Here is a 420,665-nt window from a genome sequence, read left to right on the forward strand (position 1 = left end):
GCGGGATCCTGCTTTTCGCTTTCCAGTTCTTCGCTTTCGCGTTTCCCTTTCCGGCGGTTCCAACCTTACCAGACTCTTTTTCGTTCCGTTTCCGGGTCGAATCTCAATTCTGGTGACCGTTGGAGTGGTCTTTGCCTTTCGGCTGATTCGACTTTATCAGAAACATTCGGCCGTGAAATCGGCTTCGTGATTCAGAGGAAGGAATCAATGGCTCTGCGGAAATTCAATTTCCGGTGAGAGCGAGATAGATGTTAGCTGCTGGGCCCGGACATGTCCAGTCCGAGGCAACCGTTAAAATCTACCTCCCCGTGTCGGCCGTGTCAATGGCTTTCTGGGGCGAGGAGGAGACTAGCAGGTCAGCGGGGTCGCGCGCACATCAGGCGGCAACCGGGAGTTCGGCGCTTCGTTCCGTGGGATCGACATCGCCGGCGTCTCCGGCTCGCGCGGCTCGGCCGCCCAGGATGTAGACGTAGGCGAGGAAGACCAGCTCCGCCGCGATGCCGATGGCGATGCGCCCCCAGGTCGGGAGGTCGGACGGAGTCACGAAGCCTTCGATGAGGCCGGAGACGAACAGGACCAGCGCGAGGCCGATGGCCATGCCGATCGCGGCGCGGCCCTGTTGTGCGAGAGCTGAGCGCCGGCTGGTCGGGCCCGGGTCGATGACCGTCCAGCCGAGGCGCAGGCCCGTACCCGCGGCGACGAAGACGGCGGTGAGTTCGAGCAGCCCGTGCGGGAGGATCAGCCCCAGGAAGGTGTCGAGCCGGCCGGCTGAGGACATCAGGCCGATGCCGACCGCGAGGTTGAGCACGTTGACGAACAGGATCCAGATCACCGGGATGCAGAGGAACGCTCCCAGGACCAGGCACATGGCTGCGGCCTGGGCATTGTTCGTCCATACCTGGGCGGCGAACGATGCGGCCGGGTGGCTGGAGTAGTACGTCTCGTACTCCCCGCCCGGGCTGGTCATGCGGCGGAGGTCCTCCGGGGCCGCGATGGCCGACTGGACTTCCGGATGCGTGCCGATCCACCAGCCGATGACTGCCGCCAGCAATGTGGAGAGAACCGCGGTGGGTATCCACCAGTGCCTGGACCGGTAGACGGCGGCGGGAAAGCCGGCGGTGAGGAAACGGGTGGCGTCGCGCCAGGAGGCTCGGCGGGTGCCGGTGACCGTGGCTCGGGCACGGGCCACGAGTTGGGTGAGGCGTGCCGTGAGCATCGGGTCCGGGGTTCCTGATTGGAGGAGCGAGAGATGGGTGGCCGTGCGCTGGTAGAGCTCGACGAGTTCGTCGGCTTCCGTGCCGGTGAGCCGGCGCCCTCGGTGCAGGAGATGGTCCAGGCGGTCCCACTCGGTGCGATGGGCGGTCACGAAGACATCGAGATCCATGGTCGGCTGCTGCTCCAGGCATGGGTGCGTACGGGTTCGTACTACGGCGGCGCGCTGCCGGTCAGCTTGGCAGACTGAGGCCCCGAGGGGCAGGGATGATCGGCGAAGGGTGGGGTGGCGATGAGTGATCTCGTGACCGGGGACGCGGTCGTGCTGGGACTGCGGCCGGCGAAGCTTCCGAGTCGGGCGCTGGCGTTGGCCATCGATCTTGCCGTGGTGGGGGCGGCGTTCGTTCTGGTGTCGATCGGGCTGGCCATCGCGACGGCGACGCTGGACGAAGCGGCACTCGCGGCGGTGTCCGTGGCGGCCTTCCTGCTGGTGCTGGTGGGTGGGCCCGTCGCGGTGGAGACGCTCAGCCATGGGCGTTCGCTGGGGAAGCTGGTGTGCGGGCTGCGGGTGGTGCGGGACGACGGGGGGCCGATCCGGTTCCGGCATGCACTGGTGCGTGGGGCCATGGGGGTCGTCGAGATCCTGATGACGTTCGGGGTCGTCGCGTGCATCGCCTCGCTGGTATCGGCCCGGGGTCGTCGGCTCGGGGATGTGTTCGCGGGAACGCTCGTCGTACGGGAGCGGGTGCCCGCGGGGCGGGCGGCTGCCGTGCCACCTCCGCCGCCGTGGTTGGTCGGGCGGTTCGCGGGGCTGGATCTGTCGGCGGTGCCGGAGTCCCTCTGGTCGGCGGTACGGCAGTACCTGACCCGTATGCATCAGCTCGATGCGCAGGTGGGGTGGTCGATGGCGGAGCGGCTGGCCTCGGAGCTGGCGGAGCGGACCGGAGTCCCGGTGCCGGAGGGGGTGCCGGCCGGGGCGTATCTGGCGGCGGTGGTGAACGAGCGGCAGGCGCGGGATGCGCGGCGGGTGTTCGTTGCCGCTCAGGACGGGGCTGCTCGCGGTGGTCCGGTGGGTGGGGATGCGGGCGTCCGGGCACCGGTGGGGGCTGTGCCTTTCGTGGGGGCTGCCGAGGCGGGTGCGCCTTCGCCGGACCCGGGGGCGGAGGGTGGTCGGGTGCCGCCTGCTGCCACGGGGTTCGCGCCGCCTGCCTAGAGCGGTGAGGGCGGGGAGTCCAGGTCTTCGAGCTCGATGCCCGGGGCGGCGAGGACCACGTCGCCGGCGATGTGAACGGTGTGCTGCTCGCCGGTGTCCAGGGCGCTGACCTGGTATTCGTCCACCGTCAGGGGGCCGTTGTCAGTGGCGTGCGCTTCACTGTTCACCAGGGCCCAGGACTGGTCGACGGTGCGGGGGGCGAGGACCGGGTCCGTGAAGGCGACGAGGCGGACGCGGGCCGCGGGGGAATCGGGGGTGAGGCGCAGCAGTCGTGCGGTCGCGATGAGGAATGCGGGGGATGTGCCGGTGAAGGCGTGGGCGCGGACATTGCCTTCGGTGGCATGCGTGCCGGTCGGATCGGTACGGACCCAGGTGACGCCTTCGAGGGCGGCGCCGCGGACCTGCCAGCTCGCGGCGTGGAGTTCGAGGCGGATGGGTCGGCCCAGTTCGTCGAGGGTGAGGTCGATGGAGCCGAGGTGGTCACCGGAGGGGGTGGTGGTCCGGGAGAGGTAGCGCCAGCCGGAGGGGCCGGGGGCGCATTGGAAGTGTTCTTCGCCGAGGGGGGTGTGATCGTGGGGATCGTGGAGCGAATATCGGCCGCGGGGCATGGGGTCCTTCGGGGTTCCTCGGGCTGAGCGGGCGGCGTGCTACGAGCGCAGGCCCCCGACACGGGGGTGCGGGGGCCTGCGCTCGTAGCTGCTGCTGAAGCTGTTCCGTCTGTTCCGTCTGTCAGCGGCCGGTCGTCACTGACCGGTGGTGACGTGCGCGGTCGCTGACGGGCGGGATCAGTACGGGATCAGTAGCGGTAGTGGTCGGGCTTGTACGGGCCGTCGACCTCGACACCGATGTACGCGGCCTGCTCGGGGCGGAGCGTCGTGAGCTTCACGCCGAGTGCGTCGAGGTGGAGACGGGCGACCTTCTCGTCCAGGTGCTTGGGCAGCACGTAGACGTCGGTCGGGTACTCCTCGGGCTTGGTGAACAGCTCGATCTGGGCCAGGGTCTGGTCCGCGAAGGAGTTGGACATGACGAACGAGGGGTGACCGGTGGCGTTGCCCAGGTTCAGCAGGCGGCCCTCGGAGAGCACGATGAGGACCTTGCCGTCGGGGAACGTCCAGGTGTGGACCTGCGGCTTGACCTCGTCCTTGACGATGCCGTCGATCTGCGCCAGGCCGGCCATGTCGATCTCGTTGTCGAAGTGGCCGATGTTCCCGACGATGGCCTGGTGCTTCATCTTGGCCATGTCGGCGGCCATGATGATGTCCTTGTTGCCCGTCGTGGTGACGAAGATGTCGGCCTGGCCGACGACGTCGTCGAGGGTGGCGACCTGGTAGCCGTCCATCGCCGCCTGCAGGGCACAGATTGGGTCGATCTCCGTGACGATGACCCGGGCGCCCTGGCCGCGCAGGGACTCCGCGCAGCCCTTGCCCACGTCGCCGTAGCCGCAGACGACGGCGGTCTTGCCGCCGATCAGGACGTCGGTGGCGCGGTTGATGCCGTCGATCAGCGAGTGGCGGCAGCCGTACTTGTTGTCGAACTTGGACTTGGTGACCGCGTCGTTGACGTTGATCGCCGGGAAGAGGAGGGTGCCGTCGCGGTGCATCTCGTACAGCCGGTGCACACCGGTCGTGGTCTCCTCGGTGACACCGCGGATCTCGGACGCCAGCTGGGTCCACTTCTGCGGGGACTCGCCGAGGGTGCGGTTCAGCAGGGTGAGGATGTGGGCGTACTCCTCGCTGTCCGCGGTCGACGGGTCCGGGGCCGCACCGGCCTTCTCGAACTCGACGCCCTTGTGGACGAGGAGGGTGGCGTCACCACCGTCGTCGAGGATCATGTTCGGGCCGCCGGTGGGGGTGTTCGGCCAGGTCAGGGCCTGCTCCGTGCACCACCAGTATTCCTCCAGCGTCTCGCCCTTCCAGGCGAAGACCGGGACGCCCGCCGGGGCGTCCGGGGTGCCGTTCGGGCCGACGGCGATGGCCGCGGCGGCGTGGTCCTGGGTGGAGAAGATGTTGCAGGAGGCCCAGCGGACCTCGGCACCGAGGGCGACCAGGGTCTCGATCAGCACGGCCGTCTGCACGGTCATGTGCAGCGAACCGGTGATGCGGGCGCCGGCCAGCGGCTGCGCGGCGGCGTACTCCTTGCGGATCGACATCAGGCCGGGCATCTCGTGCTCGGCGAGGGTGATCTCCTTGCGGCCGAACACCGCGAGGGAGAGGTCGGCGACCTTGAAGTCCTGTCGATTGGCGACCGTCGTCATAACGGGCTGCTCCTCGTAATGGGGTCGAGGTGGGGCACGGATGGCTCTGCTGCGGCGGCGGGCACACGAATGCCCGGACGCTCGCAGCGCAGTCCGTCGGAGGCCCTCTCTCCCTCGGCCGGTCCGCGCGTACGGACCGATCGACCGCCATCAGCAGCGACGTCTGACACTGCCGTCGAATCTACACCGATCGGCCCAGTCGCTCCCAGTCCGCCCCGAGCCGGAACGTGGCAGGGGCGCGGTCGGGAAACGGTCGGGGCGCTGTTGGGGCGCGGTCGGATGATGTGCCGGGAGCGGGAGGGAGGGCGGGTGGAGGGGGTGGTCAGTGGCCGGATTCCGTCGGGGAGTCCGGGGAGTCCGGGGAGTCCGGGGTATCGCCGGGGGCTCCGCCCGGGGCCTTGCCGGGGTTGGTGCCCGCTGCGGCGGCGGCCTCGCTGTAGATGTCCGGTTCCAGGTAGATCACCCGGGCGATCGGGACGGCCGCGCGGATCCGGCTCTCGGCGGCGTTGATGGCGTTGGCGACCTCGGTGGCCGTGTCGTCGTGCTGCACCGCGATCTTGGCGGCGACGAGCAGTTCCTCCGGGCCGAGGTGGAGCGTACGCATGTGGATGACGCCGGTGACCGTGTCGCCGTCGACGACCGCGGCCTTGATCTTCTCGACCTGGTCGGTGCCGGCGGCCTCGCCGAGCAGGAGGGACTTCGTCTCGGCGGCGAGCACGATCGCGATGATGATCAGCAGGGTGCCGATGCAGAGGGTGCCGATGCCGTCCCAGACCCCGTTGCCGGTCGCGAGGGCCAGGCCGACGCCCGCGAGGGCGAGGACCAGGCCGATCAGTGCGCCGAGGTCCTCCAGCAGGACGACGGGGAGTTCGGGGGCCTTCGCCCGGCGGACGAACTCCTTCCAGGAGAGCGAACCGCGGGTCTGGTTGGACTCCTTGATGGCCGTACGGAAGGAGAAGCCCTCGGCGATGATCGCGAAGACCAGCACACCGACCGGCCAGTACCAGGCCTCGATCTCGTGCGGGTGCTTGACCTTCTCGTAGCCCTCGTACACCGCGAACATGCCACCGACCGAGAAGAGGACGATGGAGACGAGGAACGCGTAGATGTAGCGCTCGCGGCCGTAGCCGAAGGGGTGCTGGGGGGTGGCTTCGCGCTGGGCCTTCTTGCCGCCGAGCAGCAGCAGTCCCTGGTTGCCCGAGTCGGCGACCGAGTGGACGCTCTCCGCGAGCATCGACGACGAGCCACTGAACAGGAACGCCACGAATTTGGCCACTGCGATCGCGAGGTTGGCGGCGAGTGCCGCCACGATCGCCTTGGTTCCGCCTGACGCACTCATGGGTGCCTGGTGTCCCTTCTTCGGTGCTGCGGCCCTGGCGCCGCGGTACGGCCGGACATTGTTGCAGTCGCTGGCGCGAACGGTACGTCAGGCCACCACTGTGGCGCGGAACAGAGTGCCGGTACCGGACACTTCGACCTTTTCTCCGGAGGGTACGAACACGGAGGCGCCGGGGGTGAGACCGAGTTCGCCCGCCTTCGGGGCTCCGCCGGTGCAGAGCAGGATCTGCGGGGTGTCCCTGGTCAGGTCGACGGGGGCGGCGCCGGGCGAGAGGTCGAAGCGGGAGAGCCGGAATTCGTCCACGGGCGTCTCGTACAGCTCCTCGCCGGACGGTGCGGCCTCGGGGCGCAGGACGCCGGGCTCGGTCGCCTCGAAGCGGACGATGCGCAGCAGTTCGGGTATGTCGATGTGTTTGGGCGTGAGTCCGCAGCGCAGCACGTTGTCCGAGTTGGCCATGATCTCCACACCGAGGCCGTCCAGGTAGGCGTGCGGGACGCCCGCGCCGAGGAACAGGGCCTCACCGGGCTGGAGTTCCACGTAGTTCAGCAGCATCGCCGCGATGACGCCGGGGTCGCCGGGGAAGTGGTGGGCGATCCGGGCGTACGGGGCGTGGGCGCCGCCGAGGCGTTCGGCGGCGGCCGCGGCCAGGTGCACCGTTTCGGCCATCTCCGCGGGGTCGGCGCCGAGGACCGCGGTGAGGACCTCGCGCAGGGCGGCCTCTTCGGGGTGGGCGCCGAGCAGGTCGACGTACGGCTTGAGCGCGTCGACGTCGAGCGCAGCCATCGCTTCGGCCGCCTCGGTGGGCGGGCGGAAGCCGCACAGGCCGGCGAAGGGGGTGAGCGCGCAGATCAGTTCGGGCTTGTGGTTGGCGTCCTTGTACGTGCGGTGGGGCGCGTCGATCGGGACGGACCGGCGCTCCTCGTCCTCGTAACCCCGCTCGGCCTGCGCGCGGTCGGGGTGGACCTGGAGGGAGAGGGGGGCGCCGGCGGCGAGCAGTTTGAGGAGGAAGGGGAGGCGGGGGCCGAACTTCTCGACGGTGGCCCGGCCCAGTTCGCGCTCGGGGTCTGCGGCGATGACGTCGGTGAGGGGTTGCGGGGCGCCCTCGCCGGTGGTGGTGGGGGCGCTGGTGGCGGTGCTGACTGTGCGGGTGAGGAGGGAGGGGGCGCCGGGGTGGGCGCCCATCCACATCTCGGCCTGGGGTTCGCCGGTGGGGGCGATGCCGAGCAGTTCGGGTATGGCGGTGGTGGAGCCCCAGGCGTAAGGGCGCACGGTGTTGGAGAGCCGGTCCATGGTGTTCGTCCTTGTGAGATGAGATGCGTGGATCGGGGGGTGCGGTGGGGTGCCTCGGGGCGCGGTGGGGCCTTGGGTCAGGCGCCGGTTGCCGATGCCAGCGCCAGGTAGACGGCGGCGAAGTCGGTGACCGCGAGCAGTTCGGCGAGGGCTTCGAGTTCGGTGCCCTCCTCCGGTTCGAGTTCGCTGATCGCCGTGTCGTGGCCCAGGGCCAGTTCGCGGGCGGCGGGGGCCGCGCTCAGGCCGCCGGTGGGACGGTCGCGGAGCAGTACGACGCGGGCGTGCAGCGGCTCCGGCTCGTCGACCCGGTCGCGGAAGAAGTCGTCGGGGTCGGCCCCGGCGGCGAAGGTGCCCGCCAGGAGTGTGCCGTGGGCGGGGAGTGCCTCGGGCAGTTCGGCGGCGAGGGCGGGGCGGCCGGACAGCTCGGCCAGGACGGCGGCGAATCTGCGGCCGACCGGGGCGGCGGCGTCGCCCTCCGTCCAGATGAGGGGCAGGCTCTCGGCGAGTTCGGCCGCGAGGGTCTTGGCGGGGTTGCTGTACGTGGCGATGGCCGGGCCACAGCGTTCCGCGGTGCGGTCCAGGCGGTCGGCGACGCTCTGCAGTGCCTCGGCGGACGCGGTGAGCAGGCCGACCCGGTCCAGTAGCGCGAGCAGCGGGGTGAACAGGGCCCAGAGCGTGCCGGGGCCCGCGGCCGAGGTCTCGGCGTCGTACTCGCCGTGCGGGGCGGAGGCCATCGGTACGACGAGCCCGTGCGCCCCGTCGATCGCCTCGCGCAGCGGTGACTGGCGGGGGGCGACGGCGACGATGCTGCAGCCTCGGCGGTACGCCTGTTCGGCGAGGAGGGCGAGACCCGGCTCGGAGCCGTCGGCCGTGACGATCAGCAGCAGGTCCACGGAGCCGGCCCAGCCGGGCAGGGCCCAGCGCATCGCGCCCGCGGCGGGGGCGACCCCGGTGGGGAGGATGCGGGTGACCGGTGCGGAGGCGCCCGCCAGTGCGGTGATCAGGTCGGCGACGCCGGACGCGGCGGTGCCGGAGCCGGCGACCAGCACGGCGCGGGGGCGGCCCTCCGGGTTCAGTTCGGCGATGCCCGCCTCGGCGGCGTGGCGCGCGGCGGTACGGACCCGGGCCCCGGCCTCGGCGGCGCCGCGGAGCAGGCCGCGGCGGTCGGCTCGGGCCAGGGCTTCCGGGGCGTCGAGCAGCGACTCGTCGAGCATGGGGACGGTCCTCCGATCACGTGCTGATCACCGTGCGGGGTGCGGGCGGTGGGCGTTCGTGCGCCCGTGCGCCGTTACTCGGGGCGGCGGGCCTCGTCGACGAGCAGGACGGGGATGCCGTCCCGTACCGGGTAGGCCAGGGCGCAGTCCTCGCCGGTGCAGACCAGTTCGGGGGTGTCGGCCGCCGACCGGTCTTCGAGCGGGGAGTGGCAGGCCGGGCAGGCGAGGATCTCCAGGAGGCCGGCTTCGAGCGGCATGGGGTGGGTCCCTTCGGGCTACGGATCAGGCGACGTCAGCCTACCGCCGGGGGGCGGGGCGGGCCCGGGGGGTCCGGGGGGCGGAGGGGGTCCGGGGGCGGAGGGGGCCCGGGTGCGGTCAGGGGTGGGGTGCGGGGGTCGGGCGTGCGGAGGTGGGTGCGGGGGGGGGCGGGTGTGCGGAGGTGGGTACGGGGTGGGTGCGGGTGGAGTGCGGGGGGGGGTTGCGCCTGCGGCGGGCCTGTTCCCCTACCCGCCCCTTCCCGTGACCGGGGCGCTGCCCCGGACCCGCTCCTCAAGCGCCGGAGGGGCTGGGATGCGTGCTGGGAGGGCTGGGATGGGCGCTGGCAGCGGCTGGGGCTGGTACTGGCAGGGCTGGCTGGGGCGGGTACGGGCAGGGCCAGGGCGGGCTCCCGGGGGGGGGCAGAAGCCGTGCCGGACGGGCTGAGGCGGGCTCCTGGGGCCGGAAGGCATGCCGGACGGGCTGGGGCGGGTGCCCCAGGACCGGAAAGCGCGCCGGACGGGCTGGAGCAGGCGCCCCAGGACCGGAAAGCGCGCCGGACTGGCTGGGGCAGGTGCCCTGGGGGATGTGTGTCAGGGGAGGTCCGGGGTTCGGATCAAGGTCAGGACCTCGTCCCGTACCGCTGTCATCGTCCGTTCGTCGCGGGCTTCCACGTTCAGGCGCAGCAAGGGTTCCGTGTTGGAGGCCCGGAGGTTGAACCACCAGTCGGGGGTCGTGACCGTCAGGCCGTCCAGGTCGTCGGTCGTGACCCCGGTGCGGGCCTCGAAGGATGCGCGTACCGCTGCTGTGCGGGCCTTCTGGTCGGCGACCGTGGAGTTGATCTCGCCGGAGCCGGAGTAGCGGTCGTAGCGGGCGACCAGTTCGGACAGGGGGCCCGGCTGACCGCCCAGCGCGGCCAGGACGTGGAGCGCGGCGAGCATGCCCGTATCGGCGTTCCAGAAGTCGCGGAAGTAGTAGTGCGCGGAGTGTTCGCCGCCGAAGATGGCGCCGTGCTCGGCCATCTCCGCCTTGATGAAGGAGTGGCCCACTCGGGTACGGACCGGGGTGCCGCCGTTCTCGCGGACGACCTCGGGGACCGAGAGGGAGGTGATCAGGTTGTGGATGACGGTGCCCTTGCCGCCGTTGCGGGCGAGTTCCCGGGCCGCGACCAGTGCGGTGATCGCGGACGGCGAGATGCCCTCGCCGCGCTCGTCGACGACGAAGCAGCGGTCCGCGTCGCCGTCGAAGGCGAGGCCCAGGTCGGCGCCCTCGGCCACGACCCGGGCCTGGAGGTCGACGAGGTTCTTCGGGTCGAGGGGGTTGGCCTCGTGGTTGGGGAACGTGCCGTCGAGTTCGAAGTACATCGGTACGAGGTCGACGGGCAGGTCCGCGAAGACGGTGGGGACGGTGTGGCCGCCCATGCCGTTGCCCGCGTCGACGACGACCTTCAGCGGCCGGATGGCCGTCAGGTCGACCAGGGACAGCAGGTGGGCCGCGTAGTCGGCCAGCGTGTCGCGCTCGGTGACGGTGCCGGGGGCGGCGACCGGCTGCGGGGCACCGGTCCCGGACCACTTCTCGATCAGGGCCCGGATCTCCAGGAGCCCGGTGTCCTGGCCCACGGGTGCGGCGCCCGCCCGGCAGAGCTTGATGCCGTTGTACTGCGCGGGGTTGTGCGACGCGGTGAACATCGCGCCGGGGAGGTCCAGGCTGCCCGAGGCGAAGTACAGCTGGTCGGTCGAGCAGAGGCCGATGAGTGTGACGTCCGCGCCGCGCGACGCGGCTCCGCGTGCGAAGGCTCCCGAGAGGCCGGGCGACGAGGGCCGCATGTCGTGGCCGATCACGACGGCGTCCGCTTCCGTCACCTCGACGAACGCCGCCCCGAACTGCTCGGCCAGCGCCTCGTCCCACTGATCGGGCACCACTCCGCGCACGTCGTACGCCTTCACGATCTGCGACAGATCAGCAGCCACGGGCCGGTCCTCCTGAGATTTCTGCGGACCGCCCAAACTACCCGGAGGGCTCGTACCCGGGCTCAGGAGTCCGGTGAGCGCAGCACCCGCAGGTGGCCGCGGCGCGCGACCTCCATCGGGTCGGCGGCGTGCGGACCGCCGTTCCGGCCGTCCGCCCCGCGGTCCTGCGGCCGTGCCGCTTCCCGTACGGCGTTGGCGAGCGCTTCGAGGTCGTCACCGCTGGGGCGGGTGGGCGCGGAGGGGTCGGAGAGCCGGACGACCTCCCAGCCGCGTGGGGCCGTCAGCCGCTCACTGTGCTCGGCGCAGAGGTCGTAGCAGTGGGGCTCGGCGTAGGTGGCGAGCGGGCCGAGGACCGCAGTCGAGTCGGCATAGACGTACGTCAGTGTCGCGACGGCAGGGCGGCCGCACGCGGTGCGCGAACAGCGACGTACAGGGCTCACGATGTTGGACGGTACCGCACTCTTGAGCGGGCTGCGACGACTCTCCCTCAGCTCACCCCACCGTGTCGCCCTGTGTCCACCGGTACGAGCGCCTTCCGGACCCTCCTTCTGACCTGCGGGAGAACGGGCAAGTACGGGTCGTATCGGCAACGATTCCGGTCACCACTCGGTACAAAAGCTGTCATACAGCAGGAGATCAACGGTCAGGTGCGGGGCCTGAAACGTGCCCCTGGGTGGCCGGATTGTTCAGGATTGGACATGCCGATGCCTTGGACGGTGATTTCGACGATGCCTCGTCGGCCGGCGACGATCCGTCTGCCCCGCCGAGGGTTACGCTGCGTCAGTGATGGACAGTCCCGTACCTCCGCACCCGTCCGAGCCGCGCCCACGCCGTCGTGACCGTCATGGCCGCGGCATGCGGGGGCCCGTCGCCCCGCCGCAGGTGCCGCTCTCGGTCAGCCGGGCGGAGAACTTCCGCGATCTCGTGCAGGACTCGGTGGAACGGCTGGAGCGGCGCTGGCCGCAGCTGGCCGATGTCGACTTCATGGTGCTCGACGTGCCGGGGACGCAGGAGGAGACCGTGCCGCTGGGGCGGGCCGTCTCGGCGGAGAAGGGCCGGCCCGCGCAGATCGTGGTCTACCGGCGGCCCGTCGAGATCCGTACGAAGAACCGCGACGAGCGCGCCCTGTTGGTGCACGAGGTCGTGGTGGAGCAGGTCGCGGACCTGCTCGGGCTCGCTCCGGAGTCCGTGGACCCGCGGTACGGGCAGGAGTAGCGGACGCTCGGTGGACGGTACGGGCGGGCGGGGGCCGTGTGTTGTCCGGTCCCCGCCCGCCCGTCCCGCTCAGTCGTCGAGGACCGACAGGTCCTGCTCGGCCGTGGGCACCTCCACGGTTCCGTTGTCGTCCGGCAGGGTCTGCACGGTGAACATCTGGATGCCGCCCTGTGTGACGGTGAGCGTGCGCGAGGCGTGGACCGGACCGCCCGACTCCGTCTCGACCGTCAGGGCGTAGCCGCCCTTGAGCCCGGACGGGACGGGCGGGGTGACCGCCAGCGTCGTACCGCCCTTGACCGTGTACTTCTTGACGGTCTGTTCGCCGCCCCCACTGCCCGCCGACGCGGTGACCTTGACCGTGGCGGTGGCTCCCGGCGCGGTGAGCGAGAGGACCGAGCCCTTGTCCCGGTTGTCGGCCACGGTCGCCCGCGCGCCCACCGGGCCGGTCGCCGGGATGTAGCCGACCTCCTGCTTGTCGCCGGTGCCGCGGACCACGCGCAGTGCGGCGACCACCCGGGGGTTCTTCCCTGCCTTGGCCGGGGTCAAGAGCAGAGAGCCGGCCTCGCCCTTGGTGATGTCCTTCAGGTCGACGCCCGCGGTCATCCGGGACTTGACGTGGATGGCCTCGTTCCCGACCGGGGAGATCGCGCCGGTCCTGCCGACCAGTTTCACCGTCAGATCGGCGTCGTCGTCGCCTGTCGCGAAGGCCACGAGACGGACCGAGGTGGCATCCGCGGGGATACCGGGGAGCACCAGGGTGCCCGACGGGTCGGCGGAGGCGGCCAGCCAGTCGCTGCCGGTCTTCTCGTCCGCGGTCCTGACGACCGCGCCGACGCGTCCGGTACGGGTGGTGACGTGGACGGTGACGTCCTCGGTCGCCTCGCTGGTGAGCGTGGAGATCAGGACCGGGACGCTGGACCGGGGGGGCACCGTGGTGCCCTCGCCGGCATCGGACTTGAGCGAGCCGTCAGGACCGTACAGCTCGATGTCGGCGACGGCCGCGGTGTCGTCCGGGTTGGTCAGGTGGACGTAGTCGTCGCGGGACTTCGCGGTGCTCGCGGCCGGGAACCAGAAGTCCGTGTCAGGGCTGGTGCAGCTGACGCCGAGCAGGCCGCGGGAGCCGCCCGCCTCGACCATGGTGGTCTGCTGGGTGGTCCAGCCGGGGGCCAGCCGGCCGGTGGCGGTGCCGACCAGTGCGGGGGTGCCGGAGCCGGACTCCTCGGCGACGGCCGGTTTGCCGGGCTCCTTGAGCGAGACGACCGGCTTTCCGGGATCCGCCTTCTTCTTCTCGCTCTTCTCGTCCTTCTTCTTCTCTTCCTTCTTCTCGCCGTCGGCCGTGGTGGAGGTGGCCTTCTGCAGTTCGGCCTGGCCGGCCTCGCCGCCGCTGCCGCCGCCGCCCGCCGGGGTGAAGGAGGTGTAGGTCGTCTCCGCGAGGTCCGCGAGACCGGGGGACGGGCAGAGCAGGCTGGACCGTTCCACCGGCAGCCGTGCGGCGGTCTTCGCCTCTGCCCCGCCCCCGTCGCCGGGCGCGGTGAGCGCGGCGAATCCGGTGACTGCGGCGAGGGCGACGGTGCCCGCGATGAGGGACAGGCTGGTGGACTTCACTCGGACTCGCCTCGCGATGCGTTACCGGTCGGCCACGGGTTCTGGCCCGGGGCGGGGTTCTCGTCGGGGTTGTGGGGGCTGTGCGGGTCGTACTGGCCCTGCGGGTCGTACTGGCCCTGCCCGCCGTAGTGGCCCTGGGGGTCGTACTGCTGCTGGGCGTAGCCGTACGGGTCGTAGGCGTTCTGCTGGTACGGGTCGGCGGCGAGGTGGTCCTGCTGCGTCCCGTACTGGCCGTCCTGACCGTCCTGGTACTGCTCGCCCTGGTACTGCTGGTAGCCGGCGTCCTGGTACTGCTGTGCGTCCCATTCGCCGTACTGCTGCTGCTCGCCGTACTGCTGCTGCGGCACGGCCGCGTACTGGCCGTCGTCGGTCTGCGGGGCGAAGGCGTCCTGGCCGTCGCCCCGGTGCGCCTGCTGCTCGGGGATCTGCTGGACCGGAACCTGATGGGCCGGAACCTGATGGGCGGGGGCCTGTTGGGCGGGGGCCTGTTGGGCGGGGGCCTGTCGGGCGGGGGCCTGTCGGGCGGGGTCGTACTCCCCCGGCTGCTGCTCCGGGATGTACTGCCCCGGCGCGTCCGGCACCTCCCCGTCCGGGCCGGCCTCCGTTCCCGCCTCCGCTTCCGCCTGGGCGGCCGCGCGGAGCCTGCGGGCCCGGCGTCCCTCGCCGGCGACCGGCTCCGCGGGGACCGTCACGGTCTCCTCGGGCAGGTCGTCGTCGATCTCCCGGCGGCGGCCGGGCAGTGCGAGGACGAGCAGGACGACGGCCAGGGCCGACTGCGTCCAGATCCAGGCGGTGTGGGTGAACGGGGTGTCGTACGTGAGGTCCAGCGTGCCGCCCTCGGCAGGGAGTTCGAAGCCCTGGGCCCAGCCGTCGACGGTCTTCGGGGTCAGCGCCCGGCCGTCGAGCGTGGCCTGCCAGCCGGGGTCGGCGGCGTCCGCGATCCGCAGCACGCGGCCGGAGCCGCCCGCCGGAACCTCGGTGTGCGCCTCGACGGGGAGGGAGCCGACGGGCAGCGGTTCCCCGTCGGTACCGGACGGCATGATCATCACTCGGGCGACCTGGCGGTCGACCCGCCACAGCGCGCTGCCGTCCAGCTGGCTCAGCCGGCTGAGCCCCGGGGTCGCGTCGAGGATCCGGCTCATCTGCTTCGGGGCGCCGTCGCGGACCAGCACGTAACGGATCGCGAAGCCGCTGAGCTGACTGCCCTGGTCGGCTCCGGAGCCCGCCACCAGGTTGGCGACGACCTTGTCGAGGTGGCTGTTGCTGCCGCCCGCCTCGGTCAGTTCGGCGTCACCGAGCCGCGCGCCGGAGCCACGGACCAGGGTGTACGAGACGGTGGCGGGCGAGGTGCCGCCGAGGATCAGGGTGCGCGGCTGGTCGCGGGTGGTGCTCTCCTCCGCCACGAACGCGGGCACCTGCACCGGGTCGCGGCGCTCCAGCGGGCCCGACGCGCCGCCGATCATCCAGCTCGCGGCGGCCAGCGCCGGGGCGAGCCCGGCGGCGAGGGCGATGAGTGCGGCGACGGGCTGCCGCCAGCCGAAGCTGAGCTCGGCGACGCGGATGCGGGCGCCGTCCGCGCCGACCAGTGCGGCGGCGATCAGCGCGATGCCGTAGACGAGGGTGGCGGGTCCGGCCCAGCCCGAGCCGTTGGCCAGCCCGGCGAAGACCAGGGCCACGAGCGCGACCGCCCACGCGGTGCGTACCGCGAACTGCCGCTCCCCGCGCAGCAGCGCGGCCAGCGCGGCCAGCACGACGCCGAGCAGCAGCACGCCGCCCGCGGCCTTGGGGCCGCCGGGGCTGATGCCGAGCAGGTCGAGTGCGGAGGCCGTGCCCGTACCGATGTCCAGGCCCGCCTCCTTCAGGAAGCCGGACGGGCTGGTCAGCAGCGAGAGCGACCAGGGCGCGAGGACGAGCAGCGGGGTGCCGATCGCGGCGAGGAAGCGGAGCCCGTAGGCGGTGATGTCGTCGCGCCGCAGGACGAGCACGCCGATGCCGAGGACCACGGCGAGCGGCCACACGATCGGCGTGAACGCCATCGCGAAGGTGAGGAGCAGGGTGTACGCCCAGGTGGCGCGCCAGCTGCCGCGGGCGTCACCGGCGGCGCGCATGCCGTGCGCGGAGACGGCGGCGCGGGCGATCAGCGGGAGCAGCACGGCCAGTACGGCGGTGCCGAGGCGGCCGGTCGCCAGGGCGCCGGTCGCGGCGGGCAGGAAGGCGTACGCGACGCTCGCCCAGGCCCGCAGCAGCCTCGATTCGAGCAGCGGCCGGGAGACGAAGTAGGCGGTGAGTCCGGCGAGCGGGACCGAGCAGACCAGCAGGAGCGTGAGCGCGAAGCCGGTCGAGCCGAGGAACAGCGCGGACAGGGCCGAGATCACGGCGAGGTAGGGCGGCGCGGTCTGTGTGCCGCCGGTGCCGACCGTGTGCCAGCCGTCCGCGTACTTGCTCCACAGGTCGGCGACGTCGGCGGGGGCGGGCAGCAGGGCGCCGCCGGCCAGCGCTCCGCCGCCGAGGAGGTCGCGGCAGGCGACCAGCGAGACGAGGAGCAGCAGGGCGAAGAGTATCGGGCCGGGCTTGCGCCCGATCCGCTTGAGCCGCGCGAACTGCTCGATCTCCAGGAAGTCGGCGTCGTCGCCGCCGGGGCCGGACTCCACGGCGCCGTGCCGGGAGCCGCCCGAATCGGCGTCGGAGCTGCCGAAGTTCCCGGCGACCTGGTCCACGGTGGCGCGGACGGTGGCGCCGGGCGGCGGGAAGAGGCCGCGCAGTTCGGCCTGGTCCACGGCGCCCTTGCCGCGGCTGCGCCGGGCCGAGAGGATCCGGCCGGGCCGCAGCAGGGTGCCGAAGAACCCGGCGACCTCGTCGAGTGCCTGGCCGGGCACCTTGCCGACGAGATAGGCGAGGGTGCGCAGCAGGGTGCCGACGACGAGCCGGAGCATCACCCAGGGCAGCACCTTGGCGCGGGCGTTGACCAGCATCGCGTAGACGGCGCCGGCCTTGTCGACGCGGTGCGGGGAGGCGACGGAGCGCCCCGCGCAGTCGATGGGACGGCGCTCGCGGGCGGCCGCCTCGGCGTGCCTGAGGACGGCGTCGGGGGCGACGAGCACCCGGTGTCCGGCGACGTGCGCGCGCCAGCACAGGTCGACGTCGTCACGCATCAGGGGGAGCCTGCGGTCGAACCCGCCGAGCTCCTCCCAGATGTCACGGCGGATCAGCATTCCGGCGGTGGAGACGGAGAGCACGGTACGGACCTGGTCGTGCTGACCCTGGTCCTGCTCGCGGCGGTCGAGCCCGGTCCAGCGGCGTCCGCTGTTGGCGATGGAGACACCGACCTCCAGCAGCTGCTTGCGGTCGTACCAGCCGCGGAGCTTGGGGCCGACGATCGCGGCGTGCGGGTCGGTGTCGACGACGCGCAGCAGTTCGGCGAGCGCGTCGGGCTCGGGGGCGCAGTCGTCGTGGAGCAGCCAGAGCCACTGCACCGGTTCGCCGTGCGGCAGTTCGGGCAGGTCGTAGGCGTCGTCGCGCCAGCTCCTGCTGACGGGGTCCCAGCTGCTGGGACGCTTCAGGTACGGCAGGTCCTCGGGAGTGAGGACACGGGCCGTGCGGGTCGCCTCGTCGACGGCGGTGCCGAAGCTCGTCCGGCGCGCGAGGTGCAGGACCCGTTCGGCGCCGAGCGCCTCGGTGACCAGCCGCGCGGAGTCGTCGGCGCTGCCGGTGTCGGCGGCGACGATGTTCTGTACGGGGCGTTCCTGCCCGAGCAGCCCGGCGAGCGCGTCGGGCAGCCAGCGTGCGCCGTCGTGGGAGACGAGCACGGCGGTGACGACGTGCCGGGGGAACTCTGGGGTGGCGGCGGCCGCGTACGGCGCCGCCGGTTGGCTGTGCACGGACATCGAGGTACGGGCCCTCCGGCCGGGTCCGGGGGGCGTCACCCCGGGGGCTGCATCGGTGTACACGCGCGCCCTGTCGGGGCGTTGGCGCGTCTCGGACGGGGCCCCACACTAACGGTACGGATAACCGCGATGGCGCCGAGCGCTCGAACGGGGCCGCGGCCGGGCGGGGGTGGAGCCGCGGCGGGTACGGCGATGGCCCGTCGTCTGCGGGTCGGATGCAGGCGGCGGGCCATGGTCGTTCGTGGTCCGGACATGGCGTTCGTGGTCCGGATGTCCGGTTGTCGGGCGGCTGCCTCCGGGTTGCCGGGCAGCGGCCTCGGATTCAGATGGCGGCCTTCTTCAGCCGGCGTCGTTCGCGTTCGGAGAGGCCGCCCCAGATACCGAAGCGCTCGTCATTGGAAAGGGCATATTCAAGGCATTCGGACCGGACCTCACAGGCGAGACAGACCTTCTTGGCCTCGCGGGTGGATCCGCCCTTCTCGGGGAAGAAGGACTCGGGATCGGTCTGGGCGCACAGTGCGCGCTCCTGCCAGCCGAGTTCCTCGTCCGCGTCCTCGACCAGCAGTTGATGGAACAGCTCGGTCATGTGCGCCCCTCGTCTGTCTCTTGCGTCCCGTGATGCGGCCGTTACTGATTGCGGCCGAACGACACGAGTGAAATTACAAGTGTGTAGCTCCAGGCCAGTCAAGCGGGGATCTGCTATCGGCCCAGGGATTCACCCTGCGGAACCAAGCCTATGCGGAAAGTGTGCAAATCACCAAAAACCTGACATATGCCATAAGTCCCGCCGCGCCCCCGCTTCTCGCTGAGTGAGACGACCGGAATCGCCCCGATGTTGCGATTCGACCACCGAAGCGACCAAGATCACATTCGGGTCACGACGCCTCAATGACGTTTGAGGGCACGGTTGATGCGCCACATCACCGGCGCGATGGGTGCATAAACCTTTCTCCACTCCCGGCAACCGGATGAGGTGAAACATTGCCCCCCAATCGGCCATCAGGTTGACAGCGGAGTACTCAGCCGGTCTCCTTGACTTCATGCCAGCGACCGCCGCGATGTACGCCACCCACGTCCGTGGGTTCCGCACCGCTGTCCAGGCCCGCTGTTGCTGTTCCAGCTGTCACAGCTGTTGATGCCCCCAGGGCGCCGGCTCCGACCCCGCTCCTCTCGCAGAACCTCTCCGCAGCGCTGTCAGCGGGATTCTTCTCCTCCCCGCTTCTTCGTCTCCGCGTGGCCGAGGTTCTCCGGTCTCCGTGACACCCCGCACATGCACCCCCCATGCCGAGGAACCACCTCATCCATGAACAGCAACAGCGACCTCCAGATCGCCGGCGACATCCTCGAAGTCCAGCACCTCCTCCAGCCCGCTCGCGAGCACCCCGCCACCGTGGCCGAGTTCGTCGGGCTCGCCCGCACCATCGCGGCCGACCGCGCACAGTGGGAACCGCTCGTCCGGTACGACACCACCACCCGCTGGTACCACCGCCTGCGCAGCGTTCCCCGAGCTCTCGGCTCCGCGCGAACAGGGGAGGCCCCACTCGGCTACGAGGTCTGGCTGCTCAGCTGGGTGCCCGGTCAGGGCAGCGGGCTCCACGACCACGGTCCGTCCTCCGGCGTACTGACGGTGCTGGAAGGCCGGTTGACCGAGCGCACCGAGCGCGCCACCCGGGCGCTGGACTCCGGCGCCCAGCGGGTCTTCGCGCCCGGTTATGCGCACGAAGTGGTCAACGACTCCTTCGAACCGGCCGTCAGTCTGCACATCTACTACCCGGGGCTGACCGAGATGCCGATGCACGCGGCGCAGTGCGCCCCGGCGGCCGTGGATGTCGTACCCGCCTGACAAACTGCTGTGCATGCGCATTGTGGTTCTGGCCGGCGGTATCGGTGGTGCTCGTTTTCTGCGTGGCCTCAAGCAGGCCGCGCCCGACGCGGACATCACGGTGATCGGCAACACCGGTGACGACATCCATCTGTTCGGGCTGAAGGTCTGCCCCGACCTCGACACCGTGATGTACACCCTCGGCGGTGGCATCAACGAGGAGCAGGGCTGGGGGCGTACGGACGAGAGCTTCCACGTCAAGGAGGAGCTCGCGGCGTACGGCGTGGGGCCGGAGTGGTTCGGCCTCGGCGACCGTGACTTCGCGACGCACATCGTCCGCACGCAGATGCTGGGCGCGGGCTATCCGCTGAGCGCCGTCACCGAGGCGCTCTGCGCGCGCTGGAAGCCGGGGGTCCGGCTGCTGCCGATGTCCGACGACCGGGTCGAGACGCATGTCGCGGTCGACATGGACGGCGAGCGCCGGGCGATCCACTTCCAGGAGTACTGGGTGAAGCTGCGTGCCTCGGTCGAGGCGCAGGCCATCGTGCCGGTCGGCGCCGACCAGGCCAAGCCGGCTCCGGGGGTGCTGGAGGCCATCGCCGGGGCGGACGTGATCCTCTTCCCGCCGTCCAACCCCGTCGTGTCGGTGGGGACGATCCTCGCCGTGCCCGGGATCCGGGAGGCCATCGCCGAGGCCGGGGTGCCGGTCGTCGGCCTCTCCCCCATCGTCGGCGACGCGCCCGTGCGCGGCATGGCGGACAAGGTGCTCGCCGCGGTGGGCGTCGAGTCGACGGCCTCGGCCGTGGCCACGCACTACGGCTCCGGGCTGCTCGACGGCTGGCTCGTCGACACGGTGGACGCCGGGGCGGTCGGCGAGGTGGAGGCCGCGGGCATCCGCTGCCGTTCCGTGCCGCTGATGATGACCGATGCCGACGCGACGGCCGAAATGGCCCGGCAGGCCCTGGCGCTGGCCGAGGAGGTACGGGCGTGAGCGCCGACGGGGCGCCCTCGTACCGGGTCTGGGCGCTGCCCGGGATGCCCGAGGTGCGGGCCGGGGACGATCTGGCGAAGCTGATCGCCGCGACCGGGCCGGGTCTGGTCGACGGCGACGTCCTGCTGGTCACCTCGAAGATCGTCTCCAAGGCGGAGGGCCGGATCGTCGAGGCCACCGACCGCGAGGCGGCGATCGACGCCGAGACGGTGCGGGTGGTGGCGCGTCGCGGCATGCTGCGGATCGTGGAGAACCGGCAGGGCCTGGTCATGGCCGCGGCCGGGGTCGATGCCTCGAACACCCCCGCCGGGACGGTGCTGTTGCTGCCCGAGGATCCGGACGCCTCGGCGCGGGCGATCCGTGACGGGCTGCGGGACACGCTCGGCGTGGAGGTCGGGGTCGTCGTCACGGACACCTTCGGGCGCCCGTGGCGCAGCGGGCTGACCGATGTGGCGATCGGGGCGGCCGGGGTCCGGGTGCTGGACGACCTGCGCGGCGGCACGGACGCGTACGGCAATCCGCTGAGCGCCACCGTGGTCGCCACCGCCGACGAGCTGGCCTCGGCCGGTGACCTGGTCAAGGGCAAGGCGGACGGGCTGCCCGTCGCGGTGGTGCGGGGCCTCGGCCATGTGGTGGACCCGGCGGAGGCCGGCGGCGCCCGCGCGTTGGTGCGGGTCGCGGCCGACGACATGTTCCGGCTCGGTACGTCGGAGGCGGTGCGGGAGGCGGTGACCCTGCGGCGCACGGTCCGCGAGTTCACCGACGATCCGGTGGACCCGGGGGCGGTGCGGCGGGCCGTGGCCGCGGCGGTGACGGCGCCCGCGCCGCATCACACGACGCCGTGGCGGTTCGTGCTGCTGGAGTCCGAGGAGTCGCGGACCCGGCTGCTCGACGCGATGCGGGACGCGTGGATCGCGGATCTGCGGCGCGACGGGAAGAACGAGGAGTCGATCGCCAAGCGGGTGCGGCGGGGCGATGTGCTGCGCCGGGCGCCGTATCTGGTGGTGCCGTGCCTGGTGATGGACGGCTCCCACACGTACGGGGACGAGCGGCGGGACACGGCGGAGCGCGAGATGTTCGTGGTCGCCGCGGGGGCCGGCATCCAGAACTTCCTGGTGGCACTGGCGGGCGAGCGGCTGGGCTCGGCGTGGGTGTCGTCGACGATGTTCTGCCGCTCCGTGGTGCGTGAGGTGCTGGAGCTGCCGGAGAGCTGGGATCCGCTGGGTGCGGTGGCGGTGGGTCGCGCGGCGGCCGACCCGGCGGCGCGGCCGGGGCGGGACGCGGAGGGGTTCATCGAGGTGCGCTGAGGGGGCCACCGAGGTGCGTTGGGCGGGGCTGCACCGGTGCGGGCGGGTCCGTCGAGGTGCGCTGGGGGGCTTCGCGGGCGTGGCCCGGCGGGTTCGTCGAGGCGCGCTGGGGGGGCTTCGTGGGCGTGGCCCGGCGGGTTCGTCGAGGCGCGCTGGGGGGGCTTCGTGGGCGTGGCCCGGCGGGTTCTACAGGCGGGCGATGTCGCCCCGGGGCATGCGCGGGGCGCGGCGGGCCGGGGTGTGGCCCGAGAGCAGGATGAGGCGGGTCGCCCGGTGGCGCTGGCCCTCGTACGGGGCGAGCAGGGCCAGCATCTCCTCGTCGTCGGCGTCCCGGTTGCCCGCCAGGGCGTGGCCGACGATGCCGGGAAGGTGGAGGTCGCCGACGGTGACCGCGTCCGGGGCGCCGTTCGAGCGCTGGAGCGTCTCGGCCGAGGTCCAGGGGCCGATGCCGGGGACCAGCTCCAGACGGGCCATGGCCTCCGGGAGTTCCATGCCCGCCGCCTCCTCCAGGCGGCGGGCCACACGTACCGCGCGCAGGATCGTGCCCGAGCGTTTGGCGTCGACGCCCGCGCGGTGCCATTCCCAGGACGGGATCAGGGCCCAGGTGCGGGCATCGGGCATGACGTGCAGACCCAGCGCGGTGAACGCGGCGTGGTCCGTGGGGCCGGGAGCCGGGGTGCCGTACTTCCGGACCAGGAGCCGCCAGGCGCGGTAGGCCTCGTCGGTGGTGACCTTCTGTTCCAGGATCGAGGGGATCAGGGACTCCATGACCAGGCCGGTGCGCAGCAGGCGCAGGCCGGGGCGGCGGTGCCGGGTCAGGGCGAGCAGGCGGTGGCGCGGGCGGAAGGCGTCCGGGTCGTCCGTCGCACCGAGCAGCGTCGGGAGCCGGTCCAGCAGCCACGGTGCGCCGGGGCCCCAGGCCACCGCCTCGATCCGGCCGCCCCGGGCGGTGAGGCGGAGGGTGCCGGGGCCGGCGGGTGTGCGACTGGCCCGCCAGGCCGTGCCGTCCCCGGTCATCCGGTACGTGGGGTCGGCGGGGCCGCGGCGCAGTGGGCCGACGACGAGGCGCAGGTCGAAGGGGCCGGGCGGGGTCCACTCACGGGTCAGCGCGTCCGCCGCCGGGGCCGCCGCCTGGTGCGGGACGGCCGCGCGGGGGGCGCTGCGGGGTGCGAATCGTCCTGCCACGGTGAGGTCCTCGGTCGTCGGGTTGCCTGTCGAGGGTAAGCGCTGCGGCCGGTGACCGGCTGCCCGTCGGGCGGCGCCGGGCTGTGCGTCGGCGGTGCGTCGGCGGTGCGTCGCAGGGGATCGGGCCATCCGCCGCGGGAGAAGGGCACCTTCTCTTCGTCGCAGGAGAAGCGCACCGTCTATTCGTCCTATTCGTCGGAGGAGAAGCGCACCGCCGCGTCCGGGAGGACCGCCCCGCACCAGACCCGGATGCCGTCGCGGAGTTCGTTGTCGGCGCCGACCCGGGCCCGGTCCCCGATCACCGCGCCCGTGAGCACCGTACGGCTGCCGATCCGGGCACCCGCTCCGACCAGCGAGTCCTTGATCACGGCCCCTGGTTCGACGACCGCGCCGGCCAGTATCGCGGAGCCGTCGATCCGGGCTTCCGCGCCGATCAGGGCGCCCTCCGCGACCACCGTGCCGCCGCTGATCTTGGCGTCGTCGGCGACGGAGGCCGTCGGCAGCACGAGTGCCTCGCCGCACCTGCCGGGGACGGCCGGGGACGGGGCGCGGCCCAGGACCAGATCGGCGGAGCCGCGTACGAAGGCCTGCGGGGTGCCGAGGTCCAGCCAGTACGTGGAGTCGACCATGCCCTGGAGGTGCGCTCCGGAGGCGAGCAGTCCGGGGAAGGTCTCGCGCTCGACGGAGACCGGGCGGCCGGCCGGGATGGTGTCGATGACCGAGCGGCGGAAGATGTACGCCCCCGCGTTGATCTGGTCGGTGACGATCTCCTCGGGCGTCTCGGGCTTCTCCAGGAAGGCGGTGACCCTGCCGCTGCCGTCCGTCGGTACGAGGCCGAAGGCGCGCGGGTCGTCGACGCGGGTGAGGTGGAGGGAGACGTCCGCTCCGGATTCGGTGTGCGAGGCGACCAGGGCCCGGATGTCCAGGCCGGTGAGGATGTCACCGTTGAAGATGAGGACCGGGTCGTCCGGGCCCGAGGTCAGTCGGGACGCGACGTTGCGTATCGCCCCGCCGGTGCCGAGCGGTTCGCGTTCGGTGACGTACTCGATGTGCAGGCCGAGCGACGAGCCGTCGCCGAAGTACGGTTCGAAGACCTCTGCCAGGTACGACGTCGCGAGCACGATGTGCTCGACCCCGGCGGCACGGGCGCGCGCCAACTGGTGGGTGAGGAACGGAACGCCCGCTGCCGGAACCATGGGCTTGGGCGTGTGCACCGTGAGCGGGCGCAGCCGGGTTCCTTTCCCGCCGACCAGGAGGATCGCTTCTTTTGCCTCTGTCACAGCACTGACTCTGCTTCCTGCTGGGGCCTGGCCTGGTTTCGGCTGGCCAGTGTATGCAGACCGGTTCGGTCGTCCCCGGTCAGCGGCCCGCAGCGGTCCGCAGCGGCTTCCCGTTCCGTTCAGCGGCCCTGGAGCTTGGCGGAGCTGGTCCGGGCCGAGCCGAGTTTCTTGTAGAGACGCGCTCCGGGGCAATCGGTTGCGAAGCCGTCCCGGTGACCGGAGATGACGTTGAGTTTGACCTTCTTGCCCTTCTTGTACTTGTTCCCGCCACCCGATACGAGGGTGGCCTTGCCGCGCGGGTCGGCGCCGAACAGCCCGAGCTTCCAGGCGGTGAGCTTCGCGACGGCGTTCACCACGGCGGCGGGTGGGTTGGACTGGGTGAAGGTGCCGAGCACCGCGATGCCCATGCTGTCGGTGTTGAAGCCGAGCGTGTGTGCTCCCAGGACGGCCCTGGTGACGCCCCCTGCCCGTCCTTCGTAGATGTTTCCGCACTTGTCGACGGCGAAGTTGTAGCCGATGTCGCGCCAGCCGCTGCTCTTGACGTGGTAGCGGTAGATGCCGCGCAGGACCGAGGGCGCCTGGGAGCACTTGTAGTTGTTGCCCGTGGCGCTGTGGTGGATGAAGGCGGCCTTGACCGTGCTGGTGTAGACGAACTTGCTCTCCCTGAGCTTCTCGTCGGCGCCCCAGCCCTTGCGGGTGACGATGCGCGGGCGGGGGCCGATGTACGGCCGGGTGCCGGGCGCGAGGCCGGCCTCTGCCTCGCCCTGCGCCTCGGACTGAGCCTTGCTCAGGGCGGGGAGCACGCTTGGGGAGAGGGGTGCGGTGCGTCCGTCCGCGGTGTCGTCGGTGGCGACTTCCTGGGCGCCCGGCTCGGTCCGGACACCCGGCCTGGCCTGGGCGCCCGGCTCGGCCTGGACACCCGGCCTGGCCTGGGCGCCCGGTCCGGCCTGGACACCCGGCTCGTTCTCGTCGCCGGTCGCGGCGGACTGCTGCGGGTCCTCGCCGGGGTCGACGAGTTCGAGGCGCAGCCCGCCGGGCAGCGGTACGGCGGAGCCGGTCCGGTCCTGCGGGTCCGGGGCCTCGGGGCGTACCCGGACCGCGACGGCGTCCGAGTCGCCGACCCAGAGCGGGGCGGTGGAGCCCCGTACGGCCCCGGAATCGCGCTCGGCGGTGCCGGGGTCGGCGGAGTGCTCGGCGTTGTGCGTCTCCAGGTCCTGCCAGTCGGACCACTCGCCGGTGCCGGTCGCGCGGGTGCGGACCTGGACGGTGCCGTGGAGTTCGGTGTCCGCGTCGTCCCAGACGACGCCGACCAGGGAGAAGGGGTGGACCTCGCGCTCGGGCAGCCCCTGTTCGGGGGCGGCCGCGCGGGTGGGTTCGCCGGTGGACCGGTCGGACGGCGCCGGCAGGGTCCGCATCGGCAGGGACTGCGTCGAGCCCGGCACGTCGACGGGCTCGGCGGGCTCGGCGGATTCGGCGGGGACGGTGCTGGTGTCGGGGGCGGCGCCCGCGGGCACGGCCAGCGGCAGCGCGAGTACGGCCGCACAGGTGACACCGATCGAGGATGCAATGAAGGGACGCATACGAATAATCCTGGGCATACACACGCAACTACGGCCACCTGGACGGCTCCGTGCAATTGACGGTCCGTCTGCCGATCCGGTGCAGCAGCCGCTCCTCCGTCCCGCCGGGCCCGCCACCGCCGCGTAATCTTGCGCGGATGAACGCCACCGACCGAACCCCTGCCGACCTGCTGCGTTCCGCGCTCGCCGCGGACCCGGCCCGCCCCTTGGTCACTTTCTACGACGACGCCACCGGAGAACGCGTCGAACTGTCGGTGGCCACCTTCGCCAATTGGGTGGCCAAGACCGCCAATCTCCTCCAGGGCGATCTCGCCGCGGAGCCCGGCGACCGGCTGGCCCTGCTGCTGCCCGCGCACTGGCAGTCCGCGGTCTGGCTGCTCGCCTGTTCCTCGGTCGGCGTGATCGCCGATGTGCAGGGCGACCCGGCCGGCGCCGACCTCGTGGTCAGCGGCCCGGACACACTGGAGGCCGCGCGGGCCTGCCGCGGCGAGCGGGTCGCCCTGGCGCTGCGCCCGCTGGGCGGCAGGTTCCCGCGGACGCCCGAGGGCTTCGCGGACTACGCGGTGGAGGTGCCGAGCCAGGGCGACCGGTTCGCGCCGTTCGCTCCCGTGGACCCGGACGCCCCCGCGCTGGCGGTGGGCGGCGTCGAGCTGGCGTCGGCGCAGGTGGTGGCGCGGGCCCGCGAGGACGCGGACGCGCTCGGCCTGACCGCCGGATCGCGGCTGCTCACGGGGCGCTCGTACGACACCTGGGAGGGGCTGGCCGCGGGGCTGTTCGCGCCGCTGGCCGCCGGGGGCTCCGTGGTCCTGTGCCGGCACCTGGACCAGCTGGGCGAAGCGGAACTGGCCAAGCGCGTCGAGAGCGAACGGGTCACCAACAGCGCGGTATGACAAGCACGCTGAGGACCACTCGTCCGGCGCAAGCCGGGCCGAGTCCTCGGGGCTTCACGTCAACTCCGGTACATGATCGGCGGTACTGACCACCGGAGACACAACCAAGCGTGAGGTTCAGCCGTCTACTTCTGCGACCGGCGGCCCGACGCGCCGCCGAACGTGAAGGATGGACGCAGACGTGAGCGAAAGCGCCGGCCCGCCGGACGACTCCGACGACTCGGCGGCGGGCGGGACCGGATCGCGGTCCGGGAACGAATCGCGCTCCGGGGACGGAACCGGCGCCACCCCGGCAGCCGCGGCCGGTCACCGGCGCCACTGGCTGCGCTGGACCGCGCTCGGCGCCTCGTTCGTCGTCCTGGTCGCGGCGGGCGTCGGCTGGTGGCTGTACAAGAAGCTCGACGGCAACATCAGGACCGACACCTCCGCGGCCGCCGAACTCAAGATGTACGAGCGGGAGCGGCCCGCCTCCGTGGTGCGCGACGCGGAGAACATCCTGCTCATCGGCTCGGACAGCCGGGCCGGCGACAACCGCAAGTACGGCCGTGACGACGGCGGCAGCCAGCGATCGGACACCACGATCCTGCTCCACCTCGCGGCGGACCGGAAGAGCGCCACCGCGATGTCCCTGCCGCGCGATCTGATGGTGTGGATCCCGGTCTGCCACCGGGCGGACGGCACGGCCACGAAGAAGCAATTCGCCCAGTTCAACTGGGCCTTCGAGTTCGGCGGCACCGCCTGCACGATCCGTACGGTCGAGAAGATGACCGGCATCCGGATCGACCACCACATGGTCGTCGACTTCAACGGCTTCAAGGACATGGTGGACGCCGTGGACGGGGTCGAGGTCTGCCTGAAGAAGCCGGTCGACGACCCCGACGCCCATCTGAAGCTCCCCTCCGGGCGTCAGACACTCGACGGCGAGCAGGCGCTGGGGTACGTACGGGCCCGGAAGTCAATCGGCAACGGCAGTGACACCGAACGAATGGATCGCCAGCAGCAGTTCCTGGGCGCGCTGGTGAACAAGGTGCAGAGCGACGGCGTCCTGCTCAACCCGACCCGCCTCTACCCGGTGCTGGACGCGGCCACCAAGGCGCTGACCACCGATCCCGGGCTGGACAGCCTCAAGGACATGTACGAACTGGTGCGCGGCATGCGCGACGTACCGACCGACAAGGTGCAGTTCCTGACGGTGCCCCGGCAGCCGTACGCCGCCAACCGGAACCGGGACGAACTCGTACAGCCCGATGCGAACCGGCTCTTCAAGCGACTGCGCGACGACGATCCGGTCGCCGTGGTCCCGGCGGACCGGCTCAAGCATGACGACGAGAAGAACAACAGGAAAAACAATGCCGCGACCGATACCCCGGACGCCTCCGGCCCCACTCCCACGCCGACCTATTCGGGCAACAACGCGGCGGCGGACCTGTGCAAGCAGTAAAGCAATTCCCAAACAGAAGCCGGTGATCGGCGTGTAATGAGCAGTATGACCAGTTGTAAGGACCGTGGAATTTGTCACGCACGTCGCTCGACGTCGAACTGGGCCGATAGTGTGACGCGATCCGGTGCTGCCGGCCTCCTGGCCGCGCACTTCTGGAGCGAAAGATCGAGCGCCTGATCGGGGGAGGCGCCTCGCGTGGCACCGACGGAGGACTCAAGCAACCGTGGATGCGCAAAGCCGTGGGCGGGCGGACGGAATCGACCCCGCAGACCAGTGGGTACTCAACCCGCAAACCGGCGATTACGAACTGCGACTGAATCATTCCGGAGGGGATTCGGGAGAGTCTTCCCGTACTTCCGGCCCGCGTGTCCCCAATAGCAGAGGGTCGGCCGGGAGAAGGCCGGCCCGGGACAGTGGCGGCGGACGCAGAAGCGCATCCCGCGACGGCAGGGGCGAGCGCCGGAATCCGGCCCGCGACGGCCAGGAGACGGGTTCGGCGCGCGAGGTACCGGGGCAGCGCGGCCGCCGTTCGGCGGGCGGCACGCGCGGCCAGGAGAGTTCCGGTCCGGCGGGCCGCCGCAGCCGCAAGGCCCCCAAGGCCCGCCGCAAGAAGGCGCTGTTGTGGACGGGCGGCACGATGGCGTTCGTGCTCGTCGGTCTGTCGGTGGGCGGGTACGCGCTGTACCAGCGCTTCAACGGCAACCTGAACACGGTCGACGTGGGCGGGTCCGGCAACAAGAACGTCTTCGACAACGACGCCCCGATCAACATCCTGATCATCGGCACCGACAAGCGCACCGGCAAGGGCAACGAGGGCTACGGCGACAAGGGCAGCGTGGGCCACGCCGACACCAACATCCTCTTCCACGTCTCCGAGGACCGCACCAACGCGACGGCGCTGAGCATCCCCCGCGACCTGATCACCGACATCCCGGACTGCGAGACCAAGCAGCCGGACGGTTCGGAGAAGGTCATCCCGGGCACGCCGAGCGTCCGCTTCAACCAGAGCCTCGGCCAGGAGGGCCGTAACGCCGGCTGCACCATGGAAACGGTCAAGGAGATCACCGGCCTGAAGGTCGACCACTTCATGATGGTCGACTTCAACGCGGTGAAGGAGCTGTCCACGGCGGTCGGCGGGGTCGAGATCTGCCTGGCCAAGCCGGTCAAGGACCCGGACTCGCACCTGGACCTGCCGGCCGGTGAGCACCGCATCCAGGGCGAGGACGCCCTGGCGTTCGTACGGACCCGGCACAGCTTCGGCAACAAGGGCGACCTGGACCGGATCAAGATCCAGCAGCAGTTCATCGCCTCGATGATCCGGCAGATGCAGTCGGACGACACCCTGACCAGCCCGACCAAGCTCTTCAAACTGGCGGACGCGGCGACCAAGGCGCTCACCGTCGACACCGGCATCGGCACAGGGAAGAAGCTGGCCTCGCTGGCCACGGAACTCAGCAAGGTCAACACCAAGAACATCACCTTCACCACGGTGCCGGTGCTCGACAACCCGGCCGAGAAGGTCAAGGCCACCGTCGTGCTGAACGAGGCCAAGGCCGAGCAGCTGTTCGCCATGATGCGCGACGACACCTCGCTGACCGAGGTGAAGTCGAAGAAGAAGAACGCGAAGAGCAAGCAGGACGCGCTCCTCAAGGGCTCCAAGGCCGCCGCCGCCGACGTACGCGTCGATGTGTACAACGGCGGCAAGGTGCCCGGCGCCGCGCAGGCGACGGTCACCTGGCTCCAGAACGAGCAGGGTGTGCTCAAGTCCACCAACAAGGCCAACGCCCCGGCGAAGGCCGCGAGGACGACGCTGGAGTACGCGCCGAACCAGGCGGACCAGGCCCGCGCCCTGGCCGCCATGATGGGCCTGCCCGGCTCGGCCATGAAGCAGGGCACCACGGACGCCGAAGGGCTCCAGGCGATGGTGCTGACGCTGGGGGACGACTTCAAGGGCGCGGGCACACCCATCACCGGGCCGGCGAAGGTGCCGACCGACATTCAGCAGGCAAACGCCGACAAGGCAGAGTGCGCCAAGTGACACCGGGTCACTGCGCGGAACCACGAGTCTGAGCAGCAGGGGGGTCCTGGTGGCACGGAGCGGTATACCCGAGGAGGGGACGCGGCCACGCGTCCGGCAGGCCGGTCGACCCGGCCGGGACGGCGGTCTCCACGAGGAGGCGCCGGAGCAGGAGACGGACTCCGGCGGAGATGGCCGCCGGGCCGCTCCGGCGGAGGGCGGGCACCGGCGCGGTGGCCCGAAGCGGCACGGCAAGAAGGGCAAGCGCCGGGTGCTGCGCTGGGTCGCGTCGGTGACCGCGCTGCTCATAATCGGCGGCGCCGGCGCCGGTTACCTCTACGTCCAGCACCTGAACGGCAATCTCAAGAAGGCCGATCTGACCCTCGGCGACAAGAAGATGGCCGATCACAAGGCCAACGCAGCCGGTCAGACCCCGATGAACATCCTGCTCATAGGCTCGGACGCGCGGGACTCCAAGGAGAACCAGAAGCTCGGCGGGGCCAAGAACACCTTCGGCGCACCGCCCCTGGCCGACGTGCAGATGCTGCTCCACCTCTCCGCCGACCGCAGCAACATGTCGGTGATCAGCATGCCGCGCGACACGATGCTGAAGATCCCGAAGTGCACCGACCCGGAGACGAAGCACGTCTACCCCGCGACCACCGGTCTGGAGATGACCAACGAGACGCTGGGCCGTGGCGGTCCCGGTTGCACGGTGGCCACCTGGTACGAGCTCACCGGCATCACCATCGACCACTTCATGATGATCGACTTCTCCGGTGTGGTCTCGATGGCGGACGCGATCGGCGGCGTCCCGGTCTGCGTCAAGGGCAACGTCTACTCGCACACCAGCACCGGCAAGGGCTCCGGGCTGAAGCTGGAGAAGGGCACCACGAAGATCAAGGGCAAGCAGGCCCTCCAGTGGCTGCGCACCCGCTACGGCTTCGAGGACGGCACCGACCTCGGCCGTACCCACGCCCAGCACATGTACATGAACTCGATGGTCCGTGAGCTGCGCGAGGGCACCAAGCTCACCGACCCGGGCAAGCTGATGAGCCTCGCCGAGGCGGCGACGGACGCGCTGACGGTCGACAAGGGCGACAACGGCCTCGGCTCGGTCAACAAGCTGTACGACCTCGCGGAGGAGCTCAAGAAGGTTCCCACCAAGCGCATCACCATGACGACGATGCCGAACGTCTACGGGACGGGCACGCTCAAGGAGCGGGTGCTTCCCAAGCCCGGCGACGCCGACCAGCTCTTCCAGATGGTCCGCGACGACATCCCGCTCGACGGCAAGGCGTCCAAGCGCAAGAAGCCGGCCGCCGCGAAGAAGCCCACCGCGTCCCCCGCCGAGACCCCGGTGGCCGTCCGCAACGGAACGCGTACCGAGGTCGACTATCCGGTCAAGGGCCGGGCGACGGCGGTCAAGGACCTGCTGGTCGGGAAGGGCTACACCCAGTCCACGATCGATTCGCAGAACACCGAGCCGGCGAAGCGGACCGGGATCCTCTTCCCCAGCGTGGACATGGAGGGCAACGCCCAGGCGGTCGCCAAGGCGCTCGGCATCCCCCTGACGGCGGTGAAGAAGTCGACCGACGTCTCCGGCATCACGCTGACCGTGGGGGCCGACTGGCGCGAGGACGGCGACTACCACGCGCCCTCAGCCGAGGAGAAGACCCCGGACAGCGCACGGGCGCTCAACGGAGACGACAAGGCGGCCTGCATGGACATCCAGCCGGGCTTCGGCTGGTAGCACGCCTCGGCTGACAGCGCACCACGCACCGCGGGGGCCTTCCGGCACGTCGGAAGGCCCCCGCGGTGTCGTCGGGTCTCACACGGTGACGGCCGGCCGGCGGCTGGCGATGACCTTCTTCGCGAGCGAGCGGGGGCTGGTCAGGAAGCCGTACCCCCACGACATGTGCATGGTCGCGAGGGCCACCGGGATCCGGGCCCGCGCCTTCAGCGATAGGCCCTTGCCCGCCGGTACGGATCCGGCGACGATCGCCGCGGCGTACCCGGCGGGGACGACGAACGCCCAGGGGGTGACGGCCGCGCCGACCACGATGCCCGCCGCGATCGCACAGACGGCGGTGGGCGGCGCCAGGTAGCGCAGGTTGATCGAGCCGGAGTGGTAGCGGGCGACGACGTGGCGCCAGCGGCCGTAGTCCTTGTACTGCTTGGCGAGCGCCCGCACGGAGGGGCGCGGCCGGTACTGCACCTTCAGCTCGGGCGAGAACCAGATCAGCCCGCCGGCCTCGCGGATGCGGAAGTTCAGCTCCCAGTCCTGGGCCCGGATGAACTCCACGTTGTAGCCGTCCGCCTTCTCCAGCGCCTCGCGGCGGAAGACCCCGAGATAGACGGTCTCCGCCGGACCGGCCTGGCCCCCGGTGTGGAAGGCCGCGTTGCCGACGCCGATCTTCGACGTCATGGCCGCGGCGACGGCGTCCTCCCAGGCGTTCTCGCCCTCGGCGTGCATGATGCCGCCCACGTTCTGCGCGCCGGTCTCCTCCAGGAGGCGGACGGCGGTCGCGATGTAGTTCGGCGAGAGCATGCCGTGGCCGTCGACCCGCACCACTACGGGGTGGCGGGATGCCTTGATCGCGGCGTTGAGGGCGGCCGGGGTGCGGCCGGTCGGGTTGGGGACGGTGTGGACCCGGGGGTCCTCGCGCACCAGCTCCGCGGCGATCTCGTCGGTGCGGTCCGTGGAGGGGCCCAGTGCGATGACCACCTCCATCTCACCCGCGTACTCCTGCTCCAGGATGTGCCGGACGGAGTTCCTGAGGTGACGTTCCTCGTTGAGCACCGGCATGATCACGGAGACGGCGGGGAACTGCGCGGCAGGCATGGTGGTCCTCGGGTGGTCCTCGGGTGGCGCCGGGGGTTCGCACCTCACCGGGCGGCGTCATTCGGCCGCCACGTTACCGCGAATGGGGGACACCAACGCGCCCCGCCGGGTCGCGCACCGGGCCTTTGATCATATGGACCTACTGTGCGAACGGTCCCCTCGCACCGCGGAGGTCTCCCCCGTGCCCACACCCCGCCGCTCCCCCAGTCCCTCGCGTTCCCGCGCGGTTCCGCCCCGGCCCAGGTCCAGAAAGCAGGACGAGCGCCCACGCTGGGGCATGCGGATGGCGACCGGTCTCTCCGTGCTGGTGCTGGGGGCCGGCGGGGTCGGTCACGCGGTGGTGGCCAATCTGGAGACCGGGATCGACCGGATCGATCCGTTCAAGGACATGAAGAACCGGCCACGCGCCGGGACCGGTATGAACCTGCTGCTCGTGGGCACCGACGGCCGCGACCGGATCAGCCCGGAGGAGAAGCGGAAGTACCGGCTGGGCGGTGCGCCCTGCCACTGCACCGACACGGTCATGCTGGTGCATCTGTCGGCGGACAAGAAGCGCGCGAGCATCGTCTCGCTGCCCCGTGACAGCTACGCCGAGGTCCCCGAGCACACCGACCGGAACTCGGGGAAGCAGCACTCCGCGCACCCGCTCAAGCTGAACGCGGCCTATGCCGAGGGCGGGCCGAATCTGACCGTACGGACCGTCGAGCACATGACGGGCATCAAGGTCGACCACTATCTGGAGGTCGACTTCACCAGCTTCATGAAGACCGTGGACACCCTGGGCGGCGTGAAGATCTGCACGGCCCGGCCGATGAAGGACTCGTACACCGGTCTCGATCTCGCCGCGGGCACCCATGAGCTGGACGGCGGGCAGGCCCTGCAGTACGTACGCTCCCGGCACATCGACGGGGCCGCCGACCTGGGCCGGATGCAGCGCCAGCAGCAGTTCCTCGCGTCGCTGATCGCGCGGGCGACCAGCAGCGGTGTGCTGCTGAACCCGGTGAAGTTCCGGGACGTCGCCTCGACGATGCTGAGCTCGGTCCGGGCCGACAAGGGGTTCGGCACGGAGCAGATGCTGGAGCTCGCCCAGGCGATGCGCGGTTTCTCCCCGGCCTCGTCCGAGTTCACCTCCGTACCGGTGGGGAACGTCTCCTACCCGGTGAAGGGCATCGGCTCGACGGTCAGATGGGACGAGGCGAAGTCGAAGAAGCTCTTCCGGGCACTGCGCGAGGACAAGCCGCTCGCCCCCGCGCGGCCCAAGGAGCCGAAGGCGCAGACGGTCGACGTCGCCCCCCGGCAGGTCCGGGTCCAGGTCTACAACGGGACTCCGAAGGACGGCCTCGGCAAGACGGTCGACGACGGGCTGCGCGCCACCGGCTTCGACACCACACGCGCCCCGCTCAACGGTGAGCTGCACGCCCTCAAGCGCACCCTGATCAGCTACGACCCGCGCTGGGACCGGTCCGCGAGGTCACTGGCGGCCGCACTGCCCGGGGCCGAGCTGCGGCCGGTACGGGGGCAGGGGGCCACGATGCGGGTGACGGCGGGCGCGGACTTCGAGACGGTGCGGCGGGTACGGGCCGAGGAGACGGACGCCGGCGGGTTCGGCACGGTGACGGGCGACCAGGTGGCCTGCCCGTGACGGTGGGGGCGCCGGGCGGCAGGCAGCCCCGCGACGCCGCGAGGCCTGCTGCCGGGCCCAGCCCCCCGGGGCTCAGTCCTCGATGCCCTCCGCCGCGCGCTTCTCGCGCAGCTCCCGGATCGCCCGGCGGCGGGCGAGGCGGTGGGTGCGCCGGATCTGCGCCTCCTGGTAGCGCCGCTTGTCGCGCTCCGTCTCCGGGATCACCTGCGGTACGGGGCGCGGCTTGCCGTCCGCGTCGACCGCGGCGAACACCAGATAGGCGCTGCCGACCTGCTGGGCGGGGGTGGATTCGTTCCATCGCTCGGCCATGACCCGGACGCCGACCTCCATCGAGGAGCGGCCGGTCCAGTTCACCTGGGCACGGACGTGAACGAGATCACCTACGCGGACCGGCTCCAGGAAGGCCATCTCGTCCATCGAGGCCGTCACGGCGGGGCCGCCGGAGTGCCGGCCGGCCACGGCGCCCGCCGCGTCGTCGACCAGTTTCATGATCACGCCACCGTGCACGGTGCCCAGAAGATTGGTGTCGTTGCCGGTCATGATGTGGCTGAGGGTGGTCCGGGAGGCGGCGGTCGGCTTGCCCGGGATGTCGCCCTCCGGGCGCGGGGCCTGATCTGTCATACCGTCCACCTTATGCGGGGGCTTCCGCCCGGCGGCAATGCATCAGCTTCGCAACAGCCCTGGTGCGATTTCCCGCACCCCCTGTAATACCGGCGTACCCGGCCTGCACACTGGACCGCATGAACGATTGGCCCGAGGGATGGTCCGACGACAACCGCGGCGGCAACCGCTACGGGCAGGGCAGCTCCGGTGAGCAGCCGGAGGGCGCCCGCTCGATGCCGCACGTCCAGCGGCGCCCCGCCCCGCAGCAGCGGCGCCCCGCACCGCCGAGGCAGCGGCCGATCCCCCAGCAGCCGGGCGGCTACGACAACGGCGGCCCGCAGTACGACAGCGGGTACAACACCGGCCAGGTCTACGGCGGCGGCAACGCCGGCGGCCGGGGCAACGGCCACGGCGGCGGTCAGGGCGGCGGCGGTTACACGCAGGGCCGGCCGGCGCCCGACTGGCGCCGCCGGATCAAGATAGGCGCGCTGACCCTGGTGGTCGTGGTCCTCGGGGTCTCCATAGGCACGTACTTCTGGGCCGATTCCAAGCTCAAGCGCGAGGTGGACCTCTCCAAGGTCATCGAGCGGCCGGAGGGCGGCGACGGCACCAACTACCTGATCGTCGGTTCCGACAGCCGCGAGGGCATGACGGCCGAGGACAAGAAGAAGCTCCACACGGGCTCCGCCGCGGGCAAGCGGACCGACTCGATGATGATCCTGCACGACGGCTCCAACGGGCCGACGCTGATCTCCCTGCCCCGTGACTCGAACGTCGAGATCCCCTCGTTCAAGGGCTCCGACTCCGGCAAGCTCTACCCGGGCCGCGGCCGCTTCACCAAGCTGAACGCCGCGTATGCCATGGACGGTCCCGAACTCCTCGTCCGTACCGTCGAGTTCAACACCGGGCTGCGCATCGACCACTACTGCGAGATCGGCTTCGGCGGCTTCGCCAAGATCGTGGACGCGATCGGCGGCGTGGAGCTGGACATCCCCAAGGCCTTCAAGGACAAGAAGTCCGGCGCGGACTTCCAGGCGGGCAAGCAGACGCTGAACGGCGAGCAGTCGCTGGCCTTCGTCCGCACCAGGTACGCCTTCGCCGAGGCGGACCTGGCCCGTACGAAGAACCAGCAGAAGTTCCTCGCGGCCCTGGCGAGCCAGACGGCGACGCCGTCCACGATCCTCAACCCGTTCAAGCTGTACCCGACGATGGGCGCGGGCCTGGACACCCTGATCGTCGACAAGGACATGTCGCTCTGGTCCCTGAGCCAGATGTTCTTCGCCATGAAGGACGTCACGGGCGGCGACGGCAGGTCGATGAACATGCCGATGTCGGGCTTCTCCGGTGGCAACGTGGTCTGGGACAAGGCCAAGGTGAAGCAGTTGGTGGAGCAGCTCAAGAACGACGAGAAGGTCACCGTCACCGAGAAGTGACGACGCCTGACAGCGGGGCCCGGACGGCAACCCGTCCGGGCCCTGCCGCGTACTCGTCCCGGTGCTGCACGTTGATGACGAGGTGATCCGTCGGTGCTCCTGCGCCGAGCGCGGCAGGGGCCTTCCCGCCCACGCGCGGCGTGGGGAGGCGGTGAGGGTCGACGCGAACGTGACGGCTGGGGGGAGATGTGTCACGTTGCGCGGAGGGGGGTGCGGGAGGGCGCGAGCGCGCCGGGGGATCAGCGTCCGGCAGCGTAGGAGACGAAGCCCACCCAGGCGTTGGGGCCGAAGGAGAGGCGTGGGCCTTGGGCTTTCTTGGAGTCCCGGACGTGAACCGTGCCGGGGGCAGCGGCGACCTCGACACAGTCATTGCCGTCGCTGCTGTCACTGAAGCTGCTCTTGAACCACTCCAACCCGGAGGCGTCCCCTGCAGAGCTCTTGCGGATCATGTCTCTCCCAGCACTTGCTCGATGAAGGCCAGTGACTCTCTTGGCGAGAGAGCCCGAGCCCGGATGATGCCATACCGCAGTTCGAGAATCCGGAGCTGCTTCGGATCGGAGACGGGCCGGCCGGCGAACTCATTGTCGGTGCGCCCCACCGCCGAGCCGTCGCCGAACTTCAACACCTGGATCCGCCCGCCTGTTCCAGGGTGATCCCCGCAGCGCGTCGGCATCACCTGAATCTCCACGTTTCGCAACTTCCCCACCTCCAAAAGGTGTTCAAGCTGTTCGCGCATCACCATTGTCCCCCCGATGGGGCGGCGCAGCGTCACCTCTTCCTGGACAAAGCTGAGCTCCGGGGCGGGCTCCCGCGCGAAGACGGAGCGCCGGGCCATGCGCGCGTCAACCATCCGCTGAAGCTCTGCCTGCGAGTACGCAGGCCGACGCGTAGCGAGTAGCGCGCCCATGTACGCCTCGGTCTGCAACAGGCCATGGATGTTGTGATTGCCGTACGCCGACAGCTCGACGGCCCGCGCCTCCAGCTTCGCCAGGTCCCGTACCTTCTTCGGGTACCGGACCTCCGCCACGTCCTGCTTCATCGCCGCGATCTTCCCGCGCGCCCCGAGCACCTCGTCCGCCCTGTCCAGGAGCTCCGGGCGAGGGATACGACGGCCGCCCTCCACCTTGTAGATCTGGTCCTCCCCGTACCCGATCGCGGCCCCGAACTCGCCGGCCCGCAGCCCCGCCGCCTCCCGCCACGCCTTGATCTGGCGACCCACCGCCGCGACCACGGCCGCCCCCGACTCGTCATCGGGATCGACGTCCCAGCCCGGCTCGTCCGCCCCGGCGTCGCCGTGTTCCGTACCGGTCTCATCCACGCTCATCCGTGCCCCACTTCCGACGCGCTTGCCGTTCTTGGCTCAACCCCTGTGTCCCCAACACGTCACCCCGGACAGCCGGGACAGCACCGGACAAGCACGGGACAATCACCGTACGCAAGGGGCTCGTTGCTGTTCACGGTACGCACGCCCCGGCCACGCTGAGCGGCGTGAACCAACACATCACCCGAACCGAACATTCCGCTCCGGCCCGGCAGTTCACCGTGTTGCTCTCCCCCACCCGCCGAGGCGCCAGGCTCGCCCGCCTCCTGGCCACGGCGCATCCACTCCCGACCAGCACGCGGAGAGCGGGCGCGGCCTGCTGATCGTCGAGGCGCTCGCCGACCGCTGGGGCATCGACGTCGGGCCCGTCCCGCGCAAGACGATCTGGGCCGAACTCGACCTCGTACCGTGACCGCTCCACCGGGTCGCGGACATCCACGATCCGGTCGACCACGTCCCGGCGTTCCACGACGCATAAAGCTTTTAAGAACCTGGAGAAATCACCCTCCCCACCCAAACCCGACCCCGGTCCCGTCGCCGTCACTCACTCGGGTGACATGGGGCAACTGGGCTGGATTTCATACGGGTTGGCTGGCATATGCTCGCCGCGACAACTCCAGAACATGCGACGGCCCCCGACCGAGATTCACAGTCTCAACCGGGGGCCTGACCACCGAGGAAGTAGAGGCTTCCCGATGGGTACCCCGCAGATTACCGCGCCCCCGTGCGCCCCGTCCCCCGTACCCGGAGACGCCACACCGTCATCCGGCGTCGTCCACATCAACTTCCGGCATGCCGCAGGCTTCACCGTCATCGGCAACCACCTCGCCCAGCACCGCGGCCTCTCCCTCGCCGCGATCGGGCTCGCCGCCCACATCCAGTCGCTCCCCGCCGGAGCCAGGATCGGCATCAAGCGCCTCGCCGAACGCTTCCCCGAGAGCGAGACCCGCATCGCCGCCGCCCTGCGCGAGCTCGAAGCCCACGGCTACCTCCACCGCAGCCGCGTACGCCTCGCCGACGGCCGCATCATCACCCGCACCGTCTCGTACAACCAGCCCGGCACGGCCGCCCACCCCGCCGCAACTCCCCACCCCCGGACGGCCCCCAGCAAGCCGACCCCGCAGCCCACACCACCGCCACGCGTAACCACTCCCGAACCGCGCCCCGCTCCGGCCCCCGCACCACCCCCGGCACCCACACCGCAACCGCAACCCACCCCCGTCCTCGTACCGGCCCCCACCGCACGCACCACGCCGCCACCACCGCTCCCCCAGCCCCAGGAACTCACGCCGGAACTCCAGCGCGCGGCCACCGCCCTCCTCGCCGACCTACGCCGCCACGCGCCTCAACTCGTCCTCTCCGAGCACGACATCCGCACCCTCGCGCCCGGCGTCGCCACCTGGCTCGAACGCGACGCCCACCCCGACACCATCCGCCACACCCTCACCACCGACCTCCCCGTCCCCCTGAAACACCCGGCCAAGCTCCTCCGCCACCGGATCACGGCACTCCTGCCACCACCGCTCCCGGGACCCCAAGACGTTGCCGCACAGGCACGCCCCGGCGTCATCGTCATCCCGCTCCAGAACTGCGACCACTGCGACCGCGCCTTCCGCTCCCGCCACCCAGGCCACTGCCGCGACTGCCGGACAGACCTCCGCACGGCCGCCTGACCGAAACGCCACTCAACCCGAACGGACCTCAATGGTCAGCTCGCCCCACGAGGCAATGCACCGCATCTTCCAGGAGTACCCCGGCCTCTTCTCCCGCGTCTCCGAAGTGCTCGGGGTCGACATCCCACCACCCACATCGGCCACCACCCTGCCCACCGACCTCACAGAAGCCCGCCCCGTCGAACGCCGCGTGGACACCCTCCTACGCATCGACACGGAGCACGACGGACCCTTCCTCCTCGCCATCGAAGCCCAGGGCAAGAAGGATCCACGCAAGACCGCCAGCTGGCCGTACTACGTCAGCTATCTCCACAACAGGTACGGGCTGCCCGTCCTGTTACTGGTCGTCTGCCAGGACCACACCACCGCCGAATGGGCCGCACGCCCCATCTCCATCGGCGTCCGTCAATGGCAGACGCTCGCCATGCACCCCCTCGTCGCGGGTCCGCACAACATGCCGGTCATCACCGATGTGGCCGAAGCCCGCAAGGACCTCGCACTCGCCACACTGGCCGCCATCACACACGCCGACAATCCGGACGTCGGTGCCATACTGAAAACCCTGTCAGCCGCGCTGCGGGACACACCGGAAGCAATCGCCGACCCCATCGCCGAACTCACCGCACAGGGCCTGGGCAACCGCCCGGCCGCACAACAGTGGAGGAATCTGGTGGCCGTGGACACGTCTTTCTACAAGTCCTTCATGTCGGAGGAAATCCGGGACGAAGGCCGGGCACAAGGCCGGGCACAAGGCCGGGCGGAAGGCCTCCTGCTCGTCCTCGAAGTACGTGGTATCGCCCTTACCGACGAGACCCGCGAGAAGATCACCAGCTGCGACGACCCCCAGCTCCTGCGCCAGTGGCTGAACCGCGCCGCCACCGCCGCCACCATTGAGGATGTCTTCACCGGGGAGTGATCCAACCCCGGCTCCCCCACCGCACAGACGCGTCCGGCCCCCGATGCGCACATCGGGGGCCGGACGCATGAAGCAATGACCGCTACGGCAGGTTCCTCGCCATGACGATGCGCTGAACCTGATTCGTTCCCTCATAAATCTGGGTGATCTTCGCGTCGCGCATCATCCGCTCCACCGGGTAGTCCCGCGTGTAGCCGTAGCCGCCGAGCAGCTGGACCGCGTCCGTGGTGATCTCCATCGCGACGTCGGAGGCGAAGCACTTGGCCGCGGCGCCGAAGAAGGTGAGGTCGCCGTCGAGGCGTTCGGACTTGGCGGCGGCGGAGTAGGTGAGCTGGCGGGCCGCCTCCAGCTTCATGGCCATGTCGGCCAGCATGAACTGGATGCCCTGGAAGTCGGCGATCGGCTTGCCGAACTGCTTGCGCTCCTGGACGTAGCCCTTGGCGTAGTCGAGGGCGCCCTGGGCGATGCCGAGGGCCTGGGCCGCGATGGTGATGCGGGTGTGGTCCAGGGTCTTCATCGCGGTGGCGAAGCCGGTGCCCTCCTCGCCGATCATGCGGTCGGCGGGGATGCGGACGTTGTCGAAGTAGACCTCGCGGGTCGGGGACCCCTTGATGCCGAGCTTCTTCTCCGGGGCGCCGAAGGAGACGCCCTCGTCCGACTTCTCGACGACGAAGGCCGAGATGCCCTTGGAGCGCTTGGTCGGGTCGGTGACGGCCATGACCGTGTAGTACTCGGAGACGCCCGCGTTGGTGATCCAGCGCTTCACGCCGTTGAGGACCCAGAAGTCGCCGTCACGGACCGCGCGGGTCTTCATGCCGGCCGCGTCCGAGCCCGCGTCGGGCTCGGAGAGGCAGTACGAGAACATGCCGTCGCCCTTGGCGAGCGGGCCCAGGTACTTCTTCTTCAGGTCCTCGGAGCCGGAGAGGATCACCGGGAGGGAACCGAGCTTGTTCACGGCCGGGATGAGGGAGGAGGAGGCGCAGACGCGGGCCACCTCCTCGATCACGATGACCGTGGCGAGGGCGTCGGCGCCCGCGCCGCCGTACTGCTCGGGTACGTGCACCGCGTGCAGGTCCGCCGCGGTCAGGGCGTCCAGCGCCTCCTGCGGGAAGCGCGCCTCCTCGTCGACCGCCGCCGCGTGCGGGGCGATCTTCGCCTCGGCGAGCGCACGCACCGTCTCCCGGAGCATCTCGTGCTCCTCGGCCGGACGGTACAGGTCGAAATCGGTCGAACCCGCCAAGACGCTCACTCCCCAAGACGCTAACTACCGTTAAGTAACCCAATTTTAGAGCGCTGCGCCCGCGATGGCCTATGCAAAGCCCGCGTGAGCTTCACGACAGGGGTCGCAAAGGGGTGGGTGAGGCTGTGCGGGCGGCCGGAAACCGGGCCTTCGGGAGCACGACTATGCTCGTTCACCGCACGTCTGTCCGCATCTCCCAGGAGCGTTCCATGGCCCTCAGGATCACTGTGATCGGCACCGGCTACCTCGGCGCCACCCACGCCGCGGCCATGGCGGAGCTGGGCTTCGAAGTGCTCGGCCTCGATGTCGTGCCCGAGAAGATCGAGCTGCTGGCCACCGGCAAGGTCCCGATGTACGAACCGGGCCTGGAGGAGCTGCTGCGCAAGCACGTCGAGGGCATCGAGGGGTCCACGGGGCGGCTGCGGTTCACCACCTCCCCGGAAGAGGTGGCGGCCTTCGGTGATGTGCACTTCGTCTGTGTGAACACTCCGCAGAAGCACGGTGAGTACGCCTGCGACATGAGTTACGTGGACGCCGCCTTCGAGTCGCTGGCGCCCCACCTGACCCGCCCCGCGCTGGTCGTCGGGAAGTCGACCGTCCCGGTGGGCTCGGCGGCCCGGCTCGCGGCGCGGCTGGCGGAGCTGGCGCCCGCGGGCGCCGACGCGGAGCTGGCCTGGAACCCGGAGTTCCTGCGCGAGGGCTTCGCCGTGAACGACACCCTGCACCCGGACCGGATCGTCGTCGGGGTGGCGAGCGAGCGGGCCGAGAAGCTGCTGCGCGAGGTGTACGCGGTGCCGGTCGCCGAGGGATCGCCGTTCGTGGTGACGGACTTCCCGACCGCCGAGCTGGTGAAGACCGCGGCCAACTCCTTCCTGGCCACGAAGATCTCGTTCATCAACGCCATGGCGGAGGTCTGCGAGGCCTCCGACGGCGACGTGAAGAAGCTGGCCGAGGCGATCGGGCACGACGAGCGGATCGGCTCGAAGTTCCTGCGGGCCGGGATCGGCTTCGGCGGCGGCTGTCTGCCGAAGGACATCCGGGCCTTCATGGCGCGCGCCGGCGAGCTGGGCGCGGACCAGGCCCTGACCTTCCTCCGCGAGGTCGACTCGATCAACATGCGGCGCCGCGGCCACATGGTGGAGCTGGCCCGGGAGGCCGTGGGCGGCGATTCGTTCCTCGGCAAGCGGGTGGCGGTGCTGGGCGCGACGTTCAAGCCGGACTCGGACGACGTACGGGACTCGCCGGCGCTGAACGTGGCCGGGCAGATCCACCTCCAGGGCGGCCAGGTCACCGTCTTCGACCCGAAGGGCATGGACAACGCCCGGCGGCTCTTCCCGACCCTCGGTTACGCGGACACGGCGCTGGACGCGGTGCGCGGCGCCGATGTGGTGCTGCATCTGACGGAGTGGCGGGAGTTCCGCGAGCTGGACCCGGCGGCGCTCGGCGAGGTCGTGGCCCGCCGGATCATCCTGGACGGCCGCAACGCGCTCGACAGCGAGCTGTGGCGCGGGGCCGGCTGGACGTACCGGGCGATGGGGCGTCCGACGGCCTGAGCCCGTGCGTCACGCGCGCTTCGCGCGGTAGGTGCGCATCTTGGCGCGGGCGCCGCACACCGACATCGAGCACCAGCGGCGGCGCCCCGCCGGGCTGCGGTCGTAGTACGCCCAGCGGCAGTCCTCCGCCTCGCACGCCTTGAGCCGGGCCCAGGTGCCCTCGGCCGCCGCGGTGGCGATGGCCGCGGCGACGCGGGCGGTCAGCCCGGCCGGTTCGATGGCGGGGCGCAGTGCGGCGGTGCCCGCCGCGTCCACGGTGACGCGCAGGGGTGCTGCGGCGAGGAGCCGGTCGAGCGGGGACGCCGCGTCGTCCGGCGGGCGGTGGCCGGCGTGGGCGAGGCAGGCGGTACGGAGCGCCTCGCGCAGGTCCCGGGCTTCGGGGACGTCCCGTTCGGTGAGGCCGAAGGCGGCGCGTCCGTCCGCCGTGTCGAGGGTGTCCGCGCCCGTCTCGACGTCCAGTGTGTTGACCAGGGCCTCGATCAGTGCGAGTGCCCCGGGCGCGGGTTCCTTCTCAGTCATGGCTGCGACCTCACGATTGCGACCTCATGGTTGCGACGTTACCTCCTGTGCGGCAGCATGCAGTAACGGTTACCGGTTGAGCCCGTGAAGCGGTAACCGGTCGTATCCGTCTGCCCGGAGGAGGAATTGTCATGGCTGTCGCCACACTGGGTGCCGTCGTCCTGGACTGCCCCGACCCCGCCGCGCTCGCCGGTTTCTACGCGGGGCTGCTCGGCGGGGAGATCGTGCCCGGCGGGGACGACTGGGTGGAGCTGACCGGGACCGGGGGCACAGTTCTCGCGTTCCAGGCCGCGCCCGGCTTCGTACCGCCGCGGTGGCCGAGTGCGGAAGCGTCGCAGCAGGTCCACCTGGATCTGACCGTGCCGGATCTGGACGCGGCGGAGAAGGAGGCGCTCGCGCTGGGCGCCACCGTGCTGGAGGCGGCGGACCGGGAGCGGAGTTTCCGGGTGTACGCGGATCCCGCGGGGCATCCGTTCTGCCTCTGTGCGGGATGACGGACGGCGCGTGGGGCGCCCCGCGGGGCCGCCCCACGCGTGCCGCGGCTCAGACGGCCGGGCCGTCCAGCTGCTCGATCGTGGCGTGCGAGGGGCCGCGGCGGGTGCGCAGTTCGCGCGCCACGTCCTCGGCGTCGCGCAGCACCCGTACGGCGTTGCGCCAGGTGAGCTTGGCGAGGTCGGCGGCGGACCAGCCGCGGCCGATCAGCTCCGCGATCAGGTTCGGGTAGCCGGCGACGTCCTGGAGGCCCTGGGGGAGGAAGGCGGTTCCGTCGTAGTCGCCGCCGATGCCGATGTGGTCGATGCCGGCGACCTCGCGCATGTGGTCGAGGTGGTCGGCGATGGTCGCCACGGTGGCCATCGGGCGCGGGTTGGCCGCCTCGAAGTCGGCGTGGACCCGCATGGCCTGCGCGGTGGTGTCGAGGTGGTGGAGGCCGTGCGCGCGCATGTTCTGGTCCGCGGCCAGGGTCCAGGCGACCGCCTCGGGCAGGACGAACTTCGGCACGAAGGTCGCCATGGCGATGCCGCCGTTGCCCGGGAGCCGGCCGAGGACGTCGTCGGGGATGTTGCGCGGGTGGTCGCAGATCGCCCGCGAGGAGGAGTGCGAGAAGATCACCGGCGCCGTGGAGGTGTCGAGCGCGTCGCGCATCGTGGTGGCCGCCACGTGGGAGAGGTCGACCAGCATGCCGGTGCGGTTCATCTCCCGTACGACCTCGTGGCCGAACGGCGAGAGGCCGCCGACGCCGGGCTTGTCGGTCGCCGAGTCCGCCCACGCGATGTTGTCGTTGTGCGTGAGCGTCATGTAGCGGACGCCCAGGGCGTGCAGGGCACGCAGGGTGCCCAGCGAGTTGTTGATGGAGTGGCCGCCCTCGGCGCCCATCAGGGAGGCGATGCGGCCCTCGGCGCGGGCCGTCTCCATGTCGTCGGCGGTCAGCGCGCGCCGCAGGTCGGCGGGATGGCGGCCGATCAGCTCGGCGACCACGTCGATCTGTTCCAGGGTGGCACTGACGGCCTCGTCGCCCGCCATGTCCGACCGTACGTAGACGGACCAGAACTGGGCGCCGACGCCGCCCGCGCGCAGCCGCGGGATGTCGGTGTGCAGATGGGCGGACTGGTCGGTGGCGATGTCGCGGGCGTCGAGGTCGTAGCCGACCTGTTCGCGCAGCGCCCACGGCAGGTCGTTGTGGCCGTCGACGACGGGGTACTCGGCGAGGAGCTCACCGGCCCACCCCAGCCACTCCGCCTGCTGTCCCTGCTGTACCTGCTCCCTCTGCTCCACCGTCGCGCCTACTTCCCGAAGCCGAAGGAGTCGGCGCCCTGGACCTTGCTGCGGAGCCGCTTTCCCTTCTCCGTCGCCTGGTCGTTGAGGTCCTGCTGGAACTCCCGCATCCGGGCCAGCAGCTCGGCGTCATGAGCGGCGAGGATCCGGGCGGCGAGCAGACCGGCGTTGCGCGCGCCGCCGACCGACACGGTCGCGACCGGCACACCGGCGGGCATCTGCACGATGGAGAGCAGGCTGTCCATGCCGTCCAGGTACTTCAGCGGGACCGGTACGCCGATGACCGGCAGCGGGGTCACGGAGGCGAGCATGCCGGGGAGGTGGGCGGCACCGCCCGCGCCCGCGATGATCGCCTTCAGGCCGCGGCCGGCCGCCTGCTCGCCGTACGCGATCATCTCGTGCGGCATGCGGTGGGCGGAGATGACGTCGACCTCGTAGGGGATCTCGAACTCGTCGAGGGCCTTGGCCGCTGCCTCCATGACGGGCCAGTCGGAGTCCGAGCCCATGACGATGCCGACGACGGGCGCGGTGGTGGCGGGGGAGGTCATTCGGTGATCGTTCCTCGCAGGTAGTCGGCCGCGTGCCGGGCGCGCTCACGCACGTCCGCCAGATCGTCGCCGTAGGTGTTGACGTGTCCGACCTTGCGGCCCGGCTTCACGTCCTTGCCGTACATGTGGATCTTGAGCTGCGGGTCGCGGGCCATGCAGTGCAGGTACGCCTGGTACATGTCCGGGAAGTCGCCGCCGAGGACGTTGGACATGACCGTCCAGGTGGCGCGCGGGCGGGGGTCGCCGAGCGGCAGGTCGAGCACGGCCCGGACGTGGTTGGCGAACTGCGAGGTGATCGCGCCGTCCTGGGTCCAGTGGCCGGAGTTGTGCGGACGCATCGCCAGCTCGTTGACCAGGATGCGTCCGTCGCTCGTCTCGAAGAGCTCGACGGCGAGGTGGCCCACGACACCGAGCTCGGCGGCGATCCTGAGCGCGAGCTGCTGGGCCTCGCCGGCGAGGTGCTCGTCCAGCTCGGGGGCCGGGGCGATCACCGTGTCGCAGACCCCGTCGACCTGGATCGACTCGACGACCGGGTAGGCGACCGCCTGGCCGTGCGGCGAGCGGACGATGTTGGCCGCCAGCTCCCGTACGAAGTCGACCTTCTCCTCGGCCAGGACCGCGACACCGGCCCGGAACGGGTCGGCCGCGTCCGCCTCGGAGCGGACCACCCAGACGCCCTTGCCGTCGTACCCGCCGCGGACCGTCTTGAGGATGACGGGGAAGCCGCCGACCTCGTCCGCGAAGGCCGCGGCGTCGGCCGGGTCCGTCACGATGCGGTGGCGGGGGCAGGGCGCGCCGATCTCGGTGAGCTTCGCGCGCATCACCCCCTTGTCCTGGGCGTGCACCAGAGCGTCGGGGCCGGGGCGCACGGGGATGCCGTCCGCCTCCAGGGCCCGCAGGTGCTCGGTCGGCACGTGCTCGTGATCGAAGGTGATCACGTCACAGCCGCGCGCGAAGGCGCGCAGCGTGTCCAGGTCGCGATAGTCGCCGACGACGACTTCGCTCACCACCTGGGCCGCAGAGTCCTGAGGGGTGTCGCTGAGGAGCTTGAACTTGATACCGAGGGGGATGCCCGCCTCGTGGGTCATTCTGGCGAGCTGACCGCCACCGACCATGCCGACTACCGGGAACGTCACTCCTCCAGGGTATCCGTCGCCCCGGGAAGCTCCGGACGGCGCCCTCCGGCCGTCCTGGCCGGGCGGTCGTGTCACAGCATCGCCACACCACTCACGGTTCCCCCGGGCGGCCCCTGGACGGGCTGGTTAGCATGGCCGGGTTGACGTAACCGACGGACGGGCTGAGCGATCACCATGAACGAACGGGGCGCACTGCGGGCGCGGCTGGAGCTGCTGGCCCGGGAAGTCGCCAAGTTCGGCGTGGTCGGCGCAGTCGGCCTGGTGGTCAACATCGCGGTGTCCAACCTGCTGTGGCGCTACACCGCCATCCCGACGGTACGGGCCGGTCTGCTGGCCACCCTCGTCGCCATCCTCGGCAACTACCTGGGCTTCCGCTACTGGACGTACCGGGACCGCGACAAGAGCGGACGGACCCGTGAGCTGACGCTGTTCCTGCTGTTCAGCGCGGTGGGCGCGGTCATCGAGACCGGTGTGCTGTACACGGCGACGTACGGCTTCGGATGGAACAGCCCGATCCAGAGCAATGTCTTCAAGATCCTCGGGATCGGCATCGCGACCCTGTTCCGCTTCTGGTCCTACCGGACGTGGGTGTTCAAGGCGCTGCCCGTGGAGAAGCCCGCACCCGCAGTCGAGAACCCCGCGTCGGCCGACGTGGACCCCGCGCCGGGCGTCGAGAACCCCGTGGCCGGTGGGGCCGAGGGGTTCCTGAAGCAGGGACGCACGGAGCCGATACCCCGGATCGGCGTGAATCCCGTACGGCGATAGCGCGCACCCCGCGCCGCTCACCACCGCACGCCGGTCGCACACCGCTCGCCGTTCACCGCACCGGGCGTTCCGGCTCCTGCCGTTTCAGGGCCACCCGGCTGAGGAACAGGGCGAAGACCGCGGGCTGCTGCTGGAGCAGCTCCAGGCGGCCGCCGTCCGCCTCCGCGAGGTCCCTGGCCACCGCGAGGCCGATGCCCGTGGAGTTGCGGCCGCTGATCGTCCGCTCGAAGATCCGGGCGCCCAGGTCCGGGGGAACCCCCGGGCCCTCGTCCGTGACCTCGATGACCGCCTGATTGCCGGTGACCCGGGTGCGCAGCGCGACCGTGCCGCCGCCGTGCATCAGCGAGTTCTCGATCAGCGCGGCCAGCACCTGGGCGACGGCGCCCGGCGTGCCGACCGCCCGCAGGCCCTGCTTGCCGGAGCGGACGATGGCCCGGCCCGCGCTCCGGTAGGCGGGACGCCACTCCTCGATCTGCTGCTTGACGACCTCGTCGAGGTCGAAGACGACGGCGGAGCCGGTACGCGGATCGCGGGCGTTGGTCAGCAGCCGCTCCACCACGTCGGTGAGCCGCTCGACCTGGGTGAGGGCGATGTTCGCCTCCTCCTTCACCGTTTCCGGGTCGTCGGTGACCGAGATCTCCTCGATCCGCATGGAGAGCGCGGTGAGCGGCGTGCGGAGCTGGTGCGAGGCGTCGGCGGCCAGCCGGCGTTCCGCGGTGAGCATCCGGGCGATCCGTTCGGCGGAGGCGTCCAGGACGTCGGCGACGCGGTCCAGCTCCGGCACCCCGTACCGCTTGTGGCGCGGGCGCGGGTCACCGGAGCCCAGGCGTTCGGCGGTCTCGGCCAGGTCGGTCAGCGGCGAGGTCAGCTTGTTGGCCTGGCGTACGGCCAGGAGCACGGCGGAGACGATGGCCAGCAGCGCCACCGCGCCGATGATCATCAGGGTGCGGCCGACCTCGCGGGTGACCTCGGAGCTGGACTCCTCGACGGTGACCTTCTCGCCGTGCTCCCCCTCGGCGGTGCTGCGGATCACCCTGCCCGTGGGGCGCTTGCCGACTTCGAGCGGGGCGCGTCCGGGCATCTCGACCAGCGCGTAGCGCTTGCCGTCGATCTGCTGGGACAGCAGCACGGTGGTGATCTGCTCGTCCTCCAGCAGCCGGCTCTCGACGACGCTGATCAGCCGCAGCGCCTCGGAGTCGACGCTCTCCTGGGCGCTGTTGCTGATGGTGCGGGTCTCGACGATGACGAGGGAGACGCCGAAGACGGCGATCACCACGAGCACCACGGCGAGCGTGGAGTTGATCAGTCTGCGGCGCATGAATACTTCTGCTCGTCGGCTCTTCCCGGAACGGTGGCCCCCCTCGGAACGTCAGCTCTTCTCGAAGCGGAAGCCGACGCCCCGTACGGTCGCGATGTAGCGGGGGTTGGCGGCGTCGTCGCCGAGCTTCTTGCGGAGCCAGGAGATGTGCATGTCGAGGGTCTTCGTGGACGACCACCAGGTGGTGTCCCAGACCTCGCGCATCAGCTGGTCGCGGGTGACGACCCGGCCGGCGTCCCGGACCAGGACCCGCAGCAGGTCGAACTCCTTGGCGGTGAGCTGGAGTTCCTCCTCGCCCATCCAGGCGCGGTGCGACTCGACGTCGATCCGGACGCCGTGCGTCGCGGGCTGCGGCGCGGGCTCGGTGGCGCCGCGGCGCAGCAGGGCCCGGACGCGGGCGAGCAGTTCGGCGAGGCGGAAGGGCTTGGTGACGTAGTCGTCGGCGCCCGCGTCGAGCCCGACGACGGTGTCCACCTCGTCGGCGCGGGCGGTCAGCACCAGGATCGGCACCGTGTGACCCTCGGCACGGAGCCTGCGGGCCACTTCCAGTCCGTCCATCCCGGGCAGCCCCAGGTCGAGCACGACCAGGTCGATTCCGCCCTGGAGGCCGGCGTCGAGCGCGGTCGGACCGTCCTCGCGGACCTCGACCTCGTAACCCTCCCGACGCAGGGCACGGGCCAGCGGCTCCGAGATGGATGCATCGTCCTCGGCGAGCAGTACACGGGTCATGGAGTGATGGTAGTCCGCGCGGAGCGGATGCCGTGAGGTGATCCAAAAGCCCTGCGGGTCTGCGAAATAAACGAGCGTGCACCTTTGAATATGGGATCCCGGCTCCATCGGAACCTGTGATCCATCTCTCAAGTCCATTCAAATCGGGCTCTGTCGTGGCGTATGGTGGCTCGACGCCTGTTGCACTACTCAAGGACCTTTGGGCAGCTTTTAGCGCCAAGGGTCCCTTTTGTTGGCCGACTGGTACCCGCCAGTCGTGAAATCAGTGAATGACCTGTGGCCGGGCCCGGAGCGCGAGGATGCGCGCCGGGCGTGGATCCCGACGCGGTCGGTCCCCGCTCTCCTTCGGCCGGCTCCCCGATGAGCCGGGCGGTCGGGGCGAATCCCCTCCCGGGCGTGAGGGGTGGGACGTGCCCGTGCCGGTGCCGGCCTCCCCCCACCGGGCGCACCACGCTCACAAGGCGTCGCGTCCCGAGCACACAAGGATCGACCATGGCGTCCAGCCTGACGAAGGACCCGGCCAGTACTTCTGGTACCGAGAAGACCTTCTTCGGCCACCCCCGCGGCCTGGCCACTCTCTTCATGACGGAGATGTGGGAGCGCTTCAGCTTCTACGGCATGCGGGCCCTGCTTCCGCTCTACCTGGTCTCCAGTTCCGGCCTGCACATGAACGCGGCCACGGCCACCGCGATCTACTCCATCTACATGGCGATGGTGTACCTGCTGGCCATGCCCGGCGGCTGGTTCGGCGACCGGGTCTGGGGGCCGCGCAAGACGGTCACCATCTCGGCCGCGATCATCATGCTGGGCCACCTGACGCTCGCGCTGCCGGGCTCCGGCACCTTCTTCGCCGGTCTGGCGCTGGTGGCTCTGGGCTCCGGACTGCTGAAGGCCAACATCTCGACGATGGTCGGCCACCTCTACAACGGTCCGGACGATGCCCGTCGCGACGGTGGCTTCACCGTCTTCTACATGGGCATCAACCTCGGTGCCTTCGCCGCGCCGCTGATCATCGGCACCGTCGGCGAGAAGGTGAACTGGCACCTCGGCTTCGCCATCGCCGCGGCCGGCATGGCGCTGGGTCTGGCCCAGTTCCTCATCGGTACCCGCCACCTCAGCGCGCGCAGCAGCGTCGTCCCGAAGCCGCTGTCGGCCGAGGAGCGCCGTACGACCCTGCGCAAGGGTCTGCTGTGGCTGATAGTGGCCGTCGTCTTCTACGGCGTCCTCGTCGCCACCGACGTCTACACGCTGAACTGGGCGCTCGTCCCGATCACCGTCGCCGGTCTGATCATCCCGATCGCGGTGCTGGTCCGGATCAAGCGGGACCGGGACCTCTCGAAGACCGAGCAGTCGAAGATGTCCGGCTACATCTGGTTCTTCGTCGCCGCGGCCGTGTTCTGGATGATCTACGACCAGGGCGGCTCGACGCTGTCGCTCTTCGGTGAGTCCTCCACCACCAACAGCGTGTTCGGCCTGGACTTCCCGACCTCCTGGTACCAGTCGGTCAACCCGGTCTTCATCATGGCGCTGGCCCCGGTCGTCGCCTGGATATGGCTGGCGCTGAACCGGCGCGGCAAGGAGCCGAGCACGGTCGTCAAGTTCGGCTCGGGCCTCTTCCTGGTCGGTGTCTCCTTCCTCGTCTTCATGCTGCCGCTGACCATGACGACGGACGGCGACAAGGTCAGCCCGATGTGGCTGGTGTCGATCTACTTCCTGCAGACCGTCGGTGAGCTCTGCCTCTCCCCCGTCGGCCTCTCGGTCACCACGAAGATGGCGCCCGCGAAGTACGGCAGCCAGATGATGGGTGTCTGGTTCCTCGCGGTCACCGCGGGCGACTGCACCACCAGCCTGCTGTCGCTGGCGGGTGTCGACCTGAACAAGACCGGCATGGTGGGCCTGGAGGCGGCGCTCGCGATCGTCGCCGGGTTCGCGATCTGGATGTACCGCAAGAAGGTCAGCGCGCTCATGGGCGACGTGCGCTGACGCGCTGATCGCTTTCTGCCCGTACGCCCGTGCACAAGGGCCTCCGCACCGTCGACCGGTGCGGAGGCCCTTGTGCCGTTGTTACGGCCGCCGTGGTTACGGGAGCCGGCTCACCTGGTGCCTCGCAGCCTGCGCCACGGGGTGAAGGTGAACACGGCGCCGCCCAGCAGGATCGCCGTGCCGGCGACCAGGCCGAGGGCGCGCAGGGTGCCGTTGTCCTCGGCCCCGGTGGCGGCCAGCCCGCCGGAGGCGGTGCCGCCGGCCGTGGAGCCGGCGGAGCCCGAGGTGGCGGAGCCGGAGGCGCCGCCCTCCTGGGCCGCGGTGTCGAGCTCCAGCGACACGGGTGCCGAGCCCTTCACCTTGCACGGGATGCTGATCTTCTGGCCGCCCAGGGTGACGTCGATCGTCAGGGTGCCGGGGCTGAGTGTGGACTTGCCGGACGCGCCGGGCTTGTACGTGCCGGTCATGTCGGCCAGGTCGACCGGCTTGCCCTGCTCCAGCGGTTCGGCGTTGGCGGGTCCGGTGACCTTCACCGAGCCCTTGTCCGCGCCGCCGAGGGTGACGTCCATGGACGGCTTGAGGGCACCGGCCGGCAGTGCGGCCGGGCTGTCCATCACGCCCTTGGCCGTCTTGACCGTGAGGGCGTAGCTCCCGCCGCTCTTCTTGGCGTTGATCGTGACCTTGGAGGCGATGTCGGCCGGTCCCGGGGACGTACAGGTGAAGTGGACCGCGACCTCCTTGCCGGGGAAGTCGGTCTGTCCGCTGCCGCCGCCCGAGCCCGAGGTGGAGCCGCCGGAGTCGCCACCGGAGGTCGTACCGCCCGCGGTCGTACCGCCTGCGGTCGTGCCTCCCGAGGTGGTGCCTCCCGCAGTGGTGCCGCCCGAGGTCGTGGAGCCGGAGGTGGTCCCGCCCGCGGTGGTGGAGCCGCTCGTGGAGCCGCTCGTCGTGCCGCCCGAGGTGGTGGATCCGCCGCCGTCCGTGACCTTGATGGTCGCGCCCGGCTGCACGGCCTCCGTCGGGGTGCACTTGGTGTCCGTGGAGATCGGCTTGGAGACGTTGATGTTGTACGCGTCCGGCGTCAGCGTGATCTCACCGGCCTTCTCCAGCTTCAGCGTGCCCTTCATGTCGGGCAGCACCATGGCGCTGTTCTTGGGGATCGGCGGGTTCTGCCGGGGCCCTTCCATCTGCACGGTGCCGGTGGCGGCGCCGCCCACCTTGAGGGTGCCGGTCGGCTTGACCGTGTCCTTGCCGAGGTCGAGCATGTCGGGGTTCTTGGAAGCGGCCTCGACCGTCTTCCACACCACCTCGACGGTGTCCCCGACCTTGGCCTCGGCGGGCGCGGTCAGCTGCACCTTGGTGGTGCCCTGCACGGCGGGCAGCCCGGAGATGGGCGGCGGAATGCACTCCGTCGCGTACGAGACGTCGGCGGCCTGTGCCGGACTCGCGGCCAGCAGCATGCCCGCGCCGCCGAGCATCATCGCGACTCCCGCCGCGACCGTCCTGCGTTGCGTACTCACGAATGTCCCTTCGTCGTCGGTCTGTTCTCTGACGGTGCGGAATCGGGTGTGAACCACGGCAGCGCGGCCGTGGTGGCGGCCGGGCCGTCGGTGGGCGCGGCCGCGGGGTCCCCGGCGGGGCCCGGCGTACGGCGCGGCTTCGGGGTCTTCGTGGACTTGCCTGCGGCCCCCTTCCGGGGGCGGTGGCGCCGGGCGCGGCCCGGGGCGCGCGAGGAGCGGGGCCGTACCTTGTCGACGACCGCCATGCCGATCCGGAACACGGCGGCGGGCACGACGAGGCACAGCAGGATCCAGAAGAGCGTGACCCCCCAGGGGCGGCCGACCCCCCACGGCTGTTCGGCCAGCACCTTGCCGCCGTACCTGAGCGAGATCTGGTAGTCGCCGTGGGCGCCCGCCGTCAGTTCCACCGGGAGCCTGATCTGCGCCTTGCGGCCGGAGGCGATGGTGCCGCGCCACTGCTGCTCCTCCCACTGCGGGGCGAAGACGCCGTGCGCGGTGCCGACCTCGAAGACCGGGTCCTTGACGGGGGCGGAACCGAGGTTGCCCACGGTGAGGACGAGCTGCCGGGCGGGCGGGGCACCGAACCAGGTGAGGATCCCGCTGTCGCCCTCCAGCCGGGTGGTGGCGAGCACCGCGAGCCTGCCGCCCCCGGTCTCCTTCGGCAGCGCGGCGAGCGGGTGGCCCGCGACGACGAACACGGCGTCGGCGGCGGCCTGTTCCCCGGTGACGGTGGCGACGTGCACCACGCAGGGGCAGGGCACGGGCGGTTCGGCGACCGGCATCTTCTTGCGGAAGGCGCCCTTGGCATCGGTGGTGACGGCCCTGCCCTCGGCGTTGGCGCAGGAGTTGGTGCCGCCGATCACGCCCCTCTCCTGCGTGGACCGTCCGCAGATCAACATCATCAGCAGTGCGTTCGGGCGCCAGCCGCTGCCCTTCACGGTGATCTCACCGCCCTTGCCCGCCTGCTGCTTGGAGAGGGTGACCACGGGCTTCGCGTCCGCGGCCCTCGTGTCCGCCGCCCCGGCCCCGGTCGCGGAGAGCATCAGCAGGGCGGGCAGCAGGGCCACGAGCAATGCCACGAACGGCGCGGCGAACGGGCTCCCGGCCCCTCGGTGACCGCCGCTGCGGGGTGCTGCCGGTCCGGCCTGTCCAGTCACGATTCCGCTCCCGCCTTCGCCAAGTCCCTGCTCCCTGAGTGCTGTTGACCGCCCGGTGACCCTCCGGGCCGTTCTCCGGCACCGATGTCGGCATCGGTGCCGGTGTCGGTGTCGGCTCGCCGGTGCCCGCGGCGCGATCGCCTGCGCCGGTACACGTACGCCCCCGCACCCGCACCGGCCAGGACCAGCAGCGCACCGGCGGTCAGCGGCGCCCACGGGACGAAGACCGCGCGGGCCGTCGCCTCGCCGTGCGCGCCGCCCGCCGCCGTGACGCGCAGCCGTACGGTCGCCGAGTCGAACGCGGGGACGTCCCATGGCTCGGTGAGCCGCAGCCGCTGTCCGGGCCGCACCTCCACCGGCAGGGTGCGGGCCCCGCGCCGCAGCAGCGTCCCGAACACCCCGTCGACCCGGACCGCGAGCCGGGGGGCGAGGACCGCGTTGCCCCGGTTGACCAGCGTGTAGTGGATGGTCCGCCCGGACACGGTGACGTCCTCGACGGTGAGCGCGGCCAGCGTCGGCCCGCCCACCCGCAGCCGGACCGGTACGCCCACCGTGCGGTCGCCACCGCGTACGACGATCGCGGCGGGGCGGTCGCCGGGCGTCGCGCCCGTCGGCACCGTGACGGTGAACGGCACATCGGCGCGGGTGCGGGCCGGGACGGTCACCTCGGCGGCGGCGGTCCGCAGCCAGCGCCCGGTCCCGGTGACGCTCCCGCCACCGGAGCCGCCGCCTTTCGCGTCGTACGTGTCGGCACCGCTCAGCCGCACGGTGACCGGGTCCCGCCCGGAGTTGGTGACGGAGATCCGGTCCTGGAGAACGGTGCCGGGCGGGCCCTCCAGGTAGACGTACGGTCTGCCGCCCGTACCGGAACCGCTCACCGCGGGCTGCGCCGTCCACGAGGCGGCGCCCGTGTGCGGCGGCGTCCGCGGCGCGGCACCGGCCACCGGTGTCATGGCGAGGGCGCACAGCAGTACGGCAAGGGCGAGTCGGGCGGCGTGACCGGTCGGCGACGGCATGGGCGGCTCCCTGGTGCGTGACGGCGGCGGCTGGATCCCGGGCCCCGGGCCGCTCCGGTTCCGGCCCGGTCCGGCAGGAACGGCCCCTATCGGCCCGCGACCCCCTGCCCCCGCCTGGTCAGCCAGAGCACCCCGGCCGCACCGGTCAGCAGCACCGTGCCGCCCAGCGTGCCGAGCGCCACGGCCGAGTCGAGCGGACCGGTCTTCGGCAGCTGCCCGTCGCCGTCGTCCGGGGCGCTCTGCGCGTTGCCCGCGGCCTTCACGTCGAGCTGGAGCGACGGGCCCGGCTTGTTGGTGGGGGTGCAGGTCGTGGTCGTACCGAGCGCCTTGATGGTGAGCACTCCGGCGGTGAAGTCGACCTTGCCGCTCTTCTTCGGGGTGTACGTACCCGACAGGTCACTGATCTTGATGGGGCTGTTGGCGGGTATCGCGGTGGAGTTCGGCGCGCCGGAGACCTGGACCTGGCCGGAGTCGGCGCCGCCCACCTGGATGACCGCGCTGGGGTTCATCGCCCCCTTGCCCAGTTCGACGGGGCTGGAGGAGACGCCCTTCTGGAAGGACATCGTGAGCCGGTAGCCACCCCCGCTCTTGACGCTCTTGATGTCGATGGGAGACACGGCGCTCTTGTCGCCGATCGGGGTCTTGCAGTTGTAGTCGACGTCCACGACCGTGGCGTGGGCGGCGGGCGCGGCCATCAGCACCACCGTGCCCGCCAGCGCGGACGCCAGCGCGAGAGCTGTTCGCTTCTGGTAGGACACCTGAGTTCCCCTCATGCCGGAAGTCGCCGCACGCCGGTTCACACCGACGCATTTTCCTGACGACACATCAGATCGGGCGCTCAAGGTACGCCCGGTGCCTTGTGGAGGGAAGACAAAGAGCGCGCCGATCCGGCGCGCTCCTCGGTGCTGCGAACAACGGGGCCGTACACCCCCGGGGGGTGCGGCCGGCCTACGCGGGGGCGGCCAGCTCCGCCCAGACGGTTTTCCCGGACCGGCCGGGCACCCGCAGGACGCCCCAGTCCAGGCAGAGCCGCTGCACGATGAACATGCCGTGCCCGCCGGGCCGCCCGGCCCGGTGCGGGGTGCGCGGCGCGGGCTGTCCCGCACCCGAGTCGACGACCTCCACCCGCAGCACCTTCGCCGTGCAGGCGATACGCATCTCCTCGGGCCCGTCGGCATGCAGACAGGCGTTGGTGACCAGCTCGGAGACGACCAGCAGGACGTCCTCGGCGGCGGCCCGGCCGTCGGCGCTCGACGCGGGCAGCCAGCCCCATTCGTGAAGCGCCTGGCGGGCGAAGTCGCGGGCGGTCGGCACGATGCCGCTGATCCCGCGCAGCGACAGGGTGAGCCACTGCCGCTCGGCCGGCCCGGAGGAGACCGCACCGGCACCCGCGTCCGGGTGCGGCTGAACGCCGACGTCCTCCGGCTCGGGGCCGAGGTCGCCCGGCGGATGCTGCCGGGTGGTGCTCATCAGCGCTTCACCTCACCGATTCACCATGTCGCCATCGAACAATTGCATCGAACAGCTACAAGATCGAACAGTTGCAAGATCGAATAGTTTGCACGTACGGATTCAGATTCTGGTGGTCGCCCACGGCTCCGCCGGATGACTCCTGCCCGGCCGAATCGTGACAACACCCACTTCGTCTACGCGGATCGCGTGACACGGGCAACACCAGGGGCGCCCGGGACCGCGAAACGCGTCGCGGTCACACGTCCAGGGCCGCTTCGAGGGAGTCATGGACGGTGAAGACCGCCTCGGCCCCGGTGATCTCGAAGACCCTCGCCACCACCGGCAGCATTCCGGCCAAATGGACCCCTCCCCCGGCCGCCTCCGCCTTCAGGCGGGCACCGAGCAGCACATTGAGCCCGGTGGAATCGCAGAACTCGAGTCCCGAGCAGTCGACCACCAGGCGCACCCGCCCCTGCTCGACCGCGTGCTCCAGGGGCTCCCGCAGCAGATCCGCCGTGTGGTGATCCAGCTCACCCACCGGCGTCACCACCTCGCTGCGCCCTTCGGTCCGGACCTCGACATGAAGTCGACCCCGGTTCGCGCTGCCGACCGTCCCGCGGTCCATGCCCGTCCCTCTTCGCCGTTCGTCACTGCCTGCGCCTTCGCGTGCGCAGATGCGTATGTGCTTCCTCTGACGTTCTTGAAACAGTACGCGGTCTGTGGGCCACGCGATACCCGAAGACCTCAACAAACCGGACATATAGCGTCAATTGGCGCTTGTAACTGTCCGTCCGAAGCGGGTAAGGGTAGGAGGACACCCAAAACACGGCCGGCTTCGGAGGCGCCGCTTCACCGCAGGAACACGTATGGGCATCGGCAGCCATATGCCGAGAACGATGGAGGAGACCATGTCACCCCGGCTCGACGGCCCGCGTCCCCACAACGCGACGTCAGCATGTCCTCAGGGACTGACCCACTCAGACTCCCCTGCCGCGAGCGCCGAGAACGGCACCCGCAGCAGCACCGCTACCGACAGCGGTACCAGCACCACCACGAGCACCACCAGCACGAGCACCATCGCCACGAGCACCATCAGCGACACCGACCGCACCGACGGCTCCGGCCACGGCGCGAGTGATGGTCTCGAAGGACTTCCCGAGATCCCGCCCTATGACGAAGTGGGGCCGCTGGACGCCAGGGCACTGTCGAAGACGCTCTTCGAGCGGCTCGAATCCCTCGAAGAGGGCACCCACGAGTACTCGTACGTCCGCAACACGCTCGTCGAACTGAACCTGGCCCTGGTCAGGTTCGCCGCCTCCCGGTTCCGCTCCCGCAGCGAGCCGATGGAGGACATCATCCAGGTCGGCACCATCGGCCTGATCAAGGCGATCGACCGCTTCGAGCTCAGCCGGGGCGTGGAGTTCCCCACGTTCGCGATGCCGACCATCGTCGGCGAGATAAAGCGCTTCTTCCGCGACACCAGCTGGTCCGTGCGCGTCCCGCGCCGGCTCCAGGAGTTGCGGCTCGACCTGGCCAAGGCGGGCGACGAGCTCGCCCAGCGACTGGACCGATCGCCCACCGTGGGCGAGCTCGCCGACCGCCTCGGCATCACCCGCGACGAGGTCGTCGAGGGCATGGCCGCGAGCAACGCGTACACCGCGAGCTCGCTGGACGCCAAGCCCGAGGAGGACGAGCACGAAGGCGCGCTGGCGGACCGCATCGGCTACGAGGACCACGGCCTCGAAGGCATCGAGTACGTCGAGTCCCTGAAGCCGCTGATCGCCTCGCTGCCGCGCCGCGACCGCACGATCCTCTCGCTCCGGTTCGTCGCCAACATGACGCAGTCGGAGATCGGCGAGGAACTGGGCATCTCCCAGATGCATGTGTCGAGGCTGCTCTCCCGCACCCTGGTCAAGCTGCGCAAGGGGCTGACCCTGGAGGAGTGAGCGGCCACGCCGCCTCGTGGAAGGACCCGCCTCGTCAGGAGGCGGGTCCTTCCACGTGTTCGGGCGTGCCCACGGCGCTATGAATGCCGCGCAACCGCAACCGCAACCGCGGCTACGACAGCGGCTGCGGCTCCCCTGCGACGCGTTCGCCCCGCCGCCAGACCGTGTGGACCAGCGGGACGCCCGGCCGGTAGGCGAGGTGGACGTGGCTGGGGGCGTCGAGGAGGGCCAGGTCGGCGCGGGCGCCGGGGGCGATGCGGCCGATGTCCGTACGGCGCAGGGCCGCGGCGCCGCCCGCGGTGGCGGACCAGAGGGCCTCGTCCGGCGTCATGCCCATGTCCCGTACGGCGAGGGCGATGCAGAAGGGCATGGAGGACGTGAACGACGAGCCCGGGTTGCAGTCCGTGGAGAGGGCGACGGTGGCGCCCGCGTCGAGGATGCGGCGGGCGTCCGGCCAGGTGGCGCGGGTGGAGAACTCGGCGCCGGGGAGCAGGGTGGCGACGGTGTTCCCCTGGGCCAGGGCGTCCACGTCGGCGTCGGTGAGGTGGGTGCAGTGGTCGGCGGACGCGGCGTCGAGTTCGACGGCCAGCTGGACGCCGGGGCCGTGGCCGAGCTGGTTGGCGTGGACGCGGGGGAGCAGCCCCTTCGCCATGCCCGCGGTCAGGATCGCGCGGGCCTGGTCGCCGTCGAAGGCGCCCTTCTCGCAGAAGACGTCGACCCAACGGGCGTACGGGGCACAGGCGTCGAGCATCGGCCCGGTGACCAGGTCGACGTAGCCGGCCGGGTCGTCGGCGTAGTCCGGGGAGACGACGTGGGCGCCGAGGTAGGTGACCTCCTCGGTGTGCCGGGCGGCGATGCGCAGGGCGCGGGCCTCGTCCTCGACGGTGAGGCCGTAGCCGGACTTGGTCTCGAAGGTGGTGGTGCCCTGGCGCAGCGCCTCGGCGAGGTAGCGGGCGACGTTGGCGGAGAGCTCTTCGTCGGTGGCCGCGCGGGTGGCGGCGACCGTGGTCCTGATGCCGCCCGCGCTGTAGGCGTGGCCGGACATCCGGGCGTTGAACTCCTCGGTGCGGTCGCCCGCGAACACGAGGTGGGAGTGGGAGTCGACGAAGCCGGGGATCATCGCCCGGCCGCCCGCGTCGACGGCGTTGTCAGTGGCGGGTGCTTTGCTTGATTCACCGGTCCAGACGATCCGGTCGCCCTCGATGACGACGGCCGCGTCCCGGATCGTGCCCAGGGGGGAATCCGCGCACAGGGAGGGGTCGTTGGTGACCAGACTGGCGATGTTGATGATGGCGGTCGTCGTCATCGGGGGGTTGTTCTCCTTACGGGGGTACGGCGTCAGCCGTGCAGGGCGGCGATGGCCGAGGCGAGTGCTGCGGGTACGTCCTCGACGAGTGCGTGCTGCCCGTCGCGGACGATGTGTCGGCCCGCCACGACCGTGTGCCGCACATCGGCGGCGGAGGCGGCGAATACGACTGCTTCGGCAGCCAGTCGGGGCACCGGCCCCGCTGTTCTGACGGAGTCCAGGGCGACGGTCGCCAGGTCCGCGGGGGCGCCGGGTTCGATGACGCCCGCCCCGGGCCGGCCGAGCGCCCCGTGGCCGTCGACGGTGGCGGCGCGCAGCAGGGCGGCCGCCGTCCAGTGGCCGCGCGCCCGGGTGCGCAGGCGCTCGTCGAGCTCCATCGCGCGGGCCTCCTCGAAGAGGTCGATCACGGCGTGGCTGTCGCTGCCGAGGGAGAGCGGCGAGCCGGCCCGCTGGAGGGCGACGGCGGGGCCGATTCCGTCGGCGAGGTCGCGTTCGGTGGTGGGGCACATGCAGGTGCCGGTCACCGAGGAGCCGAGGAGTGCGATGTCCTCGGCCGTGAGGTGGGTGTTGTGGATGCTGGTGGTGCGCGGGCCGAGGACGCCGTGGTCGGCGAGGAGCCGGGTGGGGGTGCGGCCGTGGGCGGCGAGGCAGGCGTCGTTCTCCGCGGTCTGCTCGGAGAGGTGGACATGGAGCGGGGCCTGCCGCTCCTCGGCCCAGGCGGCCACGGTGGCGAGCTGCGCGGCGGGCACGGCGCGCACGGAGTGGATGGCGGCGCCGATCAGGGCGTGGTCGGAGCCCTTGAGGAGGGAGGCGCGTTCGGCCCAGGCGTCCGCGGTGGTGTCGGAGAAGCGCAGCTGGTGCCGGTCGGGCTGCTGGTACTGGGTGGGGCGCTTGCCGAATCCGGCGGAGAGATAGGCGGTGTCCAGCAGCGTGATCCGGATCCCGGCCTGGCCCGCAGCCGCGATCAGGGCCTCGCCCATCGCGTTCGGGTTGTCGTACGGGGTGCCGCCCGGCGCGTGGTGCAGATAGTGGAATTCGCCGACCGCGGTGATGCCCGCCAGCGCCATTTCGGCGTACACGGCACGGGCGAGTTCGTAGTACGAGTCGGGGGTGAGCCGGGAGGCGACCTGGTACATGGTCTCGCGCCAGGTCCAGAAGGTGCCGGAGCCCACCTGGACGGTGGAGCGCAGGGCGCGGTGGAAGGCGTGCGAGTGGGTGTTGGCGAGCCCGGGGACGGTGAGCCCGCGCAGCACGGTGGCGCCCGGCGGCGGGGTGGCGACACCGGTGCGGACGCCCGCGATCAGTCCGCCGGAGACGTCCAGGGCGACGCCCGGCTCGACATGGGTGCCGAGCCAGGCGTGGGACAACCAGTACGTCACGGTGGCGGGCCTGCCCGCCGGTTCCGTCGTCAGCTGCACGCGAGACCCTCCAGTGCGTCGGCGAGTGCGACCACCCCGGCCACGCAGTCGTCCTCGGCCGCGTGTTCGGCCGGCGAGTGCGAGACCCCGGTGGGGTTCCGGACGAACAGCATGGCGGTCGGCACCGAAGCGGACAAAATACCCGCGTCGTGTCCGGCGCCGGTCCCGAGGACGGGTACGGCACGACCGGCGTCGCCCCGGCCCGCGAGGATCTTGCCGAGCTCGTCGCGCAGGGCGTGCTCGAACTCCACGACGGGCGAGAAGGACTCCCGTACGACATCGACGTCGATGCCGGCCCGCTCGGCGTGTTCCCGGGCGGCCCGTTCGATGCCGGTGACCACGGCGTCCAGGCGGTCCTGGTCGGCGGCGCGGGAGTCGAGCCAGCCCCGGACGAGGGAGGGGATGGCGTTGACCCCGTTGGGCTCGACGGCGACCTTGCCGAAGGTGGCGAGGGCGCCGGCCAGCTCCGCCTCCCGGCGGGCGGCGAGCACGGTCTCGGCGTACGTGAGCATCGGGTCGCGGCGGTCGGCGAGCCGGGTGGTGCCCGCGTGGTTGGCCTCGCCCCGGAAGTCGAACCGCCAGCGTCCGTGCGGCCAGATCGCGGAGGCGATGCCCACCGGGTCGCTGCTGAGGTCGAGGGCGCGCCCCTGTTCGACGTGGAGCTCGATGAACGCGCCGATGCGGGCGAGCCGTTCGGGGTCCGGGCCGATGGTGCCGGGGTCGTACCCGGCCGCCTCCATGGCCTGCGGCAGCGTGATGCCCCGGTCGTCGCGGAGCCGGTGCGCAGCCTCGACGGTCAGCCGTCCGGCGGCGAGCCGGGAGCCGACACAGGCGAGCCCGAAGCGGGCCCCCTCCTCGTCGCCGAAGTTGCTGATGGCCAGCGGCCGGGTGAACTCCACTCCCCTGCGGCGGAGTTCGTCGAGCGCAGCGAAGGCGGAGACCACGCCGAGCGGCCCGTCGAAGGCACCGCCGTCCGGTACGGAGTCGAGATGCGATCCGGTGACGACGGCGTCCCCGGCCAGGGGGTCACCGAGCCAGGCCCACTGGTTGCCGTTCCGGTCCACCTCGTAGGTGAGCCCGCGCGCCTCGGCCTGCGCCCGGAACCAGGCACGGCAGTCGACGTCGGCCCCGGTCCAGGCGTAGCGCCGGTAGCCCCCGCTGCTCCGGTTCCGGCCGATGGGCAGGAGCTCTCGCCACATGGTCTGGAACGAGGACGAGCCGCTGTGGCCGCCGGCTGACGACCAGCTGTGGCCGCCGGCACCGGCCGTGCTCCCGGAACCGGTCGTGCTCCCGGATCCGGTCGTGTTCCCGGAACCGGCCCTGGTCCCGTCCCCGGTCGGAAGGCTCACTGGTCGTCCTCCGTCATCGGAACGCGCACGCCCTTGTCCGCGGCGACGGACTCCGCGATGTCGTACCCGGCGTCGACGTGCCGGATGACGCCCATGCCCGGGTCGTTGGTGAGCACCCGGCGGATCTTCTCGCCCGCCAGCTCCGTACCGTCGGCGACGGTCACCTGCCCGGCGTGGATGGAGCGGCCCATGCCCACGCCGCCGCCGTGGTGGAGGGAGACCCACGAGGCGCCGGACGCCACGTTGACCATGGCGTTCAGCAGCGGCCAGTCGGCGATCGCGTCGGACCCGTCGAGCATGGCCTCGGTCTCCCGGTACGGGGAGGCCACGGAGCCGCAGTCCAGGTGGTCCCGCCCGATGGCCAGCGGGGCGGCCAGCTCACCGCTCGCCACCATGTCGTTGAACCGCTCACCGGCCCGGTCGCGCTCGCCGTAGCCGAGCCAGCAGATCCGGGCGGGCAGTCCCTGGAAGTGGACGCGCTCGCCGGCCATCTTGATCCAGCGGTGCAGCGACTCGTTCTCCGGGAAGAGCTCCAGCATCGCCTTGTCGGTCCGGTGGATGTCGGAGGCCTCACCCGACAGGGCCGCCCAGCGGAACGGGCCCTTGCCCTCGCAGAACAGCGGCCGGATGTACGCGGGCACGAAGCCGGGGAAGTCGAACGCCCGGTCGTAGCCCGCGAGCCGGGCCTCGCCGCGGATGGAGTTGCCGTAGTCGAAGACCTCGGCACCGGCGTCCATGAAGCCGACCATCGCCTCGACGTGCCTGGCCATCGACTCCCGGGCGCGCTGCGTGAAGTCGGCGGGCTTCTCGGCGGCGTACGCGGCCATCTCGTCGAAGCCGATCCCGAGCGGGAGGTACGACAGCGGGTCGTGCGCGCTGGTCTGGTCGGTGACGATGTCGATCGGGGCGCCCTCGGCGAGCATCCGGGGCAGCAGCTCCGCCGCGTTGCCGAGCAGGCCGATGGAGAGCGGGCGGCGGGCGTCCCGCGCCTCGGTGGCCAGCTGGAGCGCGTGCTCCAGGGAGTCGGCGCGCACGTCCAGGTAGCGGTGCTCGATCCGGCGCTCGATGGCGCGCGGGTCGCAGTCGATACAGATCGCGACGCCGTCGTTCATGGTCACGGCGAGCGGCTGGGCACCGCCCATGCCACCGAGTCCGGCGGTCAGGGTGATCGTGCCGGCGAGGGTGCCGCCGAACTTCTTGGCCGCCACCGCCGCGAACGTCTCGTACGTGCCCTGGAGGATGCCCTGTGTGCCGATGTAGATCCACGATCCGGCGGTCATCTGGCCGTACATGGTGAGCCCGAGCGCCTCCAGGCGGCGGAACTCCTCCCAGTTCGCCCAGTCGCCGACCAGGTTGGAGTTGGCGATCAGGACGCGCGGCGCCCACTCGTGCGTCTGCATGACGCCGACCGGGCGGCCGGACTGGACGAGCATCGTCTCGTCCTGCTTGAGCGTCCTCAGTGTGCGCACCATCGCATCGAAGGAGCGCCAGTCGCGGGCCGCCTTGCCGGTGCCGCCGTAGACGACGAGCTTGTCGGGGTGCTCGGCGACCTCGGGGTCGAGGTTGTTCTGGAGCATGCGCAGGGCGGCCTCCTGCTGCCATCCCAGGGCACTGAGTTCCGTACCGCGCGGTGCCCGAACGGGGCGGGGTCCTGCCATGGCAATGCCTCCTCGCGACTGTAAGTCCTCTATTCACATCCTGATGGCCTGAATACTCGTAGTCAACAGCCCCGCGCCGTCGCACGGGGACGGACGCCCGGCGCTCACCCCGCACACGGGTCGCCCGGCACCCCCGGCACGCGCCCTCCGTACGCCTCCATGCACCAGGGCATGTGCCCCTGGGAAATGCCTGAATCCCTGTCCGGGGAAAGCACGTTGCGTAGCCTCGTGGTCACATTCGCACACCGGGCCGGGAGGGTAGTCCGTATGCCCGCGGCCGCTGCGCCGCACCGGCTCACAGACGCATGGGAGGCCCCTGTGATCCGAGCACTCAGGCTGCGCGCCGGGACGAAACCGCCGATGGCGCCCGAAGCCGAGGCCGAAGCCGAGGCGCAGGCGCGGGATGTGCTGGCCGAGCTCCGGCGATTACGGACCCGGGTGCCGCTCCTGTCCGGCGCCCTGGTCGCCGGCACCGACGGGCTCGTCCTGGCCCACGACACCCCGGACGTGGAGCCGGAGCGCGTCGGCGCGCTGACCGCGGCCGCGCTCGGCGTCGCGACGCGGATGGCGGAGGCCACCGGCCGGGGCGGCTTCGGCGAACTTCTCGTACGGGGCGAGTCCGGCTGCGTGGCGTCGTACGCGGCGGGGCCCTCGGCCGTCCTGACGCTGCTGACCGAGGACCGGGTCGACGTCGGGGCGCTCCACATCGAGGGCCGCCGCGCGGGCGCCCGCATCGGCGAGCTGATCGACGCCGCATCGCGCCGCGCCGCCCGCCCGGCATCCCCGTCCCTCACCTCCCAGCCGCACCCCGGCCCACAGCCGCCCCGCTCCTGAGGGCGGGCGGATTCAGCGCCGGCGCCGCGCCCCGCCGGGCGCGGCGTCCCCCGCCATCGGCCCGGTCGTCCGGTACCCCTTGACCTGCTTGCCCGCGGGCCGCCCGCGCTCCACCCAGTCGGTCCGCACCCAGTACAGGGCGTCGTCCCGCTCCTCGCGCCGCCCGATCCGGACGGCCTTGAGCCAGAGCCCGGCGCCCGCCCCGGCGAGCACCAGCCCACCGGCCCCGGGCAGCAGGAACGCACTGGCCACCGCCGCGAGGAACGCGCCGAGCAGCCACCACCGGTGCCCGCGCCGCCACTCGCGTACGGTCACGGCCCGGTCCTGGAGGAAGTCGGACCGCCCGGCACGCGTGGCGCCCCCGGCCAGCTCCGCGTACCGGCCACCACGTGCGAACGCCACCACCGCCGCGGTGATCAGGAAGAGCGCGGCCCCGGACAGCAGGCCGATCCGGCGCCCGGTGAGCCCCGGCACCAGCGCGCCGATCGCCGCGGCCAGCAGCCCCGGCCACCACAGCGGTGCGGCACCGGCCCGTACGATCACGGCCACCCTCGCCAACGACTGCGCTCCGCGTCCCACGTCCGTACCCCTCTCCACGGCCCCTGGTGAGCCGTCAGCGTCTGCTGAACCGTCAGCTCCTGCTGAGCCTTCCGGCCCGGAGGTTAGTGGCCGTAGATGAGCGGTGCCTGAGAATCGGTGAAGCCACGGGAGCCGCCCCGCCGGACACCCGGCGAAATCGCGGGAGCCACCCCCGCCGGGCGGCGGCGAAATCGCGGCAGCCGCCCCGCCGGACACCCCTCAGCTCATGATCCCCACCAGTCCGTTGCCGCCCCCGGCACAGTGGAACCGGCCGGCGCAGCAGCGCGCCCAGCCGTCGGACTCCGTGTCGGTCAGGGCCAGTCGCTCCCATCTGTCGCCCGCCGGAGCATTCCCGCCCAGCCGCAGCCCGAGCGCGGGCACGGCCACGCCCGAGGCCGGTTCCGGCAGCCGCACCGTCTCCGGGAGCACCAGGAGCACCTCGTCGGCAGGGTGCTCGAACAGATCGACCCCGTCCCACACGGCAGCGGCCGCGTCCGGCCCCGACGCAGGGCGCACACGCTCCACCTCGACCCGTGCGAGCCCGTCGGCCGCGTCCGGGCCACCGGCGGCCAGGGTCAGCCGGATCCCGTCGAACTCGGCCACGGTGTTCCAGCCGGGCTGGAAGAGGTAGCCGTCGAGCCACGCGTCGTGGGCATGGCGGAGTTCGGAGTAGTCCTTGATCGTCAGCGACGCGCACTGCCGCCCCAGGTGGACCCGGTCCGCGGACGCGGTCAGCAGGTCACGGGCGGCATCGGCACTCGTTCCGAACCGCAGCACCCCGGCCCCGCCCGGCAGCGCCACACCGATTCCCGGCAGCAGTTCCAGCATCGTGCCATTGTCCCCGGCCCGGACCGGACGGCAGCGCCGGGCCCGTCACTCCACGAACAGTCCCCGCGCCGCCCTCGCGTCGAACTCCTCCAGCCATGCCTGCGCGTCGGGCAGGTCGTCGCACATCGCCTCCAGCAGCACCCGCCCCAGCAGCATCGGCGCGCACGCCGTGTCGAAGGCGAGCCCGGTGCCGACGGCGGCCGGGATCAGCAGATCACTGTGCTTGGCGACCGGCGCGAACGCGGAGTCCGCCACCGACACGACGGTCATCCCCTGCTCCTGCGCGTACGCGAGCGCGTCCACGACCTCCTTCGGGTGCCGGGGCAGCGCGAAGCAGATCAGCGCGGAGGCGCCCGCCCGGCGCGCGGCGTCGATCCGGTCGCGCAGCATGCTGCCGCCCTCGTCGAGCACCCGGACATCGGGGTGGACCTTCGCCGCGAAGTATCCGAAGCCGCGCGCCTGCGAGGAGGCGGCCCGCAGCCCGAGCACCAGCAGCGGCCGCGAGGCCGCCAGCAGCCTGCCCGCCCGCTCGACGGGCCCGGGGTCGGCGAGCAGCTCGGCCAGGTGCCGCAGATTCTCGATCTCGCCGAGCACCGCCTGCTGGTACTCGTTGTGCACGTCGTTCCCGTTCCCGGCCCCGCCCCCGCCCCCGGCCGCGGACACGGGCTCGGCGGGTGCGACCTCCCGCAGGTGCTTGCGGAGCGCCGGGTAGCCGTCGAAGCCGAGGGCCACGGCGAAGCGGGTGACGGACGGCTGGCTGACCCCGGCGAGCTCGGCCAGCTCCACGCTCGACAGGAACGGGACGTCCCCGGCCCTGCGCACCATCGAGTGCGCGATACGCCGCTGGGTGGGTGTGAGCCGGCGCCCCTCGAAGAGCTGCTGCAACCGCGCGGCCGGGCTGCTCCCGCTCATGCTGTCCCCTCGGTAGATTCCGGCGCACCGCGATCCGGCGCCGACAAATCCATTCAGCCAGCAAGGCGTCTGCATGTCCATATGCAGCCGGGGCGGCCGGCCGTGCGGAACACCGGGTCCGACGACCCTGCTGCCCCGAAGCCCGACCTGAGGTCCACCCCGAAGCCCGGCCCAAAGAGGGGGGTTAGCCCCACTGACCGCGAGGCCCGCGATTCGTACCGTAAAGGTCATGAAAGCCCGTGACCCCGAGCTCAGGAACGAGCTCGATGCCGCCCTGCACGCCCGTAGTGAGCTGGGTTCGGAGTACGAGCCCGCGCTCGTGGAGTCCTTTCTGGAGAAGGTCGAGCAGCAGCTCGACAGCACTCTCGACCGCCAGGTCCGGCGCCATCTCGCCGAACAGCGGGTGAACGAGGCCAGGAGTACGCGCCCGTCGCAGTACCTGGGCAACTTCGGCGAGCGCTACGGCTTCGGGATCATCTCGCTGATCCTGGCCGTCCCCCTGTCGGCGATCGCTGCCGGGACCGCCCGCACCGGAGGTCTGATCGTCGCCTGGCTCGGGATCGTCGCGGTCAATGCCGTGCACGCGGCCCGCAACTGGCCGTGGTTCTCGCGCCGCCCCGGCCGTGCGGGCTCCGCCTGGGAGGACTGACGGCCGAGCACCGAGAACCGCCCTACGCCTGGCGGGTGGGCTGCACGATCAGCTGGCGCAGGTTGATGTGGCGCGCCCGGCTGGTGGCGTAGGCGATCAGGTCGGCGATCTCTTCGCCGGCGAGCCCGCCGAGCGCGTCGAACATGCCGTCGAGCTGGCTGCTCAGCTCGACGTTGTCGACGTGGCCCGCCAGCTCCGTGTCGGTGAGGCCCGGCTCGATGTTCGTGACGCGGACGTCACGCGGCCCGAACTCGGTGCGCAGCGACGTGGAGAGGTACGTCAGCGCGGCTTTCGTCGCCCCGTACACGGCGTAGTTGGGGAACATGATGTGCGCGCCGATGGACGAGATGTTGACCAGGTCCGCGGTGCGGCCCTCGGCGGCCGCCGCCACCAGGTCGGCCGTGAAGGCCCGGATGATCCGCAGGGCGCCCGTCACATTGGTGTCGATCATCCGCTGCCACTCGTCGGTCCGGCCCTCGTCCACCGGGTTCGGCAGCATCACACCGGCCGCGTTGACCACCAGGTCCACCCGGCCGAAGGTGCTGTGCACCAGCTCGGCCGCGGCGTCGACGGACGCCTGGTCGGTGACGTCGGTGGCGACGGCGAGCGCCTCGCCGCCCGCCTCCTCGATCGCGGCGGCCAGCTCCTGAAGCCGCTCCGCGCGCCGGGCCAGCAGGGCGACCCTGACTCCCTGGGCGGCGAGCAGCCGGGCGGTCGCGCTGCCCATGCCGCTGGCGGCTCCGGTGATGACGGCGGTGCGGCCGGCGAGAGTCGTGTACGTCATGTCCGTGCTCCTTGTGCGCTCCGGCTGCCGGGGTGTTTCCCCGGGCCTGGTTCCACTCTGCGGGGGCGCCGACGGGTTACCCAGGGGGACGCTGTTCCTGGGTCCGCCAGTACCAGGCTGGGCGATCACGCTTCTTCTACGATCGACGCCATGGAAGCCGACCTGGGGGATTTCCTCCGCTCACGCCGCGCCCGTATCCAGCCCGAGGACGTGGGGCTCCAGGCGTACGGCCGACGGCGCGTACCGGGACTGCGGCGCGAGGAGGTGGCGCAGCTCGCGGGGGTGAGCGTCGACTACTACATCCGGCTGGAGCAGGGGCGCGGCCGGAGCGTCTCGGACGCGGTGCTCGACGCGATAGCCCGGGTGCTGCGGCTGGACGAGACGGAGCACACGTACCTGCGTACGGTGGCGCGCCCCGGGGCGGGTGCCTCGGCTCCGGCCTCCGCCCAGCGGGTACGTCCGGGGCTGCGCCTGGTGCTGGACTCGCTGGCCGGTGCCCCGGCGTTCGTCCTGGGGCGCCGGATGGACGTGCTGGCCTGGAACGCGCTGGGGGACGCCGTCGTCGGCTTCTCCCGGATGCCCGCCGCCGAGCGCAACATGCCGCGCCAGGTGTTCCTGGAACCGGCGGCGCGGGAGCTGTACCCGGACTGGGCGGCGGTGGCGGCAGAGACGGTCGCGTATCTGCGGCTGGACGCGGGGCTGCACCCCAATGACCGGCAACTGGCCACACTGGTGGGTGAGTTGTCACTGAAGAGCGAGGACTTCCGCCGGCTGTGGGCGGACCATCAGGTGAAGTCGAAGACCGGTGGCGTCAAGCGCATCAACCACGCGGTCGCGGGTGAGCTGGTCCTGCCGTACGAGACGCTCGCCGCGGCCGGCGATCCCGGTCAGTCCCTGGTGGTCTACACCCCGGAGCCCGGCAGCGAGACGGCCGAACGCCTCGCCCTGCTGGCGAGCTGGGCGGCCGCACCGGCACCGGCCGGCTGAGACGCGTCCAGGGGCCGCACGCGTGGACGGACGAAGCCACGGACGTGGACGGACGAAGCCACGCGCGTGGACGGACGAAGCCGCGCGCGTGGACGGACGAAGCCACGCGCGTGGACGGACGAAGCCACGGACGTGGACGGACGGAGCCAGGGACGTGGACGGACGAAGCCACGCGCCCGCACTGACGGATGTATCGCGGGGACCGCCGCACCCCCGGTCGCCCGGGGGGCGGGACGACGGCGGTCCCCGCGAGGGACACGGTCCGGGTCAGTTCCGGTCACCGCGTCCTGGCGACGATGGAGGTCCGGGAGCCGCTCCGTAGTCCGTGTCGCCGTATCGGGTGCCGGCGGGTCTCCCCGCCGACACCCGTCAATCTGCCGGACGCGTGTTAAGCCGGTGCTGCGCGGACGTGTCGCGCTCGTACCGTTTTCGCGAAGCGGAGCGCCGCGGGGGTGCTACGCCTTGCCGGCCGTCGCGTCCTTGGCGAGGAACGCCAGCAGGTCCTGGCGGCTGACCACGCCCTTCGGCTTGCCCTCCACCAGCACGATCGCCGCGTCCGCGGTGTTCGTGCCGCCGAGGACCGCCATCAGGTCCTCGACCGGTTCGCCGGAGCCGACCTGCGGCAGCGGCGGCGACATGTGCTTCTCCAGCGGGTCGGAGAGCGAGGCGCGCTGGGCGAACAGCGCGTTGAGCAGCTCCCGCTCCACCACCGAACCGATGACCTCGGCGGCCATCACGTCCGGGTGGCCGGCGCCCGGCTTCACGATCGGCATCTGCGAGACGCCGTACTCGCGCAGCACGTCGATCGCCTCGCCGACGGTCTCCTCCGGGTGCATGTGGACGAGCGTCGGGATGGGGCCGGCCTTGTGGTCGAGCACATCGGCGACGCGCGCGGACGGGCCGGTGTCCTCCAGGAAGCCGTAGTCCGCCATCCACTCGTCGTTGAAGATCTTGCTGAGGTAGCCGCGGCCGCTGTCGGGCAGCAGGACGACGACCACGTCGTCCGGGCCCAGGCGGCTCGCGACCTCCAGGGCGGCGACGACCGCCATGCCGCAGGAGCCGCCGACCAGCAGTCCCTCCTCCTTGGCGAGGCGGCGGGTCATCTGGAAGGAGTCCTTGTCGGACACGGCGACGATCTCGTCCGTGACCGTACGGTCGTAGGCACTCGGCCAGAAGTCCTCACCGACGCCCTCGACGAGGTAGGGGCGCCCGGAGCCGCCGGAGTAGACCGAGCCCTCCGGGTCCGCGCCGACCACCTTCACCGATCCGCCGCTGATCTCCTTCAGATAGCGGCCGGTGCCGCTGATCGTGCCGCCGGTGCCGACGCCCGCGACGAAGTGGGTGATCCTCCCGTCCGTCTGCTCCCACAGCTCGGGACCGGTGGTCTCGTAGTGGGAACGCGGGTTGTTGGGGTTGGAGTACTGGTCCGGCTTCCAGGCCCCCGGCGTCTCGCGGACCAGGCGGTCGGAGACGTTGTAATAGGAGTCCGGGTGCTCGGGGTCGACGGCCGTCGGGCAGACGACGACCTCGGCACCGTAGGCGCGCAGCACATTGATCTTGTCAAGGGACACCTTGTCCGGGCAGACGAAGATGCACTTGTACCCCTTCTGCTGGGCGACGATCGCCAGGCCGACGCCGGTGTTGCCACTGGTCGGCTCGACGATCGTGCCGCCGGGCTGGAGCTCGCCGCTCTGCTCCGCGGCCTCGATCATCCGCAGGGCGATGCGGTCCTTGACCGAACCGCCGGGGTTGAAGTACTCGACCTTGGCCAGGACCGTCGCCTGGATGCCGGCCGTCACACTGCGCAGCCTCACCAGCGGGGTATTGCCTACGAGACTGATCATCGAATCGTGGAATTGCACCGTGTACTCCGGGGTCTCCGAGATGGTGCGGCAAGGGTATGCGTACGGGGACGGGAATGGGCGAAGCGATTGAGCAACGGTCACTGCGGGGCAGTTAGCTGTATGTACGGCGGTACGGCGACGAGGAGGTGGACCGGACTGTGTCAAGGGCAAGGGTGGCACGGCGGATCGCGGCGGGCGCGGCCTATGGCGGTGGCAGCATCGGATTGCTCGGTGCGGCGGCGGTAGGCGTCCTGCTGGCGGAGGTCCAGCTGGCGAAACGGCAGGTGGGCGGCGGGATCGCACCGGTTCCGCCCAGCGCGGACGGGCGGTACGGGGTGGCGTTCGCCGGCCCCGCGGAACCGTTGCGGCTGGGGTTGCTGGGTGACTCGACGGCGGCCGGGCAGGGGGTGCGCCGGTCCGGGCAGACCCCGGGGGCGCTGCTCGCCTCGGGGCTCGCGGCGGTGTCGGAACGGCCGGTGGATCTGCGCAATGTGGCGCAGCCGGGCGCCCGGTCGGACGATCTGGAGCGGCAGGTCTCGCTGCTGCTCGCCGACACCTCCCGTACCCCGGACGTCTGCGTGATCATGATCGGCGCGAACGACGTGACGCACCGGATCCCGGCCACCCAGTCGGTGCGCTGTCTGACCACCGCCGTGCGCAGGCTGCGTACGGCGGGCGCGGAGGTGGTGGTCGGCACCTGCCCGGACCTGGGCACGATCGAGCCGGTCTACCAGCCGCTGCGCTGGCTGGCCCGGCGGGTGAGCCGGCAGCTGGCGGCGGCGCAGACGATCGGCTCGGTGGAGCAGGGCGGGCGCACGGTGTCGCTGGGCGATCTGCTCGGGCCGGAGTTCGAGGCGAACCCGCGGGAGCTGTTCGGGCCGGACAACTACCACCCGTCGGCCGAGGGGTACGCCACGGCGGCGATGGCGGTGCTGCCCACGCTCTGCGCGGCGCTGGGGCTGTGGCCGGAGTCCGAGCGGCTGGACGGGGCCCGGCGCGCGGACATGCTGCCAGTGGCCAAGGCGGCCTCCCAGGCGGCCAAGGAGGCCGGTACGGAGGTCACCGGGGCCCGGGCACCGTGGGCGCTCCTCAAGCAGCGCAGGCGGCGGCGTCTGCCCGCGGCCACGGAGCCCCACCCGCAGCCGGAGCCGCGGGAAGAGCCACGCGGTCCGCAGGCCGGTTCACCGACCGGCCCCCCGGCCGGTTCACCGGCCGGTCCCCGGCCCGTCGAGCGGTCTGCCGAGCGGCTTGTCGAACGGCAGGCCGAGCAGCCGGCCGACCCGCCACCAGTCGACTGAGCGGTCGCTTAGAAAAGAGGTCGGCGTCACATGCGCAGCCCGGTGACCCAGCGTCTACGTACAGGTAACTTCCAAGTCAGCACCTGCCCGAACCCGCCTTCCAGCCCTCATGGAGCCGCGTGATGCCCGAAGCCGTGATCGTCTCTGCAGCCCGTTCCCCCATCGGCCGGGCCTTCAAGGGCTCGCTCAAGGACCTGCGCGCGGACGACCTGACCGCCACGATCATCCAGACCGCGCTGGCCAAGGTTCCCGAGCTGGACCCGAAGGACATCGACGACCTGATGCTCGGCTGCGGCCTCCCCGGCGGCGAGCAGGGCAACAACCTGGGCCGCATCATCGCCGTGCAGATGGGCATGGACCACCTTCCCGGCTGCACGATCACCCGCTACTGCTCGTCCTCCCTCCAGACCAGCCGGATGGCGCTGCACGCCATCAAGGCCGGCGAGGGCGACGTCTTCATCTCGGCCGGTGTCGAGATGGTGTCCCGCTTCTCGAAGGGCAACTCCGACAGCTGGCCCGACACGCACAACCCGCTGTTCGCCGACGCCGAGGCCCGCACCGCGGCCCGCGCCGAGCAGGGCGGCGACGACTGGCACGACCCGCGCGAGGACGGCCTGGTCCCGGACGCGTACATCGCGATGGGGCAGACCGCGGAGAACCTGGCCCGACTCAAGGGCGTCACCCGCCAGGACATGGACGAGTTCGGCGTCCGCTCGCAGAACCTCGCCGAGGAAGCCCTCAAGAACGGCTTCTGGGAGCGCGAGATCACCCCGGTCACCACCCCGGACGGCACGGTCGTCTCGAAGGACGACGGCCCGCGCGCGGGCGTCACCCTGGAGGGCGTGCAGGGCCTGAAGCCGGTGTTCCGCCCCGACGGCCTGGTCACCGCGGGCAACTGCTGCCCGCTCAACGACGGTGCCGCCGCCCTCGTGATCATGTCCGACACCAAGGCGCGCGAGCTGGGCCTGACCCCGCTGGCCCGGATCGTCTCGACCGGCGTCTCCGGCCTCTCCCCCGAGATCATGGGATACGGACCGGTGGAGGCCAGCAGGCAGGCGCTGAAGCGGGCCGGGCTGACCGTCGACGACATCGACCTGGCCGAGATCAACGAGGCGTTCGCCGCCCAGGTGATCCCCTCCTACCGCGACCTCGGCCTGCCGCTGGAGAAGGTCAACGTCAACGGCGGCGCGATCGCCGTCGGCCACCCCTTCGGCATGACCGGCGCCCGGATCACCGGCACGCTGATCAACAGCCTGCAGTTCCACGACAAGCAGTTCGGCCTGGAGACCATGTGCGTGGGCGGCGGCCAGGGCATGGCGATGGTCATCGAGCGGCTGAGCTGAGCCGGGCCGCGTCCGCGCCGGGCCGAGCCGAGCCGCGGCTGAACCGGACCGCGGCTGAATCGGACCGCGGCTGAACCGGGCCGCGAACAGGACGGACCCGACATAGCCGCCAGCGGACCCGCACTCCATACGGCGGCCGGTTCCGAGCCCCGACCGTGACCGAATCTCCCCCAGGATGTGACCTATCTCCTGGGGGAGAGTCATTCCCGCAGGTCACACCCGCATCAGGGTTAAACCCCAGGCCCAAAGACCTGTCCAATTCGTGACGTAATGCACTGACACAGGGCGCAGGTAGGGGACAAGCTGATGTAGGAAGTCGGGGGATCGATTGAAACCGGGAGTATGTCAGTGAGCGCCATGTCTCTTGCCCTGTTGCTGACCACCGCCGCCGCCACGGCCGTGGGCGCCGCTGCTCTGCACGCTGCTCACGGGCTGCGCAAGCAGGTCACGGCCCTTCGTACCGATCTGTCCGACGCCCGTGCGCACGGCATCACCGTGCCCACGCAGAGCCGCAGCACCGTCACCCCGGTCGCCGAGATACGCGCGGCCGTCGCCGAAGCGCTGGCCGAGGAGCGCGAGCGCGAGCTCGCCGAGGCCCGCGCCTTCTGGGCCACCCAGGAAGCGCGTGACGCCGCCGACGCCCCGTCCCTGCTGGGCGGCCTGACCGGGATGGGCGAGGACGCGCCGTTCTTCATGCCCCGCCAGGCCGACTTCACGGGCCTGGACGCGATGGACCTCGACGCCACCGAGGCCCTCGACGAACTGGTGGAACTGACGGAGTCGGCCGACCTGACCGAGCTGCCCGGACCGGCGGAGTTCGCCGAGGACTCCCCCGAGCTGGCCGCCGCCCGTCGCCGGCACCCCTCGCACCCCGACTTCGTACCGGTGCAGACCCCGGTCGTCACCGACCACGAGCGCACCGTGAACCGTCTCGAAGAGCTCGCCGACAGCCGTACGGAGCTCGCCGACGTGCGCCCCGGCCCGCTCGGCACGCTCGACGTCTACGTCTTCGCCGACGGCACCACGCTCTGCATGACCCCCGGGCACCGCGAGACGGCCGAGCGCCTGGCCGGTTCGCTGCGCGACGGCGAGCACCCGGTGCTGCTGGGCGGTTCCGGCGTCTCCGGCGCGTACGCCCTGACCTTCTCCTGCGGCAAGGAGAACGTCTACATCCTCGCCGACCGCGTCATCGCCTCGTTCTGACACCCCGGCGTCCGGACACCGCGGCCCTCGCCGGCCGCCGCCCCCGGCCCGGTCCCCGAAGCGCCGCACCACCCGCCGCTACGCGAACGCGCGCGCGGCGGCCTCCTCCACGAATCGCACGGCCTCGTCGAGCTCCGCCGACGGGGCCTTTTCCAGTGCCACCGCCAGATCGCGCCCCGCCACGGCGAGCTGGTCACCGACCGAGAAGAGCCCGGCGTCCGGCAGGGGGCGCGGCTCCCGGTCCGGCGCCTCGATCCGCTGGGCGCGCAGCGCCAGCTCCCGCGCCGCGGCGAGTCCCTCGGCGGCGGCTCCGCGCTGCAGGCGGCTCTGCGGGGCGGCGCGCAGCCGGTCGGCGAATCGGTCCACGGCGATGATCAGGGGGGTCGTATCGAGCACTCCGCGACCCTACGCGCCCCGGCAGGACGGCCGCCAACGGGCCGATGCCCCGGCGGCACGCGCGAAAACGCCCGCGGGGGCGCCCGCGGAAACGGGGACGGCCCGCAGGCACAGTGCCTGCGGGCCGTCCCGTCGTGCGGGTGCGGACGATCAGTCGTCGCCGCTGAGGATGGAGAGCAGACGCAGCATCTCCAGGTAGATCCACACCAGGGTCATGGTGAGGCCGAAGGCCGCCAGCCAGGACTCCTCGCGGGGCGCGCCGTAAGTGATGCCGTCCTCGACCTGCTTGAAGTCCAGGGCCAGGAAGCACGCACCGAGGATGATCCCGATGACGCCGAAGAGGATGCCGAGGCCACCGCTGCGGAAGCCCAGGCCGTCACCGCCGCCGAAGACGGCGAACAGCAGGTTGACCACCATCAGGAGCATGAAGCCCATGGCGGCGGCCATCACGAAGCCGTAGAAGCGCCGGGTGACACGGATCCAGCGCATCTTGTACGCGATCAGCACACCGGCGAAGACACACATGGTGCCCATCACCGCCTGCATCACGACGCCGGGGCCGATGTACGTGCTGACCGCGCTGGAGATCACTCCGAGGAAGACGCCCTCGAAGGCCGCGTACGAGACGATCAGCGCCGGCACCGGCCTGCGCTTGAAGGACTGGACGAGCGACAGGACGAACGCCACCAGGGCGGCGCCGATCGCGATGCCGTACGACTTGCCGAGGTTCGCCTCGTCGACCGGCAGCAGTGCCCAGGCGAGCACGGCGCCGAGCACCACGGTGCCCAGCGTGATCGATGTGCGCGTGACGACGTCGTCGATCGTCATCGCGCCGGTGCGCGCCGGTGCCTGCGGGGCGCCGTACTGGGCGTCCGGCTGGGCGTAGGGGTTGGTGGCGTACGGGTTCGCGGCGGTGCCCTGCGCGTACGGGTTGGCACCCGCTGCGGGGGCCCCGGCCTGCGGCGCCGTGTTGAAGCCCGCGTATCCGTTGTCGCGGCTGAAGCCCCGTCGCGAGAAGACCGGGTTGCTGCTCCTCATCTCACTCCTCCATGGCCACCCTGCGTGGCCTTCCCACAAGAGTAATGGGTAGGCAAAAGAATCAGACTAGTGCTTGGGGAGGATCTTTCTGGAAACCCGTACGAAGACGACCCCGAAACCAGCCGGAAACCGGTCGCGATCGATGGCGGGCGGATCTGCCGCCGGCTCGGCCGCCAAGTGAGAAGTGGTGCCTGGAACCGGACTCGAACCGGTACGCCCCCGAGGGGCAGCGAGGTTTAAGCTCGCCGTGTCTGCATTCCACCATCCAGGCCTGGCGCGCGGCTCCGCGTTGGCACATGACCCTATCCGGGGACTTCCCCCGAACAGCGGATCAGTGACGCGATGTTGTCTTATTTTATTGACCGCTTGAGGGGTCGTCAGCACTCCTTCAAGGGCATCGCCACATGCCTGGGCGGGGTAGCGGGCACGGCGGCCGGTAATCCGGATTGACGTAAAGTCGCCGCACTCGGACGGCGCATTCACCGGGTGCGCGCCGGTGGCCGCCACGGGCGCGCGACCGGGCGGGGCAGCAGGCCGGGCGCGGGGCCGCGAAGTGCCCGGCCGGGCGGTGGTCCCCGGACCGGCGGCTCAGGGTCGGTGTCATACCGCAGGAGGACCCGGGGCCCTCCCGGTGCGACTCAAGGCGGCCCCAGGAACGGGCACGCGGACGGACGACCGGCGGCGCGACGGCGATGAGGATTGAGGGGTCCCGCTCAAAACCCGGACGAGCCCTCGGCCGGAGCCCGAAAACAGGAGATTCCCGTGACCACCATTTCCACCGCACCCCGCGTCACCACGGTGGCCGCCCGCGCCACGGATCTGTCGAAGGTCTACGGGGAGGGCGAGACCAGGGTGACCGCTCTGGACCAGGTCTCCGTGGACTTCCCCCGGGGCGAGTTCACCGCGATCATGGGCCCGTCCGGCTCCGGCAAGTCCACGCTGATGCACTGCGTGGCCGGTCTCGACAGCTTCAGCGGCGGTTCGGTACGGATCGGCGACACGGAGCTGGGCTCCCTCAAGGACAAGCAGCTCACCCAGCTCCGCCGGGACAAGATCGGCTTCATCTTCCAGGCGTTCAACCTGCTGCCGACGCTGACGGCGTACGAGAACATCACGCTCCCCATGGACATCGCGGGCCGCAAGCCCGACGCCGAGTGGGTGCGCCAGGTCATCGACATGGTGGGCCTCTCCGACCGGCTGAACCACCGGCCGACCGAGCTCTCCGGCGGTCAGCAGCAGCGCGTCGCGGTCGCCCGCGCCCTGGCCTCCCGGCCGGAGATCATCTTCGGCGACGAGCCGACCGGGAACCTGGACTCCCGCTCCGGCGCCGAGGTCCTCGGCTTCCTGCGCAACTCGGTGCGCGAGCTGGGCCAGACCGTGGTGATCGTGACCCACGACCCGGCGGCCGCCTCCTACGCGGACCGGGTCATCTTCCTCGCGGACGGCCGGATCGTCGACCAGATGATCAACCCCACCGCGGACCGGGTCCTCGACCGGATGAAGGCGTTCGACGCCAAGGGCCGCACCAGCTGAGTCCCGCCCTCCCCCGCGTCCTTCTCCGGAACCCCTCACCATCCCAGGACTGACAGACATGTTCCGTACCGCCCTGCGCAATGTGCTCGCGCACAAGGCCAGGCTGCTGATGACCGTCCTCGCCGTGATGCTCGGCGTGGCCTTCGTCTCCGGCACGCTGGTCTTCACCGACACCCTCGGCAACGCGCTTCGCAACCAGTCGGCCAAGAGCTACGACGACGTCGCCGTCGCCGTCACCACCTACGCCGACCAGCGCGACGAGAAGACCTCCGGCATCACCGCCGCCACCCTGAAGAAGATCCAGGGCCTGGAGGGCGTCGACACCGCCACCGGCCGGGTCTCCGGCTTCGCCGGGGTCGCCGACCCCGACGGCAAGCTGATCGGCAACGGCTGGTCGAACACCGGCGGGAACTACTTCCCCGGCAAGAACGGCAAGGACTCCGCGTACACCTTCGTCGACGGTACGGGCCCGGTCGCGGCCGACCGGATCGCGCTCGACCGGGAGACCGCGAAGAAGGGCGAGTACAAGGTCGGTGACCGGGTCCGGGTCGCCACGAACGGGCCGGTGAAGGAGTACGTCCTCTCCGGCGTCTTCACCACCGAGGACGGCGCGGTCAACGCGGGCGGCAGCCTGGTCCTCTTCGACACCGAGGTCGCCCAGAAGCTCTACCTCAAGCCCGGCGTGTTCCAGGACGCCAATGTGTCCGCCGCGCCCGGCGCCTCCGCGGAGAAGCTGCTGGCCGAGGTGAAGCCGCTGCTGCCGAAGGACGCCGAGGCCAAGACCGGCCAGGCGCTCGCGGACCAGCAGGCCAAGGACATCGAGAACGGTCTGAGCGGTCTCAACGGGATGCTGCTCGCCTTCGCCGGCATCGCCCTGTTCGTCGGTGTCTTCCTGATCGCCAACACCTTCACCATGCTGGTGGCCCAGCGCACCAAGGAGCTGGCGCTGATGCGCGCCGTCGGCGCCTCGCGCCGCCAGGTCAAGCGCTCGGTGCTCCTCGAAGCGGCCGTCGTCGGTGTGATCGCCTCGGTCATCGGTTTCGCCATCGGTCTCGGCCTCGCCGTCGGGCTGCGCTCCGCGATGGGCCTGTTCGGCGGGAAGATCCCGGCCGGACCCCTGATCGTCTCGCCCACCGCGGTCGTCGCCGCGTTCGCCGTCGGTGTCCTGATCACCGTGCTGGCCGCCTGGCTGCCCGCCCGCCGGGCCGCCAAGATCCCGCCGGTCGCGGCGATGAGCAGCGTGCACGCGACCGCCACGGTCAAGTCCCTGGTGGTCCGCAACTCGATCGGCGCGGTCCTCACCCTGCTGGGCGGGGCGGCGATCGTGGCGGGCGCGTCCAAGTCCGGATCGACCGGCCGGACCGTCATCGCCGCGGGCGCCTTCCTCACCCTGATCGGCGTCATCGTGCTGATCCCGCTGCTGTCGCGGCCGGTGATCGCGCTGGTCCGCCCGCTGCTGAAGCGGCTGTTCGGGGTCTCCGGCAAGCTGGCCGCGCAGAACGCGGTCCGCAACCCGCGCCGTACCGGCGCCACCGCCTCCGCGCTGGCGATCGGCCTCACCCTGGTCACCGGCATCTCGGTCCTCGGCGTCACCCTCGGCCAGGCGGTCGACCGGATGACCACGGACAACATCAAGGCCGACTACATGGTGACGATGGCGAGCGGCGGCCCGCTCGACGAGTCGGCGCTCGCCGCCCTGCAGAAGGCCGACGGGGTCTCGGCCATCTCGCCGCAGCAGGCCACCTCGCTGGAGGTCAAGGGCGAGTACCACTCCGCGTCCGCCGTCACCCCCGGCGACGTGCAGCGGCTCTTCACGCTGCCGGCCGTCTCCGGCTCGCTCGACGCGCTGGAGAAGGGCGAGATCGCCGTCGACGAGAAGACGGCGAAGTCGAACGGCTGGAAGACCGGCGACACCCTCACGGTGAAGTTCGAGAACGAGAAGAAGGGCGAGCTGAAGGTCGGGGCGGTCTTCGAGGGCAACGAGATGCTCTCCCCGGTCCTGGTCCCGAAGAACGTCGCCGACGCGCACGGCGGCATGTCGTACATCCGTGAGATCTGGCTGAAGACGGACGGCGGCGCGACCGACGCCAACGAGCAGGCCCTGGTGAAGGCCCTGGGTGACAACCCGGGGATGAGCATCATGGACCGTCAGGACATCCGTGACATGTTCGGCGGCTCGGTCAACCTCGCGCTGAACATCATGTACGGGCTGCTGGCGATGGCCCTGATCATCGCGGTGCTCGGGGTCGTCAACACCCTGGCGATGTCGGTCTTCGAGCGCCAGCAGGAGATCGGCATGCTGCGGGCGATCGGCCTGGACCGACGCCGGGTGAAGCGCATGATCCGGCTGGAGGCCGTGGTCATCTCGCTCTTCGGCGCGGTGGTCGGTGTCGTGCTCGGCACGTTCCTCGGCTGGGCGATCGGGCAGACCCTGTCGTCGGAGATCCCGGACTACGCGCTGGTCATCCCGTGGGACCGGATCGCGGTCTTCCTGGTGCTGGCCGGGATCGTGGGTGTGCTGGCCGCGCTCTGGCCGGCCCGCAGCGCCGCGAAGCTGAACATGCTGACGGCGATCAAGACGGAGTAGCGGACCGGGCGGGACGGGATCCCGCCGAGACCGCCCGAGGGCCGGTGCACGCAGCGAAGGGGCTGCGCGCACCGGCCCTCGGTCCGTACTTCCGGCCCTCGGTCCGCTTCCGGCGGATCAGCCGGTCGCGGACGCCGTCCAGTCGCGGGCCCGCAGCGGCATGCGGGAGGCCCCGCCCTCCGCCGGACGCACCGCGAGGATCTGGTTGACGCCGATCTTGTTGTGCTCGAAGGAGAGCGCGGAGGCGGCCATGTAGAGCCGCCAGACCCTGGCCCGTCCGGCCGAGGTCATCCGGACCGCCCGGTCCCACTGCTTCTCCAGGTTGGCGACCCAGCGGCGCAGGGTCAGCGCGTAGTGCTCGCGGATCGACTCGACGTCGCGGGCCTCGAAGCCGGCCTCTTCGAGGGTGGCCACGGTCCGGCCCACCGGGGCCAGTTCGCCGTCGGGGAAGACGTAGGCGTCGATGAACTCGTCCACGTGGTACGCGGATTCGTCCTTCTCGGGGCGGCGGGCGATCTGGTGGTTGAGCAGCCGGCCGCCGGGCTTGAGGAGTGCGTAGAGGTCGTCGGCGTACTCACGGAACCGGACCGAGCCGACGTGTTCCGCCATGCCGATGGACGAAATGGCGTCGTAGGGGCCGTCCCTGACGTCCCGGTAGTCCTGGACCCGGATCTCGATCCGGTCGGTCAGGCCCTCCTGCGCGATGCGCTTCCTGGCGAAGGCGGCCTGTTCCACGGAGAGGGTGACTCCGGTGACCCGGGCGCCGTACTCGCGGGCGGCGTGGATGGCCATGGAGCCCCAGCCGCAGCCGACGTCGAGGAGGCGGTCGCCCTCCTTCAGCGCGAGCTTGCGGCAGACCAGGTCGAGCTTGTCGCGCTGGGCGTCCTCCAGGCTTCCGCCGTCCTCCCAGTAGGCGCAGGAGTAGACCATGGACGGGCCGAGGACCAGTTCGTAGAAGTCGTTGCCCACGTCGTAGTGGTGGCTGATGGCCTCCTTGTCCCGGCGCCTGGTGTGGAGGGTGCCGGCCCGGCGGCGCACCTCCTCGGGCGGCGGGGGCGGCGGGGGCAGGGGGCCGGCCAGTCGCAGCAGCCCCTTGGCGAAGGCCCGTACCCCGGGGTCGCGGACCGGGTGGACGCTGCCCCTGGTGTCGGACCCGCGCTCCCAGATCAGCGAGGCCATCAGGTCCAGGGCCTCGTAGAGATCGCCCTCGATGTCGATGTCGCCCGCGACCCAGGCGCGGGCCAGGCCCAGTTCGCCCGGCTTCCAGAGCAGCCGGCGCAGCGCGCGGCGGTTCCGGATCACAAGTACGGGGGCACCGGGCGGTCCGGATTCGCTGCCGTCCCAGGCCCTGATACGGACCGGCGGCTTTTCTCCCAGCAACTCCTCGGCGAGAGCGGTCAGCCGCAACGCGGCGTCTGCCATGGCGCACACCTCCGTGATGGTGTTCCCAATGTGCCCAAACATGGTCGAACATGCCTGCAACCACGCCGGGCACCCGTGCGCCACGACGAGGTACGTACCCGTCAACAGTCCGCGAAGCGCCCGCCATCCCGCTACAGCGCAATGGAAGAGCAAAATACCTGTACGGCACATGCATTCGGAGCCGGATACGCCGAAGGGGCCGCCCGCACCACGGATGGCGGACGGCCCCTTCGGGCGTCGTGCGTGTACTGCGCGGGCGAGTGGGCCCGCGGGCGGACTAGGAGGCCTTGGCCTTCTCGCCCTCGGCCTTGGCGGCGGCCGGTGCCGGGGCCGGCTTGGCGGCCTCGTAGAACTCCTCGCGCGGCGTCTCCATGGCGCCGAGCGAGACGACCTCGCGCTTGAGGAACATCGCGAGGGTCCAGTCGGCGAAGATCCGGATCTTGCGGTTCCAGGTCGGCATCGCCATGCCGTGGTAGCCACGGTGCATGTACCAGGCGAGGCGTCCCTTGAGCTTGATCTTCATCTTGCCCATGACGATCATCGCGACGCCCTTGTGCAGCCCCAGACCGGCGACGGCACCCTTGTTGGCGTGGCTGTACTCCTTCTGCGGGAAGCCCCGCATGCCGGAGATCACGTTGTCGCCGAGGACCTTGGCCTGCCGCAGCGCGTGCTGGGCGTTGGGCGGGCACCAGGCGTTCGGGTTGCCGGCCCGGCGGCCGATCATGTCCGGGACCTGGGCGTTGTCGCCCGCGGCCCAGATGTAGTCGGTGCCCTGCACCTGGAGCTTCTCGGAGGTGTCCACGTGACCGCGCGGACCGAGCGGCAGGCCGAAGCGGGCCAGCGCCGGGTTCGGCTTCACGCCGGCCGTCCACACGATGGTGTTGGAGTCGACCTCAAGGCCGTTCTTCAGGACGACGTGACCGTCGACGCAGGAGTCCATGGAGGTCGAGAGGAAGACCTCGACGCCACGGGACTCCAGGTGCTCCCGGCCCCAGGTGCCGAGCTTCGGGCCGACCTCGGGAAGGATCTTGTCGGCGGCGTCGACGAGGATGAAGCGCATGTCCTCGCGCTTCACGTTCGTGTAGTACTTCGCCGCGTCGCGGGCCATGTCCTCGACCTCGCCGATGGTCTCCGCGCCGGCGAAACCGCCACCCACGAAGACGAACGTCAACGCCCTGCGGCGGACGTCCTCATCGGTCGTCGAGTCGGCCTTGTCCAGCTGTTCGAGGACGTGGTTGCGCAGGCCGATGGCCTCCTCGATGCCCTTCATGCCGATGCCCTGTTCGGCGAGGCCGGGGATCGGGAAGGTGCGGGAGACCGCGCCCATCGCGATGACCAGGTAGTCGAAGGGCAGCTCGTAGGCCTCGCCGACGAGCGGCGCGACCGTGGCGACCTTGCGGTCCTGATCGATGGTCGTGACGCGGCCGGTGAGGACCTCGGCCTTCGGCAGTACGCGTCGCAGCGGGACGACGACATGCCGAGGCGAGATGCTGCCGGCAGCAGCTTCGGGGAGGAAGGGCTGGTAGGTCATGTACGACCGGGGGTCGACGACCGTGACGGTCGCCTCGCCGTAGCGCATCTTCTTGAGGATGCGCCGAGCTGCGTACAGGCCTACGTACCCACCGCCTACTACGAGGATCCTGGGACGCTCCGTGGTGCTCATGCCATCGAGTATCCACCCCCCTCGGAGGGCATGCTCGTGAGCCCCTTCACAAGCATGTACCCGCCTTCTGCTACACTTCGCCGCCCACGTGACCGAGGTCATGGCGACGCAGGGGAACCACGGTGTGACGACGAACGTTGTTCACCGCTTGTGAGCTGGCCCTTGGCCCTCCGGACGGACCGGACCACCGCTCCGGTTCACCTCTCGGCAACACGTCCGGAACACTCCCGCACGACCTCGCAACGGCCTTGCGGGCGGCCCTGGATGCCCATCCGGAGCAGAACCGCCCTCCACAGAGCCGAATTCCTTGTGAAGAAGTTCACGAACTTCGTCGCGCCGTGTCCCGGGAACCACCCCCCGGGTGGCCCATGAGAGCTCAAAGGTGCAGGCCAAGGTACGCGTGAGCGCCCCTCGCGGAGCGCCCGCGGCAGGGCTGGACAGGCCCTGCCGGCCCCCGCCCCTAGGCGATCGACCAGCCGATCCCGTCGAGGATGTCGTGCTCGCTGACGACGACCTCACGGGCCCCGGTCCGCTCCATCACGGCGAGCAGGATCAGCGCCCCGGACGTGATCACATCGACCCGTCCCGGGTGCATCGCGCCGAGCGCGGCCCGCTCGGCGTGGGTGGAGCCGAGGAGCCGTCCGGTGATCTCCTGGACCTGCTCGAAGGAGATCCGGGAGTGGTGGATCGCCTCGGAGTCGTACGCGTCGAGCCCCAGGGCGATCGCGGCGACCGTGGTGACCGTCCCGGCGAGGCCGACGAGGGTGGCGGCCCCGGCCAGCGGCACGCTCTCCTCGGCGAGGTCGAGGGCGGCCTCGATGTCGGCCCGGATCGCGGCGACCTGGGCGTCGGTCGGCGGGTCGGTGACGACACCGTCGTGCACCAGGTGCCGCTCGGTCATCCGTACGCAGCCGATGTCCACGGAGCGCGCGGCCCGTACGTGGTCGTCGCCGACGACGAACTCGGTGGAGCCGCCGCCGATGTCCACGACGAGATACGGCTTGGCGAGGTGGTCGCGGCCCGCGAGCTCCTTGGTGGCTCCGGTGAAGGAGAACTCCGCCTCCTGGTCACCGCTGATCACCTCGGGCTCGACGCCCAGGATGTCCAGCACCCCGCGGACGAAGTCGTCCCGGTTCTCCGCGTCGCGGGAGGCGGAGGTGGCCACGAAGCGGATCCGCTGCGCCCCGTGCTCCTTGATCACCGTCGCGTACTGCCGGCAGGCCGCGAACGTCCGCTCCAGCGCCTCGGGGGCGAGCCGGCCGGTACGGTCGACGCCCTGCCCGAGCCGGACGATCTCCATCCGCCGGTCGAGCTCGACGAGCTCACCGGTGGACGGATCGGCGTCGGCGACGAGCAGACGGATGGAGTTGGTACCGCAGTCGATGGCGGCCACGCGAGTCATGAAGCACTCCCAGTTCAAGCCCCTCCGGAACCCGGGGGGAGCAACTCGGCCCCTCCGGCGTTCGAGGAGCGGGGGTCCGGGGGCAGAGCCCCCGGGGGACGAACGGTCAGTCCTCGTCCGGCGCGCCGCACGGCGAAACGCACGGCCCCTTGCGCCACCACTCCGGCAGCATCGCGATGGCCTCGTCGCCGAGCGGATTCACCCCGGGACCCGCGGCCAGCGAGTGCCCCACCAGGACGTGCAGGCACTTCACCCGGTCCGGCATGCCACCCGCGCTCGGAAAGCCCTCCAGCACCTCGATCGCGTCGCGCCGCGCGATGTAGTCCTCGTGCGCGGCCCGGTACGCGGCGGCCAGCTCGGGGTCCGTACCGAGGCGCTCGGTCATCTCCTTCATGACCCCGTTCGCCTCCAGCGTGCCGATCGCGGACGCGGCACGCGGGCACGTCAGGTAGTACGTCGTCGGGAACGGCGTACCGTCCTCCAGCCGGGGCTGCGTCTCGACCACGTCCGGGTTGCCGCACGGGCAGCGGTGCGCGATCGCGCGCAGACCGCGCGGCGGACGGCCCAGCTGCTGCTGGAACGCGGCGATGTCCGCCTCGGTGGGCGCGGTGGACTCGGTCTGGGGAGGGGGCGTTTCCATGCCTGCCTAGGTTCTGATCGGGCTGCTCGAACTGCGGTTCTGCAGATGGATGAGGAAAGTCAGTCGCGGTCGGCGCTGTCCACGCCGTCCCAGAGGTTGGAGTGCCACGGCCGGCCGGACTCGTCCGTCCTGCCCTCGCGCTCCTTGACCGCGTCGGGGTCGATCACGGTGTAACCGGTCTCCCCGGGAAGAAGGTAGTGCAGGTGCGTACGGGCCAGCTGCCGGATGTACGCGTCGTCCTGGAGGCGCGCCTTCTCGTCGCGCAGCTCCTCGGTACGGGCCCTGGCCTCCTGCGCGAGGCGCTCCTGGTCGGCGATCTCGTCCCGCTGCGAGACGTACTGCCGCATCGGGTACGCGAGCGCGACCACCAGCGAGCAGACGACGAGCGCGAGGAAGGCCGCCCGGCCGGTGAGCCGTGAGCGGCGGGCCTGGCGGCGGTTCTGGGACCGGTAGACGCGGGCCGCGGTCTGCTCGCCGAGCAGTCGCAGCCGGGTCGCGGTGGAGAACCGGTCCCGGTCCTTCGCGGCCATGTCTCCGCCTCCCCACTACGCACGTCCGTCCCCGCACACGGTACGGGACCGAGTGCGGGGACGGACGGAGGCCATGACCTTCGGCCCCCGGCGGGCCGAAGGGATGATCAGCCCTTGAACCGCGGGAACGCCGAGCGGCCCGCGTACACCGCGGCGTCATCGAGGATCTCCTCGATGCGCAGCAGCTGGTTGTACTTGGCGACACGGTCCGAGCGGGCCGGGGCGCCGGTCTTGATCTGGCCGCAGTTCACCGCGACCGCGAGGTCGGCGATGGTGACGTCCTCGGTCTCGCCGGAGCGGTGGGACATCATGCACTTGAAGCCGTTGCGCTGGGCCAGCTCGACGGCGTCCAGGGTCTCGGTCAGCGAGCCGATCTGGTTGACCTTGACGAGCAGGGCGTTGGCGGAGCCCTCCTCGATGCCGCGGGCCAGGCGCTCCGGGTTGGTGACGAAGAGGTCGTCGCCGACGATCTGCACCTTGGCGCCGAGCTTGTCGGTGATGACCTTCCAGCCGGCCCAGTCGTCCTCGTACAGCGGGTCCTCGATGGAGACCAGCGGGTACGCGGAGACGAGCTCCTCGTAGTACTCGGTCATCTCGGCGGCCGAGCGGGCCTTGCCCTCGAACTCGTACTTGCCGTCCTTGTAGAACTCGGACGCGGCGACGTCGAGCGCGAGCGCGATGTCCTTGCCCGGTGCGTAGCCGGCTTCCTTGATGGCCTCGATGATGAGGTCGAGGGCGGCGCGGTTCGACTCCAGGTTCGGCGCGAAGCCGCCCTCGTCGCCGAGACCGGTCGACAGGCCCTTGGTCTTCAGGACCTTCTTCAGCGTGTGGTAGACCTCGGCACCCCAGCGCAGCGCCTCGGAGAAGGACTCCGCGCCGATCGGCGCGATCATGAACTCCTGGATGTCCACGTTGGAGTCGGCGTGCGAACCGCCGTTGAGGATGTTCATCATCGGAACGGGCAGCAGGTGCGCGTTCGGGCCGCCGAGGTAGCGGAAGAGCGGCAGGTCCGAGGCCTCGGACGCGGCGTGGGCGACGGCCAGCGAGACGCCGAGGATGGCGTTGGCGCCGAGCGAGCCCTTGTTCTCGGTGGCGTCCAGGTCGAACATCGCCTGGTCGATCAGGCGCTGCTCGGTGGCGTCGTAGCCGACGAGCTCCGGGCCGATCTGCTCGATCACGGCGAGGACGGCCTTCTCGACGCCCTTGCCCTGGTAGCGGTTGGGGTCACCGTCGCGAAGCTCAATGGCCTCGAACGCACCGGTGGAGGCGCCGGACGGAACGGCAGCACGGCCCGTGCTGCCGTCGTCGAGGCCGACCTCTACCTCGACCGTGGGGTTTCCGCGGGAGTCGAGGATTTCCCGGGCTACGACGACGTCGATGGACGGCACGAGGCATCTCCTTCTGGGATATGACGCTGGTTGTGCAGGGTCGCTTTGGCCTTGCGCCAAGAGCCTAACCGGCCCGGCCCGGTCAGTCGGCCGACCGCCCGGCCCCTGGGACGAAAAAGGACCCGAGAGCACAGATTCCCGGACAAACAGTCAGATATTTACTGGTCAGTAACTACAACAGTTGAACGGTCCGGCGCTCTCCCGTGCACGAACGGCAGCACCCCGGCCGGGCGCATACGGGGGAATGCGCGCCGGGCCGGGGTGGTACTCGGGGAGGAGCGAGCCGCGACTACTTCGTCAGGTGAAGCTGCTGACCCGGGTAGATCAGGTCGGCGTTCTTGACGATGTCCTTGTTCAGCTCGAACAGCTTCTGCCAGCCGCCCTTGACCTTGTGGTCGGCGGCGATCTTGCTCAGCGAGTCGCCGGAGACGACCTTGTACTCGCCGTCGCCCTTCTTGACCTTCTCGCCGGTCGGCGTGGTGACGGTCTTCTTCGACTCGGCCTGCGGGGCGGTGGTGCGGTCCGAGCGGGAGGCGGCGGGGGCCTCGGTGCGCTCGGCCGGCTTCGGCGCGGCCTGCTGCTTCGGGGCGGCCGGGGCGCTCTGCTGCTCGGAGGCGCCGGAGCTCGCGGTGGAGTTGGAGGAGGAGTTCGAGGAGCCGGTGTCGACGCCCGGGTCGACGCCGTCGTTGGTCAGGTTGCCGGCACCGGCACAGCCCCAGGCACCGGGGCCCTGCATGTCGAGGAGCCGCTCGGCGGTGGCGATCTGCTGGGCCTTGGTGGCCAGGTCGGCGCGGGGAGCGTACTGCGTACCGCCGGCGGCGGCCCAGCTGGACTGCGAGAACTGCAGACCGCCGTAGTAGCCGTTGCCGGTGTTGATGGACCAGTTGCCACCGGACTCGCACTGGGCGACGGCGTCCCAGGTGGCGACGGAGGCGGCGGAGGCGCCGGTCGCGCCCATCAGGGGCACGGCGACTGCGGCACCGGCGACACCGGCGAGCGTGGCGATGCGGACGGCCTTGGACGGGCGGCGGTGCTTGCCCTTGCTGGAAAGCAGCATGGAACTTCTCCTCACCGACGCCTACGAGGTGAGCTGTCGGGTTCGGGCCAAGTGAGTTGCCCGGTCGCACGTCCTAGCACGCGACTTCACCCCAAGCCGGTCCTGATGCGTCTTTCGACGATCGGGCCCGGCGCTTACCTGGGTCCCCCGCTCCTGCCTACGGCGCTTTACGCGTCTGTTCCCTTCGACCGACGGCAGGATTCGGCGTGACGGTCGACGGGGCCCGCGGTGCGAGCGGTTCCGACCGTAAACATACGCAACCCCCACTTTCAAAGATGGACACATCGGACAATCAGCCCTTACTTGCATCTGAAGAACTGTTGTTTCCGCAGGTGGGGCACGATGCGGAAGGGGTCCCCGGACGCGACACGCCAGTTGACGCAAAGAGACCCATGTCTCACTTACGCATAAGCGGACATAGGTCCCTGAACTAGCCCAGTTTTAGGGGCGCTTTTAGTCGATTATCAGACTTCCCTCACTTGGCCTTCACATCGAGATCGAGGCTCTGGCCAGCGAGGATGAGGTCCGGGTCGGCGCCGACGGCGGCCTTGTTGGCCTCGTAGAGCGCGGGCCAGCCGCCGGGAACCTTCTGTGCGTCAGCAATCGACCAGAGGTTGTCGCCGGCGCGGACGGTGTACGTGCCGTCGGCGGCCGGGTCGGGCGTGTCGCGCGCGTCCTTGCCGCCGCGCGAGGCGTGACGGCCCGACTCGCGGCCGTCGGCGTCCGCGGTGCCGCCCTTCTCGGCGGCCGGCGCGCCGCGGTGCTTGCCGCCCTGGCCGCCGGCCGCGTCGGGCGAGGCGGGCGCCTCGGGGGACGGGGTGGTCGAGGCCGAGGGCTTCGGGGACGACTTGGTCTTCCCCGACGGCTTGCCGGACCCCTCCGAGCCGTCCGCGCCGTCGACGGCGTCCGAGCCGTCCGTACCGTCCGAGGCACTCCCGGACGGCGTGGCGTCGCCGGACGGGTCCGCCGACGCGTCGTCAGCCGGCTTCCCGTTCCCGGCCGGGTCCTCGGCGGGCACCGAGCCCGGGTCCACCCCCGGCAGCGTCCCGTCCACGGCCAGGCCGGAGATGACCGCGCAGCTGGGCCAGGCGCGCGGGCCCCGGTCGTCCAGCACCTTCTCGGCCACCTCTATCTGCTGCGCGCGGCTGGCGAGGTCGGCGCGCTCCGCGTACGACTCACCGCCGTACGCCTTCCAGGTCTCCTGCGAGAACTGGAGGCCGCCGTAGTAGCCGTTCTGGAAGTCGGCGCTCCATGCGCCGCCGCTCTCGCACTCGGCCACCCGGTCCCAGGTCGTGGCGTCGGCCGCGTGGGCACCGGACGCGCCGAGCAGCGGGATGGCGATGGCCGATCCGGTCACGCCCGCGGCGACGACGATGGCGGGTGCCTGACGGGGGCGACGGTGTTTGCCGTTCGCGGAGCCCATGGGGTTGCCTTCCGGGTAGCTGACGTGTGACTGGTGAGTCGAACGGTGAACCTAGCCGGGTTCGAACGGGAGTCACAAGTCGATGCAGCACAGATCACGTGAAAGTCACAGAGTTGACGGTGTGTCACTTTCAGCGTGGGCGGACCCCGGGGTGAACTCCACGGGAAGCGTGCGGAGTCCGCGCATGATGAGCCCGCCGCGCCACCGCAAATCGGTAGGTTCCACCGCAAGCCGCAGGTCCGGAAGGCGGTTCAGGAGCGTGGCGAGCGCGGTCTGTCCCTCCAGTCGGGCGAGCGGCGCGCCCAGGCAGTAGTGGATGCCGTGCCCGTATCCGAGGTGCTGATTGTCACGCCGGGCGAGGTCGAGCGTGTCGGGGTCCTCGAAGCGCTCCGGGTCGCGGTCGGCCGCGGCGAGCACCACGAGTACCGGGTCCCCGGCCGCGATGTCCTGTCCGCCGAGCGTCAGCGGTTCGGTGGCGAACCGCCAGGTGGCCAGTTCCACCGGGCCGTCGTACCGCAGCAGCTCCTCGATGCCGGTCTCCAGCAGCCCGCTCTCCCCCGCGTCGAGGGAGAGCTGGAGCCGTTCGCGCTGCGCGGGATTGCGCAGCAGGGCGTAGACCCCGTTGCCGATGAGATTGACCGTGGTCTCGAATCCGGCGAAGAGCAGGATGAAGGCCATGGCCGCGGCCTCGTTCTCGGTGAGGTGCTCGCCGTGGTCGCTGGCCCGGATCAGCCCGGAGATCAGATCGTCCCCGGGGTTCTCCCGCTTGCGGTGGATCAGCTCGGCGAGGTAGCCGCGCATCTTCTTCACCGACCTGGCCACCCCGCCGCGCGGGCCGCCGCCGTGGCGGATCATCATGCCCGCCCAGTCCCGGAAGTCGTCCTGGTCCTCGCGCGGGACACCGAGCAGGTCGCAGATCGCGTAGATGGGGAGCGGGAAGGCGAAGTCGTGGATGAGGTCCGCCTTCCCCTCCGCGATGAAGCGGTCGATGAGGCGGTCCGTCAGTTCCTGTACGCGCGGTGCGAACTCGGCGACCCGGCGCGGGGTGAACGCCTTGGACACGAGGCGGCGCAGCCGGGTGTGGTCCGGCGGGTCGATGTTCAGCAGATGCGTCATCAGCTCCGCCTTGCGCTCGCCCGGGATGCCCGTCTTCCCCTTGGCGTGCGCCGGCTCGGCGTGGTGCGCCGGGTTCTTGGAGAGCCGGGTGTCGGCGAGCGCCTGCCGCGCGTCCGCGTACCTGGTCACGAGCCACGCCTCGACGCCGCTGGGCAGCGCGGTCCGGTGCACGGGGCTGTGCTCGCGCAGCCAGGCGTAGGCCGGGTACGGGTCGGTGGCGAACTCCCAGGTGAAGAGTTCGGGGCCGCCGTCCGCCCCACCGGCGGGGCAGGCGGCGGACGCATCGGAGGGACTGTCGGCGGGCTGATCCGCGGGGCTGTCGGCGGGGCTGTGGTTCACCCCCCGACGTTATCCGCCGCCCCTGGTGGTCGTCCCCCGCCCTCCGGCGTCACTCGTGGCCCTCCGCCGGCGGTTCCCGTTGCCCGGCGCTACGCGTGGCCCTCCGCCGCCCTGATGGCGTCCCGGTAGGCGCGGCCCGCGGCCCGCAGGGCGGCCTCGGGGTCGATGCCGTCCCGCTCGGCGCGTACGGCGAGGGCGAGGAGCTCGTAGCCGATGCCGTCGCCGGTGGGGAGCGGCACGTCGAGCTTCGCGGTACGGACCCGGCCGGCCAGCTTCGCGGCCAGCGCCAGGCCGGGCTGGCCGAGCGGGACGCCGTCGGTGACCGAGTCGCGCTGCTTCTCGATGGCCTTGGTGCGCAGCCAGTGCGCGTGGACGTCCTCCGGGGTCTCGGCGCTCTCGTCGCCGAAGACGTGCGGGTGGCGGTGGATCAGCTTCTCGACGAGGGTCGCGGCCACGTCGTCGACGGAGAACGGCTCCTGCTCGTCCTCCTCGGCGATCCTGGCGTGGAAGACGACCTGGAGGAGCACGTCGCCGAGTTCCTCGCGCAGTTCGTCGCGGTCGCCGTCCTCGATCGCCTCGACGAGCTCGTACGCCTCCTCGATGGCGTACTTGGCGAGGCCCTTGTGCGTCTTCTGCGAGGTCCACGGGCATTCGGCCCTGATCCGGTCCATGACCTGGACCAGATCGAGGAGCCGGGCGCCCGGCAGGTCGTACGAACCGGGCAGCAGCTCCAGGTCCGGCATCCGCACCCGGCCCGAACCGGCGAGCCGGGCGAGCCCGTCGGTCAGCGGCTGGTCGCCCTCGCCGCCCGCGAGGACGACGACCGACCGGCCGCCCGCACAGGAGTCGACGAGCTCCTGCGCGGTGGGCGCGGCATGCTCGACGGTGACGCCCGCCTCGCGCAGATACGGCAGCTGCGGGTGGTCCGGCTCGGCGCAGAGCACCCGGTCGGCGGCGTGCAGTGCCTGCCAGGCGGGCCAGGACAGCAGTCCGGGCGCGACGCGGTGGCTGGCGGTGAGCAGAACGATACGGCCGGGGTCTTCAGCATTCACCGTTCGAATCTACTCCGGTCGCTCCCGCCGCCCCTTCCGCGGCCGGTCAGGCCCCGGCCTCGGCGCCCGCACCGGCCGGCTTGGTGACCGGGTTGAGCCAGGGGGCCTTGTAGTCGGCGAGCTGGGTCTGCTTGTCGTCCCAGGTGCCGTAGCGCGGATTGACGTCGACCCGCAGGGCCTTCGACGCCTTGCCGAGCGCCTCGCCGACGGCCTGCTGACCGGCGGGCTGCTGGAGGTCGGCGCCGAGCGCCTGGGCCAGCTTGGTCAGCTGGACCTGCTCGCGCAGCACCGCGTCGATCTGGCCGGGGGCGACCCAGCTCTGCTGGAGCATCGCCGTCCGCAGCCGCTCCTCCCCGCCGGACTGGGCGGCCGCCGCCTTGCGCATCTGCTGGATCTCGCTGCGGCTGACGGTCACGCCCGCGTCCTGTGCGGCCCGGTCCAGGACCCGGTCGAAGATCATGCCGTGCAGCTTGGCCCGGCCGAGCTGCCCGGACTTGTCGATGAGCTGGGAGGCGTCCTTCGAATCGCGCTGCGCCTCGCGTACGGCGGCCACCTGGCTCTGCAGCGTGGAGACCTCGATCCGGTCCCCGCCGACGACGGCCGCGGCACCCGGGTGGGCCTCGCTGCCACAGGCGGTCAGGAGTGGGGCGCCGGCGAGCAGGGCGGCGGAGACGGTGAGCGCGGTGCGACGGCGGCGGTGCAAAGGAACCTCCCGGGGAGAGTTTGTGCATCAGTGCACAAGACCTTGCGGTGATCGATGTTAGGCAGTGGACACGGCTGGGGCCACCGATTCGACCAACGATTCGGGAGGAGTTGGGGATGTGGGCCCGGCCGGGACGGCTCAGGGCAGGCGTTCGGCCGCCGGCACCGGGGTGTCCGGCCGCAGCATGATCGTGCGCGAGACGACGAAGGTGATCGGGATGGCCGCCACGGCCGCGACCAACGGCGCGTACCGGCTGCTGAACCCGGCGAGGTCGACCAGCAGATAGACACCGCCGGTCGTGATGACGAAGTTGGCGGCATTGGTGAGCGGGAAGAGCAGGAACTTCCGCCAGGTGGGCCGGGTCCGGTAGGTGAACCAGGAGTTCAGGAGGAAGGAGCCGGTCATGCTCAGCGCGAAGGCGATCACATGGGCGGCGATGTAGGGCAGCCACATCAGCAGGACGAGATAGCAGCCGTAGTACGTGCCGGTGTTCACCACTCCCACGAGGGAGAATCGAGCCATCTGCGCGGTGACCGTCATCGGCGTACGAACTCCTGGGGTTCCCGTATCTGTTGTGTCTGCGGCGCCGGTCGCGGTGCCTCGGTGTTGGTGGCCTTCACCAGGAAGTGCGGGCGTCGCTTCACCTCGTAGTAGATGCGGCCGACGTACTCGCCGACCACCCCGACCATCACCATCTGGACCCCGGCGAGTGCGGTGACCACGACGACGAGCGTGACATAGCCGGGAGTTTCCACTCCCTTCACCAGGGCGACGCCGACGATCCACGCAGCATAGGCGAAGGCCACCGAAAGCAGCAGCATGCCGAGGTAGAGCGCGGCGCGCAGCGGTTTGTTGTTGAAGGAGAGCAGACCGTCGAGACCGTAATTGAGCAGCTTTCCGAAGGTCCAGGCGGAACTTCCCTGTTCACGGACGGCATTCTCGTAGGAGAAGGTCGTCGTGCGGAATCCCACCCAGGCGAAAAGGCCCTTGGAGAACCGGTTGTATTCGGTGAGTTCCAGTACCGCGTCGACGGTGCGGCGGGAGAGCAGCCTGAAGTCCCCGACGCCGTCCACCAGCTCCACGTCCACCAGGCGGTTGATCAGCCAGTAGTAGGCGCGGGCGCTGAGGGTGCGGGTGACCCGGTCGCCCTTGCGGGTGCGGCGGGCGATCACCTGGTCGTGGCCCTGCTCGTACTCCTGGAGCATCCGGCCCACGAGCTCGGGCGGGTGCTGGAGGTCGGCGTCCATGACGACCACGGCGTCGCCCTCGGCGTGCTGGAGACCGGCCAGCATCGCGGCCTCCTTGCCGAAGTTACGACTGAAGGAGACATAGCGGACCCGTGGATCGGCGGCGGCCAGTTCCTGGAGGATCACCAGGGTCCGGTCCGCGCTGCCGTCGTCGACGAACACCAGCTGGAATTCATGTCCCAGCCCGGTCATTTCTTCCGTGACGCGTTCATGGAAGCGTTCGAGGATCTCCTCCTCGTTGAAACAAGGCACCACCAGCGAGATCAGCACGGAAGTACATCAGCCCGGCCAGATGTCGGAACCCGATGCACCACGTGGCCGGTGGGCGTCCATTGCGTGAACTGACCCAATTCGGCCGGGGGTTGTACGTTCGAAGCTGGCATATTCCTGCGTATGCCGACTTTCCGTCCCAGCCCGCGCGCGGGCTCGCTCGCCGCGCTGCTCACCGTCGTCGCGGTCTGCGCGGGTGACGCCGTGGCGCGCGTCTTCCCGTTCGGGCCGCACACGCGCAGCGTCAACGACCTGGGCAATCAGTTCGTGCCGTTCCACGCCCGGCTGTGGGACCTGTTGCACGGGAACGCCGACGGCGGGCTGCTGCTCAACTGGTCCTCCGGGTACGGGACGAGTTTCCTGCCGGATCTCGGCACCTATCTGACCAGTCCGTTCGCCCTGCTCGTCGGGGTCTTTCCACGTGACCGGATCGATCTCGCGGTCTATGTGGTGACGGTCCTGAAGATGGCCTCGGCGGCGGCGCTGATGGCCCTGTTCCTGCTGACGCTGCGCGGCGGGCGCTGGTGGGTGGCCGGCGTGCTCGGCGGTTCGTACGCGCTGTGCGGCTGGTCGGTCGCCGAGGCGTCGTACAACCCGATGTGGCTGGACGGTCTGATCGCGCTGCCGCTGCTCTGCCTGGTCGCCGAGTGGGCCCGTACGGGACGGCACCGGATCGCCGGGCCGCTGCTGGTGGCGGTGGTGTGGGCGGCCAACTTCTACACGGCGTACATGGCGACGCTCGGTGCCGCTCTGGTGCTGGCCGTCCGGCTGTTCACCGAGCGGGACGACCGGCGGGCGGTGGTCCGGGGGCTGGTGCGGGCCGTCTGCACGGTCGGGGTGGGGGTCGGGCTCTCGGCGCCCGTCCTGCTCCCGGTCTACCTGGGGACCAAGCACGCCTACCCGGGCTGGGACCGCCCGTTCGCGCCCGCCGACTGGCCCGATGTGCTCGCCCGGCTGCTGCCGGCCACGTACAGCTTCTTCACCCCGGCCCTCTTCCTCGGCACCGGCACCCTGCTGCTGGCCGTCGCACCGGCCTTCCAGCGGTCGGTGCCGGGGCGCGAGCGGTGGGCGTGGACGGGGCTGGTGGCCGGGGTCGCGCTGTCGCTGCAGTGGGAGCCGACCCATCTGCTGTGGCACGCCTTCGCGACGCCCAACGGCAGCCCGTACCGGCAGACGTTCGTGCTGGCCGGGCTGGTGGTGATAGCCGCCTGGATCCCGGTCTCGTACGGATGGCCGGAGCGGCGGGCGCTGCTCGGCGGGGCCGCGGTCCTGGTGCTGCTCGCGGCCGGGGCCGGTTTCAGCGACCTGGTCACCGGGTGGACGTATCCGCTGTTCGCGGTGGGCCTGGTGGCCGCGGCCTGCGCCCTGGTACTGGTGGGGCGGGGCCGCAGGCTCGCGGCGCTGGCCGCCGTGCTGCTGATCGGCGCACAGGCCGGGCAGGCCGCCGCGGCCACCGCGTACTTCGACCGGCAGCGGCTGAACCGGCTCGACGACTACGCGCCCTGGGGCGAACGGCAGCGGACCTGGGCGGCCGTGGTCGCGGGCGCCGAGGGCTGGCCGGGCTACCGCACGGACCCCGGCCGGGAGCAGACCACCACGAACGATCCGCTGCTGGTGGGCGGGCAGGGCGGCGCGTACTACAGCAGCCACACGCCCGCCGTGCTGACCCGCACGATGCGGGCGCTCGGCGGCGGGTGGACGTCGAACGGCCGGGCCGTGCAGAGCCTGGACAACCCGGTCACGGACGCGGTCTTCTCGGTCGGCGCCCGGGTGCGCGGGCCGCGCGATCCGCACCAGGGGTCGAACGTCCCGGACGACCGGCCGGTGACGGTGAGCCGTGCCGAGGTGCCGCCGCTGGTGACGGTGCGCGGGCCTGGCGGGACGGGCGGGCCTGCCGGGCCCGTGCCGTATGGCCGTTCGCCGTTCCGCAACCAGGAGCGGCTGCTCGGCTCGCGGGTCTACACGGTCCCGAGGACGGCGCTGCGTGCGGCGGACGGCGGCGCGGTGGCGGACAGGGGGGCGTACGACTACCGGGTGGGGCGCGGCACGTACACGCTGACCGCCGCCTGCCCGGCGGGCAGCGAGGCGTACCTGTGGTCGCCCGACATGTTCGGCCGGGCGCGGCTCGGCGACGGCCCGGAGGTCGAGTTCAAGGGGCAGCTGCCGGCCAGACGGGCCGCGATGCAGCGCCTGGGCACGGTCGGCGGGGGCGGGAGCGTGCGGGTCGCGCTGACCCCGGTGCGCGCCGGGACCGTGCCGCACGGGGCGGTCGGCTGTCTGGACCGGGCCCGGCTGGCCTCGGCGGTCGCCGGACTGAAGCGCACCGGCGCGAGGGCCGTCCATGTCACCGGCCACGGCGTCCGGGCCGAACTGCCGCCCGGCACCACCGGAACGGTCGTGCTCGCGGCGCCCCGGATCGCGGGCTGGAGCTGCCAGGGCCGCCCCGCCGACAGCTACCTGGGCCTGGTCGCCACCCCGGCCCCGGCCGGGGGCGGGGCCGTCGACTGCACGTTCCGGCCCCCGGGCCTGCGGGCGGGTGCGGTGGCCGGGGCGGGCGCGCTGGCCGTGCTCGTACTCGGCGGGCCGTTCCTCGCGTACCGCCGACGGCGGCGGTCGGAGGGCGGGCGGCCCGGCCCCGACCGCGCGCCGCGGCCCGCCGGGGCCCCGGAGCCCGTGGAGGTCTGACCGGGGCGGGTCGCGGAGCGCGGCCGGTCAGCCGCCCCGCACCTCCACCTGGCGGTCGAGCCGGCGGCGCAGTTCCACCGGCAGCGGGTGATGGGGTCCGTAGGCCCGCTCGGCGTCGTACAGCAGCGCCTGGAGCTGGACGCGCGCCGTCACGTGGTCGCCGAGCGCCAGCAGCAGGTGCGCGACGCGGTTGCGGACCTCGAAGGCGCGGGCCGGGTCGCCGCCCGTGGTGCGGTGGTTCTCGAAGTACGGGAGGACCGCACGGTACTCGGCGAGGGCGGCGGCCGGTTCGCCGAGCTGTTCCAGGCACTGGGCCGCGTCGTAGCGGAACTGGAGCGTCTGCGGGTCGGCCGGGCCGGCCTCCGCCGCGCGGTCGTCGGCGAGCCGGCGCAGCTCGGGCAGGGCGCGGCGGTACTGGCCGTCGTCCATCAGCGTCGCCGCGTACTGCTTGCGCAGGATGCGGACCACGGCGGAGTCCTCGCCGTGCTGTTCGGCGGCGACGGGGAGGATCGAGCCGAGGATGTCCACGGCCTGGGTGATCCGGCCCTCGCCGAGCAGCTTCTTGACGTCGTCGACGGCGGCGGCCACATCGGGCCGGGCGGCGGTGGCGGGCGGGGCCGGTGACGCGGGACGGGGCCCGACGGCGGTGCGGTCGGGCCACGGGGCGTGCGGGCGCAGGAAGGGGCGGGTCGGGTCGAGTGGTCCGACGGAGAGCGCGGTGCCGGGCGCGGGGAGCAGCGGAGCGAGGTGTTCGTACACCTCCTGGGCGCCGGCGGGGCGGTGCTGCGGGTCCTTGGCGAGCAGCCGCAGCACCAGCACTTCGAGCGGCTCGGGGATCTCGGGCCGGATCCGGCGGACCGGGACCGGCGGCTCGTAGAGGTGGCGGTGGAGCACGCCGAGGGCGGTGGATCCGGCGAACGGGACTTCTCCGCTGAGCAGTTCGTGGAGGAGCACACCGAGGGCGTACAGATCGGTGTACGGGCCCACGGCGCCGCCCATCGCCTGCTCGGGGGCCATGTAGGCCGGGGAGCCGATCGGTGAGCCGGTGTGGGTGAGCCGGGTGGTGTCGGTGTCCAGGACGGAGGCGACGCCCAGATCGAGAACGGTGACGGTGCCGTCCGGACGCACCATCACGTTGCGGGGCTTGAGGTCGCGGTGGACGATCGGCACCGCGTGCACGGCACACAGGACGGCGCAGAGCTGGGCGGCGACCGCGACGGACCACTGCCAGGGGTACGGCTCGTGCTCGGCGAGGTGGTCGGCGAGGTCGGCGCCCTCGACGTACTGCATGACGAGGAACAGGTCGTCGCCGTCGCTGCCCGCGTCGTGGACGGTGACCAGGCCCGGGTGGTCGACCTGGGCGGTGACCCGGCACTCACGGACAAAGCGGCGGCGCAGCTCGCCCGCGGCCTCGCTGTCGATGGGGCCGGTGACCCGGTCGGGGCGGAGCAGCTTCACCGCGACGCGGCGGTCCAGGCGCTGGTCGTAGGCGGTCCAGACCTGGCCCATGCCGCCCTGGCCGAGGATGGTCGCCAGTTGGTACCGCCCGCCGATGAGACGCCCGCTCACCGGCCTTCCTCCTTGCGGAGGTAGTCGCTCAGTTCGTCGAGCTCGGCGCGGACCTGGTCGATGCGGTGGGACCCGGGTTGGGGTTGGGGCGCGGGTTGGGGTTGGGGCGCGGGGTTCGGCTGTGGCCGGGGTGACGGCTGTGGCTGGAGTTGGATTTGGGGCGCGGCGGGCTGCTGCTGTACGGGCATGGGCGGCGGCGCCACGGGCGGCGTGGGAGCGGCCATGGGCAGGGGCGCGGGAGCAGGTGCGGCCCCCCGCATCGGCACCGTGGGCGCGTACTGGTACCCGTAGCCGTACCCGTGTCCGTAGCCGTGGCCGGTCACCGGCTGCTGCCTGCTCAGCCGTTCGTAATGGCGGACGTCCGCGACCAGGTAGTACGCGAACGAGCCCAGCATCGTCACCAGCAGCAGCGGGATGAGGACGAAGTCGATGCCGGTCGGCTCGTCGCTGCCGTCCCTGCCGAGGACCGGCAGGAGCACGCAGACGAACACGAACCCGGCGCCGGTCAGCCACCAGTCGTACGCCTTGCGGCGCACGATCGCGAGCCGGAGCAGCGGAGTCCACAGCAGGATCCCGAGCGAGCCCACCGAGAGCACGCCGAACAGCACCCGCATCGAGACGATCCAGGCCCGGCTGGGAACCCGGCGCGGCGGCGTCGGCGGATGACCCGGGGCGTACATGGCTGCTCCTGGAGACCTGGTCGTTTGAACATCCGCGCACACGCTCCGTGCACGCAGATCCGAGCGTAAAGGGCGACACCGACAACTGGCCTCGGGTTGTACGGAACCGCTGTGGTTCAGCTCACTTCGGTTGAACTCACACCGATTGAGTTCACTCCGGTTCAGCTCACTTCGGCGCGACCGTGCCGTCCGTCAGTCCGTCGTACATCCCCTGTACGAGCTGACCGCCGAGCCGGCCGGCCAGCCTGAGGGCGTCCTCGAACTCGGCCAGGGCACGGAACCGTTCCCCGTACCGCTGCTGCTCCGCGAGCGGCAGCCTGGGCAGTTGGAGGCGGCGGGCGTCCAGCCGGGTGGCGGTGGAGGCGTAGCTGCTGGCCTGGCGGTTGTTGGCGGTGCCACGCAGGAAGCCGGCCAGGAACCAGGGGTCGAGGGCGGCCGGATCGGGGCGCAGCAGCTGGAGGTTGCGGCCCAGCGCGGCACCCGCGGTGGCGTCGTCGATGACGCGGGCGGCGGAGCCGCCGCCGAGCACCGGGACGACGACATCGCCCGGTTCGACGAGGACCGGCTCCTCGGCGGGGCCGTCGGCGGGCAGGCTTCCCGAAGGGGCGGTGGAGCCGAGGACGTCGTGTTCGGTGAGCACGGGCCCCTGGCCGGTGCCGGAGCCGCCGGTGCGGAGCTGGAGGGCTCCGGCGCGGGCGAGTTCGCCGACGGTGGTGAGGGGCCAGTGGGCCGGGTCGGTGAGGGTGACGGCGGGCGGGGTGAGGGTGCCGGTGCGGCCGAGCGTCTCGGCGAGCCGTTCCCGTAGCCGGGTCAGTTCGCCGGGTCCGCCCGCGGCGGCCGGCGGTGGCAGGTGGCGGGCGGGGGCCAGGTCCACGTCGTCGTCGAGGAGTTCGATGACGGGGACGGCGCGGCCGGCACCGGGGCGGGCCCCGGCCGGGGCGGCGCCTTCGAAGGCCTGCCAGGCGTCGAGGACGGCGCCGTGCACCGCCTGCCAGTCGAGCCGGTCGCGCCCACCGGTCGCGGATGCCTGCCCTCCCGGAGCCGGTTCGGCGGGCTCGGCGGTGTCGACGAGCAGCAGTTCGGGCGAGGCGGGCGAGGCGCTGCCGGGCTTGCGGAGCACCCAGAGGTGGAGCGGGATGCCGTACGGGGGTGCGGCGCCGGCCGGGAGCGCGATGACGGCGCGCAGGGCGCCGCGGCGCAGCAGATCGGCGCGGATCCGGCGGCCGGAGCGGCGCGAGGCAGCGGCCGGGGGCATCAGCAGTACGGCGGTGCCGCCCTCGCGCAGATGGGCCAGGGCGTGCTGGACCCAGGCGAGTTCGGACTCGGTACGGGCCGGGAAGCCGTACTCCCAGCGCGGGTCGTAGGCGAGTTCGTCGTGGCCCCAGTTGCGTTCGTTGAACGGCGGGTGGCAGAGCACGGCGTCGGCGGCGAGCTGCGGGAAGGCGTCGGCGCGCAGGGTGTCGGCGTTGCGTGCCGCCAGGACGCAGCCGGGGCCGGTGTGCAGGGCGAGCCGCAGCGCGGTGAGCGCGGCGAGGTCGGGGTCGGTCTCCTGGGCGTACAGGGCGGCGGGATCGCTGACGGCGCGCAGCAGGGCGCCGGTGCCCGCGGCCGGGTCGAGGACCGTACGGGCGGGCCGCTCGCCCGTCTCCACCAGGGCGGCCATCAGTTCGGCGAGTCCGGGCGGAGTGAGTGTGTACTGGCGCGGGTTGGCGTCCAGCTGGCGGCCGAGCAGGAACTCGAAGGTCTCCCGGGCCCCGGTCCCGGCGGCGAGTTCGGCGGCGGCGCGGAGCAGCGGAACGGACGGGAGCAGTTCGGCGGGGCTCGGGGTGTGAACGGCCCTCCCGCCTTCCGCCGCCGGTCCGAAGCGGGTGGTGAGCACCTTGTCGACGGCGAGGGAGAGCACGCCGGCCATCCCTTCGTCCGACACGGCGGCGATCTCCGTCCAGGCCTTGGGGCTGGTCCGCAGGAGCAGCAGGGCGCAGCCCGCGTGGACCAGGGCGGGTACCGCTCCGGCCGGGTGCCCGGCGACCTGCTGCCAGACCCGTTCGCGCAGCGGGACCTCGGCGAGTTTCCCCTGGTCGCGGAGCCATTGCTCGACCTCGGGCAGCGCGAAGGACGGGCTCGTCTCGGTGCCGCCGACGGGCTTGGGGAAGTCGGCGTGGCGGCGGCGCCAGTTGCTGACCGCGGCGCGGCCCACCCCCGCCAGCCGTGCGATCCCGGCCGCGGTCACCTCTGTCGAGTTCTCCGGCACTGGCTGTCTCCCTGGCTGGTCCTGGCACTCGTCCCGGTACTGGTTGTCGGCGAGCATACCGACCCGGTTCACGCGACACCGATTCACAGCGTGCATCGACTCATTCTTTGTGAACCGTGTTGACTCGGTTCACAAGCTCTGCTGTGATTAACCCATCGCCGCACAGGGCGATGCACCGGAGCGATGCACGGAACCGCTCACCACCCATTTCTGCTTTCGCCGGAGGGCACAGCCATGTCCCAGTTCACGCAGCCGCCGCAGTCCCCGCAGCCCCAGCAGCCGTACGCCCCGGGCCAGACGCCGGGCATGCGCCCGGCCCGCAACGGACTGGGCATCGCCGCCCTCATCCTGGGCGTCATCGGCGCCGTGTCCGGCCTGATCCCGTTCCTGTTCTGGCTGGCGGGCATCCTCGGCCTCATCGCCCTCATCCTGGGCCTGGCCGGCCGGGGCCGGGCGAAGCGCGGCGAGGCCACCAACAAGGGAATGGCGACTTTCGGCGCCGTACTCGGTCTGATCTCGCTGATCCTCGCGGTGGTGGGCGCGGTGATCACGTTCAAGGCCGTGGACGACGCCGTGAACGACCTCAACAAGGCGGTCTCCGACACGACGGCCTCCGCGAAGCCGAAGCCCGGCGACGACGGCGCCAAGGGCGGGGCCGCGGACAAGAAGGGCGACGCGGACAAGAAGAAGGAGACCGGCGAGGCGCTGGAGGCCGGTGATTCGGCCGTGTACGACGACGATCTGACGGTCACGGTCGGCGACGCCACCTCGTACACCCCGGACGCGTACGCCGCCGGACACACCAAGGGCCAGAAGGCCTACCGGGTCGCCGTCGTCATCGAGAACGCGGGCAAGGAGAAGTTCGACGCCGCGCTCGTCAGCGTCTCGGCGCGGGCCGGCCAGGACGGCGTGGACGCCGAGCAGATCTTCGACAACAAGGTCGGCACGGGCTTCAGCGGCACGGTCCTGCCGGGCAAGAAGGTCACGGTCCAGTTCGCCTTCGACACCCCGGCGGACGCCAAGAACCTGACGGTCGAGGTCAACCCCGGCTTTACGTACGACGCCTCGCAGTGGGACCTGAAGCTCTGACCGTCCTTCCGAGACCGGAGCCGACACCATGCGTCTTCCCGCCCGCGCCTCGGCAGCCGCCCTGAGTGCCGCGACCGCCCTCACCCTCGCGACGGCCTGCAACATGCTCCCGGACGAGGCACCCGACGACACCGCCCCCTACGCCGGGCTGACCGCCCCCGAGGTCACCAACAAGGCCCTCGCGGCGACCCGCGCCGCCAAGTCGCTGCGCATGACGGTGCGGACGACGACGCCCGAGGGCCCGGTGGAGGCGTACGTGGCGACGGACGTCAGGGGCGAGTGCACGGTCACCCTCTCCATGGGCGCGGCGGGCACGATGGAGCTGGCACGGACGGGCGGCAAGGTCCGCACCCGCTCCGACGCCGCGATGCTGCGGTCGGCCTCCCCGCCACAGGCCAAGAGCCTCACCGGCCACTGGGTGAGGCCCGCCACCTCCGACCGGTACGCGAAGCTGGCCGAACGCTACTGCGACCGGGAGACGTTCCTCGGCCGCCTCGCGCCGAGGACCGGAACGGCCCGCAAGAAATGGACGAGCGCACCCGGCTCCGGCACCCCCGCCCTGACCGTCACCGGCGAGACGGACGCCGGGAAGTGGACGGCGGACATCGCCACCGAGGGCAAACCCTTCCTGCTCAAGCTGAACCTGCCCCCGTCACACCCGCAGGGCACACCGGAACACGACACCGCCCGCACCGCCCCCGCCGCAGTCGCATTCTCCGAATTCGACAAGCCGTTCAAGGCAACCAGCCCGAAGACCTGAACTCCCGCCCCCCTGAACGCCCCGGACCACAGAACCCGCCCCACCCCAGGGCGGGTTTCCGTGCACCCTGGACTCCCTGGTCACCCGCCGCACTGCGCCAGCATCGCCGCCTTGTCGGCGGTGGTGACCGGCAGTCCGTACTTCAGGGACACCTGCGCGAACCGCACCGCGTACGAGCAGCGGACCGGCTTGTACGGCGGCAGCCAGGAGGCCGGCCCCGAGTCGCGCTTGGCGTTGTTGGCCGGCCCGTCCACCGGGATGAGGTTGAGCGGATCGTTGGCGATCTGCTGCCGCTTGGCCTCGTTCCAGCGCGAGGCACCCATCTGCCAGTCGTACGAGAGCGGCATCACATGGTCGATCTGGACCTTGGTGGCCTGCTGCTTGCGCCAGTCGATGGTCGAGCCGGTGTACGGGTCCTTGAGCGTCATCGACACGACCACACAGTCCGAACCGGACCGGAACTTCAGGTCCTTGCCGTCCCTGGCGAGGAGGTCGTTGCGGGTGTCGCAGCCGTTCCTCGCGAGCGGTATCCCGTCGACCGAGTCCTTCCACGCGTAGCCGAACTCGTCCCGCGCGTACCCGGTCTTCGGCCCCCGTCCCCTGGTCGCCACCTTCTCGATGACCTTCCGCCCGGCCGCCCGGTCCGCCTCGGACGTGAGCGGCGCGAGCCCCGGCTTCGTACCGTCGGCGTTGTCGAGCGGACTGGCCCCGAATCCGGTGACGGCCCGCCCGCCGCCCTCCCCCTCGGAGCGCGAAGGCTGCTCGGGGTCGCAGCCGGCCAGGGCCAGCACCGCCGCCGCGCCGAGGGCGGGCAGCATCACTCGATAAGCGCGGGGAGATATCACTCGGAACCGTCCTGACGGGGAGAAAGCCGAACCCGGGAATCCTACGAAGCCCTTCTCCCGGCGAGCATGCACATGCCGATGGGCCAGGCAATTGCGACCTGAATCACACATCGACCGAGCCGCCCGGCCGCCGACCGCTGGCACGCCGGACCGCCGGGGCACTTAACGTACATCCATGTATGTTACGTAGACGTATGATTCCTCCACAGGCACTCCTCCGCCCCCGGAAGGTCAGACGCATGGGCTTCTACGGCCGTCAACGCACGCTCGCCGACCTGGAGCGCCGCACACTGCGCATCCGGGAGTCCGGGACGGGACAGCTGCTCGCCGTACGCGGCCGTCGGCAGGTGGGGAAATCCCGGCTCTTCACACGCTTCGTCGAGCAGTCGGGACTGCCATACCTCTACTTCTCCGCGGTGAAGAACGCACCGCCCGCCACTCAGCTCCAGGCCCTCACCGCCGAGCTGCACACCTCGACGACCCCGCTCGCCGACGCCGATTCCCTCTTCTCCGCTCCCCCCGGCGACTGGCGGGACACACTGGGCAGGATCGCCGTCGCCTGCCGCAGCACCCCGTCCGTCGTCGTCATCGACGAGTTCCCGTGGGCCGCAGCGGCGGATCCGACCCTGGAGGGACAGCTCCAGAACGCCTGGGACCGCCAACTGGAGAACACCCCCGTTCTCTTTGTATTGATCGGCTCCGATGTCGGAATGATGGAGCGGCTCACCGAGCACGACAGGCCGCTCTACGGCCGGGCCAGGAGCACCACCGTCGCCCCCTTCGACCCCGCCGAATGCGCCGAGGCCCTGGGCGGCGGAGGGGACCCGCTGGCCGCTTTCGACACCGTGCTCATCACCGGGGGTTACCCACGCCTCGTGCTGGACCGCGCCCGCGCGCGCAGCACCCGGGCGTTCGTGCACGAACAGCTCGGTGACGAGAACAGCGATCTGGCCGTCATGGGGCAGCGGTCCCTCGACGCCGAATTCCCCGACGCACAGCAGGCGCGACGCGTCCTGTCCGCGATGGGGGGTGCCGACATCGGAGTCAGCACCTTCAGCCAAGTCGTCGGAAGACTTCCCGAGGAAGGGGGTACGGCGCACACAGCGGTCACCAGGGCCATAAAGGTGCTCGCCGACAAAGGGGTGGTCAGCGTCGACGTACCGGTGGGTGCGCCCACCAACAGCAGGCTGCGGCGCTACCGCATCGACGACCCGTACCTGCGCTTCTGGTTCCGCTTCGTCGAGGAACAGCAGGCCCACATCGCCCGCGGCCGGCCGGACATCGCCCGCGCCGCCTTCGACCGGGGCTGGCCGAGCTGGCGGGGCCGCGCCGTCGAGCCACTCGTCCAGGAGGCGGTGTACCGGCTGAGTCCGGAACTGCCGGGGCTGGCGGGCGCCGGGCGGGTGGGGAGCTGGTGGAACCGTGACAACAGCCAGGAGTACGACATCGTCGTGCCCGCCGCCTCGGGGAAGCGCACACTGCTCCTCGGTTCGGTCAAGTGGCGTGAGGCCAAGCGCTTCAGCGACCGCGACCTCTCCCACCTCGCCGAGGCCCGGACCGTCGTACCGGGCGCGTCGGCGGCCCCGCTGCTGGCGGTGTGCCCGGCAGGGGTCGAGGACGGCGTGCACCCGGACCTGACCCTCACCCCTGCGGATCTGCTGGCCGCCTGGGGCGCGTGAGAGGTGCGGGCGGTGTCCCCGCTCCGGCCCCTCCGCGCACCCGCACACCGTCCGGTCACCCGTACCGCTCACACCTTCCCGATCCCCAGCGTCGTCTCGGACGGCAGCATCCCGGAACCGATCGCCGCCACCCAGAGCGGCCCCAGCAGCTCGACGAGCCGCTCCCGCTCCACCTCCCCGAGCACCCGCCACGGCTCCGCCGCCGCCTCGTCCGTACGCCGCTCGACCCCGGCGCGCAACGCCCGCCCGGCCTCGGTCGCCGCACCGTCCCCATCCAACAGCCCCCGCTCCACGAGCCGTTGCCGGGCCGCCCGCCACTCCGCCTCGCCCCATCCCCGGCTCGCGAACACCTCCGGCCGCGCCGCCCCGACGGCGGCGAAGGAGACCAGCGACTCGACCGGGTCGAGCCCCGCCTCGACGAGCGCCGCGAGATGACCGTCGCCCCGGTGCTCACGCAGGACCGTCGCCGCCTGCCAGAGCACGAGGTGCGGCTCCTTGGGCCAGGGCAGGGCCGCGTTGGCCGCGGCGAGCGGCCGGCCGACGGCGTCCACGGCCTCCGCGACGCGCCGCACCAGTGCGGCGGCTTCGCCCAACTCCGCACCGTCGACCACGTCTCCCAGCAGCTTCCGGTAGGTACGGTCGACCGCCCGGGTCCGGGCCGCGAGCACCGCACCGGGCGAGGCGACGGACCAGACGGCGGGCACGTACTCGCTCACCATCGCCGGACTGAAGCTGTAGAACGCGTCGGCCACCCGCCCCGCATCGGCCTCCCCGAGCGGCGCCGCGCGCCAGGCGAAGTAGCCGGGCCACCGCTCGTCGGTCCGGTATCCGAGCGCGGCGGCCTCCGCGACGGCCTCCGGCGCGTAGTACAGAACAGCGTGCAACGGCTCCAGCAGATGCCACATCCGTCGCACTCGCCCCAGTTCCTCGGACATGTCTCCGCCCTCCACGACGTCACCCATCTAGCCACTGACTAGATATCGAGATCCCCAGACTGCCGCCCTACGCTCGAACTTGTCAACGACTAGATTCCGCGTAATCTCCTGCCCATGACCAGCGAGCGCACCTACCACCACGGCGACCTGCGGCGGGCCGTCCTCACCGCCGCACTCGACGTCATCCGCACCGAGGGGCCCGGCGCACTGAGCCTGCGCGACCTGGCACGCCGGGCCGGTGTCTCCCACGCGGCCCCCGCTCACCACTTCAAGGACCGCACGGGCCTGCTCACCGCCATCGCGACGGAGGGGTACGAGCGGTTCGCCGACGCCTTGGCCGACGCCCCGGACCTGCGAGAACGAGGCGTGCGATACGTACGGTTCGCCACCGAACACCCGGCGCACTTCCAGGTGATGTTCCAGCCGGACCTCTACCGCACCGACGACCCCGGCCTGCTCGCCGCGAAGGACCGCGCCTCGGCCGAGCTGCGCGCGGGCGTCAACGGCCTCTCCCCCGCCGGGCGCGGCGACGACGCCCGCCTCGCGGGTGTGGCCGCCTGGTCGCTGGCCCACGGCTTCGCCACGCTGCTGCTGAGCGGCAACCTGGAGGGGGCGGTGGGCGGCCGGGACCCGGAGGCGGTGTTCCGGTCGGTCACGGAGTTGTTGTTCGCGCCGACGGATGAGCGGCCGGCGGATGAGCGGTCGGCGTCGGGCGGGCCGGAACGGGGTGGCGCGTGAGCCACTCCTGGAACTCGCGGTGCCGGAACTGGTAGGCGGCACCGGTCACCCGGATCAGGCCCACCGTCCGGAACCACTCCAGGAAACGGCTCAGACGGAACGGAAGGCGGCGGCAGTTGACCAGCAGCCGGTTCAAGCGGCTGCCACTTCGTTCGCCCCACGAAGGAGCCTCGGCCCCGCCGGACATCCGACGGGGCCGAGGCAGCAGACGTTCCGGGACTACGAACCCAGGATCGTGGTCAGGAACTCCCCCGTCCACGCCAGCAGTTCGCGCCCCACGACCGGCTTGCCGCCCACCCTCGCGGTGGTGGGGCGGGGGACCAGGATCTGGTGGACGGCCGGCTTGATGACCGTCTTCGGGTACAGGCGCTTGAGGCGCAGCTCCTGCGATTCGCGCAGCTCGACCGGGGCGAACCGGATGTTCGGGCCCTGGAGGACGATCTCGCCGACGCCGCAGGCTCGGGCCAGCATGCGCAGGCCGGCGACCAGGAGGAGGTTCTCGACCGGCTCGGGCAGCTTGCCGTAGCGGTCGGTGAGTTCCTCGCGGACGGCCCTGATGTCGTCCTCGGTGTTGGCGGAGGCGATGGCGCGGTACGCCTGGAGGCGCAGCCGCTCGCCGGGGGCGTAGTCGTGGGGGACGTGGGCGTCGACCGGGAGCTCGATCTTGACCTCCAGCGGCGGCTCCTCCTCCACACCGCCTTCGAGGGAGGCCCGGTAGTCGGCGACCGCCTCGCCCACCATGCGTACGTACAGGTCGAAGCCGACGCCCGCGATGTGGCCGGACTGCTCGCCGCCCAGGAGGTTTCCGGCGCCCCGGATCTCCAGGTCCTTCATCGCCACGTACATGCCCGCACCCATCTCGGTGTGCTGGGCGATCGTGGCGAGGCGCTCGTGGGCCGTCTCGGTGAGCGGCTTCTCCGGGGGGTAGAGGAAGTACGCGTAGCCGCGCTCGCGGCCACGGCCGACACGGCCGCGCAGCTGGTGGAGCTGGGAGAGGCCGAAGTTGTCGCCGCGCTCCACGATCAGGGTGTTGGCGTTGGAGATGTCGATGCCGGACTCGACGATCGTCGTGGAGACCAGGACGTCGAACTTCTTCTCCCAGAAGTCCACCACCACCTGCTCCAGGGCCTGTTCGGACATCTGGCCGTGGGCCGTCGCGATCCGGGCCTCCGGGACGATCTCACGGAGGCGGGCGGCGGCGCGGTCGATCGACTCGACCCGGTTGTGGATGTAGAACGCCTGCCCCTCGCGGAGCAGTTCACGGCGGATGGCCGCGCCGATCTGCTTCTCCTCGTACGGGCCGACGAAGGTGAGGACCGGGTGGCGCTCCTCGGGCGGCGTGGTGATCGTCGACATCTCGCGGATGCCGGTCACGGCCATTTCGAGCGTACGGGGGATGGGCGTCGCGGACATGGTGAGGACGTCCACGTTGGCGCGGAGCTTCTTCAGCTGCTCCTTGTGCTCGACGCCGAAGCGCTGCTCCTCGTCGACGATGACCAGGCCCAGGTCCTTGAACCTGGTCTCGGAGGAGAACAGGCGGTGGGTGCCGATGACCAGGTCGACGGAGCCCTCGCGGAGCCCTTCGAGGGTCGCCTTGGAGTCGGACTCGGACTGGAAGCGGCTGAGCGCGCGCACGTTGACGGGGAACTGGGAGTAGCGCTCGGTGAACGTGCCGTAGTGCTGCTGGACCAGGAGGGTCGTGGGTACGAGGACGGCGACCTGCTTGCCGTCCTGGACCGCCTTGAACGCCGCCCGGACCGCGATCTCCGTCTTGCCGTAGCCGACGTCGCCGCAGATCAGCCGGTCCATCGGGACGGACTTCTCCATGTCCTCCTTGACCTCGGCGATGGTGGAGAGCTGGTCGGGCGTCTCCGCGTACGGGAAGGCGTCCTCCAGCTCGCGCTGCCAGGGCGTGTCGGGGCCGAAGGTGTGGCCGGGGGCCGCCATCCGGGCCGAGTACAGCTTGATCAGGTCGGCGGCGATCTCCTTGACGGCCTTCTTGGCGCGCGCCTTGGTCTTCGTCCAGTCGGCGCCGCCGAGCCGGTGCAGGGTGGGCGCCTCGCCGCCGACGTACTTGGTGACCTGTTCCAGCTGGTCGGTCGGGATGTACAGGCGGTCGCCGGGCTGGCCGCGCTTGGCGGGGGCGTACTCGACGAGGAGGTACTCGCGGGTGGCGCCCTGCACGGTGCGCTGCACCATCTCGATGTAGCGGCCCACGCCGTGCTGTTCGTGGACGATGTAGTCGCCGGTCTCCAGCGTCAGCGGGTCGATCGTCTTGCGGCGGCGGGCCGGCATCCGGCCCAGGTCCTTGGTGGCGGTGCGCTGGCCGGTGAGGTCCGTCTCGGTGAGCACGGCGAGCTTCAGCGCCGGGTCGACGAAGCCGTGGTCGATCGCGCCGCAGGAGACGTGGACGACGGACGGGGAGATCTCCGCCAGGTCCGGGTCGAGGCGGGCGGCGATGCCCTCGCCGCTCAGCACCTCGACGGTGCGGGAGGCGAGGCCCTGGCCCTCGGTGACGTACACCGTGCGCCAGCCGTCGGCGATCCAGCCCTTGGTGTCGGCGAGCGCGCGGGCGGTGTCGCCGCGGTACGACTCCGGGGCGTGCATCGTGAACTTGAGGGTGTCCTCGTCGAGCTCGTCGTCGGCGGCGAACGGGGAGACCGACCACCACATCATCCCCAGCTCTCGGGCCCGGTCCCGGACGTCCGCGATGCCCCACAACGAGGCCGCGCCCACGTCGATCGGGGCCTCGCCGCCGCCCGCGGTGGCCGCCCAGGACGCCTGGAGGAACTCCTGGCTGGTGGCGACCAGGTCGGCGGCCCTGGTACGGACCCGCTCCGGGTCGCAGACCAGCGCCATCGAGCCCTTCGGCAACACGTCGAGCAGCAGCTCCATGTCGTCGACCAGGACCGGGGCGAGGGACTCCATGCCCTCCACCGCGATCCCCTCGGCGATCTTGTTGAGGAGTTCGCCCAGCTCGGGGTGGGCCTCGGCGAGCGCGGCGGCCCGCTCCCGCACCTCGTCGGTGAGCAGCAGCTCGCGGCAGGGCGGCGCCCACAGGCCGTGCTCGGCGATCTCCAGCGACCGCTGGTCGGCGATCTTGAAGTACCGGATCTCCTCGACGTCGTCGCCCCAGAACTCCACCCGAAGGGGGTGCTCCTCGGTCGGCGGGAACACGTCCAGGATGCCGCCGCGTACGGCGAACTCGCCGCGCTTCTCGACCAGTTCGACCCGGGAGTACGCGGCCGCCGCCAGTGCCTCGACCGTCTTGCCGAGATCGGCGCTCTCGCCGATGCGCAGCGCCACGGGTTCCAGGTCGCCGAGCCCCTTGACCTGCGGCTGGAGCACGGAACGGATCGGCGCGACGACGACCGAGACCGGCCCGGTCTCCGGGTCGTCCGCCCTCGGGTGCGCCAGGCGGCGCAGCACGGCGAGGCGGCGGCCCACGGTGTCCGAGCGGGGCGAGAGCCGCTCGTGCGGCAGGGTCTCCCAGGACGGGAACTCGGCGATCGTGTCCGGCGGCAGCAGGGTGCGCAGCGCGGCCGCCAGGTCCTCGGCCTCCCGGCCGGTCGCGGTGACGGCGAGCACGGTCCGCCCGGTCTCGCGGGCCAGTGCGGCGACGGCGAAGGGGCGGGCGGCGGGCGGGCCGACGAGGTCGACGTGCATCCGGTGGCCGTCGCCGGCGGCCTTCACCGCCTCGGCGAGTGCCGGGTCACGTACGACGACATCCAGCAGACCGTGCAGGCTCATGAAGGGCTTCCGTCCGGGTAACTAGGGCGAGGTCCGGCAGCCGGCTGCTGCCAGGGCGACAGCTGGGTGCTGCCGGCGACACGAAGAGCAACGCGCAGGGCAACGCGAAGCGCCCGACACGTCGCACGTACCGGGGGTTTCCCAGCGTACGACTCCGGTGTGACAGCCGCGCCCGCAATCCGGCCCGGCGGGGTGTTCGGACGCGGCTGCCACGGCGGGGCGTCCCGAGCTGCGTCCCGGGCACACGAATCCGGCCCCGGGGTGTTTGGAGGAACACCCCGGGGCCGGATCAGGTCATCCTACGTCGGCCGCCGCCCGCGCTAATCGGTGGCGATCGCGTTCAGGACATTCATCCGGCCCGCCCGGAACGCCGGGACCAGGGCCGCGAACAGTCCGACGAAGGCCGAGGCGACGAAGACCGTGAGGATCGTCGGCCACGGGATCTCCAGGACGCCGAGGCCCTCCAGGGCCAGCAGCTTCTGGGCCGCCGTGCCCCAGCCCATGCCGAGGCCGAGGCCGAGCAGGGCTCCGAAGACCGCGATGACCACCGACTCCAGGCGGATCATCCGGCGCAGCTGGCGGCGGGAGAGACCGATGGCGCGCATCAGGCCGATCTCCCGGGTGCGTTCGACCACCGACAGGGCCAGGGTGTTCACCACACCGAGCACGGCGACGATGATCGCGAGCGCCAGCAGGCCGTAGACGATGTTCAGCAGCTGGCCGATCTGGTCCTTGAGCTGCTGCTTGAAGTCGGCCTGGTTCTTCACCTCGTACTGCGGGTACTTGGCGAGGGCGTCCTTGAGGCCGGCGTACGCCTCCTTCTCCTTGCCGTCCGCCGCCTTCGCGAACATGATCATGTTCTGCGGCAGGGTGTCGGCGGGGACGTAGCGCTCGGCGGTCGCGATGTTGATGTACATCGCGCCCTTGTCGATGTTGACGTCGTCCGAGGTGATCGCGGCGACCTTCAGCTTCGCGGTCTCGCCGCCCTTGAACGCGACGGTGATCCGGTCACCGACCTCGATGTGGTGCTCGGTGGCGTACGTCTCGCCGACCGACATGGCGTCCTTGCCGTACGCGGCGGCCAGCTCGCCGGAGACCGTCTCGCGGCGGACGTCGTCCTTGTACGTGGGGTCGGCGGCGACCAGGCCCTCGCGCTCGGTGGAGCCGTCGGGGGCGGTGAGCGAGGCGCTGACGTTCTTGTACGAGGTGACGTGATCGATGTCCCCCGCCGCCCGGACGGCCTTCGCCGCCTGGTCGACGATCAGCCCGCCGCCGTCACCGGACGGCTGGATGATGAAGTCGGCGCCCACCGACTTGTCGAGTTCCTCGGTGGCCGAGGCGACCATGGAGGAGCCGACGACCGAGAGGCAGGCGACCAGGGCGAGGCCGACCATCAGGGCTGCGCCGGTGGCACCGGTGCGGCGCGGGTTGCGCAGGGCGTTGCGCTCGGCGAGCCGTCCCACGGGGCCGAACATCCGCAGCATGACCGCGCTCAGCACCCGGACCACGAGGCCGGCCAGCAGCGGGCCGATCACGATGAAGCCGATGAGGGTGAGGAGCACGCCCGCACCGAGCATGAGCGAGCCCTCGGCCGACTCGTCGGCCCTCGTCGCGGCGAGGAGCGCGGCGCCGCCGGCCAGCGTGAGGACCAGGCCGATCGCGGCCCGGACCCGGCCAGCGCGGCCGTCCGCCGGGGTTCCGGCCTCGCGCAGGGCGGCCATCGGGGAGACCTTCCCGGCCCGGCGGGCGGGGAAGTACGCGGCGACGACGGTGACGACGATGCCGAGCACCAGACCGACCACGGGGGTCGTCCAGGCGATGGTGAGGTCCCCGGTGGAGAGTTCCATGCCCATGGCGCCCATGAGCTTCATCAGGCCGACGGCGAGGCCGACGCCCGCGCCGACGCCGAGGAGCGAGCCGACGACGCCGAGGAACAGCGCCTCGATCAGCACGGACCGGTTGACCTGCTTGCGGCTGGAGCCGATGGCCCGCATCAGGCCGATCTCGCGGGTGCGCTGGGCGACCAGCATCGAGAAGGTGTTGACGATCAGGAAGATGCCGACGAGCAGGGCGATCCCGGCGAAGCCGAGCATCGCGTACTTCATGACGTCGAGGAAGGAGCCCATCGAGTCCTTGTTGGCCGCCGCCGCCTGCTCCTGCGTCTGGAGCTTGTACGCGGAGGTGTCGCCGAGCGCCGTGGCGACGTTCTTCTTCAGCTGCTCGTCGGAGACGCCCGCTTCGGCGGTGACGGAGATCATGCTGAAGACGTCGGGCGCGCCGAGCAGCTTCGTCTGGGCGGTGGCGGTGTCGAAGTAGACGACCGCGGCGCCGGGGTTGGTGACCTTGAAGGCGGCGATGCCGGTGATCGTGGACCTGATGTCGCCGTCCGCGGTGATGGTGCGCAGTTCGTCGCCGAGCTTCAGGTGGTGCTTCTCGGCGGTGTCGGCGTCGATCATCACCTCGGTCGGGCCGCGCGGTGCGTGGCCGGAGGAGATCTCCATCGAACGGAGGTCGTTCCTCGTCCAGTTGCCCGCGATCGTCGGGGCGCCCGAGGTGGGGCCCAGGTTCTTGTCGTGGCTGTCGACGACGGTGACGGACATGCTGGAGACCGCGCCCTCGGCCGCCTTCGCGCCGGTGGCCTTCGCGGCCTTCCCGACGGCGGACGCGGGGACCGTGACCGGCTTGCCGTTCTCCGGGATCCCGTTGTTCTCCTCGGGGTCCTTCGGGGCGACCGTGACATCGGCCGCGGTCGCGGCGAAGAGCTTGTCGAAGGTGGTGTTCATGGTGTCGGTGAAGACGAGCGTGCCGCACACGAACGCCACCGAGAGCAGGACGGCCACGGCGGAGAGCGCCATGCGTCCCTTGTGGGCGAAGAAGTTCCGCCGCGATGTCTTCCAGACGGTCATGACGTCCGCCCGCGCGAGTCGAAGTCCTTCATGCGGTCGAGGACCTGGTCGGCCGTCGGGTTGTGCATCTCGTCGACGATGCGTCCGTCGGCGAGGTAGAGGACCCGGTCCGCGTAGGAGGCGGCCACCGGGTCGTGGGTGACCATGACGATGGTCTGGCCCAGCTCGTCGACCGACCTGCGCAGGAAGCTCAGCACCTCGGCGCCGGCCCGGGAGTCCAGGTTCCCGGTGGGCTCGTCGCCGAAGATGATCTCCGGGCGGGCGGCGAGCGCCCTGGCCACCGCGACGCGCTGCTGCTGGCCGCCGGAGAGCTCGGTCGGCCGGTGCTTCAGCCGCTCGGCGAGACCGACGGTCTCCACGACCTGCCGCAGCCAGGCGGCGTCGGGCCTGCGGCCCGCGATGTCCATCGGCAGCGTGATGTTCTCCAGCGCGTTGAGCGTGGGGAGCAGGTTGAACGCCTGGAAGATGAAGCCGATCCGGTCCCGGCGGAGCTGGGTGAGCTTCTTGTCCTTGAGCCCGGTGATCTCGGTCTCGTCGAGGAAGATCTGCCCCGAGCTCACGGTGTCCAGGCCGGCCAGGCAGTGCATCAGGGTCGACTTGCCGGAGCCGGACGGGCCCATGATCGCGGTGAACTGCCCGCGGGCGATGTCCACGTCGACGTGGTCGAGCGCGACGACCCGGGTCTCGCCCGCCCCGTACGCCTTGACGACCTGCCGCGCCCTCGCGGCGACGGCCGTACGCCCTCCAGTGTCCCCGTGCCTGGGAATGGTCACAGCCGTTGTCACGGTTTATCTCCTATGTCGGTCATCAATCGAGATGCGTCGGTGCGCATACAAATTCTGGTGTCGGGAGCGGGTCCGGCGCACTGGTGCCCGGCACAGTTCCCGGGTGGGGTTTTCCCCACCCCTCCCTCGCTCCCGGGGATACGTCGCTGTGTAGGAAAACGTTAAGGAACGGGCCCCTGCCGCAACGTCCTCCGCCGGGAGGAACCGCCCCTGGCGAGAATTAAGGAGCTTCCCCTAGGGGTCTCGACCCCAGGGCGGAGGCCCGTGTCAGGGGCTCCGACCAAAGGTGTACCGAGGGCCTCACCGGACGCCCCCGTTCCCACCCGGCCGCCACCTCCGGTTCACCCGGCCTCACGCAACTGAGCCATTACCGTGGGTAATTCAGGCCACCCTCTCCCCAACAGCCGTACCCACAAGTAATGTTCGCGCATCCGCACGCACCCGCACTCCTGCCTTGCCGCCCGCCCCAGGACCCGAGCCATGCAAGGAGCAGCACCCCGATGTCGCACGGAAACCCGCCCCCCGCACCCCACTCCCCCTGGCCCGGACCGCTGCCGAAGCCGTCCCCTCAGCATCGGCCGCCGCCCCCGCACCACGCCGACTATCTGCTGCCCTGGCAGAGCTCCGAGACCGCCCCCGACTCCGACTCACCGAGCACCGGGGACGCCTCCGGCGCCTCCGCAACCGCGCCCGGCCGCCACAGCGACCTGCGTCGGCTGCGCACCTCGTACCGGTCCCTGCGGCGCACCGCGGCGCTGACCGCGCTCGGCTACTTCGTGGTCTTCCTGCTGCTCTCCGGGTACGCCAAGGACCTGCTGGACCAGCCCCTGTTCGGCGGCCTCAACATCGGCCTGGCCCTGGGGCTCTGCCAGATCCCCGTGACGCTGCTCGCCATCACCCTGTACGAGCGGACCGCCCGGCGCACGGTCGATCCGCTCGCCGCCCGGATACGAAGAGCGGGAGCGGCCCGGTGAACGGATTCGACAACTCCGCGCAGTCGATGTCCCTGGTGGCCTTCCTCGCCGTGGGCACCGTGGCACTGCTGCTCTGCGTGATGACCGGCCCGGACCGCGACGACGTCGACGAGTTCTACACCGGCTCCCGCTCGCTCTCGCCCATGCAGAGCGGCTTCGCCCTCGCGGGCGACTACCTCTCCGCCGCCACGGTGCTCGGCACCACCGGCATCATCGCCCTCACCGGCTACGACGGGATGATCCTCGCCCTGAGCATCACCCTCTCGCTGGTCCTGCTGATGTTCCTGCTCGCCGAACCGCTGCGCAACGCGGGCGGGTTCACCATGGGCGACGTACTCGTACGCCGCGCCCCCGGCCGCGCGGTCCGCATCACCGCCTGCGCGGCCACCCTCGCCGCGCTCGTCCCGATGATGGTCGTCCAGCTCGCCAGCAGCGGCGATCTGCTCGCCTTCATCCTCGGGTTCGACACCTCCGGGTTCCGCACCGGCGCCATCATCGGGCTCGGCACCCTGATGATCGGCTACGCGGCGATCGGCGGCATGAAGGGCACCTCGCTGATCCAGATCGTGAAGACCGTGGTCCTCTTCGTGGCCGCCTTCACCATCGCCGTCATGATCATGAACCGGTTCGACTGGAACACCGACTCACTGCTCTCGGCCGCCCGGCAGAGCAGCGGCGCGGGCGCCGAGTACCTGCGCTCGGGGCTCCAGTTCAAGGGCAGCGGCCTCGACATGGTCAGCTCCGAACTGACCGTGGTGCTCGGTGCCGCCTGCCTGCCCCACGTCGCCATGCGCATGTCGAGCGCCCGCTCCACACAGGCCGTCCGGCGCTCGATGTCCTGGGCGATATCCGTGGTCGCCGCGATCTGCCTGCTGCTCGTCGTGATCGGCTTCGGCGCGGGGGCCCTCGTCGACCACGACGTCATCACCGGCGCCGGGGCGTCCGGGAACAGCGCGATCCTCCAGATCAGCGGCGAGGTCGCGAACGGCACGCAGCTGGGGGCCCTGATCATCACGACGATGACGACGGCGATCTTCCTCACCCTGCTCGCCTCGGTCGCCGGAATGATCCTGGCCTGCGCCAACTCCCTCGCCCACGACCTGTTCGCGCATGGCCTGCACGGGGTGCGCGACCCCGGCCGCAAGCCGCTGGCCGGCCTGTCCGAGATGCGTACGGCACAGGCCTCGGCGATCGTCGTCGGGCTGCTCGCCACCGTTCTCGCGGTCGTGGCCAGACACTGGAACGTGCAGGCACTGGCGACGCTCTCGTTCTGCGTCGGCGCGTCCGCGCTCGCCCCGGCGCTCCTCTACAGCATGTTCTGGCGGCGCTTCACCCGCACCGGACTGCTGTGCACCCTCATCGTCGGCACCCTCACCACCCTGGTGCTGATCACCGGCACCAACCTGGTCTCCGGCTCCCCCTCCTCGGTCTTCCCCGACCACGACTTCAACTGGTTCCCGTTCACCACCACCGGGCTCGTCTCCATCCCGGCCGGATTCCTGGCGGGCTGGCTGGGCACGATCCTCCCCCGCCACACGGCCCCCGCGGCGCGCCGCCTCTACCAGAGCGAGGAGCCCCGAATCCTGGCAGGTGTCCCACCGACACGCCGATGAGCCCGGCCCTCGCACGCTCCACGGCACCCTGTCGGCAGGCAGCACGACGACAGCCCCGCACAACACTCCGGTTCTGGGGTGCGCGGGGCTGTCGTCGTTGCGCGGGGCCGTCGTCGCCGCAGCGGGGTGCGGTCAAGCCGCGCCGAGTGATTCTGTCCGCATGCTGCTCCCGATCATCCACGAGACGGCCGAACCGATCGAGGTCGTTCGTCCGCAGCTTCGACGCCGACCGCGTGCCCGCCCAGGAGTTGCTCCGGCGGTTCCGTGCGGCTGCGGAGAGGCCCGCGTAGCCGGATCGGTCAGGAGTTGCGCCACAGCTGGGCCGGCTCCGAGGCGTCGCACGCCGCCGACTGGACGCCGATGCTGCTGAACATCCGGAGGCAGACGCCCTCGGCGACGTTCACCAGGGTGTGGCCGCTCGATGTCTGGGTGCCGATCCGCCAGACCTGGGAATCGGAGGAGTTGCAGGTCTCGGCCGACACCCCTGCGGGGCCGTTCAGCCTGAGGCAGTTGCCGGTGCCCTGGCCGACGAGCTTGAACTTGCCGCCGGAAGTGGGTTTGTACGTCCACTTGTAGTAGAGCGTGGCCCCGTTGTGCGCCGGTTCGCCGCACACCGAGTTCATGAGCATGGAGCCGCCGTACGAGGACGCCGACTCGCCCAGGCACCGCTTGTTGGACGCGTTCTTGAGGTAGTACTGCCCCGAGGGCGCCGGGACCTGGCCGCCGCCCGAGCCGCCGGAGCTGGATCCGGAGCCCGAGCCGGAATCGCCCGTGGGCTTCGAACCGCCGGAACCGGAACCAGAACCGGAACCGGAGCCGGAGCCGCCCGAGGGGACGGAACCGTCCGAACCGCCATCCGTACCGCCCGCACCGGCGCCGTCGGCGCCGTCCTTCCCGCCCTCGCCGTCCTTCCTGTCCTTGCCGTCCTTCGGCTTGTCGGAGGATCCCGGCTTGGAACTCGACGAGCGGGAGGGCGACTTCGTGGGATCCGCGGAACCGCCGTCCGTCCCGGGGCCGGACGGCCCGGCGGTGACCGAAGGCGTCGCGGCGCCGGAGTCCGCACCGCGCGAACCGCCGATCTGGTACGGCCCGAGCGCCAGGGTCAGGGTCGTGCCCGTCACCACCACGACGGGGAGCGCGATGAGCAGCACCCGGGAGCGGCGACTGCGCTGCTTCTCCGGGACGACGCCGGTCGTCCGGACGTCAGGCAGGGAAGGCACCACGGCAGGGGCGGGCGCCAGGGGCGGCTCCGGCTCGGGCTCCTCGGGCGGCGGCGGGCTCGCCGCGAACGCCGCCCGCTCGGTGATCCGGTCGGTGACGGCCGGCGGCCACAGGGCGGTGACCGCTGCGGGCACCCGGGCGGCGGCGATCTCGTAGAGCTCGGCGGCCGTCGGCCGGTCCGCGGCGTCCTTGGCGAGACAGGACCCGACCACGGCGGCCAGGTCCGGATCGAGGTCCGGCAGCCGCCCGAGGTCGGGTTCGGTGTGCACGATGCGGTAGAAGAGGCCCGGCCCCGACCCGTCACCGAACGGCGGGCGGCAGTTCGCCGCGAAGAGCAGCAGACCGGCCAGCGCGAACACATCCGCCGCACCGGTCAGATCCCGCTCGGCCATGGCCTGCTCGGGGGCCATGTAGGCGGGGGTCCCGATGACCATCCCGGTCCTGGTCACCCTGGACTGGTCGGCCGCCCTGGCCACCCCGAAGTCGATCAGGGTCACACCGTCGAGCGTCAGCATGACGTTGGACGGCTTCAGGTCCCGGTGCACCATCCCGGCCGCGTGCACCGCGCGCAGACCGCCCGCCCCGTCGCGCAGCAGCCGCCACAGACTGTCCGCGGGCAACGGGCCCTCGTTCAGCCGCAGCGCGTCGCTCAGGGTGACACCGGGGATGTACTCCGTGGCGAACCACGGAGGCTGCGCCGTACGGTCACTGGCCAGCAACCGGGCACTGACCCCGGACGGCAGCTTGGCGAGATTGTCGAGTTCGTGCCCGAAGTGGGACAGGAAGTCCTTGTCCGCGGCCAGTACCGGCAGCACCTGCTTGACCGCCGCGTACCGCCCCGCCGCGGTACCGAGATAGACCCGGCCCATACCGCCGGTACCGAGGATGCCGAGCAGCCGGAAGGCGCCGATCCGCCGGGGGTCGTCCGGCTCCGTCGGCGTGGCCCCGCTGCCCTGCAAACGTGACACTTCTTCAGCTCCCCCGTGCATGGCGCCAGGTTAGCCCAGCCCGAACGAACACACGACAACTACCCGGCCAGGCACGGGGCTTGGGAGAGGGGCCGGTCGGCTCAGTCCTCCGCCGGTGCCACCCGTCCGGTGAGCGCCGCGAGCGAATTCCGTACGTGCGTCATGTGCGCCTGCACCTCGTCGCGGCCCTCCTCGTGCTCCCGCACGATCCGCTCCGTCTCCCGGACCACCCGCTCCTCGCTGACCCTGGCCGCCGCGATCAGCTCCGCGGCCCGCGCCTCGGCGTCCTCCTGACCGTGCCGGGCGGCCTCCTCCGTCTCCGCGAGCGCCCGCCGCGCCTCCTCCAGGCGGGCCTCCGCCTGCTCGGTCAGCTCGTCGTGGTGCGCCGCCTGCGCGGCCTCGGCCCCGGCCAGTTCGAGCTCGGCCGCCTGCCACCGCTCGGAGTGCTCCTGCTCCTGGTGCGCGAGGACGCTCTCGGTACGGTGGCCCGTCTCCGCCATCATGGCCTGCGCCCGCTCCCGGACCTCCGCGGCCTCCTCGCGGGCCTCGGCGACGGCCTCGTCGGCAGCGCCCTTCGCCGTCGCCAGCGTCTCGTCGGCGCGCTTCACCGCCGCCGCCCGGATCGCCTCGGCATCCGCCCGCGCCGAGGCCCTCAGCTCCCGGCCCGCCTCGTCCGCCGCGTCCCGCAGCGCCTGCGCCGCCTCCTGGGCGGCACCGCGTACGGACTCCGCCTCGCTTCCGGCGAGCGCCAGGATCTGCCGGGCGCGCTCGCTCAGCGATTCGTAGTTCTGCGGGGCGAGCCCGGCGACGACCTCGCTCAGCCGGACCGACTCCGCCGACAGCTCCTCCACCAGCGCCGTCAGCCGGGACACCTCGTCCAGCGCCGCGTCCCGCTCCGCCGAGAGACCGGCCACCGCGCGGTCCACCTGCTCCGGACGGTAGCCACGTCCGCGTACGCCGACGAAGCCATGCGCGGACACCGGTGCAGAACTCATCCTTGAAGCCTCTTTCCGACTCTCCGACCACCAGCAATACGTCAAGGATGCGGCAATTGACACAGAAGTCGGAATCGATCAGCTGCATTCCGGACGGAAGCGACAGGCATCACAGACCTCGCAAGCATCACGGGTAACGCACGGCACGCGGCACGGCGCCCGGCCCCCTCTCGGGGACCGGGCGCCGTGCCGTGTGCCTGCCGGGTCAGATCAGCCCGTCCCACATCTGTTCGAGCAGTACGGACCACCAGCTCTCCGGCGACGCCAGCGCCGCCGCGTCCAGCGCCACCAGCTGGGCCTGGAAGTCGACCGTCCAGCGGCCCGCCTGCTCCGGGTTGAGCCCGAAGCGCAGCCGCCACATCCGGCCGAGCAGCGCCATCGAGCGCTGGAACTCCGGCAGCCCGGTGTTCACGAACTGCGGCGCCACCGACTGACCGCCCGGCCCCGCCTCGACCGGCACGGCCACGATGTTCGCGGTCCCGTACTGGACGCAGATCGCCCGCCCGAAGTCGGACCCCATGACGAGGTACGACCCCGCGTCGGGCGCGGCCTGCACCTGGCGCTGCGCGGCGAGCTCGCCCAGCGTGGGCACCACCGGCTGACCGGGCTGCGCCCAGAAGAACGGCCCGAAGTCGGCGGGCAGCCCCGCCCACACCAGCGTGCGCGCGACGGTCTCGGGCACACCCTGGCGGGAGACGGCACGCTGGTCGAAACGGCAGATGCCCTGCGGCCCGAAGGTCTGCAGCAGCTCGTCCGCGATGGCCTCCGGCGGCACCGCCGGCGCGGGCGGCATCTGCGGCAGCGGCGCCCGCACCGGCGCCGGACGGGCCGGCCCGTCCGCCACCTGGTGCAGCTCGCCCTGATGGGTGAGCAGATGCTGCATGCCCTGCTGACGGCTGGCGTGATCGGTGCCGTACGGGGCGACGCTGGTGATCCGCACCTGCGGCCAGGTCTCACGGATCATCCGCGCGCAGTAGCCACCGGGCAGCTCACAGGACTCCAGCTCGGTGTGGAGCTCGATGACCTGCTGCGGCGGCACGTTCATCGCCCGCAGCTCGTGCAGCATCTGCCACTCGGGGTGCGGGGTGCCGGGCGCCGAACGCCGGATCAGCTGCTGCTCACTGCCGTCGGGCGCGCGGTAGCGCAGCACGGCCTGGTAGCCGGGCCCGACGGTCGGCTGACCGGCCGGCGCCTGCGGGTACCCGTACGCCGGGGGCGGCGGGGTGTGCGGATTCTGCGGTACGGGGCCGGGGGCCCCACCCTGCGGCGCTCCGGGCGGGCCGGGCGGGCCCGGAGGTGCGGGCGGCTGCGGCGCGCCGGGGCCGCCCATGCTCGGGTCGGCCAGCATCGTCGCGGCATGATGCACCCCGCCACCCGGCGGAGGCGTCGAACCAGGCGGCGGAGGCGGCACCGGAGCACCAGGCACACCAGGCGGACCAGGCGGCTGCGGCGCACCAGGAGCCCCGGGCGGACCCGGAGGCCGGGGCGCGCCGGGGCCGCCCATGCTCGGGTCGGCCAGCATCGTCGCGGCATGATGCACCCCGCCACCCGGCGGAGGCGTCGAACCAGGCGGCGGAGGCGGCACCGGAGCACCAGGCACACCAGGCGGGCCGGGAGGCTGCGGCGCACCAGGCACACCAGGCGGCTGCGGCGCACCAAGGGCCCCGGGCGGACCGGGAGGTGCGGGCGGCTGAAGCGGGCCCGAACCGCCCATGCTCGGGTCGGCCAGCATCGTCGCGGCGTGATGCACCCCGCCACCCGGCGGAGGCGTCGAACCAGGCGGCGGAGGCGGCACCGGAGCACCAGGCACACCAGGCGGACCAGGCGGCTGCGGCGCACCAGGAGCCCCGGGGGCACTGGGCGGCCCCACCTGGGGGGCGAGTTGCGTCGGCAGGTACCCGCCCGCCGGGGCACCGGGCGCACCCGGCCCCGACGGCGGCGGCACGGGAGCGCCCGGCCTGGCGCCGGGAGTCCCGGGAGCACCGGGCGGCGGCGGGGCCGACGGACCGCCACCACGCGCACCGCGCGGCGGCACGACGGCCTTGCTGGTGGCCGCGTCCGCGATGTCACCGGCGCCCGCGCCCGGAGCGCCGGGCCCGCCCGGCGGAACACCAGGGATGCCAGAGCCACTGGAGGCACCAGGGACACCAGGGACACCGGAGCCACCGGGGGCGCCGCCCTGCGGGCCCAGGCCCGGCACGACCGCCGTACGCGGCAGCTGGCTGCCGCCCGACATCAGGGCCGTCGGCGCATCGGCCGGCACGACCGGCGGCGGGGTGCCGTCGTCGTCGGCGCCCGAGAGCGGCGGCGCGAACACCGTGGCCGGCAGCGGCACCGCCCCCTCGTCGCTGTCCGAATTCGTGTCCGTACCCGCCCACGGGGTGGACCCGGCGGGCACGTCCGGCGGCCCCGCCGGGACGCCCACCGGGACACCGTCGTTGGCGGTGGGCTCGTACGCGACCTGCCCGCCGTGCGAACCCGGCGACGGCTGACCGACCAGGGCAGCCGGGGCGGCCGGGGCAGCCGGAGCGACCGGGGCAGCCGGGGCGACCGGAGGCGCCGGGTCCGCGCTCCGGTCCTGGCTCCGGCTGCCGTCCTGGCTCCCGTCCTGGTCCGCGCGGTGATCCGGGATGCCCAGCTTGTCGGCCGCTTCCTGGAGCCACTCCGGGGGGCTCAACAGGAACGACGTCTGATTGAGGTCGATGCGCTGGGGCGGCTCCGGAGCGGCCTCGGCCGTCGCCTGCGCGCCGTACTCCTCCTCGTACCGCCGGATCACCTCACCCACCGGCAGCCCCGGCCACAGGGTGGCCTCACCGCTGTCCCGGGCGATCACCAGCCGCTGCCTGCCACCGTCCGAGACGGGGCCCTCGGCACGGTCCTCGCCCCACACCACGAAGCCCAGCTCGAACTCCCGCACCCGCACCTCACGGTGCTGGTACGCGGGCACGTCGCCGTTGATCCACTCGTCCGCGCGCTCCTGCGCCTGCGCAAAGGTCACCATCGCGCTCACCCCTCCACCGGGACGGCCCGCGCGAAGCCGCCGTCCACCATCAGGTTCGCCACGGTCTCCAGCTCCGGCGGATTGCCCGCCAGACGCTGCAGGAAGGCGTCGAAGTCACTGCCGCACGGCAGCAGCAGCCGGTCCACCCGCTCCTGCACGTTCCAGCCGTCCTGGTCCCGGGCGTCGTCGTACGCACAGAACCAGACCGAGCCGATGCCGTTGCCCTTCACCTTCACCGCGACGATCCCGCCCTGGACGAAGCCGACACCCAGGAAGTCCTTGGTGAGGTGGTCGCGCAGGCACTTGTTCACGTACACCAGGTCGTTCGCGGCGGCCTGCTCGCGCACCGTGAAGAACGGCTGGTCGACCAGGAGCCCCAGCTCCGCGTCGAGCGCCGCGCCCACCGGCGCCGAACCGCCCGCCGCCTTGAGGAACGAGCGGTAGGCACCCGGCAGCCGGTAGCCGAGATCCTCCTCGACACCCTGCACCTGCGACTCGCTCACCGCCACGGCGCCCTTCGGCAGCCGGAAATGCGCGGGCCGGGTCTCCTGCAACGGACGGGTGCCCCGCTTGTTGTGGTCGACCGCCGTGGCGGCCAGGCCGGCGTGGTGCCGCAGCAGCGCCTTCACCTCGACCGGGACCAGCTCCATGCGCCGGCCGCCGGGCACGTGGTGCCACGTCCAGCCGTGCGGAGTGGCGACCGCCGGGATCGTGTCCCACAGCTCATGGCCGCTCGCCGCCAGCGCCGCGTTGGCCGAGACGTAGTCGGTGAGCCGCAACTCGTCGACCCCGAAACCCTGCGGCGGCTCGGCGATCTCGGCGGCGGCACGCGCGTACGGCGCGAAGTCCGGGCTGCCGTTCTCGTCCATACGCACGCCGCCGGGGTGGCGGGACGCCCGGACCGGGTCCGGGAAATGCACGAGCTGCCCGGCGTAGGCCGCGTTCGGTGGCGCGGCTTGCTGCCCGAGCCGACCTGTCGTCATGGCGGTTGCCCCCTGCTGCGTCTGGCTGGTGAGGACCGGCCTGCCCAGGGCAGGCCGGTCCTGGCACAGCCTATGCGGTGGCACAAGGGCCGGTCTCGCCCATGTGACCTGTCCTACGCCTCCCCCTCCGCATCCGTCACGAACCGTCACAACGGCGTGACGGACGAGCGACGCTCCCACCACGGCCGGGCGACACGGCGACACGTTTCACCGCCCCAGCTTCCCCACCAGCCGGGACATTTGGCAGGCTGTCACCGCAACTCGGGGGGCGTGCACATCGCGCAGCTACCGCTGCGGGCACGGGAGGGAAAGCACCATGCACACTGCACAATCAGTCACATCCGGCGATCCACGCCTCAGCTGGAGCAGCACCGGGACCGGCCTCGCACCCCGGCTGCTCCACCGGCGCGACGGCATCCTGCCCGCGGTCGCGGCGGCGCTGTCCGTCCGCGGCGAGACGCTGACGTGCACCGCGGGCAAGGGCGACCAGCCCCCCGTACTGCACCCGCTCGTCCAGGACTTCCTCGACACCCTCCCCAGCGGCCGGCGCGAACGCTTCACCGGCCGCTGCCCCGAGGCGATACTGCTCTCCCGGCAGCTCACCGCGGCGGAGACGACCCGCTCCAAGCGCGCCCAGCGCAAGCCGCTGACCAACGGCGAGGCCCGGCGCGCCCTGAAGCACTCCCGGCTCACCGCACGGCGCATCCGTGAGGACGGCGACCCGATGCACGGCAGCTACGCGCCGCCGTGCCGCTCCTGCGCGGCGATGCTCGCCCACTTCGGCGTACGTCCCGTCGACCTCACGACCACCGGGGCGGCGACCACCGCCGAGAAGGGCTGACCGCACGCCGATGCACGACCGAACCGACGTACCCGAACAGACAGGCCCCGCGGACCGCGACCGGAACTCCTCCACCCGCTTCCCCGTCGCCGTGGACGCCGCCCTGCGCACCGCGGGCTGGCAGCCCGGCCGCTGGGACATCCGGCAGGCCGAGGAGTGGGCCGACGCCCTGCGCTCGCACACCTCGCCCGCCGGCCACCAGCACGCGGTCTTCCCCGCGGCCGTGGAGGCGTGGGCCGAATTCGGCGGACTCCACATCACCGCGTCCGCGCCGGGCCGCCAGATCGCACCCGCCCCGGTACGCATCGACCCGCTGAGCGGACTCCACCTCGCCCGCACTCTCGGCGACCTCGGCCGCGCCCTGGAGACCGAGGTCAGCCCGCTGGGCGAGGAAGGGGACGGACAGGCGGTCCTGGCGATCGACACCGAGGGCCGCGTCTACAGCATCGACCACACCGGCGACTGGTACCTCGGCCCGGACATCGACCAGGCACTGGCCACCCTGATCACCGGCATCCAGCCGGACCGCCTCGTCTCGGACTGACCCCGCGGGGCCGTACGGGCGGCTCGCCCCTCCGCTGCCCGCGGAGCCGGCCGGCTCCTCGGCTCAGGCAGCCACCCCGGCTCAGGCAGCCGCGGTCCCCCCGGCCGGCAGCACCGCCGACACCCGGAAGCCGCCCGCCTCCGTCGGACCCGAGACGAAGACACCGCCGAGCCCCAGCACCCGCTCCCGCATCCCGACCAGGCCGTTGCCCCCGCTCGGCAGCCCCGCGTCCGCCGTGGCCGCGTCCGACGGACCGTTCTCCACCTGCATCGCGACCTCCGCGTCCCGGTGCGCCAGCCGCACCCAGGTCTTCGCGCCCGCCGCGTGCTTGTGCACGTTCGTCAGGGCCTCCTGCACCACCCGGTACGCCGTCTGCTCGACCGCGGGCGGATACGCGCGGGCCTCGCCGTCCACCGACAGCTCCACCGTCATCCCCGCCGCCCTGGACTCCCCCACCAGGGTCTCCACCTCGTCCAGCCGCGGCCCGTCCTCCGTCGCTGCCGCCGCGGCGGCGGCAGCGGCCCGGCCCACCGAGGCCAGCGGCACCGGGGCCGGCCGGTCCGTCACCGACTCCCCCGCACGCAGCACCCCGAGCATCTCGCGCAACTCGGTCAACGCCTGCCGGCCCATGTCACCGACCAGCGCCGCGTTCCGCACCGCCTTCGCCGGATCCTTCGGCGCGACGGCCTGGAGCGCGGCGGCGTGCACCACCATCAGGCTGACCCGGTGGGCGACCACGTCGTGCATCTCGCGGGCGATCCGGTGGCGCTCCTCCGCACGCGCCCACTCGGCCCGCTCCTCCGCCCGGTCGGCGAGCAGCGACAGCTCCCGCTCCAGCGAGTCCGCCCGCTCCCGCAGGCTCTCCATCAGCCGCCGCCGGGCCCCTATGTAGAGGCCGAACAGCACCGGCGGCGCGGTGAGCCCGAGCGACATGAAGAGGGACATCAGCGGTACGTACCAGTCGCCGGGCCCGAAATCGGCCTGCTCGTCGACGCTCTGCCGCAGCCGTACATAGGTGACGATGAACGTCCCCGCGAAGGACATCCCCATCAGCACCGCGGTGATTCTCCGCGGCACCTCGGAGGCGGCCAGCGTGTAGAGGCCGACCAGGCCCATCAGGAAGCCCATCTCGGCGGGCGTCGTCGCGATCGCGACCAGCACCACGGCGATCGGCCACCGCCGCCGCACCACCAGCACGGCCCCCGCCAGCAGCCCGAACAGCACCCCCACCGGCACCGGCAGCCCGGTGTCCCCGGCGAACTCCACCCCCTCCAGCGCGCATTCCAGCGCCGACAGGAGCCCGAGCCCCACATCCAGGGCGACACCCCGCCGCCGCTCCCACCACCAGTAGCCGCGGGTGGTCGGTCCCGCCGCTTCCCGGTCTGCCCCCGTTGCGGTCATGCCATCCACCCTACGGGCGGTCGCACCTCATTTTCGGGCGACCTGGACCGCACGTACGCCTGCGAAACAGAGAAGGAACGACTACTTATCGCTTGAAATGGTGAATCGAGCAGACTTTCGCACCGGACGTTCGCATTCCGGACGACGCTCGTCGCATGACGGAAATCACGAGCAAGTACGCCAACTTCGAAGCCCTGCGCGAGCAGGCCGTCGCCCTGCGCCGGGAGGGCCTCAGCCGCCGCCAGATCCGCGACCGGCTGTTCGTGGACAACAACGACATCCTGAACCTCCTTCTGGAGGGCGAGCCCGCCCCGGAGTGGACCAAACGCCCGAACGCCAAGGACGACCTGCGCGCGAAGGCCCGGGAGCTACGCCTCCAGGGCATGACGTACGACCAGATCCAGGTGGAGCTGGGCTGCTCGAAGAGCTCGATCTCGCTGTGGGTGCGGGATCTGCCGAAGCCGGAACGCAAGCGGACACGGGAGGAGGCGTCCGCCATCGCGCGGCGCGGCTGGGAGGTCACGCTTCGGCAGCGCGACGCGGAGCGCCAGGAGACAAGGACACAGGCACAGAGCGAGATCGGCACCATGAGCACGAACGAGTTGTTCCTGCTCGGCGTGGGCCTCTACTGGGCGGAGGGCTCCAAGTCCAAGCCGCACCGCACTCAGGAGCGGGTTTCGTTCATCAACAGCGACCCGGACATGATCAAGGTCTTCCTCGCCTGGCTCCGCCTGCTGGGAGTGGGCGACGATCGACTCCGCTTCCACGTGCACATCCACGAGACGGCCGACGTCGCGTCGGCGGAGCGGTTCTGGGCCGACCTGACGGGCGCCGATACGTCCGCATTCGGCAAGACGACGATCAAGAGCCACTCCCCGAGGACCAACCGGAAGAACGTCGGGGAAGGTTACCGGGGCTGTCTGGTGGTGCGAGTTCTGAAAAGTGCCGACCTGTACCGTCGCATCGAGGGCTGGTGGTACGGCATAGTAGGGGCTGCCTCAGTACCCGATCATCAAATTCGGGCACAACGGACAATCTATCCCGGGTCGTCTAATGGCAGGACAAATGGTTTTGGTCCATTGAATGAGGGTTCGATTCCTTCCCCGGGAGCTTCGTGACGGGCCCCGGCCTCCAAGGCCGGGGCCCTCACCCATGTCCGCTCACCAGCCCCCCGGTATCCTTCGGGTGTCCACCACCCGAAGCCGAAGGGCATTTCCGTGAGCTCCGAACGCCCGGCAGCCGTCGTCGTCCTCGCAGCGGGTGAGGGCACCCGCATGAAGTCGAAGACTCCCAAGGTTCTGCACGAGATCTCCGGGCGATCGCTCGTCGGACATGTCGTCACCGCCTCCCGCGAACTGGACCCCGAGCACCTCGTCGTGGTCGTCGGCCACGGGCGCGAGCAGGTCACCGCGCACCTCACCGCCGTCGACGACCGGCTGCGCACCGCCCACCAGGCCGAGCAGAAGGGCACCGGCAACGCCGTGCGCGTCGGGCTCGACGAGCTCGGCGGCACCGTCGAGGGCACCGTGATCGTCGTCTGCGGCGACACCCCGCTGCTCTCCGGCGAGACGCTCTCCGCGCTCGCCGCCACCCACACGGCCGACTCCAACGCCGTCACCGTGCTGACCGCCGAGGTGCCGGACTCCACCGGCTACGGCCGCATCGTCCGCGACCCGGCCGACGGCGCGGTCACCGCGATCGTCGAGCACAAGGACGCCACCGACGCCCAGCGCGAGATCCGGGAGATCAACTCCGGGGTCTTCGCCTTCGACGGCCTGCTGCTCGCCGACGCCCTCGGCAAGCTCCGCACCGACAACAGCCAGGGCGAGGAGTACCTCACCGACGTCCTGTCCATCCTGCGCGAGGCCGGGCACCGGGTCGGCGCCTCGGTCGCCGCCGACCACCGCGAAATCCTCGGCATCAACAACCGCCTCCAGCTCGCCGAGGCCCGGCGGCTGCTGAACCAGCGGCTGCTGGAGCGCGCCATGCTGGCCGGCGTGACCGTCGTGGACCCGGCGTCCACGCTGATCGACGCCACCGTCACCTACGAGCGCGACGCGATCGTGCACCCGGGCACCCAGCTCCTGGGCACCACGCACCTCGGCGAGGACGCCGAGGTCGGCCCGAACTCCCGGCTCACCGACACCGTCGTCCGCGCGGGCGCACGCGTGGACAACACGGTCGCGGACCGGGCCGAGGTCGGCGAGGGCGCGACGGTGGGTCCGTACGCCTATCTGCGGCCCGGCACCAGGCTCGGCGCGAAGGCCAAGGCCGGTACGTACGTGGAGATGAAGAACGCCACGATCGGCGAGGGCACCAAGGTCCCGCACCTGAGTTACGTCGGCGACGCGACGATCGGCGACCACACCAACATCGGTGCCGCGAGCGTCTTCGTGAACTACGACGGCGTGGCCAAGCACCACACCACGATCGGCTCCCACTGCCGTACCGGGTCGGACAATATGTTTGTGGCTCCTGTCACGGTCGGGGACGGCGCATACACCGCGGCCGGCTCGGTCATCACCAAGGACGTACCGCCCGGTTCGCTGGCCGTGGCCCGCGGCCAGCAAAGGAATATCGAGGGTTGGGTGGCCCGCAAGCGTCCGGGAAGCGGCGCCGCGCAGGCGGCTCAGGCCGCAGCTTCGGAGCGCGACAGCGAAAGCTGACCGGAAACAGGTACGCCGCGCACGGCGTACCGTGATAGATGCTCACCCCATTTCGGCTGGCTCGTTGCGCATCGGGACACATGCGCGCAGCGCCAGGAACACGTCTGAGGAGACTGTGCTGTGACCGGGATCAAGACGACCGGCGAGAAGAAACTGATGCTCTTCTCCGGCCGCGCCCACCCCGAGCTGGCCGAGGAGGTTGCACACCAGCTGGGTGTCGGCCTCGTGCCGACGAAGGCCTTCGATTTCGCCAACGGTGAGATCTACGTCCGCTTCCAGGAGTCGGCCCGTGGCGCCGACTGCTTCCTGATCCAGAGCCACACCGCTCCGATCAACAAGTGGATCATGGAGCAGCTCATCATGCTGGACGCGCTGAAGCGCGCCTCGGCCCGCTCCATCACGGTGATCGTGCCGTTCTACGGCTACGCCCGCCAGGACAAGAAGCACCGCGGCCGCGAGCCGATCTCGGCCCGCCTGGTCGCGGACCTGATGAAGACGGCGGGTGCCGACCGCATCCTCACCGTGGACCTGCACACGGACCAGATCCAGGGCTTCTTCGACGGCCCGGTCGACCACCTCTTCGCGCTGCCGATCCTGGCCGACTACGTCGGTGCCAAGGTCGACCGTTCGAAGCTGACGATCGTCTCCCCGGACGCCGGCCGCGTACGCGTCGCCGACCGCTGGTGCGACCGTCTGGACGCCCCGCTGGCGATCGTGCACAAGCGCCGTGACAAGGACGTCGCCAACCAGGTGACCGTCCACGAGGTCGTCGGCAATGTGAAGGGCCGGGTCTGTGTCCTGGTCGACGACATGATCGACACCGGTGGCACCATCTGCGCCGCCGCCGACGCCCTGTTCGCGCACGGCGCCGAGGACGTCATAGTGACGGCGACGCACGGTGTGCTCTCGGGCCCGGCCGCGGACCGGCTGAAGAACTCCAAGGTCAGCGAGTTCGTCTTCACCGACACCCTGCCGACCCCGGGCGAGCTGGAGCTCGACAAGATCACGGTGCTCTCGATCGCGCCGACGATCGCGCGCGCGGTGCGTGAGGTCTTCGAGGACGGCTCGGTCACCAGCCTCTTCGAGGAGCAGTAGGAGCAGTAGGAGCGGCAGGAGCAGCAGGAGCAGCAGGAGCAGCAGGAACCGCGGTTCCGAAGATCCACTTTGGGGGCGGCCTCCCCGCCGGGTAGACTCACTGAGTTGCTCGGCGAGGGAGGCCGTACTCATGTGTACGGCGGTCCGTTATCGACGCGCTCTTCGTAGCAGGCCTGTCGTGGGCCGGGTGACCGTCCGAGTTCCGTCACCCCACGAGGAGTGCAGTCATGGCTGAGGTCAAGCTCGCCGCCCAGGTCCGTACCGAGTTCGGCAAGGGCGCCGCCCGTCGCACCCGCCGCGCCAACCTGGTCCCCGCCGTCATCTACGGCCACGGTGCCGAGCCGGTCCACGTCACCCTGCCGGGCCACGACCTGATGATGGCGCTCAAGACCGCCAACGTCCTGATCGGTCTGGAGATCGACGGCAAGGACGCCCTGGTCATCCCGAAGGCCGTGCAGCGCAACCCGCTCAAGGGCGACATCGAGCACGTCGACCTGCTGACCGTCAAGCGCGGCGAGAAGGTCAACGTCGAGATCGCCGTGCACGTCGAGGGCGACCTGGCCCCGGGCGGCAACCTCCTGGAGTACGTGCAGAACACCCTGCTCGTCGAGGCCGAGGCCACCCACATCCCGGAGTCCGTCACGGTCTCCGTCGCGGGCCTGGACGCCGGTGCGTCCGTTCTCGCCAAGGACATCACGCTGCCCAAGGGCGCCGTGCTGGCCGGTGACGAGGACGCCATCGTGCTGCAGGTCGTCGCCGCGCAGGCCGAGGAGCCGGCCGCCGAGGCCGAGGGTGAGGGCGCGGAGGCCTGAGCCTCGCCCGCACTGCTTGACTGACGGGGTGGCGGTTCCTTGTTCGAGGACCCGCCGCCCCGTTTCCCTGTATCCGGGCCGTTCCCCGTATCCGGGCCGTCCGGAACCATCCGTACACGAGGAGACCGAGCGCAGATGTCCGACGCCACCGACCCCTGGCTCATCGTGGGCCTCGGCAACCCCGGTCCCGAGTACGCCGCGAACCGGCACAACGTCGGCTTCATGGTGGCCGATCTCCTGGCCGAGCGGATCGGCGGGAAGTTCAAGCGCGCGCAGAAGGCGCAGGCGCAGGTCGTGGAGGGCCGCATGGGTCCGCCCGGACCGGCGAACCGGCGGGTGATCCTGGCCAAGCCGATGTCGTACATGAATCTCTCGGGCGGCCCCGTCACGGCGCTGCGCGACTTCTACAAGGTGCCCACGGACCACATCGTGGCGATCCACGACGAGCTGGACATCGACTACGGGGCGCTGCGGCTGAAGCTGGGCGGCGGCGACAACGGGCACAACGGGCTGAAGTCGATGACCAAGGCGATGGGGGCGGACTATCACCGGGTCCGGTTCGGGATCGGGCGGCCGCCGGGGCGGATGCAGGTCGCGGACTTCGTGCTGAAGGACTTCTCGTCCACCGAGCGCAAGGAGCTCGCGTATCTGGTGGACCGGGCGGCGGACTCGGTGGAGTGCCTGCTCGCGGAGGGTCTGGAGCGGGCGCAGAGCGCGTACAACTCGTAGCGGTCAACTCGTGGCGGCCACTCGTGGCGGCCTCGTTGCTCGTTGCTCGTTGCTCGTTGCTCGTACAACTCTGACATTCCTGTCGCTACCCCGGCGATTTTCAGCCATGAGTTGACCAGTGGTGCCGGTCTGCCCAAGGATCGCTCCCCATGAAGCGGAGCACCTCACACCGCGCCCTGGTCTACGCCCGCAACGCCGCCATGGGCTGTGTCGTCCTGTTGCTGCTGGTGGCGGGTGTGCTGTCGTCGTGGGACGAGGCGCAGCACATCGTTCTGGCCAAGGGCCGTGAGCACGGCACGATGACCGTGACCGGTTGTGGGGCCGATGTCTGTACGGGGCCTTTCACACCGTCGGGGCCGGCCGACGCACGTGCCCGGGTGACGATCGACAAGTCCGTCGCGGCGCGGCGGGGTGACCGGTTCCCCGTGGTGGTCAAGCCGGGTACGGACGATGTGGTGCGGACCGGGACGCCGGGTTTTCTGCATGCCTGGGTGCCGCTGGGCGGTGCGCTGTTGCTGGCGGGGCTGGTGATCGGTGGTGGTCTGCGGCTGTCCCGGACCGGCTGGGGCACCGCGATCGCGGGAGCGGCCCTGCTCGTGGCGACGTTCATCGCGCTGTGAGCAGGGCCGCGGCCGTTTCGGGGTGTCTGTGCCGGGTGTCTCAGCCGGTGTTGCGCAGACCGGCGGCGACACCGTTCACGGTGAGCAGCAGGGCCCTGGCGAGCAGCGGGTCGGGCTCTTCGCCGCGTGCGGCGGCTTCGCGCTGGCGGGCGAGCAGCGATACCTGGAGGTAGGAGATGGGGTCCAGGTAGGCGTCGCGGATGGCGAAGGTCTGCTGGAGCACCGGGCTGGTGCCGAGGAGTTCGGTGGAGCCGGTGACCTTGAGGACTTCCTGCACGGTGAGTGCGTGCTCGGCCTCGATGTTGTCGAAGACGTGCTTGAGTTCGTCGGGGACGAGGGTGTCGACGTAGTGGCGGGCGATCCGCAGGTCGGTCTTGGCGAGGGTCATCTCGACGTTGGAGATGAAGTTCTGGAAGAAGTGCCAGTGTTCGTGCATTTCGTCCAGGACGGTGTCCAGGCCGGCTTCGCGCAGTGCCTTGAGCCCGGAGCCGACGCCGTACCAGCCGGGGACGATCTGGCGGGACTGGGTCCAGCCGAAGACCCACGGGATGGCGCGCAGTCCGTCGAGCGAGACACCCGAGCCGGGGCGGCGGGAGGGCCGCGAGCCCAGGTGCAGGTCGGCGAGCTGGTCCACCGGTGTGGAGGCGAGGAAGTACGTCGGCAGGTCCGGGTCCTCGACGAGCTTGCGGTACGCGGCGTGCGCGGCGTCGGAGACGGTGTCCATCGCGGCGTCCCAGCGGGCCAGGGCCTCGTCGGACTGGCGGGGTGCGGTGTGCAGCGCGGAGGCCTGGAGGGTGGCCGCGACGGTCAGTTCCAGGTTCTCCCGGGCGAGGGCCGGGATGAGGTACTTGTCGGAGATGACCTCGCCCTGCTCGGTCACCTTGATCTCGCCCTCCAGGGTGCCCCAGGGCTGGGCGAGGATCGCGTCGTGCGAGGGGCCGCCGCCGCGGCCGACGGTGCCGCCGCGGCCGTGGAAGAGGCGCAGGCGCACGCCGTAGCGGTGGGCGACGTCGCGCAGTCGGCGCTGGGCGCGGTGGATCTCCCACTGGGAGGTGGTGATGCCGCCGAACTTGGAGGAGTCGGAGTAGCCGAGCATGACCTCCTGGACGTCGCCGCGCAGCGAGACGAGGCGGCGGTAGGAGGGGTCGGCGAGCATCTCGTCGAGGATGACGTCGGCGGCGCGCAGCTCGTCGGTGGTCTCCAGGAGCGGGACGATGCCGATCTTGGCCCAGCCGGCGTGCAGGTCGATGAGGCCGGCTTCGCGGGCCAGTACGGCGGCGGCGAAGACGTCGTCGGCGCCCTGGCACATCGAGATGATGTAGGACTCGATGACTTCGGGGCCGAAGCGCTCGAAGGCTTCCTTGACGGTGTGGAAGACGCCGAGGGTCTTCTCGCCGGCGGCGTCGAGCGGGGCCGGGGTCGGGGCGAGCGGGCGGCGGGAGCGGAGTTCCTTGGCGAGGAGCTTCTGCCGGTAGTCGCGGGGCATGTCGGCGTAGCGCCAGGATTCCTCGCCGAGCCGGTCGAAGAGCTGGCCGAGGGCGTGGTGGTGGGCGTCGGCGTGTTCGCGGACGTCCATGGTGGCGAGCTGGAGGCCGAAGGCGGCGAGGGTGCGGATGGTGCGGGCCAGCCGTCCGTCGGCGAAGAGTCCGCCGCGGTGCTCGCGCAGTGAGGTCTGGATGAGTTCGAGGTCGGCGATGAGTTCGGCGGTGCCGAGGTAGTCGCAGCCGGGGCGGTGCGGGGTGCCTGCGGCGAGGCGTTCGCGGGTGTTGACGAGCTTCTGCCGGATGCAGGTCGCCTTGAGGCGGTAGGGCTCCTCGGCGTTCAGCCGCTTGTAGCGGGGGCTGATCTCGGGGAGGCGTTCGAGGTCGGCTTCGAGGGAGGCCAGCAGTTCGTCGGTGGCGCCGGTGTAGCGGATGGAGTTGGAGAGCAGTCCGCGCAGGTGGTCGATGAGTTCGAGGGCGTCGGTGATGCCGTGCTCGTGCTGGAGGATCAGCACTTCCCAGGTGACGGCGGGCGTCACGTTCGGGTTGCCGTCGCGGTCGCCGCCGATCCAGGTGCCGAAGGTGAGGGGGCGGGTGCCCGCGGGCAGTTCGACGCCGACGCGTTCGAGTTCGGCGGCGAGGTCCTCCAGTACGTCGCCGACGGCGTTGGCGTGGAGTTCGTCGAGGTAGTAGATGGCGTTGCGGGCCTCGTCGGCCGGTTCCGGGCGGACCACGCGCAGTTCGTCGGTCTGCCAGATGAGGTCGATGTTCTCGGCGAGCCGGAGGTCCTGGCGGCGTCGGTCGGCCTCGACGACGGGGGTCTCCAGGAGCGCGGCGATGCGGCGGAGCTTGTTCAGCACGGAGCGCCGGGCGGCTTCGGTGGGGTGCGCGGTGAAGACGGGCCGTACGTTGAGGTTCTTGACGGTCTCGCGCAGGTGGACGGGGTCGGCGTCCTTGAGCCGGTCGGCGGTGCGGGCGAGGAGCCCGCCCTCGGCGGCGCGGCGGTCGCGCATCTCGTGGGCGCGGTGGACCTGCTCGGTGACGTTGGCGAGGTGGAAGTAGGTGGAGAAGGCGCGCACGAGCTGCGCGGCGGTCTCCAGGTCCGTGTCGCCGAGGAGCTGGGCCGCGGCCTCGCCGTCGGTGCGGGTCAGGGCGCGGACGCGCTCGACGAGGTCGAGGAGTTCCTGGCCCTCCTGGCGTACGAGGGTCTCGCCGAGGAGGTCGCCGAGGCGGCGGATGTCGGCGCGCAGCTCGGGGCTGGCGGCAGGGGTCTGGTCGGCACTGCTCACGGTGTGCGGCTCCTTGCAGTGGTTGAGCACGGGGTTTCTCCCGGGGCCGCGGCAGGCAGCGGCCACAGGGGTCTCCGGGGCCGCGACAGGCAGCGGTGCCGGTGCCACCCCGGGGAAAGCAGAGTGCGGACCGCGCTGTCCGACCCCACCAGGATAGGTGTCCGCTCCGTCGGCGCCGCTCGCGGCCCGATCGGGTTTCCCCTCGGTGGGAGGCCCGCCGCGCTCTCGTGCGGTGGGCCGTTCCGCTGCCATACTTACGTTGCCGTAGGTTACGGGTGCGTAGCCAGAGCTATCCGTCGTGTTCCTCATCTTCCTCATCCCCAGGGGACCCCCCATGAACACCAGCCCCGCTGTGATCGCCGACGCCCAGCCGTCGGCGGCCGACGATCGGGCTCTTCCCTCCGCCACGCTCGGCGGGGACAACAAGCGGTCGATCGAGCAGTTCGCCCTGCTGCTGTTCATCGTGGTGCCGTTCGTGGCGCTGGTCGCGGCGGTGCCGCTGGCCTGGGGCCGCGGTGTGAGCTGGCTCGATCTGGGCCTGCTCGTGGCGATGTACTTCATCGGCTGCCACGGCATCACGATCGGCTTCCACCGCTACTTCACGCATGGCTCGTTCAAGGCGAAGCGTCCGCTGCGCATCGCGCTCGCCGTGGCCGGTTCGCTGGCCGTGGAGGGCCCGCTGGTGCGCTGGGTGGCCGACCACCGCAAGCACCACCGTTTCTCCGACGCGGAGGGCGACCCGCACTCGCCGTGGCGCTTCGGCGAGAGCCTGCCCGCCCTGATGAAGGGTCTGTGGTGGGCCCACATCGGCTGGATGTTCGACGAGGAGCAGACTCCGCAGCAGAAGTACGCCCCCGATCTGATCAAGGACCCGGCGCTGCGCGCCGTCTCCCGCCACTTCATGACCTTCACGGCCCTGTCGCTCGCGATCCCGCCGCTGGTCGGCGGCCTGGTGACCATGTCGTGGTGGGGTGCGGCGACGGCGTTCTTCTGGGGCTCGCTGGTCCGGGTGGCCCTGCTGCACCACGTCACCTGGTCGATCAACTCGATCTGTCACGCGGTCGGCAGGCGGCCCTTCAAGTCGCGCGACCGGTCGGGCAATGTGTGGTGGCTGGCGGTGCTGTCCTGCGGCGAGTCCTGGCACAACCTGCACCACGCCGATCCGACGAGCGCCCGGCATGGTGTGATGCGTGGTCAGATCGATTCGAGTGCCCGGCTGATCCGCTGGTTCGAGAAGCTGGGCTGGGCGCACGACGTGCGCTGGCCGGACTCCGCCCGGATCGAATCCCGCCGTGTCGAGTCCCGGCGCGACCCCGAGCGTGCCGACGCGGCATGATTGACGACGTGGCGACCGACTCCAGCACCAGCAACGAGAAAAACCGTCCTTCCTCTTCCACCCGGCGTACCCGCCGGGTGCGGATGACGGGCAAGGAACGCCGCGAGCAGTTGCTGGACATCGGTCGCACGCTCTTCGCCGACAAGGGCTTCGAGGGCACCTCGGTCGAGGAGATCGCCTCGCGCGCCGGGGTCTCCAAGCCGGTCGTGTACGAGCACTTCGGCGGCAAGGAGGGCCTGTACGCCGTCGTGGTCGACCGCGAGATGCGCCAGCTCCTGGACATGGTCACCAGCGCGCTGACCGCGGGCCATCCCCGCGAGCTCCTGGAGCAGGCCGCGTTCGCCCTGCTCGACTACATCGAGACGTACACGGACGGCTTCCGCATCCTGGTCCGCGACTCCCCCGTGGCCCAGTCGACCGGCACCTTCGCCTCCCTCATCAGCGACATCGCCACCCAGGTGGAGGACATCCTGGGCCTGGAATTCAAGGCCCGCGGCTTCGACCCGAAGCTGGCCCCCCTGTACGCGCAGGCGCTGGTCGGCATGGTCGCCCTGACCGGCCAGTGGTGGATGAACGCCCGCAAGCCGAAGAAGTCGGAGGTCGCCGCCCATCTGGTGAACCTGGCCTGGCACGGTCTGGAGAACCTGGAGTCGAAGCCGAGGCTGATAGGGCACCGCAAGAGCTGACCGGGGCCGGTGCCCCGCGCCGCCGGCTCGGTCAGGGGTGCGTCCGGGCGCCCTTGAGCACCTTGTCGACGCCGTTGCGGGAGGCCGTGGACGCGCTGTGACGGTCAGCCGTCCACCGGCTCCAGGAACTCCAGCCGGTTCCCCACCGGGTCGTGGCTGAAGAAGCGCCGGTGCCCCGGCAGGTCGCCGTCCCGGCGCACCTCGGCGCCCCGTTCCTCCAGCCGGGCCGCGTACGCCTCGATGTCCGTGACGCGCAGCCCGGGGTGGGCCTTCTTCGCCGGGCGGAAGTCCGGTTCGATGCCGAGGTGGAGCTGGACCGGGCCCGCCTGGAACCAGCAGCCGCCGCGGGCCGCGAGGGCCGGGGGCTTGGCGATCTCGGTCATGCCGAGGGTGTCCGCGTAGTAGGCGCGAAGGGCGTCCTCCGAGCCCGGCGGGGCGGCGAGCTGGACGTGGTCGAGGGCGGCGATCATCACTTCTCCTTGCGGGCGACCGCGAAGATGCGGCGGAACGGGAAGACGGTGCCGTGCGGGCCCTGGGGGTAGGCGGTGCGCAGCAGGTCGCGGTATTCGGTGAGGAAGGCGTCGCGGGCCCCGGGGTCGTCGGCGAGGGCGGTCAGGACGGGGCGCAGGCCGGTGCCCTTCACCCAGTCGAGGACCGGGTCCTGGCCGGGCAGGAGGTGCAGGTACGTGGTCTCCCAGACGTCCGCGGTGATGCCGGGGGCGGTCAGCGCGTCGAGGTAGGCGGTGGGGGTGAGCACCGCGTCGGCGTGGCGCAGTGCGCCGGCGAGGCGGCTGCGCCAGCGCGGGGAGCCGGCGAGTTCCCGCATCAGGACGTGGCTGGGCTGGTCGAAGTTGCCGGGGACCTGGAAGGCGAACGTGCCGCCGGGGGTGATCGCGTCCAGCCAGGCCGGGAAGCGGGCGGCGTGGCCCGGGACCCACTGGAGCAGGGCGTTGGAGACGATCAGGTCGTGACGCTCGGCGGGAGTCCAGGTGGTGGCGTCGGCCTCGGCGAAGTCCAGGTGGGGGCCGGCGTGGGCGCGGGCCCGTTCGAGCATCTGCGGGGAGTTGTCGTAGCCGGTGATCCGGGCCGCGGGCCAGCGGTCGGCGAGCAGGACGGTGACGTTGCCCGCGCCGCAGCCGAGGTCGGCGATGCGGGGCGCGGGGGCGGTCGGGAGTTCGGCGATGCGGGCGAGGAGGTCGAGGAAGGGGCGGGTGCGGTGGTCCGCGTGGCGCAGGTACTGCTGCGGGTCCCAGGTGGGTGCGGTCATGGCAGTCAGGGTCACGCACACATATCTTGATGTCAAGACACTTGAGTTCAAGAGACTTCATGTCGACAGACCCCTTACACTGATCCACATGGAGGACGAGGTCGACCGATTGGTCGCTGCATGGCGCCGCGAGCGCCCCGACCTCGACGTGGAACCACTCGAGGTGCTCAGCCGCGTCTCCCGCCTGGCCCGCCATCTGGACCGGGCCCGCCGGATCGCCTTCTCCGAGCATGATCTGGAGCCCTGGGAGTTCGACGTACTGACGTCCCTGCGTCGCGCGGGCGCCCCGTACCAGCTCTCCCCCGGCCAGCTCCTCACGCAGACGCTGGTCACCTCCGGCACGATGACCAACCGCATCGACCGCCTGACCAAGAAGAACCTCGTCGAGCGCCTCCCCGACCCCAGCGACCGCCGCGGCGTGCTCGTCCGGCTCACCGCCGAGGGCCGCGACAAGGCCGACCAGTCGCTGGCCGGGCTGCTCGCCCAGGAGCGCGCCATCCTGAGCGAGCTCTCCACCCAGCAGCGGGGCGAACTGGCCGGACTGCTACGCCAGTTGACCGCCCCGTTCGACAACATTCCCGGCTAGCCGGGCCGACGCCGGATCGGCCGGGCCGACGCCCGCCCGCCTGGCCAGGGCGACCGCGGCCAGGGTGGAGTGCACGCCCAGTTTCCCCAGCACGTTCTGCATATGGGTACGGACCGTGTGCGGGGAGAGGAAGAGCCGCTCGGCCACCGCCTTGCGGCCCAGGCCCGCCACCATGCAGCGCAGCACCTCGCGTTCGCGCGGCGTCAGCGACTCGACCAGCTGCTCGCTCTCCGTACGGTGCTTGCGCGCCGCGGTCAGCTCCCGCAGCACCCCGGTGAGCAGCGCCGGGGGCAGGTGCGTCTCGTCCCGCAGCACTCCGCGGATGACGGCGAGCAGCCGTTGCAGCGAGCAGTCCTTGGCGACCCAGCCCGACGCCCCGGCCTGGAGCGCGAGCGCGGCCCGGACCGGGTCGTCCTTCTCGGCCAGCACCACCGTGCGCACGGACGGCCGGCCCGAACGGACCCCGGCCACCAGGGAGATGCCGTCCACCCGGTCGCTCTCCCCGTCGGCGGGGACCGGTACGGGCGCCCGTCGGCCCCCCGCCGCGCCCAGGATGCCCAGCTCGGCGTCGACCAGCATCACGTCGTAGCCGCGCCCCTCGGCGGCGGCCCGCTCAAGGCACCGCAACGCTGCGGGGCCGCTGCCCGCCGCCGCCACATCGACGTCGGGCTCGGCCGCGAGCGCCGCTGCGAGCGACTCGGCGAAAATACGGTGGTCGTCCACCACGAGAACCCGGATACGAACCACAGGCACCCCCATGCCGCGTCTGTTCCTGGGCCACCCCCGGCCCACCGAAGGGGCCGACCAGTACGGGTACGGCGACCCGGATCGGTAACCGGACCGCAGTCCCACGGCCGCCGCCGTGTGTCGACTGCTGCCCGCCCCGGGCGCCGTACCCGACTGTCTCGTACCCCTGAATCAGCACCGGCCCCCACCGGTGCTGTGCATCAGGGTACGGCCGGTGGCCCGCTGCGGAAGCCAATTCACGGAACTGGCCGGGTCCGCGTCCTACTGTGTGGCCCATGTTCCGTCTTGAGACAGAAGTGGACAAAGGACGGCGTTCCTTGCTGAGTCGGCGGCTGCGGGACGACAACACGGCCCGCTCCCCGGAGCTGCGCGCACTGCGCACCACCCGCGCCGGGCGGGAACTCCCGCTGGAGGTATGGGCGGTGGACATCGAGGGCGCCGTCGCCGGCGGGCTGACCGGCCGCACCTGGGCGTACTGGCTCCATGTGGACCAGCTCTGGGTCGACGCCCGCCACCGCGGCCGGGGCCTGGGCTCGCTGCTGCTCGCGGAGGCGGAGCGGGTGGCCGCGGCGGACCGGGGCTGCGCCCGCTCCCGGCTGGAGACCTGGGGCTTCCAGGCGCCCGGCTTCTACCGGGAGCGGGGCTACGAGGTGAGCGGGCGGGTCGAGAACTACCCGCCCGGGGTCACCGAGTTCATCCTGACGAAGGAGCTCAGCTGAGGCGGCGGGCGCCCGCCGAGGGCACGGCCGGGAAGATCCGCGGCGTCGTGTGGCCCGCGGCGGCAAATGCCTCCAGCACGGACTTGGCGACCGTGTCCGCCTGCTCCTGCTCCACCAGCACGATCGCCGAGCCGCCGAAGCCGCCGCCGGTCATCCGCGCACCGAGCGCCCCGGCCTCGCCCGCCGCCGACACCACCAGATCCAGTTCCGGGCAGGAGACCCGCAGATCGTCGCGGAGCGAGACGTGCCCGGCGTCGAGCACCGGGCCCGCGGCCCGTGCGTCGCCCGCGTCGAGCAGGGCGATGACCTGCTCGACGCGCTGGTTGTCGCTGACCACGTGGCGTACGTAGCGCACCACGGACTCGTCGACGCCGGCCGCGGCCAGGGTCTCCAGGGCCGCGCCGAGGCCCTCGTACGGCACCTCGCGCAGTGTCCGTACGCCGAGCGCCGCCGCACCCGCCTCGCAGCCGGCCCGCCGCTCGGCGTAGGCGCCGTCGCCGAGCGCGTGCTTGACCTGGGTGTCGACCACGAGCAGCCGCAGCCCCTGGGCGGCCAGGTCGAAGGGGATCTGGCGCCGGGTGAGATCACGGGTGTCGAGGTGCAGGGCGTGGCCCTCGGTGCAGCAGGCGGACGCCATCTGGTCCATGACCCCGCACGGCACCCCCACGAAGTCGTTCTCGGCGCGCTGGCCGAGAACCGCCAGCTCCGGCGCGGAGAGCCCGAGTTCGAAGAGGTCGTTCAGGGCGAACGCAGTGACGACCTCCAGCGCGGCGGAGGAGGACAGACCCGCGCCGGTGGGCACGGTGGAGGTGAGCTGGATGTCCGCCCCGGTGACCGGGTGGCCGGCCTCGCGCAGCGCCCAGACGACTCCGGCGGGGTACGCCGCCCAGCCATGCCCCTGGTGCGGGGCCAGTTCGTCGATCCGGAGCTGGACGACGCCGCCGGGCACGTCGGTGGAGTGGAGCCGCAGTTCGCCGTCGGTGCGGCGGGCGACGGCGGCGCGTGCGGTGTGCGGCAGGGCGAGCGGCATCACGAAGCCGTCGTTGAAGTCGGTGTACTCGCCGATCAGGTTGACCCGGCCGGGGGCCGCCCAGACCCCTTCGGGCGCGCGCCCGTAGAGCTCGGCGAAGGAGGCGGTCAGCTCGGTGTTCCCGGTCGAGAGCGCGGTCGGCTCGGTGTTCTCGGTCATGGGGTGGTGGTCTCCTCTCGGCGGGCGAACGTCCAGGCGTCGGCGACGATTCCGGTCAGGTCGGCGCGGGACGGCGTCCAGCCGAGCCGCTCCCGGGCGGTGGCGGCGGAGGCGACCAGCACGGCGGGGTCGCCGGCGCGGCGGGGGGCCGCGGTCTCCGGGACGGGGTGGCCGGTGACCTCGCGGACGGTCTCGATGACCTCGCGCACCGAGAAGCCGTTGCCGTTGCCGAGGTTGCAGATCAGGTGCTCGCCCGCGGTGGCCGCGTCCAGCGCCAGCAGGTGGGCCTCGGCGAGGTCGGCGACATGGATGTAGTCGCGGACGCAGGTGCCGTCGGGGGTGGGGTAGTCGTCGCCGTAGACGGAGATCGACTCGCGTTGCCCGAGCGCGACCTGGAGGACCAGCGGGATGAGGTGCGACTCGGGGCTGTGCCGCTCGCCGCAACTCCCGTACGCCCCGGCCACGTTGAAGTACCGCAGCGAGACCGCGGCCAGGCCGTGCGCGGCCGCCTCGCCGGTGATCATGTGGTCGACGGCGAGCTTGGTGGCGCCGTAGGGGTTGGTGGGCGCGGTCGCGTCGGACTCGGTGATGGGGGTGGTGGCCGGTTCGCCGTAGGTGGCGGCGGTGGAGGAGAAGACCAGGGTGCGCACCCCGGCGTCGCGCATCGCGGCGAGCAGGGCGACGGAGCCGCCGACGTTGTTCACCCAGTACTTCTCCGGGTCCGCGACGGACTCGCCGACCTGGGAGTACGCGGCGAAGTGCAGCACCCCGTCGTAGGAGGCGTCCAGCCACTTCGCCGCGTCCTGGACGCGACCCTCGATGAACTCGGCCCCGGCCGGGACGCCCTCCCGGAACCCGGTCGAGAGGTCGTCGAGAACGGTGACCGCGTGCCCGGCCTCCAGCAGGTGCTGGGCGACCACGCTGCCGACGTATCCCGCACCGCCCGTGACCAGGTACTTCTTCTGGGGCTTGCTCACTCGCTCGCTACCTCTCGCAGTCGCTGGGCCGCGGCCTCCGGCGGCACATCGTTGATGAACACGTTCATGCCGGATTCGGAACCCGCGAGGAACTTCAGCTTGCCGGAGGTACGTCGGATGGTGAAAAGCTCCAGATGGAGCCCGAAGTCCTCCCGGTCGGGGACTCCGAACGGCGCCTGGTGCCAGGCCGAGATGTACGGGGTCGGCGGCTCGCCGGGGCCGAAGATCCGGTCGAATCGCCTCAAGAGTTCCAGATAAACCTGTGGGAACTCCGTGCGCGCGGCCTCGTCGAGCTCCCGCAGGTCGGGGACGCGGCGGCGGGGGTGGAGGTGGACCTCGTACGGCCAGTGGGCGGCGTACGGCACGAAGGCGACCCAGTGCTCGGCGTCGATGACGATCCGGGAGCCGTCCTTCTCCTCACGGGCCACCACGTCGTCGAAGAGGTTGCCGCCGGTCGCGGCGCGGTGGGCGGCCATGGAGCGGAACATCAGCTCGGTGCGCGGGGTGACGAAGGGGTACGCGTAGATCTGCCCGTGCGGGTGGCCGAGCGTCACGCCGATCTCGGCGCCCCGGTTCTCGAAGCAGAACACCTGCTTGACCTGCGGGAGTTCGGCCAGTTCGGCGGTGCGGTCGGTCCAGGCCGCGAGGACCAGGGCGGCCTGCTCCTCGGTGAGGTCGGCGAAGGACGCGTCGTGGTCGGAGGTGAAGCAGACGACCTCGCAGCGGCCGGAGTCACCGGCGAGCGAGGGGAAGCGGTTCTCGAAGACGGCGACGTCGTAGTCGGCCTCGGGGATCTCGCTCTGCCGGCCGTCCCGCGAGGGGCAGAGCGGGCATTCGTCGGCCGGCGGGTGGTAGATGCGGCCCTGACGGTGCGAGGCGATGGCGACGCTGTCCCCGAGGAACGGGTCCCGGCGGATCTCGGACGAGGTCGAGACCGCGTCGAGGGGGCGCCGGTCGACGGCGTCACGGACGACCTCGTCACGGCTGTCGTAGTAGAGCAGCTCCCGGCCGTCGGCGAGCGTCGTAACCGTCTTCTTCACCAGGTTCCTCCAAACATAACCGAACACAATGAACCACAAGTCAACAACCGCGTCAACGAGTGGTCCACGCCGGGCGGCCAGGCCGCCGGGCAGGCGTCAGGTCGTGCAGGTGAAGGGGGCGGAGAGGGTGGAGGGAGCAGAGGAGGCGGAGGAGGAGGCGGAGGAGGCGGAGGAGGTGGAGGGGGTGGAGGGGGCAGTGGCGGCGCGGCTCAGAGGGCCGGCCGGCCCGGTCCGCCGACCGGTGCCGCGCGGTCCAGCAGCCCCGTGCGGGCCGCGAGTGCCGCGGCCTCCAGCCGGGAGCCGACGCCCAGTTTCATCAGCACCCGCTGCACATGCGTGCGCGCGGTGCTCGGCGCGATCCGCATCCCGGCCGCGATCAGCCGGGTGTCCTCCCCCTCGGCGACCCGCACCAGGACCTCGACCTCGCGCGGGGTGAGCATCTGGAGCAGCCGCTGCCCCTCGTCGTCCGGCGCCGCGGCGGGATTGAGCAGCTCGGCGAAGGCGCCCTGGAGGAGCTGCGGCGCCACCGCGGCCTCGCCCGCGCGCGCCTTGACCATCGCCCGTTCGACGCCTTCCATGCGCTCGTCGTGGCGGACGTATCCCGCGGCCCCCGCCGCGAAGGCCGCCGCGATCCCGCGCGGGCTGGGCACCGGCCCGAGCACCACGACGGCCACCTGCGGGCGCTCGCGCCGGATCCGTACGATCGGGTCGAAGGCGCCGGGTTCGGCCGGTGCCGAGGTGCCGAACAGGCAGACCTCCGGGGCCCTGCTGACCACCAGCTCCGCCGCCCCCGACGTCGGTGCGGCCGCCGCGAGGACCCGGTGGCCCCGCAGCTTCAGGGCCGAGGCGAGTGCCTCGGCGAGCAGTCTGTGATCATCGACCACCATGAGCCGCACGCCCATCGAGCACACCCCCGTTGCACCGGCACACCGGGCCCCCCGGCCTTCCTGACCCGGCAAGCTACACGCTTGTTCGACGGCGCGGGCGTCTTACCGGCCAAAAGGCTGCGGAACGCCGGATCGGCATGTGTTCGGGACCGGTTGACGGTGCGCCATGTCCGACTGATCACCGTTGTGATCTGCCTGCCGACCGTTACGGATCACTTCGACGGCTCGCACTTCTGATTCCGAACGTGCGCGGGGGTGGCGCCCGTTGAACGGACACCACCCCCGCACGCGTACGGCCCGCTGCTACGGCCTGCTGAAGCTGACCACCAGCCGGCGGCTCGCGTCCAGCGAGCCGCTCGGCTTGCTGACCATCATGCTGGCCAGGTACAGGTGCCCGTCGCTGTAGCGGAACTCGGAGTAGTCCGGCGTGAAGCTGGTCTCCGCGTCCCGGATGGACTCGTCGCTCGGGTTCTCCATCAGCACCGTCTGCTTGAACGTGGCGCCGTCGATGGAGACGACCTGGCCGCCCTTGTCGTACGGGGGAACCCGGTAGGCGATGATGTTGCCGCCGTCCATGCGGATCGGGAACATCGTGTAGCGCTCGCCCGCGTCGGCCCGGTCGCTGGTCGGCTTGCCGGTGGTGAGGTCGAAGGAGACGATCTCGTTGGTGTCGCCGTACTCGCCGGTGCCCTCGTGGTCCTCGGTCGGCAGGTAGATGCGGTTGTTGCCGACGGCCAGCTGGCTGCAGCTCTCGACCTCGGTACGGGCGCAGCGCGCCGCGTACTTCTCGCCGTCCGCCGCGATCCTGGTGAGCAGCTTGCCGGTGGAGGCGTCGATCGAGAAGAAGTCCGAGATGCCGCTGCCGTCACCGGCGGTGTCGCCGACGTCGGCGGCGACGACCAGCGGCTTGGTGGAGACGATGCTCGCGTACTCGACGCCGGGCGGCATCTTGTACGAGGAGATCGGGGCGCCGGTGGTGGGGTTCAGCGCCTGGATGACGAGCTGCGGGTCGTCGTAGGTACCGCACCTGCGGACCGCCGCGAGTGCTTCGCCGCCGCCGTACCCCCTGTCCAGGCAGCCGTCGGTGGTGGCCTTGGGCTTCCAGCGCTCGGCGCCGGTGTTCAGGTCGAAGGCGGCGCCGCCCTCGGTTCCGCCCGCGGCGACCGTGGTGCCGCTGAGCGTGACCTCGTCGAACCTGACGGCCGCGTCACCGCTGGTGGCGGCGGTCACCGACTTGCTCCACATCAGCTTGCCGGTGCTCAGGTCGAGCGCGCCGACCTGGTTGCACGGCGGGTACTTGGTCGCCTTGGTCGGCTTGCTCTGCTCGAAGGCGATCGCGGTCTTGAAGTCCTTGGACATGTGCCGGGAGGCGGCGCAGACCTGGCCCGCCAGCGGGATGGACCACAGCTTGGTGCCCTTGTCCGGGTCGTAGGCCACGATCTCGTTCAGGCCGGTCTTCACATACGCCTTGTCGGTCAGCCAGGAGCCGTCGACCTTGGTGACGTCGGTGACCTTGGGCAGCGGCAGCTGGAAGGCGACCTTGGACTTGGGGTCCGCGGGGGCCTTCTCCTTGCCGGCGCCGTCGACGGCGTTGCCGCCCTTTTCCTCGCCGCCCTTGCCCTCGGTGGCGCCGCTGGAGGAGGACGCCTCCTCCTTCTTGCCGCCGCCGTCGCCGGAGGCGTACCAGATGCCGCCCGCGACGATCAGCACCACGGCGACCGAGGCGGCGACGATGATCTGCATCTGGGTGGAGAACTTCTTGTTGCCGTTGCCGTTCTGCGGCGGCATCTGCGGCTGCTGCATCGGGGTGGTCTGGTAGCCGTACCCCTGCTGTGGCGGCTGGCCGGGCGGCAGGCCCTGGGGGAATCCGTAACCCTGCTGCGGCTGTCCGGGCACGGGCGCCTGCGGGTAGCCGTAACCGGGCTGCGTGGGCTGGTTCTGCGGGTAGCCGTAGCCCGGCTGCTGACCCTGCGGGTAGCCGTAGCCGGGGCCCGGCTGCTGCGGTGCGCCGGTGGGCGGCGGGGTGTCCGCGGGCGGCGGCGTCGGGGCGCCGAACCCACCGGGCGGGGGGTCCTGCGGGGCACCGAATCCGCCCTGGGGCGGATCGTTGGGCGGCTGGGGCGGCTGCGTCATGGCGTACGTACCTCTGGGGAAAGGGAGTCGGTGGGACGGGTCCGGCAGCGGTCGGTTCTGCTCCGGCCGCTGCCGGTCATGAGCCGGGGGGCTCCGACGGCCGGGTGGTGCCGTCGAGGGGCGTCGTGAGCCGTCAGTTGCCGAAGGCCATCATGGTCTTCGTCTCCAGCTCTTCCTTGTCGTTGCCGGCGCTGACCCGGCCGCTCGCGATGAACGAACGGCCGCCCGCGTAGAGGATCTTCGTGTCGTAGAAGCCACGCTCGATCTCGGACGTCGACGCGGGGTGCTGCAGCAGCATCCGCGGGGTGCCGCCGGTCGGTGCGAGGGTGGCGATGCCGCCGCCCTTCTCGTAGGCGGTCTCCACGTAGAGCAGCACATTGCCGCCCTCCATGCGCAGCGGCTTCACCGTGCGCTCGGCCGGGGCGGCCGCCTTCCACTTGGACTTGCCGGTGTTCAGGTCGAACGCCACGACCTTGTTCGTACGGGCGCTGCCGCTGGAGTCCGGCGCGGTCGCCATGTAGAAGGTGTTGGCGTCGGCGGCGACTCCGGTGCAGCCGTCGAGGGACTTGCCGAAGATGGCGAAGGCGCTGCCGCAGTCCGGGGCGAACTTGTCACCCTTGTCGCTGCTGATGCCGGTGCGGAGCGTGCCGTTCTCCTTCAGCGCGAGGATGCTCCACTCCTTCCTGTCCTTCTTCAGCGAGACCACCAGCGGGCTGACCGAGTAGACCTTGTCGATCTCCCAGCCGCGCTTGGGCCGGTAGGTCCACATGGCCTTGCCCGTGTTCGGGTCGATCTGCTGGATCTGGTGCTGCGGGTTGTTGACGTCGTCGGTGCGGCAGCTGGAGGCGGCGATCAGCTTGGACCCGCCGGCGAAGGCGAACGGCTGGCAGGTGCCGGACGGCTTGCCGAACAGTTCCTTGCCGTCGCTGACCCGGTAGGCGTTGGAGTTACCGGTGCGCCCGACCGTCACGGTGTCGCCGCTGATGGCCAGCGAGATGTCCGACAGGAAGTCCCAGGTGCCGTTCTGCTTGATCGATTTCTTCCAGCCGGCCTTGCCGGTGGCGAGGTCGAGCATCTGGAGATCGGCGCAGTCCGCCTTGTCGGTGGTGCCGTTCTTGACCCCGATGACGATCTTGCCGTTGGCCGCGGGCTGGGCGGGTGCCGCGCACAGGTCGGCGGGCAGCTTGAGGGTCCACTTCTGCTTGCCGTCGGCGACCGAGTAGCCGGAGATCGTCCGGTACATGCCCTTGACGATCGTGTCGCCGGCCACCCAGGGGCCGTACACGTCGGAGCCGTTGCGCGGCAGGTCGATGTCGTTCTTCTGGAGCCAGAGGACCTTCGCCTCGCCGGCCTTGCGCCCCGCGTTGAGGTCGTCGTCGGCGCCGCGGCCCTCGCCGTCGCCGTTGCCGTCGCCCTCGTTGACGGAGGGCGAGACGCTCGGCTCGGCGTCGCCGCTCTCCTTCGCGACGGGCTTCTTCTCGTCGTCGCCCCCGCTCGTGGCGACGAAGATGCCGCCGCCTATCACCAGGAGCGCGGCGGCCGCGGCACCGATGATGATCGCGGGCTTGCGCTTGGAGGCGCCGCCGCCCGGACCGCCGGGGGCCGGGGCGCCGGGGTACTGCTGCTGCGGGTAGCCGTGACCGGGCTGCTGGCCGTACGGGCCCGGCTGCTGCTGGCCGTAGGGGCCGGGCTGCTGGGCGTACGGACCGGGCTGCTGGCCGTAGGGGCCCGGCTGCTGGGCATACGGACCGGGCTGCTGGCCCGGCTGCTGCGGGTAGCCGTAGCCGGGGGCCTGGCCCGGCGGCTGGCCGGGGGCCTGGCCCGGCGGCTGGCCGGGGGCCTGCGGGAAGCCGTAGCCCGGCTGGGTGGGCGGCTGAGCCGGTGGCGGCGTCTGCGGCGGACCCTGGGGCGGCTGAGGACTCCCCTGCGGCGGCTGCTGCGGCGCGCCGAAGCCTCCCTGCGGCGGTTGCTGGCTGGGCGGCTGGGTCATCAGCACGTCCCCCTTCGTGCGGTCCGGTGCCCGGTCCGATCTCCCCCGCGATTCCGCGGAACGCCATGGGGCCGAAACCCCCTGAACTTCCCGGAAAGGAGCGAATCAGGCATGGATCCCGCGGCGTTACGTCAGTCGAGCGGGGCTTCTTTGTACCACCCGCGCGACCCCGGGCACCGGGGCGGTCCGCCCCCTGTTCCCAAGGGAGAACCGCCCCGTGATGCCTCCGTTACGCCTCGGACCGTCAGTTGCCGAAGACCGCCAGCGACTTCGCCCGCTTCTCGTCCCCGTCCTTGATCCCGCTGAGGCTCGTGCTCAGCAGGAGGGAACGCCCGTTCACGTAGGCGACCCGGACGTCGAAGAGCGCGCGCTCGGCCTCCACCCCCGCGGCCGGGTGCCGCACCACCATCTGCGGTGTCCCGCCGGACGGCGGGAGGGACGCGATGCCGCCGCCCTTGTTCTGCGCCGCCGACAGGTACATCAGCAGCCGGCCGCCCTCCACCCGCATCGGCATCAGGGTCTGCCCGGCGGGGGCGGTGGCCTTCCACTTCGTCTGTCCACTGGCCAGATCGAAGGCGACGACCTTGTTCGTGGGGTCGGACTCCGCGGGCCTGGTCGCCAGATAGACCGTCTTGTCGTCGGCCGCCACCCCGAGGCAGTTGTCGAGGTTCCTGCCGTCGGAGGCCACGTCGGTGTCGCACTGCGTCTTGTAGTTCTCGTCACCGCCCGCCAGTTGGGAGCGGTAGGTGCCGTCCGCGTTGAGCATGATGATCGCCCACTGCTGGTCGTCCTTCTTCAGGGAGACGACCAGCGGGCTGACGGAGTAGAACTGCGCGATCTCCCAGCCCTTCTTGACCTGGTACTTCCACAGGACCTTGCCGGTGGCGGGGTCGATCCGCTCCACCAGCTGTTCCTTGTGGTCGTCGGCGGCGGTCTGGCAGCTGGCCGCGGCGATCGCCACGGGGCCGCTCGCGAAGCCGAACGGCTGGCAGTTTCCCGGCAGTTGCCCGAAGAGCACCTTGCCGTCGCTGACCCGGAAGGCGTCCGTCCTGGTCTTGCGCCCGATGGTCACGGTGTCGCCGTTGATCGCCATCGCGGGGTTGGACAGCGCGTCCCAGGCGCCCTCCCGCTCGATCGTCCTGTACCAGCCGGCCTTGCCGGTCGTGAGGTCGACCATCTGGAGCGCGCTGCAGATCGCCTGGTCGCCGTGGCCCGTCTGGACCCCGAGGGCGATCTTGCCGTCGGCGGTGGCCTGCGAGGGGGCCGCGCACATGGCGGCCGGCAGACGCAGGCTCCACTTCCGGCTGCCGTCGGTGACGGAGTAGCCGGAGACGGTCTGGTACATCGCCTTGACCACGGTGTCGCCGACGATCCAGGGGCCGTACACGTTCGCGCCGTTGCGCGGCAGGTCGACGCCGCCCTCCTGGAGCCAGAGGACCTTCGCCTCGCCCGGCTTGCGCTTGGCGTTGATCCCGTCGGCCTCCGCACGGAGGTTGCTCAGCCCCTGCTCCTCGCCCTTGTCGTCGGGCTTGCCCGTGGACGAGGTGGTGGGCGCGGGGCCGGCACTCTTCTTCGCCTCGGGCTTCGTGTCGTCGCCCCCGCTCGTGGCCAGCCAGACACCGCCGCCGGCCAGCAGCACCACCGCGAGCACGGCGCCCACGACCGCCCCGCGCCGGCCCCGGAAGAACCCTCCGCCGCTGCCGGCGGGGCCACCGGGCGGCGACGACGGCCCGCCGTAGGGGCCGAACCGAGTGGGCGCGTTGTGCAGCCCCGGCTGCGACGGCACGCCGTACGGGCCGGGCCGGGCGGCCGCGTCGTACGGGCCGGGGGACTGCGCGGGCGGGCCGTACGGGCCCGGGGGCTGGGTGCCGTACGGCCCGGCGGCCCGGCCCGACGGCTGGGTGGGAGGCCCGTACGGATGGGCGGCCCGGCCCGACGGGGGGTCGTACGAACCGGTCTGGGGATCGTACGGAGCCCCGAAGCCCTCCTGCGGCGGTTGCTGGCCGGGCGGCTGGGTCATCAGCACGTCCCCCTCAGTGCTTCGTGCGGACGGCCCGGCTTCCGCGCCGGACAAGGATTCTTTCTATCACCCGTCCCACAAGCCCCAGCCGTCGCACCTGACGCACCGCAGCGGTCAGGCGTCCTCGGCCAGTTCCAGCCAGCGCATCTCCAACTCGTCGCGTTCCGCGACCAGTTCGCGCAGCTCCGCGTCGAGCTTCGCCACCTTCTCGAAGTCCGTGGCGTGCTCCGCGATCTGCGCGTGCAGGGTGGTCTCACGTGTGGAGATCTTGTCGAGTTGCCGCTCGACCTTCTGGAGCTCCTTCTTCGCCGCGCGGGCTGCCTGCGGGGAGAGGGCCGCGGCCGGGGCGGCGGTCTCCCTGGCCGGGGCGGGTGCGGCGGACGGCGTGGCCGCCTCCTCCATCCGCTGCCTGCGCTCCAGGTACTCGTCGATCCCGCGCGGCAGCATCCGCAGCGTGCGGTCGCCGAGCAGTGCCATCACCCGGTCCGTGGTCCGCTCGATGAAGAACCGGTCGTGGGAGATCACGATCATCGATCCGGGCCAGCCGTCGAGGAGGTCCTCCAGCTGGGTCAGGGTCTCGATGTCGAGGTCGTTGGTGGGCTCGTCGAGGAAGAGGACGTTCGGTTCGTCCATCAGCAGGCGCAGGATCTGGAGCCGGCGCCGCTCACCGCCGGAGAGGTCGCCGACCGGGGTCCACTGCTTCTCCTTCGAGAAGCCGAACTGCTCGCAGAGCTGGCCCGCGGTCATCTCGCGGCCCTTGCCGAGGTCGACCCGGTCCCGTACCTGCTGAACGGCCTCCAGGACCCGCAGGTCCGGGTTGAGCTCGTGGACCTCCTGGGAGAGGTAGGCCAGCTTGACGGTCTTGCCGACGACGACCTTCCCCGCGGCGGGCTGCGCGTCGCCCTGGGTGCGGGCCGCCTCGGCCAGCGCCCGCAGCAGCGAGGTCTTGCCCGCGCCGTTGACCCCGACCAGGCCGATCCGGTCACCGGGGCCGAGCTGCCAGGTGAGGTGGGTGAGCAGCGTCTTGGGGCCGGCCTGGACGGTCACGTCCTCCAGGTCGAAGACGGTCTTGCCGAGCCGGGCGTTGGCGAACTTCATCAGCTCGCTGGTGTCGCGCGGCGGCGGCACGTCGGCGATCAGCTCGTTGGCCGCCTCGATGCGGTAGCGCGGCTTGGAGGTGCGGGCGGGGGCGCCGCGGCGCAGCCAGGCCAGCTCCTTGCGCATCAGGTTCTGCCGCTTGGACTCCTCGGTCGCGGCGATCCGCTCCCGCTCGGCCCGCGCGAAGACGTAGTCGCTGTAGCCGCCCTCGTACTCGTGGACCGCGCCGCGCTGGACGTCCCACATGCGGGTGCAGACCTGGTCGAGGAACCAGCGGTCGTGGGTGACGCAGACGAGCGCGGAGCGGCGGGCCCGCAGGTGGCCGGCCAGCCAGGAGATGCCCTCGACGTCGAGGTGGTTGGTCGGCTCGTCGAGGACGATCAGGTCCTGCTCGGCGATGAGCAGCTTGGCCAGCGCGATCCGGCGCCGCTCACCGCCGGAGAGCGGGGCGATGACGGTGTCCAGGCCGTGCTCGAAGCCCGGCAGGGCCAGTCCGCCGAAGAGCCCGGTGAGCACATCGCGGATCTTGGCGCTGCCCGCCCACTCGTGGTCGGCGAGGTCGCCGATCACCTCGTGGCGGATGGTCGCCTGCGGGTCGAGCGAGTCGTGCTGGGTGAGGACGCCGAGCCGCAGCCCGCCGCTGTGGGTGACGCGTCCGCTGTCCGCCTCCTCCAGCCGGGCGAGCATCCGGATGAGCGTCGTCTTGCCGTCGCCGTTGCGGCCCACGACACCGATCCGGTCCCCCTCGGACACCCCGAGGGACACGCCGTCGAGCAGGGCACGGGTGCCGTACACCTTGCTGACCTGCTCGACATTGACCAGATTGACGGCCATTTCACTCCTGCCCGGGGGGATCGATCGGCTTCCCAGGGTACGGGGCGGCGGTGGCGCGATGTCCGCTCGCCCTTGCCTTCCAGGCGCCTCGTACGTACATTTTCCTGTACGTACAACTTCCTGTACATGGACTCACGCTGGGAGGCGAGTATGCGCACCATGACCTACACGGAATCGCGCGCCAAGTACGCGGAGACCCTGAGCGCCGTGGTCAACGACCGCGAGGAAGTCATAGTGACGCGCGCCGGCCACGAGCCCGTGGTGATCGTGGCTCTCGACGAGTACGAGTCCCTGAAGGAGACGGCCTACCTGTACCGCAGCCCCGAGAACGCGCGTCGTGTCCTGGCGGCGATCGACGATCTCGAAAACGGCGGCGGCGAGGTACGGGAGCTCCTCGAATGAAGCTCATCTGGCACGAATCCGCATGGGCGGACTACGTGTGGTGGCAGACCCAGGACCGGAAGGTCCTCAAGCGGATCAACACCTTGATCCAGGATGTCGTCCGCAACGGAAACGAAGGCATCGGCAAACCGGAACCCCTGCGGCACGGCTTCCACGGCTACTGGTCCCGCAGGATCAGCGAGGAACACCGGCTCATCTACCGCGTGGTGGAGGACGAGGTACGCATCGTCTCGTGCCGCTACCACTACGGCCGGTAGCGGCGGGCGCGTCAGACGATCGTGGCCCCCGGCGCCGGGGACACCGCGGTGCGTGCGTTGCGGCAGGTGCCGGAGGTGAGCAGTGCCTCGGCGACCTTGCGGGCCGACTCCTCGTCCGCCACCAGGAACGCGGTGGTCGGTCCGGAGCCGGAGACCAGGGCGGCCAGGGCGCCGGCCGCGGTGCCCGCGGCGAGGGTGTCGGCGAGCGAGGGGCGCAGGGAGAGCGCGGCGGGCTGGAGGTCGTTGGTGAGGGCCGCGGCGAGCGCGGTGGCGTCACCGGTGCGCAGGGCGTCGAGGAGCGCGGGGGAGGCTTCCGGCTCGGGGACGTCGGTGTCCGCGGTCAGCCGGTCGAACTCGCCGTAGACGGCCGGGGTGGAGAGCCCGCCGTCGGCGACCGCGAAGACCCAGTGGAAGGTGGAGCCCACGTCGATCGGGGTGAGCCGCTCGCCGCGTCCGGTGCCGAGGGCGGCTCCGCCGACCAGGCTGAACGGGACGTCGCTGCCCAGTTCGGCGCAGATGGCGAGGAGCTCGTCCCGGGTGGCGCCGGTGGACCAGAGGGCGTCGCAGGCCAGCAGCGCGGCCGCGCCGTCGGCACTGCCCCCCGCCATGCCGCCCGCGACGGGGATGTCCTTGGCGATGTGGATGTGCACATCGGGTGCGATGCCGTGCCGTTCGGCCAGCGCGATCGCGGCGCGGGCGGCGAGGTTGCCCGCGTCCAGCGGGACCTGGGCGGCGTCCGGGCCGGAGCAGGTGATGCGCAGCCCGTCGGCGGGGGTGACGGTGACCTCGTCGTACAGGCCGACGGCGAGGAAGACATTGGCCAGGTCGTGGAAGCCGTCGGGGCGCGGGGCGCCGACCGCGAGCTGGACGTTGACCTTGGCGGGTACGCGGACGGTGATGCTCACTCGCCACTCCTGGAGGGCTCGTTCCCGGCAGCCGCGGTGGTGCCGGAGGGCTTGTTCTCGGCGATGGCGGCGAACTCCTCGACGGTCAGCGACTCGCCGCGGGCCTGCGGCGAGATCCCGGCCGCGACCAGGGCCGCCTCGGCGGCGGGTGCGGAGCCGGCCCAGCCGGCCAGGGCCGCCCGCAGCGTCTTGCGGCGCTGGGCGAAGGCCGCGTCGACGACCGCGAAGACCTCGGTCCTGCTCGCGCTCGTCGCGATCGGCTCGGTGCGCCGGACCAGGGAGACCAGTCCGGAGTCCACGTTCGGGGCGGGCCAGAAGACGTTGCGGCCGATGGAGCCGGCCCGCTTGACGTCCGCGTACCAGTTGGCCTTCACCGACGGCACTCCGTAGACCTTGTTGCCCGGCCGCGCGGCCAGCCGGTCGGCGACCTCGGCCTGGACCATGACGAGGGTGCGCTCGATGGACGGGAAGCGCTCCAGCATCGTCAGCAGGACCGGCACGGCGACGTTGTACGGCAGGTTCGCGACCAGTGCGGTGGGCGCCGGGCCGGGCAGCTCGCTGACCAGCATCGCGTCGGAGTGCACCAGGGCGAACCGGTCGGCGCGCCCCGGCATCCGGGCCGCGACGGTGGCCGGCAGCGCGCCCGCCAGCACGTCGTCGATCTCGACGGCGACGACCCGGTCCGCCGCCTCCAGCAGCGCCAGGGTCAACGAGCCGAGCCCCGGGCCGACCTCGACGACGACGTCGTCCGGGCGGACCTGAGCCGTCCGGACGATCCGGCGGACCGTATTGGCGTCGATGACGAAGTTCTGACCGCGCTGCTTGGTCGGGCGTACGCCCAGCTCGGCGGCCAGCTCGCGGATGTCTGCGGGGCCCAGGAGGGCGTCGGGCTCAGTGGTACTCACCTGTAAAGCGTAAGTCGACGCCCGCCCGGCTCCGGCCGCCCGGCCGCTCAGTAGTCGAAGGCCCGTGCCGTGTTGTCCGCGATCGCCGCCGCCAGGGTGTCCTCGTCCACGCCCTTCACCACCGCCATGGCGCGCAGGGTGACGGGGATGAGATACGGCGCGTTGGGCCGCCCCCGGTACGGGGCGGGCGTCAGGAACGGGGCGTCCGTCTCGACCAGGACCAGCTCCATCGGGGCGACGGCCAGGGCGTCCCGCAGCGGCTGGGCGTTCTTGAACGTGACGTTGCCCGCGAAGGACATGAAGTACCCGGCGTCCGCGCAGATCCGGGCCATGTCGGCGTCGCCGGAGTAGCAGTGGAACACGGTCCGCTCGGGGGCGCCCGCGTCGGCGAGGACGCGCAGCACGTCCGCGTGCGCCTCGCGATCGTGGATGACCAGCGCCTTGCCGTGCCGCTTGGCGATCTCGATGTGGGCCCGGAAGGACTCCTCCTGGGCGGCGATGCCCTCGGGGCCGGTACGGAAGAAGTCGAGCCCGGTCTCGCCGACGCCGCGTACGTGGTCGAGTGCGGCCAGCGCGTCGATCTCCGCGAGCGCCTCGTGCAGCGCCGCCGTGCCGCCCGCCGCGCGGGCCCCCTGGCGGGCGGTGCCATCAGGGTCGCCGTGCACGATGCGCGGTGCCTCGTTGGGGTGCAGGGCGACCGCCGCGTGCACGTTCGGGTGCGCGGCGGCGGTCTCGGCGGCCCACCGCGAACCGGCCACGTCGCATCCCACCTGGACCACGGTGGTCACGTTGACCGCGGCGGCCCTGGCCAGGCCCTCCTCGACGGTCGCGTCCTGCATGTCCAGGTGGGTGTGCGAATCGGCGACCGGCACCCGGAGGGGTTCGGGCAGCGGCGGGGCTTCGGTACGGCTCATGACGACGATCGTACGAGGACCCGCCGGTACGCCCGGTCCGTGGTGGAGCCGGGGCCCTGCTTCCGGTGGAAGCCGGGGGCCTACTTCCGGTGGAAGGGATGCAGCAGGTCGGACAGGTGCCAGTGGTGCCCGGTGCCCGAGGGGGCGGCGGCCGCGGCCTCGTCGCCCCGGGCCGCCGGCCGCGCCGGCTGGGGGTTGTGGAGCAGCTGCTGGACGGTCGAGACCCGGCCGGACCGCATGATCCGGACCACGTGTCCGTCGCAGTTCGCGCAGCTGGGCCGGGAAAGGGGGGAGGGCACCCGCTCCCCGTCCGCCTTGTATATGACGAAGGCGTTGTTCGATCCGTCGACGTGGTGCTCTATCTCGTAGGCCTGCTCCCAGCCGTGCCCGCACCTCATGCAGGCGAAGGCGTACGCCTCGTGTGCGGTGGCTGCTGCGATCTCGCTCATGCCCGCTCCTTTGTCCGCCGGACAGGCACTCCGGGCAAACGGTCCGGAGAATGCGTCCCTGCCTCAGTGGACGCCTTTACCGGCATGAACGCATCGGGCCCTGTCGACTGTTGGAGCGCTTTTGGCCTGCGCGTGGCAGAAAGGCCCGTTACGCGGCTCTCGCTTTGCTTTTCACGACCGTCCCTTGCCTTCCGCAGGACCGGTTCGCGCCGCGTTCTTTGCCGCGACGACCGCGTCGAACACCTCGCGCTTGGGCAGCCCCGCGTCGGCGGCCACGGCGGCGATCGCCTCCTTGCGCCGCTCCCCCGCCTCCTCGCGCACCCGCACCCTGCGTACCAGCTCCTCGGCGTCCAGTTCCTCGGGTCCGGACTCGGCCGCGCCCTCGACGACGACGGTGATCTCGCCGCGGACCCCCTCGGCCGCCCAGACGGCCAGCTCGCCCAGCGGGCCGCGCTTCACTTCCTCGTACGTCTTGGTCAGTTCCCGGCACACGGCGGCCCTGCGGTCGGCGCCGAAGACCTCGGCCATCGCGGCGAGGGTGTCGTCGAGCCGGTGCGGCGCCTCGAAGAAGACCATGGTGCGGCGCTCGTCGGCGACCTCGCGGAGCCGGCCGAGCCGTTCGCCAGCCTTGCGGGGCAGGAAGCCCTCGAAGCAGAAGCGGTCGACGGGCAGCGCGGACAGGGCGAGCGCGGTGAGCACGGCGGACGGGCCGGGGACCGCGGTGACCTTGATGTCCTTCTCCACGGCGGCGGCCACCAGCCGGTAGCCGGGGTCGGAGACGGACGGCATCCCGGCGTCCGTGACCAGCAGGACCCGGGCGCCGCCGGTCAGTGCCTCGACGAGTTCGGGCGTACGGGCCGACTCGTTGCCCTCGAAGTAGGAGACGACCCGCCCCGTGGTGTGGATGCCCAGCGCCTGGGTGAGGCGGCGCAGCCTGCGGGTGTCCTCGGCGGCGACGACGTCCGCCGTCTCCAGCTCGGCGGCGAGGCGCGGCGGGGCGTCCGCGACATCACCGATGGGGGTTCCTGCGAGTACCAGCGTTCCAGTCGTTCCAGTCACAAAGCCATCCTCCCAGCACGGGCGACAGCGTTCGCACAGATGCGTTCCCTACGATGGCGCGGTGACGAGTACTGCGCCCGAAGCCCACAAGGGCCAAGACGCCGGGGAACCGCACGGCGAAGCACCGGCCTCCTGGCCGCAGCGGCTGCGCCGCTTCGGTCATTCGCCCCGGCCCGGGATCGGGCTGCGCGAGCGGCTTGTCCCGCCGTACACCAGGCCCGGCATCCAGTTGTGGGCGGTGCTCGGGATCTCGCCGCCGATGGCCGAGCGCCTGGTGCGGTGGTCGGCGTGGGGCGGTCCGCTGCTGGTGGCGCTGGTCGCGGGGGTGCTGCGGTTCTGGAATCTGGGCAGCCCGCACGCGCTGATATTCGACGAGACGTATTACGCCAAGGACTCCTGGGCCCTGATCAACCAGGGGTACGAGGGCGACTGGCCCAAGGACATCGACAAGCTGATCCTCGCGGACCCGTCGAAGGTCGACGTCCCGGTGGACCCGGGCTATGTCGTGCACCCGCCGGTCGGCAAGTGGATCATCGGGCTCGGTGAGCACTTCTTCGGGTTCACGCCGTTCGGCTGGCGGTTCATGGTGGCGGTGCTCGGCACGCTGTCGGTGCTGATGCTGTGCCGGATCGGCCGGCGGCTGTTCCGCTCGACGTTCCTGGGCTGCCTGGCGGGCGCGCTGCTCACCGTCGACGGTCTGCACTTCGTGATGAGCCGCACCGCGCTGCTCGACCTGGTGCTGATGTTCTTCGTGCTGGCGGCGTTCGGCGCACTCCTGATCGACCGCGACTGGGCCCGGCGCAGACTGGCCGCGACGCTGCCGGTCGACGAGGACGGGGTGCTGCGTCCCGACGCCGGGGTCGCGGAGAACCTGCGGCTCGGCTGGCGGCCCTGGCGGATCACCGCGGGCCTGATGCTGGGTCTGGCCTTCGCCACCAAGTGGAACGGTCTGTACATCCTGGCCGCCTTCGGCCTGATGACGGTGGCGTGGGACGTCGGCGCGCGCCGCACCGCGGGTGCGGTCCGGCCGTACCTGGCGGTGCTGAAGCGGGATCTGCTGCCGGCGTTCGTCTCGACGGTCCCGGTCGCGATCCTGACGTACCTCGTCTCCTGGACCGGCTGGATCGTCACCGACAAGGGCTACTACCGCAACTGGGCGCAGACCGACGGCCGGGGCGGCAACTGGACCTGGCTGCCGGACTGGCTGCGCAGCCTGTGGCACTACGAGTACCAGGTCTACGAATTCCATGTGAACCTGACGTCCGGCCACACCTACCAGTCCAATCCGTGGAGCTGGATCGTGCTGGGCCGGCCCGTCTCGTACTTCTGGGAGGAGGAGCCGGGCTGCAAGGGGTCGGCGACCGGCAAGTGCGCCCGCGAGGTGCTGGCCATCGGGACGCCGTTGCTGTGGTGGGCGGCGTGCTTCGCCCTGGTGTACGTGCTGTGGCGGTGGTTCTTCCGGCGCGACTGGCGGGCGGGGGCGATCGCCTGCGGCGTGGCGGCGGGCTGGCTGCCCTGGTTCTTCTACCAGGAGCGGACGATCTTCCTCTTCTACGCGGTCGTGTTCGTGCCGTTCCTGTGTCTGGCGGTGACGATGATGATCGGCGCGATGCTGGGCCCGGCGGCCGGGACCGGGGCCAAACAGGAACTGGGCCTGGATGTCGGCGATCCGACGGGCGAACGGCGGCGGACGCTGGGCGCGATCGGGGCGGGTGTCCTGGTCCTGCTGATCATCTGGAACTTCATCTACTTCTGGCCGATCTTCACGGGAACGCCGATCCCGGACGGGTCGTGGCGCGACCGGATGTGGCTGGACACCTGGATCTGACGGGTGCACGTCGTCCGGTTGGGTCCGGATCGGCGTGCTCCCGCCACGCATATCGCGTTCCGATAACAACTGTCCCGCCCCTCAGTACCGTCCCGTAGGGTGCCCAGCAGCACTCCTTGAACACGTTCAAGGGGGACTCCTGGGGAGGGGGACTGCAGCGATGCGCAGTGGAGCGAAGGTTGCGATAGTCGGCGGAGTGTTCGCGGTCGTGGTCGGTGGGGTGGGCTACGGGGCCTACAACATCCTGGACGGCCTTGGTGGCGGCGGCGACGGCACGGACAGCAAGTCCGCCTCCACCGAGGTGAAGACGGGCCCGGTCACCAAGGCGGAGATCGAGGACGCGTCGAAGAAGTTCCTCAAGGCGTGGGCGGACGGCGACGCGGACGTCGCGTCCCAGCTCACCAACAACGCGGCCGAGGCCGGACCGGCTCTCACCGGCTACCGCGAGACCGCCCATGTCACCGAGGCGGTGATCACCCCGGGCCCGGCGGTCGGCGCGAAGGTGCCGTACACGGTGAAGGCGACCGTCTCCTTCGAGGGCAGGTCCAAGCCCTGGTCGTACTCCTCCGAGCTGACCGTGGTGCGTGGACTGACCACCGGCAGGCCCCTGGTGGACTGGGCCCCCGCCGTGATCCACCCGGACCTGACGGACGGCGCGTCGCTGAGGACGGGGGAGGCGGCGGCCCCGTCGATCGACGCGATCGACCACAACGGCAGGCCGCTCACCAAGGAGAAGTACCCCTCGCTGGGCTCGATCCTGGACGCGTTGCGCGAGAAGTACGGCGAGAAGGCCGGCGGCACCGCGGGCATCGAGACCGTGATCGAGAGCGCGGACGCGGGCAGCCCCGACAAGACCCTGCTGACCCTCACCAAGGGCCGGCCGGGCAAGCTGCGGACCACCCTGGACGCCAATGCCCAGGCGGCGGCCGAGACGGCGGTCAAGAAGTTCAGCCAGGCGTCCGTCGTCGCGGTCCAGCCGTCCACGGGCGCGATCCGCGCGGTCGCCAACAACCCGGCCACCGGCTTCAACGCGGCGATGCAGGGCAAGCAGGCCCCCGGTTCGACGATGAAGATCGTGACGGCGGCGATGCTGATCGAGAAGGGGCTCGCCTCGGCCGGCCAGAAGATCGAGTGCCCGCCGACCGCGACGTACTACGGCCGCACCTTCAAGAACCTGGACGACTTCTCGATCCCCGACGGCACGCTGACGACCAGCTTCGCCCGGTCCTGCAACACGGCCTTCATCAAACTGATCGACGACACGAAGGACGACGCGGCGCTCGCCAAGGAGGCCCGCGACGTCTTCGGCATCGGCCTGGACTGGCAGACCGGCGTCGTCTCCTTCGACGGCAGCGTGCCCGAGGAGACCCAGGGCGAGGCGGCCGCACAGTACATCGGCCAGGGGACGGTCCAGATGAACGCCCTCAACATGGCCTCCATCACCGCCACCGCGCGGACCGGCACCTTCCGCCAGCCGGTCATCGTGGACCGCGAACTCGACGGCCGTCCGATCGCCGCCGCCACCCGTTCGCTGCCCCCGTACGTCTCCCAGCAGCTCACCAGCATGATGCGCCAGACCGCGAGTTGGGGCACCGGCAAGGCCGCGATGGCCCCGGTCGGCGGCGACAAGGGTGCCAAGACCGGCTCGGCGGAGGTGGACGGCCAGGCCACGTCCAACAGCTGGTTCACCGGCTTCAGCAACGACCTGGCCGCCGCCGCGGTCGTCCAGGCCGGCGGCCACGGCGGCGACGCGGCGGGCCCGGTGGTGGCGGCGGTGCTGCGGGCGGGGTCCTGACACGGACGGGCGGCCATGCCCTCGGGGGCGGGTCCGACGCGTGGAACACCGTCGCGTGTCCCGGCCCGCCTTCGCTAGCGTGCGGGGCATGAGCACTCCTGACACCACCGCCGCCGAAGCCCACCCCCGATTCGCCGAGGCCCTGCGGGAGCTGGGCCTCGATGTCGAGGTCCGCCGGTTCCCGGAGGCCACCCGTACCGCTGCCGAGGCCGCCGCCGCGATCGGCTGCGAGCTCAGCGAGATCGTCAAGTCGCTGATCTTCGAGGCCGACGGGGTCCCGGTGCTGGTCCTGATGGACGGCTCCTCGCGCGTCGACGTGGAGCTCGTACGCGCGGAACTGGGCGCCGGAAAGGTCAAGCGGGCCGGGGCCGACCTGGTCCGGGAGACGACCGGGTACGCGATCGGCGGCGTGCCGCCCTTCGGGCACCGCACGAGGACCCGGGTGCTGGCCGACCGCGGGCTCCTGGACCACGACGTGGTGTGGGCGGCGGCGGGCACCCCGCACACCGTCTTCCCGCTCGACCCCAAGTCACTGATCGGGCACGCCGGCGGCACCGTGGTGGACGTGCGCGAGCAGTCGAAGTGACGCCGCTGGTCGCGTTCGCGGTCCTGGTCGCGGCCGTCACGCACGCGAGCTGGAACGCGATCGCGCACGCGATCAAGGACCAGCTCCTCTCCTTCACCCTGATCTCCGGGGGCGGGCTGCTGATCGGCGCGGCCGGCGCCTGCTTCGTGCCGCTCCCGGCCGCCGGGGCCTGGCCGTATCTGCTGGTCTCGGCCGGGCTCCATGTGGCGTACATGCTGCTGCTGATGCGTTCGTTCACCCTGGGCGACTTCGGGCAGATGTATCCGATCGCCCGGGGTACGGCCCCGCTGGTGGTGACGGTCCTCGCCGCGGTGTTCGTCGGCGAGCGCCCGGACGGCTGGGCCACGGCCGGGGTCGCGGTGGCCTCGGCGGGGCTCGTCGGGCTGGCCCTCTGGGGCATCCGGGGTTCCGGCAGGCGCCCGGACTGGCCGGCGCTGCTGGCCGCCCTCGCGACCGGTCTGGCCATCGCCGGGTACACCACGGTGGACGGCGTCGGGGTGCGTGCCTCGGGCACCCCGCTCGGCTACATCGCCTGGCTGATGATCCTTGAGGGGCTGGCCATCCCGGCCTACGCGCTGTACCGGCGCCGGGGTGAACTCGTGGAGCAGCTGAGGCCGTTCGCCGCGCGCGGGCTGCTGGGCGCGGCCCTGTCGGTGACGGCGTACGGCCTCGTCCTGTGGGCCCAGACGCGGGCGGCACTGGCCCCGATCGCGGCCCTGCGGGAGTCGTCGATCATCGTCGGAGCGGCCATCGGAACGCTGTTCTTCAAGGAGCGGTTCGGCGCACCGCGCATCGCGGCGGCGGGGCTGATGGTCGTCGGCATCGGGCTGATGCTGCACACGAGTTGAGCGGGGGCGCCGCCGGCGGGCGGGCCCGCGACCCTCGCGAAAGGGCGGTCCGGCGGGTGGGCCCCGATGGGGTGAAAGGGCCCCGGCACATCCGAGCATGATCGTTTCTGCCGAGTGCCGGACTGCTTGGATGCGCAGGTCTCGCACTCGCGGACGCCCATGCACCGGAAGGGACACCCCCATGTCCAAGCGCAGTCATGCCGCAAGGGTCCTCGCCTCGGCCGTGCTCGCCGCTGCTGCCGTCACGGCGGCCGGAGTCGCACCCGCCTCCGCCGCTCCCACTCCCGACACCGACTTGATCAACAAGATGGACGGGAGCCGTCTGGCGCTGCTCAACAACAGCACCGCCGAGGGCGCCACCGCCATCACCCTGCGCGACCCCGCGTGGAACTACAGCACCGAGCGGTGGGAGCGCGACTCGTCCGCCTGGCAGGAGGACGCCCCCAACACGTACACGGTCGTTCTCAGGAACGAGGCCGCGAACAAGTGCCTCCAGCCCGGCGCCGCGACGCCCCAGCGGGGGACCACGGTCGTCGTCCGGACCTGTGACGGCTCGCGGCTGCAGAAGTGGAGCATTTACCCCGAAAAGGTCGGCGACAGCTACACGGGCTGGTGGATGTACCGGCCCATGGTCGACAAGAACCTCGCCCTCAGCCTGAACCGGTACAACGACGGCAGCTGGGACACCCTCTACCTGAACATCGCACAGCCCAGCTCCGACCGGCTGTGGCGCAGGGCGGACAACGACACCCCCGTGGCCAACGGCTGAGGGCTGTCGGCCGGATCCCCTCCCGCACCGCCCCGCCGTGCCCCGCATGGCGGGGCGGTCGGGCGTCCGGCCGACGTGGCGCGGTCCGCGCTCAGCTCGCCGGGACGGGCGCCGGGCGGGCCGGGGCTTCCTCGGTGGCCGGGGCCGCGGGGGTCGTCGGCTCGGCGGCCGGACGCAGGAGTACGGCGCAGGCGAGGGCGGCCAGCAGGGCGAGCGAGGCCGAGACGGTCAGGCACAGCCGCATGCCGTCGAGGAAGGAGTCGCCCAGGGCGGTCAGGGCCGGTCCGGTGGCGGCGTCCAGGTGGAGTCCGGCCACGGCGCCGAGTCCCTGCTCACGGGCGGTGTCGAGGACACGGGCCCCGGCCTCGGCGGGCACCCCGGCGTCGGCGAGGCGGCCGGGCAGCGCGTCCAGGGCCCGGGTGGTCAGCAGGGTGCCGAGCACGGCGGGGCCGAGGGCGCCACCGAGCTGGCGGAAGGCGTTGTTCCCGGCGGCGGCCATCCCGGCCAGGTGGTACGGGACGGAGGACACCGCGGAGGCGGTCATCGGGGTGAGCACGGCGCCCATGCCGAGGCCCAGCAGGGCCAGCCGCCAGACGATCGAGCCGTAGGAGGTGTGGGCGTCGACGCCGGTCAGCGAGAGCATCGCACCCGCCGCGACGACCAGGCCCGTGGTGATCAGGACCCGGGCGGAGACCCGGTGCATCAGGCGTCCGATGGGCGCGGCGACGACGAGGGACACCCCGGACACCGTCACCATCCGCAGCGCCGCCTCCATCGTGGTCAGGTGCTGGACCATGCCGAAGTAGAGGCTCAGCACGAAGAAGAAACCGATCAGCCCGAGGAAGCTGATCATGGCGACCAGGGCGGTGGCGGTGAAGGCCGGGCTGCGGAACAGCGCCGGGTCGAGCATCGGGCTCGCGCTGCGGCGCTCCACGACGACGAACACGGCGGCGGCCACCACGCCGAGCACCAGGGCCGTCACCACGGCGGGCTCGCCGAAGCCGTCCGCGCCGCCCTCGATGACGCCGAAGACGACCGCGGTGACCGCGACGGCCGCACTGATCTGGCCGGGCCAGTCGAGCCGCCGGCCGTGCGGGGCGCGCGAGTCGGGCAGCAGGAACGCCGCGACGACCAGCACGATCAGGGAGACCGGCACGGGCAGGAAGAAGATCCAGCGCCACGCGACGTGCTCCAGCAGCACACCCGCGATCAGCGGGCCCACGGCGAGCGAGGCCATCAGGGACATGGCCCACATGCCTATGAACCTGCCCCGCTCCCGGTGGTCGGGGACCGCGTGACTGATCAGGGCCAGCGTCGTGGGCAGCAGCGCCGCCGCCCCCAGCCCGGAGACGGCCTGCCCGGCCCACAGGACCTGCACCGAGGTGGCGGACAGCGAGATCGCCGCGCCCAGCGCACAGAGCGCCATGCCCGCCTGGAAGACCCGCTTGCGGCCGTGGACGTCGCCCCACACCCCGGTGGTCAGGATCAGCGCGGCCATCGGCAGCACGAAGGCGTCCGAGACCCAGGACAGCTGGGACGTGGAGGTGCCCAGAGCCCGCTGGATGGCCGGCAGGCTCACCGACACGGTGGTCACGGGGAGGTAGGCGACGAAGACGCCCAGGCAGGCCATGACGAGCGTGATGCCCCGCCCTGATCTGTCCTGCGCCGTTGCGGAGTTCACGAAGAGGTTCCTTCTGCTGTGGGGGTGGGTGCCGCGCGGGCCGGATCACCCGCAAAGCCGTCGACCAGCTTCGCCCCGGCCATCGGCAAACCCCCAAGCGATCCGGGTGAACGTCATAGAACCGCCAGTTGAAGACGGTTCTGTGTGACGATTCCTCCATGCCTGACGATCTGGACCGAAAAATCATCCATGGGCTGAACTGCTCGCCGCGGGTCTCCTTCCGCCGCCTCGGCGAGGTCGTCGGGGTGTCCGAGCAGACCGTGGCGCGCCGCTACGGCGCCCTGCGCCGTAGCGGCGTCGTCCGCGTCGTCGGGCTGAGCAGCCCGGCCGCCCACGGCCGGTCCGAGTGGGTCGCGCGGCTGCGCTGCCGCCCGGACGCCGTGGGGCCCCTCGCGGATTCCCTGGCCCGCAGGCCGGAGGTCGCGTACACGAGCATCGCGTCGGGCGGTTCGGAGATCATCTGCATCATCCGTTCGCCCACCGGGACCACCCGCGACGACGTGCTGCTGCGCCAGCTCCCCCGGGCGGCCTCGGTCCTCGACCTGAACGTCGACCTGCTCGTCCACGCCTTCGGTTCCCCGGACACAGCCGGCTGGACCGGGCGGGAGGGCTCGCTCACCGACGAGCAGGTGCGGCTGCTGACCGCGGAGCGCCCCACCCCCACCGGGCCCCCGCTCACCCCGACCGAGGAGGACCGCCCGCTCCTCGAAGCGCTGGCGGAGGACGGCCGCGCCTCCCACACCCGGCTCGCGGAGGCCACCGGCTGGTCCAAGCCGCGCGTGGCCCGCCGGCTGGAGGCCCTCGAAGCGACCGGCTCGCTGGTCTACGACATCGACACCGTGCCCGAACGCCTCGGCTACGAGCTCAACGCCACGCTCTGGCTCCAGGTCGACCTGCCCCGGCTCCACGAGATCGGCGAGGAGCTCAGCGGGCACGACGAGTGCGCCTTCGCCGCGGCCATCAGCGGCAAGCACAACATCATGGCCGTGGTCATCTGCAAGGACACCCCGGACTTCTACCGCTACCTCAGCGGCCGCCTGGCCCGTACCGAGGGCATCAGGGGCTACGAGATCAGTGTGCGCGTGCGCCGTCTCAAGCAGGCCGCCTCCCTCATCCTCAACGGGCGGCTCATCCACCCCGCGCTCGCCTGACACGGGCGCGGGGCGGACCTGGAGCGGGGCCGACCGGGCCCGGGGCCGACCGGGCGCGCATCGGTCAGGCGCCTGAAACCGCGTCCCGGAACCCGTAGTTCGTCGCCGTCAGGCCGCCGTCCACGCGCAGCGTCGTCCCGGTGATCCAGGCCGCGTCGCGCGAGGCGAGAAAGGCGACGGCGGACGCGATGTCCTCCGGCTCGCCGACCCGGCCGAGCGGGTACAGGGCGCTCACCCGGGCCAGTTCGGCGTCGCGGCCCGCCCAGGCGTCCGTACGGACGGTGCCGGGAGCGACCAGGTTGACGCGTACGCCGCGCGGGCCCGCGTGGCCGGCCAGGGTGCGGGTCAGGCCGGCCAGGCCCGCCTTGGCGGCGCTGTAGCCGTGGTTGCCGAAGTCCTGCTCGCCGTTGACCGAACCGATGTTGACGATCGCGCCCCGGCCGGAGGCCACCAGGTGCGGGAGGGCGGCGCGGGCACAGCGGTAGGGGCCGGTGAGGGTGATGTCCAGGTCGCGCTGCCACGCCTCGTCCGGCTCGTCCTCGAAGAGCGGGACGTCGGTGGAGCAGGAGTACGCGTTGTTCACCAGCACGTCCAGGGAGCCGAAGGCGGCGACGGCGTGGGCCACGGCCGCCTCGACCGCCGCCCGGTCGGCCACGTCGCAGGGCAGCGACTCGGCGGCGCCGCCCGCCTCGCGTATCGCGGCGGCGGTGCGCTCCGCGCGGTCGCCGTCCAGGTCGGTGACCAGGACGCGGGCGCCCTCCGAGGCCAGCCGGCGGGCCGTGGCCGCGCCGATGCCCCGGCCCGCACCGGTGATGAGTACGCCGTATCCGTCGAACCGTGAACCAGCAGAGCCTTGAGGAGTCATATCGCCGACCGTACTGCCCTGACCAGGGCCTGGGCACGGGGATCGGCGGTGACTCCCTTCTGCAGACCGTTCGTCACATAGCCCAGGGCGATGCCGGATTCGGGGTCGGCGAACCCGAGCGAGCCGCCCCGGCCGGGGTGGCCGAACGAGCCGGGGGCGAGCAGCGGGGCCGCCGGGCCGTGCAGCATGTAGCCGAGGCCGAAGCGGGTGTTGACGACCAGGACCCGGTCGGGGCCCGCCGACTCCTCGGTGCGGGCCAGGGTGAGGGTGGCGGGGGCGAACAGGCGGTGGCCGTCGACCGGGCCGATCATCGCGGCGTAGCAGCGGGCCAGGGCGCGGGCGGTGGCGATGCCGTTGGAGGCGGGGAGTTCGGCCGCACGGTAGCCGGGGTCGTTCTCGTCGGGGAGCGGGTCGATGGCCCCGAAGGCGCGGCGGGTGAGGGACTGCGGGTCGCGGTAGGCCTCGCTGACGGAGCGCTTGGGGCGCAGGCGCAGGACGCCGCCGTCGCCCGGGGCGGCGGGCGGTTCGACCGGGCCGACCCGGCCCACCCGGTGCGCCTCGTCCGCCGGGAGGCCGAACCAGAAGTCCAGGCCGAGCGGGCGGGCGATCTCCTCGGCGATCCAGCGGCCGACGGTGCGGCCGGTGACCCGGCGCACCAGTTCGCCGATGAGCCAGCTGTAGGTCTGGGCGTGGTAGCCGTGGTCGGTGCCGGGCTCCCACTGGGGGCGCTGGGCGGCGACGGCCTGCGGTCCGCTGGTCCCGTCGGCCGCTTCGGAGGGGGTCAGCGGGCAGTCGAGCGCGGGGATGCCGGCCCGGTGGGAGAGGAGGTGGCGCACGAGTACGCGTTCCTTGCCGGCCGCCTTGAACTCCGGCCAGTACGTGCCGACCGGGGCGTCCAGGTCGAGCTGGCCGCGCTGGTGCAGCAGCAGCGGTACGGCGGCGGCGATGCCCTTGCCCGCCGAGCGGACGATCTGCACGGTGTCGACTGCCCAGGGTTCGACACCGTCGACATCTCTCGTACCGGCCCAGAGGTCGACGACCTTGTGCCCGTCCCGGTAGACCGCGACGGCCGCGCCGCGTTCGCCGCGCTGCTCGAAATTACGGATGAAAGCATCCCGGACCGGTTCGAATCCGGGCGCCACCGTGCCCCGTACGTCCACGCCTGCTCCTGCGCTCCCGCTCATCCCCCCATGGTGCATCCCGTCGCAGGTCACGGGTATGGCGGGTCACCTCATGTTCACAGTCGCGGAACATCCGGCGTGACGGAGCGCGGGTCGAAGCCGAAGGGCAGCTCCAGACGGTGCTCGCGCATCACCTTCTCGTCGCAGAGCAGGTCCTGGGTGCGGTCGTCGGCGGCGATGACGCCCTCGCTGAGGATCACCGCGCGCGTGCAGAGCTCCAGGGCGTACGGCAGGTCGTGGGTGACCATGAGGACGGTGACGTCCAGCGACCGCAGGATGTCGGCGAGCTCGCGTCGCGAGGCCGGGTCCAGGTTGGAGGACGGTTCGTCCAGGACGAGGATCTCCGGCCGCATGGCGAGGACGGTGGCGACGGCGACGCGGCGGCGCTGGCCGAAGGAGAGGTGGTGCGGCGGCCGGTTCGCGTACTCCGCCATGCCGACCTGCTTCAGCGCCTCGGTGACGCGTTCCTCCAGTTCGGCGCCGCGCAGCCCGGAGGCGGCCGGGCCGAAGGCGACGTCCTCGCGGACGGTGGGCATGAAGAGCTGGTCGTCGGGGTCCTGGAAGACGATGCCGACGCGGCGGCGGATCTCGGCGAGGTTGCGCTTCTCGACGGGGAGGCCCGCGACCCGGACGGTGCCCGCCCCGGCGTCGAGGATGCCGTTGAGGTGGAGCACGAGGGTGGTCTTGCCGGCGCCGTTGGGGCCGAGCAGGGCGACCCGCTCGCCCCGGGCGACCGTGAGGTCCACCCCGAAGAGCGCCTGGTGGCCGTCGGGGTAGGCGTAGGCGAGGCCGCTGACTTCCAGGGACGGCGCGGGGGCGGAGAGCTGACTCATAGGGTCCATCCCAGCAGACAGACGGCGAGGGCGAGCAAGGGGAGTACGGCGGCGTACGCCCACTGGGTCCGGGAGGCGGTCACCTCGTCGATGACCGGCATGGAGCCGGCGTAGCCGCGGCTGACCATCGCGAGGTGGACGCGTTCGCCGCGCTCGTAGGTCCGGATGAACAGGGCGCCCGCCGACTTGGCCAGCACACCCCACTGGCGTACGCCGCGCGCCTCGAAGCCTCGGGAGCGGCGGGCGATGGACATCCGGCGCATCTCGTCGGTGATCACGTCGCCGTACCGGATCATGAAGGAGGCGATCTGGACGAGCAGCGGCGGAAGCTTGAGCCGCTGGAGGCCGAGCAGCAGCGAGCGCAGTTCGGTGGTGGAGGCCAGGAGCACGGACGCGGCGACGCCGAGGGTGCCCTTGGCGAGGACGTTCCAGGCGCCCCAGAGGCCGGGGACGCTGACGGAGAGGCCGAGTACGTGGGTCTGCTCGCCGGGCACCACGAACGGCATGAGCAGCGCGAACGCGACGAACGGCACCTCGATGAGCAGCCGCTTGAGCAGGAAGCCCGCCGGGATGCGGGCGAACGCGGTGACCGCGCCGAGCAGCGCCGCGTACAGCGCGAACGCCCACATCGACTCGCGCGGCGTCGAGACGACGACCACGACGAAGCAGAAGGCGGCGGCGATCTTGCAGTGCGGCGGCAGGTCGTGGACCGGCGAGTGGCCGTGCCGGTAGAGCTTGTGCGCGTGACCGGCGCCCATGTCAGACGGATTCCTTCTCGGGCGCGGGGGCGTCCGGGGTGCGGCGGCGGCGGAGCACGTAGAAGACTCCGCTGCCGACCACGATGGTGGCGCCGACGCCGATCACTCCGGCGAGGCCGCCGGAGAGCCGGGCGTCGGAGACGTCCTTGACGCCGTAGTCGGCGAGCGGGGAGTCCTTGGCCGCGTGCTCCTCGGTCTTCTTGTCGATGCCCTGGTCGGCGGCGACCTTCTCCAGGCCGTCCGGGTTCGCGGAGGCGTAGTAGGAGACGAAGCCCGCCAGGACGAGGGCGGTGACCAGGCCGGCGGCCCAGATCCGCCGGTGGGAGCGGGCGGCGGCCGGGGCGGCGGCCGGCTGCTGGGCGGGGGCGTCGACGAGTTCGCCGTCGACCCGGAGCTTGAGCGAGGAGGTGAGCCCGCGGGCGCCGTGCACCAGGTCGGGGCGTACGGCGATGACGGCGCCGACGGTCAGCGCGGTGATCACGGCCTCGCCGATGCCGATCAGGACGTGGACCCCGGCCATCGCGGTGAAGACCTTGCCGATCGGGATGTCGGTGGTGCCGCCGATCCAGTAGATCAGCGTGAAGGCGCAGGCCGCGGCCGGTACGGAGACCAGGGCGGCGACGAAGGAGGCGACGGTCACGGAGCGGCGGGTCCTCGGCAGCACCCCGAGCAGCCCTCGGAAGAGGGCGTACGCGACGACGGTGGTCACGATGCCCATGTCGAGCACGTTCACGCCGAGCGCGGTGAGGCCGCCGTCGGCGAAGAGGATGCCCTGCATGAGCAGGACGACGGTCACGCAGAGCACGCCGGTGTACGGCCCGACCAGGATCGCGGCCAGCGCCCCGCCCAGCAGATGCCCGCTGGTGCCGGCCGCGACCGGGAAGTTCAGCATCTGCACGGCGAAGATGAACGCGGCGACGAGACCGGCGAGCGGCGCGGTGCGCTCGTCCAGTTCCCGCCGGGCACCCCGCAGGCTGACGGCGACCGCACCCGCGGCGACGACTCCGGCGGCGGCGGAGACGGGCGCGTTGATGAATCCGTCGGGTACATGCATGGAGGGGCTCCGCTTCCTGCGGTCCTGGCGTCGCTGCGGACGATGACGATGGCGATATCGATGGCGGTGACGACGACGATGACGACATGGGCGATGTCGTGAACCGCTCAATGATAGGACCTTGTTGCGAAGGCTTCGCAAGAGCGGCTGCGTCACAACTGCCTGTCAGGACCACCCGCCGTGCCCCTTGACGGAAATATGGGACATTGGATGGCGAAGCATTACGCACAGGAGGAGTCGTCCCATGCCCCCCGTGATCCATGAGCAGGCAGAGGCCTGGCTCGTCAACGACACCGACGACCTCCCGGCCGTCCCGGTCGACCTGCTGTACGACGCCGACAAGGACCCGCGAACCGTCCACGTCTCCTTCCCCGGCGGCGACGACTGGGCGTTCGGCCGCGATCTGCTGGAGGGCGGGCTGCGGGCCCCCACCGAGCGCGGCGGCATCCGCGTGTGGCCCTGCGGACGGACGCAGCTGGTCGTGGAGAACCACTCGGCGGACGGCGTCGAGGTGGTGCAGTTCGACAGCGCGCCGCTGATCCGCTTCCTGCACCGTACGCACGCCGGGAACACCAAGCCCCCCGCGCACGCCTGACGGAAGCCCGCCCGGCGGAAACCCGCATGGCGGAAGCCCCCGTGCCGGCCACTGGCCCGCACGGGGGCTTCCGTCATCACCCCGGTCCCCCGTCCCCACAGGTAACCGGCGCTTCCGGGGCCGCGCTCCGCTCAGGTGCGGACCCCGGAGGCTCTTGCCGCTCGGCTCAGACCCGGGTCAGCTCGCGCTCGCCCCCGGTGTCACCGCCGGGCACCTCGTCGAGCTGCTCGCGCAGCCCCTCGCCCTCCACGTCCACGTTCGGCAGGATCCGGTCCAGCCAGCGCGGCAGCGACCAGGCGCGGTGGCCGAGCAGGGCCAGGACCGCGGGCACGATCGCCATCCGGACCACGAACGCGTCGAAGAAGACGGCAATGGCGAGCGAGAAGCCGATCATCTTGACCATCTGCTCGCTGGAGCCGATGAAGCCGGAGAACACCGCCATCATGATCACGGCCGCGGCCGTGACGACCCGGGCGCCGTGCCGGAACCCGGTGACGATCGCCTGGCCGGGCTTCTCGCCGTGGACGTACGCCTCACGCATCCGGGTCACGAGGAAGACCTCGTAGTCCATCGCGAGGCCGAAGACCACGCCCACCATGAAGATCGGCATCATCGACATGATCGGACCGGTCTGCTCCACCCCGAAGAGCGAGCCGAGCCAGCCCCACTGGAAGACCGCGACGACCGCACCCAGGGCCGCTACGACCGAGAGCAGGAAGCCCAGGGCCGCCTTCAGCGGCACGAGCACCGAGCGGAAGACCACCATCAGGAGCAGGAAGGCCAGGCCGACGACGAGTGCCAGGTAGGGCAGCAGCGCGTCGTTCATCTTCTGCGAGAAGTCGATGTTCATCGCGGTGGACCCGGTGACCAGGACCTCGGCCCCGGTGTCGGACTTGATGTCCTTGCCCGCGTCCCGGATCGAGTGGACCACGTTCTCCGTGTCGACGGAGCTCGGCCGGTCCTTCGGGACGACGGTGATCATCGCGGTGTCGCCGGCCTTGTTGAACTGGGCCGGGGTGACGGCTGCGACGCCCTTGATGCCGGAGATCTCGTCCGAGACCTGCTGGGCGGCGGCCTTGCCGTCGGAGCTGTCCGCAGTGTCGACGACGACCATCAGCGGCCCGTTGAAGCCGGGGCCGAAGCCCTCGGAGAGCAGGTCGTAGGCGCGCCGCTGAGTGGTGCTGGTGGGCTGGGAGCCGTCGTCGGGCAGGCCCATCTCCAGGGACGCGGCCGGTACGGCGACCGTGCCGAGGCCGATGACGCCGACCAGCAGCACCCACACCGGCTTGCGGAGCACGAACCGCGCCCAGCGGGTGCCCATGTTCGGCTTGCCCTCGGCCCCGCCCGAGGTCTTGGACCCGCCCGGGGTCCCGGCCCCGGCCTGCGCCTCGGTGGCCTTGCGCGCCTTGCGTCCCATGACCCGCTTGCCCGCGAAGCCCAGCAGCGCCGGGACCAGGGTGAGCGCGATGAGTACGGCGATGGCGACCGTACCGGCCGCGGCGTAGCCCATCTTCGACAGCATCGGGATGTTCACGACGGCGAGGCCGACCAGCGCGATGACGACGGTGAGACCGGCGAAGACGACTGCGGAACCGGCCGTGCCGACGGCCCGTCCGGCCGCTTCCTCGTGCTCCCGGCCCTCGGCCAGCTCAGCGCGGTAGCGGGAGACGATGAACAGCGCGTAGTCGATGCCGACCGCGAGGCCGATCATCATCGCGAGGGTGGAGGTGGTGGAGCCCAGGTCCAGCACGTTCGCCAGCGCGGTGATCGTCGAGACTCCGATGCCGACCCCGATCAGGGCGGTGAGCAGCGGCAGCCCGGCGGCGATCAGCGAGCCGAAGGTGATGACCAGCACCACCGCGGCGATGGCGACACCGATGACCTCGGTGATCCCGGTCTCCGGGATCACCATGAGCGCGTCACCGCCGATCTCCACGGTCATCCCGCTCTTCTGCGCCGCGTGGCCCGCGTCCTCCAGGGCCTCACGGGTCTCGTCGGTCAGCTCCATCGAGCTGACCTTGTAGGAGACCGAGACGTACGCCGTGGAGCCGTTCTTGCTGACGGCGCCGGCGGTGTACGGGTCGGTGACCGAGGCGACCTGGTCGGAGCCCGACTTCAGCTCGCCGATGACCTTGCCGACCTCGGCCTTGTTCGCCGGGTCGGTCATCTTCTCGTCGCCGGGGGCCTTGAAGACGACCCGGGCGCTCGCACCGTCGGCACTGGCCCCGGGGAAGCGCTGTTCCAGCAGGTCGAAGGCGCGCTGCGCCTCCGTACCCGGAATCGAGAAGGAGCTTGAGGTGGCGGTGGACGCGGAGGCCGCGCCGAATCCGGCGAGCGCCAGCAGTGCCACCCAGATCAGGGCGACATAGCGGCGGCGCCGGAAGGCAAGCCGTCCGAGCTTGTAGAGGAATGTGGCCACGGAGGGGTACTCCCGGGTCAGGTCGTGAGTGGAAAAGGGCGTGAGGAACCAGCCCGACGACGAGAGCGGCGTGTCAGGTAGGGCTTGGGGAGGGCCCGTACGGAAGGACCGCACGGAGGCCGCACGGAGGGGACCGCACGGAGGCCGCACGGAGGGGACCGCACGGAGGCCGCACGGAGGGGACCGCACGGAAGGCCGTACGGAGGGGGCCGTACGAAGGGGCCGGGCCGCGCGGGGCGGCCCGGGGCTCAGACTCCGAGGGAAGGGAGAATCACGGAGTCCACGTAGTCGATGAGAAACGCCTGGTCGACGGAGCAGTCCTCGACCAGCTGCCGGGCGGCGAAAGCGCCGATCAGCATGTGCGGTACGTATTTCAGCGCCGGATTGTCCGGACGCACCTCGCCCCGGTCCACGGCCCGGCGCAGCAGTTGGTCGAGGCCGGTGATCTCCGGCTCGACCAGCAGCTCCCGCAGCGCCTGGTGCAGATCGGGATTCTCGTGGACGGCATGGCTCAGGCCCCGCATCAGCGCGGAGTCCTTCTCCATCTGGCAGTCGTCGGTACGGCTCAGTACGGCGTGGAAGTCGCCTTTCAGCGATCCGGTGTCGATCTCCGAGAGGGAGACCGGCTTGTTGTGCCGCAGGGCCTTGACGACCAGCTCCGGCTTGCTCCCCCACTGGCGGTAGAGGGTGGCCTTGCTGGAACGGGTGCGGGCGGCGACGGCGTCCATGGTCAGGGCGTCGTAACCGACCTCGCGGAGCAGGTCGAGCACGGCGTCGTACAGCTCGCCCTCGCGCTCGGGTGTGAGCCGGGTGCGGGCCATGTGCCGACCTCCTGTTCGGATGCTCGTACTGCTGTCACTCGTACGTCAGTCAATCGAACGAAACTGTTTCGTACACCTCGACCGTACCCCACCCTCCCAGCGAAACGAAATCGTTTCGCTGGTGTTCCGCACCACAGCCGATGCGCCACCACGAGTTGCCGGGGCCTCCCCGCGCGGAAAGCATTGGAGGGTGAGTGACGACGTCGCGTATCTCCGTTTCCCGCACCTCCACGACGACCTGCTCTGCTTCGCGGCCGAGGACGACCTCTGGGTCGCCCCCCTCGCGCCCGAGGGGGAGCGGCCCGGCCGCGCCTGGCGGCTGACCATCGACCGGACCCGGGTCAGCCACCCGCGCTTCTCCCCCGACGGGAGCCGCATCGCGTACACGACCTGGCGCACCCTGGATCCCGAGATCCATCTCGCGCCGGTGGACGGCGGCCCGGCCCGCCGACTCACCTACTGGGGCTCGACGGACACCCGGGTCTGCGGCTGGACCCCCGATCCCCCGGACGCCGCCCACATCCTCGCCGTGTCCTCGCACAGCCAGCCGTTCTCGCACGTCTCCTGGGCCTACAGCGTCCCCACCGACGGCAGCCCCGGCGGCAAGCTGCCCTGGGGCCCGGTCTCCGACATCGCGGTCGCCGACGTCGACGGCGAACGGCGCACCCTGCTGCTCACCGGCACCCCGCCGCACGAACCGGCCGCCTGGAAGCGGTACCGGGGCGGCGCGATGGGCCGGCTCTGGCTGCACGGCAAGCGGCTGCTCCCCGACATCGGCGGCCATCTCGCCTCGCCCATGTTCGTCGGCGGCCGGATCGCCTTCCTCTCCGACCACGAGGGCGTCGGCAACCTCTACTCCTGCCACCCCGACGGCACCGACCTGCGCCGCCACACCGACCACGACGCCTTCTACGCCCGGCACGCCTCCAGCGACGGGCACCGGGTCGTCTACCAGTGCGCGGGCGACCTGTGGCTGGTGGACGACCTGGCCTCGCCGGACGCGGTGCCGCGCAAGCTGGAGGTCCTGCTCGGCGGGCCGCGCACCGGGCGGCGCATCCACCAGGTCCCGGCCGCCAGCAACGTCGACTCGCTCTCCGTGGACGAGACGGGCCGGGCCAGCGCCGTCACCGTGCGCGGCAGCCTGTACTGGCTCACCCACCGCGACGGCCCGGCCCGCACCATCGCCGACACCCCGGGCGTCCGGGTCCGGCTGCCCGAGATGCTCGGCAGCGTCGGCCAGGTCGCGTACGTCACCGACGCCGACGGCGAGGACGCCATCGAGATCGCGTACCTGCCGCGGGCCAGTGGCGACCGCGCGCCGCGCCGGCTGGCCTCCGGGCAGCTCGGCCGGGTGCAGGAGCTGATCGCCGACCCGGACGGCGAACGCCTCGCCATCGCGACGAACGACGGGCGGCTGCTGCTCCTGGACACCAGCGAGGAGATCTCCGCCGCCGCGCCCGTCGAGCTGATCCGCTCCATCAACGGCCCGGTCCGCGACCTGGCGTTCTCCCCGGACGGCGCCTGGCTGACCTGGTCGCACCCCGGCATCGGCCGCTCGCTGCGCCAGATCAAGCTGGCCCGCATCCTGGGTACCGGGGCGCCCGTGATCGTCGACGTCACCAACGGCCGCTTCGAGGACGAGAACCCGGTCTTCACGGGCGACGGCCGCTATCTCGCCTTCCTGTCCTGGCGCGGCTTCGACCCGGTGTACGACGTCCACACCGGCGACCTCTCCTTCCCGCTGGGCTGCCGCCCGTACCTGGTGCCGCTCTCCTCCGCCACGCCCTCCCCGTTCGCCCTCTCCCCCGAGGGCCGTCCGGCGGCGGGCGGTCTCGACCCGGCCGACGATGCCGCCGACCTCGGCACGGGCGAGGGCCCGTCGACGGTGACCGTCGAGTTCGAGGGCCTGGAGAGCCGGGTGACGCCCTTCCCGGTCTCCGCGTCCAAGTACTCGGCCCTGCACCCGGTGAGCGGCGGCGGGCTGGTCTGGCTGCGCTGGCCGATCTCCGGCGCGCTCGGCGAGACCTTCGCCAACCCGGCGGACATGTCGGGCCGCCCCACCCTCGAACACTTCAACATCACCAAGGCCCGGAAGACCGAACTGGTCGGCCACCTCGACTGGTTCGCGGTCAGCGGCGACGCGACCCGGCTGGTCGTCATGGACGAGGGCGAGCTGCGCGCCGTCCCCGCCACCGAACCCGGCGACAGCGACACCACCGTCTACCTGGACCTGCGCCGCATCCTGCACGAGGTCGACCCGGCGGCGGAGTGGCGGCAGGCGTACGAGGAGGGCGGCCGCATCATCCGCTCCTACTTCTGGGACCCGGACATGTGCGGCATCGACTGGACGGCGGTGCTCGACCAGTACCGCCCGCTGGTCGAACGGGTCGCCTCCCCCGACGAGTTCGCCGACCTGATGCGCGAGGTCCTGGGCGAGCTGGGCACCTCGCACGCGTACGTGACCCCGGCCCGCCGCAACGAGGGCCCGCCGCACTACCAGCGGGCGATCGGCCTGCTCGGCGCGAACCTGGTGTGCCGGGACGGCGAGTGGATGATCCGGCGCATCCTGCCCGGCGACTCCTCCGACTCCAAGGCCCGTTCCCCGCTGGCCGGTACGGGCATCCGGGAGGGCGCGGTCCTCACCCATGTCGACGGCCGCCCCGTCGACCCGGTGGCCGGCCCCTACCCGCTCCTCACCGCGGCGGGCGGCACCACCGTCGAGCTCACCTTCCGTCCGGCCGGGGGCGAGGGCCCCGCCCGCCGGGTCGCCGTCGTACCGCTGGTCGACGAACGGCCGCTGCGCTACCAGGACTGGGTGGCCAAACGCCGGGACGTCGTACGGGAGCTGAGCGGCGGCAAGTGCGGCTACCTGCACATCCCCGACATGGGCGGATCGGGCTGGGCACAGTTCAACCGGGACCTGCGCATGGAGGTGTCCCGCCCGGCCCTGATCGTCGACGTGCGCGGCAACGCGGGCGGCCACATCAGCGAGCTGGTCGTCGAGAAGCTGACCCGCACCATCCTCGGCTGGGACCTGACCCGCAACGCCCAGCCCGTCAGCTACGCCTCCAACGCCCCGCGCGGCCCCGTGGTCGCCCTGGCCGACGAGGCGACGTCCTCCGACGGCGACATGATCACCGCCGCGTTCCGCCTGCTGAAGCTCGGTCCGGTGGTGGGCCAGCGGACCTGGGGCGGCGTGGTCGGCATGACCGGCCGGACCCGGCTGGGTGACGGCACGGTGATCACGGTGCCGATGAACGCGGCCTGGTTCGACACCTACGGCTGGTCGGTCGAGAACCACGGCGTGGAACCGGACCTGGAGGCGCTGCGCACCCCCCTGGACTGGGCGGAGGGACGGTACGCGGTGCTCGACGACGCGGTACAGGTGGCCCTGGACCTGCTGGCCGCCCAGCCGGCCGCGACCCCGCCGACGTACGACGACGTCCCGGACCGGCGACGCCCGCCACTGCCACCGCGCTAGGCGCTGTCCGGCCGACAGGCCCTGGCTCGTGTCGCACGTACCGCCCACGCCGCTGCGGGACGGGTGGCATGATCGAGGGTCGGTCGGTCGGTCGTCAGGGCGAGGGAGGGGCTTGGTGCGCGATCAACTCCTGGGAAACCGCTACCGGTTGGTGCGGCAGCTCGGCGAGGGCGGCATGGGGGAGGTCTGGGAGGCGCGGGACGAGACCCTGCACCGGCCGGTGGCGGTCAAGGTGGTCTCCCTGCTCGCCGGCGGCGGCAGCCGCGGCGGCGAGGCGCGCGCCCGGTTCCTGCGCGAGGCACGGCTCACCGCCCGCCTCCAGCACCCGGGCGTCGTCACCGTCCACGACCTCGGCGAGAGCGGCCCCGAGAGCGGCAACGCCCCTTTCCTGGTGATGGAGTTGGTCCAGGGCGCGACCCTGGATGCCAGGCTGCGCGAGGGCCCCGTCCCCCTGACGGAGGCGGCCCGGTGGGGCGTCGCGATCTGCGACGCGCTCGGCGACGCGCACGCGGACGGCATCCTGCACCGGGACATCAAGCCGTCCAACATCATGATCACCGCCGCCGGGACGGTGAAGGTCCTCGACTTCGGTGTCGCACGGGCCGCCGACCCCGGCGCGACCTCCGACCACCTGACCCGGACCGGATTCATCGTGGGCACGCCCCCGTACATGGCGCCCGAACAGGCCCGGGGCCACCCGGAACCGGCCAGTGATCTGTACGCGCTGGGCTGCCTGCTCTTCGAACTGGTCACGGGCCGACGGCCGTTCCTGGCCCCCGACACCGTGGGCTATCTGACGGCCCACCTGCTCGAGGAGCCGCCTACCCCCAGCTCGTTGGCCACGGGCATCCCCGGGGCCTGGGACGACCTCATCCTCCGCCTCCTGCGCAAGGAGCCGGCCGAGCGGTACGGGACCGCCGCCGAGGTCTCCCGGGCGCTGCGGCGGCTCAGCGGCGCCGCTGAGCCCGATCCCGACCCTGATCCCGAGCCCGAGCCCGAGCGCGGCCCCGAGCCCGCGCCACCGACCCTCCCGGTGGCCCCGCCTCCTCCGCCGCCGACGCCGCCGCCCGCCCGAACCGGTACCCCCGCCACGGTCAAAGCGGCGATCGCGAGTTCGGTCTGGCTCCTGATCGTGCTGGCGGCCACCTACGTGACCGTGATCAACATCAACGACATCAGCGACGGCCGGGACATCGCCACGGGCGCCGTCGCGGTCGTCCTCGCGACCGCGGTGCTCGTCGGCTATGTGAAGTTCCCGGTGGCGGGCCGGAGGCTGGGCCCAGGACCGGCGGAGCTCGTCCGGTTCCTCGTGCCGACAGCCCTGTTCGCCGCCTACGGCATGACGGCCGCGTCGTACATCGCCGAGTACTCGATCGAAGAGATGCTCGACAGAAGCTCCCTGGCCGTACTGTCCCTGACAGGTCTCCTGGTGTTCTCCGCGGTGCTCACGCCCCGCACGAAAGGCCCGACCCGCAAGGTGGGCTACGCGCTCGTGGGAGTCAACGCCATCGTGATGTTCCACGGCATGGTGGGCCTGCCAGGTCTTCACAAAACCGGTCAGGGCCTCTACGTCTTCGACCCTCAGCCGGTCACCGGGGCTCTGACCCTCCTGTCCATCGCGCTGTACTGCGTCCGCGCGTCCGTGACCCGCTCGGCCGCCCGCCGAGCGGACCTCGCACAGAGCCAGGAGTGATCTGGCTCACCCCCTGTCACAGCTCCGCACCCCCCGGTGTCTTGATGCCAAAAGCAGGCAACGGAACCGGACGGAGACGCAGACACCATGAACAAGAACACCGGCGTGGTCGTGATCGGCGGAGGTTACGCGGGCGTCACCGCCGCCAACCGGCTGGCCCAGCAGGCAGACCTGACCGTGACACTGATCAACCCGCGCCCCGACTTCGTCGAGCGCATCCGCCTCCACCAACTGGCCGGTGGAAGCAATGACGCCGTCGTCGACTACGCGGACGTCCTGGCCGGGAACGTCCGGCTGGTGGTCGACAGCGTGGCGACGATCGACGCGGCCGGGCGCGGCGTGGAACTGGCGGGCGGCTCGACGGTCGGCTACGACTACCTGATCTACGCGGTGGGCAGCGGCAGCGCCGTACCGGACGTGCCCGGCGCGGCGGAGTTCGCCCACCCGATCGCCACCCTGGAGGAGGCACGGCGGCTGCGGCCGGCCCTCGACGCCGCGCCCGCGACGGCCCCGGTGACCGTGGTCGGCTCGGGCCCGACCGGCATCGAGACCGCCGCCGAACTGGCCGAGGAGGGCCGGGCCGTGACCCTGGTCTGCGGCGAGGAGCTCGGCCCGTACCTGCACCCCCGGGGCCGCCGCGCGGTCGCCCGGACCCTCGCCGAGCTCGGCGTGACCGTGATCGAGGGCCCCGGCGCGCGAGTCGCTGCCGTGACCGCCGATGCCGTGCGGCTCGACGACGGCCGCGAACTCCCCAGCCGGGTCACCGTCTGGGCCGCCGGATTCAGCGTGCCGGACCTGGCCGCCCGCAGCGGGCTGAGCACCGACGCCGTGGGCCGCCTGCGCACCGACGAGACCCTGACGAGCGTGGACGACCCGCGCATCGTGGCGGCCGGGGACGCGGCGGCACCGGCCGACGCGCCGTTCCGGATGAGCTGCCAGGCCGCGGGCCAGCTGGGTTCGCGCGCCGCCCGCACGGTGCTCAGCCGGATCGCGGGCGAGCAACCCGCGCCCCTGAAGGTGCGGTTCGCCGGCCAGTGCATGAGCCTGGGCCGCCGCACCGGGATCTTCCAGTTCGCCTCGATGGACGACCACGCCAACCCGCTTTACCTGGGCGGCCGCCCCGGTGCGAAGCTCAAGGAGATCGTCTGCAAGGCCACCGTCAAGCAGCTGGTGAACGAGGCCCGCAAGAGCGGCCCGCGCGCCGAACGCGCCAAGGCACCTGCCCCCGCCGGACAGACGGCCTGAGAGCTCAGAGCCGCGAGCCGGGCTCCGAAGAGAGGCAAGAAGTGAACGACGACCACGCCACCACCGACCCGGCGACCGAGGCTTTCGTCGCCCATCGCAACCTGCTCTTCACCGTCGCCTACGAGATGCTCGGGTCGGCGGCCGACGCGGAGGACGTCCTCCAGGAGACCTGGCTGCGATGGGTCGAGGTCGACCTGGAAAAGGTGCAGGACCAGCGCGCCTATCTGGTCCGGATCACCACCCGGCAGTCCCTCAACCGGCTGCGCACGCTGTCGCGCCGCAAGGAGGCGTACGTCGGCCCCTGGCTTCCCGAACCGGTGCTCACCGCGCCGGACGTGGCCGAGGACGTCGAGCTCGCCGAGAGCGTGTCGATGGCCCTGATGCTCGTCCTGGAAACCCTGTCGCCGACGGAACGCGCCGTGTTCGTGCTGCGCGAGGTCTTCGCCGTCGACTACGACGAGATCGCCGCCGCCGTCGAGAAGACCCCGGCGGCCGTCCGCCAGATCGCGCACCGCGCCCGCCGCCACGTCGACGCCCGCCGCCCCCGTGCGGCGGTCTCGGCGAGCGTGTCCCGGGCGGCGGTGGACTCGTTCCGGCGCGCCCTGGAGACCGGGGACCTCCAGGGCCTCCTGGACGTGCTCGCCCCCGACGTGGTCCTCCTCGGCGACGGCGGCGGCATCAAGCAGGCCGCCCGACGGCCGATCATCGGCGCCGACAAGGTGGCCCGTTACCTCGTCGGCGGCGCCGGCAAGCAGACCGCCACGATCACCATCAGCCCCACCCTGGCCAACGGGCACCCGGCGTTCCTGCTGCGCCTGGACGGCGTCATCGACGGCGTCGTGGCCTTCCGGATCGAGGACGCCCACATCACCGGCCTCTACTACGTACGCAACCCGGAGAAGCTCACCCGCGTCGACTCCGAGACCCCGCTCACCCTGCGCTGATCCCCTTCACCGGTCCGTCCTCCGCCGGGGGACGGACCGGGGGCCCGCAGCTCGCACCAGACCGTCTTCCCGTACGGCCCCTGCTCGATCCCCCACCGCAGCGCCAACGCGTCCACGAGCACCAGACCCCGCCCCGACTCGTCACCGGCGGACGCGGTACGCAACGCGGGCCAGGCGCACGGCTCGGGATCGCTGAGTTCGACCCTGACCCTGCCGGTACGCGTACCGCTCACCCGGAGCGTGACCGGCGTCCCCTCCCCGAGATGCACGATCACATTGGTCAGCAACTCGCTGACGCAGAGCAGCAGATCGGGCGAGTCCACGCCCCCGCACCGCTCCCTCAGGGTGCGCCGCATCTCCGGTACGGCCTTCGGCACGGCGAGCAGGTCCACCGAGATCGGCAACGGGCTCATCCCCCGGCCGCCGAACGCAGCACCTCGGCCATCCTGCGCGCGGTCGCCAGATTGCAGTTCCCGAGCGAGACCAGTGGCGGCCGGGTCGCCCTCGCCGCGAAGGTCAGCGGTTCGACACCGAGCGAGGGCAGGGTGATGCCGTGCGCGGCAAGCGCGTCACGGAGCGCGTCGATGTCCGGACCGATGTCGTGGCCGGTGAGGCCGTACGTGTCGCCCATGGGGGAAGTCCACCTTTCGTTGCTGACTGTGACGAACGCCTCACACGCTGCCGCACCGACCTCTACCGTGAAAGGACTTCACGCTCCACAAGGCACAGCGCGAAAGGCGGTCAACAGTGGCCACACGCAAGGAGATCGACGGCTCGGCGGGCGTCCCGGAGTTCTACGGCAAGGAACTCCGCTTCAAGCGGGAGGAGGCGGGCCTGACCCTGGAGAAGCTGGTGGACGGCAGCTTCTACGGCATCACGTACCTGAGCGAGATCGAGCACGGCCACCGCCGGATGCCCGAGGACCTGGCCCAGCACGTGGACCGAGTGTTGGGGACGGACGGGTTCTTCGGGCGGCGGTGCGGGGACGTGCGGAAGGCCCGGCGCAAGGGGCACGCGGGCTACTTCGAGCGCGTGCTGGAGACCGAGAAGAAGGCCGAAACCATCAACGAATGGTCTCCGACAGTCTTCCCCGGCCTGCTTCAGACAGAGCCGTACGCGCGGGCCTTGTTCCGCGTCGAGCGGACGCCAGACCTGCCGGAAGAGATCGACGCCAAGGTCAATGCGCGACTGGAACGGGCACAACTCTTCGAGAAGAACCACCGGACCCCGCAGTACTGGGCCGTTCTCCCCGAGTCGCTGCTGTGGATGCCGATCCTGCCGCCACAGGAGATGGCCGAGCAGCTCGACCACGTCGCTGCTCTCACCAGGAGAAGCCGGATCATTACGCAGATCCTTCCGTGGAACACGGGAGCGCACACGCTCATGCTGAACAACGCCATGCTGCTGGACTTCCCGGATGCTCCCCCGCTCTTCTACACGGAGGGCCAGCACCACGGAAACACCATCGACGATCCGACGATCGTGAAGCAGTATCGGAGGTCGTACGATCTCCTCCGGGCTGCCGCCCTGTCTCCGGAGGAATCCCTCGCCATGATCGAAAAAGCAACAGAGGACTACCGAAATGGTGCGCACCCAAATCGACTTGAACGCCGCTACCTGGCGTAGGAGCAGCTACAGCAACACTTCGGGCGGCAACTGCGTGGAAGTCGCCGAGGGATTCGCCCGCTGGCGCAAGAGCAGCCACAGCAACACCTCCGGCGGCGACTGCCTCGAAGTCGCGGACGGCCACCAGGACCTCGTCCCCGTACGCGACTCCAAGCGCCCCGAAGGACCCGTGCTCGTCATCCCCGCGTCCGCGTGGACGCCGTTCGTCGAGGCCGTCAAGGCGTCCTGAGCACTGGGCAATCCTCGGGGACCGGAGCGTCAGTAGGGCAGGCCCTCGGAGGCCGCGCGCAGTGCGGCAATGAGGCATGTGGCGATTTCGCTCCCCGCTGCCCCGGGGTCTTCCGCGTACCGGCGGGCGAAGTCCTCCGATGCCGCGCGCAGTGCGCCGTTGAAGGTCGCCGCGTGCACCTTGATCCGGAGGTCTTCGGCGCTGCCGCCGGAGCGCTGGGCGAGGAGTTGCCCGAGGACGGGGAGCGCGTCGTCGTGGGCCTGGAGCCAGACGGCGCGCAGTGCCGGGTCGGTGGTGGTCATACGGATGAGGTCGAGGATGACCGGGGCCCCGTCGGGCAGCTCGCCGACGCTCAGGGATTGCGTGACGAAGTCCAGCAGGCCGATGTCCCCCGGCCAGTGGCGCAGTTGGTCCATGGCGAACTCAAGCCCTGCGGAGAGCAGCGGCAGTACGCAGCTCTCCTTGGTGGGGAAGTGGCGCCACAGGGTGCGGGAAGAGATGCCCACGGCCTGGGCGATCTGCTCGCCCGTCGTGCCGGTGACGCCCTGCGAGGCGAACAGGCGGACAGCCGCACCAGCGATCTCGAAGCGGAGAGCCGCCTTGCGCCGCTCGGCGAGCGACGGCCTGACATCGGCCTGAACTGCCCGCCCGTGCCCCGCGGATGACGCTTCGCCCACCCTCGCCCCCGCTCTCCGTCCTTGCCGCCGCAGCATAGCGAGCCATTCGAAAATGGCGCATGCCGACGCCTTGTCACTCACTGACACACAGACTTACCCTGCGGTAAGTAACTCGCGAGTAACTGTGCTGATTCTCCCGGCATTTGGCGTGCGCGCCGTATCGGACGCAGCCAGGCGACATCGATCACCCAAACGACGAACGAGGAGCCCGACATGAGCCGCACGAAGACCCGTTCTCGTTCCACCCCCACTCCCCTCCCCACCACCGGCCGTGGCCGCCGGGCCGGCCTGCGCCTACTGGCTGCCGCCGCCGTCGCCGGTACCGTCTGCGCCGGCCTTTCGGCCGTACCGGCCACCGCCGCCACGACGGATCCCGTCGTCTCCCGCGGGGTGACCATCCCCGCTTTCTACACCCCACCCGCCGAACTCCCGTCCACAAACGGAGCGTTGATCCGCACCGAAGCCCTGCCGCTGGGGCTGCAGATCCCCGGTCTGGACGGCCGCCCGATGCCGGGCACCGCGACCCGACTGATGTACAAGTCCACCGACTCGGCCGGACAGCCCGTCGCCGTGACCGGCGCCTACATCGAGCCCTCGGCCGCCTGGAAGGGCACCGGGCCGCGCCCCCTGGTCGCGCTGGCCTCGGGCACCATGGGCCAGGGCGACCAGTGCGCGCCGTCCTTCTCCCTGCAGCACCCGCTGACCCTCAACGGCGACACCGTGTCCGTGGGCTACGAGGCCCTGGCGATCTACCGGCTCCTGTCGACCGGGGCCGCGGTCGTCGTGACCGACTATGTCGGCCTCGGCACCACCGACCGCCTGCACACCTACGTCAACCGCGTCGACGAGGCGCACGCCCTGCTGGACGCGGCCCGCGCCGCCCGCTCCGTACCCGGCGCGTCGGTCACCGCGGCTTCGAGGACCGGCCTGTACGGATACAGCCAGGGCGGCGGTGCCACTGCCGCGGCCGCCGAACTCCAGCCCTCCTACGCACCCGACGTCCCGCTCTCCGGCACCTACTCCGGCGCACCCCCGGCGGACCTGGTCGCGGTCATGAAGGGGATCGACGGCAGCGCGCTCGCCGGTGCGCTGGCCTGGTCGATCAGTGGATTCGCCCAGGCCGACCCCGACCTGCGGGCGGTTGTCGACGCGAACATCAGCGCCACCGGCAAGGCCGCGCTGGCGGACGCCTCGACGATGTGCGTCGGCGACGCGCTGCTCGGCTACGGCTTCACCAAGAGCACCAAGTGGACCAACAGCGGTAAGTCCATCGGGGACATCATCGCCGCCGATCCCCGCGCGAAGGCGGCCCTGGAGAAGCAGCGCATCGGCACGCTCAAGCCTGCCGGGCCCGTACGGCTGGCCACCGGCGTCCAGGACGACATCGTGCCCCACTCCCAGGCCCGAAAGCTCGCCGTCGACTGGTGCGGCAAGGGCGCCGACGTCACCTACGACGCCATCGTGCTGCCGAACCTCGGCGACAAGATCCTCACCAACCACCTCGTACCGCTCATCACCGACCAGGGCGACGCCATCTCCTGGCTGACCGACCGCCTCTCCGGCAAGGCCGCCACCTCCAACTGCTGGTCCATGCCCATCCAGCCCTGACCCCACCGCCCGTGCGCCGGAAGGGCGGCCGAACTCCGGGCCGCCCCCTCCGCCCGACCCCCTACCCGCGTCACGAACGTGACACCTGACCCCACGTTCGAGACGTTCCGCCGCTTGGTACAGCAACGGCCGGGCCGCCGACACCGGCCAGGTGCGGTCCGGCGGCGGATGTTCCCGGTTCCCGACCCCCGAAACGCCCGATCACCAGCTCTTCGGCCCCTCCGCTCCCTACACTTCGCCATGTGCCTGACAGCCATGGCACACCGCACCTCACCGCACCACTCCCACGAACGGCACACCCCGAGGGGGCGAGCAGCGCATGACCGAGCCCGAGAGCACGGGACACGACAACGCGGTTCACGGCAACGCGGGTCACGACAGCGCAGGACACGACAGTGCGGGTCACGACAGTGCGGGTCACGAATACGACGTCGTCATCAGCGGATCCGGCCTCGCCGGCAGCGCCGCGGCCGTCCTGCTCGCTCGACGCGGTGTCCGTGTCGCACTGCTGGAACGCCGCTCGGACCCCGAGGCGTACAAGGTGCTCTGCACCCACTCCATCACGGCCAACGCCTACCCGGTGCTGGACGAACTCGGCCTCGTCCCCGCGCTTGAGAACGCGGGAGCGGTCCACAACGACGCCCGCTGGCACACCTCTTGGGGCTGGATCGAGCCGAAGTCCGCCCCCGGGGGTCCCGAGCTGCCGCACGGGTACAACGTCCGGCGCAGCACCCTCGACCCGTTGATCAGGTCCCGTGCGGCGGAGACGCCCGGCGTCGATCTGCTGCTCGGCCACCGTGTGACCGGGCTGCTCCGGGAAGCCGGGCGAACCGTGGGCGTGCGTGCGTCGACGCCGCAGGGCGAGCGCGAGATCCGGGCCCGTCTGGTGGTCGGTGCCGACGGCAAGGACTCGGCCGTGGCGAAGTTCGCGGAGGTGCCCGCCAAGCAGTACGAGAACGGGCGGTTCGGCTATCTCGCGCACTTCCGGAACCTTCCGCTGCCTGGCGGGGTCGGTCAGGCCTGGTTCCTCGACCCCGACATGGCGTACGCGTTCCCGAACGACGACGGAGTGACGGTCCTCGCGGTGCTCCCGGACAAGAAGCGGCTGCCGGCCTTCAAGGAGGATCTGGAGGGCAGCTTCCTCGACTTCATCCGCGCTCTGCCCGAGGCGCCGCCCATCGACTCCGCCGAGCAGGTCTCGAAGATCATCGGCACGGTCGACTACCCGCTCCACACCCGCAGGCCGACCGCACCGGGCGTCGCGCTCATCGGCGACGCCGCCCTGACCAGCGACCCCCTGTGGGGCGTGGGATGCGGATGGGCCCTGCAGACCGCGCAGTGGCTGACGGAGGCGGTCGCGCCGACCGCGACCGGGCTCCAGGCGGACCTCGACGCCTCCCTCACTGCGTACGCACGCACGCACCGGCGCCGGCTGACCGGCCACCAGCAGCTGGCCGCCGACTACGCCAAGTCCCGTCCGTTCAAGGCCATGGAACGGCTGATGTTCTCGGCGGCGGCGCGCGACGCGGCGCTTGCGCGGCACATGTACCTGTTCGCGGCCCGCCTGATCGGTCCGCTGCGCTTCCTGAGCCCCGTGGCGCTGACCAGGGCCCTGGCCGTCAACGTCAAGCACCGCAGGGCGAATCCCTGATCGCTGACCGCTGACCGCTGACCGCTGACCGGGCGAGCCGGGGGTCAGGCCTCGAAGTCGGTGAACCCGTACGGGATATGTCCCCGCTCGATCAGCTCGTCCTCCAGCTCGTCCTCGTCGAGGTCGTCCTCGTCGAAGTCGTCCCAGCCTTCGTCCTCGAAGGAGACGCCATCGGGACCTTCGGCCAGCTTCACGTAGTCGTCGTCCGTCGCGACTTCGCCGACCAGCCCCGGCACTTCGATGGAGTCCCAGTCGACAGCGACCTCGATCGTGCCGTCGAGATCCCCCGAGAACATTCCTTCCTCAAGCGCCTGCCGCACCTTGCCCGCGTCATCCGCGCCGGCGTCATAGCCGGTCGGCTCGCCGGAGCCGAGGAAGGTGATGGGCCGATAGCCGACGACCGAGACCGTGACGAGCGGGCGGAGGTCGATCGAGTGCACCCGTTCGCCCTGCTGGTACACATGCAGCGCCAGCTCCGCGGAGCCGTACCAGCACAGCAGGTACACGTTGGAGCTCTCGGACAGCTCGGCTGCCAGATCGTCCCTGATCTCGTCGAGACTGCCTCTGATGTAGTGAACGTCCTTGCGGGCCGCTCCCGGGGACACCTCGAAGGCCAGGTCGTAGAAGCTCTTGGGCGACATGGCGGCCAGTGTATGAGGGAACGTCAACTACACCTGACAGACCCCTACTTGTCAGCTCAGGCGGTCGTCGACGGGGTCGCCGGAGCCGGGCTTGAACGTCGCGCCGAGGTCGTACTGCGCGATCCCGAAAGGCCGAAGATCGGCATCGACCAGCCCCCTGCCGCCCGGCGCGTAGGTCGCATGGGCGGCCGGATACAGGTCGAGACCTGACCTGGATGCCACCTACTGTCCCCTGATTCCGGGCCACGGGAAGGTCCGGGAACAGCAGACAGCGGCAAGGAGCGACATGACCATTCTGGTTACGGGTGCGACGGGAACTCTGGGGCGCCATGTGGTCGGGCGGCTTCGGCGGACCGGACAGACGGTTCGCGCACTCACACGTGCCCCGGCCGGGGCAACCGGTCTGCCCCACGACGTCGAAGTGGTGGGCGGCGACCTCACAAAGCCGCAGACACTGGCAACGGCCTTCGACGGAGTGCGCGCCGTGCACCTGCTCGGAGCCACCGGGCACGACCATGCGCCGTTGCGTACAGGGCCGCAGATCCTCACGATGGCCGCGGAAGCCGGCGTGCGACGGCTGACGGTCTTGTCGGTCGACGAAGACGGAGAGCTGGAACAAGCCGTGCGTGACAGCGGCCTGGAGTGGACGTTCATCCGGCCGATCGACTTCATGTCCAACGCGCTGGGGTGGGCCGAGACCATCCGCAGCACGGCGGAGGTTCGCGAGCCCTACGCGAATCGCAGGACCGCTTCGGCCGACGAGACGGATGTCGCCGAAGTTGTCGCCACCGTGCTCACGGGCGGCGGCCATGCGGGAAGGAGCCTCGTCGTTTCGGGGCCCGAAGCGCTCACGCCGGCCGACAAGGTGTCCGCCATCGCGGCGGCGACCGGCCGTGAGATCCGCTTCACCGAGCTGACCGATGACCAGGCACGTCGGCAATGGCGAGCCGAGGGCTGGCCCGAGGAGGGCATCGAGTTCATGCTGCACATGTGGGCGAACGTCCCCGGGACGGTGGCCAGGGTGACTTCATCGGTCGAGGAAGTCATCGGCCGTCCGCCGCGGACCTTCGCCCAATGGGCCGCCGCGCACGCTGAGGCCTTCCGCCCCTGACGGAGAAGGGCTCAGGCCCCCGGCACGGCGACAGCCCCGAGGACGTCAACTCCTCGCGTACAGGGCTCCGATAGCCCACTATTTAGGGCAACGGCCGGAAGAACCGGGGGGAAATCCGCATGCCGCGTTGGAAAGAACTGCCCACGGAGCTGCCCAGCAGCGAACACCAATTACTCGTCCAGTTACGCAGGTTGAAGGACCACAGCGGTCTGAGCCTGGCCGCGCTCGCGAGCCGGACCAGCTACAGCCGTTCCTCGTGGGAACGGTATCTGAACGGCAAGAAGCCCGTGCCGCGCAAGGCGGTCGAGGAACTGGCGCAGATCTGCGGTACGGAGCCGACGCGACTCGTCGTGCTGTACGAGGTCGCCGAACGGGCCCGTACCGAGGAAGCCGGACGGCCTGACCAGCCGACGCCGGAGCAGGACCAGGGCCAGGACCAGGAACCGGAACCGGAACCGGAACAGCAGAACGAGCAGGAGCAGCAGCCCGAGCAGGAGCAGTCGCGGGCGGCGGGCCGGGCGTCACGCACCGTGCCGCTGAAGTGGACGCTCGGGGCGGTGGCGCTGGCCGTCGTCGTCTCCTTCGGGGGCGGGCTGCTGGTCGCGGGGGCGTGGGACGACGGCGTCCCGGCGGAGAAGGCGGCGAAGACCGGTGCCGTGGCGGCCGGGACCGGGTATCTGCGCGGGCAGACCTACACCTGCGACGTACAGCGCAAGGACGGCGAGCTGCGGGCGGGGCACAGCGCCACCCGCGAGATGCTGCTCGACATCAACAGCACCGGGTTCGACGTGGTGGAGGCCCAGTGCCTGCTGCGCGAGAAGGGCTTCGGCCCCGGCGCCTTCGACGGGCTGTACGACGAGCGCACCAAGGGCGCAGCCAAGAGGTTCCAGGGCGCGCACCACCTCGTCGTGGACGGCATCATCGGCCCGGACACCTGGCGGGAGCTGCGCCGATGACGGTCCTTGTCGTGAGCGGCCAACTGGCTCAGGCGCTCCGGGAGATCAGGGAGCGGTCCGGGCTGAGTCTGGCCGCGCTGGCGGCCCGTACCCCGTACAGCAAATCGTCGTGGGAGCGCTATCTCAACGGCAAGAAGCCCGCACCCCGCCAGGCGGTGGCGGCGCTGTGCGAGCTGACCGGTACGCCGCCCGGCCGGCCGCTGGCGCTCTGGGAGCTGGCGGACGCCGAGTGGAGCGGCCGGGCCCGGCCCGTACCCGTGGCTGCACCCGTGGCTGCGCCCGTGTCTGCGGCGGTGGAACCGGACCGGCCCGTCAGCCCTGCCCGCGTGGGCGTGCGGTGGTGGGCGGTCGCCGGGGCCGTCGCCGGGGTGGTGGTGGCCTGCCTGGCCACGGCCGCCTTCCTCGGCGGAAAGCCGGACGGGCAGTCCCGCGCCGCCACGGAACCGCTCGTGCGCAATCCGGGCTGCCGGGCCGCCGGTTGCGAGGGCCGGAGCCCCGTGGCGATGGGCTGCGGCGGGGCCGGGATGATCACCACCCTCGCCACCCACACCGCGTCCGGCGGGCGGCGCCTGGAACTGCGCCATGCCCGGCTCTGCCACACCCTGTGGGTACGGACCACCGGGCTGCTGCCGGGCGACCGGGTCGAACTGTCACTGCCGACCGGGCACACCCAGCAGGTCACGGCCGAAGGGGGCCGCGACGCCGGACAGTACCTGGCGACCCCGATGACCGCCGGTGACAGCGGGACGGGCGCCAGGATCTGCCTGGAGGTACCGGGCGGCCGCCGCGAGTGCTTCACCGGCTGAGACCGGGACCCGGACGAACGAACCGTACGCACCGGAGGCGGCCCCACCCGCCCTCCGGTGCGTACGACGTACTCAGGAGTCACATAGTCAGGAGCTACGTACTCAGGAGTTGCAGTACCGCTTCAGGGCGGCCTGGGTCCCTGCTCCGGCGATGCCGTCGATGGCGCCCTTGTAGCCCCAGTTGGCCTTCAGCCAGCGCTGGATCGCCTTCACCGTGTTGCTGCCGACGATCCCGTCGATGCTGTCCTTGTAGCCCCACTGCTTCAGGAAGCGCTGCATCGCCTTCCAGCTGTCCGGGCCGAGCTGCCCGTCGATGGCGCCCTTGTAGCCCCAGTTGGCCTTCAGGTCGCGCTGGAGCTTCTTGGCCTGGGTGGCGTTGAGGCCGAGGTTGACGATCGCCTGCGGGGTGACGGCCGTGGCGCTCGCCGCCGCGTTCGTCGCGTGCCCGGTCGCCGCGAAGCTGGTGCCCGCGGCCGCCACACCCCCGCCGGCGATCGCGATGGCGGTGGTGACGCCGACGAACGCCCTCGTCATGGTTCGCATTCTGTTCCTCCCCGAGGTTCGACCCGGCCCCGTCGGCCGGCTCTGCGACCAACATTGCGGGGTGGGGAGGAGGGGCTGCCACAGCCGCCGGGGAAGTGACGCGCTCGGGGGACGTCCCACGCCGTGACCTGCAGGGACGCCGTCCACGGTGACGGTGCGGCGGGACGGTGGGACTCACGCGGCAGGACGGTGGGACGGTGGGACGGGGCACGGCGCACCGAAAGGGTGTGCCCGGTCTCCCGGACACACCCTTCGACACAGCGGACTACGCGCCGGGACGGCGCGAAGGCGCAGGGTCAGCGGTCGCGACGCTCACGCAGGTTCTTCGTGGCGTCCTGGGCCTTGTCACGGGCCTGCCGCGACGTCTGCGAGGTGCGCTGGGACGTGTCCTGCGTCCGCTCGCGGCCCTCTTCCCGGCCCTCGTCCATCTTCCGCTTCGCCTGGTCGGCGAGCTCCTGCGCCTTGTCCTTGAACTGGTCTGCGATACCCATGCTGTTCACTCCTAGTGGATGCTTGGGGGGCGGTCCGTGAGGACCTCGTTCAGCGTCGCAGGACCCGGCACCCACCGCATGTCGATCACTTACGCTGCGTAGTCGCCGCCCTCGCGTCCTGGTCAGCGGCGCCCCCGGCGCCCACCAGTCCCTTGCTCACGCTGTCCAGCCGCGAGCCGAACCTGCGGACCTCCCGCTGACCGACGACACCGATCAGCGAGGGCAGGTAGCCGCGCACCGACTGCATCCCACGCAGCCACCACTGCGCGTACACGTGCGGGGAGCGGCGCTCGACACCGGCGACGATCCGGTCGACGGCGGGGCCCAGCGGGTACGTGCGGTTCGCCGGGAAGGGCAGCCGCTGGCGCAGTTCCCGCATCACGTCGTCCTGGTCGGCGCCCCGCACCATGTCCGTGTCGGTCCAGGACAGGTAGCCGACCCCGACCTTCACGCCCCGGTGGGCGACCTCGGCCCGCAGGCTGTGCGCGAACGCCTCCACGCCCGACTTGGACGCGCAGTACGCGGTCATCATCGGCGCCGGCGTCATCGCCGCGAGCGAGGCGATCTGGAGGAAGTAGCCGCGGCTCTCCATCAGCACCGGCAGGAACGCCCGCCCGGTCACCGCGCCGCCGATCAGGTTGACCTCGATGACCCGGCGCCACGCGTCCGGGTCCGATTCGACGAACGGTCCGCCCGCGGCGACCCCGGCGTTGGCGACGACGACGTCGATCTTCCCGAACCGCTGCTTGACCTCCTGGGCGACCCGCGCCATCGCCTCGTGGTCGGTGACGTCCGCGAACCAGTGGTCGCTCTCCGAGTGCAGCCGCTCGGAGACCTTCTTCAGCTCGTCCGGCTCCAGCCCGACCAGCGCGAGCTTCGCGCCGCGCGCCGAGAGCTTGCGGGCCAGCAGTTCGCCCACGCCGCGTGCCGCGCCCGTGACGACGACGACCTGTCCTTCGAGACTCCGCCTGCCGCTCATGCGACCTCCTCCTTCTCGGCCGTACCCGTGCCCGCACTCGATTCCGTCTTCGTGCCTGCGTCCGTGCCCGCCGGGAGGTACGCGGCGACCAGCTCCCGGAGCTTCGCCGTGACCGCCTCCGGCGCCTCCACCGGCGTCATGTGGCCCTGGCCCGTCAGCTCGGTGAGCCCCAGGCCGTCGGGGAGTGCGGCCGCGATCGACCGGGCGTGCCCGATCGGGGTGAGCCGGTCCGCCGTACCCGCGATCACCGCCGTGGGGACCCGCAACTCCCGTACTCCCGCGTCGAGATCGAGGTCCGCGAGGACCCGCCCCCAGGCGGCCCTGGCCTTCCTCGGGCAGGCGTGCACGATCCGGGCGCAGGTCGCGACCCGCTCCGGTGCCGACCCCGCTCCCATCGTGGCGTACTTGAGCACCCGCCGGGTAATCGGCGTGACCGGTCCCAGCGGGGCCGACGCCAGGAGGATTCCCCGGGTCATCCGGGTGCGCACCGAACCGGCCCGCATCGGTACCACCGTCGACTCGGCGGGCAGCCGCGAACTCCCGGTGCTGCACAGCAGTACGGCCGCCGCGTGCTCGCGCAGCCCGGCCCGCCGGGCGGCGGCCATGATCGTCATGCCGCCCATGGAGTGTCCGCCGAGCACGGCCTTCTCCCCCGGTTCCAGGGTGGCGGCCAGGACCGCTTCGAGGTCGTCGGCGAGGGCGTCGGTGCTGCATCCGCCGGGGCCGGCCGCGGGCGATGCGCCGTGGCCGCGCTGGTCGTAGACGACGACCCGGTGGTCCGCCGCGAGGTCCCTGATCTGCTCGTCCCAGAAGCGGGTGCTGCACGTCCAGCCGTGCGCGAGGACCACTGCCGGGGCGCCGTCCGGCCCGTGCACCTCGACGTGGATGCGGGCGCCGTCGGCGGAGCGCACGGTGAGTTCGCGCGTGGGGAGCGGCGGGGCGCCGTCGCGCCGCAGCAGCCGGCTCATCCCGCGACCTCCTCGGCGACGGCCTTCGGCTCGGCGGAAGTGGCCGCCTTCGCCGCGACGGCGGCCTTCTTCGGGGTCCGTACGACCTCGTACTCCGAGAGGTCGACCAGCCGCGTCGCCTTGCGGAACTCGGCGGTGGTGCCCGGCCAGACGGTGGTGTTGCGCCCGTTGGCGTCCAGGTACCAGCTGTTGCAGCCGCCGGTGTTCCACACGGTGCGCTTCATCCGCTCCTGGACGCGGCGGTTCCAGGCGCCGACCGCCGAGGGCCGGGCGTCGAGCGCGACGCGCCCGCCCAGCACGTTCAACTGGCGCAGGTAGTCGGCCATGTAGTTCAGCTGGGACTCGATCATCAGGATCATCGAGGAGTTCCCGAGCCCGGTGTTGGGGCCGATGATCGTCATCCAGTTGGGGAACCCGGCGGCGCTGGCGCCGCGCAGCGCCTGCATGCCGTCCTTCCAGGACTCGGTGAGCGTGATGCCGTCCGCGCCCACCACGCGCTCGGCGATCGGCATGTCGGTGACGTGGAAGCCGGTGCCGAAGATGATCGCGTCGACCTCGGTCTCCGTACCGTCGGAGGCGACGAGCGTGGAGCCGCGCACCTCGGCCAGGCCGGAGGCGACCACGTCCACGTTGGGCTGCGCGAGCGCCGGGTAGTAGGCGCTGGAGAGCAGGATGCGCTTGCAGCCGATGCGGTACGAGGGAGTCAGCTTGGCCCGCAGCGCGGGGTCCTTGATGGCCCGCGCCATGTTGGCCTTGGCTATCTTCTCGACCAGGCCCAGCTCGCCCGGGTGCTTGGTGAAGGCGCTGACCTGCAACTCCCGTATGCCCCAGAGCAGTCCGCGGCGGGCCGTGCCGGTGGCCGGCACGGCGCGGTGCAGCCAGCGCTCGGCGCCGCTGATCTTCCGGTCCATGCGCGGCATGACCCAGGGCGGGGTGCGCTGGAAGAGCGTCAGGCTGCCGACCTTCGGCTGGATCGCGGGCACGATCTGGATGGCGGAGGCGCCGGTGCCGATCACGGCGACGCGCTTGCCGGTGAGGTCGGCGTCGTGGTTCCAGCGGGCCGAGTGGAAGACCTCGCCGGGGAAGTCGGCGAGACCGGGAATGTCCGGCGTCTTCGGGTCGGAGAGCGGACCGCTCGCGGAGACCACGACATCGGCGGTGAAACCGGCCCCGTTCGCCGTCTCGATGACCCAGTGCAGCTCCTCGCGGTCCCAGCGCATGATCGTCACTTCATGGCCGAGCCGCAGGTGCGGACGGAGCCCGAAGGTGTCCGCGACGTGCTCCAGGTAGGCGCGGATGTGCTCCTGCCCGGAGAAGGTGCGCGGCCACTCCGGGTTGGGTGCGAACGAGAACGAGTAGAGGTGGGACGGTACGTCGCAGGCGCAGCCCGGGTAGCTGTTGTCGCGCCAGGTACCGCCGACGGAATCGGCCCGCTCCAGGACGACGAAGTCCGTGATGCCTTCGCGGCGCAGCCGGACCGCGGCCCCGAGGCCCCCGAATCCGGATCCGATCACCGCCACTCGTACGTGCTCGTGCTGGGCCATGCTGCCGCCTCCCGCGGTACGTCACACGACTCTGCCAGCAATCACTGGCATTGTTGGAGAGTAGAGCAGCTCCGTACCGATGGGTAGGGGTACGGCGCAGGAAAGTTACCGACGGTACAACTTGTGGCCTCCACCACGGGGCGGACCGGTAGGGTGCGGGTGTGGCTGAAGGACGCGAGCACCGCGAATACCGCATGGAGGAGCTGGCCAAGGAGGCCGGCATCCCGGTGCGGACCGTGCGCTTCTACCGGGAGCGCGGACTGATCTCGCCACCCCGCCGCGAGGGGCGCATCGCCTGGTACGACGACCACCACCTGGCCCGGCTGCGCACCATCACCGGCCTGCTGGAACGCGGCCACACCCTCACCGGCATCGCCGATCTCGCCCGCACCTTCGAGAGCGGCCGCGATGTCGCCGAGGTGCTGGGCCTGGGCGAGCCGACCGAGGAGACCCCGGTACGCCTGACCCCCGAGCAGCTCGCGGACTACTTCGAGGGCGAGACCACCCCGGAGAACCTGGCCGCCGCCCTCGAACTGGGCTATCTCGCCACCGACGGCGACGAGATCGTCCACATCAGCCGCCGCCTGCTGGAGGTCTCGTCCCAGCTGGTACGGGAGGGCGTACCGCTCGCGACCGTGCTCGCGGCCGGCCGCCGCGTCCGCGAGCACGCCGACGCGCTCGCCGAACTCTTCGTGAGCGTCCTGGAGGACCAGGGCGGCCATGCCGGCGAGGCCGAGCCGCCGCAGCTCCGGCCGCTGGCCCGCGCGGTGGTGGACGCCGAGCTGTCCATGGCGCTGGACCGGCGGCTGCGCCGCGAGAGCACGGGCGAACCGCCGCGGGACCCCGCCCCCTGACGGACGGTCACGCGACGACCGCTGCCGGGCGGGCACTCTCGATCTCGATCGCACGCCGGGATACTTCCCGGCCCGAACCCCCCGGCACTCACCCCGTTCGCACGCTCTACTGTTCGAAGACCACCGTCACCGGCGCGTAGCCGGTCTACCTGGTAGTCGATGCGTCATCCAATCAAAACAGATTCCAGCACGCTTCCGGCCATGACGACCCAGCTGCGGGCGCTGAGCGCCATCCGCCTCTCCGTCAGGACTGATGAGACGACGTCACCGGGCCGCCAGCGCGCCGCCAACTCAAACGAAGCCGCACGTCGCGGCGCTGTCATTGTGGGCGAAGCGGAGGACCTGGACGTCTCGGCAACGAAGACGACGCCCTTCGACCGGCCGGAGCTGGGCTCGTGGCTTCAGCGCCCCGACGACTTCGACGTGATCATCTGGATGCGCATGGACCGCGCCGTCCGCTCCATGGCAGACATGGCGGAGCTGGGCCGCTGGGCGAAGGCCCACAGCAAACTCCTGGTCTTCTCCGAAGGCCCCGGAGGCGCCCCGCTGGAGCTGGACATGCGGACCGTGTCGCCCGTGTCTGAGCTGATCATGATGATGCTGGCCTTCAGCGCCCAGATGGAGGCCCTGGCCATCCAGGAGCGCGTCACGGGCGCCCAGGCGGCCCTCCGCGCCCAGGGCCGGTACTCCGGCGGCCTGGTCCCGTACGGGTACGAGAAGGTCCCGAACCCCGCCGGGGAGGGCTTCAAGCTGGCGCCTGACCCGGAGTCCGTGAAGGTCCTGTCCGGGATCATCCGTGACGTCCTGGACGGCCAGTCCCTCACCGCTGTTGCCATGGCGCTGAACGAAGCGGGGACGCCCGTTCCGCGCGACTATCAGGCCATCAAGGCAGGCCGCGAGCCTGGCGGGATGCGGGCCGGGCGCCGTCACGAACGCTTCCGCTGGACAGCTGGGACCCTGTCGAAGGTCCTCCGCTCCCCCGCCCTGATGGGGTACCGCCTCCACCAGGGGAAGCCTGTCCGGGACCGCGACGGGTACCCGGTCCTGATCGGGGAGCCTGTCCTGTCTCTGGAGGAGTTCGACACCCTTCAGGATCACCTCTCCACACTGACGCCCCAGAAGAACCGCACCCGCAAGGACACCCGGGCCATGCTCCTGGGCGTCGCGAAGTGCCGTGGCTGCGGCGGGAATCTTTACCTGTCGAAGCGGGCCGGAGGCATGGACTACAACTGTCGGGCCACGGCCAGGGGCGAGCGCTGCCCCGCCCCCGCCGGCATCCGCGCTGACTGGCTGGAGGCGTACGTGGAGTTGGAGGTCATGGCCCGCATCGGCGACTCCCAGATGACGAAGGTCGTCACATACAAGGGCTACGACCCAACGCCGGAACTCCGGGAAGTGGAGGCGGAGTTGCGCGCCCTGTACGCCGACAAGGACTCCCGCAAGTCCCAGACCGGCCGGATGATCTGGCAAGAGGAAGTGGACGCCCTGGAGCGGCGTGCTGAGACTCTGGAGGCGACGCCCCGCACAGAGGCCCGGACGGAGACCGTGGAGACAAGCGAGACGTACGCCAGCTTCTGGGCGCGGCACGATGCCGCCGGCCGCCGCCAGCTCCTCCTGGACGCCGGCGCACGCGCGACCGTGGCGAAGGGGAGTTCAGGCGGAGGGGCTGAACGACTGAAGGGCCCGGACCAGGGGCGCCTGTCGTTCACGCTGACGTCCCATGAGGACCTCCACGCGGCGCGGCTGGAGGAGATCCAGGCGGAGGAGGGCGCCGCGTCGTACACGTAGTCGCTGGCGCGACAGCGTCCAGAAAAGGGGTCGGCCCGGTTGGGTCGGCCCTGATGGCGGGGGCCGCGAATGGCTGGCCAGCCCTGACGCCGATTGGCTCGCCCGAGACCCCCGGCCGCCGGAGCCTCGCCGCGAACCCAGGACCGTCCAGGCCAGCGGGCTCGCCGCCTACTCGAAGACGACCGTCACGGGCGCATGGTCGGACCAGCGCTCCGCATGGCTGGCCGCCCGCTCCACGTACGCCTTCACGGCCCGCTTTGCGATGCCGGACGTTGCGCATACTAGGTCGATCCGCCAGCCGGTGTCATTGTCGAAGGCCCGCCCGCGGTAGGACCACCACGAGTACGGCCCCTCCTCGTCGGGGTGCAGCGCCCGTACGACATCGACGTACTCGGCCTCGTCGAAGACCCGGGTCAGCCATTCCCGCTCCTCGGGGAGGAAGCCGGAGCTCTTCTTGTTGGCCTTCCAGTTCTTGAGGTCGGCCTCCCGGTGGGCGATGTTCCAGTCGCCGCAGACCACCACCTCGCGGCCGCCTTCCGCGGCCCGCTCCTTCAGGCCCTTCAGGTACGGGAGGAACGCGGCCATGAACCGCTCCTTCTCGTCCTGCTTCTCGGTCCCGACCTCACCGGAGGGCAGGTACAGGCTCGCGACCGTGACGCCCGGCAGGTCGATCTCGACGTAGCGTCCGCTCGCGTCGAACTCCTCGCTCCCGGCGTCCCCGAACCCGCTGAACCCGATCTGCACGCGCTCCGGCGCACGCCGCGTGTAGAGCGAGACCCCGGCCCGCCCCTTGGCGGCGGCCGGTGCGTGCACGGTGTGCCAGCCGGCCGGCTCACGCACCTCCTCGGGCAGCTGCTCCGGCTCGGCCCGCACCTCCTGGAGGCAGATCACATCGGCTTCGGTCCGGGCCAGCCACTCGACGAAGCCCTTCTTGGCGGCGGCACGGAGCCCATTTACATTGGCGGTGGTGACGGTCAGCATCCAGGCACGATACCGACATTCACCGCACGCATACATGTACGATATGGCGCATGAATATCCACCCTCGGCCCTTCGACCACCCCGACGCCGTCAAACTCAACGACCAGGTACAGCTCGAATACGCCGAGCGGTACGGGGACGAGGGCGATGTCACACCGCTCGACCCGTCGATGTTCGAGCCGCCGCACGGTCTGTATCTCCTCGCCTACGACGAGCGGGACCGCCCCGTCGCCACCGGCGGCTGGCGCACCCAGGACCGTAACGACGAGGGGTACTCGGACGGTGACGCCGAGCTCAAGCGGATGTTCGTGATACCCGAGGGCCGGGGCAAGGGACTGGCCCGCCGCATCCTGGCCGCCCTGGAGGAGGACGCGCGGGCGGCGGGCCGGGTCCGCATGGTGCTGGAGACCGGGGACCGGCAGCCCGAGGCGATCGCGCTGTACATGTCCAGCGGCTACGCCCCGTGCGAGAAGTTCGGCCACTACCGCCTGTACGAGAGCAGCCGCTGCTACGCGAAGCCGCTGCGGTAGCCGGGTGGGCCGGCCCGGCCCACCCGGCCGTCAGGCACCGGCGGCGTACCGCCAGAAGTCCCGCATCACCGGGGTCGGGGTCGGTCCGGTCATCGCCAGCTGGGTCAGCAGGACGGAGACGGTGCCGGTGGCGGGCGTGAGATGTCCCGCCGTTCCCGTGCCGCCCACCCAGCCGTAGCGCCCCGGAACGTTCCAGGGTTCGGCGGCCTCGATGTCCACCGACCCGCCGTAGCCCCAGCCCTGGCCCTCCAGGAACAGCGTGCTGTGCTCGCGCTGCGCCCGCGTCAGATGGTCGGTGGTCATCAACCGCACCGACTCCCGGGACAGCACCCGGCGCCCGCCGCTCCCCCCTTCTCCCCCGGCGAGCAGCATCCGGGCGAAGGCGTACCAGTCGTCGGCGGTCGAGACCAGCCCGCCGGCGCCGGACGGGAACGCGGGCACACTGCTCCACTCCCCGTCCGGAGCATCGGCGATCCGGAGCCCGCCGCCCTCCGGATCGGCCCGGTAGAAGCTGGTGAACCGGTCGGCCTTCGCCGCCGGCACGGCGAAGGCGGTGTCGGCCATGCCCAGCGGCTCGGACAGCCGCTCCGCCAGGAACTCGGGCAGCGACCGGTCCGAGACCCGGGCGATCAGCACCCCGAGGATGTCGGAGCAGGTGTTGTACAGCCACTCCTCGCCCGGCTGGTGAAGCAGCGGGATACGGGACAGCGCCGCCATCCACGCGTCCGGCGCCAGGACCTGCTGCGGCTGGAGCGACCCCGACCCCTGCTTCAGCTCGCTCATCAGCAGCTGGACCGCGGGCAGCGAGAAGTCCGACGGGAAGCCGTACCCGGCCCGGAAGGTGAGCAGGTCCTCCACCGTGATGACCTTGTCGGCGGGGACCACGTCGTCGACCGGGGAGTCCGGCGTACGGACCACCATCGGGGCCGCCAGCTCCGGCAGCCACTGCCGGACCGGCTCGTTCAGGGCGATCCGACCTTCCTCGACCAGCATCATGACGGCGGCGGCGGTGAGGGGCTTGGTCATCGACGCGATACGGAAGATCGAGTCCCTGCGCATCGGGACCGTGCCCTCCGCGTCGGCCGACCCGACGGCCACCGCCTCGACCCGGTCCCCCCGGGCCACCAGCCCCACGGCCCCGGGCGCCGCCCCGTCACCGACGTGTTCGTTCAGGACATCGTTCAGATTGGTCATCGGTCCACCTTCCCTCTCATCGCCGCAGAAGAGCAGAAGACAGGACCGCCGACCCGCCACGAACTCATCGGTCCGGGTTCAGCGCACCCGGCCGACCCCCACGTAGAAACCGCTGCGCTCCCGCACCGGCGCGGGCTCCTCGCGGTACCACTCCGTGGCGAAGACCAGTCCGGGCTCGACGAGCTCCAGCCCCTCGAAGAAGGGCTCGACCTCGCTCCGGGTACGCATCCGCAGCGCGATCGCCCCCTTCTTGTACGTGGCCTCGGTCTCGTCCTTCAGCTCCGGGTGCTGGTCGGCCGTGCCGTGCGAGAGCACCAGGAAGCTGCCCGACGGCAAGGCGTCGACCAGGGCGCGGGTGATGCCGTACGGGTCGTCGTCGTCCGGCAGGAAGTGCAGCAGCGCGATCAGGGACAGCGCGACCGGCCGGTCGAAGTCCAGCAGCGTGCGGGCGTGCTCGACGATCGCCTCCGGCTTGCGCACATCCGCGTGGATGTAGTCGGTGGCCCCCTCCGGCCTGCTGACCAGCAGGGCCTCCGCGTGCCGCAGCACGATCGGGTCGTTGTCCGCGTAGACGACCCGGGCGGACGGCCTGATGCCCTGGATCACCTGATGCAGATTGGGCTCGGTGGGGATGCCGGTGCCGATGTCGAGGAACTGATCGACCCCGTTGCGGGCCAGCCAGGCGGAGGCCCGGTGCATGAAGGCCCGGTTCCGCGCCGCGTTGCCCCGCGCCTCGGCCGGCAGCTGCTCCCCCACCCGCTGATCGACCGGGTAGTTGTCCTTGCCGCCCAGAAGCCAGTCGTACACGCGTGCGGGGTGGGGCCTGCTGGTGTCGATCCGGAGCTCGGGCCTGTCGACCGTCACTGGGCGCTCCTCTCGGTGCGGTGGATTCCGAAGAATCCGAGAGCGGGTAACGCGTTCAGCGTAGGTGACGCGCGTCCGGGGCCGGCAGCCGGAACCTCCTTGCGTTGAAGTGCACTTCAACATCCACACTCCTTCTCACGGCCACCGAACGACGGCGGCCCGAACGGGAGGAACAGTCATGAAGTACCGCACCATCGGCACCGACCCCGCCACCCGCCGCGAGGTGAGCGTCCTCGCGCTCGGCGCGATGCTCTTCGGGTCGGTCACCGACGAGAAGACCTCGTTCGCCGTCCTGGACCACTTCGTCGAGGCCGGCGGCACCTTCATCGACACCTCCGACAACTACGCCTACTGGGTCGACGGCGGCCTCGGCGGCCAGAGCGAGCGGCTGCTCGGCAAGTGGCGGCGCAGCCGCGGCATCGGTGACGAGATAGTCATCGCCACCAAGCTCGGCGCCGAACCGCTCGCGCCCGGCACCGGGTTCGTCGACAACCCGGAGGGCCTGTCCGCGAAGGCGGTCCGGGAGGCCGCCGAGCGCAGCCGGGAACGGCTCGGCGTGGACAAGCTCGACCTGCTCTACGCGCACATCGAGGACCGGACCGTCCCCCTCGGCGAGACCGTCGAGGCGTTCGGGGAGCTGGTGGCCGAGGGGACGGTCGGCCTGCTGGGCGCCAGCAACCACGCCGTCTGGCGGGTGGAACGCGCCCGCGCCCTCGCCGCCGCCGCCTCACTGCCCGGCTACGAGGTCCTGCAGTACCAGCACAGCCACCTGCGCCCCCGGTACGACATCCCCTCCCCGCTCTTCGAGGACGGCAGCCTCGGCCACGCCGGCCCGGAGATGCTCAGCTACCTCCGCGCCGAGCCCGGACTGACCCTGGTCGCCTACTCCCCGCTGCTCGGCGGCGCCTACACCCGCACGGACAAGCCCCTCCCCGCGGACTACGACCACCCCGGCACCCCCGCCCGGCTCGCGGTTCTGCGCGAGATCGCCGCCGAGACCGGAGCCGGCATCAACCAGGTCGTCCTGGCCTGGCAGATCGGCCACGACCTGCCCGTGATCCCGCTGGCCGGGGCGTCATCGGTGGCGCAGCTGAAGGAGAACCTGGCAGCGGTGGACCTGGACCTGACGGACGACCAGCGGGCACGCCTGGACGCCGCCCACTGATCCGGACGGAGGGGCGGGGCGGCGGGCGGCGGGCGGCGGGCGGCGGGCGGCTGAACAGCCTGGTGCCGGCCGTCGCACCAGCCTCAGAAACACGAAGTCCCGCCCAGTTGAATCAACTGGGCGGGACTTCATATGTGCGGTGGACCTGTGGGGATTTGAACCCCAGACCCCCTCGATGCGAACGAGGTGCGCTACCAGACTGCGCCACAGGCCCTTGCAACGAGTGAAACTCTAGCACCCCGAACGGGGTGCTCGGAAATCCGGTCCGTGCTGGTCAGCCGAGGCGGCGGCGCAGCGGGCCCGGAAGGGGCTCACTCGTTGGCGGCTCTGGGGCGCTCCCCGTCCTCGTACTGGTCGAAGAGCGGGGTCCGGCCGCGGTCGCGGGTGCGACGGGACTGGTTGGTGCGCTGGCGCGGCGCCGGGTCGACCGGGGGCGCCGTGGGGTGCGAGGTGCCCGTCTGGGTGGGCTCGGCAGCGCTGGAGCGGGCCGCGCTCCAGGTCTCCGGGTTGCCGACCTCGACGCCGCCGGTGGCGCGCGGGGCGACCGGGGCGGTGACGTAGGTCGGCAGCGGGACCGGGACCGGCTCCCAGCTGTCGCCCTGGACCGGGCCGCGTTCGCGCTGCTGGTCGACCCACTCCGCGTGGTCCGTCTGCTCGACCAGGGCCCGGCGGCCGGCCTCCTGCGGGGAGACCGCGGGCGCGGGCTCCGGCTCGGGGCGGCGCGTTTCGGGCTCCTCGTCGGGCTCGGCGGGGGCCGCCGCGGCCGGCTGGTGCCTGCGGGTGCGGCTCTCGCGCAGGTGCTGCGCCGCCACCTCGGCCCGGCGCCGGTCCATGGTGAAGGCGAACCGGCGCCGCTCCTGGGCCCGCAGATGCACGATGTACGTGCTCAGCAGCACGGCCGGGACCGCGGGTGCCCAGAGGAAGTGCAGGCCGCCGACCGCCGCGACCACCGCGCCGAGGGTGAAGGCCAGGAAGAGGACGACGGTGGTGCGCCGACGGCGCGCGAGGACCTGGAGGCGCTGGGCGCGCCGGACGCGCTCGGCGTCCCATCCGCCCTGGCGCGGGCGTGCGCGCCGGGTGGAAGCCTGTGCCTGTGCCTGTGCCTGTGCCTGGGCCGGTTCGGCGCGCTCCTCGGGCGTGCGCTCGGGCGCACGCGCCGGGTCGTGCACCCGGGCCTCGGTGTGCGCCTCGGGCGCGGCGAAGGCCCGGACGTCCACGGAGACCAAGTGGTCCGTGGTGACGTCCGGGTCGGCGTCGGGCCCCGCCTCCTCGGCGGTGCGCTCCCGCAGCTCCTTGGCGTACCGGCGCTCCATCGCCGCCCGTCCGGACAGCAGCCGGATGGCGGTGCTGAAGCGTTCCGTCGGACGGGCTTCGTTGAGTTCGTCCTGCCTGCGGAGCCACATCGGCACCAAGTAGGCGGCCCAGGCCCCGACGATGACTGCGTAGATGAGGCCGCTGCTGCTCACGTCTCACACCGTAGAGGGGTTTGCGCGGGGGCATCCGCCAATTGGCCCGGTGTGTCGCACGATCCGGCTGATATCACGGACTTTTTTTGTGATTGTTCGGATCAACCGTGGGTGTTTGTGCGTTCGCCATCGGTCACCCGCCGATCAATATCGAACACTTATTTCATTTCTGTGGCGTCCCAGGTCGCGACTGGTGCCAGCGCCGAAGCAGCCCGTCGGGCACTTCCTCCGCGGTGAGCGCATAGATCAGGTGGTCCCGCCAGGCGCCGTCGATGTGGAGATAGCGCGGGCGCAGGCCCTCTTCGCGGAATCCGAGTTTCTCCACGACTCTTCTGCTGGGCCCGTTCTCCGGCCGAATGCACACCTCGATGCGGTGCAGCCCGACCGTGCGGAAGCAGTGGTCGACGGCGAGGGCGACCGCGGTCGGCATCACACCCCGGCCGGCCACGTCCTGGTCGACCCAGTAGCCGACATGGCCCGAGCACATCGAGCCCCAGGTGATCCCCGCGACCGTCAGCTGACCGACCAGCCGGCCCTGGTACTCGATGGCGAAGGGCAGCATCCGGCCCGCGTTCGCCTCGGCGCGCAGATGGCGGATCATCTGACGGTACGTGGGCCGCTGGGCCACCGGTCCGCCCGGCGCGGGCGGCGGCACGGTCGCCTCCCAGGGGCGCAGCCAGTCACGGTTGCGCCGGTTGACCTCGCGCCACATGCGCTGGTCGCGCAGCTTGATCGGACGGAGCACGATCTCGCCGTCGCTGAGGACCACCGGCCAGGTCGAGACGTTCAGCTCGGGCTCCCCGGTCGGAGGTGATCGCCGCCGCGCAACTGATCGACGGCGTGCACCAGGAGACGGGCGAGGACGGCGAGTCCGTCACGCACCCCGCCGGTGGAGCCCGGCAGGTTCACGATGAGGGTGCGGCCCGCGACGCCCGCGAGGCCCCGGGAGAGCGCGGCGGTGGGGACCTTGTCGCGGCCCTCGGCGCGGATCGCCTCGGGGATGCCGGGGATCTCGTGGTCCAGGACGCGACGGGTGGCCTCGGGGGTGCGGTCGGTGGGCGAGATGCCCGTACCGCCGGTCGTGACGATGACGTCGTACCCGGCTGCCGCCCCGGCACGCAGGGCCTGTTCGACCGGGTCGCCGTCGGGCACGACCTGCGGGCCGTCGACGGCGAAGCCGAGCTGCGTGAGCGCCTCGGAGATCAGGGGGCCGCCCTTGTCCGCGTAGACGCCGGCCGAGGCGCGATTGGAGGCGGTGACGACGAGGGCGCGGTAGGAGGACGGGGCCGGAGCCGGTGGCGTCCCGGGCGCCGTCACGCGTCCGCTCCGTCCGGCCCGGTGCGCCGGAAGTCCTCGGTGCGCCGGTAGTCGCCGGACTTGCCGCCGGACTTCGACTCGACCCGTACGTCCGTGATGACCGCCGACTTGTCGACCGCCTTGATCATGTCGATCACGGTGAGCGCGGCGACGGAGACCGCGGTCAGGGCCTCCATCTCGACGCCGGTGCGGTCCGTGGTCTTCACGGTGGCCGTGATCTCCACGGCGTCGTCGGCCACGCCCAGGTCGACCGTGACCCCGGAGACGGCCAGCGGGTGGCAGAGCGGGATCAGGTCGGGGGTGCGCTTGGCTCCCATGATCCCGGCGATCCGGGCGGTGGCGAGGGCGTCGCCCTTGGGGACCCCCTCGCCGCGGAGCAGCTCGACGACGCGCGGCGAGACGAGCACCCGGCCGCTGGCGCGGGCCGTCCGCGCGGTGACGTCCTTCTCCGAGACGTCGACCATGCGGGCCGCGCCCGCCTCGTCGATGTGCGTCAGCCTGTTCTGCGTACTCAACTAACTCCGCCTCGCGGTAGGGCGCCGGTTGCCCGCTCGGCCCGCACCGGGGTGCGGGCCGGGGGCCCGGGGGTGTCCCCGGGAAGGCACAGCGCCAGACACCGTACCGCCACCGCCCCGGGATCAGCGGAGCAGGATCACCTCGGTGTCCGTGCCGGGCTCGGCGGAGGTGACGTCCTCGGGCAGCACGATGAGCGCGTCGGACTGGGCGAGCGCGGCGATCAGATGCGATCCGGAACCGCCGACGGGGGTGACCGTGCCGGCCTCCGCGTCGTACGTACCGCGCAGGAACTGGCGCTTGCCGGAAGGTGAGGTGAGCGCCTTGTCCGTGCTCAGCGCGGCCCGGACGGTGGGGCGGTTCACGTCCTTGAGGCCCATCAGGGTGCGGATCACGGGCCGTACGAACAGCTCGAAGGAGATGTACGAGGAGACGGGGTTGCCCGGCAGCGCCAGCAGCGGGGTGTGGTCGGGGCCGATCGAGCCGAAGCCCTGCGGCTTGCCCGGCTGCATGGCGAGTTTGCGGAAGTCGATGCCGCTGCCCGGCTCGTCCTCGTCGCCCACCGAGGACAGGGCCTCCTTGACGACGTCGTACGCGCCGACGCTGACGCCTCCGGTGGTGACGACGATGTCGGCCCTGATCAGCTGGTCCTCGATCGTGGCGCGGAGCGTGTCGGCGTCGTCGGTGACGGCGCCGACCCGGTACGCGATCGCTCCGGCGTCCTTGGCCGCGGCCGTGAGCGCGAAGCTGTTCGAGTCGTAGATCCGACCGCCCGTCAGTTCCTCGCCGGGCTGGACCAGTTCGCTGCCGGTGGAGATGACGACGACGCGCGGCCGGGGCCGCACCTTCACCGTCGAGCGGCCGATCGCGGCGAGCAGGCCGATCTGCGGCGGGCCGATCACCGATCCCGCGCCCAGCGCCAGATCGCCCGGCTTCACGTCACTGCCGCGGGCCCTGACATGGGCGCGGGCATCCACCGGGCGGTGCACCCGGACCTCGCCGCCCGCTCCCTCCGGGGCCTCCCGCAGGGAGCGCATGGTGTCGGCGGGGCCGCCGCCCGTACCGCCGTCGGTCCACTCGACCGGGACCACGGCCTCGGCACCGGCCGGCAGCGGGGCGCCGGTCATGATCCGGGCGGCCTCACCGGGCCTGAGGCTCCGGTCGCCGGGCAGTCCGTCGCTGCCCGCCGCGATGTCACCGATGACGGTGAGCACCGCGGGGAACTCCTCGTCGGCGCCCTCGACATCGGCGACGCGGACCGCGTACCCGTCCATCGAGCTGTTGTCGAAGGGCGGCAGGGCGATCTCCACCATGACGTCCTCGACGAGGACGCAGCCCTGGGCGTCGTGCAGTTGCAGCTCGATGGGTTCGAGCGGTCGCACCGCGCCGAGAATGTCGTCCAGGTGCTCGTCCACCGACCAGATCGTGCTGCTCAAGGTGCTACATCTCCTCAGTGACGTAACTGCGGAGCCAGGTCTTGAAGTCCGGGCCCAGGTCTTCACGTTCGCACGCGAGTCTGACAATGGCACGGAGGTAATCGCTACGGTCACCGGTGTCATAGCGGCGGCCCTTGAAGACGACACCGTGCACCGGACCGCCGGCCTTCTCGTCCTCGGCGAGGAGCTGGAGGGCGTCGGTGAGCTGGATCTCGCCGCCGCGGCCCGGCTCGGTCCTGCGCAGTATGCCGAAGACGGCGGGGTCCAGTACGTACCGGCCGATGATGGCGAGGTTGCTGGGTGCCTCGCCCGCCTCGGGCTTCTCGACGAGGCCGGTGATGCGCACCACATCGCCCTCGGCGGTGGGCTCCACGGCCGCGCAGCCGTACTGGTGGATCTGCTCCGGCGCGACCTCCATCAGCGCGATCACGCTGCCGCCCTCGCGCTCCTGGATCTCGACCATGCGGGCCAGCAGCGGGTCGCGCGGGTCGATCAGGTCGTCGCCCAGGAGGACCGCGAACGGCTGGTCCCCCACGTGCGGTGCGGCGCACAGCACGGCGTGGCCGAGGCCGCGCGGGTCGCCCTGCCGGACGTAGTGCATGGTGGCCAGGTCGCTCGACTCCTGGACCTTCTTGAGCCGTTCGGCGTCCCCCTTGCGGGTCAGCGCGGACTCCAGCTCGTAATTGCGGTCGAAGTGGTCCTCCAGCGGACGCTTGTTGCGACCGGTGATCATCAGCACGTCGGAGAGACCGGCGGTCACCGCTTCCTCGACGACGTACTGGATCGCGGGCTTGTCGACCACAGGCAGCATCTCCTTGGGAGTGGCTTTGGTGGCCGGCAGGAAGCGGGTACCGAGTCCCGCGGCCGGAATGACAGCCTTGCTGATCCTGGGGTGCGCCTGAGTCATGCGCAGAACCATAACCGGTGCGTATGTGAGGAAGATGAGCCTCCGGTTAACTTTGTACGGCTATACGCACATACGTACATGCGAGAGATCCGGGAGTACCCGTTGAGCACCGAGATGTCCCGAAAGGCGCTGCTCCGGCGTGAACTGCTGGCCGCGCGAAGCCTTCTGACCGGGGAAGACGTGGAGAACGCCGATGCGGTTCTGTCCCGGAACGCATTGTCTCTTCCGGAGTTGTCCGGGGCCCGCACCGTCGCCGCGTACGTCTCGGTGGGCACCGAACCCGGGACCCGCACGCTGCTGGACGCGCTGCGCGCCCGGGGCGTGCGGGTGCTGCTGCCGGTGCTCCTCGCGGACAACGATCTGGACTGGGCGCCGTACGAAGGGCCCGGGCGGCTCGTCCGGGCCGGCCGCGGACTGCTGGAGCCGGACGGGGAGCCGCTGGGCCCCGACGCCGTCCTGGAGGCCGACGCGGTCCTGTTGCCGGGGCTCGCGGTGGACGCGCGGGGCATGCGGCTCGGCCGCGGCGGCGGCAGCTACGACCGGGTGCTGGCGCGGCTCACGGCGGCGGACGCGCATCCGGCGCTGATCGTCCTGCTGTACGACGACGAGGTGGTCGCGCGGGTCCCGGAGGAACCGCACGACCACCCCGTCGATGTGGTGGTGACACCGGCGGCGAGCCGCCGGACGAGCCGCTAGGGCCCTGTCGCCCTAGGGCTTGAGGGTCAGGGTGTCGGTCGTCGACTTGCCGACGGCGTTGGTGCCGAAGGACCAGTCGAGCAGCTCGCCGTTGACCCACTTGTCGGTCTGGTCGGTGTAGTGCGCGCTGAACGCGTGCCCGGAGGCGCCGGTGAGGTTGATCCAGCGGGACTTGTCCCAGTCCCCCACGTTGACCACCATCCGCATCGACGGGACCCAGACGACCTCGTAGCCGCCCGCCGCGTTCCAGCCGGTGGCGTTCACCGCGGCCTCGCCGCCGCCCAGGTTCCACGGGCCGCGGTTGAGGGCCCGCTGGAGCAGGCCGGGGCCCTCGGTGCCGAGGGTCTGGTTCTTCAGGGTCAGCTGGTGCAGCCGGCCCCAGCTCCAGGTGGTGATGTCCTTGCCGAGCTTGGCGGTCAGCTCCCAGCGGGCGTCCTCCATGGCGCGGGCGAAGAGCTGGTCACGGTTCTCGGTCGGCTCGTCCCGGCCGCTCCTCGGCGCCTTCCACCAGTCGCTGTTCTCGTCGTCCATCAGGTCGGCGACCACCTTGTACCAGCGGTCACCGCCGTCGGGCTGGGCGGAGTCCGCGTCGCGCTGGCCGCACTCGCGCACCAGCCTGTCCTGCTCGTCGACCGGGCCCGAACCGCCGGCCCGGGGCACGTTGAGGCACTCGCCCTCGACCCGCAGCTCCTTGGGCAGCTTGTTGCCGAAGGCCAGCTTGAGGATGTTGCGCCAGACCGCGTTGAAGTACGCGGCCGCGGCCGAGTCGGACTCCTGGGTGTAGTCCCAGCCCTCCAGGAGCTTCTGCGCCTCGCGGACGCTCTTGTCCGAGACGTTGATCTTCATCAGCTCGGGCACCAGCAGCGCGGCGATCTCGCTGGTGTTGTCCATCTGCATCTTCTGCATGTCTTCGGTCGAGATCTTCCCGCCGCCCTTGATCTTCGACTGGATGAGGTCGTCGATCCGCTGGCTGCGGCTGCCGTAGCCCCAGTCCTTGGTCAGCAGGTGCGGGTACTTCTTCTCGTCGATGACGGCCTGGTTGGCGGTGACGATGTAGCCGCGCTTCGGGTTGTACTCGTAGGGCAGCTCGTCGAACGGGATCGGCTCCTTCTTCCAGCCGTACTTCGAGGACCAGCCGGGGCTGGGCATCGTCCCGTCGCCGTCGAGGCGGACCGGGATCTTCCCGGGTGCCTGGTAGCCGATGTTGCCGTCGGTGTCGGCGTAGATGAGGTTCTGCGAGGGAACCTCGAAGTGCTCGGCCGCCGCCCGGAAGGTCTTGAAGTCCTTGGCCCGGTTCAGCTCGAAGACGGCGTCCATGGACTTGCCGGGGTCCAGCGCGGTCCACTTCAGGGCGACCGCGTAGCCGTCGGCCCGGTCCGGGGCGGAGTTGGTGACGGGGGCCTTCTGGCCGACCTTCTCCATCTCGCTGCTGCGGTCGGAGACCAGCGGACCGTTGTTCGTCTCGCGGATGGTGATCGTCCGGTCCTTGCCGCCCGCGACCTTGATGGTCTCCTCACGGGTGGTGAAGGGCTCGACCTTGCCGTCGTACAGGTAGCCGTCGCCGGAGACCTTCTCCAGGAAGAGGTCGGTGACGTCCGCGCCGAGGTTGGTGAAGCCCCAGGCGATGTCCTGGTTGTGACCGATTATCACGCCGGGCATGCCGGAGAAGGTGTAGCCCGCGGTGTCGTACTGGCACTTCGCGCTGATCTCACGGCAGTGCAGGCCCATCTGGTACCAGAGCGAGGGCAGCTGCGGCGCCAGGTGCGGGTCGTTGGCGAGCAGCGGCTTGCCGGTCGTCGTGTAGTTGCCGGAGACCACCCAGGAGTTGGACCCGATGCCGTTGCCGTTCGGGCCGAGCAGCGCCGGGATCTGGTCGAGGGTGTCGGAGAGCGCGGAGAGCTGGGTGTTCAGGCCCTCGGTGGCGCCCTGCGCGGTGTCCGAGCCGACGTTGTCGGACGGGGTCGCGTCCGGGTCGAACTTCCCGGTGACCGGGGAGATCGCGCCCTGGTCGACGATCGGCCGGTGCTTGTCGTACGGGTACGCCGGGTAGAGGTCCTCGATCTGCTTCGCGTCGAGCCTGCTGGTCATCAGCGAGCGGTCGATCTCGTCCTGCATGTTCCCGCGCAGGTCCCAGGCCATGGCCTTGAGCCAGGCGACCGAGTCGACCGGGGTCCACTCGGTCGGCTTGTAGTCGTTGGTGAAGCCGAGGGCCGCGTACTCGACGGAGATGTCCTTGCCGTCGCGCCCCTTGAGGTAGGCGTTCACGCCGTCCGCGTACGCCTGGAGGTTCTTCTTGGTCTCCTCGGACAGGACGTTGTCGTACTCCTCCTGCGCGACCTTGCGCCAGCCCAGCGTGCGCAGGAAGGCGTCCGTCTCGACCTGCCCGGAGCCGAACATCTCGGAGAGCCGGCCGGCCGTCATGTGACGGCGGACGTCCATCTCCCAGAAGCGGTCCTGCGCCTGGACGAAGCCCTGGGCGCGGAAGAGGTCGGCGTCCGAGTCCGCGTACAGCTGCGGGATTCCGTAGCTGTCGCGTTTGACGTCGACGTTCCCGTCGAGGCCTTCGAGCTTCGTCGACCCGGTCGTCTGCGGGTACGAGGCCCGCACGGTGGATACGGACCAGAACGTTCCGTAACCGATACCCGCGACAAGCGCCAGCACCAGAACGATCACGATCAGGCGGGCACGTCGCCCCTTCTTCCTGCCGGTCTTCGCACCGGCGGCACCGGCCGAACCGGTGGTGCCGGTGGAACCGGAAGGGGCGGTTGTGTTGGCGGGCATCGCTGTCCTTAGAGGGGCAGGTGGTCCAGGGAGTGCAGGAGCAACCATAGGCGCAGCGCCGGGACGGCTCTGACGCGGTATCGGGATGATTCGAATTGCGTAGCGATCGTACGAATGCTCGAAGGCATCAAGAAAACGTTAAAGATTAGGTAAGGTAACGAAGTACCGGCCGCCAACGGCCGATGCCGAGGGGTGATCCGGTCGATCGGATCGAACGACGTGATCCGTCCGGTCGGATCGATCCCTTCGGTCGGATCGATCCGTCCGTCAAATCGATTCGTTCGGTCGGATCGATCCGTTCGGTCGGGTCGATTCGTTCGACTCGGCAGGCGCACGCAGGGAAGGAACGGCCACTGTCTGTCCACACGCTCAACGAACTCCTGCTCGTCTGCTCACTCGTACTGCTCGTCGCGGTGGTGGCGGTGCGCGTCTCGTCCCGCAGCGGGCTCCCCAGCCTGCTCCTCTACCTCGGCATCGGGATCGCCATAGGGCAGGACGGCTTCTTCGACGTCAAGTTCGACAATGCCGAGCTGACCCAGGTCATCGGCTATGCCGCACTGGTCGTGATCCTCGCCGAGGGCGGCCTCGGCACGAAATGGAAAGAGATCAAGCCGGCGCTGCCCGCCGCGGCGATGCTCTCGCTGGTCGGCGTCGCGGTGAGTGTCGGTGTCACGGCGGCCGGGGCGCACTACCTGGTCGGTCTGGAGTGGCGGCAGTCGCTGATCATCGGCGCGGTCGTCTCGTCGACGGACGCCGCCGCGGTCTTCTCCGTGCTGCGCAAGGTGCCGCTGCCCGCCCGGGTCACCGGCGTGCTGGAGGCCGAGTCCGGCTTCAACGACGCCCCCGTCGTGATCCTGGTGGTCGCCTTCTCCACCAAGGGTCCGGTGGACAGCTGGTACGTACTGGTCGGCGAGATAGCCCTGGAGCTCGCCATCGGCGCCGCCATGGGCATCGCCGTCGGCTGGCTCGGCTCGTACGGGCTGCGCCGCGTGGCACTGCCCGCGTCCGGCCTCTACCCGATCGCCGTGATGGCGATCGCGGTGTCCGCGTACGCGGCGGGCGCACTGGTCCACGGCAGTGGATTCCTCGCCGTCTACCTGGCGGCGATGATCCTCGGCAACGCCAAGCTGCCGCACTGGCCCGCCACCCGCGGCTTCGCCGACGGGCTCGGCTGGCTGGCGCAGATCGGCATGTTCGTGCTGCTCGGCCTCCTGGTCACGCCGCACGACCTGCTCGACGACTTCTGGCCCGCGATCATCGTGGGCCTGGTGCTGACCGTGGTGGCGCGGCCGCTGGAGGTCTTCATCTCGCTGGCGCCGTTCCGGCTGCCCTGGCAGGAGAAGGCGCTCATGTCCTGGGCCGGGCTGCGCGGTGCCGTGCCCATCATCCTGGCGACCATCCCGATGGTCGCCGGGGTCGAGGGCTCCACCCGCATCTTCAACATCGTCTTCGTGCTCGTCGTCGTCTACACCCTCATCCAGGGGCCGACCCTGCCCTGGCTGGCGAAGGCCCTGAAGATCGCCGAGGATCCGGCCGAGACCGCCGACCTGGGCATCGAGTCGGCGCCGCTGGAGCGGCTGCGCGGTCATCTGCTGTCGGTGGCCATCCCCGGCCGCTCGAAGATGCACGGCGTGGAGGTCGGGGAGCTGCGGCTGCCCGCCGGGGCCGCCGTCACCCTCGTCGTACGGGACGGCAAGAGCTTCGTACCGGCGCCCTCGACCGTGCTGCGGCGCGGCGACGAGCTGCTGGTGGTCGCCACCGATCCGGTGCGCGACGCGGCGGAGGAACGGCTGCGCGCGGTCGGCGAGGGCGGCAAGCTCGCGGGCTGGCTGGGCAAGGCAGGGGGCCCGAAGACGTCTCACTGAGAGCACCCCACATCACGGGCACTTTCGATCCGAGGCGCCGATGGAGTCCTTGCGCACAATCACAGGTGCGCAAGGGCCCCTGCCTGTATCATGAAGGGGCTCGATCGCCCCCTGATGACGGGGCCGGTCGACCCGATCGACGAAACCGATCGACCGGCCTGATCGACGAAGTCGAACTGCCGACCCGATCGTCGAAATCGGTCGGCCGAACGATCCACCAACCGATCGACCAACCTGAACGACCAACTCTGCCTGACGCAGAGCTGGCGCGACCGTATGGCGGTCGTGGCGTCCTCCGCCTCTGCTGAGCGCCCGGCATCTACCGCAGTTCCGCGCGAAGAGGACAGCTCTCGGCAGCACCCGCACGAACGAGCCCGCACCCACCCGTGCCGGCCACCGCGCGGGAGCTCGGCCACCAGGCGGCAGAAAGGCATGGACCGTGGCGTCCACGGTCACCGACCGCCCCGGTTACGGGCAGCTGCTGCGCACCCCGGGTGCGTGGACATTCCTTCTTCCGGGCTTCGCCGCACGGCAGCCCTTCGCGATGCTGACCATCGGCATCGTGCTGCTCGTCCAGCACACCACCGGCTCCTACGGCAGCGCGGGGGCCGTCGCCGCCGTGACCGGTGTCTCCATGGCCCTGTTCGCGCCGCAGACCGGCAAGCTCGCCGACCGGTTCGGCCAGCGTGCCGTACTGCTGCCCGGCGTCCTGGTGCACGCGGCGTCCGTCTCGGCGCTGACGGCGCTGGCGCTGGCGGACGCGCCCCTGTGGGCGCTGTTCGTGGCGGCCGTGCCGACGGGTGCGTCCGTACCGCAGGTCGGGCCGATGGTGCGGGCCCGCTGGGCGGCCGTGCTCGGTGCGGCACCCGGCCGCGAGGCCTCGCCACTGATGTCCACGGCCGCCGCCTTCGAATCGGTGACGGACGAGTTCACCTTCGTCATCGGCCCGGTGCTCGCCACCGCACTGTGCACGGGGGTGCACCCGGCGGCCGGTCTGATCACGGAGGCCGCGCTGTCCCTGGTCGGCGGGCTGCTCTTCGCCGCACAGCGCCGCACCCAGCCCACGGTGCGCAACGCCGAGTCCGGCACCTCCCAGCGGCACGCCTCCGCCCTGTCCGTACCGGGGGTACGGGTGCTCGCCGTGGCCTTTCTCGGGATCGGCGCGGTCTTCGGCGGCATGCAGGTCTCGCTGACCGCCTTCGCCGAGGAGATCGGCCGCCCGGGAGCGAACGGCCTGCTGTACGGGGTCTTCGCGGCCGGCAACATGCTGGCCGGGATCGCCTGCGGTGCCATCGCCTGGAAGAGCGGGCCGCGGCGGCGGCTGATCGTCGGGTACGCGGCACTCACCCTGACCGCGTCCGGGCTGTGGGCGGTGCACTCGGTGCCGCTGCTGGCCGGGCTCGGGCTGCTGGTCGGGCTCTCCATCGCCCCGGCTCTGATCAGCGGCTACACCCTGGTCGACGCGCTGGTGCCGGGGTCCGCCCGGACCGAGGCGTTCACCTGGCTGACCGGCTCGGTCGCGCTCGGCCAGGCGGCAGCGGTGACGGTCGCCGGACGGCTCGCGGACGCCCACGGGGCCAGCACCGGTTTCCTGGTCCCGCTCGTGGGGACCGTACTGGCGCTGATCACCCTGGTTTCGCTGCGCTCCAGGCTCGCGGCCGCCGCCCCGGGACGGACCGTGGCACGTGGTGTCGGTCACCGGAAGCCGGTCACGGTGGACTGATGCTGCGGAATACGTCAGTATGGAGCGTCGTTAGCACTCATTGAGTCAGAGTGCCAGGAGGAGCAAGTGCCGACCTATCAGTACCAGTGCACCGAATGTGGCGAGGGCCTTGAGGCGGTGCAGAAGTTCACCGATGACGCCCTCACCGTGTGCCCGAGCTGCGATGGACGCCTGAAGAAGGTGTTCTCTGCGGTCGGCATCGTCTTCAAGGGTTCCGGTTTCTACCGGAACGACAGCCGCGGCTCCTCGTCGAGCAGCACGCCGGCTTCGTCCTCGGCGAAGGCTTCCGGTTCCGCTTCGTCGTCCGACTCCTCGTCGTCCGCGTCCTCGACGTCGGCCTCCACGGGATCCGACTCGAAGTCGTCCGCGTCCTCTTCCCCGGCCTCCGCCTCCTCTTCCTCTTCCTCGAAGAGCGGCACCTCGGCCGCCTGAGCCGCAGCACACCGCACCAGGCTTCTGCCGGGAGCCCCGCCGATCCGTTCGGCGGGGCTCCCGGCGTTTTCGCACACCGATACTGTGACCGCATGGTGAACGCAGAGATCGGTGTCATCGGCGGCTCGGGCTTGTACTCCTTCCTGGAGGACGTCACGGAGGTGCGCGTGGACACCCCGTACGGACCGCCGAGCGACTCCCTCTTCCTCGGCGAGGTCGGCGGCCGCCGGGTCGCCTTCCTCCCCCGCCACGGACGCGGCCACCACCTGCCGCCGCACCGCATCAACTACCGGGCCAACCTGTGGGCGCTGCGCTCGGTCGGTGTACGTCAGGTGCTCGGCCCGTGCGCGGTGGGCGGCCTGCGTCCGGAGTACGGTCCGGGCACCCTGCTCGTGCCCGACCAGATGGTGGACCGCACCAAGGCCCGGACCCAGACGTACTACGACGGAGTGCCCCGGGCCGACGGGGCGGAGCCGAACGTCCTGCACCTGGGCTTCGCCGATCCGTACTGCCCCGAGGGGCGCAGGGCCGCGCTGGCGGCGGCTCGGGCGAAGAACTGGGAACCGGTGGACGGTGGGACGCTGGTGGTCGTCGAGGGGCCGCGCTTCTCGACCCGCGCCGAGTCGCGGTGGCATGCGGCGATGGGCTGGTCGGTGGTCGGGATGACCGGTCACCCGGAGGCCGTGCTCGCCCGTGAGCTGGGCCTCTGCTACACGACGATGACCCTGGTCACGGACCTGGACGCGGGCGCGGAGGCCGGCGAGGGCGTCTCGCACGGGGAAGTGCTGAAGGTGTTCGCGGCCAATGTGGACCGGCTGCGCGCGGTGCTCTTCGACGTGGTGGCCGCACTGCCCGCGGAGGCGGACCGGGACTGCCCGTGTTCGCACGCGCTGGACGGACTCAAGACGGGGATCGAGCTGCCTTAACCCGATGGCCGGGACAGCTGAGGCGTGAGTGGGTGACGGAGTTGTCCACAGCTCCGGGGCTGTCCACAGGCCCCGGCGGGAATCTCGCGAACGGTGGATCGTGAGGGGTGTCCGTGACTCCTCACAGCAGGTGGTGTCGACCATGTTCGCGTCCTCCGCACCGATTCCGTCGTCTTCTTCGTCACCCGCTCCGTCGTCTTCTTCGTCACCCGCTCCGTCGTCTTCTTCGTCACCCGCTCCGTCGTCTTCTTCGTCACCCGCTCCGTCGCCTTCTTCGTTGCCGCCTTCTTCGCCGGTGCCGCCGCCCTGTGGGGTGCCCGCGTTCGGGCCTCTGCGGGTGCGTGGAGGCAGCGGGCACCGGCTGCGGCGGGCGTTGTGGCGGCAGCGCCGTGCCCTTGCGGCCGGGCTGGCCCTGACGGCCGCCGCGCTCGCCGCCACGGGGCTGGGCGGGGGCGGCGCGGGTGCGGGCGGCGATGCCGCGTACGGGGCGGGAGCCGGGCGTACGACGGGGGCGCTGCCGGAGCGGGCGCGGCGACCGGCTCGGTTGGTGTCGGCGCCGGTCCGGATCGCGGATGCGGGGACGGTGCGCTTATTGCGGCCGGGTGACCACGTCGACGTGATCGCCGCCGGTGATGCCGGGGCCGGGGCGGCCGAGGCCGGACACGGGGCCGGGGCCGGGGTCCGGGTGCTGGCGAAGGGTGCACGGGTGGCGGAGGTGCCGCACAGCGAGGCAGACGGCTTCGAGGGCTCCGGGGGCTCCGAGGGCTTCACGGAGAACGGTGCGCTGATCGTGCTGGCCGTCCCCCGGGAAACCGCCACCGCACTGGCCGGCGCGGGCATCTCGTCCCAACTGGCGGTGACTCTATGTTGATTCGCACTGATGACCGGTCAAGTCACCTTGCCAAACCAGAGGATTGGGTGGTTTCCACGCGTACTGCCGTAAGTTGCGGAGGAGTTTGCTCCGCCTACCGCACACGCGAAGGAAGGCTCACCTGTGAGCGAGAAAAAGGTCAGTCTGCTGGAAGGGTTCAAAGCCTTCCTGATGCGCGGCAATGTGATCGATCTGGCGGTCGCCGTCGTCATCGGTGCCGCATTCACCCAGATCGTGAACTCGATCGTCAAGGGGGTCATCAACCCGCTCGTCGGCGCGTTCGGCACCAAGGACCTGGAGGGCTACAGCTCCTGCCTCAAGGGCCCCTGCATCACGGATCCGAAGACGGGCGAGGCCACCGAGGGCATCCGCATCCTGTGGGGCTCGGTGCTCAGCGCCACCCTCAGCTTCCTGATCACGGCGGCCGTCGTGTACTTCCTGATGGTCCTGCCCATGGCCAAGTACCTGGCCAAGCGGGCAGCGATGCAGGCCGCGAAGGAAGGGGTGCAGGAGACGCTGGAGGTGAGCGAGCTGGAGGTGCTGAAGGAGATCCGCGACGCCCTCGTCTCGCAGCGCGGCGGCCCGGCGGGCGGGACCGGCGAGAACCCCGGCCGGGATCACGACCAGTAGCGCGACGCGCAGTGGAAGAACCGGCGGCGACGCCGCCGGACCACCACGGAGCGGGGAATCAGATGTGGTGGGGCGGCTTCTCGTCGAGGAAGCGCGCCAGATCGGCGGCGCTGCCACCGGCCGGGGCCCGCTCGCCCCATCCTCGGTCCGTATCGTCCGCGGACTGCTGGTCCAGCGGATCGTCGAAGATCAGAGCCGGTTTCGGTTTCGGCCGGTCCGGCTGGGAGGGCTTCGAATCACGCGGGCCGGGGGCGGGGGCGGTGCTCATACGTCAAGGGTACGGCGACGGTCAGCGGTCCTTCGGATCGATCAGCCACAGCCCGAGAACGACGAGGAACGACAGACAGAGGAAGCCGGCACCCCACCAGGCCGTGCCGGTGTTGCCCTCCATCCATGCGTCGATGATGACGGTCAGTCCCCAGAGCTGTCCGATGACCACCGTCATGGCGAGGGCCAGCCGGGCCGTCAGTTTCGAGGACCGCTCGGGCTCCTGGTCGGTACCGGCCCCCGGGCCGGGGCCGGTGTGGCGGATCCGGGGGTCGCCGTAGCCGCTGGTGGCCCGGATCTGCGGATAACGCTCGTGGACGGGCCGGTTGAGTTCGGGGCGAGCACTTCCCGGGTGGTACTCCGGATACTCATGACGCTCCGGGTGCTCCTGGTTCCGGGACTGCCGGGCGTCGCTCATGCCCGCCTGCCAGGGGTCTCGCCCTCGGCTCCGACTCCGGCTCCGTCCCCGATCCCGGCCCCGGCGGTCCCCGGTGCCGCGGCCGCGGGTCCTTCCGCTCCGCCGCCCTCGACGGCGGGGCAGCCGATACGGGAGGCGAGGTCCGGGCGGTCGGCGCGGAACCGGCGGCACAGACCCTGCTCGATGCTCTCGCCCGAGCGCGTCGTGCCGATGGCCCAGATGCTGCCGTCGGTCTGTTCGATGAGCATCACCTTGGGCAGCGCACGGGGCGGCGGTCCGGCGGTCACCTCACCGGTGCGGGCGTCGAAGACGCCCTCGTGGCAGGGGCAGTACAGCTCCCCCTCGGCACCGCGGTCCTTGCGCCAGAGCACGGCACAGGCGAGATGGGTGCAGATCGCGGAGTAGCCGACGAGGGTGCCGTCGTCCAGCCGGACGGCGACCGCCTTGTCCTCCTCGTCCGGGTAGTGGAAGGCGAGGGACTCACCGGGCAGCAACTGCGCGGCGATCTTCTTCGGCGAGGGCGTCTTGCCGTCGTCGGGGTCGCCGTGGCGCGGCAGGATCCCGCTCGCCACGCCGAGACCGCCGACGGCGAGCCCGCCGGAGACGGTCACCACGATCCGGAGGTAGTCGCGCCGGGTGGTGAGGGAGTCGGCGGCGATCCGGTCGTGCAGGGCTTCGCGCGGATCGCCGGAGGGCGGCTGGTCGGTGACGCTCATCGGCGGACGTCCTTCCCGTTGATCTCGACGACGGGAAGGCCGCCGGGCACCGGCCACTGCACCCGGTCGGCGGGTACGACCATGGCCACGCCGGTGCGTACCTCGCTCCGGCCGAAGGTGAAGGTGTCGGCGACCTGGACGCCGGGGCGCTCCGCCTGGAGCTCCTCGACGGTCCCGTAGAACAGCGCCCCGGTCGGGCAGACGGTCGCGCACATGGGGGCGAGGCCGTAGGCGGTGCGGTCGTAGCAGAGGTTGCACTTCATCTGCAGCTTCGCCTGGAGGTCGATCTTCGGGACGCCGAAGGGGCAGGCGTTGACGCAGTTGGCACAACCGATGCAGCGGGAGGTGTCGGCCTGCTGCACCACACCGTCGGCGGTCACCAGGATCGCGTCGGCGGGACAGACCTCGGCGCACGGGGCGACCGGGTCCTCGCAGTGCATGCAGACGGTGGGAAGGGAGGCCACGGACCGGCCCTCGTCGGTGTAGTCGAGATGGATCATCGACTTGCCGCGGTGCGAGTCGCATTCCCTGCAGGCGGAGACGCAGGCCTGGCAGCCGATACAGCGCCCCGGGTCGATGAAGATCGTTCTGCCCATCATGGGGCGGTCAGCTCCTCTCCGAGGTGCCACGCCCCTGGGGGGCCGTGGGCGGCAACGGGTCGGTGCGGGAGACCTGGGTCTCCGGGTAGCCGACCTGGCCGGGGGCGACAGGCGGTTCGGGGACGTCGTCGATCTTCGCGGCGTGCTCGATACGGCAGGCGCACACCTTGTACTCGGGAATCTTGGAGCGGGGGTCGAGGGCGTCGATGGTGAGGGCGTTGGCCGCGGTGGGGACGGGCCAGTGGTACGGGATGAAGACGGTGTCGGGGCGGATCGCCTCGGTGACCAGGGCGGGGAAGACCTCGCTGCCGCGCCGGGTGACGACGCGGACCGGTTCGCCGTTGCGGAAGCCGTGTGAGGGATGGAGCTCGGCCCAGGGACGCGGGGTCTGTTCCACGAGGGCGCCCAGGCGGCGGGTCTGGTTGCCGGAGAGGAAGTGGGCGACGGTGCGCCCGGTGGTGAGCGACATGGGGTACTCGTCGTCGTACGGGTCCATCGGCGGGTGCCATTCGACGACCTGCATATGGATCTTGCCGTCGGGGTGGTAGGTCCTGCCGTCCTCGAAGAGCCGGGGGGTGCCGGGGTGGTCGGTGGCGGGGCAGGGCCAGGCGATCCCGCCGGTCTCCTCCAGACGTTCGTAGGTGATGCCGTAGTAGTCGTTGACGGTGCCGGCGGAGGCGGTCCGCAGTTCGTCGAAGACGGCGCGCGAGTCGGCGAAGGCGAATTTGTCGCCCGCGCCGAGGCGCCTGGCGAGTTCGCACATCACCCAGGTGTCGGTCCGTACTCCGGGCGGTGGGTCCTGGGCCTTGTTGTGCTTGACCACCCGGGCCTCGGCGTTGGCCATCACCCCTTCGTCCTCGGCCCAGGTGGTGACGGGGAAGACGACATGCGCGTTGGCAGCGGTCTCGGAAAGGAAGAAGTCGAATTGAGCGTGGAACTCCGTGGCGTCGTACCCCTCCTTGACCACCCTGTAGTTGGGGAGGGAGACGAAGGGGTTGTTGCAGATGCCGATCAGTCCGCGGATCTCGCGGCGCCGCATCTGCCAGACCATTTCCATCATCGAGGTGCCGGCGGGCGGGAGTTCGGACTCCTCGATGCCCCAGATCTCGCAGATCTGCCTACGGTGCTCCTCGTTCATGATCGAGCGGCCGCCGGGCAGAAGGTCGGCCTTCTGCCCGTGCTCACGGCCGCCCTGCCCGTTGCCCTGGCCGGTGATGGTGCCGTAACCGGCGCCCGGACGGCCGATGTGACCGGTGGCGGTGCAGAGGTTGATCACGCTGAGGCAGTTCTCGACACCCTGCGAGTGGTGCTCGATGCCCCGGGCGTGCCAGGCCATGGCCTTGGGCGCGCGGGCGAAGGCGCGGGCGACCTGGGTGATCTGCTCGACGGGGATGCCGCAGATCTCGGCGGCCCGGTACGGCGGGTACTCGGCCACCTTGGCCTTCACCTCCTCCCAGCCGGTGGCGTGGGCGGCGAGATAGGTCTCGTCGGTCAGCCCCTCCTCGATGACCACGTGCAGCACGGAGTTGAAGAAGGCCGAATCGGTGCCGGGCTTGAGGGCGACATGGATGTCGGCCGTCCGGGCGATCGCGGTCTCCCGCGGGTCGACGACGATCAGGCTCGCACCGCGGTCCCGCGCCCCCCACACGTACTGGGTCATCACGGGGAAGCACTCGCCGACGTTGGAGCCCGCGATCAGCAGACAGTCGGTGAGCAGGATGTCGGAGAAGGGGTTGCCGGCCCGGTCGATGCCGAAGGCGAGCTTGTTGGCGCCCGCGGCACTGACCATGCAGAGCCGGCCGTTGTAGTCGACGTGCCGGGACTTGAGGGCGACCCGGGCGAACTTGCCGACCAGATAGGTCTTTTCGGAGAAGAGGCTGGCACCGCCGAGGAGCCCGAAGGCGTCGTTCCCGTAGCGCTGCTGGATGCGCTTGATCTCGGCGACGGTGAAGTCGAGGGCCTCGTCCCAGGAGACCTCGCGGAAGTCCTCGTCACGGGAGCGGCGCAGCAGCGGGGCGGTGAGCCGGTCGGGGTGGTTGACCTGCTGGTACGCGTTGATCCCCTTGGGGCACAGCCGCATCCGGTTGATGTCGTGGTTGCGGGGTTCGACGCCGAAGACCTTGCCTCCGCGGTCGACGCGCAGATACATCCCGCACTGCACCCCGCAGAAGCAGCAGTGGGTGGGGACGAGCGTCTCGCCGTCCTGGTCGGCGTGCCACCGGTCGGCGGGGATCCCGCCCGCGTCCCGGAAGGAGCGGGTGCCGGGCGGCGCGAGAGAGGGGTCGAGAGGAACAGCCGCACGCGGATCCGCGGTCACTTGTAGCCCTTCTTCACCTGGGAGAGATAGGCACTGCCACGCAGCACCCGCTTGCAGCGCGGGCAGTATTCGGCCCACTCGTCGAAGTCGAGGCCGAGGTCGCGCATGGTGCCGCGGAGGTTCTCGACGTAGGGCCCGGTGTCGATGGGTTCCTCGCAGCGGCGGCAGGCGAAGACCTCCTCGTCCTGCCGGGCGGTGTACTTGAACAGCTGCATGCCGACCGCGGCCGGGCGCTGGACGATGTGGAAGAACTTCCCGAACGGGATGTAGATGAGGGTGAACACCACCGACACCATGTGGAGGACCGCCAGGAACTCGTATCCGCCGCCGTGCAGGAAGAGCGACGAGAAGGTGAGCAGCAGACCGGTCACGGAGATGACAATGAGCGCGATCAGCGGGACCAGGTCGTAGGCGAAGCGCTGGCCGGTGATGGCGCCGCGGTCCTTCATCCGGCGCCACAGGAAGTACGAGGCGCCGGGGATGACGAGCACGGCGGCGATGTCCAGGCCGTGGAACATCAGCCAGCCCAGGAAGTCCAGGGAGTCGAAACCGATGATCTTGAAGCCCCAGATACGCATCTCGTAGCCGGGCCCCGAGCCGCTGCCGGAGGTGAAGGTGAACCAGCCCCAGGTCAGCGGGAAAGTGATCAGTGCGGCGAGGACGCAGCCCCAGAAGATCAGCTGATGGGCGGCCCAGCGGGCGTGCGAGCGGGCGCCGAGGAATTTCTGGAAGCCCAGATAGGTGGCGATCATCCGGGGCAGTGCGGTGGGGGCCCTGCGGAAGTTGGCCACCGAGAAGAAGCTCCGCCACCCCTGCTTGAACAGCCGCCGGGCGCCGGGCGCGGAGACCCAGACCGTGTAACGGTAGGCGACGCCGAAGGCGAGGAAGACGGTGGCGACGGCGTACGGGAGAAGAGCGGAGTCGAAGTTCTCCAGCAGTCGGCTGCCGAGCACGATCGCGAGGATCAGGAGGGCGGAGACGATGACCCCGGCCGCGGTCGCCCGGCCGTTGACGGAGCGGGCCCCGGTGGGCGGCAGGGCACCGGGCCCCCGCCCCGCGTCGGGGGAGCCGACGGGGCTGGTGGGGCTGGTGGAACCGGTGGGGGCGTCCGAGCCGGATGCTCCGGCGGGGCCGGTACGTGCACCGGGTGTGGGCTGCGCGGCTTCGTCGGAGGCTTCTGGCGGCTCGGTCACCCCGTCACCGTAGGGCGGTATCTGATGGTTGGTCCTGATTTACGGCTCGTCCGGGTGAGCCCGGTCGTGCGTTCGGGGCATCCCCCGTTCAGCGTGCCCGGCGCCTGTCTGGTGTGCTGGCTCCCATGCCTGTAATGACGGCTCGCAGCCGTACCGAGGAGCACCGTGCCTCGACCCCGTTGGAACTCTTCTTCGACCTGTGCTTCGTCGTCGCCGTGGCCCAGGCGGGCGCACGGCTGGTGCACGCCGTCGCCGAGGGCCACGCCCTCGCCGGAATCGGCAGCTACGCCGCCGTCTTCTTCGCGATCTGGTGGGCCTGGGTCAACTTCAGCTGGTTCGCCTCGGCCTACGACACCGACGACCCGCTGTACCGCGTCGTCACCCTGGTCCAGATCACCGGTGTGCTCATCCTCGCCGCCGGGGTGCCGCGCGCCTTCGACGCGGGCGACTGGACGGTCGTCGTCATCGGTTACGTGGTGATGCGGCTCGCGCTGACCAGCCAGTGGCTGCGCGCCGCGCACTGCACCCGGGACGGGGAGCGGCGCGTCGCGCTGCGGTACGCCGTCGGGATCTCGGTGGTGCAGTTGGGCTGGATCGCCATGCTTCTGCTGCCCGCCGAATCACGTGGAGCCCACACCTCCGTCTTCGTCGTGCTCGTGCTGGCGGAACTGTCCGTTCCGATGCTCGCCGAGCGCGACCGCTCGACGAGCTGGCATCCGCGCCACATCGGTGAGCGGTACGGACTGTTCACGATCATCGTGCTGGGCGAGACCATCGCGGCGGCCACGGTCGCGGTCCAGCAGGGGGTGTACGAGCACGACGCGCTCGGTGAACTGCTGCCGATCGCCGCGGGCGGGCTGCTGATCGTCTTCTCCGCCTGGTGGATCTATTTCGCCGTACCGATCCATGACTACCTGCGCGGCAGCAGGGAAGCGTTCCTCTGGGGATACGGACACTTCCTGATCTTCGGTTCCGCGGCCGCCATCGGCGCGGGCATCGAGGTCGCGGTGGAGGAGGCCGTGGGCAAGGCCCACGTCTCGGACACGGTGGCCGCCGCCGCGGTGACCATTCCCTCCGCGCTCTTCCTGCTGACGGTGTGGGCGCTGCACGCCCGCCACTTCAAGCGCGACCTCGCGGAGCAGTTGCCCCTGCCCGTGGCCGCGCTGGCGATCCTGGCCTGTACGTTCGCCGGCGGGTGGGCGGTCTTCGCGGCCGGTCTGGTGGCCGCGGCGACCGTGGCCGCGGGAGAGCTGCTGTCCCGGCGGCCCGGCCTGGCCGGGTGAGAGCGACGGAGTGCGGCAGACGGGCGGGGCGGCGGACGACGACGGCTCGCGTGGTGAGGAGCACGTGGTGAGGAGCACTCGATGACGGAACGACCCCGCGGGGCGACGGGCCCCGCCGCCCCGCCGAAGACCGAACCCCCGCACACGGCCGGGCCGCTCGACGCGCTGACCGATGTCGCGGGGCTCCGCGTCGGCCATGCGCGGGTACCGGGAGAGGGCGCGCTGAGCGGTACCACCGTCGTTCTCGCCCCCGAGGGCGGTGTGGTCGCGGCCGTCGATGTGCGCGGCGGCGGTCCCGGCACCCGGGAGACGGACGCGCTCGATCCGCGCAATCTGGTGCAGCGCATCGACGCCGTCGTCCTGACGGGCGGCAGCGCCTACGGCCTGGACGCGGCGTCCGGCGTGATGGCCTGGCTGGAGGAGCGGGGACGCGGGGTGCGGGTCGGCCCCGACCCGGCGCAGGTGGTGCCGGTGGTCCCCGCCGCGTGCGTCTTCGACCTGGGGCGGGGCGGCGACTGGCGGGCCCGCCCCGACGCCTCGACGGGCCGCGCGGCGGTGGAGGACGCGGCGGCCACGGAGCCCGGGGCGCCGGTGGCCGAGGGCAACGTGGGCGCCGGTACGGGCTCGGTCGCCGGGCAGCTCAAGGGCGGCGTGGGCACGGCGAGCCTGCGGCTGCCCTCCGGGATCACGGTCGCCGCGCTCGTCGTGGTGAACGCGGCGGGCTCGGTGGCCGATCCGCGTACCGGGGTGCTGTACGGGGAGTACGGCGCCGCCGAACCTCCGGTGCACCCGGCGCCCGAGATCCTCCGTGCGGCGCAGCAGCGGCTCGCCGAGGTGCGCGACGCGAACGCGCGGCCCCCGCTCAACACCACGCTCGCCGTCGTCGCCACGGACGCCGACCTCACCCGTCCCCAGGCGCAGAAGCTCGCGGGGACGGCGCACGACGGACTGGCGCGCGCCGTCCGCCCCGTACATCTGCTCACCGACGGGGACACCGTTTTCGCGCTGGCCACCGGCGAACGGCCGCTGGATCCGGGGAATCCGATCGCGCTCAACGACCTGCTGGCGGCCGGTGCGGATGCGCTCGCGCGCGCCATCGTGAAGGCCGTACGCGCAGCTCGGAGCGTCGACGGCCGCCCGAGCGCCGCCTGTTACCCCGCGTACAGCGACCTCTACGGCATACCGCCGCACTCTCCACGGCAGCCGGCCGGCGGCGCCCCGGAGCCCGACTCGCCTGCCGGCTAAGGAAGTTCGGACGAACCGACAGGAACCATCTGCGTGCGTCATACGTTTTCCTGAACCCCGGTCACGATGTCGGACCCAGGGACTACGTTATGCACGCAGCAAGTAACACGCGGCAACGGCCTGGAGACAGCACCTTGAGCGATCCGTACGAGACAACCGAGCAGCACCTCGAGCGACTCCTGCGACGGGCACTCAACTCTTTCGACCTGCCCGACGACACGGTCGAGAGACTCGGTACCGCGCTCGCCCACAGCAGTTCCCTGCACTCCTCGCACCACAGTTCCGTACTCCACCGCGAGACCTACCGGCACACGTATCTGCTGTCCGACGGCACCGCTCTGTCCCTGTGGGAGCTGGTGCACGGAGGTCCGCGGGGCGCGACGGACCAGCGGTCCCGTACGGAGCCCGACCTCAGGCATCACGAGCTGTACGACGACGAGGCCGACGCCCATGTCGCCGCCGCCAGGCTGACCGGCAGTTTCGGTGAGGACCCGGTGTTCGGGGACGGCGGGCCGCAGGCCGACCTGGAGATACTCACGGTCCTGATGGCGGCTCCCCCGGCCCCGCTGCCCCGGATGTACGCCCCGGACAACTCCGCCGACCACGCCCGCCGCGTCCTGCGCCGCGCGGAGAACAGCGACGGTCCCGGCGAGGAGACCGCCCGGCTGCTGCGCGCCGCCTTCGCCCACCACATCACCCAGGTCTTCGGCCGGCAGTGCCGGGTGGACGGGCGGGACGCCGGATTCACCCTGTACGAGCACGCCTTCCTGCTCCTCGACGGCAGCGAGACGAGCCTGTGGGAGGTCGAGCACACGGCCACGCCGGACGGCCGCCACATGTGCGAGGTGTACGGCGACGAGAACACCGCACGCGGGGCCATGGAGAGCCGTACCCGCATCTGCTGACCCCGGCCCCGGCACGGACGCCGAGACACGCGGGTGCCCGCACCCCCCCGGGGGGTGCGGGCACCTTCGTCGCTTCTCCCTGTCAGCGGCCGGTCAGGGCGCCAGAGCGGGCTCCTTGGCGACATCGGAGCCGCCCGAGCCGCCCGAGCCACCGGAGCCGTCCGCGACGCCCGCCGCGCCCTCGGCACCGGCCTCGTCACCGCCCTGACCTCCCTGACCGCCCTCGCCGTCCTCCGCCTGTCGCTGCGGCCGCGCGGGCAGCGCGAACATCACCAGGAAGATCACCGCGAGCACCCCGGCCACCCACCACAGCGAGTGCTGGAACGCCTCCGCGAACGCCGGGCCCGCGTCCCGCGGCGCCAGCCGGTCGCTGATCGAACCGAAGAAGACGACCGCGACCAGCCCGAGCCCGAGCGCGTTGCCCATCTGCTGCACGGTGTTGATCAGCCCGGAGGCCGAACCGGAGTGTTCCTTCGGCACCTCGGAGAGCACCATGTCGGTCAGCGGCGCCACGATCAGGCCCATCCCTATGCCCATGACCACCAGCGGCAGCGCCATCTGCCAGGACGTGATGCCCATGCCGTACCGGTCGGACTCCCAGATGTAGATCAGCAGACCGGCGATCATGAGCAGCGCGCCCGTCTGGAGCACCTTGCGGCCGAAGCGGGGCACCAGCTTCTGCACGGAGATACCGGCGGCGAACGACACCGCGATCGAGAACGGGATGCCGGTCGTGCCGGCCCGCAGCGCGCTCCAGCCGAGACCCATCTGCATGTAGAGCGTCCAGACCAGGAAGAAGATGCCGAGCCCGATGCCGAAGGTCAGCTGCACCGCGATGCCCGCCGCGAAGCTCTTGACCCGGAACAGCGACAGCTCGACCAGCGGCGAACCGTCCTTGCGCGCCTTCGCCCGCTCGAACAGCACCAGGACCAGGAACACCAGCAGGCTGCCCACCATCGACACATGGCCCCACACCGGCCAGCCCAGCTCGCGCCCACGGGTCAGCGGGTAGATCAGCATCAGCATCCCCAGCGTCACCAGGACGACGCCGACGAGGTCGAGCCGGAGCGCCTTCGGGGCCTTCGACTCGCTGATGAACTTCCGCCCGAGGATCAAACCCGCGATGCCGACCGGCAGGTTGATCAGGAAGATCGGCCGCCATTCGAGACCGGCGATGTTCCACTCGGTGAGCAGCGCGCCCAGCAGCGGGCCCAGCACCGCGCCGAGACCGACGATCGCGCCGAAGAGACCGAAGACCTTGCCCCGCTCGTGCGCCGGAAAGGTGGCGTGCACGATCGACAGCACCTGCGGAACCATCAGCGCGGCGGTGCCGCCCTGCAGGATCCGGGAGGCGACCAGCATCTCCGGGCCGGCGGCGAAGCCGCAGAGCGCGGAGGCCAGGGTGAAGCCTCCTATACCGATGAGGAACAGCCGCTTGCGGCCGTAGATGTCACCCAGCCGTCCGCCGGTGATCAGACCCGCCGCGAAGGCCAGCGAGTAGCCGGCGGTGATCCACTGGATCGCGCTGAACGAGGCGCCGGTGTCCTCCTGGATGCTCGGGATGGCGATGTTGACGATCGTGACGTCGACCAGGTCCATGAAGGCCGCGGTCATGACGATGGCGAGTGCGAACCAGCGTCGCCGGTCCGACGGATCCGAGGACACCGTGGGCCCGGCTGCCGTGGACGGCAGAGATGAGGAAGAAGTCATGGGAGGAACGTAGACAGTCATTAGGTCGGTACATGACCTAATAGGTACGCATCCTGGTGAGACGACCGACACCCCGGCAGAAGGCGAGGCCATGACCGACACCCCGGCACGACTGCTGAATCTGCTGTCCCTCCTGCAGACGCCCCGCGAGTGGCCGGGCAGCGAGCTCGCCGAGCGGCTCGACGTCAGCCCGCGCACCATCCGCCGCGACATCGACCGGCTCCGCGAGCTGGGCTATCCGGTCGAGGCCTCACGCGGATCCATCGGCGGCTACCGGCTCGTCGCGGGCACCGCGATGCCCCCGCTGCTCCTCGACGACGAGGAGGCGGTGGCCATCGCGGTGGGCCTGCGGGCGGGGGCCGGGCATGCCATCGAAGGGGTGGACGAGGCGTCCGTACGGGCCTTGGCGAAGCTGGAGCAGGTGCTGCCGTCCCGGCTGCGGCACCGGGTCTCGACCCTGCAGAACGCGACGATGCCGCTGACCCGGGGCGATGGCTCGACCATCGACCCGCGGACGCTGACCGTGATGGCGTCGGCGGTCACCGGGCAGGAGCGGCTGCGGTTCTCGTACCGCGCGGGCGACGGCGCCGAGACGAAACGGGAGGCCGAGCCGTACCGGCTGGTGAGCACGGGGTGGCGCTGGTATCTCGTCGCGTACGACCTGGGGCGCGGGGCCTGGCGCACCTTCCGGGTCGACCGGGTGAGCGAGCCGTTCGCGACCGGGGCCCGGTTCGCACCGCGCGAGCTGCCCGCGGGGGACGCCTCGGAGTTCCTCGCCGGTTCCATCGCCCGGCGGCAGCCCCGGCTGTCGGTCGACGTGAGCTTCGCGGCCCCGGCGGACTTCGTGTCCGCGCGGCTGCCCGCGTCGATCGGCCCCTTGGAGCCGACCGGCGGGAACAGCTGCCGGCTGCGGGCGGTGCTCGCGGACTCGCTGGAGTGGGTGGCGCTCCGACTGGCGCTGGTGGACTGCGAGTTCGCCGTGCACGAACCACCGCAGCTGGTGGACTACCTGAGCGACCTGGGCGCCCGCCTGGCCCGCGCCGCAGCCCGCTGACCCGACCTCGCCGCACCCGCTCGCTGACCCGGCATCCGGGGGCAGGCGGGCCGAGGAGAGCGGGCCGAGCCGGGCAAGCGAGCACGCCGGCCATGAACACGCCGGACACGGAAAGGATGAGCCCGGCAAAAGAATGAGCCCCGGCGCCAGGGGGGGGTGGGCGCCGGGACTCAGCTCAAGAGGTCACGCGAAGCGACCTATTTCGGAGGTTACTGGACGAAGGCTCACGCCGCAGCGTCAAAACCCGTGTCGTGGGCCATTCGCTTCAGTTCCAGCAGTGCGTGCTTCTCGATCTGGCGGATCCGCTCGCGGGTCAGCCCATGCTGCTTGCCGACCTCGGTGAGGGTCCGCTCGCGGCCGTCCTCGATGCCGTACCTCATTCGGATGATGGAGGCGGTGCGGTTGTCGAGCTTGCCGATCAGGTCCTCCAGCTCCTCGCTGCGCAGCAGCGTCATCACCGACTGCTCGGGCGACACCGCGGAGGTGTCCTCCAGCAGATCACCGAACTGGGTCTCGCCCTCGTCGTCGACCGACATGTTGAGACTGACCGGGTCACGGGCCCAGTCCAGGACGTCGCCCACGCGCTCCGGCGTGGAGTCCAGCTCGGCCGCTATCTCCGCGTGCTCCGGCTCGCGGCCGTGCTCACGGTTGAACTCGCGCTGCACCCGGCGGATCCGGCCGAGCTCCTCCACCAGGTGGACGGGGAGCCGGATCGTACGGGACTGGTCGGCTATGGAGCGGGTGATGGCCTGACGGATCCACCACGTCGCATACGTGGAGAACTTGAAGCCCTTGGCGTAGTCGAACTTCTCGACCGCGCGCACCAGGCCCGCGTTGCCCTCCTGGATCAGGTCGAGCAGGGGCAGCCCGGCGCGCGGATAGCGGCGGGCGACGGCAACGACGAGCCGGAGGTTGGAGCGGATGAACACGTCCTTGGCGCGCTCGCCCTCGGCGACCAGCGCCTCCAGCTCCTCGCGCGTGGCTCCACCGGCCTTGCTGTCCACCGTGCCGTCGAGTATCTGCCGGGCGTAGACGCCCGCCTCGACGATCTGCGACAGCTCGACTTCCTTTGCGGCATCGAGCAGCGGCGTACGCGCGATCTCGTCCAGGTACATGCCGACCAGGTCGCGATCGGCGATCTCCCCGCCCGCGGCGCGAACGCTGCTTGCCCGGCTGGTCCCACCGGTGGTGGACGAACGACGGGCGACGGCACGGGTTGCCATGCGTGCTCCCTTGCTGAGTAGGTCGCGACACCCTTCCGGGTGCCCTGCATCCGATGGAAACAACGACTGGAATCCGGACAGAATTCCCACGCCTGGCATTCATTTTCGTGATCATGCAGTACCCTGTGCCGCCACGAGGAGGTACGCATGCCGGCGAGTCGGACAGAAGTGCAGGTCAGGCCGGGCATCGAGGGCGATCTAGTGGCACTCACGGACATCTACAACCATTACGTGCGTGAGACCGCGATCACATTCGACACGACCCCCTTCACCCCTGAACAGCGGCTGCCGTGGTTGCGTTCCCACCCTGAAGACGGCCCGCACCGTCTTCTGGTTGCTCAGGATGTCCGGATCGTCGGCCCCGCTTCGGTCCTGGGATACGCCACCAGCAGCGCTTTCCGTCCCAAGGCGGCGTACGCGACCTCGGTCGAGGTGAGCGTGTACTGCGCCCCGTGGGCCACCGGTCGCGGCATCGGCACGCTCCTCTACACGGCCCTGTTCGAGGCGCTCGCCGGTGAGGACCTGCACCGCGCGTACGCCGGCGTGACCCAGCCGAACGACGCCTCCGTCCGGCTGCACGAGCGCTTCGGTTTCCGCCGTGTCGGTACGTACGCCGAGGTGGGCCGGAAGTTCGGCGCGTACTGGGACGTGGCCTGGTACGAGAGGCGACTGGGGCCACAGCCCTAGGTCCCGGGCCGGTACCGATCCCGGGCCCCGGTCCGTTACGCCGCGCGGACCCCGCGCCTAGCGTGCTCCCGTATGGACGACACGAGGAACTCCGCGGACGGCACGAGGAACACCACAGGGACAGAGGACACCAGCGGCACGCTCGACGAGGCGCTGGAGCGCCTCCACTCCTCGGGCCCCGAACGCAACGGCTGGCTGAGCAATCACGGCCCGATGGCCGTCGAGGCGCTGGTCCGGCACGGTCAGGCACCGGCCGTGCACCGCTGGCTCGACCACTACCGCCACAAGCTGGAGGACATGCCCGCCCCCGCGACCCGGGTGACGGCACAGAACTGGCGCGAGGCCCTCGGCGACCCGCGCCGGATCGCGGACTGGACGGCGTATTTCGAGCGGGAGACTGCCGAGCGCCCCTGGCGTGACGTCCTCACCGAGTGGTGGCCGCGGCTGCTCCCCGGCATCGCGGCGGGCGCCACCCACCCCGTGATCCGGGTCGGCCACTGCGTACGCACCCTGCTCGCCGGCCAGGCGACCGCGCCCCGGATCACCGAGCTCGCCCACGGCCTCGGCTACTGGGCCGCCCGCCATCAGCCGCTGCCCGCCCTGGCCCCGCTCGCGCCCGCACCCACCGCCGCGGCCGCGCTGGACGCCGTGCCGCCGGTGCCCGAGCAGGAGGGCGGCATCCGGGACCGGCTGGCCCAGCTCACCGCGTTCCCGGTGTGGCCGCAGCGGTTCACCGACGACCCGGACGAGGCGCGGGCCCGGCTGGCGGAGCTGGTGCGGGCAGCGACCCATCGGTTCGCCACGCACGGGCACGGCGAACCGATCATGCTGGTGCACGCCGCGACCACGCCCAACGCCGTGCTGCGCACCCTGCCCGCGCTCCCACGCGCGCTGTGGGTGCCGAGCCTGGGGGCCGCCTGGGCGGCGAGCGCCGCGGTCACCGCCGCGTACAGCCCGCCCGCGCCCGCCCCGTACGCACCGGCGGACGCGTCCGCCGACGAGCTGTTCGCTCGGGCGGCGGCGCACGGCGACGACCACACCATCAAGTTCACCGACACCGCGCTGGACGTCGGCGACGCGACGGCCCTCGCCGCCGCACTCCGCTCGATCGAACTGAACCCGCCGGCCCTGTGACCGGGACGCGGACCGGGATACGGGCCGGGGTGCCGACCGGGGCGTGGGCCTGGGCATGGACCGGAATACCCACCGGCATGCCGACCGGGGTGCCGGCCGGGGCGTGGGCCTGAAACCGGCGCCCGGTCGGGGGCCGGACTCAGCCGAACTGCACCGACCGCTTCGCGAGCCCCATCCAGAACCCGTCGATGACGCTGCGCCCCCGGTCCAGCTCGCCCTCCGAGGCGCCGAGCGTCACGAAGAGCGGTGCGAAGTGCTCGGTGCGCGGGTGGGCCAGCCGGCCGGCCGGGGACTTGTGCTCGAAGTCCAGCAGCGCGTCGATGTCCTGCGCCTGGAGCGCCCGGCTCCCCCAGTCGTCGAACTCCGCCGACCAGCCGGGGACACCGCCGCCCGTATGACGCAGGGCGGCCAGGTTGTGGGTGAAGAAGCCGCTGCCGACGATCAGCACGCCCTCGTCGCGCAGCGGCGCGAGCTTGCGCCCGATGTCCATGAGCTTCTGCGGGTCCAGCGTCGGCATGGAGATCTGGAGTACGGGGATGTCGGCGCCCGGGAACATCTCCACGAGCGGGACATACGCCCCGTGGTCGAGCCCGCGGTCCGGGATGTCCTGGACCGGCGTACCGGCGCCGCGCAGCAGCTTGCGTACGTTCTCGGCCAGTTCCGGGGCGCCCGGGGCGGCGTACTGCACCCGGTAGTAGTGCTCGGGGAAGCCCCAGAAGTCGTAGACGAGCGGGACCGTCTCCGTGGCCCCGAGGGCCAGCGGGGCCTCCTCCCAGTGCGCGGAGACCATCAGGATCGCGCGGGGACGGGGCAGTCCGGCGGACCAGGCGGCCAGTTCGCCGGGCCAGACCGGGTCGTCGGCCAGCGGCGGGGCGCCGTGGGAAAGGTAGAGGGCGGGCATGCGCTCCGCGGTGACTGTCATGGCACTCCCCATCCGCTGCTGATCCGGGTAAGTCTTCTACCGGGCCTTCTACAGGCGCGTTCTTGAGAAGGAAGGATTCTTTAATCTTCAAGCTTCCTTCCTCCGGAGACCTTAGCTCTATCTAGTTCAACTTTCAAGAAAAGGTCGTACAGTGGAGTACATGACCACGGCATCCACCGGCGAGCCGCGCTGGCTCTCCGAAGAAGAGCAGAGCGTCTGGCGTGCGTATCTCCACGCCACCACGCTCATGGAGGACCACCTCGACCGCCAGTTGCAGCGCGATGCCGGCATGCCGCACATCTATTACGGTCTGCTCGTCCAGCTCTCCCAGGCCCCCCGCCGCCAGAAGCGGATGACGGAGCTGGCCAAGGACGCCAAGATCACCCGCTCACGGCTCTCGCACGCCGTCGCGCGGCTGGAGAAGAGCGGGTGGGTGCGCCGCGAGGACTGCCCGTCCGACAAGCGCGGCCAGAACGCGGTCCTCACCGACGACGGCTACGAGATGCTGCGCCGGTCCGCACCGGGCCATGTCGACGCCGTACGCCAGGCGATGTTCGACCGGCTCACGCCCGAGCAGGTGCGCTCGCTGGGCGAGATCATGCAGGTCGTCGCCACCGGACTGCAGCCGGAGGGCACGGACGCGGACCTGCCCTGGCTGCGCTGAGCCGAGGACGAACCCACGCGGCTGTGCCCCGGTCCCGTCCGGGACTTCGGACCGGAGCCGGGGCACAGCCGCGTTCACTTCACCTTCGTGTCACCTCGCACCCACCCCCATGGGCCGGTGCTCATCAGTGCGCGACGACCGGGACCCTGAACTCGTCCTCGACCCCGTCGGCGTCACCCGAACCGGAGCTTCCGGTCGCCGGACCCGCCGAAGGCCGACCGGCGTTGATGAGGGTCAGCGCGATCACGGAGGCCACCACCAGGATGCCGACGGCCCACCAGATGGCACCGGTGAAGCCGTGCACCATCGACTGGAGCTTCAACAGCTCCGGGTCGGTGGCGCCGAGTGCGGCGTGCGAGCCGGCGTACGCCGTCGCGGCCGAGGCGGCGATGGTGTTCAGCAGCGCCGTGCCGATCGCGCCCCCCACCTGCTGCGAGGTGTTGACCATCGCGGACGCGACGCCCGAGTCCCTGGGCTCGACACCGTGCGTGGCCAGCGACATCGCCGGCATGAACGCCGTACCCATGCCAAGACCCAGCAGCAGTTGCCCGGGGAGGATGAGCCCGACGTACGAGGAACCGACCTCCAGCTGCGTCAGCAGCAGCATGCCGACGGCGGCGGTCAGGAAGCCGGGGCCCATGAGCTTGCGCGCCGGGACCCGGATCATCAGCCGGGCACCGATCTGCGTCGAGCCGGTGATCATGCCCGCGATCATCGGGAGGAAGGCGAAGCCGGTCCTGATCGGCGAGTAGCCCTTCACGACCTGGAGGTAGTACGTCAGGAAGAGGAACAGCCCGAACATCGCGATGACGGCCAGACCCAGCGAGAGGTAGACGCCCCCGCGGTTGCGGTCCAGCAGGACGCGCAGCGGCAGCAGCGGCGACTTGACCCTGGACTCGGTCAGGACGAAGGAGAGCAGCAGCACGGCGGACGCGACGAACATGCCGATGGTCAGCCCGTCCGACCAGCCCGCGGACTCGGCCCGGGTGAACCCGTACACCAGCGAGACCAGACCCAGCGCGGACAGGACGACGCCCGGGATGTCGAGCGAGGAGCGGTTGCGGCTGCCGGCGGGCTCACGGATCACGAAGTACGCGCCCGCGGCCGCGATGACGGCGAACGGGATGTTGACGAAGAACGTCCAGCGCCAGTTCAGCGCCTGGGTCAGGAAGCCGCCGAGGATCAGCCCGACGGCGCCGCCGCCACCGGCGATCGCACCGTAGATGCCGAACGCTTTGGCGCGCTCCTTGGCATCGGTGAACATCACGGCGAGCAGCGACAGGGCCGCCGGTGCGAGCAGCGCGCCGAAGACGCCCTGGAGTGCGCGGGAACCGAAGAGCATGCCCTGGTTCTGCGCCGCGCCGCCGAGCGCGGAGGCCAGCGCGAAGCCGATCAGGCCGACGACGAAGGTCCGCTTACGGCCCCAGAGGTCGGCGATCCGTCCTCCGAAGAGGAGCAGCCCGCCGAAGGCGAGGGCGTACGCGGTGATGACCCACTGCTTGTTGGCATCGGATATGCCCAGCGCCGTCTGGGCGTGCGGCAGCGCGATGTTCACGATCGTGGCGTCGAGCACGACCATCAGCTGCGCGAGGGCGATGAACGCCAGCGCTTTCCAGCGGCTGGGGTCAGGAAGTCGGATATCGGCTGTTTTTGACATGGGGGTACCCACCTAAGGACGTGCACGCGCACAGATGAACGCGAAGAGTCATGAACCGGGATGAAACGCCGGTTGAGGGACAGACGTTGAACGGGCGGATGGCGAACGAGTGACGAAAGGACGGATGGTGAAGCGGATGGTGAAGCGGAATGCTCAGGGCGCGGCGGGCACCCCGCCGGGCTCCTGGCTCAGCAGCCCGGCGCGGACCTCATGGCCGGTGCCGCAGATCCTCCAAGGTCGCCGCAGTTCCGGGCAGTTCGGACCGGGCCGGGGCCTGCAGTCCGTCCAGGAACAGCTGTAGATGGCGATGGGTGAACCGGTCGATGTCCAGGCAGCCGATGCCGGGCAGCGGACGGGTGAGCTGGGAGAGGGCGACGATCACGTCACCGACGGCGATGTCGGTACGCAGCCGCCCCGCGGACATGGCGCGCGAAACGAGCCCCTCGACGGCCTCTTCGAGGCGCCGGCGCTCGGCGAGCAGTTCGGGATGGTCCCGGTCGAAGCCGCCGGACAGCATCGGGCACAGGGCTCCGATCCGCTCGTCGGCCGCCGCGTGCACGAACCGGCTGAGCGCGGCGAAGGCGTCGGCCTCCTCGGCCGCCGCTTCTTCCGCGCGATCGGTGGTCCGGGAGGTGACCGCGAGCACGACCTCGTGCACCAGCGCGGCCCGGTCGGGGAAGTTCCGGTAGAGGGTGGCGTTGCCGACGCCGGCGCGCCTGGCGACCTCGTCGAGCGGGACATCGGGCCCGAACTCGACGAACATCTCGCGCGCGGCCGTCACGATCCGCTCCCGGTTGCGCAACGCGTCGGCCCGCGGACGGGACGTCCGGGACTGCGTCGTTCCGGTGACAGCGCGGCTGACGGTCTCCACGTCGACGACCTCCTTCTCCTTCTGACTCTCCCACCACTCCCGCGGTGACGGCCGGTCGGCCCCGCTCTTCGCGGAGCACCTCCCCGCAACCGGGGACCATCTCCCCGTTTCGCGGGGACACGGATTCAAACGGGGAACAGCTCCCCACTTATTTCCCCATTCCGATGTGACCTGAGTCACGCCCATCGGTGGGAAAACCAGCCGAACGGCGCACCCAACGAGCGGCACCGCACCACCCGCAACAGGCTGATCCGCAGAGCGCAGTCAGGGTCGGCCGACTGCCGCGGACCCCGAGGCGCCTCTATGCAAAAGCCCCGCCACCGGATACGCACCCATCGCCACCCGATCGCTCTCGCCTCCGCAACATCCCTGGTCATAGCCACGATGGCCACAGCCAGCAGCGCTCTTCCGATAGCCAGCCGGGCCTCGGCCGGCCCGATAGCCACCGCTCGTTCCGCGGGCATAGCCGCATGCCGGATACCGGCGACCGCGGGCGTGCAGATGTCGGAGGGCATGCCGACACCCGAGGGCTACGCCCGCTCCACGGGCAAGGTCCACGCCCTCAACCTGATGATCGACTTCCCGGACGCACCGGGCGCCGGCAAGGCGATGGACCGGTACGCCGAATTCTTCCCGCAGACCACCGACTGGTTCCGGACCGGATCGTACGGACGGCTCACGTACGTCCCCGAGGCCCCGCTGAAGTCCTGGCTGCGGATGCCACTGCCGTTCTCGGAGTACGGGGTGGACCGCGGCTCACCGTACGAACCGGGCTACCGCCACCTCGTCGACGACATCATCACCACCGCCGATCCGAAGGTGGACTTCGCCGCATACGACCTGGTCAACATCCTGGTCACCCCGAACGCCGGGCCCTCCGCACTGGACACCGTCCTGTCCGTGACGTTCTCCGGCAACGACGACGCCCCGACGGCGGACGGCGTCCCGCTCGCCAACACGTCCTTCATCTACAGCCACCAGGACGACGGCTCGGGGTCGTTCAAACAGACCGGATACCGGGTCCTGCCGCACGAGAACGGCCATGTCTTCGGCCTCCCCGACCTCTACACCATGGAGGGCGGCGGCTCGGTCGGGCACTGGGACATCATGTCCGAGGACTGGGGGGCCAACAACGACCTGCTGGGCTGGCACAAGTGGAAGCTCGGCTGGCTGGACAACAACCAGATCAGCTGCGCCGCGCGCTCCGGCACCAGCGACCACGTGCTCGGCCCGCTGGCCACCAAGGGCGGCACCAAGCTGGCATTCGTACCGCTGAGCGGCAAGTCCGGCTACGCGGTGGAGGTACGGACCCAGGCCGGCAACGACCAGGCCATCTGCCGGCCGGGCGTACTGATCTACAAGGTGAGCTCGGACATCGACACCGGACAGGGCCCGGTATCCGTCGCGGACAGCACCAGGAGCGGCGCCGGCTGCACCCGACTGCCCAATGTGCACGCCGAACTGTCCGACGCCCCCTTCCAGCCCGGCGAAACCTTCACCGACCGGAGCAGCGGGATACACATATCCGTGCTCGACAAGGACGAGAAGGGAAACTACCGAGTCCGAATAACCCGCCCCTGAAGGGGGCTACCGAGCCCGAACGCCCCACCCCTGCCGGCTCACCGCACCCCGCCCTCTGCCCCCGCCGACCGCACCCCCGCACCCACTCCACTCACCCGTCACCACTCACCCATCACCACTTACCCGTCGCCACTCACCTGTCGCCCCGGACCTCCGCTTCGACGGGTCCGCGCAGCTCGCGCTTGAGGATCTTCCCGGTCGGGTTCCGGGGCAGCGGCTCCTCCCGCACGAGCACATGGGCCGGGACCTTGAACGCGGCCAGGCTGCGCCCGACATGCGCCCTCAGCTCCTCGGCGGTGACCGTGGCCCCGGCCCGCAACCGCACGACCGCGGCGACCTCCTCGCCCAGGACCGGGTGCGCCACCCCCAGCACCGCCGCGTCCTCGACGTCCGGGTGGTCGTGCAGCGCGGCCTCGACCTCGACGCAGTACACGTTCTCCCCGCCCCGGATCACCATGTCCTTGATCCGGTCGACGACATCGACCCGTCCCTCCCGCACCACGGCGAGATCACCGGTCCTGAACCACCCGTCGGTGAACGCCCGAGCGGTCGCCGCCTCGTCGCGCCAGTAGCCCCGGACCAGCGACTGACCCCGCAGCCACAGCTCCCCGACCTCGCCCTCGGGCAGCGCCTCGCCCGCCGGCCCGGCGATCCGCACCTCGGTGGTGGGGGTGGGGCGGCCGACGCTGCCCGGGTGGAGCCGGTACTCGGCACCGAAATTGGCCAGGACGCCGCCGCTGGTCTCGGTCAGGCCGTAGCCGTTGCGGGGTTCGATGCGGTCGCCGTGCCGGGCGGTCAGCCGGGTGACCAGATCGGGTGGTGCGGCGGCCCCGCCGGTGTTCAGCATCTGCAGGCTCTCCATGCCGTCGCCCGCCTGCTCGGCCGCGGCGAGCAGCTGGAGCGCGGTCGCCGGGACACCGGCGTAGTGGGTGACGCCGTGCTCGCGGATCAGCCGCAGCGCCTCCTCGGCGTCCCACTTCCGCATCAGCACGATGGCGCCGCCGGCCGCCATCGCGGCGTAGAAGCCGGTGAACGCGGCGACGTGGAAGAACGGGAACGTCAGCAGCGACACCGGGGCGGGCCCCTGCCCCGGGATGATCCCGCGCCCGAGCGCGGAGGCGGCCGCGTGGTACCGCGGATTGAGCACCGCTCCCACCTGGGCGAGATGGGTGGCGACCGCACCTTTGGGCCGGCCGGTGGTGCCGGAGGTGTAGATGATCGTCGCGTCGTCCTCGGGCCGGATCTCGACCTCGGGCGGCGCGGCGAGCGGATCGGGCGCGGGCAGTTCCTCGTACCGCTCGACGCCCTCCGCGACCGCCCCCTCCTCGTGGAAGACGACCACACGCGCCCCGTTCTTCGCCGCCCACCCGGCGACCCTGGGCAGCCGCTCACCGTCCACCAGGAGCACCCGGGGCCCGGAGTCGTCCAGCGCGTAGGTGAACTCGTCCTCGGTCCACCAGGCGTTGAGCGGTACGGCGACCAGACCGGCCAGCTGGGCCGCCCAGAAGGCGATCTGCCACTCGGGGTGATTGCGCATCGCGACGACCGCCCGGTCTCCCGGACGGAGCCCGTACACCTCGGTCATCCGGCAGGCCAGCGCGGACGCCGCGGCGAAGAACTCGGCGTACGAGTAGCTGCGCTCGTCCGAGATCAGGAACAGCCGGTCCCCGAAGGCCCAGGTGGTCTCCACGAACTCCCGCAGCGTCCGGGGCCCGTCCGCGTACACGAGCACCCCGGCGTGCGCCCCGTCCTCCACTCGAACAACGGCGAACGGGGCACCCGGCCCGGTCAGCGCGGCTTCGACACGACCGGCGTCAGCAGAACCGGGATCGGGGCCGGCCGCGGGGACGGGGGCCGGATCGACATGCGGCACGAACAACCCCTCCAAGCATCGTCATCGCCTAAGCGCTTGCTCAGTAATCAGTGCATTCGCGACGCTATGCCCGCCCCCGCCCCGCGTCAAGACGCCCGAGCGGCGGCCACGAGCCCCTTCAGCCGGCCCTCGTCGAGCGCCTCGGACGCCGTCGAGGCAATCCGCCCACGCGCGTCGACGACCAGGGTGACGGGCTGCCCCTGCGTGGTCAGCAGCCCCTTGGGCAGCGCGAAGAGCTGCTTGCCGCCGGGATCGAGAATGCTGGGGTAGGGCATCTGGAACTCACGGGCGAAGGCCCGCGCCACGTCGGGAGACCTGTCCCGGTTCACCCCGAGGACGACAACGCCCTGCGCCTCCATCTCCCGGTGGTACCGCACCAGGACCGGGGTCTCCTTGCGGCAGGGCTCGCACGAGGAGGCCCACACGTTGACCACGACCGTCTTCCCCGCGTAGTCGGAGAGCTGGACCGGCTTCCCGTCGACGTCGGCCCCGGTGAAGTCCGGCGCGACGGGACGGTGCGCACGGTCGATCGTCAGCGTGCCGTCCTTGCCGCGGTGGTAGCCCACGGGCGTACCCGGACTGCCTCCGATCGAGATCCCGACGACGAGAGCCGCGGCACAGCCGAGGGCAGCCAGAAAAGGAACAAGCGGGCGTTTCATGGAAGGTCCTTCGGGGCGGCGTCGGTCAGGCGCCACCCGACGTCCGGGCCGGGGCCCCGAGCCCACGCCACGCCACACCACTTCCCCCGGCCGCCCATACGGCGACACCCGGCACCCCGGGAGGACCCGGAATCCGCAGTGCGGTGCGGACACGGCATGCGGGCATACGGGAACACCCCGTGCATGCTGAACAAACGGATCTTGCTGGTCGCCCAGAACGGTACGCCCACCCCCAACTCCCCCCACAAACACCCCCCTTGCAAACCCCTCCCCCACCCCCGCCTCCCCACCACCCCCACCCCGGGACAGCCGACCGCCCGGCCGGGCCCCAATGGGGGCGACCTCCGCAAGCCCCATCCGCTAGGCTGTCAGCGCCGCCTTCGTAGCTCAGGGGATAGAGCACCGCTCTCCTAAAGCGGGTGTCGCAGGTTCGAATCCTGCCGGGGGCACAACGCATTGCCGCTCTGACCTGGGGATTCTCCCCCAGGGGCTCTACCCGGCCTCGGACTCCTCGTCCGGGGCCGTTTGCCTGCTCGCACAGGGCGCCGCCGACGCCGCCACGGCCACCGCGATGAAGGTCCCCGCAGAGCTGCACCCGTTCACCACCCTCGACACCGCGCGCGGCGATCTCCTCGACGTGTACGCCGACGTGCGCGCCCCGCGGCTTCACCTGCCGAACTACGCGGTCCCCGCGTTCGGGGAACGCCTCGACCGGCACGCCACCAAGCCAGGGTTTACGGCCGTCCTCGCGTACGCGGACGGGCATCCGGTCGGCTACGCCTACGGCAACACCATCGAGCACGGCGACCACTACTGACAGCGCACCAGCCCGGTGCCGGCCAAGAAGTACCCCGAGCGTCCGCCCCTGGCTCTGGAGGAGATCGGCGTCCGCCCGGCCTGGCGCAAGACCGGCACCGCCCGCCGGATCCACGACGCCCTCCTCACCACACGCGACGAGCCGTACATCACACTCATGGTCAACCCGGCCGCCAGCGACGGAAAGGTCCACGCGCTCTACAAGTCGTGGAGGTACGAGAACATCGGGTAGAGCAAGTCGTCACCGGCCTCGCCCGTCCTCCCAGTGATGGTCCACGCCAACCACTGACGGGCACTCCGCCTCCATCAAACCCGAGGCAGTTCAAAGTCTTGGGAAATGCCGTCGCTGGAAGGTTGCCGTCGAGCACGGCAAATCCTTGATCCAGAAGGTGGTTATCTCGTTGCCTGTGCACCGCGTCCGGGATGCACACCCAGCTCCGCATGTCGGGACCGTTGCTGTAATCAAGTGGAAAGATTCTTCGGCCTTGTCATGAGATCAAGCCTGCCGCGCCTCTTCAAACGTGTACAGCCTCTGCCCTGGGTCACAGGGCAGAAGGCCGCCAACCATGAGGAGGTGCTCCGTGGAGATCGCGGGCGCGTTGTTGTCCGTCATCGTCGTCCTGGCTCCGAGTCTGAAGGGGTGGGTGGACAGCGTGTCCTACCGCAATCGGGTGCAGGCCAGGGCATCCCTAGTTCGGGCCCGGCGTGGGCAGGATGACGATGGAAGCACGCAGCACTTCGGCAAGCGGGGACAGACCCGTGGCTGAGACATCCGTCGCCTTGGTGACTGAGGCCCTGGGCGAGCTGTACCGGGATCACCATCGGGAAATGGAAGGGTTCGCGCGCCGACTGCTGGCCGAGGAGCGGCTGCCAGAATCCGTGCTGTCCGCCGAGGACGTGGTGCAGACTGCCTTCGCCAAGGTTCTTCGCGCCCCTTCTCAGATTCGCGATTCCCGTGCCTATCTATACGCCGTGATACGCAACGACGTACGAGCCGCAAGCCGACAAGACCGAAGGCGAGCGGTCCTGGCCTCCACGGCTGCCTGCCAGGCCCAGCCAGCAGATGGGCACGTCGCGGACTTCGGCGACCTGATCGCCAATCGTCTAGCCGTGTATAAGGCCTTGCACGACCTGCCTTCGCAGCAGCGGACGGCTGTGTGGGCGACCAAAGCGTTGGAGTACACGCAAGCCGAGACAGCTGAGGTGATGAGGAAGAAGCCAGGGACGGTCGCCACTCATGTAGTGCGCGCGGTAGCGGCACTCCGGGTCCATCTGGCTGCCTTGCTGGTAGTGGGCGTCACGGTCTTCTGCATGGCGGGAAGTCGCGCCCTCAGGAAGATGCAGCCCCCAGCAGGCAGCCCACGAGGCCCCTTGCCGCAGACCCCGTCAACCTCGACATGGATCTATCTGGCCGTGAGTTGCCTCCTCGTAGCCGGCTTGGCCCGTTGGGTGTCCAAGTGGTGGACACGCCGCCGCCAGGCCATCGAAGAAGGGGGGGACGTTCGCACCTCGTCCCATCATCGACCAAATCCGGGAATCTCTCAGCGCATATCGCTTCAACCGTGCGACCCGTCCCGATCCACCGCGCCAGAAACCCGTACCAGAAGAGGAACTATCGGAGAGCGGCTATGCATCCGGGTTTACGCGGACGCGCCTACCCGGCAGATAGGTACGACTACACGCTCGTCTGGAGCCGAGGGCACATCCAGAGCACATGAGCCTGGAAAGCGGCGTTGATCGGTGAGAACTACGGAGAACCATCCTCACAAGTCAACGCACTTCTCGCAGAACCCCCAGGTCAGGCCCCCACCCCCTGCAATCGCTGCACAAGTGGCAGGACACGACTCCCCGCCACCAGCAAAAGTGAGGCACCAGCGGTTCCGGGACTGGCGGCTTGCGCCTCGCGGAGCGCATGCGGCCCAGTTGTTCCTGCGGGCCCGGCAACAGCCACGAATTCCCCTCAGCCGTACCGAGGCAGCCCCCACGCCTTGCGTGCGTACGCGGTGCGTGAGCAGATGGTCCGACACCGAAACAGTTCGGGACACGGTGGCCGCCAATTGGGAGGCCGTTGCCCAGGACGAAGAAGTCATGGGTTCAAAGCCACGGCTCTAACGGCTGAACCACCCGGCCAAGGTTCTGATCCGTGCCGCAGTCAGGGGCCCTCAGTGGCTACCGAGGACCGCTGGAAGGCGCCTGGTGACCGAAATGGCTACTCCGCGTACATCCAGCCTACACAACGCGTAGATCACGCCATTCTCCCCCGATGCGTTGCCCCTACTGCCCGACAACCTCATCCTGGAGCGTTCGCCACCAGCCGAAAGGGGACAGGTGAACGTGCCACGCCGTGCCGCAAACGATCCTGACGTCATTGGACAGACCACTGGACTGATCGGTTTCCTCAAAGAGGTCGTGCAGAGCAGCCACAACCGTCTACGCGATGACCGCCGCACACGGGAGCGCCTATGGCTGTCCGATCTGCCGACCTCCGTGCGCCGTCCGTCGGACCGGGTCGACGGACTGCTGCTCACGCTCGACCATGTACCGCAAACGGCGCCGCCTCCCCTGCCTGAAGTGTTGGAGGGGTGGGTATCCGCAGAGCAGTGCCAGGACCCGGACGGCGGTGATCCGACACTCGCTGTCGAGGGGCCGGGGCGGGAACTCGCCCTTGCAACGAACAGTCCTCAGCAGTGGGAGGAAGAAGCGGAGGATCACACCGTCCGCCGGGAGGAAGCAGCTGAAGTGCTGCGGGCCTATGGTCCTTGGCTCACGCGCTGGCGACGCTGGGCAGAGCGAGAGCGTACGGAACGGGCCCTCCGTGAGCTATACGAACGGGTCTACCACTGGCATCAGAAGCTGATACAGCAAGATGATCAACTTGAGCTCGTTCTGGCCACTGGTCTTTTGACGTGGAGCGACCCGAGCGGTGACGCCGTGCATCGCCACGTACTCACCCACCGGGTGGAGACGTCAGTAGACCGCAAGACTGCCCAGCTCGCGGTCCGGCTGACGGCCGAAGGAGCCGTGCGGCTTGAGGACCAAGCATTCCTCGACACCGATGACGGCTGGGCCCCCGAGCGTTCGGCCGCGCTCGCGGAAGAGATCGCCTCCCAGTCACTGCACCTACTGGGCCAAGAGGTCCTCGAGCAGTTGGCCCAGTGGCAGGACCGAGCGCTGCAGCGCCCTGTCTCGTTCAGCGCCGAGTGGCAGCCGCCACGTGAGCCGGAGGCAGGCGCGCGGCTCACCTACGCTCCGGCGCTCGTGCTGCGTCCACGGGACCGTAACGCCCTGTTGAGCTTCTACGACCGGATCGCGGACAGCGTGGCCTCCGAAGGGCACGCCCCCCTGGGGCTGGCTCAGCTGGTGCTGCCCCTGAACTCCGAGGAGCGATCGCACTGGGACGTTCGCGAGATCCCGCCACTGTTCGGAGATGACCCACTCTTTCCTGGCAAGACGAACGAGCGACAGCGAAGTGTGCTGCGGCGGCTGGAGCACGACACGGGCGTAGTGGTGCAGGGGCCGCCGGGCACTGGCAAGACGCACACGATCGCCAACCTGGTCTCCGCCCTGCTCGCCCAAGGGCAGAGGGTCCTGGTGACCAGCGCCAGGGACCAAGCCTTGACCGTACTGCGAGACAAACTGCCACCTGCGGTGAGGGACTTGTGCGTCCTCTTGCTCAGCTCCGTGCGGCAGGACGGGGCAGACGAACTGGAACGCACGATCAACTCCCTGACCGACCAGGTCGCGACCAGCGACCCCGAACAGCTGCGGGACGAGATTCGTCGGCTCTCCGCACGCCGGGAAGAGGTGCGGGGAAGGATCAGCGCGCTCACCGAGCAAGTGATCGCGGTTCGGGAAGCAGAGATCTATCGCCATCCGGAAATCGCTCCTGGGTACGCCGGCACCCTCGCAGCAATCGTCCAACGCGTCATCGACGGCACCGAGCATTACTCCTGGATCGGCCTGGTTCCGGACCAAGGGCAGGCCTCCTCTGTCCCGCCGCTGTCTCCCGCGCAGGCGGGGGAGCTGCTCAGTCTGCTGCGCGACGGTGCCGCCGAGCTACGCGCAGAAGGCACTCTGCCTGATCCAAGCTCTCTCCCTTCCCCGGAAGACCTGTCCGATGCACTCGCAGCCAGTTGCGTCTCCGACGACGGTCTGTCCGCCGAGGAGACCGTCATCCGCGACGACCTCGCCCAGCTCGATGCCTCCGTCACCGACGAACTCGCCTCGCTCACGAGTAACTGCCGCACAGCTCTTCATCACCTCGGACTGTCACCGTCGGCCAGGCAGTGGGATACGGACAAGTGGATCACCAAGGCCCTGTCCGACAGGCTCTCCCGCGACGGCCTCGCGCTATGGCAGAGGGTCTCCGACGTGGAAGCTCAGATCGGCGCCATCACGCGGCAGGTGGACGGGCAGGGCATGAAGCGTGTCCACCTGCCTGAGCGCCTCCCCGCCGACCGAGCCGACGAGATGCTTGCGAGAGGAATCGCCTTGCGCGAGCATCTCGCTTTGGGCGGCAAGCTGCGCTCTCGTGGCAGCTTCCGCGCTGCGAAGGCGCAGAAATCCGCTCAGGATCTTCTAGACACATGCACCGTCAGCGGCCACTCGCCCGAAACACTGGAGGACGTCGAGGCCGTTCTTGCCCACCTGCGCGCCCACTCCACGGTTGCCGCGCTTGCCGAACGTTGGGCCCAGGCCGGAGCTCCCATTCCCGAAGGACAGCTTGAACTCCGTCTGGCTGCCCTGACCGAGGCGCACACCCGCCTGGCGCACGTCGACGCGTTCGGCACGTCCCGTGAGCACATTGACGGACTGCTCGTACGTCATGGCCTGCACATCGCTCTCACATCACGTACGGCATGGCAGGAGTTCACCAACGCTCTGTCCGCCCTCTCCAGCCGCCGGACCGCGGACGAGGCCACCGGCCGGCTTGCCGCTTGGGAGGAGCAACTCCGTACCCCGCTTGATGGCTCTCGCCCCGCCGCAGAAGCACTGGCCGTCGCCCAGGCTGTCCGGGAGCAGGACATTGACCGCTACGCAAAGGAACTCGACGCACTGCGGGAGGCGCATCGACGTGAACATCGACAGCGCCGGTGCGGCGTACTTCTGGAAGGCGTTCGCGCGGCGCACCCTCTGCTCGCCGACCATCTGACACGGCACCCCGACGATCCGGCATGGGAGGCTCGACTGGACTCACTGGCCGAGGCGTGGGCCTGGGGAGCAGCTTCCGCCTTCGTACGCAGCCAGCGATCGCAGGGGCGCGAACGTCAGCTTGAAGGCGAACTGTCCCAATATGAGAGGAACTTGGAGTCACTTACCGGCGAACTTGCCGCAACCTGGGGCCGGTTGCATTGCCTTGAGCGTATGACTCAGGAGCAGCGGTCCGCCCTTCAGGCTTATCGCAACCACATGGCCTCGTACGGCAAGGGAAAGGGCCGAAACGCGGGCCGCTATCGCGCCGCTGCGCACGACGCCATGCGGACGGCGCAGGGGGCGGTACCCGCGTGGGTCATGCCCATCTCCCAAGTCGCCGAGACGGTACTGCCCCAGCGGGACGCGTTCGATGTGGTCATCGTCGACGAGGCCAGTCAGGCGGGAATGGATGCTCTGTTCCTGCTGTGGCTCGCCCCGCGCGTGATCGTCGTCGGGGACGACAAACAGTGCGCGCCCCCTGTCAGCGGCATGGGTCGCACCCAGGCAATCCATGACCGGCTTGTCTCCCACCTGCCAGACATGCCGCCGATGCTGCGCACGCTCTACGGCCCCGCGACCAACCTCTACCAGTTGTTGTCCACCTTCTTCCCAAAGGTGATCCGGCTGGAGGAGCACTTTCGGTGCATGCCCGAGATCATCGGCTGGTCCTCGCAGACCTTCTACAACAACAAACTTCAGCCGTTGCGACAGTACGGCGGCGAGCGCCTCAGCCCTCTCGTGACGCACTTCGTCGAAGGAGCCGTGGCCCAGGGACGCGACAGCCGGCTCCGCAACCCGAAGGAAGCCGACGCCATCGTCGACTGCCTGGCCCGGCTCGTGGAAGACCCTGCCTACCGGGACAAGACCATGGGGGTCATCACCCTCCAGGGACCGATCGGGCAGGTCAAGCTCCTGGAACAGCTGATCAATACACGTATTCCGGCACCGGTACGCGAGCGCCACAAGATCCGTGTAGGTAACCCGGCTTCGTTCCAGGGTGACGAGCGGCACGTCATTCTGCTGTCGATGGTCGCCAGCGATCCACCTCGAATTGCCGGCGGTGCGCGCAGTGAGCAGCAGGCCTACAACGTCGCCGCATCCCGGGCCCAGGACCAGATGCGGCTCTTCTACTCGGTTCCGCCGGACCGCCTCAAGCAAGGAGACCTGCGCCTCAACCTCCTTGCCTACATGGAGAACCCGCCCGCCGCGCTTGCCGCCTCCGACGATATCGGGGAGGTATCCGCCGAAGTCCTGCAGAAGCCGTTCGAGTCTCTCTTCGAGCAGCATGTGTACTTGCGCCTGAAGGCTCGCGGCTATCACGTCATCCCGCAGTGTCCGGCTGGAAGCAAACGCATCGACCTCGTCGTCGTAGGCGCTCGCGGGCGTCTGGCCGTGGAGTGTGACGGTGACCGGTACCACACGGCACCTGAGCAGATCCGGCACGATGAACAGCGTGATCGTGAACTTCAGCGGGTGGGCTGGACGTTCTGGCGCCTTCCCGAAAGCGAGTTCCGCTTCGACCCAGACCAGGCTCTGTCCGGGCTGTGGGAGGAGCTGAACCGGCTGGGCATCCGTCCGGCTACCTTCCGGGGCACCGATGACGGGTCCCGGTCGGCCCCTGCATCCTCCGGCACGCAATGGACCCCGCTCGACCTCTCTTCCGACGAAGGGCTGGCCGAGGATCTGGCGGAATCCCCCGACCATCCCGACACGACCGATCCGGTCGTCGCCCTCGACACGACGGAAGTCGACGAAACCAACGACACCATGGAAGGCACAGCATGACCCAGCAGTCCCCCATCGGCATCCTGGACGGCAACACCCTGGAGGAATTGGCCCGCGTCATCTGCGGCGACGAGCACCTCTATTACCGCAAGGGCTTTGAGATCGCGCGCTTCCTGGAACACGCCGGCTGGCAAGGGATTCCGGAGTACGACGGCGAGTATCGCAAGGAGTGGACGCTCGCCCGGCTTTCCGAGCGTCGGGAAGACCCGACCGACCTTGAAAAAGTTCTACTCCGACTCGCCGACCCGCGGGAATACCTCGACGAGCCCGAGCAGCTGCCCACTGTGGTCTCCGCCGTCAACGCCTTCCTCGTCCACGAAGGAGCCCGTCTGGAGAACCCTGGCGGCCGACCTCGTCTCGTCGCTTGCGACCCCTCTCTCAACTACCCGGGCAGTCAGGGGCCGGTCGAACTCAGAGCAGCCATGACCGATCTCATCAACAACGAGGACATGGCGACACTCCTCCAGCACCGCTTGGACGAGGCCCGCACCTGCTACGCCAATGGCGCTCACGTCGCCGCCATCATCATGCTTGGCAGCCTCCTCGAAGGCGTCCTAGTCCATGTGGTTCAGGAACGCGACGCCTCGCTGCTCGGTCGGACGTCTCCGGACAAGGTAAGCCTGGACACACTGATCAAGACCTGTCACGACGCGGGCTGGATCGGCGCCGATGTCGAGCGCTTCTGTCACGAGCTTCGCAAGTACCGCAACTTCGTCCATCCACGTGCTGAAATCCGCGAGGCTCACGCCCCCGACCGGGACACCCTGAACATGTGCTGGCCCGTGGTCAATGCAGTCCTCAACGACCTTGCCGAATCACAGCCTGAAACGGCTTAGCCCTGCTCGGCCGTGCTATGTCCTGCAGCACTCATGCGATCCGGTCAGGGAGACAAGTTGAAGAAGGCAGCAGATGTACTGACAGAACTGTCGCGGCCGTCAAACGTCGCGACTCACTCCAGCATGGCGCTCGTCGGCAGCGTGGACGCGGCGGGCGCCGATGAGGACAAGAAGAGGCAGGAAAAAGAACTCGGCGCCCTACGCCGCAAGCCGAAGCTCCAGGCCATCCCCACAAAGGAAATCGGCTCCTTCCAGCTGGCCTCCTGGGATGTGCTCCACACGCTGGCCCGAGCAGTGGCTCTCGCCCGGCGAGGCGCGGGACGTGGACTCGCCGAGCACTGGGGAAGCCTGAAGTACAGCCAAGCGTTGACCGGGGGCTCGGACGTCTACATGAAGCTCTCAGCCGAAGGCCGCGAGAACGCGGACTACTACAAGGCGCTGCAGTCGGACGAACTCGGGATCGGCTTCGGTCTTGCGTTGGCAAAGCAGGTTCTGACCCGTCGCTACCCGCAGCACATGGTGTCGATCATCCCGGCCGACACAGCCCTGCGGGCAGGCTGGGCCTTGACCAGCAGAGACAAGGGCCCTCGAGCTGGCTATCGGTACCGTCCGCGGTTCCTCGCCGAGGTTTGGAAGCCCGGCGAGCCGTCCCGCGTCTTCCCGATCGAGACCAAGGGGAACCACAGCAACGCTGCGACGTCTCACGATCAGCTAGCCTCTGCCTCCGCCCACGTGGAGGCATTACACATCGGCTCATGGAACGAGACACCGAGCCTCGTATTCAGTACGGAGCTCCCCGTGGAGGGCCCTCTCACCATCCACGCCCTGCATTCCGCCGGAAGGGACGGCCGGTTGAACCACTCGGCGGAGAACGCCGGTAGGAACCTCAACTATCTCGTCGAGGACGAGAACTTCTTCCCCGGTATCCAGCCATCCACCGAAGGCGACAGAGCTCCCCAGAAGCAGCCCGGCTTCCACGTAACGCCGGAGCGCCGCCCATGGTTCGGGCATGTCCTCGCACGCACAGCAGCCGCCGGATTGACCGCCTTCGCCGGGGACGGCGCGGCAACCGTCCAGTACCTCACCAAGCGGCAGGGCAGCCGTCATTTCACCGGCTTCGCACACGCGGCCGCAGGAAGTGTTCAGGATGCGCACGAAGAACTCCTCGGCATCCGGTTCGTTGGCACGGACCACGTTTTCCGACTGAACAGAACACGCGTCGAGGCGTTCTCCGGTGTCGCGGAAGGCCTCTTCCGCCACCTCGAAGGGGGCAAGGTGGAGCAGTATCGCCGCGAGGCCTACGCCCGCCGGGACACCTGGCCTGCCGACACATGGGACAGCAAGTGGCACGGCCCCGTCTCGATGAGCCCTGACGGATCTGTGCTTGCCATGAGAGTGCTGACCTGAGTCATCGTGAGCGGACGGGGTAACACGGAACCGCTCATGCAAGGACCACGGCCCGCACCGCCCCATGCTGACCAGGCAGAACACCACCACTCAAGACGACCGAGGCCCCCGGCAAGAATTCGACTCCACTCCTGAAGCGGGTGTCGCAGGTTCGAATCCTGCCGGGGGCACAGCAAAGTAGCAGGTCGGAGACCCTGGGGCCCTGGCGGGCGACAGGGTCTCCGGTTTCGGAGCACATATGGGTCCGCAATGCGGGCGGGAAACCCGACACGAAGTTTCGCGATGTGGATCCGGCCAGGCACCCGTTCCCGACCGGGATCCCGGCCAGGGAACAAACAGACTCAGCGACGCCTACTGTTCTTGATACCCCATGGAAGCCAGCCGGCGAGGGCCTGCAATGTCGCCGGGATGTCCTTCGGCTCAACCCTGCAGATCGCTGTCAGGCCGATGATGAGCAGCGCCAGGCCGACGGCGCCGAGGCCCCAGCCGCCTATAAGCGCCAAGCTCACGCCTGCGGTCAATAGCTGGGTCATTTCAGCCCTCATTTGCAACACACCGACCCGTTGCCGTCCTGGGTTCAGCCAGCCGTGTTCCAGGAGAGCTTCTACCGCCGAAGAGTGCATGGGCGGCCGCGGCTGCTTCAGCTTGCGCGTGACGGTCCAGCCAGTAGAGCGGCGGATAGTCATCATCCTCACTCTCAAATGCCGTCAATGCATTGAGGAAGGCAGTAGCCGTGTCCTGCGTCCGGCCCAAAGGGTTGCCGCTTGCATCGTTCCACCGCAAAGGCTGTAGGGCCCGGTCCAAGCCGGCCAGCATTCGCAGGACACGCCCGTCATGCGAATCAATCTCGGGCACCAATTGTCGCCGCTCAGCCTGAGCCCGGCCGATCACGTTCCACACTCGGTGCTCACCGTCGACGTTGCGGCCCAAAAGCCCCGCTAGATATGCACTGTCTTCAGCATCCGGCATGTCGGCCCTGGAGCGCTGTTGGAAAAGGTGCTGGTAGCGGGACAAGGTCTCCCGACTCAGGACTCCAGCGTTGAACGCGGCGATCGCCCGGTTGAGCAAGCCCAGATCATCCATCGCCAGTGACAACTGATACAAGCAGTGACCGAACCACTCCTTGTTATGTTCCTCGTCACCTTCCTTCACGACTTGATGGAGCCTGAGCACCACCTGAGCCACCGACTTGTGAACCTGCTCGCACAGCGGAGACGGCATGTAGAACAGCTCTTGCTTCGAAAGTGACAACCCCTCAAGGCGCGACGGACGGTCAGTCCGTGCACATTCCTCCTCAACGCGAAGAATCCGACGAATTCCGTGTCTACTCATGCCGTTCTCAACCACGTGGGCAGCGATCACTCCAGTGAGTCGCCCAAGGGTGTCCATCGCATCACTCGCCCGGTACATACACATTCTGGCCCAGCCGTGGCTTGCCCTGTCGGGTGCGGAGTAACGCAACACTTCTTGCAGAAAATCGACCGCTCCGACGACATTGACGTAGGTGGCTTGCCTGAGATACACGGGCATTGCTTCGCCATAGGCGCTGTTACGCATCACGCTGCCCTCTCAATACCCACCCAACCCGCGTGCGTCGGGCAGGCGTGATGAGAACACAGCTGACCGCAGTAGTCGCGATGACTGAACTTCCGGCTGTTCAAAGCGTCTAGGGCACGGGCCAAGACACAACCGCGGCCGTCGCCACGGCCTCGGGGGGGAGCTTATAACGATCGTCCCCAGTACGGGCATCCTATGGCTCGGCATTGCAGGCGTGTTGCGCACCAGCAGCGTTGAACTAAGGGGCCGCCACGTACAGTCGCGCCGGTGATCAGTCTTCCTGGCCACGGTGGAAGGCTGCTGGTTGTGCACCTTCCCTGGCCTGGGCGACGAATGTCCCGTCGGCAGGCACCTCTTCATCTTGGTATGCACAGGTCGGGACGGAGCAGAGGTCAACTGTGGCAAGGGCATGGGCGCCCGACTGGTTGCCGACTAGAGTCACTTCATCACTGTTGGTTATGGGGCCAGGACTTGGTGCATGCCTGCCACGTCGCTGGTGGGGAGGGCCTGTAGAGCATGAGCCGTCGCTCCAATGGGTTGGTCGGTGTCTGGGCTGAAGCACAGCGCCAACAGCAACGTCAACGAGAGGCGCAAGCCAGATACCAGCGGGATCAGGAGAGGCAACAACGCGCCTACCAGCGGGAGCTCGCGCGCAGCCACCGCGAGCAGAGGGCAGCCTACCGGGAGCAGCGCGAGGCGGAGGCCCGGCGGCGTACTGAGGAAATCGACGCGCGGGTCGAGTCGTTGCAGGGTCTGCTGGTGGCAGGGTGCCGGGCTCCGGCGTTCAGGGCCGACGCACTGGCTCGGGCGGAGCAGATCGAGGCGTTCTCTCCGGGACAGCTCGCGCACCCCATCCGCATGCCGGACCCGAACCAGTACCAGGCTCAGGGTGGTTGGACCGCCGCAAGGCGAGCTCAGGCACAGGCGGAGGCCCGGTCCAGGTTCGAGCATGACTGGCAGGCCGCACAGGCTGCGGAAGCACAACGTCAGCACCATTTGGCCACCTACCAGCTGCAGTACCAGCAATGGGCCGAAGCCCAGCTGGGCGAAATCCGTCAGCACAACGCCGGCATCGCAGAGATGACAATGGGGCTTCGCAACGGAGATCCCGAGGCCGCGGTGGAGTATTTCTCCGCCGCTCTCTACGCCTCGACCAGTTGGCCGGAAGACCTGCCCCGCCAGCTATCCGCAGCGTACGACTCCGGTGCGCGCCAGTTGGTACTGAACTGGGAGCTGCCCAAGTACGACGTCGTCCCGGAGGCGAAGTCGGTGCGCTACGTGATCAACGCCGATCAGGAGAAGGAGTCGCCCCGACCGGTCACGCAGCGCCGCGCCCTGTACCGGGACGTACTCGCGCAGTGTCTCCTGTTGGTTCTGCGTGATCTTTTCGCAGCCGATGAGTTCGGTGCGCTGGAATCGGTCGCGTTGAACGGGTTCGTGGACGATCACGACCCGATGACCGGCCGACGCGCACCCATGTTCCTCGGGACTGTCATGGCCCCTCGTTCGACTTTCGCCGAGCTGCATCTGGAACAGGTGAACGCTGTCAACTGCCTGGTGGACGGACTCCGGGGGCAACTCTCGTCGCGCCCCGATCAGTACGCCTCCGTACGGCCCGGCCGGGTTCCCGAAGACGTCGGTAACGGTGTCGTCACCCATGGAGGCGACGAAGATCCGGATCTGTACGAGATGGATCCCATCGCCTTCGAAGCGCTGGTCGCCGATCTGTTCCGGGCCATGGGCATGCAGGCCGTGACCACACAACGCTCGAACGACGGGGGCGTGGACGTCGAAGCGCTGGACCCGACCCCAATTCGTGGTGGCAAGATCGTCGTACAGGTCAAGCGCTACCGCAGCACCGTGCCCCCGACCGCCGTCCGCGACTTGTACGGCACCGTTCAGGGCGCCGGCGCCAACAAAGGTGTCCTGGTCACAACATCCGGATTCGGTCCCGGCTCACACACCTTTGCCAACGGCAAGCCCTTGGAACTGGTGGCAGGCGCCGAACTGGTCGACCTGCTGCACCGCCACGGGCTGCGCGGGCGACTGGGCAACGGCGAACGCTCGGTGCCCGCTCAGCGAACAGCGTCGGACAGCGAGACCAGCACGGACGACCACAACGTGCTGGGCATGTACTGGTCGGGCAACGTCGCCTTGGACGTGTGCGCGCTCGTCTGCCACGGCAACCGCGTCCTGGACGACGACCACTTCGTCTTCTTCAACAACTCCCGGACACCCGACGGCGCGGTCCGCGCGCTAGTCCCCGTCGCGCCGGACAGAGCCGCCATCCAAGTCTCCTTCGATGCCTTACCGACGCGCGCTGACCGTCTCGTCATCATCGCCGCGGTCGACCCAGTCGCCAACCCCGCGGCCGATCTGTCCGGCTTCACCGACGCCGGTATTCGGCTGCTGGACACCGAGAGAACTCCACTCGACCAGTTGGAAGTCTCCGACGGCCGCACCGGCGAAACCGCCCTCGTACTGGGGTCTTTCCGTCGCCGCGCGAACGGTGACTGGGAGTTCGTCAACGGAGGTAAGGGATACCGAGGCGGCTTGGAGGAACTGGTCCAGGAGTACGGCATCGATGTGGATTAGCGCCTCTGCCGACATGAGACCTCAAGCGGGGTACCGCTGGCCCTTCGTTTCTGTCACGAAGACCCGCAGCCGGCCGCCTGCCGAGTAGCCCCGGTTCAGAACGGATTCAGCACACATCAGGACGGGAATCCACGCGAACTCGTGAGAACCCGGGAGAGGAATTCTTCCAGGCGAGGCACCCTACGCCCGACAACTATGCAGGTCACAGCCTCGCCCCAAGAAAACTCCTAAAGCGGGTGTCGCAGGTTCGAATCCTGCCGGGGGCACCAGCCAGAAGGCCCCGGGCCGATCACGGTCCGGGGCCTTTGGCATCGGTCGCGCGGCGCTCCTCGCGGGCAGGGCCGGAGCCCACCCGCCTTGCTGGCCGGGGTGCGGCCCCTGATCACGCTCGGCCCGGAATGGGGCAGGCGGCCGGCCAGGCCCTTTCCGGCGGCCTCGTTTCGATGCAAGGCCACAGTGCCCGTTTCCAGTTCGGCCAACGCGGTGAAAGCTTCAGCCGCCTCGATCGCTCTCCGCCTTTTATCGAGAACGCGTGCTGCAATTGGGGCGACCTGCCCATCGGAGTGCACAGCCAATGGTCTGGGCTGTGCCCTTTCCGCCCATGTCCGCTGCCGCTTGCACGCCGCGGTAATCGGAAAAGAGATGGTGGAAATTTCCGCAATTGAGCTTTCCCGGCGCACACGCACGCGCACCGCATCGATGTCCCTGGTAGCGCTTGCGATCGCGAGTGCTGCGCTGGCCTCCCAGGCCCAGGCCCTGGCCATGCCGCTGGGCGTCAACGCCCGCCAGGCACCCGGAACTCCGGGGGTCCCGCAGGCCCCGGTCACGGTGTTCGCCGAAGGCTTCGAGAACGCGGGCGGGACTCCGGTCTTCCTGGAGGACTACGTCGGCGCTCCACCGCTCGACGAGACGTACACCGCCGACCCCTCGTGGCTCGACCACGGGCAGTGCAACGGCATCATCCTCAATCAGACCGGCGCTCTCCCGCCCGACTGCCCGGCGGTGCTGAAGGACCTGGCCAACGCACTGGGGCAGGTGGGCGGAACGAATCCGCCGTCCAACCACGTGGTCGCGGCCTACACCAACTGGGTGGCACCTGGCGCCGACCGGGTGGAGTTCCGGACCGAGCAGCCGATCACGATCGCGAAGCCGAACCGCTACATCACCTTCGCTGTGGACGCGGCCGCCGTGAATTGCGACCAGGCGAATCCACAGCTGAAGTTCTATCTGACCGGCAACGGGGCGGACATCCCCACCTTTGCCACCCCCATCAATCCCTGCACCGATCCCAACTCGAAATCCTACCCAGAAGGAAGCGGGTTGAAGGCCGGGACATTCGCCGGGAACAAAGCCGTTCTGTTCAACGAAAGCCAGCTGGGCATCAAGATGCTCAACGGGCAGGGCGAATGGTTCGGCAATGACCACGCATTCGACAACATCCGGATCCTGGATGCGACTCCGCAGCTGGACAAGGCGTTCAGTCCTGCCACGATCGACCGGCGTGGCACTTCGACACTGACCATGACGGTGACCAACACCACTGAACTGGCGGCGAAGGACGACTTCGGTTTCGAGGACCGTCTGCCCGCCGGGGTGAGGGTGGCTCCGCACCCGAACGCGTCGACGACCTGCGGCAACGGCACGGTGTCCGTGACAGCGAAGGGCACGCGCTTCGCGCTGAACGGCGGTGACCTGGCCGCCGGTGAGAAGTCCTGCACGGTCACGGTGGATGTCACCGCCGCCAGGCCGGGCACCTACGTCAACCGCCCCGAGGCGATCGCCGCGGTCGGTCTGGATCTCCCGGCCGCCGCGACCCTGACCGTCAACAGGAAGGCAGCGGCGGTGGGCACCGCGACGGGCTCGCCCGGTCTGCTCTCCGGCAATCTGGTGCAGGCCCCCGTGGAAATCCCGGTCAATGCCTGCGGCAACTCCGTGAACGTCATCGGAGCACTCAACCCGGCGCCGGGCAACGTCTGCGTCAACGGGTAGAGCGTGTCTCTTTGACGAGTGGGTCAACTGACCGGATGTGTCCCTGCTCGCCCTGGCGGAACCTGCCAGGGCGAGCAGGGGTCTTTCGGGTCGGCGGCACGGGAGGCTTCTCGCGCCCGCGCGTGGAGCGGCTGTTCCGCCTCCTCGATCCGGCGCGCCGTCCGGTCGTCGTCATGGGCGATGCCGCCTCAGTGGCCGGCCGAGCGGCCGGACGGGGCGCCTGACCGCACATGCTGGTCGCCCACGGAGTCCGCGTAGTAGACGGACTCGGCCACATGGAAGGCGAGCCGGCGGAAGGTCCACCCCGCTCCGGGCGACCGGTCGAGCTCGTCGGGCGTCAGGGCGTCCAGGCGGTTCGCCCAGATCCTGGCGAGGCGGGTGAGCCGGCTGCGGGCCTCGTCGAGGTCGGCTCCGGTGAAGGGGGCGAGGTCGGCCGCGGTGGTGGTCGCCGAGGCGTGCCAGTGGTCGGGCTGCGTCTCCTCGCCGGCGAGCCTGGCCTCCATCTCGGCGAGGTGGTCGACCATGTGGTCGGCGACGCGGCGGATCGCCTTGTGCGGGGTGTAGAGCCGGTCACCCGCGGGGACGGGGCGGCCGTCCCAGTCGGTCCAGGTCGCGGCGAGGGCCAGGACGTGGCCGACCATGGCCGTCAGGACCTGCGCGGGGTCGCGATCGTCCGTCGCCGGAGCCTCGTCAGGGACGGTGTCGGGGGTGGCGCCGGGGGCGGTGCCGGGGGTGGCGCCGGGAACGGTGTCGGGGGCGTCGGGAGCGGCGTCGGGAACAGTGAGTGCGTGGTTCGTGTCCGTCATGGCTCGACGCTAGATCGGCGACCCTTCGGCACCGGCCGAACTGTTTCAGCGCAGTTCCTCCGGGCACGGCGTGCCGGGCGGCAGCTGGTAGGGGGCGGCCAGCCGGTACACACCCGGCCGCGGTGCGAGCAGTTCCGTCCACTCGTCGCCGTCCGCGTCCTCCTCGGCCTTGAACAGACAGCCGTTGGTGTTGACGAAGGTCCGCGGCGTGCTCTCGTCCGTGCGCTGCTTGGACTCCTCGGTCTCCTGCGGCCGCTCCACGCTCCGGCCCTCGCTGTCGACCACGGCGAGCCAGGGCGAGTACGGGACGCGGATCAGGATCCGGCCCGGCGTCTTCACATGGATGGTCAGCTCGTCCGCGCCGGCCACGTCCACCGTGGCCGGCGGATCGGCCAGCGGCACCGGGCTGTCCACCTCGAAGAGGCGCCAGTTGGCGTCGGACCACACCGGCTTCAGATACGGCAGCCCCTTGTCGACCAGCTGCGCCTCCTGCACCGCCCCGCTGGCGTCCGGCCTCCCCTTGGGCAGCACCACGTAGTGCACCGCCCAGCGGTCGAGCCACTCGCGGTAATTGGCGCTGTTCAGGGTGTCGTCGTAGAAGAGCGGGTTGCGCTTCATGTCCGCCTGCCGGTTCCAGCCCCGGGCGAGGTTGACGTACGGCGCGAGTGCGGACGCCTCCCGGTGGCTGCTCGCGGGGACGATCTCGACCCTGCCCCGCTCGGCGCCGACCTGCTGGAGCTCGTTGACCAGCGGGGCCACCTCGCGCGCCGAGGAGGCGGTGGGGGCGGTACGGACGATGTCGTCGACGCCCTTGAAGCCGATCCAGAAGTTCAGCCCGGCGAACGCTACGACCAGCGCGTACCAGCGCCGGGAGCGCGGCGTGGTGTACGGCAGCGCGGCGAGGAGCACCACTCCGGCGAACAGCATCGCCATCCGCGTGATGTTCGAGCCGATCTGCGAGTCGATCACATAGGTCAGCAGCGTCCCGACGCCGTACACGGCGGCCGCGGTGCGGACCGTCTTCCAGTCGCGCGGCACGAGGACGAAGACGAGGACCGAGAAGAGGAACGGCAGCGAGAGCGTGGCGATCGACATCGGCTGCGTACCGGAGAACGGGAACAGCCACGCGGACAGCGCCACCACCGCGACCGGGGCCAGGCCCAGCGCGTACGCGCCGGGGCGCCGCTTGTTCAGGAACAGCGCGGCGGCGACCACGCCGAGGAACAGCCCGGCCACGGGGCTGCTCGCCGTCGCGAGCGCGGCGAGCGGCGCGGCGACGGCCGCCTTCGCCCACCTCTTGTACCGCCAGCGGTACGGCCAGCAGAACACCGCGGCCGTCGCGCCCACCGCGAACATCATGCCGAGCCCGAACGTCACCCGCCCCGACAGCGCGTTGCACAGATACGCGAACGCCCCGGCGAGCGAGCAGGCCAGCGGGTTGCGGACGGCCCGGACCCGGACCAGGATCAGCGCGGTCAGCGCCGCCGACACGGTCCCGACGACCATCATCGTCGTACGGACGCCGAGCACCGACATCAGATACGGCGAGACGACGCTGTACGAGACGGGGTGCATGCCCCCGTACCAGGCCAGGTTGTACGCGGTCCCGGGGTGCCGGCCGACGAACTCGGCCCAGGCGTCCTGGGCCGCGATGTCGCCGCCGCTGTTCGCGAGGAAGAAGAACCAGAGCAGGTGGGTGACGGCGGCGACGGCCGTCGTGATCGTCACCGGATGCCGCAGCAGCCGCTGGGTGCGGGCCCTGCGTGACGGGTCAGTGCGCGACGGGTCGGTGCATGACGGGTCGGTGCGCGACGGGTCGGTGCATGACGGGTCGGTGTGCGGCGGCCGGGAGGCTCCCGCGGCTGCCGCGGCCTCCCCGGCGGGCGCGGCCGCCGTTCGCGTGCTCCCGCGGCCGGTGCCGCCACTGCCCCCGATGTCGCTGCCCCTCGTGCCTGTGCTGTCGGCCGCCCCATGGCCGGGTCTCGGCTCCGCGGTGGTCACTACGGCTCTCCCCGTCTCCCCGAATCCGCCTGCCTCGTACCCCGTGCCCCGTGCATCCATGAGGACGCCGTCCCAGCGTCATCGAGTTGCCTCGGGACGCTAACACGTACGCAGTACAAAAGGGGGCGCCGGGATCGGCACCCCCTTTTGTCGTCGGCCGGTCAGCTGATCCGGGTCAGCTTGTCGCCGAAGGCCGGTTCGGTCAGATCGTTCTGCAGCGCTACGGGCACCTTCACCTGGCTGGTGCCCTCGCCCACGGTGAGCGTGCCCACGTGGGTGCCGGCCGCCGCCGAGTTCGGGATCGTCTTCCCGTCGTCGGTCAGCTCGATCCTGACCGTGAGGCCGGGCCAGCCGACCGCCGAGACGTCCTTGGTCGCGACCACGGGGACGCTGTTGCCGAAGCCGTCCGCGACGGTGCCGACGACATCGCCCTTCTTCACGACCTTGGCGCCCTCCAGCAGGTCCTGCGTCGCGAGCATCACTTCCTTGCTCACCGCGTTCACGGTGTCGATGATGGCCGGCTTGTGCTGGCCCAGTACGGCGCCGACGATCAGCTGGTCGGTGCCGCCGACCATCTTGTGGGCGGCGAAGAGCAGGTTCCCGCCGGCCTTGCTGGTGGAACCGGTCTTGATGCCGAGCGCACCGTTGTAAGGCACGAGGGTGTTGTAGTTCCGCCAGTTCTTGCCCGACGGGTCGGTCCACGACGGCAGCTTGGTGATGTCCATCAGAGCCGGGATCTCCACCAGCTTCTGCCCCAGCTTCACCTGGTCCTCGGCCGAGCTCACCGTGGTCGCGTTGAGTCCGGACGGGTCGGTGTACGTGGTGTTCTTCATGCCGAGCGACTTGGCGGTCTCGTTCATCTTCTTGACGAACGCTTCCTCGGACCCCGCGTCCCAGCGCGCCAGCAGCCTCGCGATGTTGTTCGCGGACGGGATCATTATGGCCGAGAGGGCCTCCTGCTCGGTGAGCTTGTCACCGGCCTTCACGGTGTTGAGGGTCGACTCGCCCTCGGCGTCCAGCTTGCCGTCGGACTCCGCCTTGGCGTCGATCTCGATGGACGGGCCCTTCTCGCCCCTCTTCAGCGGGTGGTCCTTGAGCACGATGTACGCGGTCATCGCCTTGGCCACACTGCCGATCGGCACGGCCTTCTGCTCGCCGAACGAATCCACCGGGCCCAGGCCGGTAGCGGCCATGTAGCCCTGGCCCTCGTCGGGCCACGGCAGGGTCGGCTTGCTGCCCTTGAAGGTGTACGTCTCCTTCGCCGACATCTGGAGCTCGGGCTCCGGGAGCGGGCGCACCATCTGCGCGATCGCAAAGGCGATCAGCAGGAGCAGCACCAGCGGGGTCCAGATCTTGACCCTGCGGACCGCGGTGCGGACCGGTGTCTCCGGCGGCGGAGGCGTGTTCGTCAGCTCGGCCAGCAGGTCGAGCGGCGGCTTCGGCGGCATGGGCTGCTGCGTGGTCCGCTCGGCGGTGGACAGCGAGGCGGGAGCCGGTGCGGCGGAGGCGGCGGGCGTCTCCGGCTTACGGGGCGCGGGCGTCGCCGGCCGTACGTCGTCCCCGCGCAGGGGCACGAACTTGCTGGTCCGCTCGGCGGCGGACTCGGGCTTCGGCTCGGTCGGGGGAATCTTCAGCGCGGTCGTCGGCTGGTCGACGTGAGGTGCGGTGGGCGCCCTGAAAATGGCGGTCGGCTGATCGATGCCGCCCTTGTCGTCGTCGGCGGTGCCTTCGGCGTCGTCGGCGGCTTCGTCGTCGGCCTTGTCCTCCTCGGCGGAGGAAGCCTTGTCGTCGGCGCCGACGGGCTCCTCGGTGTCATCGGCGTCATCGGCGTCATCGGCCTCGGCGGCGCCCGACGCGGTCGCCGTCTCCGGAGTTACGTCCTCCGCATCCGCGTCGTCCGCATCCGCTTCCTCCGAAGCGGCGGCCTTCACCTCGTCGTGCTCCGCGCTCTCCGCGCTCTCCGCGTCCTCGTCGCCGTCCTTCGACACCCAGGCGGCAACGGCCGCACGCAGCCGCGCGTCGCCCTTCCCGGAGCCTTCGTCGGAACCCTCCTCCGCCCCCTCCGCAGATCCCTCAGCGGCCTTCGCCGCGTCGTCCCGGTCACCGGACCCGTCACCGGACCTGTCAGCGCCCTCGGCCGCGTCCGGGCCCTCCGGCGCCTCAGCCACCTCGGCTTCGGCCGCGTCCGCGCCCTCCCGGGCGCCTTCCGCCTCGGCTTCCGCCACCTCCGCGTCCTCAGCCGCCTCGGCCGCCTCAGGCGCCTCAGCCGCCTCCTCCGGACCGTCGGCGCGCTTCGCGCCCTGCTCGGCCTCGCCGGCCTCCTCGGCGCTCACAGCGCCCTCAGCGCCCTCGGAGCCCGCATCCGCGTCCGTATCCGCGCTCGCCGACCGCGAACCGTCACCGGCCTCCGCAGCCTCACCGGCCTCACCGGCCTCACCGGCCTCGCCGTCCCCGGCGCTCTCGCCGTCACCGGACGGCATCGCCCGGAAGACCGCCGTGGCCGTGTCCGACTTGGCGCCCTCGGCGCCCTCGGCGCCCTTGGCGTCCTCGCCGGCCCCGGCGACCGCGTCCGTACGGAAGACCGCCGTGGCCGTGTCCGTCTCTCCGCTTCCGGCGGCCGCGTCATCGGCGGACGGTTCACGGAAGACGGCAAGCCGCGGATCGCTTTCGCTCCGAGCCGTACCCGACGACTTCTGCTGCTCCGACTTGTCGGGGGACTCGCCCGCCACCGATGCCTCCTCCATGCGGCACGGGGGACACCCCCGCGCTGTCCGAACCATCTACCAGTGTCCCGTGTGAACCACCGGCCCGGCTGCTAGACGAGAACGACATACCTACTGGTTCCCGCGCAAAGCACCCAGGCGCTCTCGACAGACCAATGTGAGAGGGGTCACCCTGTCATTCATCCACGCGGGGAGGCATGGATGGGCAGGAGCCGCAGAACAATTCCGGAGGAGCTTCTGCTGCTCGCTCTGGACCCGACCACGGGTACCACAGCGCAGCCGCAGTCGCTCGACCTCGGCCTCGCCGGGGCTCAGCTAGTGGAGCTGGCTCTGGCAGGACGGATAGCCCCTGACGGGGATCGTATCGCCGTGGTGATGCCACGGCCGACAGGAGATCCGACTCTGGACTCCGCACTGGAACTGCTGCGGCGACGCGGCAGCCCGGTTCGGGCGGTCCACTGGATTGGCGGGCCCCGGCTGGGGCTGCGTCAGATCTACCTCGCTCACCTGGAGCGGTGCGGCATGGTGCATGCCGTGGCGGGCCAGATGTGCGGAGTGCTGCCGACGACTCGCTACCAGGCGACGGACACGGCAATCAGCCGGGACATCAGAGCCAGGCTGGACAGTGCGATCCGCACCGGTGTACCGCCGGACCCGCGGACCGCGGCGCTCGCCGCGCTGGCCCACGCGGTCGGACTCGGCAAGCACCTGTATCCCGGGAACGAGGGGCGTTCATCCCGCTCCAGGCTCCGGGACCTGATCAGGCACGACCCCATGGGCGGACTCGTGGCGCACGCCGTGATGGACGTCCAGAACGGGGCGGTCGCACAGCCGCGCCGCAATCAGGCGGCCGGAGTTCCGTTGCAACCGCAAGTGCAGTCGCAGTCACGCCGCGGCAGCATGGCGCACACCGCGGCCCACTAGGCGCACCACGCCCCGGGCCGCACACACCGCACCGCACCGCACCGCCGCACGACCGCACGGCAAGCACAGTCGTGCAGCAAACACCGTCGTGCAGCCAGCACTTCAGCACCGCGAAGCACGGCTGAGCACCAACCGAATACCGCCGCACCGTCGTCCCCAAGACCCGGTTCGGGAGCCGCACCAAGCGCGGGGCAGCCGGAATATCGGCTGCCCCGCGCGCTTGCGTGTAGCCATTTCCCAGCGCGGCCGGGGCCGGGGGTGGCAATCTGCTGAGCAGTAGATACGCACAGCTACATAGCCGGAGGTGCCGTTTCCGTGCCGTCCAACGTCAATCCCACCGTCAGACGACGCCGGTTGGGCCAGGAATTGCGCCGCCTGCGCGAACTCAAGGGCATGACGGCCGAGGAGGTGGCGGAGCGGCTGCTGGTCTCGCAGTCGAAGATCAGCCGCCTGGAGAACGGCCGCCGTTCCATCAGCCAGCGCGACGTCCGCGACCTCTGCGGGGTGTACGAGGTCGAGGATCTCCGGATCGTCGACTCGCTCATGCAGATGGCCAAGGATTCGCGCCAGCAGGGCTGGTGGCACGCGTTCGGGGACATCCCGTACAGCGTCTACATCGGTCTGGAGACGGACGCCGAATCCCTGCGGGTGTACGAACCCCAGGTGGTCCCGGGCCTGCTGCAGACGCGGAGCTACGCCGAGGCGCTGATCAACGGAGCGCTGCCGGAGGCCCCGCCGTCCGACATCGACAAGCGCGTCAGCGTCCGGGCCCGCCGCCAGGACCGGATCACCGACCGCGAGCATCCGCTGCGGCTGTGGGCGGTCATCGACGAGTCCGCGCTGCGCCGGCTGGTCGGCAGCAAGCAGGTGATGATCGAGCAGTTGGAGCAGCTGATCGAGCTGTCCCATCTGCCGCATGTCACCGTGCAGGTACTGCCGTTCGAGATGGGTGCGCACCCCGGGATCAACGGGCAGTACGCCATTCTGGAATTCCCGGACGCCGCCGATTCCAGCGTCGTCTACATCGAAGGCGTCACCAGCGATCTCTATCTGGAGAAGGCCAACGATGTACAGCGGTACAGCGTCATGTACGAACACCTGCGGGCGCAGGCGCTGAATGTGGAACAGACCCGGCACTTCATCACCGGGATCGTGAAGGACTACACCGGGCACAGCATCGGCTGACCGCCGGGAACCGGACGCCGGACGCCGGAAGCCGCGCGTCGCACGCCGGAAGCCGGACGGCCCGCAAAGTCCGGAATGCGGAAATTGAAGTGCTACCCCGGGAAGGGCGGCGGTAAGGTACACCGCCGCCTGCCCCGGGCGGAAGATCTACCTGGTATATACCACTCGGTCGAGTGAACGCCCCCTTCGTGCAAGGAGCTTGGCGAGTAGCGTCGATCACGCCAACCGGAACACTGTTGGTGTCATTCACGCGACTCTTTGAACCGGAGTGAACATGGCCATTCGTCAGGGTGCTACGGACAAGTGGACGAAGTCCTCGTATTCCGGGGGCAACGGCGCCTGCGTCGAAGTCAAGTCCCCTCTCACGCGGGCAATTGCCGTACGCGACTCGAAGGCCCCCGAGGGCCCTTCGATCACGTTCGTCCCCGCCGCGTGGAACGCATTCGTGCGTGATGTCGGCAAGGGTGCGGTCGACGCCTGACCGATGATTTCCCGTTCGCATCGCGGCGCCGGATCCGGTGCTGCTGTCAGCCCTCTCGACTGGTCCGCCGTCCTGGCCGAGGGGGCTCGGTGCTTTGCCTTCACCGATGGGAATTCCCGGTGAAGCCGTTCAGCGCAACTGGTCCACGTACAGATCGGTCCCCGGCACCGTCGGAATGAACGGCGCCACCAGCTCCACCCGCCCCAGGCCGGATTCCGCGACCGCCGCGTCGAGCCCGGTGAAGTGCCCGGCCCAGCACTCCCGCGGGTCCTCCTGGAGGAACCACAGCAGGGTCAGCCGGGTGTCGACGCCCTCGACCTGCTTCACATAGCTCATCCGGTCACCGGGCAGCGGAGTGGGCCGGAAGACGGTCACCATCGCCGCGGGCGAGCCGGCCAGCCGCTTCGGCAGATGCCGTGAACGCAGCCACTCCAGCAACTCGCCCCGCGCCTCGGCTCCTTCGGCGTCGATCACTTCGAGGACGAGCCCCCGGTAGGGGTGGTCCAGGGCGTGGAAGTCCCTCGGCCCCGCGGCACCGTCCCGGTAGACCGTCGCCTCGTGGTCCTGGAACGCGGTGAACACATGGGTCCGGGCCTGGTGGACCCGGCCGTCCCGGTTGAGCCGCTTGTTGATGCCGACGGTCCACTTCATGTGGTCGTCGTAGCGCCCGTCCGTCACCCAGTACGTCGAGAGGTAGCAGCCGGCCGTGACGGGCCGGGCGACCGCGGACGCCTCCGGGTAGCGCAGTTCCTGGAGCTCCCGGGTGGCCACCCAGCGCCGCCCGGCGAACATCCAGGGCATCGCCATCGCGCCCGCGTAGTAGTGATCGTCCTCGTACCAGCGGTTGTACGCGTACTCATGGCCCGGGTGCGGTTCCACCATGGTGATCAGCGCATGGCCGGGATGGACGCCGTACGGCCCCAGCGCGGCCAGTTCGGCGTAGGTGTCGCTCCGCGTCTCGTCGCTCATGCCGTTCCCCTTCCGTACTCCGCAACGGCGTCCTACTCTGACGCCCCGTCAGGAGAACTGCCAGAGCCGGGAGGCCGCCGATGTTGCTCGCGGGGAAGACCGTCATCGTGTCCGGGGTGGGCACCGGGCTCGGGCATCGCGTCGCGGCGGCGGTCGTACGGGACGGCGGGGACGCGGTGCTCGGGGCGCGTACCGTCGCGAATCTCGCCAAGTCGGCCGCGGAGATCGACCCGGACGGCCGGCACACCGCCCAGCTGGCCACCGACATCACCGACGAGGCGCAGTGCGAGGCGCTTGCCGCACTGGCCCTGGAACGGTTCGGGCGGATCGACGCGGTGGTCCATGTCGCCGCCTGGGACAGCTACTTCGGCGGGATCGAGGATGCCGACTTCGCCACCTGGCAGTCGGTGATCGACGTCAATCTGCTCGGCACGCTACGGATGACCCGCGCCTGTCTGCCCGCCCTCAAGGAGCGCGGCGGCTCGGTGGTGATCATCGGTACGCAGTCCTCGGTGGCCGCACCGACACAGGTCCAGCAGGCGGCGTACGCGGCCTCGAAGGGGGCGCTCACCTCGGCCATGTACTCCATGGCACAGGAGCTGGGCCCGCACCGGATCAGGGTGAACACGGTGCTGCCGGGCTGGATGTGGGGGCCGCCAGTACAGGCGTACGTACAGTTCACGGCGCACAGCGAGGGAGTGCCCGAGGCCGAGGTGCTGGGCAGGCTCACCGAACGCATGGCGCTTCCGGAGCCGGCCACCGACGGCGATGTCGCCGAGGCCGTCACGTTCCTGGCCTCGGACCGGGCGCGGGCGATCACCGGACAGTCGCTCCTGGTCAACGCGGGCGAGCTGATGCGGTAACACCGACCCCTTGGACCTGATTCGGCAGCACCGACGCGACAAGCCTCCTCTTCTCCGCCGCACGGGACCCGCATCCCGTGCGGCGTTCCTCGTTGTCCTCTGCACAGCCTGACGAAGTGCCCGCTCATCGTGTGGCCGCCGTCACGTCGGCGACAACGGCCACGTAAGTCAAGAGCAGGCAAAATCGTTCGAATTGCTGATCTGTGTTCACATCCCTGACCGCCATGACCTTGACCCGGACACCGGGCAGACGGTTCAATCCCCGATGTCCCCGCTCCCGCACGGGGCCCCGCTGAACGGCCGTACCGGCGAAGTGCGCACCCCGTTCACAAGGCGGACCCCAGGAGGGGGCACATGAACAGTCTCGACTGGGTCGTGCTCATCGGCTACTTCGGCGTGATGGTCGCGATCGGGCTCTGGTCCCACAAGCGCGTGGACAACGTCAGCGACTTCTTCACCGCGGGTGGCAAGATGCCGTGGTGGCTGTCCGGCATCTCGCACCACATGTCCGGCTACAGCGCCGTGATGTTCACCGGTTACGCGGGCATCGCGTACCAGTACGGCGTCACGTCCTTCGTCACCTGGTCGCTGCCGATCGCCATCGGCATCGGCATCGGCGCCCAGCTCTTCGCTCCCCGCCTCAACCGGCTGCGCTCGCGGCTGCATGTCGCGTCGCCGCTCGAATACCTGAAGAACCGCTACAACATCCAGACGCAGCAGGCGCTCGCCTGGTCCGGGCTGCTGCTGAAGATCGTGGACGTCGGCGCCAAGTGGGCGGCCATCGCCACCCTGCTCTCCGTCTTCACCGGCATCTCCATCACCCAGGGCATCTTCATCACCGGCTGCATCACCGCCGTCTACTGCACGGTCGGCGGTCTGTGGGCGGACGCGCTCACCGAGCTGGGCCAGTTCGTCATCCAGCTCCTCGCCGGCGTCGCGATGCTGGTCACCGCCATGAGCGAGCTCGACGGCGTCAGCACCCTGTGGACGGTCTGGGACAAGCTGCCCGAGGGCCACACGGACCCGACGGCCGGCCCGTACACCGTGACCTTCCTGCTGGCGTATCTGTTCATCAAGACCTTCGAGTACAACGGCGGCATGTGGAACCAGGCGCAGCGTTACATGGCCACGGAGTCCGCCGCGGCCGCGAAGCGTTCGGCCCGGCTCTCCGCCGTGCTGTGGCTGGTCTGGCCCACGGTCCTGTTCTTCCCGATGTGGTGCGCCCCGCTGCTCGTGGACGCACAGAAGCCGGACGCCTCGGACAGCTACGCCCTGATGACCGAACAGCTGCTGCCGCACGGCCTGTTGGGGCTGGTCGTCGTCGGCTTCTTCTCCCACACGATGGCCATGTGCTCCTCGGACGCCAACGCCATCTCGGCGGTCTTCACCAGGGACATCGCCCCGGTCCTGGCCAAGTCCGCACGCGACTGGGACACCCGGGCGGGCCTGTTGGCGGCCCGGCTGTCCACACTCGGCTTCCTCGCCCTGTCGATGGCGCTCGCCACCCAGATCAACTCGCCGACGTTCAAGGACATCATCTCGGTCGTCATCAAGTGGGTCGCCGGTCTGATGGGTCCGATCGCGATTCCGTTCATGCTCGGCCTGCTGCGCGGCTTCCGCAGGTCCGGCCCGACGGCGGCGCTCACCAGCTGGGCGGCGGGGCTGCTGGCGTTCTACTTCACCAACTACGACTTCGACGGTTCGGTGAAGACGGATGTCGCGCTCCAGTACCAGGTGGCCCTGCCGCTGGCCATCTCGCTGGTCCTCTACATCGTGATCGGCTTCGTCAAACCGGAGGACACCCCCGAGCGCGACGCGATCATCGAGCAGATCAACTCGGACGGTGACGGCGCGGCGGCCGGGGCCACGGTGCCGGCGCAGGCCGGTCCGGGGGACGCGGCGGTGGCGGAGGGCGTGAAGGACGCGAAGGACTGAGGCTCGCCGCTCCGAGGGGTGGGGTCGCAGAAGAACGTGAAAGGTGACCGGTTAGGTGTCACGTTGTTCTCCGGCCCCTGTCCTCGCCCGTGGGTGGAGGTCGCAGGGAACGTGACAGATGACCGTCCGAGTGTCACGTTCTTTCCGCACACCTGCCCTCGCCCGCGCTCAGGGGGCCGGTCGCACGGGCGGAGTGCGTAAGCCGCTCGCGCGGCATGCGTCAGGCGCGTGGGTAGCGGGCCAGCCAGCCCGGTGCGGCGGCCGACGGGCTGTGCAGGGCCGGGCCCTGCGTCATCTCCATGGCGAAGTCGTCCGCGAGCTCCAGCACCGTGGGCCTGCCCTCCAGTTCGGCGAGCCAGGCGGGCGGCAGCGCGGTCTCTCCGTGCAGCGCGCCGAGCAGCGCCCCGCACAGGGCCCCGGTGGCGGCGGAAGGACCGCCGTGGTTGACGGCCAGCCGCAGCCCGTGGCGTATGTCCTCGCCGACGAGCGCGCAGTACACGGCGACGGCGAGAACCTCCTCCGCCGCGTCCGTGGCCCCCAGCGACTCGATCAGGGCGGGCCCCGGAATGCCCTGGCGCACCGTGCCCAGGGCCTGCTTCAGCGCCTCGGTGACCGGTTCGTGCCCCGGGCGCTCCGCGAGCAGGGCCAGCGCGTGCTGGACGGAGCCGTCCAGGGTCTCGCCCCGGGCCAGGCCGTGCACCATGACGGCGAGGGCGCCCGCGGAGAGCAGGGCGGTGGGGTGGCCGTGGGTCTGGGCGGCGCACTCGACGGCGAGCTGCAGGACGAGCTGGGGCTCCCAGCCGACCAGCAGCCCGAAGGGTACGGACCGGGTGAGGGCGGCCGAGTCCCGCGCCTGGGGGTTCTTGGGCTGGTCGAGGGTGCCCATGGTGGTGTCGCCGAGCCCCGTCAGGCATTCCCGGGTCGGACCGCGCCGGGCGTACAGCCACTCCTGCCGGGCCAGCCAGCCGTTGTCCTCGCGGCGCTCGTCGGGCCCCCAGTCGTGCTGGGTGGCCGCCCACCGCAGATGGGCCCGGTGCACATCGGTGGGCGGGTGCCAGGCCCCGGTGTCGCGGCGGACCTGGGCGCGGATCAGCCCGTCGACGGTGAAAAGGGTGAGCTGGGTGGCGGCGGTGACGGTGCCGCGTCCGCCGAAAGCGGGTACGAGGTCGGTGACCGCTTCGGCACCGTGCGCCGCCCGGATCTCTTCGAGCGTGAGCCCGTCGACCCCTGCCCCGAGCGCGTCCCCGATGGCCCCGCCCAGCAGCGCGCCGCGCACCCGGCTCCGGAAGTCCTGCTGCTCGACACGGCCCCACACAGCCGTGGTCCCTGTGCTCACCGTGCCCCTCCCCCGTCGGCCGGCAGGCCGGTCCGTCCGCGACTGCGCAGCACTGTAATCGACAGGGGACCGCTGGTAGAGCGTACGAATCGGGTACGAGTCAGTATGTGAACGGACGTCCCGCAGGTCGCTTATGACCGGACGGAGACGCCTCGGGCGAGATGGCGGATCCCCCCGGCCGAACGGCTCCACCCGCCCGACCCGCTCCGCCCGCCCGACCCGCTCGACCCGCGCGGTGTGACGTACGCGCCACCTGCCTGTTCCGGCGGAAATTGCCCGATGCAGCCGCCCTATACTCACGCGGCGATGTGTTGACCGGAGGCGGGGGCGGGGTCGAGATGGTCGGGATGAGCGCGGAGTCATACGTGCAATTGACTGAGTTCCAGGCGGTGTTCCCGGCGGTGTTGGTGACAGCCGTCTGCGCACTGGTCGCGCGGCTGGTGTCGCTTCCGCTGCTGCTCCGTTCGCAGCGGTCGTTCCGGGAGCAGGAGGCCGCCGCCTTCTCGGACGCTCCGGCCGGCAAGGCGGGCCGGGCGGCGCGATCGGCCGAGCAGGCGGTCGCCGTGGTCCTGTCGGTCGCGCTGACGGCGGTCCTCGCCGTCGGCGGTGTCCCGTTCGAGTTCCGGGTTCTCGCGAACGCACTCTGGGCGGGCAACCCGCTCGACGTGGGCGGCTGGGTCTTCGCCGTGCTGGGCTACAGCGACCGCCTCTTCGGGCTGGGGCCGGCCATCGGCAGCTGGACCAACGGCCTCTGGGAGCTACGGCCGGTCTACGGCATCACGACTGCCGTCTGTCTGGTCCTGTGCCTGCTGCTGTGGTTCCTCACCCGGCGGAATCTGTTGACGTTCGGCATGCCGCCGGGGCTGTGGGCGTCCTCGCGTACCCGTAAGCGGCTGGTCATCGGCTCTGCCGTGTCCGTGATCCTGCTGGTCGCGGTGGTGCCGATGGCGGTGGTCGTGGCGGCCCTGGTGTTCCAGGCCGTCGCCTTCGCCGCCGGCTTCCGGTACCGCCGCCCGGCCGCCCTCACCGGGCCTGCCCTGGCCGCCGCCCCCACCGCCGCCGCCGGCGTGCCTCACCAGGGCGCCCCGTACGTCCCCGGCATCCATGCCGCGCCGACGGCCCCCGCCGCCGCCCCGCCCCTCCCGGCAGGGCCCCCGGCCATCCCTCCGGCCGGCCATCCGGGAGGCGGCTCCGCCCCCGGTTCCGGGGAGTTGTACCCGCACGAACCCCGGTCGATCGGCGCCTACCAGCTGCTGGGCAGGATCGGGGCCGGCGGCATGGGGACGGTCTACGTCGCCCGCCGGGCGGGCTCCGCGACGCAGGTCGCCCTGAAGACGATCAACCCCGAACTCCTCGGCGACCCGGAGCTGCTCGCCCGCTTCGCACGCGAGGCCGAGGTGCTGGCCATGGTGCCCGGGACGTACACCGCCCGCGTGCTCGACTCCGGCGTGGACGACGGACGCCCCTACCTGGCCATGGAACTCCTGGACGGCCGCCCGCTCGACGCCCATCTGCGTACCCCCGGCCCGATCCGGACCCCGCAGGCGCTGCGCGCCCTCGCCCTCGCGCTGGCCACGGCGCTGGCCGGCATCCACCGGCTGGGCCTGGTCCACCGCGACCTCAAGCCCGGCAACATCATGCTGACCAGCGACGGCCCGCGCCTCCTCGACTTCGGGATCGCCGCGATCGTGGACCGCACCCGGCTCACCCGCACCGGCGGCACCCCGGGCACCCTCACCTACATGGCGCCCGAGCAGTTCGACGAGGCCCCGGCAGGGCCGGCCGCCGACGTCTGGGCGTGGGCCTGCTGCGTGGTGGCCGCCGTCCACGGCGACAGTCCGTTCGCCGCGACCTCCATCGGCGCGGTCTACCGCCGCATCACCGAGACCGGAGCGGACCCGGCCGCGATCGCCGCCCTCCAGGCGGTCGACCCACACCTCGCCACCGTGGTCGAGCAGGCACTGAACTCCGACCCCGCCCACCGCCCCGCCGACGGCACCGCCCTGATCGGCCTGCTCACCCAGGGCCCCGGACACACCGCACCGGACCAGCGAGCGATCCACGAAGAGATCACCCGGGGCTGGCAGACCCTCGCGCAGGCTTCGCCGCCGGACTTGCCGTCTTCCTAAGCATGTTGCCGAACCAGGACGAGGACGAAATCGCTCCGTCAGGTACCCGCGTCCACTGCGATGAGTTTGCCCGGCCCGGGGAGTCTCCCCCTTACCGACAAGCGCAGGAGAAGCACATGGCCCAGCTGCTGAGAGTCCAGAACTTCAACGTGTCGAGCGACGGCTTCGGCGCCGGTGAGAACCAGAGCCTGGAGCGCCCGTTCGGCGACGCCGACCCCGGGGCGATGTTCTCCTGGGCCGGGGCCACCGCGAGCTGGCCGATGCGCACCGACCCCGGCGGCAGCCGCGGCCTGGACGACTACTTGACGCGGGACTACGCCCGCAACATCGGCGCCGAGATCATGGGGCGCGGCAAGTTCAGCCCCCAGCGCGGGCCCTGGGAGAACCTCGACTGGCGCGGCTGGTGGGGCGACGAGCCCCCGTTCCGCACCCCGGTGTTCGTGATGACCCACCACGTGCGCCCTTCGTTCACGCTCTCCGACACCACGTTCCACTTCGTCGACGCCGACCCGGCCACGGTCCTCGAACAGGCGCGGGAGGCGGCGCAGGGCAAGGATGTCCGGCTCGGCGGCGGGGCCACCACCATCCGGGAGTTCCTCGACGCCGACCTCGTCGACACCCTGCATGTGGCGGTCTCGCCCGTGGAGATCGGATCCGGGTCACGGCTGTGGAAGTCGCCCGACGAGCTGCGCGACCGGTTCCACGTGGACGTCGTGCCCAGCGCGAGCGGTGTGACGCACCACCTGTTCTGGCGGAAGTGAGACGAGGGCGGCGCTCGCAGACAGGGCGGCGACGTGATCGCTGTCCGGCCCGGGAACCCGTCCCGGGCCGGACGCGACGCCCCCGCCTTCTGGACCCGCCTCAGTCCGGCAGCACCGGCAGCAGCTCCGGAAGGTGCCCGTCGGACGCCGTGGCCGCCGCCACCCGCTCCTCGGAAACCTCCCCGTACAGCGTCGTACGCGGCTTCGCCGGCCGTCCCGCGAGTTCCGCGATGGCGACCAGGTCCTGGATGGAGCGGTACGAGCCGTAGCTCGAACCGGCCATCCGGGAGATGGTCTCCTCCATCAGGGTGCCGCCCAGGTCGTTGGCGCCCGAGCGGAGCATCTCGGCCGCGCCCTGAGTGCCGAGCTTGACCCAGCTGGTCTGGATGTTGGTGATGTGCGGGTGCAGGAGCAGCCGGGCCATGGCGGTGACGGCCCGGTTGTCGCGGTCGGTCGGGCCGGGGCGGGCGATGCCCGCGAGGTAGACCGGTGCGTTGGTGTGGATGAACGGCAGCGTGACGAACTCCGTGAAGCCGCCGGTCTCCTGCTGGAGACGGGCCAGCGTCCGCAGGTGGCCGAGCCAGTGGCGGGGCTGGTCGACGTGTCCGTACATCATCGTGGAGGACGAGCGCAGGCCCACCTCGTGGGCGGTCCTGATGACTTCGAGCCAGGTCGCGGTCGGCAGCTTGCCCTTGGTGAGGACCCAGCGGACCTCGTCGTCCAGGATCTCGGCCGCCGTGCCGGGGATCGAGCCGAGCCCGGCCTCCTTCGCGGCGATCAGCCAGTCGCGGATGGACATCCCGGTGCGGGTGGCGCCGTTGACGACCTCCATCGGCGAGAAGGCGTGCACATGCATACCGGGCACTCGTTCCCGTACCGCCCGTGCGATGTCGAAGTACGCGGTGCCGGGCAGGTCCGGGTGGATGCCGCCCTGCATGCAGACCTCGACCGCGCCGACGTCCCACGCCTGCGCGGCCCGGTCCGCGACCTGGTCCAGGGAGAGGGTGTACGCGTCGGCGTCGGTGCGCCGCTGGGCGAAGGCGCAGAAGCGGCAGCCGGTGTAGCAGACGTTGGTGAAGTTGATGTTCCTGGTGACGATGTACGTGACGTCGTCACCGACCACGTCGCGCCGCAGGGCGTCCGCGATCCGGCAGAGCTCGTCGAGCGCCGGGCCGTCCGCGTGGAGCAGGGCGAGCGCCTGCTCGTCGGTGAGCTTCGTCGGGTCGTCGGCGGCCTGGCTCAGCGCCTCGCGCACATCGCCGTCGATCCGGGACGGCACCATGCCGGGCGCGGCGGCCTCGCGCAGCGCCTCCCAGTCCCCGTACACCTCGTCGAAGTCCTCGCGGCGGTCACCGGTGCGGCCCTCGGTGTCGATGGTGCGGTGCAGGTCGGTGCGGCCGGTGGCGCCGAACTGCTCGTCGGGCTCCTGCCAGGGCAGCCCGGCGGGGACGGCGTCCTCGCGGGCAAGCCCCGTCTCCGGGTCGGCGAGGGCGCGGACGTGCGGGAGGAGGCGGGGGTCGAGCCACGGCTCGCCGCGCCGGATGAACTCCGGGTAGATGGTGAGCCGCTCCCGCAGCGCGAACCCCGACTCGGCGGTTTTCGCGGCGAGTTCGTCGATGTGCGGCCAGGGGCGCTCGGGGTTCACATGGTCGGGGGTGAGCGGCGAGACGCCGCCCCAGTCGTCGATCCCGGCGCCGATGAGCAGCGCGTACTCCGCGTCGACGAGGTTCGGCGGGGCCTGGATGCGGGCGGACGGGCCGAGGATGTGCCGGGCCACGGCGATGGCGGCGGCCAGTTCCTCCAGCTCGGCGTCCGGCATGCCGCGCATCGCGGTGTCCGGCTTGGCGCGGAAGTTCTGGACGATGACTTCCTGGATGCCGTGGTAGGCGCGGGCGGTCTTGCGCAGCTCGAAGAGGGAGTCCGCGCGCTCCTCGTACGACTCCCCGATGCCGATCAGGATGCCGGTGGTGAACGGGACGTTGGACCGCCCGGCGTCCTCCAGCACCCGCAGCCGCACGGCCGGCTCCTTGTCCGGGGACCCGTGGTGCGGGCCGCCGGGCTCGGACCACAGGCGGGTGGCCGTCGTCTCCAGCATCATCCCCATGGACGGCGCGACGGGCTTGAGCCGCTGAAGGTCGGTCCAGGTCAGCACGCCCGGGTTGAGGTGCGGGAGCAGCCCGGTCTCTTCGAGCACCCTGATCGCCATGGCGCGTACGTACGCGAGGGTGTCGTCGTACCCCTCGGCCTCCAGCCACTCCCGCGCCTCGGGCCACCGGTCCTCCGGCCGGTCCCCGAGTGTGAACAGCGCCTCCTTGCACCCCATGGCCGCGCCCTCGCGGGCGATGTCCAGGACCTCGTCGGGCGAGAGGAACATCCCGTGGCCCGCGCGCCGCAGCTTGCCGGGCACGGTGACGAAGGTGCAGTAGTGGCACTTGTCGCGGCAGAGCCGGGTCAGCGGGATGAAGACCTTGCGCGAGTACGTGATCACCCCCGGCCGCCCCGCGGCTTCCAGCCCGGCGTCCCGCACCCGGGCCGCCGAGGCGGCGAGGTCGGTCAGATCCTCCCCCCGCGCCTGGAGCAGGACGGCGGCCTCGGCCACATCGAGAGCGACACCGTCACGGGCCCGCTTGAGGGCACGCCGCATGGAATTGGTCGTCGGACGTCCGCGCTGAGGATCGGTCATGAACCGAGCATACGAGCGAGGCCCGCGCCCCGGACCAGGGCATCTGGCTCGAAGCTCGGCCGCCGACGCCGGCGCCGGCACATCCTGGACGCGTGGTCGCGTTCCGTCAGTCCGTCACTGCCTGGGCGAGTGCGCGTACCAGTGGGGTCGCGCGGTCCGTGCGCCAGACCAGCCCCCACTGGACGGGCGGGGCGTCGTCGATGGGGAGGTAGACGATGTCGGTCTGCGCGTGGTTACCGCCGTCCCTCATCGGGGACGACGCAGCTCCTCCACCCGGTGCTCGATCTGCACGCGCTTGGCCGAGTTCAGGAACGCGTGCAGCTCGTCGGCGACCGAGGCCCCGACGCCGAGCCCCTCGCGTGGAGTGCGGCCGGCCAGGACGCGGCCCAGCCGGGCGGGATGGCCCGTGCGGATCACCGCGTAGCGGGCCGACGCCAGCATGACCGGCACCATCACCAGCACAGCCATGACCAGCAGGCTCGACAGCATCAGCATGCATACCCAACGCCCTTGGCGTGCAGGTGAGTTCCCCTGCACCACCCTGTCCGCGCGGGCACTTCGGGCTTCGGCTTGACCCTCACGTTGCGTGAGGCCGGAAGGTGGTGTGCATGAGCGACCACTTCAACGCGTTCGAGATGAGTCCCGTGCCCACCCCCGGCCCGGATGCGGTTCCGCCGGAGCTGTTCCGTGGCATCTATGGAATGCCCGCATTCGCGACGATCCCCACGACCGATCTGGCGGCGTCGGTGGACTTCTGGACTCGTGGGCTCGGGTTCTTCGAGCTGTTCGGCATCCCCGGCACACTCGTGCATCTGCGCCGATGGGCGTTCCAGGACGTGCTCCTGCTCCGGGCGGAGAGCGTTCCGGAGCAGGCACCGGCGATGAGCCTCAGTTTCTCGTGCGTGCTCAGCCAGGTCGATCCCCTCGTGGCGGCCTGCCGTGCGCTGCGACCGGACTCGGTCGACGGTCCACGGGACACCCCCTGGAACACCCGCGACGTGGAGGTGATCACCCCCGAGAACGCACGGATCGTTCTCACCGCGGCGAAGCCCTTCGATCCGGCCAGTCAGGAGGCGCGGAACCTTGAGGCCATCGGCATCACCCCGCCGGACACCGGTCGCGGCGACAATCAGGAGCATGTCTGATGCCACTGACGCCGACGGCCTGCCCGTCGGTCAGGTCTCGACGCGCCTGGGCGTGACGGTCCGCGCGCTGCACCACTGGGACGAGATCGGTCTCGCGCGGCCGTCACTGCGCACGGCTGCCGGATACCGGCTCTACACCGCCGGTGACCTGGAACGCCTGCACCGCATCGTCGTGTACCGCGAGATCGGTCTCGGCCTGGACAGGATCCGGGCCGTCCTGGACGACTCGACCGCAGACGTACCCGGTGCGTTGCGCGCGCAGCGCACCCAGGTCGCGGAACGGATCGAACGCCTCCAGCAGCTCGGCGCCGGACTGGACCGGATGATCGACGCCCACGAGCGCGGCCTGCTGTTGACCGCGGAGCAGCAGGCCGCGATCTTCGGCCCCCAGTGGGACCCGGACGGCCCCGCCCGAGCCCGTCAGCTCTGGGGGGACACGACGCAATGGCGGCAGTACGCCGAACGCTCCGCATCCCGCGGCCCGGAGGAATGGCAGGCCGTCGCCGACGCCGTCGCCGCCCTCGACCGCGCCCTCGGCGATGCGATGGACGCCGGCGTCGCGCCCGGCAGCCCGGAAGCGGGGCAGCTCGTCGAGCGGCACCGCGAAGTCTTCGCCTCGTACTTTCCGCTCACCCGGCGGATGCAGGTCTGTCTGGGCCGCATGTACGAGGCCGATCCGGCGTTCGCCGCCCACTACGACGGCATCCGCGCCGGCCTTGCCACGTGGTTCCGTCGCATCGTCGACGCCGACGCCCGCGCCCACGGCATCGACCCCGACACCGCGACGTGGGAGTAGAGCGCGGGCAGGAGGCCCCCGGCCGTTCTCGGTCAAGCTCCGGCCTGTTGCCCGCCTGGAGGTTTGGACGGCCCCGGCCACCCGTACGAGTGATCAATGCGAAACGTTTCCCCAGGGTGATCTCGGCAGGGTGAGCATGTGTCGACTCTTCGTCATCACCTCTGCCACGGAAGGCGGGCACAGTCATGTCGCTCGACAGCACCCAGGAAAACCCGTTCGAGATCAACCCCGACGACCTGGCCAGGCTGGAAGTGATCCGCGAGGCGCTGTTAGACCCGTCGCCGCGCAGGATCGGCCGCCTGGACCAGTGGGGCCTGGCCGACACCTACGAGGTGTACGCGGAGATCGCCACGTACACGGAGTTCTCGATCGCCATGTCGGACGGGACGATGCTCGACGCGTCGCTGAGCATCCCGCGGAACCTCGCCCCCGGGCAGGTCTGCCCGGCGGTCGTCCTGCCCGCCCCGCTGATCAGCATCGGGCACCGGGCCTATCTCGGCATGATCCCGCACTGGGCCCTGGGCGGTTACGCAGTCCTGGCCTACAGCCAGCGCGGCCTGGCCAGGTCCACGGGCGAGATCCACGTCGCCGGACCGCAGGACGTGGCCGACGCCACCGAGGTCATCAACGCACTGGTCCAGATCGACGGTGTCGACCCGGACCGGATCGGCTTCTTCGGCTCCTCCTACGGCGCCGGGACGAGCCTGCTGGCCGCCGCGAAGGACCCGCGCGTCAAGGCCGTGGCCGGCACCAGCGCCTGGGGCGATCTGTTCGCCTCGCTCTACGAGAACGGCACCCGGCACCTGGCGGCCTTCGAGGCGCTCGTGAAGCTGTTCAACGAGGACCGGTGCTCGGAGGAGTTCCGCGGCATCATCGAGAAGATCCGCAGCAACACCATCGACGACGAGGTCAGGGAGTTCGCCCGGGTACGGTCGCCCAAGCACTACCTGGACGCGTACAACGACGCCAGCACGCCGATCCTGCTGACCACCGCCTGGCACGAAACGATCTTCTCCGTGCCCGCCGTCGTCGACCTCTTCACCAACCTGACAGGGCCCAAGTCGCTCCTCGTCCAGGTGGGCGACCACGGCAACGGCGAACTCCCCGGCCTGGTCGGTCTCCTCTCCAAGCCCACCGCGATGGCCTACCGGTGGATGGACCACCACCTCGGTGGCAGCGCCGGCGACGGAGCGCAACCGCAGTACGGCGTGCGCTCGGAGTACATGCACAACCTCCTCTCCGACCTCCGCCACGACAGCTGGGAGAGCTACGTCCTGCCCCCGAGGCGGTTCCACCTCACGGATGCCGCCGCCGGCGAGCGCGACGGGCAGCTGTCCGAGGGCGGTCCGCAGCCAGGCTGGACCCGCTCCGTGAAGGCCACCGGCCAGAGCACCGAGGCCGTCGTCGCCCCGAAGCTCGTCCAGACCGGCCTGGCCGAGCGCATGGGCCTGCCGCACGTCTACAAGACGGCCGAGATCGACCGCGGCCTCGCCGCGATCTGGACCGCCGCGCCGCTGGAGCAGGCCATGTGTGTCCAGGGCAACCTGGACATGCGGGTGACCGTGAAGCCGCAGCAGGCGGACGCCACGATCGTGGCCTACCTGATGGACTGCGACCCGGCCACCGGCAAAGCCACCATCATCACCCACGCCCCCTACACGTTCACCGACGAGCAGGTCGACCGGGCCACCACGGTGTCCTTCCCCCTCCAGCCCGCCCACTACGTCGTGCCCAAGGGCCACCAGCTCCAGCTCATCATCGACACCGACGACCCGTTCTTCACCTACGCCAACACCACCACGCCGGTGTTCCCCCTCGAACTCAGCTCGCCCCAGGGCGCCGAGTCCTACATCGACATCCCCCTCCACCCCCTGGGCTGACCCCGCGCCCGGCGTGCCGCTGCGGCCGGCCCGATCCACGAACGGGTCGGCCGCGTCAGGCCAGCTCGTCCGCGAGCAGATCCATCAGCAGACCGTCCTGCCAGACCCCCGTCCGGTGGTCCCGCCAGTACGCCCGCATGATTCCCACAGGTTTGAACCCGACCTTGCCGTAGCAGCGGATCGCCGCGGAGTTGGCCGCGGCGGGATCGATGGTCAGCCGGTGATGGCCGCGTTCCCGCACCAGCCACCGGGCCAGAGTGCGCACCGTGTCGGTACCGAGGCCCTTCCCGTGGTGCCTCGCCGTCAGGAAGATGTCGATGCCCGCGTGGCGGAACTCGGGATCGTCCTCCTCGTTGAACTGGACGGCGCCGATGACCTCGCCCTCGAAAACGACGGCCAGCATGCGTTCGTAGCCGTCCGGGGGCGACCACCACGCCGCGACTTCCGGTTCCCTCACGACCCTTTCGAGGATCTCATCATCGCCATCGGCCACCGGCCGCAGCACGACCTTGTCCCCACGCAGCTCCATGCCCCTCATTCTCCCCGGGAGAACACACTTGAGGGCTGTCCCGTGGATGATCCGAGGGCCGGTATGGCGTGCCTGTTCCTGCCGGCCGCCGTCCTGCCGCTCAGCGCACCCGGAAGACCGGTCCGCGCGGGGTGAACGGCAGCCCCGCGCCCTCCGGGATCAGGTAGGCGTGCTCGCGGCGGACCCGCAGCACGTCGCACCAGCCGTCGGTGATCACCAGGACGGGGGCCGTCGGCGGGAAGTCGTCGGCCCGCTGCAGCAGGTCGATGCCGGGCTGCAGGACCGTGCCGCCGCGCCCCCTGACCCGTACCCGCCCGGCGATCTCCGTCGGCGCCAGGTACCCGGCGTCGTAGGCGGCGGCGTCGCAGAACACCACTCGGGCGGCCGGCACGTCGCGGGCCTCGGCGTACGAGGCGATCGCGCCCAGTGCCTTGGCGAGCAGCGGGCCGGACATCGAGCCCGAGGTGTCCAGGACGACGCCGAAGGTGCAGCGGGCGACCTCCTCGGGCGGGAAGTAGCGGCCCGCGCGCGGGATGTCGGGGGTCGAGGCCTGGCGCCGGGCGGGCCGGGAGTAGCTGCGTACCGGCTCGGGCCGGGGCACGAACTCGTCGAACCAGCGGGCCAGTCGGGCGTCCCACGGGACGGGCGGGTGGGCGAGTGCGCGGATCTCCTGGACCAGTCCGGCCGGCAGCAGACCGCGCTGTCGGTCGGTGTGCAGCTGGTGGCCCTGGACGAGGGCGCGCCGGTAGAACTCGTCGAGGTCGACGGGGTCGGCGATCCGGCCGGGCAGGGGTTCACCCAGGATGTCGCCGGCGCCCTTGCCGCGCAGGGTCGCGAGGCGTCGGCCGCGCCGCAGCCCGGTGGCGATCCGGTCGTACACCTCCTCGGCCGAAAGACCCTTCAACTCGGCGTCGTACAGCAGCCCTTCGGGCATCGCGCCGACGCTCATCTCCACCAGCCAGCCGTTGATGACGTAGTCGGCGGCGACGTTGAAGAGATAGTGGTCGCGGGCACCGCGGCGCCCGCCGTGGCGCAAGGCGGCGTGCAGCATCTCGTGGGCGAGGATGAACCGCCACTCCTCGTCCGTGAACCGCTTGAGCGGGTTGATGTAGATCTCGCCGGCGGTGGCGTCCACGGCGGCCACGGAGATGTCGTGCGCGCGGGCGAGTTCGGCGTCGGCGACGACGGTCAGTCCGGCCGCGAGGCCGCCGAGCAGCGGATAGGACGAGACGAACCAGTTGAGGGCGCGGTCCCAGGGACGCTGGGCGACGCGCTCACCGGTGATCCGGTCCCGGCGGCCACCCGCGACGTCCATCGCGGCGGAGACCGTACGGGTCAGGGCGTACGCGAAGGCGAGTTGCCGGTCGGGCAGGGCGGTGTCCCAGCGCGGCCACTGGACCAGCAGCTGGTCGGGTTCGCCGTCCGCCGTGCCGCACCGCTCATAGGCGGCCGGGATGCCGGTCTTGCGCCAGCGGGCGGCGAGCTGCTCCTCGTCGCCGTCGGGGTAGCTCTCGGGGAGGTGGTCGGGGGCGGTGCCGATGGGGAAGGTGGCGAGGAAGCGGTTGACGACGGTGCAGCGGGCGGCGAGGTCGAAGCGGTCGGGCTGTTCGCGGTGTTCCTTGGCGGCGGGGAGGTGGCCGAAGCCGAGGTGGAGGAGGGCATGGGCGAGCGCCCAGGCCCACTCGCCGGGTTCGGCCCGGCGGGTGGGGTGGACGTGCACCTGCCCGTTGGAGTCCGCCCGGACGAGGCCCTGGCCGGGGGCGTCGGCGTTGCCTTTGGCGCGGACGAAGTTGGCGTGGACGGCTGCGAGGGCGGGGTTGCGGCGCACCAGGTCGGCGCCGGCGGCGAAGGCCTCGGCGGCCGGGTCGGGACGGTCCGCACCCTGCTTGCGGGACCGGCTCAACGCCGGGCCTCGACCAGGCGTGGCATGTCGCGGGCGGCCTCCACCAGGAACCAGGCGGGCAGCACCGGGTTGCCGTCGGCGTCCTCGGCGATGACGGTCTGGGCGACCTCGACGGAGATCTCGGCGAGCTGGACGAGCAGCGACTTGGCGCGGTAGGCGGTCTCGCGCACGGCGGCCGAGGCGTGCTCGCGCTGGGCCGGGAGCTCCTTGACGAGCCGTCCCCGGAACGCCTCGGCGAGGTAGTAGAGCAGGTCGCGGTCCTCGATGCGGCGGGGCCAGGAGGCGTCTCCCTTGATGATCGCCTCGATGCCGTAGGCGTGACGCACGATCTTGGCGTACCCGCAGAAGGAGACGGCATGGGCGGGGGTCAGCGTCCCGTGGGCCACGATCTTCAGTGTCTCCTCGTCCAGCGCCGGCCCGAAGGAGTGCATCGCGTCGGAGAGCATGTGCCAGGAGCGGGGCGTGGAGAACGGCTCCTCGGTCTTGGGCGGCTGCGACCACAGGTGGTCGGGCCGGTCGGCGAGGTAGTCCACCACCCAGGGGTGAATGCCGTTCTCGCCCGCCCACGTCAGCCAGTCGGTGGCGGAGGCACGCAGGTGGACGTGGGTGAGGCGGTTGACGAGTGCGGAGGCGATGGGGCGTGCCAGGGCGTTGTCGGTGGCGCGGTTGCCGGCGCCGATCACGATCGAGCCTGCCGGGAGCTCGTAGTTGCCGATTCGGCGGTCGAGGATGAGCGAGTAGAACGCCTTCTGCACATCCGGGGTCGCGGCGTTCAGCTCGTCCAGGAAGAGGCAGTACGGCTCGTCGCGGGCGATCGCCTCCGGCGGGCAGAAGACGGAGCGGCCGTCGCGGATCTGCGGCACGCCGATCAGGTCCTCAGGGGCGAGCTGAGTGCCCAGCAGGCTTACGCACTCCAGGCCCAGGGAGTCGGCGAACTTCCTCACCAGGGAGGACTTCCCGATTCCGGGGGCGCCCCAGAGGAATACCGGGCGGACTGTGGCGAGGCCCAGGAGGAGATCCGGGATCTGATTCGGGGTGACGGTTACTGCGGCCTGCAAGCGGTGGGCTCCTTCGAGTCGAATACCCTGTTCGGCCAGTGTATTGAGGCCGGCGGGGGCAGTCGCACCTGGTTTTCCCCTGCCCTGCCGAAGTCCAGAATCGCCGAGCAGCTCGCCCTGCTCGGCATCACCCGCCTGCACAACGGCCGGAAGCAGACAGCGTGAAATCCGACATATTTCGCATCAGCACAAGCCTTGCAGCTGCCGCCGTGACAGCGCTCGCCCCGTCCTCCTGCGGGGCAGAAAAACCCGTCGCCACCCCAAAGGCCGTAACCCATTCCGAATTGGTCGGCCGTTGGGACGGGGAGAAGAAATGCGGATCGCCGACGGTTCGACTACGTGACGATTACACTTTCTCCAGCAAAGACTTTCCAGTCGCGTGGGACGGCCCCGGGCCGGACTCGCAGGTGACACGCCGTTCATCCGAAGGGAAATGGCATGGGGTCAACAAAGACCCCGGCCTTCCGCCCTATCTGGTACTCAGATTCAAGAATCAGAACGACATCCAGATCCTGCATTTCTTTTTGGAGCATGGAGAGCTGCAGATGGATGGAACTGTCCACGCGGACGGGGGCGACCCCTATCCCTACCCCTGTGACTACAAACGCACTTCTGCCGATCCCGGGGCCTGACGGGCCGTGGCCGGCTCCACCCAGACCGTCTTGCCGACGACCCGGTCCTTCACGCCCCACGAGCACTTGCTCCTACAACCAGCCGAACGGCGCCCCGCAGCGGCACCCCGAGCGACTGCCGCGAATGCCGCGAAGAAGCGGCCGACGATCCGTACGCCCCGCTCCCTACCCTGCCGTTCGCGTCTCGGGGAGTCGACTCACGCGCAGACACCAACTGCACACAAGGCGCAAGAAGTGTACACTTGTGCACATGAGTGACACTTTGCCGATCACTGAAGCCCGCGCCCGCTTCGGCTCTCTCGTCCGCAGAGCCTCCAACGCGCGGGAACGCATCACGATCACCGACCACGGCCAGCCCGCGGCCATACTGATCAACCCCCAGGAGCTGGCCGAGCTGGAGGACGCGCTGGCTCTTGCCCAGTACCAGGCGCGGCAGGCCGCTGGCGCCGTGGAGGCTGTCCCGCATGACCAGGTCCGCGCACGACTTGGCCTGGAGCAGCGTTGACGTATCTGATCACCTGGGACGAGCACGCCATCGACCAGGCTGCCCGGTTCCTCAAGGACGATCCCGACGGCTTGCGCCAATTAATGGATGCTGTCGACATGCTCGCCGACAACCCTCTGCCGCAGGGGTCGTCACCGTACGGCTCGCCCACGCTGCGGCGCGTGCACGTCGGGCGCTATCGCGTGCTGTACGAGATCAAAGAGGCCCAGGTCACCAGCATCGTGATCCACGTCGGCCGCCTCGGCTGACTTCCGTCCTCCTCATTGAACTGGACGGCGCCGATGACCTCACTCTCGAAAACGACGGCCAGCATGCGACCGGGCGGGGAGGGGGCGCCGTCAGGCAGTCTCCCGGACGGCCTTGACCGTCACCAGTTGGGCATAGGAAAGCAGGAGCTCCTCCCCCGACTGCGTCGTTCCGACCAGGCCGCTGTCGACGAAGCGGTTCGGGACGACGACCAGGAAGACGTATCCGCCGTCCTCGGGCGCAAGGCAGACCTCGATCCACCGGCCCCGCCGCATCGCCCGGTCGACGACCTGGAGCGCTTCCCGCCGCTCGTCCGCCCAGGACCACACCCTGAACCGCCGCTCCAGCCCTCGGGGCCGCCACACCTCGACGTACATGCCGTAAACGCCGGACAGGGCACCGAGCACGACGAAGGCGCCGAAGCCGCCCACCACGATCAGACCTGAGGTGCTTACAGCCTGGCCGGCTCCGCGTCCCGAGGCGATCAGGACGATCGCCACCAGCCCGACGAGCAGCACCACCACACCGGCGAAGACGGCAAGGAGGTGCCCCCAGGTCAGGCCCCGGGAGATCACGTCTCCCGGCAGCGGACGGGTCGATGCCAAGGTTTCGGGCGGGAGCCGGGTGGGCGGATGATCCGCGGCCGCCGCCCCACCGCGGCCGGTCCTGCCCGTCGCGTCACGAGTCACGGCGTCTGCGGCCCTCAGGTCCGACGTCACCGCGTCAGCGGTCACGCTGCCCGGCGAACCCTTCTCCGTTCCGCCCTCCGTGCCCGGCGCGGACCCGTCAGGCGTCATTCGTTCCGTCATCACCTCGTCGGGGCCGGCGACGGTGGCGCCGCCGGGACCGACGGGGGCACCGGGAGCGCGATCCGTCACGGGCGCTCCCCCGGGCATGGTGCGCTCGGGCGGAACCGGCTCGGACCGAACGGGCTCGGGCGGGACGGACCGCGGCAGCGGAAGGGCCGCGAGCCGCTCCCGTACCGCCACCGCGCTCGGCGGCCGGCGCTCCGGCCGCTTGGCGAGGAGTTCCAGCAGCAAGGTGTCCCATGCGGGCGGAAGTCCGTCCCGGCGCAGGCCCGGCGCGACGGGCACCTCGTCCATGTGCTGCCGCAGAACGAGCTGCCAGGGCCCGTCGGAGAAGGGCGGCCGGCCTGTGAGCGTGGCATACAGGAGACAGCCCAGGGAGTAGAGATCGCTGCGTGCGTCGACGTCGCCCCCACCGCCCGCCTGCTCCGGGGACATGAAGGCGACGGTGCCGAGGACGTGGCCGGTGCGGGTGAGTGTCGTCAGGTCGATGCCGGTGGCGTCGAGCCGGGCGATGCCGAAGTCCAGCACGGTCACATGCCCGTCGGGGCCGATCATCACATTCGCCGGCTTCAGGTCCCGGTGCACGATTCCCGCCCCGTGCATGGCCGCGAGCGCCTCGCAGATCTCGCCGCCCCACCGGGCGACCTCGGCCAGCGAGGGTCTTCGCCCGGCGAGCACCCGGTTCAGCGGCTCCCCGGGGATCTCCTCCATGACCAGATAGAGCACCGGGCGCCCGTCCACGACCGCTTCACCCGCGTCGTGCATCTCCACGATGTGCGGGTTGCGCAGCAGGGAGGCGACCTGGATCTCGCGGCGGAACCGGCTGGCCGGCTCCGAGGTCACGCCCTCGGCCAGACCCGTCACCGTCTTCACCGCGACACGGCGCTGGCGGTAGGTGTCCGTGGCCCGCCATACGGTGCCCATGCCTCCGGAACCGAGCGGCTCACCCAGCCGGTACCGCCCCCCGATCAGCGCCCCCCGCATGCCAACTCCCTTTTCGCGGCGCACTCTTGACTGTGCGCCGGATCATTCTCGGCCGTACGCCCCCGCTCCGCCAGCACTTCGAGACCGTTCCGGACACCGGGGCGCGGCCAGTTCGGCCCACACCGTCTTGCCCACGACCCGGTCCTTCACGCCCCATGCGGTCGTCAGCGCCCCGACCAGGTGCAGGCCGAACCCCGATTCCGCGCCGGGGCCGGAGGGCCTGACCTCCGGCCCGCGTTCCCCCCGCGCATCCGATACCTCGATACGGAGCGTGTCCACGAGGGCGACGAGCCTCAGCTCGAAGTCCCGTCCCGGTACGAGCCCGTGCAGCACCGCGTTGGCCGCAAGCTCGGACACGATCAGCGCGACGTCCCCGGAGAGCTCGCTCCCGTACGGGACGCCCCACGCGTCGAGTTGGTGCACAGCAAGTCGGCGGGCGAGCCGCGCGCCCCGTCGGGTGGCGCTGAAACGTTGGACGAACTCGGCGCCCGCAAGGGTGATTTCGGCGTTCATGTGACTCAGCGTGTCCGGTTGCTCGTACGCTGACCAGCAGTGACACCTCGACGCCGAGTAGCTGTACGGGCATGCCCGGTCGGCTGTACGGGTCGTCGGCCGTGACCGGGCGAAGAGAGAGCGGTGCGGGGCAGATGGCGAACGAAGGACGGCCGGAGCAGCCAGCCGAATCAGATGGGACGGCGCACCTCTTCAGGGCGCTGGGCAAACAGATCAAGGTGCTGCGCGAACGCGCGGGCCTGAGCCAGAAGGAACTGGGGCTCGCGGCCCACTGCGGGGAAGACTTGATCTCGGCGATGGAGCGGGGTGTGCGCACGCCCCAGCCCGACTTCCTGATCCGCGTTGACCCACTCCTCGGCGCGGGCGGGGTGCTGCGAGCCACCTCCGACGAGGTGCGGGAGGCGTTGGCGAAGGCACGAACCCGGCACCCCGACTGGTTCCGGGGCTTCGCGTGGATGGAGGCCGATTCCGTGGCACTCCACGAGTACAGCAACCAGGCAATTCCTGGCCTGCTCCAAACAGAGGAGTATGCGCGGGCAGTATTTACAAAGCGCCGACCTTTGCTGGACGAGCAAACCGTGGAGAAGCGCGTCTCGGACCGACTCGCCCGGCAACAGATCTTCGAGCGCTGGCCCCAGCCGACGTTCAGCTTCGTGATCGAGGAAGCAGTCATCCAACGCCCGCTTGGCGGACGAGCTGTCCACGCTGGCCAACTCCTCCGGATGAGCAAGATCAGCCGGATGCGAACGGTGGAGCTTCAGGTGATGCCCACTGATCGAGACGAACACCCTTCCATGGACGGCCCGTTCACCCTCTTGACCCCCAAGGGCCGAAGCGAGGTTGCGTACACAGAGGTCCAGGGGCATGCCCGGCTCATCACCGACCCGGACGAGGTCCGCCTGTTCAACGAGCGCTATGGAATCATGCGAGCGCAGGCTCTCACCCCGAGGGAGTCCCTGACGCTGATTGAGAAGATGCTGGGAGAGCAATGAACACCGAGCAGCTCCGCTGGTTCAAGAGCAGCTATAGCGGCGGCGAGGGCGGAACCTGCGTCGAGGTCGCCTACGACTGGCGCAAGTCCAGCTACAGCAGCGGCGAGGGCGGCGCCTGCATCGAGGTCGCTGCCTGCCCCACCACCGTCCACGTCCGCGACTCCAAGAACACCGAGGGCCCCCACCTCGACCTCGCCCCCGGCGCCTGGTCCGCGTTCGTCGCGTACGCGCAGCAGGGCTGATCGCCGCAGGTCCATGCACCCGCACCGGATCGCGACAGCCGCGACCCGGTGCGCCGCGACCCGGAGGACCGCGACGCGGCGGGCCCCGACGTAAAAAGGCTTTTAAAGGCTTTGGGAAGAAGAAACTTCCCCAACCCAACCCCTCCCCCAGCCACGTACAGGGGCCGGTCACTCACACGGGTGAGGTTCGCCAAGTGAGCTGGATTTCACAGGGGTTCGCTGGCATATGCTCGCCGCGACAACCCCCAGAAATGTGTCGGCCCCCGGACGGGACTGCGAATCCCACGCCGAGGGCCTGACCACCAAGGAAGTTAGGGCTTCCCGATGGATACACAGCAGGTTAGCGCGACCCCGCGCGCGCCGTCTCCCGTTCGCGGTGGCGCCGCACCGACGTCCGGTGTCAGGCACATCAACACCCGGCACACCAGCCGCTTCACCGTCATCGGCAACCACCTCGCCCAGCACCGCGAGCTGTCCCTGCTCGCGATCGGGCTCTCGACGTACATCCAGTCGCTGCCCGCCGGGGCGCGGATCGGCATCAAGACGCTCTCCGAGCGGTTTCCCGACAGCGAGGCCCGTATCGCCGCCGCGTTACGCGAGCTGGAAGCGCACGGCTACCTGAGCCGCACCCGAGAGCGGCTGCCCAACGGGCGGGTCGTCACGCGTACTTGCTCCTACAACCAGCCGAACGGCGCCCCGCAGCGGCACCCTGCCCCGGCCCCCACGCCCAAGCCGCGCCGCCAGCCGCCCGCACCGGCACTGGCACCGGCACCGGCACCGACACCCGCGCCCGCCCTCACGGCCGCAACGCCCACGCCCCCTCCCCCGCCGCTCCCCCAGCCCCGCAACCCGCTCCCCCAGTACCTCCGCGCCGCCACCGCGCTGCTCACCGATCTCCACCGGCACGCGGCCGCGATCACGCTCACCGAGAAGGAGGTCGTCCTCCTCGCCCCCGCCGCCGCGACCTGGTTCGAGCGGGGTGCCACGCCCGCCGCTCTCCGGCACGCCCTCACCGACGATCTGCCCCAGCCCCTCAAGCGCCCCGCCAAGCTGCTCCGGTACCGGCTCACCGCTCTCGTCCCGCCCCCGCCGACCCCGGATCACCCCACCGTCCTGTTCCAGAACTGCGACCGCTGCGACCGGGCCTTCCGCGCCGCCACCCCGGGCGACTGCCGCGAATGCCGCGAAGAAGCGGCCGACGATCCGTACGCCCCGCTCTCTATCCTGAGCGGATGATCACTGCTCCCGAACTCGTCATATTCGACTGCGACGGCGTGCTCGTCGACAGCGAACGGATCGCCGTGCGCGTCCAGGTCCAGGTGGGCGCCGAGCTGGGATGGCCGCTGACGGCGGAGGAGGTCGTCGAGAAGTTCGTGGGGCGGTCGAACAAGTCCATCGGCGAACTGGTCGAAGCGGTCCTGCCCGGCGCTTCCGCCGCCTGGCAACAGCGCTTCGATGCCCTCCACCGCGACGCCGTCGAGACCGAGCTCGTCGCGGTGGAGGGCATCCACGAAGCGCTGGCCGCACTCACTCTCCCCACTTGCGTGGCGTCCAGCGGCAGCCACGAGAAGATGCGCCACACCCTGGGCCACACCGGGCTCTACGCGCACTTCGAGGGGCGCATCTTCAGCGCCACCGAGGTCGCACGCGGAAAGCCCGCCCCCGATCTCTTTCTGCACGCGGCCCGGCGGATGGGCGTCGAACCCGCCGCCTGCGTGGTCGTCGAGGACAGCAAGTACGGCGTGCAGGCCGCCCGTTCAGCCGGAATGCGGGCATTCGGCTTCGCGGGCGGACTGACTCCGGCGCACTGGCTGGAAGGGCCGGACACCGTGGTCTTCGACGACATGCGCAAGCTGCCGTCGCTGCTGTCCGGGAGCTGATGGCTCGCGGGGTTTCAGGCCGTCACCACTCGTCGCGGCCGATCACCCGGAAGCTGCCCGCGACGCCGTTGTTGATGAACACGCCACCTTGGACGTCGGGGGTCACGACACCGTAGGTGCTGCCGTAGGGGCCGACCGTGGCGACCGGGGCACCGCCGTCACAGGCGAACCCCCGGAAGACCTCGACCGCGTGCCGGCTGTTGTTGGTGATGCTGAAGCTGCTCGACCCCAGACCGCTGGCCGCGGGGACGCAGCCCCCCGGGTAGGCGGAGTACTCCCGTTCGTTGAAGTAGATCCTCTCCTCCCCCCTCCGGTCGTAGCCGCCACCGCGCCCGCCCCGGCCGCCGCCCTCGTCGCCGTACCCGCCCCGGCCGCCGCCCTCGTCGCCGTACCCGCCCCGGCCGCCGCCCTTGTCGTCGCGCCCGCGGTCGCCCGCCTGGTCGTCGCCCCCCTCGTCGCGCCCTCCGCGGTCGCCGGCCTGGTCGTCGCCGCCCTTGTCCCCCTTGTCCTCCTCGCCCACCGTTCCGAGGGGGGCCGGTGCGGGGGCGGCCTGCCGGGCGGGCGGGGCGGCCTGGTGTACGGGCTGCTCGGCCCGCGCGGCGGCCGGTTCGGGCTGGGTGGATCCGTCAGTCGCATAGGTGATACCGGTGGCAAGGGCCGCTGCGCCGACTACGGCGGCCGCCACGGCGAAGGTACGCGAGGGCATGTCACTTCTCTCCGTCTCAGAGACGTCGGCCGGACGGCCAACCTGCGGCGAACGTACCGACGGGCCCCATACCTGTCATTTCGGGCGAGCCCAGGGCGTGACGCCACAGGACCGGTCGGGTACAAAGAAGGGATTCCACGCATATCCATACCGATGCCGATGCCGATGCCGATGCCGGTATCGGTGCCGGTGCCGGTGCCGGTGCCGGCACCGATGCCACTGTCCGGGATCTCAGCGTTCCGGAGCCGGGCCGGGCGTCAGCAGTTGCGGACCGACCAGACGGGGCTCCAGCCGATGGGGCTCTGCTCGCGGGCGGTGCTCTTCCGCAGCACGTTCCCGCTGCTTCCGTAGAACGTGGAGACCGTGCCCTTGGTCTGGTTGTTGTCGAAGAAGCCGTCGCCCTCGAAGTTGGACAGGGCGTACTTGTTGCAGGGCTTGAGGAAGAACACCTTCCACTGGTTCTTGGTGTAGTCCCACACGCTCAGGCACAGGTTCTCGTACGCGCACTGCGAGGGCGTGCCGTCGGGGTAGTACTTGTACGGCGCGGCCGGCGAGATGGACGGCGACACCGCGGCGATGCTGTTGGTCGACGTGTCGGCCTGGGCGGGGGCGGCGACGACGCCCAGGGCGATCGCCGAGGCCAGTGCGGTGGCTGCGCCGAGTGCAGAGAATGTGACGCGCATCTGGGTGAACTCCTCCTGTTGGCGGCCGAGTCGACGGCCGGCTCCCGTGCGGTTCACCAGCAGTCTGGGGCGGCGGGAGAACGGTGCGCGCGTCGTTTTGGGTCCAGCCAAATCGTCGGTCAGCAGCCGGCGAGCAGGCGGCGGCCCAGGGGTGTCGCCGCGTGCCGGACCCGCTTGCCGTCACGGCGGCTGGCGACGAGTCCGCCCTCGCGCAGTACGGCCAGCTGCTGGCTGACGCTCGGCAGCGACAGGCCGGTCGCCTCGGCCAGCTCGGAGGTGGAGGCGCAGGCCCGCACGGCCGTCTCGTACAGGAGCGCGGCGCGGGCCGGGCCCAGTAATCGGGCCAGCGAGCCCGGGGAGGCGTCGGGCTGGGCGGTCGTACGGTCGACCGGGTGGATGAGCACCGGCCGCAGCCCGTCGTCCGCCAGGGTGATCGGCTGCCGCCAGCAGAAGTACGAGGGGACCAGGAGCAGCCCCCGGCCGTCCAGGTACAGATCGCGCTCGACGGGATAGCTGACGGTCAGTACGGGCGGCTCCCAGGCCGCCATCGGCCGCAGGCTGCTCAGCAGCGCCCGTGTCCCGCCGTCCACCAGGGCGCGGGTGCGCAGGGCGGTGTCGGCGGCGGTGGCCGCGCCGATGTGGTTCCACAGCGGGGCGATGAACTCCTGGTGGTACGTACGCAGGTTGTCGCCCAGGGCTGTGAGTGCCGTGGTGTCGCCCCGGGCCAGCTCCGAGCCTGCCCAGGGCCGTCCGCCGCCCGCCGTCAGCAGGGCCAGTTCGTGGCGGAGGCGGTGTTTCGGGGTCGCGAGGACCCGGTCGATGCCCGAGCGGAGGTCCTCGGGTCCGTCCTCGGCGGACGGAGTGAGGAAGTCCGGGAAGTACGCGGCGCGCGGCACCAGACTGCGCAGCGCCGACGCCGCGTCCCGGGCCGCTCCGCCCCGGCGGAGCAGTCCGCCGGCCGCCTGGCGCCACGGGTCGAAGGCGAGCGCGCCCTCACGGTTCTGCAGGCGGCACAGGCTGCACACGATCTCCCAGAGCGGGTCGGGCCTGCGTGCGATGCGGACGTTCTCCAGGTCCTTGCCCGTGAAGTGGATACGCAGCATGGCTTCCCCCCGTTGGCCACCGACGCTCGACGAAAAGCGTGGCACGCACGGGGCTCCGGGCCACGGCGGCGCGACCGGCCTCGGCGAAGGCCGGGGGATTCCGGCAGCCCCGCGATTCGTGCGGCGGGATCCGGTCGGCCGGGCCCCGCCGCACGCGACTCACCGAGGGTCTCTGCCGGGAGTGAGCCGACTACTCCACGAAACGCCAGGTGACGTCGATCGAACCCTGATCGGGGGAGGCAAGCGCCTCGTATGCGCCGGGTGTCAGATCGAGGTCATGCCTGCCCGCACCCGGGCTCTGGTCAACGACCGTCGCGGTGATGGACTTTCCGTCGTGCGTGATCTCGATCTTCTTGCCGCAGGAGGGAGACGGGTATCCGGATCCGAACACGCTGGCGTCGATCGCAACAGCGAAGTCACTGTCCGTGGTGACGATGCCGCACGCCGTCAGTCCGGGGTGGTAGAACGTCGCGCGCCCGTGGTTGCCGCTCGACGGCGGCTCCGTGGGCGGCCCCGATGTCCGGCCCGGCTCCGGGGGTGTCGCCTTGCCCTGGTCCGGGGGCGGGGTCGTCGTCTGGCCCGGCTCCGGGGGCGGTGCCGTCGTCCTGCTCTGATCCGGGGGCGTCGTTGTGGTCCTGCCCGGTTCCGGGGCGAGAGTGGAACTCGGCGACCCGGTCTGGGTCGAGCCGGGTTCCGGTTGTCCTGAAGTGCTCGACGCCGAGACGGGTATGTCGGTGTCCTCCGAGGCGGAGGCGGTGGCGACGATCACGGCGGCGGAGCCGACGGCCAGTAAGGCGGCCGCGGCGATTTTGGCGATCTTGGCTCTCAACGTGCCCTCTCTGAATGTCACATTCCGGACGGCGCGTATGCGAGGCATTCGTGGCGGGGGGTGCCATGAAGTTTCCTCGCGACCGCGCCGCTGCGATCGTCGGCCCACGGGGGCTGACGATCGCAGCGGCGCCATGATGACCGGTCCCGCTGATGCTCTACTGACGCTCCGCTGTCGCCGGGCCCGGCATTCGGCTCAACTGCGTCAGCGGGCAACCGCCTTGGTCGCCTTGCTGGTCGCGGTACCACTGGCGTGGCCGGTGCGGCGGGCGGTCACCTTGACGGTGATCTTCTTGCCGCGCTGGGCGGACTTGAGCGTCAGCGAGGACTTGGTCGCGCCGGAGATCGCCTTGCCGTTCGCGTACCACTGGTAGCCGTACGAGGTCGGGGTGGGCGTCCAGGTGCCGTGTGCGGCCTTGAGGGTGCGGCCCACCTTCACGGTGCCGGAGATCGTGGGCTGCTTGGTGGCCTTCGGCGCGCTGCCCTTGGCGACCTTCACCGAGGCGGGCGTCACGGAACCGTCGGTGTGACCGGTGCGGTGGGCCGTGACGGTGATGGTGAGGTACTTGCCGAGCAGCGACGCCGGGACGGTGTACGTCGATGCCGTGGCGCCCTTGATGGCCTTGCCGTCGGCCTTCCACTGATAGCCGTAGGAGGTGGCGGCAGGCGTCCAGCTGCCGTTCGTGGTGGTCAGCTTGGCGCCGACCTTCACGGTGCCGGTGATCTTCGGGGCGGTCGTCGCCCTGGGCGCCGCGCCCTTGGCGACCGTGAGCGCCGCGGAGGTGGCCGGGACGTCCGCCGTGCCGGTGCGGCGGGCCGTGACGGTGACCGTGAGCTTCTTGCCGAGCAGCGACGCCGGGACCGTGTACGTGGACGCGGTGGCGCCGGTCACCGGCTTGCCGTCGGCGTTCCACTGGTAGGTGTACGAGGCCGGGTCGGGGGCCCAGGTGCCGGTGGACGCGGTGAGGCGGTCGCCGACGCGGGCGGTGGTTCCGATGGCCGGCGGTGCGCTGTTCCTGAGCGAGGCCGGTGTGACCTCGAAGGAGCCGATCCCGTAAGCCCAGTTGACGTGGGTGATGACACTGAGGGACCAGGTGCCGACGGTGGCCCCGGTCAGGTCGAGGACGGCCGTCAGGGTCTTCCGGTCCGCCGAGACCTCGACGGTGGTCGATTCGATGACCTTGCCGGCGAGCTGGATCCGTACCTTGTCGTCCTTGTGCAGGGATGTGCCGGTCACCCGGACCGTGACCTTGCCGTCGGCGGTCCCGGTTGTCGGGGAGACCGACCCGACGCTCGCCTTCACCGTGCCGCAGATGTTGGACGAGCAGACCGCCTCGGCCTTGTACGAGGTCTTCGACGCCTTCTCCGGCAGCGACAGGACCAGAATGCTCGGGGTGGGCTCTGCGGAGTACGGCTCGTTCACGGCGCACTCGTAGCCGGAGGGAATGAAGCGCATGCAGCCGTTGTCGAGGCTCGCGTCGTACAGCGCGGGCACCGCGGTCTCGGTGGCGCCCGTGGTGTCGCTGATCGCCATGTCGAGCCGGTCCCGGTACGCCGTGGGCAGCGCGGCGCAGACGGCGGTGTGCTGCTCGTCGAGGGTGCCGGTGATCGGGCCGTACCCGTAGGCGATGCTCGCGGCCTTCTCGCACTCTGCGGCCGGTCCGTCGGCACCGGCGATGCGCAGGGCGTCGAAGCGGTACGAGTCGGCGGCCTCCAGGCCCGTCCGGACGGTGACCAGGACCTGGTAGTGGGTGGAACCGGTGACGGCGCACGCCTGGTTCTTGTTGCAGAGGGCGGTGCCGTCGGCGTCGTACACCACTGCGTTCGCGGTGCCGAGCTCGTCACGGACGTCGATGTGCAGGGTGTCCTTGGCGTCGGCGGTGGTGACCTGGCGGCAGCGCAGCTCGCCGGGGGCGCCCATGGTGCCGCCGGCGGACGGGCCGCCGACCTTCGTCGCCGGGTTCGGGGTGCAGCCCTTGGCGGTCGCGGTGACGTCGCGGCGGGTCAGGGTGTAGTCGGCGGCCGTGTCACGGCCGGTGACGAGCACGGTGTGGGCGACACCGGGGGCCAGCGCACAGGTCGTCCAGCCGGAGAGGGTCGAGTAGATCGAGCAGACCCGCTTGCCGTGGGGGTCCAGGACGGTGAAATCGGCGGTGGACGTGGTGCCGGGTGCCGCCTGGAGCTGGAGATTCTCCTGGGCTCCGTGGTCGTCGGCCGGGATGCTCAGGCAGCGCGAGAAGACACCGTCACCGGTGGAGAACCGGGCGGCCGGGCTCGTCGCGGTGAAGTCCCCCGCCGGGATGGCGGGGCAGTCGCTCGCCACGTCGGTGCGGTGCAGGGCGAGGGCGTACGGGCCGGTCGGCTCCGACGAGTCGCCGGTGGAGACCAGAGCACGGAACGGAGCCTTGCCGGTCAGTGCGCATGTGCCGGCCGACAGGTCGGTCCGGTCGCACCGCTGGGCGCCGTCGGCGTCGACGACGGTCACTTCGGGGCGCGGCGCCGGCCCGTTGAGGGCCTTCAGCACGGCCAGGCGGGCGTCCGCGGGAAGCGGCAGGGAGAGGCAGTCGATCTCGCCTGCCGCAGTGAACGTGCCCTGGTAGAGGCCGAGTTCGACTGGCTCGCACCCGGTGGTGGCGGAGCTGTCGAGGATGAGAGTCGGGTGGTCGGTGAAGACGGTGTAGTCACCGGCGGCGGAAAGGCCGCAGTAGCCGTCCCAGGTGGCGCAGACGGTCTTGCCGTCCCGGTCGTACACGGCGAGCGTCGAACGGGTGCCGTCGCTGACGGAGTACACGTTGTAGCGTCCGGCGGCCGGGGCCGTGAACGTCTTGCAGCCGCTGGCCGGGTCCGCGGTCGTGGGCGCGGAGTTGTACGCGCTCAGGGGGACGTGGGTGCAGCCGGCCGGGGCCGAGATGCGGCGGACGGTGAGGGTGTACTCGGCGGGGAAGCCGTTCTCGGCCTCGGTGACCTGCGAGAGGACCCGGTAGGGGCCGTCGCCGGGCAGTACGCACCCCTCGCTGTCGTCCTCGTTGAAGCGGGGGCAGATCCGGGCGCCGGTCTCGTCGGTGATCCACGACAGGCTCCCGCCGGACGCGGTCGTCCTGATGTCGTGGGTGATCCGCTCGCCCGGCTTGCCGTTGAACGGCTGGCACTGGATGGCGGTCGGCCCGGCGGCCGAGCCGACGACGGGGGCGGTGTCCCAGGCGGTGCCGATCTCCGGGGCGCAGCCCTCGGTGGTGGCGAGCGGGACGACGGCGACGGTGGGCTTGCTCGTGTCGAACGCGTTGTTCGTCAGCCGGAGCGTGAATTCGCCCGCGCGGGGCAGTCGGCACCAGCCGGCGCCCCACTGGGAGTCGTAGCAGTTGATCTCCGTGTCGCCGTCGAAGACATGGGCGTATGTGCTCGCGTCGGCGCCGCCGACGACCACGACCTTGTGCAGCCCGGCAGCTCCGGCAGTGATCGTGAAGCAGACCGTGCTGTCGCCCGGGATCGTCGGCCTGCCCTCCGCCGGGGCGGCCTCACCGAAGCCGGAGAGCGGCAGGGCGGCACAGTCCTCGTCCGCCGTGGCATCGGCCGATGTCGCCGCGGGGGCGTACGCCTGGGCGGCGCTCGCGGGCAGCAGCGACGAGAGCAGGACCGACAGTACGAGCAACAGTGTGGCGTAAGCCGCCGTAGCGGCCGATCTCCCGGATCTCGCCGCCGTGCGTGGGTGGTTGGGCATTCCGTTCCCCCCGGACCGGTGAGGTGTGCGCTTCTGCCGGGGGCTTCATGGACGACGCGCGAGCGCGCGAACGCGGGACGGCCCGGGACACAAGCGAGATGTGTGCGACTCGTAAAGATGAGCGCACGCGATCATCGCACACGTGTCCAGGGCCACCCCAGGAATTTTGGTTCCGGTCGTGGGCTACTTGCCCAGCACCGCCTTCATCACGGTCTTTGCGATCGGCGCGCCCAGCCGGCCACCGGAGATGTCGGACCGGGAGATGTCCATGGCCGTCGGGTCGATGAACACCGCGACCGCCACCGACTTCCCGCCGGACTTGCCGTACGAGACGAACCAGCCGTACGGCACCTCGTCGTTCACGTTCACACCGCGCTGCGCCGTACCGGTCTTGCCGCCGACCGTGACGCCGTCGATCAGGGCGCGCTGGGCGCTGCCCTCCTTGGCGGTGAACTCCATCATTTCCTGGACCTTCTTCGCCGTCTCCTCGGACACGGCCTGGCTCTTGAGCTTCGGCTCGTTCTTCTCCAGGACCGACAGGTCGGGGCCGCGCAGTTCGTCCACGATGTACGGCTGCATCAGCTTGCCGTCGTTGGCGAGCGCGGCCGTCACCATCGCCATCTGCATCGGCGTACTGGTGAGGCTGCCCTGCCCCATGCCCGTCAGCGCGGTCCCGGGCTTGTCGAGTTCGCTCGGGTAGAGGCTCTTGGTGGCGAGCATGTCGCCGAACTCGTCGGAGTAGACATCGGCGTTGAAGCCGAACTTCTCCGCGGTCTCCCGCATCTTCTCGGCGCCGACCTTGGACGCCGCGTCGAGGAAGACGTTGTTGCAGGAGTACTGCATCGCGGTCTTCATGGACGCCTTGTTGCACACCGCGTCGCCCGCCTCGCTGCCGATCTTGTTCCTGGAGAGCGGCAGGGGGTACGGGGAGACCGCGTCGGACCGGGCGTCGACATCGGTGACCACGCCGTTCTCCAGGGCCGCGGCCGCCGTGAGGATCTTGAACGTCGAACCGGGCGGGAAGGTCTCCCGCAGCGGGCGGTTGGCCAGCGGCTTGCTCTTGTCCTTCACGAGCGCCTGGAACCTGTCCCCCTCCTTGAACGAGTTCCCGGCGAAGACGGACGGGTCGTACGAGGGGGTGGAGACGAGGGCCAGGACCTTCCCCGTCTCCGGTTCCAGCGCGACGACCGCGCCCCGCGCGCCGAGGTCGGTCAGTCCCTTGTAGCCGGCCTTCTGCGCCTTCGCGTCGATCGTGGTGATCACATCGCCGCCGCGCCGCGGCTCGCCGGTGATGACGTCCTTGGCGTGCCGGAAGGCGAAGCGGTCGTCCTGGCCGCTGAGGATGCTGTCGTACGTCTTCTCCAGGAGGGACATGCCCTGCGACTGGGAGGCGTATCCGGTGACGGGGGCGTACATCGGGCCCTGTTCGAAGGTCCGCTTGTACTTGAAGTCCGTTCCGTCGACCGCCTTGGAGCCGGTGATCGCGTCGCTGCCCACGATGATGTCACCGCGCGGGGTGGCGAACTGGGTGATCTTGACCCGGCGGTTCTTCTCATGCGTGGCCAGGGGCTCGCTCTGGAAGTACTGGAGCCAGTTCGCCCGCAGCAGCAGCGCCATCACCAGCAGCCCGCAGAATATGGCTATGTGCCGCAGCGGCCTGTTCATCCTGATCCACTCCCGTAACTCACGTGTTCACGCGCCCGCGGGCGGTTCGGCCCTTAGCTCGTAAAGATGCTGATTCCGGGCGGATGGTTGCGCCCGCAACCACTCAGAGGTACTGAGCGTAGGCGTCGAGCGCCCGCAGTACTTCCGGCTCGCTCGCCGGGGGCAGTTGCAGGACGACCTCATCGATGCCCAGGTCCGCGTAGTGTGCCAGCTTGCCCGCGTTCGGGAGGACGGCGTACGGGACGATCTGGAGGTGCTTGGGGTCGCGGCCCGCCGCGTCCCAGGCCGCGCGGAGCTTCGGGACGGACTCGGTCAGGCCCCGGCCGCCGATGGGGAGCCAGCCGTCGGAGTACTCGGCGATGTGGGCGAACAGCTTCGGGCCCGCCGCGCCGCCGATCATGGTGCGGGGTCCGTTCACCGGGCCGCGCGGCTCCTGGGCCGGCTTCGGGTACGCGTGGCTGGCCCGGACCGATCCGAACTCGCCCTTGTAAGCGGTGGGTTCGTCCGCCCACAGGGCGCGCATCTGGGCCATCCGGTCGCGGACCAGGTCGCGGCGGGACGGCCAGTCGACGCCGTGGTCGGCGGCCTCCTCGACGTTCCAGCCGTAGCCGATGCCCAGGGTGAACCGGCCGCCGGAGAGGTGGTCGAGGGTGGCGATCTGCTTGGCCAGGTCGATCGGGTCGTGCTGGGCGACGAGCGTGATGCCGGTGCCCAGGGTCAGGCGTTCGGTGACGGCGGCGGCCTGGGCGAGGGCGACGAAGGGGTCGAGGGTGCGGCCGTACTCGGGCGGGAGTTCGCCGCCCGCCGGGTAGGGGGTGTCCCTGCTCACCGGGATGTGGGTGTGCTCGGGCAGGTAGAGCCCGCCGAAGCCGCGCTGTTCGAGTTCGCGGGCGAGCCGCAGCGGCGTGATCGTCTCGTCGGTGAGGAAGATCGTTGTGGCGATCCGCATCTGAGGACACCTCCGTCGTGATCCGGTGAGGGACGAGAACCCAACGTATGCCGTGCGGTGCGGAAAGCCGAGCTTCCGGGCTCCCGGGGTTCGGGGCTTGCGGGGGTTCCGGGCTTTTGGGCTTTTGGGCTTCCGGAAGGGGCTGCGGGAGGCGAGGAGTCGGTGGGCCGGTCCGGTCAGGTCCACCGGCGTTCTTCCGTGGTTCACCGCCGGCCGCCAGGGTGTCGGGTGCGTGTCATTCCTCGCCACCCGCGACACCCACGACACCCGGGGAGCCCCTCTCATGTCCGGATCACACTCCGCTCACGGCCACCCGATGGCCAGGCGCGGCCTTCTCGTCGGTACGGCCGCCACCGCTCTAACGTTGGGCACTGTGAGCTTCGCCGACGCCACCACCGCCTCGAACGAAGGCGACGAGGACACCAGGACCGTGCGCGGAACCCTGACCACCGGGTCGCCGGACTTCGTGTACCTGCCGGTCGAAGTGCCGCGCGGGGTACGGGAGATCGCTGTCTCGTACACGTACGAGAAGACCCCCGTACCGGCCGGGACGCAGGGCAACGCCCTCGACATCGGCATCTTCGACGAACGCGGCACCGCACTCGGCGGGCGCGGGTTCCGGGGCTGGTCCGGCGGGGCGCGCGGCAGCTTCTTCATCCGGGCGGACGAGGCGACGCCCGGCTACATCGCGGGGCCGGTGCGGGCCGGTACGTGGAACATCGCGCTCGGCCCCTACACCGTGGCGCCCGAGGGGCTGCCGTACGAGGTGACGGTCACCCTGCGGTTCGGGCCCGCCGGGTCCACGCCGGAGCCGGTGTATCCGCCGGAGCGGGCGAAGGGGCGCGGGCGGGCCTGGTACCGCGGTGACTGCCATCTGCACTCCGTGCACTCGGACGGCAGGCGCACCCCCGCCGAGATCGCCGCCGCCGCCCGCGCGGCCGGGCTCGACTTCATCAACAGCAGCGAACACAACACGTACTCCGCGCACGGGGCGTGGGACGGGCTGTGGGGCGAGGACCTGCTCGTCCTCACCGGCGAGGAGATCACCACCCGCAACGGGCACGTGCTCGCGGTGGCCACCGATCCGGGCACGTTCGTGGACTGGCGCTACCGGGCCCGCGACAACCGGTTCGGGCACTACGCGAAGGCCGTGCGCCGGGCCGGCGGCCTGGTCGTGCCCGCCCATCCGCACGCCACCTGCATCGGCTGCCACTGGAAGTTCGGCTTCGGCGAGGCGGACGCGGTGGAGGTATGGAACGGGGCGTACACCCCGGAGGACGAGATCGCCCTCGCCGAGTGGGACAACTCCCTGGTCGCCGCGGTCCGTTGGTCGAAGCCGTGGGTGGCGGCGATGGGCAACAGCGACGCGCACCGGGAGCCGGACGTGGTGGGGCTGCCGCAGACCGTCGTCCTCGCCGACGAGCTGTCGCGCGAGGCGGTCGTGGCGGGCATCCGGGCCGGGCACTCGTACATCGCGGAGTCGTCCGCCGTCTCGCTCTCCTTCGGTGTCTCGGGCGGGCGCGGAGAGCACGCGGGGATCGGTGAGCGGCTGCGGGTGGACGGGGACGACACCCCGGTCACCGTGCGGCTGGAGGTGACCGGGGCGCCCGGCTGCACCGTGCACTTCGTCACCGACCAGGGCACGCTGTTCACGGCCGGGCTGCCCGCGTCGGGCACCGGGGCGGTGCAATGGCGTACGACTCCGGCCTACGCCGCCTACGTACGGGCCGAGGTCCGGCATCCGGCGACGGTGCCGGGGCTGCCGGGGGCCCTGGCGGCGCTCACCAATCCGGTGTTCCTGGAGGGGCGTTAGGGGGTGTCCGGTGGATCATTGAATCAGTCACGGCAGTCGTAAGCCGTGACCTTCGACGTAGGGTGAGCTCTTTCGGAGGGCAGGGCGGTGTTCACTGACAGCCGAGACCGGCCCGGGGCCCGTGCGGTCCGCCGGACGGCTCAGCTCTCCGTTCCACATGCGCACTCATCCGTCCACCTCACGTCCGACCGGCCGCGTCCATGTGCGGCCCGCCCCCCGCCGCCGGCCGTTCTTCAGGATCAGGAGTCCTCGGCCTTGACCAGTGTCAGGGTGATCGGCCCGTCCACGTCCGGCTGCAGGTACACCTTCTTCGAACTCACCGTCCAGAGCTGAATGTCGCTCATCCCGTCGGGTTCGGGTTCCAGATACACGAAGTTCGAGGGGGTGGGATCCCAGGCGCCGCCGAAGTCGCCGAGGGGGGCGGTACTCCCAACGATCCCCAGATCGTCCTGGGAGAAGCCGACGGCGGAGAACCGACCGCCCGCCTCCAAGCGGATCTCCGCACCCGTGTCGTCATTCCGGTACACCCCGGGCAGGTCGCCCGGGTCGACATGGACCGGGCCCAGACCCACACACCCCGATACGAGAACCGTCATCAGTGCGCCCAGCACAGCGACGAAGCCGCTCCTCCCCATCCCTCGCGCCGTCTTCATGTCGACCTGCGTGTCCACACACTTCTCCCCCCGGATCAGGCAGCGGGATTGCCACCCCCACAACCCATTTGAACACGCTCAAAAATTCGGTGTACAACTGGCCCCTGGTACGGCTTCGTGGGGTTGAGCGGCGCGGGTTCCTCGTCGTTCTGGCTGGGGGAGGTGGCCGATCACGTCCCTGTGGGCGCTGGCCAGCCCATGAGGTGATCAAGGGGCGGGAATGAGCCATCTGAACATTGCAAGGTCGAGTGCTATACGCACTCGGGCTGGCTCAAGGGCCCGGGCGTCGGCCCTTGCGCAGGGCGCCGTCCAGGAGGGGGAGCAGGCGGTCCCAGTGGAGCTTCAGACCGGCGGCGCTGAAGGCGTCGGTGTCGGACATGGTGAAGCCGTGGACGGTGCCGGGGTAGACCTCGCAGGTGTGGCCTAGGCCTGCGGCGTCCAGGGCCTCGTCGAGCTCGCCGACGGCCTCGGGCGGCAGGTCGTCGGCGAGGCCGAGGTGGACCCGGGCGGTGAGTCCGGGGATGACGCGGTGCGGGCTGTCGGGCCCGTCGGTGACGACGAAGCCGGGATGGAAGCCGGCGACGGCGGCCACCCGGTCGGGGCGGGCCGCCGCGGTGCGCAGCGCCAGGGCGGCGCCCATGCAGTAGCCGACCACGGCGACCGGTCCGGCGTCGGCCTCGGGCCGGGCGGAGAGGAAGCCGAGGTAGGCGTCGGCGTCGCGCAGGGACCGTTCGACGGTGTGTTCCCGGAGCAGCGGCATCAGCCGGTCGATGACCTCGGGCCGGACCTCTTCCCCGATGTACTCGGGAAGTTCGACCACCGGTGCCGGACCGTGCCGGTAAAGGAGGTTGGGGACGAGCACGCAGTAGCCGTGCCCGGCCAGCTCGCGGGCCTTGTCCTGCATCTCGGGCCGCAGGCCGAAGGCGTCCGCGTACATCAGCACCCCCGGGTGCCGCCCGCCGTCGTCGGGGAACGCCGCGAAGGCGTCGGCCCGGCCGTCAGGGGTGGGGATCTGCAGCGTCTTGGCGGAAACGATGGGAATGGCGGGAATGGCGGGTCTTCCTTCCTGGAGTTCGCCAACTTCCGTTAGTCGCACTAACAGTGTCGGCACGGGCGAACGTATATCGTTAGCCTGACTAACGCAATGGGTAGGATGGGTGCCATGACCGGGCCCGAGACCGAAGCCGAAGCCTCAGCCGCAGGCATGTCCGAAGACGGCGCGTCCACGACGCCCGACAGGCTGCGCCTGCGGGCGAGCCGGCTGCTGTCGCAGCTGTCCACGCGGTCGGACCGGCTGATCACCGAGGGGCTGGCCGGGGCCGACGCGCGCAAGTGGCACTACGCGGTGCTCGCCTCGTTGCAGGATCACGGACCGGCCAGCCAGGCGACGCTGAGCCGGCGCACCGGCATCTACCGCAGCGACATGGTCGGCGTGCTCAACGAACTGGCCGAGCGCAAGCTCCTCGAACGGGCGCCGGACCCCGCCGACCAGCGCCGCAACATCATCACGATCTCCCCGCAGGGCCGCCGTCACCTGCGCCGCCTCGACCAGGTCCTGGACGAGCTCCACGACGAACTGCTCGCGCCGCTGAGCCCGGCCGAACGCGACCAGTTCGTACGGTTGCTGACCCGTCTGCTGGACCACCACAGCCGGACCGACTGAACGCCCGACCCCTGTCAGGCGTTCACGATCGCCCCGCCGGGCTCCCGTTCCGGCTCCGGCGCTTTCGCGGCACGGACACGGCGGGACGGGGCGGTCAGTACGCCGAGGCAGGCGATGACCAGTGCGATGCCGGTCCAGCCGAGGGCCGGCAGGTGTTCGCCCACCACCAGCACCGCGAAGACCGCCGCCACGGCGGGCTCCAGCAGGGACAGGGTCGTCGCGGTGCTGACCGGGATCCGGGACAGGCCGTAGCCGAACAGGACGTACCCGGTGAACATCGGCACCAGCGCCATGTAGATCCCGACGCCCGCGTTCGTCCAGGAGGCGACCAGCGGCGCCCCGGTGGCCAGCAGCACCGGTACGAGCAGCAGCCCGCCGAGGCCGAACACCGCGCCCATGGCCGCCCGCGAGGTGACGCCCCGGGTGATGAGGCGGTGCGCCGCCCACGCGTACACGGCGTACGTCAGGCCCGCGACCAGCCCGAGCAGCACGCCGACGACGGTCCGCCGGGCGGAGCCGGTGCCCGGTCCGGCACCGGCCTGCGCGGCCTCGGCCGCGCAGAGCAGCACCGTGCCGGCCAGCCCGAGGGCGGCCCCCGCCAGCCATCTCCGGGACAGGCTCCGGCCGTCCGCGAACCGCTCGATCAGGGCCGACGCCAGCGGGGCCGAGCCGATGGAGACGACCGTCCCGACCGCGACCCCGGCCAGATGCATGGAGGTGTAGAACGCGAGCGGATACAGCGCCACGCCCGCTCCCCCGACGAGCACGGTCCGCCACTGCGCCCGCAGCTCCGTGCGGGCCCCGGCGATGCGGCGCCCGGCCACCAGCGCCTGGAGCAGGCCGCCGAGCCCCATCGCCGCCGCGCCGATCGCCAGCGGGCCCACCTGGGGCGCGAAGGTCGCGGCGGTGCCCGTGGTGCCCCAGAGCACCGAGGCCAGCAGGACCGCGAGTGCGCCGAGGCCGGGTCCGGCGGTGTGCCGGGCCGCCGCCCCGGTCACAGGGCGCCCACCAGGGACGCCGCCAGGTCCCGGGCGCGCCGCATGCGCGTGCCGTCGCCTTCGAGGCCGGCGCGCACGATGGCCCCTTCGAGCAGGAAGGCCAGGTGCTCCGCCACGGACCGGACCTGCTCGTCACGGCCGGGCAGCAGCTCCTGGAGGTGGGCGGCGAGCAGGCCCTCGACCTGTTCCTTGTGGCGGCGGACCACGGCCCGGCCCTCGTGCCCGGTGGGCAGTTCGGCGGCCGCGTTGAGCAGGCCGCAGCCCCGGAAACCGTGCTCGTAGGCGAAATCGGCATGGTCGGCGTAGGCATCGAAGACGGCCAGCACGGACGCCGCCGGTCCCTGCGCTTCGGCCAGGCGCCGCCGGTAGAGGTCGAGCCACTCCTCGTGCCTGGCCCGGAGGTAGGCACAGACCAGGTCGGCCTTGGAGTCGAAGTTGTTGTAGAGGCTCATCTTCGCGACGCCGGCCTCGGCCGTGATCGTGTCGATGCCCGTCGCCGCCACGCCGTCCGCGTAGAACCGGCGCGCGGCGGCGTCGAGAATCCGCCCGCGCGCCGCGCCGCGCCGCCGCTTCACCGGCTGCTTTTCCTCGGGCTTCGCCTCGCCCATGCCGCCCACCTCCTGATTAGGTAGGTCAGTCTACCTAATAGCGTGGGTGGCGGCTTCCTCCGACCGGGGCGAGCCGATGCCGAGCCGCCGCACGCAGGCCCGTCGCTGCACGACCGCCAGACCCGCCACCGCCGTCCCGAGCACCAGCCAGCCCACCGGTCCGGCGGCCATCACCACACCGGTCAGCAGCGGCGGCCCGGCGGACTTCTGGATGGACTGCGACATCCCGGCCACCCCCAGATACGCGGCGCGGGCGTCCGGCGGCGCGAGCAGCACCGCGAGCTCCCACGAACTCACCGACCGCATCAGCTCCGCCAGCGTGACCAGCAGCGCCGCCGCGAGCAGGACCGCCCCGGCCACCCAGGCCCCGCCCAGGGTGGCGGCGGCCAGGAAGCCGCAGCACACGAACATCAGGACTCCGTACAGCAGCACCGCCCGGGTCGCCCGGCGCGGCCCCTCCGCACGCTTCGACACGCTCAGCTGGAGCACCACCACCAGCACGGTGTTGATGACCAGGAAGGCCGGGACCAGGGCGTGCGGCGCGGAGGTGCGGTCCACCAGCCACAGCGGCAGGCCGACGGCGAGGACCGAGTCGTCGAGGTTCATCGGGATGTCCAGCAGGGCGAACTTGAGATAGCCCCGGTCCCGCCACGGACTGGACCTCCGGACGGGGGCCCGCCCGCCCGGAACCGGAGCGGCGGGCGCCGCGCCCCCGGGCCGTGCGCCCCCGGCCCCCGCACCCCCGGACCGCGCCACCTCGACGGCGCTTCCCGCCGGTTCGCCCGTACGCCACACCAGCACCGCGGCGACGACGAACGAGAGCGCGTTGCCCAGGATCAGGACGCGGTAGGCGCCCGTGGTCCCCACCGCCAGGCCGATGGCCGCGAGCCCCGCGCCGACGCCGTAGCCCGCGTTGGCCGCGCTGCGCGACAGCGCCTGGTACGCGGCGCGGCGCTCGCCCGCGGCCCGGGTGGCGAAGAGCATCTCCAGCGTCTTCGCGGCCCGGTCGCCCAGGTAGGTCACGGCGACGACGGGGAGCAGCGCGTCGAAGCCCGTGCACACCAGGACCAGGCCGAGCGTCACCAGCCGGAGCAGATGGCAGCCGATCAGCAGCCCGCGCACCGGAAAGCGGCCGGCCAGCCGCCCGGCCAGCGGGGAGCCCGCGATGCCCGCGACTCCGGCCACCCCCAGCAGCACCCCGATCTGCTGGGCGCTCAGATGCGTCACGAAGGTGAGGTACAGGACCGAGGACGCGGCCCACAGACCCGAGCCCGTCCGGTCCACGGCCAGCGCGAGCAGCATGATCCGCGCGTTGCGGCCGCCCGGCGGATGGCGCAACTGGGCCAGCAGCCCCGGCCCGCTTCCCTTTCCCCGTCCCGCACCTCGCCGCATCACGCGCCCCCTCGGACAAGAGATCTTGAACAGCAGGACGAAGACTGCCGGGGAAACAGTCTCGATGTCAAGATACTTGATGGCGAGATACTTGCTTGCGGGCCGGCCCCGGAAGGGCTCCGGACCGGCGCCGGGCCGGCTCAGGCCCGGCTCCGGAACCTGTCCCGGTGCGCTTCGCGACCAGGGGCGTCACAGTGGAAGGGGGAGCACCGGGCGGGGCTGCCGGAGGAGGTGTCCGGATGGACAGGACCGGCGACAACGGCGAACGAACGGGGCCGGCGCCCTGCTTCGTCGTGCAGATCCATCAGGCGCGGCGCATGCACTTCGACTTCCGGCTGGAAGTCGGCGGCGTACTGAAGTCGTGGGCGGTGCCGCGCGGCCCGTCGGAGAACCCCCGGGTGCGACGGCTGGCCGTCCCCACCGAGGACCATCCGCTGGAGTACCGCACCTTCGAGGGCGTCATCTCGAAGGGCGAGTACGGCGACGACACCGACACGGTGATCGTCTGGGACCAGGGCACCTACCGGCCGCTCAGCCACGACCGGTGGGGTGCGCCCGTGCCGTTCGAGCAGTCCCTGGAGGACGGGCACGCGACGTTCTGGCTCGACGGGACCAAGCTGCACGGCGAGTTCGCCCTCACCCGCTTCAAGGGCGGCGACGGGCCGGGCGAAGAGGTGTGGCTGCTGATCAAGGCCAAGGACGGACGGGCCACCCAGGAGAGCGCCGACCTGCCGGACCCGTACCAGGCACGCTCGGCCCGCACCGGCCGCACCCTGGCCCAGGTCGCGGCCGAGGAGGGCGGCGGGCCCCCGTGACCGCCCGCGGCACCGTGGACGCCCTGCTCGCCCGCTGCGGAACCACGTACGCGGCCGAAGCCGGGATCCGGCTGCGGAACACCCCGCAGCCGCTGTACCAGCTCCTCGTCCTCAGCGATCTGCTGAGCGCCCGCATCCGCGCCTCCGTGGCGGTGTCGGCGGCGCGTGCGCTGTTCGCCCACGGCATGCGCTCACCGCGCCGGATGGCCGGGGCGACCTGGCAGCAGCGGGTGGACGCGCTGGGCGAGGGCGGCTACCGGCGTTACGACGAGCGCACCGCGACCCAGCTCGGCAAGGGGGCGCAGCTCCTGCTCGCCGACTACGGCGGCGATCTGCGGCGCCTGCGCGAGGAGGCCGACGGCGACCTGGACGCCCTGCGGGCCGGGCTGCGACGCACCCCGGGGATCGGCCCGGCCGGTGCGGACATCTTCGTCCGCGAGGTGCAGGCGGTGTGGCCGGAGGTGGCCCCGTTCGTGGACGGGAAGGCCCTCCAGGGCGCCGAACGGCTGGGGCTGCCCGCCTCCCCGGCGAAGCTGGTGAAGCTGGCGGCGGAACCGGCCGGGCCGGCGGACGGACACCGGGTCGCGGTGCTCGCGGCGGCCCTGGTGCGCGCCGCGCTCGACAAGCACATCGTGGACGACGTCAGGTCTCCCGCCTGAGAGCGGCCCTCACTCCGGGAGCCGACTCCTCGCGGCGCCGCCTCCTGCGGCCTCCGTCTCCTCCGGGCGCGGCTCCTCCGGGCGCGTCTCCTCCGGGCGCCGGTCCTGCACCCTGGTCCGGTACGCCCACAGCAGCACGCCCGCCGTCAGCACCGCCAGCGCGACGCCGAGTTCCTTGTAGCCGCCGTAGCCGGTGACCGAGAACCCGGTGGCGCCGACGACCAGCACGAGCGTCATGAATCCGGCCAGCAGCCAGGCCAGCGGGACGAAGAAGCCGGGCAGGCGGATCGGCCTGGGCAGGTCCGGGCGGTCCTTGCGCAGCAGGGCGAAGCCGGAGATGGCCAGGATGTGCGTGAGGATGTAGCCCAGGTTCCCGGTGACGAGAATGGCCAGCGGAGTCTTCAGACAGACCAGCACCAGCACGTTGATGACCAGGGCGACCACCAGGGCGCGGGCCGGTACGCCGCGCCGGTTCAGGACCCCCATCTGCCGGATCGTGGTGCCCTCCTTGCCCATGTTGAACAGCACCCGTGAGCCGTCGGCCAGCCCCGTGATCATGATGAGCAGCAGTGAGGCGATGAGGAAGACCGTCATCAACCCGCCCGCCCCGCCCACGAGTTCCTGGAACGCGCCGACGTAGAAGGTCGTCGGCTCCTCGCCGATCTTCCGCTCCCCCAGGTAGCCGGAGAGCGCGAGCGGCAGCAGGACGAACACCCCGAGGGAGAAGAGCACCCCGGCACGCAGGGCCCGGGAGGTGTCGCGGACGGTGTCCTTGTACTCGGGGGCGAAGGTGGCGCAGACCTCCACACCGAACGACGTCCACGCCATGACGTACAGCCAGACCAGCGCCTCGCGGACCCCGCTCAGCCCGTGCAGGTCCCAGTGCAGACCGGCCGTGGACCACTCACCGCTGAGGAACGGCAGCACGAGGAAGACCGCCAGCGGCACCAGCAGCATGCCGCCGGTCAGATAGATCACCCACATCGCGACATGCAGCCCGATCATGGCGGCGCAGAACAGCAGCACGATGACGGCCAGGCCCACGACGATGGGGAAGCTCAGCTGCGCGGGGCCCAGTTCGACGGTCCAGTCCTGGCCGGGGAACCACTGGGCCTGGACGAAGGAGCCGATGATGCCCGCGTAGATGGCGAGCGACGTCGTCCACGGGAACCAGTAGCCGACGCTGGCCAGTGGGCCCACGACGGGGGCCCGGGACTTCCAGCCCTCGGTGGCGTAGTGGGCTATCCCGCCGGACGACTCGGGGAACATCGCGGCGAGTTCGGTGTAGATCCAGTTGGTGGCCGTGGCCAGCACCATGGAGGCCGCCCACAGTGCGATGGCGCCCCAGGCCCCGAGGCCGCCGATCGACGCGCCGAGCGAGGCGACGAGGGCCGCGGGCATCGTCAGCGACATGGCGAAGCCGTCGTACCAGCGCATGCGTTTGGCGAGGACGGGCTGCTCCGGGCCGGTCTCCGCGGTCGTGAGGGGGTTGGACATGGGTGACCCCTTGGAAGAGCCCCTGATGGGGCGCGGTGGGAGAAAGGGGGGCGGGGCGGGCCGGCCCGGGAAGGCCGGCAGCGGCTCAGAGATCCAGGACGAGCCGTGCCCCGCGGCAGCGGGATACGCAGATCAGCATGGTGGCGCCGGCTTCCTGCTCCTGAGGCGTGAGCAGTTCGTCGCGGTGGTCGGGGACCCCGTCGAGCACCGCGGTCTCGCACGTGCCGCAGATCCCCGCCTCGCAGGACGACGGCGCCTCCGCCCCTGCCGCCCGGACCGCGTCCAGCACACTCGTGCCCGCGGGCACGTGCACATCGAGGCCGCTGCGGGCCAGGCGCACGTCGAAGGCGTGGTCGCCGTCGGGGTTTCCGGCCGGGTCCGGTGCGGTGAAGCGTTCGGTGTGGACCTGGCCCGGGTGCAGCTCGCGCACGGCGTCGAGCAGGCCGCCGGGGCCGCACGCGTACACCGTGGCGCCGGGCGTCGCGGCCAGGTACCCCGCCAGGTCCGGGTGGCCGGCCTCGTCCTGCGGGACGACGGTGACCCGGTCCGGCGGGAGTTCGCCGAGGAACGCCATCGTGGTCCGGGAACGGCCGCCGTACAGCATCCGCCAGGGCTTGCCCTCGGCGGTCAGCCGGTGGGCCATCGCCAGCAGCGGGGTGATCCCGATGCCGCCCGCCACCAGCACGTACTCGGGGGCGTCGACCAGCTCGAAGTGGTTGCGGGGCGCCGAGACCGCGACCCTGCTGCCCGCCCGCAGCGTCTCGTGCACGGCCGCCGATCCGCCGCGCCCGTCCGGCACCCGCAGTACGGCGATCCGGTAGTGCCCGGTGTCCTCGGGGTCCGAGCACAGGGAGTACTGCCGGACGAGCCCCGGCGCCACATGCAGATCCACATGGGCGCCGGGCGTCCACGGCGGGAGCGGGGCACCGGAGGGATCGGCGAGCGTCAGGGACAGCACCCCGTCCGCGGCGGCCCCGGCCTCCCGTACCTCCAGCACCCGGGTACCGGCCGGCGCCGTCACCTCGCACACCTCGGTCATGACGCCGTGCCGCCCGCCGAGTCGACCGCCTTCGCCGTGCGGTTCATCAACTCGACGAACGCACGACGGTAGTTGAGGGTGAAGAGGTCGGCGGGCACGGAGAACTCCGGCACCTGAGCGTCCCACGGGACCTCGCGCGGGGAGAGGTTCTCCACGACGGGCATGTCCTCCAGGTAGACCATCTCCTCGACCCGCAGGCACTCCTCCAGGGAATCGCCCTTGAAGCCCCGGTCGTTGGCGACCGCCCAGAAGATCTTGACCTGTTCGTAGCCGACCGGCGACGGAAAGCCCGCCACGACCCGGAGCCCGGCCTGTTCGTAGTGGTAGCTGATGCTGGCGAAGCCGGGGGCCGTGCAGTGGTACGACATCATGCAGTCGCCCTGGTTCGCCCAGTCGCCCTCCCCCGCGTCCAGCGGACGCTCCATGTGGACGTCGATGCCGTCGCGCCGCACCTGGAGCGGCTCCACGACCTCCGGGGTCGGGCCCATCGACACCTGGTGGACGAACGGGAAGTGGGCGACGTCACGGAAGTTCTCGATCGCGGCGGCGACCCCGGTCGGCGAGTGCAGCGGGTCCGCGGCCAGCCAGACCAGGTCGTGGCCGTGCCACTCCTCGGGGTCGTACAGCTCGGTGACCGGCTCCTCCAGCACCGTCCACACGTGCCCGAACCGCTCCACGGCCGGGTAGCTGCGGATCGCCGCCTTCGGCGGGATCTTCGACTGGTCGGGCAGCGAGGGCACATACGTGCAGCCGCCGCCGGCCCCGTCGAAGCGCCAGCCGTGGTACGGGCAGCCGATCGAGCCGCCGGTGACCTTGCCCTGCGACAGATCCGCGCCGCGGTGCGGACACCGGCGGGCGGTCACCCGGGCGACGCCGTCGGCGTCCCGGAACACGACGAGCTGCTCGCCGAGGAGCACGGCCGGTTCCGGGGTCTCCAGGTCGACGGACCGGGCCACCGGGAACCAGCTGTGGCGCATGGCCCGTTCGGCCTGTTCCCGCCTGGTCATGGGGGTGGCGGTGGTGAGGGAGGGAGAAGTGGACATGAGGCAACGTCCTGATTCGCGAGGGAAGGGTTGATGAGGTCTCGTCAGATGCCGACGAGAAGTGCGCCGCCGTTGACGGGGATGGTCTGGCCGGTGACGAACGCGCCGGTGTCGGCGGCCAGGAACGCGACCGCCTCGGCGATCTCGTACGGCTGGGCGAGCCGGCCGACGGGCACGGCGGCGACCTCGGCCTCGTAGTTCTCCGCCGGCACCATCCGGGTGGCGACGGCCCCGGGCGTCACCGCGTTGACGGTGATCCGCTCGGCCGCGAACTCCTTGGCCAGGGTCTTCATCAGGCCCAACTGCCCGGCCTTGGACACCATGTAGCCGTAGCTGTGCCCGTCGGGGACCTGGCCCCACTGCGAGGAGACGAACACCACCCGGGCGGCCGCGCTGCGCCGCAGATGGGGCAGGGCGGCCCGGGTCAGATACAGCGGTGCCCGTACGTTGACGGCGAGCAGCCGGTCGAAGTCGGCGTCGTCGGTGTCGGCGAGCCCGGTCATGGAGAACATCAGGCCCGCGTTGTGGACCAGGATGTCGAGACCGCCGAGCGCCGCGGCGGCCGATTCGACGAGCGCCTCGGCCCCCTCGCGGGAGGTGATGTCGGTGGTGAAGGTGTGCGCCTCGCCGCCCGCCTCCTCGACGGCGGCGGCGGTCTCGGCCAGCTCGGCCGCGTCGAGGTCGGCGAGGGCGACCCTGGCGCCCCGGCCGGCCAGGGTCAGCGCGTGGGCGCGGCCCATGCCGCGGGCGGCGCCGGTGATCAGCGCGGCCCGGCCGGTCAGGTCGTGCACGGTACCGGGGGCGCGGACCTCGCCCTGCACTGCGGCGGCGGCGGTGGCGGCGGCGGTCGTGGTCGCGGCGCTCATGCGGCGGTCTCCGGGTGCGCGGCGGGCTCCGGGTGCGGCTCGGTGACGTACAGCATGTTGCCGTCGGGGTCGTAGAACGGCCGGTAGCGGTACCAGACGCCGCTGGGGTGCTTCCAGACGATCTGCTCCTCGGTGACCCACTCGACCTTGCCGTCCAGCTCGGCGACGGCCGCGTCGAGGTCGTCGACCTCGAAGGCGAAGGAGTCCAGGCCGGGTGCGTTCTCGGCGTTGACCTCGGTGCGGCGCGGGGCGTGCTCACCGACCTCGGAGGTGAAGAGGTAGAGCGTGACGTTGCCCAGGTCGATGGCGGCCCAGCCCTCCTCCGGCTCGTAGGGAAGGTGGAAGGGCAGGCCCAGTACGCCGTGGTAGAAGTCCGCGAGACGCGGCACGTCGTGGCTGAGGATGTCCATGTTGTCGATGCGCTTCAGTCGCGGCACGGGATCGCTCCTTGGTGGTTCGGGAATCGGGGCTCGGGGTGGGTGCAGGGCGGGCCGGGGAACACCCGCAGGGCGCGGGCGGCGGGGTCGAGGAAGACGGTCGCCAGGGTCCGGAACTCGTGGGGCCCGTCGGTGGCGGGGTGCACGCACACCCCGCCGGTGTGGTCGGCCAGCGCGGCGAACGCCTCGTCCGGGGTCAGGTCCGCGCCCCGGCCGTGCAGCGTCCGGCGCAGCACCTCGTACCGCACGATCGTGTCGGGGTCGGTGACCGGTTCGGTGTCGCCGTCGGCGGCGGGGCGGGTCAGGAAGTGGTTGGTGTGCAGCAGCAGCCCGTCCGGGTCCGGCAGTACGTGCCCGATGCCGCCGGGCCACAGTTCGGCCGAGACCGCGGTCCGGCCCGCGTCGAGCCCGCCGACGACGGTGAGCGTGGTCGACGCGGTGGTTCCGGCGCTCCCGGCGATCTTCAGGGCTTCGGTGACGGTGTCCGCCCCGTCGAGGAGCCGACGGGCCACCACGTGGACGGGCACGCCCGTCCCGGAGCCGTCGCGCCGGTGGTGCAGGATGTTGAACAGGCAGCCCACGCCACGGTCGTTGATGCCGATCTTGCCGACGACACCGAACTCGGTGAGGGTGCGGGTGACGCGCCCGTCGGGGTGCGGGATCTCCCACTCCAGCCAGCCGTCGGCCAGCGACTCGTACCAGTCCCAGTTCTGCGCGGCGACCGGCTCCGCCCCGGGGCCGCCGAGCGCCACGAGCGTGGTGCACTCGCCGGGACCCGGCGTCCGGCCCGAAGCGAGGATCTCCGTACGGGCGTTGAGCGCGGCGACGCGGTCGACCGGCAGCCCCGCGCCCTGCGCGATGCCCCGGATCTCGTCGGCGAGGTCCGGCGCCCAGGCGTCCACCCGGGCCAGCGCCCGCGCACCGAGCGCGTCCGCGTCGGGCACTTTGGCCCGGCCGAACAGCTCGCCGTACGCCTCGGCGGTGGCCCGCACCCGCTCGCGCCAGGTCTCCCCGAACTCCCGCCCCCGCTCCCCGGGTTTGGCGACGGAGGAGGTGAAGCGGAGGTGCGCGGACGGCACCGGCACGGCGCTCACCGGGCACCCGGGAGCTGCGGGGCCTGGAGCCGTGGAGCCGGGAGCAGCGGGCGGACGTGGGCCGCGACATCGGCGAGCGTGGTGTGCCAGGCGCCGCCCTGCCGCTCGATCTCCTCGACCAGCCGCACCAGTTCGGCGAAGCGCTGCGGGCGGCCGATCACCTCGGGATGCATGGTGTACGTGACATGGCGGCGCTCGGCGCGGGCCGAGGTGTACTCGGCGAGCCAGGAGGTGTACAGCTCGCCGGGGGCGGCGGTGTTGCCCCCGGTGTCGATGTTCCAGCCGTAGCGCGGCCAGTCGTCCAGCGACCAGTGGACGGGCAGTTCGAGGAGCGAGCGCCCCTCCCAGGTCTCCCAGTACGGGCGGTCGTCGCCCATGCAGGAGGAGTCGTAGCCGAAGCCGTGCTCGACCAGCAGCTCGAAGGTCTCCGGGGTCAGCTCCCAGGAGGTGGACCGGTAGCCGGCCGGCACGGGTGCGCCGGCCCGGTCCAGTGCCTCCAGGCCGCGTTCGATCTCCGCCCGCTGCTCGTCGGCGCTCACCTTGTCGCTGCGCAGATGCAGATGCCCGTGGTGCGCCACCTCGTGGCCGCCGTCCAGGATCGCGCGGACGGTGTCCGGGTAGAGCTCGGCGGTGTGGCCGGGCACGAAGAAGGTGGAGCGGATGTTGTGCGCGGCCAGCAGCCGCAGGATCCGGGGCATGCCCCGGACCACGCCGTAGCGCCCCTCGGAGAGGGTGGTCAGCCGGCGCGCGTACGAGGGGCCCTCGCCGAGCCAGCCGGCCTCGGCGTCGACATCGAAGGTGAGGGAGACGGCCGCGTCGGCGCCGCCGGGCCAGGCGAAGCCGGGGGATTCGGGGGTTTCGGTGGGCCGACGGCCCTGTTCTGCCGGGTGCATCGTCACGACTCGCTTTCGTACGCGACCACAACGGATATCTACGCATCGCGTAGCGCTGAAGAAGAATGACTACGCGTTGCTGCGTGCGAGCCAATGTACGGTGCGCAATACACCCCGACAAGAGGTTGACGTGCACGAAATGCAGAAGAAGTTCACCGTGGTGTCACGCATTGCGTGCCCGTGATGCCCGGCCCCTGCGCAATGCGCGGCGGGCCGATGCGCGGGAAATGCCTAGGATCGGCACCATGACCGACCTGGACGACCTCGATCACGCGATCATCGCGGCCCTGGAAGAGGACGGACGCCGCGCCTTCCGCGAGATCGCCCGCTCACTGAACGTCTCCGAAGGCACCGTGCGGGCCCGCTACCGCCGCCTGGAGGAGACCGGCGTGCTCAAGATCGCCGCCTTCGCCGACCCGGGCGTCCTGCGCGCGGGCCGCCTGGCCCTGCTGTTCCTCAAGGTCGCTCCGGCCCACCACGAGTCGGTGGTGGCCGCGTTGTGCCGGCACCCCGAGGTCAGCTACGTCTCGACGCTGCTGGGCAAGGCGGATGTCTTCGCCCAGGTCCTGGTCGCCGACGACAACGAGCTGTGGACCTTCCTCCAGCAGAAGGTCCGGCCGCTGGAGGGCGTGGAGGAGACCGAGGCCGTCCCCGAAGTCGCCGTCCACAAGCTGTGGTTCAACGGCCGGATCCCACTGCCGACACCGACGAGCGCGGCGACCGGCACGGCAGCCGCGGCAGCCACGACGACGGAGTGACAGCCGTGCGCTCCCGCCGGGCCTGGCCGGTCCGGCGGGAGCGCACGGAGGAACAGCGGGTCAGCCCAGCATGTCCTCGACGAGGTCGGCGGCCCGCGAAGTGCCGCCCTCCGCCCGCGCCTCGGCGCGGAGCGCCGCCGAGCGGCGGGCGACCTCCGGATCGGCGACCAGTTCGGTCAGGGCGGTCCGCAGGGCATCTGCGGTGGCCTCGTCGGTGTCGATGCGGCGGGCCACGCCCAGCTCGACGAGCCGGTCGGCGTTCGTGAACTGATCGGTGGCCTGGGGAACGGCGATCATCGGTGTGCCGGTGAACAGCCCTTCGCTGCTGCCGCCCATGCCCGCATGGGTGACGAAGGCGTCGGCCTGTTCCAGGATCGCCAGCTGGGGCACCCAGGAGTGCACTTCCACATTGGCCGGGATGGCGCCGAGCTCAGCGGGGTCCGTGTACTTGCCGATCTGGAGCACGACGTGCCAGCCGGGCAGGTCGCCGTAGGCGGCCAGGCACTGGCGGTAGAACTCCGGCCGCTTCGTGAACGCCGACCCCAGCGAGACCAGCAGCACGTTCTCGGCATCGGCGGGACGCTTCCACTCCCCCGTGTCCGCCCGGGTGCCGAAGCAGGGCCCGACGAAGGTGACCGTGCCGGTGTCGACCCGGTCGGCATGCGGCTGCATCGCCTTCGGGATCAGCGCCAGGGACCGCGCGGGCGGTCCGCAGAAGGTCTCCACATCGCCGGTGGTCGCCCCGCAGTCGGCCAGCCAGCGGGCGAACCTCGCCAGGTAGGCGTCGGCGCCCGGCAGCTGCCACAGGGCCGCGGCGACCTCCTGGTCGTACCCCTCCCAGCCCACATAGGTCGGGGACAGCTGCAGGAGGGGGCGGTCCTGCGTCTCGCCGAGGACGCGCGCGGGGTAGGCGCCGATGTCGTAGAGATACAGGTCCGCGGGGTCGCGGTCGTAGACGGCGCGCAGCTGCGGGAGCGTCTGGACCGCGTCGTCGAGGAAGACGCCCATCGCGCCGATGGGGTCCTCGGGCCAGTCGTTCTCGGCGACCGGCAGCACGGAGGAGTAGGGGACGAACTCGGCGCCGGTGGCCTCGATCAGGCCGGCCACCGCCGGGTCGTTGGCGTAGGTCACCCGGTGGCCCCGGGCCACCAGCTCCCGGATCACCTCAAGGCTGGGCAGGACGTGGCTGACGGCGGGGATGCCGACCATCGCGACATGCGAACGGTGGCGTGACGTGCGACGTGACATGGAGGATCACTTCTTCTCAGGTCTGCGGTGAATGGGGACACAGCGAACCGGTGCGCCGGCCACGGGAACGAAACACCGTGGGCGCACTCGGATGCGGCGGGACGGGGTACGTGCCCCGTCCCTGTGTCAGCCGTAGATCTGATACATGAAGTACATGCCGGGGACCCTACCCCGCCCCCGCACGCGCGCGCACGGGGTTTTCGGGACTCCCCACCGGTCCGCTCAGTCCTCCACGACCAGCGCCGGGGTCTCCTTGGTCAGCACCTCGCCGCGGAAGAACGCCGGGCTGCGGCGCTGCATCACCAGCATCAGCACCACGCCGAGCAGCAGCAGCCCGACGCCGATGACGAACACCGAGCCGACCCCGAGGACCGACGAGCCGGAGCCGTAGGCCGGGTCCCACATGTCGTAGAGGGTCTTGCCGAAGACCGCGGTCAGCAGGATGCCGCCGACGCCCGGGAACAGGCCCTTGAAGACCAGGTCACGGAAGGAGCGGGTCAGGTCGGCGCGGAAGAACCAGACGCAGGCGAACGCCGTCAGCGCGTAGTAGAAGCAGATCATGAGGCCGAGCGCGTAGATCGTGTCGACCAGGACGTGCTCGCTGACCAGGGTCATGACCGTGTAGAAGACACCGGTCGCGACGCCCGCCGTGATCGTGGCCTTCCCCGGGGTCCGGAAGCGCGGGTGGACCCGGGCGTACGAGGCGGGCAGGGCCTCGTACGTGGACATCGCGAGCACCGTGCGTGCCACCGGGATGAAGGTGGTCTGCAGGCTCGCGGCGGCCGAGGCGAGCACGGCGACGAAGAGCAGGATGCCGAGGCCGGGGCCCATGACCGGACCGGCCAGCGCGGCGAAGACGTTGTCGGAGGTGCCGGGGTTGGCCAGGCCGAGACCGGAGGTGCCGGAGCCGACGGCCATCTGGGCGGCGACGCCGGTCGCCAGGTAGGAGCCGACGAGCACGACCATCGCGATCAGCGCGGCCCGTCCGGGGGTCTTCTCGCTGCCGGTGGTCTCCTCGTTGGCGGTCAGACAGGCGTCCCAGCCCCAGAACATGAAGATCGACAGCGACAGGCCGGCCGTGAACGCGGCGAACGACTGCACGGCGAACGGGTTCAGCCAGGACCAGGAGAAGTCGAGCGAGGAGGCGAACTCTCCACTGTTCGCCTTCTGCACGGCCATCGCCACGAACACCGCGAGCACGACGAGCTGGAGCCCCACCAGCGCGTACTGGATGCCCTTGGTGGCCGTCATCCCCCGGTAGCTGATCGCCGTGGCGACCGCGATCAGGGCGAGACAGGTGACGATGTGGACGGGCTTGTTGTCGTCCAGGGCGGCGATGGAGCTGTTGCCGGTGATCTCGCCCGCCAGCAGCCAGAAGTACGAGGTGGCGACGCCCGCCAGGTTCGACAGCACGATGATCGTCGCGATGACCAGGCCCCAGCCGCACATCCAGCCGACGCGCGGGCCGAACGCCTTGACCGTCCAGGTGAACGAGGTGCCGCAGTCCGGCATGGCCTTGTTGAGCTCGCGGTACGCGAAGGCCACGAGCAGCATCGGCAGGAAGCCGGCCAGGAAGACGGCGGGCATCTGCACGCCGACCTCGCCCGCGGTGGAGCCGAGGGTGGAGGTGAGGCAGTAGACGGGGGCGACGGTGGAGATGCCGATGACGGCGCTGCCCATCAGGCCGACGGAGTTCCCGCCGAGGCCCTTGCCGCGTACACCGCCGTCGGCCGGGGCGGCGCCCCTCACCGTGTCTCCGGCCTGTGGCCGCGCGTCCAGCTGAGTCATGAAAAGGACGATAAACGCTGCGATTTCCACATCCGGAACGCGAGACTCCGCCGTCTCAGCCTTGAATTCCAGGCAACAATACGGAAAGACCTTGATTAATTGAAGGTCGTTCGCGATTCCCGCCTTCCGATGCGAGGTCGAGACGCGACCGCGGCATCGTACGAGAACCGAAGCACTGTCCGTTTTGTGGGCATTCAAAATTTCCCGTGGGTGTCCGCTCGGCGGACACCCACGGTCGCGTACCGGTTCAGCCGGGCCAGACGATCGACTGGAGTTCGCTGTACGCGTGCAGGGCGTACGAGCCGACATCGCGCCCGACACCGCTCTTCTTGAACCCGCCGAACGGGGCCTCCATGTTCCGCCCGATGGTGTTCACACCGACCCCGCCGGCCCGCAGCCGCCGGGCCACCCGGAAGGCGCGGGCCACGTCCGAGGACCAGACGTAGTCGATCAGCCCGTAGTCGCTGTCGTTGGCCAGCGCGATGCCCTCCTCCTCGTCGTCGAAGGGGACGACCACGACGACCGGGCCGAAGATCTCCTCGCGGACGACGCGCATCTCGTTGGTGCAGTCGGCGAGCAGGGTCGGGGCGACGTAGAAGCCGCGGTCGAGCCCGGCCGGGCGTTCGCCGCCCGTGACGACCCTCGCCCCCTCCTTCCGGCCCAGCTCGACGTACGACTCGACGCGGTCGCGGTGGGCGGCCGAGATGACCGGGCCGACGACCGTGCCCCTGGCCGCCGGATCACCCACCTTCAGATATCCGGCGTAGGCGGCGAGCTTCCCGATCAGCGCGTCATGCACACCGCGCTGGACCAGGACCCTGGTCGGGGCCGTACAGATCTGACCGCTGTAGAAGGAGAACGTGGTGCCGATGCCCGCCACCGCCGAGTCGAGGTCCGCGTCGTCGAGCACGAGCGCGGCGCCCTTCCCGCCCAGCTCCATCAGCTGCCGCTTCATCCCGCGCCCGCACACCTCGGCGATGCGCTGCCCGACCCCCGTGGAGCCGGTGAAGCTGACCATGTCGACGTCCGGGGAGTCGACGGCGGCCTCGCCCGCCTCCGGGCCCGACCCGGTGACGACGTTGACGACGCCCGGCGGGACGCCCGCCTCCGCCAGCGCCTCGGCCATCCGGAAGACGGAGAGCGGGTCCTGCGGGGCGGGCTTCACGACGACCGTATTGCCCATGGCCAGCGCGGGCGCCACCTTGCCCGCCGGGTTGGCCCAGGGGTTGTTGTACGAGGTGATGCAGGTGACGACGCCGACCGGCTGGCGCACGGCCAGGGCCCCGAAGACCCCCGCCCGCCCCATCGGCCCGGCCTCGTTGATCTGCGGCGTGATCGCCTCCTCGACCGGCTCCAGCGCGCCCCTGGCGTACCGCCGGAAGCGGGCGGCACCGACGGCGACCTGCATGCCGCGGGCCGTCCCCGTGGTGGCGCCGCTCTCCGCGCGGGCGAGCGCGGCGTTGCCGTCGAGGTCGCGCAGCATCAGGCCGGCCGCACGGTCGAGGATCTCGGCCCGCTCCTCGGGGCGGGTGCGCGACCAGGTGCCGAAGGCCTCCCGGGCCGCGGCCGCCGCCGCGTACACCTGCTCGCGGCTCGCCTCCGGGGCGAGGCCGACCACCTTCTCGGTGGCCGGGTCGATCACCTCGTAGTGGCCGTGGTCGGGTTCGGTCCACCGGCCGCCGATGAACAGGCCGCGCTTCTGGTCGTCGCTCATACCGTGCTCACCGTCCGGGTGTCGCGGCCGGAGCGGAGCACCGTGCCGGGGACCGCGCCGGTCACCTTGTCGTCGCGCAGCGTCTCCACCCCGTTGACCCGGACCGACACGATGCCGATGGCCCTGGAGTCGAGCCGGGGGCTGTCGCCGGGCAGGTCGTGGACGAGGGTGGCGGGACCGGCGTCGATGCGTTCCGGGTCGAAGAGGACGAGGTCGGCGTGGAAGCCCTCCTCGATCCGGCCCCGGTCGCGGAGGCCGAAGAGCCGGGCAGGGTCGTCGGTCAGCATCTTCACGGCCTGCTCCAGGGGGACGAGCCTGCGCCCGCGCAGGCAGTCGCCGAGGAACCGGGTGGTGTACGGGGCACCGCACATCCGGTCCAGGTGCGCGCCCGCGTCGGAGCCGCCGAGCATGACGTCCTCGTGCTCCCAGGTCTCGCGGCGCAGCGCCCAGGAGGCGGGGTCGTTGTCGGTGGGCATCGGCCACAGCACGGTGCGCAGCTCGTCGGCGGCGCAGATCTCGACGAGGCAGTGGAAGGGGTCGAGCCCGCGCTCGGCGGCGATGTCGCGCACGACGCGGCCGGTGAGCCCTTCGTTGGCCTCGCTGTAGGTGTCGCCGATGACGTACCGGCCGAAGTCGGCGAGGCGGCGGAAGACGCCGGCCTCCTTGCTGTCGGCGCGGCGGAGCATCTCGGCACGGGTGTCCGCGTCGCGGAGCCGTTCGATGCGCTCGGAGACGGGGAGGGCGAGGATCTCGCCCCAGCCGGGTATGAGGTTGAGGGCGCAGAAGGTGCCGAGCGACATGTTCATCGGGGTGAGGATCGGCATGGTCAGCGCGACGATCCGGCCCCCGGCCCGGCGGGCCCGTTCGCTGGGCACCAGCTGGCGCGGTACGCGTTCGGGGACGGCGGCGTCGATGGTGAGGACGTTCCAGTTCAGCGGGCGTCCGGCGGTGGCGGTCATGTCGACGAGGAGCTCGATCTCCTCGTCGGCGAACTGGTCGAGGCAGCCGGCCACGATCGCTTCGAGCTGGGTGCCCTCGTGCTCGCCGACGGCCCGGGAGAGGGCGAGGAGCTCCTCGGGCAGGGCGTGCCGGGAGGCGACGGGCTGCCCGTCGCCGTCGGAGTGGGTGGCGGACTGGGTCGTGGACAGCCCCCAGGCCCCGGCGTCCATCGCGTCGTGGAACAGCGCGAGCATGGCATCGAGCTGCTCGGGGGTGGGCTGTCCGCCGATCGCGTCGGCGCCCATGACGTGCCGGCGCAGGGCACAGTGCCCGACCATGAACCCGGCGTTGACGGCGATCCGCCCTTCGAGGGCGTCGAGGTACTCGCGGAAGCTGGACCAGGTCCAGTCGACGCCCTCCTCCAGCGCCTTGAGGGCCATGCCCTCCACCCGCGACATCATCCGGCGGGTGTAGTCGGCGTCCTCGGGGCGCTCGGGGTGCAGGGGTGCGAGGGTGAACCCGCAGTTGCCCCCGGCGACGGTGGTGACGCCGTGGTTCATGGACGGGGTGGCGTACGGGTCCCAGAAGAGCTGGGCGTCGTAGTGGGTGTGCGGGTCGACGAACCCGGGCGCGAGGACGAGGCCGGTGGCGTCCTCGGTGGTGACGGCCTCCTCGGTGATCGTGCCCGGTTCGGCGACGACGGCGATGCGGCCGTCGCGGATGCCGATGTCGGCGGGGTACGAGGGCCCGCCGGTGCCGTCCACGACGGTCGCTCCGCGGATGAGGTGGTCAAGCATGGCGGGGTTCCCTTCTGTGGTGGGTGGATGTGCGGCCGGGGTGCGCACGGCCGCGGTACGCACCCCGGCCCCACGGAGCGGCGGTCCGGGAAGACGCCGCTGGTCGGGGGCGGTGGCGGGCGGGTCGCGGGTCGCGCCGCCCCCGCCCGTACCCCTTACGCCGCGTCGCGGAAGCGGGACGTCCGGTGCACCGGGTCCGTGTCGATCTTCGGGATCACGTGCTCGCCGATCAGCTTGATCGAGTTCAGCGTGTCCTCACGGCTCAGCCCGATCGGCAGCCCGAAGCTCAGCTGGTCCGCGCCCGCCTGCTCCCACCGCTTGCACTGCGCCAGCACCTCGTCCGGGTCGCCGCAGATCATCAGCTCCTCGGCGATGAGCAGCTCGATGATCTCCTCGGTGTACTCCGGGAGCAGCTCGGGCCACTCCGGGATGCCCTCCGGCCGGGGGAAGGTGTCGTGGTAGCGGAAGAGCAGCGACTGGAGGTAGTTCAGCCCGCCGCCCACCGCGATCTCGACGGCCTTGGCGTGCGTCTCGGCACAGATGGCCGTGGAGGTGACCATGACGTTGTCGTTGACGAAGTCCCCGACGGGCTCCGCCTCCTTGACGGCGTTCTTGTAGGACTCGACGACCCACTCCATGTCGGAGACCTTCTGCACGCTGAAGCCCAGCACACCGAGCCCCTTCCTGCCCGCCATCGCGTACGAGGACGGCGAGCCGGCCGCGTACCACATCGCCGGGTGCGACTTCCCGTACGGCTTGGGCAGGATCTTGCGCGGCGGCAGCGACCAGTGCTTGCCCTGGAAGCCGACGTACTCGTCCTGGAGCCACATCTTGGGGAACTCGGCGATGGTCTCTTCCCAGAGTTCCTTGGTGTGGTTCATGTCGGTGATGCCCGGCATGAACCCGAGGATCTCGTGGCTGCCGGCCCCGCGCCCCGAGCCGAACTCGAAGCGTCCCTCGGAGAGGTGGTCGAGCATGGCGACCTTCTCGGCCACCTTCACCGGGTGGTTGACCGGGGCCAGCGGGTTGAAGATGCCGGACCCGAGGTGGATGCGGTCGGTGGCGTGCGCGAGGTAGCCCAGGTACACGTCGTTGGCCGAGATGTGCGAGTACTCCTCCAGGAAGTGGTGCTCGGAGGCCCAGGCGTACTTGAAGCCGGACTTGTCCGCCTGGATGACGTACTCGGTCTCCTCGATCAGCGCCTTGTGCTCTGCCCCGGGGTCGACCTTGGCCCGCGCGGCGGGCACATACCCCTGTACAAAGAGCCCGAATTCCAAGGGGGTTCACCGTCCTCAATCGTTTCTGACACTCCGTCAGATCTTGATGCGTCCGACTGTTCCACCGGCACCGTTACCCGTCAATACCTGACGCATCGTCAGATAGCCTGGCTCAGAACAGGCTGACGCCCGCCAGCCATCCCCCGTCGATGACGAACGGCTGCCCGGTGATGTACGAGGAGTCCTGGGAGGTCAGGAAGAGCGCCAGCGCCGCCACCTCCTCCGGCTGCCCGATCCGGCCCAGCGGCACCAGCTTCCGGTACAGCTCCGCCACCGCGGCCTTGGACTCCTCCGGGTCGGCGGAGGGATCCAGCGCCGCCGGGTTGGTCATCGCGGTGTCCACGGCCCCGGGGCAGACGGCGTTGACCCGTATCCCCTTCCCGGCCAGCTCCATCGCCGCCACCCGGGTCAGCCCGAGCACCGCGTGCTTGGTGGCGGCGTACGCGCCCACGAACGCCATGCCCGTGAGCCCGGTGTACGAGGCGGTGTTGACGATGGTCCCGCCGCCCGCCGCCTCGATCTCGGGCGCGACGTTCTTGATCCCGAGGAACGCGCCCACCTGATTGACCTGCACCACCTGCTGGAACTCCTCCAGCGGCGTGCTCAGCAGCTCGTTGAACCGGAGGATGCCGGCGTTGTTGACCAGCCCGTCGATCTTCCCGTGGGCGTCCTTCGCGGCGGCGACCGCGCTCTGCCAGTCCTCCTCCCGGCTCACGTCCAGGTGGACGAAGCTGGCGGCCTCCTTCCCCAGCTCACCCCGCAGCTCCTCGGCCAGCGCCTCGCCCTGCTCGTCGAGCACATCGGCGATCACCACCTGTGCGCCCTCCGCGGCGAAGAGCCGCGCCTCCTGCTCGCCCTGCCCGCGCGCCGCCCCGCTGATCAGTACGACCCGCCCGTCCAGCTTGCCCATGGCCTGACTCCTACCTGTCGAGATGGGGTGCGACCTCGGCGGCGAACGCCGCCATCTGGTCGGTCAGTTCGCTGCGGCTCCGGCTGCGGAACCGCACCTGGATCTGGTGGACGCCCATGGCCCTGTACCCGCGCAGCGACTCGGCCAGGGCCTCCGGCTTCCCGGTGAGGGTGCGCCGCCCGACGGACCAGTCCGGCTCACCGACGTACAGCGGCTCGGTGATCGCACCGACGACGATCGGCTCCTCCACCCCGGCCGCCTCCCGCAGCTCCTTCAGCCGGGCGATCTGCGCGGGCAGCTTCTCCCGGGGATCGCCCTGCGGCAGCCAGCCGTCGCCCCGCACGGCCGCCCGGCGCACTGCCGCCGGCGAGGAGCCGCCCACCCAGACCGGCACCCGCTCCTGGGCCGGACGCGGCAGCTGCCCGAGGCCGCCGAAGGAGATCCGCTCGCCCGCGAACTCCGGGTACTCCTCCGGGCCGAGCGCCGCCTTCAGCGCGTCGATGGTCTCGTCGAGCACCCGGCCCCGCCCGTCGAAGTCCGCCCCGAGCGCCTCGAACTCCTCCGCCACGTGCCCGGCGCCGACGCCGAGGATCAGCCGGCCGCCGCAGAGGTGGTCGAGGGTGGCGTACTGCTTGGCGGTGACCAGCGGGTGCCGCAGCCCGACGACGGCGACATGGCTCATCAGCAGGACCCGCTCGGTGATCCCGGCGAGATAGGCGAGGGTGGCGACCGGGTCGTACCAGACGGTGCTCATGACCCCGGCGAGCCGCCGCGGGATCGCGACGTGGTCGCAGCTCGCCAGATAGGCGAAGCCGGTGCGGTCGGCGGTCCGGGCGATCTCGGCGAGGTCGTCCGGACCGGCCGCCGCCTCCCACCCCTCGGCGTAGATGGTGCTCTGCGACTGGATCGGCAGCTGCATCCCGTACGACAGCGGCCCGGTGGTCGAGATCGGCACCGAACGGCCTCCTCCCCGAGGAAATCTGACACACCGTCACTTGACGGGCGCGGGGGCCATCGTGATACCTGACGCTTCATCAGGCAAGGGGCGGGGAAGGAGTGGTTACGAGAGGTCCTGCGCGGCCGGGGGCCTGCCGTCCACGTCCCGGAACAGGAAGTCGCCCTCGATCTCCAGCCGGGTCGGGGCCTTGCTCCCGTCGTAGAAGTTCACGTCGTCGCACTCCCCGGTCCAGCGCAGCCGGAGCAGCTCGCCGTCGCGCGCGAGCACCGTGATCCGGTTGTCCCGCAGCGGCTCGTGCTCGAAGTAGTAGAGCAGCGACATGGCCGAGTCCTCGCCCTCGGCCACCCCGGGCATCAGGAGCGTACGCCCGACCAGCCGGTCGATGTCCGCCTCGGCGGCCGTCATGGCGACGCCCACCTCGGCGGACGGGGCCGCGTTCTCACCGGCCGTGTCCTCGCAGCGCCGCGCGGCGTCCGGGTCCGCCAGGGCCTCGAACCAGACCGTCACCCCGGCGTCCGCGTCGTCGCCGCCGCCGCCGCCGTCGTACGAGCGGATCACCCGCACCACCGCCGTGTCGAGGCCGTACTCCTCGTCACCGTTGAACCGGTGCAGCACCAGGCGCCCGCCGGGGACCGCCCCCTCGCCTCGCGACCCTCCCATGGCCACCACCTCCGGGCCCAGCCTCGCACGACGGAGCGGGCGCCGCTGCGGGCGTCGGAGCAGGGGCGGTGCGGTGGCGGGGTCCGGTGCCGCGCCCGGCGCCGTGCCCTACGCCGTGCCCTACGGCCGGCCGGCCTCGGTGTCGGCGTCGCCCTCGTAGTCGTCCCCGCCGGTCGCCGCGCTCTCGGGGGCCGCGTCGCTCCCCGGCGCCACGCCCTCGCTCTCGTCCTCGTCGCCCTCGTCCTCGTTCTCGTCCGGCGCGGCCTGGACGCCCACGCCCTGCGAGGAGGACACGTTCTGGTCGATGGCGCCCCCGCCGCCGTCGTGGTCGCTGCCCGCCGTGCCCTTGCTCAGGGGGCCCAGCACATTGAGCGTCCGGTCCACCTCCAGCCAGGAGTCGGCGTTGGAGTTGTCGATGGTGATCAGGGACGGACCGTGGTGCGTCTCCATCCCGCCGTCGGGGGCGTCGGCCCAGGCCGCTCCGGCGGCCAACTGGCCCTGGCAGAGCGCCCCGAGGGCGATCACCAGGACCGCGCGCGCCTTCGACGAGGTGAATCCCATGTTCCTGCTCTTCCTTCTTGCCTGTGGTGCACATGGCGCCGGGGCCCCGCGCTGCGCGGTGACGCACCATCGGGGCCCGGCATTCGGACGGTTCGATGACCAGCCGGGCCGACCGCACCCGGCGCGACGTCCGGATCAGACGGTCGCGGGCTCGCGGACGGGGTGGTGCCTGCTGATGTTCTTCTCCAGCAGCTCCGTCGAGCGCTGCACCCCGATCCCCTCGGAGGGCACGAACTCGGGAAGCCGCCCGTCGGACTGCTTGAGGTCCGTCAGCGCGCTGTCGATGGCGGCGTGCGCGGCGAAGAGGCAGGGCGTGCTGTAGATGGCCACCTGGCACTCCAGGTCGGTCAGTTCGGAGAGCGAGAGCCGGGGCGACTTGCCGCCCGCGATCTGGTTGAAGAGCAGCGGCTTGTCGCCGACCACCTTCCGGATGCGCTTGATCCACTCGACGCTGCGCACCCCGTCGACCAGGACGACATCGGCGTCCGTCTCGGCGAGCGCCTCCGCACGGCGCAGGATGTCGGACTCCTCCGTGGCGTCCGTGCGGGCCACGACCACCAGGTCCCGCCTGCTCTCCAGTACGAGGTTGAGCTTCTCCAGGTACTCCTCCAGCGGCAGCACCTGCTTGCCGTCCGCGTGGCCGCACCTGCGCGGGCGCTTCTGGTCCTCCAGGATGACGCCGGAGGCGCCGATCCGCTCCAGTCGCTGCACCACGTGGCAGGCCACCTCGGGGTCGACGTAGCCGTCGTCGATGTCCACCAGCAGGTGGTGGGAGGGGAAGGCCAGCCGCAGCCGCTCCACGAAGGCGACCATGTCCGGCCAGGCGATGAAGCCGATGTCGGGCAGCCCGTAGTGGGAGGCGGCGAAGCCGAAGCCGGACACGAAGAATCCGTCGTAGTGGCGGGCCACGACGGAGGCCGAGTACATGTCGTAAATACCGATGAGCGGAGTCGTTCCCGGGGACCGGACTTCGTCCCTCAGCGCAGTTCCGTAACTCACAGCGTCTCTCCTTGACCAATGGATGAACGGGTGTTGAGCGATGCCGTCCCGGGCACTGCGGGCTCCGTCGACGCCGGGCCCCGGAGCCACTGATGCCGCGGGTGCGAGAACACCACGCGCGGACTCGCCCGCCGAAATGGCAGCGGCGTTCCGACCGCACGGGACGTAAGAGATCTGCCCTCTTGCGAAGACTCGTATATCTATACAGCCGTGACCGTGTCTTTACTCCGAAACGCGCCGCTTTTTACCTTGCGTGCGAGGCTTCTCGGGTGCACGCCGGGGGCTTGTTGCGGGCGCGCGGAATCCGGCGGGAGCGTCCTTTCGGATCATCCGAAACAACAACTCGGGAAAGCGTCGAATGCCCTGCGTATGCGCTGTGTTGACGTTCCACGGGACCACCGGAGCTGCGACGGCGGAGGACGCCGCCCGGCATTTCACCGGACCGCTTGAGCAGTAACGTTCCACCCCTCGGGGGCGTCGACGGCGGATCCACCGGTCGAACTGTTCGAGCGGATGCCCCACATAGTTTTCCAGCCGCCTCTAATCGCCTCGGGCGTCGGATCGACGGGGACAACATAAAGCTGCTGCAGCAGAAGATCTCTGCTGCAGCAGCGGCCGGGGGGCTGTTCAGATCATGCAGAAGAAGCAGGAATGCAGACCGCGTACGACTGGACGGTCTGCGGGCCGGCTCCGCTGTTGTACGCGGAGACGTGCCAGGTGTTGGTCGGGGTGTCCGGGTAGCTCGCGGTCCAGTGGATCTCATCGTTCTGCAGTTGATTCACGGCGCCTCCCCCGGTCAGCACGGTCCCGGCAGGGCAAGTGGCGATGATGTTCTCGATACTGCCGCCGGCGGGAATGAGCGTGGCTGTGCTGGTAGCAGTCTGGGACGGACCGACAGGCCCAGCCGGCCCGGTGGCACCCGTCGGACCGGTCGCGCCATCGACACCATCGGCACCGTTCGCACCCGTCGCGCCATCGACACCAGCCACACCGGTGGCACCCGTCGCACCGGTCGGACCGGTCGGACCGGTCGCGCCATCAAGGCCGTTGATACCAGCCGCGCCCGTCGGACCCTGCAGACCCGTCGCACCCGTCGCACCGTCAACGCCGTCAACGCCAGACGCACCCTTCGGACCAGTGGGGCCCATCGGACCGGTGGGGCCCATCGGACCGGTGGCGCCGGTCCCCGGGTAGTCGTCGCAGAACGGCACGGTGGTCTGTGTCGAGATGTATCGGGCGCTCATCCAGCCACTGCCGTTGGACAGCAGGTACCACAGGGAGTTGCCGTCGACGTTCCGGCCCGACACCTTGCAGGCGATGGAAACGTGGCCGCCTGACGGCACACTGCCCACGATCGCCGAGCGGGTGGTGGGACCGCTGCGGATGTTCTGAGAGGTGCGGGAGATGACCGTCCCGGACACAGCGGCCAGCACCCGGCCGGCCAGCACTCGGTTGGATGCCTGCGTACCCGTGGGGTTCGGCGCCCCGTGAGCGACGCTCATGGGACACAGTGCCAGGGTCATGCCCAGCGACATGGCGCCCAGAGTCGAGCGAGACAGAATGTCCCAACTTCTCGATTTGCACATCTCGGTTCCTAACCGCTTCTGCAGGGATTGGAGCCGTGAATGTGACAGCCGCGGCGAGTGATCGGCATATGCGCCACGCACCGATGTGCCGTTTGAACGCAGACCGCACCTCTTGCGGGTGAGGCCAAACCGGCTACATATCCTCACTTTCAGCATAATTGGACCTACTGATCATTCGGGCGGCCCGCCTGAGCGCCTCCGAACATTCCGCGTCGCGACGCGGTCCATGTGCGCTCACTTCCGGTACAACGCCTCGATCTCGGCCTCGAAGTCCCGTGCGATGGCGTCCCGCTTCAGTTTCAGCGAGGGCGTCAGATGACCGCTCTCCTCGGTGAAGTCCACGGGCAGGACGGCGAACTTACGGATCGACTCCGCGCGGGAGACCAGCCGGTTGGCCTCGTCGACAGCGCGTTGCAGCGCCTTGCGCAGCTCCTCGTCGTCGACGAGCTCGCGCATCGGCAGGTGCTGCTTCTTCTTCATCTGCCGCCAGTGGGCGAGCCCGTCCGGCTCCAGGGTGATCAGGGCGGTGATGAAGGAGCGGTTGTCGCCGACCACCATGCACTGGCTGACCAGGGGGTGGGCGCGCAGCCAGTCCTCCAGGGGGGCGGGGGTGACGTTCTTGCCGCCGGAGGTGATGATGATGTCCTTCTTGCGGCCGGTGATCGTGAGGTAGCCGTCCTCGTCGAGCGCGCCCAGGTCCCCGGTGGCGAACCAGCCGCCCTGCTGCACGGGCACCGGCCGGCCCCGCTCGGCGTCCCAGTAGCCCTGGCACACCTGACCGCCACTGAGCAGCACCTCTCCGTCGTCCGCGATCCGTACGGCGGTGCCGGGCAGCGGCCAGCCGACGGTGCCCAGGCGCGGCTTGAGCGGCGGGGTGACGGTGGCGGCGGCGGTGGTCTCGGTGAGGCCGTAACCCTCGAAGATCTCGATGCCCGCGCCCGCGTAGAACGCCGCGAGCCGGTGGCCGAGCGGGGAGCCGCCGCAGATCGCGTACCGGACATGGCCGCCGAGCGCGGCCCGGATCCGGCGGTAGACCAGCGGGTCGTACAGGGCGCGGGCGGCCCGCAGTCCCAGCCCGGGGCCGGGACCGGTGCCGTGTTCGGCGGCCTCGACGGCCTCCCCGTACCGCTGGGCGATCCGGGCGGCGCGGTCGAACGACGAGGCGCGGCCCATCTTCTCGGCGGTGGCGCGGCCGGTGTTGTAGACCTTCTCCAGCACGTACGGGATGGCCAGCAGGAACGACGGCTTGAACCCCGCCAGGTCGGCGAGCAGGTCCTCGGTCCGGATGGACGGGGCATGGCCGAGGCGGACCCGGGCGCGCAGGCAGCCGATCGCGACCATCCGCCCGAAGACATGGGAGAGCGGGAGGAACAGCAGGGTGGAGGCAGGGTCCTTGCTGACCGATTTGAAGACCGGGTGGAGCAGCTCGATCGCGTTGTCGACCTCGGCGAAGAAGTTGCCGTGGCTGAGCACACAGCCCTTGGGGCGGCCGGTGGTGCCGGAGGTGTAGATGAGGGTGGCGGGGGTCTCCGGTTCCAGGGTGGCGCGGCGGGCGGCGACGGCGTCGTCGGGGACGTCCCGGCCGAGGGTCTTCAGCCGTCCGAGCACGCCCGTGTCGAACTGCCACAGGTGGGCCAGGTCGCCGAGCTGCTTGCGCTCCTGGCTGATCAGCCGGCCCTGGTCCGCGGTCTCGACGGCGCATGCGACGGCGCCGGAGTCCTGGAGTATCCAGCGGGCCTGGAAGGCGGAGGAGGTCGGGTAGATGGGGACGGTGACGAGCCCGGCGGCCCAGGCCGCGAAGTCGAGCAGAGTCCACTCGTAGGTGGTCCGGGCCATGATCGCGATCCGGTCGCCGGCCCCGAGGCCCTCCGCGATCAGGCCCTTGGCGACGGCGAGCACCTCGTCGGCGAAGTCCGCCGCCGTCACGTCCCGCCAGCCGCCGTCCGGCTGCTTGCGGCTGACCACGGCCTCGGCGGGCGCCTCGCGGGCGTTGTCGAACGGGATCTCGGCGAGCGAGCCGCGGCGGACGGGCGGCGCGGCCGGCGGTACGGAGACCTGCCGCACCGAGCCGTCCGCGGCCCTGGCCTTGGTCGGCTCGACGAGGATGGGGACGGCGGCGGGGGCGGTGGGTGACGTGGACACGTGCGGCTCCTCAACATGGGGTCGGGTGATCTCGCCGGGTCCCGTCCGGCGGCCGGTTCGTCCGAGGCGGCGGGGGCCGGGGTCAGACACCCCCTGGAGGTCAGGGGCGTTCGAGGATGGCCGTGACGCCCTGGCCGCCCGCCGCACAGATCGAGATCAGCCCCCGGGACGGCCCGTCGCGCTCCGCCAGGAGCTTGGCGAGGGTGGCGACGATCCGGGCGCCGGTCGCGGCGAACGGGTGGCCGGTGGCGAGCGACGATCCCGCGACGTTGAGCCGGTCCCGGTCGACGGGGGCCAGTCCCTGCTTCTCCCAGGCCGCGAGGGTGGCCAGCACCTGGGAGGCGAACGCCTCGTGGATCTCGAACAGGTCGAAGTCCTCGATGGTGAGCCCGGCCCGCTCCAGCAGGCGCGGTACGGCGTACGCGGGCGCCATCAGGAGCCCGTCCTCGCCGTTCACGTAGTCGACGGCGGCGGTCTCGTACAGGGAGAGATAGGCGAGCGGCTCCAGGTCGTGCGCGCGGGCCCACTCCTCGCTCGCCAGCAGTACGGTCGCGGCGCCGTCGGTGAGCGGGGTGGAGTTGCCCGCGGTCATCGTCGCGTCGGGGTGGCCGGTGCCGAACACCGGTTTCAGCGTGGCGAGTTTCCCGGCCGTGGAGCCGGGGCGCAGGTTCTGGTCACGGGCCAGGCCCTGGAACGGGACGACCAGGTCGTCCAGGAAGCCGCGTTCGTACGCCGCGGCGAGCCGCTGGTGGCTGGTGGCCGCGAGGAGGTCCTGGTCCTCGCGGGTGATGCCCCACCGGCGGGCGGTGACCGCCGCGTGCTCGCCCATCGAGAGGCCGGTGCGGGGTTCCGCGTTGCGCGGGATGTCCGGGACGAGGTGGCGGGGACGTACGCCCGCGAGCGCCTTGATCCTCCCGCCCGCCGTCTTCGCCCGCCGGGCGGCCAGGAGCATCCTGCGCAGCTCGTCGTTGACGCCGAGGGGCGCGTCGCTCGTGGTGTCGGTGCCGCCCGCGATCGCCGAGTCGACCGCCCCGAGCATGATCTTGTTCGCGGCGGCGACGACCGCCTGGAGGCCGGTGCCGCACGCCTGCTGGATGTCGTACGCGGGCGTGCTCGGGTCGAGTGCCGAGCCGAGCACGGTCTCGCGGGCCAGGTTGAAGTCACGGCTGTGCTTGAGCACGGCGCCCGCGACGAACTCGCCGACCCGCTCCCCCTGGAGCCCGAACCGCTCGACCAGGCCGCCCAGCGCGGCCGTGAGCAGCTGCTGGTTGGAGGAGTGCGCGTACGGGCCGTCGGAGCGCGCGAACGGAACGCGGCTGCCGCCGATGACCGCGACCCTGCGGGGCTGCGGGAGTTCGAGGGGGATCATCTCGACCAGCTCCTGACTCTTGAGTAACCTTACTCAACAGTAAATCTACGACCGAGCAGGGAGTCTGGACAATGGCCGACCGCTATCTGCACTTCACCGGCACAGCACCCGGCCGTTTCCTGACTCGCCGGCTCGGGCTCCCGCAGCCCGCCCCGCTGCGCCGCTGGTCGCCCGGGACCCCGACGCTGGACGGCCAGTTGCTGCACCTCACCGCCGGGGACTCCGCGGCCACCGAGGAGCTCGGTGCGCTCCTCGCGGCCACCGGCCTCGAAGTCACCGGGAGCGCCGAACGCCCCGCCGGGATCCTGCTGGACGCGACGGCCGTCGACACCCCCGGCAAGCTGGCCGGTGTCCACGCGGCACTGCACCCGGTGATCCGCTCCCTCGCCCCGGGCGGGCGCGTCGTGGTGCTGGGGGTACGGCCGTCGGCCGACGACCACCACCAGGCCGCCGCCCAGCAGGCACTGGAGGGGTTCGTCCGCTCACTGGGCAAGGAGATCGGCAGGGGCGCCACCGTACAGCTGCTCCGTATCGCGCCGGAAGCCGTCGGCGCGGCCGAATCCACCCTGCGTTTCCTGCTCTCGCCGCGCTCCGCGTACATCAGCGGCCAGGTGATCGAGCTGACCTCGGCCGCCCCCGGCCCGGTCGCCGACTGGGCGGCCCCGCTCGCCGGGCACACCGCGCTGGTCACCGGTGCGGCGCGCGGCATCGGTGCCTCGGTCGCCTCGGTGCTGGCCCGGGACGGCGCCCGGGTCGTCTGCCTGGACGTCCCGCAGGCGCGCGAGGAGCTGGCCCGTACCGCCGAGGATCTGGGCGCCATCGCGCTGCCGCTGGACATCACCGCGGACGACGCCGCGGAACGGATCGCCGCCGCGGCCCCCGACGGCCTGGACGTCCTCGTCCACAACGCGGGCATCACCCGCGACCGCCGCCTCGCCAACATGCCGGCCGACCGCTGGGCCTCGGTCGTCGACGTCAACCTGGACAGCGTGCTGCGCACCACCGACGCCCTGCTGAAGGCGGGCACCGTCAACCGCGGCGGCCGGATCGTCGCCACCGCGTCCATCGCAGGCATCGCGGGCAACAACGGCCAGACGAACTACGCGGCGAGCAAGGCGGGCATCATCGGGCTGGTCCGCTCACTGGCCCCGCGCGCCGCCGCCGACCACGACGTCACGGTCAACGCGGTGGCCCCCGGCTTCATCGAGACGAAGATGACCGCGGCCGTCCCCCTCTTCATCCGCGAGGCGGGCCGTCGGATGAACTCCCTCGCGCAGGGCGGCCTCCCGGTCGATGTCGCCGAGACCACCGCCTGGTTCGCCCAGCCCGCCTCGACCGCCGTCAACGGCCAGGTCGTACGGGTCTGCGGCCAGAGCCTGCTGGGGGCGTGACACCATGCCGAATCCGAACGTGTCACTTGCACGGGCAGCTGTCACGTCCCCGCTCAAGAGGGCCGGCCACCCCGGCGGGGATGTGAACCCATGCCGAATCTGAACGTGTCACTTGTACGAGCAGCTGTCACGTCCCCGTTCAAGAGGGCCGGCCGCCCGGGGGTCACCCTGCCCGCCGACCGGGCCGTGCTCCCGGCCGCCCCGATCGCCGCCGCCCCGCTCGCCTCGTACCGCCGGGTCTGCGGCTTCACCGAGCCGGACACCCTGCCGCTCACCTACCCGCACGTGCTGGGCTTCCCGCTCGCCATGCGGCTGATGACCGCCCGGAGGTTCCCGCTGCCGGTCGTCGGCCTCGTCCACACCTGGATCGAGATCACCCGGCACCGCCCCCTGCACCCCGCCGACCTGCTCGAACTCACGGTGTACGCCGAGGAGTTGACACCGCACCGGCGCGGCACCGAGGTCACGATGGTCACCGAGGCGCGGCTGGCGGGCGAGCTGGTCTGGGAGTCCCGCAGCGGCTACCTCTCCCGGCACGCGACCGACACGGCCACCCCGGCGGACACGGCCCCCACCGCGAGCGGTACGACCCCCGCCACGGGCGACGCGACCCCCGCCACGAAAGACTCGGCCCCGGCCACGAAGGACGCGGCCCCGGTCGCGGAGCTCCCCGCCCTCGCCCAGTGGCAGCTGCCCGGCGATCTGGGCCGGCGCTACGGCGCCGCGTCGGGCGACCGGAACCCCATCCACCTGTATCCGCTCACCGCCCGGCTCTTCGGCTTCCCCCGGGCCATCGCCCACGGCATGTGGACCGTCGCCCGCTGCCTGGCCGAGGCGCCGCGGCCCGATGACGTCCAGGGCGTACGGGCCGACTTCAGGGCCCCCGTCCTGCTGCCCGCCACCGTCACCTACGCGGCGGACGCCACCGGCTTCCAGCTGCGCGGCACCGGCCGCGTCCACCTCACCGGCCGGATCCTCGGCGGGGACGGTCCGCCGCCTGGCCCGGAGGCTGCCAGGGACGGCCGTTCATAAGGTTCTCCAGCCCCGCCCAGGAGAAGTTCATCAGGGTGGCCGCGGCCTCCTTCGCCGAGACGCCCGGGGTCTCGTTCGCCCACCCTGCGAGCGACTCCGCGGCCCCCACGAGCGCCTGCGCGAGCCCCGACACATCGCGGTCGGGCAGCGCCGGGTCCTGGTGCGCCTCGCGCGCCGCGGCCCCGATCAACCCCGTCACGAAAGCAACGAGCTCGTCCCGCATCGCCGTCACCTCGCCGGCGAACGGCTCCCCGTGCGTACGCGCCTGCCGGTGCAGCACCGCCCAGCCGTCCGGGTGCTCCGCCGTGTGCGTGAAGAACGCCCGCAGCCCGGACCACAGTTGCCGGTCGGCCGGCAGCCCCGGCTCCGCCCCCGCCCGCACCGCATCGACCAGGGCTTTCGCCTCGCGCCTGATGCAGGCGGTGAAGAGCTCTTCCTTGGAGTTGAGGTACAGATAGACGAGCGGCTTGGACACCCCCGCCAGCTCGGCGATCTCGTCCATCGAGGCGGCCCGGTAGCCGCGCTGCCCGAAGGTCTGCACGGCGGCGTCCATCATCTGCTGCTCGCGCACGGCCCGCGGCATCCGTTTGCTCTTCACAGCACCCACGTCGACTTCCTCCCACCCCCGTGTGCCACTCCCCGGTAAGGGTACGGCGCGGGGCTCCTGCCGTTGCACGACTACCGGGGGGTGAGGCATCGGCGGCATCGTCGTCCACTCCATCGACCGTCCGACCCGCCGGATCAGCGAACCGGCCGGCCTGCGGCCGCACAAGCGGCGCACCTCACCGACAGACACGTGCCCCCGCACCCGGGTCACGGGTGCGGGGGCACGTGTCGCACAGGCCCGGGAACCTCAGGCGGCTGCGACCACAGCCTGCGGCTCTGTGTCTCGCACCTCGTCGCCGTCAACCGGGGAGGACGAGGCAGAGTTGTATGCGTCGCGGTCGAGGATCTTCTCCCGCGAAGCCACGATCAACGGCGTCACGACTTGGCCCGCCACGTTGGTGGCCGTGCGCATCATGTCCAGGATCGGGTCGATGGCCATGAGCAGACCGACGCCCTCCAGCGGGAGGCCCAGGGTCGACAGCGTGAGGGTCAGCATGACCGTCGCACCGGTGAGACCGGCGGTGGCCGCCGAACCGATCACCGAGACGAACGCGATCAGGACGTAGTCACCGACACCCAGCTGGACGTCGAAGATCTGCGCGATGAAGATCGCCGCCAGCGCCGGGTAGATCGCGGCGCAGCCGTCCATCTTGGTGGTGGCGCCGAACGGGACGGAGAAGGAGGCGTACTCCTTCGGGACGCCGAGGCGCTCGGTGACCTTCTGGGTGACCGGCATGGTGCCGACCGAGGAGCGGGAGACGAAGGCCAGCTGGATGGCCGGCCAGGCGCCCTTGAAGAACTGCACCGGGCTGAGCTTGGCGACCGTGGCGAGCAGCAGCGGGTACACACCGAACAGCACCAGGGCGCAGCCGATGTAGACGTCAGCGGTGAACGTGGCGTACTTGCCGATCAGGTCCCAGCCGTAGTCGGCGATCGCGTAGCCGATGAGGCCGACGGTGCCGATGGGGGCGAGGCGGATGACCCACCACAGGGCCTTCTGGAGGAGCTCCAGGACGGACTCGCTGAGGGTGAGGATCGGCTGGGCCTTCTCGCCGAGCTGGAGTGCGGCGATACCGGCGACGGCGGCCATGAAGACGATCTGGAGCACGTTCAGCTCGGTGAACGGGGTGATCACGTTGTCCGGGATGATGCCGGTGAGGAAGTCGAGCCAGGAGCCCGCGTGCTCCGGCAGCTTGCCGTCCTTCGGCGTGAGGCCCGTTCCGGAGCCCGGGTTGGTGATCAGGCCGATCGCGAGGCCGATGGCGACCGCGATCAGCGAGGTGATCATGAACCAGAGCAGGGTGCGGGTGGCCAGCCGGGCGGCGTTGTTGACCTTGCGCAGGTTGGTGATCGACACCAGGATCGCGAAGAAGACGAGGGGCGCGACGGCCAGCTTCAGCAGCTGGACGAAGATGTGGCCGACCTTGTCGAGCGTGGTGTAGAGCCAGCCGATGTCGTACGTACGCGTGATCCAGCCGAGTACGACACCGAGGACGAGACCGGCGACGATCTGGGCCCAGAACGGGACCTTGGGTATGCGGAAACCGGAGCCGGACTGACTGCCGGCGGCGGTGGACGCGGGGTTCGCGGACACGGACACACTCCAGATGTGACGCATCGGGGCGCACGGGGACGACCGTGCGGGGGACGGGGGTGCGGCGCCCGCGTCAGGGGCGGCGCCGCTGCATGGTGCCGGTTCAGACGTTGCGGCAACAGACCGCGGACATACAGCGGCAGAGATCGACATGCAGGCGCTCCACGAGCGGGACGCTCGCGGCGAATCGATGGCGCACTGCTGTCTTCATGTCGAACACGTTAACACTTGAACTTTGAGAAGCTCAAAGCTCTTCTTTGACCCCGACGGCCCCGCATCGGCGCCGCCATCGCGCCCCGAACCTCTGCGGGAACGACAAAACCCCAGTACAGGAGCGGACGCTCCGGCGCTGGGGTTTCGAACGGAAACTATACGAATGTGAGGAAGGTTACACAGCCTCTGTGGAACCTTCGTGTCGTCGCCGCCGTCAGGAGGTGACGTGGTCCTCGCGGGTGCGGTTCGCTTCGAGGCGCGCCTTGGCGCTGTCGACCTTGGACACGATCTGCTCGGACATCTCGTCGCGCTGCTTGCGCAGCAGTACGTAGCTGAGCGGCGCGGACAGGACCAGGGCGAGCAGGATCACCCAGACGAAATTGGAACCGTTCGTCCCGGAGGGCAGCAGGCCGAAGTGGACGGCCACGGCCGCGACGGCGAAGCAGCCGACGAAGATGCTGAGGCGCATCGCGGTGTACCGAATGGTCGCGTTCGGCTTGGCAGCGGACACAGTTGGCCCCTCTCTCCACGTGTGGCGGTCCTTCGATCCTGCCCGACCAGTGAAGCATGCCCCGGAATCGATCAGTTCGCAGGGCTCCGTCAAAGGGGCGGGGCGCGCTTCAGAGGCCGAGCGGCAGCAGCATGACGATGTCGTCGCGGTCGTCCCCGTCGGCCACCCGGATCGCGTCCGGCACCCGCCCGACCTCCTTGTATCCGCACGAGGCGTAGAACCGGTCGACGCCGGTGCCGCCGCGGCAGGTCAGCCGGACGGCCTCGATCCCGTCGATCCCGCGGGCCGCCCGCGAGGCGGCGTCCATCAGGTCGCGCCCGTAGCCCTTGCCCTGGTGGCGCGGGTGGACCATCACCGTGTAGAGCCAGAGCCAGTGGGTCATCAGCCGGTGGGTGTTGAGGGCGAGGAAGGCCGTGGCGGCGACGGCGCCGTCCTCGTCGCGGCCGATCAGCAGGCGGGTGCGCCCCTCGGCCATGGCGGCCAGATGCTTGGCCAGCTCGGGCCGGACGTCGTCGTCCGTGACGGGCGGTACGAAGCCGACCGCGCCGCCCGCGTTGGAGACATCGGTCCACAGCCCGGCGATCCCGTCCCGCAGCGCGCCGTCGATCTCGGGGTCCAGCTCGAATGTAAGTGCCATAAGTGCAGAGTAACCATTACCGATCCGCTGTCTCAAACCTTGTCCAGCACGCGAGAAAGCCCCGGCCGGCGGCCGGGGCTCCCGTACTTCTGGACTGCTGGGGACTGGCAGGGACCGGTGAGGTCAGACCCGCATCGGCTGCGGCGACTCGCGACGGCCGGCGTCCGGGCCCGGGTACTCGCGGATGATCTCGTACCGGGTGTTGCGCTCGACGGGACGGAAGCCCGCGTCACGGATCAGGTCCAGCAGGTCCTCGCGGCCGAGCTTGTTCGGCGTGCCGTAGTTGTCCGCGTCGTGGGTGATCTTGTACTCGACGACCGAGCCGTCCATGTCGTCCGCGCCGTGCTGGAGCGCGAGCTGGGCGGTCTGCACGCCGTGCATCACCCAGAAGACCTTGACGTGCGGGACGTTGTCGAAGAGCAGCCGCGAGACCGCGAAGGTCTTCAGCGCCTCGGCGCCGGTCGCCATCGTCGTGCGCGCCTGGAGCTTGTTGCGGACCTTGCCGTCCTTCATGTCCACGAAGTCGTGCTGGTAGCGCAGCGGGATGAAGACCTGGAAGCCGTTCGTCTCGTCCTGGAGCTCACGCAGCCGCAGCACGTGGTCGACGCGGTGCCGGGGCTCCTCGATGTGCCCGTACAGCATGGTCGCCGGGGTCTTGAGCCCCTTCTCGTGCGCCAGGCGGTGGATCCGCGACCAGTCCTCCCAGTGGGTGGCGTGGTCCACGATGTGCTGGCGGACCTCCCAGTCGAAGATCTCCGCGCCGCCGCCGGTCAGCGACTCCAGGCCGGCCTCGATCAGCTCGTCCAGGATCTCGGAGGCGGAGAGCCCGGAGATGGTCTCGAAGTGGTGGATCTCGGTGGCGGTGAACGCCTTGAGGGAGACCTGCGGAAGGGCTTCCTTCAGGGCGGAGAGCGAGCGCGGGTAGTAGCGCCACGGCAGGGTGGGGTGCAGGCCGTTGACGATGTGCAGCTCGGTGAGGTTCTCGCCCTCCATCGCCTTCGCGAGGCGGACGGCCTCCTCGATGCGCATGGTGTACGCGTCCTTCTCGCCCGGCTTGCGCTGGAACGAGCAGTAGGCGCACGACGCGGTGCACACGTTGGTCATGTTGAGGTGGCGATTGACGTTGAAGTGGACGACGTCGCCGTTCTTGCGCGTCCGCACCTCGTGGGCGAGGCCGCCGAGCCAGGCCAGGTCGTCCGACTCGTAGAGGGCGATGCCGTCCTCACGGGTCAGCCGCTCTCCTGCGCGGACCTTCTCCTCCAGCTCGCGCTTGAGCCCGACATCCATGCGGCTGCCTCCCAGTTGTCCCTGTGCCGTTCGTTTCCCGGTCACCGTTGATACCGGGCGTAACCCCCGGTCTCCCGGGGGCTCCACCACGTTACGCCTACGACTCCTCGGGAAGTTCCCCGACCCGGTTCTCCCACTTGGTGGAGAGCACGATCGTGGTCCGGGTGCGCGAGACGCCCCGCGTACCGCTGAGCCGGCGGATGGTCTTCTCCAGCCCGTCCACGTCACCGACGCGCACCTTGAGCATGTACGAGTCGTCGCCCGCGATGAACCAGGCGTCCTCGATCTCCGCGAGGTCCTTCAGCCGGCGCGCCACGTCCTCGTGATCGGCCGCGTCGGAGAGCGAGATGCCGATCAGGGCCGTGACCCCGAGCCCCAGGGACGCGGCGTCGACGGTGGCGCGGTAGCCGGTGATGACACCGGCGCTTTCCAGCCGGTTGATGCGGTCGGTGACGCTGGGCCCGGAGAGCCCGACGAGCCGCCCCAGCTCGGCGTACGAGGCCCTGCCGTTCTCCCTGAGGGCCTGGATGAGCTGCCTGTCCACCGCGTCCATATGACTGAAACCTTCCATTGTTCAGCAGTATCGCGAGTCTACGTGTAGAATCTAAGGCATGCAGGCTTCATCGCCTGCAAATCTTTCCGAACACCCAAAAAACGCTTTCGAATCTTCAGGAGTGAGAACACCGTGTACTCGATCGAGATGGCCTACGCCCGAATGCGCGAGCTGCAGGACCTGGCCAACCGCTCGCGTGCCCACCAGCCCGCCGCCGCGCACCGGGTCGACCGGACCCGTAAGCCGCGCGCCATGAAGAAGCGCTGACCGAAGCCTCAGCCACGGGAGTCACGGGAGCCGCCACCGAGCTCCCCCTCCCACCGGCGGTACAGGTCGTGCGGCACCCCCGCCGCGTCCAGTACCCGCCCGGCGACGAAGTCCACCAGATCCTGGATGTGCGTCGCCCCCGCGTAGAACGCCGGAGAGGCGGGCAGCACCACGGCGCCCGCCTCGTCCAGGCTCACCAGATGCTTGAGCGTCTGCCCGTTCAGCGGAGTCTCCCGCACCGCGACGACCAGCCTGCGCCGCTCCTTGAGCGTCACGCTCGCGGCCCGCTGGAGCAGATCCTTCGAGAGCCCGAGCGCCACCCCGGCCACACAGGCCGTCGAGGCCGGGACGATCAGCATCCCCTTCGCCGGGTACGAACCCGAGGACGGCCCCGCCGCGAGATCACCGGCCGCCCAGTGCCGTACGCCCTCGACGTCCACGTCGAAGGTGTGCGGCTTCCCGTCCGCCCCGCGCGCCAGCCAGCTGCGCAGATCCTCCTGCCAGTGCGCGTCGCGGAACGCGATGCCGGTCTCGTCCAGCAGGGTCAGCCGGGAGGCCCGGCTCACCACCAGATCGACGCTCTCCCCGGCGGCCAGCAGACCGCGCAGCACGGCGGCGGCGAAAGGGGTGCCCGAAGCGCCTGAAACCCCGACAATCCAAGGCTGCCGCTGGTGCTGACTCACTGAAGTACCGGAATCCACACACCCGAGCCTATCCGGCGGCACGAAACCGGAACCGAGTAAGGTGCCCCGGCCGTTCCAGGGACGGGAGTCGGGATTGCCAGGAACTACCAGGGACCACCGGGGGGCACGATGGCCGTGATGCCGGACCGATCCGCGCCGGCGTGGAGTGCGGGCGGCCGCGCCAGGGCCGCGGCCAAGGTGATGCTGGGCTGGGTGGCCCTCCTCTGGCTGCTCGAAATCGTCGACGCCTCGACCGGCCATTCGCTGGACGCCTTCGGCATCGAGCCCCGCCGGGCCGCCGAACTGGTGGACGTCGTGCCCGCGTCCTTCATCCACTTCGGCTTCGGCCATGTCGCCTCCAACAGCGTGCCGCTGCTGGTCTTCGGCTTCCTCGCCGCGCTCGGCGGTCTCCGCAGGTTCGCCGCCGTGGCCGCGATGATCATCGTGGTCGACGGGCTCGGCGTCTGGCTGGTCTCACCGGCCGGGTCCAACACGGCGGGAGCGTCCGGACTGGTCTTCGGCCTCTTCGGCTATCTGCTGGTCCGGGGCTTCGTCGACCGCAGAGTGCTCGACATCGGCGCCGGCCTGGCGATCGGCGCCGTATGGGGCTCGTCGATCCTGGTGGGAATCTCCCCCGCCAACACCTCGGTCAGCTGGCAGGGCCACCTCTTCGGACTGGCAGCGGGCGTGGCGGCGGCGTTCGTCTTCCGCCGCCCCGCGCGCGGCCGGATCGGTCCGGCTCAGCCCTAGGCCGCGTCCGTGAAGTCCCGCCTGGCTCGCGACCTCCGGGCGTACGACGGGACTTTACGGACACGGCCTAGCCCTGACCCGCGCTCCCCATCGGGCCGACCTTCACCTGGGAGCCGGAGCCGTCCGTGACGGGCAGCGTGGCGGCGCCCGGCCAGTCGAGGGTGACCGACTTCGTCTCGTCCGGCGGGGTCACCACCAGACCCGTGATGCGGACGCCGGAGCCGCCCGACTCGTTCATCGGGTAGGTGATGCCGAAGTACACCGACTTCCCGTCCTTGAGGGTCATCGGGGTGGCCTTCTCACCGGTGCGCTCCGCGGACAGCGATCCCGCGCTGGTCTTCAGGTCGACGCCCGCGTACCCGGAGAGCACGCAGTCCCGGCCGCCGCCGTTCTTGAACTCCACCGCGACGGTCCCGTCGGTGTCGCCGCCGATGGTGCTGTCCGTCGCCGTGATCTCCAGCTCGTCGGTGCGGCACTTGCCGACCTTGCCGTTCTCGTTGGAGCCGGTCCCGGCGGCCGTGCCCTGTCCGCCGGAGCCCTTCCCCGCGGAGTCCTTCCCGCCGGCCTGCTCCGAACCACCCGAGCCCGAGCCCGAACCGCCACTCGTGGAGGAGGCACCGGCCGAGGACGACGGGGCGTCCTGCCCCAGGTCGTCCTCGCCGTTCTGACAGGCCGTGAGCGAGAGACCTGCGGCAACGACCAGGGCTGCGAAGGTGAGCTTGCGTACGCGCATCGTTTCGTCCTCGGGTTCGGTGGTCCGGTGTGGGAGGTGCCGACCGCCCTGTACGGATCCGTACGAGCGAGCGTTCCTGATCACCTAGAGCCACCTGGCCGGGCGACGCGTTCCGCCCGGCCCGCCCCTAAGACATCCCTAAGACATCCCTGTTACACACGCGCCCGGAACGGACCCCGGACGGCTCAGACCGTCAGGCCCCGCACCAGCAGATCCAGCAGCGCGCAGGCGAAGAGCGCGATCCCGATGAACCCGTTGACCGAGAAGAACGCCCGGTTCAGCCGGGACAGATCGTGCGGCCGCACCACCCGGTGCTCGTACACGAACGCGACGGCGACGATCGCCATGCCGATCCAGTAGAACAGCCCGGCCTGCGTGGCCAGCCCGAACCAGACCAGCAGCCCGGTCGTCACCACGTGGCAGACCCGCGCGCCCCACAGAGCGGCCGGGATGCCGAAGCGGGCCGGCACCGAGCGCACCCCGTGCGCCCGGTCCGCCTGGACGTCCTGGCAGCCGAAGATCAGGTCGAAGCCGCCGATCCAGATCCCCACCGCGAGACCGAGGATCACCGCGTCCCACGACCAGCTGCCGGTCACCGCCAGCCAGGCACCGATCGGCCCTATGGCCTGCGCGATGCCGAGGATGGCGTGCGGGTAGTGGGTGAACCGCTTCCCGTACGGATAGACCACCATCGGCACGACGGCGATCGGTGCGAGCGCCAGACAGAGCGGGTTCAGCAGCGCGGCCGCGCCGAGGAAGAGGACGACGGCGACGAGCGCCCCCGTCCACGCCGACTTCACCGAGACCGCCCCGGTGACCAGCTCCCGGCTCGCGGTGCGCGGGTTACGGGCGTCGATCTCCCGGTCGATGATCCGATTGCAGGCCATCGCGAAGGTCCGCAGCCCCACCATCGCGACGGTGACGAGCAGCAGCGTGATCCAGTGGATGGACTTGTCCGCCTGGAACATCGCGGTCAGGGCGGCGATGTACGCGAAGGGCAGCGCGAAGACCGAGTGCTCGATCATCACGAGCCGCAGGAACGCCTTGACCTTGCTGTTCGGCTGTACGGGCCCTGAGCCCAGTGCTGCTTCGGCGGTGCTCACAGTCCGTATTCCTTCCACCGGCGGTCGACCTTCGCCGCCGTCCGGGGGTCGGACTCGACCATGTCCGGCCAGCCCCCGTCCCGGGTGTAGCCCTCCTCGGGCCACTTCTTCGTCGCGTCGATGCCCGCCTTGCCACCCCAGAACTGCTGGTAGGAGGCGTGGTCGAGATGGTCGACCGGTCCCTCGGTGACGGTCAGGTCCCGCGCGTAGTCCGTGTTGCCGAGCGCCCGCCAGGCCACCTCGTGCAGATCGTGGACGTCGCAGTCGGAGTCCACGACCACGATCAGCTTGGTCAGCGACATCATGTGCGCGCCCCAGATGGCGCTCATCACCTTCTGGGCGTGCTTCGGGTACTTCTTGTCGATCGAGACGATCGCGCAGTTGTGGAAGCCGCCCGCCTCGGGCAGGTGGTAGTCCACGATGTCCGGCACGATGATCTTGAGGAGCGGCAGGAAGAACCGCTCGGTGGCCCGCCCCAGCGGCCCGTCCTCGGTCGGCGGCCGGCCCACCACGATCGACTGGAGCAGCGGACGCTTCCGCATGGTCACGCAGTCGATGGTCAGCGCGGGGAACGGTTCCTGCGGGGTGTAGAAGCCGGTGTGGTCGCCGAACGGTCCCTCGGGAAGCATCTCTCCGGGCTCCAGCCAGCCCTCGATGACGACCTCGGCCTGCGCCGGGACCTGGAGCGGCACGGTCTTGCAGTCGACCATCTCGATCCGCTTGCCCTGGATGAACCCGGCGAAGAGGTACTCGTCGATGTCCCCCGGCAGCGGCGCGGTGGAGGCGTACGTCACCGCGGGCGGCGCGCCGAACGCGATGGCGACCGGCAGCCGCTCGCCCCGCTTGGCGGCGACCTGGTAGTGGTTGCGGCTGTCCTTGTGGATCTGCCAGTGCATCCCGATGGTGCGCTTGTCGTGCCGCTGGAGCCGGTACAGCCCCAGGTTCCGCACGCCGGTCTCCGGGTGCTTGGTGTGGGTGAGGCCCAGGTTGAAGAAGGAGCCGCCGTCCTCGGGCCAGGTGAAGAGCGCGGGCAGCCGGTCCAGGTCCACGTCGTCGCCGGTGAGGACGACCTCCTGCACCGGGGCGCTCTCCTGCTTCACCTTCTTCGGCGGCACGTGCACCATCGAGCCGAGCTTCCCGAAGGCCTCCCGCACCCCGACGAAGCCGTGCGGCAGCTCCGGCTTGAGCAGCCCGCCGATCTTGTCGCTGATGTCGGCGTACGACTTCAGCCCGAGCGCCTTGAGCAGTCGCTCGTCGGTCCCGAAGACGTTCATGGCCAGGGGCATCGAGGACCCCTTGACGTTCTCGAAGAGCAGCGCGGGGCCGCCCGCCTTGTTCACCCGGTCGACGATCTCGCCGACCTCCAGGTAGGGATCGACCTCAACCTTGATGCGCTTGAGCTCGCCCTCGCGCTCCAGGGCCCGGAGGAGGGAACGAAGATCGTCGTAAGCCATGCCGACCAGTTTGTCATCACCGTCGGCGATCACCTGTGGGACCCCACCCGGGCCGGTCCGCGACCTGGTCGTCCCCACGTCCCGCGGCTGGTTCACCCGGCTCGGCCTGATACGTCACAGCCACCGGTTACCCTGGGCCCGAACCGGGGCGGGACAAGCCCCGCCAACTCTCCGCAGGGGGACCTTTCCATCATGTTCCGGGCCCTGATCTATCTCCTGCCTCTGGCGCTGACGATCTACGCGTTCATCGACTGCCTGAACACCCCCGAGGACGAGGCCAAGCACCTGCCGAAGATCGCCTGGGTCTTCATCATCCTGCTGTTCTGGATCGTCGGCCCGATCGTCTGGCTGGCCGCGGGCAAGATGCGCCAGGCGCCCGCCGGGGGCCGTACGCCCTCCGAATGGCACCGCAATCACCGCTCGCAGTGGGTGGCGCCGGACGACAATCCGGAGTTCCTGAAGGCGCTGAAGGACGAGAACAAGAAGGACGAGTCGCTCCTCAAGGACTGGGAGGCGGACCTGCGCCGCCGCGAGGAGGAGCTGAAGCGCCGCGAGAACGGCGACAGCCCGAGCGCCTCCGGCGAATAGCCCCGTCTTCCGGACCGGACGCATGAACGACACGGACATGCTCGCCACCGCCCTCGCCGAGGCCCGTACGGGTCTCGGCGAGGGCGGTGTGCCTATTGGCGCCGCCCTGTACGGAGCGGACGGCACCCTGCTCGGCCGTGGGCACAACCGCCGTGTCCAGGACGGCGATCCGTCCCTGCACGCGGAGACCGCGGCGTTCCGCGCGGCCGGGCGGCAACGCTCGTACCGCGGTACGACGATGGTGACGACGCTCTCCCCGTGCTGGTACTGCAGCGGCCTCGTGCGGCAGTTCGGGATCTCGCGGGTGGTGATCGGCGAGGCGCGGACCTTCAGCGGCGGGCACGAGTGGCTGGCCCGGCACGGGGTGGAGATCGTGCTGCTCGACGACGCCGAATGCGTCGCGCTCATGCGGGAGTTCGTACGCGAGCACCCGGCTCTCTGGAACGAGGACATCGGCGCCGGCTGATCCGCCGCGGCGCGGCCGGCAGCGGCCGGTACTCGTTCGAAATTCCTCTCTCCCCTCCAACACCCGGGCGATACCCTGGTGTTGACGGTGTGACAGATCGGCTCGATCGTCGACGCTGGGGGTGCTGTGGAGAGAGAGCTGTACGGGCGCGAGGCGATTTTCAGCAATGACGGACTCGCGGCGCGCCTGACCGGACTCACTCCGTACGGCTCCGCCCGGGTCGGCTACGAGCACCGCGACGATCTCCCGGTCGCCGTGCTGACCGGCGGGCGCGGCATGGGCAAGACCGCCGTCCTCAAGCAGCTGCGCCATCTGTACCGCGAGGTCACCCCGGTCGCCCTGGTCGACTGCGAGGCCGTCGTGGCCCCCGAGGACGCGGGGCCCGGCTGGACCCCGGTCACCGGGGCGCTGCCGGAGCTCGCCACCCAGCTGACGGCGAAGGTGCGCGCGGCCCGTCCGGTGCAGTTCCCCCGGCTGAGCCTCGGGCTGGTGGCGGTCGCCTCCATCTCCTGGACCCGCGAGGACGAGACCCGGGCGCGACGCGATCTCCAGTCGCTCGGCCCGATGCTGGCGACCGTGGACGGCCGTGGGGAGGCGGCGACCGGCTGGGTCACCAAGGTGCTGACGAAGCTGGCCGCCAGCGCCTTCGACTCGGTGGCCCCGATGGCCGGGATGGTCGCGGAGGCCACGGTCGAAACGGTCCTGGAGGAATCGTTCAGCCGCTTCCAGCGGCGCTCGGCCGACTGGTACGGGAGCTATCCGCACGCGGGCGGCAACGGCCGGACCGGGCTGCGGCAGCTGGCGGTCGACTTCGAGCGCGGCGGCGATCTGCGCCGCCGGGCCGAGGACCATCTGGTGCTCGCGCTCGCCGCCGACCTGGTCGCGGCGTACGGAGGTCTGGCCTGGGGCGCCCGCCGGGGCCGCCCGGTGCTGCTCGTCGACAACGCGCACACCCCGCTGGGCCGGCAGCTGGTGGAGCCGCTGCTGCGGCAGCGGGCCGCCGGGGCGCTCGACCGGATCGCGGTGTTCGCCTCCTCCCGGGTCCGGGACCACGAGGGGCTGAGCCACGCGGTGCGGCGGCGGCTGCCGGAGGTGGCGCACGGCTCGCACTGGTCCAGGGGTACGGGGGTGACGGCCGGGATCCTGGCCGTGGAGCTGACCCCGCTCACCCCGGAGCAGGTGCGCTCGGCGTTCGACCGGCACGACCGGGCGGGCCGTATCCCGGCCGGGCTGGCCCGTGGTGTGCACCGGCTGACGGGCGGGCGTCCGCTGGCCGTCGAGCTGCTGGCGCTCGCGGCGGGCGAGGCGCCGGAGCCCGCCTCGCTGGTGCCGGGGACGCTGCTGGACCGCACGGTGGAGGTGCGCGAGGACCGGGCGCCCGCCCTGGTGGCGGACGAGCTGCTGACGCGGCTGCTGCCGGGCCCCGGGCAGCGGCTGGACTTCCTCGCCGTGCTGGCCGCCGCGCACGGCGAGGACTCGGCGCGGCTGCTCGCGGAGAGCCGGCTGGGCCGGGGGTCGCCGGACGGGGACGTGGCGCTGCGGATGCGCGACGCGCTGCGGGCGGACGACTGGCCGGTCGGGCCCGGCCACTTCGTCGCCGATCCGCTGCTGCGCGCCCTGCTGCTGCACCGCCTGCGGTTCCAGGACGGCGACCACCCCTCGTACGCGGTGTGGCAGGCGGTGCACGTCTCGCTGCGCGGGGCGTACGGGCCCGGCGGCCGCCTTCCCGGCGTCCCGCATCTGCTGCACCAGAAGCTGGTGCTGGGCGACGCGGAGGCGTGCGTGGGGCATCTGCGGCTGCGGTTCGACGGGCCGGACGTGACCCAGTGGCTCGAATCGCTGCGCTTCATCGCCTCGGCACCGTACCCCCGCGTCCGGGGACACACCGGCCCCGATCCGCGGCGTGCGGTCGCGCTGGGCCGGGCCGACAACGCGGCGCCGCGGGGGCTCGAACCGGCGGTCGCGGAGCTCCATGTGCTGCTGCGCCGGCTGCTGCACGGCATCTGGCTGCTGTCCGATCCACTGGCCCTGCCGGACGAAGAGGTGATCGACAAGATGGCGCACGAACTGCGACAACTGTCCGGCCGGCATCCGACGGGCAACAGCGTGCTGTGGGACGCGGCGACGCACTGGCCGCGGGACATCAGGGCCTGGCGTCCGCTGTCCATGCCCCCGGGGGAGCCGGGTACGGACGGCGGCGGGCAGCGGCGACGGCAGGGCGGCGGTGGCCCGGATGCGTAATCCACTGCGCTACCGCCTCTGGTACACGACACGGCAGAAGGTCGTCACCTCGGTACTGGCCGGCACCCTGCTCATCACGTCCGGCTGGTACGGCATCGGCCGGCTGACCGCCCCCGAGGACCGGTCCTGCGCGAAGGGGGTCGAACGGCCGCAGGGCAGCGACGAGTGCGTCGGCGTCTCCGGCGACGGCTACGACTTCGGGCGGTCGAAGCTGACCGAGGCCGCCGCGGCCATCGCCCGCGAGAACGCCACCCTGAAGTCCGGCCGGTACGCGACGATCGCGCTGCTGCTGCCGCTGACGTCGACGGACGCGGCGATGCAGACGAAGATGCAGCGGGAGCTGCAGGGCGCGTTCGCCGCGCAGTACCGGGCCAACCGCCTCTCCAACGAGCAGGTGCCGAAGATCCGGCTGGTGCTCGCCAACACCGGGAAGAACAACCTGCTGTGGCGGCCGACGGTGGACCGGCTGAAGACGATGACCGGGGCCCCGGACAACCTGCGGGCCGTCTCGGGCGTCGCCACCAGCAGTACGCAGATCAAGTCGGCGGTCAAGGAACTGACCGCCGCGCGCATCGCGGTCGTCGGCACCACGATCACCGCCGACGACATCGCCAACGGCCCGAAGGGCGACCCGTTCCCCGGCCTGGCGCGGGTCTCACCGACCAACCGGGACGAGGCGCGCGCCCTGGCCCACTTCGGGCAGGTCGAGGCGGCCAAGGCGCTGCTGGTGCAGGACACCCGTACCGGGGACCACTACACGGACACGCTGCGGGAGGCCTTCACCGAGCTGGTGAAGGGCACCCGGTACCAGCCGGAGCTGTTCACCTCGCGCGGCGACCCCAACGACGAGGGCACCACGGCCAACACCTTCCAGCAGATCACCCACCTGATCTGCGACACGGACGCGGAGACGGTGTTCTTCGCCGGACGCCATGTCCAGCTGCGGCAGTTCATCAACGCGCTCGGCGCCCGCGGCTGCCAGAGCCGCGCGATCACGGTCCTGACCGGCGACGAGGGCTCGTACCTCGGCAGCGACAAGAAGCTCGACCGGAGCGCGCTGCGCCGGAAGGTGACCGTCCGCTACGCCTCGCTGGCGCACCCGGACACCTGGGTGGCCGGGCGGAAGGACCAGAGCGCGACGGGCGGTTCCCCGGCGGACTACCAGGCCTTCCTGAACCTGCTGGCCACGGTGTCGAAGGAGCCGGCCGGCCCGATCGGCCCGACGGACCACCAGGCCCTGACCGACGGCCAGGTCATCGTCGCGCACGACGCGATGACCCTGGCGGTGCACGCCGTCCGGCAGGCGACCCCGGAGGGCGCGCGGCTGCCGCTCCTCGCGGACGTGGGCGAGCAGTGGCCGCGGGTGAAGAGCTCGCTGAAGGTGGCGGGGGCCGGTGGCTGGATCTGCCTGGACAACCACGGCAACCCGTACAACAAGGCGGTTCCGGTCGTGGAGCTGGCGCCCGCGGACGCCCGTCAGCGGTTCGTGGCGATCGCCTGGCCGGAGCGCGAGCCGCCGGACCCGAAGTGTCTGCCGCCGTCCTCGGCGCCGTGACCGGTCAGCGCTCGGCCGCCACGTACTCCTCACGCAGCCCGGCCCACCGGACCGGGGTCCACCTCGACCAGTCGGCGGGGTATCCGTCGAGCGCGTCCACGAGGTAGCGGAAGTGGTCGTGCCAGCCGGCCAGACAGTCCAGGCGCAGTTCGTCGTCGCCCCGGAACTCGTTGGTGAACCGCAGCAGCACATGGTCGCCGCGCGGTGGCTCCAGGTGGAAGCGGATGCGGCCGTGGAGCCCTTCGAGGGTGTACTCGGCGACCCGTTCGACGTCCCAGGCGGTGACGGTGCCGGAGGCGACCGTGGCCTGCCCGTCCTGTCCGGTATTGAGCCAGCGGAGCGTGATCGCCCCGCCGATGCGCGGTTCGAAGGGGTCGGCGGCGGCGAGCCAGCCGACCAGGCCCCCGGAACTGGCAACGGCTGCCCACACCCGCGGAACGGGGTGGGGCAGCCGTAGCGTGAACCTCAGAGTGTGCAGGTCACCGTGGGTCTCGCTGGTTCCGGGCTCGATGACCTCGGTCGCGTCGGTCATGGTTCCAGCGTGGCCCTCGGGTGCGGGATCCGCACCCGTACGGGGGAACGGTCAGACGCCGGCGTAGGAGTGCTTGCCGGTGACGAAGATGTTCACGCCGTAGTAGTTGAAGATCCAGCAGCCGAAGGCGATCAGCGCCAGGTAGGCGGCCTTGCGGCCCTTCCAGCCGGCGGTGGCGCGGGCGTGCAGGTAGCAGGCGTACGCGACCCAGGTGATGAAGGACCAGACCTCCTTGGGGTCCCAGCCCCAGTACCGGCCCCAGGCGTCGCCCGCCCAGATGGCGCCCGCGATGATCGTGAACGTCCACAGCGGGAAGACGGCGGCGTTGATGCGGTACGAGAACTTGTCGAGCGAGGCCGCCGAGGGCAGCCGGGAGAGCACGGACTGCGCGAACGCACCCGGCTCGCCCCCGTTGGCGATCTTGTTCTCGTAGCTGTCGCGGAAGAGGTACATCAGCGTGCCGACGCCGCCGAGGAAGAACACGGCACCGCAGATGATGGCGGTGGAGACGTGGATCCACAGCCAGTACGAGTGCAGTGCGGGCACCAGCTGGTCGCTGTCGGTGTAGAGCCACGTGGTCGCGATGCCGAGGTCCAGCAGGACGGTGGTGACCAGGAGCAGCCCCATCCAGCGGACGTTCTTCTTCAGCGCGAGGAGGACCAGGTACGCGCCGACCGCCACCGTGGAGAAGGTGATGGAGAACTCGTACATGTTGCCCCAGGGGGCACGCTGCACGGACAGCGCCCGGGTGACGACTCCGCCGGCCTCGACGAGGAAGGCGAGCACGGTCATGGAGACCGCCATCCGCCCGTAGAGGTCGCCCTTGAACGTGCCGCCGGCCGCGCCGGGCCCGTCCGGTACGTCGCGGGAACCGGCCGCCGCGCGCGTGATGATCTTCGGGCGGTCCATCACGGCGGTGCCGCCGCCCTGCTGCGCGACCTGCACCTTCACCGAGCCCGCGGCGCCCGCGCCCTCGGCACCGGCCCCGGTCAGCGCGGCGGCGGTGCGGCCGACCTTGCTGCGGCTGCCGAACACCCATTCGGCGATGTAGGCGAAGAAGGCCAGGGTGTAGACGGCCATCGACGAATAGATCAGCACATTGCTGGTGTGCGCCAGGTTCTCGTTGGTTGCGGCGGCGAGATTCACTTCTCAGCCCCTTCGGCAGGTTCTTCGGAGGATTCTTCGACGGAGTCGGAGTCGGAGTCGGGTTCGGAGGATGAATCGGACCCGGTACCGGGCTCGGCGTCCGGCTCGGGGGGCGCCGATTCGAAGAGCGTGCCCGCGAGGTCGGCCAGCTCCTCGGGAAGCTTCGCGGACTCGCTGCGGCCGAGACCCGCCATTTCGACGACCGTGACGCCGTCCGCGCCGCGTACCGCCCGCACCCAGACCCGGCGCCGCTGGATGAACAGCGAGCCCGCGAGTCCGGCGATGGCGGCGACGGCCCCGGTGAGCGCCCAGCCGCTGGCCGGCTGCTCCGTGATCTGGAAGCTGGCCCACTCCTGGACGCCTTCGAAGGTGATGGAGCCCGCCCCGTCGGGGAGCTTCATCGTCTCGCCGACCAGCAGCCGCTGCTTGAGCTGCTTGCCGTCGGCGTCCTTGAACTCCGTCATCTTGGACTTGTCCAGCTGGTACACGTTCTGCGCCAGCCCGGAGTCGGGGCCGAGGTAGCCGTGGAAGCCGTTGAGTGCCAGTACGGGCATGTCGGCGGCCGGGAACTGCGAGAACATCGTGCCCTTGCCGTTGCCCGCGAAGGTCGGCACGAAGAACGCCTGGAATCCCAGCTGGGTCTTCTTGCCGTTCTTGTCGCGGTAGCCGTCGAAGACCTTGATCGCGCCGGACGAGGTGACGTTGTTGTCGATGGGCAGCAGCGGCACCGCGTTCCGGTAGACCTCCTTGCCCTTGCCGTCCTTGACGGAGACGATCGGCGCGTAGCCGTGCGCGTTGAGGTAGACCTTGGTGCCGTCGATGACGAGGGGCTCGTTGACCTTGATGACACCCTTCTGCGACTTGCCGTACGCACCCTTCTCGTACGTCACATGGGCCTCGTAGGTCCTGGGCGTACCTCGCTGGGGGCCGCTGCGCTCGTACGTGCCGACGAAGTCGTCGAGCTTGAAGCTGAACGGGGCGAACGAGTCGGAGTCGAAGAGCGAACCGGACTTGAAGTCGTCGTACTGGGTGAGCGTGTTGGAGAAGCCGTCGCCCTCGACGACCAGCTTGCCGCCCTCGGACTTGTAGAGCTGTCCGACGGCGAACGCCACCAGCATCACGATCAGGGCGATGTGGAAGACCAGGTTCCCGGCCTCGCGCAGATAGCCCTTCTCCGCGGCGACCGCGTCGCCCACGGTGTGCGCGCGGTAGCGCCGCTTGCGCATCATCGCGAGCGCGGCCTCGCGGACCTGCTCGGGCTCGGCGCCGGTGCGCCAGGTGGTGTACGCGGGCAGCCTGGTCAGGCGCTTGGGGGCGCCCGGCGGGCGGCTGCGCAGCTGGCCGACGAACTGGCCGGTGCGCGGCACGATGCAGCCGATGAGCGAGATGAACAGCAGGATGTAGATCGCGGAGAACCACACCGAGCTGTAGACGTCGAAGAACTGGAGCTTCTCGTAGATCGGCGAGACGGTGGTGTGGGCCTTCTTGAAGGTCTCCACCTTGAGCTCGTCCACGCTGTTCTGCGGGATCAGCGAACCGGGGATGGCGCCGAGCGACAGCAGGAAGAGCAGGATCAGCGCGACCCGCATCGAGGTGAGCTGCCGCCAGAACCAGCGGGCCCAGCCGATGACGCCCATCGCCGGCAGCCCGGCCGAGCTCTCCTCGCTCGGGGCGGTGGAGAGATGGGAGCCCGCCGCGCCGTGGTCGGGGGCGTTCTCCCCGTCCCGCTCGTCCCGGGCCTCCCGCTCCGGGGCGGAGGGGTTGGACTTGGTGTTGCTCATGGAACTCAGATCCCCACCGTGAAGCCGTTGGACCAGACCTGCAATTGCTGCATCATCGTGCCCCACGCGCCGGTCAGCAGGAGGAGACCGGTCACGATCATCATGCCGCCACCGATGCGCATGACCCATGCGTAGTGCCGCTTGACCCAGCCGAACGCGCCGAGCGCCTTGCGGAAGGCGACGGCCGCGAGCACGAAGGGGACGCCGAGGCCGAGGCAGTACGCGACGGTCAGTATCGCCCCGCGCCCGGCGGTTCCCTGGTCCATCGCGAGGATGCTCACCGAGCTGAGCGTCGGGCCGAGGCACGGGGTCCAGCCGATCCCGAAGAGGGCGCCCAGCAGCGGTGCGCCCACCAGTCCGGTCACCGGCCTCTTGTGGATACGGAACTCACGCTGGGTCATCCAGGGCATCAGGCCCATGAAGAAGATCCCCATCAGGATCATCAGCGCGCCGAGGACCTTGGTGAGTATCCCGCTGTTGTCCTGAAGAGTCTGGCCGAAGAAGCCGAAGAGCGCGCCGCCGGAGACGAACACGGCGGTGAAGCCGAGCACGAAGAGCGAGGCACCCGCGACCATCCGCCCGCGCCGGGCCTGCGCGAGGTCCGTGCCGCTGACCCCGGTGACGTAACTGAGGTATCCCGGAACGAGCGGCAGAACGCACGGCGAGAAGAACGAGACGAGCCCGGCGAGCACGGCCAGGGGCAGGGCGACCAGCAGGGCCCCGCTCCTCACGATCTCGTCCTGGGCGGCGAGGGCGATCACCTGGTCACTTCTCCGCGACCAGCGGGTCGATCATCTTGTGCAGCTGCTCCGAGTCGAGCGCGGCCAGCGAACGGGCGGCGATCTTCCCGTCCCGGTCCAGGACCACGGTCGACGGAATGGACTGCGGACGCAGCGTGCCCTTGGGGAAGCGGAGCATGAGCTTGCCCGTCGGGTCGAAGATGCTCGGGTACGGGACTCCGTAGTCCTTCTCGAAACTCACCGCGGGGCCCTTCTGGGCATCCCGTGTGTTGATCCCGACGAACTGGACGTCCTTGCCCTTCATCTCCTTCGCGACCCGCGAGAAGTACTGGGCCTCAAGGCGGCAGGGCCCGCACCACGAGCCCCAGATGTTCAGTACGACGACCTTGCCCTTGTAGTCGGCGACGTCGAGCTGCTTGCCGTCGAGGGTCTCGCCGTCCAGCTTCGGGGCGGCCTTGCGGTCGCCCTTGTCCACGGTGGAGATGCCGCCACTGCCCGTGACGAAGTTCGTGTTACCACCGCCGCCGGCCTTGTTGCCGTCCCCGCCGCACGCGGTCAGCGTGAGGGCGAGGGCGGCGACCGCAGCGGGGGCGGCGAGCAGGGTGAAGCGGCGTCGAGGTGCGCGGCCATGGCTCATGTGAAAAGTTTCGCATGGCGGTTCCGGCGATCTCGGGCACCCCCCTCGGTGCCCGTAAAGCCCGTTGTCAGGCTTGTTTAAAGAAGGTGTTCCAGCCACCTTCGGGCGACTGTCCGACCTCCAGTGTGCGGAGCTTGTCGAGTACGGCCGGGGTCTGGACGTCGAGCCAGTCGACGAACTGCCGGAAGGAGACGAGGCGCACATCCGGCTTCCCCGCGATTCTCTTCAGCACTTCCTCGACGGCGTCCATGTAGATGCCGCCGTTCCACTCCTCGAAGTGGTTTCCGATGTAGAAGGGAGCGCGATTCGACGCGTACGCGCGATTGAAACCGGCGAGGTACGACTGGGTGGCCTGCTCGCGCCATTCGGGATACCGCGAGGGCATGCCCTTGGTCGAATTCAATGACTGGTTGGCGAGGATGTTGTAGTCCATCGAGAGGACCTCGAAGGTGTGCCCCGGGAACGGCATGGCCTGGAGCGGCAGGTCCCAGACGCCGTCCCGCTGCTTGGGCCAGACCTGGGTGCCGCCGGGCGAGCTGGCGTCGTAGCGCCAGCCGAGTCTGCTCGCGGTCGGCAGCAGATTCTCCTGGCCGAGCAGGCAGGGGGCGCGGCCGCCGATCAGTTCCTTGCGGTAGTCGAAAGGCAGCGGGTCGAGGTCGGTCCAGCCGGTGTTCGTGCGCCATTCGGTCACGAACGAGACCGCCTGATCGATTTCGTTCCGCCACTGCGTGGACGACCAGTTCGCGACCGATCCGGAACCGCTGCAGAAATGCCCGTTGAAGTGGGTGCCGATCTCGTGCCCGTCGAGCCAGGCCTGCCGGACGTTCTTCAGCGTCTCCTTGATGTGGGCGTCGGTGAGATAACCGATGTCGGAGGCGCCGACGGGGTTGTTGGGCGGCCGGTACATGGACTTCTTCGACTCGGGCAGCAGATAGAGCCCCGACAGGAAGAAGGTCATCGCCGCGTCATGCTCCTTGGCGAGTTCCAGAAAGCGCGGGAAGAGTCCATTGCCGACCTCGCCCGCCCCGTCCCAGGAAAAGATCACGAACTGCGGCGGGGTCTCGCCGGGCTCCAGCGGAACCGGCTTGGCGGGCTGGTGCGGCTGCTTTCCGGTGTCGGCGGTGGAACCGTCCCCGATCTCGCGCACGTCCTTCTTCGCGGGCCCGGTTCCGCGCGTGCTCCCGTCGGACCCCTTCTCCCCCGTGGTCCCCGGCCGACTCGTGCCCGAAGAGCCGGAGGAGCCGAAGGTGCCGCAGCCCGCCACCCCGACGGCCGCGGCGGCTCCAAGCCCGGCTCCGAGCAGACCCCTTCGGCTGATGTCGCGCATGATTACCCCATCTGCGGTCGTTTTGCCTTAAGTCCATACAAACTGGCGATGGGTTAGATGGCGGAATCAACACGGGGGTTCCGCTGATAAGCACACAATTCGTTACGTGACTAGGTCTTGGCCATGACCGAACACATGACCTAGCAGGCGGGGCGGGACAGGGCGGGAGCAGCGCTCGACCGCCATCGCAGACCGCCGTCACGGACCGCAGACGAATCGCCGGACGGGCGAAAGATCAAGCCCGTCCGGCGATGGAGAACCAAACATCGACCAAGAACAAACCAGCACCCGGCGACCGGTCCCGGGCCCGGGACCCCCGCGCCCCGCGCCGTTCCCGCCCCCGCCGGCTCATGGGCCGGCTACGCGCCGAACGCCTTCGACTTCCCCTTCACCGGCTTCGCCCCGGCCCGCAGATGCGCCGGCACCAGGTCACGCGCCGGCTCCGAGTACCCGACCGACACGATCTTGTCGCCCTGGTACGTGAAGCTGGTCAGCGAGGCGAGGGTGCACTGCCGCTTGCGCGGGTCGTGCCACAGCCGCCGCCGCTCGACGAAGCTGCGCACGATCCAGATCGGCAGCTGGTGGCTGACGCACACCGCCTCGTGGCCGCGGGCCGCGTCGCGCGCCGCGTCCAGCGCGCCCATCATCCGTACGACTTGCTCGATGTACGGCTCGCCCCACGACGGGCGGAACGGGTTCGTCAGGTGCTTCCAGTTGTCCGGCTTGCGCAGCGCGCCGTCACCGACGCCGAAGGTCTTGCCCTCGAAGACGTTGGCCGCCTCGATGAGCCGCCCGTCGGTGGCCAGGTCCAGGCCGTGCGACTTGGCGATCGGGGTCGCCGTCTCCTGGGCGCGCTCCAGCGGCGAGGCGACGACATGGGTGATGTCGCGGCCGGTCAGGTGCTCGGCGACCCGGTCGGCCATCTGCCGGCCGAGCTCGGAGAGGTGGTAGCCGGGGCGGCGCCCGTAGAGCACACCCTCGGGGTTGTGCACCTCGCCGTGCCGCATCAGATGGACGACGGTGATGTCCTTGCCGTCCTTGCCCTTGCGGGCTCCGTCTTCCTGCTTGCCGCTTCGGTTCTCCTCCTCACGGCTTTCGTTCTCGCTCATGCGGTGGCCTCCGAGGCGGCGCGGGCGGCGGCGGGCAGGGCGGCGGCGATGCGCTCGACGGCCTGCGTGTCGTGGGCGGTGGAGACGAACCAGGACTCGAAGGCCGACGGCGGCAGGTAGACGCCCTGCGACAGCAGCGAGTGGAAGAAGGCGGTGAAGCGGAAAGCTTCCTGCTGCTTGGCGTCCTCGTAGTTCCGCACCGGGCGGTCGGTGAAGAAGACGGAGAACATGTTGCTCGCCGCCTGCACGGTGTGGGCCACGCCCTCCTTGTCCAGCGCCTCGCTGACCAGGCCGCGGATCTCCGCGGAGACCGCGTCCACCTTGGCGTACGCCGCGTCGTCGAGCAGCCGCAGCTGGGCGAGGCCGGCGGCGGTGGCGATCGGGTTCCCGGAGAGGGTGCCCGCCTGGTAGACGGGGCCGGCCGGGGCGAGGTGGGCCATCACGTCCGCGCGGCCGCCGAAGGCCGCGGCCGGGAAGCCGCCGCCCATGACCTTGCCGAAGGTCATCAGGTCGGGCCGCACGCCGTCGACGCCGAACCAGCCGGCCTTCGACGTGCGGAACCCGGTCATGACCTCGTCGGAGATGTAGAGCGCACCGTTCGCGGCGCACAGCTCCTTGAGCCCGGCGTTGAAACCGTCCAGCGGCGGTACGACGCCCATGTTGCCCGGCGATGCCTCGGTGATCACACAGGCGATCTCGCCGGGGTGCGCGGCGAACGCCTCGCGGACGGCGTCCAGGTCGTTGTACGGCAGCACGATCGTGTCGCCGGCCTGCGCACCGGTGACCCCGGGGGTGTCCGGGAGGCCGAAGGTCGCGACCCCGGAACCGGCGGCGGCGAGCAGCGCGTCGACGTGGCCGTGGTAGCAGCCGGCGAACTTCACCACCTTGGCCCGGCCGGTGAATCCACGGGCGAGGCGGATCGCGGACATGGTCGCCTCGGTGCCGGACGACACCAGCCGCACCTGCTCCACGGGCTCGACCCGGGCCACGATCTCCTCGGCGAGCGCGACCTCGCCCTCACCGGGCGTACCGAACGAGGTACCGCGGGCGACGGCCTCCTGGACTGCGGCGATGACCTCCGGGTGGGAGTGGCCGAGGATCATCGGCCCCCACGAGCACACGAGGTCGACATACTCACGGCCGTCGGCGTCGGTGAGATACGGACCGCTGCCGGACACCATGAAGCGGGGCGTACCGCCCACGGCCCGGAAGGCACGTACGGGAGAGTTCACGCCGCCGGGCGTCACGAGGGACGCGCGGTCGAAAAGCGTCTGCGAAACTGGGGCGTCATAGGGAAAGCTCACACAAGCCATGGTGTCAGAGCCGCGGACGGTCTTGCGGACAGGTGTTTCACCGCACGCCTGTGGGGGAGGTCACTGACACGATGATCGGGTTGCACGGCGGGGGCTGTGTCTCCTAAGTAGTAGTCGGGTGGATGAGATATGCATCGCGGTGGCGGAGTGGGCGAAGGGACCGACGACCTGGGGCCCGAGCCTGCCCGGCGGGGTCGGCACCGGCGTGATGCGGAGCGCGAGCAAGGCATACGGGCCGGTGGGGCGCAGGGTGGCGGAGCCGGGAGCAGGAGTGGTGGCCGGGTGGGGGTGACCTACAAGTACTTCGGTGCCCCCGACGGGGCCACCGCGGCACGCGTGCCCATTTCGATGCGCCCCGAGGAGCTCGGCGGCGACGAACTGGGCATGGGCGGCATGTTCACCAAGATCAAGCCGGAGACGGTGGCGGCGATGGTCCTCACCGGAATCCAGGGCATACCCCTGCACAAGGTCCCGCCGCTCGAACTGGTGGTGCTGCACCCCGACTACGCGGTGGTCAAGCTTCCGATGACGGTCGTCGACCCGCTGCGCGGCGTCGGCGAGGAGTCGGTGGGCGCCGCGGCGTTCATCTGGTCCACGGTCCCGGACCGCGGCGGCCCGCGCGACGCGTTCAACGTCTACCAGCTCCTGCACGAGTGGCAGGACTTCTCGCACCGGCTGCACGACGCGGGACACCAGGCGTACTGCCTGGTCTGGCCCTGACCCGGGGATCGTGGGCCGTCCCGTACGAAACCGGCGTCCGGCGGCGGGGCGGTGGCCCGGGGGCGGGGAAGCGCGGCCCCCGCGGGAACAGCGCCGCGCGCGGCCGCGGGGTGGCGTCCTCGCCCACCCCGCGGCCGCGCGCGGATGAATCAGAGATGAAGCTGAATCAGAGATGAAGCGGAAGGTCAGGCGGCCACGGAAGCGGCCGAGCGCACCTTGCCGATCACCTCGGTGATGGCGGTGACGACCTCGGCGTCGTCGGCCGGGTGGGTCTCCGCGAAGCGCGTCACGGAGCCCGGGATTGACAGCTTGACGTCCTCCAGGACCACGGCACCCGCGATGCCGGCGGACTTGCGGGCGTCGTCCTGCGCCCAGACGCCGCCGTACTGACCGAAGGCGGTGCCGACCACGGCGACCGGCTTGCCGGCGATGGCGCCGGCGCCGAACGGGCGGGACAGCCAGTCGATGGCGTTCTTCAGGACGGCCGGCATGGTGCCGTTGTACTCGGGCGAGAAGAGCAGGAACGCGTCGGCGTTCGCAGCCACCTCACGCAGCCGGGCGGCAGCGGCCGGGACGCTTCCCTCGACATCGAGGTCCTCGTTGTAGAAGGGCACCTCGGCCAGGCCCTCGAACAGCTCGATCTCGGAGCCCTCAGGGGCGTGCTTGGCGGCGGCTTCGGCGAGCTGGCGGTTGTGCGAACCGGCGCGGAGGCTGCCGACGAGCGCGAGGATGCGTACAGACATGGGTAACTCCCGGGAGGCGGAGAGGCAGGTACATCGAAATACGTCGAACACGTCGAGTGCGTCGAACACGTCGTATCAAGCGGACCGTGGTCCGTTTAAAGTTGTACCACCTAAACGGACCGCGGTCCACTTGTCTCTTCCGGGCGTTACTCTGAGGACATGACCGGCTCCGCCACCCCTCCGACGCCGAGACCGCCCGAACCCGGAGAAGCACGGACGAGCCTCCCGCTCGCCCCGATCGACGAACCCCCGCAGCTGCGGGCGGACGCGGCACGCAACCGCACGCTCCTGCTGGACGCCGCCTCCCGGCTCCTGACCGGATGCGGGGCGGCGGACCTGACCATGGAGTCGGTGGCCGCCGCGGCGGGGGTGGGCAAGGGAACGGTCTTCCGGCGCTTCGGCGACCGGGCCGGGCTCCTGCTCGCGCTCCTGGACCACCGGGAGAAGCAGCTCCAGGCCGCCTTCCTCTCCGGCCCGCCGCCACTGGGCCCGGACGCCCCCGCGGCGGAGCGGCTGCACGCCTTCGGGCCCGCCGTCCTGCGCCACGAACGCGACAACCACCCGCTGATTTTGGCCAGCCGTACCGACCCGCTGCGCAACTACACCGTCCCGGCGCTCCGGCTGCGCCTCAACCACCTCGCGATGCTGCTGCGGCAGGCGAAGGTGCCCGGCGATCCGGAGCTGCTCGCGCACACGCTGCTGGCCTCCATCGACGCCGCCCTCGTCCACCACCTCACCATCGAGCGCGGCATACCGGTGGAGCACCTGGAGGCGGCCTGGCACCACCTGGTCACCCGCCTGGGGGCACCCGCCTGAGGACGCCTCGGGCAACCGCCCGAGTACGTCCCGGGGCGTTCGTCCGCGGCCGGCTCCGGGCAACCGCCCGGTCCCGGGCCCCTCGACCACGGTCCCCACCCGGCGAGACCCCGGAAACCCGGGCCGTCTCCCGTACCGTCCCGGCGGCACTTGATACATGCTGGAAAGACATCGACAGTTCCCGATCCGCGGGGGTCAGATGTCCGCCCAGACGCTCACCGACACGGTGGTGACCGACCTCGTCGCCGACGCCACCGCCGCACCGTCCATGCACAACGCCCAGCCCTGGCTCTTCCGGTACTCGCGCGGCGACCGCACGCTCGCCCTCCGGGCCGACTTCGAGCGCGCGCTGCCTGCGGCCGACCCCTCGGCCCGCGCCCTGCACGTGGGCTGCGGCGCGGCCCTGCTGAACCTGCGGGTGTCCGCCGCCCACCACGGCCTGAGCGCGGCCACCACGTTGCTGCCCGCCCCGTCGGATCCGGCGTTCCTGGCGGCCGTACGGCTCGACACCGCTCCCGGCAGCCGCCCCGGCACCCCGGGCGACCGGGCCGACGAAGCGCTCCGCGCCCTCCACCCCGCGATCGCGGAGCGGCACACCAGCCGCTACCCGTTCGACGAGCAGCCGATCCCCGACGACGTCCGCGCACGCCTCGTGGACGCGGCCCGTACCGAGGGCGCGGACCTCGCGTTCCTGGCCCCGCCCCATCTGGAGACCGTGCTCGACCTGATCCGGGACGCCGAGGGATACGACCGCGCCGACCCGGCACGGGAGGCCGAGCAGGAGCACTGGGCCCGGTTCACCAGGACCGACGCACCGGACGACGGCATCCCCGACTACGCCTTCGGCCCGCGCGACGCCTCCGAGCGGGCGATCAACCGCGATTTCACCGGCACCCGCGCCCCCGCCGGCCGGCCCCGCGTCCTGTTCGAGCGACGGCCGCAGCTGGCCCTGCTGAGCACCGAGAACGACCGTCCGGCGGACTGGCTCCGCGCCGGTCAGGCGCTGGAGCGCGTCCTGCTCGCCGCCACGCTGGACGCGGTGTCCACCTCGTTCGCGACCCAGCCCGTCGAATGGCCGGACCTGCGCTGGGTCCTGCGCGACCCGCTCCACGGCACGGGACACCCCCAGATGATCATCCGCATGGGTTACGGGCCCACTGGGCCGCGGACACCGCGCCGCCGCCCAGACCGGGTGCTGACGATCGAGCCGTAGGAACGGTCGGCACACCGTGGAGACGATCGGACCGACGCGGAGACGATCGGACCGACGTGGAGACGATCGGACCGACGTGGAAGCGATCGGACCGACGCGGAAGCGGGAAGGACGGTGGGAGCGATGGGGCTTCCGGTGGTCGTCGGGGTGGACGGCTCGGAGGGCAGCCTGCGGGCCCTGGACTGGGCCGCGGCGGAAGCGGCCCGTACCCGGCTCCCCCTGCGCGTCGTCCACGCGTCGTTGTGGGAGCACTACGAGGGCCTGCGGCCCCCCGCCGACCCCCAGGTCCCCGGCGAGCAGCTCCTCGCCGAGCATCTGGTCGCCTCGGCCCGGGACCGAGTACGGGATCTCAGTCCCGAGGTGAGCGTGGTGGCCGACGTGCAGCCCGAGGACCCGGTGGCCGCCCTCGTGCGGGAGAGCCACGAGGCGTCACTCGTCGTCCTGGGCTCCCGGGGCCGGGGCCGGATCGCCGGAATGCTGCTGGGGTCCGTGGGACTGGCGCTGGCCGGCCGGTCGCACTGCCCGGTCGTGGTGGTTCCGGCGCGGCAGCCCGGCGCACCGGCGACACCCGGCCGCGTCGTCGTCGGGATCAGCGACGCCACCGGCCCGTCGGCCGCCGCCGTCTTCGCCCTGGCCCAGGCCGCGTCGCGACACGGCGAGCTCACCGCCGTACGCGCCTGGCGCCGCCCCGCGCACGCGCTCCTCAGCCACCCGCCCCTCCCCGGCTCCTCCTCTTCCGCCCACCGCCACCAGGCCGAGGAACACCTCGAAGAGGTCCTGAAGGCCCTGGAAACCCTGGAGGCGCGGAAGAAGCAGGACACGCAGGAGGCCCGGGACGGCTCCGGAGCCGTCGTCATCCACCGGTCGGTGGCGCAGGGACCGGCGCACCAGGTGCTGATCGAAGCCGCCGAGACCGCGGAACTCCTGGTCGTCGGCGCCCGGCGGACCAGCGTATGGCTCGGTCTCCAACTGGGCCCGGTCAACCACGCGGTGCTGCACTACTCGCCCTGCCCGGTGGCCGTCGTCCCGGACACCTACCAGGTCTGAGGCCGCCGACCGGGCTTCCTTCGGCCGGCCTTACGGTTCTCCCCGTACCGACGCGCCGACGTACGAGTCGGCGCGCTCACGCACGACACGAACGGGGAGGGCCCACCCCATGGCCGACACCGCCGCCGCACGCCTCGTCACCACACTCGCCGCACCGCTGGACCGCGCACAGAACACGGCGGACGCCCCGCAGCTCCTGCACTGGCCGGACGCGACACCCGGGGCCGGCGGCGGGCCGCGGACAGCCGGCCGACGCCTGCTCGTCCAGCGCGGCGACGCCGAACTGGTCGCCGTCGACCCCGGCGACCCGGACGCGGCGCCGGTCCGCTTCCCCGCGCCCTGGCCCCGCGACTTCGGCACCTGCACGGTGTCGCCGCGCGGCGGGCTCGCGGTCTTCGCCGGGGTGCACGCGGTGCGCGCGGTGGATCCCACGGGGTCGGTGCGCTGGGAGGTGCGGCACGGCTGCTGGGACGGCAGCTGCCGCACGCTCCACAGCACGTACGAGGAGTACGCGGCGGACCGCCGGCATCTGTACGCGGACAGCGGCTCGGCCGTGTTCTCCGCCGACGGGGCGCTGGTCTGGGCCCATATCCGCGGGCCGGTCGCCGCGTCCGGGCCCGATCCGGAGGCACTGGACGAGTGGCTGGTCATCGACGCCGCCGACGGACGGGTGCTCGGCCGGGCGGAGACCGAGACGGTGGCGGCCGGTTCCGATCACGTCCCGCATCCCGACCCCGCCCGGATGGGGCTGAGCGTCGGCGAGGGCCAGGACGGGGTGCCGCTGCGGTGGGGCCGGTGGGACGGCGAGAAGCTCTCCGTCGAGCAGTTCTGCAACGACGAACGGATCCTGACGGGGGTGAGCCCCTCGGGGGGCCGCTTCGTGACGGTGACCCATTACGAGGAGACGCTCGGCGTGCACCGGATCGACGACGGTTCCGTACTCGCCGAACTCGACGCCGAGCACGCCGTCCCCCGCCACCCCGAGGCCGATCCCGACGACCAGGACGCCGACGAGACGCTCTGGGACTACGAGTGCGGCTTCCTCGACGAGGAGACCCTCATCGCCGGTACGGCGGAGCGGGACTACGAGTACGGCGAGCAGCGCCACTGGCTGGTGAGCACGGCCGGGTCGCAGATGCGGGTGGCCGCGCAGGTCACGTACCCGTTCCCGATATCCGGCGCACCCACGGCGCTCGGCGACGGTACCTGGTACACGGTGTCGGAGCCGGGCGACGCGGTGCATGTGTGGAGCCGGTAGACCGGCCGGATCACGGCCGAGGCGATGGCTGAATCGTTGGCTGAATCATTGCCGGAATCATTGGCCGAAGAAAGATCTTCAGCCGGCCCGGCGAACCTGCCGATGCAGAAGAGACCTGCCTTGGTCCCGTGTGCGCGAGGAGGTCTGCCGTGGGCGACACCCTGCTGGCCCTGTCCATCCCCGTACTGCTCTTCGCCTGCGGCATCTACGCGGCGCGCGAGAGCTGCTGGCGGCGTCGGCGCCCGGCGCCCCCGTCCCCGTATCCCACCGGGCGGCCCACCGGGCGGCCCGGTGGGACGAGCGCGCGATGCTGGTGGACGCCGAGGGCGTCGTGGACGGCGCGCTGACCGGACTGGACGGCCTCTACGACACCACGGGGGCTTCGGAGGGCGGGTCCCCGGAGGCATCGGAGGGCCGGGGCCAGGAGGCATCGGAGGGCCGGGGTCCGGAGGCTTCGGAGGGCGGGGGCCAGGACCCTCGCCCTCCGGCCGCCGGCATCAGGCGCCGGGCGGCCGCCAGCCGGGATCCCGGCCGGTCAGAGCGAGCACCTCGTCGAAGGGGCCAGCCCCGTCCGGCACGGGGTACGGCTCGCCGAACACCTTCGCCTCCCTGGCCATCGGGGCCATGGCGGTCAGCGCGGGACCGATCTCGCCCAGTACGGACTCGTCCGGGGTGAACTCCTGGCCGGTGGCCCGCGCCAGGTCCCAGGCGTGGACGGTCAGATCGCCCAGCACCATGTTCCCGACGGTCCTGGCCGGAAGCCCCATGGCCCCTGTGGTCCCCTCGTCCGCGCCGGGCACGGCCCAGGCCGCCACCAGCGCGGCCGCCTCCTCGCCGAAGCGGGCCCGCCAGTCCCCGGTGACGACGTCCGGCGTCGTACCGAAATCGACCTCCTGCCTGGCCGCCAGGGCCTGGAAGTTGACGATCACTTGGAAGAGATGGTTGATCAGAGCCCGTACGTCGTACTCCGCGCACGGCGTGGGCGCGCCGAGGCTGTTGTCGTCGATCCCGTCCAGCACGGTCACGGCCGGTCCGACGGCCGTATCCAGCAACTCACTGATCCTCGTCATCGTTCGACGATGCACGACCGGGCGGACGAGCGCTTGAAGAAACGCGACATCGCCCGCACCCCCGGCGGCCCGCAGATCATAGGATCGCCGCCATGGCCGGTCCTCGACGCGACACCCGGGGCATCGTCGACGCCCCCGAACTCTTCGCCCAGGTACGTTTCCGCCGCCGCGAACCCGCCGTCGGGCTACGGCCGTACGTCGACCACTACTGGCTCATCGACTGGGACCTGTCGCAGCCGTACGCCTCCCATGTGGTGCCGCACCCGTCAGTGAATCTGGTCTTCCAGCGGTTCGAGCAGGAGGACGGCACGGCCCTGCCCGGCCCCGCCGGGTTCGTGGAGGTCTCGGGCATCGGGCTGGAGCTCTTCACACAGAAGCTGGAGCGCCGGGGCCGGGTCTGCGGGGTGAAGTTCCGGCCCGGCGGATTCCGGCCGTTCGCACCGGAGAGGCCGGTCGCGGAGTGGACGGGGCGTCGGCTCCCCGCCGACGAGGTGTTCACCCCGCCCGCCCCGCCGGCCGACATCCTCGATCCGGCGGACGAGGACGCGCGGGTGGCGGCGCTCGACCGGTACCTGCTGGCGCTCGGCCCGGAACCCGACCCGCAGGCCGAACGCGCGATGGCCCTGGCCGACCTGGTGCGCACGGACCGCACGGTGCGCCGCGTCGGCGAACTCGCCCGCGCGGCGGGGCTGTCGCCGCGCTCGCTCCAGCGGCTCTTCGCCGCGTACGTCGGCGTCGGCCCCAAGTGGGTCATCCTCCGCTACCGCATCCACGAGGCGCTGGAGCGGGCCGAGTCGGACCCGCGGGTGGACTGGGCGGCACTGGCGGCGGAGCTCGGTTACAGCGACCAGGCCCATCTGATCAGGGACTTCACCGCCACGGTGGGCGTGCCCCCGACGGCGTTCGCCCCGCACTGAGCCCGGATGTCAGTGCCGCGTCCTACAGTTCCGGTATGGAACGCACCGCTTCGTCGTCCGTACGGATCGAGGCCTGGTCGGATGCCGACCTGGAGCTGCTCCGCCGCGCCAACGCCCCGGAGTTGATGGACCACTTGGGCGGCCCCGAGACGGAGGAGCAGCTCATGGCGCGTCATGAGCGCTACGTGGAGCTGAGCGCGGACCGCACGGGCCGGGGCAGGATGTTCCGTATCGCTCTGACGGGCGGCTCCAGTACTGGTGCCGGTGCTGGTGCCGTGGGCACGATCGGCTTCTGGGAACGGACCTGGCAGGGCCAGGAGGTGTACGAGACGGGGTGGGCCGTCCTCCCCGAGTTCCAGGGCCTGGGCATCGCCACGGCCGCGACGAAGGCCGTCGCCGAGCAGGCCCGCGCCGAGCGCAAGCACCGCTTTCTGCACGCCTATCCGTCCGTGGGGAACGGCGCGTCGAACGCGGTGTGCCGCAAGGCGGGCTTCACCCTGCTCGGCGAGTGCGACTTCGAGTACCCACCCGGCCATGCGCTGCTGACGAACGACTGGCGGCTCGACCTCGAAAACGTTTGACGGTCCGGTCCCACCCCTGGATATTTATCTGCGTCACGCAGTTTATTCGTGCCGCAGCCATATTCGTCATGTCTGCCGCGCCTGCAGAGGGGACTCCTGCGCCATGCTCACTCTCGTCACCGGATGCCGGGGCCGCGTCGGTTCCACACTCGTCTCGCTGCTGCACCGCGACGGCCACGCCGTCCGCGCCGCCTCGCGCACCCCCGAGGGCCTCGCCGCCACGGCCACCGCACTGCCCGCCGGTGTACCCGTCGTGGCCTGCGATCTCGGCGATCCGGCCACCTTCGGGGCCGCTCTCGACGGCGTCGATTCCGTCTTCCTCTACGCCGAACCGTCCGGCATCGACGCCTTTCTGTCGGCGGCCGAGGCGGCCGGGGTCGGCCACATCGTGCTGCTCTCCTCCAGCTCGATCCTGGCCCCGGACGCCCAGGACAACCCGATCGCCGCCTCCCACCACGCGGTGGAGCAGGCCCTGCTCACCTCCCCCCTCACCGCGACGCTGCTGCGCCCGGGGGCCTTCGCCGGCAATGCGCACCAGTGGGCGCGGTCGGTACGGGCCCACGGCAGCGTCGACCTCCCCTACCCCAACAGCCACACCAGCCCCATCGACGCGAGGGACATCGCCGAGGCCGCCCTCGCCGTGCTCACCGACCCCCGTCTCCAGGGCGGGGCGTACCACCTGACCGGCCCCGAATCGCTCACCGCCGCCGAGCAGGTCGGCCTGCTGGCGGCGGCATCCGGGCACCCCATCGCCATCAACACCGTGACCGGGGAGGCATGGAAGAAATCCGTCGCCGGCTTCGTGCCCGAGGCGTTCGCCGACGCACTGCTCGCGTACACGGCCGCTTCGGACGGCATCCCGGACGAGGTGACCGGCGATGTCGAGAAGCTGACCGGTCACCCGGCCCGCACCTTCGCCGCCTGGGCCGAGGAGAACGCCGCCGCGTTCCGCCCCTGAGCACGCGAACACCCGGCGCGACCGGCTCACCCCGACAACCGAAACCCCCTGGCTGGCAAACCCGGCCAATGACATCCTGGCGGGGTGAACGGACCGGAAATCCACCTCGAAGTCGCCCCCGAGCTGCGGCTCTTCGTCGCGCATGAACGCCGGCGGGGGCGCACGGCCGTGACCACGGACGGCGCCTCCACCCTCGGTCATGTCGTGGAATCGCTCGGCATCCCGCTCACCGAGGCCGGACAGCTCCTGGTCGACGGCCGGTCCGTACCGGTCTCGCACATCCCGGGGGCCGGTGAACTGGTCGAGGTACGCGCCGTGGAACGCCCCCAGCAGGTCCCGGGCGCGCCCCTGCGGTTCCTGCTCGACGTGCACCTCGGGACCCTCGCCCGGCGGCTGCGGCTGCTGGGGGTCGATGCGGCGTACGAGAGCGAGGACATCGGCGATCCCGCGCTGGCCGCCCGCTCGGCACAGGAGCGGCGCGTGCTGCTGTCACGGGACCGCGGGCTGCTGCACCGACGGGAGATCTGGGCCGGGGCCTACATCTACAGTGACCGCCCGGAAGATCAACTCCGCGATGTGCTGGAGCGGTTCGCCCCGCGCCTCGCACCCTGGACCAGGTGCACCGCCTGCAACGGCCCGCTGAAGGAAGCCGACAAGGACACGGTCAGGGACCAGCTGGAACACGGCACCCGGCGCTCGTACGACGTCTTCGCGCAGTGCACGGAGTGCGACCGCGTCTACTGGCGGGGCGCCCACCACTCGCATCTGGAAGCGATCGTCACGAAGGCCCTCCAGGAATTCGCACCCACACCGACGGACGGCGCATAGCCCCGGTGCCGGGCACGGCATCGCACCCGGCCCCGGGGTCGGGGTCGTGCACGGCGTCGGCCGTCACGTGCCGCCGCCGGCCTCCCGCAACGCCTCGACCTGCACTGCGCTCAGCTCGACCGTCCGCCGCATGTGGGCAATGAGCAGGGCCACTTCGTCGTCGTCATACGCCTCGAACATCGCCGCCCAGGCCCCGTTCAGCCGCTCCCACACCGCACCGATCTCCGCCATCCGCTCCGGCACGGTCGCGACGAGCACCCGTCGGCGGTCGACGGTGTCCCGCTCGCGCCTCACGTACCCGCCCCGCTCCAGCCGGTCGACCAGCCGGGTCGCCGACCCCGTGGTCAGCCCGGTCAGCTCCGCGATGCGGCCCGTGGTGACCGGCCCCGCCTCCAGGCCGAGCAGGTTGAGGCACTGGAGATCGGTCGGGTGGAGCCGCAGATGGTCCGCGACGGCCTGGTTGAAGAGCGCGTAGGCGGCCATGTAGCGGCGTGACTCGACGGTCAGCTCGGCCATCAGCGCACTGCGGCCGGGCTGGGACTTCTGCGACATGCGGAGAGTGTACGAAGCAGGCGACGCCCGACCGCCGGGCGAACCGGCCGGGCTACGGCTTCTCGGCGGTCAGGTAGCGCTGGACGGTGGGCGCGAGCCAGGCGATCACTTCCTCGCGCGACATCTCGACGGCGGGCCCGAACCGAAGCACGTAGCGCGCGAGCGCCATCCCCAGTATCTGCGAGGCGACGAGCACCGCACGGTGGGCCGCTTCGGCCGGGACGGGGCAGACCCCGTTCGTGACCGCGCCGATCTGCTCGGCGAAGATCGCCCTCATCCGCTCCGCGCCCGCCTCGTTGGTGACGCTGACCCTGAGCATGCCGGTGAGGACGTCGTCCCCCTCCCAGCGGTCCAGGAAATGCCCGACGAGCACCGCACCCACGTGCTTGCCCGGCATCGCCCCCAGGTCGGGTATCCGCAGGTCGATCGCGGAGGCGGCGACGAAGAGCCCCTCCTTGTTGCCGTAGTAGCGCATGACCATCGACGGGTCGATGTTCGCGTCACGGGCGATGGCACGGATGGTGGCGCGCTCGTACCCGTCGGCGGCGAACCGCTCGCGCGCGGCATCGAGGATCGCGGCCTTGGTGGCATCCGAACGGCGGGGCGCGGCGACGGGCTCTGTCATGCCAACGACTGTAGGCCAACAACCGTTGACACGCCAGTCGCGTCGGGGCTACCGTTGCCAACAAGCGTTGACCAACGTTCGTTGACCAACATGCGTTGACCTACTCACGTCGACGCAGAGGTGACAGCTGATGTACGGGCCCAGGAGGCAGCCATGACCACCACCCCGAGCACCGCACCCGAGACCGTCGACGTACTCATCGTGGGCGCGGGCCCCACCGGCCTGCTGCTGGCAGGAGATCTCGCCGCCCAGGGCGTCTCCGTCACGCTCGTGGAGCGCCGCCCGAGCCGGACCAGCAACATGACGCGCGCCTTCGCCGTGCACGCCCGCACGCTCGAACTGCTCGACAGCCGCGGCCTGGCGGACGAGCTGATCAAGACGGGCACGCCCCTCACCTCCCTGCGCTTCTTCGGGAAGCTCTCGCTCGACCTCTCCCGGCTGCGCACGCGCTTCCCGTTCGTGCTGATCACCCCGCAGTACGAGGTGGAGCGCGCGCTGGAACGCCGGGCCCGCACCGCCGGCGTCCGCTTCCGGCACGACACGGAGCTGACCACGCTCCACCAGAACCCCGCATCGCAATCCGTCACCGCCGAACTGCGCGAGCCGGACGGCAGCCGGACGACCCTCGCCGCCCGCTATCTCGTCGGCACCGACGGGATGCGCAGCCCCGTGCGCCATGCGCTCGGGCTCCCCTTCCCCGGCAGATCCGTGATCCGGTCGATGGTCCTCGCCGATGTCCGGCTCACCGAGAAGCCCTCCGACATCCTGACGGTCAGCGGCGGCGGAGACGCCTTCGCCTTCATCGTCCCCTTCGGCGACGGCTGGTACCGCGTGATGGGGTGGCACCGCGCACACCAGGCCCCCGACAGCGACCCCGTCGACCTCGACGAGCTGCGCGAGATCTGCCGCGTCGCCCTCGGCTCCGACTACGGCATGCACGACGCCCGCTGGATCTCCCGCTTCCACAGCGACGAACGCCAGGTGCCGTCCTACCGGACCGGCCGGGTCTTCCTCGCCGGGGACGCCGCCCATGTCCACTCCCCGGCGGGCGGCCAGGGCATGAACACCGGCCTCCAGGACGCCGCGAACCTCTCCTGGAAGCTCGCCGCCGTACTGCGGGGGCACACGGCCGACCCGGAGGCGCTCCTCGACAGCTATCACACCGAACGGCACCCGGTCGGCACGACCGTGCTCCGCACCAGCGGCGCGCTCGTCCGCCTGGCCATGGCCCGCACCCCGCTCCAGCGGACGGTGAGGACCATGGCGGCCAGGACACTGGCCACCATCCGGCCGGCCTCCGACAAGGCCATAGGCATGGTCTCCGGCATCGCCATCTCCTACCGGGCCCCGCGCGGCACGCATCCCCTGACCGCGAAGCGCGCCCCCGACCTGAGCCTGCGGGAGGGCCGCCTGCACCAGCTGTTGCGCGACGGCACATTCGTCCTGATCACCCCCGCCGACGCCGCCACTCCGGCATCACCGGCCCCGCTGGTGCACGCCCACTGGCAGGGCGACCGCACCACCACCCTGCTCGTCCGCCCCGACGGCTACATCGCCTGGGCGAGCGACCACCCCGACCCGGTGGCCCTGCAGGCCGCAGTCACCCGATGAGCCCGGCCTCCGCCCCGTCGGTCCCGATGAGCACGGGTCCCGCCCCGCCGGTCCCGATGAGTACGGCCCCCGCCCCGTCGGCTCCGATGAGCGCGGGTCCCGCCTCACCGGCCCCGCCGGTCCGGGCTCAGAACACGTACTCGTCCCCGGTGGCCGGGGCCAGTACCTCGTGGTCGTTGTTCCCGGGGCTCCGGTCGGTCGCTCCGTCGTTCCACAGCGTGTCGACCCACACGACGACCTCGTCCGGCCGTGCCGCCAGCCGCAGTTCGAGGGCGAGCCTCCGCTCGTGCGCCCCGTCGGCGCGCAGGCTGCCCGTCCGGCACAACACGGTCTGCCGGTCGGCCTGCAGACAGCTCTGCGGAAGTTCCTGCCGCCCGGCGAGCGCCACCGACGTCCGCACGCGCACGGTCACACCCGCCAGGCTCGACGGGCCGTGGTTCTCGATCCGCATCCGGACCTTGAGCCCCGCACCCCACAGCAGGACATGCCCGTGGTGCGCCACATCGGCCTCAGGCGCAATGACAGCGAAGGGGTCCGGAAGGCCGGAGGGCTCGGGGAGGCCGGAGGGCGCAGCGACCGCGGCCCCAGCCCCCAGCACCACGCTCCCGGCCAGCATCGCCGTCGCGGAGACGGCCCGTGCAGCTCTATGCATCACTAGCATGTCCCGAAGATACAGATCACCCCGAATCATCCGTATTTACCGACTGGTTCGGCGCGCCCTTCCCCTCTCCTCACATGGCAGCCTTGCTCCATGTCCATCGCTCGATCCGTCGCCCTGTTCGTCGTCGCCGCGCTTTTCGAGATCGGGGGCGCCTGGCTGGTCTGGCAGGGCGTGCGCGAGCACCGGGGCTGGATCTGGATCGGGGCGGGCGTCATCGCGCTGGGCGCCTACGGCTTCGTCGCCACGCTCCAGCCGGACGGCGAGTTCGGCCGCATCCTCGCGGCATACGGCGGGGTCTTCGTCGCCGGTTCGATCGCCTGGGGCATGGTCGCCGACGGTTACCGCCCCGACCGCTGGGACGTGATCGGGGCGCTGATCTGCCTGGCCGGCATGGCGGTCATCATGTACGCCCCCCGCAACCCCTGACCCCGCACCACCCCGCACCGCCCGGCTCCGCCCCGTACCCGCCTATCCTGACCCCCGTACCGATCAGCTGTCCGAGGAGTCCGCCATGGCCGCCACCCCGATCGCCGTCATCACCGGAGCGAGCAGCGGCATCGGCGCCGCGACCGCCCGACAGCTCGCCGCCGCCGGCTACCGAGTCGTGGTGACCGCCCGCCGCAAGGACCGCATCGAGGCGCTCGCCGCCGAGATCAACGAGGCGGGCCGCCAGGCCACGGCCTACGCGCTGGACGTCACCGACCGCGATGCGGTGAACGAGTTCGCCACCGCGTTCCGCACCCTCGCCGTCCTCGTCAACAACGCGGGAGGCGCACTCGGGGCCGACCCCGTCGCCAGCGGCGACCCCGCCGACTGGCGCCAGATGTACGAGACCAACGTCATCGGCACGCTCAACGTCACCCAGGCGCTGCTTCCCGCCCTCACCGCGAGCGGCGACGGCACGGTGGTGATCCTGTCCTCCACCGCGGGCCTCTCCACGTACGAGGGCGGTGGCGGTTACGTGGCCGCCAAGCACGGCGAGCACGTCCTGGCCGAGACGCTGCGCCTGGAGATCGTCGGCACCCCGGTCCGCGTCATCGAGGTCGCCCCCGGCATGGTCAAGACCGAGGAGTTCGCCACCACCCGCTTCCGCGGCGACACCGAGAAGGCCGCCAAGGTGTACGCGGGCGTCGACGCCCCCCTCACCGCGGACGACGTGGCCGACACCATCTCCTGGGCCGTCACCAGGCCCAGCCACGTCAACATCGACCTCCTGGTCGTCCGCCCCCGCGCCCAGGCCTCCAACTCCAAGGTCCACCGCACCGCCTGACCGGACCAGACCCGCCCGGGCCGGACCGGAGCGGACCAGACCCGCCCGGACCGGACCGGACCGGACCGGACCGGACCGGACCGGAAAAGGGCAGCAGGAAGGGGCCGGGGACACACCACCCGCGTCCCCGGCCCCTTCGTCCGCCCGCGCCTGAAGGGCTGGATTCAGCCCTTCACGCACACGATCTGCTTGAGCTTGGCGACGACCTCCACCAGGTCCCGCTGCTGCTCGATGACCTTCTCGATCGGCTTGTACGCGGCCGGGATCTCGTCCACGACACCGGAGTCCTTTCGGCACTCCACGCCCCGCGTCTGGTCCTCCAGGTCGCGCGTCGAGAAGCGCCGCTTCGCGGCGTTCCGGCTCATCTTCCGACCGGCCCCGTGCGAGGCCGAATTGAACGACTTCTCGTTCCCGAGCCCCTTCACGATGTACGAACCGGTACCCATCGAACCCGGGATGATCCCGAAGTCCCCGGAACCCGCACGGATCGCGCCCTTCCGCGTGACCAGCAGGTCCATCCCCTCGTACCGCTCCTCCGCCACGTAGTTGTGGTGGCAGGAGATGACCGGCTCGAAGGTCACCTTGGCCTTCTTGAACTCCTTGCGAACCACGTTCTGGAAGAGCGCCATCATGATGGCCCGGTTGTGCTTCGCGTACTCCTGCGCCCAGAACAGGTCGTTCCGGTACGCCGCCATCTCCGGGGTGTCGGCGATGAAGACCGCCAGGTCCCGGTCGATCAGGTCCTGGTTGTGCGGCAGCTTCTGCGCCTGCCCGATATGGAAGTCGGCCAATTCCTTGCCGATGTTCCGCGATCCCGAGTGCAGCATCAGCCAGACCGAGCCAGCCTCGTCGAGGCAGAACTCGATGAAGTGGTTGCCCGATCCGAGCGTCCCCATCTGCTTCGTGGCACGTTCCTGACGGAACTTGACCGCATCGGCCACTCCGTCGAACCGCCCCCAGAAGTCGTCCCAGCCCGGCGCCCGGAAGCCGTACAGCCGGTCGGGCTCCACAGCCTCGTCATGCATGCCCCGGCCCACCGGAATCGCCTGCTCGATCCTCGACCGCAGCCCGGACAGGTCGCCCGGCAGGTCATTGGCCGTCAGCGAGGTCTTCACCGCGGACATTCCGCAGCCGATGTCCACGCCGACCGCCGCCGGACAGACCGCGCCGTGCATCGCGATCACCGAACCGACCGTCGCGCCCTTGCCGAAATGAACGTCCGGCATGACGGCGAGACCCTTGATCCAGGGCAGCGTGGCCACATTGCGCAGCTGCTGCATCGCGACGTCCTCGACCGAGGCCGGGTCGGCCCACATGCGGATGGGAACCTTCGCCCCCGGCACCTCTACATACGACATAGTTCCTCGATTCCCCCGAAAAGTCTGAAAGCGCAAAACCGGTGCCAAGGTCGGCAAATAAGTCGGTCGACCGGCATTCACAGCGGCGCGTGCGATACACATTGTGTCCACCGGTCGCCATCGGGCGGCAACCGTTTTTCGCACGAAGGGAGCCCAGGACCGTGCGACGAATGGCCTACGTAACCGGCACCGCGCTACTGGCAGCGTTCGTCGTCGGCTGCAGCGCCGACACCGGAACCGGTGGTTCCGCAGCCGACAGCAAGTCCGGCGAGGAAACCATCGCCGCCGCGGCCCCCGGCAAGTACCGCACCCTTCCCGCGCCTTGCCGCGCCGTCGAGCAGTCGACACTGAAGGACCTGCTCCCGGGCGCCGCCGAACTCACCGAGGACCAGCAGAGAAAGGTGTACGAGGGCACCGCCGCCGTCACCTATGACACCGACCGCCGGGTCGGCTGCCGCTGGAAGTCCGAGGGCGCCTCCTCCTCGCACAGCCTGTTCATCGACTTCGAGCGCGTCGTGTCCTACGACCTCTCGGTGAGCGACGACGACCGCGCCCGCGAGGTGTACACGAAGAAGGAGACCGCCGCCGGCCTGTCCTCCCCCTCCGCGACCCCCGACGCCACGGAGAACACGGAGAACGCAGAGGACAGCACGGAGAACAATGCGAACAAAGAGGACAAGGGCGAGAAGAAGACGCCCCCGGCCGACTCCGAGAAGACCTCCGGCGAGACCTCCGACAGCACCTCCGGCAACGCCTCCGACTCCACCTCGCACTCCCTGACCGGCCCCACCTCCGACGACAAGAGCGCCGAGCCCGAGAACACCGACGACGGCGCGGACACCTCGGACGAGAGCCTCCAGCCGCGCATCCTCGACGACCTCGGCGACAGTGCATTTCTGGACGATCTGCTCACCCGGGCAGGTTCCACCGCACAACACCGCACGGTGAAGGTGGTATTCCGCACATCGAACGTCATCGTGACCGTCGAGTACACCGAGCAGCCGGCCGTCTCCACCGTCGTCCCCGACAGCAAGGAACTGCAGGAGAAAGCCCAGGCACTGGCCCGGAAGCTGGTCGACGAGTTCAGCGAATGACCCCGTCCCGGGCACCCGTGACCGGAGCTGCCCGCGACCATCGGGCCCCCCGCCGAGGCGGCATCCGGTCGCAGTCCGTCGTACCGTGGCCCTCCGGAAAACCCTCCGGAGCACCTTCCGGAACACCCTCCGGAACCCCGGCCGACCACCCGCCCCGGCCAACCACCCGGCCACCCGACCGCCTGGCAGCCCGCCCGCCGCGCCACCCGAGTGAAGGAACCATGCACCGTTCAGCCCCGCGACTCTCCCGCATATTCGCCTGCGCCGCCGTACCGGTGATGCTCGTCGTCGCCGGCTGCTCGTCGGACTCCGACAGCGACAAGAAGGATTCGGGCTCGTCCGCGTCGTCCGCGGCGCCGAGCGCGAGCAAGAAGGCGGAACCGACCGTCGCGCCGGCGAAGTTCGCCACGCTGCCCGACCCGTGCAAGTCGATCACCAAGAAGACGGTCACCTCCCTGGTTCCCTCGGCCAAGTCGAAGAACGGCACGGCCACCAAGTCCAGCGACCTCACTTCCCGCGCGGGCTGCTCCTGGAACGGCCTCGACGACAACGGCGTGAAGGGCTCCCAGTACCGCTGGCTCGACGTCGGCTTCACCCGCTTCGACTCGGACCAGGCCCTGGGCAGCGGCGCCAAGCGCGCGCAGCAGGACTTCGCGAAGCAGGTCGACAAGGCGAAGACGGCCGACGGCGCCAAGAAGGTCACCGAAACGCCCGCCGCCGGCATCGGGGACCAGGCCACCACGGTCACCTACGATCTCACCAAGACCAGCGAGGACTTCAAGTACGCGACGGTCGTGGCCCGTACGGAGAACGTCGTCATCACCCTCACCTACAACGGTGCGGGTTACGCGGGTTCGAAGACCCCCTCCGGCGACGACATCCGGAAGGGCGCCGAGAAGGCGGCCAAGGAAGCGGTGGCCGCGGTCGCCGCCGACAGGGACTCCGGCTCGACCACGCCGAGCCAGAAGGCCACCGACAAGACGGACGACTCCAAGTCCTCGGACAGCGGGACCGACGACGACAAGAAGTCGACGGACGGGAAGTCCTCCGCCCGCAAGTCGTCCGTCAAAAAGACGAGCTAGCGACACCCCGGCCCAGAAGCGGCTTCACGAAGCCCGGTACTCCCCGAGTACCGGGCTTCGCCCCTCCCCGCGCAACGCCCCGCGCCCTCGTGTGCCAGGCTGTGCCCGCCAGAAGTCGGAGCACGACGCCAGAACATGACGTCGGATACGGGAGAACGGGGAGGGAACGCGGGTGGCCGCGATGCAGCTGACACGCACCCACCGGATACTCATCGGTCTCGTGGTCGCCGGAGCGGTTCTCATCGCCGCGATCGGGTTCGCGGGTTCGTACGCGGCGGTGCGCGAACTCGCCCTCCAGAAGGGCTTCGGGAACTTCTCGCTGGTCTTCCCGATCGGCATCGACGCGGGTATCTGTGTCCTGCTCGCCCTGGACCTGCTGCTGACCTGGATGCGCATCCCGTTCCCGCTGCTGCGCCAGACCGCCTGGCTGCTGACCGCCGCGACGATCGCCTTCAACGGCGCCGCGGCCTGGCCCGACCCGCTCGGCGTCGGCATGCACGCCGTCATCCCGGTGCTGTTCGTGGTCTCCGTCGAGGCCGCCCGCCACGCGGTCGGCCGGATCGCCGACATCACGGCCGACAAGCACATGGAGGGCGTCCGCCTCACCCGCTGGCTGCTCTCCCCCGTACCGACGTTCAAGCTGTGGCGCCGGATGAAGCTCTGGGAGCTCCGCAGTTACGAGCAGGTCATCAAGCTCGAACAGGACCGGCTGATCTACCAGGCCCGCCTCCAGGCCCGCTTCGGCCGCAACTGGCGCCGCAAGGCCCCCGTCGAGTCCCTGATGCCCCTGCGCCTGGCGAAGTACGGCGTCCCGCTGGCCGAGACCGCCCCGGCCGGACTGGCCGCCGCGGGCATCGAACCCGCCCTGCTCCCCCCGGCCCCCGCCCTGGCCCAGGTCGAACCGGCCGAGCTCCAGCCCGAGTTGATGTACGCCCAGCATCACGAGCAGGACCAGTACCAGGAGCAGTACGAACAGCAGCAGCAGCCACCACAACAACACGGGCCACAGCACCAGCAGTACCAGCAGCACAACCACCCCGCCGACCCCGGCGCCGCCGAGGAGTGGCCCCAGGAAGGGCCCGGCTCGCACGAGAGCCCCTGGTTCGCGAAGGCCCAGGCCCCGGACGACGCGTACGAGGGCGCCTACGACCCCGCGTACGAGGAGGGCCTGGAGCCGGGCCCGGTGATGGTCCCCACGGGCCCCGGCGGCCGCACCCGCCCCCTGGGCAGCGTGGGGACGATCGGCGCCGTCCCCGGCCCCCGGCAGGAGCAGGAGCACTTCCAGGAACAGCTCCAGCTCCAGGAACACCCGCAGTCCGGGAAGCAGGCCGGGGAGCAGGCAGGCAAGCAGCCCGGGGAGCAGGCCCAGGAGCCCGAGCCGGACCCCGCCGAGTGGGCACAGGAGGACGCGGAGTTCGCCGCGATCGCGTACGAGGTGTTCGCCGCGTTCGTGAACCAGCACAACGACTACCCCAGCGTCGATGCCCTGGACATACACGTCACGGACGGCCACAACGTCAGGCACCCGCGCAGCGCGGCACTGATCCGCCGCATGATGCCGGAGTTCAAGAACCGCTACCACGCCGAACTCGAAGCGGACCACATCGCCTGAGCCGCCACCCATCCGGCAACCGACAACCGACAACCGACAACCAGCAACGACGGAGGGCCGTCACCCGAATCACCGGGTGACGGCCCTCCGTGCACAAGGCGCAAAGGCGTCTACGCGCCCGGCAGCCTACTCACCGAGCAGTCTGCGCACCCGCTCGGCGCCCACGGCGAGCAGCAGTGTGGGCAGCCGCGGCCCGGTGTCCCGGCCGACCAGCAGCCGGTACAGCAGCGCGAAGAACGACCGCTGCGCGACCTTCAGCTCGGGCGTCGGCTTGGCGTCCGGCTCCAGGCCCGCCAGGACCTTCGGCACGCCGTAGACGAGCGTGGTGAGCCCGTCCAGCGACCAGTGCGAGTCCAGTCCCTCCAGGAGCAGCCGCAGCGACCGGCGGCCCTGCTCGTCCAGCGAGCCGAGCAGCTCCTTGTCCGGCTCCTCGCGCACGATCGTGCGGGCCTCGGCCGGGACCTGGCTGGTGATCCAGCTCTCGGCGCGGTCGAGACGCGGCCGCGCCTCGTCCAGCGAGGTCAGCGGGTTCTCCGGGTCCAGCTCGCTCAGGATACGCAGCGTCTGCTCGTCGTGCCCGGCCGTGATGTCGACGACCGAGGCGAGCGTCCGGTACGACAGCGGGCGCGGCGTGCTCGGCAGCTCACCGGCGGCCGTGCCGATGGCCCGCGCGTACGCGGCGGCGTCGGCCGGCAGCACCGAACCGTCGGCGACCTTGCGTGCCAGCGAGTCCCACTCGTCGTAGAGCCGCTGGATCTCCTGGTCGAAGGCGATCTTGAAGGACTGGTTGGGCTTGCGGCGCGCGTACAGCCAGCGCAGCAGCGGCGCCTCCATGATCTTCAGCGCGTCGGCCGGGGTCGGCACGCCGCCCTTGCTGGAGGACATCTTCGCCATGCCGGAGATGCCGACGAAGGCGTACATCGGGCCGATCGGCTGCACGCCGTCGAAGACCTCGCGGACGATCTGGCCGCCGACGACGAACGAGGAGCCCGGCGAGGAGTGGTCCACCCCGCTCGGCTCGAAGATCACGCCCTCGTACGCCCAGCGCATCGGCCAGTCGACCTTCCAGACCAGCTTGCCGCGGTTGAACTCGCTCAGCCGCACCGTCTCGGCGAAGCCGCAGGCCGTGCAGGTGTAGTTCAGCTCGGTGCTGTCGTCGTCGTACGACGTGACGGTCGTGAGGTCCTTCTCGCAGTTGCCGCAGTAGGGCTTGTACGGGAAGTAGCCGGCCGAACCGCCGCTGCCGTCGTCCTCGCTCGCCGCGCCGGAGCCCGCCTCGGCCTCCAGCTCGGCCTCGTCGACCTTCTTCTGCTGCTGCGGCTTCTTGCCGCCCTTGGCGCCCGCGGCCGCCGGGTCCTTCTTCGTCCGGTACCGGTCGAGGACGGCGTCGATGTCGGCGCGGTGCCTCATCGCGTGCAGGATCTGCTCGCGGTAGGTGCCCGCCGTGTACTGCTCGGTCTGGCTGATGCTGTCGTACTCGACGCCCAGCTCGTCCAGCGCGGCCGTCATGGCGGCCTTGAAGTGCTCGGCCCAGTTCGGGTACGCGGACCCGGCCGGGGCGGGCACCGAGGTCAGCGGCTTGCCGATGTGCTCGGCCCAGGACTCGTCGATCCCCGGGACACCGTTGGGAACCTTGCGGTACCGGTCGTAGTCGTCCCACGAGATCAGGTGCCGGACGGTGTACCCGCGGCGGCGGATCTCGTCGGCGACCAGGTGCGGGGTCATGACCTCGCGGAGGTTGCCCAGGTGGATCGGGCCCGACGGGGAGAGGCCGGACGCGACGACGACCGGTTTGCCAGGCGCACGACGCTCCGATTCGGCGATGACATCGTCCGCGAAGCGGGAGACCCAGTCGGCCTCGGTGCTGCTCTGACTCTGAGCCACGGTCTGCACGTCCTTCTCTCTTGTAGGGGCTCCGCCCATTCTCCCAGGTCTACCGCCGCCACGAAAACGGCTTACTCCCCGTACGACGAGAGCGGCTCACGGCCCGCGCGAAGAAAACGGCTTTACCGCCCGTGGAATACTGGGCGTGATCCCTTGTACTCCTACGGAAACGGCAGCCAGCTCATGGCCTCGGTCAATTCCCTCGCTTCCACGCTCCAGCAGCAGCTGGCGGACGCCCTGACGGCAGCTCTGCCGGATGCCGGCACCGCGGACCCGCTGCTGCGACGAAGCGACCGGGCCGACTTCCAGGCCAACGGCATCCTGGCCCTCGCCAAGAAGCTCAAGGGCAACCCGCGCGAGCTCGCCTCGCAGGTCACCGCCGCGATCTCGGCGGGCGGCCTGATCAAGGAGATCGAGGTCTCCGGCCCCGGCTTCCTCAACGTCACCCTCGCCGACCGGGCCATCATCGAGACCCTCGCCGCGCGCGCCGCGGACGACGAGGGCCGGCTCGGCGTGCCGTACAACGGCGCCGCGGGCACCACCGTCATCGACTACGCGCAGCCGAACGTGGCCAAGGAGATGCACGTCGGCCACCTGCGTTCCGCCGTGATCGGTGACGCGATGGTGCAGATCCTGGAGTTCACGGGCGAGTCCGTGGTCCGCAGGCACCACATCGGCGACTGGGGCACCCAGTTCGGCATGCTCATCCAGTACCTGACCGAGCACCCGGGCGAGCTGACCCACGAGGGTGCCGGCGGCGAGGCGGAGGGCGAGGCCGCCATGTCCTCGCTGAACCGGCTCTACAAGGCCTCGCGCGCGCTCTTCGACTCCGACGAGGAGTTCAAGGCCCGCTCCCGGGACCGTGTCGTGGCGCTCCAGGCCGGCGACGCGGAGACGCTCGCCATGTGGCAGAGGTTCGTCGACGAGTCGAAGATCTACTTCTACTCGGTCTTCAACAAGCTCGACATGGAGATCCGGGACGCCGACATCGTCGGCGAGTCCGGCTACAACGACATGCTCGAAGAGACCTGCCGCATCCTTGAGGAGTCGGGCGTCGCCGTCCGCTCCGAGGGCGCGCTCTGCGTGTTCTTCGACGACGTGAAGGGCCCGGACGGCAACCCGGCACCGCTGATCGTCAAGAAGTCGAACGGCGGTTACGGCTACGCGGCGACGGACCTCTCCGCGATCCGCGACCGGGTGCAGAACCTCAAGGCGGACACCCTGCTGTACGTCGTGGACGCCCGGCAGGCCCTGCACTTCAAGATGGTCTTCGAGACCGCCCGCCGGGCCGGCTGGCTGAACGAGGAGGTCAAGGCCGTACACCTCCCCTTCGGCACGGTGCTCGGCAAGGACGGCAAGCCGTTCAAGACCCGTGAGGGCGAGACGGTCCGGCTGGCCGACCTCCTGGACGAGGCGATCGACCGGGCATCCGCCGTCGTGCGCGAGAAGGCCAAGGACCTCACCGAGGACGAGATCACCGAGCGGGCCACGCAGGTCGGCATCGGCGCGGTGAAGTACGCGGACCTGTCGACGTCGGCCGCCCGCGACTACAAGTTCGACCTGGACCAGATGGTCTCGCTGACCGGCGACACCAGCGTGTACATCCAGTACGCGCACGCCCGGTCCCGCTCCATCAAGCGCAAGGCGGGCGAGCTGGTCTCCCGGCCCCACCCGGAGCTGGAGCTGGCCCCGGCCGAGCGCGCGCTGGCCCTGCACCTGGACCAGTTCGCCGAGGTCGTGGCCGAGGTCGCCGCCGCGTACGAGCCGCACAAGCTGGCCTCGTACCTGTACCAGCTGTCGTCGCTCTTCACGACGTTCTACGACCAGTGCCCGGTGCTCAAGCCCGAGGTTCCCGGCGATGTGGCCGAGAACCGGCTCTTCCTCTCGGACCTCACCGCCCGCACCCTGCACCAGGGCATGGAGCTGCTCGGCATCCGGACCCCCGAGCGCCTCTGACCAGAACGCCGGTCAGCCCGTGGGCCGACCGTGAGCCTGCCCGCGACGCATCGGCCCGGTGGCCGTGACCACAGGGGACGCTAGTCCCACTCCTTGGTCACCCACTGGGCCGTGTCGTACCGGTACATGTACTGCGGCCGCGCCTGGATGCTGCTGGTACGGAACGGCTTCCCGCCGTCGTCGATGCGCAGCATCCCCGTCCGGCCGCCGCTGCTCCACTCCAGCTCCAGGTACCAGCTGACGTCGTGCCCTTCGACGTGGACCTTGAGGTCGAACACCTCCACATCGGTGGAGGACACCCGGAACGGGAAGTCCTTCGGCGGCACCCGCACGTCCCCGTTCTGCCCCGCCACCGGGGTGAGGCTCGGCCGGCCGTCGTCGAGGTCGACGTCGAAGGACTGCGGGGTGATGCCGCTCCCGCAGCCCTCGCCCATCGAGTACGCCGACCAGGCCAGCGGCGCCTTCCGGGACAGCGTCCGCACATGCAGTCCGTTCAGCACGACGGCCTGCCCCGACTTCCCCTGCACGGTGAGTTCGAGCTGCATGCTGCCGCCGTCCACCCCGCCGAGCGCCTTGGCCCAGCCCCGGGTGCCCTGCGGCGAAGGCGGCGGAGGCACGTCCTCCGGCTTCTGGTCCACCACGTAGTGCTGGCCGCAGGGTTCTTCCCAGTTGTACGAGCTGATGGTGGCGCTCAGCGGCACGCCCCCGCTCTGCTGCCCGCCCGAACCGGATCCCCGGCCATGTCCCCCGGCCGTGGCGGAGGCGCCGCCGGACGGCGGGGACGAGACGGTTCCCGAGCCGGACGGCACGGGCTTGCCCGACTTCTTCGCCCCGCTCGGTGAGGCGGTGGCGCTCACGTCGTCGCCGGGCCCGGCGAGCTCGGCCTCGTCCGGGCCCTTCGCGTCCACGGCGGGGACGTTGCTGAGATCGTCCTTGTCCGCACCTGACAGATTGCTGACGACGATCGAGGTCGGCACGGTCAGCGCGACGACGGCGACGGCCGCGAGCAGCACACGCGCCCGTGCGGAGGCCAGGAACCGCCGGGGCTGGCCCGCCCCACCGGCCAGGATCGTGGGTTCGGGTTCGGGCGTGAGCTCGGACACCGCATCCCGCACCGGTTCCGAAGGCGCGGAAACAGACTCAGAAACAGACGCAGGATCAGGATCAGGATCAGGATCCGAAACAGGCGCAGGATCACGATCAGGAACAGCCGCAGGCGCAGGCGAAGGCGCAGGAACAGTCTCGGGCGGCGCAGCCGCAGCAGGGCGTCTACGCGCCGCATCCGCCACGATCCACCGCCGATGCAGCTCCACCAGCTCCTCCGGGGTCGCCGCACACAACCGCGCCAACCGCTCCACCGGGGCGTACTCATTGGGCACCGCGTCCCCGTTGCAGTACCGGTGAAGTGTTGACGTACTGACGTGCAATCTTCCGGCAAGTACCCCGTAACTGCGTCCCGAACGGTCCTTCAGTTCCTTCAGCAGAGCCGCGAATTCCACGGCCTCCGGCGTCGCCACTGCAGCGTTCCCCCTCCTGGTCCGTCCCGGAACACCGTTCCAGGGACGTGGAATCTGCCCAGGTCACAGTACGCGCAGCCATTCCAGCATCCCCAATGGGCTGTTCGGCGTTGCGGCCGGAATCCGCCACCCCGCAATCTGTGGACACACCGCAGCGACCACCGGGACAACGCAGTGCGAATCCACTTCCGCATCGAGCTCGTCGATGCCGTGGCCATCGGCGTGGTGATCGTGTCCACCACGATCGTCATCGCCCTGATCTGCCACAACTGACCGAACGACAACACCGACCCACACACGGGGAGTACCACCGCCATGCGCAACAACCGCCTCCGCACCACCGCCCTCGCCGCGACCGCCCTCCTGGCCGCCCTCTCGCTCACCGCCTGCAACGGCACCGAGGACGGCGCAAAGTCCGGCCCGTCGGCCGCGGCGAGCGACTCCGCCGCCCAGGACACGGGCAAGGACGCAGGCAAGGACACCCAGGGAACCGGCACCGACTCCGGCACCGACGCCAAGTCCCCGGACGAGAACACGGCCTCCGACTCCAAGAGCTCCACCGGCTCCACCAGCGGCCAAAAGAGCGACACCAACGGCCGGAACAGCACCACCGGGAGCGGCAACAAGTCCCCCGTCACCTGCACCGGCTCGAACACCAAGGTCACCGTCACCAAGGTGAGCCGCCCCATCAACCACCTGCTGCTCACCGCGACCAACACCGGTTCCGCCCCCTGCTACGCGTACCACGCCCCGGCGCTCCGTTTCGACGACGCCCAGGCCGCCTTCCCGGTCCTCCGCGACAGCATCCCGCAGGCCGTGGTCACCCTGGAGCCGGGGCAGTCCGCCTACGCCTCGATCGGGCTGTCCGGTGAGCCCGACGGGCAGGAGCTGCACCAGGGCACCCACCTCTCGGTGTACTTCACCAACAAGGCCGACCAGGGCTCCACGGGCGCCCCGGCCGAGCTGACGCTCCCCGCCGGTACCTCCTGGGGCGACAACGGCTTCGTCACCTACTGGCAGACCGAAATGGACGCCGCCCTCACGTACTGATCCGCTACTGACGGGCCGAGGGGCGGCCGGCCAGGAGCGCCGTCCGGACGGCCGCCTCGATGTCATCGCTCTGGGCGTCCGAACCCCCGGGACCGAGATTCACCATGACCGTCGCCCGCCTGCCGTCGACCGTGGCACCGGCCATCGTCTCGTACCCCAGGAAGTCACCGGCGTGCCCCCAGTAGAGACCACCGCCGGGCAGCGGCCTGCTCTCCAGGCCGAGGCCGTACGCCCGGCCGTCCTCGTTGCCGGTGTCCCGGGTCCTCATCATTTCCCGGAGCTCGGCCGGGCGCAGCAGGTCGCCACGGAGGAGGGCGCCCAGGAACCGGTTGAGGTCGGTGCCGCTGGAGATCATCCCGCCGGCCGCGCCGCCGACGGACGGGTCGACCTGCGTGATGTCCAGGAGCGGCGCGTCCTTGCCGGGCTGCGCGTACCCGCGCGGGTGCGGGCCGGGGATCGCCGAACCGCGCGGCACGTACGTCTCGCGCAGGTGCAGCGGTTCGATGACGCGCTCGCGGACCTCCTCGGCGTACGAGTGGCCGGTCACCTTCTCGATGATCAGGCCGGCGAGCAGGTAGTTCGTGTTGGAGTAGTCCCAGTCGGTGCCCGGCTCGAAGACCCGGGGGTACTTGAGCGCCATGTCCACGAGGTCGCGGGGGTCGTAGCGGACCAGCGGGTCGGCGACGACTTCCTGCGGCTTGAGGTGGTCGAGGAAATCGGGCAGGCCGCTGGTGTGCTGGAGCAGCTGACGGACGGTGATCTTCCGTCCGTCGTTGCCGTGTCCGCGGACGACGCCGGGCAGGTAGCGCTCCACCGGAGCGTCGAGGCGGACGCGATGCTCTCCCACCAGTTGGAGCACGGTCGTCGCCGTGAACATCTTGGTCATGCTGCCGATCCGGAACCTGCTGTCGCGGTGAACCGGCACCTGGCTCTCCACGTTCCCGACACCGCTGGTCAGCACCGTGCTGCCGCGCCGGTCCCGCACTTCGACGAGGGCTCCGGGCGCGCCGTCGACGGTGGTCAGCCGCTGCAGGATCTCCTGCAGCCGGGCGCGGTCGATGGCGGACCCGTGGCCCGCGGACTCCGCGGCGGTCGTGGCGGCGGTCGTGGCGGCGCCCGCCGGGAGCGCGGCTCCCCCGACACCGATCGCCACGGCGAGTGTGAGTGCACCGGCCAACGCCGCACGCTTGTGCTTCGACACGTCTCTGTCCTCGATCCTCGAAGTCATGGCTGCGGAGCCGTATCTGAAGGTCCCTCAGGCTCCGCTGCTCTGTGCGCTCCACGATGCCTGCCGGGTGCGGGGCGGCACGATGGGGCGATCATCCGGACCGATGGTCGGGTTCTCCCCCGGAGCATGCCTCTTTGAGGGGGAATCAGTTGATCGGATGCGTCTGTCCGGTAAGTGATCACTGACGCGACGCGGGACGGATCGAGCCGCCGGCACCGGCCGGGCCTCTGGCCTCCTGCCGGTGGAACAGGACGAAAGCATGTCCATCATGACAGGTCAGCGGCGTTTTTCGTAGGACGGAACGCACAGTTCGTGAGCCTTGTCCGGTCCGCTCCTTGACTCCCAGAATCTCCTTCGTGCATCACCCGGAGACAGGGGGAACATGGGGAAGATCGATCACGACGCGGTGCTGCGGGCCCGCGTGCTGCTGCTGGGTTCCGGTCGACTGGACCTGCTCGAACAGGTCAACGCGTACCGGGTTCTGGCGGAGGTGAGCCCGAAGGCGTACCTCCCGAAGCTGGTCGACGCGCTCCTCTCGATGAGCTATCGCAGCCGGGACCCGGAGGTGGACCTGGCGCTGGCCACCGAGGCGGTCGGGGCCTGCCGGAGGATCGAGGCCGGGGAGCCGGCCCGGACAGAACGGCTGCACAGGGCGCTGAACGTCTACCAGTCGGCCCTGTTCGCCCTCGGACGCCGAGCAGAGGGACGCGCGGCCTGCGAGGAACTGGCCGAGGCCGGACAGAGCGGGCGGCTGGCGAGAGTCCTGGCCGAGGAGGGGCGCTTCCGGGAGGCCGCGGAGCTCAACGAGAAGGCGATCCGCAACGGCCAGAAGGAACACTCCTTCTGGAACATGGTCGAGTGGGCGGCGAACCTGGAGGGCGCCGGCCTGCACGACGAGGCGACGGCCGTCTTCCGCGAGCTCCTTGACGAGACCCGGAGCAAGGCCGCCGAACAGCGCACGGCGCTGGCCGTACTCACCTGGGAGCTGGTCCACCTCTCCCGGATGCGCGAGGCCGCCGGGCACGGGGCGGACGCCGCAGCCGCCCGGCGGGAGGCCCTGACCGTGCTGGAGGAGCTGGCGACGACGGGCGAGCCGAAGGACTGGAGCTGCATCCTCGCGTGGTGGGTCACCCTGTTCGTTTTGTCGGGGCGGGCCGACGAACCAGCTGCGAGCACCGAGTCCCCGATGCCGCCGTTCGGCACCGAGCAGGGATGGTCGAGCGGCACGCGGGGCGCCTTCCTCGGCACTCTGCCAGGGCTCGAAGCGGAGGCGGCGGGACTGCGCGAGGCCGGCCGGCTGCCCGAACTGGTCGACGTCCAGCGCAGAATCAGCATCCGCGCGGCCCTCCGCGAGGGCAGCCATCCCCACGGGTTCGAGGAGCGGTTCAAGCCGTACTTCGACGAAGGCGTGGCGCTCGCCCGCCGCCTGCCCGACGACCCCGCACGTCTCGCACGGGCCTTGACGGACCGCTCGATGTACCTCGTCGCCGCGCGGACCTTCGAGCCCGCGTTCGCCGACTTCACCGAGGCCGTCGCCCTCCTCTGACCGCCTCGGCCCGCGGGATCGCCGTAGTGGGTGATCCCGCCGTGCTGGATCCGGACACGGGGGAGGGCAGGGCTTCTCCGGCTGCCCTCCCCCGTATCCGGTGCCGTGTCATACGTCGATCTGCTCGAAGATGTGCGGGTACGACACGATGTCGTCGGGGGACTCGGCAGCCATGCGCTGGAACTCCGGGTTGCCGAACGCCTTGGCAAGAGCCTCGGTCGACTCCCAGACCGCGACGTTCATCAGAAGCGAGCTGTCCGCCGTTCCCTTGTGCATCTGCAGGGAGACGAATCCCGGCTGAGCCTTCATGAACTCCGCCTGCCTCCGGAAGCAGGCCAGGAAAGCTTCGGTCCTCTCCTTCGGGACGACAAAGGTGTTGGCCAGGACGATGGGCCCGGTCTTCTCCTTGAACTGCGCGAACATCGGCGTACTCGGGTCGAGACTCTGCAGCTTGGCCATTCTCGGCACTCCCTCTCGCTGAATCTAGCGTCGCTAGCTGATGAGGCAACGCTAGACCTACTGCCGCTCGATTGTCTAGCGATGCTAGAATCAAGTCATGTCGGTACAGGAACGCAAGCAGCGCGACCGGGCGGAACGCGAGCGCCTCATCGTGGCGACGGCCCGCGAGCTCGCCGAGCAGCAGGGCTGGGACGCGGTCACCACCCGCCGGCTCGCCGAGCGCATCGAATACAGCCAGCCCGTCCTCTACAGCCACTTCCGCGGCAAACGCGAGATCATCGGCGCCGTCGCCCTGGAAGGCGCCGCCGAACTGGCCGTGGCGGTGCGGGCCGCGGCCTCCCGGGCGAACGGCCCGCGCGAACGGGTCGCCGCCCTCGCCCACGCCTACCTCGACTTCGCCGCACGCAACCCCGCGGTCTACGACGCCTTGTTCCAGCTCGACGGCGGCCTGGCCTACGCACAGGAGGACACCCCCGAGCCGCTGAAGGACGGCTTCGCCGCCCTGCTGGAGAGCCTGGGCGAGGTCGCCGGCGACGGCATCGCCCCAGGACTGTTCACCGAGACGTTCTGGGCAGCCCTGCACGGCCTGGCCACCCTGACCCGAGCAGGCCGCCTGCCACCCGAGGACACCGGAACGAGAGTGGAACTCCTCGTGGACCGCCTCGCCATGGCCTGACACACCATCCCGACGGGCACGCGACCGGGGCCCTCGGGCCCCGCCCGCTCCAGCAACTCACGTTCCCCCAAGGGCAGTCGATCGTAGAATCGAAGGTCGAGCCCGAGGGGGAAACGTGCGCACGAAGAGCGGTCGCATACCGCCGGCATCACGCAGACACGCTGCCGCAGGCGCGACCGCCGCCACGGTCGCCGCGCTGGTGCTGATCACCGGCTGCGGGAAGGCGGGCGACGACCATCCGTCGGACCTGGCCCAGCCATCCGCCACCGCCACCGCCCGGCCGACCCCCTCCGTGAACCCCTCGTACGGAGAGCAGTTCCTCGCCGAGGGCGAGTGCGCGGCCGCCGAGCCGGGCCAGAAGGACGTCTACCGCGAGGTTCCCTGCGACGGTCCCGAGGCCGTCGCGAAGGTCATCTACCGGGTCGACACCGGCCTCCCCGATCCCTTCGAGGCCACCCTCTGTTCCGACAACTCCGACTTCGCGGTCAACGTGCCGGTCAGCATCGCGATCCTGGAGGACAAGCCGGTCTCCGGCGAGGGGTACGCCTGCATGCGCAACCTGAAGGCCCCGCACCCCGGCGACCCGGGCGGGGGCGTTGGCCCGCGGATCGAGGCCGGTGACTGCGTGCACAGCACGGCCAAGAACGGGAGCCCCGTCTCGGAAGTGGCCTGCCGGACCAGGGGCAAGAAGGACGGCGCCACGCACAAGGTCGCGAAGATCATCGAGGACGCCGTCGTGGGCGGCTTCGACGACCCGTGCGGCGGCGAGGCGGACGCCATGTTCACCGAGAACTCGTTGATCGACGACGACCCGGTGCGCAGCGACCGCCTCCTCTGCGCCGACAAGCTCTAGCAGCCGTACGGGAGAGGGCCGCTCCGCCACCGTTCGCAGTGTCACCCGGTGCGTGGCGGGCGGCCCAGAACTGACCGACGGCCGGTACGACGGGGCTCAGGCACCGTCCGGCGTACGGGGAGCCCGCCGCATGGCCCACAGCACCGGTCCGCCGCCCGGCAGTTGCGCCTCGCCGAGCACGGTGAAGCCGAAGTGCTCGTAGAAGGGCAGGTTGTCCGGCTTGGAGGACTCCAGGTAGACGGGCAGGCCCGCCGCGTCGGCCTTGGCCAGGCCCGAGCGCAGCAGTGCGGCCCCGTGCCCCTGCCCCCGGGCGGCGGGATCCGCGCCGACCACGGCCAGGTACCAGTGGGGTTCCTTCGGCCCCTGCTCGGCCGCCGCCCCGACGGCCTCACGGAACAGCGAAGCCCGGTCACCGAGGATGCTCTCCAGCTCCTGGACGGTCTCCGCGTCGGGAACCGCCTTCTCCTGGCCCTCCGGCGACACCCAGAAGGCAGCCGCCGCGCCGGTGCGCTCGCACACGCCGTGCCGGACGTACTGCCGGGCGAAGATCGTGCTGAAGTAGCGGGCCATCCCCTCCTCGCGGGAGGAGTCCTCGGGGAAGAACCAGCGCATCATCGGGTCGTCGTCGAAGGCACGGGCCAGCATGCGGCCGATCTGCTCAGCATCTTCGACCGTTGCCGTTTCAGGGGTATTCGTCATCGACATACGACCCATTCTGCACACTTGATGATCAACAACGACCGGCGGGCGACCCGTTACCCGATCCAGGTCTCCACGACTCTGCGCTGTACATGGGTGCCCCGACCCGGAACCCGGCCGCCTCGGGCTGCTGCCCACGCCCTCGTTAGCATCGACCGCATGGCAATGTTCGTGCACCTGACACCCGCGGCGAACGCTGCACGCGTCCGCCGCTCCGGAATACGGGCCATCAGCCACGGCCGCGACGCCTCACTGCCACGGGGCCTCTACTGCTTCCCCGTACTCCCCTCGTACACCCTCACCCACCAGTGGCTGCGCGAACTGTCCCGGCGCAGCGGCCCGCGCGGACTGGTCGCCGTGCACATCCGCCTGCCGGACGACGAATCCGTCACCCTGGGCCGCTACCACCTCGACCCCGCGACCGTCACGGCCGCCGAGGCCGTACGCCGGGTCGCTGCCCTGCCCGACCCGCGCGGCTGGGAGGTGTTCGTCCCCCGGGCGGTCACCAAGCGCGAGGTGCACCGCGTCCGCGCGGTCAGCCAGGTCACCGGCTGGCGGTACTTCCCCGACTCGAACGGCAAGGTGCCCTGCACCTGCTTCGGCTGCCGGGTACGCGGCGAGTACGGCTCCCAGCGCCTGCGCCAACGCCGCCCGCACCCGCTCGACGGCCCGGCCCCCGCGAGCGCGGTCCTCCTGCGCCAGATCGCCGCGGCGGGCAGCCCCGGCGACCCCGAGCAGCTCATCCAGACGCTCCACTGGTTCGGGATGCGCCGACGCGGCCCGGTCGGCCAACTGGCCCACCTCGCGGACCACCCGGACCCGAAGGTCCGCAGGGCCCTCGTATGGGCCGTCGAGAACTGGTCGTCCCAGGGCACCACCGAACTCCTCCACCGCCTCTCCCAGGACCCGGACGCGACGGTCCGCGAGGCCGTCGAATGGACCCCGCCCGAGCCCCGGTCCTGACCGTCCTGGCCCATGCGCACCCGTACAGATTTCTTGTACGGGTCGCGCGCGCGTGACGCGAGCGCGCACGTGGAAGTTCGCTCCGTATGCACCCCGGAAAGCGGAAGCGCAAGAACGCGTCGGCAATGAAGCTCGTGGGCAAACTGGTCGCCGTCTTCCGCCGGGCGGCCGGCCTGACCCAGACCCAACTCGCCGACCTGGTGGGCCATCAGGTGGAGACGATCGCCTCCATCGAACAGGGCAGACGCGCCCTACTGCCCGACCTCGCCGCGAAGTTGGACGAACTGCTGGACACCAAGGGCGCGTTGAAGGAGGCAGTGGAGCACATGCCGGAGATCGACCTGATCCCGGCGTGGGCGGAGGAGTACTTGGAACTGGAGCGGGAGGCCCTGGCGTTGTCCTGGTACGACAACCAGGTCGTACCGGGACTCCTCCAGACGAGCCGGTACGCGGAGGCGCTGTTCCGCAACCGGGTCCCGGCCTTCAGCGAGGAAAAGGTCGCCATCCAGACGGAGGCCCGCCTGGAGCGCCAGGAGATCCTTCATCGGCCGTCTCCCCCGACCATCAGTTTCGTCGTCTGGGAACCGGTCCTGATGCTCCAACTCCTCGACGACGAAGGGCATGCGGAGCAGCTGAGGCACCTGCGGGCCTGCGCCGCGCTCCCCGGCATCTGCCTCCAGGTCCTGCAACTGAACCACCGCACCCATGCCGGGCTGAACGGACCCTTCACCCTGCTGGAGACGCCGGACTTCCAGCGCGTCGCGTACTCCGAGACACAGCGCGGCAGCCTGCTCGTCTCCGACCCCGACGAGGTCAGCATCCTCGCCCAGAAATATGCCATGCTGCGAGCCCAGGCCCTCAGCCCCGAAGCCACCGTGGGCCTGCTGGATCGTCTGCTGGGAGAGCAATGAGCACCACACTTGAGTGGTTCAAGTCCAGCTACAGCGGCGACGAGGGCGGGCAGTGCCTCGAAGTCGCTTACGAATGGCGCAAGTCGAGCTACAGCGGCAGCGAAGGCGGAGCCTGCCTCGAAGTCGCCTACGACTGGCAGAAGTCGAGCCACAGCGGCGACGAAGGCGGCGCCTGCGTCGAGATCGCCGCCCACACCGCCGCCGTCCACATCCGCGACTCCAAGAACCCCGACGGCCCCGTCCTCACCGTCGCTCCCACCACCTGGACGGCCTTCGCCGGCTTCGCCGCCGACCCGCGACTCGTCTGAGCCCACGCCCCACCGGAGGAATCCCACCGCCATGGCTGTCATCCACCGCACCACCCTGTCGCCCACCAAGCTGGAACTCCTCACCACCTGGCTGCCCGCACAGCCCTGGTACCGCGGCACGGGGCAGCAGCCCGAGCTGGACCGGACCGGCGGATTCCGCCTGGACGACCCGAAGGGCGAGGTCGGGATCGAGTTCATGGTGGTCACCGACACCTCCGGGGCCCAACCAGCCACGTACCAGGTGCTGTTCAGCTACCGCGGCGCACCGCTCCCGGGCGCCGACGACGCGCTCATCGGCACGACCGAGCACGGCGTGCTGGGCAAGCGCTGGGTGTACGACGGAGCGCATGACCCGGTCGTCGTGGCCCAGCTGTTCGCGCTCGTCGTCGGCGAGGCCGAGCCGCAGATGCAGAGCACGAGCGACACCCCGGACCCGTCCGTCACCGCCCGGCTCGACGAACCCGGCATCGTGGCGGAGCTCGCCGCCTCCACGGCCACCAACAACACCGACGGCACAACCATCCTGGTCACGACGGCACCCGACGGGCGCCAACTCACCCTCCACATCAACCGCGAACTCCGGCCCGGCCGGCCTGGCCAAGGCGCCAACGGCCAGGCGCTCGGCCACGTCACCGCGCCCGCACCACTGCCCGACGGCACCACGGCACCCACCACGTTCGTCGAGGTTCACGCACACCCGTAGGCCGGCACGCGGCGCCCGGCCGGTTGTCAGTGGCCGCGCCTAGAGTCGTGGTCATGGCGACGCTCCCGAATCCGCTCCCGTCCCTGGCCACGTCAGGGCTCCAACTCCCGCCCGGCTCACTGGTGGACGCCACGATCGACGGCACCTGGCACGAGCCACTGCTCTGGTGTGCCGACGAGCCCGCGACCCACGGCACCTGGCGCACGCTGCGCGCGGCCGGGCGGGCGGTCGGGCTGCTCCCCGTGCTGATAGACGGCGGGAAGCGCGACCAGTGGCCCGAAACCTGGGACCTGATCCCGGACAGCACGACGTACCCCGGCGATCACGACGCCGAGGAGGTGCTCAAGGAGTACTGGGAGGACTGCGCGCCCGAGGAGCTCGACGCCGCCGAGGGCGAGTGGCCGGGCCTGGCCCCCGTCCCGGCCGCCGAGGGGCAGGACGCCCCCGACGATCTGGCGGCCGCGATCGCCGAGGAGTGCGTCGGCCCGGACGGCTGGTACGCCGGTTCACGGCTGGCGCTCGTCCCGGCCCGGCGCAGCGCGGACATACCGGCGGCGATCGGCTGGTCGGGTCCGGTCAACTACGAGGAGGACACGGCCCGGCTCAGCGCCGTGCTCCGCTCCTGGGAGGACCGCTTCGGCATACGGGTCGTGGTGCTGGGCTTCGACACCCTGACCGTCTCGGTCGGCCGCCCGCCCACCACCCTCCCGGAGGCCCGCGCGGTCGCCGCCGAGCACTTCGCGTTCTGCCCGGACAACATCGAGCAGAACCCGCCGTACGACCTGGACGTCTACGCCGAGAAGATGGTGCTGGGCCAGGAGACCTGGTCCTTCTGGTGGGACTGAACCACCGGCCCCGGCAGCCGCTCGGCCGGACCACCGCCCGCCAGAAGGAACCCCGGCCATGACTCACCCGGACAACGAGGCCACGGCACGTCGCCTCATCGCGGAGTACCGCGCCCTGCCGGCCGACAGCGACCGGAAACGCGAGATCATCGCCGAGCTGGACGACAACACGGCCGCGCAACCGTTCCTCGTCTCGGTGCTCGCCGACGCGGGCGAGTACGACCTCGCCCGCGTCGAGTGCGCCACGGTCCTGCGCCTGTGGCCCCCGGCCGACCCCGACCTGCACCACCGCGCGGGCAGGGCCCTGCTGGCGGCGCTGAACGACCCCGAGGAGGATCTGGTGCGCCAGTACGCGGCGATGGCGCTCGGCCCCTACGCCCAGGACGACCCGGCGGTCGCCGAGGCCCTGATCGCCACCGGGGAGTCCGAGGAGGACCCTCTCGTCCAAGCCTGCGCGAGGTCGGCCCTGAAAGAGGCGGGCCTCGCCTGAGCGCGCCCGGTCGCAGCATCGGTCGACAAACCCGGGCATCGCGGACCGTTCCTCCGGAAAGGCCGTCCGGTACGGGGTCATCGCTCCCACCGGACGGGCCCCCGGGACAACCCGATCGCGATCCGGAACATCTTCTCTCACAAGCCCGCGCCACCGGTACGGGACGGTGAACGAGGAGCTGGACCATGGCCCGACGCCCCATCCGCCCGATGCGCCTGACCCGCCTGATCCGCCCGCCCCGCCTTCGCGGGCTCGCCGTCGACTACCCCCGCCGGGGAAAACGCACTTGGCGTCGCTGGGTCCCTTCGTGGCGGCAGGTGCTGAGCGGGGTCGTGCTCGGACTCGTGGCGCTGGCGGGCCTGTTCGCCGTGGTGTACGCGTCCGTCGACATCCCGAACGAGAACGACGAGGCACGCAGGCAGGGCACCGTCTACTACTGGGCCGACGGCAGCCGGTTGGTGAGCGTGGGCGCGGTCGACCGGCAGAACGTCACGCTCGCCGACATACCCGATTCGGTGGAGGACGCGGTCATCGCCGCCGAGAACGAGACCTTCTACTCCGACCCGGGGGTGTCGGCGACGGGAATCGCCCGCGCGGCGGTGAGCATCGTCACGGGCGGTGAGACCCAGGGCGGCTCCACCATCACCCAGCAGTACGTGAAGAACACCTATCTCAGCCAGGAGCAGTCGGCCACCCGGAAGTTCAAGGAATTCTTCATCTCGCTGAAGCTGAGCAACAGGCAGAGCAAGAAGGAGATCCTCCAGGGGTATCTGAACACCAGCTGGTTCGGCCGTGGCGCCTACGGCATCCAGGCGGCGGCGAACGCGTACTACGGAATCCCCGCGAAGGACCTCGACCCCAGCCAGGCGGCACTGCTCGCGTCCCTGCTCAAGGGGGCGGAGCAGTACGACCCGGTGGGCGGCAAGGGCAACCACGAACGCGCCGTCGGCCGCTGGGAGTGGATCCTCGACCGGCAGGTGGAGACCGGCACGATGACGAAGGCCGAGCGGGCCACGTACCGGAAGTTCCCCGAGCCGAAGCCGGCCGCCAAGCCGACCAGCCTCGGCGGTCAGACCGGCTACCTCGTCGACATCGCCAACAAGTACATCAAGAAGCGTTCGGGCCTCACCGACAAGGACCTCTTCCGGGGCGGCTACCGGGTGCACACCACCTTCGACAAGGCCAGGGTGGGGCAGCTGGAACGGGCCGTGCGCAGCGTGCGCAGGCGCGATCTCGACCCCAAGAAGCGCCCCGAGGACAAGTACGTCGAGGTCGGCGCCGCATCCGTGCGCTCCGACGGGGCCGTGGTCGCGGTGTACGGCGGAGCCGACGCGGTCACCCACTTCGCCAACAACGCCGACACCGCGGGCGTCCCCGTCGGCTCGGCCTTCAAGCCCTTCGTACTGGCCGCGGCCCTTCAGCACGGCGACGGAATCACCCTGGACAGCGGCTACGACAGTGGCGGGCGCCTGATCAAGGACGGCCCGTACGCGGCACCCACCGCCCCGTCGGGTTCCGGCCCCGGCCAGGCGATGGTCACGGCACCGACGCCCCTGCGCGATGCGCTGATCAAGTCGTCCAACGCCACCTTCGTGCTGCTCGGCAAGGACATCGGGCTGAAGAAGGTGAAGGAACTGGCGCTGTCGGCCGGGCTGCACGAGACGAGCCTGGCCCGTCTGGACAAGTCCTTTCCCCTCGGCACCTCCACACCGAGCGCGGTCCGGATGGCTGACGCGTACACCACCTTCGGCAACGACGGCATGCGGGCCGATCCCTACTCGGTGACCAGGATGACCCGGGACGGCGAGGCGGTCGAGGGCTTCGGGAAGCCCGAGCCGCGGCGTGCGATGGACGCCTCGGTGGCCAACGATGTGGACAACACCCTGGGGATGGTGGCCTGGACGCGGCTGGGCCGGGACGGGAAGTTCGGCACGTTCGCCAGGGCCACGGCCGCCGACGACCTCGCGGCGGGCGCGAGTGGCGAGGACGACCGGATGAAGTCGGCCTGGTTCATCGGCCGCACCGAGGGGCTGACCACGGCCGTCACGATGTTCCGCAACAAGCCGGGCACCCCTCAACTGCTGGGCATGCAGGGCGTGGGCGGGCCCGATTCAGGACGCGGCAACGTCTTCCCGCTCCGGATCTGGAACGCCTACGTCACAGGGAAGTAGCCCCCTGGGCCAGGGGGCTGACAACGGGACAGAACAACACTCCGCGCATTGGTCTTGACCAATCTCCTATTGTGTGAAGAACTTGGCCGTAGCCGCCACGGAATCTTTACAAGCACCTCCGCTGGAGAGACACGCCCCCATGCGCATATCCGCAACCGCCGCCACCGCGTCCGCAGTTCTCGGCGGCGCCCTCGTCCTCGGTCTCACGGCCGTCCCCGCCGCCCAGGCCGCGCCCGCCACCGATCCGGCGGCCTGCACCACCGATGCCTTCGGGATCGCCGGAAAGTACGGCGAGTTCGTCCTCGGCGACGACGTCCACACCCCCGACGCGGAAGGCGCGGTGGCCGTGGGCGGCAACGCCGACTTCCGCGGCGGCTTCAGCGCCGCCAACGAACTGACGGCCGCCGAGGTCGACGCCCTGCCCGGCCGGGCGTCGCTCGTCGTCCGCGGCGACCTGCTCAACGGCAATTCGGTCACCGCGGTGATGAAGGGCAACGCGGTCGTCGGCGGCAAGGTCAGCGACCGCGCCCTCGAAATGCACTCCGGCACCTTCGGCAAGAACGCAGGACTCATCGACTTCGAGGCCGAGTTCGACAAGCTCCGGACCTACTCCGCCGCACTGGCGAAGGAACCCGCGACCACCGGCACCGAAGTGGAACCGAGCGGCAGCAAGCTCACCCTGAAGGGCGGCAACACCACCCGCAACATCTTCGCGGTGACGGCCGAACAGCTCGAAGGCGCCAAGGACATCTACCTCAAGGTCCCCGCCGGCTCCACCACGATCGTCAACGTCAGCGGCACGACGTACGACATGGCCAAGGCCGGCACCACCGGCTTCTTCCTCTCCGGCGGCCAGGACTACGTACTGGACGACAAGCTCCAGAGCGCCTCCGACGGCAAGGTCCGCGCCCGCCTGCTGTGGAACTTCCCCGAGGCCACCACCGTCACCAAGAGCAGCCGGGCCGCCTGGCCCGGCAGCGTGCTGGCACCCGGCGCACACCTGGAGCTGGGCACCGGCGCCCCGGTCAACGGCTCGGTGTGGGTCGCCTCGCTGCACGGCTCGGGCGGCGCGGAGACGCACCACTTCCCGTTCACCGGCTGCCTCCCGGAGACCGGCGGGACCACGCCTCCGACCAAGCCGACCCCGAGCAGCACCCCCGGCACCACGCCTCCGGTGACCGGCACGCCCTCCACCCCGGCGACCACGCCGCCCGCGAGCGGCACACCGTCCGCCGGCCCGTCCGAGTCCGCACCGGCCACCCCGGCCCCGTCGCAGAGCACGACGCCCGGCGGCAAGGACGGCGACCTGGCCTCGACCGGCAGCAGCGGCACCATCCCGCTGGTCATCGGCACCGCCGTGGTCCTCGCCGCGGGCACCGCCCTGACCGTGGTGGCCCGCCGCCGCTCCAAGCGGGCCTGACACCGCACGGTGCCTGTGGGAACCCCGCACCCGCGGGGCCCCACAGGCACCGTCACCGTCACTGGGCCAGCCACTCCCGCAGCAGCCGCTCCCGCTCCGTCCCCCGGGGCGTCCCGCCCCCCGACGTACGGCCCCACTCCGACATCGCCGCCAGCGTCGTGGACATCGTCGCGGCACCCTCCGTGAGGCGGGCCAGCAGGGCGCGGGAGAGGTCGACCTCGGTCCGGGGGTAACCGACGGCCGCGGCCGCGTAGGCCGCCGGCCGGTGCTCGCCCCTGGACGATTCCACGCGCACCCGCATCATCGGCGGGGGCCCCTCCACCCGGCCCGCCCCCATGGGCAGAGCCAGGTTCATCACGGTGTCCACGGCCAGGTCCTTGACCACGGCTGCCCGCCGCATCAGGGAGTTCTCAGGAACGTCCGCCACCGTCAGGGCACGCACGTCCTCCCACGGGTAGAGGCCGGACTGCCCGTCGCCGACCGCCACCACCCCCTCGGGGGTCAGCCGCACCCCCGGCCCCATCCCGGACGGCTTCGCGCCCACGTACACATCGCCCTCGGCGATCCAGAACAGGCCGACCATGGCCATGGGTTGCTCACTTCTCCCCGCTGACGGCACCGCCGCCATGTCTCACAAGTCCGTTCGCTCCGAACGATCGGATCGTCCCGCACCAGGGGCCGAACGCGGCCCAGCCCGAACGCGGCTGGGCCCGAAGGCTGCCTAGCGCCGCCCCAGCCGCTGCGCGACCTCCGTCGCCCAGTACGTCAGGATCATCTGCGCACCCGCGCGCCGGATCCCGGTCAGGCTCTCCATGATCGCCGCGTCCCGGTCGATCCAGCCCTTCTCCGCGGCGGCCTCGATCATCGCGTACTCACCGCTGATCTGGTACGCCGCGACCGGCACGTCCACCGAGTCGGCGACCTTCGCGAGGATGTCGAGGTACGGACCGGCCGGCTTCACCATGACCATGTCGGCGCCCTCTTCGAGGTCGAGCGCCAGCTCGCGCATCGACTCACGGGCGTTCGCCGGGTCCTGCTGGTACGTCTTGCGGTCGCCCCGCAGCGAGGAACCGACGGCCTCGCGGAACGGCCCGTAGAACGCCGAGGAGTACTTCACGGTGTAGGCGAGGATCGAGACGTCCTCGTGGCCCGTCTGGTCGAGCGCGTCGCGGACGACACCGACCTGGCCGTCCATCATGCCGCTGGGACCCACCACATGGGCGCCCGCGTCGGCCTGGACCTGGGCCATCTCCGCGTACCGCTCCAGCGTCGCGTCGTTGTCGACCCGGCCGTCCTCGGTCAGCACACCGCAGTGGCCGTGGTCGGTGTACTCGTCCAGGCACAGGTCCGACATGATGACGAGATCGTCACCGACCTCCTGGCGCACCGCGCGCAGCGCCACCTGGAGGATGCCGTCCGGGTCGGTGCCCGCCGTGCCCCGGGCGTCCTTCTTCTCGTCCTCGGGGACGCCGAAGAGCATGATCCCGGAGACCCCGGCCGACACCGCCTCGACGGCGGCCTTCCGCAGGGTGTCCAGGGTGTGCTGCTGCACGCCGGGCATGGCCGAGATGGCGACCGGGGCGTCGACGCCCTCGCGCACGAACGCGGGCAGGATCAGATTCGCCGCGTCGAGCCGTGTCTCGGCGACCATCCGCCGCATCGTCGGGGTCGTCCGCAGCCGCCGGGGGCGGGAGCCGGGGAAGTTTCCGTACACAGTCATTCTTCGAGACTAGACCCGTACACATCACCGTCTTACCGACACCCGTGCCGGAAAAAGGCCGCGGAACGGGCGCAGAGCGGGCGCGGAACAAGCACGGAACGGGCAGGGGCCCGGCCGCCGAAGCAACCGGGCCCCTCACACACTCCTCGACCGGTCAGGTCGTCGTACGACGCCGCCGCGCACCCGGACGCCGCTCGCTCGGCCGCGTCACCGGATCACCGGCCTCCTTCGCCGACTCCCGGCGCCGCGCGCCGAACTCGGCCAGCGCCTCGGCCAGCTTGTGCACCGAGGGCTCCGGGGAGAGGACGTCGACCCGCAGGCCGTGCTCCTCGGCGGTCTTCGCCGTCGCCGGGCCGATACACGCGATCACCGTCACGTTGTGCGGCTTGCCCGCGATGCCGACCAGGTTCCGGACGGTCGAGGACGAGGTGAAGAGCACCGCGTCGAAGCCGCCGCCCTTGATCGCCTCACGGGTGTCGGCCGGCGGCGGCGAGGCGCGGACCGTGCGGTACGCGGTGACGTCGTCGACCTCCCAGCCCAGCTCGATGAGCCCGGCCACCAGCGTCTCGGTGGCGATGTCGGCACGCGGCAGGAAGACCCTGTCGATCGGGTCGAAGACCGGGTCGTACGGCGGCCAGTCCTCCAGCAGACCGGCGGCGGACTGCTCACCGGACGGCACCAGGTCCGGCTTCACACCGAAATCGACCAGCGCGGCGGCGGTCTGCTCGCCCACGGCCGCGACCTTGATCCCGGCGAAGGCACGGGCGTCGAGCCCGTACTCCTCGAACTTCTCCCGGACGGCCTTCACCGCGTTGACGCTGGTGAAGGCGATCCACTCGTAACGGCCCGTGACCAGGCCCTTGACCGCGCGCTCCATCTGCTGGGGCGTACGGGGCGGCTCGACGGCGATCGTCGGGACCTCGTGCGGCACGGCACCATAGGAACGAAGCTGGTCGGAGAGCGACGCGGACTGCTCCTTGGTACGCGGTACGAGCACCTTCCAGCCGAACAGCGGCTTGGACTCGAACCACGCGAGCTGGTCACGCTGGGCTGCGGAGCTGCGCTCACCGACCACGGCTATGACGGGCCGGTGACCCTCCGGGGAGGGCAGCACCTTCGCCTGCTTCAGGACCTGGGCGATCGTCCCGAGAGTCGCCGTCCAGGTGCGCTGGCGGGTCGTCGTACCGGCGACCGTCACGGTCAGCGGGGTGTCGGGCTTGCGGCCCGCCGAGACCAGCTCACCGGCGGCCGAGGCCACCGAGTCGAGCGTCGTCGAGACGACGGCCGTGGCATCGCTGGCGCCGACCTCGGCCCAGCAGCGGTCGGACGCGGTACGGGCGTCGACGAACCTGACGTCCGCGCCCTGCGCGTCACGCAGCGGCACACCGGCGTACGCGGGCACGCCCACGGCGTTGGCGACGCCCGGCACGACCTCGAAGGGGATGCCGGCGGCGGCGCAGGCGAGCATCTCCGCACCCGCGTTCCCGTCCAGCCCCGGGTCGCCCGAGACGGCACGGACGACCCGCCTGCCGCCCTTCACTGCCTCCATGACAAGATTGACCGCATCCCTGAGAACGGGAACACCGGCGGCTGCTGACTGCGCGTCAACAACCGTCAGCTCAGGTGTGCTTACGCTTGCCCGCGCATGGCAGCGAACGACGCCGAGGACGTCCGGCTCGGCGACAAGGACGTCCGCGCTCGCAAGCGCCTCGACGGCGCGCAGAGTCAGCAGTCCCGGGTCGCCGGGACCGGCGCCGAGGAAGGTGACGTGCCCTTGTGCGGACAGGGCCGGAAAGTCGGATGCGGCGGGGCCGGTGGGGCTCAAAGTGCTCGCTCCCCCATAAGACCGGCCGCACCCTTGGCGAGCATCTCGGCCGCGAGCTCGCGACCGAGGGCCGCCGCGTCGTCCTGCGACGTGGGAACGGGACCGGTGGTGGACAGCTGCACCAGCGAGGAACCGTCGGTGGAACCGACGACACCGCGCAGACGCAGTTCGTTGACAGCCTGTCCGTCGACCAGGAGGTCGGCCAGCGCACCCACAGGTGCGGAGCAACCGGCCTCCAGGGCGGCGAGCAGGGCACGCTCGGCGGTCACGGCGGCCCGGGTGTACGGGTCGTCGAGCTCGGCGAGCGCGGCGGCGAGGTCGGCGCTGGTCTCAGCGCACTCGATCGCCAGTGCTCCCTGGCCGGGAGCGGGCAGGACGGTGTCGACCGACAGGAAGTCGGTCGCCTCACCGCTCCGGCCGAGGCGGCTGAGCCCGGCCGCGGCGAGTACCACCGCGTCCAGCTCACCGCTCCGGACGAATCCGATACGCGTATCGACGTTCCCCCGGATCGGCACGGTCTCGATGTCGAGGCCGTGGTTCCGGGCGTACGCGTTGAGCTGCGCCATGCGGCGCGGCGAGCCGGTACCGATGCGGGCGCCGGACGGCAGCTGCTCGAAGGTCAGCCCGTCCCGCGCCACCAGTACGTCGCGCGGGTCCTCGCGCACCGGCACGGCGGCCAGCACGAGGCCCTCGGGCTGCGCGGTCGGCAGGTCCTTGAGCGAGTGGACGGCGAAGTCCACCTCACCGCGCAGCAGCGCGTCGCGCAGCGCCGCGACGAACACACCGGTGCCGCCGATCTGCGCGAGATGCTCCCGCGAGGTGTCGCCGTACGTGGTGATCTCGACGAGCTCGACGGCGCGCCCGGTCACCTCGCTGACGGCGTCGGCGACCATGCCGGACTGCGCCATGGCGAGCTTGCTGCGCCGGGTGCCCAGCCTCAGCGGCTTGTCGGCCCCCGCGACCGGGGTTGAGTTGTCGGTCATGACCGCCCTCGATTCGGGTCGTTCAGGTCTGCCCGGGAGACGGCTGCGACCGTCTGCGGGTCGAGGTCGAAGAGTTCCCGCAGCGCATCGGCGTACCCGGCGCCGCCGGGCTCGCTGGCGAGCTGCTTGACCCGCACGGTGGGCGCGTGCAGGAGTTTGTCGACGACGCGGCGCACGGTCTGCGTGATCTCGGCGCGCTGCTTCTCGTCCAGATCGGGGAGGCGCCCGTCGAGCCGCGCGATCTCGCCCGCGACCACTCCGGCGGCCATCGTGCGCAGCGCGACGACGGTCGGGGTGATGTGGGCGGCGCGCTGGGCGGCGCCGAAGGCGGCGACCTCGTCGGAGACGATGGTGCGCACCTGGTCCACGTCGGCGGCCATCGGGGCGTCCGCCGACGCCTCGGCGAGCGACTCGATGTCGACGAGGCGCACACCGTCGAGCCGGGCCGTCCCGCCGTCGATGTCGCGCGGCATGGCGAGGTCGAGCAGGGCCAGGCGTACGGGGCCGGCGCCCTGTGCGGGCACAGTGGCCCGACGGGCCGTCCGGCGCACCGTGGCGGCGCTGCCGTTCTCCACCCAGGCGGCGTGCCGGTCGGCGTCGGCCGGGGCGGGCACCGAGGGCGTGGCGGCGGGCGTCTCGACGGCGTCGTCGGTGTCCAGGCCGAGCGCGGTGGCGACGACCTCGGCGGTCAGCACGAGACCCGTCGCGCCGGTGCAGGAGACGACGACATCGGCACGTGTCAGTTCGTCGCGGACCGCGGCCATCTCCACGGCACGGGCGGCCACGCCGGTGCCCCCGGGCTGGACCAGGATCTCGACGAGCCGGTCGGCGCGGGCCCGGGTCCGGTTGGCGACGACGATCTCGGCGACACCGGTACGGGCCAGGGTCGCGGCGGCGAGCGAGGACATCGAGCCCGCGCCGATCACCAGCGCGCGCTTGCCCGCGGCCCAGTCCGCGACGTCCGCACCGGCCGCGAGCTGCTCCAGGCCGAAGGTGACGAGCGACTGCCCGGCCCGGTCGATCCCGGTCTCGCTGTGGGCCCGCTTGCCGACCCGCAGGGCCTGCTGGAACAGGTCGTTCAGCAGCCGGCCCGCGGTGTGGAGCTCCTGCCCCAGCGCCAGCGCGTCCTTGATCTGGCCGAGGATCTGGCCCTCGCCGACGACCATCGAGTCCAGCCCGCACGCCACCGAGAAGAGGTGGTGGACGGCCCGGTCCTCGTAGTGCACATAGAGATACGGAGTGAGCTCGTCCAGGCCGACGCCGCTGTGCTGGGCGAGGAGCGTGGACAGCTCGGCGACGCCCGCGTGGAACTTGTCCACGTCGGCGTACAGCTCGATGCGGTTGCAGGTGGCCAGGACGGCGGCCTCGGCCGCGGGCTCCGCGGCGAGGGTGTCCTGGAGCAGCTTGGCCTGCGCCTCGGCGGACAGCGAGGCCCGCTCCAGTACGGAGACCGGGGCGCTGCGGTGACTCAGTCCTACGACAAGAAGACTCATGCCGGCATCACGGCGGGCATGTCCCCGTCAGGTCCCTTCCGTCCGGTGGAGGCCGAGCGCACCGGGGGTGCGGCCGGGTCCGGGCTGCTCCCGGGGGTCTCCTCGCCGGCCTTGCGCTGCTCGTGGAAGGCGAGGATCTGGAGCTCGATGGAGAGGTCGACCTTGCGGACGTCCACGCCGTCGGGCACGGACAGCACGGTCGGCGCGAAGTTCAGGATGGAGGTGACGCCCGCGGCGACGAGCCGGTCGCAGACCTGCTGCGCGGCGCCGGCCGGGGTCGAGATGACACCGATCGACACGCCGTTGTCGCCGACGATCTGCTCCAGTTCGTCGGCGTGCTGGACGGGAATGCCCGCGACCGGCGTTCCGGCCATCGCGGGGTCGGCGTCGATCAGCGCGGCGACCCGGAAACCGCGGGAGGCGAAGCCGCCGTAGTTGGCGAGCGCGGCACCGAGGTTACCGATGCCGACGATCACGACCGGCCAGTCCTGGGTGAGCCCGAGTTCGCGGGAGATCTGGTACACGAGATACTCGACGTCGTAGCCGACACCGCGCGTCCCGTACGAGCCGAGGTAGCTGAAGTCCTTGCGCAGCTTGGCGGAGTTGACCCCCGCCGCCGCTGCGAGTTCCTCGGACGAGACCGTGGGTACCGAGCGCTCGGAGAGCGCGGTCAGTGCGCGCAGGTACAGCGGAAGTCGGGCGACGGTGGCCTCGGGAATTCCTCGGCTACGGGTCGCCGGTCGGTGAGTTCGGCCAGTTGCCACGGTGCTCCTGCGGGATGAGCGGGGCTGTAGGCGGCCGTAGTTCCCAAGACCGCCCCGTCGAATGCAGGCTATGTCTTTGTGAACGCGTGCACAAAGATAGTGTCCGTTTTGTCCGGTCAAAGTGACCGGGGTCACGCACATTCGTCGTGCGATCCCGGAACCAAGGATCGCATCAGCCCGTTGCAGGCCCGAAGGGGGCAAAGCGGCACACACTCCTCACAACCACTCCCCCGAGAGCACTCAAAACGCCCATGATGGTAACCGGCTTTCGCTCACGAGCGCAGTGCCGTGCGCAGCCTCGCCGGGTCCACCCGCCAGAACGTGTGCTGTTCGTCATCGATCAGCACCACCGGAATCTGCTCCCAGTACTCCCGGTACAGCTCCTCGTCCTCGGTGATGTCCTTCTCCTCCCAGGACGCGCCGGTCTCCTCGCACACCTCCCGCACCACCTGCCGCGCGTCGTCACAGAGGTGACACCCGGGCTTCCCGACCAGGGTCACCACGCGTTCCGCGGGCTTCTTCTTCGTACGTCGCAACAAGGCACTCATGCCTTTATTCTGCGCCGGGCGACGCACGGGTCGGGGCGCGGGCGGACCCGTTCCGCCCTCGATCCGGTACGCCCGGTATCACCCGTTCATCGGATCGGCGGCCCAGAGTTCACGCCGTGGCATCCCAGCAGGTCGGGAACGGCCGAAGCGACTGGCTATGCTCACGACATGGCCGCTCTTGGATGGCTCACACCCCGTAGGCGCCCCGCGACAGCACGGAGCGTGCTGGCCGGCGAGGCAGCAGCTGAGGCAGCACGGAAATCCACCCTCCCCGACGATCAGTCCCCCGGCACCGAGCAGGACGACGCCGCGAAGGCGGAGGCCGAGGAGGCCCCCTTCCCCGTCGTCGGTGACGAACGCGCCGCCGCCTTCTTCGACCTGGACAACACCGTCATGCAGGGCGCGGCGATCTTCCACTTCGGCCGCGGCCTGTACAAGCGGAAGTTCTTCCAGCGCCGCGAACTGACCCGGTTCGCCTGGCAGCAGGCCTGGTTCAGGCTGGCGGGCGTCGAGGACCCGGAACACATGCAGGACGCCCGCGACAGCGCCCTGTCCATCGTCAAGGGCCACCGGGTCTCGGAGCTGATGTCCATCGGCGAGGAGATCTACGACGAGTACATGGCCGACCGCATCTGGCCCGGCACCCGGGCCCTGGCCCAGGCCCACCTGGACGCCGGGCAGCGCGTCTGGCTGGTCACCGCGGCCCCGGTGGAGACCGCCACGATCATCGCCCGCCGGCTCGGCCTGACCGGCGCGCTCGGCACGGTCGCCGAATCCGTCGACGGCGTCTACACCGGCCGCCTGGTCGGCGAGCCGCTGCACGGCCCCGCGAAGGCCGAGGCGGTCCGCGCCCTGGCCGCCGCCGAGGGCCTGGACCTCGACCGCTGCGCGGCGTACAGCGATTCGCACAACGACATCCCGATGCTGTCCCTGGTCGGGCACCCGTACGCGATCAACCCGGACACCAAGCTCCGTAAGCACGCCCGCGCGCGCGACTGGCGGCTGCGGGACTACCGGACGGGCCGCAAGGCGGCCAAGGTCGGCATCCCGGCCGCGGCCGGCGTGGGCGCGATCGCGGGCGGCACCGCCGCCGCCGTCGCCCTGCACCGCCGCCGCCGCTGACCCCCGCCACCACCGCCCGGCCCCTCCGCGGGCCGGGCCGGCCGGGCCTGCCACGCCCGAACCCCGGCGGCCGATCCGAATCCCTTACCCACCGACCGCTCCGGCCAGTCGCATTGCTCGCACACGACCACAACCCGTCGCACCGACAGGCAGATAGCGAAGTAATTCGATCAACAAACGGTCACGATGTGCTACTTGATGCGTCGTTTAGTCGCTACAGAAGCGACGTAATCGATGATTTGAGCAACTGGGTGTAGCACTGCCTGTACGAAGCGTTATTCTCCTCAGACGCATTCCGGAACCCATCACTCACTACGACGAGTGACGGTTTCGCACTGCACGTGATGGAAGCTCTGCCTCTGGGAGTCCCGTGTACCCACACGTCGGGGTTGACGCCTCGGGCCTGGCTACGCTGCGCGCAACGGTCGCCGACCGCTTGCGCGGCTTCGTCCCCACCGCGTACGCCGTACCCGCATTTGCCACCCCTGCACCTGCCGGCCCCTGCTACGCCCTGGCCGAACGCAGTGCGGCGGTCGGAAGACGCGGCAACCGCGGCGCAACGACCACGTCCACCGTTCGCCGGCCGACCGCCGACAGCGACAGCGCACGCATGATGGATCTCGTCGAGCGCGCGCAGGCCGGCGAGGCCGACGCCTTCGGCCGCCTCTACGACCAGTACAGCGACACCGTCTACCGCTACATCTACTACCGCGTGGGCGGCAAGGCGACGGCGGAGGACCTCACCAGTGAGACCTTCCTGCGCGCCCTGCGCCGCATCTCCACGTTCACCTGGCAGGGCCGCGACTTCGGCGCCTGGCTCGTCACCATCGCCCGCAACCTGGTGGCCGACCACTTCAAGTCCAGCCGCTTCCGGCTGGAAGTGACCACCGGCGAAATGCTCGACGCCAACGAGGTCGAGCGCAGTCCCGAGGACTCCGTCCTGGAGTCCCTCTCCAACGCCGCGCTCCTCCAGGCCGTGCGCCGGCTCAACCCCCAGCAGCAGGAGTGCGTGACCCTGCGTTTCCTGCAGGGCCTCTCGGTCGCCGAGACCGCCCGGGTCATGGGCAAGAACGAGGGCGCGATCAAGACCCTCCAGTACCGCGCCGTCCGCACGCTGGCCCGGCTCCTTCCGGACGATGCCCGCTGACCACACCCCCCGGCCGAGTCACTCTCGGCGACACGCCCATCACGCACTGGTCCGATCATCCTTCGTGCGTAACCCATGTGCCGCGCCCCTCGTTGTGCCGGTTGCAGGCCCCCTGGCGTCACCCCATGTCCGCCGACACTCACTCATTCGTGTGGAAGCGCTCAAGGTGTGCAACCTTCCGGAACCCAGGGGAGTCGACCGTCATGACGAGAGGAGGTGCCGCCAGTGATCGCAAACGTTTCGGCACACCGGCGGGCGAACGCCTTCGCCCAGGCCCTGGAGGAGCAGTCGCTCCGTGGTGCGGCGGCCGCACAGCCCGAGGAACCGGCCGAACCGGCCGACCACGGACCGCTGTTGGCCCTGGCGAACGGCCTCGGTGAGGTACCGAGGCCGGAGTTGGATCCCGAGGTCAAAGTGGTGCAGCGAGCCCAGCTCGTCGCCGCCATGGAGGCCATGTTCACCCAGGGCGGCGCGTCCGCGGGCCCTACGGTGCCCGAACAGCGGACCAAGGGGGCCCACCGGGCCTCCCCGCTCCGGAAGTTGCGTCCGCGTTCACGCTGGACGAAGGGCCTCGCGGCCGGCGGGCTCACCGTCGGTGTGGCGGCGGGAGCCTTCGGCGGAGTGGCCGCTGCCAGTTCCGACGCCCTGCCGGGTGATTCGCTGTACGGGCTCAAGCGCGGCATGGAGGACATCCACCTCGGCATGGCCAGTGGCGACGCCGACCGCGGCGAGGCCTACCTCGACCAGGCGTCCACCCGGCTCAGCGAGGCCCGCCGCCTGATGGAGCGCGCCCGCTCCGGCGACCTGGACCACGAACAGCTCGGCGAGGTCAGGCGCACGCTCAACGGCATGACGCACGACGCCAGCGAGGGCCACCGCCTGCTCCACTCCGCCTACCAGCAGAACGGCGCCATCGGCCCCATCCAGACCCTGGACTCCTTCTCCCGCTCGCACCGCGACAGCTGGAGCAGCCTCCGCGACCGGCTCCCCGTACAGCTGACGGACGTCGGCGACCAGGTCAGCTCGGTCTTCGACGCCATAGACGAAGAGGTCCAGCCGCTCCAGTCACTGCTGCCCCGCACCCCGGACAGCAGCGGCGACGCCCGGCAGCCGGACACCGCGGACCAGGGCACCCGCCCCTCGCACACGGCCCCCTCCGCGCCCACATCGCCGGAAACCTCCCAGGGCCGTACGGACGGCAGCGCCTCGCCCCACCCGTCGGGATCGGGCAGTGCCTCGTCCGAGGGCCTGATCAGCGGCACGGACGGCCTGTTCGGCACCCCGCCCCCCGGCACCGCCCCGTCCGCCGACGGCCGCGTCAGCACCCCGCCCGCCCCGGACGTGACCCTCCCGCCGCTCCTCCCCGGCCTCCTCCCGGGCCTGGGGATCAACGGCGAGGACCTGAAGAACGACTAGCACCGCCCCGCACGAAGACGTAGGGGGGACGGCTCGCCTAGCCGTCCCCCCTACGCGTGCCGGAAGGCCCCTCAGAAGAACACCGACCTCCGCTGCACCAGCAGCTTGTACAGCGTGTGCTGGATCTGCTCCCGCACCTGATCCGTCAGGTTGAACATCAGCATCGGATCCTCCGCCGCCTCCACCGGAAACCCGCTCGTGGAGATCGGCTCCCCGAACTGGATCGTCCACTTCGTCGGCAGCGGCACCGCCCCGAGCGGCCCCAGCCACGGGAACGTCGGCGTGATCGGGAAGTACGGGAAGCCCAGCAGCCGCGCCAGCGTCTTCGAGTTGCCGATCATCGGGTAGATCTCCTCCGCCCCCACGATCGAGCACGGAATGATCGGCACCCCGGCCCGCAGCGCCGTGGACACGAAGCCGCCCCGCCCGAAGCGCTGCAACTTGTACCGCTCCCCGAACGGCTTCCCGATGCCCTTGAACCCCTCCGGCATCACCCCGACGACCTCGCCCCGTCGCAGCAGCCGCTCCGCGTCCTCCGCACAGGCCAGCGTGTGCCCGGCCTTGCGGGCCAGCTCGTTCACCACCGGCAGCATGAACACCAGGTCCGCGGCCAGCAGCCGCAGATGCCGGCCCGTCGGATGGTTGTCGTGCACGGCGACCTGGAGCATCAGCCCGTCCAGCGGCAGCGTCCCCGAATGGTTGGACACGATCAGCGCCCCGCCCTCGGCGGGAATGTTCTCGATGCCCTTCACCTCGACCCGGAAGTACTTCTCGTACACCGGCCGGAGCATCGACATCAGGACCTGATCGGTCAGCTCCTCGTCGTACCCGAACTCGTCGACGTCGTACTCACCCGTGACCCGCCGCCGCAGGAACGCGAGCCCGCCCGCGATCCTGCGGTCCCAGCCGCCGCTCCCGTCCCGCCCCAGGGGCCGCTGCCCGGCCCGCTCAGGCTCCTCCTGCGGCTCCTGCGGCGGCTTCGAGGCGTCCTGCTGCCCGGGCAGGGCGCTCACGGCCGCGGTCCCCACCACGGAGGCCGCCGTGGGCCGGCGCCGGCCGGGGCGCGCTGAACCACCCGTCCGCGAACGGTCGTCGTCGAACGGAATGACCTTGGCATCCGCCATCGTCGGTGCGCTCCTCTACCTGGCGCTGGGGGTCGGCTCGGTGTCGCCGGCCCCGGTGATCCCCGGAACATCGCCGCCCGCTCCGGCGAACGGCAGGGCGGCCAGCCGGTCGACCGTCCTGCCCACCGCCTCGGGCGGCAGCAGTCCGGGCCCCTGACTGCGCGCGAACTCCGCGAACGTCTCCGCGGTACTGAACCGGGGGTGGAAGCCGAGGGTCTCGCGCATCTGGACGGTGGAGACCACCCGGCCGTGGGTGAGCAGCCGGATCTGCTCCGGCGAGAAGTCCGTCATGCCGACCGTGCGCAGCGCCTGGCCGACCCAGGTCACCGCGGGCAGCAGCAGCGGCACCGTCGGCCGCCCCAGCCGCCGCGAGCACTGCGAGAGCAGCAGCACCCCGTCCCCGGCGATGTTGAACGTGCCGCTGTTCAGCGTCCCGCGCACCGGCTCACCGGACGCGACACCCAGAACGTCCACGACATCGTCCTCGTGCACGAACTGGAGCCTCGGGTCGTACCCGAACACCGTCGGCAGCACGGGCAGCGAAAGATAGTCGGCGAGCGGCGAATCGGCCTGCGGCCCGAGGATGTTCGCGAACCTGAGCACGCACACGGCGACATCCGGCCTGCGGCGCGCGAAGCCCCGTACGTACCCCTCGACCTCCACCGCGTCCTTGGCGAAGCCCCCGCTGGGCAGGGACTTGGGCGGGGTGGTCTCGGTGAACACCGCCGGATCGCGGGGCGCCGAGCCGTACACGTTCGTACTGGACTTGATCACCAGCCGCCGCACGCTCGGCGCCTTCTGGCAGGCACCGAGCAGCTGCATGGTGCCGATGACGTTGGTCTCCTTGACCGTCGTCCGGCCGCCCGCGCCGACCGCCTTGGCCGAGACGTCCAGATGCACCACCGTGTCGACGGAGTGCTCGGCGAGGACTCTGGCGATCGCGGGCTGGCGGATGTCCGCCGTCACGAAAACGGCGTCGCCCAACTCGTGTCCGGGCACGACCGCGTCGACGGCGATCACCCGGTCCACACCCGGATCACGCTGGATGCGCCGCACGAAGCGGCCGCCCAGCTGCCGGGCCGCTCCCGTGACCAGCACGACCTTCCCCAAGATCAGCGCCTTCCGTCGAAAGGTTTCCCCTAAAGGGCTGCCCCGTAATCACTGGTGGGCGTGCGACGACAGCCCTTAGCGGTCACCGTAGCGGGTGGATGTTGCCCTGTGACGGCCGCGCGGCTGCCTTCCTCCGAGTCTTTGGCCCGAATGCGGGCGACCGCCGGGGCCGGCCGGCCCCGGAACGCACCGCAGCCCTCCCACCGGACCGGTGGGAGGGCTGCGGATTCACGAACCGCGTTCGCTTACTTCTTGTTGCGACGCTGAACGCGCGTGCGCTTGAGCAGCTTGCGGTGCTTCTTCTTGGCCATCCGCTTGCGCCGCTTCTTGATAACAGAGCCCACGACTACCCTCGCTCACTTCTTCTTCACTGGTGCGGGGCGTCTGGGCCCACACGACCTACGTCGGCCTAGCCTACCCGCCAGCGCGTGAGGGGCGTAATCCGAGGTGAACCTCAGGCGGACTCCACCCCCACAAAGGACTCGCGGAGATACTCGTGAACCGCTTGCTCCGGAACCCGGAAGGACCTGCCCACCCGGATCGCCGGCAGATGACCGCTGTGCACCAAGCGGTACACGGTCATCTTCGACACTCTCATGACCGAGGCGACTTCCGCCACGGTCAGAAACTTGACCTCGTTGAGAGGCCTCTCGCTGCCAGCAGCCATGACCCACCTGTACCTTCCGCACGAGACGCCCACCGGCTTCCCCTCCGGTGACTCTTCGTCGTTGTGCGCTCACTCCCCAGGTTAGGGGCGGGTGATGCGAGTGGGGAAGAGGTGAGACGATCGGCCGCCTACCGTGACAGAAACGCCCGATTGAGTACATAGCGCGTCAGCGGCTGGTAGTACGCGGACGGCACCGCGTCGTCGAGCGGCACGACGACCGCCACCCGCCCCTCGGCCTCCCCGACGAACAGCGCGGGATCGTCCGTATCGGCGAGACCGATCGCCTCAATGCCCAGCTGACCAGCCCCGCAGACCCAGCCGTGGTCCCCCACGACCAGTTCCGGCAACCGCCCGCGAGCCTCCGCCGCAGCCTCCAGGACGACCCTGACGGGCAACGGGGAATGGGTATGTGCGCCGGTGTCACCACCGTGCGACCACACGCCGGGTTCACGCACCATCGCGACTCCCCGTACGTAGTCGAGGCTGCACGTGCGTACGCCGAACCGGGTCGTTATGTCGATACATCGCCCCTGCGCGGGGGTGAGTACGGAACACCCGGCCGCCGACATGGCGTCTGCCAGCGCTGCGTAGAAACCGAGCAGCCGGTGCGGATGACCGGTACCGAACAGCACCGGCGCCCGCCGGACCGCGGCGTGCGACAGCCGCTCGGCGAAAGCGTCCAGACCTGCCAGGGTCCGCTCCGGATCGATCACATCGGGCCCCGAGACATGAGCCGGATCGTCCGAGACCCCGCACCTGTCGGCCATCAGACGGAGCAGATCCCGCTCCTCCCAGCCCCGCCCGGGGTCGAGGCCGAGTGTCACCCGCGGATCCCGGGCCGCGAAGAGCCGATAACTCCGCAGACTCACCTCCCGCGAGGTGGCCACGGGCCCGGCCAGCCGGGCCGCCAGCAGATGCGCACGCAGCGCTCCGGTGCTCAACACCCCACCGATGCTCCCCCAATCACCCGGACGGGGGGCCGGAAGCCCGGTTACGCCCCACAGTTGGCGTAACCATTACGCGCCACCGCACGGAAACGGCCACACCGCGACCGCCTCCGCCCGGCTCAGGTCAGCAGCCCCCGCAACGGGAACACCGCCCGCCGCGTCGCCAGCACCGCCTGGTCCAGCCGGTCCGCGGGGTCGTACCCCTCCTCCCACGACTTCCAGGAGGGCGTACGGCCATCCGTCATCCGGGCCGGCCCCAACTGCCGGGTCCGGGCGTAGACCTCGTCCCGCCACGACGACGGGATCACCGACTCCGGGTCCACCGGCGCATGCGCGGCGATCCCCACCAGATGCGTCCAGGACCGCGGCACCACATCGACCACCGCGTAACCGCCCCCGCCGAGCGCCAGCCAGCGCCCGCCCTCCACGTGCTCATGGGCAAGGTCGTGACAGGCCGCCATCACCGCGCGCTGCGCGTCCAGCGACACCGCGAGATGGGCGAGCGGGTCCTCGAAATGCGTATCGGCCCCGTGCTGACTCACCAGCACCTGCGGCCGGAAGTCCGCCAGCAGCTCCGGCACCACCGCGTGGAACGCCCGCAGCCACCCCGCGTCCCCCGTACCGGCCGGCAGCGCCAGGTTGACCGCACTGCCCTCACCCGCCCCGGAGCCGGTCTCCTCCGGCCAGCCGGTCTGCGGGAAGAGCGTCCGCGGGTGCTCGTGCAGCGAGATGGTCAGGACCCTCGGGTCCTCCCAGAAGGCCGCCTGCACCCCGTCGCCGTGGTGCACGTCCACATCCACGTACGCGACCCGCTCGGCGCCCAGCTCCAGCATCCGCGCGATGGCGAGCGCCGGATCGTTGTAGATGCAGAACCCCGCCGCGCCGCCCGGCATCGCGTGGTGCAGCCCGCCCGTGAAGTTCACGGCGTGCGAGGTGTCCCCGCGCCACACCGCCTCGGCCGCCGCCACTGATTGCCCCGCGATCAGCGCCGACACCTCATGCATCCCCACGAACGCCGGATCGTCCACGGTCCCGAGCCCGTAACGCTGATCGGCCCGCCCGGGATCCGCCGAGGCGGCACGCACCGCGGCCACATAGTCCTCGCGGTGCACCAGCCGCAGCGTGGACTCCCCGGCGGGCCTGGCCGACACCACGTCCACCGCGCCGTCGAGCCCGAACGCCCGGACCAGACCCATGGTCAGAGCGAGCCTGACCGGGTCCATCGGATGACTTTCCCCGAAGTCGTATCCCGTTACTGCGTCATCCCACATCAACTGTGCGCGGCCGCTCATGCCCGCCACCGTATCGGGCGGACTCCGCCCCGAACGACTTGGCGTACACCAGCGTCGCGAGCACCAGCACCATCGGTACGAGCATCGCCCCCCGGTAGCTCCAGGCGTCCCCGAGCGCCCCCACCAACGGCGATCCCACCAGGAATCCCACGTAGTTGAAGATGTTCAGCCGCGCGATGGCCGTATCGCTCGCCCCGGGGAACATCCGCCCGGCGGCGGCGAAGGTCTGCGGCACGATCACGCAGAGCCCGAGCCCCAGCATGGTGAACCCGAGCATCCCGGTCCACGCCCCACCGGCCACCGCCACCACGGCGAACCCGGCGGCGGCCAGCACGCTCCCGCCCCGCACCACGGCCACGGCCCCGAACCGCCGCACCCCGAAGTCCCCGACGGCCCGCCCCAGCAGAGTCGTCACCATGTAGACGTTGTACGGAACGGTCGACAGTTGCTCCGAGCTCCCCAGCACGTCCTGCAGGTACTTGGCGCTCCAGTTGGAGACCGTCGAGTCCCCGATGTAAGCGAAGCTCATCACCAGACAGAGCGGCATCAGCAGCTTGAAGGAGACCGAGGCCGCCCCCTTGCTCTGCGCCTCGCCCGGCTTCGCCTCAGCCTCGGTGCCCTCGGCGTACCAACGGCTCGCGATGAACGCGACGGGCAGCAGCACGACGACCGCCGGCAGGTAGGAGACCAGCAGCGAAAGGTCCCAGTGCGCCCCGGCCCAGGCCATGGACGCCCCGGCGATCCCGCCGAGGCTGTACGCGGCGTGGAACCCGAGCATGATGGATCGCCCGTACGCCTTCTGGAGGCTGACGCCCATCATGTTCATGGAGGCATCGAGCGCCCCGACGGAGAGCCCGAACACGCCCAGCGCCAGGGCCGCCTCCCACAGCGCGTTCCCGGCGCCGGCGCCGAGCAGCGCGAGCATCACGACGGGCTGTGCCCACCTCAGCACGACCCTGGGCCGCACTCGCGCGACCAGCTTCTCGGTGACCACACTGCCCACGCCGGCCAGGATGGGCACCGCGGCCAGGAAGACGGGCAGCAGCCCGTCGGATATCCCGTACCGGTCCTGAATGGCGGGTATCCGAGTCACCAGCAGAGCGAAGGTGACCCCCTGCACGAAAAAGCTCACCGTGAGGGAAGCCCTGCCGTGCCGCAAACGAGCATCTGTCATGGCCGCGAGCGTAAGGCCAGTTCCTACCCGTGGGTAGATGGATCAGGCGAGCAATTCCCGGAGTTGGCTCATGTCGGAGAAGTGCCCGGCCACCCCGGCGAGTCGGTCCGCCGGCATCATCGACGTAAACCCGTACACATCCATCCCCGCGGCCCTGGCCGCCTCCACTCCGAGCGGGCTGTCCTCGATGACGACGCACCGCTCGGGCGGAACTCCCATCCGCTCGGCGGCGAGCAGGAACAGGTCGGGCGCCGGCTTGCCGCGCCCCACGTCCTCCGCGCTGAAGATCCACTCTTCCTCGAACCACTGGTCGAGCCCGGTCCTGCGGTGCCCGACCCGGATCCGCTCGTGCGTACTGGAGGACGCGACACAGTACGGAATCCCGTCGGCCACGAGCTTCCCGAGCACGTCCTCGACCCCGGCCACCGGTTCCAGCTCCTGCTCGAACGCGGCGAAGATCCGTGAGTGGAGCGTCTCGTCGAAGTCCGCGGGCAGCTTCTCCCCGGTCCGTTCCTCGACGAGATCGTGCACCCGGTGCACAGCGGACCCCATGTAGTCCCGCAGGCTCTCCTGGTACGAGGTGGGGTGACCGAGCTCCGTGAGGTACTCGGCCAGGATGGTGTTGGAGATCGGCTCGCTGTCCACGAGCACACCGTCGTTGTCGAAGATGACCAGTTCGTAGCGCATGGTTCGAGCCTAGACGTTCGGAAACGCAGAAAAGCCCCGTGTCCACAAGGACACGGGGCTTTCCCGTAAAAGGAGTTCGGCGGCGTCCTACTCTCCCACAGGGTCCCCCCTGCAGTACCATCGGCGCTGAAAGGCTTAGCTTCCGGGTTCGGAATGTAACCGGGCGTTTCCCTAACGCAATGACCACCGAAACACTATGAAATAAACAACACCGGAACAACACGGCCGTTCGTTATTTCAGAACAAACACAGTGGACGCGAGCAACTGAGGACAAGCCCTCGGCCTATTAGTACCAGTCAGCTCCACCCGTTACCGGGCTTCCACATCTGGCCTATCAAC

Annotated in this window: 371 protein-coding genes, 5 tRNA genes, 2 rRNA genes, 3 pseudogenes and 1 riboswitch; of the genes and pseudogenes, 159 read left to right on the plus strand and 222 right to left on the minus strand. The window is 70.9% G+C overall.

Translation table 11 applies throughout. The features are described from left to right. On the plus strand, nucleotides 1-190 hold a 190-nt coding region (locus tag ACFYY1_RS14565; RefSeq protein ID WP_388584738.1), incomplete at its 5' end, for a hypothetical protein. A gap of 186 nt (nucleotides 191-376) precedes the next feature. Here the strand turns inward: ACFYY1_RS14565 and ACFYY1_RS14570 are convergent. Next, nucleotides 377-1,384 carry a stage II sporulation protein M gene (locus ACFYY1_RS14570; protein WP_388584741.1) on the minus strand — a complete coding sequence of 336 codons (1,008 nt, stop codon included), beginning with the start codon at nucleotides 1,382-1,384 and terminating at the stop codon, nucleotides 377-379. 120 nt (nucleotides 1,385-1,504) lie between these two features. On the opposite strand from ACFYY1_RS14570, the gene ACFYY1_RS14575 reads away from it, so the two are divergent. Beyond that, complete coding sequence (locus tag ACFYY1_RS14575) at nucleotides 1,505-2,425, plus strand: RDD family protein (protein ID WP_388584744.1); 921 nt, start codon at nucleotides 1,505-1,507, stop codon at nucleotides 2,423-2,425. On the opposite strand, the gene ACFYY1_RS14580 is transcribed toward ACFYY1_RS14575, so the two are convergent. From ACFYY1_RS14580 to ACFYY1_RS14615, 8 genes are all read right to left on the minus strand, one after another. Next, nucleotides 2,422-3,033 carry a hypothetical protein gene (locus ACFYY1_RS14580; protein ID WP_388584746.1) on the minus strand — a complete coding sequence of 204 codons (612 nt, stop codon included), beginning with the start codon at nucleotides 3,031-3,033 and terminating at the stop codon, nucleotides 2,422-2,424. The two genes, ACFYY1_RS14575 and ACFYY1_RS14580, sit on opposite strands and share 4 nt — an antisense overlap. Nucleotides 3,034-3,221: 188 nt before the next feature. After that, nucleotides 3,222-4,679, minus strand: coding sequence for an adenosylhomocysteinase (gene ahcY / locus ACFYY1_RS14585; protein WP_388584748.1), 1,458 nt, complete (start codon nucleotides 4,677-4,679; stop codon nucleotides 3,222-3,224). Nucleotides 4,680-5,001: 322 nt separating this feature from the next. After that, nucleotides 5,002-6,018, minus strand: coding sequence for a cation diffusion facilitator family transporter (locus ACFYY1_RS14590; RefSeq protein ID WP_388584751.1), 1,017 nt, complete (start codon nucleotides 6,016-6,018; stop codon nucleotides 5,002-5,004). An 87-nt stretch (nucleotides 6,019-6,105) separates the two neighbouring features. Beyond that, nucleotides 6,106-7,308, minus strand: coding sequence for a mannose-6-phosphate isomerase, class I (gene manA / locus ACFYY1_RS14595; protein ID WP_388584754.1), 1,203 nt, complete (start codon nucleotides 7,306-7,308; stop codon nucleotides 6,106-6,108). 77 nt (nucleotides 7,309-7,385) lie between these two features. After that, nucleotides 7,386-8,522: an SIS domain-containing protein gene (locus tag ACFYY1_RS14600; RefSeq protein WP_388584756.1), complete on the minus strand. Its 1,137-nt coding sequence runs from the start codon at nucleotides 8,520-8,522 to the stop codon at nucleotides 7,386-7,388. Nucleotides 8,523-8,596: 74 nt separating this feature from the next. Further along, nucleotides 8,597-8,779, minus strand: coding sequence for a Trm112 family protein (locus tag ACFYY1_RS14605; RefSeq protein WP_388584758.1), 183 nt, complete (start codon nucleotides 8,777-8,779; stop codon nucleotides 8,597-8,599). A 591-nt stretch (nucleotides 8,780-9,370) separates the two neighbouring features. Beyond that, nucleotides 9,371-10,747, minus strand: a complete 1,377-nt coding sequence (locus tag ACFYY1_RS14610; RefSeq protein ID WP_388584760.1) for a phosphomannomutase/phosphoglucomutase — start codon at nucleotides 10,745-10,747, stop codon at nucleotides 9,371-9,373. Nucleotides 10,748-10,809: 62 nt separating this feature from the next. Continuing rightward, on the minus strand, nucleotides 10,810-11,187 hold the full coding sequence (locus tag ACFYY1_RS14615) for a DUF3499 domain-containing protein (protein WP_388584763.1): 378 nt from the start codon (nucleotides 11,185-11,187) through the stop codon (nucleotides 10,810-10,812). Between the two features lie 346 nt (nucleotides 11,188-11,533). Between ACFYY1_RS14615 and ACFYY1_RS14620 the strand changes: the two genes are divergently transcribed. After that, nucleotides 11,534-11,962: a metallopeptidase family protein gene (locus ACFYY1_RS14620; RefSeq protein WP_388585492.1), complete on the plus strand. Its 429-nt coding sequence runs from the start codon at nucleotides 11,534-11,536 to the stop codon at nucleotides 11,960-11,962. A gap of 69 nt (nucleotides 11,963-12,031) precedes the next feature. Here ACFYY1_RS14620 and ACFYY1_RS14625 read toward each other — a convergent pair whose 3' ends face one another. The 3 genes from ACFYY1_RS14625 to ACFYY1_RS14635 form a co-directional block, all read right to left on the minus strand. Then, nucleotides 12,032-13,567, minus strand: a complete 1,536-nt coding sequence (locus tag ACFYY1_RS14625; protein ID WP_388584766.1) for a DUF5719 family protein — start codon at nucleotides 13,565-13,567, stop codon at nucleotides 12,032-12,034. Then, nucleotides 13,564-17,451 (minus strand): glycosyltransferase, encoded by a 3,888-nt coding sequence (locus ACFYY1_RS14630; protein ID WP_388584769.1) that lies wholly within the window; start codon nucleotides 17,449-17,451, stop codon nucleotides 13,564-13,566. Before ACFYY1_RS14630 ends, ACFYY1_RS14625 begins: the two co-directional genes overlap by 4 nt. A gap of 322 nt (nucleotides 17,452-17,773) precedes the next feature. Continuing rightward, on the minus strand, nucleotides 17,774-18,037 hold the full coding sequence (locus ACFYY1_RS14635) for a WhiB family transcriptional regulator (RefSeq protein WP_388584772.1): 264 nt from the start codon (nucleotides 18,035-18,037) through the stop codon (nucleotides 17,774-17,776). Nucleotides 18,038-18,754: 717 nt separating this feature from the next. Between ACFYY1_RS14635 and ACFYY1_RS14640 the strand changes: the two genes are divergently transcribed. Genes ACFYY1_RS14640 through ACFYY1_RS14650 form a run of 3 tightly spaced genes read left to right on the plus strand, consistent with a single transcriptional unit; the run spans nucleotide 18,755 to nucleotide 21,571 of the window. Next, entirely contained in the window at nucleotides 18,755-19,294 is a 540-nt protein-coding gene (locus ACFYY1_RS14640; RefSeq protein ID WP_388584774.1) for a cysteine dioxygenase, read from the plus strand. A 13-nt stretch (nucleotides 19,295-19,307) separates the two neighbouring features. Beyond that, the gene (gene cofD / locus ACFYY1_RS14645) at nucleotides 19,308-20,264 is read left to right on the plus strand and encodes a 2-phospho-L-lactate transferase (protein ID WP_388584776.1); all 957 of its coding nucleotides are present in this window, start codon (nucleotides 19,308-19,310) and stop codon (nucleotides 20,262-20,264) included. Then, nucleotides 20,261-21,571 (plus strand): coenzyme F420-0:L-glutamate ligase, encoded by a 1,311-nt coding sequence (locus tag ACFYY1_RS14650; protein WP_388584778.1) that lies wholly within the window; start codon nucleotides 20,261-20,263, stop codon nucleotides 21,569-21,571. The genes cofD and ACFYY1_RS14650 overlap by 4 nt, the downstream gene beginning before the upstream one ends. Before the next feature lie 186 nt (nucleotides 21,572-21,757). Here ACFYY1_RS14650 and ACFYY1_RS14655 read toward each other — a convergent pair whose 3' ends face one another. The 3 genes from ACFYY1_RS14655 to ACFYY1_RS14665 form a co-directional block, all read right to left on the minus strand. Further along, complete coding sequence (locus ACFYY1_RS14655; protein ID WP_388584780.1) at nucleotides 21,758-22,756, minus strand: DNA-3-methyladenine glycosylase family protein; 999 nt, start codon at nucleotides 22,754-22,756, stop codon at nucleotides 21,758-21,760. Nucleotides 22,757-22,944: 188 nt separating this feature from the next. Further along, nucleotides 22,945-24,036, minus strand: coding sequence for a sugar phosphate nucleotidyltransferase (locus tag ACFYY1_RS14660; protein ID WP_388584782.1), 1,092 nt, complete (start codon nucleotides 24,034-24,036; stop codon nucleotides 22,945-22,947). A 119-nt stretch (nucleotides 24,037-24,155) separates the two neighbouring features. Continuing rightward, a complete protein-coding gene (locus tag ACFYY1_RS14665) occupies nucleotides 24,156-25,616 on the minus strand; it encodes an N-acetylmuramoyl-L-alanine amidase (RefSeq protein WP_388584784.1) in 1,461 nt (486 codons plus the stop codon). Between the two features lie 137 nt (nucleotides 25,617-25,753). Here ACFYY1_RS14665 and ACFYY1_RS14670 point away from each other — a divergent pair, with 137 nt between their 5' ends. From ACFYY1_RS14670 to ACFYY1_RS14685, 4 genes are all read left to right on the plus strand, one after another. After that, nucleotides 25,754-26,506: a TIGR03089 family protein gene (locus ACFYY1_RS14670; RefSeq protein WP_388584786.1), complete on the plus strand. Its 753-nt coding sequence runs from the start codon at nucleotides 25,754-25,756 to the stop codon at nucleotides 26,504-26,506. A 181-nt stretch (nucleotides 26,507-26,687) separates the two neighbouring features. Continuing rightward, the gene (locus ACFYY1_RS14675; protein ID WP_388584788.1) at nucleotides 26,688-27,947 is read left to right on the plus strand and encodes an LCP family protein; all 1,260 of its coding nucleotides are present in this window, start codon (nucleotides 26,688-26,690) and stop codon (nucleotides 27,945-27,947) included. A gap of 223 nt (nucleotides 27,948-28,170) precedes the next feature. Continuing rightward, nucleotides 28,171-29,985: an LCP family protein gene (locus ACFYY1_RS14680; protein ID WP_388584789.1), complete on the plus strand. Its 1,815-nt coding sequence runs from the start codon at nucleotides 28,171-28,173 to the stop codon at nucleotides 29,983-29,985. A 49-nt stretch (nucleotides 29,986-30,034) separates the two neighbouring features. Beyond that, nucleotides 30,035-31,717 carry an LCP family protein gene (locus ACFYY1_RS14685; protein ID WP_388584791.1) on the plus strand — a complete coding sequence of 561 codons (1,683 nt, stop codon included), beginning with the start codon at nucleotides 30,035-30,037 and terminating at the stop codon, nucleotides 31,715-31,717. 78 nt (nucleotides 31,718-31,795) lie between these two features. Here the strand turns inward: ACFYY1_RS14685 and ACFYY1_RS14690 are convergent, their stop codons facing one another. Beyond that, nucleotides 31,796-32,809: a glycosyltransferase family 2 protein gene (locus ACFYY1_RS14690; protein WP_388584792.1), complete on the minus strand. Its 1,014-nt coding sequence runs from the start codon at nucleotides 32,807-32,809 to the stop codon at nucleotides 31,796-31,798. A gap of 277 nt (nucleotides 32,810-33,086) precedes the next feature. Between ACFYY1_RS14690 and ACFYY1_RS14695 the strand changes: the two genes are divergently transcribed. Further along, nucleotides 33,087-34,451 (plus strand): LCP family protein, encoded by a 1,365-nt coding sequence (locus ACFYY1_RS14695; RefSeq protein ID WP_388584793.1) that lies wholly within the window; start codon nucleotides 33,087-33,089, stop codon nucleotides 34,449-34,451. A 72-nt stretch (nucleotides 34,452-34,523) separates the two neighbouring features. On the opposite strand, the gene ACFYY1_RS14700 is transcribed toward ACFYY1_RS14695, so the two are convergent. Next, the gene (locus ACFYY1_RS14700; RefSeq protein ID WP_388584796.1) at nucleotides 34,524-35,072 is read right to left on the minus strand and encodes an acyl-CoA thioesterase; all 549 of its coding nucleotides are present in this window, start codon (nucleotides 35,070-35,072) and stop codon (nucleotides 34,524-34,526) included. Nucleotides 35,073-35,191: 119 nt separating this feature from the next. On the opposite strand from ACFYY1_RS14700, the gene ACFYY1_RS14705 reads away from it, so the two are divergent. After that, nucleotides 35,192-36,487 carry an LCP family protein gene (locus ACFYY1_RS14705; RefSeq protein WP_388584797.1) on the plus strand — a complete coding sequence of 432 codons (1,296 nt, stop codon included), beginning with the start codon at nucleotides 35,192-35,194 and terminating at the stop codon, nucleotides 36,485-36,487. Nucleotides 36,488-36,726: 239 nt separating this feature from the next. On the opposite strand, the gene ACFYY1_RS14710 is transcribed toward ACFYY1_RS14705, so the two are convergent. Beyond that, the gene (locus ACFYY1_RS14710) at nucleotides 36,727-36,936 is read right to left on the minus strand and encodes a DUF397 domain-containing protein (RefSeq protein ID WP_388584800.1); all 210 of its coding nucleotides are present in this window, start codon (nucleotides 36,934-36,936) and stop codon (nucleotides 36,727-36,729) included. After that, nucleotides 36,933-37,811, minus strand: a complete 879-nt coding sequence (locus ACFYY1_RS14715; RefSeq protein WP_388584802.1) for a helix-turn-helix domain-containing protein — start codon at nucleotides 37,809-37,811, stop codon at nucleotides 36,933-36,935. Before ACFYY1_RS14715 ends, ACFYY1_RS14710 begins: the two co-directional genes overlap by 4 nt. A gap of 164 nt (nucleotides 37,812-37,975) precedes the next feature. On the opposite strand from ACFYY1_RS14715, the pseudogene ACFYY1_RS14720 reads away from it, so the two are divergent. The 3 genes and pseudogenes from ACFYY1_RS14720 to ACFYY1_RS14730 all read left to right on the plus strand — a co-directional run bounded on the left by ACFYY1_RS14720 (nucleotide 37,976) and on the right by ACFYY1_RS14730 (nucleotide 40,397). Continuing rightward, a pseudogene (locus ACFYY1_RS14720) lies at nucleotides 37,976-38,220 on the plus strand (ATP-binding protein). A 283-nt stretch (nucleotides 38,221-38,503) separates the two neighbouring features. After that, complete coding sequence (locus tag ACFYY1_RS14725; protein WP_388584804.1) at nucleotides 38,504-39,481, plus strand: helix-turn-helix domain-containing protein; 978 nt, start codon at nucleotides 38,504-38,506, stop codon at nucleotides 39,479-39,481. A gap of 31 nt (nucleotides 39,482-39,512) precedes the next feature. Then, nucleotides 39,513-40,397: a hypothetical protein gene (locus ACFYY1_RS14730; protein WP_388584805.1), complete on the plus strand. Its 885-nt coding sequence runs from the start codon at nucleotides 39,513-39,515 to the stop codon at nucleotides 40,395-40,397. Between the two features lie 82 nt (nucleotides 40,398-40,479). Here the strand turns inward: ACFYY1_RS14730 and ACFYY1_RS14735 are convergent, their stop codons facing one another. Continuing rightward, a complete protein-coding gene (locus ACFYY1_RS14735) occupies nucleotides 40,480-41,637 on the minus strand; it encodes an acyl-CoA dehydrogenase (RefSeq protein WP_266733788.1) in 1,158 nt (385 codons plus the stop codon). A gap of 209 nt (nucleotides 41,638-41,846) precedes the next feature. Here ACFYY1_RS14735 and ACFYY1_RS14740 point away from each other — a divergent pair, with 209 nt between their 5' ends. Continuing rightward, nucleotides 41,847-43,190 carry a UDP-glucose dehydrogenase family protein gene (locus tag ACFYY1_RS14740; RefSeq protein ID WP_388584808.1) on the plus strand — a complete coding sequence of 448 codons (1,344 nt, stop codon included), beginning with the start codon at nucleotides 41,847-41,849 and terminating at the stop codon, nucleotides 43,188-43,190. 9 nt (nucleotides 43,191-43,199) lie between these two features. Here the strand turns inward: ACFYY1_RS14740 and ACFYY1_RS14745 are convergent, their stop codons facing one another. After that, nucleotides 43,200-43,709 carry a CGNR zinc finger domain-containing protein gene (locus ACFYY1_RS14745; protein WP_388584810.1) on the minus strand — a complete coding sequence of 170 codons (510 nt, stop codon included), beginning with the start codon at nucleotides 43,707-43,709 and terminating at the stop codon, nucleotides 43,200-43,202. 131 nt (nucleotides 43,710-43,840) lie between these two features. Here ACFYY1_RS14745 and ACFYY1_RS14750 point away from each other — a divergent pair, with 131 nt between their 5' ends. Next, nucleotides 43,841-44,203 carry a VOC family protein gene (locus ACFYY1_RS14750; RefSeq protein WP_388584813.1) on the plus strand — a complete coding sequence of 121 codons (363 nt, stop codon included), beginning with the start codon at nucleotides 43,841-43,843 and terminating at the stop codon, nucleotides 44,201-44,203. Between the two features lie 49 nt (nucleotides 44,204-44,252). Here the strand turns inward: ACFYY1_RS14750 and ACFYY1_RS14755 are convergent, their stop codons facing one another. From ACFYY1_RS14755 to ACFYY1_RS14765, 3 genes are read right to left on the minus strand one after another with little or no spacing between them, the layout of a single operon-like run. After that, a complete protein-coding gene (locus ACFYY1_RS14755) occupies nucleotides 44,253-45,437 on the minus strand; it encodes a dipeptidase (protein WP_388585493.1) in 1,185 nt (394 codons plus the stop codon). A 53-nt stretch (nucleotides 45,438-45,490) separates the two neighbouring features. Then, nucleotides 45,491-46,030, minus strand: a complete 540-nt coding sequence (gene purE / locus ACFYY1_RS14760) for a 5-(carboxyamino)imidazole ribonucleotide mutase (protein WP_388584814.1) — start codon at nucleotides 46,028-46,030, stop codon at nucleotides 45,491-45,493. Then, complete coding sequence (locus tag ACFYY1_RS14765) at nucleotides 46,027-47,166, minus strand: 5-(carboxyamino)imidazole ribonucleotide synthase (RefSeq protein ID WP_388584816.1); 1,140 nt, start codon at nucleotides 47,164-47,166, stop codon at nucleotides 46,027-46,029. The genes purE and ACFYY1_RS14765 overlap by 4 nt, the downstream gene beginning before the upstream one ends. 174 nt (nucleotides 47,167-47,340) lie before the next feature. Between ACFYY1_RS14765 and ACFYY1_RS14770 the strand changes: the two genes are divergently transcribed. Continuing rightward, nucleotides 47,341-47,931, plus strand: coding sequence for a GtrA family protein (locus ACFYY1_RS14770; RefSeq protein ID WP_388584819.1), 591 nt, complete (start codon nucleotides 47,341-47,343; stop codon nucleotides 47,929-47,931). A gap of 52 nt (nucleotides 47,932-47,983) precedes the next feature. Here the strand turns inward: ACFYY1_RS14770 and ACFYY1_RS14775 are convergent, their stop codons facing one another. Further along, entirely contained in the window at nucleotides 47,984-49,249 is a 1,266-nt protein-coding gene (locus ACFYY1_RS14775; RefSeq protein ID WP_388584821.1) for an ATP-binding protein, read from the minus strand. A gap of 51 nt (nucleotides 49,250-49,300) precedes the next feature. Next, nucleotides 49,301-49,978: a response regulator transcription factor gene (locus ACFYY1_RS14780; RefSeq protein WP_072488330.1), complete on the minus strand. Its 678-nt coding sequence runs from the start codon at nucleotides 49,976-49,978 to the stop codon at nucleotides 49,301-49,303. 492 nt (nucleotides 49,979-50,470) lie between these two features. On the opposite strand from ACFYY1_RS14780, the gene ACFYY1_RS14785 reads away from it, so the two are divergent. Further along, on the plus strand, nucleotides 50,471-51,961 hold the full coding sequence (locus ACFYY1_RS14785; protein WP_388584824.1) for a peptide MFS transporter: 1,491 nt from the start codon (nucleotides 50,471-50,473) through the stop codon (nucleotides 51,959-51,961). Nucleotides 51,962-52,071: 110 nt separating this feature from the next. Here ACFYY1_RS14785 and ACFYY1_RS14790 read toward each other — a convergent pair whose 3' ends face one another. The 6 genes from ACFYY1_RS14790 to ACFYY1_RS14815 form a co-directional block, all read right to left on the minus strand. Then, nucleotides 52,072-53,436, minus strand: a complete 1,365-nt coding sequence (locus ACFYY1_RS14790; RefSeq protein ID WP_388585494.1) for a hypothetical protein — start codon at nucleotides 53,434-53,436, stop codon at nucleotides 52,072-52,074. A gap of 38 nt (nucleotides 53,437-53,474) precedes the next feature. Next, nucleotides 53,475-54,635, minus strand: a complete 1,161-nt coding sequence (locus ACFYY1_RS14795) for a hypothetical protein (protein WP_388584826.1) — start codon at nucleotides 54,633-54,635, stop codon at nucleotides 53,475-53,477. Further along, nucleotides 54,632-55,651: a hypothetical protein gene (locus ACFYY1_RS14800; RefSeq protein ID WP_388584829.1), complete on the minus strand. Its 1,020-nt coding sequence runs from the start codon at nucleotides 55,649-55,651 to the stop codon at nucleotides 54,632-54,634. The genes ACFYY1_RS14795 and ACFYY1_RS14800 overlap by 4 nt, the downstream gene beginning before the upstream one ends. A gap of 86 nt (nucleotides 55,652-55,737) precedes the next feature. After that, on the minus strand, nucleotides 55,738-56,409 hold the full coding sequence (locus tag ACFYY1_RS14805; RefSeq protein ID WP_388585496.1) for a peptidase: 672 nt from the start codon (nucleotides 56,407-56,409) through the stop codon (nucleotides 55,738-55,740). A gap of 190 nt (nucleotides 56,410-56,599) precedes the next feature. Continuing rightward, nucleotides 56,600-57,121, minus strand: a complete 522-nt coding sequence (locus tag ACFYY1_RS14810; protein WP_388584832.1) for an ATP-binding protein — start codon at nucleotides 57,119-57,121, stop codon at nucleotides 56,600-56,602. A gap of 238 nt (nucleotides 57,122-57,359) precedes the next feature. After that, nucleotides 57,360-57,728 (minus strand): STAS domain-containing protein, encoded by a 369-nt coding sequence (locus ACFYY1_RS14815; RefSeq protein WP_388584834.1) that lies wholly within the window; start codon nucleotides 57,726-57,728, stop codon nucleotides 57,360-57,362. Nucleotides 57,729-58,011: 283 nt separating this feature from the next. On the opposite strand from ACFYY1_RS14815, the gene ACFYY1_RS14820 reads away from it, so the two are divergent. Next, on the plus strand, nucleotides 58,012-59,049 hold the full coding sequence (locus ACFYY1_RS14820; protein ID WP_388585498.1) for an RNA polymerase sigma factor SigF: 1,038 nt from the start codon (nucleotides 58,012-58,014) through the stop codon (nucleotides 59,047-59,049). 112 nt (nucleotides 59,050-59,161) lie between these two features. On the opposite strand, the gene hutI is transcribed toward ACFYY1_RS14820, so the two are convergent. From hutI to hutU, 4 genes are all read right to left on the minus strand, one after another. Further along, entirely contained in the window at nucleotides 59,162-60,355 is a 1,194-nt protein-coding gene (gene hutI / locus ACFYY1_RS14825) for an imidazolonepropionase (RefSeq protein ID WP_388584836.1), read from the minus strand. Between the two features lie 32 nt (nucleotides 60,356-60,387). Further along, on the minus strand, nucleotides 60,388-61,773 hold the full coding sequence (locus tag ACFYY1_RS14830) for a formimidoylglutamate deiminase (protein ID WP_388584837.1): 1,386 nt from the start codon (nucleotides 61,771-61,773) through the stop codon (nucleotides 60,388-60,390). Then, nucleotides 61,764-62,972, minus strand: a complete 1,209-nt coding sequence (locus tag ACFYY1_RS14835; protein ID WP_388585500.1) for an allantoate amidohydrolase — start codon at nucleotides 62,970-62,972, stop codon at nucleotides 61,764-61,766. Before ACFYY1_RS14835 ends, ACFYY1_RS14830 begins: the two co-directional genes overlap by 10 nt. A gap of 146 nt (nucleotides 62,973-63,118) precedes the next feature. Beyond that, nucleotides 63,119-64,780: a urocanate hydratase gene (gene hutU / locus ACFYY1_RS14840; RefSeq protein ID WP_388584839.1), complete on the minus strand. Its 1,662-nt coding sequence runs from the start codon at nucleotides 64,778-64,780 to the stop codon at nucleotides 63,119-63,121. Between the two features lie 360 nt (nucleotides 64,781-65,140). On the opposite strand from hutU, the gene ACFYY1_RS14845 reads away from it, so the two are divergent. Beyond that, nucleotides 65,141-65,614 (plus strand): roadblock/LC7 domain-containing protein, encoded by a 474-nt coding sequence (locus tag ACFYY1_RS14845; protein ID WP_388585502.1) that lies wholly within the window; start codon nucleotides 65,141-65,143, stop codon nucleotides 65,612-65,614. 12 nt (nucleotides 65,615-65,626) lie between these two features. Here ACFYY1_RS14845 and ACFYY1_RS14850 read toward each other — a convergent pair whose 3' ends face one another. The 3 genes from ACFYY1_RS14850 to ACFYY1_RS14860 all read right to left on the minus strand — a co-directional run bounded on the left by ACFYY1_RS14850 (nucleotide 65,627) and on the right by ACFYY1_RS14860 (nucleotide 67,933). Continuing rightward, nucleotides 65,627-66,193, minus strand: a complete 567-nt coding sequence (locus ACFYY1_RS14850) for a hypothetical protein (protein WP_388584842.1) — start codon at nucleotides 66,191-66,193, stop codon at nucleotides 65,627-65,629. A gap of 219 nt (nucleotides 66,194-66,412) precedes the next feature. Next, entirely contained in the window at nucleotides 66,413-67,021 is a 609-nt protein-coding gene (locus tag ACFYY1_RS14855) for a hypothetical protein (protein WP_388584845.1), read from the minus strand. A 45-nt stretch (nucleotides 67,022-67,066) separates the two neighbouring features. Next, entirely contained in the window at nucleotides 67,067-67,933 is an 867-nt protein-coding gene (locus ACFYY1_RS14860; protein ID WP_388584847.1) for a MurR/RpiR family transcriptional regulator, read from the minus strand. 229 nt (nucleotides 67,934-68,162) lie between these two features. On the opposite strand from ACFYY1_RS14860, the gene ACFYY1_RS14865 reads away from it, so the two are divergent. Next, nucleotides 68,163-68,582, plus strand: coding sequence for a hypothetical protein (locus tag ACFYY1_RS14865; RefSeq protein ID WP_388584849.1), 420 nt, complete (start codon nucleotides 68,163-68,165; stop codon nucleotides 68,580-68,582). A gap of 22 nt (nucleotides 68,583-68,604) precedes the next feature. Here ACFYY1_RS14865 and ACFYY1_RS14870 read toward each other — a convergent pair whose 3' ends face one another. Further along, on the minus strand, nucleotides 68,605-69,366 hold the full coding sequence (locus ACFYY1_RS14870) for an SDR family oxidoreductase (protein WP_388584851.1): 762 nt from the start codon (nucleotides 69,364-69,366) through the stop codon (nucleotides 68,605-68,607). A gap of 150 nt (nucleotides 69,367-69,516) precedes the next feature. Between ACFYY1_RS14870 and ACFYY1_RS14875 the strand changes: the two genes are divergently transcribed. Next, nucleotides 69,517-70,353 carry a helix-turn-helix transcriptional regulator gene (locus ACFYY1_RS14875; protein ID WP_388584853.1) on the plus strand — a complete coding sequence of 279 codons (837 nt, stop codon included), beginning with the start codon at nucleotides 69,517-69,519 and terminating at the stop codon, nucleotides 70,351-70,353. A 455-nt stretch (nucleotides 70,354-70,808) separates the two neighbouring features. Here the strand turns inward: ACFYY1_RS14875 and ACFYY1_RS14880 are convergent, their stop codons facing one another. Then, complete coding sequence (locus tag ACFYY1_RS14880; RefSeq protein ID WP_388584856.1) at nucleotides 70,809-72,215, minus strand: cystathionine beta-synthase; 1,407 nt, start codon at nucleotides 72,213-72,215, stop codon at nucleotides 70,809-70,811. Between the two features lie 155 nt (nucleotides 72,216-72,370). Between ACFYY1_RS14880 and ACFYY1_RS14885 the strand changes: the two genes are divergently transcribed. The 3 genes from ACFYY1_RS14885 (at nucleotide 72,371) to ACFYY1_RS14895 (ending at nucleotide 76,041) form a co-directional block, all read left to right on the plus strand. Continuing rightward, entirely contained in the window at nucleotides 72,371-73,495 is a 1,125-nt protein-coding gene (locus tag ACFYY1_RS14885; protein ID WP_388585504.1) for a GDSL-type esterase/lipase family protein, read from the plus strand. Between the two features lie 122 nt (nucleotides 73,496-73,617). After that, nucleotides 73,618-74,838, plus strand: coding sequence for an acetyl-CoA C-acetyltransferase (locus ACFYY1_RS14890; protein ID WP_388584859.1), 1,221 nt, complete (start codon nucleotides 73,618-73,620; stop codon nucleotides 74,836-74,838). Nucleotides 74,839-75,195: 357 nt separating this feature from the next. Then, a complete protein-coding gene (locus ACFYY1_RS14895) occupies nucleotides 75,196-76,041 on the plus strand; it encodes a hypothetical protein (RefSeq protein ID WP_388584861.1) in 846 nt (281 codons plus the stop codon). A gap of 78 nt (nucleotides 76,042-76,119) precedes the next feature. Here ACFYY1_RS14895 and ACFYY1_RS14900 read toward each other — a convergent pair whose 3' ends face one another. The 3 genes from ACFYY1_RS14900 to ACFYY1_RS14910 all read right to left on the minus strand — a co-directional run bounded on the left by ACFYY1_RS14900 (nucleotide 76,120) and on the right by ACFYY1_RS14910 (nucleotide 77,746). After that, a complete protein-coding gene (locus tag ACFYY1_RS14900; protein WP_388584864.1) occupies nucleotides 76,120-76,437 on the minus strand; it encodes a hypothetical protein in 318 nt (105 codons plus the stop codon). Nucleotides 76,438-76,587: 150 nt separating this feature from the next. Then, nucleotides 76,588-77,475 (minus strand): Bax inhibitor-1/YccA family protein, encoded by an 888-nt coding sequence (locus ACFYY1_RS14905; protein WP_388584867.1) that lies wholly within the window; start codon nucleotides 77,473-77,475, stop codon nucleotides 76,588-76,590. Between the two features lie 185 nt (nucleotides 77,476-77,660). Next, nucleotides 77,661-77,746, minus strand: a tRNA-Leu gene (locus ACFYY1_RS14910). A gap of 491 nt (nucleotides 77,747-78,237) precedes the next feature. Here ACFYY1_RS14910 and ACFYY1_RS14915 point away from each other — a divergent pair. Both ACFYY1_RS14915 and ACFYY1_RS14920 read left to right on the plus strand, forming a co-directional pair. Next, nucleotides 78,238-79,008 (plus strand): ABC transporter ATP-binding protein, encoded by a 771-nt coding sequence (locus ACFYY1_RS14915; protein ID WP_388584870.1) that lies wholly within the window; start codon nucleotides 78,238-78,240, stop codon nucleotides 79,006-79,008. A 58-nt stretch (nucleotides 79,009-79,066) separates the two neighbouring features. Continuing rightward, nucleotides 79,067-81,595 (plus strand): ABC transporter permease, encoded by a 2,529-nt coding sequence (locus ACFYY1_RS14920; RefSeq protein ID WP_388584873.1) that lies wholly within the window; start codon nucleotides 79,067-79,069, stop codon nucleotides 81,593-81,595. Between the two features lie 117 nt (nucleotides 81,596-81,712). Here the strand turns inward: ACFYY1_RS14920 and ACFYY1_RS14925 are convergent, their stop codons facing one another. The 13 genes from ACFYY1_RS14925 to ACFYY1_RS14985 all read right to left on the minus strand — a co-directional run bounded on the left by ACFYY1_RS14925 (nucleotide 81,713) and on the right by ACFYY1_RS14985 (nucleotide 95,847). Next, nucleotides 81,713-83,017 carry a class I SAM-dependent methyltransferase gene (locus tag ACFYY1_RS14925; protein WP_388584876.1) on the minus strand — a complete coding sequence of 435 codons (1,305 nt, stop codon included), beginning with the start codon at nucleotides 83,015-83,017 and terminating at the stop codon, nucleotides 81,713-81,715. 277 nt (nucleotides 83,018-83,294) lie between these two features. Further along, nucleotides 83,295-84,680, minus strand: a complete 1,386-nt coding sequence (locus tag ACFYY1_RS14930) for an NAD(P)/FAD-dependent oxidoreductase (RefSeq protein ID WP_266732373.1) — start codon at nucleotides 84,678-84,680, stop codon at nucleotides 83,295-83,297. Between the two features lie 460 nt (nucleotides 84,681-85,140). Continuing rightward, a complete protein-coding gene (locus ACFYY1_RS14935) occupies nucleotides 85,141-86,082 on the minus strand; it encodes an exopolyphosphatase (RefSeq protein ID WP_388584879.1) in 942 nt (313 codons plus the stop codon). Nucleotides 86,083-86,188: 106 nt separating this feature from the next. Next, the gene (locus ACFYY1_RS14940) at nucleotides 86,189-86,722 is read right to left on the minus strand and encodes a DUF501 domain-containing protein (protein ID WP_351261362.1); all 534 of its coding nucleotides are present in this window, start codon (nucleotides 86,720-86,722) and stop codon (nucleotides 86,189-86,191) included. 59 nt (nucleotides 86,723-86,781) lie between these two features. Then, nucleotides 86,782-87,252, minus strand: coding sequence for a septum formation initiator family protein (locus ACFYY1_RS14945; protein WP_388584881.1), 471 nt, complete (start codon nucleotides 87,250-87,252; stop codon nucleotides 86,782-86,784). A 107-nt stretch (nucleotides 87,253-87,359) separates the two neighbouring features. Further along, on the minus strand, nucleotides 87,360-88,640 hold the full coding sequence (gene eno, locus ACFYY1_RS14950; RefSeq protein WP_329815240.1) for a phosphopyruvate hydratase: 1,281 nt from the start codon (nucleotides 88,638-88,640) through the stop codon (nucleotides 87,360-87,362). Between the two features lie 289 nt (nucleotides 88,641-88,929). Next, complete coding sequence (locus tag ACFYY1_RS14955; protein WP_388584884.1) at nucleotides 88,930-89,697, minus strand: transglycosylase family protein; 768 nt, start codon at nucleotides 89,695-89,697, stop codon at nucleotides 88,930-88,932. Nucleotides 89,698-89,700: 3 nt separating this feature from the next. Further along, nucleotides 89,701-89,872: riboswitch (cyclic di-AMP (ydaO/yuaA leader) on the minus strand. Between the two features lie 300 nt (nucleotides 89,873-90,172). After that, the gene (locus ACFYY1_RS14960; protein ID WP_388584886.1) at nucleotides 90,173-91,120 is read right to left on the minus strand and encodes a transglycosylase family protein; all 948 of its coding nucleotides are present in this window, start codon (nucleotides 91,118-91,120) and stop codon (nucleotides 90,173-90,175) included. A gap of 105 nt (nucleotides 91,121-91,225) precedes the next feature. Beyond that, complete coding sequence (locus ACFYY1_RS14965) at nucleotides 91,226-92,575, minus strand: cytochrome P450 (RefSeq protein WP_388584889.1); 1,350 nt, start codon at nucleotides 92,573-92,575, stop codon at nucleotides 91,226-91,228. Nucleotides 92,576-92,664: 89 nt separating this feature from the next. After that, nucleotides 92,665-93,627 (minus strand): nucleoside triphosphate pyrophosphohydrolase, encoded by a 963-nt coding sequence (locus ACFYY1_RS14970; protein ID WP_388584890.1) that lies wholly within the window; start codon nucleotides 93,625-93,627, stop codon nucleotides 92,665-92,667. A gap of 46 nt (nucleotides 93,628-93,673) precedes the next feature. After that, complete coding sequence (locus ACFYY1_RS14975) at nucleotides 93,674-94,330, minus strand: SurA N-terminal domain-containing protein (protein ID WP_388584892.1); 657 nt, start codon at nucleotides 94,328-94,330, stop codon at nucleotides 93,674-93,676. Nucleotides 94,331-94,468: 138 nt separating this feature from the next. Continuing rightward, the gene (locus tag ACFYY1_RS14980) at nucleotides 94,469-94,870 is read right to left on the minus strand and encodes a GtrA family protein (RefSeq protein ID WP_388584895.1); all 402 of its coding nucleotides are present in this window, start codon (nucleotides 94,868-94,870) and stop codon (nucleotides 94,469-94,471) included. Further along, complete coding sequence (locus ACFYY1_RS14985; RefSeq protein WP_388584898.1) at nucleotides 94,867-95,847, minus strand: glycosyltransferase family 2 protein; 981 nt, start codon at nucleotides 95,845-95,847, stop codon at nucleotides 94,867-94,869. Before ACFYY1_RS14985 ends, ACFYY1_RS14980 begins: the two co-directional genes overlap by 4 nt. Before the next feature lie 123 nt (nucleotides 95,848-95,970). On the opposite strand from ACFYY1_RS14985, the gene ACFYY1_RS14990 reads away from it, so the two are divergent. Continuing rightward, a complete protein-coding gene (locus ACFYY1_RS14990; RefSeq protein WP_388584901.1) occupies nucleotides 95,971-98,532 on the plus strand; it encodes a YfhO family protein in 2,562 nt (853 codons plus the stop codon). A gap of 27 nt (nucleotides 98,533-98,559) precedes the next feature. Here ACFYY1_RS14990 and ACFYY1_RS14995 read toward each other — a convergent pair whose 3' ends face one another. From ACFYY1_RS14995 to ACFYY1_RS15005, 3 genes are all read right to left on the minus strand, one after another. Beyond that, a complete protein-coding gene (locus tag ACFYY1_RS14995; protein ID WP_388584903.1) occupies nucleotides 98,560-100,101 on the minus strand; it encodes a protein kinase in 1,542 nt (513 codons plus the stop codon). After that, a complete protein-coding gene (locus ACFYY1_RS15000; RefSeq protein ID WP_388584904.1) occupies nucleotides 100,098-100,781 on the minus strand; it encodes a hypothetical protein in 684 nt (227 codons plus the stop codon). Before ACFYY1_RS15000 ends, ACFYY1_RS14995 begins: the two co-directional genes overlap by 4 nt. Nucleotides 100,782-100,947: 166 nt before the next feature. Continuing rightward, the gene (locus ACFYY1_RS15005) at nucleotides 100,948-103,032 is read right to left on the minus strand and encodes an N-6 DNA methylase (RefSeq protein WP_388584907.1); all 2,085 of its coding nucleotides are present in this window, start codon (nucleotides 103,030-103,032) and stop codon (nucleotides 100,948-100,950) included. Nucleotides 103,033-103,266: 234 nt separating this feature from the next. Here ACFYY1_RS15005 and ACFYY1_RS15010 point away from each other — a divergent pair, with 234 nt between their 5' ends. Continuing rightward, complete coding sequence (locus ACFYY1_RS15010) at nucleotides 103,267-104,121, plus strand: DUF4190 domain-containing protein (protein ID WP_388584910.1); 855 nt, start codon at nucleotides 103,267-103,269, stop codon at nucleotides 104,119-104,121. A gap of 28 nt (nucleotides 104,122-104,149) precedes the next feature. After that, nucleotides 104,150-104,881 (plus strand): hypothetical protein, encoded by a 732-nt coding sequence (locus tag ACFYY1_RS15015; protein WP_388584911.1) that lies wholly within the window; start codon nucleotides 104,150-104,152, stop codon nucleotides 104,879-104,881. 80 nt (nucleotides 104,882-104,961) lie between these two features. Here ACFYY1_RS15015 and ACFYY1_RS15020 read toward each other — a convergent pair whose 3' ends face one another. Then, nucleotides 104,962-105,699, minus strand: coding sequence for an HNH endonuclease family protein (locus tag ACFYY1_RS15020; protein ID WP_388585507.1), 738 nt, complete (start codon nucleotides 105,697-105,699; stop codon nucleotides 104,962-104,964). Nucleotides 105,700-105,965: 266 nt separating this feature from the next. Here ACFYY1_RS15020 and ACFYY1_RS15025 point away from each other — a divergent pair, with 266 nt between their 5' ends. Continuing rightward, nucleotides 105,966-107,405, plus strand: a complete 1,440-nt coding sequence (locus tag ACFYY1_RS15025) for an ATP-binding protein (protein ID WP_388584914.1) — start codon at nucleotides 105,966-105,968, stop codon at nucleotides 107,403-107,405. Nucleotides 107,406-107,473: 68 nt separating this feature from the next. On the opposite strand, the gene ACFYY1_RS15030 is transcribed toward ACFYY1_RS15025, so the two are convergent. Further along, a complete protein-coding gene (locus tag ACFYY1_RS15030; protein ID WP_388585509.1) occupies nucleotides 107,474-108,340 on the minus strand; it encodes a hypothetical protein in 867 nt (288 codons plus the stop codon). Nucleotides 108,341-108,454: 114 nt separating this feature from the next. Here ACFYY1_RS15030 and ACFYY1_RS15035 point away from each other — a divergent pair, with 114 nt between their 5' ends. Next, nucleotides 108,455-109,078, plus strand: a complete 624-nt coding sequence (locus tag ACFYY1_RS15035) for a TetR/AcrR family transcriptional regulator (protein WP_388584916.1) — start codon at nucleotides 108,455-108,457, stop codon at nucleotides 109,076-109,078. A gap of 219 nt (nucleotides 109,079-109,297) precedes the next feature. Here ACFYY1_RS15035 and mfd read toward each other — a convergent pair whose 3' ends face one another. The 3 genes from mfd to ACFYY1_RS15050 form a co-directional block, all read right to left on the minus strand. Then, complete coding sequence (gene mfd / locus ACFYY1_RS15040; RefSeq protein ID WP_388584918.1) at nucleotides 109,298-112,828, minus strand: transcription-repair coupling factor; 3,531 nt, start codon at nucleotides 112,826-112,828, stop codon at nucleotides 109,298-109,300. 320 nt (nucleotides 112,829-113,148) lie between these two features. Further along, nucleotides 113,149-115,734: an FtsX-like permease family protein gene (locus tag ACFYY1_RS15045; RefSeq protein ID WP_388584921.1), complete on the minus strand. Its 2,586-nt coding sequence runs from the start codon at nucleotides 115,732-115,734 to the stop codon at nucleotides 113,149-113,151. After that, nucleotides 115,731-116,519: an ABC transporter ATP-binding protein gene (locus tag ACFYY1_RS15050; RefSeq protein ID WP_388584923.1), complete on the minus strand. Its 789-nt coding sequence runs from the start codon at nucleotides 116,517-116,519 to the stop codon at nucleotides 115,731-115,733. The genes ACFYY1_RS15045 and ACFYY1_RS15050 overlap by 4 nt, the downstream gene beginning before the upstream one ends. 500 nt (nucleotides 116,520-117,019) lie before the next feature. Between ACFYY1_RS15050 and ACFYY1_RS15055 the strand changes: the two genes are divergently transcribed. After that, nucleotides 117,020-117,493: a DUF485 domain-containing protein gene (locus tag ACFYY1_RS15055; protein ID WP_388584926.1), complete on the plus strand. Its 474-nt coding sequence runs from the start codon at nucleotides 117,020-117,022 to the stop codon at nucleotides 117,491-117,493. Further along, nucleotides 117,490-119,106: a cation acetate symporter gene (locus ACFYY1_RS15060; protein ID WP_388584927.1), complete on the plus strand. Its 1,617-nt coding sequence runs from the start codon at nucleotides 117,490-117,492 to the stop codon at nucleotides 119,104-119,106. Before ACFYY1_RS15055 ends, ACFYY1_RS15060 begins: the two co-directional genes overlap by 4 nt. A 299-nt stretch (nucleotides 119,107-119,405) precedes the next feature. On the opposite strand, the gene ACFYY1_RS15065 is transcribed toward ACFYY1_RS15060, so the two are convergent. The 4 genes from ACFYY1_RS15065 to ACFYY1_RS15080 all read right to left on the minus strand — a co-directional run bounded on the left by ACFYY1_RS15065 (nucleotide 119,406) and on the right by ACFYY1_RS15080 (nucleotide 126,274). Continuing rightward, on the minus strand, nucleotides 119,406-121,295 hold the full coding sequence (locus tag ACFYY1_RS15065; protein ID WP_388584929.1) for a protein kinase: 1,890 nt from the start codon (nucleotides 121,293-121,295) through the stop codon (nucleotides 119,406-119,408). 101 nt (nucleotides 121,296-121,396) lie between these two features. Beyond that, nucleotides 121,397-122,290, minus strand: coding sequence for a cellulose-binding protein (locus ACFYY1_RS15070; RefSeq protein ID WP_388584931.1), 894 nt, complete (start codon nucleotides 122,288-122,290; stop codon nucleotides 121,397-121,399). Between the two features lie 205 nt (nucleotides 122,291-122,495). Then, nucleotides 122,496-125,291 carry an SUKH-4 family immunity protein gene (locus ACFYY1_RS15075; protein WP_388584933.1) on the minus strand — a complete coding sequence of 932 codons (2,796 nt, stop codon included), beginning with the start codon at nucleotides 125,289-125,291 and terminating at the stop codon, nucleotides 122,496-122,498. A 5-nt stretch (nucleotides 125,292-125,296) separates the two neighbouring features. Next, entirely contained in the window at nucleotides 125,297-126,274 is a 978-nt protein-coding gene (locus tag ACFYY1_RS15080) for an SMI1/KNR4 family protein (protein WP_388584935.1), read from the minus strand. A gap of 316 nt (nucleotides 126,275-126,590) precedes the next feature. Here ACFYY1_RS15080 and ACFYY1_RS15085 point away from each other — a divergent pair, with 316 nt between their 5' ends. Together ACFYY1_RS15085 and ACFYY1_RS15090 are read left to right on the plus strand one after the other, a co-directional pair. Then, nucleotides 126,591-127,115, plus strand: a complete 525-nt coding sequence (locus tag ACFYY1_RS15085) for a YwqJ-related putative deaminase (protein WP_356083251.1) — start codon at nucleotides 126,591-126,593, stop codon at nucleotides 127,113-127,115. Between the two features lie 10 nt (nucleotides 127,116-127,125). After that, a complete protein-coding gene (locus ACFYY1_RS15090) occupies nucleotides 127,126-127,659 on the plus strand; it encodes an SUKH-3 domain-containing protein (RefSeq protein WP_351253108.1) in 534 nt (177 codons plus the stop codon). An 81-nt stretch (nucleotides 127,660-127,740) separates the two neighbouring features. On the opposite strand, the gene ACFYY1_RS15095 is transcribed toward ACFYY1_RS15090, so the two are convergent. Then, nucleotides 127,741-129,060, minus strand: a complete 1,320-nt coding sequence (locus ACFYY1_RS15095; protein WP_388584937.1) for a sensor histidine kinase — start codon at nucleotides 129,058-129,060, stop codon at nucleotides 127,741-127,743. A gap of 155 nt (nucleotides 129,061-129,215) precedes the next feature. On the opposite strand from ACFYY1_RS15095, the pseudogene ACFYY1_RS15100 reads away from it, so the two are divergent. The 7 genes and pseudogenes from ACFYY1_RS15100 to ACFYY1_RS15130 all read left to right on the plus strand — a co-directional run. Continuing rightward, a pseudogene (locus ACFYY1_RS15100) lies at nucleotides 129,216-130,082 on the plus strand (hypothetical protein); the annotation flags it as partial. A 17-nt stretch (nucleotides 130,083-130,099) separates the two neighbouring features. After that, nucleotides 130,100-130,170, plus strand: a tRNA-Gln gene (locus ACFYY1_RS15105). Between the two features lie 107 nt (nucleotides 130,171-130,277). Then, the gene (glmU, locus tag ACFYY1_RS15110; RefSeq protein ID WP_388584938.1) at nucleotides 130,278-131,726 is read left to right on the plus strand and encodes a bifunctional UDP-N-acetylglucosamine diphosphorylase/glucosamine-1-phosphate N-acetyltransferase GlmU; all 1,449 of its coding nucleotides are present in this window, start codon (nucleotides 130,278-130,280) and stop codon (nucleotides 131,724-131,726) included. 120 nt (nucleotides 131,727-131,846) lie between these two features. Continuing rightward, nucleotides 131,847-132,821, plus strand: a complete 975-nt coding sequence (locus tag ACFYY1_RS15115) for a ribose-phosphate diphosphokinase (protein ID WP_030976866.1) — start codon at nucleotides 131,847-131,849, stop codon at nucleotides 132,819-132,821. A gap of 227 nt (nucleotides 132,822-133,048) precedes the next feature. Continuing rightward, nucleotides 133,049-133,633, plus strand: a complete 585-nt coding sequence (locus ACFYY1_RS15120; RefSeq protein WP_388584939.1) for a 50S ribosomal protein L25/general stress protein Ctc — start codon at nucleotides 133,049-133,051, stop codon at nucleotides 133,631-133,633. Nucleotides 133,634-133,768: 135 nt separating this feature from the next. Then, nucleotides 133,769-134,362, plus strand: coding sequence for an aminoacyl-tRNA hydrolase (gene pth / locus ACFYY1_RS15125; protein ID WP_072487451.1), 594 nt, complete (start codon nucleotides 133,769-133,771; stop codon nucleotides 134,360-134,362). Nucleotides 134,363-134,511: 149 nt separating this feature from the next. Then, entirely contained in the window at nucleotides 134,512-134,982 is a 471-nt protein-coding gene (locus ACFYY1_RS15130; protein WP_388584942.1) for a hypothetical protein, read from the plus strand. Between the two features lie 40 nt (nucleotides 134,983-135,022). Here ACFYY1_RS15130 and ppc read toward each other — a convergent pair whose 3' ends face one another. Beyond that, on the minus strand, nucleotides 135,023-137,752 hold the full coding sequence (gene ppc / locus ACFYY1_RS15135; protein ID WP_388584944.1) for a phosphoenolpyruvate carboxylase: 2,730 nt from the start codon (nucleotides 137,750-137,752) through the stop codon (nucleotides 135,023-135,025). Between the two features lie 334 nt (nucleotides 137,753-138,086). On the opposite strand from ppc, the gene ACFYY1_RS15140 reads away from it, so the two are divergent. Together ACFYY1_RS15140 and ACFYY1_RS15145 are read left to right on the plus strand one after the other, a co-directional pair. Then, nucleotides 138,087-139,088, plus strand: coding sequence for an acyl-CoA desaturase (locus tag ACFYY1_RS15140; RefSeq protein WP_388584947.1), 1,002 nt, complete (start codon nucleotides 138,087-138,089; stop codon nucleotides 139,086-139,088). Next, the gene (locus ACFYY1_RS15145; protein WP_351253100.1) at nucleotides 139,085-139,774 is read left to right on the plus strand and encodes a TetR/AcrR family transcriptional regulator; all 690 of its coding nucleotides are present in this window, start codon (nucleotides 139,085-139,087) and stop codon (nucleotides 139,772-139,774) included. The genes ACFYY1_RS15140 and ACFYY1_RS15145 overlap by 4 nt, the downstream gene beginning before the upstream one ends. A 104-nt stretch (nucleotides 139,775-139,878) precedes the next feature. Here the strand turns inward: ACFYY1_RS15145 and ACFYY1_RS15150 are convergent, their stop codons facing one another. After that, nucleotides 139,879-140,244 (minus strand): VOC family protein, encoded by a 366-nt coding sequence (locus tag ACFYY1_RS15150; RefSeq protein ID WP_388584949.1) that lies wholly within the window; start codon nucleotides 140,242-140,244, stop codon nucleotides 139,879-139,881. Continuing rightward, nucleotides 140,244-141,041 (minus strand): trans-aconitate 2-methyltransferase, encoded by a 798-nt coding sequence (locus ACFYY1_RS15155; protein WP_388584951.1) that lies wholly within the window; start codon nucleotides 141,039-141,041, stop codon nucleotides 140,244-140,246. The genes ACFYY1_RS15150 and ACFYY1_RS15155 overlap by 1 nt, the downstream gene beginning before the upstream one ends. 88 nt (nucleotides 141,042-141,129) lie before the next feature. Between ACFYY1_RS15155 and ACFYY1_RS15160 the strand changes: the two genes are divergently transcribed. After that, on the plus strand, nucleotides 141,130-141,627 hold the full coding sequence (locus ACFYY1_RS15160; protein ID WP_383719149.1) for a MarR family winged helix-turn-helix transcriptional regulator: 498 nt from the start codon (nucleotides 141,130-141,132) through the stop codon (nucleotides 141,625-141,627). Here the strand turns inward: ACFYY1_RS15160 and ACFYY1_RS15165 are convergent. Beyond that, the gene (locus tag ACFYY1_RS15165; protein ID WP_388584953.1) at nucleotides 141,586-142,386 is read right to left on the minus strand and encodes a LuxR C-terminal-related transcriptional regulator; all 801 of its coding nucleotides are present in this window, start codon (nucleotides 142,384-142,386) and stop codon (nucleotides 141,586-141,588) included. The genes ACFYY1_RS15160 and ACFYY1_RS15165 overlap by 42 nt on opposite strands. Nucleotides 142,387-142,649: 263 nt before the next feature. On the opposite strand from ACFYY1_RS15165, the gene ACFYY1_RS15170 reads away from it, so the two are divergent. Next, nucleotides 142,650-143,093, plus strand: a complete 444-nt coding sequence (locus ACFYY1_RS15170; RefSeq protein ID WP_388584955.1) for a GNAT family N-acetyltransferase — start codon at nucleotides 142,650-142,652, stop codon at nucleotides 143,091-143,093. On the opposite strand, the gene galK is transcribed toward ACFYY1_RS15170, so the two are convergent. From galK to ACFYY1_RS15210, 8 genes are all read right to left on the minus strand, one after another. Then, nucleotides 143,086-144,282 (minus strand): galactokinase, encoded by a 1,197-nt coding sequence (galK, locus tag ACFYY1_RS15175; RefSeq protein WP_388584956.1) that lies wholly within the window; start codon nucleotides 144,280-144,282, stop codon nucleotides 143,086-143,088. The genes ACFYY1_RS15170 and galK overlap by 8 nt on opposite strands. After that, the gene (galE, locus tag ACFYY1_RS15180) at nucleotides 144,279-145,259 is read right to left on the minus strand and encodes a UDP-glucose 4-epimerase GalE (RefSeq protein ID WP_388584959.1); all 981 of its coding nucleotides are present in this window, start codon (nucleotides 145,257-145,259) and stop codon (nucleotides 144,279-144,281) included. Before galE ends, galK begins: the two co-directional genes overlap by 4 nt. After that, nucleotides 145,256-146,299, minus strand: coding sequence for a galactose-1-phosphate uridylyltransferase (gene galT, locus ACFYY1_RS15185; protein ID WP_388584961.1), 1,044 nt, complete (start codon nucleotides 146,297-146,299; stop codon nucleotides 145,256-145,258). The genes galE and galT overlap by 4 nt, the downstream gene beginning before the upstream one ends. A 209-nt stretch (nucleotides 146,300-146,508) precedes the next feature. Then, nucleotides 146,509-147,201 carry a LuxR C-terminal-related transcriptional regulator gene (locus tag ACFYY1_RS15190; RefSeq protein WP_388584963.1) on the minus strand — a complete coding sequence of 231 codons (693 nt, stop codon included), beginning with the start codon at nucleotides 147,199-147,201 and terminating at the stop codon, nucleotides 146,509-146,511. Between the two features lie 288 nt (nucleotides 147,202-147,489). Further along, complete coding sequence (locus ACFYY1_RS15195) at nucleotides 147,490-149,319, minus strand: PQQ-binding-like beta-propeller repeat protein (protein WP_388584965.1); 1,830 nt, start codon at nucleotides 149,317-149,319, stop codon at nucleotides 147,490-147,492. 133 nt (nucleotides 149,320-149,452) lie between these two features. Further along, the gene (locus tag ACFYY1_RS15200) at nucleotides 149,453-151,309 is read right to left on the minus strand and encodes a PQQ-binding-like beta-propeller repeat protein (protein WP_388584968.1); all 1,857 of its coding nucleotides are present in this window, start codon (nucleotides 151,307-151,309) and stop codon (nucleotides 149,453-149,455) included. Nucleotides 151,310-151,553: 244 nt separating this feature from the next. Further along, nucleotides 151,554-153,329: a PQQ-binding-like beta-propeller repeat protein gene (locus tag ACFYY1_RS15205; protein WP_388584971.1), complete on the minus strand. Its 1,776-nt coding sequence runs from the start codon at nucleotides 153,327-153,329 to the stop codon at nucleotides 151,554-151,556. 114 nt (nucleotides 153,330-153,443) lie between these two features. Then, the gene (locus ACFYY1_RS15210) at nucleotides 153,444-155,261 is read right to left on the minus strand and encodes an ABC-F family ATP-binding cassette domain-containing protein (RefSeq protein WP_388584972.1); all 1,818 of its coding nucleotides are present in this window, start codon (nucleotides 155,259-155,261) and stop codon (nucleotides 153,444-153,446) included. 150 nt (nucleotides 155,262-155,411) lie between these two features. Here ACFYY1_RS15210 and ACFYY1_RS15215 point away from each other — a divergent pair, with 150 nt between their 5' ends. Together ACFYY1_RS15215 and ACFYY1_RS15220 are read left to right on the plus strand one after the other, a co-directional pair. Continuing rightward, nucleotides 155,412-155,663 (plus strand): type II toxin-antitoxin system Phd/YefM family antitoxin, encoded by a 252-nt coding sequence (locus ACFYY1_RS15215; protein WP_189545522.1) that lies wholly within the window; start codon nucleotides 155,412-155,414, stop codon nucleotides 155,661-155,663. After that, nucleotides 155,660-155,920 carry a Txe/YoeB family addiction module toxin gene (locus tag ACFYY1_RS15220; RefSeq protein ID WP_388584975.1) on the plus strand — a complete coding sequence of 87 codons (261 nt, stop codon included), beginning with the start codon at nucleotides 155,660-155,662 and terminating at the stop codon, nucleotides 155,918-155,920. Before ACFYY1_RS15215 ends, ACFYY1_RS15220 begins: the two co-directional genes overlap by 4 nt. 11 nt (nucleotides 155,921-155,931) lie before the next feature. Here ACFYY1_RS15220 and ACFYY1_RS15225 read toward each other — a convergent pair whose 3' ends face one another. The 5 genes from ACFYY1_RS15225 to rsmI form a co-directional block, all read right to left on the minus strand. After that, nucleotides 155,932-156,825, minus strand: a complete 894-nt coding sequence (locus ACFYY1_RS15225) for a 4-(cytidine 5'-diphospho)-2-C-methyl-D-erythritol kinase (RefSeq protein WP_388584978.1) — start codon at nucleotides 156,823-156,825, stop codon at nucleotides 155,932-155,934. After that, the gene (rsmA, locus tag ACFYY1_RS15230) at nucleotides 156,822-157,730 is read right to left on the minus strand and encodes a 16S rRNA (adenine(1518)-N(6)/adenine(1519)-N(6))-dimethyltransferase RsmA (RefSeq protein WP_388584981.1); all 909 of its coding nucleotides are present in this window, start codon (nucleotides 157,728-157,730) and stop codon (nucleotides 156,822-156,824) included. The genes ACFYY1_RS15225 and rsmA overlap by 4 nt, the downstream gene beginning before the upstream one ends. Before the next feature lie 47 nt (nucleotides 157,731-157,777). Further along, nucleotides 157,778-158,644, minus strand: a complete 867-nt coding sequence (locus ACFYY1_RS15235; protein ID WP_388584983.1) for a TatD family hydrolase — start codon at nucleotides 158,642-158,644, stop codon at nucleotides 157,778-157,780. 80 nt (nucleotides 158,645-158,724) lie between these two features. Next, complete coding sequence (locus ACFYY1_RS15240; RefSeq protein WP_388584985.1) at nucleotides 158,725-159,093, minus strand: hypothetical protein; 369 nt, start codon at nucleotides 159,091-159,093, stop codon at nucleotides 158,725-158,727. A gap of 171 nt (nucleotides 159,094-159,264) precedes the next feature. Continuing rightward, the gene (gene rsmI / locus ACFYY1_RS15245; protein ID WP_388584987.1) at nucleotides 159,265-160,152 is read right to left on the minus strand and encodes a 16S rRNA (cytidine(1402)-2'-O)-methyltransferase; all 888 of its coding nucleotides are present in this window, start codon (nucleotides 160,150-160,152) and stop codon (nucleotides 159,265-159,267) included. Nucleotides 160,153-160,213: 61 nt separating this feature from the next. On the opposite strand from rsmI, the gene ACFYY1_RS15250 reads away from it, so the two are divergent. The 5 genes from ACFYY1_RS15250 (at nucleotide 160,214) to ACFYY1_RS15270 (ending at nucleotide 165,978) form a co-directional block, all read left to right on the plus strand. Beyond that, nucleotides 160,214-161,980, plus strand: a complete 1,767-nt coding sequence (locus ACFYY1_RS15250; RefSeq protein ID WP_388584990.1) for a dolichyl-phosphate-mannose--protein mannosyltransferase — start codon at nucleotides 160,214-160,216, stop codon at nucleotides 161,978-161,980. A 160-nt stretch (nucleotides 161,981-162,140) separates the two neighbouring features. Then, nucleotides 162,141-163,775 (plus strand): penicillin-binding transpeptidase domain-containing protein, encoded by a 1,635-nt coding sequence (locus tag ACFYY1_RS15255; RefSeq protein ID WP_388584991.1) that lies wholly within the window; start codon nucleotides 162,141-162,143, stop codon nucleotides 163,773-163,775. 88 nt (nucleotides 163,776-163,863) lie between these two features. Further along, the gene (locus ACFYY1_RS15260; protein ID WP_266732272.1) at nucleotides 163,864-164,361 is read left to right on the plus strand and encodes a YbaK/EbsC family protein; all 498 of its coding nucleotides are present in this window, start codon (nucleotides 163,864-163,866) and stop codon (nucleotides 164,359-164,361) included. Next, the gene (locus ACFYY1_RS15265; protein WP_388584994.1) at nucleotides 164,358-165,209 is read left to right on the plus strand and encodes an EamA family transporter; all 852 of its coding nucleotides are present in this window, start codon (nucleotides 164,358-164,360) and stop codon (nucleotides 165,207-165,209) included. The genes ACFYY1_RS15260 and ACFYY1_RS15265 overlap by 4 nt, the downstream gene beginning before the upstream one ends. Nucleotides 165,210-165,390: 181 nt before the next feature. Next, complete coding sequence (locus tag ACFYY1_RS15270; protein ID WP_388584997.1) at nucleotides 165,391-165,978, plus strand: hypothetical protein; 588 nt, start codon at nucleotides 165,391-165,393, stop codon at nucleotides 165,976-165,978. Between the two features lie 91 nt (nucleotides 165,979-166,069). Here the strand turns inward: ACFYY1_RS15270 and ACFYY1_RS15275 are convergent, their stop codons facing one another. Continuing rightward, a complete protein-coding gene (locus tag ACFYY1_RS15275) occupies nucleotides 166,070-167,608 on the minus strand; it encodes an MFS transporter (RefSeq protein WP_388585510.1) in 1,539 nt (512 codons plus the stop codon). Between the two features lie 209 nt (nucleotides 167,609-167,817). Between ACFYY1_RS15275 and ACFYY1_RS15280 the strand changes: the two genes are divergently transcribed. Continuing rightward, nucleotides 167,818-168,810 (plus strand): Lrp/AsnC family transcriptional regulator, encoded by a 993-nt coding sequence (locus ACFYY1_RS15280; RefSeq protein WP_388584999.1) that lies wholly within the window; start codon nucleotides 167,818-167,820, stop codon nucleotides 168,808-168,810. Between the two features lie 64 nt (nucleotides 168,811-168,874). Here the strand turns inward: ACFYY1_RS15280 and ACFYY1_RS15285 are convergent, their stop codons facing one another. From ACFYY1_RS15285 to ACFYY1_RS15305, 5 genes are all read right to left on the minus strand, one after another. Further along, nucleotides 168,875-169,675: an SDR family NAD(P)-dependent oxidoreductase gene (locus tag ACFYY1_RS15285; RefSeq protein WP_388585001.1), complete on the minus strand. Its 801-nt coding sequence runs from the start codon at nucleotides 169,673-169,675 to the stop codon at nucleotides 168,875-168,877. Further along, on the minus strand, nucleotides 169,672-170,835 hold the full coding sequence (locus tag ACFYY1_RS15290; protein ID WP_388585512.1) for a serine hydrolase domain-containing protein: 1,164 nt from the start codon (nucleotides 170,833-170,835) through the stop codon (nucleotides 169,672-169,674). The genes ACFYY1_RS15285 and ACFYY1_RS15290 overlap by 4 nt, the downstream gene beginning before the upstream one ends. A gap of 77 nt (nucleotides 170,836-170,912) precedes the next feature. After that, complete coding sequence (locus ACFYY1_RS15295; RefSeq protein ID WP_388585003.1) at nucleotides 170,913-171,689, minus strand: energy-coupling factor ABC transporter ATP-binding protein; 777 nt, start codon at nucleotides 171,687-171,689, stop codon at nucleotides 170,913-170,915. After that, entirely contained in the window at nucleotides 171,686-172,447 is a 762-nt protein-coding gene (gene cbiQ / locus ACFYY1_RS15300) for a cobalt ECF transporter T component CbiQ (RefSeq protein WP_388585006.1), read from the minus strand. The genes ACFYY1_RS15295 and cbiQ overlap by 4 nt, the downstream gene beginning before the upstream one ends. 1 nt (nucleotide 172,448) lies before the next feature. Further along, complete coding sequence (locus ACFYY1_RS15305) at nucleotides 172,449-173,501, minus strand: energy-coupling factor ABC transporter permease (RefSeq protein ID WP_388585009.1); 1,053 nt, start codon at nucleotides 173,499-173,501, stop codon at nucleotides 172,449-172,451. Nucleotides 173,502-173,745: 244 nt separating this feature from the next. Between ACFYY1_RS15305 and ACFYY1_RS15310 the strand changes: the two genes are divergently transcribed. Next, nucleotides 173,746-174,096 carry an SsgA family sporulation/cell division regulator gene (locus ACFYY1_RS15310; RefSeq protein ID WP_388585012.1) on the plus strand — a complete coding sequence of 117 codons (351 nt, stop codon included), beginning with the start codon at nucleotides 173,746-173,748 and terminating at the stop codon, nucleotides 174,094-174,096. Between the two features lie 166 nt (nucleotides 174,097-174,262). Here the strand turns inward: ACFYY1_RS15310 and ACFYY1_RS15315 are convergent, their stop codons facing one another. Beyond that, nucleotides 174,263-176,515, minus strand: a complete 2,253-nt coding sequence (locus ACFYY1_RS15315; protein WP_388585014.1) for an MMPL family transporter — start codon at nucleotides 176,513-176,515, stop codon at nucleotides 174,263-174,265. 248 nt (nucleotides 176,516-176,763) lie between these two features. Next, complete coding sequence (locus ACFYY1_RS15320) at nucleotides 176,764-177,336, minus strand: TetR/AcrR family transcriptional regulator (protein WP_388585017.1); 573 nt, start codon at nucleotides 177,334-177,336, stop codon at nucleotides 176,764-176,766. A 190-nt stretch (nucleotides 177,337-177,526) separates the two neighbouring features. Between ACFYY1_RS15320 and ACFYY1_RS15325 the strand changes: the two genes are divergently transcribed. The 4 genes from ACFYY1_RS15325 (at nucleotide 177,527) to ACFYY1_RS15340 (ending at nucleotide 184,699) form a co-directional block, all read left to right on the plus strand. Then, complete coding sequence (locus ACFYY1_RS15325; RefSeq protein WP_388585020.1) at nucleotides 177,527-180,817, plus strand: S41 family peptidase; 3,291 nt, start codon at nucleotides 177,527-177,529, stop codon at nucleotides 180,815-180,817. Nucleotides 180,818-180,932: 115 nt separating this feature from the next. Continuing rightward, complete coding sequence (locus ACFYY1_RS15330) at nucleotides 180,933-182,510, plus strand: serine/threonine-protein kinase (RefSeq protein WP_388585023.1); 1,578 nt, start codon at nucleotides 180,933-180,935, stop codon at nucleotides 182,508-182,510. Between the two features lie 87 nt (nucleotides 182,511-182,597). Beyond that, the gene (locus ACFYY1_RS15335) at nucleotides 182,598-183,755 is read left to right on the plus strand and encodes an NAD(P)/FAD-dependent oxidoreductase (RefSeq protein ID WP_388585026.1); all 1,158 of its coding nucleotides are present in this window, start codon (nucleotides 182,598-182,600) and stop codon (nucleotides 183,753-183,755) included. Between the two features lie 41 nt (nucleotides 183,756-183,796). Continuing rightward, a complete protein-coding gene (locus ACFYY1_RS15340; RefSeq protein ID WP_356083144.1) occupies nucleotides 183,797-184,699 on the plus strand; it encodes an RNA polymerase sigma-70 factor in 903 nt (300 codons plus the stop codon). On the opposite strand, the gene ACFYY1_RS15345 is transcribed toward ACFYY1_RS15340, so the two are convergent. Together ACFYY1_RS15345 and ACFYY1_RS15350 are read right to left on the minus strand one after the other, a co-directional pair. Next, entirely contained in the window at nucleotides 184,636-185,112 is a 477-nt protein-coding gene (locus ACFYY1_RS15345) for an ATP-binding protein (RefSeq protein ID WP_388585029.1), read from the minus strand. The genes ACFYY1_RS15340 and ACFYY1_RS15345 overlap by 64 nt on opposite strands. Continuing rightward, nucleotides 185,109-185,330: a hypothetical protein gene (locus ACFYY1_RS15350; RefSeq protein WP_388585031.1), complete on the minus strand. Its 222-nt coding sequence runs from the start codon at nucleotides 185,328-185,330 to the stop codon at nucleotides 185,109-185,111. The genes ACFYY1_RS15345 and ACFYY1_RS15350 overlap by 4 nt, the downstream gene beginning before the upstream one ends. 116 nt (nucleotides 185,331-185,446) lie before the next feature. Here ACFYY1_RS15350 and ACFYY1_RS15355 point away from each other — a divergent pair, with 116 nt between their 5' ends. Next, on the plus strand, nucleotides 185,447-186,325 hold the full coding sequence (locus ACFYY1_RS15355; protein ID WP_388585034.1) for a helix-turn-helix domain-containing protein: 879 nt from the start codon (nucleotides 185,447-185,449) through the stop codon (nucleotides 186,323-186,325). Beyond that, nucleotides 186,282-186,554, plus strand: a complete 273-nt coding sequence (locus ACFYY1_RS15360) for a DUF397 domain-containing protein (RefSeq protein ID WP_388585037.1) — start codon at nucleotides 186,282-186,284, stop codon at nucleotides 186,552-186,554. The genes ACFYY1_RS15355 and ACFYY1_RS15360 overlap by 44 nt, the downstream gene beginning before the upstream one ends. 29 nt (nucleotides 186,555-186,583) lie before the next feature. On the opposite strand, the gene ACFYY1_RS15365 is transcribed toward ACFYY1_RS15360, so the two are convergent. After that, nucleotides 186,584-187,231, minus strand: coding sequence for a TetR family transcriptional regulator (locus ACFYY1_RS15365; RefSeq protein WP_388585039.1), 648 nt, complete (start codon nucleotides 187,229-187,231; stop codon nucleotides 186,584-186,586). A 213-nt stretch (nucleotides 187,232-187,444) separates the two neighbouring features. On the opposite strand from ACFYY1_RS15365, the gene ACFYY1_RS15370 reads away from it, so the two are divergent. Further along, nucleotides 187,445-188,839 (plus strand): lipase family protein, encoded by a 1,395-nt coding sequence (locus ACFYY1_RS15370; protein ID WP_388585041.1) that lies wholly within the window; start codon nucleotides 187,445-187,447, stop codon nucleotides 188,837-188,839. A 319-nt stretch (nucleotides 188,840-189,158) separates the two neighbouring features. Beyond that, nucleotides 189,159-190,490: an NAD(P)/FAD-dependent oxidoreductase gene (locus ACFYY1_RS15375; RefSeq protein WP_388585044.1), complete on the plus strand. Its 1,332-nt coding sequence runs from the start codon at nucleotides 189,159-189,161 to the stop codon at nucleotides 190,488-190,490. Between the two features lie 44 nt (nucleotides 190,491-190,534). Here the strand turns inward: ACFYY1_RS15375 and ACFYY1_RS15380 are convergent, their stop codons facing one another. After that, the gene (locus tag ACFYY1_RS15380) at nucleotides 190,535-191,131 is read right to left on the minus strand and encodes a hypothetical protein (RefSeq protein WP_388585046.1); all 597 of its coding nucleotides are present in this window, start codon (nucleotides 191,129-191,131) and stop codon (nucleotides 190,535-190,537) included. Nucleotides 191,132-191,182: 51 nt separating this feature from the next. After that, nucleotides 191,183-191,353: a hypothetical protein gene (locus ACFYY1_RS15385; RefSeq protein WP_388585048.1), complete on the minus strand. Its 171-nt coding sequence runs from the start codon at nucleotides 191,351-191,353 to the stop codon at nucleotides 191,183-191,185. 64 nt (nucleotides 191,354-191,417) lie between these two features. Here ACFYY1_RS15385 and ACFYY1_RS15390 point away from each other — a divergent pair, with 64 nt between their 5' ends. From ACFYY1_RS15390 to ACFYY1_RS15400, 3 genes are all read left to right on the plus strand, one after another. Beyond that, nucleotides 191,418-192,242, plus strand: coding sequence for an NAD(P)H-binding protein (locus tag ACFYY1_RS15390; protein WP_388585051.1), 825 nt, complete (start codon nucleotides 191,418-191,420; stop codon nucleotides 192,240-192,242). A gap of 119 nt (nucleotides 192,243-192,361) precedes the next feature. Continuing rightward, nucleotides 192,362-193,198, plus strand: a complete 837-nt coding sequence (locus tag ACFYY1_RS15395; RefSeq protein WP_388585054.1) for a helix-turn-helix domain-containing protein — start codon at nucleotides 192,362-192,364, stop codon at nucleotides 193,196-193,198. Beyond that, nucleotides 193,195-194,004 carry a helix-turn-helix domain-containing protein gene (locus ACFYY1_RS15400; RefSeq protein ID WP_388585056.1) on the plus strand — a complete coding sequence of 270 codons (810 nt, stop codon included), beginning with the start codon at nucleotides 193,195-193,197 and terminating at the stop codon, nucleotides 194,002-194,004. Before ACFYY1_RS15395 ends, ACFYY1_RS15400 begins: the two co-directional genes overlap by 4 nt. Before the next feature lie 102 nt (nucleotides 194,005-194,106). Here the strand turns inward: ACFYY1_RS15400 and ACFYY1_RS15405 are convergent, their stop codons facing one another. The 5 genes from ACFYY1_RS15405 to ACFYY1_RS15425 form a co-directional block, all read right to left on the minus strand. Next, complete coding sequence (locus ACFYY1_RS15405; RefSeq protein ID WP_388585059.1) at nucleotides 194,107-194,547, minus strand: peptidoglycan-binding protein; 441 nt, start codon at nucleotides 194,545-194,547, stop codon at nucleotides 194,107-194,109. Nucleotides 194,548-194,843: 296 nt separating this feature from the next. Beyond that, a complete protein-coding gene (locus tag ACFYY1_RS15410; RefSeq protein WP_388585062.1) occupies nucleotides 194,844-195,038 on the minus strand; it encodes a hypothetical protein in 195 nt (64 codons plus the stop codon). 85 nt (nucleotides 195,039-195,123) lie between these two features. After that, the gene (locus tag ACFYY1_RS15415; protein WP_388585065.1) at nucleotides 195,124-196,017 is read right to left on the minus strand and encodes an SDR family oxidoreductase; all 894 of its coding nucleotides are present in this window, start codon (nucleotides 196,015-196,017) and stop codon (nucleotides 195,124-195,126) included. After that, the gene (locus ACFYY1_RS15420; protein ID WP_388585068.1) at nucleotides 196,014-196,985 is read right to left on the minus strand and encodes an alpha/beta fold hydrolase; all 972 of its coding nucleotides are present in this window, start codon (nucleotides 196,983-196,985) and stop codon (nucleotides 196,014-196,016) included. Before ACFYY1_RS15420 ends, ACFYY1_RS15415 begins: the two co-directional genes overlap by 4 nt. After that, the gene (locus ACFYY1_RS15425; RefSeq protein ID WP_388585070.1) at nucleotides 196,982-198,529 is read right to left on the minus strand and encodes a flavin-containing monooxygenase; all 1,548 of its coding nucleotides are present in this window, start codon (nucleotides 198,527-198,529) and stop codon (nucleotides 196,982-196,984) included. The genes ACFYY1_RS15420 and ACFYY1_RS15425 overlap by 4 nt, the downstream gene beginning before the upstream one ends. A 194-nt stretch (nucleotides 198,530-198,723) precedes the next feature. Here ACFYY1_RS15425 and ACFYY1_RS15430 point away from each other — a divergent pair, with 194 nt between their 5' ends. Next, nucleotides 198,724-199,383, plus strand: coding sequence for a MerR family transcriptional regulator (locus ACFYY1_RS15430; RefSeq protein ID WP_388585514.1), 660 nt, complete (start codon nucleotides 198,724-198,726; stop codon nucleotides 199,381-199,383). Between the two features lie 201 nt (nucleotides 199,384-199,584). Then, nucleotides 199,585-201,171, plus strand: a complete 1,587-nt coding sequence (locus ACFYY1_RS15435) for a recombinase family protein (RefSeq protein ID WP_388585072.1) — start codon at nucleotides 199,585-199,587, stop codon at nucleotides 201,169-201,171. A gap of 168 nt (nucleotides 201,172-201,339) precedes the next feature. On the opposite strand, the gene ACFYY1_RS15440 is transcribed toward ACFYY1_RS15435, so the two are convergent. After that, nucleotides 201,340-202,152 (minus strand): exodeoxyribonuclease III, encoded by an 813-nt coding sequence (locus ACFYY1_RS15440; RefSeq protein ID WP_388585073.1) that lies wholly within the window; start codon nucleotides 202,150-202,152, stop codon nucleotides 201,340-201,342. A 50-nt stretch (nucleotides 202,153-202,202) separates the two neighbouring features. Between ACFYY1_RS15440 and ACFYY1_RS15445 the strand changes: the two genes are divergently transcribed. Continuing rightward, nucleotides 202,203-202,682: a GNAT family N-acetyltransferase gene (locus tag ACFYY1_RS15445; protein ID WP_388585074.1), complete on the plus strand. Its 480-nt coding sequence runs from the start codon at nucleotides 202,203-202,205 to the stop codon at nucleotides 202,680-202,682. 30 nt (nucleotides 202,683-202,712) lie between these two features. Here ACFYY1_RS15445 and ACFYY1_RS15450 read toward each other — a convergent pair whose 3' ends face one another. Both ACFYY1_RS15450 and ACFYY1_RS15455 read right to left on the minus strand, forming a co-directional pair. Continuing rightward, nucleotides 202,713-203,876 (minus strand): serine hydrolase domain-containing protein, encoded by a 1,164-nt coding sequence (locus ACFYY1_RS15450; protein WP_388585077.1) that lies wholly within the window; start codon nucleotides 203,874-203,876, stop codon nucleotides 202,713-202,715. A gap of 78 nt (nucleotides 203,877-203,954) precedes the next feature. Then, nucleotides 203,955-204,740 (minus strand): SAM-dependent methyltransferase, encoded by a 786-nt coding sequence (locus ACFYY1_RS15455; protein WP_388585080.1) that lies wholly within the window; start codon nucleotides 204,738-204,740, stop codon nucleotides 203,955-203,957. A 178-nt stretch (nucleotides 204,741-204,918) separates the two neighbouring features. Here ACFYY1_RS15455 and ACFYY1_RS15460 point away from each other — a divergent pair, with 178 nt between their 5' ends. Continuing rightward, nucleotides 204,919-205,905, plus strand: a complete 987-nt coding sequence (locus tag ACFYY1_RS15460; RefSeq protein ID WP_388585083.1) for an aldo/keto reductase — start codon at nucleotides 204,919-204,921, stop codon at nucleotides 205,903-205,905. Nucleotides 205,906-206,045: 140 nt separating this feature from the next. Here ACFYY1_RS15460 and ACFYY1_RS15465 read toward each other — a convergent pair. The 7 genes from ACFYY1_RS15465 to galU all read right to left on the minus strand — a co-directional run bounded on the left by ACFYY1_RS15465 (nucleotide 206,046) and on the right by galU (nucleotide 211,544). Then, nucleotides 206,046-206,119, minus strand: a tRNA-Ala gene (locus tag ACFYY1_RS15465). 97 nt (nucleotides 206,120-206,216) lie between these two features. After that, a complete protein-coding gene (gene glpR, locus ACFYY1_RS15470; RefSeq protein WP_388585085.1) occupies nucleotides 206,217-207,371 on the minus strand; it encodes a gephyrin-like molybdotransferase receptor GlpR in 1,155 nt (384 codons plus the stop codon). Between the two features lie 163 nt (nucleotides 207,372-207,534). Next, entirely contained in the window at nucleotides 207,535-208,140 is a 606-nt protein-coding gene (locus ACFYY1_RS15475; protein WP_388585088.1) for a GNAT family N-acetyltransferase, read from the minus strand. Between the two features lie 17 nt (nucleotides 208,141-208,157). Further along, the gene (locus ACFYY1_RS15480) at nucleotides 208,158-208,688 is read right to left on the minus strand and encodes a molybdenum cofactor biosynthesis protein B (protein WP_388585091.1); all 531 of its coding nucleotides are present in this window, start codon (nucleotides 208,686-208,688) and stop codon (nucleotides 208,158-208,160) included. Then, nucleotides 208,685-209,203, minus strand: coding sequence for a cyclic pyranopterin monophosphate synthase MoaC (gene moaC, locus ACFYY1_RS15485; protein ID WP_388585093.1), 519 nt, complete (start codon nucleotides 209,201-209,203; stop codon nucleotides 208,685-208,687). The genes ACFYY1_RS15480 and moaC overlap by 4 nt, the downstream gene beginning before the upstream one ends. A 123-nt stretch (nucleotides 209,204-209,326) precedes the next feature. Continuing rightward, nucleotides 209,327-210,637: a gephyrin-like molybdotransferase Glp gene (gene glp / locus ACFYY1_RS15490; protein WP_388585096.1), complete on the minus strand. Its 1,311-nt coding sequence runs from the start codon at nucleotides 210,635-210,637 to the stop codon at nucleotides 209,327-209,329. Between the two features lie 4 nt (nucleotides 210,638-210,641). Next, on the minus strand, nucleotides 210,642-211,544 hold the full coding sequence (gene galU / locus ACFYY1_RS15495) for a UTP--glucose-1-phosphate uridylyltransferase GalU (protein WP_388585098.1): 903 nt from the start codon (nucleotides 211,542-211,544) through the stop codon (nucleotides 210,642-210,644). A 114-nt stretch (nucleotides 211,545-211,658) separates the two neighbouring features. On the opposite strand from galU, the gene ACFYY1_RS15500 reads away from it, so the two are divergent. After that, on the plus strand, nucleotides 211,659-212,240 hold the full coding sequence (locus ACFYY1_RS15500) for a 5-formyltetrahydrofolate cyclo-ligase (RefSeq protein WP_388585516.1): 582 nt from the start codon (nucleotides 211,659-211,661) through the stop codon (nucleotides 212,238-212,240). 12 nt (nucleotides 212,241-212,252) lie between these two features. Here ACFYY1_RS15500 and ACFYY1_RS15505 read toward each other — a convergent pair whose 3' ends face one another. Continuing rightward, nucleotides 212,253-215,021 (minus strand): penicillin acylase family protein, encoded by a 2,769-nt coding sequence (locus tag ACFYY1_RS15505; protein ID WP_388585101.1) that lies wholly within the window; start codon nucleotides 215,019-215,021, stop codon nucleotides 212,253-212,255. A gap of 380 nt (nucleotides 215,022-215,401) precedes the next feature. Here ACFYY1_RS15505 and ACFYY1_RS15510 point away from each other — a divergent pair, with 380 nt between their 5' ends. The 6 genes from ACFYY1_RS15510 (at nucleotide 215,402) to mscL (ending at nucleotide 221,468) form a co-directional block, all read left to right on the plus strand. Further along, on the plus strand, nucleotides 215,402-216,886 hold the full coding sequence (locus ACFYY1_RS15510) for a potassium/proton antiporter (protein WP_388585519.1): 1,485 nt from the start codon (nucleotides 215,402-215,404) through the stop codon (nucleotides 216,884-216,886). A 439-nt stretch (nucleotides 216,887-217,325) separates the two neighbouring features. Beyond that, on the plus strand, nucleotides 217,326-218,609 hold the full coding sequence (locus ACFYY1_RS15515) for an MFS transporter (RefSeq protein ID WP_388585103.1): 1,284 nt from the start codon (nucleotides 217,326-217,328) through the stop codon (nucleotides 218,607-218,609). Nucleotides 218,610-218,675: 66 nt separating this feature from the next. Continuing rightward, complete coding sequence (locus ACFYY1_RS15520; protein ID WP_388585106.1) at nucleotides 218,676-219,041, plus strand: FmdB family zinc ribbon protein; 366 nt, start codon at nucleotides 218,676-218,678, stop codon at nucleotides 219,039-219,041. Nucleotides 219,042-219,133: 92 nt separating this feature from the next. Further along, nucleotides 219,134-219,967 carry an S-methyl-5'-thioadenosine phosphorylase gene (locus tag ACFYY1_RS15525; RefSeq protein ID WP_388585109.1) on the plus strand — a complete coding sequence of 278 codons (834 nt, stop codon included), beginning with the start codon at nucleotides 219,134-219,136 and terminating at the stop codon, nucleotides 219,965-219,967. A gap of 337 nt (nucleotides 219,968-220,304) precedes the next feature. Continuing rightward, entirely contained in the window at nucleotides 220,305-220,838 is a 534-nt protein-coding gene (locus tag ACFYY1_RS15530; RefSeq protein ID WP_388585111.1) for an RcpC/CpaB family pilus assembly protein, read from the plus strand. A 123-nt stretch (nucleotides 220,839-220,961) separates the two neighbouring features. Next, nucleotides 220,962-221,468, plus strand: a complete 507-nt coding sequence (gene mscL / locus ACFYY1_RS15535) for a large conductance mechanosensitive channel protein MscL (protein WP_388585113.1) — start codon at nucleotides 220,962-220,964, stop codon at nucleotides 221,466-221,468. 58 nt (nucleotides 221,469-221,526) lie between these two features. Here mscL and ACFYY1_RS15540 read toward each other — a convergent pair whose 3' ends face one another. From ACFYY1_RS15540 to ACFYY1_RS15565, 6 genes are read right to left on the minus strand one after another with little or no spacing between them, the layout of a single operon-like run. Continuing rightward, nucleotides 221,527-221,736 (minus strand): hypothetical protein, encoded by a 210-nt coding sequence (locus ACFYY1_RS15540; protein ID WP_326766087.1) that lies wholly within the window; start codon nucleotides 221,734-221,736, stop codon nucleotides 221,527-221,529. A gap of 21 nt (nucleotides 221,737-221,757) precedes the next feature. Next, a complete protein-coding gene (locus tag ACFYY1_RS15545; RefSeq protein ID WP_388585115.1) occupies nucleotides 221,758-222,153 on the minus strand; it encodes a hypothetical protein in 396 nt (131 codons plus the stop codon). Further along, a complete protein-coding gene (locus ACFYY1_RS15550) occupies nucleotides 222,150-222,869 on the minus strand; it encodes a ubiquinol-cytochrome c reductase iron-sulfur subunit (RefSeq protein WP_388585117.1) in 720 nt (239 codons plus the stop codon). The genes ACFYY1_RS15545 and ACFYY1_RS15550 overlap by 4 nt, the downstream gene beginning before the upstream one ends. Continuing rightward, nucleotides 222,866-223,468, minus strand: coding sequence for a 4Fe-4S dicluster domain-containing protein (locus tag ACFYY1_RS15555; RefSeq protein ID WP_388585119.1), 603 nt, complete (start codon nucleotides 223,466-223,468; stop codon nucleotides 222,866-222,868). The genes ACFYY1_RS15550 and ACFYY1_RS15555 overlap by 4 nt, the downstream gene beginning before the upstream one ends. A gap of 7 nt (nucleotides 223,469-223,475) precedes the next feature. After that, complete coding sequence (locus tag ACFYY1_RS15560; protein ID WP_388585121.1) at nucleotides 223,476-225,785, minus strand: molybdopterin oxidoreductase family protein; 2,310 nt, start codon at nucleotides 225,783-225,785, stop codon at nucleotides 223,476-223,478. Further along, entirely contained in the window at nucleotides 225,782-226,978 is a 1,197-nt protein-coding gene (locus ACFYY1_RS15565) for an MFS transporter (RefSeq protein ID WP_388585123.1), read from the minus strand. The genes ACFYY1_RS15560 and ACFYY1_RS15565 overlap by 4 nt, the downstream gene beginning before the upstream one ends. 125 nt (nucleotides 226,979-227,103) lie before the next feature. Between ACFYY1_RS15565 and ACFYY1_RS15570 the strand changes: the two genes are divergently transcribed. The 3 genes from ACFYY1_RS15570 (at nucleotide 227,104) to ACFYY1_RS15580 (ending at nucleotide 230,411) form a co-directional block, all read left to right on the plus strand. Beyond that, nucleotides 227,104-228,261, plus strand: a complete 1,158-nt coding sequence (locus ACFYY1_RS15570; protein WP_388585126.1) for a low temperature requirement protein A — start codon at nucleotides 227,104-227,106, stop codon at nucleotides 228,259-228,261. An 81-nt stretch (nucleotides 228,262-228,342) separates the two neighbouring features. Then, the gene (locus tag ACFYY1_RS15575) at nucleotides 228,343-229,506 is read left to right on the plus strand and encodes a P1 family peptidase (RefSeq protein WP_388585128.1); all 1,164 of its coding nucleotides are present in this window, start codon (nucleotides 228,343-228,345) and stop codon (nucleotides 229,504-229,506) included. A 134-nt stretch (nucleotides 229,507-229,640) separates the two neighbouring features. After that, nucleotides 229,641-230,411, plus strand: coding sequence for a DUF6227 family protein (locus ACFYY1_RS15580; RefSeq protein ID WP_388585130.1), 771 nt, complete (start codon nucleotides 229,641-229,643; stop codon nucleotides 230,409-230,411). A gap of 93 nt (nucleotides 230,412-230,504) precedes the next feature. Here ACFYY1_RS15580 and ACFYY1_RS15585 read toward each other — a convergent pair whose 3' ends face one another. Continuing rightward, a complete protein-coding gene (locus tag ACFYY1_RS15585; RefSeq protein ID WP_388585133.1) occupies nucleotides 230,505-232,121 on the minus strand; it encodes an MFS transporter in 1,617 nt (538 codons plus the stop codon). Nucleotides 232,122-232,212: 91 nt separating this feature from the next. On the opposite strand from ACFYY1_RS15585, the gene ACFYY1_RS15590 reads away from it, so the two are divergent. Continuing rightward, complete coding sequence (locus tag ACFYY1_RS15590; RefSeq protein ID WP_388585136.1) at nucleotides 232,213-233,175, plus strand: helix-turn-helix transcriptional regulator; 963 nt, start codon at nucleotides 232,213-232,215, stop codon at nucleotides 233,173-233,175. 224 nt (nucleotides 233,176-233,399) lie between these two features. On the opposite strand, the gene ACFYY1_RS15595 is transcribed toward ACFYY1_RS15590, so the two are convergent. Further along, nucleotides 233,400-234,398, minus strand: coding sequence for an RNA polymerase sigma factor RpoD/SigA (locus ACFYY1_RS15595; protein ID WP_388585137.1), 999 nt, complete (start codon nucleotides 234,396-234,398; stop codon nucleotides 233,400-233,402). 147 nt (nucleotides 234,399-234,545) lie between these two features. Here ACFYY1_RS15595 and ACFYY1_RS15600 point away from each other — a divergent pair, with 147 nt between their 5' ends. Both ACFYY1_RS15600 and ACFYY1_RS15605 read left to right on the plus strand, forming a co-directional pair. After that, the gene (locus ACFYY1_RS15600) at nucleotides 234,546-235,085 is read left to right on the plus strand and encodes a GNAT family N-acetyltransferase (RefSeq protein ID WP_388585139.1); all 540 of its coding nucleotides are present in this window, start codon (nucleotides 234,546-234,548) and stop codon (nucleotides 235,083-235,085) included. A 72-nt stretch (nucleotides 235,086-235,157) separates the two neighbouring features. Continuing rightward, entirely contained in the window at nucleotides 235,158-236,219 is a 1,062-nt protein-coding gene (locus ACFYY1_RS15605; RefSeq protein WP_388585140.1) for a questin oxidase family protein, read from the plus strand. Nucleotides 236,220-236,358: 139 nt separating this feature from the next. On the opposite strand, the gene ACFYY1_RS15610 is transcribed toward ACFYY1_RS15605, so the two are convergent. After that, nucleotides 236,359-237,141 (minus strand): dioxygenase, encoded by a 783-nt coding sequence (locus ACFYY1_RS15610; RefSeq protein WP_388585143.1) that lies wholly within the window; start codon nucleotides 237,139-237,141, stop codon nucleotides 236,359-236,361. Nucleotides 237,142-237,292: 151 nt separating this feature from the next. Here ACFYY1_RS15610 and ACFYY1_RS15615 point away from each other — a divergent pair, with 151 nt between their 5' ends. Then, a complete protein-coding gene (locus ACFYY1_RS15615; RefSeq protein ID WP_388585145.1) occupies nucleotides 237,293-237,805 on the plus strand; it encodes a MarR family winged helix-turn-helix transcriptional regulator in 513 nt (170 codons plus the stop codon). 124 nt (nucleotides 237,806-237,929) lie between these two features. On the opposite strand, the gene ACFYY1_RS15620 is transcribed toward ACFYY1_RS15615, so the two are convergent. Together ACFYY1_RS15620 and ACFYY1_RS15625 are read right to left on the minus strand one after the other, a co-directional pair. After that, entirely contained in the window at nucleotides 237,930-239,462 is a 1,533-nt protein-coding gene (locus ACFYY1_RS15620) for an MFS transporter (protein ID WP_388585147.1), read from the minus strand. Nucleotides 239,463-239,670: 208 nt separating this feature from the next. Beyond that, nucleotides 239,671-240,333: a TetR/AcrR family transcriptional regulator gene (locus tag ACFYY1_RS15625; protein WP_388585149.1), complete on the minus strand. Its 663-nt coding sequence runs from the start codon at nucleotides 240,331-240,333 to the stop codon at nucleotides 239,671-239,673. 303 nt (nucleotides 240,334-240,636) lie between these two features. On the opposite strand from ACFYY1_RS15625, the gene ACFYY1_RS15630 reads away from it, so the two are divergent. After that, the gene (locus ACFYY1_RS15630) at nucleotides 240,637-241,914 is read left to right on the plus strand and encodes a M6 family metalloprotease domain-containing protein (protein ID WP_388585151.1); all 1,278 of its coding nucleotides are present in this window, start codon (nucleotides 240,637-240,639) and stop codon (nucleotides 241,912-241,914) included. Between the two features lie 133 nt (nucleotides 241,915-242,047). Here the strand turns inward: ACFYY1_RS15630 and ACFYY1_RS15635 are convergent, their stop codons facing one another. Both ACFYY1_RS15635 and ACFYY1_RS15640 read right to left on the minus strand, forming a co-directional pair. Further along, nucleotides 242,048-243,787, minus strand: coding sequence for a class I adenylate-forming enzyme family protein (locus tag ACFYY1_RS15635; RefSeq protein ID WP_388585154.1), 1,740 nt, complete (start codon nucleotides 243,785-243,787; stop codon nucleotides 242,048-242,050). 86 nt (nucleotides 243,788-243,873) lie between these two features. Beyond that, nucleotides 243,874-244,446, minus strand: a complete 573-nt coding sequence (locus ACFYY1_RS15640; RefSeq protein ID WP_388585155.1) for a TlpA family protein disulfide reductase — start codon at nucleotides 244,444-244,446, stop codon at nucleotides 243,874-243,876. 376 nt (nucleotides 244,447-244,822) lie between these two features. Here ACFYY1_RS15640 and ACFYY1_RS15645 point away from each other — a divergent pair. The 7 genes and pseudogenes from ACFYY1_RS15645 (at nucleotide 244,823) to ACFYY1_RS15675 (ending at nucleotide 254,653) form a co-directional block, all read left to right on the plus strand. Continuing rightward, nucleotides 244,823-244,895 (plus strand) — tRNA-Arg (locus ACFYY1_RS15645). 122 nt (nucleotides 244,896-245,017) lie between these two features. Beyond that, nucleotides 245,018-245,494: pseudogene (locus tag ACFYY1_RS15650) on the plus strand (GNAT family N-acetyltransferase). A gap of 488 nt (nucleotides 245,495-245,982) precedes the next feature. Further along, nucleotides 245,983-246,999 carry an RNA polymerase sigma factor gene (locus ACFYY1_RS15655; RefSeq protein WP_388585157.1) on the plus strand — a complete coding sequence of 339 codons (1,017 nt, stop codon included), beginning with the start codon at nucleotides 245,983-245,985 and terminating at the stop codon, nucleotides 246,997-246,999. A 591-nt stretch (nucleotides 247,000-247,590) separates the two neighbouring features. Then, entirely contained in the window at nucleotides 247,591-252,240 is a 4,650-nt protein-coding gene (locus tag ACFYY1_RS15660) for an AAA domain-containing protein (protein WP_388585160.1), read from the plus strand. After that, nucleotides 252,237-253,076 carry a hypothetical protein gene (locus ACFYY1_RS15665; RefSeq protein WP_388585162.1) on the plus strand — a complete coding sequence of 280 codons (840 nt, stop codon included), beginning with the start codon at nucleotides 252,237-252,239 and terminating at the stop codon, nucleotides 253,074-253,076. The genes ACFYY1_RS15660 and ACFYY1_RS15665 overlap by 4 nt, the downstream gene beginning before the upstream one ends. Before the next feature lie 57 nt (nucleotides 253,077-253,133). Continuing rightward, nucleotides 253,134-254,483, plus strand: coding sequence for a hypothetical protein (locus ACFYY1_RS15670; protein ID WP_388585165.1), 1,350 nt, complete (start codon nucleotides 253,134-253,136; stop codon nucleotides 254,481-254,483). Nucleotides 254,484-254,587: 104 nt separating this feature from the next. Continuing rightward, a tRNA-OTHER gene (locus ACFYY1_RS15675) sits at nucleotides 254,588-254,653 on the plus strand. A gap of 171 nt (nucleotides 254,654-254,824) precedes the next feature. Here the strand turns inward: ACFYY1_RS15675 and ACFYY1_RS15680 are convergent. Together ACFYY1_RS15680 and ACFYY1_RS15685 are read right to left on the minus strand one after the other, a co-directional pair. Next, nucleotides 254,825-255,016 carry a hypothetical protein gene (locus tag ACFYY1_RS15680; protein ID WP_388585167.1) on the minus strand — a complete coding sequence of 64 codons (192 nt, stop codon included), beginning with the start codon at nucleotides 255,014-255,016 and terminating at the stop codon, nucleotides 254,825-254,827. A gap of 1 nt (nucleotide 255,017) precedes the next feature. After that, on the minus strand, nucleotides 255,018-256,043 hold the full coding sequence (locus tag ACFYY1_RS15685) for a hypothetical protein (protein ID WP_388585170.1): 1,026 nt from the start codon (nucleotides 256,041-256,043) through the stop codon (nucleotides 255,018-255,020). A 513-nt stretch (nucleotides 256,044-256,556) separates the two neighbouring features. On the opposite strand from ACFYY1_RS15685, the gene ACFYY1_RS15690 reads away from it, so the two are divergent. Both ACFYY1_RS15690 and ACFYY1_RS15695 read left to right on the plus strand, forming a co-directional pair. Further along, a complete protein-coding gene (locus tag ACFYY1_RS15690; protein WP_388585172.1) occupies nucleotides 256,557-258,635 on the plus strand; it encodes a restriction endonuclease in 2,079 nt (692 codons plus the stop codon). Nucleotides 258,636-259,250: 615 nt separating this feature from the next. After that, nucleotides 259,251-260,624, plus strand: a complete 1,374-nt coding sequence (locus tag ACFYY1_RS15695; protein ID WP_388585174.1) for a chaplin — start codon at nucleotides 259,251-259,253, stop codon at nucleotides 260,622-260,624. A 188-nt stretch (nucleotides 260,625-260,812) separates the two neighbouring features. Here the strand turns inward: ACFYY1_RS15695 and ACFYY1_RS15700 are convergent, their stop codons facing one another. The 3 genes from ACFYY1_RS15700 to ACFYY1_RS15710 all read right to left on the minus strand — a co-directional run bounded on the left by ACFYY1_RS15700 (nucleotide 260,813) and on the right by ACFYY1_RS15710 (nucleotide 266,175). Further along, the gene (locus ACFYY1_RS15700) at nucleotides 260,813-261,430 is read right to left on the minus strand and encodes a hypothetical protein (protein WP_388585177.1); all 618 of its coding nucleotides are present in this window, start codon (nucleotides 261,428-261,430) and stop codon (nucleotides 260,813-260,815) included. Nucleotides 261,431-261,475: 45 nt separating this feature from the next. Next, nucleotides 261,476-263,431, minus strand: a complete 1,956-nt coding sequence (locus ACFYY1_RS15705) for an MFS transporter (protein WP_388585179.1) — start codon at nucleotides 263,429-263,431, stop codon at nucleotides 261,476-261,478. Between the two features lie 161 nt (nucleotides 263,432-263,592). Then, nucleotides 263,593-266,175 carry a D-alanyl-D-alanine carboxypeptidase gene (locus tag ACFYY1_RS15710; protein ID WP_388585182.1) on the minus strand — a complete coding sequence of 861 codons (2,583 nt, stop codon included), beginning with the start codon at nucleotides 266,173-266,175 and terminating at the stop codon, nucleotides 263,593-263,595. Between the two features lie 180 nt (nucleotides 266,176-266,355). On the opposite strand from ACFYY1_RS15710, the gene ACFYY1_RS15715 reads away from it, so the two are divergent. From ACFYY1_RS15715 to ACFYY1_RS15725, 3 genes are all read left to right on the plus strand, one after another. Next, nucleotides 266,356-267,078: a GPP34 family phosphoprotein gene (locus ACFYY1_RS15715; RefSeq protein WP_148836626.1), complete on the plus strand. Its 723-nt coding sequence runs from the start codon at nucleotides 266,356-266,358 to the stop codon at nucleotides 267,076-267,078. 315 nt (nucleotides 267,079-267,393) lie between these two features. Then, a complete protein-coding gene (locus ACFYY1_RS15720) occupies nucleotides 267,394-268,263 on the plus strand; it encodes a helix-turn-helix transcriptional regulator (protein WP_360932758.1) in 870 nt (289 codons plus the stop codon). 274 nt (nucleotides 268,264-268,537) lie between these two features. Further along, complete coding sequence (locus tag ACFYY1_RS15725; protein ID WP_388585185.1) at nucleotides 268,538-268,744, plus strand: DUF397 domain-containing protein; 207 nt, start codon at nucleotides 268,538-268,540, stop codon at nucleotides 268,742-268,744. A gap of 129 nt (nucleotides 268,745-268,873) precedes the next feature. On the opposite strand, the gene ACFYY1_RS15730 is transcribed toward ACFYY1_RS15725, so the two are convergent. Then, nucleotides 268,874-269,713 (minus strand): hypothetical protein, encoded by an 840-nt coding sequence (locus ACFYY1_RS15730; RefSeq protein WP_388585187.1) that lies wholly within the window; start codon nucleotides 269,711-269,713, stop codon nucleotides 268,874-268,876. A gap of 80 nt (nucleotides 269,714-269,793) precedes the next feature. Between ACFYY1_RS15730 and ACFYY1_RS15735 the strand changes: the two genes are divergently transcribed. Next, nucleotides 269,794-270,576 (plus strand): SDR family oxidoreductase, encoded by a 783-nt coding sequence (locus ACFYY1_RS15735; protein WP_388585190.1) that lies wholly within the window; start codon nucleotides 269,794-269,796, stop codon nucleotides 270,574-270,576. A gap of 354 nt (nucleotides 270,577-270,930) precedes the next feature. After that, the gene (locus ACFYY1_RS15740) at nucleotides 270,931-272,511 is read left to right on the plus strand and encodes a sodium:solute symporter family protein (protein WP_388585193.1); all 1,581 of its coding nucleotides are present in this window, start codon (nucleotides 270,931-270,933) and stop codon (nucleotides 272,509-272,511) included. A 220-nt stretch (nucleotides 272,512-272,731) separates the two neighbouring features. Here ACFYY1_RS15740 and ACFYY1_RS15745 read toward each other — a convergent pair whose 3' ends face one another. After that, nucleotides 272,732-273,847, minus strand: coding sequence for an ADP-ribosylglycohydrolase family protein (locus ACFYY1_RS15745; protein ID WP_388585196.1), 1,116 nt, complete (start codon nucleotides 273,845-273,847; stop codon nucleotides 272,732-272,734). Nucleotides 273,848-274,212: 365 nt separating this feature from the next. Here ACFYY1_RS15745 and ACFYY1_RS15750 point away from each other — a divergent pair, with 365 nt between their 5' ends. Both ACFYY1_RS15750 and ACFYY1_RS15755 read left to right on the plus strand, forming a co-directional pair. After that, nucleotides 274,213-275,976 carry a serine/threonine-protein kinase gene (locus ACFYY1_RS15750; RefSeq protein ID WP_388585197.1) on the plus strand — a complete coding sequence of 588 codons (1,764 nt, stop codon included), beginning with the start codon at nucleotides 274,213-274,215 and terminating at the stop codon, nucleotides 275,974-275,976. A gap of 116 nt (nucleotides 275,977-276,092) precedes the next feature. Continuing rightward, nucleotides 276,093-276,737, plus strand: a complete 645-nt coding sequence (locus tag ACFYY1_RS15755; protein WP_388585200.1) for a dihydrofolate reductase family protein — start codon at nucleotides 276,093-276,095, stop codon at nucleotides 276,735-276,737. Between the two features lie 100 nt (nucleotides 276,738-276,837). Here the strand turns inward: ACFYY1_RS15755 and ACFYY1_RS15760 are convergent, their stop codons facing one another. From ACFYY1_RS15760 to ACFYY1_RS15770, 3 genes are all read right to left on the minus strand, one after another. Next, nucleotides 276,838-279,420: a bifunctional FO biosynthesis protein CofGH gene (locus tag ACFYY1_RS15760; protein WP_388585202.1), complete on the minus strand. Its 2,583-nt coding sequence runs from the start codon at nucleotides 279,418-279,420 to the stop codon at nucleotides 276,838-276,840. 106 nt (nucleotides 279,421-279,526) lie between these two features. Continuing rightward, entirely contained in the window at nucleotides 279,527-279,670 is a 144-nt protein-coding gene (locus tag ACFYY1_RS15765) for a hypothetical protein (protein WP_388585205.1), read from the minus strand. Then, entirely contained in the window at nucleotides 279,667-279,915 is a 249-nt protein-coding gene (locus tag ACFYY1_RS15770; protein ID WP_388585208.1) for a hypothetical protein, read from the minus strand. Before ACFYY1_RS15770 ends, ACFYY1_RS15765 begins: the two co-directional genes overlap by 4 nt. A 113-nt stretch (nucleotides 279,916-280,028) precedes the next feature. Here ACFYY1_RS15770 and ACFYY1_RS15775 point away from each other — a divergent pair, with 113 nt between their 5' ends. The 3 genes from ACFYY1_RS15775 (at nucleotide 280,029) to ACFYY1_RS15785 (ending at nucleotide 283,241) form a co-directional block, all read left to right on the plus strand. After that, nucleotides 280,029-280,565 carry a VOC family protein gene (locus ACFYY1_RS15775; RefSeq protein WP_388585210.1) on the plus strand — a complete coding sequence of 179 codons (537 nt, stop codon included), beginning with the start codon at nucleotides 280,029-280,031 and terminating at the stop codon, nucleotides 280,563-280,565. Next, nucleotides 280,558-281,361 carry a MerR family transcriptional regulator gene (locus ACFYY1_RS15780; protein ID WP_388585213.1) on the plus strand — a complete coding sequence of 268 codons (804 nt, stop codon included), beginning with the start codon at nucleotides 280,558-280,560 and terminating at the stop codon, nucleotides 281,359-281,361. Before ACFYY1_RS15775 ends, ACFYY1_RS15780 begins: the two co-directional genes overlap by 8 nt. Nucleotides 281,362-281,546: 185 nt before the next feature. Beyond that, a complete protein-coding gene (locus tag ACFYY1_RS15785; protein WP_388585215.1) occupies nucleotides 281,547-283,241 on the plus strand; it encodes an alpha/beta fold hydrolase in 1,695 nt (564 codons plus the stop codon). Between the two features lie 55 nt (nucleotides 283,242-283,296). On the opposite strand, the gene aac(6') is transcribed toward ACFYY1_RS15785, so the two are convergent. From aac(6') to ACFYY1_RS15800, 3 genes are all read right to left on the minus strand, one after another. After that, nucleotides 283,297-283,770: an aminoglycoside 6'-N-acetyltransferase gene (gene aac(6') / locus ACFYY1_RS15790; protein WP_388585217.1), complete on the minus strand. Its 474-nt coding sequence runs from the start codon at nucleotides 283,768-283,770 to the stop codon at nucleotides 283,297-283,299. Nucleotides 283,771-283,870: 100 nt separating this feature from the next. Beyond that, the gene (locus tag ACFYY1_RS15795) at nucleotides 283,871-285,673 is read right to left on the minus strand and encodes a VWA-like domain-containing protein (RefSeq protein WP_388585219.1); all 1,803 of its coding nucleotides are present in this window, start codon (nucleotides 285,671-285,673) and stop codon (nucleotides 283,871-283,873) included. After that, on the minus strand, nucleotides 285,670-286,731 hold the full coding sequence (locus tag ACFYY1_RS15800; protein ID WP_388585222.1) for an ATP-binding protein: 1,062 nt from the start codon (nucleotides 286,729-286,731) through the stop codon (nucleotides 285,670-285,672). Before ACFYY1_RS15800 ends, ACFYY1_RS15795 begins: the two co-directional genes overlap by 4 nt. A 3-nt stretch (nucleotides 286,732-286,734) precedes the next feature. Between ACFYY1_RS15800 and ACFYY1_RS15805 the strand changes: the two genes are divergently transcribed. From ACFYY1_RS15805 to ACFYY1_RS15820, 4 genes are all read left to right on the plus strand, one after another. Beyond that, on the plus strand, nucleotides 286,735-286,896 hold the full coding sequence (locus ACFYY1_RS15805; RefSeq protein WP_388585224.1) for a hypothetical protein: 162 nt from the start codon (nucleotides 286,735-286,737) through the stop codon (nucleotides 286,894-286,896). Then, nucleotides 286,893-287,363 (plus strand): hypothetical protein, encoded by a 471-nt coding sequence (locus tag ACFYY1_RS15810; RefSeq protein WP_388585226.1) that lies wholly within the window; start codon nucleotides 286,893-286,895, stop codon nucleotides 287,361-287,363. Before ACFYY1_RS15805 ends, ACFYY1_RS15810 begins: the two co-directional genes overlap by 4 nt. A gap of 250 nt (nucleotides 287,364-287,613) precedes the next feature. Beyond that, entirely contained in the window at nucleotides 287,614-287,868 is a 255-nt protein-coding gene (locus tag ACFYY1_RS15815; protein WP_388585227.1) for a type II toxin-antitoxin system Phd/YefM family antitoxin, read from the plus strand. Next, nucleotides 287,865-288,116 (plus strand): type II toxin-antitoxin system RelE/ParE family toxin, encoded by a 252-nt coding sequence (locus ACFYY1_RS15820; RefSeq protein ID WP_388585230.1) that lies wholly within the window; start codon nucleotides 287,865-287,867, stop codon nucleotides 288,114-288,116. The genes ACFYY1_RS15815 and ACFYY1_RS15820 overlap by 4 nt, the downstream gene beginning before the upstream one ends. A 90-nt stretch (nucleotides 288,117-288,206) precedes the next feature. Here ACFYY1_RS15820 and ACFYY1_RS15825 read toward each other — a convergent pair whose 3' ends face one another. Together ACFYY1_RS15825 and ACFYY1_RS15830 are read right to left on the minus strand one after the other, a co-directional pair. Beyond that, nucleotides 288,207-289,907, minus strand: a complete 1,701-nt coding sequence (locus tag ACFYY1_RS15825) for a protein kinase (RefSeq protein ID WP_388585233.1) — start codon at nucleotides 289,905-289,907, stop codon at nucleotides 288,207-288,209. A 42-nt stretch (nucleotides 289,908-289,949) separates the two neighbouring features. Then, nucleotides 289,950-290,420 carry an ATP-binding protein gene (locus ACFYY1_RS15830; RefSeq protein WP_388585235.1) on the minus strand — a complete coding sequence of 157 codons (471 nt, stop codon included), beginning with the start codon at nucleotides 290,418-290,420 and terminating at the stop codon, nucleotides 289,950-289,952. A 134-nt stretch (nucleotides 290,421-290,554) separates the two neighbouring features. Between ACFYY1_RS15830 and ACFYY1_RS15835 the strand changes: the two genes are divergently transcribed. The 4 genes from ACFYY1_RS15835 (at nucleotide 290,555) to ACFYY1_RS15850 (ending at nucleotide 293,534) form a co-directional block, all read left to right on the plus strand. Continuing rightward, nucleotides 290,555-291,412: a Scr1 family TA system antitoxin-like transcriptional regulator gene (locus tag ACFYY1_RS15835; protein WP_388585238.1), complete on the plus strand. Its 858-nt coding sequence runs from the start codon at nucleotides 290,555-290,557 to the stop codon at nucleotides 291,410-291,412. Continuing rightward, nucleotides 291,409-291,654: a DUF397 domain-containing protein gene (locus tag ACFYY1_RS15840; RefSeq protein WP_388585240.1), complete on the plus strand. Its 246-nt coding sequence runs from the start codon at nucleotides 291,409-291,411 to the stop codon at nucleotides 291,652-291,654. Before ACFYY1_RS15835 ends, ACFYY1_RS15840 begins: the two co-directional genes overlap by 4 nt. A gap of 324 nt (nucleotides 291,655-291,978) precedes the next feature. Further along, the gene (locus ACFYY1_RS15845) at nucleotides 291,979-292,890 is read left to right on the plus strand and encodes a helix-turn-helix domain-containing protein (protein ID WP_388585243.1); all 912 of its coding nucleotides are present in this window, start codon (nucleotides 291,979-291,981) and stop codon (nucleotides 292,888-292,890) included. Beyond that, entirely contained in the window at nucleotides 292,887-293,534 is a 648-nt protein-coding gene (locus ACFYY1_RS15850; RefSeq protein WP_388585245.1) for an HAD family hydrolase, read from the plus strand. Before ACFYY1_RS15845 ends, ACFYY1_RS15850 begins: the two co-directional genes overlap by 4 nt. 22 nt (nucleotides 293,535-293,556) lie before the next feature. On the opposite strand, the gene ACFYY1_RS15855 is transcribed toward ACFYY1_RS15850, so the two are convergent. From ACFYY1_RS15855 to ACFYY1_RS15885, 7 genes are all read right to left on the minus strand, one after another. Next, nucleotides 293,557-294,240, minus strand: coding sequence for a hypothetical protein (locus ACFYY1_RS15855; protein WP_388585247.1), 684 nt, complete (start codon nucleotides 294,238-294,240; stop codon nucleotides 293,557-293,559). A gap of 257 nt (nucleotides 294,241-294,497) precedes the next feature. Continuing rightward, entirely contained in the window at nucleotides 294,498-294,923 is a 426-nt protein-coding gene (locus ACFYY1_RS15860; RefSeq protein ID WP_388585249.1) for a hypothetical protein, read from the minus strand. Between the two features lie 119 nt (nucleotides 294,924-295,042). Continuing rightward, the gene (locus ACFYY1_RS15865) at nucleotides 295,043-296,026 is read right to left on the minus strand and encodes a helix-turn-helix domain-containing protein (RefSeq protein WP_388585252.1); all 984 of its coding nucleotides are present in this window, start codon (nucleotides 296,024-296,026) and stop codon (nucleotides 295,043-295,045) included. A 190-nt stretch (nucleotides 296,027-296,216) separates the two neighbouring features. Beyond that, nucleotides 296,217-296,855, minus strand: coding sequence for an RlpA-like double-psi beta-barrel domain-containing protein (locus ACFYY1_RS15870; protein ID WP_388585254.1), 639 nt, complete (start codon nucleotides 296,853-296,855; stop codon nucleotides 296,217-296,219). 204 nt (nucleotides 296,856-297,059) lie between these two features. Beyond that, nucleotides 297,060-300,572, minus strand: a complete 3,513-nt coding sequence (locus ACFYY1_RS15875; RefSeq protein ID WP_388585257.1) for a hypothetical protein — start codon at nucleotides 300,570-300,572, stop codon at nucleotides 297,060-297,062. 183 nt (nucleotides 300,573-300,755) lie between these two features. Then, nucleotides 300,756-302,237 (minus strand): peptidoglycan D,D-transpeptidase FtsI family protein, encoded by a 1,482-nt coding sequence (locus ACFYY1_RS15880; protein ID WP_388585260.1) that lies wholly within the window; start codon nucleotides 302,235-302,237, stop codon nucleotides 300,756-300,758. A 103-nt stretch (nucleotides 302,238-302,340) separates the two neighbouring features. Then, on the minus strand, nucleotides 302,341-303,186 hold the full coding sequence (locus ACFYY1_RS15885) for an LLM class F420-dependent oxidoreductase (RefSeq protein ID WP_388585262.1): 846 nt from the start codon (nucleotides 303,184-303,186) through the stop codon (nucleotides 302,341-302,343). Nucleotides 303,187-303,502: 316 nt separating this feature from the next. On the opposite strand from ACFYY1_RS15885, the gene ACFYY1_RS15890 reads away from it, so the two are divergent. After that, nucleotides 303,503-304,999, plus strand: a complete 1,497-nt coding sequence (locus ACFYY1_RS15890) for a CehA/McbA family metallohydrolase (protein WP_388585522.1) — start codon at nucleotides 303,503-303,505, stop codon at nucleotides 304,997-304,999. A 239-nt stretch (nucleotides 305,000-305,238) separates the two neighbouring features. Here the strand turns inward: ACFYY1_RS15890 and ACFYY1_RS15895 are convergent, their stop codons facing one another. Next, complete coding sequence (locus tag ACFYY1_RS15895; RefSeq protein ID WP_388585264.1) at nucleotides 305,239-305,670, minus strand: hypothetical protein; 432 nt, start codon at nucleotides 305,668-305,670, stop codon at nucleotides 305,239-305,241. A 253-nt stretch (nucleotides 305,671-305,923) separates the two neighbouring features. Further along, nucleotides 305,924-306,688, minus strand: a complete 765-nt coding sequence (locus ACFYY1_RS15900; protein WP_388585523.1) for a dienelactone hydrolase family protein — start codon at nucleotides 306,686-306,688, stop codon at nucleotides 305,924-305,926. A 117-nt stretch (nucleotides 306,689-306,805) separates the two neighbouring features. Between ACFYY1_RS15900 and ACFYY1_RS15905 the strand changes: the two genes are divergently transcribed. After that, nucleotides 306,806-307,315, plus strand: a complete 510-nt coding sequence (locus ACFYY1_RS15905; RefSeq protein ID WP_388585266.1) for a MarR family winged helix-turn-helix transcriptional regulator — start codon at nucleotides 306,806-306,808, stop codon at nucleotides 307,313-307,315. A gap of 14 nt (nucleotides 307,316-307,329) precedes the next feature. Here ACFYY1_RS15905 and ACFYY1_RS15910 read toward each other — a convergent pair whose 3' ends face one another. From ACFYY1_RS15910 to ACFYY1_RS15920, 3 genes are read right to left on the minus strand one after another with little or no spacing between them, the layout of a single operon-like run. Next, nucleotides 307,330-308,313 carry a DMT family transporter gene (locus tag ACFYY1_RS15910; protein ID WP_388585268.1) on the minus strand — a complete coding sequence of 328 codons (984 nt, stop codon included), beginning with the start codon at nucleotides 308,311-308,313 and terminating at the stop codon, nucleotides 307,330-307,332. Next, on the minus strand, nucleotides 308,310-308,921 hold the full coding sequence (locus ACFYY1_RS15915) for a TetR/AcrR family transcriptional regulator (RefSeq protein WP_388585271.1): 612 nt from the start codon (nucleotides 308,919-308,921) through the stop codon (nucleotides 308,310-308,312). The genes ACFYY1_RS15910 and ACFYY1_RS15915 overlap by 4 nt, the downstream gene beginning before the upstream one ends. 30 nt (nucleotides 308,922-308,951) lie before the next feature. Beyond that, on the minus strand, nucleotides 308,952-310,313 hold the full coding sequence (locus tag ACFYY1_RS15920) for an MFS transporter (protein ID WP_388585272.1): 1,362 nt from the start codon (nucleotides 310,311-310,313) through the stop codon (nucleotides 308,952-308,954). Nucleotides 310,314-310,552: 239 nt separating this feature from the next. On the opposite strand from ACFYY1_RS15920, the gene ACFYY1_RS15925 reads away from it, so the two are divergent. Together ACFYY1_RS15925 and ACFYY1_RS15930 are read left to right on the plus strand one after the other, a co-directional pair. Next, the gene (locus ACFYY1_RS15925; protein WP_388585275.1) at nucleotides 310,553-311,128 is read left to right on the plus strand and encodes a DNA polymerase ligase N-terminal domain-containing protein; all 576 of its coding nucleotides are present in this window, start codon (nucleotides 310,553-310,555) and stop codon (nucleotides 311,126-311,128) included. Next, nucleotides 311,125-311,787: an endonuclease gene (locus ACFYY1_RS15930; RefSeq protein WP_388585278.1), complete on the plus strand. Its 663-nt coding sequence runs from the start codon at nucleotides 311,125-311,127 to the stop codon at nucleotides 311,785-311,787. Before ACFYY1_RS15925 ends, ACFYY1_RS15930 begins: the two co-directional genes overlap by 4 nt. Before the next feature lie 9 nt (nucleotides 311,788-311,796). On the opposite strand, the gene ACFYY1_RS15935 is transcribed toward ACFYY1_RS15930, so the two are convergent. The 7 genes from ACFYY1_RS15935 to ACFYY1_RS15965 form a co-directional block, all read right to left on the minus strand. After that, nucleotides 311,797-313,284 (minus strand): APC family permease, encoded by a 1,488-nt coding sequence (locus ACFYY1_RS15935; protein WP_388585281.1) that lies wholly within the window; start codon nucleotides 313,282-313,284, stop codon nucleotides 311,797-311,799. 85 nt (nucleotides 313,285-313,369) lie between these two features. Then, a complete protein-coding gene (locus tag ACFYY1_RS15940) occupies nucleotides 313,370-314,323 on the minus strand; it encodes a PDR/VanB family oxidoreductase (protein ID WP_388585282.1) in 954 nt (317 codons plus the stop codon). Continuing rightward, nucleotides 314,320-315,366 (minus strand): Rieske 2Fe-2S domain-containing protein, encoded by a 1,047-nt coding sequence (locus ACFYY1_RS15945; protein ID WP_388585285.1) that lies wholly within the window; start codon nucleotides 315,364-315,366, stop codon nucleotides 314,320-314,322. The genes ACFYY1_RS15940 and ACFYY1_RS15945 overlap by 4 nt, the downstream gene beginning before the upstream one ends. A 44-nt stretch (nucleotides 315,367-315,410) precedes the next feature. Next, on the minus strand, nucleotides 315,411-316,232 hold the full coding sequence (locus ACFYY1_RS15950; RefSeq protein ID WP_388585288.1) for an SDR family NAD(P)-dependent oxidoreductase: 822 nt from the start codon (nucleotides 316,230-316,232) through the stop codon (nucleotides 315,411-315,413). After that, the gene (locus ACFYY1_RS15955) at nucleotides 316,229-316,669 is read right to left on the minus strand and encodes a VOC family protein (RefSeq protein WP_388585290.1); all 441 of its coding nucleotides are present in this window, start codon (nucleotides 316,667-316,669) and stop codon (nucleotides 316,229-316,231) included. Before ACFYY1_RS15955 ends, ACFYY1_RS15950 begins: the two co-directional genes overlap by 4 nt. After that, nucleotides 316,657-317,763: a C45 family autoproteolytic acyltransferase/hydolase gene (locus ACFYY1_RS15960; protein WP_388585292.1), complete on the minus strand. Its 1,107-nt coding sequence runs from the start codon at nucleotides 317,761-317,763 to the stop codon at nucleotides 316,657-316,659. Before ACFYY1_RS15960 ends, ACFYY1_RS15955 begins: the two co-directional genes overlap by 13 nt. Beyond that, nucleotides 317,760-318,656 carry a polysaccharide deacetylase gene (locus tag ACFYY1_RS15965; RefSeq protein WP_388585525.1) on the minus strand — a complete coding sequence of 299 codons (897 nt, stop codon included), beginning with the start codon at nucleotides 318,654-318,656 and terminating at the stop codon, nucleotides 317,760-317,762. Before ACFYY1_RS15965 ends, ACFYY1_RS15960 begins: the two co-directional genes overlap by 4 nt. A gap of 245 nt (nucleotides 318,657-318,901) precedes the next feature. Here ACFYY1_RS15965 and ACFYY1_RS15970 point away from each other — a divergent pair, with 245 nt between their 5' ends. After that, entirely contained in the window at nucleotides 318,902-319,414 is a 513-nt protein-coding gene (locus ACFYY1_RS15970) for an Lrp/AsnC family transcriptional regulator (RefSeq protein ID WP_388585295.1), read from the plus strand. A gap of 60 nt (nucleotides 319,415-319,474) precedes the next feature. On the opposite strand, the gene ACFYY1_RS15975 is transcribed toward ACFYY1_RS15970, so the two are convergent. The 13 genes from ACFYY1_RS15975 to ACFYY1_RS16035 all read right to left on the minus strand — a co-directional run bounded on the left by ACFYY1_RS15975 (nucleotide 319,475) and on the right by ACFYY1_RS16035 (nucleotide 336,362). Beyond that, the gene (locus tag ACFYY1_RS15975; protein ID WP_388585298.1) at nucleotides 319,475-320,662 is read right to left on the minus strand and encodes a macrolide family glycosyltransferase; all 1,188 of its coding nucleotides are present in this window, start codon (nucleotides 320,660-320,662) and stop codon (nucleotides 319,475-319,477) included. A 222-nt stretch (nucleotides 320,663-320,884) separates the two neighbouring features. Continuing rightward, nucleotides 320,885-322,450: an APC family permease gene (locus ACFYY1_RS15980; RefSeq protein ID WP_388585299.1), complete on the minus strand. Its 1,566-nt coding sequence runs from the start codon at nucleotides 322,448-322,450 to the stop codon at nucleotides 320,885-320,887. Between the two features lie 247 nt (nucleotides 322,451-322,697). Beyond that, nucleotides 322,698-324,164, minus strand: a complete 1,467-nt coding sequence (locus tag ACFYY1_RS15985; RefSeq protein WP_388585302.1) for an aldehyde dehydrogenase family protein — start codon at nucleotides 324,162-324,164, stop codon at nucleotides 322,698-322,700. Continuing rightward, nucleotides 324,161-325,900, minus strand: a complete 1,740-nt coding sequence (locus ACFYY1_RS15990; RefSeq protein ID WP_388585305.1) for an amidohydrolase family protein — start codon at nucleotides 325,898-325,900, stop codon at nucleotides 324,161-324,163. The genes ACFYY1_RS15985 and ACFYY1_RS15990 overlap by 4 nt, the downstream gene beginning before the upstream one ends. Before the next feature lie 155 nt (nucleotides 325,901-326,055). Continuing rightward, entirely contained in the window at nucleotides 326,056-327,177 is a 1,122-nt protein-coding gene (locus ACFYY1_RS15995; RefSeq protein WP_388585308.1) for an LLM class flavin-dependent oxidoreductase, read from the minus strand. A 112-nt stretch (nucleotides 327,178-327,289) separates the two neighbouring features. After that, the gene (locus ACFYY1_RS16000) at nucleotides 327,290-328,087 is read right to left on the minus strand and encodes an SDR family NAD(P)-dependent oxidoreductase (protein WP_388585310.1); all 798 of its coding nucleotides are present in this window, start codon (nucleotides 328,085-328,087) and stop codon (nucleotides 327,290-327,292) included. Nucleotides 328,088-328,097: 10 nt separating this feature from the next. After that, nucleotides 328,098-329,042, minus strand: a complete 945-nt coding sequence (locus tag ACFYY1_RS16005; RefSeq protein WP_388585312.1) for an LLM class F420-dependent oxidoreductase — start codon at nucleotides 329,040-329,042, stop codon at nucleotides 328,098-328,100. A gap of 105 nt (nucleotides 329,043-329,147) precedes the next feature. Continuing rightward, nucleotides 329,148-329,705 carry a hypothetical protein gene (locus tag ACFYY1_RS16010; protein WP_388585315.1) on the minus strand — a complete coding sequence of 186 codons (558 nt, stop codon included), beginning with the start codon at nucleotides 329,703-329,705 and terminating at the stop codon, nucleotides 329,148-329,150. Between the two features lie 120 nt (nucleotides 329,706-329,825). Beyond that, the gene (locus ACFYY1_RS16015) at nucleotides 329,826-330,266 is read right to left on the minus strand and encodes a hypothetical protein (protein ID WP_388585317.1); all 441 of its coding nucleotides are present in this window, start codon (nucleotides 330,264-330,266) and stop codon (nucleotides 329,826-329,828) included. Nucleotides 330,267-330,401: 135 nt separating this feature from the next. Next, on the minus strand, nucleotides 330,402-331,265 hold the full coding sequence (locus tag ACFYY1_RS16020; RefSeq protein WP_388585319.1) for an oxaloacetate decarboxylase: 864 nt from the start codon (nucleotides 331,263-331,265) through the stop codon (nucleotides 330,402-330,404). Between the two features lie 632 nt (nucleotides 331,266-331,897). Then, nucleotides 331,898-332,800, minus strand: coding sequence for an SH3 domain-containing protein (locus tag ACFYY1_RS16025; RefSeq protein WP_388585320.1), 903 nt, complete (start codon nucleotides 332,798-332,800; stop codon nucleotides 331,898-331,900). A gap of 285 nt (nucleotides 332,801-333,085) precedes the next feature. Continuing rightward, nucleotides 333,086-334,993 (minus strand): AMP-dependent synthetase/ligase, encoded by a 1,908-nt coding sequence (locus ACFYY1_RS16030; RefSeq protein ID WP_388585322.1) that lies wholly within the window; start codon nucleotides 334,991-334,993, stop codon nucleotides 333,086-333,088. 100 nt (nucleotides 334,994-335,093) lie between these two features. Next, nucleotides 335,094-336,362, minus strand: a complete 1,269-nt coding sequence (locus ACFYY1_RS16035; RefSeq protein ID WP_388585324.1) for an acetyl-CoA C-acetyltransferase — start codon at nucleotides 336,360-336,362, stop codon at nucleotides 335,094-335,096. A gap of 71 nt (nucleotides 336,363-336,433) precedes the next feature. On the opposite strand from ACFYY1_RS16035, the gene ACFYY1_RS16040 reads away from it, so the two are divergent. Further along, a complete protein-coding gene (locus ACFYY1_RS16040) occupies nucleotides 336,434-337,753 on the plus strand; it encodes a 3-oxoacyl-ACP reductase (protein WP_388585327.1) in 1,320 nt (439 codons plus the stop codon). A 90-nt stretch (nucleotides 337,754-337,843) separates the two neighbouring features. Next, complete coding sequence (locus tag ACFYY1_RS16045) at nucleotides 337,844-338,785, plus strand: MaoC/PaaZ C-terminal domain-containing protein (protein ID WP_388585328.1); 942 nt, start codon at nucleotides 337,844-337,846, stop codon at nucleotides 338,783-338,785. Here the strand turns inward: ACFYY1_RS16045 and ACFYY1_RS16050 are convergent. The 6 genes from ACFYY1_RS16050 to ACFYY1_RS16075 form a co-directional block, all read right to left on the minus strand. Beyond that, a complete protein-coding gene (locus tag ACFYY1_RS16050; RefSeq protein ID WP_388585527.1) occupies nucleotides 338,715-339,368 on the minus strand; it encodes a TetR/AcrR family transcriptional regulator in 654 nt (217 codons plus the stop codon). The two genes, ACFYY1_RS16045 and ACFYY1_RS16050, sit on opposite strands and share 71 nt — an antisense overlap. A 270-nt stretch (nucleotides 339,369-339,638) precedes the next feature. Then, nucleotides 339,639-340,985 (minus strand): dicarboxylate/amino acid:cation symporter, encoded by a 1,347-nt coding sequence (locus ACFYY1_RS16055; protein WP_388585331.1) that lies wholly within the window; start codon nucleotides 340,983-340,985, stop codon nucleotides 339,639-339,641. 427 nt (nucleotides 340,986-341,412) lie between these two features. Then, nucleotides 341,413-341,709 carry a DUF4229 domain-containing protein gene (locus ACFYY1_RS16060; protein WP_388585333.1) on the minus strand — a complete coding sequence of 99 codons (297 nt, stop codon included), beginning with the start codon at nucleotides 341,707-341,709 and terminating at the stop codon, nucleotides 341,413-341,415. Nucleotides 341,710-341,818: 109 nt separating this feature from the next. Beyond that, the gene (locus tag ACFYY1_RS16065) at nucleotides 341,819-342,346 is read right to left on the minus strand and encodes a GNAT family N-acetyltransferase (protein WP_388585335.1); all 528 of its coding nucleotides are present in this window, start codon (nucleotides 342,344-342,346) and stop codon (nucleotides 341,819-341,821) included. A 123-nt stretch (nucleotides 342,347-342,469) separates the two neighbouring features. After that, a complete protein-coding gene (gene mqnE / locus ACFYY1_RS16070; RefSeq protein WP_266733750.1) occupies nucleotides 342,470-343,633 on the minus strand; it encodes an aminofutalosine synthase MqnE in 1,164 nt (387 codons plus the stop codon). Nucleotides 343,634-343,730: 97 nt separating this feature from the next. Beyond that, entirely contained in the window at nucleotides 343,731-344,186 is a 456-nt protein-coding gene (locus ACFYY1_RS16075) for an Lrp/AsnC family transcriptional regulator (RefSeq protein WP_266732066.1), read from the minus strand. 132 nt (nucleotides 344,187-344,318) lie between these two features. Here ACFYY1_RS16075 and ACFYY1_RS16080 point away from each other — a divergent pair, with 132 nt between their 5' ends. Next, on the plus strand, nucleotides 344,319-344,453 hold the full coding sequence (locus tag ACFYY1_RS16080; RefSeq protein WP_358941099.1) for a hypothetical protein: 135 nt from the start codon (nucleotides 344,319-344,321) through the stop codon (nucleotides 344,451-344,453). A gap of 8 nt (nucleotides 344,454-344,461) precedes the next feature. On the opposite strand, the gene ACFYY1_RS16085 is transcribed toward ACFYY1_RS16080, so the two are convergent. After that, complete coding sequence (locus ACFYY1_RS16085; RefSeq protein WP_388585338.1) at nucleotides 344,462-345,136, minus strand: UbiX family flavin prenyltransferase; 675 nt, start codon at nucleotides 345,134-345,136, stop codon at nucleotides 344,462-344,464. Nucleotides 345,137-345,274: 138 nt separating this feature from the next. Between ACFYY1_RS16085 and ACFYY1_RS16090 the strand changes: the two genes are divergently transcribed. After that, nucleotides 345,275-345,886, plus strand: a complete 612-nt coding sequence (locus tag ACFYY1_RS16090) for a rhomboid family intramembrane serine protease (RefSeq protein ID WP_388585340.1) — start codon at nucleotides 345,275-345,277, stop codon at nucleotides 345,884-345,886. Nucleotides 345,887-345,953: 67 nt separating this feature from the next. Here ACFYY1_RS16090 and ACFYY1_RS16095 read toward each other — a convergent pair whose 3' ends face one another. The 3 genes from ACFYY1_RS16095 to ACFYY1_RS16105 all read right to left on the minus strand — a co-directional run bounded on the left by ACFYY1_RS16095 (nucleotide 345,954) and on the right by ACFYY1_RS16105 (nucleotide 349,176). Continuing rightward, on the minus strand, nucleotides 345,954-346,619 hold the full coding sequence (locus ACFYY1_RS16095; RefSeq protein ID WP_388585341.1) for a DUF4232 domain-containing protein: 666 nt from the start codon (nucleotides 346,617-346,619) through the stop codon (nucleotides 345,954-345,956). A 185-nt stretch (nucleotides 346,620-346,804) separates the two neighbouring features. Next, nucleotides 346,805-347,722: a menaquinone biosynthesis prenyltransferase MqnP gene (gene mqnP / locus ACFYY1_RS16100; protein WP_388585344.1), complete on the minus strand. Its 918-nt coding sequence runs from the start codon at nucleotides 347,720-347,722 to the stop codon at nucleotides 346,805-346,807. Beyond that, on the minus strand, nucleotides 347,719-349,176 hold the full coding sequence (locus tag ACFYY1_RS16105) for a menaquinone biosynthesis decarboxylase (protein WP_388585346.1): 1,458 nt from the start codon (nucleotides 349,174-349,176) through the stop codon (nucleotides 347,719-347,721). The genes mqnP and ACFYY1_RS16105 overlap by 4 nt, the downstream gene beginning before the upstream one ends. Before the next feature lie 192 nt (nucleotides 349,177-349,368). On the opposite strand from ACFYY1_RS16105, the gene ACFYY1_RS16110 reads away from it, so the two are divergent. From ACFYY1_RS16110 to ACFYY1_RS16125, 4 genes are all read left to right on the plus strand, one after another. After that, a complete protein-coding gene (locus tag ACFYY1_RS16110) occupies nucleotides 349,369-349,764 on the plus strand; it encodes a PLD nuclease N-terminal domain-containing protein (protein ID WP_388585348.1) in 396 nt (131 codons plus the stop codon). 22 nt (nucleotides 349,765-349,786) lie between these two features. Then, complete coding sequence (locus ACFYY1_RS16115) at nucleotides 349,787-350,230, plus strand: nucleoside deaminase (protein ID WP_388585350.1); 444 nt, start codon at nucleotides 349,787-349,789, stop codon at nucleotides 350,228-350,230. Between the two features lie 126 nt (nucleotides 350,231-350,356). Beyond that, on the plus strand, nucleotides 350,357-352,471 hold the full coding sequence (locus ACFYY1_RS16120) for a hypothetical protein (protein ID WP_388585353.1): 2,115 nt from the start codon (nucleotides 350,357-350,359) through the stop codon (nucleotides 352,469-352,471). Beyond that, nucleotides 352,464-354,026, plus strand: coding sequence for a hypothetical protein (locus ACFYY1_RS16125; protein WP_388585355.1), 1,563 nt, complete (start codon nucleotides 352,464-352,466; stop codon nucleotides 354,024-354,026). Before ACFYY1_RS16120 ends, ACFYY1_RS16125 begins: the two co-directional genes overlap by 8 nt. A 4-nt stretch (nucleotides 354,027-354,030) precedes the next feature. On the opposite strand, the gene ACFYY1_RS16130 is transcribed toward ACFYY1_RS16125, so the two are convergent. From ACFYY1_RS16130 to hemL, 8 genes are all read right to left on the minus strand, one after another. Then, entirely contained in the window at nucleotides 354,031-354,558 is a 528-nt protein-coding gene (locus tag ACFYY1_RS16130; RefSeq protein ID WP_388585358.1) for a hypothetical protein, read from the minus strand. A 51-nt stretch (nucleotides 354,559-354,609) separates the two neighbouring features. After that, the gene (gene ccsB / locus ACFYY1_RS16135; RefSeq protein ID WP_388585359.1) at nucleotides 354,610-355,704 is read right to left on the minus strand and encodes a c-type cytochrome biogenesis protein CcsB; all 1,095 of its coding nucleotides are present in this window, start codon (nucleotides 355,702-355,704) and stop codon (nucleotides 354,610-354,612) included. After that, nucleotides 355,701-357,485 (minus strand): cytochrome c biogenesis protein ResB, encoded by a 1,785-nt coding sequence (locus ACFYY1_RS16140; protein WP_388585361.1) that lies wholly within the window; start codon nucleotides 357,483-357,485, stop codon nucleotides 355,701-355,703. The genes ccsB and ACFYY1_RS16140 overlap by 4 nt, the downstream gene beginning before the upstream one ends. Before the next feature lie 5 nt (nucleotides 357,486-357,490). Further along, nucleotides 357,491-358,246: a cytochrome c biogenesis CcdA family protein gene (locus tag ACFYY1_RS16145; RefSeq protein ID WP_388585362.1), complete on the minus strand. Its 756-nt coding sequence runs from the start codon at nucleotides 358,244-358,246 to the stop codon at nucleotides 357,491-357,493. Between the two features lie 4 nt (nucleotides 358,247-358,250). Next, entirely contained in the window at nucleotides 358,251-358,862 is a 612-nt protein-coding gene (locus ACFYY1_RS16150) for a TlpA family protein disulfide reductase (protein WP_388585365.1), read from the minus strand. 67 nt (nucleotides 358,863-358,929) lie between these two features. After that, complete coding sequence (locus ACFYY1_RS16155) at nucleotides 358,930-360,189, minus strand: hypothetical protein (protein ID WP_388585368.1); 1,260 nt, start codon at nucleotides 360,187-360,189, stop codon at nucleotides 358,930-358,932. Between the two features lie 359 nt (nucleotides 360,190-360,548). Continuing rightward, the gene (locus ACFYY1_RS16160) at nucleotides 360,549-361,196 is read right to left on the minus strand and encodes a histidine phosphatase family protein (RefSeq protein WP_388585530.1); all 648 of its coding nucleotides are present in this window, start codon (nucleotides 361,194-361,196) and stop codon (nucleotides 360,549-360,551) included. A gap of 98 nt (nucleotides 361,197-361,294) precedes the next feature. Next, nucleotides 361,295-362,611, minus strand: a complete 1,317-nt coding sequence (gene hemL, locus ACFYY1_RS16165; RefSeq protein ID WP_388585369.1) for a glutamate-1-semialdehyde 2,1-aminomutase — start codon at nucleotides 362,609-362,611, stop codon at nucleotides 361,295-361,297. A gap of 129 nt (nucleotides 362,612-362,740) precedes the next feature. Between hemL and ACFYY1_RS16170 the strand changes: the two genes are divergently transcribed. Continuing rightward, on the plus strand, nucleotides 362,741-363,331 hold the full coding sequence (locus tag ACFYY1_RS16170) for a hypothetical protein (protein ID WP_388585371.1): 591 nt from the start codon (nucleotides 362,741-362,743) through the stop codon (nucleotides 363,329-363,331). A 185-nt stretch (nucleotides 363,332-363,516) separates the two neighbouring features. Here the strand turns inward: ACFYY1_RS16170 and ACFYY1_RS16175 are convergent, their stop codons facing one another. Continuing rightward, nucleotides 363,517-364,074: an NADPH-dependent FMN reductase gene (locus ACFYY1_RS16175; protein ID WP_388585373.1), complete on the minus strand. Its 558-nt coding sequence runs from the start codon at nucleotides 364,072-364,074 to the stop codon at nucleotides 363,517-363,519. A gap of 159 nt (nucleotides 364,075-364,233) precedes the next feature. Between ACFYY1_RS16175 and ACFYY1_RS16180 the strand changes: the two genes are divergently transcribed. From ACFYY1_RS16180 to ACFYY1_RS16200, 5 genes are all read left to right on the plus strand, one after another. Next, nucleotides 364,234-364,890 carry a TetR/AcrR family transcriptional regulator gene (locus ACFYY1_RS16180; RefSeq protein WP_388585376.1) on the plus strand — a complete coding sequence of 219 codons (657 nt, stop codon included), beginning with the start codon at nucleotides 364,234-364,236 and terminating at the stop codon, nucleotides 364,888-364,890. Between the two features lie 199 nt (nucleotides 364,891-365,089). Continuing rightward, nucleotides 365,090-366,103 carry an Acg family FMN-binding oxidoreductase gene (locus tag ACFYY1_RS16185; RefSeq protein WP_388585377.1) on the plus strand — a complete coding sequence of 338 codons (1,014 nt, stop codon included), beginning with the start codon at nucleotides 365,090-365,092 and terminating at the stop codon, nucleotides 366,101-366,103. Between the two features lie 123 nt (nucleotides 366,104-366,226). Further along, the gene (locus ACFYY1_RS16190) at nucleotides 366,227-367,150 is read left to right on the plus strand and encodes a universal stress protein (RefSeq protein WP_388585380.1); all 924 of its coding nucleotides are present in this window, start codon (nucleotides 366,227-366,229) and stop codon (nucleotides 367,148-367,150) included. A 109-nt stretch (nucleotides 367,151-367,259) separates the two neighbouring features. Beyond that, entirely contained in the window at nucleotides 367,260-368,408 is a 1,149-nt protein-coding gene (locus tag ACFYY1_RS16195) for a hypothetical protein (RefSeq protein ID WP_388585382.1), read from the plus strand. A 149-nt stretch (nucleotides 368,409-368,557) separates the two neighbouring features. Then, nucleotides 368,558-368,755, plus strand: a complete 198-nt coding sequence (locus ACFYY1_RS16200) for a hypothetical protein (RefSeq protein ID WP_388585384.1) — start codon at nucleotides 368,558-368,560, stop codon at nucleotides 368,753-368,755. Nucleotides 368,756-368,905: 150 nt separating this feature from the next. Here ACFYY1_RS16200 and ACFYY1_RS16205 read toward each other — a convergent pair whose 3' ends face one another. Continuing rightward, a complete protein-coding gene (locus ACFYY1_RS16205; RefSeq protein WP_388585387.1) occupies nucleotides 368,906-369,478 on the minus strand; it encodes a TIGR03086 family metal-binding protein in 573 nt (190 codons plus the stop codon). A gap of 92 nt (nucleotides 369,479-369,570) precedes the next feature. Between ACFYY1_RS16205 and ACFYY1_RS16210 the strand changes: the two genes are divergently transcribed. The 4 genes from ACFYY1_RS16210 to ACFYY1_RS16225 all read left to right on the plus strand — a co-directional run bounded on the left by ACFYY1_RS16210 (nucleotide 369,571) and on the right by ACFYY1_RS16225 (nucleotide 372,762). Continuing rightward, nucleotides 369,571-370,395, plus strand: a complete 825-nt coding sequence (locus ACFYY1_RS16210) for a DUF6597 domain-containing transcriptional factor (protein ID WP_388585388.1) — start codon at nucleotides 369,571-369,573, stop codon at nucleotides 370,393-370,395. A gap of 35 nt (nucleotides 370,396-370,430) precedes the next feature. Beyond that, a complete protein-coding gene (locus tag ACFYY1_RS16215) occupies nucleotides 370,431-370,976 on the plus strand; it encodes a GNAT family N-acetyltransferase (protein WP_388585391.1) in 546 nt (181 codons plus the stop codon). 103 nt (nucleotides 370,977-371,079) lie between these two features. Further along, nucleotides 371,080-371,934: an NAD(P)H-binding protein gene (locus ACFYY1_RS16220; protein WP_388585394.1), complete on the plus strand. Its 855-nt coding sequence runs from the start codon at nucleotides 371,080-371,082 to the stop codon at nucleotides 371,932-371,934. An 84-nt stretch (nucleotides 371,935-372,018) separates the two neighbouring features. Beyond that, nucleotides 372,019-372,762 (plus strand): Mut7-C RNAse domain-containing protein, encoded by a 744-nt coding sequence (locus ACFYY1_RS16225; RefSeq protein WP_388585396.1) that lies wholly within the window; start codon nucleotides 372,019-372,021, stop codon nucleotides 372,760-372,762. Nucleotides 372,763-372,825: 63 nt separating this feature from the next. Here ACFYY1_RS16225 and ACFYY1_RS16230 read toward each other — a convergent pair whose 3' ends face one another. Both ACFYY1_RS16230 and ACFYY1_RS16235 read right to left on the minus strand, forming a co-directional pair. Continuing rightward, nucleotides 372,826-373,314: a MarR family winged helix-turn-helix transcriptional regulator gene (locus ACFYY1_RS16230; protein WP_388585398.1), complete on the minus strand. Its 489-nt coding sequence runs from the start codon at nucleotides 373,312-373,314 to the stop codon at nucleotides 372,826-372,828. Nucleotides 373,315-373,366: 52 nt separating this feature from the next. Then, nucleotides 373,367-373,939 carry a TetR family transcriptional regulator gene (locus tag ACFYY1_RS16235; RefSeq protein WP_388585400.1) on the minus strand — a complete coding sequence of 191 codons (573 nt, stop codon included), beginning with the start codon at nucleotides 373,937-373,939 and terminating at the stop codon, nucleotides 373,367-373,369. Nucleotides 373,940-374,092: 153 nt separating this feature from the next. Here ACFYY1_RS16235 and ACFYY1_RS16240 point away from each other — a divergent pair, with 153 nt between their 5' ends. Then, nucleotides 374,093-375,550 carry an FAD-dependent monooxygenase gene (locus ACFYY1_RS16240; protein WP_388585402.1) on the plus strand — a complete coding sequence of 486 codons (1,458 nt, stop codon included), beginning with the start codon at nucleotides 374,093-374,095 and terminating at the stop codon, nucleotides 375,548-375,550. Nucleotides 375,551-375,677: 127 nt separating this feature from the next. On the opposite strand, the gene ACFYY1_RS16245 is transcribed toward ACFYY1_RS16240, so the two are convergent. Next, nucleotides 375,678-376,202, minus strand: coding sequence for a hypothetical protein (locus ACFYY1_RS16245; protein ID WP_388585405.1), 525 nt, complete (start codon nucleotides 376,200-376,202; stop codon nucleotides 375,678-375,680). Nucleotides 376,203-376,301: 99 nt separating this feature from the next. On the opposite strand from ACFYY1_RS16245, the gene ACFYY1_RS16250 reads away from it, so the two are divergent. Then, nucleotides 376,302-376,637: a YnfA family protein gene (locus ACFYY1_RS16250; RefSeq protein WP_358941067.1), complete on the plus strand. Its 336-nt coding sequence runs from the start codon at nucleotides 376,302-376,304 to the stop codon at nucleotides 376,635-376,637. 85 nt (nucleotides 376,638-376,722) lie between these two features. Further along, entirely contained in the window at nucleotides 376,723-377,481 is a 759-nt protein-coding gene (locus ACFYY1_RS16255; protein WP_388585408.1) for an SDR family NAD(P)-dependent oxidoreductase, read from the plus strand. A gap of 164 nt (nucleotides 377,482-377,645) precedes the next feature. Here ACFYY1_RS16255 and ACFYY1_RS16260 read toward each other — a convergent pair whose 3' ends face one another. Next, nucleotides 377,646-378,839, minus strand: a complete 1,194-nt coding sequence (locus ACFYY1_RS16260) for an RtcB family protein (protein ID WP_266732015.1) — start codon at nucleotides 378,837-378,839, stop codon at nucleotides 377,646-377,648. 170 nt (nucleotides 378,840-379,009) lie between these two features. Between ACFYY1_RS16260 and ACFYY1_RS16265 the strand changes: the two genes are divergently transcribed. The 3 genes from ACFYY1_RS16265 (at nucleotide 379,010) to ACFYY1_RS16275 (ending at nucleotide 382,627) form a co-directional block, all read left to right on the plus strand. Further along, entirely contained in the window at nucleotides 379,010-379,933 is a 924-nt protein-coding gene (locus ACFYY1_RS16265) for a DUF3558 domain-containing protein (protein WP_388585410.1), read from the plus strand. Nucleotides 379,934-380,154: 221 nt separating this feature from the next. Next, on the plus strand, nucleotides 380,155-381,015 hold the full coding sequence (locus ACFYY1_RS16270) for a DUF3558 family protein (protein ID WP_388585412.1): 861 nt from the start codon (nucleotides 380,155-380,157) through the stop codon (nucleotides 381,013-381,015). Nucleotides 381,016-381,196: 181 nt separating this feature from the next. Next, nucleotides 381,197-382,627 (plus strand): DUF2637 domain-containing protein, encoded by a 1,431-nt coding sequence (locus ACFYY1_RS16275; RefSeq protein ID WP_388585414.1) that lies wholly within the window; start codon nucleotides 381,197-381,199, stop codon nucleotides 382,625-382,627. Nucleotides 382,628-382,753: 126 nt separating this feature from the next. On the opposite strand, the gene lysS is transcribed toward ACFYY1_RS16275, so the two are convergent. Beyond that, nucleotides 382,754-384,520, minus strand: a complete 1,767-nt coding sequence (gene lysS / locus ACFYY1_RS16280; protein ID WP_388585416.1) for a lysine--tRNA ligase — start codon at nucleotides 384,518-384,520, stop codon at nucleotides 382,754-382,756. A gap of 174 nt (nucleotides 384,521-384,694) precedes the next feature. Here lysS and argS point away from each other — a divergent pair, with 174 nt between their 5' ends. Continuing rightward, a complete protein-coding gene (argS, locus tag ACFYY1_RS16285; protein WP_388585532.1) occupies nucleotides 384,695-386,467 on the plus strand; it encodes an arginine--tRNA ligase in 1,773 nt (590 codons plus the stop codon). A gap of 80 nt (nucleotides 386,468-386,547) precedes the next feature. Here argS and ACFYY1_RS16290 read toward each other — a convergent pair whose 3' ends face one another. After that, a complete protein-coding gene (locus ACFYY1_RS16290; protein ID WP_388585418.1) occupies nucleotides 386,548-387,984 on the minus strand; it encodes a helix-turn-helix domain-containing protein in 1,437 nt (478 codons plus the stop codon). Between the two features lie 315 nt (nucleotides 387,985-388,299). Here ACFYY1_RS16290 and ACFYY1_RS16295 point away from each other — a divergent pair, with 315 nt between their 5' ends. Next, complete coding sequence (locus ACFYY1_RS16295) at nucleotides 388,300-389,034, plus strand: DUF4232 domain-containing protein (protein WP_388585419.1); 735 nt, start codon at nucleotides 388,300-388,302, stop codon at nucleotides 389,032-389,034. Between the two features lie 4 nt (nucleotides 389,035-389,038). On the opposite strand, the gene ACFYY1_RS16300 is transcribed toward ACFYY1_RS16295, so the two are convergent. After that, on the minus strand, nucleotides 389,039-390,235 hold the full coding sequence (locus tag ACFYY1_RS16300) for a serine hydrolase domain-containing protein (RefSeq protein WP_388585421.1): 1,197 nt from the start codon (nucleotides 390,233-390,235) through the stop codon (nucleotides 389,039-389,041). A 409-nt stretch (nucleotides 390,236-390,644) separates the two neighbouring features. Here ACFYY1_RS16300 and ACFYY1_RS16305 point away from each other — a divergent pair, with 409 nt between their 5' ends. After that, a complete protein-coding gene (locus tag ACFYY1_RS16305; RefSeq protein WP_388585423.1) occupies nucleotides 390,645-391,808 on the plus strand; it encodes a hypothetical protein in 1,164 nt (387 codons plus the stop codon). A gap of 108 nt (nucleotides 391,809-391,916) precedes the next feature. On the opposite strand, the gene ACFYY1_RS16310 is transcribed toward ACFYY1_RS16305, so the two are convergent. Then, the gene (locus ACFYY1_RS16310) at nucleotides 391,917-392,267 is read right to left on the minus strand and encodes an antibiotic biosynthesis monooxygenase family protein (RefSeq protein ID WP_388585426.1); all 351 of its coding nucleotides are present in this window, start codon (nucleotides 392,265-392,267) and stop codon (nucleotides 391,917-391,919) included. A gap of 97 nt (nucleotides 392,268-392,364) precedes the next feature. On the opposite strand from ACFYY1_RS16310, the gene ACFYY1_RS16315 reads away from it, so the two are divergent. Both ACFYY1_RS16315 and ACFYY1_RS16320 read left to right on the plus strand, forming a co-directional pair. Then, on the plus strand, nucleotides 392,365-392,943 hold the full coding sequence (locus ACFYY1_RS16315; protein WP_388585428.1) for a TetR/AcrR family transcriptional regulator: 579 nt from the start codon (nucleotides 392,365-392,367) through the stop codon (nucleotides 392,941-392,943). A 115-nt stretch (nucleotides 392,944-393,058) separates the two neighbouring features. After that, nucleotides 393,059-393,796, plus strand: a complete 738-nt coding sequence (locus ACFYY1_RS16320; protein WP_388585431.1) for a hypothetical protein — start codon at nucleotides 393,059-393,061, stop codon at nucleotides 393,794-393,796. Between the two features lie 96 nt (nucleotides 393,797-393,892). Here the strand turns inward: ACFYY1_RS16320 and ACFYY1_RS16325 are convergent, their stop codons facing one another. Beyond that, the gene (locus ACFYY1_RS16325) at nucleotides 393,893-394,510 is read right to left on the minus strand and encodes a GNAT family N-acetyltransferase (RefSeq protein ID WP_388585434.1); all 618 of its coding nucleotides are present in this window, start codon (nucleotides 394,508-394,510) and stop codon (nucleotides 393,893-393,895) included. A gap of 144 nt (nucleotides 394,511-394,654) precedes the next feature. Between ACFYY1_RS16325 and ACFYY1_RS16330 the strand changes: the two genes are divergently transcribed. From ACFYY1_RS16330 to ACFYY1_RS16365, 8 genes are all read left to right on the plus strand, one after another. Continuing rightward, the gene (locus tag ACFYY1_RS16330) at nucleotides 394,655-395,458 is read left to right on the plus strand and encodes a HEAT repeat domain-containing protein (RefSeq protein WP_388585437.1); all 804 of its coding nucleotides are present in this window, start codon (nucleotides 394,655-394,657) and stop codon (nucleotides 395,456-395,458) included. Nucleotides 395,459-395,583: 125 nt separating this feature from the next. Beyond that, a complete protein-coding gene (locus ACFYY1_RS16335; protein ID WP_388585439.1) occupies nucleotides 395,584-396,369 on the plus strand; it encodes a Scr1 family TA system antitoxin-like transcriptional regulator in 786 nt (261 codons plus the stop codon). Further along, nucleotides 396,366-396,677, plus strand: coding sequence for a DUF397 domain-containing protein (locus ACFYY1_RS16340; protein ID WP_388585442.1), 312 nt, complete (start codon nucleotides 396,366-396,368; stop codon nucleotides 396,675-396,677). The genes ACFYY1_RS16335 and ACFYY1_RS16340 overlap by 4 nt, the downstream gene beginning before the upstream one ends. Before the next feature lie 31 nt (nucleotides 396,678-396,708). Beyond that, entirely contained in the window at nucleotides 396,709-397,380 is a 672-nt protein-coding gene (locus ACFYY1_RS16345) for a 1,4-alpha-glucan branching protein (protein ID WP_388585444.1), read from the plus strand. Nucleotides 397,381-397,433: 53 nt separating this feature from the next. Then, nucleotides 397,434-398,225, plus strand: coding sequence for a DUF4253 domain-containing protein (locus ACFYY1_RS16350; RefSeq protein ID WP_388585446.1), 792 nt, complete (start codon nucleotides 397,434-397,436; stop codon nucleotides 398,223-398,225). Between the two features lie 58 nt (nucleotides 398,226-398,283). Continuing rightward, nucleotides 398,284-398,715 (plus strand): hypothetical protein, encoded by a 432-nt coding sequence (locus tag ACFYY1_RS16355; protein ID WP_388585448.1) that lies wholly within the window; start codon nucleotides 398,284-398,286, stop codon nucleotides 398,713-398,715. Between the two features lie 185 nt (nucleotides 398,716-398,900). Then, nucleotides 398,901-400,886: a transglycosylase domain-containing protein gene (locus ACFYY1_RS16360; RefSeq protein WP_388585451.1), complete on the plus strand. Its 1,986-nt coding sequence runs from the start codon at nucleotides 398,901-398,903 to the stop codon at nucleotides 400,884-400,886. 139 nt (nucleotides 400,887-401,025) lie between these two features. Beyond that, a complete protein-coding gene (locus ACFYY1_RS16365; RefSeq protein ID WP_388585453.1) occupies nucleotides 401,026-402,306 on the plus strand; it encodes a choice-of-anchor A family protein in 1,281 nt (426 codons plus the stop codon). A gap of 58 nt (nucleotides 402,307-402,364) precedes the next feature. On the opposite strand, the gene ACFYY1_RS16370 is transcribed toward ACFYY1_RS16365, so the two are convergent. From ACFYY1_RS16370 to ACFYY1_RS16400, 7 genes are all read right to left on the minus strand, one after another. Then, the gene (locus tag ACFYY1_RS16370) at nucleotides 402,365-402,895 is read right to left on the minus strand and encodes a hypothetical protein (RefSeq protein ID WP_388585456.1); all 531 of its coding nucleotides are present in this window, start codon (nucleotides 402,893-402,895) and stop codon (nucleotides 402,365-402,367) included. Nucleotides 402,896-403,027: 132 nt separating this feature from the next. Further along, the gene (gene hemB, locus ACFYY1_RS16375; protein WP_388585459.1) at nucleotides 403,028-404,026 is read right to left on the minus strand and encodes a porphobilinogen synthase; all 999 of its coding nucleotides are present in this window, start codon (nucleotides 404,024-404,026) and stop codon (nucleotides 403,028-403,030) included. 154 nt (nucleotides 404,027-404,180) lie between these two features. Then, a complete protein-coding gene (locus ACFYY1_RS16380; RefSeq protein WP_388585461.1) occupies nucleotides 404,181-405,851 on the minus strand; it encodes a uroporphyrinogen-III synthase in 1,671 nt (556 codons plus the stop codon). Continuing rightward, nucleotides 405,848-406,834: a hydroxymethylbilane synthase gene (hemC, locus tag ACFYY1_RS16385; protein WP_388585463.1), complete on the minus strand. Its 987-nt coding sequence runs from the start codon at nucleotides 406,832-406,834 to the stop codon at nucleotides 405,848-405,850. Before hemC ends, ACFYY1_RS16380 begins: the two co-directional genes overlap by 4 nt. After that, on the minus strand, nucleotides 406,831-408,327 hold the full coding sequence (locus tag ACFYY1_RS16390) for a glutamyl-tRNA reductase (protein WP_388585465.1): 1,497 nt from the start codon (nucleotides 408,325-408,327) through the stop codon (nucleotides 406,831-406,833). Before ACFYY1_RS16390 ends, hemC begins: the two co-directional genes overlap by 4 nt. After that, entirely contained in the window at nucleotides 408,324-409,091 is a 768-nt protein-coding gene (locus tag ACFYY1_RS16395; protein ID WP_388585468.1) for a redox-sensing transcriptional repressor Rex, read from the minus strand. Before ACFYY1_RS16395 ends, ACFYY1_RS16390 begins: the two co-directional genes overlap by 4 nt. Before the next feature lie 272 nt (nucleotides 409,092-409,363). Beyond that, entirely contained in the window at nucleotides 409,364-409,639 is a 276-nt protein-coding gene (locus ACFYY1_RS16400) for a glutaredoxin family protein (RefSeq protein ID WP_388585471.1), read from the minus strand. A gap of 168 nt (nucleotides 409,640-409,807) precedes the next feature. Between ACFYY1_RS16400 and ACFYY1_RS16405 the strand changes: the two genes are divergently transcribed. From ACFYY1_RS16405 to ACFYY1_RS16415, 3 genes are all read left to right on the plus strand, one after another. Continuing rightward, nucleotides 409,808-410,761 (plus strand): HAD family hydrolase, encoded by a 954-nt coding sequence (locus tag ACFYY1_RS16405; RefSeq protein WP_388585472.1) that lies wholly within the window; start codon nucleotides 409,808-409,810, stop codon nucleotides 410,759-410,761. Between the two features lie 370 nt (nucleotides 410,762-411,131). Continuing rightward, on the plus strand, nucleotides 411,132-411,908 hold the full coding sequence (locus ACFYY1_RS16410; protein WP_388585474.1) for an ECF subfamily RNA polymerase sigma factor, BldN family: 777 nt from the start codon (nucleotides 411,132-411,134) through the stop codon (nucleotides 411,906-411,908). A gap of 225 nt (nucleotides 411,909-412,133) precedes the next feature. Continuing rightward, a complete protein-coding gene (locus ACFYY1_RS16415) occupies nucleotides 412,134-413,324 on the plus strand; it encodes a DUF5667 domain-containing protein (protein WP_388585476.1) in 1,191 nt (396 codons plus the stop codon). A 71-nt stretch (nucleotides 413,325-413,395) separates the two neighbouring features. Here the strand turns inward: ACFYY1_RS16415 and ACFYY1_RS16420 are convergent, their stop codons facing one another. From ACFYY1_RS16420 to ACFYY1_RS16465, 10 genes are all read right to left on the minus strand, one after another. Then, entirely contained in the window at nucleotides 413,396-414,448 is a 1,053-nt protein-coding gene (locus ACFYY1_RS16420) for a lysophospholipid acyltransferase family protein (protein WP_388585477.1), read from the minus strand. A 15-nt stretch (nucleotides 414,449-414,463) separates the two neighbouring features. Continuing rightward, entirely contained in the window at nucleotides 414,464-415,558 is a 1,095-nt protein-coding gene (locus tag ACFYY1_RS16425; protein ID WP_388585480.1) for an NAD-dependent epimerase/dehydratase family protein, read from the minus strand. A 245-nt stretch (nucleotides 415,559-415,803) separates the two neighbouring features. Beyond that, complete coding sequence (locus tag ACFYY1_RS16430; RefSeq protein ID WP_003948845.1) at nucleotides 415,804-415,902, minus strand: 30S ribosomal protein bS22; 99 nt, start codon at nucleotides 415,900-415,902, stop codon at nucleotides 415,804-415,806. A gap of 110 nt (nucleotides 415,903-416,012) precedes the next feature. Next, a complete protein-coding gene (locus ACFYY1_RS16435; RefSeq protein ID WP_014046653.1) occupies nucleotides 416,013-416,225 on the minus strand; it encodes a helix-turn-helix domain-containing protein in 213 nt (70 codons plus the stop codon). A 128-nt stretch (nucleotides 416,226-416,353) separates the two neighbouring features. Then, a complete protein-coding gene (locus ACFYY1_RS16440) occupies nucleotides 416,354-417,169 on the minus strand; it encodes a phosphatase (protein WP_388585482.1) in 816 nt (271 codons plus the stop codon). Nucleotides 417,170-417,291: 122 nt separating this feature from the next. Continuing rightward, nucleotides 417,292-418,464, minus strand: a complete 1,173-nt coding sequence (locus tag ACFYY1_RS16445) for an acetoin utilization protein AcuC (protein ID WP_388585484.1) — start codon at nucleotides 418,462-418,464, stop codon at nucleotides 417,292-417,294. Continuing rightward, nucleotides 418,433-419,638 carry an MFS transporter gene (locus tag ACFYY1_RS16450; RefSeq protein WP_388585487.1) on the minus strand — a complete coding sequence of 402 codons (1,206 nt, stop codon included), beginning with the start codon at nucleotides 419,636-419,638 and terminating at the stop codon, nucleotides 418,433-418,435. Before ACFYY1_RS16450 ends, ACFYY1_RS16445 begins: the two co-directional genes overlap by 32 nt. 42 nt (nucleotides 419,639-419,680) lie before the next feature. Then, nucleotides 419,681-420,325 carry an HAD family hydrolase gene (locus tag ACFYY1_RS16455; RefSeq protein ID WP_388585489.1) on the minus strand — a complete coding sequence of 215 codons (645 nt, stop codon included), beginning with the start codon at nucleotides 420,323-420,325 and terminating at the stop codon, nucleotides 419,681-419,683. 74 nt (nucleotides 420,326-420,399) lie between these two features. Then, nucleotides 420,400-420,516 (minus strand): 5S ribosomal RNA (rrf, locus tag ACFYY1_RS16460). 76 nt (nucleotides 420,517-420,592) lie between these two features. Further along, nucleotides 420,593-420,665: ribosomal RNA gene (locus ACFYY1_RS16465) — 23S ribosomal RNA — on the minus strand; the annotation flags it as partial.

The sequence above is a fragment of the Streptomyces sp. NPDC001890 genome (assembly GCF_042891445.1).
Lineage (GTDB): Bacteria > Actinomycetota > Actinomycetes > Streptomycetales > Streptomycetaceae > Streptomyces.

What these genes read in the sequence shown, in the direction of transcription:
- ACFYY1_RS14570 (WP_388584741.1), bottom strand. Translation starts at nt 1,384, where the DNA reads ATGGATCTCGATGTCTTCGTGACCGCCCATCGCACCGAGTGGGACCGC.
- ACFYY1_RS14575 (WP_388584744.1), top strand. Translation starts at nt 1,505, where the DNA reads ATGAGTGATCTCGTGACCGGGGACGCGGTCGTGCTGGGACTGCGGCCG.
- ACFYY1_RS14580 (WP_388584746.1), bottom strand. Translation starts at nt 3,033, where the DNA reads ATGCCCCGCGGCCGATATTCGCTCCACGATCCCCACGATCACACCCCC.
- ahcY (WP_388584748.1), bottom strand. Translation starts at nt 4,679, where the DNA reads ATGACGACGGTCGCCAATCGACAGGACTTCAAGGTCGCCGACCTCTCC.
- ACFYY1_RS14590 (WP_388584751.1), bottom strand. Translation starts at nt 6,018, where the DNA reads ATGAGTGCGTCAGGCGGAACCAAGGCGATCGTGGCGGCACTCGCCGCC.
- manA (WP_388584754.1), bottom strand. Translation starts at nt 7,308, where the DNA reads ATGGACCGGCTCTCCAACACCGTGCGCCCTTACGCCTGGGGCTCCACC.
- ACFYY1_RS14600 (WP_388584756.1), bottom strand. Translation starts at nt 8,522, where the DNA reads ATGCTCGACGAGTCGCTGCTCGACGCCCCGGAAGCCCTGGCCCGAGCC.
- ACFYY1_RS14605 (WP_388584758.1), bottom strand. Translation starts at nt 8,779, where the DNA reads ATGCCGCTCGAAGCCGGCCTCCTGGAGATCCTCGCCTGCCCGGCCTGC.
- ACFYY1_RS14620 (WP_388585492.1), top strand. Translation starts at nt 11,534, where the DNA reads ATGGACAGTCCCGTACCTCCGCACCCGTCCGAGCCGCGCCCACGCCGT.
- ACFYY1_RS14630 (WP_388584769.1), bottom strand. Translation starts at nt 17,451, where the DNA reads ATGTCCGTGCACAGCCAACCGGCGGCGCCGTACGCGGCCGCCGCCACC.
- ACFYY1_RS14635 (WP_388584772.1), bottom strand. Translation starts at nt 18,037, where the DNA reads ATGACCGAGCTGTTCCATCAACTGCTGGTCGAGGACGCGGACGAGGAA.
- ACFYY1_RS14640 (WP_388584774.1), top strand. Translation starts at nt 18,755, where the DNA reads ATGAACAGCAACAGCGACCTCCAGATCGCCGGCGACATCCTCGAAGTC.
- cofD (WP_388584776.1), top strand. Translation starts at nt 19,308, where the DNA reads ATGCGCATTGTGGTTCTGGCCGGCGGTATCGGTGGTGCTCGTTTTCTG.
- ACFYY1_RS14665 (WP_388584784.1), bottom strand. Translation starts at nt 25,616, where the DNA reads ATGCGTCCCTTCATTGCATCCTCGATCGGTGTCACCTGTGCGGCCGTA.
- ACFYY1_RS14670 (WP_388584786.1), top strand. Translation starts at nt 25,754, where the DNA reads ATGAACGCCACCGACCGAACCCCTGCCGACCTGCTGCGTTCCGCGCTC.
- ACFYY1_RS14690 (WP_388584792.1), bottom strand. Translation starts at nt 32,809, where the DNA reads ATGCCTGCCGCGCAGTTCCCCGCCGTCTCCGTGATCATGCCGGTGCTC.
- ACFYY1_RS14695 (WP_388584793.1), top strand. Translation starts at nt 33,087, where the DNA reads ATGCGGATGGCGACCGGTCTCTCCGTGCTGGTGCTGGGGGCCGGCGGG.
- ACFYY1_RS14700 (WP_388584796.1), bottom strand. Translation starts at nt 35,072, where the DNA reads ATGACAGATCAGGCCCCGCGCCCGGAGGGCGACATCCCGGGCAAGCCG.
- ACFYY1_RS14705 (WP_388584797.1), top strand. Translation starts at nt 35,192, where the DNA reads ATGAACGATTGGCCCGAGGGATGGTCCGACGACAACCGCGGCGGCAAC.
- ACFYY1_RS14710 (WP_388584800.1), bottom strand. Translation starts at nt 36,936, where the DNA reads ATGATCCGCAAGAGCTCTGCAGGGGACGCCTCCGGGTTGGAGTGGTTC.
- ACFYY1_RS14715 (WP_388584802.1), bottom strand. Translation starts at nt 37,811, where the DNA reads ATGAGCGTGGATGAGACCGGTACGGAACACGGCGACGCCGGGGCGGAC.
- ACFYY1_RS14725 (WP_388584804.1), top strand. Translation starts at nt 38,504, where the DNA reads ATGGGTACCCCGCAGATTACCGCGCCCCCGTGCGCCCCGTCCCCCGTA.
- ACFYY1_RS14730 (WP_388584805.1), top strand. Translation starts at nt 39,513, where the DNA reads ATGGTCAGCTCGCCCCACGAGGCAATGCACCGCATCTTCCAGGAGTAC.
- ACFYY1_RS14740 (WP_388584808.1), top strand. Translation starts at nt 41,847, where the DNA reads ATGGCCCTCAGGATCACTGTGATCGGCACCGGCTACCTCGGCGCCACC.
- ACFYY1_RS14745 (WP_388584810.1), bottom strand. Translation starts at nt 43,709, where the DNA reads ATGACTGAGAAGGAACCCGCGCCCGGGGCACTCGCACTGATCGAGGCC.
- ACFYY1_RS14750 (WP_388584813.1), top strand. Translation starts at nt 43,841, where the DNA reads ATGGCTGTCGCCACACTGGGTGCCGTCGTCCTGGACTGCCCCGACCCC.
- purE (WP_388584814.1), bottom strand. Translation starts at nt 46,030, where the DNA reads ATGACCTCCCCCGCCACCACCGCGCCCGTCGTCGGCATCGTCATGGGC.
- ACFYY1_RS14770 (WP_388584819.1), top strand. Translation starts at nt 47,341, where the DNA reads ATGAACGAACGGGGCGCACTGCGGGCGCGGCTGGAGCTGCTGGCCCGG.
- ACFYY1_RS14775 (WP_388584821.1), bottom strand. Translation starts at nt 49,249, where the DNA reads ATGCGCCGCAGACTGATCAACTCCACGCTCGCCGTGGTGCTCGTGGTG.
- ACFYY1_RS14780 (WP_072488330.1), bottom strand. Translation starts at nt 49,978, where the DNA reads ATGACCCGTGTACTGCTCGCCGAGGACGATGCATCCATCTCGGAGCCG.
- ACFYY1_RS14785 (WP_388584824.1), top strand. Translation starts at nt 50,471, where the DNA reads ATGGCGTCCAGCCTGACGAAGGACCCGGCCAGTACTTCTGGTACCGAG.
- ACFYY1_RS14790 (WP_388585494.1), bottom strand. Translation starts at nt 53,436, where the DNA reads ATGCTCGGCGGCGCGGGCATGCTGCTGGCCGCGAGTCCGGCACAGGCC.
- ACFYY1_RS14800 (WP_388584829.1), bottom strand. Translation starts at nt 55,651, where the DNA reads ATGCCGTCGCCGACCGGTCACGCCGCCCGACTCGCCCTTGCCGTACTG.
- ACFYY1_RS14810 (WP_388584832.1), bottom strand. Translation starts at nt 57,121, where the DNA reads ATGAGCACCACCCGGCAGCATCCGCCGGGCGACCTCGGCCCCGAGCCG.
- ACFYY1_RS14815 (WP_388584834.1), bottom strand. Translation starts at nt 57,728, where the DNA reads ATGGACCGCGGGACGGTCGGCAGCGCGAACCGGGGTCGACTTCATGTC.
- ACFYY1_RS14820 (WP_388585498.1), top strand. Translation starts at nt 58,012, where the DNA reads ATGTCACCCCGGCTCGACGGCCCGCGTCCCCACAACGCGACGTCAGCA.
- hutI (WP_388584836.1), bottom strand. Translation starts at nt 60,355, where the DNA reads ATGACGACGACCGCCATCATCAACATCGCCAGTCTGGTCACCAACGAC.
- ACFYY1_RS14835 (WP_388585500.1), bottom strand. Translation starts at nt 62,972, where the DNA reads ATGTGGCGAGAGCTCCTGCCCATCGGCCGGAACCGGAGCAGCGGGGGC.
- hutU (WP_388584839.1), bottom strand. Translation starts at nt 64,780, where the DNA reads ATGGCAGGACCCCGCCCCGTTCGGGCACCGCGCGGTACGGAACTCAGT.
- ACFYY1_RS14845 (WP_388585502.1), top strand. Translation starts at nt 65,141, where the DNA reads ATGGCGCCCGAAGCCGAGGCCGAAGCCGAGGCGCAGGCGCGGGATGTG.
- ACFYY1_RS14855 (WP_388584845.1), bottom strand. Translation starts at nt 67,021, where the DNA reads ATGCTGGAACTGCTGCCGGGAATCGGTGTGGCGCTGCCGGGCGGGGCC.
- ACFYY1_RS14860 (WP_388584847.1), bottom strand. Translation starts at nt 67,933, where the DNA reads ATGAGCGGGAGCAGCCCGGCCGCGCGGTTGCAGCAGCTCTTCGAGGGG.
- ACFYY1_RS14865 (WP_388584849.1), top strand. Translation starts at nt 68,163, where the DNA reads ATGAAAGCCCGTGACCCCGAGCTCAGGAACGAGCTCGATGCCGCCCTG.
- ACFYY1_RS14870 (WP_388584851.1), bottom strand. Translation starts at nt 69,366, where the DNA reads ATGACGTACACGACTCTCGCCGGCCGCACCGCCGTCATCACCGGAGCC.
- ACFYY1_RS14875 (WP_388584853.1), top strand. Translation starts at nt 69,517, where the DNA reads ATGGAAGCCGACCTGGGGGATTTCCTCCGCTCACGCCGCGCCCGTATC.
- ACFYY1_RS14890 (WP_388584859.1), top strand. Translation starts at nt 73,618, where the DNA reads ATGCCCGAAGCCGTGATCGTCTCTGCAGCCCGTTCCCCCATCGGCCGG.
- ACFYY1_RS14895 (WP_388584861.1), top strand. Translation starts at nt 75,196, where the DNA reads ATGTCTCTTGCCCTGTTGCTGACCACCGCCGCCGCCACGGCCGTGGGC.
- ACFYY1_RS14905 (WP_388584867.1), bottom strand. Translation starts at nt 77,475, where the DNA reads ATGAGGAGCAGCAACCCGGTCTTCTCGCGACGGGGCTTCAGCCGCGAC.
- ACFYY1_RS14920 (WP_388584873.1), top strand. Translation starts at nt 79,067, where the DNA reads ATGTTCCGTACCGCCCTGCGCAATGTGCTCGCGCACAAGGCCAGGCTG.
- ACFYY1_RS14925 (WP_388584876.1), bottom strand. Translation starts at nt 83,017, where the DNA reads ATGGCAGACGCCGCGTTGCGGCTGACCGCTCTCGCCGAGGAGTTGCTG.
- ACFYY1_RS14930 (WP_266732373.1), bottom strand. Translation starts at nt 84,680, where the DNA reads ATGAGCACCACGGAGCGTCCCAGGATCCTCGTAGTAGGCGGTGGGTAC.
- ACFYY1_RS14935 (WP_388584879.1), bottom strand. Translation starts at nt 86,082, where the DNA reads ATGACTCGCGTGGCCGCCATCGACTGCGGTACCAACTCCATCCGTCTG.
- ACFYY1_RS14940 (WP_351261362.1), bottom strand. Translation starts at nt 86,722, where the DNA reads ATGGAAACGCCCCCTCCCCAGACCGAGTCCACCGCGCCCACCGAGGCG.
- ACFYY1_RS14945 (WP_388584881.1), bottom strand. Translation starts at nt 87,252, where the DNA reads ATGGCCGCGAAGGACCGGGACCGGTTCTCCACCGCGACCCGGCTGCGA.
- ACFYY1_RS14955 (WP_388584884.1), bottom strand. Translation starts at nt 89,697, where the DNA reads ATGCTGCTTTCCAGCAAGGGCAAGCACCGCCGCCCGTCCAAGGCCGTC.
- ACFYY1_RS14960 (WP_388584886.1), bottom strand. Translation starts at nt 91,120, where the DNA reads ATGGGCTCCGCGAACGGCAAACACCGTCGCCCCCGTCAGGCACCCGCC.
- ACFYY1_RS14980 (WP_388584895.1), bottom strand. Translation starts at nt 94,870, where the DNA reads ATGACGGTCACCGCGCAGATGGCTCGATTCTCCCTCGTGGGAGTGGTG.
- ACFYY1_RS14990 (WP_388584901.1), top strand. Translation starts at nt 95,971, where the DNA reads ATGCCGACTTTCCGTCCCAGCCCGCGCGCGGGCTCGCTCGCCGCGCTG.
- ACFYY1_RS15000 (WP_388584904.1), bottom strand. Translation starts at nt 100,781, where the DNA reads ATGTACGCCCCGGGTCATCCGCCGACGCCGCCGCGCCGGGTTCCCAGC.
- ACFYY1_RS15010 (WP_388584910.1), top strand. Translation starts at nt 103,267, where the DNA reads ATGTCCCAGTTCACGCAGCCGCCGCAGTCCCCGCAGCCCCAGCAGCCG.
- ACFYY1_RS15015 (WP_388584911.1), top strand. Translation starts at nt 104,150, where the DNA reads ATGCGTCTTCCCGCCCGCGCCTCGGCAGCCGCCCTGAGTGCCGCGACC.
- ACFYY1_RS15020 (WP_388585507.1), bottom strand. Translation starts at nt 105,699, where the DNA reads ATGCTGCCCGCCCTCGGCGCGGCGGCGGTGCTGGCCCTGGCCGGCTGC.
- ACFYY1_RS15025 (WP_388584914.1), top strand. Translation starts at nt 105,966, where the DNA reads ATGGGCTTCTACGGCCGTCAACGCACGCTCGCCGACCTGGAGCGCCGC.
- ACFYY1_RS15030 (WP_388585509.1), bottom strand. Translation starts at nt 108,340, where the DNA reads ATGTCCGAGGAACTGGGGCGAGTGCGACGGATGTGGCATCTGCTGGAG.
- ACFYY1_RS15035 (WP_388584916.1), top strand. Translation starts at nt 108,455, where the DNA reads ATGACCAGCGAGCGCACCTACCACCACGGCGACCTGCGGCGGGCCGTC.
- mfd (WP_388584918.1), bottom strand. Translation starts at nt 112,828, where the DNA reads ATGAGCCTGCACGGTCTGCTGGATGTCGTCGTACGTGACCCGGCACTC.
- ACFYY1_RS15045 (WP_388584921.1), bottom strand. Translation starts at nt 115,734, where the DNA reads ATGACCGTCTGGAAGACATCGCGGCGGAACTTCTTCGCCCACAAGGGA.
- ACFYY1_RS15055 (WP_388584926.1), top strand. Translation starts at nt 117,020, where the DNA reads ATGTCGCACGGAAACCCGCCCCCCGCACCCCACTCCCCCTGGCCCGGA.
- ACFYY1_RS15070 (WP_388584931.1), bottom strand. Translation starts at nt 122,290, where the DNA reads ATGAGTTCTGCACCGGTGTCCGCGCATGGCTTCGTCGGCGTACGCGGA.
- ACFYY1_RS15075 (WP_388584933.1), bottom strand. Translation starts at nt 125,291, where the DNA reads ATGGTGACCTTTGCGCAGGCGCAGGAGCGCGCGGACGAGTGGATCAAC.
- ACFYY1_RS15080 (WP_388584935.1), bottom strand. Translation starts at nt 126,274, where the DNA reads ATGACGACAGGTCGGCTCGGGCAGCAAGCCGCGCCACCGAACGCGGCC.
- ACFYY1_RS15085 (WP_356083251.1), top strand. Translation starts at nt 126,591, where the DNA reads ATGCACACTGCACAATCAGTCACATCCGGCGATCCACGCCTCAGCTGG.
- ACFYY1_RS15090 (WP_351253108.1), top strand. Translation starts at nt 127,126, where the DNA reads ATGCACGACCGAACCGACGTACCCGAACAGACAGGCCCCGCGGACCGC.
- ACFYY1_RS15095 (WP_388584937.1), bottom strand. Translation starts at nt 129,060, where the DNA reads ATGACCGCAACGGGGGCAGACCGGGAAGCGGCGGGACCGACCACCCGC.
- ACFYY1_RS15120 (WP_388584939.1), top strand. Translation starts at nt 133,049, where the DNA reads ATGGCTGAGGTCAAGCTCGCCGCCCAGGTCCGTACCGAGTTCGGCAAG.
- pth (WP_072487451.1), top strand. Translation starts at nt 133,769, where the DNA reads ATGTCCGACGCCACCGACCCCTGGCTCATCGTGGGCCTCGGCAACCCC.
- ACFYY1_RS15130 (WP_388584942.1), top strand. Translation starts at nt 134,512, where the DNA reads ATGAAGCGGAGCACCTCACACCGCGCCCTGGTCTACGCCCGCAACGCC.
- ACFYY1_RS15140 (WP_388584947.1), top strand. Translation starts at nt 138,087, where the DNA reads ATGAACACCAGCCCCGCTGTGATCGCCGACGCCCAGCCGTCGGCGGCC.
- ACFYY1_RS15145 (WP_351253100.1), top strand. Translation starts at nt 139,085, where the DNA reads ATGATTGACGACGTGGCGACCGACTCCAGCACCAGCAACGAGAAAAAC.
- ACFYY1_RS15150 (WP_388584949.1), bottom strand. Translation starts at nt 140,244, where the DNA reads ATGATCGCCGCCCTCGACCACGTCCAGCTCGCCGCCCCGCCGGGCTCG.
- ACFYY1_RS15155 (WP_388584951.1), bottom strand. Translation starts at nt 141,041, where the DNA reads ATGACCGCACCCACCTGGGACCCGCAGCAGTACCTGCGCCACGCGGAC.
- ACFYY1_RS15160 (WP_383719149.1), top strand. Translation starts at nt 141,130, where the DNA reads ATGGAGGACGAGGTCGACCGATTGGTCGCTGCATGGCGCCGCGAGCGC.
- ACFYY1_RS15165 (WP_388584953.1), bottom strand. Translation starts at nt 142,386, where the DNA reads ATGGGGGTGCCTGTGGTTCGTATCCGGGTTCTCGTGGTGGACGACCAC.
- ACFYY1_RS15170 (WP_388584955.1), top strand. Translation starts at nt 142,650, where the DNA reads ATGTTCCGTCTTGAGACAGAAGTGGACAAAGGACGGCGTTCCTTGCTG.
- galK (WP_388584956.1), bottom strand. Translation starts at nt 144,282, where the DNA reads ATGACCGAGAACACCGAGCCGACCGCGCTCTCGACCGGGAACACCGAG.
- ACFYY1_RS15190 (WP_388584963.1), bottom strand. Translation starts at nt 147,201, where the DNA reads ATGGGCGTGCGGCTCATGGTGGTCGATGATCACAGACTGCTCGCCGAG.
- ACFYY1_RS15195 (WP_388584965.1), bottom strand. Translation starts at nt 149,319, where the DNA reads ATGACGCAGCCGCCCCAGCCGCCCAACGATCCGCCCCAGGGCGGATTC.
- ACFYY1_RS15200 (WP_388584968.1), bottom strand. Translation starts at nt 151,309, where the DNA reads ATGACCCAGCCGCCCAGCCAGCAACCGCCGCAGGGAGGCTTCGGCGCG.
- ACFYY1_RS15205 (WP_388584971.1), bottom strand. Translation starts at nt 153,329, where the DNA reads ATGACCCAGCCGCCCGGCCAGCAACCGCCGCAGGAGGGCTTCGGGGCT.
- ACFYY1_RS15210 (WP_388584972.1), bottom strand. Translation starts at nt 155,261, where the DNA reads ATGGCCGTCAATCTGGTCAATGTCGAGCAGGTCAGCAAGGTGTACGGC.
- ACFYY1_RS15215 (WP_189545522.1), top strand. Translation starts at nt 155,412, where the DNA reads ATGCGCACCATGACCTACACGGAATCGCGCGCCAAGTACGCGGAGACC.
- ACFYY1_RS15220 (WP_388584975.1), top strand. Translation starts at nt 155,660, where the DNA reads ATGAAGCTCATCTGGCACGAATCCGCATGGGCGGACTACGTGTGGTGG.
- ACFYY1_RS15235 (WP_388584983.1), bottom strand. Translation starts at nt 158,644, where the DNA reads ATGAGCCGTACCGAAGCCCCGCCGCTGCCCGAACCCCTCCGGGTGCCG.
- ACFYY1_RS15240 (WP_388584985.1), bottom strand. Translation starts at nt 159,093, where the DNA reads ATGAGCGAGATCGCAGCAGCCACCGCACACGAGGCGTACGCCTTCGCC.
- ACFYY1_RS15255 (WP_388584991.1), top strand. Translation starts at nt 162,141, where the DNA reads ATGCGCAGTGGAGCGAAGGTTGCGATAGTCGGCGGAGTGTTCGCGGTC.
- ACFYY1_RS15260 (WP_266732272.1), top strand. Translation starts at nt 163,864, where the DNA reads ATGAGCACTCCTGACACCACCGCCGCCGAAGCCCACCCCCGATTCGCC.
- ACFYY1_RS15270 (WP_388584997.1), top strand. Translation starts at nt 165,391, where the DNA reads ATGTCCAAGCGCAGTCATGCCGCAAGGGTCCTCGCCTCGGCCGTGCTC.
- ACFYY1_RS15275 (WP_388585510.1), bottom strand. Translation starts at nt 167,608, where the DNA reads ATGGCCTGCCTGGGCGTCTTCGTCGCCTACCTCCCCGTGACCACCGTG.
- ACFYY1_RS15280 (WP_388584999.1), top strand. Translation starts at nt 167,818, where the DNA reads ATGCCTGACGATCTGGACCGAAAAATCATCCATGGGCTGAACTGCTCG.
- ACFYY1_RS15285 (WP_388585001.1), bottom strand. Translation starts at nt 169,675, where the DNA reads ATGACTCCTCAAGGCTCTGCTGGTTCACGGTTCGACGGATACGGCGTA.
- ACFYY1_RS15295 (WP_388585003.1), bottom strand. Translation starts at nt 171,689, where the DNA reads ATGAGTCAGCTCTCCGCCCCCGCGCCGTCCCTGGAAGTCAGCGGCCTC.
- cbiQ (WP_388585006.1), bottom strand. Translation starts at nt 172,447, where the DNA reads ATGGGCGCCGGTCACGCGCACAAGCTCTACCGGCACGGCCACTCGCCG.
- ACFYY1_RS15305 (WP_388585009.1), bottom strand. Translation starts at nt 173,501, where the DNA reads ATGCATGTACCCGACGGATTCATCAACGCGCCCGTCTCCGCCGCCGCC.
- ACFYY1_RS15310 (WP_388585012.1), top strand. Translation starts at nt 173,746, where the DNA reads ATGCCCCCCGTGATCCATGAGCAGGCAGAGGCCTGGCTCGTCAACGAC.
- ACFYY1_RS15320 (WP_388585017.1), bottom strand. Translation starts at nt 177,336, where the DNA reads ATGGCCCGCACCCGGCTCACACCCGAGCGCGAGGGCGAGCTGTACGAC.
- ACFYY1_RS15335 (WP_388585026.1), top strand. Translation starts at nt 182,598, where the DNA reads ATGAACAAGAACACCGGCGTGGTCGTGATCGGCGGAGGTTACGCGGGC.
- ACFYY1_RS15345 (WP_388585029.1), bottom strand. Translation starts at nt 185,112, where the DNA reads ATGAGCCCGTTGCCGATCTCGGTGGACCTGCTCGCCGTGCCGAAGGCC.
- ACFYY1_RS15350 (WP_388585031.1), bottom strand. Translation starts at nt 185,330, where the DNA reads ATGGGCGACACGTACGGCCTCACCGGCCACGACATCGGTCCGGACATC.
- ACFYY1_RS15360 (WP_388585037.1), top strand. Translation starts at nt 186,282, where the DNA reads ATGGTGCGCACCCAAATCGACTTGAACGCCGCTACCTGGCGTAGGAGC.
- ACFYY1_RS15370 (WP_388585041.1), top strand. Translation starts at nt 187,445, where the DNA reads ATGAGCCGCACGAAGACCCGTTCTCGTTCCACCCCCACTCCCCTCCCC.
- ACFYY1_RS15375 (WP_388585044.1), top strand. Translation starts at nt 189,159, where the DNA reads ATGACCGAGCCCGAGAGCACGGGACACGACAACGCGGTTCACGGCAAC.
- ACFYY1_RS15380 (WP_388585046.1), bottom strand. Translation starts at nt 191,131, where the DNA reads ATGTCGCCCAAGAGCTTCTACGACCTGGCCTTCGAGGTGTCCCCGGGA.
- ACFYY1_RS15390 (WP_388585051.1), top strand. Translation starts at nt 191,418, where the DNA reads ATGACCATTCTGGTTACGGGTGCGACGGGAACTCTGGGGCGCCATGTG.
- ACFYY1_RS15395 (WP_388585054.1), top strand. Translation starts at nt 192,362, where the DNA reads ATGCCGCGTTGGAAAGAACTGCCCACGGAGCTGCCCAGCAGCGAACAC.
- ACFYY1_RS15400 (WP_388585056.1), top strand. Translation starts at nt 193,195, where the DNA reads ATGACGGTCCTTGTCGTGAGCGGCCAACTGGCTCAGGCGCTCCGGGAG.
- ACFYY1_RS15405 (WP_388585059.1), bottom strand. Translation starts at nt 194,547, where the DNA reads ATGCGAACCATGACGAGGGCGTTCGTCGGCGTCACCACCGCCATCGCG.
- ACFYY1_RS15410 (WP_388585062.1), bottom strand. Translation starts at nt 195,038, where the DNA reads ATGGGTATCGCAGACCAGTTCAAGGACAAGGCGCAGGAGCTCGCCGAC.
- ACFYY1_RS15415 (WP_388585065.1), bottom strand. Translation starts at nt 196,017, where the DNA reads ATGAGCGGCAGGCGGAGTCTCGAAGGACAGGTCGTCGTCGTCACGGGC.
- ACFYY1_RS15420 (WP_388585068.1), bottom strand. Translation starts at nt 196,985, where the DNA reads ATGAGCCGGCTGCTGCGGCGCGACGGCGCCCCGCCGCTCCCCACGCGC.
- ACFYY1_RS15425 (WP_388585070.1), bottom strand. Translation starts at nt 198,529, where the DNA reads ATGGCCCAGCACGAGCACGTACGAGTGGCGGTGATCGGATCCGGATTC.
- ACFYY1_RS15430 (WP_388585514.1), top strand. Translation starts at nt 198,724, where the DNA reads ATGGAGGAGCTGGCCAAGGAGGCCGGCATCCCGGTGCGGACCGTGCGC.
- ACFYY1_RS15435 (WP_388585072.1), top strand. Translation starts at nt 199,585, where the DNA reads ATGACGACCCAGCTGCGGGCGCTGAGCGCCATCCGCCTCTCCGTCAGG.
- ACFYY1_RS15440 (WP_388585073.1), bottom strand. Translation starts at nt 202,152, where the DNA reads ATGCTGACCGTCACCACCGCCAATGTAAATGGGCTCCGTGCCGCCGCC.
- ACFYY1_RS15445 (WP_388585074.1), top strand. Translation starts at nt 202,203, where the DNA reads ATGAATATCCACCCTCGGCCCTTCGACCACCCCGACGCCGTCAAACTC.
- ACFYY1_RS15450 (WP_388585077.1), bottom strand. Translation starts at nt 203,876, where the DNA reads ATGACCAATCTGAACGATGTCCTGAACGAACACGTCGGTGACGGGGCG.
- ACFYY1_RS15460 (WP_388585083.1), top strand. Translation starts at nt 204,919, where the DNA reads ATGAAGTACCGCACCATCGGCACCGACCCCGCCACCCGCCGCGAGGTG.
- galU (WP_388585098.1), bottom strand. Translation starts at nt 211,544, where the DNA reads ATGACTCAGGCGCACCCCAGGATCAGCAAGGCTGTCATTCCGGCCGCG.
- ACFYY1_RS15500 (WP_388585516.1), top strand. Translation starts at nt 211,659, where the DNA reads ATGTCCCGAAAGGCGCTGCTCCGGCGTGAACTGCTGGCCGCGCGAAGC.
- ACFYY1_RS15505 (WP_388585101.1), bottom strand. Translation starts at nt 215,021, where the DNA reads ATGCCCGCCAACACAACCGCCCCTTCCGGTTCCACCGGCACCACCGGT.
- ACFYY1_RS15525 (WP_388585109.1), top strand. Translation starts at nt 219,134, where the DNA reads ATGGTGAACGCAGAGATCGGTGTCATCGGCGGCTCGGGCTTGTACTCC.
- ACFYY1_RS15540 (WP_326766087.1), bottom strand. Translation starts at nt 221,736, where the DNA reads ATGAGCACCGCCCCCGCCCCCGGCCCGCGTGATTCGAAGCCCTCCCAG.
- ACFYY1_RS15545 (WP_388585115.1), bottom strand. Translation starts at nt 222,153, where the DNA reads ATGAGCGACGCCCGGCAGTCCCGGAACCAGGAGCACCCGGAGCGTCAT.
- ACFYY1_RS15550 (WP_388585117.1), bottom strand. Translation starts at nt 222,869, where the DNA reads ATGAGCGTCACCGACCAGCCGCCCTCCGGCGATCCGCGCGAAGCCCTG.
- ACFYY1_RS15555 (WP_388585119.1), bottom strand. Translation starts at nt 223,468, where the DNA reads ATGATGGGCAGAACGATCTTCATCGACCCGGGGCGCTGTATCGGCTGC.
- ACFYY1_RS15570 (WP_388585126.1), top strand. Translation starts at nt 227,104, where the DNA reads ATGCCTGTAATGACGGCTCGCAGCCGTACCGAGGAGCACCGTGCCTCG.
- ACFYY1_RS15575 (WP_388585128.1), top strand. Translation starts at nt 228,343, where the DNA reads ATGACGGAACGACCCCGCGGGGCGACGGGCCCCGCCGCCCCGCCGAAG.
- ACFYY1_RS15585 (WP_388585133.1), bottom strand. Translation starts at nt 232,121, where the DNA reads ATGACTTCTTCCTCATCTCTGCCGTCCACGGCAGCCGGGCCCACGGTG.
- ACFYY1_RS15590 (WP_388585136.1), top strand. Translation starts at nt 232,213, where the DNA reads ATGACCGACACCCCGGCACGACTGCTGAATCTGCTGTCCCTCCTGCAG.
- ACFYY1_RS15595 (WP_388585137.1), bottom strand. Translation starts at nt 234,398, where the DNA reads ATGGCAACCCGTGCCGTCGCCCGTCGTTCGTCCACCACCGGTGGGACC.
- ACFYY1_RS15600 (WP_388585139.1), top strand. Translation starts at nt 234,546, where the DNA reads ATGCCGGCGAGTCGGACAGAAGTGCAGGTCAGGCCGGGCATCGAGGGC.
- ACFYY1_RS15605 (WP_388585140.1), top strand. Translation starts at nt 235,158, where the DNA reads ATGGACGACACGAGGAACTCCGCGGACGGCACGAGGAACACCACAGGG.
- ACFYY1_RS15610 (WP_388585143.1), bottom strand. Translation starts at nt 237,141, where the DNA reads ATGACAGTCACCGCGGAGCGCATGCCCGCCCTCTACCTTTCCCACGGC.
- ACFYY1_RS15620 (WP_388585147.1), bottom strand. Translation starts at nt 239,462, where the DNA reads ATGTCAAAAACAGCCGATATCCGACTTCCTGACCCCAGCCGCTGGAAA.
- ACFYY1_RS15630 (WP_388585151.1), top strand. Translation starts at nt 240,637, where the DNA reads ATGCAAAAGCCCCGCCACCGGATACGCACCCATCGCCACCCGATCGCT.
- ACFYY1_RS15640 (WP_388585155.1), bottom strand. Translation starts at nt 244,446, where the DNA reads ATGAAACGCCCGCTTGTTCCTTTTCTGGCTGCCCTCGGCTGTGCCGCG.
- ACFYY1_RS15655 (WP_388585157.1), top strand. Translation starts at nt 245,983, where the DNA reads ATGGAAGCACGCAGCACTTCGGCAAGCGGGGACAGACCCGTGGCTGAG.
- ACFYY1_RS15665 (WP_388585162.1), top strand. Translation starts at nt 252,237, where the DNA reads ATGACCCAGCAGTCCCCCATCGGCATCCTGGACGGCAACACCCTGGAG.
- ACFYY1_RS15680 (WP_388585167.1), bottom strand. Translation starts at nt 255,016, where the DNA reads ATGACCCAGCTATTGACCGCAGGCGTGAGCTTGGCGCTTATAGGCGGC.
- ACFYY1_RS15690 (WP_388585172.1), top strand. Translation starts at nt 256,557, where the DNA reads ATGAGCCGTCGCTCCAATGGGTTGGTCGGTGTCTGGGCTGAAGCACAG.
- ACFYY1_RS15700 (WP_388585177.1), bottom strand. Translation starts at nt 261,430, where the DNA reads ATGACGGACACGAACCACGCACTCACTGTTCCCGACGCCGCTCCCGAC.
- ACFYY1_RS15710 (WP_388585182.1), bottom strand. Translation starts at nt 266,175, where the DNA reads ATGGAGGAGGCATCGGTGGCGGGCGAGTCCCCCGACAAGTCGGAGCAG.
- ACFYY1_RS15715 (WP_148836626.1), top strand. Translation starts at nt 266,356, where the DNA reads ATGGGCAGGAGCCGCAGAACAATTCCGGAGGAGCTTCTGCTGCTCGCT.
- ACFYY1_RS15725 (WP_388585185.1), top strand. Translation starts at nt 268,538, where the DNA reads ATGGCCATTCGTCAGGGTGCTACGGACAAGTGGACGAAGTCCTCGTAT.
- ACFYY1_RS15730 (WP_388585187.1), bottom strand. Translation starts at nt 269,713, where the DNA reads ATGAGCGACGAGACGCGGAGCGACACCTACGCCGAACTGGCCGCGCTG.
- ACFYY1_RS15735 (WP_388585190.1), top strand. Translation starts at nt 269,794, where the DNA reads ATGTTGCTCGCGGGGAAGACCGTCATCGTGTCCGGGGTGGGCACCGGG.
- ACFYY1_RS15740 (WP_388585193.1), top strand. Translation starts at nt 270,931, where the DNA reads ATGAACAGTCTCGACTGGGTCGTGCTCATCGGCTACTTCGGCGTGATG.
- ACFYY1_RS15755 (WP_388585200.1), top strand. Translation starts at nt 276,093, where the DNA reads ATGGCCCAGCTGCTGAGAGTCCAGAACTTCAACGTGTCGAGCGACGGC.
- ACFYY1_RS15760 (WP_388585202.1), bottom strand. Translation starts at nt 279,420, where the DNA reads ATGACCGATCCTCAGCGCGGACGTCCGACGACCAATTCCATGCGGCGT.
- ACFYY1_RS15765 (WP_388585205.1), bottom strand. Translation starts at nt 279,670, where the DNA reads ATGAGGGACGGCGGTAACCACGCGCAGACCGACATCGTCTACCTCCCC.
- ACFYY1_RS15770 (WP_388585208.1), bottom strand. Translation starts at nt 279,915, where the DNA reads ATGCTGATGCTGTCGAGCCTGCTGGTCATGGCTGTGCTGGTGATGGTG.
- ACFYY1_RS15775 (WP_388585210.1), top strand. Translation starts at nt 280,029, where the DNA reads ATGAGCGACCACTTCAACGCGTTCGAGATGAGTCCCGTGCCCACCCCC.
- ACFYY1_RS15780 (WP_388585213.1), top strand. Translation starts at nt 280,558, where the DNA reads ATGTCTGATGCCACTGACGCCGACGGCCTGCCCGTCGGTCAGGTCTCG.
- ACFYY1_RS15785 (WP_388585215.1), top strand. Translation starts at nt 281,547, where the DNA reads ATGTCGCTCGACAGCACCCAGGAAAACCCGTTCGAGATCAACCCCGAC.
- ACFYY1_RS15815 (WP_388585227.1), top strand. Translation starts at nt 287,614, where the DNA reads ATGAGTGACACTTTGCCGATCACTGAAGCCCGCGCCCGCTTCGGCTCT.
- ACFYY1_RS15825 (WP_388585233.1), bottom strand. Translation starts at nt 289,907, where the DNA reads ATGCGGGGGGCGCTGATCGGGGGGCGGTACCGGCTGGGTGAGCCGCTC.
- ACFYY1_RS15830 (WP_388585235.1), bottom strand. Translation starts at nt 290,420, where the DNA reads ATGAACGCCGAAATCACCCTTGCGGGCGCCGAGTTCGTCCAACGTTTC.
- ACFYY1_RS15835 (WP_388585238.1), top strand. Translation starts at nt 290,555, where the DNA reads ATGGCGAACGAAGGACGGCCGGAGCAGCCAGCCGAATCAGATGGGACG.
- ACFYY1_RS15840 (WP_388585240.1), top strand. Translation starts at nt 291,409, where the DNA reads ATGAACACCGAGCAGCTCCGCTGGTTCAAGAGCAGCTATAGCGGCGGC.
- ACFYY1_RS15845 (WP_388585243.1), top strand. Translation starts at nt 291,979, where the DNA reads ATGGATACACAGCAGGTTAGCGCGACCCCGCGCGCGCCGTCTCCCGTT.
- ACFYY1_RS15850 (WP_388585245.1), top strand. Translation starts at nt 292,887, where the DNA reads ATGATCACTGCTCCCGAACTCGTCATATTCGACTGCGACGGCGTGCTC.
- ACFYY1_RS15855 (WP_388585247.1), bottom strand. Translation starts at nt 294,240, where the DNA reads ATGCCCTCGCGTACCTTCGCCGTGGCGGCCGCCGTAGTCGGCGCAGCG.
- ACFYY1_RS15860 (WP_388585249.1), bottom strand. Translation starts at nt 294,923, where the DNA reads ATGCGCGTCACATTCTCTGCACTCGGCGCAGCCACCGCACTGGCCTCG.
- ACFYY1_RS15865 (WP_388585252.1), bottom strand. Translation starts at nt 296,026, where the DNA reads ATGCTGCGTATCCACTTCACGGGCAAGGACCTGGAGAACGTCCGCATC.
- ACFYY1_RS15875 (WP_388585257.1), bottom strand. Translation starts at nt 300,572, where the DNA reads ATGCCCAACCACCCACGCACGGCGGCGAGATCCGGGAGATCGGCCGCT.
- ACFYY1_RS15880 (WP_388585260.1), bottom strand. Translation starts at nt 302,237, where the DNA reads ATGAACAGGCCGCTGCGGCACATAGCCATATTCTGCGGGCTGCTGGTG.
- ACFYY1_RS15885 (WP_388585262.1), bottom strand. Translation starts at nt 303,186, where the DNA reads ATGCGGATCGCCACAACGATCTTCCTCACCGACGAGACGATCACGCCG.
- ACFYY1_RS15890 (WP_388585522.1), top strand. Translation starts at nt 303,503, where the DNA reads ATGGCCAGGCGCGGCCTTCTCGTCGGTACGGCCGCCACCGCTCTAACG.
- ACFYY1_RS15905 (WP_388585266.1), top strand. Translation starts at nt 306,806, where the DNA reads ATGGGTGCCATGACCGGGCCCGAGACCGAAGCCGAAGCCTCAGCCGCA.
- ACFYY1_RS15915 (WP_388585271.1), bottom strand. Translation starts at nt 308,921, where the DNA reads ATGGGCGAGGCGAAGCCCGAGGAAAAGCAGCCGGTGAAGCGGCGGCGC.
- ACFYY1_RS15920 (WP_388585272.1), bottom strand. Translation starts at nt 310,313, where the DNA reads ATGCGGCGAGGTGCGGGACGGGGAAAGGGAAGCGGGCCGGGGCTGCTG.
- ACFYY1_RS15925 (WP_388585275.1), top strand. Translation starts at nt 310,553, where the DNA reads ATGGACAGGACCGGCGACAACGGCGAACGAACGGGGCCGGCGCCCTGC.
- ACFYY1_RS15935 (WP_388585281.1), bottom strand. Translation starts at nt 313,284, where the DNA reads ATGTCCAACCCCCTCACGACCGCGGAGACCGGCCCGGAGCAGCCCGTC.
- ACFYY1_RS15940 (WP_388585282.1), bottom strand. Translation starts at nt 314,323, where the DNA reads ATGACCGAGGTGTGCGAGGTGACGGCGCCGGCCGGTACCCGGGTGCTG.
- ACFYY1_RS15945 (WP_388585285.1), bottom strand. Translation starts at nt 315,366, where the DNA reads ATGTCCACTTCTCCCTCCCTCACCACCGCCACCCCCATGACCAGGCGG.
- ACFYY1_RS15950 (WP_388585288.1), bottom strand. Translation starts at nt 316,232, where the DNA reads ATGAGCGCCGCGACCACGACCGCCGCCGCCACCGCCGCCGCCGCAGTG.
- ACFYY1_RS15965 (WP_388585525.1), bottom strand. Translation starts at nt 318,656, where the DNA reads ATGCACCCGGCAGAACAGGGCCGTCGGCCCACCGAAACCCCCGAATCC.
- ACFYY1_RS15970 (WP_388585295.1), top strand. Translation starts at nt 318,902, where the DNA reads ATGACCGACCTGGACGACCTCGATCACGCGATCATCGCGGCCCTGGAA.
- ACFYY1_RS15975 (WP_388585298.1), bottom strand. Translation starts at nt 320,662, where the DNA reads ATGTCACGTCGCACGTCACGCCACCGTTCGCATGTCGCGATGGTCGGC.
- ACFYY1_RS15980 (WP_388585299.1), bottom strand. Translation starts at nt 322,450, where the DNA reads ATGACTCAGCTGGACGCGCGGCCACAGGCCGGAGACACGGTGAGGGGC.
- ACFYY1_RS15985 (WP_388585302.1), bottom strand. Translation starts at nt 324,164, where the DNA reads ATGAGCGACGACCAGAAGCGCGGCCTGTTCATCGGCGGCCGGTGGACC.
- ACFYY1_RS15990 (WP_388585305.1), bottom strand. Translation starts at nt 325,900, where the DNA reads ATGCTTGACCACCTCATCCGCGGAGCGACCGTCGTGGACGGCACCGGC.
- ACFYY1_RS16000 (WP_388585310.1), bottom strand. Translation starts at nt 328,087, where the DNA reads ATGGGCAAGCTGGACGGGCGGGTCGTACTGATCAGCGGGGCGGCGCGC.
- ACFYY1_RS16010 (WP_388585315.1), bottom strand. Translation starts at nt 329,705, where the DNA reads ATGGGAGGGTCGCGAGGCGAGGGGGCGGTCCCCGGCGGGCGCCTGGTG.
- ACFYY1_RS16015 (WP_388585317.1), bottom strand. Translation starts at nt 330,266, where the DNA reads ATGGGATTCACCTCGTCGAAGGCGCGCGCGGTCCTGGTGATCGCCCTC.
- ACFYY1_RS16025 (WP_388585320.1), bottom strand. Translation starts at nt 332,800, where the DNA reads ATGTCGCTGGGCATGACCCTGGCACTGTGTCCCATGAGCGTCGCTCAC.
- ACFYY1_RS16035 (WP_388585324.1), bottom strand. Translation starts at nt 336,362, where the DNA reads ATGATCCCCCTCGAACTCCCGCAGCCCCGCAGGGTCGCGGTCATCGGC.
- ACFYY1_RS16040 (WP_388585327.1), top strand. Translation starts at nt 336,434, where the DNA reads ATGGCCGACCGCTATCTGCACTTCACCGGCACAGCACCCGGCCGTTTC.
- ACFYY1_RS16045 (WP_388585328.1), top strand. Translation starts at nt 337,844, where the DNA reads ATGCCGAATCTGAACGTGTCACTTGTACGAGCAGCTGTCACGTCCCCG.
- ACFYY1_RS16050 (WP_388585527.1), bottom strand. Translation starts at nt 339,368, where the DNA reads ATGCCGCGGGCCGTGCGCGAGCAGCAGATGATGGACGCCGCCGTGCAG.
- ACFYY1_RS16065 (WP_388585335.1), bottom strand. Translation starts at nt 342,346, where the DNA reads ATGGCACTTACATTCGAGCTGGACCCCGAGATCGACGGCGCGCTGCGG.
- mqnE (WP_266733750.1), bottom strand. Translation starts at nt 343,633, where the DNA reads ATGGATGTCGGGCTCAAGCGCGAGCTGGAGGAGAAGGTCCGCGCAGGA.
- ACFYY1_RS16075 (WP_266732066.1), bottom strand. Translation starts at nt 344,186, where the DNA reads ATGGACGCGGTGGACAGGCAGCTCATCCAGGCCCTCAGGGAGAACGGC.
- ACFYY1_RS16090 (WP_388585340.1), top strand. Translation starts at nt 345,275, where the DNA reads ATGCCGGACCGATCCGCGCCGGCGTGGAGTGCGGGCGGCCGCGCCAGG.
- ACFYY1_RS16095 (WP_388585341.1), bottom strand. Translation starts at nt 346,619, where the DNA reads ATGCGCGTACGCAAGCTCACCTTCGCAGCCCTGGTCGTTGCCGCAGGT.
- ACFYY1_RS16105 (WP_388585346.1), bottom strand. Translation starts at nt 349,176, where the DNA reads ATGGCTTACGACGATCTTCGTTCCCTCCTCCGGGCCCTGGAGCGCGAG.
- ACFYY1_RS16110 (WP_388585348.1), top strand. Translation starts at nt 349,369, where the DNA reads ATGTTCCGGGCCCTGATCTATCTCCTGCCTCTGGCGCTGACGATCTAC.
- ACFYY1_RS16115 (WP_388585350.1), top strand. Translation starts at nt 349,787, where the DNA reads ATGAACGACACGGACATGCTCGCCACCGCCCTCGCCGAGGCCCGTACG.
- ACFYY1_RS16125 (WP_388585355.1), top strand. Translation starts at nt 352,464, where the DNA reads ATGCGTAATCCACTGCGCTACCGCCTCTGGTACACGACACGGCAGAAG.
- ACFYY1_RS16130 (WP_388585358.1), bottom strand. Translation starts at nt 354,558, where the DNA reads ATGACCGACGCGACCGAGGTCATCGAGCCCGGAACCAGCGAGACCCAC.
- ACFYY1_RS16140 (WP_388585361.1), bottom strand. Translation starts at nt 357,485, where the DNA reads ATGAGCAACACCAAGTCCAACCCCTCCGCCCCGGAGCGGGAGGCCCGG.
- ACFYY1_RS16150 (WP_388585365.1), bottom strand. Translation starts at nt 358,862, where the DNA reads ATGAGCCATGGCCGCGCACCTCGACGCCGCTTCACCCTGCTCGCCGCC.
- ACFYY1_RS16155 (WP_388585368.1), bottom strand. Translation starts at nt 360,189, where the DNA reads ATGCGCGACATCAGCCGAAGGGGTCTGCTCGGAGCCGGGCTTGGAGCC.
- ACFYY1_RS16160 (WP_388585530.1), bottom strand. Translation starts at nt 361,196, where the DNA reads ATGCGGCACGGCGAGGTGCACAACCCCGAGGGTGTGCTCTACGGGCGC.
- hemL (WP_388585369.1), bottom strand. Translation starts at nt 362,611, where the DNA reads ATGGCTTGTGTGAGCTTTCCCTATGACGCCCCAGTTTCGCAGACGCTT.
- ACFYY1_RS16170 (WP_388585371.1), top strand. Translation starts at nt 362,741, where the DNA reads ATGCATCGCGGTGGCGGAGTGGGCGAAGGGACCGACGACCTGGGGCCC.
- ACFYY1_RS16175 (WP_388585373.1), bottom strand. Translation starts at nt 364,074, where the DNA reads ATGTCTGTACGCATCCTCGCGCTCGTCGGCAGCCTCCGCGCCGGTTCG.
- ACFYY1_RS16180 (WP_388585376.1), top strand. Translation starts at nt 364,234, where the DNA reads ATGACCGGCTCCGCCACCCCTCCGACGCCGAGACCGCCCGAACCCGGA.
- ACFYY1_RS16185 (WP_388585377.1), top strand. Translation starts at nt 365,090, where the DNA reads ATGTCCGCCCAGACGCTCACCGACACGGTGGTGACCGACCTCGTCGCC.
- ACFYY1_RS16190 (WP_388585380.1), top strand. Translation starts at nt 366,227, where the DNA reads ATGGGGCTTCCGGTGGTCGTCGGGGTGGACGGCTCGGAGGGCAGCCTG.
- ACFYY1_RS16195 (WP_388585382.1), top strand. Translation starts at nt 367,260, where the DNA reads ATGGCCGACACCGCCGCCGCACGCCTCGTCACCACACTCGCCGCACCG.
- ACFYY1_RS16205 (WP_388585387.1), bottom strand. Translation starts at nt 369,478, where the DNA reads ATGACGAGGATCAGTGAGTTGCTGGATACGGCCGTCGGACCGGCCGTG.
- ACFYY1_RS16210 (WP_388585388.1), top strand. Translation starts at nt 369,571, where the DNA reads ATGGCCGGTCCTCGACGCGACACCCGGGGCATCGTCGACGCCCCCGAA.
- ACFYY1_RS16215 (WP_388585391.1), top strand. Translation starts at nt 370,431, where the DNA reads ATGGAACGCACCGCTTCGTCGTCCGTACGGATCGAGGCCTGGTCGGAT.
- ACFYY1_RS16220 (WP_388585394.1), top strand. Translation starts at nt 371,080, where the DNA reads ATGCTCACTCTCGTCACCGGATGCCGGGGCCGCGTCGGTTCCACACTC.
- ACFYY1_RS16230 (WP_388585398.1), bottom strand. Translation starts at nt 373,314, where the DNA reads ATGTCGCAGAAGTCCCAGCCCGGCCGCAGTGCGCTGATGGCCGAGCTG.
- ACFYY1_RS16235 (WP_388585400.1), bottom strand. Translation starts at nt 373,939, where the DNA reads ATGACAGAGCCCGTCGCCGCGCCCCGCCGTTCGGATGCCACCAAGGCC.
- ACFYY1_RS16240 (WP_388585402.1), top strand. Translation starts at nt 374,093, where the DNA reads ATGACCACCACCCCGAGCACCGCACCCGAGACCGTCGACGTACTCATC.
- ACFYY1_RS16245 (WP_388585405.1), bottom strand. Translation starts at nt 376,202, where the DNA reads ATGCATAGAGCTGCACGGGCCGTCTCCGCGACGGCGATGCTGGCCGGG.
- ACFYY1_RS16250 (WP_358941067.1), top strand. Translation starts at nt 376,302, where the DNA reads ATGTCCATCGCTCGATCCGTCGCCCTGTTCGTCGTCGCCGCGCTTTTC.
- ACFYY1_RS16255 (WP_388585408.1), top strand. Translation starts at nt 376,723, where the DNA reads ATGGCCGCCACCCCGATCGCCGTCATCACCGGAGCGAGCAGCGGCATC.
- ACFYY1_RS16260 (WP_266732015.1), bottom strand. Translation starts at nt 378,839, where the DNA reads ATGTCGTATGTAGAGGTGCCGGGGGCGAAGGTTCCCATCCGCATGTGG.
- ACFYY1_RS16265 (WP_388585410.1), top strand. Translation starts at nt 379,010, where the DNA reads ATGGCCTACGTAACCGGCACCGCGCTACTGGCAGCGTTCGTCGTCGGC.
- ACFYY1_RS16270 (WP_388585412.1), top strand. Translation starts at nt 380,155, where the DNA reads ATGCACCGTTCAGCCCCGCGACTCTCCCGCATATTCGCCTGCGCCGCC.
- ACFYY1_RS16275 (WP_388585414.1), top strand. Translation starts at nt 381,197, where the DNA reads ATGCAGCTGACACGCACCCACCGGATACTCATCGGTCTCGTGGTCGCC.
- argS (WP_388585532.1), top strand. Translation starts at nt 384,695, where the DNA reads ATGGCCTCGGTCAATTCCCTCGCTTCCACGCTCCAGCAGCAGCTGGCG.
- ACFYY1_RS16295 (WP_388585419.1), top strand. Translation starts at nt 388,300, where the DNA reads ATGCGCAACAACCGCCTCCGCACCACCGCCCTCGCCGCGACCGCCCTC.
- ACFYY1_RS16305 (WP_388585423.1), top strand. Translation starts at nt 390,645, where the DNA reads ATGGGGAAGATCGATCACGACGCGGTGCTGCGGGCCCGCGTGCTGCTG.
- ACFYY1_RS16310 (WP_388585426.1), bottom strand. Translation starts at nt 392,267, where the DNA reads ATGGCCAAGCTGCAGAGTCTCGACCCGAGTACGCCGATGTTCGCGCAG.
- ACFYY1_RS16315 (WP_388585428.1), top strand. Translation starts at nt 392,365, where the DNA reads ATGTCGGTACAGGAACGCAAGCAGCGCGACCGGGCGGAACGCGAGCGC.
- ACFYY1_RS16325 (WP_388585434.1), bottom strand. Translation starts at nt 394,510, where the DNA reads ATGGGTCGTATGTCGATGACGAATACCCCTGAAACGGCAACGGTCGAA.
- ACFYY1_RS16330 (WP_388585437.1), top strand. Translation starts at nt 394,655, where the DNA reads ATGGCAATGTTCGTGCACCTGACACCCGCGGCGAACGCTGCACGCGTC.
- ACFYY1_RS16335 (WP_388585439.1), top strand. Translation starts at nt 395,584, where the DNA reads ATGAAGCTCGTGGGCAAACTGGTCGCCGTCTTCCGCCGGGCGGCCGGC.
- ACFYY1_RS16340 (WP_388585442.1), top strand. Translation starts at nt 396,366, where the DNA reads ATGAGCACCACACTTGAGTGGTTCAAGTCCAGCTACAGCGGCGACGAG.
- ACFYY1_RS16345 (WP_388585444.1), top strand. Translation starts at nt 396,709, where the DNA reads ATGGCTGTCATCCACCGCACCACCCTGTCGCCCACCAAGCTGGAACTC.
- ACFYY1_RS16350 (WP_388585446.1), top strand. Translation starts at nt 397,434, where the DNA reads ATGGCGACGCTCCCGAATCCGCTCCCGTCCCTGGCCACGTCAGGGCTC.
- ACFYY1_RS16355 (WP_388585448.1), top strand. Translation starts at nt 398,284, where the DNA reads ATGACTCACCCGGACAACGAGGCCACGGCACGTCGCCTCATCGCGGAG.
- ACFYY1_RS16360 (WP_388585451.1), top strand. Translation starts at nt 398,901, where the DNA reads ATGGCCCGACGCCCCATCCGCCCGATGCGCCTGACCCGCCTGATCCGC.
- ACFYY1_RS16365 (WP_388585453.1), top strand. Translation starts at nt 401,026, where the DNA reads ATGCGCATATCCGCAACCGCCGCCACCGCGTCCGCAGTTCTCGGCGGC.
- ACFYY1_RS16370 (WP_388585456.1), bottom strand. Translation starts at nt 402,895, where the DNA reads ATGGCCATGGTCGGCCTGTTCTGGATCGCCGAGGGCGATGTGTACGTG.
- hemB (WP_388585459.1), bottom strand. Translation starts at nt 404,026, where the DNA reads ATGACTGTGTACGGAAACTTCCCCGGCTCCCGCCCCCGGCGGCTGCGG.
- hemC (WP_388585463.1), bottom strand. Translation starts at nt 406,834, where the DNA reads ATGACCGACAACTCAACCCCGGTCGCGGGGGCCGACAAGCCGCTGAGG.
- ACFYY1_RS16390 (WP_388585465.1), bottom strand. Translation starts at nt 408,327, where the DNA reads ATGAGTCTTCTTGTCGTAGGACTGAGTCACCGCAGCGCCCCGGTCTCC.
- ACFYY1_RS16400 (WP_388585471.1), bottom strand. Translation starts at nt 409,639, where the DNA reads ATGAGTGCCTTGTTGCGACGTACGAAGAAGAAGCCCGCGGAACGCGTG.
- ACFYY1_RS16405 (WP_388585472.1), top strand. Translation starts at nt 409,808, where the DNA reads ATGGCCGCTCTTGGATGGCTCACACCCCGTAGGCGCCCCGCGACAGCA.
- ACFYY1_RS16420 (WP_388585477.1), bottom strand. Translation starts at nt 414,448, where the DNA reads ATGGCGGATGCCAAGGTCATTCCGTTCGACGACGACCGTTCGCGGACG.
- ACFYY1_RS16435 (WP_014046653.1), bottom strand. Translation starts at nt 416,225, where the DNA reads ATGGCTGCTGGCAGCGAGAGGCCTCTCAACGAGGTCAAGTTTCTGACC.
- ACFYY1_RS16445 (WP_388585484.1), bottom strand. Translation starts at nt 418,464, where the DNA reads ATGAGCGGCCGCGCACAGTTGATGTGGGATGACGCAGTAACGGGATAC.
- ACFYY1_RS16450 (WP_388585487.1), bottom strand. Translation starts at nt 419,638, where the DNA reads ATGACAGATGCTCGTTTGCGGCACGGCAGGGCTTCCCTCACGGTGAGC.
- ACFYY1_RS16455 (WP_388585489.1), bottom strand. Translation starts at nt 420,325, where the DNA reads ATGCGCTACGAACTGGTCATCTTCGACAACGACGGTGTGCTCGTGGAC.